At 72.6% G+C, this 451531-nt stretch carries 444 protein-coding genes, 7 tRNA genes, 1 other RNA gene, 1 pseudogene and 3 riboswitches (2 of these 456 only partly in view); of the genes and pseudogenes, 186 read left to right on the forward strand and 267 right to left on the reverse strand.

Going from position 1 to position 451531, the window contains the following annotated elements; genetic code table 11:
- The 8 genes from EDF34_RS01050 to EDF34_RS01085 all read right to left on the reverse strand — a co-directional run.
- On the reverse strand, positions 1-706 hold the 5' portion of the coding sequence (locus EDF34_RS01050) for a sigma 54-interacting transcriptional regulator (RefSeq protein ID WP_123369539.1). Its footprint begins 680 nt before the window's first position; only the first 706 of its 1386 coding nucleotides appear in the window; it begins with the start codon at positions 704-706; the stop codon falls past the left edge of the window.
- Between the two features lie 69 nt (positions 707-775).
- Positions 776-1258 (reverse strand): hypothetical protein, encoded by a 483-nt coding sequence (locus EDF34_RS01055; RefSeq protein WP_148076548.1) that lies wholly within the window; start codon positions 1256-1258, stop codon positions 776-778.
- The gene (locus EDF34_RS01060) at positions 1255-2382 is read right to left on the reverse strand and encodes a serine/threonine-protein kinase (protein WP_123369541.1); all 1128 of its coding nucleotides are present in this window, start codon (positions 2380-2382) and stop codon (positions 1255-1257) included. The genes EDF34_RS01055 and EDF34_RS01060 overlap by 4 nt, the downstream gene beginning before the upstream one ends.
- A gap of 60 nt (positions 2383-2442) precedes the next feature.
- Entirely contained in the window at positions 2443-3864 is a 1422-nt protein-coding gene (locus tag EDF34_RS01065) for a DUF222 domain-containing protein (protein WP_148076549.1), read from the reverse strand.
- 65 nt (positions 3865-3929) lie between these two features.
- Positions 3930-4574, reverse strand: coding sequence for a GAP family protein (locus EDF34_RS01070; RefSeq protein ID WP_233575116.1), 645 nt, complete (start codon positions 4572-4574; stop codon positions 3930-3932).
- A 54-nt stretch (positions 4575-4628) separates the two neighbouring features.
- Entirely contained in the window at positions 4629-5930 is a 1302-nt protein-coding gene (locus EDF34_RS01075) for a DUF1254 domain-containing protein (RefSeq protein ID WP_199737582.1), read from the reverse strand.
- 66 nt (positions 5931-5996) lie between these two features.
- Complete coding sequence (locus EDF34_RS01080; protein WP_123369544.1) at positions 5997-6641, reverse strand: DedA family protein; 645 nt, start codon at positions 6639-6641, stop codon at positions 5997-5999.
- The gene (locus EDF34_RS01085) at positions 6638-7429 is read right to left on the reverse strand and encodes a hypothetical protein (protein WP_123369545.1); all 792 of its coding nucleotides are present in this window, start codon (positions 7427-7429) and stop codon (positions 6638-6640) included. Before EDF34_RS01085 ends, EDF34_RS01080 begins: the two co-directional genes overlap by 4 nt.
- Before the next feature lie 57 nt (positions 7430-7486).
- Between EDF34_RS01085 and EDF34_RS01090 the strand changes: the two genes are divergently transcribed.
- Positions 7487-8164 carry a response regulator transcription factor gene (locus tag EDF34_RS01090; protein ID WP_123369546.1) on the forward strand — a complete coding sequence of 226 codons (678 nt, stop codon included), beginning with the start codon at positions 7487-7489 and terminating at the stop codon, positions 8162-8164.
- Here EDF34_RS01090 and EDF34_RS01095 read toward each other — a convergent pair.
- Both EDF34_RS01095 and EDF34_RS01100 read right to left on the reverse strand, forming a co-directional pair.
- Complete coding sequence (locus EDF34_RS01095) at positions 8137-9432, reverse strand: HAMP domain-containing sensor histidine kinase (protein ID WP_123369547.1); 1296 nt, start codon at positions 9430-9432, stop codon at positions 8137-8139. The genes EDF34_RS01090 and EDF34_RS01095 overlap by 28 nt on opposite strands.
- Positions 9433-9451: 19 nt before the next feature.
- Complete coding sequence (locus EDF34_RS01100; RefSeq protein ID WP_233575117.1) at positions 9452-10246, reverse strand: hypothetical protein; 795 nt, start codon at positions 10244-10246, stop codon at positions 9452-9454.
- 91 nt (positions 10247-10337) lie between these two features.
- On the opposite strand from EDF34_RS01100, the gene EDF34_RS01105 reads away from it, so the two are divergent.
- From EDF34_RS01105 to EDF34_RS01120, 4 genes are read left to right on the forward strand one after another with little or no spacing between them, the layout of a single operon-like run.
- Positions 10338-10850 (forward strand): universal stress protein, encoded by a 513-nt coding sequence (locus EDF34_RS01105; protein ID WP_123369548.1) that lies wholly within the window; start codon positions 10338-10340, stop codon positions 10848-10850.
- On the forward strand, positions 10847-11296 hold the full coding sequence (locus EDF34_RS01110) for a CrcB family protein (RefSeq protein ID WP_199737584.1): 450 nt from the start codon (positions 10847-10849) through the stop codon (positions 11294-11296). The genes EDF34_RS01105 and EDF34_RS01110 overlap by 4 nt, the downstream gene beginning before the upstream one ends.
- Entirely contained in the window at positions 11293-11664 is a 372-nt protein-coding gene (gene crcB / locus EDF34_RS01115; protein ID WP_123369549.1) for a fluoride efflux transporter CrcB, read from the forward strand. Before EDF34_RS01110 ends, crcB begins: the two co-directional genes overlap by 4 nt.
- Before the next feature lie 41 nt (positions 11665-11705).
- Entirely contained in the window at positions 11706-13457 is a 1752-nt protein-coding gene (locus tag EDF34_RS01120) for a sodium:proton antiporter (RefSeq protein WP_123369550.1), read from the forward strand.
- 1 nt (position 13458) lies between these two features.
- Here EDF34_RS01120 and EDF34_RS01125 read toward each other — a convergent pair whose 3' ends face one another.
- The 4 genes from EDF34_RS01125 to EDF34_RS01140 form a co-directional block, all read right to left on the reverse strand.
- On the reverse strand, positions 13459-15033 hold the full coding sequence (locus EDF34_RS01125) for a triacylglycerol lipase (RefSeq protein ID WP_123369551.1): 1575 nt from the start codon (positions 15031-15033) through the stop codon (positions 13459-13461).
- A gap of 128 nt (positions 15034-15161) precedes the next feature.
- On the reverse strand, positions 15162-16010 hold the full coding sequence (locus EDF34_RS01130) for a hypothetical protein (RefSeq protein WP_123369552.1): 849 nt from the start codon (positions 16008-16010) through the stop codon (positions 15162-15164).
- A gap of 103 nt (positions 16011-16113) precedes the next feature.
- On the reverse strand, positions 16114-16599 hold the full coding sequence (locus EDF34_RS01135) for a YbaK/EbsC family protein (protein ID WP_123369553.1): 486 nt from the start codon (positions 16597-16599) through the stop codon (positions 16114-16116).
- Positions 16600-16606: 7 nt separating this feature from the next.
- Positions 16607-17572, reverse strand: coding sequence for a pirin family protein (locus EDF34_RS01140; RefSeq protein WP_123369554.1), 966 nt, complete (start codon positions 17570-17572; stop codon positions 16607-16609).
- Positions 17573-17647: 75 nt separating this feature from the next.
- Here EDF34_RS01140 and EDF34_RS01145 point away from each other — a divergent pair, with 75 nt between their 5' ends.
- The 3 genes from EDF34_RS01145 to EDF34_RS01155 are packed head-to-tail and all read left to right on the forward strand — an operon-like array spanning position 17648 to position 19051.
- Positions 17648-18127 carry an RNA polymerase sigma factor gene (locus EDF34_RS01145; protein WP_123369555.1) on the forward strand — a complete coding sequence of 160 codons (480 nt, stop codon included), beginning with the start codon at positions 17648-17650 and terminating at the stop codon, positions 18125-18127.
- Positions 18124-18723 carry a methylated-DNA--[protein]-cysteine S-methyltransferase gene (locus tag EDF34_RS01150; protein ID WP_199737586.1) on the forward strand — a complete coding sequence of 200 codons (600 nt, stop codon included), beginning with the start codon at positions 18124-18126 and terminating at the stop codon, positions 18721-18723. The genes EDF34_RS01145 and EDF34_RS01150 overlap by 4 nt, the downstream gene beginning before the upstream one ends.
- Before the next feature lie 10 nt (positions 18724-18733).
- Entirely contained in the window at positions 18734-19051 is a 318-nt protein-coding gene (locus EDF34_RS01155; RefSeq protein ID WP_123369556.1) for a DUF2277 domain-containing protein, read from the forward strand.
- A 3-nt stretch (positions 19052-19054) separates the two neighbouring features.
- On the opposite strand, the gene EDF34_RS01160 is transcribed toward EDF34_RS01155, so the two are convergent.
- A complete protein-coding gene (locus EDF34_RS01160; RefSeq protein ID WP_370450013.1) occupies positions 19055-19330 on the reverse strand; it encodes a hypothetical protein in 276 nt (91 codons plus the stop codon).
- A gap of 35 nt (positions 19331-19365) precedes the next feature.
- Complete coding sequence (gene mqo / locus EDF34_RS01165; RefSeq protein WP_199737588.1) at positions 19366-20859, reverse strand: malate dehydrogenase (quinone); 1494 nt, start codon at positions 20857-20859, stop codon at positions 19366-19368.
- A 174-nt stretch (positions 20860-21033) separates the two neighbouring features.
- On the opposite strand from mqo, the gene EDF34_RS01170 reads away from it, so the two are divergent.
- Complete coding sequence (locus tag EDF34_RS01170; protein WP_123369559.1) at positions 21034-21240, forward strand: hypothetical protein; 207 nt, start codon at positions 21034-21036, stop codon at positions 21238-21240.
- On the opposite strand, the gene EDF34_RS01175 is transcribed toward EDF34_RS01170, so the two are convergent.
- The 4 genes from EDF34_RS01175 to ligD (EDF34_RS01190) all read right to left on the reverse strand — a co-directional run bounded on the left by EDF34_RS01175 (position 21241) and on the right by ligD (EDF34_RS01190) (position 24894).
- Positions 21241-22419, reverse strand: a complete 1179-nt coding sequence (locus EDF34_RS01175; RefSeq protein ID WP_233575119.1) for an App1 family protein — start codon at positions 22417-22419, stop codon at positions 21241-21243.
- The gene (locus EDF34_RS01180) at positions 22416-22982 is read right to left on the reverse strand and encodes a Dps family protein (protein ID WP_123369560.1); all 567 of its coding nucleotides are present in this window, start codon (positions 22980-22982) and stop codon (positions 22416-22418) included. Before EDF34_RS01180 ends, EDF34_RS01175 begins: the two co-directional genes overlap by 4 nt.
- Positions 22983-23086: 104 nt before the next feature.
- A complete protein-coding gene (gene ligD, locus EDF34_RS01185) occupies positions 23087-23971 on the reverse strand; it encodes a non-homologous end-joining DNA ligase (RefSeq protein WP_123369561.1) in 885 nt (294 codons plus the stop codon).
- Positions 23968-24894, reverse strand: coding sequence for a non-homologous end-joining DNA ligase (gene ligD / locus EDF34_RS01190; RefSeq protein ID WP_123370597.1), 927 nt, complete (start codon positions 24892-24894; stop codon positions 23968-23970). Before ligD (EDF34_RS01190) ends, ligD (EDF34_RS01185) begins: the two co-directional genes overlap by 4 nt.
- Before the next feature lie 61 nt (positions 24895-24955).
- Here ligD (EDF34_RS01190) and EDF34_RS01195 point away from each other — a divergent pair, with 61 nt between their 5' ends.
- The 3 genes from EDF34_RS01195 (at position 24956) to EDF34_RS01205 (ending at position 27286) form a co-directional block, all read left to right on the forward strand.
- The gene (locus EDF34_RS01195; RefSeq protein ID WP_123369562.1) at positions 24956-25849 is read left to right on the forward strand and encodes a Ku protein; all 894 of its coding nucleotides are present in this window, start codon (positions 24956-24958) and stop codon (positions 25847-25849) included.
- Positions 25846-26904, forward strand: a complete 1059-nt coding sequence (locus EDF34_RS01200) for a PHP domain-containing protein (protein WP_123369563.1) — start codon at positions 25846-25848, stop codon at positions 26902-26904. The genes EDF34_RS01195 and EDF34_RS01200 overlap by 4 nt, the downstream gene beginning before the upstream one ends.
- Positions 26905-27004: 100 nt before the next feature.
- The gene (locus tag EDF34_RS01205) at positions 27005-27286 is read left to right on the forward strand and encodes an HU family DNA-binding protein (RefSeq protein ID WP_118766558.1); all 282 of its coding nucleotides are present in this window, start codon (positions 27005-27007) and stop codon (positions 27284-27286) included.
- A 61-nt stretch (positions 27287-27347) separates the two neighbouring features.
- On the opposite strand, the gene EDF34_RS01210 is transcribed toward EDF34_RS01205, so the two are convergent.
- The gene (locus EDF34_RS01210) at positions 27348-27842 is read right to left on the reverse strand and encodes a DUF6328 family protein (protein ID WP_233575120.1); all 495 of its coding nucleotides are present in this window, start codon (positions 27840-27842) and stop codon (positions 27348-27350) included.
- Positions 27843-27914: 72 nt separating this feature from the next.
- Here EDF34_RS01210 and EDF34_RS01215 point away from each other — a divergent pair, with 72 nt between their 5' ends.
- A complete protein-coding gene (locus EDF34_RS01215; protein WP_123369564.1) occupies positions 27915-28961 on the forward strand; it encodes a low specificity L-threonine aldolase in 1047 nt (348 codons plus the stop codon).
- Between the two features lie 99 nt (positions 28962-29060).
- Here the strand turns inward: EDF34_RS01215 and EDF34_RS01220 are convergent, their stop codons facing one another.
- Complete coding sequence (locus EDF34_RS01220) at positions 29061-31910, reverse strand: glycoside hydrolase family 6 protein (RefSeq protein WP_370450034.1); 2850 nt, start codon at positions 31908-31910, stop codon at positions 29061-29063.
- Between the two features lie 186 nt (positions 31911-32096).
- Positions 32097-33212 (reverse strand): LacI family DNA-binding transcriptional regulator, encoded by a 1116-nt coding sequence (locus tag EDF34_RS01225; RefSeq protein WP_370450014.1) that lies wholly within the window; start codon positions 33210-33212, stop codon positions 32097-32099.
- 124 nt (positions 33213-33336) lie between these two features.
- Here EDF34_RS01225 and EDF34_RS01230 point away from each other — a divergent pair, with 124 nt between their 5' ends.
- A complete protein-coding gene (locus EDF34_RS01230) occupies positions 33337-35982 on the forward strand; it encodes a substrate-binding domain-containing protein (RefSeq protein WP_233575121.1) in 2646 nt (881 codons plus the stop codon).
- A 51-nt stretch (positions 35983-36033) separates the two neighbouring features.
- Here EDF34_RS01230 and EDF34_RS01235 read toward each other — a convergent pair whose 3' ends face one another.
- The gene (locus EDF34_RS01235; protein ID WP_123369567.1) at positions 36034-37809 is read right to left on the reverse strand and encodes a DEAD/DEAH box helicase; all 1776 of its coding nucleotides are present in this window, start codon (positions 37807-37809) and stop codon (positions 36034-36036) included.
- Positions 37810-38058: 249 nt separating this feature from the next.
- The gene (locus EDF34_RS01240) at positions 38059-38475 is read right to left on the reverse strand and encodes a CoA-binding protein (RefSeq protein ID WP_123369568.1); all 417 of its coding nucleotides are present in this window, start codon (positions 38473-38475) and stop codon (positions 38059-38061) included.
- A 170-nt stretch (positions 38476-38645) separates the two neighbouring features.
- On the opposite strand from EDF34_RS01240, the gene EDF34_RS01245 reads away from it, so the two are divergent.
- The 8 genes from EDF34_RS01245 to EDF34_RS01280 all read left to right on the forward strand — a co-directional run bounded on the left by EDF34_RS01245 (position 38646) and on the right by EDF34_RS01280 (position 44003).
- On the forward strand, positions 38646-39227 hold the full coding sequence (locus EDF34_RS01245) for a CDP-alcohol phosphatidyltransferase family protein (protein WP_233575122.1): 582 nt from the start codon (positions 38646-38648) through the stop codon (positions 39225-39227).
- Positions 39224-40186 (forward strand): DUF881 domain-containing protein, encoded by a 963-nt coding sequence (locus tag EDF34_RS01250; RefSeq protein ID WP_123369569.1) that lies wholly within the window; start codon positions 39224-39226, stop codon positions 40184-40186. Before EDF34_RS01245 ends, EDF34_RS01250 begins: the two co-directional genes overlap by 4 nt.
- On the forward strand, positions 40183-40515 hold the full coding sequence (locus tag EDF34_RS01255; protein ID WP_118767257.1) for a small basic family protein: 333 nt from the start codon (positions 40183-40185) through the stop codon (positions 40513-40515). The genes EDF34_RS01250 and EDF34_RS01255 overlap by 4 nt, the downstream gene beginning before the upstream one ends.
- A 1-nt stretch (position 40516) precedes the next feature.
- A complete protein-coding gene (locus tag EDF34_RS01260; RefSeq protein ID WP_123369570.1) occupies positions 40517-41308 on the forward strand; it encodes a DUF881 domain-containing protein in 792 nt (263 codons plus the stop codon).
- Between the two features lie 234 nt (positions 41309-41542).
- Entirely contained in the window at positions 41543-41953 is a 411-nt protein-coding gene (locus tag EDF34_RS01265; RefSeq protein WP_199737663.1) for an FHA domain-containing protein, read from the forward strand.
- Complete coding sequence (locus EDF34_RS01270) at positions 41950-42723, forward strand: MerR family transcriptional regulator (RefSeq protein ID WP_123369572.1); 774 nt, start codon at positions 41950-41952, stop codon at positions 42721-42723. Before EDF34_RS01265 ends, EDF34_RS01270 begins: the two co-directional genes overlap by 4 nt.
- 37 nt (positions 42724-42760) lie before the next feature.
- Complete coding sequence (locus EDF34_RS01275) at positions 42761-43267, forward strand: bifunctional nuclease family protein (RefSeq protein WP_123369573.1); 507 nt, start codon at positions 42761-42763, stop codon at positions 43265-43267.
- Between the two features lie 151 nt (positions 43268-43418).
- The gene (locus EDF34_RS01280; protein ID WP_123369574.1) at positions 43419-44003 is read left to right on the forward strand and encodes a MerR family transcriptional regulator; all 585 of its coding nucleotides are present in this window, start codon (positions 43419-43421) and stop codon (positions 44001-44003) included.
- 2 nt (positions 44004-44005) lie between these two features.
- On the opposite strand, the gene EDF34_RS01285 is transcribed toward EDF34_RS01280, so the two are convergent.
- Positions 44006-44770: a ParA family protein gene (locus tag EDF34_RS01285; protein ID WP_199737593.1), complete on the reverse strand. Its 765-nt coding sequence runs from the start codon at positions 44768-44770 to the stop codon at positions 44006-44008.
- Between the two features lie 83 nt (positions 44771-44853).
- Here EDF34_RS01285 and EDF34_RS01290 point away from each other — a divergent pair, with 83 nt between their 5' ends.
- From EDF34_RS01290 to EDF34_RS01300, 4 genes are read left to right on the forward strand one after another with little or no spacing between them, the layout of a single operon-like run.
- Positions 44854-45498, forward strand: coding sequence for an MBL fold metallo-hydrolase (locus tag EDF34_RS01290; RefSeq protein WP_123369576.1), 645 nt, complete (start codon positions 44854-44856; stop codon positions 45496-45498).
- Between the two features lie 10 nt (positions 45499-45508).
- Positions 45509-45646, forward strand: coding sequence for a hypothetical protein (locus EDF34_RS17605; RefSeq protein WP_199737595.1), 138 nt, complete (start codon positions 45509-45511; stop codon positions 45644-45646).
- Between the two features lie 35 nt (positions 45647-45681).
- Complete coding sequence (locus tag EDF34_RS01295; RefSeq protein ID WP_123369577.1) at positions 45682-46167, forward strand: GNAT family N-acetyltransferase; 486 nt, start codon at positions 45682-45684, stop codon at positions 46165-46167.
- Positions 46168-46207: 40 nt separating this feature from the next.
- Complete coding sequence (locus EDF34_RS01300; protein WP_233575123.1) at positions 46208-46591, forward strand: VOC family protein; 384 nt, start codon at positions 46208-46210, stop codon at positions 46589-46591.
- Between the two features lie 11 nt (positions 46592-46602).
- Here the strand turns inward: EDF34_RS01300 and EDF34_RS01305 are convergent, their stop codons facing one another.
- From EDF34_RS01305 to EDF34_RS01315, 3 genes are read right to left on the reverse strand one after another with little or no spacing between them, the layout of a single operon-like run.
- Positions 46603-47196, reverse strand: a complete 594-nt coding sequence (locus tag EDF34_RS01305) for a TetR/AcrR family transcriptional regulator (protein ID WP_123369579.1) — start codon at positions 47194-47196, stop codon at positions 46603-46605.
- A gap of 52 nt (positions 47197-47248) precedes the next feature.
- Entirely contained in the window at positions 47249-48244 is a 996-nt protein-coding gene (locus EDF34_RS01310) for an NADP-dependent oxidoreductase (protein ID WP_123369580.1), read from the reverse strand.
- Positions 48241-48957: an SDR family oxidoreductase gene (locus EDF34_RS01315; protein ID WP_123369581.1), complete on the reverse strand. Its 717-nt coding sequence runs from the start codon at positions 48955-48957 to the stop codon at positions 48241-48243. The genes EDF34_RS01310 and EDF34_RS01315 overlap by 4 nt, the downstream gene beginning before the upstream one ends.
- 161 nt (positions 48958-49118) lie before the next feature.
- On the opposite strand from EDF34_RS01315, the gene EDF34_RS01320 reads away from it, so the two are divergent.
- Positions 49119-49649: a GNAT family N-acetyltransferase gene (locus EDF34_RS01320; protein ID WP_123369582.1), complete on the forward strand. Its 531-nt coding sequence runs from the start codon at positions 49119-49121 to the stop codon at positions 49647-49649.
- Between the two features lie 167 nt (positions 49650-49816).
- Here EDF34_RS01320 and EDF34_RS17750 read toward each other — a convergent pair whose 3' ends face one another.
- The gene (locus tag EDF34_RS17750; protein ID WP_233575124.1) at positions 49817-50914 is read right to left on the reverse strand and encodes an HAD family hydrolase; all 1098 of its coding nucleotides are present in this window, start codon (positions 50912-50914) and stop codon (positions 49817-49819) included.
- A gap of 589 nt (positions 50915-51503) precedes the next feature.
- Here EDF34_RS17750 and EDF34_RS01335 point away from each other — a divergent pair.
- Together EDF34_RS01335 and EDF34_RS01340 are read left to right on the forward strand one after the other, a co-directional pair.
- A complete protein-coding gene (locus tag EDF34_RS01335) occupies positions 51504-52001 on the forward strand; it encodes a GNAT family N-acetyltransferase (protein WP_123369584.1) in 498 nt (165 codons plus the stop codon).
- Between the two features lie 77 nt (positions 52002-52078).
- A complete protein-coding gene (locus EDF34_RS01340) occupies positions 52079-52846 on the forward strand; it encodes a DinB family protein (protein WP_123369585.1) in 768 nt (255 codons plus the stop codon).
- Here EDF34_RS01340 and EDF34_RS01345 read toward each other — a convergent pair.
- Entirely contained in the window at positions 52827-53276 is a 450-nt protein-coding gene (locus EDF34_RS01345; RefSeq protein ID WP_123369586.1) for an iron chaperone, read from the reverse strand. The two genes, EDF34_RS01340 and EDF34_RS01345, sit on opposite strands and share 20 nt — an antisense overlap.
- An 81-nt stretch (positions 53277-53357) precedes the next feature.
- Positions 53358-54350: a zinc-binding alcohol dehydrogenase family protein gene (locus tag EDF34_RS01350; protein WP_233575125.1), complete on the reverse strand. Its 993-nt coding sequence runs from the start codon at positions 54348-54350 to the stop codon at positions 53358-53360.
- Between the two features lie 70 nt (positions 54351-54420).
- Here EDF34_RS01350 and EDF34_RS01355 point away from each other — a divergent pair, with 70 nt between their 5' ends.
- Positions 54421-54843 carry a MarR family winged helix-turn-helix transcriptional regulator gene (locus EDF34_RS01355; RefSeq protein WP_123369588.1) on the forward strand — a complete coding sequence of 141 codons (423 nt, stop codon included), beginning with the start codon at positions 54421-54423 and terminating at the stop codon, positions 54841-54843.
- Here the strand turns inward: EDF34_RS01355 and EDF34_RS01360 are convergent.
- Positions 54818-55465 carry an HAD family phosphatase gene (locus EDF34_RS01360; protein ID WP_123369589.1) on the reverse strand — a complete coding sequence of 216 codons (648 nt, stop codon included), beginning with the start codon at positions 55463-55465 and terminating at the stop codon, positions 54818-54820. The two genes, EDF34_RS01355 and EDF34_RS01360, sit on opposite strands and share 26 nt — an antisense overlap.
- A gap of 111 nt (positions 55466-55576) precedes the next feature.
- On the opposite strand from EDF34_RS01360, the gene EDF34_RS01365 reads away from it, so the two are divergent.
- From EDF34_RS01365 to EDF34_RS01375, 3 genes are all read left to right on the forward strand, one after another.
- Positions 55577-57814, forward strand: a complete 2238-nt coding sequence (locus EDF34_RS01365; RefSeq protein WP_123369590.1) for an LLM class flavin-dependent oxidoreductase — start codon at positions 55577-55579, stop codon at positions 57812-57814.
- Positions 57815-57834: 20 nt separating this feature from the next.
- The gene (locus tag EDF34_RS01370; RefSeq protein WP_123369591.1) at positions 57835-58308 is read left to right on the forward strand and encodes a heme-degrading domain-containing protein; all 474 of its coding nucleotides are present in this window, start codon (positions 57835-57837) and stop codon (positions 58306-58308) included.
- Positions 58309-58404: 96 nt separating this feature from the next.
- Positions 58405-58920, forward strand: coding sequence for a hypothetical protein (locus EDF34_RS01375; RefSeq protein ID WP_123369592.1), 516 nt, complete (start codon positions 58405-58407; stop codon positions 58918-58920).
- Positions 58921-58925: 5 nt separating this feature from the next.
- On the opposite strand, the gene EDF34_RS01380 is transcribed toward EDF34_RS01375, so the two are convergent.
- Positions 58926-59867 (reverse strand): aldo/keto reductase, encoded by a 942-nt coding sequence (locus EDF34_RS01380; protein WP_123369593.1) that lies wholly within the window; start codon positions 59865-59867, stop codon positions 58926-58928.
- Positions 59868-60026: 159 nt separating this feature from the next.
- Between EDF34_RS01380 and EDF34_RS01385 the strand changes: the two genes are divergently transcribed.
- Positions 60027-60371 (forward strand): RNA polymerase-binding protein RbpA, encoded by a 345-nt coding sequence (locus EDF34_RS01385; protein ID WP_118767239.1) that lies wholly within the window; start codon positions 60027-60029, stop codon positions 60369-60371.
- 21 nt (positions 60372-60392) lie between these two features.
- On the opposite strand, the gene EDF34_RS01390 is transcribed toward EDF34_RS01385, so the two are convergent.
- From EDF34_RS01390 to EDF34_RS01435, 10 genes are all read right to left on the reverse strand, one after another.
- Positions 60393-61148, reverse strand: a complete 756-nt coding sequence (locus tag EDF34_RS01390) for a polyprenol monophosphomannose synthase (protein ID WP_123369594.1) — start codon at positions 61146-61148, stop codon at positions 60393-60395.
- Complete coding sequence (gene lnt, locus EDF34_RS01395; protein WP_123369595.1) at positions 61145-62707, reverse strand: apolipoprotein N-acyltransferase; 1563 nt, start codon at positions 62705-62707, stop codon at positions 61145-61147. The genes EDF34_RS01390 and lnt overlap by 4 nt, the downstream gene beginning before the upstream one ends.
- A gap of 422 nt (positions 62708-63129) precedes the next feature.
- Positions 63130-64755 (reverse strand): amidohydrolase, encoded by a 1626-nt coding sequence (locus tag EDF34_RS01400; RefSeq protein WP_123369596.1) that lies wholly within the window; start codon positions 64753-64755, stop codon positions 63130-63132.
- A 61-nt stretch (positions 64756-64816) separates the two neighbouring features.
- On the reverse strand, positions 64817-67666 hold the full coding sequence (locus EDF34_RS01405; RefSeq protein WP_123369597.1) for an RNA helicase: 2850 nt from the start codon (positions 67664-67666) through the stop codon (positions 64817-64819).
- Between the two features lie 31 nt (positions 67667-67697).
- Positions 67698-68612, reverse strand: a complete 915-nt coding sequence (locus tag EDF34_RS01410) for a diacylglycerol kinase family protein (protein ID WP_123369598.1) — start codon at positions 68610-68612, stop codon at positions 67698-67700.
- Complete coding sequence (gene tatC / locus EDF34_RS01415) at positions 68609-69385, reverse strand: twin-arginine translocase subunit TatC (protein WP_123369599.1); 777 nt, start codon at positions 69383-69385, stop codon at positions 68609-68611. Before tatC ends, EDF34_RS01410 begins: the two co-directional genes overlap by 4 nt.
- Positions 69386-69458: 73 nt before the next feature.
- A complete protein-coding gene (locus EDF34_RS01420) occupies positions 69459-69782 on the reverse strand; it encodes a twin-arginine translocase TatA/TatE family subunit (protein ID WP_233575126.1) in 324 nt (107 codons plus the stop codon).
- Between the two features lie 103 nt (positions 69783-69885).
- Complete coding sequence (locus EDF34_RS01425) at positions 69886-70215, reverse strand: hypothetical protein (RefSeq protein ID WP_123369600.1); 330 nt, start codon at positions 70213-70215, stop codon at positions 69886-69888.
- A complete protein-coding gene (locus tag EDF34_RS01430) occupies positions 70212-71180 on the reverse strand; it encodes a YafY family protein (RefSeq protein ID WP_123369601.1) in 969 nt (322 codons plus the stop codon). Before EDF34_RS01430 ends, EDF34_RS01425 begins: the two co-directional genes overlap by 4 nt.
- The gene (locus EDF34_RS01435; RefSeq protein ID WP_123369602.1) at positions 71173-72168 is read right to left on the reverse strand and encodes a YafY family protein; all 996 of its coding nucleotides are present in this window, start codon (positions 72166-72168) and stop codon (positions 71173-71175) included. Before EDF34_RS01435 ends, EDF34_RS01430 begins: the two co-directional genes overlap by 8 nt.
- A gap of 34 nt (positions 72169-72202) precedes the next feature.
- Between EDF34_RS01435 and EDF34_RS01440 the strand changes: the two genes are divergently transcribed.
- Together EDF34_RS01440 and EDF34_RS17405 are read left to right on the forward strand one after the other, a co-directional pair.
- A complete protein-coding gene (locus EDF34_RS01440) occupies positions 72203-73312 on the forward strand; it encodes a DUF3866 family protein (RefSeq protein WP_123369603.1) in 1110 nt (369 codons plus the stop codon).
- 328 nt (positions 73313-73640) lie between these two features.
- Positions 73641-76358 (forward strand): NACHT domain-containing NTPase, encoded by a 2718-nt coding sequence (locus EDF34_RS17405; RefSeq protein WP_148076551.1) that lies wholly within the window; start codon positions 73641-73643, stop codon positions 76356-76358.
- A gap of 204 nt (positions 76359-76562) precedes the next feature.
- Here EDF34_RS17405 and EDF34_RS01445 read toward each other — a convergent pair whose 3' ends face one another.
- The 26 genes from EDF34_RS01445 to EDF34_RS01570 form a co-directional block, all read right to left on the reverse strand.
- Positions 76563-77021 (reverse strand): PH domain-containing protein, encoded by a 459-nt coding sequence (locus EDF34_RS01445; RefSeq protein ID WP_233575127.1) that lies wholly within the window; start codon positions 77019-77021, stop codon positions 76563-76565.
- Positions 77009-77857 carry an ATP phosphoribosyltransferase gene (gene hisG, locus EDF34_RS01450; RefSeq protein ID WP_123369604.1) on the reverse strand — a complete coding sequence of 283 codons (849 nt, stop codon included), beginning with the start codon at positions 77855-77857 and terminating at the stop codon, positions 77009-77011. Before hisG ends, EDF34_RS01445 begins: the two co-directional genes overlap by 13 nt.
- A 16-nt stretch (positions 77858-77873) precedes the next feature.
- Positions 77874-78137, reverse strand: a complete 264-nt coding sequence (locus tag EDF34_RS01455) for a phosphoribosyl-ATP diphosphatase (protein WP_118767703.1) — start codon at positions 78135-78137, stop codon at positions 77874-77876.
- Positions 78134-78835 (reverse strand): nicotinamide riboside transporter PnuC, encoded by a 702-nt coding sequence (pnuC, locus tag EDF34_RS01460; RefSeq protein WP_123369605.1) that lies wholly within the window; start codon positions 78833-78835, stop codon positions 78134-78136. The genes EDF34_RS01455 and pnuC overlap by 4 nt, the downstream gene beginning before the upstream one ends.
- A complete protein-coding gene (ribH, locus tag EDF34_RS01465) occupies positions 78836-79303 on the reverse strand; it encodes a 6,7-dimethyl-8-ribityllumazine synthase (RefSeq protein WP_123369606.1) in 468 nt (155 codons plus the stop codon). It abuts the gene before it with no gap.
- Positions 79300-80631 (reverse strand): 3,4-dihydroxy-2-butanone-4-phosphate synthase, encoded by a 1332-nt coding sequence (gene ribB, locus EDF34_RS01470; RefSeq protein ID WP_123369607.1) that lies wholly within the window; start codon positions 80629-80631, stop codon positions 79300-79302. Before ribB ends, ribH begins: the two co-directional genes overlap by 4 nt.
- Positions 80628-81233 carry a riboflavin synthase gene (locus EDF34_RS01475; protein ID WP_123369608.1) on the reverse strand — a complete coding sequence of 202 codons (606 nt, stop codon included), beginning with the start codon at positions 81231-81233 and terminating at the stop codon, positions 80628-80630. Before EDF34_RS01475 ends, ribB begins: the two co-directional genes overlap by 4 nt.
- Positions 81233-82300 (reverse strand): bifunctional diaminohydroxyphosphoribosylaminopyrimidine deaminase/5-amino-6-(5-phosphoribosylamino)uracil reductase RibD, encoded by a 1068-nt coding sequence (gene ribD, locus EDF34_RS01480; RefSeq protein WP_123369609.1) that lies wholly within the window; start codon positions 82298-82300, stop codon positions 81233-81235. Before ribD ends, EDF34_RS01475 begins: the two co-directional genes overlap by 1 nt.
- Before the next feature lie 89 nt (positions 82301-82389).
- Positions 82390-82524: riboswitch (FMN riboswitch) on the reverse strand.
- 62 nt (positions 82525-82586) lie between these two features.
- A complete protein-coding gene (gene rpe, locus EDF34_RS01485) occupies positions 82587-83240 on the reverse strand; it encodes a ribulose-phosphate 3-epimerase (protein WP_123369610.1) in 654 nt (217 codons plus the stop codon).
- A 25-nt stretch (positions 83241-83265) separates the two neighbouring features.
- The gene (locus tag EDF34_RS01490) at positions 83266-84759 is read right to left on the reverse strand and encodes an RsmB/NOP family class I SAM-dependent RNA methyltransferase (RefSeq protein WP_123369611.1); all 1494 of its coding nucleotides are present in this window, start codon (positions 84757-84759) and stop codon (positions 83266-83268) included.
- Positions 84756-85700 carry a methionyl-tRNA formyltransferase gene (gene fmt, locus EDF34_RS01495; RefSeq protein WP_123369612.1) on the reverse strand — a complete coding sequence of 315 codons (945 nt, stop codon included), beginning with the start codon at positions 85698-85700 and terminating at the stop codon, positions 84756-84758. The genes EDF34_RS01490 and fmt overlap by 4 nt, the downstream gene beginning before the upstream one ends.
- 42 nt (positions 85701-85742) lie before the next feature.
- Entirely contained in the window at positions 85743-86564 is an 822-nt protein-coding gene (locus tag EDF34_RS01500) for an HAD family phosphatase (protein WP_199737596.1), read from the reverse strand.
- A gap of 7 nt (positions 86565-86571) precedes the next feature.
- Positions 86572-88641 carry a primosomal protein N' gene (locus tag EDF34_RS01505; protein ID WP_123369613.1) on the reverse strand — a complete coding sequence of 690 codons (2070 nt, stop codon included), beginning with the start codon at positions 88639-88641 and terminating at the stop codon, positions 86572-86574.
- A gap of 44 nt (positions 88642-88685) precedes the next feature.
- Positions 88686-89885, reverse strand: coding sequence for a methionine adenosyltransferase (metK, locus tag EDF34_RS01510; RefSeq protein ID WP_123369614.1), 1200 nt, complete (start codon positions 89883-89885; stop codon positions 88686-88688).
- 38 nt (positions 89886-89923) lie between these two features.
- Positions 89924-91108 carry a bifunctional phosphopantothenoylcysteine decarboxylase/phosphopantothenate--cysteine ligase CoaBC gene (coaBC, locus tag EDF34_RS01515; RefSeq protein ID WP_123369615.1) on the reverse strand — a complete coding sequence of 395 codons (1185 nt, stop codon included), beginning with the start codon at positions 91106-91108 and terminating at the stop codon, positions 89924-89926.
- Between the two features lie 10 nt (positions 91109-91118).
- The gene (rpoZ, locus tag EDF34_RS01520; protein ID WP_118767688.1) at positions 91119-91382 is read right to left on the reverse strand and encodes a DNA-directed RNA polymerase subunit omega; all 264 of its coding nucleotides are present in this window, start codon (positions 91380-91382) and stop codon (positions 91119-91121) included.
- Positions 91383-91431: 49 nt separating this feature from the next.
- Positions 91432-92001, reverse strand: a complete 570-nt coding sequence (gmk, locus tag EDF34_RS01525; RefSeq protein ID WP_123369616.1) for a guanylate kinase — start codon at positions 91999-92001, stop codon at positions 91432-91434.
- Positions 92002-92044: 43 nt separating this feature from the next.
- Positions 92045-92356 (reverse strand): integration host factor, actinobacterial type, encoded by a 312-nt coding sequence (mihF, locus tag EDF34_RS01530; protein WP_118767686.1) that lies wholly within the window; start codon positions 92354-92356, stop codon positions 92045-92047.
- Between the two features lie 138 nt (positions 92357-92494).
- Positions 92495-93334 (reverse strand): orotidine-5'-phosphate decarboxylase, encoded by an 840-nt coding sequence (pyrF, locus tag EDF34_RS01535; RefSeq protein ID WP_123369617.1) that lies wholly within the window; start codon positions 93332-93334, stop codon positions 92495-92497.
- Complete coding sequence (gene carB, locus EDF34_RS01540) at positions 93331-96663, reverse strand: carbamoyl-phosphate synthase large subunit (protein ID WP_123369618.1); 3333 nt, start codon at positions 96661-96663, stop codon at positions 93331-93333. Before carB ends, pyrF begins: the two co-directional genes overlap by 4 nt.
- Complete coding sequence (carA, locus tag EDF34_RS01545; protein ID WP_123369619.1) at positions 96663-97829, reverse strand: glutamine-hydrolyzing carbamoyl-phosphate synthase small subunit; 1167 nt, start codon at positions 97827-97829, stop codon at positions 96663-96665. The genes carB and carA overlap by 1 nt, the downstream gene beginning before the upstream one ends.
- Positions 97826-98365, reverse strand: a complete 540-nt coding sequence (locus tag EDF34_RS01550; RefSeq protein ID WP_123369620.1) for a hypothetical protein — start codon at positions 98363-98365, stop codon at positions 97826-97828. Before EDF34_RS01550 ends, carA begins: the two co-directional genes overlap by 4 nt.
- Positions 98362-99681 (reverse strand): dihydroorotase, encoded by a 1320-nt coding sequence (locus EDF34_RS01555; RefSeq protein ID WP_123369621.1) that lies wholly within the window; start codon positions 99679-99681, stop codon positions 98362-98364. The genes EDF34_RS01550 and EDF34_RS01555 overlap by 4 nt, the downstream gene beginning before the upstream one ends.
- Complete coding sequence (locus tag EDF34_RS01560; protein ID WP_123369622.1) at positions 99678-100670, reverse strand: aspartate carbamoyltransferase catalytic subunit; 993 nt, start codon at positions 100668-100670, stop codon at positions 99678-99680. The genes EDF34_RS01555 and EDF34_RS01560 overlap by 4 nt, the downstream gene beginning before the upstream one ends.
- Positions 100667-101257 carry a bifunctional pyr operon transcriptional regulator/uracil phosphoribosyltransferase PyrR gene (gene pyrR / locus EDF34_RS01565; RefSeq protein WP_123369623.1) on the reverse strand — a complete coding sequence of 197 codons (591 nt, stop codon included), beginning with the start codon at positions 101255-101257 and terminating at the stop codon, positions 100667-100669. Before pyrR ends, EDF34_RS01560 begins: the two co-directional genes overlap by 4 nt.
- A 110-nt stretch (positions 101258-101367) precedes the next feature.
- Complete coding sequence (locus EDF34_RS01570; protein WP_123369624.1) at positions 101368-102141, reverse strand: putative protein N(5)-glutamine methyltransferase; 774 nt, start codon at positions 102139-102141, stop codon at positions 101368-101370.
- Between the two features lie 223 nt (positions 102142-102364).
- On the opposite strand from EDF34_RS01570, the gene EDF34_RS01575 reads away from it, so the two are divergent.
- Positions 102365-104662, forward strand: a complete 2298-nt coding sequence (locus EDF34_RS01575) for a bifunctional diguanylate cyclase/phosphodiesterase (RefSeq protein WP_123369625.1) — start codon at positions 102365-102367, stop codon at positions 104660-104662.
- 43 nt (positions 104663-104705) lie between these two features.
- Here EDF34_RS01575 and nusB read toward each other — a convergent pair whose 3' ends face one another.
- From nusB to EDF34_RS01610, 7 genes are all read right to left on the reverse strand, one after another.
- Complete coding sequence (gene nusB / locus EDF34_RS01580; protein ID WP_123369626.1) at positions 104706-105122, reverse strand: transcription antitermination factor NusB; 417 nt, start codon at positions 105120-105122, stop codon at positions 104706-104708.
- Position 105123: 1 nt separating this feature from the next.
- A complete protein-coding gene (efp, locus tag EDF34_RS01585; RefSeq protein ID WP_123369627.1) occupies positions 105124-105687 on the reverse strand; it encodes an elongation factor P in 564 nt (187 codons plus the stop codon).
- 100 nt (positions 105688-105787) lie between these two features.
- Positions 105788-106165, reverse strand: coding sequence for a hypothetical protein (locus tag EDF34_RS01590; RefSeq protein ID WP_123369628.1), 378 nt, complete (start codon positions 106163-106165; stop codon positions 105788-105790).
- An 81-nt stretch (positions 106166-106246) separates the two neighbouring features.
- Positions 106247-106861: a hypothetical protein gene (locus EDF34_RS01595; protein WP_123369629.1), complete on the reverse strand. Its 615-nt coding sequence runs from the start codon at positions 106859-106861 to the stop codon at positions 106247-106249.
- Between the two features lie 94 nt (positions 106862-106955).
- Entirely contained in the window at positions 106956-107396 is a 441-nt protein-coding gene (locus EDF34_RS01600) for a type II 3-dehydroquinate dehydratase (protein ID WP_123370604.1), read from the reverse strand.
- Between the two features lie 18 nt (positions 107397-107414).
- Complete coding sequence (aroB, locus tag EDF34_RS01605; protein WP_123369630.1) at positions 107415-108527, reverse strand: 3-dehydroquinate synthase; 1113 nt, start codon at positions 108525-108527, stop codon at positions 107415-107417.
- The gene (locus EDF34_RS01610) at positions 108524-109087 is read right to left on the reverse strand and encodes a shikimate kinase (protein WP_123369631.1); all 564 of its coding nucleotides are present in this window, start codon (positions 109085-109087) and stop codon (positions 108524-108526) included. The genes aroB and EDF34_RS01610 overlap by 4 nt, the downstream gene beginning before the upstream one ends.
- 173 nt (positions 109088-109260) lie before the next feature.
- Here EDF34_RS01610 and EDF34_RS01615 point away from each other — a divergent pair, with 173 nt between their 5' ends.
- On the forward strand, positions 109261-112791 hold the full coding sequence (locus EDF34_RS01615) for a fibronectin type III domain-containing protein (RefSeq protein WP_148076552.1): 3531 nt from the start codon (positions 109261-109263) through the stop codon (positions 112789-112791).
- Between the two features lie 61 nt (positions 112792-112852).
- On the opposite strand, the gene aroC is transcribed toward EDF34_RS01615, so the two are convergent.
- The 20 genes from aroC to EDF34_RS01715 all read right to left on the reverse strand — a co-directional run bounded on the left by aroC (position 112853) and on the right by EDF34_RS01715 (position 134580).
- Entirely contained in the window at positions 112853-114043 is a 1191-nt protein-coding gene (gene aroC, locus EDF34_RS01620; RefSeq protein ID WP_123369633.1) for a chorismate synthase, read from the reverse strand.
- A gap of 108 nt (positions 114044-114151) precedes the next feature.
- Positions 114152-114985: a hypothetical protein gene (locus EDF34_RS01625; protein ID WP_148076553.1), complete on the reverse strand. Its 834-nt coding sequence runs from the start codon at positions 114983-114985 to the stop codon at positions 114152-114154.
- Positions 114985-115698 carry a PilN domain-containing protein gene (locus EDF34_RS01630; protein ID WP_123369635.1) on the reverse strand — a complete coding sequence of 238 codons (714 nt, stop codon included), beginning with the start codon at positions 115696-115698 and terminating at the stop codon, positions 114985-114987. Before EDF34_RS01630 ends, EDF34_RS01625 begins: the two co-directional genes overlap by 1 nt.
- Complete coding sequence (gene pilM / locus EDF34_RS01635; RefSeq protein WP_123369636.1) at positions 115695-116759, reverse strand: type IV pilus assembly protein PilM; 1065 nt, start codon at positions 116757-116759, stop codon at positions 115695-115697. Before pilM ends, EDF34_RS01630 begins: the two co-directional genes overlap by 4 nt.
- 124 nt (positions 116760-116883) lie before the next feature.
- The gene (locus tag EDF34_RS01640; protein ID WP_123369637.1) at positions 116884-117666 is read right to left on the reverse strand and encodes an A24 family peptidase; all 783 of its coding nucleotides are present in this window, start codon (positions 117664-117666) and stop codon (positions 116884-116886) included.
- Complete coding sequence (locus EDF34_RS01645) at positions 117663-119492, reverse strand: hypothetical protein (protein ID WP_123369638.1); 1830 nt, start codon at positions 119490-119492, stop codon at positions 117663-117665. The genes EDF34_RS01640 and EDF34_RS01645 overlap by 4 nt, the downstream gene beginning before the upstream one ends.
- Positions 119483-120106, reverse strand: a complete 624-nt coding sequence (locus EDF34_RS01650; protein WP_123369639.1) for a PilW family protein — start codon at positions 120104-120106, stop codon at positions 119483-119485. The genes EDF34_RS01645 and EDF34_RS01650 overlap by 10 nt, the downstream gene beginning before the upstream one ends.
- A gap of 77 nt (positions 120107-120183) precedes the next feature.
- The gene (locus EDF34_RS01655; RefSeq protein WP_123369640.1) at positions 120184-120627 is read right to left on the reverse strand and encodes a hypothetical protein; all 444 of its coding nucleotides are present in this window, start codon (positions 120625-120627) and stop codon (positions 120184-120186) included.
- An 80-nt stretch (positions 120628-120707) separates the two neighbouring features.
- A complete protein-coding gene (locus EDF34_RS18000) occupies positions 120708-121166 on the reverse strand; it encodes a prepilin-type N-terminal cleavage/methylation domain-containing protein (protein ID WP_370450015.1) in 459 nt (152 codons plus the stop codon).
- 178 nt (positions 121167-121344) lie between these two features.
- Positions 121345-122577, reverse strand: a complete 1233-nt coding sequence (locus EDF34_RS01665) for a type II secretion system F family protein (RefSeq protein ID WP_123369642.1) — start codon at positions 122575-122577, stop codon at positions 121345-121347.
- Entirely contained in the window at positions 122577-124157 is a 1581-nt protein-coding gene (locus tag EDF34_RS01670; protein WP_305038119.1) for a type IV pilus twitching motility protein PilT, read from the reverse strand. The genes EDF34_RS01665 and EDF34_RS01670 overlap by 1 nt, the downstream gene beginning before the upstream one ends.
- A gap of 106 nt (positions 124158-124263) precedes the next feature.
- Entirely contained in the window at positions 124264-125937 is a 1674-nt protein-coding gene (locus EDF34_RS01675) for a GspE/PulE family protein (RefSeq protein ID WP_123369644.1), read from the reverse strand.
- Between the two features lie 91 nt (positions 125938-126028).
- Positions 126029-126868: a shikimate dehydrogenase gene (locus tag EDF34_RS01680; RefSeq protein ID WP_123369645.1), complete on the reverse strand. Its 840-nt coding sequence runs from the start codon at positions 126866-126868 to the stop codon at positions 126029-126031.
- Positions 126865-128064, reverse strand: a complete 1200-nt coding sequence (gene mltG / locus EDF34_RS01685; protein WP_123369646.1) for an endolytic transglycosylase MltG — start codon at positions 128062-128064, stop codon at positions 126865-126867. Before mltG ends, EDF34_RS01680 begins: the two co-directional genes overlap by 4 nt.
- 7 nt (positions 128065-128071) lie before the next feature.
- Complete coding sequence (gene ruvX / locus EDF34_RS01690; RefSeq protein WP_370450016.1) at positions 128072-128581, reverse strand: Holliday junction resolvase RuvX; 510 nt, start codon at positions 128579-128581, stop codon at positions 128072-128074.
- A gap of 37 nt (positions 128582-128618) precedes the next feature.
- Positions 128619-131294, reverse strand: a complete 2676-nt coding sequence (alaS, locus tag EDF34_RS01695) for an alanine--tRNA ligase (protein WP_123370605.1) — start codon at positions 131292-131294, stop codon at positions 128619-128621.
- A 44-nt stretch (positions 131295-131338) separates the two neighbouring features.
- The gene (locus EDF34_RS01700; RefSeq protein ID WP_123369648.1) at positions 131339-131716 is read right to left on the reverse strand and encodes a hypothetical protein; all 378 of its coding nucleotides are present in this window, start codon (positions 131714-131716) and stop codon (positions 131339-131341) included.
- Entirely contained in the window at positions 131716-132060 is a 345-nt protein-coding gene (locus tag EDF34_RS01705; protein ID WP_233575128.1) for a DUF948 domain-containing protein, read from the reverse strand. Before EDF34_RS01705 ends, EDF34_RS01700 begins: the two co-directional genes overlap by 1 nt.
- A 316-nt stretch (positions 132061-132376) precedes the next feature.
- Positions 132377-133003, reverse strand: coding sequence for a 30S ribosomal protein S4 (rpsD, locus tag EDF34_RS01710; protein ID WP_123369650.1), 627 nt, complete (start codon positions 133001-133003; stop codon positions 132377-132379).
- A 203-nt stretch (positions 133004-133206) separates the two neighbouring features.
- Entirely contained in the window at positions 133207-134580 is a 1374-nt protein-coding gene (locus tag EDF34_RS01715) for a replication-associated recombination protein A (protein WP_123369651.1), read from the reverse strand.
- 73 nt (positions 134581-134653) lie between these two features.
- Between EDF34_RS01715 and EDF34_RS01720 the strand changes: the two genes are divergently transcribed.
- Together EDF34_RS01720 and EDF34_RS01725 are read left to right on the forward strand one after the other, a co-directional pair.
- Positions 134654-136897: an MMPL family transporter gene (locus EDF34_RS01720; RefSeq protein ID WP_123370606.1), complete on the forward strand. Its 2244-nt coding sequence runs from the start codon at positions 134654-134656 to the stop codon at positions 136895-136897.
- A gap of 51 nt (positions 136898-136948) precedes the next feature.
- The gene (locus EDF34_RS01725; protein ID WP_123369652.1) at positions 136949-137311 is read left to right on the forward strand and encodes a hypothetical protein; all 363 of its coding nucleotides are present in this window, start codon (positions 136949-136951) and stop codon (positions 137309-137311) included.
- Between the two features lie 63 nt (positions 137312-137374).
- On the opposite strand, the gene aspS is transcribed toward EDF34_RS01725, so the two are convergent.
- The 24 genes from aspS to EDF34_RS01845 all read right to left on the reverse strand — a co-directional run bounded on the left by aspS (position 137375) and on the right by EDF34_RS01845 (position 163420).
- On the reverse strand, positions 137375-139153 hold the full coding sequence (gene aspS / locus EDF34_RS01730) for an aspartate--tRNA ligase (RefSeq protein WP_123369653.1): 1779 nt from the start codon (positions 139151-139153) through the stop codon (positions 137375-137377).
- A 69-nt stretch (positions 139154-139222) separates the two neighbouring features.
- Entirely contained in the window at positions 139223-140104 is an 882-nt protein-coding gene (locus EDF34_RS01735) for a hypothetical protein (RefSeq protein WP_123369654.1), read from the reverse strand.
- The gene (locus tag EDF34_RS01740) at positions 140098-140643 is read right to left on the reverse strand and encodes a hypothetical protein (RefSeq protein ID WP_123369655.1); all 546 of its coding nucleotides are present in this window, start codon (positions 140641-140643) and stop codon (positions 140098-140100) included. Before EDF34_RS01740 ends, EDF34_RS01735 begins: the two co-directional genes overlap by 7 nt.
- Before the next feature lie 57 nt (positions 140644-140700).
- Positions 140701-141318, reverse strand: coding sequence for a hypothetical protein (locus tag EDF34_RS01745; protein ID WP_123369656.1), 618 nt, complete (start codon positions 141316-141318; stop codon positions 140701-140703).
- Positions 141319-141362: 44 nt separating this feature from the next.
- Positions 141363-142409, reverse strand: coding sequence for an Rv2578c family radical SAM protein (locus EDF34_RS01750; protein ID WP_123369657.1), 1047 nt, complete (start codon positions 142407-142409; stop codon positions 141363-141365).
- 47 nt (positions 142410-142456) lie between these two features.
- Complete coding sequence (locus tag EDF34_RS01755; protein ID WP_123369658.1) at positions 142457-143476, reverse strand: hypothetical protein; 1020 nt, start codon at positions 143474-143476, stop codon at positions 142457-142459.
- The gene (locus EDF34_RS01760) at positions 143470-143916 is read right to left on the reverse strand and encodes a hypothetical protein (RefSeq protein ID WP_148076554.1); all 447 of its coding nucleotides are present in this window, start codon (positions 143914-143916) and stop codon (positions 143470-143472) included. The genes EDF34_RS01755 and EDF34_RS01760 overlap by 7 nt, the downstream gene beginning before the upstream one ends.
- A gap of 179 nt (positions 143917-144095) precedes the next feature.
- A complete protein-coding gene (locus tag EDF34_RS01765) occupies positions 144096-144563 on the reverse strand; it encodes a hypothetical protein (RefSeq protein ID WP_148076555.1) in 468 nt (155 codons plus the stop codon).
- Positions 144564-144643: 80 nt separating this feature from the next.
- Entirely contained in the window at positions 144644-146743 is a 2100-nt protein-coding gene (locus EDF34_RS01770) for a DUF6571 family protein (protein ID WP_123369661.1), read from the reverse strand.
- A 1-nt stretch (position 146744) separates the two neighbouring features.
- Positions 146745-147035, reverse strand: a complete 291-nt coding sequence (locus EDF34_RS01775; RefSeq protein ID WP_123369662.1) for a hypothetical protein — start codon at positions 147033-147035, stop codon at positions 146745-146747.
- Between the two features lie 69 nt (positions 147036-147104).
- Positions 147105-151712: an FtsK/SpoIIIE domain-containing protein gene (locus tag EDF34_RS01780; RefSeq protein ID WP_123369663.1), complete on the reverse strand. Its 4608-nt coding sequence runs from the start codon at positions 151710-151712 to the stop codon at positions 147105-147107.
- 73 nt (positions 151713-151785) lie between these two features.
- Entirely contained in the window at positions 151786-152100 is a 315-nt protein-coding gene (locus EDF34_RS01785) for a WXG100 family type VII secretion target (protein WP_118766246.1), read from the reverse strand.
- A gap of 65 nt (positions 152101-152165) precedes the next feature.
- Positions 152166-154970, reverse strand: a complete 2805-nt coding sequence (locus EDF34_RS01790) for a hypothetical protein (protein WP_123369664.1) — start codon at positions 154968-154970, stop codon at positions 152166-152168.
- Complete coding sequence (locus EDF34_RS01795; protein ID WP_123369665.1) at positions 154967-155422, reverse strand: pilus assembly protein TadG-related protein; 456 nt, start codon at positions 155420-155422, stop codon at positions 154967-154969. Before EDF34_RS01795 ends, EDF34_RS01790 begins: the two co-directional genes overlap by 4 nt.
- Positions 155419-155817 carry a TadE/TadG family type IV pilus assembly protein gene (locus EDF34_RS01800; RefSeq protein WP_123369666.1) on the reverse strand — a complete coding sequence of 133 codons (399 nt, stop codon included), beginning with the start codon at positions 155815-155817 and terminating at the stop codon, positions 155419-155421. Before EDF34_RS01800 ends, EDF34_RS01795 begins: the two co-directional genes overlap by 4 nt.
- Positions 155818-155825: 8 nt before the next feature.
- The gene (locus EDF34_RS01805; protein WP_233575129.1) at positions 155826-156248 is read right to left on the reverse strand and encodes a TadE/TadG family type IV pilus assembly protein; all 423 of its coding nucleotides are present in this window, start codon (positions 156246-156248) and stop codon (positions 155826-155828) included.
- Complete coding sequence (locus EDF34_RS01810; protein WP_233575130.1) at positions 156245-156475, reverse strand: hypothetical protein; 231 nt, start codon at positions 156473-156475, stop codon at positions 156245-156247. Before EDF34_RS01810 ends, EDF34_RS01805 begins: the two co-directional genes overlap by 4 nt.
- Before the next feature lie 66 nt (positions 156476-156541).
- Entirely contained in the window at positions 156542-157462 is a 921-nt protein-coding gene (locus EDF34_RS01815; protein ID WP_123369667.1) for a type II secretion system F family protein, read from the reverse strand.
- Positions 157459-158313, reverse strand: a complete 855-nt coding sequence (locus EDF34_RS01820; protein ID WP_123369668.1) for a type II secretion system F family protein — start codon at positions 158311-158313, stop codon at positions 157459-157461. Before EDF34_RS01820 ends, EDF34_RS01815 begins: the two co-directional genes overlap by 4 nt.
- Positions 158310-159623: a CpaF family protein gene (locus EDF34_RS01825; protein WP_123369669.1), complete on the reverse strand. Its 1314-nt coding sequence runs from the start codon at positions 159621-159623 to the stop codon at positions 158310-158312. The genes EDF34_RS01820 and EDF34_RS01825 overlap by 4 nt, the downstream gene beginning before the upstream one ends.
- Positions 159620-160408, reverse strand: a complete 789-nt coding sequence (locus EDF34_RS01830) for a hypothetical protein (protein WP_123369670.1) — start codon at positions 160406-160408, stop codon at positions 159620-159622. The genes EDF34_RS01825 and EDF34_RS01830 overlap by 4 nt, the downstream gene beginning before the upstream one ends.
- Before the next feature lies 1 nt (position 160409).
- A complete protein-coding gene (locus EDF34_RS01835) occupies positions 160410-161156 on the reverse strand; it encodes an SAF domain-containing protein (RefSeq protein WP_123369671.1) in 747 nt (248 codons plus the stop codon).
- 124 nt (positions 161157-161280) lie between these two features.
- On the reverse strand, positions 161281-162660 hold the full coding sequence (gene hisS / locus EDF34_RS01840) for a histidine--tRNA ligase (protein ID WP_123369672.1): 1380 nt from the start codon (positions 162658-162660) through the stop codon (positions 161281-161283).
- A 46-nt stretch (positions 162661-162706) separates the two neighbouring features.
- Entirely contained in the window at positions 162707-163420 is a 714-nt protein-coding gene (locus EDF34_RS01845) for an MBL fold metallo-hydrolase (protein WP_123369673.1), read from the reverse strand.
- A gap of 183 nt (positions 163421-163603) precedes the next feature.
- On the opposite strand from EDF34_RS01845, the gene EDF34_RS01850 reads away from it, so the two are divergent.
- From EDF34_RS01850 to EDF34_RS01860, 3 genes are all read left to right on the forward strand, one after another.
- Positions 163604-164386 carry a peptidylprolyl isomerase gene (locus EDF34_RS01850; protein WP_123369674.1) on the forward strand — a complete coding sequence of 261 codons (783 nt, stop codon included), beginning with the start codon at positions 163604-163606 and terminating at the stop codon, positions 164384-164386.
- Positions 164383-166062, forward strand: coding sequence for a DUF349 domain-containing protein (locus EDF34_RS01855; protein ID WP_123369675.1), 1680 nt, complete (start codon positions 164383-164385; stop codon positions 166060-166062). Before EDF34_RS01850 ends, EDF34_RS01855 begins: the two co-directional genes overlap by 4 nt.
- A 97-nt stretch (positions 166063-166159) precedes the next feature.
- The gene (locus EDF34_RS01860) at positions 166160-166723 is read left to right on the forward strand and encodes a hypothetical protein (protein ID WP_123369676.1); all 564 of its coding nucleotides are present in this window, start codon (positions 166160-166162) and stop codon (positions 166721-166723) included.
- Here the strand turns inward: EDF34_RS01860 and EDF34_RS01865 are convergent.
- The 10 genes from EDF34_RS01865 to ruvC form a co-directional block, all read right to left on the reverse strand.
- Positions 166720-169056: a bifunctional (p)ppGpp synthetase/guanosine-3',5'-bis(diphosphate) 3'-pyrophosphohydrolase gene (locus EDF34_RS01865; RefSeq protein WP_123369677.1), complete on the reverse strand. Its 2337-nt coding sequence runs from the start codon at positions 169054-169056 to the stop codon at positions 166720-166722. The genes EDF34_RS01860 and EDF34_RS01865 overlap by 4 nt on opposite strands.
- Before the next feature lie 137 nt (positions 169057-169193).
- A complete protein-coding gene (locus EDF34_RS01870) occupies positions 169194-169742 on the reverse strand; it encodes an adenine phosphoribosyltransferase (RefSeq protein ID WP_123369678.1) in 549 nt (182 codons plus the stop codon).
- Complete coding sequence (gene secF, locus EDF34_RS01875) at positions 169739-170836, reverse strand: protein translocase subunit SecF (RefSeq protein WP_123369679.1); 1098 nt, start codon at positions 170834-170836, stop codon at positions 169739-169741. Before secF ends, EDF34_RS01870 begins: the two co-directional genes overlap by 4 nt.
- Positions 170836-172782: a protein translocase subunit SecD gene (secD, locus tag EDF34_RS01880; protein WP_123369680.1), complete on the reverse strand. Its 1947-nt coding sequence runs from the start codon at positions 172780-172782 to the stop codon at positions 170836-170838. Before secD ends, secF begins: the two co-directional genes overlap by 1 nt.
- Before the next feature lie 85 nt (positions 172783-172867).
- A complete protein-coding gene (gene yajC / locus EDF34_RS01885; RefSeq protein ID WP_233575131.1) occupies positions 172868-173326 on the reverse strand; it encodes a preprotein translocase subunit YajC in 459 nt (152 codons plus the stop codon).
- 181 nt (positions 173327-173507) lie between these two features.
- Positions 173508-174563, reverse strand: a complete 1056-nt coding sequence (ruvB, locus tag EDF34_RS01890; protein ID WP_123370610.1) for a Holliday junction branch migration DNA helicase RuvB — start codon at positions 174561-174563, stop codon at positions 173508-173510.
- Positions 174556-175173, reverse strand: coding sequence for a Holliday junction branch migration protein RuvA (gene ruvA / locus EDF34_RS01895; protein ID WP_123370611.1), 618 nt, complete (start codon positions 175171-175173; stop codon positions 174556-174558). The genes ruvB and ruvA overlap by 8 nt, the downstream gene beginning before the upstream one ends.
- 133 nt (positions 175174-175306) lie before the next feature.
- Positions 175307-175888 carry a hypothetical protein gene (locus EDF34_RS01900; protein WP_123369681.1) on the reverse strand — a complete coding sequence of 194 codons (582 nt, stop codon included), beginning with the start codon at positions 175886-175888 and terminating at the stop codon, positions 175307-175309.
- A gap of 260 nt (positions 175889-176148) precedes the next feature.
- Complete coding sequence (locus EDF34_RS01905; protein ID WP_123369682.1) at positions 176149-176766, reverse strand: DUF6318 family protein; 618 nt, start codon at positions 176764-176766, stop codon at positions 176149-176151.
- Positions 176767-176842: 76 nt separating this feature from the next.
- Entirely contained in the window at positions 176843-177409 is a 567-nt protein-coding gene (gene ruvC / locus EDF34_RS01910) for a crossover junction endodeoxyribonuclease RuvC (protein WP_123369683.1), read from the reverse strand.
- A gap of 121 nt (positions 177410-177530) precedes the next feature.
- Here ruvC and EDF34_RS17480 point away from each other — a divergent pair, with 121 nt between their 5' ends.
- A complete protein-coding gene (locus EDF34_RS17480; RefSeq protein WP_158615025.1) occupies positions 177531-177707 on the forward strand; it encodes a hypothetical protein in 177 nt (58 codons plus the stop codon).
- 97 nt (positions 177708-177804) lie between these two features.
- Here EDF34_RS17480 and EDF34_RS01915 read toward each other — a convergent pair whose 3' ends face one another.
- From EDF34_RS01915 to EDF34_RS01925, 3 genes are all read right to left on the reverse strand, one after another.
- Entirely contained in the window at positions 177805-178560 is a 756-nt protein-coding gene (locus EDF34_RS01915; protein ID WP_123369684.1) for a YebC/PmpR family DNA-binding transcriptional regulator, read from the reverse strand.
- A 63-nt stretch (positions 178561-178623) separates the two neighbouring features.
- Entirely contained in the window at positions 178624-179223 is a 600-nt protein-coding gene (gene pdxT, locus EDF34_RS01920) for a pyridoxal 5'-phosphate synthase glutaminase subunit PdxT (protein WP_123369685.1), read from the reverse strand.
- A 21-nt stretch (positions 179224-179244) separates the two neighbouring features.
- Positions 179245-180456, reverse strand: coding sequence for a pyridoxal phosphate-dependent aminotransferase (locus tag EDF34_RS01925; RefSeq protein ID WP_123369686.1), 1212 nt, complete (start codon positions 180454-180456; stop codon positions 179245-179247).
- Positions 180457-180524: 68 nt separating this feature from the next.
- Here EDF34_RS01925 and kynU point away from each other — a divergent pair, with 68 nt between their 5' ends.
- A complete protein-coding gene (gene kynU, locus EDF34_RS01930) occupies positions 180525-181763 on the forward strand; it encodes a kynureninase (protein WP_233575132.1) in 1239 nt (412 codons plus the stop codon).
- Between the two features lie 72 nt (positions 181764-181835).
- Here kynU and EDF34_RS01935 read toward each other — a convergent pair whose 3' ends face one another.
- The 11 genes from EDF34_RS01935 to EDF34_RS01985 form a co-directional block, all read right to left on the reverse strand.
- Positions 181836-182927 (reverse strand): HNH endonuclease signature motif containing protein, encoded by a 1092-nt coding sequence (locus tag EDF34_RS01935; RefSeq protein ID WP_123369687.1) that lies wholly within the window; start codon positions 182925-182927, stop codon positions 181836-181838.
- Between the two features lie 33 nt (positions 182928-182960).
- Complete coding sequence (locus EDF34_RS01940) at positions 182961-183272, reverse strand: hypothetical protein (RefSeq protein ID WP_148076556.1); 312 nt, start codon at positions 183270-183272, stop codon at positions 182961-182963.
- A gap of 98 nt (positions 183273-183370) precedes the next feature.
- On the reverse strand, positions 183371-183931 hold the full coding sequence (locus EDF34_RS01945) for an NUDIX hydrolase (RefSeq protein ID WP_233575133.1): 561 nt from the start codon (positions 183929-183931) through the stop codon (positions 183371-183373).
- 44 nt (positions 183932-183975) lie between these two features.
- On the reverse strand, positions 183976-184878 hold the full coding sequence (pdxS, locus tag EDF34_RS01950; RefSeq protein WP_199737598.1) for a pyridoxal 5'-phosphate synthase lyase subunit PdxS: 903 nt from the start codon (positions 184876-184878) through the stop codon (positions 183976-183978).
- Positions 184879-184980: 102 nt separating this feature from the next.
- Positions 184981-185658: a hypothetical protein gene (locus EDF34_RS01955; RefSeq protein WP_123369691.1), complete on the reverse strand. Its 678-nt coding sequence runs from the start codon at positions 185656-185658 to the stop codon at positions 184981-184983.
- Entirely contained in the window at positions 185655-186851 is a 1197-nt protein-coding gene (locus EDF34_RS01960; RefSeq protein ID WP_199737666.1) for a glycosyltransferase family 4 protein, read from the reverse strand. The genes EDF34_RS01955 and EDF34_RS01960 overlap by 4 nt, the downstream gene beginning before the upstream one ends.
- 20 nt (positions 186852-186871) lie before the next feature.
- Positions 186872-187822 (reverse strand): phosphatidylinositol mannoside acyltransferase, encoded by a 951-nt coding sequence (locus EDF34_RS01965; protein ID WP_123369693.1) that lies wholly within the window; start codon positions 187820-187822, stop codon positions 186872-186874.
- Positions 187819-188430 (reverse strand): phosphatidylinositol phosphate synthase, encoded by a 612-nt coding sequence (gene pgsA, locus EDF34_RS01970; RefSeq protein WP_123369694.1) that lies wholly within the window; start codon positions 188428-188430, stop codon positions 187819-187821. Before pgsA ends, EDF34_RS01965 begins: the two co-directional genes overlap by 4 nt.
- A gap of 7 nt (positions 188431-188437) precedes the next feature.
- Positions 188438-189013: an HIT domain-containing protein gene (locus tag EDF34_RS01975; protein WP_233575134.1), complete on the reverse strand. Its 576-nt coding sequence runs from the start codon at positions 189011-189013 to the stop codon at positions 188438-188440.
- A 3-nt stretch (positions 189014-189016) separates the two neighbouring features.
- Positions 189017-191029, reverse strand: coding sequence for a threonine--tRNA ligase (gene thrS / locus EDF34_RS01980; protein ID WP_158615026.1), 2013 nt, complete (start codon positions 191027-191029; stop codon positions 189017-189019).
- 149 nt (positions 191030-191178) lie between these two features.
- Positions 191179-191254: transfer RNA gene (locus tag EDF34_RS01985), tRNA-Val, on the reverse strand.
- A gap of 259 nt (positions 191255-191513) precedes the next feature.
- On the opposite strand from EDF34_RS01985, the gene EDF34_RS01990 reads away from it, so the two are divergent.
- Positions 191514-191942 (forward strand): SsgA family sporulation/cell division regulator, encoded by a 429-nt coding sequence (locus tag EDF34_RS01990; RefSeq protein WP_123369696.1) that lies wholly within the window; start codon positions 191514-191516, stop codon positions 191940-191942.
- Positions 191943-191995: 53 nt separating this feature from the next.
- Here EDF34_RS01990 and EDF34_RS01995 read toward each other — a convergent pair whose 3' ends face one another.
- Positions 191996-192847, reverse strand: coding sequence for an aminotransferase class IV (locus tag EDF34_RS01995; RefSeq protein WP_199737600.1), 852 nt, complete (start codon positions 192845-192847; stop codon positions 191996-191998).
- 12 nt (positions 192848-192859) lie between these two features.
- A complete protein-coding gene (locus EDF34_RS02000) occupies positions 192860-193897 on the reverse strand; it encodes a chorismate-binding protein (protein ID WP_123370615.1) in 1038 nt (345 codons plus the stop codon).
- Positions 193898-194050: 153 nt separating this feature from the next.
- Here EDF34_RS02000 and EDF34_RS02005 point away from each other — a divergent pair.
- The 6 genes from EDF34_RS02005 (at position 194051) to EDF34_RS02030 (ending at position 198440) form a co-directional block, all read left to right on the forward strand.
- Positions 194051-194122, forward strand: a tRNA-Gly gene (locus EDF34_RS02005).
- A 47-nt stretch (positions 194123-194169) separates the two neighbouring features.
- Positions 194170-194240 (forward strand) — tRNA-Cys (locus tag EDF34_RS02010).
- 15 nt (positions 194241-194255) lie between these two features.
- Positions 194256-194330: transfer RNA gene (locus tag EDF34_RS02015), tRNA-Val, on the forward strand.
- Between the two features lie 305 nt (positions 194331-194635).
- Positions 194636-196123 (forward strand): endo-1,4-beta-xylanase, encoded by a 1488-nt coding sequence (locus EDF34_RS02020; RefSeq protein ID WP_123370616.1) that lies wholly within the window; start codon positions 194636-194638, stop codon positions 196121-196123.
- Between the two features lie 71 nt (positions 196124-196194).
- The gene (locus EDF34_RS02025) at positions 196195-197682 is read left to right on the forward strand and encodes a non-reducing end alpha-L-arabinofuranosidase family hydrolase (protein WP_123369697.1); all 1488 of its coding nucleotides are present in this window, start codon (positions 196195-196197) and stop codon (positions 197680-197682) included.
- 152 nt (positions 197683-197834) lie between these two features.
- Complete coding sequence (locus EDF34_RS02030) at positions 197835-198440, forward strand: GNAT family N-acetyltransferase (protein WP_123369698.1); 606 nt, start codon at positions 197835-197837, stop codon at positions 198438-198440.
- Here the strand turns inward: EDF34_RS02030 and EDF34_RS02035 are convergent.
- From EDF34_RS02035 to EDF34_RS02050, 4 genes are read right to left on the reverse strand one after another with little or no spacing between them, the layout of a single operon-like run.
- The gene (locus tag EDF34_RS02035; RefSeq protein ID WP_123369699.1) at positions 198437-199423 is read right to left on the reverse strand and encodes a glycoside hydrolase family 43 protein; all 987 of its coding nucleotides are present in this window, start codon (positions 199421-199423) and stop codon (positions 198437-198439) included. The two genes, EDF34_RS02030 and EDF34_RS02035, sit on opposite strands and share 4 nt — an antisense overlap.
- A complete protein-coding gene (locus tag EDF34_RS02040) occupies positions 199420-200280 on the reverse strand; it encodes a carbohydrate ABC transporter permease (protein ID WP_123369700.1) in 861 nt (286 codons plus the stop codon). The genes EDF34_RS02035 and EDF34_RS02040 overlap by 4 nt, the downstream gene beginning before the upstream one ends.
- Entirely contained in the window at positions 200277-201260 is a 984-nt protein-coding gene (locus EDF34_RS02045) for a carbohydrate ABC transporter permease (protein ID WP_123369701.1), read from the reverse strand. The genes EDF34_RS02040 and EDF34_RS02045 overlap by 4 nt, the downstream gene beginning before the upstream one ends.
- Entirely contained in the window at positions 201253-202569 is a 1317-nt protein-coding gene (locus tag EDF34_RS02050) for an ABC transporter substrate-binding protein (RefSeq protein WP_123369702.1), read from the reverse strand. The genes EDF34_RS02045 and EDF34_RS02050 overlap by 8 nt, the downstream gene beginning before the upstream one ends.
- A gap of 197 nt (positions 202570-202766) precedes the next feature.
- Between EDF34_RS02050 and EDF34_RS02055 the strand changes: the two genes are divergently transcribed.
- The 3 genes from EDF34_RS02055 to EDF34_RS02065 are packed head-to-tail and all read left to right on the forward strand — an operon-like array spanning position 202767 to position 206124.
- Entirely contained in the window at positions 202767-203777 is a 1011-nt protein-coding gene (locus EDF34_RS02055) for a LacI family DNA-binding transcriptional regulator (protein ID WP_123369703.1), read from the forward strand.
- Positions 203778-203819: 42 nt separating this feature from the next.
- Positions 203820-205628 (forward strand): glycoside hydrolase family 2 protein, encoded by a 1809-nt coding sequence (locus EDF34_RS02060; protein WP_123369704.1) that lies wholly within the window; start codon positions 203820-203822, stop codon positions 205626-205628.
- A gap of 19 nt (positions 205629-205647) precedes the next feature.
- A complete protein-coding gene (locus tag EDF34_RS02065) occupies positions 205648-206124 on the forward strand; it encodes a PPOX class F420-dependent oxidoreductase (RefSeq protein WP_123369705.1) in 477 nt (158 codons plus the stop codon).
- Position 206125: 1 nt separating this feature from the next.
- Here EDF34_RS02065 and EDF34_RS02070 read toward each other — a convergent pair whose 3' ends face one another.
- The gene (locus tag EDF34_RS02070) at positions 206126-206872 is read right to left on the reverse strand and encodes a spermidine synthase (RefSeq protein WP_123369706.1); all 747 of its coding nucleotides are present in this window, start codon (positions 206870-206872) and stop codon (positions 206126-206128) included.
- Between the two features lie 151 nt (positions 206873-207023).
- On the opposite strand from EDF34_RS02070, the gene EDF34_RS02075 reads away from it, so the two are divergent.
- The 9 genes from EDF34_RS02075 (at position 207024) to EDF34_RS02115 (ending at position 217820) form a co-directional block, all read left to right on the forward strand.
- Positions 207024-208049 carry a LacI family DNA-binding transcriptional regulator gene (locus EDF34_RS02075; protein WP_123369707.1) on the forward strand — a complete coding sequence of 342 codons (1026 nt, stop codon included), beginning with the start codon at positions 207024-207026 and terminating at the stop codon, positions 208047-208049.
- A 129-nt stretch (positions 208050-208178) separates the two neighbouring features.
- On the forward strand, positions 208179-209465 hold the full coding sequence (locus EDF34_RS02080) for a glycoside hydrolase family 6 protein (RefSeq protein ID WP_123369708.1): 1287 nt from the start codon (positions 208179-208181) through the stop codon (positions 209463-209465).
- A gap of 153 nt (positions 209466-209618) precedes the next feature.
- Complete coding sequence (locus EDF34_RS02085; RefSeq protein WP_123369709.1) at positions 209619-210965, forward strand: ricin-type beta-trefoil lectin domain protein; 1347 nt, start codon at positions 209619-209621, stop codon at positions 210963-210965.
- 33 nt (positions 210966-210998) lie between these two features.
- Positions 210999-212603 (forward strand): beta-1,3-glucanase family protein, encoded by a 1605-nt coding sequence (locus EDF34_RS02090; protein ID WP_123369710.1) that lies wholly within the window; start codon positions 210999-211001, stop codon positions 212601-212603.
- A gap of 76 nt (positions 212604-212679) precedes the next feature.
- Entirely contained in the window at positions 212680-213663 is a 984-nt protein-coding gene (locus EDF34_RS02095) for a magnesium transporter CorA family protein (RefSeq protein WP_123369711.1), read from the forward strand.
- 324 nt (positions 213664-213987) lie between these two features.
- A complete protein-coding gene (locus EDF34_RS02100; protein WP_123369712.1) occupies positions 213988-214506 on the forward strand; it encodes a cysteine dioxygenase family protein in 519 nt (172 codons plus the stop codon).
- Positions 214503-214949: a rhodanese-like domain-containing protein gene (locus EDF34_RS02105; protein WP_123369713.1), complete on the forward strand. Its 447-nt coding sequence runs from the start codon at positions 214503-214505 to the stop codon at positions 214947-214949. The genes EDF34_RS02100 and EDF34_RS02105 overlap by 4 nt, the downstream gene beginning before the upstream one ends.
- A 117-nt stretch (positions 214950-215066) precedes the next feature.
- Complete coding sequence (locus tag EDF34_RS02110; protein WP_123369714.1) at positions 215067-216932, forward strand: bifunctional UDP-sugar hydrolase/5'-nucleotidase; 1866 nt, start codon at positions 215067-215069, stop codon at positions 216930-216932.
- Positions 216933-216989: 57 nt separating this feature from the next.
- Positions 216990-217820: an alpha/beta fold hydrolase gene (locus tag EDF34_RS02115; protein ID WP_123369715.1), complete on the forward strand. Its 831-nt coding sequence runs from the start codon at positions 216990-216992 to the stop codon at positions 217818-217820.
- On the opposite strand, the gene EDF34_RS02120 is transcribed toward EDF34_RS02115, so the two are convergent.
- Genes EDF34_RS02120 through EDF34_RS02130 form a run of 3 tightly spaced genes read right to left on the reverse strand, consistent with a single transcriptional unit; the run spans position 217817 to position 220198 of the window.
- Complete coding sequence (locus tag EDF34_RS02120; RefSeq protein WP_233575135.1) at positions 217817-218473, reverse strand: triacylglycerol lipase; 657 nt, start codon at positions 218471-218473, stop codon at positions 217817-217819. The genes EDF34_RS02115 and EDF34_RS02120 overlap by 4 nt on opposite strands.
- Before the next feature lie 5 nt (positions 218474-218478).
- A complete protein-coding gene (locus EDF34_RS02125; RefSeq protein WP_233575238.1) occupies positions 218479-218997 on the reverse strand; it encodes a DUF1990 family protein in 519 nt (172 codons plus the stop codon).
- 58 nt (positions 218998-219055) lie between these two features.
- Positions 219056-220198, reverse strand: coding sequence for a glutathione-independent formaldehyde dehydrogenase (locus EDF34_RS02130; protein WP_123369718.1), 1143 nt, complete (start codon positions 220196-220198; stop codon positions 219056-219058).
- A 182-nt stretch (positions 220199-220380) separates the two neighbouring features.
- Here EDF34_RS02130 and EDF34_RS02135 point away from each other — a divergent pair, with 182 nt between their 5' ends.
- Positions 220381-221415, forward strand: coding sequence for an NAD-dependent epimerase/dehydratase family protein (locus EDF34_RS02135; RefSeq protein ID WP_123369719.1), 1035 nt, complete (start codon positions 220381-220383; stop codon positions 221413-221415).
- Here the strand turns inward: EDF34_RS02135 and EDF34_RS02140 are convergent.
- The 5 genes from EDF34_RS02140 to EDF34_RS02160 form a co-directional block, all read right to left on the reverse strand.
- On the reverse strand, positions 221412-222401 hold the full coding sequence (locus tag EDF34_RS02140) for a manganese catalase family protein (RefSeq protein WP_123369720.1): 990 nt from the start codon (positions 222399-222401) through the stop codon (positions 221412-221414). The two genes, EDF34_RS02135 and EDF34_RS02140, sit on opposite strands and share 4 nt — an antisense overlap.
- Positions 222402-222531: 130 nt before the next feature.
- The gene (locus EDF34_RS02145) at positions 222532-223392 is read right to left on the reverse strand and encodes an SDR family oxidoreductase (RefSeq protein ID WP_123369721.1); all 861 of its coding nucleotides are present in this window, start codon (positions 223390-223392) and stop codon (positions 222532-222534) included.
- 75 nt (positions 223393-223467) lie between these two features.
- Complete coding sequence (locus EDF34_RS02150; protein WP_123369722.1) at positions 223468-224160, reverse strand: glycosyltransferase family 2 protein; 693 nt, start codon at positions 224158-224160, stop codon at positions 223468-223470.
- On the reverse strand, positions 224157-225515 hold the full coding sequence (locus EDF34_RS02155; protein ID WP_123369723.1) for a bifunctional PIG-L family deacetylase/class I SAM-dependent methyltransferase: 1359 nt from the start codon (positions 225513-225515) through the stop codon (positions 224157-224159). Before EDF34_RS02155 ends, EDF34_RS02150 begins: the two co-directional genes overlap by 4 nt.
- Positions 225509-226549 carry an acyl-CoA dehydrogenase gene (locus EDF34_RS02160; RefSeq protein ID WP_123369724.1) on the reverse strand — a complete coding sequence of 347 codons (1041 nt, stop codon included), beginning with the start codon at positions 226547-226549 and terminating at the stop codon, positions 225509-225511. Before EDF34_RS02160 ends, EDF34_RS02155 begins: the two co-directional genes overlap by 7 nt.
- A gap of 218 nt (positions 226550-226767) precedes the next feature.
- Between EDF34_RS02160 and EDF34_RS02165 the strand changes: the two genes are divergently transcribed.
- From EDF34_RS02165 to EDF34_RS02185, 6 genes are all read left to right on the forward strand, one after another.
- A complete protein-coding gene (locus EDF34_RS02165; protein ID WP_123369725.1) occupies positions 226768-226950 on the forward strand; it encodes a hypothetical protein in 183 nt (60 codons plus the stop codon).
- 39 nt (positions 226951-226989) lie between these two features.
- The gene (locus EDF34_RS02170; protein WP_123369726.1) at positions 226990-227184 is read left to right on the forward strand and encodes a CsbD family protein; all 195 of its coding nucleotides are present in this window, start codon (positions 226990-226992) and stop codon (positions 227182-227184) included.
- 260 nt (positions 227185-227444) lie between these two features.
- Positions 227445-228059 carry a hypothetical protein gene (locus EDF34_RS17760; protein ID WP_233575136.1) on the forward strand — a complete coding sequence of 205 codons (615 nt, stop codon included), beginning with the start codon at positions 227445-227447 and terminating at the stop codon, positions 228057-228059.
- Positions 228056-228466, forward strand: coding sequence for a phage holin family protein (locus EDF34_RS17765; protein WP_233575137.1), 411 nt, complete (start codon positions 228056-228058; stop codon positions 228464-228466). Before EDF34_RS17760 ends, EDF34_RS17765 begins: the two co-directional genes overlap by 4 nt.
- Positions 228466-229104, forward strand: a complete 639-nt coding sequence (locus tag EDF34_RS02180) for a DUF3618 domain-containing protein (RefSeq protein ID WP_123369727.1) — start codon at positions 228466-228468, stop codon at positions 229102-229104. The genes EDF34_RS17765 and EDF34_RS02180 overlap by 1 nt, the downstream gene beginning before the upstream one ends.
- Positions 229105-229175: 71 nt before the next feature.
- Entirely contained in the window at positions 229176-230225 is a 1050-nt protein-coding gene (locus tag EDF34_RS02185; protein ID WP_123369728.1) for a YihY/virulence factor BrkB family protein, read from the forward strand.
- A gap of 5 nt (positions 230226-230230) precedes the next feature.
- Here EDF34_RS02185 and EDF34_RS02190 read toward each other — a convergent pair whose 3' ends face one another.
- Positions 230231-230797: a hypothetical protein gene (locus EDF34_RS02190; protein WP_123369729.1), complete on the reverse strand. Its 567-nt coding sequence runs from the start codon at positions 230795-230797 to the stop codon at positions 230231-230233.
- 236 nt (positions 230798-231033) lie between these two features.
- Here EDF34_RS02190 and EDF34_RS02195 point away from each other — a divergent pair, with 236 nt between their 5' ends.
- The 4 genes from EDF34_RS02195 to EDF34_RS17965 all read left to right on the forward strand — a co-directional run bounded on the left by EDF34_RS02195 (position 231034) and on the right by EDF34_RS17965 (position 233198).
- Positions 231034-231537 carry an ANTAR domain-containing protein gene (locus EDF34_RS02195; protein WP_123369730.1) on the forward strand — a complete coding sequence of 168 codons (504 nt, stop codon included), beginning with the start codon at positions 231034-231036 and terminating at the stop codon, positions 231535-231537.
- Positions 231538-231674: 137 nt separating this feature from the next.
- Positions 231675-232415, forward strand: a complete 741-nt coding sequence (locus tag EDF34_RS02200) for a GAF and ANTAR domain-containing protein (RefSeq protein WP_158615027.1) — start codon at positions 231675-231677, stop codon at positions 232413-232415.
- Positions 232412-232849: an SRPBCC family protein gene (locus tag EDF34_RS02205; RefSeq protein WP_123369732.1), complete on the forward strand. Its 438-nt coding sequence runs from the start codon at positions 232412-232414 to the stop codon at positions 232847-232849. Before EDF34_RS02200 ends, EDF34_RS02205 begins: the two co-directional genes overlap by 4 nt.
- An 88-nt stretch (positions 232850-232937) precedes the next feature.
- Complete coding sequence (locus EDF34_RS17965) at positions 232938-233198, forward strand: GNAT family N-acetyltransferase (RefSeq protein ID WP_199737668.1); 261 nt, start codon at positions 232938-232940, stop codon at positions 233196-233198.
- On the opposite strand, the gene EDF34_RS02215 is transcribed toward EDF34_RS17965, so the two are convergent.
- Positions 233189-233578, reverse strand: a complete 390-nt coding sequence (locus EDF34_RS02215; protein ID WP_123369733.1) for a phage holin family protein — start codon at positions 233576-233578, stop codon at positions 233189-233191. The two genes, EDF34_RS17965 and EDF34_RS02215, sit on opposite strands and share 10 nt — an antisense overlap.
- Before the next feature lie 322 nt (positions 233579-233900).
- On the opposite strand from EDF34_RS02215, the gene EDF34_RS02220 reads away from it, so the two are divergent.
- The 4 genes from EDF34_RS02220 to EDF34_RS02235 all read left to right on the forward strand — a co-directional run bounded on the left by EDF34_RS02220 (position 233901) and on the right by EDF34_RS02235 (position 238552).
- A complete protein-coding gene (locus tag EDF34_RS02220) occupies positions 233901-235250 on the forward strand; it encodes an HNH endonuclease signature motif containing protein (protein WP_158615028.1) in 1350 nt (449 codons plus the stop codon).
- 98 nt (positions 235251-235348) lie between these two features.
- The gene (locus tag EDF34_RS02225) at positions 235349-235684 is read left to right on the forward strand and encodes a UBP-type zinc finger domain-containing protein (RefSeq protein ID WP_123369735.1); all 336 of its coding nucleotides are present in this window, start codon (positions 235349-235351) and stop codon (positions 235682-235684) included.
- A gap of 228 nt (positions 235685-235912) precedes the next feature.
- On the forward strand, positions 235913-237385 hold the full coding sequence (locus EDF34_RS02230) for an SDR family oxidoreductase (protein WP_199737603.1): 1473 nt from the start codon (positions 235913-235915) through the stop codon (positions 237383-237385).
- Between the two features lie 159 nt (positions 237386-237544).
- On the forward strand, positions 237545-238552 hold the full coding sequence (locus EDF34_RS02235; protein WP_148076558.1) for a hypothetical protein: 1008 nt from the start codon (positions 237545-237547) through the stop codon (positions 238550-238552).
- 16 nt (positions 238553-238568) lie between these two features.
- Here the strand turns inward: EDF34_RS02235 and EDF34_RS02240 are convergent, their stop codons facing one another.
- The 4 genes from EDF34_RS02240 to EDF34_RS02255 are packed head-to-tail and all read right to left on the reverse strand — an operon-like array spanning position 238569 to position 240940.
- Positions 238569-239078: a DUF664 domain-containing protein gene (locus EDF34_RS02240; RefSeq protein ID WP_123369737.1), complete on the reverse strand. Its 510-nt coding sequence runs from the start codon at positions 239076-239078 to the stop codon at positions 238569-238571.
- Between the two features lie 3 nt (positions 239079-239081).
- Complete coding sequence (locus EDF34_RS02245) at positions 239082-239558, reverse strand: hypothetical protein (protein ID WP_123369738.1); 477 nt, start codon at positions 239556-239558, stop codon at positions 239082-239084.
- Between the two features lie 46 nt (positions 239559-239604).
- The gene (locus EDF34_RS02250; protein WP_123369739.1) at positions 239605-240396 is read right to left on the reverse strand and encodes a transglutaminase family protein; all 792 of its coding nucleotides are present in this window, start codon (positions 240394-240396) and stop codon (positions 239605-239607) included.
- Between the two features lie 46 nt (positions 240397-240442).
- Positions 240443-240940, reverse strand: coding sequence for a MarR family winged helix-turn-helix transcriptional regulator (locus EDF34_RS02255; RefSeq protein ID WP_123369740.1), 498 nt, complete (start codon positions 240938-240940; stop codon positions 240443-240445).
- Between the two features lie 70 nt (positions 240941-241010).
- Here EDF34_RS02255 and idi point away from each other — a divergent pair, with 70 nt between their 5' ends.
- The 11 genes and pseudogenes from idi (at position 241011) to EDF34_RS02305 (ending at position 248592) form a co-directional block, all read left to right on the forward strand.
- Complete coding sequence (idi, locus tag EDF34_RS02260) at positions 241011-241595, forward strand: isopentenyl-diphosphate Delta-isomerase (protein ID WP_123369741.1); 585 nt, start codon at positions 241011-241013, stop codon at positions 241593-241595.
- Between the two features lies 1 nt (position 241596).
- Positions 241597-242604, forward strand: a complete 1008-nt coding sequence (locus EDF34_RS02265; RefSeq protein ID WP_123369742.1) for a polyprenyl synthetase family protein — start codon at positions 241597-241599, stop codon at positions 242602-242604.
- Positions 242601-243479, forward strand: a complete 879-nt coding sequence (locus EDF34_RS02270) for a squalene/phytoene synthase family protein (protein WP_123369743.1) — start codon at positions 242601-242603, stop codon at positions 243477-243479. Before EDF34_RS02265 ends, EDF34_RS02270 begins: the two co-directional genes overlap by 4 nt.
- Complete coding sequence (gene crtI / locus EDF34_RS02275; RefSeq protein ID WP_123369744.1) at positions 243476-245044, forward strand: phytoene desaturase family protein; 1569 nt, start codon at positions 243476-243478, stop codon at positions 245042-245044. Before EDF34_RS02270 ends, crtI begins: the two co-directional genes overlap by 4 nt.
- Entirely contained in the window at positions 245041-245364 is a 324-nt protein-coding gene (locus EDF34_RS02280; protein ID WP_123369745.1) for a lycopene cyclase domain-containing protein, read from the forward strand. The genes crtI and EDF34_RS02280 overlap by 4 nt, the downstream gene beginning before the upstream one ends.
- Positions 245361-245699, forward strand: a complete 339-nt coding sequence (locus tag EDF34_RS02285; protein ID WP_123369746.1) for a lycopene cyclase domain-containing protein — start codon at positions 245361-245363, stop codon at positions 245697-245699. Before EDF34_RS02280 ends, EDF34_RS02285 begins: the two co-directional genes overlap by 4 nt.
- On the forward strand, positions 245689-246576 hold the full coding sequence (locus EDF34_RS02290) for a prenyltransferase (RefSeq protein ID WP_233575138.1): 888 nt from the start codon (positions 245689-245691) through the stop codon (positions 246574-246576). The genes EDF34_RS02285 and EDF34_RS02290 overlap by 11 nt, the downstream gene beginning before the upstream one ends.
- A 70-nt stretch (positions 246577-246646) precedes the next feature.
- A riboswitch (SAM riboswitch) is annotated at positions 246647-246755 on the forward strand.
- A 9-nt stretch (positions 246756-246764) separates the two neighbouring features.
- Positions 246765-246959: pseudogene (locus EDF34_RS17770) on the forward strand (NAD(P)H-dependent oxidoreductase); the annotation flags it as partial.
- A gap of 104 nt (positions 246960-247063) precedes the next feature.
- Positions 247064-247279 (forward strand): hypothetical protein, encoded by a 216-nt coding sequence (locus EDF34_RS17775; RefSeq protein ID WP_233575139.1) that lies wholly within the window; start codon positions 247064-247066, stop codon positions 247277-247279.
- A gap of 32 nt (positions 247280-247311) precedes the next feature.
- A complete protein-coding gene (locus EDF34_RS17780; RefSeq protein ID WP_370450017.1) occupies positions 247312-247815 on the forward strand; it encodes a flavin reductase family protein in 504 nt (167 codons plus the stop codon).
- 66 nt (positions 247816-247881) lie between these two features.
- Positions 247882-248592: a potassium channel family protein gene (locus EDF34_RS02305; protein ID WP_123369749.1), complete on the forward strand. Its 711-nt coding sequence runs from the start codon at positions 247882-247884 to the stop codon at positions 248590-248592.
- Here the strand turns inward: EDF34_RS02305 and EDF34_RS02310 are convergent.
- On the reverse strand, positions 248555-249118 hold the full coding sequence (locus EDF34_RS02310) for an HdeD family acid-resistance protein (protein WP_233575140.1): 564 nt from the start codon (positions 249116-249118) through the stop codon (positions 248555-248557). The genes EDF34_RS02305 and EDF34_RS02310 overlap by 38 nt on opposite strands.
- An 84-nt stretch (positions 249119-249202) precedes the next feature.
- On the opposite strand from EDF34_RS02310, the gene EDF34_RS02315 reads away from it, so the two are divergent.
- A complete protein-coding gene (locus EDF34_RS02315) occupies positions 249203-250330 on the forward strand; it encodes a glutamate--cysteine ligase (protein ID WP_370450018.1) in 1128 nt (375 codons plus the stop codon).
- Between the two features lie 22 nt (positions 250331-250352).
- Here EDF34_RS02315 and EDF34_RS02320 read toward each other — a convergent pair whose 3' ends face one another.
- Positions 250353-251582: an NAD(P)/FAD-dependent oxidoreductase gene (locus tag EDF34_RS02320; RefSeq protein WP_123370620.1), complete on the reverse strand. Its 1230-nt coding sequence runs from the start codon at positions 251580-251582 to the stop codon at positions 250353-250355.
- A gap of 157 nt (positions 251583-251739) precedes the next feature.
- Between EDF34_RS02320 and glgX the strand changes: the two genes are divergently transcribed.
- The 3 genes from glgX to treZ are packed head-to-tail and all read left to right on the forward strand — an operon-like array spanning position 251740 to position 258268.
- Entirely contained in the window at positions 251740-254004 is a 2265-nt protein-coding gene (gene glgX, locus EDF34_RS02325) for a glycogen debranching protein GlgX (RefSeq protein ID WP_123369751.1), read from the forward strand.
- Positions 254001-256511 (forward strand): malto-oligosyltrehalose synthase, encoded by a 2511-nt coding sequence (treY, locus tag EDF34_RS02330; protein WP_123369752.1) that lies wholly within the window; start codon positions 254001-254003, stop codon positions 256509-256511. The genes glgX and treY overlap by 4 nt, the downstream gene beginning before the upstream one ends.
- Complete coding sequence (gene treZ / locus EDF34_RS02335) at positions 256508-258268, forward strand: malto-oligosyltrehalose trehalohydrolase (RefSeq protein WP_123369753.1); 1761 nt, start codon at positions 256508-256510, stop codon at positions 258266-258268. The genes treY and treZ overlap by 4 nt, the downstream gene beginning before the upstream one ends.
- A 17-nt stretch (positions 258269-258285) precedes the next feature.
- Here the strand turns inward: treZ and zapE are convergent, their stop codons facing one another.
- Entirely contained in the window at positions 258286-259335 is a 1050-nt protein-coding gene (gene zapE / locus EDF34_RS02340; protein WP_370450019.1) for a cell division protein ZapE, read from the reverse strand.
- Between the two features lie 394 nt (positions 259336-259729).
- Between zapE and EDF34_RS02345 the strand changes: the two genes are divergently transcribed.
- The 7 genes from EDF34_RS02345 to EDF34_RS02370 are packed head-to-tail and all read left to right on the forward strand — an operon-like array spanning position 259730 to position 266168.
- Positions 259730-261388, forward strand: a complete 1659-nt coding sequence (locus tag EDF34_RS02345; RefSeq protein ID WP_123369754.1) for a nitrite/sulfite reductase — start codon at positions 259730-259732, stop codon at positions 261386-261388.
- The gene (locus EDF34_RS17620; protein ID WP_199737606.1) at positions 261385-261540 is read left to right on the forward strand and encodes a hypothetical protein; all 156 of its coding nucleotides are present in this window, start codon (positions 261385-261387) and stop codon (positions 261538-261540) included. The genes EDF34_RS02345 and EDF34_RS17620 overlap by 4 nt, the downstream gene beginning before the upstream one ends.
- Positions 261537-262247 (forward strand): phosphoadenylyl-sulfate reductase, encoded by a 711-nt coding sequence (locus EDF34_RS02350; protein WP_123369755.1) that lies wholly within the window; start codon positions 261537-261539, stop codon positions 262245-262247. The genes EDF34_RS17620 and EDF34_RS02350 overlap by 4 nt, the downstream gene beginning before the upstream one ends.
- Positions 262244-263152 carry a sulfate adenylyltransferase subunit CysD gene (gene cysD / locus EDF34_RS02355; protein ID WP_233575141.1) on the forward strand — a complete coding sequence of 303 codons (909 nt, stop codon included), beginning with the start codon at positions 262244-262246 and terminating at the stop codon, positions 263150-263152. Before EDF34_RS02350 ends, cysD begins: the two co-directional genes overlap by 4 nt.
- Positions 263152-264552 carry a sulfate adenylyltransferase subunit 1 gene (locus EDF34_RS02360; protein WP_123369757.1) on the forward strand — a complete coding sequence of 467 codons (1401 nt, stop codon included), beginning with the start codon at positions 263152-263154 and terminating at the stop codon, positions 264550-264552. The genes cysD and EDF34_RS02360 overlap by 1 nt, the downstream gene beginning before the upstream one ends.
- Positions 264549-265751 carry a uroporphyrinogen-III C-methyltransferase gene (gene cobA, locus EDF34_RS02365; RefSeq protein ID WP_123369758.1) on the forward strand — a complete coding sequence of 401 codons (1203 nt, stop codon included), beginning with the start codon at positions 264549-264551 and terminating at the stop codon, positions 265749-265751. The genes EDF34_RS02360 and cobA overlap by 4 nt, the downstream gene beginning before the upstream one ends.
- A gap of 54 nt (positions 265752-265805) precedes the next feature.
- Positions 265806-266168 carry a helix-turn-helix domain-containing protein gene (locus EDF34_RS02370; RefSeq protein ID WP_123370622.1) on the forward strand — a complete coding sequence of 121 codons (363 nt, stop codon included), beginning with the start codon at positions 265806-265808 and terminating at the stop codon, positions 266166-266168.
- On the opposite strand, the gene EDF34_RS02375 is transcribed toward EDF34_RS02370, so the two are convergent.
- Both EDF34_RS02375 and EDF34_RS02380 read right to left on the reverse strand, forming a co-directional pair.
- On the reverse strand, positions 266169-266768 hold the full coding sequence (locus EDF34_RS02375) for a ClpP family protease (protein WP_123369759.1): 600 nt from the start codon (positions 266766-266768) through the stop codon (positions 266169-266171).
- Positions 266765-267370 (reverse strand): ClpP family protease, encoded by a 606-nt coding sequence (locus EDF34_RS02380; RefSeq protein WP_123369760.1) that lies wholly within the window; start codon positions 267368-267370, stop codon positions 266765-266767. The genes EDF34_RS02375 and EDF34_RS02380 overlap by 4 nt, the downstream gene beginning before the upstream one ends.
- Before the next feature lie 109 nt (positions 267371-267479).
- Here EDF34_RS02380 and EDF34_RS02385 point away from each other — a divergent pair, with 109 nt between their 5' ends.
- Both EDF34_RS02385 and EDF34_RS02390 read left to right on the forward strand, forming a co-directional pair.
- Positions 267480-268247 (forward strand): dihydrofolate reductase family protein, encoded by a 768-nt coding sequence (locus tag EDF34_RS02385; RefSeq protein WP_123369761.1) that lies wholly within the window; start codon positions 267480-267482, stop codon positions 268245-268247.
- A gap of 23 nt (positions 268248-268270) precedes the next feature.
- Positions 268271-268756, forward strand: coding sequence for a hypothetical protein (locus tag EDF34_RS02390; RefSeq protein ID WP_123369762.1), 486 nt, complete (start codon positions 268271-268273; stop codon positions 268754-268756).
- A gap of 49 nt (positions 268757-268805) precedes the next feature.
- On the opposite strand, the gene EDF34_RS02395 is transcribed toward EDF34_RS02390, so the two are convergent.
- Both EDF34_RS02395 and gndA read right to left on the reverse strand, forming a co-directional pair.
- Complete coding sequence (locus EDF34_RS02395; RefSeq protein ID WP_123369763.1) at positions 268806-270056, reverse strand: hypothetical protein; 1251 nt, start codon at positions 270054-270056, stop codon at positions 268806-268808.
- Positions 270053-271513, reverse strand: coding sequence for an NADP-dependent phosphogluconate dehydrogenase (gndA, locus tag EDF34_RS02400; RefSeq protein ID WP_123369764.1), 1461 nt, complete (start codon positions 271511-271513; stop codon positions 270053-270055). Before gndA ends, EDF34_RS02395 begins: the two co-directional genes overlap by 4 nt.
- 164 nt (positions 271514-271677) lie before the next feature.
- On the opposite strand from gndA, the gene EDF34_RS02405 reads away from it, so the two are divergent.
- The 5 genes from EDF34_RS02405 (at position 271678) to EDF34_RS02425 (ending at position 277664) form a co-directional block, all read left to right on the forward strand.
- Positions 271678-272262 (forward strand): DUF3000 domain-containing protein, encoded by a 585-nt coding sequence (locus tag EDF34_RS02405; protein ID WP_123369765.1) that lies wholly within the window; start codon positions 271678-271680, stop codon positions 272260-272262.
- 55 nt (positions 272263-272317) lie between these two features.
- Complete coding sequence (locus EDF34_RS02410) at positions 272318-272818, forward strand: LuxR C-terminal-related transcriptional regulator (protein WP_233575142.1); 501 nt, start codon at positions 272318-272320, stop codon at positions 272816-272818.
- A 104-nt stretch (positions 272819-272922) separates the two neighbouring features.
- The gene (locus EDF34_RS02415; protein WP_123369766.1) at positions 272923-274167 is read left to right on the forward strand and encodes a ribonuclease D; all 1245 of its coding nucleotides are present in this window, start codon (positions 272923-272925) and stop codon (positions 274165-274167) included.
- Positions 274168-274311: 144 nt separating this feature from the next.
- Positions 274312-275544: a thiolase family protein gene (locus EDF34_RS02420; protein ID WP_123369767.1), complete on the forward strand. Its 1233-nt coding sequence runs from the start codon at positions 274312-274314 to the stop codon at positions 275542-275544.
- Positions 275541-277664 (forward strand): 3-hydroxyacyl-CoA dehydrogenase NAD-binding domain-containing protein, encoded by a 2124-nt coding sequence (locus tag EDF34_RS02425; RefSeq protein ID WP_123369768.1) that lies wholly within the window; start codon positions 275541-275543, stop codon positions 277662-277664. The genes EDF34_RS02420 and EDF34_RS02425 overlap by 4 nt, the downstream gene beginning before the upstream one ends.
- 54 nt (positions 277665-277718) lie before the next feature.
- Here the strand turns inward: EDF34_RS02425 and pflA are convergent, their stop codons facing one another.
- Entirely contained in the window at positions 277719-278606 is an 888-nt protein-coding gene (gene pflA, locus EDF34_RS02430) for a pyruvate formate-lyase-activating protein (RefSeq protein WP_123369769.1), read from the reverse strand.
- A gap of 1 nt (position 278607) precedes the next feature.
- Positions 278608-280875: a formate C-acetyltransferase gene (gene pflB, locus EDF34_RS02435; protein WP_123369770.1), complete on the reverse strand. Its 2268-nt coding sequence runs from the start codon at positions 280873-280875 to the stop codon at positions 278608-278610.
- Positions 280876-281033: 158 nt separating this feature from the next.
- Here pflB and EDF34_RS02440 point away from each other — a divergent pair, with 158 nt between their 5' ends.
- Positions 281034-281798 carry a hypothetical protein gene (locus tag EDF34_RS02440; protein ID WP_123369771.1) on the forward strand — a complete coding sequence of 255 codons (765 nt, stop codon included), beginning with the start codon at positions 281034-281036 and terminating at the stop codon, positions 281796-281798.
- Here EDF34_RS02440 and dxs read toward each other — a convergent pair.
- Positions 281795-283669 (reverse strand): 1-deoxy-D-xylulose-5-phosphate synthase, encoded by a 1875-nt coding sequence (gene dxs / locus EDF34_RS02445; RefSeq protein ID WP_123369772.1) that lies wholly within the window; start codon positions 283667-283669, stop codon positions 281795-281797. The genes EDF34_RS02440 and dxs overlap by 4 nt on opposite strands.
- 222 nt (positions 283670-283891) lie before the next feature.
- On the opposite strand from dxs, the gene EDF34_RS02450 reads away from it, so the two are divergent.
- The 4 genes from EDF34_RS02450 to EDF34_RS02465 are packed head-to-tail and all read left to right on the forward strand — an operon-like array spanning position 283892 to position 287609.
- Positions 283892-285346 carry a GuaB1 family IMP dehydrogenase-related protein gene (locus EDF34_RS02450; RefSeq protein ID WP_123369773.1) on the forward strand — a complete coding sequence of 485 codons (1455 nt, stop codon included), beginning with the start codon at positions 283892-283894 and terminating at the stop codon, positions 285344-285346.
- A gap of 5 nt (positions 285347-285351) precedes the next feature.
- Complete coding sequence (locus EDF34_RS02455; RefSeq protein WP_123370624.1) at positions 285352-286041, forward strand: type 1 glutamine amidotransferase; 690 nt, start codon at positions 285352-285354, stop codon at positions 286039-286041.
- The gene (locus EDF34_RS02460; protein ID WP_233575143.1) at positions 286038-286727 is read left to right on the forward strand and encodes a CoA pyrophosphatase; all 690 of its coding nucleotides are present in this window, start codon (positions 286038-286040) and stop codon (positions 286725-286727) included. The genes EDF34_RS02455 and EDF34_RS02460 overlap by 4 nt, the downstream gene beginning before the upstream one ends.
- A gap of 24 nt (positions 286728-286751) precedes the next feature.
- A complete protein-coding gene (locus EDF34_RS02465) occupies positions 286752-287609 on the forward strand; it encodes an aminoglycoside phosphotransferase family protein (protein ID WP_233575144.1) in 858 nt (285 codons plus the stop codon).
- Between the two features lies 1 nt (position 287610).
- Here EDF34_RS02465 and EDF34_RS02470 read toward each other — a convergent pair whose 3' ends face one another.
- Entirely contained in the window at positions 287611-288066 is a 456-nt protein-coding gene (locus EDF34_RS02470; protein ID WP_123369775.1) for a MarR family winged helix-turn-helix transcriptional regulator, read from the reverse strand.
- A 76-nt stretch (positions 288067-288142) separates the two neighbouring features.
- Between EDF34_RS02470 and EDF34_RS02475 the strand changes: the two genes are divergently transcribed.
- Both EDF34_RS02475 and EDF34_RS02480 read left to right on the forward strand, forming a co-directional pair.
- Entirely contained in the window at positions 288143-288520 is a 378-nt protein-coding gene (locus tag EDF34_RS02475) for a cupin domain-containing protein (protein ID WP_123369776.1), read from the forward strand.
- Positions 288521-288593: 73 nt separating this feature from the next.
- Positions 288594-289442 (forward strand): alpha/beta fold hydrolase, encoded by an 849-nt coding sequence (locus tag EDF34_RS02480; protein ID WP_233575145.1) that lies wholly within the window; start codon positions 288594-288596, stop codon positions 289440-289442.
- A gap of 31 nt (positions 289443-289473) precedes the next feature.
- Here EDF34_RS02480 and acnA read toward each other — a convergent pair whose 3' ends face one another.
- Positions 289474-292218 carry an aconitate hydratase AcnA gene (gene acnA / locus EDF34_RS02485; protein WP_123369778.1) on the reverse strand — a complete coding sequence of 915 codons (2745 nt, stop codon included), beginning with the start codon at positions 292216-292218 and terminating at the stop codon, positions 289474-289476.
- 145 nt (positions 292219-292363) lie between these two features.
- The gene (locus EDF34_RS02490) at positions 292364-292531 is read right to left on the reverse strand and encodes a translation initiation factor 2 (protein ID WP_123369779.1); all 168 of its coding nucleotides are present in this window, start codon (positions 292529-292531) and stop codon (positions 292364-292366) included.
- A gap of 194 nt (positions 292532-292725) precedes the next feature.
- Between EDF34_RS02490 and EDF34_RS02495 the strand changes: the two genes are divergently transcribed.
- Positions 292726-294873 carry a carboxypeptidase regulatory-like domain-containing protein gene (locus EDF34_RS02495; RefSeq protein ID WP_123369780.1) on the forward strand — a complete coding sequence of 716 codons (2148 nt, stop codon included), beginning with the start codon at positions 292726-292728 and terminating at the stop codon, positions 294871-294873.
- 37 nt (positions 294874-294910) lie between these two features.
- On the opposite strand, the gene EDF34_RS02500 is transcribed toward EDF34_RS02495, so the two are convergent.
- Together EDF34_RS02500 and EDF34_RS02505 are read right to left on the reverse strand one after the other, a co-directional pair.
- A complete protein-coding gene (locus tag EDF34_RS02500; protein WP_233575146.1) occupies positions 294911-296158 on the reverse strand; it encodes a class I SAM-dependent RNA methyltransferase in 1248 nt (415 codons plus the stop codon).
- Positions 296148-298151: an APC family permease gene (locus EDF34_RS02505; RefSeq protein ID WP_123370627.1), complete on the reverse strand. Its 2004-nt coding sequence runs from the start codon at positions 298149-298151 to the stop codon at positions 296148-296150. The genes EDF34_RS02500 and EDF34_RS02505 overlap by 11 nt, the downstream gene beginning before the upstream one ends.
- 81 nt (positions 298152-298232) lie before the next feature.
- Here EDF34_RS02505 and EDF34_RS02510 point away from each other — a divergent pair, with 81 nt between their 5' ends.
- Positions 298233-298883: a TrkA family potassium uptake protein gene (locus EDF34_RS02510; RefSeq protein ID WP_123370628.1), complete on the forward strand. Its 651-nt coding sequence runs from the start codon at positions 298233-298235 to the stop codon at positions 298881-298883.
- Entirely contained in the window at positions 298880-299572 is a 693-nt protein-coding gene (locus EDF34_RS02515; protein ID WP_123369781.1) for a TrkA family potassium uptake protein, read from the forward strand. Before EDF34_RS02510 ends, EDF34_RS02515 begins: the two co-directional genes overlap by 4 nt.
- Here the strand turns inward: EDF34_RS02515 and EDF34_RS02520 are convergent.
- From EDF34_RS02520 to dut, 4 genes are all read right to left on the reverse strand, one after another.
- Complete coding sequence (locus EDF34_RS02520) at positions 299529-300173, reverse strand: DUF3159 domain-containing protein (RefSeq protein WP_123370629.1); 645 nt, start codon at positions 300171-300173, stop codon at positions 299529-299531. The two genes, EDF34_RS02515 and EDF34_RS02520, sit on opposite strands and share 44 nt — an antisense overlap.
- A gap of 85 nt (positions 300174-300258) precedes the next feature.
- The gene (locus tag EDF34_RS02525) at positions 300259-300627 is read right to left on the reverse strand and encodes an OB-fold nucleic acid binding domain-containing protein (RefSeq protein ID WP_123369782.1); all 369 of its coding nucleotides are present in this window, start codon (positions 300625-300627) and stop codon (positions 300259-300261) included.
- A complete protein-coding gene (locus EDF34_RS02530; protein WP_123369783.1) occupies positions 300624-301352 on the reverse strand; it encodes a DUF3710 domain-containing protein in 729 nt (242 codons plus the stop codon). The genes EDF34_RS02525 and EDF34_RS02530 overlap by 4 nt, the downstream gene beginning before the upstream one ends.
- 71 nt (positions 301353-301423) lie before the next feature.
- A complete protein-coding gene (gene dut / locus EDF34_RS02535) occupies positions 301424-301894 on the reverse strand; it encodes a dUTP diphosphatase (RefSeq protein WP_123370630.1) in 471 nt (156 codons plus the stop codon).
- A gap of 89 nt (positions 301895-301983) precedes the next feature.
- On the opposite strand from dut, the gene EDF34_RS02540 reads away from it, so the two are divergent.
- Complete coding sequence (locus EDF34_RS02540; protein WP_123369784.1) at positions 301984-302448, forward strand: DUF3093 domain-containing protein; 465 nt, start codon at positions 301984-301986, stop codon at positions 302446-302448.
- Between the two features lie 93 nt (positions 302449-302541).
- Here EDF34_RS02540 and EDF34_RS02545 read toward each other — a convergent pair whose 3' ends face one another.
- The 3 genes from EDF34_RS02545 to EDF34_RS02555 form a co-directional block, all read right to left on the reverse strand.
- Positions 302542-302841 (reverse strand): DUF4193 domain-containing protein, encoded by a 300-nt coding sequence (locus tag EDF34_RS02545; RefSeq protein ID WP_118767077.1) that lies wholly within the window; start codon positions 302839-302841, stop codon positions 302542-302544.
- A gap of 151 nt (positions 302842-302992) precedes the next feature.
- On the reverse strand, positions 302993-303826 hold the full coding sequence (locus tag EDF34_RS02550) for an inositol monophosphatase family protein (protein WP_123369785.1): 834 nt from the start codon (positions 303824-303826) through the stop codon (positions 302993-302995).
- Positions 303827-303841: 15 nt separating this feature from the next.
- Positions 303842-304483, reverse strand: coding sequence for a trimeric intracellular cation channel family protein (locus EDF34_RS02555; RefSeq protein WP_233575148.1), 642 nt, complete (start codon positions 304481-304483; stop codon positions 303842-303844).
- Between the two features lie 124 nt (positions 304484-304607).
- On the opposite strand from EDF34_RS02555, the gene sepH reads away from it, so the two are divergent.
- Positions 304608-305678 carry a septation protein SepH gene (gene sepH, locus EDF34_RS02560; RefSeq protein ID WP_123369786.1) on the forward strand — a complete coding sequence of 357 codons (1071 nt, stop codon included), beginning with the start codon at positions 304608-304610 and terminating at the stop codon, positions 305676-305678.
- Between the two features lie 9 nt (positions 305679-305687).
- Here sepH and EDF34_RS02565 read toward each other — a convergent pair whose 3' ends face one another.
- The 4 genes from EDF34_RS02565 to EDF34_RS02580 are packed head-to-tail and all read right to left on the reverse strand — an operon-like array spanning position 305688 to position 310910.
- Positions 305688-306341, reverse strand: coding sequence for a thymidine kinase (locus EDF34_RS02565; RefSeq protein WP_123369787.1), 654 nt, complete (start codon positions 306339-306341; stop codon positions 305688-305690).
- Between the two features lie 39 nt (positions 306342-306380).
- Positions 306381-307580: an alkaline phosphatase family protein gene (locus EDF34_RS02570; RefSeq protein WP_123369788.1), complete on the reverse strand. Its 1200-nt coding sequence runs from the start codon at positions 307578-307580 to the stop codon at positions 306381-306383.
- Positions 307577-308152, reverse strand: coding sequence for a DUF5998 family protein (locus tag EDF34_RS02575; protein WP_123369789.1), 576 nt, complete (start codon positions 308150-308152; stop codon positions 307577-307579). Before EDF34_RS02575 ends, EDF34_RS02570 begins: the two co-directional genes overlap by 4 nt.
- Before the next feature lie 43 nt (positions 308153-308195).
- Positions 308196-310910: a GNAT family N-acetyltransferase gene (locus EDF34_RS02580; RefSeq protein WP_123369790.1), complete on the reverse strand. Its 2715-nt coding sequence runs from the start codon at positions 310908-310910 to the stop codon at positions 308196-308198.
- Between the two features lie 122 nt (positions 310911-311032).
- On the opposite strand from EDF34_RS02580, the gene EDF34_RS02585 reads away from it, so the two are divergent.
- A complete protein-coding gene (locus EDF34_RS02585) occupies positions 311033-313510 on the forward strand; it encodes a DNA topoisomerase (ATP-hydrolyzing) subunit A (RefSeq protein WP_123369791.1) in 2478 nt (825 codons plus the stop codon).
- Here the strand turns inward: EDF34_RS02585 and EDF34_RS02590 are convergent, their stop codons facing one another.
- From EDF34_RS02590 to EDF34_RS02600, 3 genes are all read right to left on the reverse strand, one after another.
- Entirely contained in the window at positions 313511-314221 is a 711-nt protein-coding gene (locus tag EDF34_RS02590) for a lysoplasmalogenase (RefSeq protein WP_233575149.1), read from the reverse strand. It lies immediately after the preceding gene.
- A 92-nt stretch (positions 314222-314313) separates the two neighbouring features.
- The gene (locus tag EDF34_RS02595) at positions 314314-315339 is read right to left on the reverse strand and encodes a GNAT family N-acetyltransferase (RefSeq protein ID WP_123369792.1); all 1026 of its coding nucleotides are present in this window, start codon (positions 315337-315339) and stop codon (positions 314314-314316) included.
- 49 nt (positions 315340-315388) lie between these two features.
- Complete coding sequence (locus tag EDF34_RS02600) at positions 315389-317518, reverse strand: type IIA DNA topoisomerase subunit B (protein WP_123370633.1); 2130 nt, start codon at positions 317516-317518, stop codon at positions 315389-315391.
- Positions 317519-317691: 173 nt separating this feature from the next.
- Between EDF34_RS02600 and EDF34_RS02605 the strand changes: the two genes are divergently transcribed.
- Positions 317692-317904: a hypothetical protein gene (locus tag EDF34_RS02605; RefSeq protein WP_233575150.1), complete on the forward strand. Its 213-nt coding sequence runs from the start codon at positions 317692-317694 to the stop codon at positions 317902-317904.
- Positions 317905-317970: 66 nt separating this feature from the next.
- Here the strand turns inward: EDF34_RS02605 and EDF34_RS02610 are convergent, their stop codons facing one another.
- Positions 317971-319260, reverse strand: coding sequence for an MFS transporter (locus tag EDF34_RS02610; protein ID WP_123369794.1), 1290 nt, complete (start codon positions 319258-319260; stop codon positions 317971-317973).
- On the reverse strand, positions 319257-319931 hold the full coding sequence (locus EDF34_RS02615; RefSeq protein ID WP_123369795.1) for a winged helix-turn-helix domain-containing protein: 675 nt from the start codon (positions 319929-319931) through the stop codon (positions 319257-319259). Before EDF34_RS02615 ends, EDF34_RS02610 begins: the two co-directional genes overlap by 4 nt.
- Before the next feature lie 110 nt (positions 319932-320041).
- On the opposite strand from EDF34_RS02615, the gene EDF34_RS02620 reads away from it, so the two are divergent.
- Positions 320042-320407: a PH domain-containing protein gene (locus EDF34_RS02620; RefSeq protein ID WP_123369796.1), complete on the forward strand. Its 366-nt coding sequence runs from the start codon at positions 320042-320044 to the stop codon at positions 320405-320407.
- A 64-nt stretch (positions 320408-320471) separates the two neighbouring features.
- On the opposite strand, the gene EDF34_RS02625 is transcribed toward EDF34_RS02620, so the two are convergent.
- The 3 genes from EDF34_RS02625 to EDF34_RS02635 all read right to left on the reverse strand — a co-directional run bounded on the left by EDF34_RS02625 (position 320472) and on the right by EDF34_RS02635 (position 323988).
- Positions 320472-322043 carry an RNA polymerase sigma factor gene (locus EDF34_RS02625; protein WP_123369797.1) on the reverse strand — a complete coding sequence of 524 codons (1572 nt, stop codon included), beginning with the start codon at positions 322041-322043 and terminating at the stop codon, positions 320472-320474.
- Positions 322044-322242: 199 nt separating this feature from the next.
- Positions 322243-322635, reverse strand: a complete 393-nt coding sequence (locus EDF34_RS02630) for a universal stress protein (protein ID WP_123369798.1) — start codon at positions 322633-322635, stop codon at positions 322243-322245.
- 216 nt (positions 322636-322851) lie between these two features.
- Complete coding sequence (locus tag EDF34_RS02635; RefSeq protein WP_123369799.1) at positions 322852-323988, reverse strand: DUF4192 domain-containing protein; 1137 nt, start codon at positions 323986-323988, stop codon at positions 322852-322854.
- Positions 323989-324103: 115 nt separating this feature from the next.
- Between EDF34_RS02635 and EDF34_RS02640 the strand changes: the two genes are divergently transcribed.
- Both EDF34_RS02640 and EDF34_RS02645 read left to right on the forward strand, forming a co-directional pair.
- Complete coding sequence (locus tag EDF34_RS02640) at positions 324104-324634, forward strand: hypothetical protein (RefSeq protein ID WP_233575151.1); 531 nt, start codon at positions 324104-324106, stop codon at positions 324632-324634.
- Between the two features lie 10 nt (positions 324635-324644).
- Positions 324645-325766, forward strand: coding sequence for a polyprenyl synthetase family protein (locus tag EDF34_RS02645; RefSeq protein ID WP_123369801.1), 1122 nt, complete (start codon positions 324645-324647; stop codon positions 325764-325766).
- A 13-nt stretch (positions 325767-325779) separates the two neighbouring features.
- On the opposite strand, the gene EDF34_RS02650 is transcribed toward EDF34_RS02645, so the two are convergent.
- Positions 325780-326190, reverse strand: coding sequence for an Rv2175c family DNA-binding protein (locus EDF34_RS02650; protein ID WP_123369802.1), 411 nt, complete (start codon positions 326188-326190; stop codon positions 325780-325782).
- 154 nt (positions 326191-326344) lie between these two features.
- Between EDF34_RS02650 and EDF34_RS02655 the strand changes: the two genes are divergently transcribed.
- Both EDF34_RS02655 and pknB read left to right on the forward strand, forming a co-directional pair.
- On the forward strand, positions 326345-327502 hold the full coding sequence (locus EDF34_RS02655; protein WP_123369803.1) for a LysM peptidoglycan-binding domain-containing protein: 1158 nt from the start codon (positions 326345-326347) through the stop codon (positions 327500-327502).
- A gap of 61 nt (positions 327503-327563) precedes the next feature.
- Positions 327564-329564, forward strand: a complete 2001-nt coding sequence (pknB, locus tag EDF34_RS02660) for a Stk1 family PASTA domain-containing Ser/Thr kinase (RefSeq protein WP_123369804.1) — start codon at positions 327564-327566, stop codon at positions 329562-329564.
- Between the two features lie 49 nt (positions 329565-329613).
- On the opposite strand, the gene EDF34_RS02665 is transcribed toward pknB, so the two are convergent.
- From EDF34_RS02665 to EDF34_RS02675, 3 genes are all read right to left on the reverse strand, one after another.
- Positions 329614-330966 carry a class II 3-deoxy-7-phosphoheptulonate synthase gene (locus EDF34_RS02665; protein WP_123369805.1) on the reverse strand — a complete coding sequence of 451 codons (1353 nt, stop codon included), beginning with the start codon at positions 330964-330966 and terminating at the stop codon, positions 329614-329616.
- Positions 330963-332183: a pyrophosphate--fructose-6-phosphate 1-phosphotransferase gene (locus EDF34_RS02670; RefSeq protein WP_123369806.1), complete on the reverse strand. Its 1221-nt coding sequence runs from the start codon at positions 332181-332183 to the stop codon at positions 330963-330965. Before EDF34_RS02670 ends, EDF34_RS02665 begins: the two co-directional genes overlap by 4 nt.
- A gap of 117 nt (positions 332184-332300) precedes the next feature.
- A complete protein-coding gene (locus EDF34_RS02675) occupies positions 332301-333086 on the reverse strand; it encodes a 1-acyl-sn-glycerol-3-phosphate acyltransferase (protein ID WP_123370634.1) in 786 nt (261 codons plus the stop codon).
- Between the two features lie 104 nt (positions 333087-333190).
- On the opposite strand from EDF34_RS02675, the gene EDF34_RS02680 reads away from it, so the two are divergent.
- The gene (locus EDF34_RS02680; RefSeq protein ID WP_123369807.1) at positions 333191-333760 is read left to right on the forward strand and encodes a hypothetical protein; all 570 of its coding nucleotides are present in this window, start codon (positions 333191-333193) and stop codon (positions 333758-333760) included.
- Positions 333761-333762: 2 nt separating this feature from the next.
- Here the strand turns inward: EDF34_RS02680 and EDF34_RS02685 are convergent, their stop codons facing one another.
- A complete protein-coding gene (locus tag EDF34_RS02685) occupies positions 333763-334707 on the reverse strand; it encodes an ROK family glucokinase (RefSeq protein WP_123369808.1) in 945 nt (314 codons plus the stop codon).
- Positions 334708-334906: 199 nt separating this feature from the next.
- On the opposite strand from EDF34_RS02685, the gene EDF34_RS02690 reads away from it, so the two are divergent.
- Positions 334907-336718 carry a long-chain fatty acid--CoA ligase gene (locus EDF34_RS02690; RefSeq protein ID WP_123369809.1) on the forward strand — a complete coding sequence of 604 codons (1812 nt, stop codon included), beginning with the start codon at positions 334907-334909 and terminating at the stop codon, positions 336716-336718.
- Positions 336719-336740: 22 nt separating this feature from the next.
- Here the strand turns inward: EDF34_RS02690 and EDF34_RS02695 are convergent, their stop codons facing one another.
- Both EDF34_RS02695 and EDF34_RS02700 read right to left on the reverse strand, forming a co-directional pair.
- Positions 336741-336941 carry a hypothetical protein gene (locus tag EDF34_RS02695; protein WP_123369810.1) on the reverse strand — a complete coding sequence of 67 codons (201 nt, stop codon included), beginning with the start codon at positions 336939-336941 and terminating at the stop codon, positions 336741-336743.
- A 46-nt stretch (positions 336942-336987) separates the two neighbouring features.
- The gene (locus EDF34_RS02700) at positions 336988-338229 is read right to left on the reverse strand and encodes an NYN domain-containing protein (RefSeq protein WP_123369811.1); all 1242 of its coding nucleotides are present in this window, start codon (positions 338227-338229) and stop codon (positions 336988-336990) included.
- Positions 338230-338298: 69 nt separating this feature from the next.
- Here EDF34_RS02700 and EDF34_RS02705 point away from each other — a divergent pair, with 69 nt between their 5' ends.
- From EDF34_RS02705 to EDF34_RS02715, 3 genes are read left to right on the forward strand one after another with little or no spacing between them, the layout of a single operon-like run.
- Positions 338299-340137, forward strand: a complete 1839-nt coding sequence (locus tag EDF34_RS02705; protein WP_123369812.1) for a DEDD exonuclease domain-containing protein — start codon at positions 338299-338301, stop codon at positions 340135-340137.
- Positions 340138-340144: 7 nt separating this feature from the next.
- Positions 340145-340426 (forward strand): Lrp/AsnC family transcriptional regulator, encoded by a 282-nt coding sequence (locus EDF34_RS02710; protein WP_118767344.1) that lies wholly within the window; start codon positions 340145-340147, stop codon positions 340424-340426.
- A gap of 37 nt (positions 340427-340463) precedes the next feature.
- Complete coding sequence (locus EDF34_RS02715; RefSeq protein ID WP_123369813.1) at positions 340464-340868, forward strand: DUF6228 family protein; 405 nt, start codon at positions 340464-340466, stop codon at positions 340866-340868.
- A gap of 103 nt (positions 340869-340971) precedes the next feature.
- Here the strand turns inward: EDF34_RS02715 and trpD are convergent, their stop codons facing one another.
- Together trpD and EDF34_RS02725 are read right to left on the reverse strand one after the other, a co-directional pair.
- On the reverse strand, positions 340972-342015 hold the full coding sequence (gene trpD / locus EDF34_RS02720) for an anthranilate phosphoribosyltransferase (protein WP_123369814.1): 1044 nt from the start codon (positions 342013-342015) through the stop codon (positions 340972-340974).
- Complete coding sequence (locus EDF34_RS02725) at positions 342012-342434, reverse strand: response regulator transcription factor (protein WP_123369815.1); 423 nt, start codon at positions 342432-342434, stop codon at positions 342012-342014. Before EDF34_RS02725 ends, trpD begins: the two co-directional genes overlap by 4 nt.
- A 265-nt stretch (positions 342435-342699) precedes the next feature.
- Between EDF34_RS02725 and EDF34_RS02730 the strand changes: the two genes are divergently transcribed.
- From EDF34_RS02730 to EDF34_RS17630, 7 genes are all read left to right on the forward strand, one after another.
- A complete protein-coding gene (locus tag EDF34_RS02730; RefSeq protein ID WP_123369816.1) occupies positions 342700-343347 on the forward strand; it encodes a heme-copper oxidase subunit III in 648 nt (215 codons plus the stop codon).
- A 70-nt stretch (positions 343348-343417) separates the two neighbouring features.
- Positions 343418-344203 (forward strand): c-type cytochrome, encoded by a 786-nt coding sequence (locus tag EDF34_RS02735; RefSeq protein WP_123369817.1) that lies wholly within the window; start codon positions 343418-343420, stop codon positions 344201-344203.
- The gene (locus tag EDF34_RS02740) at positions 344200-345225 is read left to right on the forward strand and encodes a ubiquinol-cytochrome c reductase iron-sulfur subunit (RefSeq protein WP_123369818.1); all 1026 of its coding nucleotides are present in this window, start codon (positions 344200-344202) and stop codon (positions 345223-345225) included. Before EDF34_RS02735 ends, EDF34_RS02740 begins: the two co-directional genes overlap by 4 nt.
- On the forward strand, positions 345222-346955 hold the full coding sequence (locus EDF34_RS02745; RefSeq protein WP_123369819.1) for a cytochrome bc complex cytochrome b subunit: 1734 nt from the start codon (positions 345222-345224) through the stop codon (positions 346953-346955). The genes EDF34_RS02740 and EDF34_RS02745 overlap by 4 nt, the downstream gene beginning before the upstream one ends.
- Before the next feature lie 132 nt (positions 346956-347087).
- Positions 347088-347717 carry a superoxide dismutase gene (locus tag EDF34_RS02750; RefSeq protein ID WP_123369820.1) on the forward strand — a complete coding sequence of 210 codons (630 nt, stop codon included), beginning with the start codon at positions 347088-347090 and terminating at the stop codon, positions 347715-347717.
- A 72-nt stretch (positions 347718-347789) separates the two neighbouring features.
- The gene (locus EDF34_RS17625) at positions 347790-347993 is read left to right on the forward strand and encodes a hypothetical protein (protein WP_199737608.1); all 204 of its coding nucleotides are present in this window, start codon (positions 347790-347792) and stop codon (positions 347991-347993) included.
- 150 nt (positions 347994-348143) lie between these two features.
- Positions 348144-348299, forward strand: a complete 156-nt coding sequence (locus tag EDF34_RS17630) for a hypothetical protein (RefSeq protein WP_199737609.1) — start codon at positions 348144-348146, stop codon at positions 348297-348299.
- A gap of 52 nt (positions 348300-348351) precedes the next feature.
- Here EDF34_RS17630 and EDF34_RS02760 read toward each other — a convergent pair whose 3' ends face one another.
- The 3 genes from EDF34_RS02760 to coxB are packed head-to-tail and all read right to left on the reverse strand — an operon-like array spanning position 348352 to position 351448.
- Complete coding sequence (locus EDF34_RS02760) at positions 348352-348750, reverse strand: cytochrome c oxidase subunit 4 (RefSeq protein WP_123369821.1); 399 nt, start codon at positions 348748-348750, stop codon at positions 348352-348354.
- Positions 348747-350567, reverse strand: a complete 1821-nt coding sequence (gene ctaD / locus EDF34_RS02765) for a cytochrome c oxidase subunit I (protein WP_123369822.1) — start codon at positions 350565-350567, stop codon at positions 348747-348749. Before ctaD ends, EDF34_RS02760 begins: the two co-directional genes overlap by 4 nt.
- On the reverse strand, positions 350567-351448 hold the full coding sequence (gene coxB, locus EDF34_RS02770) for a cytochrome c oxidase subunit II (RefSeq protein ID WP_123369823.1): 882 nt from the start codon (positions 351446-351448) through the stop codon (positions 350567-350569). The genes ctaD and coxB overlap by 1 nt, the downstream gene beginning before the upstream one ends.
- A gap of 271 nt (positions 351449-351719) precedes the next feature.
- On the opposite strand from coxB, the gene EDF34_RS02775 reads away from it, so the two are divergent.
- Entirely contained in the window at positions 351720-352883 is a 1164-nt protein-coding gene (locus tag EDF34_RS02775; RefSeq protein WP_123369824.1) for an aminotransferase class V-fold PLP-dependent enzyme, read from the forward strand.
- The gene (locus EDF34_RS02780; protein WP_123369825.1) at positions 352880-353098 is read left to right on the forward strand and encodes a sulfurtransferase TusA family protein; all 219 of its coding nucleotides are present in this window, start codon (positions 352880-352882) and stop codon (positions 353096-353098) included. Before EDF34_RS02775 ends, EDF34_RS02780 begins: the two co-directional genes overlap by 4 nt.
- Before the next feature lie 55 nt (positions 353099-353153).
- On the opposite strand, the gene erpA is transcribed toward EDF34_RS02780, so the two are convergent.
- A complete protein-coding gene (erpA, locus tag EDF34_RS02785; protein WP_123369826.1) occupies positions 353154-353504 on the reverse strand; it encodes an iron-sulfur cluster insertion protein ErpA in 351 nt (116 codons plus the stop codon).
- A 184-nt stretch (positions 353505-353688) separates the two neighbouring features.
- Positions 353689-354849 carry a glycerate kinase gene (locus EDF34_RS02790; RefSeq protein WP_233575153.1) on the reverse strand — a complete coding sequence of 387 codons (1161 nt, stop codon included), beginning with the start codon at positions 354847-354849 and terminating at the stop codon, positions 353689-353691.
- A gap of 74 nt (positions 354850-354923) precedes the next feature.
- Between EDF34_RS02790 and nadA the strand changes: the two genes are divergently transcribed.
- The 4 genes from nadA to EDF34_RS02810 are packed head-to-tail and all read left to right on the forward strand — an operon-like array spanning position 354924 to position 357596.
- Positions 354924-356135: a quinolinate synthase NadA gene (gene nadA, locus EDF34_RS02795; protein WP_123369827.1), complete on the forward strand. Its 1212-nt coding sequence runs from the start codon at positions 354924-354926 to the stop codon at positions 356133-356135.
- A 10-nt stretch (positions 356136-356145) separates the two neighbouring features.
- A complete protein-coding gene (locus tag EDF34_RS02800; protein WP_123369828.1) occupies positions 356146-356745 on the forward strand; it encodes a DJ-1/PfpI family protein in 600 nt (199 codons plus the stop codon).
- Positions 356745-357059 (forward strand): antibiotic biosynthesis monooxygenase, encoded by a 315-nt coding sequence (locus EDF34_RS02805; RefSeq protein ID WP_123369829.1) that lies wholly within the window; start codon positions 356745-356747, stop codon positions 357057-357059. The genes EDF34_RS02800 and EDF34_RS02805 overlap by 1 nt, the downstream gene beginning before the upstream one ends.
- 9 nt (positions 357060-357068) lie before the next feature.
- Positions 357069-357596, forward strand: a complete 528-nt coding sequence (locus tag EDF34_RS02810; protein ID WP_123369830.1) for a thioesterase family protein — start codon at positions 357069-357071, stop codon at positions 357594-357596.
- Here the strand turns inward: EDF34_RS02810 and EDF34_RS02815 are convergent.
- Positions 357593-358948, reverse strand: coding sequence for a dipeptidase (locus tag EDF34_RS02815; protein ID WP_123369831.1), 1356 nt, complete (start codon positions 358946-358948; stop codon positions 357593-357595). The two genes, EDF34_RS02810 and EDF34_RS02815, sit on opposite strands and share 4 nt — an antisense overlap.
- A 32-nt stretch (positions 358949-358980) precedes the next feature.
- Between EDF34_RS02815 and EDF34_RS02820 the strand changes: the two genes are divergently transcribed.
- Positions 358981-359583, forward strand: coding sequence for a DUF3043 domain-containing protein (locus EDF34_RS02820; protein WP_123369832.1), 603 nt, complete (start codon positions 358981-358983; stop codon positions 359581-359583).
- A 50-nt stretch (positions 359584-359633) separates the two neighbouring features.
- Positions 359634-360641: an aldo/keto reductase family protein gene (locus EDF34_RS02825; protein ID WP_123369833.1), complete on the forward strand. Its 1008-nt coding sequence runs from the start codon at positions 359634-359636 to the stop codon at positions 360639-360641.
- A 4-nt stretch (positions 360642-360645) separates the two neighbouring features.
- Here the strand turns inward: EDF34_RS02825 and EDF34_RS02830 are convergent, their stop codons facing one another.
- Positions 360646-360840, reverse strand: a complete 195-nt coding sequence (locus EDF34_RS02830; RefSeq protein WP_123369834.1) for a hypothetical protein — start codon at positions 360838-360840, stop codon at positions 360646-360648.
- 53 nt (positions 360841-360893) lie between these two features.
- Between EDF34_RS02830 and EDF34_RS02835 the strand changes: the two genes are divergently transcribed.
- Positions 360894-361346, forward strand: coding sequence for a MarR family winged helix-turn-helix transcriptional regulator (locus EDF34_RS02835; RefSeq protein WP_123369835.1), 453 nt, complete (start codon positions 360894-360896; stop codon positions 361344-361346).
- Here EDF34_RS02835 and EDF34_RS02840 read toward each other — a convergent pair.
- The gene (locus EDF34_RS02840; protein WP_123369836.1) at positions 361310-361969 is read right to left on the reverse strand and encodes a YitT family protein; all 660 of its coding nucleotides are present in this window, start codon (positions 361967-361969) and stop codon (positions 361310-361312) included. The genes EDF34_RS02835 and EDF34_RS02840 overlap by 37 nt on opposite strands.
- 59 nt (positions 361970-362028) lie before the next feature.
- Here EDF34_RS02840 and EDF34_RS02845 point away from each other — a divergent pair, with 59 nt between their 5' ends.
- Entirely contained in the window at positions 362029-363483 is a 1455-nt protein-coding gene (locus EDF34_RS02845; RefSeq protein WP_123369837.1) for a PLP-dependent aminotransferase family protein, read from the forward strand.
- A gap of 10 nt (positions 363484-363493) precedes the next feature.
- Here EDF34_RS02845 and EDF34_RS02850 read toward each other — a convergent pair whose 3' ends face one another.
- From EDF34_RS02850 to EDF34_RS02865, 4 genes are read right to left on the reverse strand one after another with little or no spacing between them, the layout of a single operon-like run.
- On the reverse strand, positions 363494-363697 hold the full coding sequence (locus EDF34_RS02850) for a hypothetical protein (protein ID WP_123369838.1): 204 nt from the start codon (positions 363695-363697) through the stop codon (positions 363494-363496).
- Positions 363697-364731, reverse strand: a complete 1035-nt coding sequence (locus EDF34_RS02855; RefSeq protein WP_123369839.1) for a quinone-dependent dihydroorotate dehydrogenase — start codon at positions 364729-364731, stop codon at positions 363697-363699. The genes EDF34_RS02850 and EDF34_RS02855 overlap by 1 nt, the downstream gene beginning before the upstream one ends.
- A gap of 4 nt (positions 364732-364735) precedes the next feature.
- Positions 364736-365182 (reverse strand): hypothetical protein, encoded by a 447-nt coding sequence (locus EDF34_RS02860; RefSeq protein WP_123369840.1) that lies wholly within the window; start codon positions 365180-365182, stop codon positions 364736-364738.
- A complete protein-coding gene (locus EDF34_RS02865) occupies positions 365179-365538 on the reverse strand; it encodes a hypothetical protein (RefSeq protein ID WP_123369841.1) in 360 nt (119 codons plus the stop codon). Before EDF34_RS02865 ends, EDF34_RS02860 begins: the two co-directional genes overlap by 4 nt.
- A gap of 59 nt (positions 365539-365597) precedes the next feature.
- Here EDF34_RS02865 and EDF34_RS02870 point away from each other — a divergent pair, with 59 nt between their 5' ends.
- Positions 365598-367061, forward strand: coding sequence for a leucyl aminopeptidase (locus EDF34_RS02870; protein WP_123369842.1), 1464 nt, complete (start codon positions 365598-365600; stop codon positions 367059-367061).
- A gap of 321 nt (positions 367062-367382) precedes the next feature.
- Here EDF34_RS02870 and EDF34_RS02875 read toward each other — a convergent pair whose 3' ends face one another.
- Positions 367383-367727: an oxidoreductase gene (locus EDF34_RS02875; RefSeq protein ID WP_123369843.1), complete on the reverse strand. Its 345-nt coding sequence runs from the start codon at positions 367725-367727 to the stop codon at positions 367383-367385.
- 192 nt (positions 367728-367919) lie between these two features.
- Here EDF34_RS02875 and lpdA point away from each other — a divergent pair, with 192 nt between their 5' ends.
- The 3 genes from lpdA (at position 367920) to EDF34_RS02890 (ending at position 372124) form a co-directional block, all read left to right on the forward strand.
- The gene (gene lpdA / locus EDF34_RS02880) at positions 367920-369305 is read left to right on the forward strand and encodes a dihydrolipoyl dehydrogenase (RefSeq protein WP_123369844.1); all 1386 of its coding nucleotides are present in this window, start codon (positions 367920-367922) and stop codon (positions 369303-369305) included.
- A 27-nt stretch (positions 369306-369332) separates the two neighbouring features.
- Positions 369333-371153: a 2-oxoglutarate dehydrogenase, E2 component, dihydrolipoamide succinyltransferase gene (gene sucB, locus EDF34_RS02885; protein WP_123369845.1), complete on the forward strand. Its 1821-nt coding sequence runs from the start codon at positions 369333-369335 to the stop codon at positions 371151-371153.
- An 80-nt stretch (positions 371154-371233) separates the two neighbouring features.
- Positions 371234-372124, forward strand: coding sequence for a TIGR01777 family oxidoreductase (locus EDF34_RS02890; RefSeq protein WP_123369846.1), 891 nt, complete (start codon positions 371234-371236; stop codon positions 372122-372124).
- Here the strand turns inward: EDF34_RS02890 and EDF34_RS02895 are convergent.
- From EDF34_RS02895 to EDF34_RS02905, 3 genes are read right to left on the reverse strand one after another with little or no spacing between them, the layout of a single operon-like run.
- The gene (locus tag EDF34_RS02895) at positions 372111-373358 is read right to left on the reverse strand and encodes a hypothetical protein (RefSeq protein ID WP_148076559.1); all 1248 of its coding nucleotides are present in this window, start codon (positions 373356-373358) and stop codon (positions 372111-372113) included. The genes EDF34_RS02890 and EDF34_RS02895 overlap by 14 nt on opposite strands.
- 56 nt (positions 373359-373414) lie before the next feature.
- Positions 373415-374422, reverse strand: coding sequence for a Gfo/Idh/MocA family oxidoreductase (locus tag EDF34_RS02900; RefSeq protein ID WP_370450020.1), 1008 nt, complete (start codon positions 374420-374422; stop codon positions 373415-373417).
- A 10-nt stretch (positions 374423-374432) separates the two neighbouring features.
- Complete coding sequence (locus tag EDF34_RS02905; RefSeq protein WP_123369849.1) at positions 374433-376634, reverse strand: MMPL family transporter; 2202 nt, start codon at positions 376632-376634, stop codon at positions 374433-374435.
- A gap of 65 nt (positions 376635-376699) precedes the next feature.
- On the opposite strand from EDF34_RS02905, the gene lipB reads away from it, so the two are divergent.
- Positions 376700-377386 carry a lipoyl(octanoyl) transferase LipB gene (gene lipB, locus EDF34_RS02910; RefSeq protein ID WP_255414175.1) on the forward strand — a complete coding sequence of 229 codons (687 nt, stop codon included), beginning with the start codon at positions 376700-376702 and terminating at the stop codon, positions 377384-377386.
- 81 nt (positions 377387-377467) lie between these two features.
- Here lipB and EDF34_RS02915 read toward each other — a convergent pair whose 3' ends face one another.
- Entirely contained in the window at positions 377468-377956 is a 489-nt protein-coding gene (locus tag EDF34_RS02915; protein ID WP_123369851.1) for a flavodoxin domain-containing protein, read from the reverse strand.
- Between the two features lie 134 nt (positions 377957-378090).
- Here EDF34_RS02915 and lipA point away from each other — a divergent pair, with 134 nt between their 5' ends.
- The gene (gene lipA / locus EDF34_RS02920) at positions 378091-379092 is read left to right on the forward strand and encodes a lipoyl synthase (protein ID WP_123369852.1); all 1002 of its coding nucleotides are present in this window, start codon (positions 378091-378093) and stop codon (positions 379090-379092) included.
- A gap of 69 nt (positions 379093-379161) precedes the next feature.
- On the forward strand, positions 379162-379890 hold the full coding sequence (locus tag EDF34_RS02925) for a DUF4191 domain-containing protein (protein WP_123369853.1): 729 nt from the start codon (positions 379162-379164) through the stop codon (positions 379888-379890).
- Between the two features lie 22 nt (positions 379891-379912).
- Here the strand turns inward: EDF34_RS02925 and EDF34_RS02930 are convergent, their stop codons facing one another.
- Positions 379913-380431: an RDD family protein gene (locus tag EDF34_RS02930; RefSeq protein WP_199737611.1), complete on the reverse strand. Its 519-nt coding sequence runs from the start codon at positions 380429-380431 to the stop codon at positions 379913-379915.
- A 140-nt stretch (positions 380432-380571) separates the two neighbouring features.
- Here EDF34_RS02930 and EDF34_RS02935 point away from each other — a divergent pair, with 140 nt between their 5' ends.
- The 3 genes from EDF34_RS02935 (at position 380572) to EDF34_RS02945 (ending at position 384962) form a co-directional block, all read left to right on the forward strand.
- Positions 380572-382746 carry a glutamine synthetase III gene (locus tag EDF34_RS02935; RefSeq protein ID WP_123369854.1) on the forward strand — a complete coding sequence of 725 codons (2175 nt, stop codon included), beginning with the start codon at positions 380572-380574 and terminating at the stop codon, positions 382744-382746.
- Positions 382747-382968: 222 nt separating this feature from the next.
- Entirely contained in the window at positions 382969-384393 is a 1425-nt protein-coding gene (glnA, locus tag EDF34_RS02940; protein ID WP_123369855.1) for a type I glutamate--ammonia ligase, read from the forward strand.
- Between the two features lie 194 nt (positions 384394-384587).
- On the forward strand, positions 384588-384962 hold the full coding sequence (locus tag EDF34_RS02945; protein WP_123369856.1) for an SHOCT domain-containing protein: 375 nt from the start codon (positions 384588-384590) through the stop codon (positions 384960-384962).
- Positions 384963-385029: 67 nt separating this feature from the next.
- On the opposite strand, the gene EDF34_RS02950 is transcribed toward EDF34_RS02945, so the two are convergent.
- Positions 385030-386685 (reverse strand): hypothetical protein, encoded by a 1656-nt coding sequence (locus EDF34_RS02950; RefSeq protein ID WP_148076560.1) that lies wholly within the window; start codon positions 386683-386685, stop codon positions 385030-385032.
- Positions 386686-386850: 165 nt separating this feature from the next.
- Here EDF34_RS02950 and EDF34_RS02955 point away from each other — a divergent pair, with 165 nt between their 5' ends.
- The gene (locus EDF34_RS02955) at positions 386851-388005 is read left to right on the forward strand and encodes an AI-2E family transporter (RefSeq protein WP_123369858.1); all 1155 of its coding nucleotides are present in this window, start codon (positions 386851-386853) and stop codon (positions 388003-388005) included.
- On the opposite strand, the gene EDF34_RS02960 is transcribed toward EDF34_RS02955, so the two are convergent.
- Together EDF34_RS02960 and EDF34_RS02965 are read right to left on the reverse strand one after the other, a co-directional pair.
- Entirely contained in the window at positions 387996-391031 is a 3036-nt protein-coding gene (locus tag EDF34_RS02960) for a bifunctional [glutamine synthetase] adenylyltransferase/[glutamine synthetase]-adenylyl-L-tyrosine phosphorylase (RefSeq protein WP_123369859.1), read from the reverse strand. The genes EDF34_RS02955 and EDF34_RS02960 overlap by 10 nt on opposite strands.
- A 37-nt stretch (positions 391032-391068) precedes the next feature.
- On the reverse strand, positions 391069-392406 hold the full coding sequence (locus EDF34_RS02965) for a glutamine synthetase family protein (RefSeq protein ID WP_123370637.1): 1338 nt from the start codon (positions 392404-392406) through the stop codon (positions 391069-391071).
- Positions 392407-392789: 383 nt separating this feature from the next.
- Here EDF34_RS02965 and EDF34_RS02970 point away from each other — a divergent pair, with 383 nt between their 5' ends.
- From EDF34_RS02970 to EDF34_RS02985, 4 genes are all read left to right on the forward strand, one after another.
- A complete protein-coding gene (locus EDF34_RS02970; protein WP_123369860.1) occupies positions 392790-393758 on the forward strand; it encodes a hypothetical protein in 969 nt (322 codons plus the stop codon).
- A gap of 207 nt (positions 393759-393965) precedes the next feature.
- A complete protein-coding gene (locus EDF34_RS02975) occupies positions 393966-395591 on the forward strand; it encodes an NAD+ synthase (protein ID WP_123369861.1) in 1626 nt (541 codons plus the stop codon).
- 28 nt (positions 395592-395619) lie between these two features.
- Complete coding sequence (panB, locus tag EDF34_RS02980; RefSeq protein WP_123369862.1) at positions 395620-396426, forward strand: 3-methyl-2-oxobutanoate hydroxymethyltransferase; 807 nt, start codon at positions 395620-395622, stop codon at positions 396424-396426.
- Positions 396423-397382, forward strand: a complete 960-nt coding sequence (locus EDF34_RS02985) for an endonuclease/exonuclease/phosphatase family protein (RefSeq protein WP_233575155.1) — start codon at positions 396423-396425, stop codon at positions 397380-397382. The genes panB and EDF34_RS02985 overlap by 4 nt, the downstream gene beginning before the upstream one ends.
- Here EDF34_RS02985 and EDF34_RS02990 read toward each other — a convergent pair.
- Both EDF34_RS02990 and EDF34_RS02995 read right to left on the reverse strand, forming a co-directional pair.
- Complete coding sequence (locus EDF34_RS02990; RefSeq protein WP_123369863.1) at positions 397379-397996, reverse strand: YitT family protein; 618 nt, start codon at positions 397994-397996, stop codon at positions 397379-397381. The genes EDF34_RS02985 and EDF34_RS02990 overlap by 4 nt on opposite strands.
- A gap of 69 nt (positions 397997-398065) precedes the next feature.
- Positions 398066-398230, reverse strand: coding sequence for an SPOR domain-containing protein (locus tag EDF34_RS02995; RefSeq protein ID WP_123369864.1), 165 nt, complete (start codon positions 398228-398230; stop codon positions 398066-398068).
- Between the two features lie 58 nt (positions 398231-398288).
- Between EDF34_RS02995 and map the strand changes: the two genes are divergently transcribed.
- Positions 398289-399158, forward strand: a complete 870-nt coding sequence (gene map, locus EDF34_RS03000; protein WP_123369865.1) for a type I methionyl aminopeptidase — start codon at positions 398289-398291, stop codon at positions 399156-399158.
- The gene (gene ppgK, locus EDF34_RS03005; RefSeq protein WP_123369866.1) at positions 399155-399928 is read left to right on the forward strand and encodes a polyphosphate--glucose phosphotransferase; all 774 of its coding nucleotides are present in this window, start codon (positions 399155-399157) and stop codon (positions 399926-399928) included. The genes map and ppgK overlap by 4 nt, the downstream gene beginning before the upstream one ends.
- 27 nt (positions 399929-399955) lie before the next feature.
- On the opposite strand, the gene EDF34_RS03010 is transcribed toward ppgK, so the two are convergent.
- Both EDF34_RS03010 and EDF34_RS03015 read right to left on the reverse strand, forming a co-directional pair.
- Complete coding sequence (locus tag EDF34_RS03010; RefSeq protein ID WP_123369867.1) at positions 399956-401893, reverse strand: YhgE/Pip domain-containing protein; 1938 nt, start codon at positions 401891-401893, stop codon at positions 399956-399958.
- Positions 401890-402696 carry an ATP-binding cassette domain-containing protein gene (locus EDF34_RS03015; protein ID WP_123369868.1) on the reverse strand — a complete coding sequence of 269 codons (807 nt, stop codon included), beginning with the start codon at positions 402694-402696 and terminating at the stop codon, positions 401890-401892. The genes EDF34_RS03010 and EDF34_RS03015 overlap by 4 nt, the downstream gene beginning before the upstream one ends.
- Before the next feature lie 163 nt (positions 402697-402859).
- Between EDF34_RS03015 and EDF34_RS03020 the strand changes: the two genes are divergently transcribed.
- Positions 402860-403252, forward strand: a complete 393-nt coding sequence (locus tag EDF34_RS03020) for a VOC family protein (protein WP_123369869.1) — start codon at positions 402860-402862, stop codon at positions 403250-403252.
- Here the strand turns inward: EDF34_RS03020 and EDF34_RS03025 are convergent.
- The 4 genes from EDF34_RS03025 to rnpB form a co-directional block, all read right to left on the reverse strand.
- Positions 403249-403908, reverse strand: a complete 660-nt coding sequence (locus EDF34_RS03025) for a GNAT family N-acetyltransferase (RefSeq protein WP_233575156.1) — start codon at positions 403906-403908, stop codon at positions 403249-403251. The two genes, EDF34_RS03020 and EDF34_RS03025, sit on opposite strands and share 4 nt — an antisense overlap.
- Positions 403866-404477 carry a GNAT family N-acetyltransferase gene (locus EDF34_RS03030; RefSeq protein ID WP_123370640.1) on the reverse strand — a complete coding sequence of 204 codons (612 nt, stop codon included), beginning with the start codon at positions 404475-404477 and terminating at the stop codon, positions 403866-403868. The genes EDF34_RS03025 and EDF34_RS03030 overlap by 43 nt, the downstream gene beginning before the upstream one ends.
- Before the next feature lie 74 nt (positions 404478-404551).
- The gene (locus EDF34_RS03035) at positions 404552-404992 is read right to left on the reverse strand and encodes a GNAT family N-acetyltransferase (RefSeq protein ID WP_123369870.1); all 441 of its coding nucleotides are present in this window, start codon (positions 404990-404992) and stop codon (positions 404552-404554) included.
- Between the two features lie 160 nt (positions 404993-405152).
- Positions 405153-405531: RNase P RNA component class A (gene rnpB / locus EDF34_RS03040), an RNA gene on the reverse strand.
- Positions 405532-405590: 59 nt separating this feature from the next.
- On the opposite strand from rnpB, the gene EDF34_RS03045 reads away from it, so the two are divergent.
- The gene (locus EDF34_RS03045) at positions 405591-405863 is read left to right on the forward strand and encodes a LuxR C-terminal-related transcriptional regulator (RefSeq protein ID WP_123369871.1); all 273 of its coding nucleotides are present in this window, start codon (positions 405591-405593) and stop codon (positions 405861-405863) included.
- Here the strand turns inward: EDF34_RS03045 and EDF34_RS03050 are convergent.
- Positions 405845-406225 (reverse strand): tautomerase family protein, encoded by a 381-nt coding sequence (locus EDF34_RS03050; protein ID WP_123370641.1) that lies wholly within the window; start codon positions 406223-406225, stop codon positions 405845-405847. The two genes, EDF34_RS03045 and EDF34_RS03050, sit on opposite strands and share 19 nt — an antisense overlap.
- A 50-nt stretch (positions 406226-406275) precedes the next feature.
- Between EDF34_RS03050 and EDF34_RS03055 the strand changes: the two genes are divergently transcribed.
- Entirely contained in the window at positions 406276-407055 is a 780-nt protein-coding gene (locus EDF34_RS03055; protein WP_123369872.1) for a YaaA family protein, read from the forward strand.
- Positions 407052-408221, forward strand: coding sequence for an SLC13 family permease (locus EDF34_RS03060; protein WP_123369873.1), 1170 nt, complete (start codon positions 407052-407054; stop codon positions 408219-408221). Before EDF34_RS03055 ends, EDF34_RS03060 begins: the two co-directional genes overlap by 4 nt.
- Here the strand turns inward: EDF34_RS03060 and EDF34_RS03065 are convergent.
- The 7 genes from EDF34_RS03065 to EDF34_RS03095 form a co-directional block, all read right to left on the reverse strand.
- Positions 408218-408931, reverse strand: coding sequence for a histidine phosphatase family protein (locus EDF34_RS03065; protein WP_123369874.1), 714 nt, complete (start codon positions 408929-408931; stop codon positions 408218-408220). The two genes, EDF34_RS03060 and EDF34_RS03065, sit on opposite strands and share 4 nt — an antisense overlap.
- Before the next feature lie 46 nt (positions 408932-408977).
- Positions 408978-409718, reverse strand: coding sequence for a zinc ribbon domain-containing protein (locus EDF34_RS03070; RefSeq protein WP_123369875.1), 741 nt, complete (start codon positions 409716-409718; stop codon positions 408978-408980).
- On the reverse strand, positions 409715-410581 hold the full coding sequence (locus EDF34_RS03075; protein ID WP_123369876.1) for a Nif3-like dinuclear metal center hexameric protein: 867 nt from the start codon (positions 410579-410581) through the stop codon (positions 409715-409717). Before EDF34_RS03075 ends, EDF34_RS03070 begins: the two co-directional genes overlap by 4 nt.
- Before the next feature lie 183 nt (positions 410582-410764).
- Positions 410765-411634 (reverse strand): MOSC domain-containing protein, encoded by an 870-nt coding sequence (locus tag EDF34_RS03080; RefSeq protein WP_233575157.1) that lies wholly within the window; start codon positions 411632-411634, stop codon positions 410765-410767.
- Between the two features lie 45 nt (positions 411635-411679).
- A tRNA-Val gene (locus EDF34_RS03085) sits at positions 411680-411753 on the reverse strand.
- Between the two features lie 52 nt (positions 411754-411805).
- Positions 411806-412267, reverse strand: a complete 462-nt coding sequence (locus EDF34_RS03090) for a peroxiredoxin (RefSeq protein WP_123369877.1) — start codon at positions 412265-412267, stop codon at positions 411806-411808.
- A 7-nt stretch (positions 412268-412274) separates the two neighbouring features.
- Positions 412275-412697, reverse strand: a complete 423-nt coding sequence (locus EDF34_RS03095; protein WP_123369878.1) for a DUF3052 domain-containing protein — start codon at positions 412695-412697, stop codon at positions 412275-412277.
- A 316-nt stretch (positions 412698-413013) separates the two neighbouring features.
- Between EDF34_RS03095 and aceE the strand changes: the two genes are divergently transcribed.
- Positions 413014-415758, forward strand: coding sequence for a pyruvate dehydrogenase (acetyl-transferring), homodimeric type (aceE, locus tag EDF34_RS03100; protein WP_123369879.1), 2745 nt, complete (start codon positions 413014-413016; stop codon positions 415756-415758).
- A 100-nt stretch (positions 415759-415858) separates the two neighbouring features.
- On the opposite strand, the gene EDF34_RS03105 is transcribed toward aceE, so the two are convergent.
- Positions 415859-416548 carry a hypothetical protein gene (locus EDF34_RS03105; RefSeq protein ID WP_233575158.1) on the reverse strand — a complete coding sequence of 230 codons (690 nt, stop codon included), beginning with the start codon at positions 416546-416548 and terminating at the stop codon, positions 415859-415861.
- 101 nt (positions 416549-416649) lie between these two features.
- On the opposite strand from EDF34_RS03105, the gene EDF34_RS03110 reads away from it, so the two are divergent.
- The 5 genes from EDF34_RS03110 to EDF34_RS03130 all read left to right on the forward strand — a co-directional run bounded on the left by EDF34_RS03110 (position 416650) and on the right by EDF34_RS03130 (position 421626).
- Positions 416650-417915: a CdaR family transcriptional regulator gene (locus EDF34_RS03110; RefSeq protein WP_123369881.1), complete on the forward strand. Its 1266-nt coding sequence runs from the start codon at positions 416650-416652 to the stop codon at positions 417913-417915.
- A gap of 78 nt (positions 417916-417993) precedes the next feature.
- Positions 417994-418977, forward strand: a complete 984-nt coding sequence (locus EDF34_RS03115; RefSeq protein ID WP_123369882.1) for an ACP S-malonyltransferase — start codon at positions 417994-417996, stop codon at positions 418975-418977.
- Positions 418974-419978: a beta-ketoacyl-ACP synthase III gene (locus EDF34_RS03120; protein ID WP_123369883.1), complete on the forward strand. Its 1005-nt coding sequence runs from the start codon at positions 418974-418976 to the stop codon at positions 419976-419978. The genes EDF34_RS03115 and EDF34_RS03120 overlap by 4 nt, the downstream gene beginning before the upstream one ends.
- Positions 419979-420050: 72 nt before the next feature.
- Positions 420051-420302: an acyl carrier protein gene (locus EDF34_RS03125; RefSeq protein ID WP_118768597.1), complete on the forward strand. Its 252-nt coding sequence runs from the start codon at positions 420051-420053 to the stop codon at positions 420300-420302.
- Between the two features lie 79 nt (positions 420303-420381).
- Entirely contained in the window at positions 420382-421626 is a 1245-nt protein-coding gene (locus tag EDF34_RS03130) for a beta-ketoacyl synthase (RefSeq protein ID WP_123369884.1), read from the forward strand.
- A gap of 95 nt (positions 421627-421721) precedes the next feature.
- Here EDF34_RS03130 and EDF34_RS03135 read toward each other — a convergent pair whose 3' ends face one another.
- From EDF34_RS03135 to EDF34_RS03145, 3 genes are all read right to left on the reverse strand, one after another.
- Positions 421722-422222, reverse strand: coding sequence for a DUF3145 domain-containing protein (locus tag EDF34_RS03135; RefSeq protein WP_123369885.1), 501 nt, complete (start codon positions 422220-422222; stop codon positions 421722-421724).
- Positions 422223-422360: 138 nt separating this feature from the next.
- On the reverse strand, positions 422361-422849 hold the full coding sequence (gene def / locus EDF34_RS03140) for a peptide deformylase (RefSeq protein ID WP_123369886.1): 489 nt from the start codon (positions 422847-422849) through the stop codon (positions 422361-422363).
- Positions 422850-422947: 98 nt separating this feature from the next.
- The gene (locus EDF34_RS03145; protein ID WP_118768600.1) at positions 422948-423166 is read right to left on the reverse strand and encodes a BldC family transcriptional regulator; all 219 of its coding nucleotides are present in this window, start codon (positions 423164-423166) and stop codon (positions 422948-422950) included.
- 16 nt (positions 423167-423182) lie between these two features.
- Positions 423183-423257, reverse strand: a riboswitch (cyclic di-GMP riboswitch).
- A gap of 186 nt (positions 423258-423443) precedes the next feature.
- On the opposite strand from EDF34_RS03145, the gene EDF34_RS03150 reads away from it, so the two are divergent.
- Positions 423444-423517: transfer RNA gene (locus tag EDF34_RS03150), tRNA-Ile, on the forward strand.
- Between the two features lie 17 nt (positions 423518-423534).
- Here EDF34_RS03150 and EDF34_RS17490 read toward each other — a convergent pair.
- Positions 423535-423693, reverse strand: a complete 159-nt coding sequence (locus EDF34_RS17490) for a hypothetical protein (protein WP_158615031.1) — start codon at positions 423691-423693, stop codon at positions 423535-423537.
- A gap of 90 nt (positions 423694-423783) precedes the next feature.
- Between EDF34_RS17490 and EDF34_RS03155 the strand changes: the two genes are divergently transcribed.
- Positions 423784-424962 carry an RtcB family protein gene (locus EDF34_RS03155; protein ID WP_123369887.1) on the forward strand — a complete coding sequence of 393 codons (1179 nt, stop codon included), beginning with the start codon at positions 423784-423786 and terminating at the stop codon, positions 424960-424962.
- Positions 424963-424997: 35 nt separating this feature from the next.
- Here the strand turns inward: EDF34_RS03155 and EDF34_RS03160 are convergent, their stop codons facing one another.
- On the reverse strand, positions 424998-425207 hold the full coding sequence (locus EDF34_RS03160) for a three-helix bundle dimerization domain-containing protein (RefSeq protein ID WP_123369888.1): 210 nt from the start codon (positions 425205-425207) through the stop codon (positions 424998-425000).
- 154 nt (positions 425208-425361) lie between these two features.
- On the opposite strand from EDF34_RS03160, the gene EDF34_RS03165 reads away from it, so the two are divergent.
- Positions 425362-426021, forward strand: coding sequence for a DUF4190 domain-containing protein (locus tag EDF34_RS03165; RefSeq protein ID WP_123369889.1), 660 nt, complete (start codon positions 425362-425364; stop codon positions 426019-426021).
- A 4-nt stretch (positions 426022-426025) separates the two neighbouring features.
- Here EDF34_RS03165 and EDF34_RS03170 read toward each other — a convergent pair whose 3' ends face one another.
- A complete protein-coding gene (locus tag EDF34_RS03170; RefSeq protein WP_123369890.1) occupies positions 426026-426823 on the reverse strand; it encodes a DUF1206 domain-containing protein in 798 nt (265 codons plus the stop codon).
- Between the two features lie 105 nt (positions 426824-426928).
- Between EDF34_RS03170 and EDF34_RS03175 the strand changes: the two genes are divergently transcribed.
- Complete coding sequence (locus EDF34_RS03175; protein ID WP_123369891.1) at positions 426929-427441, forward strand: hypothetical protein; 513 nt, start codon at positions 426929-426931, stop codon at positions 427439-427441.
- Between the two features lie 55 nt (positions 427442-427496).
- Positions 427497-427569: transfer RNA gene (locus EDF34_RS03180), tRNA-Asn, on the forward strand.
- 59 nt (positions 427570-427628) lie between these two features.
- Here EDF34_RS03180 and EDF34_RS03185 read toward each other — a convergent pair.
- The 3 genes from EDF34_RS03185 to EDF34_RS03195 all read right to left on the reverse strand — a co-directional run bounded on the left by EDF34_RS03185 (position 427629) and on the right by EDF34_RS03195 (position 431254).
- Complete coding sequence (locus EDF34_RS03185) at positions 427629-429884, reverse strand: glycoside hydrolase family 3 protein (RefSeq protein WP_123369892.1); 2256 nt, start codon at positions 429882-429884, stop codon at positions 427629-427631.
- A 168-nt stretch (positions 429885-430052) separates the two neighbouring features.
- A complete protein-coding gene (locus EDF34_RS03190; protein ID WP_148076561.1) occupies positions 430053-430340 on the reverse strand; it encodes a hypothetical protein in 288 nt (95 codons plus the stop codon).
- A 53-nt stretch (positions 430341-430393) separates the two neighbouring features.
- Entirely contained in the window at positions 430394-431254 is an 861-nt protein-coding gene (locus EDF34_RS03195; protein ID WP_123369894.1) for a phosphatase PAP2 family protein, read from the reverse strand.
- A gap of 188 nt (positions 431255-431442) precedes the next feature.
- On the opposite strand from EDF34_RS03195, the gene EDF34_RS03200 reads away from it, so the two are divergent.
- Entirely contained in the window at positions 431443-432234 is a 792-nt protein-coding gene (locus tag EDF34_RS03200) for a transglutaminase family protein (RefSeq protein WP_199737612.1), read from the forward strand.
- Positions 432235-432243: 9 nt separating this feature from the next.
- On the opposite strand, the gene EDF34_RS03205 is transcribed toward EDF34_RS03200, so the two are convergent.
- The 7 genes from EDF34_RS03205 to EDF34_RS03235 form a co-directional block, all read right to left on the reverse strand.
- Positions 432244-433452, reverse strand: coding sequence for a hypothetical protein (locus EDF34_RS03205; RefSeq protein WP_148076562.1), 1209 nt, complete (start codon positions 433450-433452; stop codon positions 432244-432246).
- Between the two features lie 97 nt (positions 433453-433549).
- The gene (gene dnaG, locus EDF34_RS03210; RefSeq protein ID WP_123369897.1) at positions 433550-435577 is read right to left on the reverse strand and encodes a DNA primase; all 2028 of its coding nucleotides are present in this window, start codon (positions 435575-435577) and stop codon (positions 433550-433552) included.
- A gap of 198 nt (positions 435578-435775) precedes the next feature.
- Entirely contained in the window at positions 435776-437062 is a 1287-nt protein-coding gene (locus EDF34_RS03215; protein ID WP_123369898.1) for a deoxyguanosinetriphosphate triphosphohydrolase, read from the reverse strand.
- Between the two features lie 36 nt (positions 437063-437098).
- Positions 437099-438916 (reverse strand): glycoside hydrolase family 13 protein, encoded by a 1818-nt coding sequence (locus EDF34_RS03220; RefSeq protein WP_123369899.1) that lies wholly within the window; start codon positions 438914-438916, stop codon positions 437099-437101.
- Positions 438913-439806 (reverse strand): sugar ABC transporter permease, encoded by an 894-nt coding sequence (locus EDF34_RS03225; RefSeq protein ID WP_123369900.1) that lies wholly within the window; start codon positions 439804-439806, stop codon positions 438913-438915. The genes EDF34_RS03220 and EDF34_RS03225 overlap by 4 nt, the downstream gene beginning before the upstream one ends.
- Entirely contained in the window at positions 439806-441434 is a 1629-nt protein-coding gene (locus tag EDF34_RS03230) for an ABC transporter permease subunit (protein ID WP_123369901.1), read from the reverse strand. Before EDF34_RS03230 ends, EDF34_RS03225 begins: the two co-directional genes overlap by 1 nt.
- A 78-nt stretch (positions 441435-441512) precedes the next feature.
- A complete protein-coding gene (locus tag EDF34_RS03235) occupies positions 441513-442772 on the reverse strand; it encodes a maltose ABC transporter substrate-binding protein (protein ID WP_123369902.1) in 1260 nt (419 codons plus the stop codon).
- Positions 442773-442975: 203 nt separating this feature from the next.
- On the opposite strand from EDF34_RS03235, the gene EDF34_RS03240 reads away from it, so the two are divergent.
- Together EDF34_RS03240 and EDF34_RS03245 are read left to right on the forward strand one after the other, a co-directional pair.
- A complete protein-coding gene (locus EDF34_RS03240; RefSeq protein WP_123369903.1) occupies positions 442976-444052 on the forward strand; it encodes a LacI family DNA-binding transcriptional regulator in 1077 nt (358 codons plus the stop codon).
- A 61-nt stretch (positions 444053-444113) separates the two neighbouring features.
- Positions 444114-445826 (forward strand): glycoside hydrolase family 13 protein, encoded by a 1713-nt coding sequence (locus tag EDF34_RS03245; RefSeq protein ID WP_123369904.1) that lies wholly within the window; start codon positions 444114-444116, stop codon positions 445824-445826.
- An 82-nt stretch (positions 445827-445908) separates the two neighbouring features.
- Here the strand turns inward: EDF34_RS03245 and EDF34_RS03250 are convergent, their stop codons facing one another.
- Together EDF34_RS03250 and EDF34_RS03255 are read right to left on the reverse strand one after the other, a co-directional pair.
- Positions 445909-446565, reverse strand: a complete 657-nt coding sequence (locus EDF34_RS03250; protein WP_123369905.1) for a dihydrofolate reductase family protein — start codon at positions 446563-446565, stop codon at positions 445909-445911.
- A gap of 63 nt (positions 446566-446628) precedes the next feature.
- Complete coding sequence (locus EDF34_RS03255; RefSeq protein WP_123369906.1) at positions 446629-448884, reverse strand: M28 family peptidase; 2256 nt, start codon at positions 448882-448884, stop codon at positions 446629-446631.
- Positions 448885-448923: 39 nt separating this feature from the next.
- Here EDF34_RS03255 and EDF34_RS03260 point away from each other — a divergent pair, with 39 nt between their 5' ends.
- The gene (locus tag EDF34_RS03260) at positions 448924-449817 is read left to right on the forward strand and encodes a carbohydrate kinase family protein (protein WP_123369907.1); all 894 of its coding nucleotides are present in this window, start codon (positions 448924-448926) and stop codon (positions 449815-449817) included.
- On the opposite strand, the gene dusB is transcribed toward EDF34_RS03260, so the two are convergent.
- Complete coding sequence (dusB, locus tag EDF34_RS03265) at positions 449814-450989, reverse strand: tRNA dihydrouridine synthase DusB (protein ID WP_123369908.1); 1176 nt, start codon at positions 450987-450989, stop codon at positions 449814-449816. The two genes, EDF34_RS03260 and dusB, sit on opposite strands and share 4 nt — an antisense overlap.
- Positions 450990-451082: 93 nt before the next feature.
- Here dusB and EDF34_RS17635 point away from each other — a divergent pair, with 93 nt between their 5' ends.
- Positions 451083-451241, forward strand: a complete 159-nt coding sequence (locus EDF34_RS17635) for a hypothetical protein (RefSeq protein ID WP_199737613.1) — start codon at positions 451083-451085, stop codon at positions 451239-451241.
- Between the two features lie 48 nt (positions 451242-451289).
- Here the strand turns inward: EDF34_RS17635 and EDF34_RS03270 are convergent, their stop codons facing one another.
- A protein-coding gene (locus tag EDF34_RS03270; RefSeq protein ID WP_123369909.1) for a DNA-binding response regulator crosses the window boundary here: on the reverse strand, positions 451290-451531 show its end. It continues 364 nt past the right edge of the window; the window shows 242 of its 606 coding nt (coding positions 365-606); its start codon lies off the right edge, out of view; the stop codon is at positions 451290-451292.

Here is a 451531-nt window from a genome sequence, read left to right on the forward strand (position 1 = left end):
TGATCCGGCCGCGGTTGGTGTAGTCCTCGGGATTCGCACTCGCCACGACGAGCACGTCCAGCGGCAGACGCAGGACGTACCCGCGGATCTGGATGTCGCGCTCCTCCATCACGTTGAGCAGCGAGACCTGGATCCGCTCGGCGAGGTCGGGCAGCTCGTTGATGGCGACGAGGCCGCGATGGCTGCGCGGGATCAGGCCGAAGTGGATCGTCTCCGGGTCCCCGAGCGCCCGCCCCTCGGCGACCTTCATCGGGTCGACGTCGCCGATGAGGTCCGCGACGCTCGTGTCCGGCGTCGCGAGCTTCTCGACGTAGCGCTCCTCGCGGTGGCGCCAGACGACCGGCAGGTCGTCGCCGAGCTCGGCCGCGCGGCGGATGCTCGCCGACGTGATCGGCTCGTACGGGTGCTCGCCGATCTCCGAGCCCTCGATGACCGGGGACCACTCGTCCAGCAGGCCCACGAGGGTCCGCAGGATGCGGGTCTTGCCCTGCCCGCGTTCGCCGAGGAGCACGATGTCGTGGCCCGCGAGCAGGGCCCGCTCGAGCTGCGGGATCACGGTCGACTCGAAGCCGTGGATGCCCGGCCACGGGTCGCGCCCCTCGCGGAGGGCGGCCAGGAGGTTGTCGCGGATCTCGGTGCGGACCGTGGTGTGCAGGTGGCCCGAGGCCCGGAGCTGGCCGACGGTTGCCACGTCAGGGTGCGTCATTCTTCCGACACTAACCCCGCGTGGGCGAACGCGACCGGCGGGCGGTCGGGTCGAGCGCAGCGCCGCGACCTACTTGTTCTTCTTCGGCTTGGGTGGGTGCTTCGGCCCCTTGCCGTTGTCGTGCCCCTTGCCCTTGGTGCTGCTCGGGGGCGCGGCCGGCTCCTTCGTCGTCGAGGTCGGGGGAGCGACCGTCGGCGTCGCGGTTGCGGTTGCCTTCGCCGTGGCGGCTGCCGCCTCCGCCTTCTCTGCTGCAGCCGCGCGGTCCTGCACGTCCTCCGCCTCGGCGGCCACCCGGTCGAGTGCCGCGTCGACCTCGCGGTAGCGCGCCGTCGAGATCTCGCCCGCGTCGAGGGCGGCGTCCAGGTCAGCGCGGGTGGCTGCGACCCCGGAGTCGACGGCGTCCCACTTCCCGCCAGCGGCAGCGGTGGTCACGGAGAGGACGTCCGCCTGGAGCGACCGGGCAGTCTCCGCCGTGAGATCGGTCGGGCTGCCGCAGGCGCCGAGCGTCAGAGCCAGGGTGCAGGCCACGCCCAGCCTCGCAGCGCGCCTCATGGGGTCACGCTCGCCTGCAGCGCGGTGAGGGCGCTTCCCAGATTGCCCCCGACGGCTGGGTACGTCGGTCCGGGCTGCGGCGCAGCGCCGCCGCCGCTGGCAGCCTGCACCGCGAGGATCGAACCGCCGACCACGAGAGCCCCAGCGACGGCTGCCGCGACCCCGCGGGCACGCGTGGATCTCCGCGGCGCGGGCTTGTCGCTGACGGCGGGAGACACCCGGGTGCGGGGGAGCGACAACACCTCGGTGACTGCTGCGGTCGCGCCGGGGTCGCGGAGCATCCGGTCGAGCACCTGGGCGACGTCTCCCGCGGTGGGGCGCTCGTCGGGCTCGCGGGCCGTCATCTGCGAGAGCAGGCTCGCGAGCTCGGGTGGGAGGTCCCCGGGGATCGTGGGGCACGACGTCAGGCGCGCGGCTGCTGACTCCGCGAGGGTGCCCGAGAAGACCGAGTGCCCCGTGAGGCACTCGACGAGCACCAGCCCGAGCGAGTAGATGTCGGTGGACGGCCCGAGGGCGCTGCCCGTGACCTGCTCCGGGCTGAGGTAGCGCACCGTCCCGAGCGTCACGCCCGTCATCGTCAGCCGCGTGGCGTCCGAGAGCCGTGCGATGCCGAAGTCGGCGACCTTCACCGGGGCGTCGGTGGTGTGCGTGGACAGCAGGATGTTGCCGGGCTTGATGTCGCGGTGCACGATCTGCTGCTCGTGGACGACCGCCAACGCCTCGGCCACCTGGTGCCCGAGGGCTGTCGTCTCTTCCACGGTCAGCGGTCCGGTACGGAGCCGCTCGGCGAGCGTGGGCCCGTCGACGAGCTCCATCACGAGGTAGACCTCTTCGAGCCCGTCGCCGTCGCGCGCGGAGCCCGCGTCGTAGAGCGTGACCAGGCCCGGATGGCTCAGCGCCGCCAGCACGTGGATCTCGGCTGAGTGACGCAGCAGCACGTCCTCGTCCTCGGCGACCGACGGGAACAGCTTGATGGCGACGTCTCGGTGCAGCACGAGGTCGTGTGCCCGGTGGACGGTGGCCATACCGCCACGCCCGATCACCGCGTCGAGTCGGTAGCGCCCGGCGAGGACGCGTGTGCCATCGGCGGGAGCAGTGCTCGCATCGGTGGCTGCCTCGGACATGTCTGCCGACGGTAGGCGGTGAGCACGCCGGACGCACGCTGGCGCCGGGTGATGCGTGGCTCAGGCGGCGCGTCGCTGGTACTCGACGGGTGCGTGCTTGGCCAGGAGCCGTTCGAAGGCGAGGTCGATGGCGGGCTGGTAGGTCTCGGGCTCGTGTGGTGGTGGTGCGGGTGTGGGTGGTGGGGGTGCGTGGGAGGCGTAGCGGTGGCCGGTGGGGGTGGTGGTGATGACGGTGTGCTGGTGGGTGTCGGGTGTGAGGGTCTGGGTCCAGCCGGGGGCTTGTTTGGTGTGGTTGCACGCTTCGCACAGGCCTTGGCTGTTCGTGGCGTCGGTGACGCCGCCGTCGGCGGCGGGGGTGATGTGGTCGATGTGGCGGATGGGTGCCCCGCAGTATGGGGTGCGGCAGATCCCCTGGTCGCGTAGCCGCAGGAAGGTGGCCAGCCCGTCGGGGTGGAAGCGTTGCTTGGTGCTCATCGCGACGAGCTGTCTGTGGGGGTCTGCGTACAGGCGCCGCAGCCAGGTCGCGTGGGTGTCGAGGCCGGCGGCGATGAGCTCGCGGGCGATCTGGGCGGGCACGGGTGCGGGGCCGGTGCCGGGGGTCTGGAGGTGGGCGGGGTCGTGGCCGGCGCCGAGCAGGGTGGTGTCGGACAGGACCAGGTTCACGGTCACCGGGATGTCGTCGGGGTCGGCCAGGCCGGTGATGCGCTGGATGAGGGTGTCGGCCATGATCTGCCCGTGCCCGCGCGGGTCGCCGCCACCGGTCGTGCGGGCCAGGTCCGCGGCGGTCTTGAGTGCGGCGAACGCGGCGATGCCGTGCTTCATCGGGACCAGCGCGGACAGGTAGCACATGGTGTCGGGGGCGGGGCGGATGCTCACGCGTCGTTCGCCTTCCGCGCGCCGTGCCCGGCGCACGACCGCGGAGGGGTCCAGGCGGGCGGCATGTCCACGGGCGAGGGCAGCCAGTGCCCGGGTCCCGACCCCGTCGAGGCTGGCGGGCCCGGCGCACAGCAGCCGGTCGACCTCGGCGCGGTCCTCGCGTTCGAGGCAGGCGGTCTCGGCGACCAGGATCATCGCCCGGTACTCCGAGAGCCGCCCGGCGCGCAGGGCCGCGAAGGTGTGCGGCATCTCGGCGGTCCAGACCTTCGCGGCGCCGAGCAGGACCGAGCCGCGGTGCGGGGACTCGCGCCGCGCCAGCCCGACCTGCGCGGCCACGCCCTGCCCGCGCCGACGGGCCGGGACCCCGGCGACCGCCTGCCGGTCCCGCTCGGCGGTGTCCAGCGCGACTGAGAGGGCCGCCTGGGCGGCGCACACGGTCGACTTCAGCTCCTCCAGCGCGGCGATCAGCGACACGTCCTCGGGCGAGGAACCCGTGCCGAGAACGGCGGCGACCTGCTCCCGGAACGCCGCGACGCGATCCGCCGACAGGCACGCCACACCGCGCGCGTCAGCGCGAGCAGCGGGGTCCACGGGAGCGATCGTCACCCCGCCAGCCTATCGAACACACGTTCGACTCGCCAGACTTGTCCACATCCAGCAACGGCCCAGTCTCAGAGAGCAGAGACCCCGTCGCCGATCATCTTCGCCCCGATGACGACGAGCAGGACGACCAGGATCACGGCGTTGTTCGCGATCATCCACACCTTGATCCGGTCGAGGAGCCCAGCGGCCCGCGCACCCATCGCGACGTAGATGACGATCGGCGCGGCGACCCCGACTGACGCGACCAGCGTGAAGATGCCCAGGGCGGTGAACTGCTCGGTGCGATCCGTGGTCGCGGCCGCGATGGCTGCTGCCCCCGACACGATGATCAGCAGGTTCTTCGGGTTCACCGCGCTGAGGAGCAGTGCGAGCCCGGCCGCAGCCGGCGGCTTCATGTGGTCGACGGCGTCCATCCACCTCGGCGAGGCGGGGGCCGCGCCGGATCGCGGCCGGCCGCTCCACTGCTTGGCGGCGACGAGCAGGACGAGCACCCCGAGCGCGATCTTGACCCAGCTCGTCCAGGCGGGAGCAGGAGCACCGTCATCAGCCGAGGCACCCGCGACCAGCAGGACGATCGAGCCGACGACGAAGATGCCGACGATCCAGCCCAGCAGGAAGGCGAGGCTGTTCGACTTCGCGCGCGGCGTCACGAGCATGAGCACCACGGCGACGATCGGCATCGGGGAGATCAGGACACCGAGCGCGATCGGCAAGGACTGTCCTAGGGCTGCACCCACGAGCGGGCTCCTGACTGTGGACGGGGAGGATCAGGCACCAAGGGGGCGTAGAGGAGGCAGGCGGTACGCGCCGCTGACGATACTGGCGTCGCCGCCGTACGCCCGGACGATGACGCTGAACCCGCCGGTCGGGGCTGGGAGCCAGTTCGCGCGCGAGACCGGGTCGGTCGGCTCGTCGGCGCTGATCGTCACGGTGAGCGAGCCGTCGTCGGCGTAGACGATGCCGGCCGTGCGGTCGCCGATCGAGAACCGGTCGATGGGGTTCGCGACGAGGAGGCGATCGGGGAGCCCGTACATCGTCGCCGACCAGAAGAACCGAGCACGCGGGAGCTCGTCGGCGCCGAAGGTCACGGTGTACCCGCGCGAGCCGACCGGGTGGTTGCCCTCGGAGTCCAGGACCCATCCGCCGTACCAGGCCTCGGCCGCGGGCAGGCCGTACAGGCCCTTCATCGCGCCGACGTTCCGTTCGACGTACTTGCCGGCCATCTCCTCGCGCGTGCCGAAGAGACCGGTCGAGCTGGTCATCGACGAGGCCGCGGTCGCCAGGTCGGCGCGGCCGTCCTCGAGGCCGGCCGCCAGGGCCCCGGAGCTCGCCGCGTCCAGCGCGGCCGCGTCGAACGTCCCCGTCCCGTCCAGGCCGATCGACGCGAGCTGTGCGCGGACCTCGGCGTCCTCCTCGAGGACCGGTGCCAGGGCCAGCAGGAAGTCGAGCAGGTCGAAGAACGCGATCGTCGAGGTGTGCGCGGCCTCGTCCCAGACGGGCCATGCGAGGTCGGGCGCTGCCGCCGGGGCCGGGGCGCCGAGGAACGACGAGAGCGGCTGGGTGACGTAGCCGTCCTGGATGGCCCTGAGGGCATCGACTCCGTCGTTCATCAGCGCGGTGCGGCCGAGGCAGCCGAGGAGCTGCGTGGTCGACGAGATCACGCCGTCGATGCCGTCGGGAAGGGCTCCGTCCCAGGACGGCCCGGCGAGCAGGTAGGAGCCCGCGGCCGGACCGGTGCGCACGGCGCCGACGTAGCCCGCGTAGATCGTGTACACGTCGTGGAACGGCAGGATGTAGTAGCGGTCGATCGCCGGAACCGTGACCACCCAGGGCTCGGCGCGGAGGTCGAACCAGCCCCACGAGTACGGGGTGTCGTTGTTCGGGGTGACGATGTCCGTGTTCTCGGGCCGGGCCGGCTGCGGGTAGTGCCGGTAGGTCCCGAATCCGCCCACGTACCGCGGGTCGGTCGAGTCGACCGCCTGCGAGTAGGCGGTGCGGTAGTTCTCGACCATCGCGTAGCCGAAGGCGTAGGCCTGCTGGGCGATGGCGCGCACATCGTTCGTCGTCACGATCAGGACGGTACGGGACTCACCCCGCTGGCGCTGCGGACACGCATCGCGAGGTCGTCGTCCGCGTCACGCGCGTGAGCGGGTGCGCAGGCGCGCGACGACGAACCAGCCGACGGCACCCACCACGGCGGCCACCACGACCCACTGGAACACTCCCGCGTACGGCTGCACGGCGGACCAGTTCTCCCCGAGCAGGTACCCCGCGCACACGAAGACCGTGTTCCAGATCGCGCTGCCCGCGGCCGTGAGCAGCAGAAAGGTCGCCACGGGCATCCGCTCGACTCCCGCCGGGACCGAGATGAGGCTGCGGAACACCGGGACCATGCGACCGACGAACACCGCGGTGCGCGCGTGCCGTGCGAAGAAGGCCTCCGACCGGTCGACGTCCTCGACGGCCACCAGCGGGATGCGCGCCACGAGCGCGCGCGTCCGGTCTCGTCCGACGAGGGCGCCGACGAGGTAGAGCACGGCCGCTCCGGCCACGGATCCGATGGTCGTCCCGACGATCGCCGCGACGAGCCCGAACGTGCCCTGGCTCGCGGTGAAGCCCGCCAGCGGCAGGATAACCTCGCTCGGGATCGGTGGGAAGACGTTCTCCAGCGCGATCGCGATGGCCGCACCGGCGACGCCGAGGGTGTCCATGAGCTGGACGGCCCATCCGGCGACACCCCCCAGAGCCGAGGGGTCGGTCGCGGCTGCAAGGACTGTCATCGGGCGGCGGCCGTCTCGACATCGCGCCGCGTCGCGGTGAGGTACACGACGGTCCCCGCGATCGCGGCGAGGAAGACGACGCTCGTCACTGTCGTGCCCAGGCCGAGCCCGCCGTCCGCACGGCTCTGGGACAGGAGGTCACCGATCGAGGCGCCGAGAGGTCGGGTCAGGATGTAGGCCATCCAGAACGAGAGGACCGCGCCGAGCCCGAAGCGGTAGTGCGCGAGGGCGACGGCTCCGATCGCCGCGGCGAACAGCAGGGCCGAGGCGAGGTAGCCCAGGCCCAGCTTCTCGGCGAGCAGGTCGCCCGCTGCCGTGCCGAGCGCGAACGTGAAGAGGATAGCGAGCCAGTAGTACGCCTCACGCCGCGGCGTGGTGATCGCGTGGATCGAGAGGGTGCCCTCGGCCCGGTACCAGACGGCGAAGGTGGCGCCGAGCAGGGCGGCGAAGGCCACCGTCGTCGCCCACAGCGGCACACCGACCTCGTCCACGAGGTTGTCGGTGACGAGCGTCCCGACGACGCTGATCAGCACCACGGCCAGCCAGTAGACCGGTGCTACGTACCTCGGCGCGCGGAACTGGGCGACGAGCGTCACCACGAGGAGAGCTCCGACGACGAGCGTCGCGACCGTGAGCGTCATGCCCACGGTCTCGGTGAGATAGTCGGCGAACGTCTCGCCGACGGTCGTGGCCAGCACCTTGATCACCCAGAAGTAGACGGTGATCTCGGGGACCTTGTTGAGCACGACCCGGGCGGTCGACGTGCCTGTCTCGATGTGCGATGTCATGCCCGTAGCGTCGAGGTCCGTTGCTGAAGATCGCCTGAGTGGAGTCGGGAGGCTCTGGTGAAGATCCTGGTCGTCGAGGACGAGCACGCGATCGCCGACGCCGTCCGCCGCGGCCTGGAGGGGGAGGGCATCGCGGTCGACGTGATGCGCGACGGCGTCGACGGCCTGTGGGCCGCGACCGAGAACGCGTACGACGCCCTGGTCCTCGACCTCATGCTCCCGGGGCTGAGCGGGCGCGACGTCCTCGTCGGGCTGCGCGAGCGCGGCATCTGGACGCCGGTGCTCGTGCTGACCGCGCGCGACGGCGACGCTGTCCAGGTCGGCATGTTCGACCGCGGCGCCGACGACTTCCTCGCCAAGCCGTTCTCCTTCGAGGTGCTCCTGGCGCGCCTGCGCGCACTGGTCCGGCGCGGGGCTCCGGAGCGGCCGGTCGTGCTGTCCGCGGGCGACCTCCGCCTGGAACCGGCTCGCCGGCGTGTCACCCGCGGCGGGACGGAGATCGCACTGACGCCCCGCGAGTACGGCGTGCTCGAGCTCCTGCTCCGGCGGGGAGGCGACGTCGTCACCAAGTCCGAGATCCTGTCCAACGTGTGGGACTCGGCCTACGAGGGCGACCCGAACGTGGTCGAGGTCTACGTCAGTTACCTGCGGCGCAAGGTCGACGCCCCGTTCGGGCGACGGTCCATCCTCACCGTGCGCGGGCAGGGCTACCGGATCGCTGGCGACGACACCTGAGCTGCGAGCGGCACGCGCACGACGACACGCGTCCCGCCGAGATCGCTCGTCACCACGTGCACCGACCCTGAGTGCGACCCGACGATGCCCGCCACGATCGCCAGTCCCAGTCCAGCGCCCCCGGCTGCGCGAGCCCTGCCTTCGTCGAGACGCACGAACCGGTCGAACACCCGGGAGCGGTCCGCCTCGGGGATGCCCGACCCGTCGTCGTCGACCTCGACGACGGCCTCGCCCGCGTCGCTGCGGACGGTCAGCCGCACGCGCGAGGAGGCGTGCCGGCAGGCGTTCTCGACGAGGTTCTGCACGACCCGCTCGAGCTCGGGGGCGCTCCCGCGCGCCCGCACGGGCGAGCTCCGGACCTCGACCGACAGCGATGGTGTGCGAGCAGCGAACCCGACGCGTTCGACGATCTCGTCCAGGTCCACCTCCTGACCACGGTCGACGGCACTGCTCTCCGAGGCGCGGCTGAGGACGAGCAGGTCGTCGACCAGCGCCTCCATGCGGGCGTTCGAGCCACGCAGCGACGCGAGCGTCGTGGCCCAGTCGACCTCGCCCGGTCGGCGAGCGGCGACCTCGAGCTCGACGCGGACGGCGGCGAGCGGGCTGCGCAGCTCGTGACTCGCGTCCGCGACGAACTGGTCCTGCACACGCTGCGCGTCGTCGAGCCGCTCGAGCATCTCGTTCAACGTCACGGCCAGCCGGGCGACCTCGTCGCCGGTGGACGGAACGTCGACGCGCATGCCGAGGTCGGTGTGGCTGATCTGGGCGGTCCGGGCCCGGATCTTCTCGACCGGGCGCAGCGCGCGACCCGTCAGGACGAACGCCAGCGCGCCGACGAGCAGGACGAGCAGGGGCACGGCCACCAGCAGCGCCTGGGCCGCGTCGGTCACCGTCTCCGCCCCGCTCTCGTAGGACTGCTGGACGACGACCTGGTCCGCGCCGTCGATCCCGGGCACGCCGATCACGGCTGTCACGACGGGCCCCTCGGTGACGCCGCTCTCGCTGGTCGCCACGACCTGGCCGTCGTCGAGCACCGTCACCGAGGACGCGTCGCCGAAGCCCGGCGAGAGGTTGAGGCCCGACGTCACGGCGCCGTCCGCCCTGAGCTCGGCGGCGACGTCGTGCGCGCGCGCCGTGGCGGTCGCGACCGCGGACGCGCGGACCGAGTCGTGCAGGACCACCAGGAGGGCCAGTGAAGCGAGCACCAGGGCGATCGAGACGGCGCCCATCGCGGCGATCGCCGAGCGCGCGCGCACCGAGACGGCCATCCTCTTCACCAGCCTCACGCTAGTGCCGGGCCGGGGCCTCGTCAGCGTGTGCCGCGGCGCTCATCCGGCCGACGAGGGCGGCGATCCCGATGACCAGCGCCAGGGCGACCGGTCCCGAACCGAGGCCGAGGCCGCCGCGCTCGGGGCCGACGCCGAGCCAGTCGGCGAACGACGCTCCCACCGGCCGCGTCAGCACGTAGGCGGTCCAGAACGCGGGCACGGCCGCCAGCCCCCACCAGCGGTACGCCGCCGCGGGGACCAAGAGCAGGACGGTGAACACGATCCCCGCGGCGAGGTATCCCAGGTGGAGCGTCACCGCGACCATGTCGCCCGCCGCGGTGCCGAGGGCGAACGTCGCCATCACCGCGGCCCAGTAGAACAGCTCGCGTCGCCGGGTCCGGATGCTGTGCACCGACAACGTGCCCTCCGTGCGGCTCCACGCCACGAAGACGATCGCGAGGCCTCCCGCGAAGGCCGCCGTTGATACCAGGTACGGCACCCCCAGCGCGACGTGGACGACATCGGCGGCCATGGTCCCGAACACGCCGACCATCGAGACGGCGAGCCAGTACCGCCACGGGACGTAGCGTGGCGCGCGCAGCTGGAGGGCGAGCGCCGTGGCGAGGCCGATCGCCCCCAGGACGACGGCGAGCTGCGGCGGGATCGCGCGCACGAGGTAGTCCGAGGCGGACTCGCCCATGGCGGTCGTCATCGCCTTGGTGACCCAGAAGATCGCGGCGACCTCGGGCACCTTGCTCACCGCCTGTGCCACGGTCTGGAGGGTCGTCGTGGCTGTGGGCTTCGTGGACGTCACGGGCACAGGTTCGCGCGGCGGACCTTGGGATCTGCTGAGAGCGGCCGGCGCGTAGAGTCCGCGCTGTCGGCACGGAGCACGGGAGCGGGGCATGAGCACAGCACGGTCGAGCACCTGGTCCGGGCCCGCGCCCGACGAGGTCGTGGTCGTCGGCGTGCACGCGGGCCAGGACCTGCGGGTCGTCGATGCAGCAGCAGGCCTCGCGCGCCGGCTGGCTGCCGGGCTGGTGGCCGTGTGGGTCGACCCGACGCGCGTCGTGGTCCGGCGCGAGACGGACGGCACGCTCGACCTGACACCCGTCGACCCCGACGACGACGACGTCCTGGGCCAGGTCACCGCGGCCGACGAGCTCGCCGAGCGGATCGGGCAGCACCTGGCTGCCGACGGGCCCACGTGGCGGTTCGTGTACGCGGCCGGCGAGGTCGCGCACGAGCTCGCCGCGGTGGTGGCGCAGCACTCGACCGCGTACGTCGTGGTCGGCTCGCGCCGGCCCGGGCTCGCGGGCTGGATGAACGAGGCGATCGGCGGCTCGATCGCGGGGCGACTGGCCCACACCCAGGCAGTGCCGGTCGTCGTGGTTCCGCTGCCGGGGGAGCGGCGGTGACGGCCCGGCACCACACGAACCCGGCCCTCGTCGGCATCGTCGCTCTCGGCGGTGCGGTCGGCAGCGCCGCGCGGTACGGGGTGAGCCACGCGTTGCCGCCCCAGGACGGGCTGCCGGTCGGGACGCTCGTCGAGAACCTCGTCGGCGCATTCCTGCTCGGGCTGCTGCTCGAGTCGCTGCTGCGGGCCGGCCCGGAGGACGCGACGAGGCGACGCCTGAGGCTCGGGCTCGGCACCGGCGTCCTCGGCGGGTTCACGACCTACTCGGCGCTCGCGCTCGAGGTCCAGCGGCTCTGGGCCGGAGGAGACGTGCCCCTCGCGGTCGGCTACGGGCTCGGCACCGTGGTGCTCGGCTTCCTCACCGCGAGCCTCGGGATCGTCGTCGGCGCTCGTCGTGCTGCGAGGGCCGCAGCCCTCGCCGGGCCGACGGACGGGGACGAGCGATGATCCTCCTGCTCGTGAGCATCCTCGGCGGCCTCGGCGCAGCCACCCGGTTCGTCGTCGACGGCTGGCTGCGCGGCCGGTGGTCGGGTGCGCTGCCGGTGGCGACGATGACGATCAACGTCACCGGCTCGCTCCTGATCGGCTTCCTCGCGGGTGCGCTGGCGACCGGCGCGATCGAGCCGAACGCCTACGTCGTCGCCGCGACGGGGTTCTGCGGTGGGTACACCACCTTCTCGACCGCCAGCGTGGAGACCGTCCGGCTCGCCCAGGAGGGCGCGTACCGCCGCGCGCTGGTCGCAGGGCTGGGCACGCTCGTCCTGACGGTGGTCGCGGCCGCGGCGGGTGTGGGCATCGCCACCGCGCTGCTCTAGCCTGCGGCAAGATCGACCTGACGACAGGGGAGGTGGGGCGGGTGGACGCAGCACTCGTGGTGTCGATCGGCGTGGTCGCCGTCGTGCTGGTCAACGCCTGGGCGAAGCGCGTCGGTGTCGCGGCGCCGTTGATCCTCGTCGCGGTCGGCGTCGCGGTCAGCTTCCTGCCCTTCGTCTCCGCGGTCGAGATCGAGCCGGAGTGGATCCTCGCGGGTGTGCTGCCGCCGCTGCTCTACTCCGCGGCCGTCTCGATGCCGACGATGGACTTCCGACGCGACTTCGGCACGATCGGGGGCCTGTCGGTCGTCCTCGTCGTCCTCACGTCCGTGGTGCTCGGCTACTTCTTCGCCTGGGCCATCCCCGACATCGGGCTCGCCACCGGCATCGCGCTGGGTGCCGTCGTCAGCCCGACCGACGCGGTCGCGACCTCCATCGTCAAGAGACTCGGCGTTCCGCCGAGGGTCGTGACCGTGCTCGAGGGCGAGAGCCTGCTCAACGACGCGTCCGCCCTGGTGATCCTCCGCTCGGCCATCGCGGCGAGCGCCGTGAGCGTGTCGCTGTGGGGCGTGGCCGGCGACTTCCTGAAGTCGGTTGTGATCGCCGTCGCCGTCGGCGCTGTCGTCGGCGTGCTCAACCTGCGCGTGCGTGCGGCGGTCAAGGACGCCGCGGCCTCGACCGCGATCTCGTTCATCACCCCGTTCGTCGCGTTCGCACCGGCGGAGCACTTCGGCGCGAGCGGGCTCGTGGCCGCGGTCACGGCGGGCCTGATCACGGGGCAGGGCTCGGCCAAGTACCTGCGCGCGCAGGACCGCCTGTCCGAGACCACGAACTGGGCGACCATCGAGGTCCTGCTCGAGGGCGGCGTCTTCCTGACGATGGGCCTGCAGCTGTTCGGGTTCGTCGACGAGGTGCGCGACGAGCACGGCTCGATCGCGAGCGCCCTGTGGCTCGGCGCCGCCGCGGTCGGGATCGCGCTCGTGCTCCGCTCCGGCTACGTCGGCGCGGTGCTGTGGGCGGGTCGGCACCAACGCTACGACGCCGACGAGTTCCGCGACCGGGTCGCGCAGGGGGAGGAGTTCTTCCGGCAGCAGCAGGAGCATCCCGAGCTCCAGAAGGGCCCGAGCAACCCCGACCGGCTGGCGCGGCGGCAGGCGAGCTGGGTCCGCCGCGTCACGCAACGGGTCGCCGACATGGACTACCTCGCGGCCCAGCCGCTGCGGCGTCGCGAGGGCGCGGTCCTGGTGTGGGCGGGCATGCGCGGCGCCGTGACGGTGGCCGCCGCTCAGTCGCTGCCGGGCGGCGACGGCCCCGGCGCCACGCCGCAGCGGGCGCTCCTGATCCTCATCGCCTTCGTCGCCGCCGGCGGCAGCCTGCTCGTCCAGGGCGGGACGCTCGGCTGGGTCGTGCGTCGACTCGGACTGGGCGGGTTCCGGCAGGGCGCCGACGAGGAGCGCGCACGGTTGCTGGCGGCCATGGCGGAGGCGTCGATAGCCGTCGTCGACGACCCCGACCTGCGACGGCCGGACGGCTCGCCGTACACGCCGCGCGTCCTCGAGATCACGCGCAAGCGCGCTCAGTTCGAGCAGGACGAGGAGAGGCGCGAGCACACCCGTCAGGTCACGGACGAGCTCCACGACCTCTCGCTGCAGATCATCGCCGCCCAGCGTGACGTGCTGCTGGAGGCCCGCTCGCTGGGCACCTTCAGCTCGGCGGCGCTGACCTCGGCCCTCGGCGTGCTCGACGCGGACCAGATCCGTATCGAGCTCCAGGGTGGGAACGGCGAGGACGAGTAGCTCAGCCCCGGTCGAGGGTTGCCCGCGGGCGCACCTCCAGGGTGACCGCGGCGTCCGCTCCGAGCAGCGCTCGAGCGCCTTCAGGTACCGGCACGCGGACGCGCCAGTGCTGCGGGGCCGGCTCCTCGTCGGTCAGCGGAGTGTCCCGTGCCGGGTCGGGCACCCAGTCGCGGATCGCGCCGGTCAGCGCCGAGCTCCACACACCCCAGGTGGCGGGTCTCGCGTCCGTGCCCTCGCCGATGTCGACGACGAGCACGTCTGCCCAGTCGGCGGTCTGCTCGAGGTGGTCGACGAACGACAGCAGGCCGCGCTTCTTGCGCAGCGACAGCAGCGAGAGCCGCAGGACGTGCCGCATCGTGGCGGCGCGGGCTCCCGTCGCATCGGTCGGCCGGGTCGCGTCCGACGAGAGGTAGGTGTGCACCAGGGGGACGGGCGTGCCCACCGAGTCATCGACGGGCCGTCGCTCGATCTGGATCGGGCACAGGTGGGCCGCGCTCTGCTCGTGCAGCGTCACGGGCAGACCGCGGATCGAGAGCGCGGCGTCGAGCTGCCAGATGGTCTCGTCGTCGTCCGAACCCTGGATGTCCAGGCCGGTCAGGCTCGCGACGACCTCGAGGTCGCCGAACAGGAACCGGCGCAGGTTCTGGTAGCCCTCCTCGGAGTTCACGATGCCGTAGCGGCCCGAGTGGCTGCGGTGGACGAACGCGCGCGGGGTGTCACGGACGTAGGCGTTGTCGATCTGGACCAGGCCGTCGCTGCGCGCCCCGACGGCCTTGGCCGACAGGCCCTTCGCGACGTCGTAGTCGCCCGAGTCGGTGCCGACGAGGCAGAACAGGCGGTCGTGCGGGAAGCCGCCGGCCGGCATGACGGTCGCGTCGAACTTCACGTCCGGGACGGCGACCTTGGTCGGCGTCAGGTACTCCTTCATGCGCGCGGGGCCGAAGATGTCCGCACCCTGCAGGCCCGTCGCGTCGCGGATCTTCTCGAGCAGCCCGAAGCCGACCGCGAACTCGATCCCCCCGTGCGGCGTGGCGTAGGTGAACACACGGTCGACGAGCGCCGACGCCGAGTCGAGCGCGCCGCCGATGTCCGGGTCGTCGGGGACCGTCTGCTGCAGCATGGAGCGCACGACGAGGCCCCCCATCGAGTGCGCGACGAGGAACACCCGCGGCGCGCCCGTCTGCCTGCGCACCAGGAGCACGAGCTCGAGCAGCGACCGCGCGGCGGTCTCGATGGAGAACGCGTTCGGGTCCTTGGTCAGGAGCGGTGCGAACTCGTCGTAGAAGCGGTGCACCCAGATCGACGCGGCCGGCACCGTGCCGGCGTCCTGGTCGGCGAGGTAGGCCGCCTGGTTGCCGTGCACGAGCAGCTGGTAGCCCTGGTCGCCCATCAGCCGCAGGAGCGGGCTCTCGAACTGGTGGAAGGCCGGACGGTCGGCGCCGTCGACGCGGACCTGCACCGAGCCCTCGTTGAAGCCGTAGAACGGGTCACCGACCGCGTTGTCGATGCCCGACGGGCCACCCGCGAACCCGCGGACGTAGATGACCGGCAACCGGCCGTCGCCTGGATAGGACACGCCATGCTCCTCGGGTCGCGGCGCGGCGTCCCCGGTGGACGACGCCGTCGTCGACCAGGATCCTCGCGGCGTCCCTCAGATACCAGGAGCGCGGCGCACGGGCCCGAGGACCCGTGCGCCGCCCGGGGTCACTTCCTGAGCTTGATCGTGACCGCCGACGACACCTGCGCCTGCAGGTGCGAGGTCGCAGGCGAGACGACGCGGTAGCTGCCCGCCTTCTTCACCTTGACCTTCGTCGACCAGTGGCCCTTGGTCCCCGTGACCTTGACGGACTTCACGTTCTTCCAGGCCTTGGTGCCCTTGGCCTTGAACTGCACGACGACCTTGGAGCCCTTGGCCACCGGGCGGTACTTGTAGGCGACCTTCGCGGTCGCCTTCTGGTAGGTGACCGTGCCGGACAGCGTGGTGGTCTTGTTCTTCTTGACCGACGTGGCAGACGCGTGCGGCTTGGTGGTCTTGACGTCGTTGCGGATGTAGCCCGTCGCCTTGACGGTGAGCTCGGTGTCGACGTCGAGCGCGGGGTTCAGCGCGTACCGGTAGGCGACGACCTTCGCGGAGACCTTGCAGGCTCCGGAGGTGATGTAGCTCCCGACGGTCGTGCTCGTCGGGCGCTTCGCGTCGAACGTGACGGACTGGGACCACGTCTTCGACCCGTCGGCGCTCGGCGCGCCGATGTAGCCCGAGCAGCTCTTCGCCCCGGTCACCTGGATCGAGGCGTACCAGTGGACGGCCTTCACGCCGTAGTCGGACCCGTCGACGACGTCGTGCGCGCTCGGCGGCGTGACGACCTTGAGCGTGACCCACTTCTTGTCGCTGAACTTGCCGAGCTTGTTCTTGATGTCGTGGACGGTGAGCGTCGCGGTGACGCCGCCCTTCTTGGCGACCTTGGTCTGGTTCGCCTGTGCCGATCCGGCGACGAGGCCGAGGCTGAGGGTCGCGGCCAGAGCGGCTGCGACGATACGGGCGGAAGTGCGCATGGTGACTGTGTCTCCCCTGTGTGCCGTGCGATGACGCAACGGTGTCTACCAGGCGGAGCCGGGCGAAGTGCCCGAAGCACGCAGGACGAGACGAAACCGGCACTCAGCCGTCGACCGGGTGCACCGATCCGCCGGTGATGCGCACGAGCTCCTCGAAGCTGGTGGGGAAGACCGTGTGCGGTGTGCCCGCGGCCGCCCAGATCCGCGTGTAGTCGGCCAGCGCCTCGTCCACGACGGTCTCGATGGGCGCGGGATGGCCGACGGGGGAGACCCCGCCGATCGCCTGTCCGGTCGCGGCGCGGACCTGGTCGGGCGTCGCGCGGACGATCGCCTCACGGTCCAGGCGGCGGGCGAGGGCCGCGGTGTCGACGCGGTGCCGGCCGCTCGTCATGACGAGCAGCGGCTTGTCGTCGGCCCAGAAGACGAGGCTGTTGGCGATGGCGCCCACCTCGCAGCCCAGGGCACCGGCGGCCAGGACGGCGGTCGCGGCGGAGTCGGGGAGCGCGACGACCGCGCCACGGACCCCCGCGCGGTCGAGCGCCTCGGCGACGAGCTGGGTGCGCGCCGGGAGCCGGGTGGTGTCGGTCACGGACCGATCATGCCCGAGGAGCGCGCCTGCGTGGCTGAAGTCGCACGTTCGGCAGGTCGGGCGCCGGGATACGGACTCCGTCGTGCCCCGCCACGGACCCGAACCGGTCGGCGTGCTCGTCGGACGCCCACGACGCCCTCGCCTCCGCGATGTCGGCGTGCGTGCGCCCGACGAAGTTCCACCACATGACCAGGTCGTGCTCGAAGCGGGCACCGCCCAGGAGCAGGAGCGTCGCGCCCTCGCCCGACTCGACCGGCACCGAGGCGCGACCCTCGCCGAGGTACAGCAGGGGTCCCGGCGTGACGTCCGTGCCCGCCACGTGCGCCGTCCCGGCGAGGACGAGCACGGCGTGCTCGAAGGTTGGGTCGAGGGGCAGCTCGGTGCGGGCGCCCGCCTCGATGACGAGCTCGGCGCCCAGCAGCGGCGTGTGGACGCCCGCGGAGGACCGGGCGCCGTCAAGCTCGCCGATGAAGACGGTTGCTCGTGCGCCACGCGTCTCCCACGTCGGAAGCTCGGTGACCTGCTCGAAAGCGGCCGAGCCGCCCGCGGCACCGTCGGGCAGCGCCACCCACAGCTGGACGGCGTGCAGCAGGGGCGCCGAGCCGAGCGCGAGCTCCGAGTGGGAGACCCCGCGTCCGGCCGTCATGAGGTTGAGCTGACCGGGTCGCACGACGACGTCCGAGCCGAGGCTGTCGCGGTGCCGGATCTCGCCCTCCACCGGCCACGTGACGGTCTGGAGGCCGGTGTGGGGGTGCGGCAGCACGCGCATGTCCACGTGCTGGGGCCCGAACTCGTCGAGGAAGCACCACGCGCCGACCATCGGCAGCGTCCGCTGCGGCAGCGTGCGCCGCACCTGCATCGCGCGCAGTCCGCCGAGGGGCACCTCGCGCGGCTCGTGCAGCTCGGCCACGGCACCTGCGTCGTCGTGCGCCTCGCAGAGCTCGGGTGCCGGGCGGGCCTCCAGGTTGGTCACGGGTCCACTCTGCCCGACGCGGGTGCCCGATGGACCTCACATCCTGGTGTCGCCGCGCGTCTGCACACTGTGGGGATGGACGAGCCGTTCGAGCGGGTGGTGCGTGAGCACGGGGCGACCGTGCTGCGCGTCTGCCGAGCCGTCCTCGGTCCGGCCGACGCCGACGACGCGTGGTCCGAGACGTTCCTGTCGGCCCTGCGCGCGTGGCCGGACCTGGACCGGGGTGCGAACGTCCAGGCCTGGCTCGTGACGATCGCGCACCGGAAGGCGATCGACGTCGTGCGGGCGGCCCAGCGGCGCGCGATCCCGGTGGCCGACCTGCCCGACCTGGCCGTGGCGCCGGCCGGCCGTGACCTCGACCTCTGGTCGGCGCTGGCGCGGCTGCCGCACAAGCAGCGGCACGCCGTGGCGCTGCACCACCTGGGTGGGCTCTCGTACGACGAGGTCGCGGGCGTGCTGGGCGGCACGCCCGCTGCCGCGCGGCGAGCGGGGGCCGACGGCGTCGCGACGCTGCGCCGCACCTACGGCACGACGATCGACGGAGGGGACCGATGACCACGCTGGACGCACCCGTGACACCCGACGACCTGGCGCGGCTGCACGCCGACCTGGCCGCGCGCGCCCTCGGCGTGGGGCTCGTCGACGTCGCCTACCGCACGCTTGACGGACCGCTCGGCCCCCTGCTGCTCGCCGCGACGCCCGTCGGGCTCGTGCGGGTCGCGTTCGCGGTGCAGGACCACGACGCCGTGCTGACCGACCTCGCGACGCGCATCAGCCCGCGCGTGCTCGCGGCCCCCGCGCGGCTCGACGACGTCGCCCGCCAGCTCGACGAGTACTTCACCGGCCGCCGGCGCACGTTCGACGTGCCGATCGACCTCCGGCTCGTGGGTGGCTTCCGGCGCGTGGTGGTCGAGCACCTGGCGGAGATCGGCTACGCGCGCACGGCCAGCTACGCGGCGATGGCCGAGGCGGCGGGCAGCCCCCGGGCGGTGCGTGCCGTGGGGACCGCGTGCGCGCTCAACCCCGTGCCGGTGGTCGTGCCCTGCCACCGGGTCGTGCGGTCGGACGGGACACCGGGGCAGTACGCCGGGGGAGCGGCCGCCAAGCTCGCGCTGCTCGACCTCGAGACACGTGTCGGCGCGGCGGCGTAGCGTCGATCCCATGTGCCGGAACATCACCACGCTGCGCGGCCTGGAGCCGCACGCCACCGACGAGGAGATCACCGCCGCCGCGCGCCAGTACGTGCGCAAGGTGACGGGGGTCCAGACGCTCACCGACCGGACGCGGGAGCCCTTCGAGGCTGCCGTCGCCCAGATCGCGGAGATCACCGCGCGGCTGCTCGACGAGCTGCCCGAGCGGCGCCAGCCGCCGACGACCGAGCCGCCGCTGCGCCGGATCGCCCGGGCCCACGAGGAGCACGACCACGACCACCCTCACGAGCACGAGCACACGCACCCGCACGAGCACGTGCACGCCTAGGGGTCAGGCGAGGGGCCAGGCGACCAGCCGGGGGATCCCCTCGGGGGCCACCGCGGCGAGCGCGAGGAAGCGGGCCTCCGCACGGTGCAGGCGGATGTGCTCGTCGAGGGACCACGTCGGGCCGTTCGTCAGCTGCATCCCGCACGCGCACGCGATGCCGACGCGCCCGTCGGCCAGGGACTCCACGAGCCCGACCGTCGTGTGGTCGGTCGCCGCGCGCACCTTGGCGTGACGCATCTCGGCGCTGACGGCCTCGGCGGGGAGCAGTTCGTCGGTCACGACGCCATTGTCGGCCATCGCGGCGGCGCGGGCGGTCAGCGCTCGGTGCCGACCGTCTCGTCGACCAGCTGGTCGAGCTCGAACGACTCGTCCCAGGTGCCGCCGCCGAGGCTCGGCATCATCTGGCGCAGGCGCGGCTGCCAGGCGGCGGACCGCTCGGGGAAGCAGCGCTCGAGCAGGTCGAGCATCGTCGCGACGGCGGTCGACGCGCCGGGCGAGGCACCCAGCAGGCCGCTGATCGTGCCGTCGGCCGAGGTGACCAGCTCCGTGCCGAACTCGAGCACGCCGCCCTTTCCCTTGGCCTTCTTGATGACCTGGACGCGCTGACCTGCGGTGATGAGCTCCCAGTCACGCGGGTGCGCGGTCGGCATGAACGCCCGCAGGGTCCGCAGGCGTGCGGTGTCGGAGGCCGTCACCTCGCCGACGAGGTACTTCACGAGGCTCGTGTTCTTGGCACCGACCGCCAGCATGGGGACGATGTTGCCAGGGCGGATCGAGCGCAACAGGTCGGTCCACGAGCCGTGCTTGAGGAACTTCATGCTCCAGCCCGCGTACGGCCCGAAAAGGAGCGCCGTCTCGCCGTCGACCACGCGCGTGTCGAGGTGCGGCACGGACATGGGCGGGGCGCCGATGTCGGCCTTGCCGTACACCTTCGCCTGGTGCTGGGCGACGATCTCGGGGTTCGTGGTGCGCAGGAACTGACCGCTGATCGGGAACCCGCCGAAGCCCTTGGCCTCCGGGATGCCCGAACGCTGCAGCAGCCGCAGCGCGCCGCCGCCGGCGCCGATGAAGACGAAGCGCGCGGTGACGGTGCGGGCGCGCAGGTGCCCGTTCCACCGGCGGTCGCGGATCGTCACGCGCCAGGTGCCGTCGCGACGCTGCTTGAGCTTGGTGACCTCGCTCTCGAGGTGCAGGCGCGCGCCGCGCTCGACCGAGTCGGTGACCATCGAGGAGGCGAGCGCCCCGAAGTCGACGTCCGTGCCGGCGGCCGCGCGCGTCGCGGCGATCGCCTGGTCGGGGTCCCGGTCGGCGACGAGCAGCGGTGCCCACTGCGCGATCTGCTCGGGGTCGGTGCTGAACTCGAGGTCCGAGAAGAGCGGGTGCTGGCGCAGGGTCTCGAACCGGCGGCGCAGGTAGTCGACGTTCTCCTCGCCGCGCACGAACGTCATGTGCGGGGTGGTCGACAGGAAGCCGGTGCCGCCCGGGAGCCGGCCGTGCGTCCCCAGGTGGTGCCACAGCTCGCGCGAGATCTCGAACTGCTCGTTGATCGTGACGGCCTTGGTGATGTCGATCGAGCCGTCGGCACGCTCGGGCGTGTAGTTGAGCTCGCAGAGCGCCGCGTGGCCTGTGCCGGCGTTGTTCCACGCGTTCGAGCTCTCCTGCGCGAGGCCGTCGCGACGCTCGTGGATCTCGATCGACCAGGACGGCTCGAGCTCCGAGACGAGGGCGGCGAGCGTCGCACTCATGATGCCGCCTCCGACCAGGAGGACGTCCACGTCTGCTGTCACTGACTTCGCGCGCTCTACCACGCCTTCGATCGTATGTTGACGTCGAGAATCTCCATGGCGAGGAACGTGTGATCTTGATTACGTCGCCGGTGAGACGCCGTGGCGTGGCACGCAGCGCCGCTCCTGGGTACGGCGACGGGGACCAGCGGGTGGTCTGGGCGTGCAGCGGCGTGCTCCGCGCGGTAGAACCGGAGCATGAGCCGCGACCGCGACCTGACGTCCGACCCCTCCGCCGAGCACCTCGCCGACCCCGTGCAGACCGAGGCGGAGCTCGACGCGGCCGACGCGCGCTCGGGCGGCGACCCCGACCGCGCTCCGCGGTCGCTGCACGCCGTCGAGCTCGAGGCCGACGACGAGGCGATCGCGAGCAGCGACGAGTGGGACGACCCCGAGCGTCTCTAGTCAGCGCATCCGGAGCAGTCGTGCCCGGACCGCGCGCAGCAGCTCGAACCCGTCGCCGCCCTGGACCACCGCGATGCCGTCGCGCACCGCGGCGCGGCCCGCCGCCATCCCCTCGATCGTCGGCGCAGGCACGCCGTGCGCGAGGACGTGCTCGCCGTAGGTGAGCTGGCGGAGCAGGATCGCGCGGACGTGGTCCGGGAAGTGCTGGGCTGCGCCCGCGTAGATCTCGGGGTCGTGCTGGCCGTCGTCGCCGACGAGCACCCACTGGATGTGCGGGAGCTCGGTCATGAGCCGACGCAGCTGGGTCACCTTGTGGCGCGGCCCGGAGCGGAACCAGCCCGTGTTCGTCGGTCCCCAGTCGGTCAGCAGCATGGGGCCGGCGGGGAAGCCGTGGCGGCGCAGGAAGCGGCCGATCGCCGGTGCGGCGTTCCACGCCCCGGTCGAGAGGTAGACGACGGGGATCCGCGGGTCGTAGGCGAGCAGGTCGCGGTAGAGGGCCGCCATCCCGGGCACCGGCTCGCGCGCGCCCTCGTGCCTGACCAGCACGTTCCACGCCGCGACCAGCAAACGGGGCAGGCGGGTGATCATCACGGTGTCGTCGATGTCGCTCACCAGGCCGAACTTCACCTCGGGGTCGATCACGTGCACCGGTGCGACGACCGAGCGCCCGTCGGAGGTGACCAGCCGCACCTCGTGCCAGCCCGGGGCCAGCTCCGACTCCACGAGGACGTCGAGGTAACCGCCGCGGTCCGTGACGACGTGGTGCACCAGGTCGCCCACGTGGATCTCGACGGGGGCGCCCGCGACCTGGGCGGTGGCGAAGCTGCGCCAGCCGCGGACTGCTTGCGCGGTCTCCGCGCCGGCCTGTGCGCTGCCCCCGGCGCCCGGGAGGTCGGACGCCTGGACGGCCGGCGCCGCGAGGAGCGTGCGCGCCAGCACGCGGACCCAGCCGGGCGAGCCGTAGCCGGCGTAGGGCTCGATCCGCACGGTCCAGCCGCGCTCCTTCATGCGCGCCGCGATTCGGCGGTCGAACGCGTCCTCGAGGCGCGCGGCCACGTGCAGACGCGGCGCTGCACCGGGGTGGGACGAGCCCGGCCGGACGACGCCCGGCCGAGCCGCGCGCAGGACCGCCCGGCCACCGGGCTGACCCGGGGCCGGGCGGTCACTGGTCTGACTCACTTGGCGGCGCTGCCGGCCGCTCGGGCCGCACCCTTCTCCGTCTGGGCGTCGGCGGTGCTGAGCACGCCGCCGGCCGACTCGAGGTGCGCCCGCACGAACCAGTGGAACAGCTCGAGCTCGTGGAGGTGGCCGATGAGCAGGTCGTTCGTGACGTCGTCGAGCTCCTCGACGTCCGTGGCGGCCTTGCGGTGGTCGGTGACGACCCCGACGTAGACCTCGTCGAGCGCGCCGAGGTGCTCGATCGCGCCCGCGCGGCCGATCGAGTAGTCGTCCCAGGTGCGGGCGGCGACCATCGCGCCAGGGGTGCCCACGGGTGCGCCGCCGAGAGTCGCGATGCGCTCGGCGATCGCGTCGACCATGAGGCGCACCGCGTCGACCTGCGGGTCGATCATCTCGTGCACCGCGATGAAGTGGGGGCCCACGACGTTCCAGTGGATGTGCTTGAGCGTGAGCGCGAGGTCGTTGAGCGCGTCGAGCCGCGTCTGCAGGATCCGGGCGACCTCGGCGCCCTCCTCCTTGGTCAGCGACGGGACGGTGTACTTGGGGAGGTCCTTGCGCGCCATGGGGCTTGCTCCTTCGTGCGTTCGTGTGCCGGTCGATCTCGGGCTCCACGCTGCCTCACCCGCGCGTCCGCCGCCACGTGAACGGTGCGCTGTGCGCGAACTGCTCAGGCGCCCGCGAAAGGGTCGCCGCGCTCGGCGAACCGGGCGGCCACCTCCGTCGCGGTCAGGTGCACCATGCCGGGCTCGACCTCGTCCCACCACCGAGGTGCCGCGACCCACGGCCGGTCCCGCCCGCGCAGCGAGTACGGGGTGATCGTCGTCTTGGCCGGGTGGTTCTGCGACCAGTCGAGCAGCACCTTGCCGCCGCGGATCTCCTTGCGCATGACCGCGACGAGCAGCTTCGGGTGCGCCGCCGCGAGCTCGTAGGCGATGTCGTGCGCGTACTGACGCACGCCCATCACGCCCTCGGTGCCGGGCAGCTCGGCGTAGAGCTGCATGCCCTTGCTGCCGGAGGTCACGGGCACGATCGCCGTGAGCCCGTCCTCGCGCAGCCGGTCGGCGACCAGGTGGGCGACCCGCGCGCACTCGTCGAGGCCGGCCGGCGGACCCGGGTCGAGGTCGACGACGAGCCGGTCGGGCGGCCGGACCCCGCCGCGCGGACCGACGCGCCACTGCGGCGTGTGCAGCTCGAGCGCCCCCTGGTTGGCGGCCCAGACGAGCCCCGCGAGGTCGTCGATGAACGGCAGCTCCAGCTCGGCGCCCTCGTCGTCGGAGCCCGGCGCCGCCCGCAGGCGCTGGCGACGCAGCCACTCGGGCGCGCCGCGGGGGGTGTTCTTCTCGAAGAACTTCTCCGACGCCACGCCGCCGGGCCATCGGATCCGGGTCACTGGCCGCCCGGCGAGCTGCGGCAGGATCGCGTCCGCGACGCGCACCAGGTAGTCCATCACCTCGGCCTTGGTCGTCCCCGTCACCGGGTACATCACCTTGTCGAGGTGGCTGACGCGCACCGCTCGGCCACCGACGTCGACGACCTGGCGCTCGGGGCTCACGGGTTCTCCCACGGGTCGGGGTCCGCGTCGGTGCGCAGGCCGCGGATGACGGGCTGACGCAGCCGCCCGGTCGGGGTGCGGGTCAGGTAGCGGGTGTCGACGACGAGGACGGGCGTGCACCAGCGGGCGCCGCGCGCGTCCTCGGGCGGGACCTCGTCGTCGAAGGGGGAGTCGGGCTGCTCGGCGTGGGCGAGCAACGTGGTCAGCGTGCCGGCCAGGGAGCCCGTCAGGCCGCTGCCCGCGCGGCCGAGGTATCGCAGCGCTCCCGACGCGTCGGGCGCGCCGAGCAGCAGTGCGCCGAGCCGGCCGGTGCCGGTCGACTCGCCGCGCCACCCGCCGACCAGCGCTGCGCGCGTGCCGTGGTGCGCGGACTTCACCCAGTCCGGCGAACGGCGGCCTGCGCGGTAGGTCGACGAGCGCCGCTTCGCCACCACGCCCTCGAGGCCGTGCTCCGCGGTGACCTGCCAGAGGCCGGCGCCGTCGTCGTACGCGGGGGAGAGCTCGACGTGCTCGGGCAGCACGAGGGCCTCGAGCCCGGCCCGGCGGTCGTCGTACGGGCGCCGGGTGAGGTCGTCGCCCCCGGCGCGCAGCAGGTCGAACACCAGGTACGTGACAGGCGACCGTTCGGCGAGGGTCTGCGCGCGGCGGGCGTCGCGCACGTGCATGCGTTCGGCGAGGGCAGCGAAGGAGGGCCTGCCGTCGGACATCTGGACGATCTCGCCGTCGAGCAGGACGCCCGGGAGAGACGCCAGGCCGGCGAGCTCGGGGTACGCCGTCGTGATCTCCCGCTCGTTGCGGCTCCACAGCCGTGCGGCGCCCGACGTGGTGTCCGCGATGGCCCGGACGCCGTCCCACTTCACCTCGAACGACCAGTCCGCGCCCGCCGGCAACACGCCGGGCGAGGGGGCAGGGGTGGCGAGCATGGGCAGCACGGGTCCATCCTGCCCAGGAAGAGTGTCGGAGCACAGGACGAGAGGCACGGACATGCGAGCGATCTGGAAGGGCGCGGTGGCCTTCGGGCTGGTCAACGTGCCCGTGCGCCTCTACTCCGCGACGGGGGAGCACGAGGTCCGGCTGCACCAGGTGCACGAGGAGGACGGCGGCCGCATCCGGTACAAGAAGGTCTGCAGCATCGACGGCGAGCCGGTCGAGATGTCGGAGATCGCCAAGGGCTACGAGACGGCCGACGGCGAGCTCGTCGTGCTGACGGACGCCGACTTCGGCAACCTGCCGCTCGCGACCGAGCGCGAGATCGAGGTGATGGAGTTCGTGCCGGCCGACCAGGTCGACCCGATCATGCTCGGCAAGACCTACTACCTCGAGCCGGACAAGACCGCCGCGAAGCCGTACGCGCTCCTGCGCGGTGCGCTCGAGGCGGCCGACCGGGTGGCCGTCGTCAAGGTCGCGCTGCGCCAGCGCGAGTCGATGGCGGTGCTGCGCGTGCGTGACAAGGTGATCTGCCTGCAGACGCTCATGTGGCCCGACGAGGTCCGCGAGGCCGACTTCCCGATCCTGGACGGTGACGTCTCGGTGAAGCCGGCCGAGCTCGCGATGGCGAACTCGCTCATCGAGTCGCTCGCCGCCGACTTCGACCCGTCGCAGTACGAGGACCGGTACGCGGCCGCGCTCGAGGAGCTCATCGAGCAGAAGGTCTCCTCCGGGAAGACGCAGGCGCTGCCCGTGCCCGCGGGCGAGAAGGACGAGGGGGCGGGTGAGGTCGTCGACCTGCTGGCGGCCCTGCAGCGCAGCGTCGAGAAGGCGCGCACCGCGCGCGGCGAGGACGCCCCGGCCGAGCCCGCGAAGAAGGCCAAGAAGCCGAAGAAGTCCGGTGACGACGACGACACGCCGGCGCGCCGCACGCGGCGCAAGGCGTCGTGAGCGCTGACCTCGGAGGGCGGCGGGACGACGCCGTCGCCGCCCTGCGTCGCGTCGCGTTCCTGCTCGAGCGGTCGCAGGCCAGCCCGTACCGCAGCGAGGCGTTCCGCACCGCCGCGGGCGCGGTCGAGAAGGTCGCGCCCGACCGGCTCGACGCGCTCGTCGCCGGCTCGTCGCTGACGGACCTGCCCGGGGTGGGGGCACGCACGGCCGAGGTCGTCTCGCTCGCGTGGCGGGGCCGCGCCGTGCCCTACCTCGTCGGGCTCGAGGAGGAGCTCGCCGCGCTGCCGGAGCCGGACCCCGCGGCGGCGGAGCTCCGGGCCGCGCTGCGCGGCGACCTGCACTCCCACAGCGAGGCGTCCGACGGGTCGACCCCCATCCAGGAGATGGTCCTGGCAGCCCTGGAGCTGGGCCACGAGTACCTCGCGATCACCGACCACTCGCCGCGCCTGACGGTCGCCAACGGGCTGTCCGCGCCTCGGCTGCGTGCCCAGATCGCGCAGGTCAGCGCGCTGAACGAGGTCATCGACCCGTTCGTGGTGCTGACCGGGATCGAGTGCGACATCCTCGACGACGGCGCCCTCGACCAGGACCCGGACCTGCTCGACGAGCTCGACGTCGTGGTCGCGTCCGTGCACTCCAAGCTGCGGATGGACCGCGCAGCGATGACGCGTCGCATGGTCGCCGCGGTGAGCAACCCCCGCACCGACGTGCTCGGGCACTGCACCGGCCGTCGGCTGACCGGCAGGCAGCGCCCGCAGAGCGAGTTCGACCCGCAGGCGGTGTTCGACGCGTGCGCCGAGCACGGCGTCGCGGTCGAGATCAACTGCCGCCCCGACCGGCTCGACCCTCCGCACGACCTGCTGGAGATCGCCGTCGCCGCCGGGTGCGTCTTCAGCATCGACACCGACTCCCACGCGCCCGGCCAGCTCGACTGGCAGCTCACCGGTGCGACGCGAGCGGTGGCCCACGGCATCACCCCCGATCGCGTCGTCAACACGTGGCCCGTGGCGGACCTCCGGGCGTGGACGCGCGGAAAGACGCCTGACAGGCGTTAGGGTCGACGGCGGCGTAGGGGACATCGCGACCACCGCGACGTCCCGCAGCCCGGCCCGGCCCCTCGGGTCCGTATCCACAGTGAAACAAGGAGCATCTTTCGTGAGCGTGAACCGCACCGAGCTCGTCCAGGCCGTCGCCGCCAAGGCCGGTCTCACCAACGCCGAGACCGACAAGGCCCTCAAGGCCTTCCAGGAGGTCCTGGTCGAGCAGCTCGCCGCAGGCGAGGGCGTGACGATCCCCGGCTTCCTCGCCGTGGCCCGCGCCGACCGCGCCGCCCGCACGGGCATCAACCCCCAGACGGGCGAGAAGCTCGAGATCCCCGCGGGCTACCGCGTGAAGATCACGGCGGGCAGCGCGCTCAAGCGCGCCGCACAGGGCTGAGACCCGACGCACGCGACGCCGGCCCTCGATCCCCCGGGATCGGGGGCCGGCGTCCTTCGTCTCACCGCTCGGCCGCTGCGCGCGCCGACACGACGCGGGGCAGCACCCACCAGGCGGCGCCCAGGAGGACGAGCGACGCCACGCCCATCGCGACGCCCGCGGTGCGCGAGACCACGACGTCGAAGAGCAGCATCGCCGCCCCGGACAGGACCAGGGCGAGCACCAGGAGCCCGGCCCGCGCGAACGAGTCGCCGACCGAGACCAGCTCGGACTTCATGCCTCGGCGGAACAAGGCGCGGTGGATCGCGACGGGCGCCAGGATCAGGGCCGTCGTGACGACCGCGAGGACGACGAGCACCAGGTAGAGGTCGCGCTGGAACGCGTCGAGGTCCCCGAACCTCTGCTGGAACGGGATCGTGAGCAGGAACCCCATGAGGATCTGCGTGCCGGTCTGCGTGACCCGCAGCTCCTGCAGGAGCTCGTCCCAGTTGCGGTCGGCTCGCTGGTTGCGGGTCTCGCTCCGACCGTCGTGCGGGTCGGCGTCGGGCTGGATCACGTCGTCTCCTTCGTCGCGTGCTCGGATCATGCCGCAGGCGGTCGACGAGCGCACGGCTGCGAGACTGGTGCGGTGAACCGACTGCACGACGCCGACCGCCGCGACTTCGCCTCCGACAACTACGCGGGTGCCCATCCCGAGGTCCTCGCGGCCCTGGTCGAGGCCAACGGCGGCCACCAGGGCGCCTACGGCGCGGACGACTACACCGCGCGCCTGCAGGAGGTCGTCGCCGACCACTTCGGCGCCCAGGCGACCGCCTGGCCGGTGTTCAACGGCACGGGTGCGAACGTCCTGTCTCTGCAGTCCGTGCTGCCTCGCTGGGGAGCGGTCATCTGCGCGGACACCGCGCACATCCACACCGACGAGAACGCTGCACCCGAGCGGGTGGGCGGGCTCAAGCTGCTCACCGTCCCGACCCCGGACGGCAAGCTCACGCCCGAGCTGGTCGCGACGCAGGCGTGGGGGTTCGGCGACGAGCACCGAGCCCAGCCGGGTGCGGTGTCCATCACGCAGTCCACCGAGCTCGGCACGCTCTACTCGCCCGACGAGGTCCGCGCCCTGGCCGACCAGGCGCACGAGCTCGGCCTGCGGCTGCACGTCGACGGTGCCCGGATCGCCAACGCGGCCGCCGCGCTGGACCTGCCGCTGCGTGCGTTCACCACCGACGCGGGGGTGGACGTCCTGTCGCTCGGCGGCACCAAGAACGGGCTGCTCTACGGCGAGGCGGTGGTGGTGCTCGACCCCGCGGCCGACGGGGGCCTGGGCTACCTGCGCAAGATGGACATGCAGCTCACCTCCAAGATGCGCTTCGTGTCGGCGCAGCTCGTCGCGCTGTTCGAGTCGGACCTCTGGCTGCGGTCGGCTCGGCACGCGAACGCGATGGCCGCGCGCCTGCGCAGCGGCCTGGAGGGGCTGCCCGGCGTCGTCGTGACCCGGCCGACCCAGGCGAACGGCGTGTTCGTCGTCTTCCCGGCCGGCGTGGCCGAGGCGCTGCGTCGACGGTGGCGGTTCTACGACTGGGACGTCGCGACCGGCGAGGCCCGGCTCATGTGCTCGTTCGACACGACGCCGGGCGACGTCGACGAGCTGGTCGCGGCGGTCGCCGCGGAAATGGCCTGACGCGCGAGGGCCCAGCCCAGGCCCTCGCGCGTCAGGCGATCAGGGGATGACGAGCGGGGGCCCCCAGAGGTGGGAGCCCCCGCTCGTCGTGCTGCTAGATCACGCGACGGTGCAGGTCACACCGTTGACCGTGAACGCGGTGGGCGAGGTGTTCGTGCCCGAGTGCGATCCGTTGAAGCCGATGTCCGTCGAGGCTCCGGGTGCCAGCGTGGCGTTCCACGACAGGCCCGAACCCGTGACGGCCGACCCGGACTGCGACCAGTTGGCGCTCCAGCCCTGGGTGATCGTCTGGCCGTTGGCGAAGGCGAACCCGAGCGACCAGCCGTTGATGGGCGTCTGGCCGGTGTTCGTGACCTTGATGGAGGCCGTGAACCCGGTGTTCCAGCTGCTGGCCGTGTACTTCACGGAGCAGCTGCTCGTGACGCCCGCGGGCTTCGTCGTGGCCGCGGCCGCGGCGGACGCTGCGGACACGTTGCCCGCGCCGTCCTTGGCCTTGACCGTGAACGAGTACGCCGTGGCCGAGTTGAGGCCGGTGACCGTGTAGCTCGTGGTGGTCGTGGAGCCGACGAGCGTGGCGCCCTGGTAGACGTCGTAGCCGGTGACGGCGACGTTGTCGGTGGAGGCGGTCCAGGACAGCGGGACCGAGCTCGAGGTCGTCGTGCCGGCCGTCAGACCCGTCGGTGCCGAGGGCGCCGTCGTGTCGGGGACCGTGGTGGACTTCGTCGTGGCCGAGGCCGCGGCGGAGGCCGACGAGACGTTGCCGGCGGCGTCCTTGGCCTTGACGGTGAACGAGTACGCGGTGGCGGAGCTCAGACCCGTCACGGTGTAGCTTGTCGCCGTCGTGGAGCCGACCAGCGTGGAGCCCTGGTAGACGTCGTAGCCGGTGACGGCCACGTTGTCGGTGGAGGCGGTCCAGGACAGCGGGACCGTGCTCGTGGTGGTGGTGCCGGCGGTCAGACCCGTCGGTGCCGAGGGCGCCGTCGTGTCGGGGACGGTCACGGTCTTCGTCGTGGCCGAGGCGGCGGCGGAGGCCGACGAGACGTTGCCCGCCGCGTCCTTCGCCTTGACCGTGAACGAGTACGTGGTGCCGGCCGCGAGGCCCGTCACCGTGTAGCTCGTGCCGGTGGTCGAGGCGACCAGGGTCGCGCCGTTGTAGACGTCGTAGCCGGTCACGGCGACGTTGTCGGTGGAGGCGGTCCAGGACAGCGGGACCGTGCTCGTCGTGGTGGTGCCGGCGGTCAGACCCGTCGGTGCCGAGGGCGCCGTCGTGTCGGTCGTCGTCGCCGTCTTCGTGGTGGCGGAGACCGCGCTGGAGGCGGCGGACAGGTTGCCCGCGGCGTCCTTGGCCTTGACGGTGAACGAGTACGCGGTGGCGGGGCTCAGACCCGTCACGGTGTAGCTCGTGCTCGTCGAGGTCCCGACCAGCGTGGAGCCCTGGTAGACGTTGTAGCCGGTCACGGCCACGTTGTCGGTCGAGGCGGTCCAGGACAGCGGGACCGTCGTGGTCGTCGTCGTGCCCGCGGTGACGGCGGTCGGCGCGGTCGGCGCCGTGGTGTCAGCCGGGGGAGTGGTGCCGCCAGAGATGACCGGGTAGGCGTTGGCGACGAGCGTCTTGAACTGGTCCTCGAACCACTGGCCGGCGAGCGGCGCGTTGGGCGTGGCACCGGTCAGCTGGTTCGACAGCTTGGGCGAGACGAAGGTCGGGTCGCACATGCGGTCGAAGCGCTTGCCCTGGTCGTTCGGGATGTCGGTCGAGGCACCGTCGGACTCACCCGGGGGCTTGATCCAGACGAACGCGTCGAGGAACGAGGCGGAGTAGCCGGCAGGCGTGGCCTGCGGCAGCTCGCCGATGCCGGCACCGAGCGGGTTGCACCAGGCGCCGCGGTGGACGCGCTTGTCCACGCGGGACTCGTTGACGTAGGTGTTCGCGACCGTGCTCGTGGAGACGGCGGTCGGACGGGCCGAACCACCCCAGCCGTTGCGCGAGGTGTCGACGAGCATGCCGAGCGACGACGGGAAGCCCGCCGCGACCAGCAGCTTGTGCATGTGCGCGGTGAAGTCGATCTCGTCGAAGTCGAAGTTCCACTCGTAGAACGACGTCGAGCGGATCGGCGTGCCGCCGACCGAGATGGTCGAGTCCGGCAGGAACGGCTCGTTGAGCGGAGTCGTGTTGGCGACGTCGCTGACGAAGCCGTCGATCGAGGCGAACCCGGCGGTGGTGGACTTGGCCACGTCGGCGAACAGCGTCGCGGCGGGACCGGCGTTGCTGTCCCAGCCGAGCCAGCCCGAGTGGCCGATGTCGATGTACGTGTACACGTTGGAGATCGCGTGCAGCTTGTCGAGCGCGTACTTCACGCCGGCCTTGTAGTAGGGCGCGGCCTGCTGGCACAGGGGCTCGGAGATGTTGGTGACCAGGTTCGGCAGCGAGTCGGGCTCGATGGTCGCCGAGATGCGCAGGCCCGCGTACTTCGGGTCGCTGAGCAGCGCCGCGATGGCGTCGATGTACTCGGTCTTGTACCGGGCGAGGCCCGCGTCGGTGGCGGGGAGCTCACCGTTGGACGCCAGGGCGTAGCAGTCGCGGCCGGGCAGGTCGTAGATGACCAGGTTGACGACGATCGGGCCGGAGCCCTTCTGCGCCAGCGCGTTGTCCAGGTGGAACTTCAGGCCCGAGCCGTCGGCGTTGCCGGTGATCGCGCTGATCCGGTCCATCCAGACCGCGGTCGGCTGCTTGGCCACGGTGTGCATCTTCGCCGCGAGGTTCGCATCGACGCGCGTCGCTGCGCTCTCGACGGACGCGGCCCACGTGGGGTTCACGTACTGGGTGGCGCCGGCGTAGGGGTTGTCGACGTGGGGCTCTGCGGCGCTCGCGCTGCTGGTGAAGCAGAGGGGAACTGCGACCAGCGCCATTGCTGTCGCGGCGGTGGCTGCGGCGCGTGCGCGCCGACCCATCGCTCTCTTGCGTGTGGACACGTGTCCTCCGGGAGTCGATCGGCACACCCGGGCAGCCGTCCGCCCGGGCACGAGTCGCCCAGGGGGAGTCCGCGGCGACTGAGTGCAAAGGTGACCACGGCCACATTCCGGGCAACACGGCACGAATCGTTTAGGCGAGCGCCGTTACCTAATCGTGACCAAAGATCACCTCGTCCGCGGCGCCGTGCTGCCGCGGACGGCCAGGCCGCCGACCACGCACTCGCGACGGACCTTCAGGTCCCCGTCGAGGACGGCGAGCACCGCCTCGCCCGTGGCCGTCCCGAGCTCGGCCTGGGCGGACGGCAGCGTCGTGATCGACGGCGTCGCCAACCGGCACAGCGTCGAGTCGGAGCCCGCGACGACGGACAGGTCCCAGGGGACCGAGACGCCGGACCGGCGGGCGACGTCGAGCGCCGCCACCGCCATCTGGTCCGAGCCGTAGACGATCGCCGTCGGCGCACCGCCGGCCGTCAGGAGCCGCCGGGTCGCCGCCGCTGCCGCCTCGGGCGTGCCGGCGGTCGCCTCGTGCACGAGCACGCAGGACGCGGGGTCGAGGACCCGGGTGAGCGCGTCGAGGCGCACCTGGGTCCGCGCCATCACGTCGGGCCCGGTGACGAGCGCGACGTGGCGGTGGCCGAGCTCGAGCAGGTACCGCCCGATGCGCGCGAACGCCTCGCCCTCGTCGACCGTCACGGCCGCGAGCTCGTGGTCGCCCTGGCCGGCGCCGACGACGACGGTCGGTGCGCGCAGCCGGCGCAGCGCGTCGATGCGGGGGTCCTCGACGAGGACGTCGGTCACGACCATCACGTCGAACCGGCGCTCGGCCCACCACTCGCCGTAGAGGGCGACGGCCGCGTCGGGTCCGTCGACGAGCTGCAGCAGCAGCGCGAGGTCCCGCGTCGCGAGCACCTCCTGCAGCGCGATGACGAACTCGAGCACGTCGGTCGCCTGGGACGTGGTCCCCGAGCTGCCGTGGTCGAGCACGAGCCCGACCGCGCGCGGACCCGTGCGCATCGAGCGGGCCGCCGCGCTGGGCCGCCAGCCGAACTCGTCGGCGACCCGCAGGACGCGCTCACGCGTCGCGGCCGACACGCCCGGGCGACCGTTCAGCGCGTACGAGACGACGGCGGTGGAGACGCCCGCCGCGCGGGCGACGTCGACGATCGTCGGCCGCCTGGGAGGCGCCTGTGGCGCGGGGCGGGAGGGGGCGGGAGCCGTCGACGAGGGCGGCGCGGAAGGTCCGGTTGGTCCGGAGTCGTATGCATGTGTGACCACGATCACCTACTCTGACGCCCGATGCGGGTGAAGCGCATCATCTCGGCTCCAACGATGTGGACGAGGGGTAGGGGGAATGACGACGGTCCGGCGCGGTCCCGCGCCGCCGACAGCGCGGCGCACCATCGGTGTGCTGTCGCCTGTCGTGGGCGGCTTCTACTTCGGCGCGTTGATCGCCGGCGTCGCGCGAGCTGCGCGGTCGGCCGGTCATCGCGTCGTCGCGGTGCAGACCTATCCCGCCGGGCTCGATCGTGAGCGCTATCCCGACGGCTCGATCCTCGACGCGCCCGTCGCGCTGGGAGCGGTCGACGGGCTCGTCGTCGTCGGGAAGGCGCTGCGCAGCGAACGGCTCGCCACGGTCCAGCACTGGGGGCGTCCGGTCGTGCTGGTCAGCGAGCTGCCGCAGGGGCCCGACGACGTCGTCGTGGTGCCCGACAACGGCGGCGGCGTGCGCGCCGCGGTCGAGCACCTGCTCGGCCACGGGCACACCGCGATCGGCTTCATAGGCTCGCAGATGCAGCTCGACATGCGCGAGCGCTTCGCCGCCTACCGCGACACGCTCGCCGCGCACGGCATCGAGATCCGCGACTCGTGGGTCTACGAGGCCTCCGACAACCACGAGCAGGGCGGCGCCGACGCGGCTGCCCGCCTGCTCGCCGCGGGCGTGCCGACCACGGCGGTGGTGGCCGCGACCGACCGCAACGCGATCGGCTTCCAGCACGCCCTGCGCGCCGCGGGCCTCGTGCTGCCACGGGACCAGGCGGTCTTCGGGTTCGACCACGCCGACTCCGGCGCTCGCGTGACCCCGCGTCTGTCGACGGTCGACGCGCACTACGACCGGGTGGGGGCCAAGGCCGTCTCGCTGCTGCTGTCGCGGATGCGCGGCGAGGACGTGCCGGGCGGCGAGTACCGCGCACCGTCCACCCTGGTGGTGCGCGAGTCCTGCGGCTGCACGGAGGCCGCCCAGTCGGCCCCGGCGACGTCGGCCACGCCCTCGACCCGCAGCGGGTACCAGGCCCTGCGGGCCCTCGCCGAGACGGCGTTCGTCGGACCCACGGGTGCCGGGGGCGCCCGCCGCACGGGCACCGCTCCGCGCGAGTCGTGGTGGCGCGCGGTGGTCGAGCCGCTCGAGACGGCGGGGGAGCGGGGCACCGTCCCGGGCTCCCCGACGCTGACCCGCCTCGCGGACCTCACCGCGGCGATGCAGCCCCATCCCGAGGCGCTCGAACAGCTGGTCACGTGCCTGCGAGCGGTCGAGACGGACGTGGTGGGAGCGCTCCCGTCGGCCGAGCACGAGCTCGCGGTGCGTCGCGCGGTCACCGAGGTGCTGCTCGCCGTCACGCAGGGCTGCACCCGCGCGATGCTCGCCCGCAGCGGGCAGCTCGAGCGCACGATCGTCGACCAGTACGAGGTCGACATGGACCTCCTGCGCGGAGACGGTGCAAGCCCTCGCGCGCTCGGCTGGCTGCCGCGGGGGGTGCGCGGGCACGCGTGCCTCGGGCTCTGGCTCGGCGCCGACCGAGGCCCGGGTGACCGCGAGATGGAGATCGTCGGCGTGCACGACACGTCCGGCACGCTGTCGCGGCTCGTCGGGATGCGCACCGTCGCCAGCGAGTTCCCGCCGACGGCGATGACCCGCGCGGGCACCATCGGGTCGAACGAGCTCACGTTCGTCGTCCCGGTCACGTTCGGGGGGAGCGACTGGGGGCTGCTCGCGATCGACGGCACCGTCGAGACCCGGGCGACGAGCGCGCGCGACCGGTTCAACCACTGGGCCGCCCTGCTCGCGGTCGCGCTCGACCAGGAGCGGCTCCTGGCGAGCCTCCGCGAGCAGCGCCGGGCGCTCGAGCAGGCAGCTGCGCGCGAGCGGTCGCTGGCTGACACCGTCCGCGCGAGCGAGGAGCGGTACGCCCTGGCCTCGATGGCGGCGCACGACGGCACGTGGGACTGGGACGTCTCGGCGGGCACCGTGTACTACTCGCCGCGCTGGAAGCAGACGCTCGGGTACGACGAGGACGTCGTCGGCGACTCACCCGCCGAGTGGCTCGAGCGCGTCCACCCCGCCGACCGCGACGAGCTGTCCGCGGCGATCGCCGCACAGCTCGCCGGGACGGGCACGCCGCTCGAGCTCGAGCACCGCGTGCGCGCCTCGTCGGGCGACTACCGCTGGATGATGTGCCGGGCCGTGACCGTCCTCGACGACGCGGGCTGCCCCGCCCGGCTCGTCGGTGCGCTGGTCGACATCACCGAGCGCAAGCAGGCCGAGCTCGCCCTCCAGCGTGACGCGCTGCGCGACCCGGAGACCGGCCTGCCCAACCGGTTGCTGTTCCGCGACCGGCTCGGAGCGGCCCTGCTGCGCACCCGGCGCGCTGAGCGCTACGACTGCGCGCTGGCGGTCGTCCGCGTGCTGCACGCGCCGACGATCCCGACGCAGGGCGGTCGCGCCGAGGCGGACGGGGAGGCGCCCGTGGACCTGCACCGCGAGCTGGTCCGGCGGCTGCGTGCCACGCTGCGCGAGGGGGACACGTCCGCGCGGATCGCCGACGACGGCTTCGCGGTGCTGCTCGACGACGTCGGGACCGGCGCCGTACCGGCGAGGCTCGCCGAGCTGCTCGGCCAGCTGCAGAGCGAGCTGGGCACGCGGGTCGCCTTCGGCGTGCTCGGCAGCATCCGGGGGTTCCGTGACGTGGACGACGTGCTGCGCGAGGCCGACATCACGCTGCTCCGCGGCGGCCCGGGTCGGGGTCTCACGGACCCGCGCCCGGCCGTCCGCTAGCGACGACGAAGGCCCGGCACCTGGAATGGTGCCGGGCCTTCGAGGTGTGCGTCAGACGCGGCCGCGGGGGCCGTGCGTCGGGCGCGACGCGTAGTGACCGGGGCGCGACGACTCGTGCCGCGGGCCGTCCGTGCGGGCGCCGTCGGTCCGCGGGCCGCTGTCCATCCGGATGCGCAGCGGGCGGCCGGCGACGCGGGTGCGCGACAGGCGGTCCATGGCCTCGGCGGTCAGGCCACCGGGGATGTCGACGAGCGAGAAGCTGCCGAAGATGTCGATCTTGCCGACGTCCTTGCCGGTCAGGCCACCCTCGCCGGTCAGCGCGCCGACGAGCGCACCGGGCTGGACGCCGTCACGGTGACCGACGGCCACGCGCCAGCGAGCCGGGCCGCCCGCGATGTGGGTGCTCGGGCGGCGGCGCTCGCCACGCTCGCCACGCTCGCCACGGTCACCACGGTCCGCGCTGGACGGGGCCAGCCGGGCGCGGTCGAGCTCGTCGTCCATGTCGTCCTTCACGCCCGGGCCCTCGTCGCCGACGGCCAGGGCCGTCAGCGTCGCGAGCAGGTCGATCGGGTCGACGTCGGCGTGCTGCGCCAGGTAGACCGCGATGGACTCGCGGTACAGGTCCAGGCGACCGGCCTCGGCGCGCTCGGCGGCGCGGCCCAGCATGGCCTGCACGCGGTGCGCCGAGACGTCGGCGGGCGACGGGATGCTGATCTGCTCGAGGTTGACGCGCGTGGTGCGCTCGATCTGGCGCAGGCGGCTCTGCTCGGACGGCGTGACGAAGGACAGCGCCTCGCCCTCGCGGCCGGCGCGCCCCGTGCGGCCGATGCGGTGCACGTAGGTCTCGGGCTCGCGCGGCACGTCGAAGTTCACGACGAGGCCGATGCGGTCGACGTCCAGGCCGCGCGCGGCGACGTCGGTGGCGACGAGCACGTCGAGGGCGCCGGTGCGCAGGCGGTCGACGATCTTCTCGCGGTCGCCCTGGGCCACGTCACCGGAGATGTAGGCGGCTGAGATGCCCTTCTCGATGAGGGCGGAGCCGACCTCCTCGGCCGCGCCACGGGTGCGGACGAAGACGATGGCCGCGTCGGCCTTGCGGACGGCGAGCACGCGGGACAGCGCGCCGACCTTGTGGCGGAACGGCACGACGGCGTAGGTCTGGCGGACCGAGGTGACGGTCGACGACTGGCGGGCGACCGTGATCTCGAGCGGGTTGTTCAGGTGCGTCTCGGCGACGCGGCGGATGGCCGTCGGCATCGTGGCGGAGAACAGCGCGACCTGGCGCTGCTGCGGGGCGCGCGACAGGATCTTGTCGACGTCCTCGGCGAAGCCCATGCGCAGCATCTCGTCGGCCTCGTCGAGCACGAGGAAGCGCACCTGGTCCATGACGAGGGTGCGGCGCTCGAGGTGGTCGATGACGCGACCGGGGGTGCCGACGACGACCTGCGCACCGCGCTGGAGGGCGCGCTGCTGCGGCAGGAACGGCGAGCCGCCGTAGACGGGCAGGACCGTGAGGCCGGGCAGGTGCGTCGCGAAGGACTGGATCGCGTCGGCGACCTGCATCGCGAGCTCGCGGGTCGGGGTCAGGACGACGGCCTGGACGGCGCCGAGCTGGGGGTCGATCGCGGCGAGCAGCGGAAGGCCGAACGCGGCGGTCTTGCCGGTACCGGTCTGGGCGACACCGACGATGTCCCGACCGTCGAGCAGGGCCGGGACGGCCTGGGCCTGGATGGCCGAGGGGGTCGTGAAGCCGAGGTCGGTGATCGCGCGCTCGAGGGCGGCGGGCATGCCGAGGTCGGAGAAGGATGCGGGCAGGGCAGAGCTCATGTGTCAGGGAAACCGATCATCACGGGGCGGAGCCCTGACCGGCATCGGATTGATGCACGGCGGGTCGCAACCCCAGACCACCCATCGGCTACCGGACTGACCGGTGCCTCGACCACACGACATCCTGGGCCCGATTCAACGGGCCGGTGTCTCGACGGGGGACGCGACGAACTCCAAGTTCGAGCGACAGTCTACGCGGGTGCCTCCCCGCGGTGGGGGAATCGGGAGGGTGACGTCAGGCACAGCGACTCACGCGACACCGAGCCGCGGTGCCTCGATCGCGGCGCACGCGTCCATCACGACGTCCAGTCCCGCGGCACGGGCCCGCTCGGCGGCGTCCTCGTCGACGACCCCGAGCTGCAACCACACGGCGCGGGCACCGACCGCGATCGCCTCGTCGACGACGGCTCCGGCGAGCGCGGAGTTCACGAAGACGTCCACGACGTCCACGGGGCCAGGCACCTCGGAGAGGCTCGCGTACCCGGTGGCGCCGTGGACGGTGGCAGCGGCAGGGTGCACGGGGACGATCTCGTGGCCGAGGCGCTGCACGAACCGCGCGACGCCGAACGCGGCTCGGTCGGTGTTGGTGGACAGCCCGACCACCGCCCAGCGGCCAGGCGTGGTGAGCAGCCGGCGGATCGTCGTCGTGTCGTTCTCGTGTGCCATCCCGCCAGCCTCGCACGCACGCCGCCCGCGCGTGGGGCGTCCGTGCCGGTCGCGTGCCGGTCGCGTGCCGGTCACGTGCCGGTCGCGCTCCGGCCGACGGTGACCGCACCGTAGGATCGACGCGGTCCCGGCCTCGCCGGGGGGCGGGCGACGACCAGGAGGACACGCAGGTGAGCAGCGAGGTGGTCAGCAGCCGCGTGCTCACGGTCCCGAACGCGATCAGCTTCGCCCGGCTGCTGCTGGTGCCGGTCTTCGCCGTGCTCATCGCGACGGAGCACGACGGCTGGGCGGTCCTGGTGCTGGCCGCGTCGGGTGCGAGCGACTGGCTCGACGGCGTCCTCGCGCGGCGCCTGAACCAGGTCTCGCGGCTCGGGCAGCTGCTCGACCCGGCGGCCGACCGCCTGTTCATCCTCGTCACCCTCGTCGGCCTGGCCTGGCGCGAGATCGTGCCGCTGTGGCTCCTGCTCGTCCTGGTCGCCCGCGACGTGGTCCTCGGCGTCCTGCTGCTCGTCCTGGGCCGCGCCGGGTACCCGCCGCTGCCCGTGCACCTGGCCGGGAAGGCGGGGACGTTCGCGCTGCTGTACGCCTTCCCGCTGCTCCTGCTGTCCGAGTGGGACTCCTGGCTCGGGACGGTCGCGGAGGTGGCCGGGTGGGCGTTCGCCCTGTGGGGCGTGGGCCTCTACTGGTTCGCCGGCTTCCTCTACCTGGAGCAGGCCCGCCGTCTGCTGCGTCCCGGGCCGCGGTCGGCATGACCAGTCGGCACGCCGACGAGCACGTCGCCGCGACCGTCGATCGTCGGCCGGACGCGTCGATGACGCTGCTCACCGAGTTCTACCGCCGACCGCTCGACCCCGGGTACGCCCTCGCTGCCGAGCGCCGGGCCGCGGGCGACGCCCCGCCCCGGCGCCGGATCGGCGTCGCGGGGCTCGTCGTCCTGGCCCTGCTGCTCGGGCTGGGCACCGCGGCGGCGACGACCGCGCTGCGCCAGCCCGTCGGACAGGTCAGCGAGGCGCGGCGCGTGCTGGAGTCGCAGATCACCGAGCGGGGCGACGAAGCCGCAGAGCTGCAGGGCCAGGCGAGGGCGCTGAGCGACGAGATCGCCGCGATGCAGGCGAGCGTCCTGGGATCCGCCGACGAGCCGCTGCAGGCGGCTCTCGCCGCCGGAGCGGTCGAGGCGGGGTCGCTGCCGGCGGACGGAGCGGGGCTGCGCGTGGTCCTCACCGACGCCGCGAGCGACCAGCCCGACTCGGAGGACCCGGACAACCGGGTGCAGGACATCGACCTGCAGGTGCTCGTCAACGGCCTGTGGGAAGCGGGCGCCGAGGCGATCGCCATCAACGGGCAGCGACTGACGTCGATGACCGCGATCCGCAGCGCCGGCAGCGCTGTCCTCGTCGACCTGGTCGCCCTGAGCAGCCCCTACACGGTCGAGGCGATCGGGGACTCGGTGCAGATGCAGACCGACCTGGCCCGGACGTCGACCGGCCAGCTCCTGGCGACGCTGCGCGCGACGTACGGCATCGGCGTGGACATGTCCTCCGAGCGTCGGCTCGAGCTCCCCGGGGCCGGCCTGACCGCGCTCCGGTCGGCCTCGGTGCCCGAGGACGCGCGCCTGCCCGAACCCGCGCGCGACGCACCGAGCGACCCGGTTTCGTCCGGCGGCGCCGGTGTGGCAGGGTCGGCGGGTCGAGGGGGAGGGGGTGGCCAGTGATCGCCGTGATCGGCCTCGTCGTGGGTGTCGTCGCAGGGCTGCTGCTGCAGCCGACCGTCCCCCTGGAGCTCCAGCCGTACCTCCCGATCGCCGTGGTGGCCGCCCTCGACGCGCTGTTCGGCGGTCTGCGGGCGATGCTCGACGGCATCTTCGACGACCGGGTCTTCCTCACCTCGTTCCTGTCGAACGTGGTGGTCGCGGCCCTCATCGTGTTCCTCGGCGACCAGCTCGGCGTCGGCACGCAGCTCTCCACGGCCGTCGTCGTCGTGCTCGGCATCCGGATCTTCTCCAACGCGGCCTCGATCCGTCGCCACCTGTTCAAGGCCTGACGTGAGCGAACCGGAGCAGACGCCACCCGCCGAGTCACCCGCCGAGCCACCCTCCGAGCCACCCGCCACGCCGACCGGCTGGGCGAACCTGCGCACCGCCCTGCGCTTCCGCGCGTCGCGCGGCCAGGTCCTCGCGGGCCTGCTGTGCGCGGCCCTCGGGTTCGCGCTCGTCGTCCAGGTCCGCCAGAACAACGAGGCGAGCCTGTCCGGCCTGAGCCAGGCGGACCTCGTGCGGATCCTCGACGAGACCACGTCCCGAGGGGACGCGCTGGCGACCGAGGTCAACGACCTGCGCAACGAGCGGGACGAGCTGATGTCGGGCTCCGACAAGCGGCAGGCGGCGCTCGACGCCCTGCGCCGCAGCGCCGAGACGCAGGGCATCCTCACCGGCCGGCTGCCCGCGGAGGGTCCCGGCGTGATCGTCACCCTCACCGAGCCCAAGGGCCAGATCAGGCCGGTCACCATGCTCAACATGCTCGAGGAGCTGCGCAACGCGGGGGCCGAGGCGATCGACCTCAACGGCCACCGGGTCACCGCGAGCAGCGCGTTCGCGGGCATCCCCGGCGCGGTGACGCTCGACGGGACGGAGCTCACCGCGCCCTACGCGTGGACGGCGATCGGCGACCCGGACACCATCGCGACCGCGCTCCAGATCCCGGGCGGCGCCCTCGCGGCGGTGCGCGGGAACGGCGGCGAGGGGGACCTGCAGCGGCGCACCAAGGTCGAGATCCGCTCGGTGCGCACGCTGGCGGACCCGCAGTTCGCGACCCCCGTGGCGCCCGCGGCCGGTTGATCACGTTCTGTCCGGTCTCGGGGGGACGAACCTTCGCACGGCAGGCTGCGCGCACCCGGCAGGTCCGCATAAGGTGTGCCTGACGCCGGCGACACCGGTGACTCGACGTGCAGGTGAGTGGCGGGAGACTCGATGAGCGACGACGGACAGGGTCTGGTTCCCGGGGCGGTCGAGCCCGAGGAGTTCCAGACCCAGCGTCCGCCGGCGCCACGCCCGGCGGGTGCCGACACGACCATGACGTTCGGTCAGGTCGAGCCCGTCGAGATCGAGTCCGGCGCACCGGTCGGCCTGACTGCCGACGAGGTCGCCGCCGTGCACGCGCTGCCGCCGACGTCCGCCCTGCTCGTCATGCAGCGTGGGCCGAGCGCGGGCGCGCGGTTCCTGCTCGACGCCGAGCGCACCACGGCCGGTCGCTCGACGCGCGCGGACATCTTCCTCGACGACGTGACCGTCTCGCGCAAGCACGCCGAGTTCGTCCGGGAGGGACGCAGCTTCGTCGTGCGCGACATCGGCTCGCTCAACGGCACCTACGTCAACCGCTCGCGGATCGACGAGGCCGTGCTGCGCTCCGGCGACGAGGTGCAGATCGGCAAGTACCGGCTGACCTTCCACCCGAGCCCGCACCGCGAGTCCGCGGACGCATGACGAGCGCACGGGCCCAGCGGGCGTCCCAGCCTGCCGTCCCGGACGCGGCGGAGGTCGACGGCGAGGTCGAGTCCTGGCCGCGCGGGATCTCGCGCCGCGCCACCATGCGGATCTCCGACGTGCTGGCCGCGCTGGAGATCGAGTTCCCGGCCGTGACGACCTCCAAGCTCCGCTTCCTCGAGGAGCAGGGCCTCGTCGAGCCCGTCCGCACACCCTCCGGGTACCGGCAGTACTCGCCGGCCGACATCGAGCGCCTGCGCTTCGTGCTGCGCCAGCAGCGGGACCGGTACATGCCGCTCAAGGTCATCGGCGAGCGCCTCGCGGCTCTCGACGCGGGTGCGGAGGACGAGCCCACGACGCCCGCGCGCCTCGCGACGCGCGACGGCGTGCGCCAGTCCTCCCACGGTCGCTGGACCGCTGCCGCGCTGGCCGCAGAGGCAGGCGTCCCGGAGAACCTCGTCTCCGAGCTGGTCTCGGCGGGCGTGCTGCGGCCGAACGACAACGGCTTCTTCGACCCGTGGGCGCGCGACGTCGTCTCGTCGGCGGCCGCGCTGGCCGAGCACGGCATCGACGTGCGGCACCTGCGCCAGTTCCGCGCGGCCGCAGACCGGCAGGTCGACCTCGTCGAGCAGCTCGTCGCCCCGTTGAGAGGACAGCGCAGCGCCTCGTCGCGCGCGCACGCCGGCACGCTCGCGGCGGAGGTGGGGGAGCTGTGCGCGCGCATGCACACGGCGCTCGTGCGGGCCTCCGTCGCCGACCTAGCTCCCTGACCTAGCCGCTGGGGCGACCGGGCCGTAGGTTGGCCCGATGGGGGAGGATCCGGATCTCGTGACCGTCGAGGTCGTCGGTGTCAGGCAGCACCTGAGCGCCGACGAGATCGTCGTGCTGCTGCTCGACGCCGACGCGGAGCTGCTGGTCCCGATCCTGATCGGCCCGGCCGAGGCGTCGGCCATCGCGTCCGCCCAGGCAGGGATCGTGCCGCCGCGACCCATGACGCACGACCTGCTGCGTGACGTCATCGTCGCCGCGGGGGAGATGCTCGACCACGTGGAGATCACGCGGCTGGACGAGGGCGTCTTCTACGCCGACCTGGTGCTCGGCCGCGCCCGGCGGGTGGACTCGCGCGCGTCGGACGCGATCGCGCTCGCGCTGCGGTTCGGCGTCCCGGTGCTGTGCTCGGCCGAGGTCGTCGCCGTCGCCGGGATCGAGGTGCACACGACGACGTCCGAGCAGGACCTGGAGCGGTTCAGGGACTTCCTCGACCACGTCACGCCCGAGGACTTCGAGACCGGCGCCGAGCCCGAGGAGCCCTGAACCTTCGCCTTCAGGTCGAAGGTGAGACACGCCGGGCCGACACGCCCGCGCGCCTCATTGCGGAAGCACCCCACCGGGCCTAGCGTTGCGGAAGGTCAGGCGACTGACCCGCGCGCTACCACCCGTGCCGCGCGCGACGACTGGAGGATCCGTGAGCAGCACCGAGAACGCCGAGACCACCGCCGGCGTCCCGCAGCGGGCACAGGGCCTCCTGTTCGACGACGACCTTCCCGACCTGGACACGTCCAGCGGGTACCGCGGACCGACGGCCTGCCGCGCCGCCGGGATCACCTACCGCCAGCTCGACTACTGGGCCCGTACCGGCCTGGTCGAGGCGTCGATCCGCCCCGCCACCGGCTCGGGCACGCAGCGGCTGTACAGCTTCCGGGACATCCTCGTGCTCAAGGTGGTCAAGCGACTGCTGGACACGGGCGTGTCGCTGCAGCAGATCCGCACCGCGGTCAGCCACCTGCGCGAGCGCGGTGTCGACGACCTGGCGCAGATCACCCTGATGTCCGACGGCGCGTCGGTGTACGAGTGCACCTCGGCCGACGAGGTCATCGACCTGGTCCAGGGTGGCCAGGGCGTGTTCGGCATCGCGGTCGGCCGCGTGTGGCGTGAGGTCGAGGGCTCGCTCGCCTCGCTGCCCACGGAGCGGGCCGAGGACGACGAGGCACCGGTGGTGTCGGCTCAGGACGAGCTCGCGCTCCGCCGGCAGGCACGTTCCGCCGTCTGACCTCAGCGGCGGGGGGCGCGGAGCGCGCGGTCGAGAAGACCGTCGAACGTCCTCGCCAGCTCGGCCGCCGCCGCGCCCGGCCACGCGTGCACGGGCTGGGCCGCGCCCTGGGCCTGCTGCAGCGCGGCGCGCTCGGGGACGAAGGGCTGCAGGACCAGCGGACCGTAGAGGTTGGCGAGCTCCTCGAGGCGGAAGGCCTGCTCGATCGAGCGGGCGCGCACGCGGTTGACGACGATGCCCAGCGGCTGGAGCCCGGGCGCGGCCTCCCGGCGCAGCTCGTCGATCGTGCGCATCGCGCGGCCGACTGCCATCACGGCGAACAGCCCGGGCTCGGTGACGACGACCGCACGATCGCAGGCCGTGAGGCCGGTGCGCGTCAGGCTGCCGAGCGAGGGCGGGCAGTCGATCAGGACGAGGTCGTAGCCGCGGATCCACGGCAGCGCGAAGCGGAGCCGGTCGACGTCCGTGGACTGCAGCCGGTCGTGCACCGCCGAGCGCTCGGAGCCGGCCAGCACGTCGAGGCCGTCGTCAGCCCAGCTGCTCAGCACCGTGGCGGCAGCGATCGTGTGCTCGTTGGCGTCGGCCAGCACGTCGGCGACGTCGCCGTGCTCCGGCCGGGCGCCGAGCGCCATCGTCGAGTCACCCTGGGGGTCCAGGTCGATCACCAACGTGCGCAGGCCGCGTTCGAGCGCCGCCGAGGCGAGCCCCAGCGTCACCGACGTCTTGCCCACGCCACCCTTGAGACTGCACACCCCGAGCACCAGCACGGACGTCACCGTACCGTTTCGATCACCCGTCCGGGGCACGCCGACGAGGGGCGAGTCGGCGGGTACCGGGGGAGACTGGACCCATGACGACGACGCTGACCCGCTGGTCGCACGCCTGCATCCGCCTCGACCGTGGCTCCGACGTGCTGGTGATCGACCCCGGCATGTTCACCGACCACGTTGCCGCGCTGGCCGGCTGCGACGCGATCCTGATCACGCACGAGCATGGCGACCACCTCGACGTGGAGGCGGTCGCCGCGGCGGCCGGTCGCGGCGCGCAGGTCTGGGGTCCGGCAGCTGCCCTCGCGCTGCTGACGGACGCGGGGGTCGCGGACGACGCGCTGCACGCCGTGGTCGGTGGGGACACGATCTCGGCAGGCGGCTTCGAGGTCGCCGTCGTGGGGGAGTGGCACGAGCAGATTCACCCCGACATCCCGGTGATCGCCAACGTCGGCTACGTCGTCGAACGCGTCCTGCACCCAGGTGACTCCTTCGTCGGGATCGAGCCCGACGCGGTCGACACCCTGCTGGTGCCCCTCGCCGGACCATGGCTCAAGCTCGCGGACGCTGTCGACTTCGTTCGCGCCCTCGCGCCGACTCGCGCCGTGATCATCCACGACGCGCACCTGTCCGAGCCGGGCGTCCAGCTCTCGTCGATGCTGGTCGCACGCCTCGGGGGAGCGGGAGACCCCGTCAACCTCGCCCCTGGCGAGTCCATCGAGCTGTGAGGAGCACACCATGAGCGAGTCCCACCCCACCCCGCACGAGATCCCCGAGCTCGAGTTCGACGAGACGGTCCCGCCCCGCCCGGAGGAGGAGATCGCCGACGTCGCACGCGCCGAGCCCGATCCGGAGGGACACGGCGCCGCGTCCTGACCTGCGCAGGTGTCCGGATACGGCATTCTGTCCTCGTGCTGATCAGACGCGTGGAGGAAGACGACTGGGCCCTGGTCCGGGACGTACGGCTGCGCGCCCTCCGGGAGGACCCGAGCGTGTTCGGCTCGTCGATCGCCCGCGAGGAGATGTTCAAGGAGTCGCACTGGCGCATGCGCGTGCGCACCGTGAGCACGTGGGTGGCCCTGGACAGCACGGGGACGCCGCGCGGCATCGTCTCGATGCTGCTCGAGCCCGGCTCTCCCGCCGACGACCGGCACGTCGTCGCCCTGTGGGTCGCTCCCGAGGTGCGGCGCCAGGGGATCGGCTGGCGGCTGCTCGACACCGTCCGGCTCGCGGCGATCGACGAGGAAGCCCGCACGGTCTCGCTGTGGATGGTCGACGACAACCACGCGGCCGGGGACCTGTACGTCCGCGCCGGGTTCGCGCGGACGGGGGAGCGGCACGAGCTGCAGCGCGACCCCGAGCGGATCGAGGAGCGTTACGTCCTGACGCTGCGCTGATCGCTGGACAGCGCCGGGCCGACGCGCGAGCATGCGGACCATGAGATCGCGCATGCCTGGCATGTGGTGGGGGACAGCCATCGAGGCTCCGGACCCGTCCGCGCTCGCGCGGTTCTACTCCGAGCTCGTCGGCTGGCCCATCGGGCACGAGGAGCCGGGCACGGCGATCCTCGCCGCACCCGGCGGTGCCACGTACGTCGTCTTCCAGCAGGCGACCGACTACCGCCGGCCGGTCTGGCCGCCCGTCGAGGGTGAGCAGCGGCCGATGATGCACTTCGACTTCCAGGTCGGCGACCTGGACTCCGCGGTCTCCGAGGCGGTCGGTCTCGGTGCGACGCTCGCCGACCACCAGCCGCAGGAGAACGTGCGCGTGCTGCTCGACCCGGCCGGCCACCCGTTCTGCCTCTGCCGGGACGACGGCTGACGATCCTCGCGTCAGTGCGCCACGAGGACACGCACCTGCTCGCGGATCCGGGCGACGAGAGTCTCCACGTCGGGCTCGTCGCTGGTGGACAGCTCGACGAACATGACGGCAGAGATGACGTGGGCGAGCCTGCCCGCGTCGGCCGACGCAGGATCATGCCGCGTCAGGCACGCCGCGACGGCTGCTTCCGTCCTGGCCACGATCTCGAGCGCGGCCGCACGCTGCGGGTCGGCGGGGTCGCCGAACGCCATCTCGCGCAGATAGGTGCGGCCGTTGTCGACCTGCACGCGGTTGCAGGCCACGACCGGCCGCAGGATCGCCATGACAGCGTCGAGGCCGGTGGTCGCGATCTCGGCGTCGGCCATACCCAGCGCGAGTGCGTCGGCGTAGTGCGCGTTCTGCACGAGCAGGAGCAGCTCGCCCTTGCTCCGCACGTACAGGAAGAGCGTGCCCGCGCCGATGTCTGCGGCCTCGGCGATCTGCTGCGTCGTCACGTCGTCGACCCCGTGCTCGGCGAACAGCGTGCTGGCCGCGGCGGTGATGCGGTCAAGCTTGGCCTGCTTGTTCCGCTCGCGACGGCTGGGCTCCACCGCGGGGTGGGTCATCGTGCGGCCTCCAGGGTGCTGTGCGACGTCGTCACTCATAGTGTCCCGCGAGTCACTCTCGGGCCGTCACGACCTTTCCGACGAGTCCGCCACGCTCCAGGGCGGCCATCGCCTCGGGCGTCTCGGCGAAGGGGACGGTCAGCCCGACCACCGGCTGGATGACCCCAGCGTCGACGAGATCGGCGATCGCGGCGAGCTGCCGCCCGTCGGCACGCATGAAGAGGAACTCGTAGTCGACCCCGAGGCGCCGCGCCTGTCGGCGGATCTTGGCACTGAGAGCACCGACACCCAGCCTGACGGGCAGGGGGAGTCCGGCCGCACGAGCGAACTCCGGGGTCGGCGGCCCCGAGATGCCGATCGCCTTGCCGCCCGGCCGCAGCACGCGCAACGACCTCTCGAGGTTCTCGCCGCCCAGGCTGTCCAGCACGAGGTCGTAGCCGCTGACCGCCTGCACGAAGTCCTGGGTGCGGTGGTCGACGACGAGGTCGGCGCCCAGCCGGCGCACGAGGTCGGCGTTCTTCGCGCTCGCCGTGGTGGCGACCGTCGCACCGAGGTGGTGGGCGAGCTGGATCGCGACCGATCCGACCCCGCCGGCGCCGGCGTGGATCAGGACTCGGCTGCCAGCGCCGACGCCACCTCGTTCGACGAGCGCCTGCCACGCGGTCAGCGTGACCAGCGGGAGCGAGGCGGCCTGGCCAACATCGATCGAGGTCGGCGCGGCAGCGAGGTCGTCCTCGTGGACCGCGATGCGCTCGGAGAACGTACCGATCCGGCCGTCGCGAGGGCGGCCGTAGACACGGTCACCGACGGCGAATCTCCGGACCAGCTCGCCGACCGCCGTCACGGTGCCGGCGAGGTCGTGGCCGAGGGTCAGGGGGAGCGGGTAGCGCAGGACCTGCTTGAACTCGCCGGCAGCGATCTTCACGTCGAGCTGGTTGATGCTGGCCGCGGCCACCTCCACGAGCACGTCGTGAGGGCCGACCTCGGGTTCGGGTCGCTCGACCTCGTGGACGCGACTGCCGTAGGCGTCGACGGCGAACGCCCTCATGACCGTGCCGCCCGTGCGAGCTGAGGGTATGCGACAGCGATGGGTGCGCTCAGCGTTGCCTTGGCCGTCACCGACTTCTCGTCGGCCAGGACCTCGTACTCGTCGCCCTCCACGGCGTCGAGCACGGCGCCCACGAGGTCTGCCGGGTCGACCTTGGGCCCGGCAGCGTGCCGCGCCATGGCCGTGTCGACGTAGCCGACGTGCACGCCGACGACGAGGACGCCGGCCGGGTCGAGCTCCAGCCGGAGGGAGTTGGTCGCCGACCACAGCGCGGCCTTCGTGGCGCTGTAGATGCCGCCGACCGCGTACCAGCTCAGGGCGGAGTGGATGTCGATGAGCACGGCGTTCGACGCCTGGCGCAAGATCGGGGCGAACGCACGTGCCAGGAACAGCGGCCCGAGGAAGTTGACCTCGACGTTGGCGCGGATCTCGGCGTCGGTGTGCTCCAGGATCGCGGGGGAGTGGACCGACGCTCCCGCGTTGTTCGCCAGGACCGTGACGTCGGCTGCAGCACGCGTCGCCGCCCGAATCGAGTCCGCGTCGGTGACGTCCAGGATGAGGGGCACGATGCGCGGGTCGTCCCAGGCACGCGGCTGGCGTGCTGACGCGTACACCTTGCTCGCGCCACGGGCGAGACTCTGGTGGACCAGCTGCGTGCCGATCCCGCCGTTGGCGCCTGTGACGAGGACGACGGCGCCGTCAAGTGTGGGCATGCGGAGCTCCTAGGCTCGAGGTGAGGGCGACTCGGCACAGCTGGGACGACCTCTTGGAGAAACTGACACTACTCAGAACTGAGGGCAGTCGGGATAAATTCCTCGTACTACAGCGCTCTCACAGGCATGGGCGGGCGCGGCGCCCCTGGCACGATCGAGCGATGTCCCTGATCTGCCCAGGCGATCGCCTGGAGACCGACCGTCTCGTCCTTCGGGCCCGGAGCTCCGACGAGGCCGCCGTCTACCGCCAGCTGTGGACGGAGCGGGACCCGCGAGTGCCTGCCCATCGGCGCGTCGATGCCGATGGGCGGCCCACCGTCGAGGAGATCGCTGCTCGTATCGACGCCGAGGCCGGTAACCCAGGGCCGCGCCTGTTGGCGGTGGAGCGGAAGGACGTCGGAGACGTCATCGGGTACTGCGGGCTCACCAACCGCAGCGATGGCCCGTCGGACGAGCCCGAGCTGGCCTACGAGCTCCTGCGCGCCGTGCACGGCACTGGATACGCGACCGAGGCAGCGGCGGCAGTCGTCGCGTGGGCGGACGCGGCAGGCGTCGCGCGGCTGTGGGCCGGGGTCTGGGACTGGAACGTGGCGTCCCGACGCGTCCTGGCCAAGCTCGGGTTCCGTGAGACGGGGCAGGTCGAGCGGAAGTCGGTTCACGGCCTGAGCCTGTTGACCGTCCGGGAGCGGTGATCCGTGGCCGGGGAGTCGCGGACACGGGCCGCTGATCGCCGTAGTGACATAATGTGCATTATCGGCGGTGCGCTGACCTGCCGAACTGCGGGTGACCCGAAGCGCGACCTGCACTACAGCCGCCAACCGAGCTGCCGCTCGCGCTGGCTCAACGCGACTGCGAGTCCTCAGGAGGTCGACGTGCTTGCGGCCGTGTGCCGTCCGTCGACCCCGTGCCGAGCGAGTCGGTCCAGCAGCGCCCCGTGGCCGTCGCCGACCGCCCAATGGACCGCGGTCATGCCCGCCGTGCGCGCGGCCTCGACGTTGGCCAACGTGTCGTCGACGAACAGGATCGACGCGGGCGATGCGCAGATGCGCCGGGATGCCTCGACGAAGAACCTCGTGTCAGGCTTGACGACGCCGAGGTCGTAGGAATAGCAGCTCACGTCGAACACCGCGTCGTACCCAAGGGCCGTGCGCATGTGCTCCCCTCGTTCGCGCTCCTGGTTCGTCCCGAGGTGGACGCCGTACCCGTTGCGGCGCAGCGCTTCGATGATCTCGAAGGATGCCGGGACGCGTTCGATCCGGAGCCAGACGTCGGCATACACCTGCTCCGTCGGCGCCGTCACCCCGAACTCGCCGAGGATGGCCTCGAGGAACGGCAGGTACGCACCCCCTGCGCCGGCGAGCAGCGGCTTCTCGGACTTCCACGCGCGGTGCAGCAGCTCGCGAGCACGATCCCCGACGTACGGTTCCATGGCGCCGTACCAGCCCACGTCGGGCTCGAGCTGGAGCACGCCGTCGGCGTCGAAGAGCACGTGCCGGATTGCCGACGCCGCGACCGCCCGCTTGGAACCCGCCGTGGTCGGCGTCTGCACGAGATCGTTGGGCAACGGCGTCGGGTCCCGGCGCTCGGGCGGGATCACGCCGACCTGGAACGCGTCCTCGTAGACGACGGCACCGGGCTCACTGGTGCGGACGACGTCGAAGGGGACGCCGTGAGCGCGCAGGCTGGCGCAGAGCTGGTCAACACCCTCCTGCATCGCCTCGGGGACCGGCGTCTTGAACCACGTGATCGCGCCGATGGTGTTGCCGTCGGCGTAGAAGTCGGGGTTCGGCAGGTGCTCGATGAACCAGTCCTCGACATCGATGTACGTCGCCTCCTGCGATGCCGACAGGACCCCGGCGCGCCGCAGGTGGTCGACGGCGACGAACACACCCACCTCGACGCCGAGACGTCCGCGGTAGGTCGCCTGGACACGGAGGAACACCTGAGACGCGGTCACGAGCGTGATCGTCGCAGATCGAGACGCACGTCCGCTTCTCATCCGCAGGTCGTCGGCCGCGACGTGAGACCTCCCTCGCATGCTGCCAGTCGACCCGATGGCCAACTCGCGCCTCCCGAGCGCGCACACCTATGAGTTCGCCGACGTGGCCAGTCGTCGTGGTGCCCCGGTCGTTCACGGTCAAGGCCTAGACGCTGCGGCACCAGATCGTGTCAGATGGCCCGAGTAAAGGAATCCGTGTGGCCCTCCGAGTGTCGGTGGGACCGGACGCCGTCACCACGTTCGGAGGTCCAGTGCTCCTGGGTGCGAGTGAGGCCTCGCTGATCGACTGCGCACGCAGGTGGTAAACCAGTACCTGGCCGCTGTGGCAGGGCTCGTGATCAGCGTCATTGCCGTCATCGTCGGCATGATCGTGATTATCGCGCTGGGCTCGCATGCCCAGGTGTGGTCATTGCTCATCGTCGGGGCCATCGCGTGCGTGGCGGGCCTGACGGGAGCCGCGCTTGTCCGCCGACGCTCTGGGCCGCGGGGGTTGGTACCTCCGGAGGACGCACCTTGACCAGTGATTCCATGGTCCTAGGGTGACCTGATGGAGATCGCGACGCTGCGACGGGCCTCGGTGGGCGACTGCGAGGCGATCGGCCGGTTCCAGACGCGATGCTGGGAGCAGACGTACCGTGGCATCGTTGCGGACGCGTACCTGGACGCGTACCTGGACGCGACGACGTGGCAGACGCGCAGCGCACGATGGCGCGACCGGATCGTCAGCGGAGTTCGCGACGTGTGGGTCGCCCACCGCGCCGGTGAGCTCGTCGGCATCGTGAGCGCCGCCGTGACGTGTTCAGAACGGGCGGATCTTCCGGCACGGGAGCTCGCGTCGATCTACCTCGACGAGGCAGAGCACGGCACAGGTCTGGCCGCGCGGCTCCTGGACGCCGCGATCGGTGCCGAGCCGGCTCACCTGTGGGTGTTCTCGTCCAATAGCCGGGCGCAGAGGTTCTACGCGAAGCATGGCTTCGTGGCCACGACCGAGAGCCAGGTCGACCCAGGCACGGGTGTCGACGAGGTGCGGTGGGTCCGGACCTGACCTCGTTCCCCCACGTCCCCGCATCCCCTTCGGCGTAGGTTCAGGACCCCGGTACGGATGCACGACGAGGAGGCGGCATGGCTGACGACCAACGGACCGGAGACCTGCGCGGCGCGCGGTTCGTCGGTGCGAACCTCACCGGCGCGCGGTTCGTCGGCAGCGACCTGACCGGCGTCGTGATGCGCGGGGTCGACGCGGGCGGCGCCGACATCGACGCGCCCTGGCTGCCCGACGCCGAGTCCTTCCTGGTCAACGGGGTGAACGTCATCCCCTACGTGGAGGCCAAGCTCGACCGCCGGTTCCCGGGTCGCTCTCTCCGCCGAGCACCGGACCCGGATGGGCTGCGGGCCGCGTGGGCCGCGCTCGAGGCCACCTGGGAGGCGACCGCCGCGCGGGCGGCAGCGATGCCGGACGGCACGGTCGACGAGCAGGTCGACGGAGAGTGGTCCTTCGCCCAGACGCTCCGGCACCTGGTCCTGGCCACGGACACGTGGCTGCGGCGGGCGGTCCTCGGGGTCGAGCAGCCGTTCCACCCCCTGGGGCTTGCCAACGGGGGGGCCGCGGATGACGGGTTGGACATGTCGCTGTTCGTCGCTGAACAGCCGACCTACGCCGACGTGCTCGAGGCGCGGGCCGGTCGCGTCGCGTTGGTCCGTGACTTCATCGCCACCGTCACCGAGGACGAGCTGGCCGTCGTGCACCAGAACCCCTGGGCGCCGCAGTACCCCGAGTCGACGCTTTCCTGCCTGCACGTGATCCTCGAGGAGGAGTGGGAGCACCACCGCTACGCGGTGCGTGACCTCGACGCCCTCGCCGCGAGAGGCGTCAGCTCGCCGCCTGCGTGACCAGCGCGACGAGCTTCTTCTCGTCGGCCGCCGTCAGCTTCGTCAGCGCGTACGCGGACGGCCACATCGAGCCGTCGTCGAGGTTGGCGGTGTCGTTGAATCCGAGGGTCGAGTACCGAGCCTTGAACTTCGAGGCCGGCTGGAAGAACACGACCACCTTGCCTTCCTTGGCGTAGGCAGGCATGCCGTACCAGGTGCGCGGCGTCAGGTCGGGTGCGGCCTCCGTGATCAGCGTGTGGATCCGGTCGGCCAGCTCGCGGTCCTCGTCGGGCATCTCGGCGATCTTGGCGCGGACCTCGGCGTCGCCGTCGGTCTTCTTGCCGCTCGCGGTGCGCGCGGCCTTCACCTCGGCGGCGCGCTCCTTCATCGCGGCGCGCTCCTCGTCGGTGAACGCGGCGGCGGTCTTGGTGCCGTCCTTGGTCGTCGTCATGGCGGGTCCCCTCATCTGGTCGTCGTCGAGAACGACCGTAGCGACCGGCAGATGCGTCCGCTTCTTCGATCCTGACCGATCTCAGGGCACCAGGACGAGCCGTTGACCGGGACGCGTCGGCGTGGTCCACGCGCGCTCGACCTCGGCGAGCGGCACGGGCAGCGCGTCGATCGTGAGCTCGTCGGAGGCGACGAGCGCGGCCAGCGCCGGCAGCTCGGCGACGATCCCGGCCGTGGTGACCGAGCCCTGGCCGCTGCCGAGGATGCTCAGGTTCGCCGCGCGCAGCAGGAAGGACGGCAGGGCGATCTCGGATCCCGCCATCGACCCGATCTGTACCCACGCGAGCGGCCTGGACCGGTCCGTCCTGGCCATCAGGACAGCCTTCATGGCCTGCTCGGTGGGCTGGCCCCAGAGGTAGTCGACGACGACGTCGACGTCGCCGGCGACCCGCCCGAGACGGTCCGCGACCCCGTCGCCATCCAGGGAGACGACCTCGTCGGCCCCGAGCGAGGCGACGAGGTCGAGCCGCTGCGCGTCCCGGCCCGCGCCGATCACGCGCGAGGCGCCCAGGTGCCGCGCGATCTGGACCGCGAGCTGACCGGCATTGCCCGTCGCGCCCAGCACCAGCACCGATCCCCCGGGCTGCAGATCGACACGGCGGCGCAGAGCGACCCACGACGACATGCCGGGGTTCATCGCCGCGGCGACCGTGACCGGGTCCGCGTCGACGGGCAGCGTGATCGCGCGACGTCGATCGACGAGCGCCTGCTCGGCCATCGTGCCGGGCGCGTCGTCCGACGCGACGAAGTACACGAGGTCACCCTCGGGCGTGCGGCCGACGCCGTCGACGCCCGGGACCATCGGCAGCGTCCCGTCCGACGTGTAGTGCGTGCCGTCCGCGCCGGACCGGACCCGCGGGTGCAGACCGGCGGCCAGGACGTCGACGACGACCTCGTCCGGCGTCCGGGCCACGGGCGCCTCGCGCACGTCGTAGCGCGGGAGCTCGTCGAACGAGTGGACGACTGCTGCGTGCATGGCGTTCTCCTCCCCCGCACTCGTCGGGGTGCGGGTCATCAGTAGTACGTATTACAAACTATATACGTGCATAGTTCGTGTCACGTACTACGTCCCGTAGGGTTGCTCCATGAGCACCGATCCCACCGTCGACTCGCTCGTGCAGCTGTCGTTCGCCGTCCAACGAATCCTGGCGTCCGTGGGCGCCGAGCGCGAGCTGTCCGTCGTGCAGATGCGGCTGCTGGGCATCGTGCGTGACCGCAGGATCGGGATGGCCGAGCTCGGGCTGCACCTCGGGCTCGACAAGTCGTCGGTCACCGGGTTGGTCACGCGCGCCGAGCGCCGCGGCCTGGTGCAGCGCTCCCCCTCCCCCGACGACGGCCGCGCGGTGCTGGTGACCCTCACTCCCCTGGGTCGCGACTGGACCGAGCAGGGCGCGGCGGAGGTCGCCGTCGCGGTCGGCGAGCTCACCGCGCACCTAGGCGCCGACCAGCGGGCACTCCTGACGTCCCTCGCGGCGTCGGTCGTCAGCGGCCCAGCCACTCCTCGATGACCGGGATCACCGCCCGGAGATCACCGCCGACGACCGTGCGGTGGGCGGCAGCGCTCGCGGCGACGTTGGCGTTGAACCCGACGGCCAGGCCGACGGCGCCGAACAGCGGGACGTCGGAGCGGCCGTCGCCGACCGCCACGCAGTCAGCCAGCGGGATGCCCGCGGCGGCGGCGGCGCGGCGCGCGTGCTCGAGCTTGCCGTGCTCGTCGATCGAGAGCTCGACCTCGCCGGTGTAGCGGCCGTCGACCTGGGCGACCCGCGCTCCGTTGGCGTGAAGGAAGCCGAACCGGTCGCAGAGCTCGTCGCCGACGGCCTGCCAGGCGAGCGTCGCCAGGACGGGCTGCAGGTCGTGCTCGACGCACCAGGCCACGGTCTCGGCGATGCCGTCGACGAGCGGGAGGTCGGCGAGCCACGCGCGCACCTGCGCGACCGGCGACCCCGCCCACCGGATCGCGTCGAGCCGCTCCACCGCGGGCCCGGACATCAGGCCGCGGTCCCAGAGGTCCTCGGCCTCGAGGAGCTCGGCGGCATGCCCCAGCCGGCGGGCGATGTGCACGGCACTCGAGGCGACGCCCGGGATCAGCGTCCCGTCCACGTCGAAGAAGACGATGCCAGTCGTCACACGTGCCCCCTGTCGGTCGCGTCACATCGTGGCGCATCGGCAAGGATCGAGGAAGCCGCAGGCCACCGCGCACGTTGACCAGGGTGGATCGATCGACGGAGGACCACACGCATGCCCGACTACGGCCACACCCTCAGCTTCGGCGCCTTCCTGACGCCCCAGGCCGCCGACCCGCAGCGCGTGGTCGCGCTCGCGCAGGCCGGCGAGCGGCACGGGCTGGACCTGGTGACGTTCCAGGACCACCCGTACCAGCCGACGTTCCTCGACACGTGGACCCTGATGTCCTGGGTCGCCGCCTCGACGCAGCGCGTGCAGCTCGCGGGCAACGTCCTCAACCTCCCGCTGCGGCCCCCGGCCGTGCTGGCGAAGGCCGCCGCGAGCCTGGACCTGCTCTCGGGTGGCCGGGTGGCGCTCGGGCTGGGGTCCGGGGCGTTCTGGGACGCGATCGTCGCGATGGGCGCCCCCCGGATGACGCCGGGCCAGGCGGTCACCGCGCTCGACGAGGGCATCGACGTGATCCGCGGCCTCTGGGACACCGACACCCGTGGCGTGCTGCGCGCCGGCGGCGGGTACCACGCGGTCGACGGGGCGAAGCGCGGACCGGCCCCGGCGCACGACATCCCGATCTGGCTCGGCGCGTACAAGCCGCGCATGCTCGGCCTCGTCGGGCGCAAGGCCGACGGCTGGCTGCCGAGCCTCGGCTACCTGCAGCCCGGCGACCTCGCGGCGGGCAACGCCCGCATCGACGAGGCGGCGACCGAGGCGGGGCGGGACCCGCGCGAGATCCGCCGCCTGCTCAACCTCGGCGGCATCACGGCCTCGAGCATCGACGACTGGGTCGACGAGCTGCTGCCGATGGTCCTCGAGGACGGGATCTCCACGCTGATCCTGGGCAGCGACGACGAGCGCGCACTGGCGCTGTTCGGCGAGGAGCTCGCCCCCGCGCTGCGCGAGGCCGTCGCCTCCGAGCGGCGGGCCGACGGGACGACGACGGGTGCGGTGCGCTCGGCGGCCTCGCTCGCCCGCCGGGTCCCCGGGATCGACTACGACGCGATCCCGGCCGCGCTCGCGGACCTCGTCGTCGAGCCCGGTGACCGCGGGTACGGAGCCGTGCGCTCCACGTACATCTGGGCGGGCTCTCCCGGCCTGGTCGTCCAGCCGCGCGACGCCGTCGGCGTGTCCCAGGCCCTGCAGTTCGCGCGGACGCAGGACGTGCCGTTCGCGGTCCGGTCCGGCGGGCACGGGATCGCCGGCCGGTCGACGAACGACGGCGGCATCGTCATCGACCTCGGCGCCCTGGACCAGGTCGAGGTCCTCGACGCCGACCGCCGGCTGGTGCGGCTCGGTGCCGGCGCCCACTGGGGCGACGTGGCGGAGACGCTGTCACCCCTGGGCATGGCGATCAGCTCCGGCGACTACGGAGACGTCGGCGTGGGCGGCCTCGTCGTCGCGGGCGGCCAAGGGCTGCTCGGGCGCTCGTACGGGCTCACGCTCGACCACGTGGTCGCCGCCGAGGTCGTCCTCGCCGACGGCTCCGTCGTCCGCGCATCGGCCGACGAGCACCCCGACCTGTTGTGGGCCGTGCGCGGCGCCGGCGCCGCGGTGGGCATCGTGACGTCCGTCGACGTCGAGGCGGCCGCGCTGGGCGACGTGGTGCTGGCGACCTTCGTCTACGACGCCACCGACACCGCGGCCCTTCTGGTCGCCTGGGCGGAGCAGGTCGAGCGCTCCCCGTGGGAGCTGACCAGCTTCCTCACCGTGGTGCCCGCTCGGCGGGACCAGCCCGCGATCGCCCACGCGATGACCGTGTGGGCGGGTGACGACGCGGAGGCCGCCGTCGCGGCGCTCGAGCCGTTCATGGCGGTCGGCCCGGTGCTCCAGCAGCAGGCGAACCTCCTGCCCTACTCCGGAGTCATCCAGGCCCACCACGGGCGGCACGACGGCGGAGCCCCGCCGAACATGCGGGGCGGGCTCGTCGAGCACGTGACGCCGCGTGTCGCGGGCGTCCTGGCGGACCTGGTCGCCGCGCACGAGTCCCCCATGATGCAGCTGCGCGCGGTGGGAGGCGCCGTCAACGCGACGCCTGCCGAGGCGACGGCCTACGCGCACCGGACGCAGAACTTCTCGCTGTCCGCGATGACGACCGCCTCCGGTCGGGCTGCGCTGGACCGCCGGTGGGACCAGCTGTCCGAGGAGGTCACCGGCGTCTACCGCAGCTTCGACCTGGCCGACGACAGGCTCGAGCGGGCGTACCCGCCCGCGACGCTGGCCCGGCTGCGGGCGATCGCCGCGACCTACGACCCCGACGCGATCTTCGGGCACGACCTTCCCCTCACGGCGCCCCGCTGACCCGTGCCACGATGGCAGGCATGAGCCACGACGACGTCGCCCCGATCATCGCTCGCGTCGAGGCCGAGGAGCGCGAGCTCGAGTTCTCGACCTTCACGAACGACGACGCCTGGCAGCTCGGGTGCGTCCTGGTCGAGCTGGCCATCGCGCGCGACCTGCCGGTCACCGTGGACGTCCGCCGTGGCACGCAGCAGCTCTTCCACGCCGCGCGGCCCGGGACGGTCGCCGACAACGACTCGTGGATCGAGCGCAAGGTCAGGGTCGTCGAGCGTTTCGGCGCCTCGTCCTACCTGGTCGGACTGCGCGCGCGGGCGCGCGGGACCACGTTCAACGAGCAGCACGACCTCCCGCTGCAGCAGTTCGCGGCGCACGGCGGGGCGTTCCCCGTGCGGGTGCGGGGCGTCGGGGTCGTCGGCGTCGTGACCGTCTCCGGCCTGCCCCAGGCCGACGACCACGCACTGGTCGTCGAGGCGGTGCGGGCCTTCCTGGCCTGACGTCGAGCCGACCACAGCCCCGCTCCCCCGAGGGCCCGCCCACAGAAGCGGCGCGCGGCCACCCACGGGGACGGCGGCCGGCCCACGCTGACGTGCATGACGAGCGCAGCGCACGACGCCTGGCCGGACTGGGCCGACGACGAGGACGAGGACGACTGGCCGTACGGCCTCGACGGGTACGAGCACGACGGGCAGGACGACGACCTGCCCTCGACGCCGGGCACGCCGCTGACGAGCGCCGCCGACGTGCTGGACTTCCTGCTCCCGCTGATCGGGCCCGAGCGCGCCGGACCGATGGCCCTGTGGTGCGCGCTCGTCGACGAGGCCGACTGGACGCTGCCGGTCGTCCTGCCGATCGCCGACACGCCCGTGCGACCGGACAGCGCACTGGTCGCGGCACTCCTGCGCCACCTGCGCGACGTGCTGCTCGACGTCTTCGACGCGCCCGACGGCGGGCTCGTGCTCGCCGTCGTGCGGCGCTCGGGTGGCGACCGCGGTGACGTGGAGATGGCCTGGGCGGCCGCCCTCGAGAGAGCGGCCGCCCAGCTGGACCTGCGGGTGCGCGCGATCGCCGCCGTGGGTCGCGACCGCGCGCGGGTCCTGCGGTGGTGAGCCGGTCAGGCCGGCGCGACCTCGTCGAGCTCGGCGAGCTGGTCGAGGCTCGGCTCCCACAGGATCGACGCGACGTTCGCCTGCAGCTGCTCGGGCGTGCGCGCGCCGGCGATCACCGAGCCGACGGCCGGCTGGGCCGCGAGGCCGCCGAGCGCGAGCGTGGCCAGGTCGACGTCCCAGTCGGCAGCGAGAGCAGCCAGCGCCTCGATCCGGTCGAACTCGGCGTTCGCGAGCCGGTCGGGCAGCAGGGTCAGGCGCGAGCCCTCGGGCGCGGCCTCGCCGCGGCGGTATTTCCCGGTGAGCAGGCCAGACGCGAGCGGGACGAACGGAAGGATGCCGACCCCGGCGCTCTCCGCGGCGGGCACGAGCTCACGCTCGGCGCTGCGGTCGAGCAGGTTGTAGCGGTTCTGCGCGGACACGAACGGGGTCAGTGCGCCGGTCCGTGCGGTCCAGTCGGCCTCGGTGAGCTGCCACGCGGCGAAGTTGGACGAGCCGAGGTAGCGGACCTTGCCCTCCAGCACGAGCTCGTGCAGCGCGGCGAGCGTCTCCTCGATCGGCGTCAGAGGGTCGGGCATGTGCAGCTGGTAGAGGTCGATGTAGTCCGTGCCGAGGCGGCTCAGCGAGGACTCGACGGCGCGCCGGACGTAGCGGCGCGAGCCACGCGCGCCCCAGTCGGGGCCGTTGAGCCCGCGGACGTCCGCGCCGAACTTGGTGGCCACGAGCACGTCGTCCCGGCGTGCACCCAGCGCGGCGCCGAGCAGCTGCTCGCTCTGGCCGGGCTCACCGCCGTACACGTCGGCCGTGTCGAAGAAGGTCACACCGGCGTCGAGCGCCGCGTGGACCAGCGGGGCGACCAGCTCGGGCGCCAGGGTGTGGCCGAACGTGTTGCACCCGAGCCCGGCGGTCGATACGGTCAGGCCGCTGTCACCGAGGCGGCGGTAGGTCATCGTGGGAAGAATCACCCTCGAACCCTAAGCCTCCGCGGCCCTCCCGAGGTGCGTTCACGAAGCCTTCACGTCAGGCTGGAACACTAGGACGTCGCGCACCGTTGACATCGGTGGCAGTACTCACTCTCGACGGCCGTAACCCGGCACGGAGGTCCCCAGATGGCGAACAGGTCCCTGCGCGGCATGCGCATCGGGTCCCAGAGCATGGAGTCGGAGGAGGGCGTCGACTTCGCCCCCCGTCTCCAGGCCCACTACGACTGCCCCAACGGGCACACGATCATCCTGCCGTTCTCGGTCGAGGCCGACGTCCCGGTGGTGTGGGAGTGCCGTTGCGGCACGGAGGCGCTGCTCCGCGACGCGTCCCGCCCCGAGGCGAAGGCCGGCAAGCCGCCGCGCACGCACTGGGACATGCTGCTCGAGCGCCGCACGATCGGCGAGCTCCAGGAGCTTCTCGACGAGCGTCTCGACCTGCTCCGGTCGGGCAAGCTTCGCCGCTCCGCCTGACCCCTGTGTCACAACCGGCGCTCAGCGCCGGCGCACGACCCCACGGAACGCTCCCGCCACCTGGCGGGAGCGTTCTGCTATCCCCCACCGGGTGACCGAGACCAGCGCCTCGACGATGATGGCGCGCGTCATCTTCGAGGCCCCGACCTCGCGCTCGACGAACGTGATCGGCACCTCGATCACGCGCGCACCCGCCCGGACCGCGCGCCACGACATGTCCACCTGGAAGCAGTACCCCTGCGACTGGACCTCGCCGAGCGGCAGCGATGCGAGCAGCGGCGCTCGGTAGGCGCGGAACCCCCCGGTCGCGTCCCGCAGCGGGATGCCGAGCATGAGCCGGGTGTAGGTGTTCGCCCCGCGCGAGAGCACCTCGCGGTTGCGGGGCCAGTTCACGACCGAGCCGCCCGGCACCCAGCGCGAGCCGAGCACGAGGTCGGCGTCGTCGAGGGCCGCCAGCAGCAGCGGCAGGTCCTGCGCGCGGTGCGAGCCGTCCGCGTCCATCTCGCAGACGACGTCGTAGCCGCGTTCGAGCGCCCAGCGGAAGCCCGCGACGTACGCGGTGCCGAGCCCGAGCTTGCCGGAGCGGTGCAGCACGTGGATCTCGCGCGGGGCGGTGTCCGCCGCAGCGATCTCCTCGACGAGGGCGCCGGTGCCGTCGGGCGAGCCGTCGTCGACGACGAGGACGTGCGCGTCCGGGACGTGCTCGGCCAGGCGTGCGAGCGCCCCGGGGATCGACTCGTGCTCGTTGTACGTCGGGACGACGACCAGCGTGGTCATGCGGCGGCCGGCCGGTCGGCACGGCGGGTCCGCGAGGCGCCGACCGCCCCGGCGACCACGGTGGCGATCGCGAGCCCGTCGACGATCCACGCCGGCCAGCTGCCCAGGCGGGTCGCGGGCGTCAGGGTGTCCCGCAGCGGCACGTTCGCGACCATCTGCTCGGCGGTGAACAGGCCCGTCTGCTGAGCGACGGTCCCGTTCGGCGCGATCACGGCGCTGACCCCGACGGTCGAGATCTGGACGGTCGCGCGGCCGTGCTCGATCGCGCGGATGCGCGACATGGCCAGCTGCTGCGTCGACTCGTCGGACATGCCGAACGTCGCGTTGTTCGTCTGGACCACCAGCACCTCTCCCCCGGCGCGGACCGTGTCGCGCACCAGTGCGTCGTAGGCGACCTCGAAGCAGATGACGTCGCCGATGCCGACAGTGCGTCCGAGTCGCGCCGACTCCAGCGGGATGTAGCCGGGTCGGTCACCCGGGATCATGTCACGGGTCACGAGGTCGACGGCCGAGGAGAAGATCCGCGCGACCGAGCGCATCGGGATGTACTCCGCGAACGGCGCGGGGTGCTGCTTGGAGTAGGTCGCGACGACACCTCGTCCGGGCTCCCACAGGACGGCGGTGTTGTACCGGCCGCCGCTCTCGGGGTACTGGACGGTGCCGACCAGCATCGGGGCGTCCACGGCCTTCGCGGCGTCGTCGATGAGCTTCGCAGCGCCCGCGTCGACCTGCGGGTCGATGTCCGTGCCGTTCTCGGGCCAGAGCACGACATCGAGGTCGCCGGGCTCCACCTGGTCCAGGAGCTTGTACGTGCCGGCGACGTGGTTGTCGAGCACGGCCTCGCGCTGGCCGAACGCGTCGAGCCCCTGGCCCGGCACGTTGCCCTGCACGGCACCGACGCGCAGCGTGCCGGTCTCGGCCTGCGTGGGGAGCGGCACGGCCAGCCCGAGGAGGACGAACGCGATCGCCGCGCCGAGGCAGCCCGCGGTCCGCAGCACGTGCAGCCGGCGTGCCGCGAGGACCGCCTGGGCCAGCAGGACGCCGACGGCGACCACCAGCGCGCTCACGAGCGGCACGCCGCCCCACGACGCGAACGCAGCGGTCGGCGAGTCCGCCTGCGAGAACGCGAGACGGCCCCAGGGGAAGCCGCCGAAGGGCCAGAAGGTGCGCAGCTCCTCGGTCGCGACCCACAGGAGGGTGAACACGAGCACCTGCCACGGCCCGGAGCGCCACACCGCCGCGCCGCGCCGAGCCCAGGCCCAGCCGGCACCGAAGAGCGCGAGGTACAGCGACTCGGTGACGCTCAGCGCGAACCACGGCACCATCCCGACCGCGTCGCCGGTCCACACGATCAGCGGTGTGAAGAACGTCAGCCCGAAGACGACGCCCACCAGGGCGTTCCAGCGTGCGCTGTCGCGGCGCATCGCGAGGAAGAGCAGGGCGACGCCGACGAAGGCCATCCCCCACCAGCCGGGCGAGGGGAACGCGAGCCGCGTGGCGTACCCGCCCAGCGCCGCGAGGACGAGAGTCCACCAACGGGCGGGTTCGGCGGCGGGCACGGCGTCAGCGTACGACAGGACGCTGGGCGTCCCGTCCAGGTCAGCAACCCCTCGATCTCGACCGACCGGCCCGCGCGTCCTTCGTACCGGTGCCGCCGAGGCGGACCGTTGTCTACTGAACGCGCGGGCCCGGTCGGAGCCCCGAGATCCACCGCCAGGTCCCTCGCAGGAGGTCCCGGGACGTCGTCGTCAACGGGTCCGCGGTGGTGGGTCATGGGGAAACCTACCGGGATCCCGACACCTGTCAAGGAGCCGTTCCTGCAGGTCGTAGGCCTCTGTGCAGGTCATCGCGTCCGGTTCGTCCGAGTCCGGGCCGTCCGGTTCGGCGTGTCGCCGCGCGTGTCGCGCAAACCCGTCGTCCCGCGCGTCGCCTCGCGGCGCACGATCACCCGTTCAGCCCTGCCTGCCGCGCTCCGACCCGCTCACGCCATGGCGTCGAAGAGGACGACACCGTCCCGGACGGTGCGCAGGCACCGGGGCGGCGTCGCGTCGGCCGACAGGTCGGGCAGCAGCGGGATCCCGGCCCGTGCGTCAGGGCTCCACGCGGACAGCCGGCCGTCGGGTGCCTGCACGACGAGCTCCTCGGCGTCCCAGACCGCGAGGTGGGCCGGCGAGCCGACGCGCAGCTCGCCCACCTGGTCGTGCCCGGCGAGCCGCCAGCCGCCTCGCGACGAGGCCCGGAACGCGGCCCGGGCGCTGATCCGCTGCTCCGGCTCGTGGTGGAAGGCCGCGGCCCGGACCCCTGCCCACGGGTCGAGCGCCGTCACCGGCGAGTCCGAGCCGAACGCGATCGGGACGCCCGCACCGGCGAGGTCGGCGAACGGGTTGAGCGCGGACGCCCTCCCCGCGCCGAGCCGCGTCGCGTACATGCCGCCCACGCCGCCCCAGGCGGCGTCGAACGCCGGCTGGACACTGAGCCGCACCCCCAGGAGCACCAGGGCCGCCAGGGTGCCCGCATCGATCATCTCGGCGTGCTCGAGCCGCAGCCCGGTCCGTGCGAGCGCGGCGGCGCCGTCGACGTCGGCCGCCGCGCGCAGACCGAGCAGCACCTCGTCCATCGCCGCGTCACCGATCACGTGGAAGCCCGACTGCAGGCCGGCGCGGGAGACCGCGGTGATGTGGTTGGCGATCTGCTCGCCCGCCAGGTAGAGGTTCCCGCGCTCGCCCGGGGAGTCGCGGTAGGCCGAGCGCAGGGCCGCGGTCCGCGAGCCGATCGAGCCGTCGACGTTGAGGTCGCCGCCGATGCCGGTCAGGCCGGGGATCGCGGCCAGGACCTCGCGGGCGTCGTCCACCGTGACGCAGAGCTCGCCACGGTAGGCCGCCAGGTGCGGACGGCCGTCGGCGGCGTCGCGCGTCAGCCCGAGCAGCTCGACGAGGCCCGCGCGGGTGTCGATGGACGGCGCGCTGTGCTCGTGGACGGAGACGATGCCCCGGCTCGCCGCGTGCGCGAGGGCCCGCTCGTAGAGCTGGGTGCGGCGGGACGACGAGACGGCCCGGGCCGCCTCGCGGGCCACGTGGTGCGCGTCGCGCTCGACACGGCCGTCGTCGGACCAGCCGTCCGCCCGGTCGGCGCCGGCACCCGTGGCCAGGGAGGTCGAGACGATCGCGGAGTGGACGTCGACGCGCGCGAGGTACACGGGTGCGCCGCCAGCGGCCGCGTCGAGCTCGGCCCGCGTCGGCGCGCGACCCTCGGGCCAGTCGAGCTCGTCCCAGCCGAAGCCGAGGATCGGCAGGTCGTCGGTCCGGGCAGCGGCTGCGCGCGAGACGGCCGCGAGGGCGTCGGCCAGGGACCGCACGCCTCCCGCGGCGGTCAGGTCGATGCTCTCGAGCGCGAGCCCGGTCTCCAGGACGTGCACGTGCGCGTCGACGAAGCCGGGGGTGACGAGCGCGCCGTCGAGGTCGACCACCTGGTCGGCCCGCGCGGCGAACCCGTCGGCGGTGTCGTCGGACCCGAGCCAGGCGACGACGCCGTCCTCGACGAGGACCGCCTCGGCGAACGGGTCGGCGGAGGTGTGCACGACTCCGTGCCGGTACAGGGTGGAGCTCACCGGCACACGATAGGGGTTCGCGGGGTGCGCGCTCGCCCCCAGGGCGCACGCGCGGCCGACGTCACACCGAGGAGTACGCCACGACCCCGCGCCGCAGCTGCTCGACGGCCCGGTCGGCGGTCCCCCGCATCCTCGACGTCGGAGCCGACTGCGCGAGCTGGCCGAGCACGTCGATGACCTGCTTGCACCAGCGCACGAAGTCCCCCGCGCTGAGCTCGCTGCCCCGCAGGACGGCGTCCAGGCTGCGTCCCGACGCCCAGCGGTGCACCGACTCGACCAGGCCCATGTCGAGCCCGCTCGTCGCCTCGATGCGGTGGGCCGACTCGAGGTCGTCGAGCTCGGACCAGGTGCGCACCGTGGCGTCGAGCGCACGTCCGAGCCGCCCGTCCGGACCGCCGGGGACCCGCGGCTCGGCGTTCTCGTCGCGCCGGGAGCGGAAGACGAGCGTGGAGACCGCCGCAGCCAGGCCGGCAGGGTCGAGCTCGTCCCACGCGCCGCTGCGCACGCACTGCGCGAGCAGCAGGTCGTTCTCGGCGTAGAGCCGGCGCAGCCAGCGACCGTCGTCGGTCACCCGCAGCGTGCCGTCGTCGGACTCGAGGTACCCGAGCTTGACCAGCACGTCGCAGATCCGGTCGAACACGGCCGCGATCGACCCCGTGCGGCCGGTGATCCGACCGAGGAGCGCGTCGTGCTCCGACTTCAGCCGCGACCAGCGCTCGGCCCACCGCGCGTGCTCGTCGCGGTCGGGGCACGAGTGGCACGGGTGCTGGCGCAGCCGGCGCCGCAGCGTCGCGATCTGCTCGTCGTCCTGCGCCGCCGTCGGGCGGCTGCGGCGGGACGGGCCGCGCTGCGGCGGCTCCAGGTCGGCGACGGCCACGCGCAGGATCGCGGCGAGGTCACGACGCGACGCGGGCACGCGCGCGTTGAAGCCCTTCGGCATCCGCACCGAGCCGACCGTGCGCGCGCCCGTGCCGATGTCGGGCACCGTGAGCCGCCGCACCTCGCGGTCGAGGGTGAGGACCATCGGCTTGGGTCCGTCGAAGCCCGGCTTCCCGCCCGGGTCGATGACGACGACGTGGCTGGGACGGCGTCCGAACGGGACCTCCAGGACGTCACCGGGCCGCAGGCCCTCGAGCGTCCGGGCGACCTCCGCGCGCCGGGCCGCGGCTCCCGCCTTGGACGCGTCGCGCTCGCGGGTGGCGATCTCGCGGCGGATCTCCATGTACTCGACGAAGTCGCCCAGGTGGCACTGCATCGCGCGCTCGTAGCCCTCGAGCGCCTCGGCGTGCGACTGGGCCTGCCGGGCGAGCCCGACGACGCCCCGGTCCGCCTGGAACTGCGCGAAGGAGGTCTCGAGCACCTCGCGCGAGCGCTCCCGGCCGACCTGCGCGACGAGGTTGGCCGCCATGTTGTAGGTGGGGCGGAAGCTCGAGCGCAGCGGGTACAGGCGCTTGGACGCCAGGCCCGCGAGCTGCACCGGGTCGAGCCCGGGGTGCGAGACGACGACCGCGTGGCCCTCGGTGTCGATCCCGCGCCGCCCTGCCCGTCCGGTGAGCTGGGTGTACTCCCCCGGCGTGACGTCGACGTGGCTCGAGCCGTCCCACTTGACGAGCTTCTCGAGCACGACGGACCGGGCAGGCATGTTGATGCCGAGCGCGAGCGTCTCGGTCGCGAACACGACCTTGACCAGCCCGCGGGAGAAGAGGTCCTCGACGGTCTCCTTGAACAGCGGCAGCATCCCCGCGTGGTGGGCGGCCACTCCCCTGCTCAGCGCCTCGAGGATGTCCCAGTAGCCGAGCACGTCGAGGTCCTCGGGCGGGATGGCGGCCGAGCGCTCCTCGACGATCATCCGGATCTGCGCCTGCTCGGCGGGCGTGGTCAGCCGGACGCCCGCCGCGAGGCACTGCTGCACGGCGCCCTCGCAGCCGGCCCGCGAGAAGATGAAGACGATCGCGGGCAGCAGGTGCTCGCGCTCGAGCACGTCGACGACGGCGAACCGCGGGGTGGGGCGGCCGCTGGGGCGCTGCGGACGACCTCCGGGGCGTGCGCCCCCGCGTCCGCGGAACCCCCGGTCACCCGGACCGCGCTGGTCGTCGGGCACGCGCCGGCGCAGCAGGGCCTGCAGGTCGGGGTTGATCGGTGGGTCGACGCCCGGGTCGGTCGGGTCGACGTGGCCGGCGTAGAGCTCGAGGAGCTCGTCGCGCACCAGCACGTGCTGGCCGAGCGGCACCGGCCGGTGCTCGCTGACCACGACGGTCGTGTCGCCGCGCACCGTCGCGAGCCAGTCGCCGAACTCCTCGGCGTTGGACACCGTGGCGGACAGGGACACCAGCTGCACGTCGTCGGGCAGGTGGATGATCACCTCCTCCCACACGGGGCCGCGGAACCGGTCCGCGAGGTAGTGCACCTCGTCCATGACGACGAAGCCGAGCCCGCCCAGCGCCGGGGAGCTCGCGTAGAGCATGTTGCGCAGGACCTCGGTGGTCATCACGACGACGGGCGCGTCGCCGTTGATCGTCGTGTCGCCCGTGAGCAGCCCGACGTTCTCGGAGCCGTGCCGGCGGACCAGGTCGCCGTACTTCTGGTTCGAGAGCGCCTTGATGGGCGTCGTGTAGAACGCCTTGCGGCCTGCGGCGAGCGCCAGGTGCACGGCGAACTCGCCGACGACCGTCTTGCCGGCGCCCGTCGGGGCTGCCACCAGGACGCCGCTGCCGCGCTCGAGCGCCTCGCACGCGTCGAGCTGGAACTCGTCGAGCGGGAACGGGATCAGCTCGCGGAAGCGGCCCAGCTCGCTGCGCTCGATGGCCGCGCGGCGCTTGGCGGCCGCGAAGCGCTCGGCGGGCGACGGCTCCGCCGGCGGCGCGGACGCGGGCTGCGCGGAAGGACGGGACCGGCGGGAGCGTGACGGCACGCGCCCACCCTAGGCACGCGGAGGGCGAAACTCAGCAGAGGACGCGGAGCGCGCCGGGATCGACCTGCGCGAGCAGCGGCAGCGGGCCGATCCGCTCGCCGTCGGCGAACGCGACGGGCGGGTGCGGACCCGCGGACTCGAGCGGTTCGATGAGGATCGACCGGCTGCGCCGGACCTCGACCGCCGGGTGGCCGAGGTGCTTGCCCTGGTAGATGCCGGGGAAGATCTTGACCACGCCGGGCTTGGTGAACGGCCCGGCCAGGACCACGTCCAGCAGCCCGTCGTCCATCACCGCGTCCGGCGCGATCTTCAGCCCGCCGCCGATCCACGGCACGTTCGCTGCGGCCACGAGCGTGCCGGACTCCTCCCAGACGCCGTCGTCCAGCGTCACGCGGTACCCGTACGGGCGGAAGGCGGCCAGCTCGGCGACGAGCGCGCGCACGTAGCGCGCGGACCCGCGGGGCCAGGTCATCTCGTTGGCGCGCGCGTTGATCGCGGCGTCGAAGCCGCAGGACAGGACGCCGACGAACCACTCGTGCGCCGCCCGGCCCGGCGTGCTCACGCGCACGGCGTCGACGTGGCGCGGGCCGTGGTCCAGCCCGTGCTCGACCGCGTCGACCGCGGCGCGGACGTCGTCGCGCGGCAGGCCGAGCGCGCGTGCGATGTCGTTGCCGGTGCCGGCCGCGACGACGCCGAGCGGCAGGTCGGTCCCCGCGACGACGTTCACGCCGAGGTGGACGATCCCGTCGCCGCCCACCACGACGAGCCCGTCGAGGCCAGCCAGCGCGGCGGCGCGAGCACGGTCGGAGGCCTGCTCGAGCGTGCGGCCGGACAGGTCCTCGACCTGGTGGCCGCGGGCCTGCAGCAGCTCGTGGACGCGCGCGCCCGTGCGCGATCCGCGCCCCTTGCCCGCGGTGGGGTTCACCACCACGCCGAGGTGGCTCACGCCTGCTCGCCGGGCATCGTGCCGTCGAGCCGCGGCAGGCCGTCGGCCACGCGGCGGCGGTCGAGACGGCGGTCGTGGAGGACACCGATGCCGAGTGCGAGGAAGTAGAGGGCACAGATCGGCAGCGCGAGGAGCACCATCGACAGGATGTCCGGCGTGGGGGTCATGATCGCGGCGAACGTGAACGCCAGCAGGATGGCCCAGCGCCAGCCACGCGCCCAGGTGCGGGCGCGCACGACTCCGCCCAGCGTGAGCGCGACCATGATCACCGGGAGCAGGAACGCCAGCCCGAACGCGAGGACGAACCGCATGACGAAGCTGAGGTACGTCTGCGCGTCGATGAGGTTGGACGCGCCCTCGGGCGTGAACTCGGTCAGGACCCGCACGGCGTTGGGCAGCGTGAGCGCCGCGAACGCCGCGCCCGCCAGGAACATCGGTATCGCGGCAGCCAGGAAGCCGTAGGTGCGCCGCCGCTCGGTGCTGTTCAGCCCGGGGTTGATGAACGCCCACAGCTGGTACAGCCACCACGGGCTCGAGATCAGCACGCCGAGGAAGAACGAGACCTTGACCTGCATGTCGATGGCCGTGGCCAGGCCGGCGAAGTTGATCGACACGATCGCGTCCCGGGCCTCGGCCGCCTCGTTGATCGGGCGCTGCAGCGCCTCGAAGACCGGGTCGTAGAAGAACCAGCCGACGACGGCGCCGACGAGGATGCCCGCGGACGCCAGGACGACCCTCCGGCGCAGCTCGACGAGGTGCGCGCGCAGCGGCATCCGGCCGTCGCGCGGGCGGCGCTCAGTGGTCACGCGGGGTCGGCGACTGGGGTGACGGGTGACGCGGGGGCGGTCAGGCCGAGGGCGCGGTGGGGCCCGCGGGCTTCTCGACCGTGACGGCGGGGACGACCGGCGGTGCCGGGACGGCGGGGGCCGGCGGGGCCGCGTTCACGGGGGCCGTGGCGTTGTGCGCGGTGGTGTTCGTGGCGGTCACGTCGGGTGCTGCCGGGTTCTGCGGCGCGGGCGCGTCGTCGTTCATCGTCTTGATCTCGCTCTTGAAGATCTTCATCGACTGGCCGACGCTCTTGGCGACGTCCGGGAGGCGCTTGTAGCCGAACAGCACGACCACCAGGAGCAGCAGGAACACGAGTGTCGCCGGGTGGCTCAGGATTCGCACGGTCGTACTCCCTCAGGTCTGGTGGCCGCGAGACGACACGACCACCGTCGATCGTATCTCGCCGGGCCGTGGGCCGTGCTCCCCGTGCACTGCGACGCGCGCGTCAGCTCCAGTACGCGCGCCAGCCCGTGGCGGTCCGGGCGGCGCGCTCCGTGCGCTCGGCCCTGCGTCCCGCCGCGGAGTCCCGCAGCGCCGCGAGTCGCGCGCGCAGCACGTCGGGGTCGTCGAACAGCGCCGGCGCCGTCAGGTCCGGGTCCCGCTCCTGGGCGGCCTGCAGCGCCTCGACCTGGTCCGCGAGGCGCGCGAGCACGTCGGACGCCTCCGCCAGCTGGCGCCCGAGCGCGACGGCCTGGCGCCACAGCCTCCGGAGCAGGACGGCGATCACGACGAGGGCGCCCAGCACGAGCACCGTCCAGACCACGAACCAGATCATCGGAGCGCCAGCCGCTCGTACGCGTCGAGCGCCGACCGCGCGGCCGCGGCGGCATCGGCCGAGACCGACGGCGGGCTGATGCTCACCACCGAGCCGGCGACCTGCAGGAGCAGGTGCTGGAGCCAGTCTCGGTTGACCACGCGCACGTCGACCTCGAACGAGCCGTCCTCGTGGTTGCGCACCGCCTCGACCGGCGTGACCTCGGCCACCCAGCGGGCCCGGCTCGCGAGGTGCAGCGTCACGAGCTCGGCGGACGACGAGGGCGCGAAGGTGTCGGCGCCGGGCGCGACGTCGTGCTGCTCCGCCGCCTCGTCGAGGACGACGGCGTCGAGCACGCGGTCGACCCGGAAGAGCCGCTCGCCGTCGACCGCACGGCACCAGCCGAGCAGGTACGAGCGTTCGTCGTCGGTGACCAGGCGGATCGGGTCGACGTCGCGCTCCGTGGCGACGTCGGAGGCGTTGACGTAGCGGATGTGCAGGCGACGGCCCTCGCGCAGCGCCATGGCGATCGCGGACGTCACGCCCGGGGTCCCCGAGGCCGCCAGCGCGACGTCCACGGCGGTCGCTGCGTCGCCGGTCGCCGCGGTGAGCTTGGCCAGTGCGGAGCGCAGCACCGCGGCGCGCTCGTCGTCCAGCGCCGGGCCGAGCGCGCCGTCGAGCGCGCGCAGGGCCGCGACCAGCGAGACCGCCTCGCGCGCGCCGAGCCGCAGCGGGCGGGTCATCCCCCGGCCCTCGGTGAGCCGCACGACGCCCTGGTCGTACGCGGACGCGTCGAAGTCGATGAGGTCGTAGGGCAGGTACCCGGGCGTGCCGGTGACCCACAGCAGCTCGACGTCCTGCATCACCTGGGCGGCGCTCACGCCGAAGTGCTCGGCGATCTCCCCGACCGGGACGCCCTCGTGCCGGTCCAAGTAGGCGATCATGCCGAGCATGCGCAGCAGGCGGTCGCTCGCGCGGTCAGCCACGGGCCGGCTCCTTGTCGTCGAGGGCTGCCGCCGTGCGCAGCAGGGAGAGGGCGGCGTCGCGCAGCGAGGCCGGCTCCAGGACGAGGACCGCGTCGCCGTAGCCGACGACCTCCTCCGCGAGCTCCCACTGGGCCCGGTACGGCACGCGCAGGACGTCGCGCCCCTCGACCGTGGGGTGCGGAGCGTCGTCGGGCACGTGCCGGGTGCGCAGCGCGCTGGCCCGCTCGGGCAGGACCGCGAGGGTCGCCACGCCGCGCGTCCCGCTGTCCCAGCTGGACAGCGCCTCGGCGAGCTCGTCGGCGGCCGGGGTCTCGAACGCCTCGACCGGTCCGACCGTCCGCACGGCTCCCTCGATGCGGCTCAGGCGGAACGAGCGGCTCGCACCGCGGTCGCGGTCACGTCCGACCAGCACCCATCCCCCTCGTCGGGCGAGGAGCTTCCACGGCTCGACGACGCGCTCGCGGACCTCGCCGGACGTCGCCGCGCGGTAGGTGAACCGCACGGCCTGCCGCGACTGCACCGCGTCGACCAGGGGCGCGAACGCTCCCCCGCCGTCCCGCACCCGCGGCGTCAGCCCCGCCACGAGGTCGGTCGAGCCCGGTGCCTGGCCGACCGCCCGGAGCTTGGTCAGCGCGCGCGTCGAGTCGGCCCGCAGGGAGCGGTCCTGCCACAGCTCGGCGGCCATCGTCAGCACGCCGAGCTCGGCCGCCGTCAGGTCGATGGGGGCCAGCGCGTACGTGTCGAGGTCGATGCGGTACCCGAAGTCGTCGCCGTGACTGGCGTCCGTGACCGTCAGCACCGGCACGCCGAGCTCGCGCAGCGTGTCCTTGTCGCGCTCGAACATCCGCTCGAAGGCGTCGTCGGACGGGGCGTCGCCATACCCGGCGACGGTGGTGCGCACCTGCTCCTTGGTCATCCGGCCCGGCGTGTTGACCAAGGCGATGACGAGGTTGAGCAGGCGCTCGGCGGCGGCAGGTGTGGTGGCCATCGGGGACCACCGTAGTGGCCGGTAGCGTGGAGCGGTGATCACGTGGCGTGCGGGTGTCGTCGAGCAGGTCGGGCCCACGTGGCCCGGAGCGAGCGAGCTGCGGGTGGCGCTCGACGAACCGTGGGCGGACCCGTCGCTGCCGGCGCGCGTCAAGGCGCTCGCCTACCCCGAGCTCGTCGGCCCCCTCGCCGTCGGGGACCGGGTGGTCCTCAACGTCTCGGCGCTCGCCCGTGGCCTCGGGACCGGCGGCTACGCGCTCGTCGTCGCGCCGGACGGGCGTCTCCCCGCCGACGCGCCCGCCGGGCCGGGACACCTCGTCAAGGCGCGGTACACGCCGCTGCAGACCATGGTCCTGGGGGTCGACGACCAGGAGTCCGAGTTCCACGACGTCCTGCGCGACGCCGACGACCTGCGCGGCATGCCGGTGGTGGTCGCGGACCTGCACTCGGCGCTGCCCGCGATCCTCGCGGGCGTCCGGCACGCGTCCTCACGCCCGCTGCGGGTCGCGTACGTCATGACCGACGGGGGCGCGCTGCCCGCGTGGTTCTCGCGCGCGGTCGCGGGCCTGCGGGAGGCCGGCTGGATCGAGTCCTGCATCACGACGGGGCAGGCCTTCGGCGGCGATCTCGAGGCCGTCACCGTGCACACGGGGCTGCTGGCCGCCAAGCACGTCGTCGGCGCGGACCTCGCGATCGTCGCGCAGGGACCGGGCAACCTCGGGACCGGGACGCAGTTCGGCTTCTCCGGCGTCGCCGCGGGCGAAGCGATCAACGCTGCCGTCGTCCTGCGCGGCCGGCCGGTCGCCTCCCTGCGGGTGTCGGGGGCCGACGAGCGGGAGCGGCACCTCGGCGTCTCGCACCACTCGCTGACGGCCTACGGCCGGGTGGCGATGCGACCCGCCGACGTCCCGGTGCCCGTGCTCGACGGTGAGCTCGCCCGCCTCAACGATCTGATCGCCGACCAGGTCTCGTACCTGTCGGTGATGCACCGGCTCTTCGAGGTCCCCGCCGGCGCCGAGCTGCGCGCCGCGCTCGCGGACACCCCGGTGCGGCTCTCGACGATGGGGCGGGGGCTCGACCAGGACCCGGCCTCGTTCCTCGCCGCCGCGGTCGCGGGTGTGCACGCGGCTGCACTCGTGACGTGAGCTTCGGCTAACCGCCAATCTCTCTCCCAGATCTTGAACCGCCAACAAGCCGGCTGGCGAGCAGAATCGAGTCCACCGGGTGCTCGTCCCGAACTGGCTAAGCGCGACGACCTCGCCGAGACGCCCGAGCGCGTTTCGGTGCTCCCACACATCGCACCACCCCCTTCTCCGCTCCCCCGATGCGTGATGCTGACCTTGTGTGAGCTCATGAGGTCCGTGTCTGAGTCGGACAACCTAGTCCCACGTTCAGCTTGCCGCCTGGTGGGCGAACTACCGAGTAGTGTCGCCACGTCCGCGAACAGCGCGAAGTTATGGGGACCGTGTGAACATGATCAGGGGCCTTATCAGGCCCGCGGCCGCAGATGACGTGCCGCGATCGCTCGCCCACATCGAATTCCAAATGCGCACCGCTGGTCTCATTGTTGCCGGTACGTCCGGAACAGACGCTCCGCTTTTTCCCGGATCGCTCGAGAAGTGGACGGAATACGTGCGCATCCGGACCGAAACAATTAGTTGCAGCGAGTGCGCGACGCGCCTAGCGCACATCGCCGCGACTCCGGAAGCAGTCGGCACCGGAACGATCAGCTTTCGCACGGCACGCAATGAGGTGTTTCACGGCGGTCCTGTTCCACCGGGCCTGGATATCTCAGCACTGCTGGACGCAATTACGGCGAACAACCGGGACATCCATCAAATCGCAGACCATCATCCAGAACTTGTTGCGCCACCATTCTTCTATCTCGCATCCAGCAAGCCGTACATTCTTAACGACTACGATGGAGCCTCAGCGAAGTACTGGCCCGCAGAAGGCTCGGCGATCGATATTCGAGACGAACAAGTTCTAGCCAAACTCGCGTCGATTCGCCCCAGAGCTGCAGTCCGGCAATTCGAATCATTTGCCAGCGATATCGAACGCGACCTCCGCGGATTTGCCGAAAATCGGGACGTGCGAGTATTTGTCGACGATGCTACCGATGGCGTCGCGCTCGTGGCGCAGTGGAGTCGGCGCACTTCTGAGGGACCAGAGCCACGCATTGACAGATTCCATCTCGCGCCACATGGCGAGCGCATCTGGTGGACAGAAGGAAATGCCTCGGCGTACCGAAATCTGTTGAAGAGCGTTAGCAACTGGGACCTGTTGAAAGCGCGCCTCGCAGCGGATCTAGAAGAGACACAAAATGCTCAGTCGGAACTCAACTCCAGCCTCTTCGAACATCGCTTCGTAGAACTGCCTCACCTGGAGCAATTCGTCCGAACGTCTGCCGATCTTCCCAACGGCAGTGGCAGTCCAACGTTCTCAGCATTTTGTGCAAGCATCGCCGAAAGTGCGTATCGATTCAACGGAGGGACTCGGCTTGTAACCTTCACGGGCGAGGCTGGCGCAGGAAAGACGCACTCCCTATTGCGATTTGCGCGCACTTCTCTCGGAGACGCATCGGACGGTAGAGAGGACCAAGGCAACCCAATTGTTCTGTTTATATCGTCGAGCGGCCGGGCCGCCAACACGCTTGACACTCTAATCGAGAGCCGCGTTGCGGAAACTCGGCTTATTGACAAAACGGGCGTTCTAGCGCTCTGCCGTGCTGGGCTCCTCGTGCTGGTTATAGACGGATTCGACGAATTGCTTGGCTTCCGCACATATGACGAGCCATTAAAGGCGATTCAGCCAATCCTTGACGAACTCCGAGGACACGGCACGATCGTGCTAAGCGCGCGATCATCGTACGCCGAGACTCGCATCAGCAATCAGGTGGCTGTCCAAGCCGCGCAGAATTGGCCACCTAGGATAGATAGCGCGGAGATTCTTCCACTCACCGAGGCGCAAGTCATAAGTGCGCTGAGCGCCGTGGGCCAATATGAGGTTTTCCGCGAGAGTGAGCCCCGGCTACGGCGGCTGATATCGACGCCATTCTTTTGCGCTTCGTTCGCTTCCTGGGCTGCACTCAACGAGCCCACCGAATTCATTGAATTCGTCCTCGACAGCTACCTGCGGCGCGAGCAGAAGAAACTCCAGGGCCCGGAAGGCGAACCGCTACTTGGTCGCAGCGTGCTCGCCGCGACTCTGGGAGAAGTGGCAGAAATTGCGGCTCGGTCGGGCAGTTCGGAGGTATCGGAGTCAGACCTGCAACTTGCAGCCGAGGGAGCCAATGGTGCAGAGCTCTCAATGCCGGCGAAACGGCGACTGACCACACTATGCGCGGTTAGTGCCGAGTGGAGCGAGGATGAGAACTCGTTTAGCTTTGCGCACACTGTCGTTTACGAGTATTTTCTTGCGAAGCAACTCTCAGGAAAATCCACTAAACAGATCGTGGAGTTTTGCACCACTGTGGCCGTGTCTCCGCTTACGGCAAGGCTGTTCAAGGAGCAGGTCGCGATAGCACCTCTAACCTCTGTGCTGAGCGGTCTCAAAACAACCGTAGCGAGCTTGCAGGGGTCAATAGACGACCATATAGAAGCGCGCACAAGCCTAGGATCTATTTGGTCCGAGACCGCGTTGCAAGCTAGTAGCGCAAATGTTGTGACTCTTGCCGGTGCGATTTGCGGCGGACAGATACATGCACCTTCTGGTGCTTCGTATGTTCTCGAAGATTGTTCAGTCGACCTACTCGTCATGGACCCTGGCTCCAAAGTCGAAGTTCGACGTTGCTCCATTCGACACATCGACGCCCGTGGAATCACGCCTGGCACGCTGGTGGTCGACTCTCTGACTATTGTCGACGAACTGATGACGGCCACGGCGTTCTTGACATCCGATGCCGCGATTCGAAAGGAGCTTGGCTTAAGTACTGAAAGCAACGATGGCTTCAGTGATGCTTTTGGATTCTTTTCGAGAAAACTCGAGGCGAGTCACTACTCTTCTATCGTGATCGACTCCGCAACTCGGCTTCCCGCCGAAGATGATCGGCGCTCGGCGTGGGCGCTGACGTTTGGCCGCGAGGCGTGGCACGAGTTCCTGAAGAAATCCGAATCCGACGGCCGAGCCCACTCGACGCACATGAATACAAGCGGCTCACCGAAAGAGCGTGTCTGGTTCACCGGGGTGTAGAGGGCAAATGCCGCTGCCTCCGAGCCCAGCAGAGGCTCGGCGGCTAGCTACTGCGGTCACTCGTCGCGTATCGGCATCCACGCCGGCGCAGTGGAGATCTCGGACCGGCCCACTTGGCACCGCGAGGAGCGTTCGCAGCATCCGATTCGGTTCCGGCGTGGATGGCCGGCAGTCGTTGCATTCAGGTGCGTTGCGCGCGCGTGGTCAGTCGTCGCGCTGCGTCGCCGTGTGCTGCGCGACGAGCGTCGCCATCCGCCGCGCCTCGGCGACGGCGCGCTCGCCGTCCGCGCGCTGAACGCCCATGACCGCCAGGGTGTCCCCGTCGGCCAGGTCGAGCTGGACCCAGGGCCGGCCCGAGCCGAAGCGGACCGAGACCACCTCGGCCCACGCCAGCCGCGTGGTGATCATGAGGTTGCGGACGACCAGCCCGTCGGCCGACGGGGTCGCCGCGACCGAGAACTGGCGCCAGCAGAACCAGACGATGAGCAGGCACAGCAGCGCGAAGCCGATCTGGTCCGCCGGGCCCAGCTCGGGGATCGAGACGATGACCACGACGGTGCCGAGGACGACGACGACGGCCATGACGAGCGTGACGATCCGGGCGAGCCGGGGCCGGAACGGGGCGTAGAGCTCGTCCAACGTCACCGCCGTCAGAGCCGGCACGCGTGGATGGACGTCACCAGGATGGCGCGCGCACCCACGTCGTACAGCGAGTCCATGACGCGGTTGGTCTCCTCACGGCGGACCATCGCGCGCACCGCGGACCAGTCGCCGTTGTGCAGCGGGCTGACCGTCGGCGACTCGAGACCCGGCGTGATCGCGACGGCCTGCTCGACGAGGTTCGACGGCACGTCGTAGTCCATGAGCACGTACTGCTGGGCGGTGAGCACGCCCTGCAGGCGCCGCGTCAGCACGTCGAGCCCGGCGGGGGCCTCGACGTCGGAACGGCGGACCAGCACTGCCTCGGAGCGCAGGATCGGGTCGCCGAAGATCTCCAGGCCCGCCGCGCGCAGCGTCGTCCCGGTCTCGACGACGTCGGCGATCACGTCGGCCACACCGAGGCGGATGGCGGTCTCGACGGCCCCGTCGAGCCGGACGACGCCGGAGGGCGTGACGCCGTGCTCGCGCAGGTACGCGGTGACCAGCACCGGATAGCTCGTCGCGACGCGGCGGCCGTGGATCTCCCCGACGGTCGCGATGCCGCCGGCGGTCGCCGCGAACCGGAAGGTCGAGCGTGCGAACCCGAGCGGCAGGTGCTCGACCGCGTCGGACTCCGAGTCGAGCATGAGGTCACGACCGGTGATCCCGACGTCGACCGTGCCGGCGCCGACGTACACCGCGATGTCGCGAGGGCGCAGGAAGAAGAACTCGACGTCGTTGTCCGGGTCGGGCAGGACCAGCTCGCGCGAGTCGCGGCGCTGGCGGTAGCCGGCCTCCTTGAGGATGGCGGCTGCGGGCTCGGACAGGGAGCCCTTGTTCGGGACGGCGATCCTCAGCACGAAGCGAGGTCCTTTCTCACAGGTGGGTGTAGACGCTCTCGAGGGTCAGGCCGCGCGCGATCATGAGGACCTGCAGGTGGTACAGGAGCTGCGAGATCTCCTCCGCCGTCCGCTCGTCGCCCTCGTGCTCGGCGGCCATCCACACCTCGGCGGCCTCCTCGACGATCTTCTTGCCGATGGCATGGACGCCCGCGTCCAGCTCCGCGACGGTGCCCGATCCCTCGGGACGGGTCGCGGCCTTCTCGGTGAGCTCGGCGAACAGGGAGTCGAAGGTCTTCACTCGGCCAACAGTAGGGGCTGCTCGGGCAGTGGCCGGTCGCCGTCCGACTGCCGGTCGCGCTGCCGGAACCAGACGACGAACCCCCAAAGCACGACCCCGGCGTACACGATGTAGAGCACTGCGGACGGGTAGTAGCCGGCGTTGAACAGCAGCGGCACCCCGACGGCGTCAACGGCGATCCAGATGAGCCAGAACTCGATCCACCCGCGCGCCATCCCGTACGTCGCCAGGAACGAGCCGGTGAAGATCCACGCGTCCGCCCACGGGCCGTAGGAGTCGAGCGCGCGGAAGATCTGCGCGAACACGACCGTGCCGACGACAGCGACCGTGCCGATGAGGATCCAGCCGTTGCGACCGGCCCAGCGGGGCACCACCGCGGCCGCGTGCTCGTCGCCGTGCGCGCGTCCCTCGGCCTGCGCCTGCCGCCAGCGCACCCAGCCGTAGACCGAGACGACGATGAAGAACACCTGCCGCGCGGCCTGGCCGTAGAGGTTGCGGTCCTGCGGCGTGTCGAAGACGCTGCCGAGGAACACCGTGAAGAGCAGCACGTTGCCGACGATGCCGACGGGCCACGCCCAGACGCGCCGGCGCATGCCGCCGACGGCCGACGCGAGCCCGAAGCCGTTGCCGACGATCTCCCGCCAGGCGATGTCGTGCCCGGCGATCGTCAGGGTCGCGTTGAAGAGGTCGAGGAACACTCAGAGCTCCCGCAGCGCCACGACCGTCGCCACAGCAGCCTCGGCCGCCTCGGCTCCCTTGTCCTCGTGCGAGCCCGGCAGGCCCGCGCGGTCGAGAGCCTGGGCGTCGTCGTCGCAGGTCAGGACGCCGAACCCGACGGGTATGCCGGTCTGCACAGCCACGTCCGTCAGGCCCAGCGTCGCCGCCTGGCAGACGTACTCGAAGTGGGGCGTGCCGCCGCGGATGACGACCCCGAGCGCGACGACCGCGTCCGCGCCCGCGGCGGCCGCGGCGCGGGCCGCGACGGGCAGCTCGAACGTGCCGGGCACGCGGATCTCGGTCACGTCGGTGACGTTCGCGGCCGTCAGCGCGCGGCGGGCGCCCGCGAGCAGCCCGTCCATCACGACGGTGTGCCAGCTCGCGGCGACGACGACGACCTTCAGGCCGCTCCCGTCGACGTGCAGGGTCGGTGCTCCGGCGCCGCTCATGCCAGGTCCTCCAGGTTCTCGAACGCGTGGTCGGTGGTGTCGGTGCCGGGTGCTGCGGGTGCCGCACGGGTCGGCATGACGGGGATGGGCTCGCGGGCGTCGAGGTCGAGCACGTGGCCCATCGACGTCGCCTTGGTCCGCAGGTACGCCTCGTTGTGCGGCGTGCGGCCCACGAGGAGTCCGTGCACGTCGCTCACGTCGATGCCGTGCGCCCGCAGGCCGGCGACCTTGGCCGGGTTGTTCGTCAGGAGGCTCAGGCTCGTGACGCCGAGGTCGGTGAGGATCGCGGCGGCCGCGCCGTACTCGCGGCGGTCGGCGGGCCAGCCGAGGTCGAGGTTGGCCTCGACCGTGTCGCGGCCCTCGTCCTGCAGCGCGTAGGCCGCGACCTTGGCGAGCAGGCCGATGCCGCGTCCCTCGTGGCCGCGCAGGTAGACGACCGCGCCGCCCTGCTCGGACGCGAGCTGCAGGGCCGCGTCGAGCTGCGGGCCGCAGTCGCACCGGGCCGAGCCGAAGGCGTCGCCCGTCAGGCACTCGGAGTGCACCCGGACGACCGGGTGGGCCGAGAGCCCGCCCGTGGGGACCAGGGCCACGTGCTCGTCGCCCGTGCGCAGGTCGCGGTAGCCGTGGATGCGGAAGTCGCCGTGCTTGGTCGGGAGGTAGGCGGTGTGGGTGGCGTGCACGCGCTGGTGCGTGACGGGCTCCTGCGGGACCACCTCGTCGTCGTGCTCGCGGCGCCACGCGACCAGGTCCTCGATGGTGATCAGGACGAGACCCTCGTCGGCCGCGAGCTGGGCGGCGGCGGGCAGGCGCGTCATGGTGCCGTCGTCGTTCACCAGCTCGGCGATCGCGCCGACGGGCTCGAGCCCGGCCAGGCGGCACAGGTCGACGGCGGCCTCGGTGTGGCCCGCGCGGTGCAGCACTCCCCCGGGCACGGCGCGCAGCGGCAGCACGTGGCCCGGGCGGATGAGGTCGCCGCGCCCCGAGGCCGGGTCGGCCAGGACGTGCAGCGTCCGCGCGCGGTCGGAGGCCGAGATGCCGGTCGTGACGCCCGTCGCGGCGTCCACCGTGACGGTGTAGGCCGTGCGGCGCGGGTCCTGGCTCTTGGGCACCATGAGCGGCAGGTCGAGCGCGTCGGCCCGGGCGGCGGTCATCGGGGCGCACAGGTAGCCCGACGAGTGGCGGATGGTCCAGGCGATCCACTCGGGCGTCGCGGACTGGGCGGCGAGGATCACGTCGGCCTCGTTCTCGCGGTCCGGCGAGTCGGCGACGAGGACCGGGCGGCCCTGGCGCAGCGCCTCGAGGGCCTGCTCGATCGTGCCCGCGGTCACCGAAGGACCCCCGCGGTCGCCAGCAGCCGCTCGGTGTACTTGGCCAGCACGTCGACCTCGAGGTTGACCCGGTCGCCGGGCCGCAGCGTGCCCAGCGTGGTCGCCTCCAGCGTCGTCGGGATGAGCGACACGCCGAACGCCGCGTCGGAGACGTGCGTGACCGTCAGGGAGATGCCGGACACGGCGATCGAGCCCTTCTCCGCGACGTACCGCGCGAGCTCGGGCTCGAGGGCGATCTCGACCTCGTCCCAGCGCGGCCCGGGCGTGCGGTGCAGGATCGTGCCGACACCGTCGACGTGCCCCTGCACGACGTGCCCGCCGTAGCGGCCACCGACGGCCAGCGCGCGCTCGAGGTTGACGGTGCCGCCCTGCGCGAGGTCGCCGAGCGCCGTCCGGCGCAACGACTCGGGCATGACGTCCGCGGCGAAGGTGCCGTCGCCGGGCAGGTCCGTCACGGTGAGGCAGACGCCCGAGACGGCGATCGAGTCGCCGAGGTGTGCGTCGCTCGTGACGAGCGGCCCGCGCACGACGAGGCGCGCGTCGCCGTCGCCGTGCTCGATCCTCTCGACGGATCCGATCTCTTCGATGATGCCGGTGAACATCAGGACTCCTGTGCTGGTGGTTCGGGTGTGGCCACGACGAGGACGTCGGGGCCGAGGGGAAGGACCGTTCGGGTCACGAGGCGCAGCGCGCCGTCGATCGAGGTGATGCCGAGGTCGTCGACCGCGGGACGGCCTGCGCCGAGCAGGACGGGGGCGAGGTAGGCGTGCACCTCGTCGACGAGGCCGGCGCGGAGGAAGGCGGCGGCGAGCGTGGGGCCGCCCTCGACGAGCAGGTGCCGGACGCCGCGCGCGGCGAGCGCGACCAGCACCTCGTGGGGGTCGTGGCTGCGGACCTGGACGAGCTCCCCGCCTGGGCCGCGCAGCGCAGCATCGTCGCGCAGGTCGCGCAGGCCGACGACGACGCGCAGCGGCTGGTGCCCGTGCAGCGATCCGTCCGCAGTGCGGGCGGTCAGGCTCGGGTCGTCGGTCAGCGCCGTGCCGGTACCGACCGCGATCGCGTCGACCTCGGCGCGCAGGTCGTGGGCGTGCTGGCGGGCGACCGGGCCGGTGATCCACCGGCTCGAGCCGTCGGCTGCCGCGATGCGGCCGTCGAGCGTGCTGGCGATCTTCAGGGTGACGAACGGGCGGTCGCGCTCGACCGCGTGGACCCATGCGCCGAGCACCTGGCGTCCCTCGTCGGCCAGCACGCCGGCCAGGACGTCGATCCCCTCGGCACGCAGGCGGGCCGCGCCGCCCGCGGCCAGCGGGTTGGGGTCCTCGACCGAGACGACCACCCGGCGGACGCCCGCGGCGACCAGCGCCTCGGTGCAGGGGCCCGTGCGGCCGGTGTGGTTGCAGGGCTCGAGCGTGACGACGGCGGTGGCTCCGTGGGTGTCGTGGCCCTGTGCGGCTGCGTCCGCGAGTGCGGCGACCTCGGCGTGCGGCGTGCCGGCACCCCGGTGCCAGCCCTCGCCGATCGTCGTGCCGTCGGCGGACAGCAGCACGCAGCCGACGCGCGGGTTGGGATCCATCGCGGGACCGCGGCGCGCGAGGTCGAACGCCCGGCGCAGCGCGGCGGTCTCGACGGGGCTCGCGGAGTCGGCACGCGTGCTCGTCGTGCTGGTCATCGTCCACCTCCCGGACAGCCTGGCGGCTCCGGGGTAGGCGCAGCCGGAACGGTCCGGCCAGCCACGGCGCGCGGGGTTGCCGCGCGTCGCCACGTACTTCTCCCATCCGGACTTTCACCGTCGGTCCTGGAGTTCCACCAGGTCAACCGCTCCGTCCCGAAGGACGACGCGGGTCGCGGACTGTCACCGCCGGCTCGGAATTGCACCGACCCCGGAGCACGTGTTGCTCTTGCGCCAACGATCTTGCCACACGGCGCATTCCCGCTGGTGACGCGTGTGCGTCGTCTCAGGATGTGGCGAGTGCCCGCAGCGCGTCGATCTCGGCGGCCGGGTCGTCGGCGCCGTAGACGGCCGAGCCGGCGACGAACACGTTGGCACCGGCCTGCGCGATGCGGGCGATGGTCCCGCGCGCGACGCCGCCGTCGACCTGGATCCACGTCGCCGCGCCGGCCTCGTCGGTCGCGGCCCGGGCGCGACGGATCTTGGGCAGCGTCCCCTCGATGAAGGACTGGCCGCCGAACCCGGGCTCGACGGTCATCACGAGAATCATGTCGATCTCGTCGAGCAGGTCGAGCAGGGGCTCGACGGGCGTCGCGGGTCGCAGGGCCACGCCGACGCGTGCTCCCCCGGCGCGCAGCTCACGCGCGAGCCGGACGGGCGCCTGAGCGGCCTCGAGGTGGAACGTCACGGACGCGGCGCCGGCCTCGGCGTAGGCGGGAGCCCAGCGGTCGGCGTCCTCGATCATCAGGTGCAGGTCGAGCGGCACCGGGGACACCTCGGCGAGCCGCGTGACGACCGGCACGCCGAGCGTCAGGTTCGGCACGAAGTGGTTGTCCATCACGTCGACGTGCGCGTAGTCGGCGTTCGCGATGCGGCCGAGATCACGCTCGAGGTTGGCGAAGTCGGCGGACAGGATGCTCGGGTTGATCAGCGCAGGCACGCTTGCCAGCCTAGCCGGGTGCCGGTCAGGACGTCCGGCGCAGCAGCGTCAGGTGCATCGCGTCGGTGCCGTGCACGTGCGGCCACAGCTGGACGTCGGTGCGGTCGCCCGGCAGGTCGACGGGCTGCGGCGCGATGCCGGCGACGACCGCGCGCGCGTCGATGGGCTCGACCCCGATCCCCGCCTTGCTCGCGGCGCGCAGGGCGTCCTTGACGACGAGCTGCGTCTCGGCCAGGTGCGGCGAGCACGTCACGTACGCGACGACTCCGCCGGGCCGGACGGCCGCGAGGGCGGAGCCGAGCAGCTCTCGCTGGAGGGCGGACAGCGCGCCGAGGTCGCTGGGGTGCCGCCGCCAGCGCGACTCGGGACGCCGGCGCAGCGCGCCGAGGCCCGTGCAGGGCGCGTCCACCATCACGCGGTCGTAGGACGCGGGCTCGTCGGTGCCGACCAGGCGCCCGTCGCCGGTGCGGACGTCCTCGATCGCGTCGGCCGGCAGAGCCCGCAGCGCCTGCTCGACGAGGCGGGTGCGGTGCGGCTGGACCTCGCTGGCGACCAGCCGGCCGCCGCGCTCGTCGACCAGCGCGGCGAGCAGCGCGGCCTTGCCGCCGGGGCCGGCGCACAGGTCGAGCCAGCGCTCGTCGGGGCCGTCGAGCGGTGCCGCGGCAAGGGCGAGCGCGACGAGCTGGCTGCCCTCGTCCTGCACGCCGGCGCGACCGTCACGGATCGCGCCCACCGCAGCCGGGTCGCCACCATCCAGGATGTGCGCCGTCGGCGCGACGACGCCGGGCGTGCCGCCCAGCTCGTCGTCGTCCACGAGGCCCGGGCGCGCGACCAGCGTCACGCGCGGCGCCGCGTTGTCGGCGACGAGCAGCGCCTCGAGCTCGTCGGCCGAGCGCCCGTTCCCCACGAGCGCCTCGCGCAGCCCGCGCGCCACCCACTCGGGGTGGCTCTCGACCACGGCGAGCCGGGCGATCGGGTCGTCGTCGCGCGGGTCCGCGCCGTCGCCGATCAGGGTGAGCCACTCGTCGAGCGTCGACCGTCCCACGGCGCGCAGGACCGCGTTGACGAACTGCGCCGCGCCCGCGCCGGCACGCTGGCGCGCCAGGCCGACCGTCTCGCTGACCGCCGCGTGCGGCGGCACGCGCATGCCCAGCAGCTGGTGACTGCCGAGCCGCAGCAGGTCCAGGACCGGCGGGTCGATCTTGTCGAGGGCGCGGCCCGCCGCCTGCTCGATGATCGCGTCGTAGCGGCCCTGCAGGCGCAGCGTGCCGTAGGCGAGCTCGGTGGCGAACCCGGCGTCGCGGCCGCGGATGTGGCGCTCGCGCAGCAGCGGGGGAAGGACGAGGTTCGCGTACGAGTCGGACTCCGCGACGGCGCGCAGCACGTCGAACGCGACCGTGCGGGCGGGATCCGTGCCCTTGCGTCGCTCCCCGGGCGCCTGCGTGCTGCGCTCGGTGCGACCCTCGGACCGGGCGGCGCCGCGCTGGCGGCCCTCGGGGTTCCTACGGTCGTCGCTCATGCGCCCAGCACCAGCCCGTCGGTCAGCGAGTCGCCGCCTGCGAGCCGGGCGCCGCGCGCCCAGTCCGCTGCGTCCATCGCGCGCTTGCCGGCGGGGGTGACCTGCCCCAGGCGGACGGCCTGCGTGGCGGTGCCGACGAGGATCTCCTTGCGACCGACCTGGATCGTGCCGACCGGCAGCGTCTCCTGCGTGAGCGCGACGGGTCCGAGCCCGAGGCGGGTGCCGTCCGGGAGTGTCGTCCACGCGCCGGGCGCCGGCGTGCACGCGCGGATGCGGCGGTCCACCGCGTAGGCCGGGTGCTCCCAGCGCACGCGGGCGTCCTCGACCTCGAGCTTGGGCGCGTGGCTCACGCCGTCGGTCGGCTGCTCGACCGGGCTCAGGATGCCGTCCTCGAGCGCGTCGAGCGTCCGGACCAGGAGGCCCGCGCCAACCTCGGAGAGCCGGCCGAGCAGGTCGCCCGACGTGTCGCGCGGGCGGATCGTCTCGGTCAGGGTGCCGAACACGGGACCGGTGTCGAGCCCCTTCTCGATGCGGAACGTCGTCGCCCCGGAGACCTCGTCGCCCGCGAGGATCGCGCGCTGGACCGGGGCCGCGCCGCGCCAGGCGGGCAGCACGGAGAAGTGCAGGTTGACCCAGCCGTGGGTCGGGACGTCGAGCAGCGCGGGCGGGACCAGCGCGCCGTACGCGACGACGGGAGCCGCGTCGACGGCGAGGGCCGCGATCTGGGCGACGGTCTCGTCGTCGCGCAGGGTCGCGGGCGTCAGCACCTCGATGCCGGCCTCGAGCGCGCGCGCCTTGATCGGGCTCGGCGAGAGCGTGCGGCCGCGACCGGTGCGGGCGTCCGGGCGGGTCAGCACCGCGACCACCTCGTGCCGGGAGGCCAGGAGCGCCTCGAGCGACGGCACCGCTGCCGTGGGGGTACCGGCGAAGAGCAGACGCATGGCATCGATCCTAGGCGGCGCCCCGTCTCGCCCGCGCCGCTCCTACTCGAGGTAGCCCGTGGCGGGGTCGATGTCGGCGAGGAACGAGCGGATCGACGCCGCGAGCACGTCCTCGGGGATCGGCGACCCGTCGTTCGAGCCGATCGCGAAACCGTAGGTGGGGTCGGGGCCCGAGAGCCACGTGAGCGCGAGGCCGCTGCCGTGCGGCCGGACCGCGAACCGCTCGCCGTCGACCGTCACGTGGCGCGGGATGGCGACGCCGCGCGCCACGAGCCGCTCACGCAGGTCGTCGGCCGAGGTGAAGTGGACGGCGTCGAGGCCCGCGGCGGCGGCCGCCGCGATGTTCGGCGGCGAGTCGTCGGTGAACAGGGTCCGTGCGGGGTCGAGCCCGTAGCGCTCGACCAGCAGCGCGTAGATCCGCGGGTCGGGCTTGGACAGCTTCTCGTGGCCCGAGACCACGACCCCTTCGAGCAGCCCGATCGCCGGCGCGGCGGGCTCGGCGAGGTGGAACGTCTCCGCGGACCAGTTGCTCAGCCCGAGCAGGCGGACGCCGGCCGCGGCGAGGTCCTCGACGATCTCCGCCGTGCCGGGCACCGGCCCGACGAGCGAGTCGGCGAAGTGCTGAACGAACAGGTCCATCGCCGGCACGTGCTCGGGCGCGACCTGCTCGAGCTCGAGGCGAGCGTCGGCCCACGACCGGCCCGCGTCCTGCTGGAGGTTGAACGTGCGGAAGTCGAACTCGTGCAGGAAGGCGTCCACGGCCTCCTGCGCCAGCCGAGCGACGAAGGGCCCGCGCGGGTCCCAGCGCACGAGCACGTCCCCCAGGTCGAAGACCACGGTGTCGATCACGGGCCGGTCGGTCATCGGTCGATCACCCCAGGTCCGTCGGGTCGAGCTGCGCGCGGACGGTGCCGCCCTCGCGGCGGGCGCTGCGGACAGACATCGAGGCGGCGACCGCACGCGCCAGCGCCGCGCCGGACGCGCGCGGGACCCGCAGGACCGCCCGGACGTCGCCCTCGAGCGACCCCGGAGGCGCCTGCTGGTCGATCGGGACCGGCCCGAGCAAGTCCAGGCCGGGCACGTCGATGCGCCGGACGACCGCGAGGACGGCGTCGCGCCGGCCGACCAGGGCGGCCATCCGGACGGACGGCGGCAGGGCGAGCTCGGCGCGCTCGGCCAGCTCGCGGGAGGCCAGCCCGTTCGGGTCCCAGCGGACCAGCGCCTGCGTCGCGCGCTCCTCGGCGTCGCCGACGAGCAGCACGCTGCCGCCCTCGCTCGCGGGCCTGACCAGGGCCGCGGCCGTGAGCCACCGCCGCAGCGCGTCCGGGAGCAGCCCCAGGGCAGAGCCGGCGGTGCTCACCGCGGCGTCGAGCAGGACCGCGGCCGCGTAACCGCCGGGGGCGACGGGTTCCGCCCCCGGGGTCGCGACGACGACGGCCGGAGCGTCGCGCACCGTCGCCAGGACGCCGCCCTCGGCGCGCGCGCCGGAGACACGGACCGGGACCCCCGGGAACGCGCGTCCCAGCTCCTCGGCCGTGCGCTCGGAGCCGACGCGGACCGAGCGCAGGGTCGCTCCCCCGCACTCGTCGCAGCGCCAGTCCGTCGCGAGCCGACCGCACCAGCCGCAGGTCGGCACGCCGTCGGCCCGCGACAGGCCGAGCGGCCCGTGACACGTGCAGCAGCGTGCCGACGCCCGGCAGCGGCCGCACGCGACGGCCGGCACGTAGCCGGCGCGCGGCACCTGCACGAGCACAGGCCCCTCGGTCAGGCGATCGCGCAGCGTGCGCCACGCCGGCGTCGGTAGTCGGGCCGCGGCGGCCGGGCCCTCGCGGGCGAGCTCGGTCGAGGTGAGCGCCAGCACGCGGGGCGTCATCCGGCGGACCGTCGGCCGGTCGGCGCTCACGTCGTGCGCCCAGCCGGACTCGACGAGCGACTGCGCCTCGACCGTGCGGCCGTGACCGCCGACGAGCAGCGCGGCGCTCTCCAGGTCCGAGCGCAGCGCGAGCACCTCGCGGACGTGCGGGTACGGCGCGCGCGGCTCGGCGTGCAGGCTGTCGCCGTCGTCCCAGCAGACGACCAGGCCGAGGTCCTGGACGGGCGCGAACGCTGAGGCACGGGTGCCCACGACGACGTTCGCATGGCCCCGCAGCGTCGCCAGGAACGCGCGGTACCGGACCGCCGGGCCGTCGTCCGCCGCCAGCCGGACCGCTCCGCCGCGCCCACCTGCTCGCCGGGCCGGGATGCCTGCGTCGACGAGAGCCGCGAGGACGCGGTCGATGTCGCGCGCGTCGGGCACGACGACGAGGGCTCCCCGGCCGCCGAGGACGCACGAGGCGACCGCCTGCGCGATCGCGTCCGGCCAACGCAGGCCGGCCGCGCCGGGCAGGGCCGTCCACACGGCTCGTGGCGCGCCACCGGCGAGCACGTGCTGGAGGAACGCTGTCCCGCCGCGGTAGGGCGCCCAGGCCGCGGCCCCGGCGGCCGGGACGACCGACGGCGCGTCGTCGACCTCGTCCTCCGACTCGACCCGGGCGTGCCGCGCGGGGACGGCCAGGCGCAGGACGTCGGTCAGCGTGCCGGCCCAGCGGTCGGCCACGGCCCGCGCGAGGCGTGCCACCGCAGGCGTGAGGACCGGCTCGGAGGAGACGAGTCGCCGGATCGGCAGGAGCTCGCCGTCGTGCTCGGCCTCGTCGGCCCGCTCGATGACGTACGCGTCCACGTCCTGCGCGCCGAACCGCACCTTGACCCGCACCCCGGGCTGTGCGCCGTCGGACATCGCCGCGGGCACGGCGTACTCGAAGAGGCGGTCGAGGTGCTGCGGCGGCAGGTCGATGCACACCCGGGCCACGGGCTGCTCGGCGGCGAGCGCGACGCCACGCGCGCGACGGCGGGCCTTCGGCACGGGGAGCCCGTCCAGCTCCAGCTGCTCGCCCGTGGTCACAGGGACATCACACCATCCGGCACCGACGCCCCGTCAGGAGCTCGTCACAGGGCGGACTGCAGGTCCGCGACCCTGTCGGTGCGCTCCCAGGTGAAGTCGGGCAGCTCGCGTCCGAAGTGACCGTACGCCGCGGTCGACCGGTAGATCGGGCGCAGCAGGTCCAGGTCGCGGATGATCGCGGCCGGACGCAGGTCGAAGACCTCACGGATCGCGGCCGTCAGTCGCTCGACCGGGACCGTCTCCGTGCCGAACGTCTCCACGTACAGGCCGACCGGGTGGGCCTTGCCGATCGCGTACGCGACCTGGACCTCGCACCGACGGGCGAGGCCGGCGGCGACGACGTTCTTGGCCACCCACCGCATCGCGTACGCCGCGGAGCGGTCGACCTTCGAGGGGTCCTTGCCCGAGAAGGCTCCGCCGCCGTGCCGCGCGTAGCCACCGTAGGTGTCGACGATGATCTTGCGGCCCGTGAGGCCCGCGTCGCCCTGGGGTCCGCCGACGACGAACTGCCCGGTCGGGTTCACGAACCGCTGGTAGCCCGCCGTGTCGAGGTCGACCAGCGCCAGGACGGGCTCGATCACGTGCTCCCGGATCGCGGGCTCGAGCTCGGTGACCAGGTTCATGTTCGGCTCGTGCTGCGTCGAGAGGACCACGGTGTCGAGCCGGACCGCGCGGTCGCCCTCGTAGCCGATCGTCACCTGCGTCTTGCCGTCGGGGCGCAGCCCCGAGACCTCGCCGGACCTGCGGACGGCGGCCAGACGCTCCGAGAGGCGGTGCGCCATCCAGATCGGCAGCGGCATGAGCGACGGCGTCTCGTCGCACGCGTACCCGAACATCAGGCCCTGGTCGCCCGCGCCCTGCATGTCGAGCGGGTCCATGTCGCCCGCGTCCTCGCGCGCCTCGAGCGCCTTGTCGACGCCGGCCGCGATGTCGGGCGACTGCTGCCCGATCGAGACCGAGACGCCGCACGACTCACCGTCGAAGCCGATGTGGGAGGACGTGTAGCCGATCGTGCGGACGACCTCACGCACGACGGCGGGGATCTCGACGTAGGCCTCGGTGGTCACCTCGCCGGCGACGTGCACGAGGCCCGTGGTCACCATCGTCTCGACGGCGACCCGGGCGTGGGGGTCCTGCTCGAGGATGGCGTCGAGGATCGCGTCCGAGATCTGGTCGCAGATCTTGTCCGGATGGCCTTCCGTCACCGACTCGGACGTGAACAGGCGCATCGCGGGGTCAGTCATGGGACGAAGGATAGTCGCGTCCGCGGACAGCCCGGGCGTCAGACCAGCGGACGGACCGCGTCCCAGACGGCGTGCGCCACGGCGTCCTTGGAGCCCGCGGCCTCGGCGACGACCGCGCCCGTCCCGTCGAGGATCGTCACCGCGTTGTCGGCGGTGCCGAACCCCTGGCCGTCACCCACCGCGTTGACCACGAGCAGGTCGGCACCCTTGCGCCGCGCCTTGGCCCTGCCGTGCTCGAGCACCGAGGCGTCCTCGTCGCCGGTCTCGGCCGCGAAGCCCACGATCACCTGCTTCTCGCGCAGGCGCTCGTGTCCCAGCTCGGCCAAGATGTCGACCGTCTCGACGAGCTCGATCGTCGGCGGCGCGCCGGTCTTCTTGAGCTTGGTTCCCGCCGGGTTGACGGGCCGGTAGTCGGCCACCGCGGCGGCCATGACGACCACGTCGGCGACCTTGGCGGCCGAGCGGACCGCCTCGCGCAGCTCGGCAGCGGTGCCGACGGTGACGAGCTCCACACCGGCGGGTGCCGCGACGGCGAGGTTGGCGCCGACGAGCGTGACCTGGGCGCCGCGCGCCACGGCCGCGGCCGCGAGGGCGACACCCTGCTTGCCCGACGAGCGGTTGCCGAGGAAGCGGACCGGGTCCAGCGGCTCGCGCGTGCCACCCGCGGAGACGACCACGTGCCGACCGGCCAGGTCGCCCGGGGCGACGAGCGCGAGGGCGGCGGCGGCGATCTCGTCGGGCTCCGGCAGCCGACCCGGGCCGGTGTCCGTGCCGGTCAGACGCCCGGAGGCGGGATCGAGCACGTGGATCCCGCGCTCCCGCAGCGTCGCGACGTTGGCGACGGTCGCGGGGTGCTGCCACATCTCGGTGTGCATGGCGGGCGCGAGCAGCACGGGCGCGCGCGTCACGAGAAGCGTGGCCGTGAGCAGGTCGTCGGCGCGGCCGGTCGCGGCCCGCGCGAGCAGGTCCGCGGTCGCGGGGGCGACGACCACCAGGTCGGCGTGCTGGCCGATGGCCACGTGGGCCACCTGGTCGACGTCCTCGAACACGTCCGTCGTCACCGGCTGGCCGGACAGGGCCTCCCACGTGGGGCGGCCGACGAACTCGAGCGCCGCGCGCGTGGGAACGACGCGCACGTCGTGGCCTGCCTCGCGCAGCAGGCGCAGCAGCAGGACGGCCTTGTAGGCGGCGATCCCGCCGGCGACGCCGAGGACGATCCGCATCGGAGGGGTCTTACTCCTCCGTGGCCTGCGAGGTCAGCAGGCCCTTGTCGATCTCGCGCATCGCGATCGACAGCGGCTTCTCCTGCGGACGGGTCTCGACCAGGGGGCCGACGTACTCGAGCAGGCCCTCGTTGAGCTGCGAGTAGTACGCGTTGATCTGGCGCGCACGCTTGGCCGAGTAGAGCACCAGCGAGTACTTGGAGTCGGCCCGCTCGAGCAGCTGGTCGATGGGCGGGTCGGTGATGCCGATGGGGGCTGCGACGGTTCCGGACACGGTGAGACTCCCGAAAGTTTGGGGGTGGCTTGGAGAACTGCCAGCGATTCTACCTGCTGGCGATGCCCATGATCGAAATGAGCTCGTCGGTGGCGCGGTGCACGTCGTCGTTGACGACGACGTGGTCGAACTCGGACTCCGCCGCGAGCTCCACGCGAGCGGTCGCGAGGCGGCGCTCGCGCTCCTCCGCGTCCTCCGTGCCACGGCCCACGAGGCGCCGCTCGAGCTCGGCGAAGGACGGTGGCGCGAGGAACACGAACCGGGCGTCCGGCATGGACTCGCGCACCTGCCGCGCGCCCTGCAGGTCGATCTCCAGCAGCGCGGGCTCGCCCGCCGCGAGGCGGGCCTCGACCGGCCCGCGGGGCGTGCCGTACCGGTTGCGGCCGTGCACCACCGCCCACTCCAGCAGGTCACCGGCGGCGACCATCCGGTCGAACTCGTCGGCGCCGACGAAGTGGTAGTGGACGCCGTCGATCTCTCCCGGTCTCGGCGAGCGGGTGGTCGCCGAGACCGAGAGCCAGACCTGCGGGAAGCGGGCGCGGACGTCGGCGGACACGGTTCCCTTGCCGACGGCTGTCGGTCCGGCGAGAACGGTCAGCCGGGCGGGCGTCGTCGTCATGGGTGGTGCGGTACTCCTCGTGCGTCAGGGTGGACTGCGATGGTCACCCGAAACGTGCGACGAGTGCCTCCACCTGGTGAGGGCCGAGACCGCGGACGCGCCGGGTCTCCGAGATGCCGATCTCGGACATGATCGCACGCGCCTTGACCTTGCCGACGCCGGGCAGCGACTCGAGCAGCGAGACGACCTTGAGCTTGCCGATGGTCTCGTCGGCCTGACCCTGCTTGATCACGTCCGACAGCGTGCCTTGCGAGTACTTCAGCCGATTCTTGACCTCGGCGCGAGCCTGCCGCGCGATGGCGGCCTTCTGCAGCGCCGCGGCGCGTTGTTCGGGAGTCAGCGGAGGAAGAGCCACGCGCGTCACCTTCCGTCAGTGGGCGGGCGATCCACGAGGCGCGGGACCGTGCTTCCGAACCTAGCGAGCCCTCCCCCGGAGGGCAACGCGTACGGGCCGATCTGCACACCCGACCTGCACGGATGTGGGGTGAACGTGCTACCGCAGCGCCACCGCGGCCTCGCTGGACGCCTCGAGCGCGGCCTGCCGGAGGGCCGCGACGCCCGGCCCGGCACGGAGCACGCCGCGCGAGGACGAGGCGAGCACCTGACGGCGTGCCGCGCCGAAGACGGCCGTGAGCTCCGCCGCACCCGCGCCCTGAGCGCCCACGCCGGGCGCCAGCAGCGGCCCGTTGACGGCCCTCAGATCCGTGCCCGTGCGCGCGGCGGCATCACCGACGGTCGCCCCGACGACGAGGCCGATCGAGCCCATCGGCTCCACGCCCGTGTTGAGGGCCGCCGCGCGAGCGGCCATGAGCGCCCCGACGCTCGTGCCTTCCGCCGTGCGCGCGTGCTGCACCTCGTGGCCCTCCTTGTTGGACGTGAGGCACAGCACGAACAGCCCGCGACCCGACGACAGCGCGAGGTCGACCGCGGGGTCGAGCGAGCCGAAGCCCAGGTACGGCGAGACGGTCAGCGCGTCGCCGGCCAGTGGTGAGCCGTCGCGCAGGAACGCGTCGGCGTAGGCGCCCATCGTCGAGCCGATGTCGCCGCGCTTGGCGTCGACGATCACGAGCGTGCCGGTCTCCCGGCCCGCGGCCACGACCTCCTCGAGCACCGCGACGCCGGCCGAGCCGTGCCGCTCGAAGAACGCGGCCTGCGGCTTGACCGCGGCCACGCGCCCGCCGACCGCCTCCATCACGGTGTGCGCGAACGTGCGCAGCCCGTCGACGTCGTCCGTCAGGCCCCAGTCGGCGAGCAGGCTCTCGTGCGGGTCGATGCCCACGCAGAGCGGCCCGTGGTCGTCCATCGCGGCCGCGAGCCGCGCCCCGAACGTCATGCCGACGCCTTCGCCTCGCGGCGCGCCCGGGCGGCCGCGTCGTGCTCCTGCAGGCTCGTCACGGCGAACGGTCCGGCCTGGGCGGCCTCGATCGCCTGCACGGCCGCGCCGAGCTGCTGGACCGTGGTGATCATCGCCTTGTCAGCGGCGACCGTGGCCGCGCGGATCTCGTAGCCGTCGGCGCGCGCGCCCTGGCCAGACGGCGTGTTCACGACGAGGTCCACCGAGCCCTCGGTGATGAGGTCGACGATCGTCGGCTCCCCTGCCTCGCCCCGACCCGACGAGTACTTGCGCACGACCGTCGAGCGGATGCCCGAGCGGTGCAGCACCGTCGCCGTGCCCTCGGTCGCGAGGATCTCGAAGCCGAGCTCCGCGAGCCGCTTGACCGGGAAGACGATCGAGCGCTTGTCCCGGTCGGCGACCGAGATGAACGCCCGGCCGCCCGACGGCAGGCCACCGAAGGCCGCGTCCTGCGACTTCGCGAACGCCGTCGGGAAGTCGACGTCGAAGCCCATGACCTCGCCCGTCGAGCGCATCTCCGGGCCGAGCACGGTGTCGACGACCTGGCCCTCGCGCGTGCGGAACCGCTTGAACGGCAGCACGGCCTCCTTGACCGCGATGGGCGCGTCGAGGTCGAGGACGCTCGCGTCGTTCTCGGGCAGGATGCCGGACGCGCGCAGGTCGGCGATCGAGTGGCCGGCCATGACGAGCGCGGCGGCCTTGGCGAGCGAGACGCCCGTCGCCTTGGAGACGAACGGCACGGTGCGCGACGCGCGCGGGTTGGCCTCCAGGACGTAGAGCACGTCGGAGACGAGCGCGAACTGGATGTTGAGCAGCCCGTGGACGCCCACGCCGCGCGCGATCGCCTCGGTCGAGAGGCGGATCCGCTCGAGCTCGGACGTCGACAGCGTGACCGGCGGCAGCACGCACGCCGAGTCGCCGGAGTGGATGCCGGCCTCCTCGATGTGCTCCATGACACCGCCGAGGAACATCTCGGTGCCGTCGAACAGCGCGTCGACGTCGATCTCGATGGCGTCGTCGAGGAAGCGGTCGATGAGCAGCGGGGGCAGCGTCCCCGCCCGGCCGCCGTCGGCCGCGTTGTCGAGCGCGCGCTGGACGTACTCCGCCAGCTGCGGCTCGTCGTACACGATCTCCATGCCGCGGCCGCCGAGCACGTAGGAGGGACGCACGAGCACCGGGAAGCCGATCCGGCGCGCGGTGTCGCGCGCGCCGTTGAGCGTCGTCGCGGTGCCGAACGCCGGGGCGGGCAGCCCGGCCGCCTCGAGGACCTTGCCGAACTCGCCACGGTCCTCGGCGAGGTCGATCGCCGCGGGAGACGTGCCCAGGATCGGCAGGCCCGCGTCGGCGAGGCGCTGCGCGAGCGCGAGCGGCGTCTGGCCGCCGAGCGTGACGATCAGGCCCTCGATCGGGCCCGCCGCGAGCTCGGCGTGGTAGACCTCGAGCACGTCCTCGAACGTCAGCGGCTCGAAGTAGAGCCGGTCGCTCGTGTCGTAGTCGGTCGAGACCGTCTCGGGGTTGCAGTTGACCATCACGGTCTCGAACTCACCCTTGAGGGCGAGCGCGGCGTGCACGCAGGAGTAGTCGAACTCGATGCCCTGGCCGATGCGGTTCGGGCCCGAGCCGAGGATGAGGATCGCGGGCCGCGTGCGCGGAGCGACCTCGGACTCCTCGTCGTAGGACGAGTAGTGGTACGGGGTGGACGCCTGGAACTCGGCCGCGCACGTGTCGACCGTCTTGAACACCGGGCGCAGACCCACGGCGTGCCGAGCGCCGCGGACCGAGTCCTCGGACGTGCGGCGCAGCGTGGCGATCTGCACGTCGGACAGGCCGTGCCGCTTGGCGTGCGTGAGCACCTCCCGCGTGAGGCCCTCGGCCGTCCGAGTGGCCTCGGCGACCTCGTTGATGAGCTGGATCTGGTCGAGGAACCACGGGTCGATGCCCGTGAGCTCGTAGACGCGCTCGAGGCTCACGCCGGCACGCAGGACCTGCTGGACGTTCACGAGTCGCTGCTCGGTCGGGCGGCTGATCGTGGCGACCAGCGCCTCGAGCGCGTCGCCGGTCAGGGCGTCGCCGTCCCAGTGGAACGTCGAGCCCTTCTTGTCGATCGAGCGCATGGCCTTGCCGAGCGCCTCGGTGAAGTTGCGGCCCAGGGCCATGGCCTCGCCGACCGACTTCATGGTCGTGGTCAGGGTGTCGTCGGCGGCGGGGAACTTCTCGAACGCGAACCGGGGCACCTTGACGACGACGTAGTCGAGCGTGGGCTCGAAGGACGCGGGGGTCACACCGCCCGTGATGTCGTTCGGGATCTCGTCGAGCGTGTAGCCGACGGCGAGCTTCGCGGCGATCTTGGCGATCGGGAAGCCGGTCGCCTTGGACGCCAGGGCGGAGGAGCGCGAGACGCGCGGGTTCATCTCGATGACGACGATCCGGCCCGTGGTCGGCTCGACCGCGAACTGGATGTTGCAGCCGCCCGTGTCGACGCCGACCTCGCGGATGACCGCGATGCCGATGTCGCGCATGTTCTGGTACTCGCGGTCGGTGAGGGTCAGCGCGGGGGCCACGGTCACCGAGTCGCCGGTGTGCACGCCGACCGGGTCGACGTTCTCGATCGAGCAGACGACCACGACGTTGTCGTTCTTGTCGCGCATGAGCTCGAGCTCGTACTCCTTCCAGCCGAGGATGGACTCCTCCAGGAGCACCTCGGTGGTCGGCGAGTAGTGCAGGCCCTGCCCGACGATGCGGCGCAGGTCCGTCTCGTCGTACGCGATGCCCGACCCCAGGCCGCCCATGGTGAACGACGGGCGCACCACCATCGGGTAGCCGAGCTCGTCGACCGCGGCCAGCGCCTCGTCGATCGTGTGGATGATGACTGAGCGCGCCGACTCGCCGCCGCATTTCTCGACGACGTGCTTGAACTGCTCGCGGTCCTCGCCCTTCTGGATCGCGGGGATGTTCGCGCCGATGAGCTCGACGTCGTACTTCTCCAGCACCCCGGCCTCGTCGAGCGCGATCGCGGCGTTGAGGGCCGTCTGGCCACCCAGCGTCGGCAGGATCGCGTCCGGGCGCTCCTTGGCGATGATCGAGGTCAGCACGTCGGTGGTGATCGGCTCGACGTAGGTCGCGTCGGCGAACTCCGGGTCGGTCATGATCGTGGCCGGGTTGGAGTTCACGAGGATGACGCGCAGGCCCTCCTCCTTCAGCACGCGGCACGCCTGCGTCCCGGAGTAGTCGAACTCGCACGCCTGGCCGATGACGATCGGGCCGGACCCGATGACCAGGACGCTGTGGATGTCAGTGCGGCGGGGCATCAGGCGGCACCCTTCTCGTTCTGGTTCATGAGGTCGAGGAAGCGGTCGAAGAGATAGGCGGCGTCGTGCGGGCCGGCCGCGGCCTCCGGGTGGTACTGCACGGAGAACGCCGGCAGGTCGAGGGCCTGCAGGCCCTCGACGACGTCGTCGTTGAGGTCGACGTGGCTGACGATGACGCGGCCGTAGCGGCCGTCGTCGTGCGGCGCGGTGGACTCGCCGTCGAGCGGGGCGTCGACCGCGAAGCCGTGGTTGTGGGCGGTGATCTCAACCTTGCCGGTGATCCGGTCCATGACGGGCTGGTTCACGCCGCGGTGCCCGTAGCCCAGCTTGTAGGTGCCGTAGCCGAGCGCGCGGCCCAGGAGCTGGTTGCCGTAGCAGATGCCGAAGAACGGGATCTTGCGGTCCAGCACGTCGCGCAGCAGCTCGATCTCGTGCGTGGCCGCGCTCGGGTCCCCGGGGCCGTTGGAGAAGAAGACCCCGTCGGGTTCCGTCGCCAGGACGTCGTCGATCGACGCGCTCGAGGGCAGCACGTGGACGCGGACGCCGCGCTCGGCGAGCCGCTGCGGGGTCATGGCCTTGATGCCGAGGTCGACGGCCGCCACGACGGCGACCGGCGTCTCGAGCGTCTCGCCGTCCGGGCCGAGCGCCTCGACCACGTAGGCCTCGTCGGTCGAGACCTCGCCGGCCAGGTCGGCACCGACCATCTGCGGGGCCGACAGGACCTCGGCGAGCAGCTCGTCGCGCTCCTTGCCGGCCAGCGCGTCGCCCGAGAACACCCCGGCGCGCATGACGCCGCGCTCGCGCAGGTGCCGGGTCAGGGCGCGGGTGTCGATGCCGCTGATGCCGACGACGCCCTGGGCCTCCAGGTCGTCGTCGAGCGTGCGGGTGCTGCGCCAGTTGGAGGCGCGGCGGGCGGGGTCGCGGACCACGTAGCCGGCCACCCAGATGCGGGCCGACTCCTGGTCGTCGTCGTTCACGCCGGTGTTGCCGATGTGGGGAGCCGTCATGACGACGATCTGCCGGTGGTAGGACGGGTCGGTGAGCGTCTCCTGGTAGCCGGTCATGCCGGTGTTGAAGACGATCTCGCCGAGGGTGGTCCCGCGCGCGCCGTACGCCTGCCCGGCGAACGTGCGGCCGTCCTCGAGGACCAGGACTGCGTCGGTCATGACTTCTCCTTCGTACCGTCTGTGGTCGTGCCGTCGCTCATGAGTGCGTGGACCGCGTCGACCAGCAGGGGGCCGTCGGCGGTGTGCTTGGTGCGCAGGCCGGTGTCCAGCCCGCGCTCGTCGGTGGGGTCGGGTGCCCAGGTCAGGACGACGAGGCCGTCCTTGCCGACGTACTTGCCGGCCATGCCGGGTGCGGTGCCGGCGGCGCGCAGGGCGCTCGTCGGGATGAACACGTCGGCCGTGCCACGACGCGCCACGAGGACGCCCGCGTCGTGCACGCTGACCGTCGCCGGGCTGCGGACCCCGAGGTCCTGCGCGACGACGCGGTCGAGCCAGTCGCCGGCGCGCGTCGTCGAGACGTAGACCGCCTCGACAGGCTCGCCGTGCGCGGCACCCAGGTCGGCCGGTGCGCTCGGGAGCGTGCCGACGTCCGCCGTGCGGGTGCGGCGGTGGTTCCAGCCGGCCCGCATGCCCCACAGCACGAGCGCGAGGACCGCGACCAGGACGACGACCGAGACCCCCTCGCGGGCCGTCATGCGCGCACCACCACGTCCTCGTCGCACGACGCCCCGTCCAGCACGGTCGCGCGCCCGCGCAGGAACGTCGCGATGACGCAGCCGGACAGGTCGCGGCCGCGGAACGGCGAGTTGCCGGACTTGGTGGCCTGCTCGTCGGGGTTGATGACCCGGCGCACGGCCGGGTCGACCAGCACGAGGTTGGCGGGCTCCCCCACGGCGATCGGGCGGCCGTGGTCGGCGACGCGGCCGATGCGCGCCGGGGTCTCGGACAGCACCCGGGCGACGTCGGCCCAGGTCAGGCGGCCGGTGTCGACCATCGTCTCCTGCACCACGGACAGCGCGGTCTCCAGGCCGGTCATGCCGAACGCCGCCGCACCCCACTCGCAGTCCTTGTCCTCGCGCGTGTGCGGCGCGTGGTCGGTCGCGACGATGTCGATCGTCCCGTCGGCCAGGCCGGCACGGACCGCCTCGACGTCGCGCTGCGTGCGCAGGGGCGGGTTGACCTTGAACGTCGGGTCGTACCCGCGGGCGAGCTCGTCGGTGAGGATGAGGTGGTGCGGCGTGACCTCGGCGGTCACGTCGATCCCGCGCGACTTGGCCCAGCGGATGATCTCGACCGACCCAGCCGTCGACAGGTGGCACACGTGCAGCCGCGAGCCGACGTGCTCCGCGAGCAGCACGTCGCGGGCGATGATCGCCTCCTCGGCCACCGCGGGCCAGCCGGCCAGGCCGAGCTCGGCGGAGACGACGCCCTCGTGCATCTGGGCGCCCTCGGTCAGGCGCGGCTCCTGCGCGTGCTGCGCGACGACGCCGTCGAACGCCTTGACGTACTCCAGCGCGCGGCGCATGAGCACCGGGTCGTGGACGCACTTGCCGTCGTCGGAGAAGACCCGGACCTGCGCCTTGGACTCGGCCATCGCGCCGAGCTCGGCGAGCCGCTCCCCCTCCAGGCCGACCGTGACGGCCCCGATCGGGTGCACGTCGGCCCAGCCGGCCTCACGCCCGAGGCGCCAGACCTGCTCGACGACGCCCGCGGTGTCCTGCGTCGGCGTGGTGTTCGCCATCGCGTGCACGGCCGTGAAGCCTCCGAGCGCGGCGGCCCGGGTGCCGGTGCGGATCGTCTCGGCGTCCTCCCGGCCCGGCTCGCGCAGGTGCGTGTGCAGGTCGACGAGGCCGGGCAGCAGGACGAGCCCGCGGCCGTCGATGATCGTCGCGTCGTCGTCGGACACGTCGGGTCCGATGGCGGCGATGACGCCGTCGGCGAGCAGGACCGTCGTGCGGTCACCGCCGTAGGGGGCCACGTTCCGCAGCAGGTACTTCCGGCCGGTGCTCACGCGTCCACCTTCGTCTCGTTCGTCGTCTCGTTCGTCGTCTCGCTGCCGGAAAGAAGCAGGTACAGCACGGCCATCCGGACCGCGACCCCGTTGGCGACCTGCTCGACGATCACCGCGCGCGGCGAGTCGGCGGCGTCCGCCGAGATCTCCAGGCCGCGGTTCATCGGGCCGGGGTGCAGCACGATCGCGTGATCCGGCATCGCGGCGAGCCGACGCGCGTCGAGCCCGTAGCCGCGGGTGTACTCCAGCGGGCTGGGGAAGAACCCGCCGCCGGAGCTGGACATCCGCTCGCGCTGGACCCGCAGCATCATGATCGCGTCGGGCTTGGAGTCGATGACCTCGTCCAGGTGGTAGGACACGTCGGCGGGCCACGCCTCGACCCCGACGGGCAGCAGCGTGGGGGGCGCGACGAGCGTGACCTCGGCGCCCAGGGTGTGCAGCAGCTGGACGTTCGACCGCGCCACGCGGCTGTGCAGCACGTCGCCGACGATCGCCACGTGCAGGCCCTTCAGGTCCCGGCCGCTCGGGTCGCCCGCACCGGTGAGGTGCCGGCGCAGCGTGTACGCGTCCAGCAGGGCCTGCGTGGGGTGCTGGTGGGTGCCGTCGCCCGCGTTGATCACCGCGCCGTTGGTCCAGCCGGAGTGAGCCAGCGTGTGCGGCGCGCCGCTCGCGTGGTGGCGGATGACGACCGCGTCGGCGCCCATGGCCTGCAGCGTGAGCGCGGTGTCCTTGAGCGACTCGCCCTTGGAGACGCTCGAGCCCTTCGCGGAGAAGTTGATGACGTCGGCCGACAGGCGCTTGGCCGCGGTCTCGAAGGAGATGCGGGTGCGGGTCGAGTCCTCGAAGAAGAGGTTGACCACGGTGCGCCCGCGCAGCGTCGGGAGCTTCTTGATCTCCCGGGCCTGGGTCGCGGCCATCTGGCCGGCGGTGTCGAGGATCCGCACGGCCTGCTTGTGGGACAGGCTGCCGGTCGAGAGCAGGTGCTTCATCGGGTCCCCTCGATCAGGACGGCGTCGCGGCCGTCGGTCTCGTCCAGGAGCACCCGCACGCGCTCGGTCGTGGAGGTCGGCAGGTTCTTGCCGACGAAGTCGGCGCGGATCGGCAGCTCGCGGTGACCGCGGTCGACGAGCGCGGCGAGCTGGACGGCGCGCGGCCGCCCGAGGTCCGAGATCGCGTCCAGCGCGGCGCGGATGGTCCGGCCCGAGAAGAGCACGTCGTCCACCAGGACGACGACCTTCCCGTCGATGCCGGCGCCCGGCAGGTCGGTGCTGCCGATCGTGCGCGTGGGGTGCTGGGCCAGGTCGTCGCGGTACATCGTCACGTCGATGCTCCCGACGAGGTCCGCGGCGTCCAGCGTGGGCTCGACCTCGACCAGTCGCGCGGCGAGGCGCCGCGCGAGGGGCAGGCCACGGGTGGGGATGCCGAGCAGGACGACGTCGGCGCCGCCCTTGTTGCGCTCGAGGATCTCGTGCGCGATGCGTGTCAGCGCTCGGGCGATCTCGGGGCCGCCGAGGACGACGGTGGCGTCGGCGGGCTGCTCGGGCTGCTGCTCGGGTGCGGGCAGGGCACTGCTCATGGAGCGACTCCTTCCCCGCCTCACAGGACGGGAGTTAAAGGACTGCTGTCAGGCGCCCACCCTACCGCTGCGCGCCCGCGCGCCCGGTGCCGTCTCACGTGCGACGTCGCTCACGTCCGGCCGGCGCGTGGCCGGGCGACGACCGCCGTCGCGTCGAGGTCGTCGTCGCGCACGACGTGCGCGCGGTGGCCCGCGTGCTCGAAAAGCGCGCGGGTGGTCGGGGACTGGCGCTCGCTCGTCTCGATGACGACCGCGCCGCCCGGCGCCAGCCAGTCCGCGGCCTCCACGGCGATGCGGCGGTGCAGGTCCAGGCCGTCGCTGCCGCCGTCGAGGGCGATCCGGTGCTCGTGGTCGCGCGCCTCGGGGGGCATCAGGGCGATCGCGTCGGTCGGGACGTAGGGCGCGTTGACCACGACGAGGTCGATCCGGCCGCGGAGCGCGTGCGGCAGGGCGTCGAACAGGTCGCCCTCGTGCACCCGCGCGAGGTTGCGGCGCGCGCACGCGACCGCGGCCGGGTCGAGGTCCGCGCCGTGGACGTCCGCGCCGGGGACCCGCGCGGCGATCGCCGCGCCCAGGGCGCCGGTGCCGCAGCAGAGGTCGACGACGACGGCCGTCGGGCGCTCCTCGAGGAGGTCCACGCCGAGGCGGACCAGCAGCTCCGAGCGTCGTCGGGGCACGAACACACCGGGCGCCACCGCGATCCGCAGCCCGTCGAGCTCCGCCCAGCCGAGCACCTGCTCGAGCGGCTCCCCGGAGACGCGCCTCCGCACCAGCTGCTCGAGCTGCTCCCCCGTCTCCCCGGTGCCGAGCAGCAGCGCCGCCTCGTCCTCGGCGAACACGCACCCGGCCGCCCGCAACCGCACCACCAGCGCGTCGATCTCCACGTGGCGACGCTATCTCCCGCGGGACCGATGCTCCTCCGCCCCGCCCGTCCGGATGCGCGGGACTCGCGTGGCTGGGTGCGTGCGGGTGTGCGACACGCGCAATCGCCGCGGCGTGCCGCACACCCACGCGCACACGCGGGGGGCACGCGGCGGCATCGCGCCGCGCGTGGGTCTCGACCGGGTCCGGTGCCGATCACCCGGATGCCACGTCACTTTGTCGACGATGCATGCCGATGTCCTGTTCGTGCTCGGAACTGTCCCGATGTGGGTGACGATGGTCCAGCTGCTGGCAGCCGGGCTCGTCGGTGGGTTCTGCCTGCTCCAGTGGATCTGGTGGCGCGGCGAGCGTCGCCGCGCCGGGGCCGAGTGGGCGCTCATCTGGTCCGCGGACATCGCGCTGCTGCTGCTCGCGGGCGGGCTGTTCGCGTTCACGGACCCCGGCGCCGTGCAGGACGCGCTGCAGTTCACGCACACCCAGCTCGTCGGGCTGTTCCTGCTCCTGGCCGTCCCGGCGACGCGCGCGTTCGCGGCAGGCCCTCCGATCCGCTGGTGGGTGGCGATCTCCACGACCCTCCTGCTCGCCGGCGCCGCGGCCTGGTGGTGGCACCCGACCTCCCCCCGGCACGGCGTCGATGTCGTCGTGACGGCGATCCTCGTCGCGGTGGCCCTGATCTCCGTGGCCTACGTCGTGGCGTGCATCGGGTCGCAGCGGGTCAGCCGCCTCGGCACGCTGCTCGTGGTCGCCGGCGCCGAGTCGCTCGCGATGCTCACCGCGGGTGGCATCGTCACGCACGAGCAGCTCAGCGCGATGCTCGTCGCGCTGTGGTCGATCCCGCTCGGGTTCGCGCTCGGCACGATGGCGCTCGTGCGGCTGCGCCAGGCGCAGCGCGTCGCCCGCACGCAGCACCTCATGCGTGACGCGACGGCCCGGCTCGCCAACGCGGCGTGGTTCGCACGCGACGCCGAGAGCCTGCTGCTGCGTGCCCGCGACGAGGCCCGCACGATCCTCGCCGACCCCGAGGTCGAGGGCTCGCTGCGCACGATCTCGCACGGCCGGTTCGTCACGGAGCTCTACTCCCCCGCCGCGCACACCGCGCAGGAGCGCACCTTCCTCGTCGACCTCTCGCAGATCGTCTCCGCGGCCGCCGAGCGCTACGCGCTGACGTCCAGCCTCGAGCAGACCGCCTTCAGCGACCCGCTCACGCGCCTGCCGAACCGCCGCGCGGTCGAGAAGCACCTGCGCGACGCGATCGAGCAGGCGAACGTCGAGCGCACGCGCGTCTCCCTCGTCTACTGCGACCTGGACGGCTTCAAGCGGTTCAACGACCTGCACGGGCACGAGGGCGGCGACGCGGTGCTCGTGCGCGTCGCGGACCACCTGCGCGCGCTCGCGCAGGGCGACCCGAATCGGTTCGTCGGCCGGCTCGGGGGCGACGAGTTCGTCGTCGTCCTCTCGCGTGCCCCGCAGGACGTCGACCTCGTCGCCCTCGCCCGGAACCTGCGCGAGGGCTTCGTCGACCGCACCGTCGGGGCGCGGGCCGCGCGGCTGTCCGTGGGCGTCGCGTCGTGGGTGCCCGGTGACGTCGTCGACCCCGACGCGCTCATGCGGCACGCGGACACCGCGATGATGGACGCCAAGCGCTCCCGCACCGGGTTCCGGGTGTACGACCGGGCGCTGCGCCGCCGGGTCGAGGCCGCGCGCCACCACCGCGCGGCGCTCGAGACCGCCGTTGCCGAGGGCCAGTTCACCGCGTACTTCCAGCCGATCGTCGACGCCCGCACGCTCGAGGTGCTGCAGGTCGAGGCCCTCGCGCGCTGGGACGACCACGGCCACCTGCTGCTGCCGGCGGACTGGCTCGAGATCGCCGAGGAGACCGGCCTGATCGTGCCCATCGGGCTGGCGATGCTCGCCCAGTCGCGCCGGGCGCTGGATCGCTTCCAGGTGCCCGTCGCCGTCAACCTCGAGGCCCGGCAGCTCGCCGCGCCCGACGCGCTCGAGCAGATCGAGGCCGCGTGGGGCGACACCTACTGGGAGCACCTGACGCTGGAGATCACCGAGAGCGCGCTGGTCAAGACCGGCCCCGCGGTGCCGCTGCTGTCCGAGCTGCGGGCGCGCGGCGCCAAGATCGCGGTCGACGACTTCGGGACCGGCTACTCCTCGCTCGCGCGGCTGTCGCGCCTGCCGGTGGACGTGCTCAAGATCGACCGGTCGTTCGTCCGCGAGGTCGGCTCGGACCGCGGCGCGTCCGTCATCCGCGCGATCCTCGAGCTCGCGTCCGTGCACGGGCTCGACGTCGTGGCCGAGGGCGTGGAGCGCTCGTCGGACCTCGCGACCCTCGTCGACCTGGGTGTGCGCCGCGTGCAGGGCAACTTCCTGGGACGCGCGGCCGCGACGCTGCCCATCCGCGGGCCGCGCCCCGGGACCGGCGCGTGGCACGCGCAGCGCCCGCTGCGCTCGGTGCCGACGCAGTCGAGCGGGCCGGAGACCGGTCCGATGACGGTCGTCCACAACCTGGCATGACGAGAGAGGGCGCCCCGTAGGGCGCCCTCTCTCGGTGCGCAGGTCAGGCGAGCAGCGTCGGCTTCAGGTCGATGATCCGGCCGAGGAGCCCGTTGACGAACGCGGGCGACTCGTCGGTCGACAGAGAACGCGCGAGCTCGACGGCCTCGTCGACCGCGACGGCGTCGGGGACGTCGTCGTTGAACAGGATCTCCCACGTGCCCAGGCGCAGCAGCGCGCGGTCCACGGCGGGCATCCGCTCGATCGTCCAGCCGTGCGCGTGGATCGCGAGCAGCTCGTCGATCCGACCCTGCTCCGCCACGACGCCCTCGACGAGCTCGACGGAGTACTGCGGCAGCGCGGTCTCGGCGCCGGGCCGGGCGATGCGCTCGGCCAGCAGCTCGATGGGTGCCAGCTCGCGCTGGTCCGCCTCGAACAGGACGTCGAGCGCCCGCTTGCGTGCCTTGGTGCGAGCTCCCACGTCAGTCGTTCACGCGGCCGAGGTAGCTCCCGTCGCGGGTGTCCACCTTGACCTTCGTGTTGGACTCGAGGAACAGCGGCACCTGGATCTCGTAGCCGGTCTCGAGCGTGGCGGGCTTGGTGCCGGCCGACGAGCGGTCGCCCTGCAGGCCGGGCTCGGTGTACGTGACCTCGAGGACGACCGACGGCGGCAGCTCGACGTACAGCGGGGCGCCCTCGTTGGTCGCGACCATCGCGCTCTGGCTCTCGAGGAGGAAGTTGGCGACGTCGCCGACCGTGGCCTCGGGGATGTTGATCTGGTCGTACGTGTCCGTGTCCATGAACACGAAGTCGGTGCCGTCCTTGTACAGGTACTGCATGTCGCGCTTGTCGACGTTCGCCGTCTCGACCTTCAGGCCGGCGTTGAACGTGCGGTCGACGACCTTGCCGGACAGCACGTTCTTCAGCTTGGTGCGGACGAAGGCGCCACCCTTGCCGGGCTTGACGTGCTGGAACTCGATGACGGTCCAGAGCTGGCCGTCGATCTTCAGCACGGTGCCGTTCTTGAGGTCGTTGGTGGTCGCCACGATCCGTCGCTTCCTGTCTGGGGGAGTGTCCTCTGCGCCGGCGCACACGCGCCGGTCCGCAGACCGCCGACCATCGTACCCGGTGCGCAGAGCGCGCTGCTCAGGAGAGCAGCGCCCGCGCCCCCACGCCGATCGCGGCGCTCCACACGAGCGACGCCAGGGTGCCGATGACGAACCGTTCCGAGGCGCCCGGGTTCTCGCGCAGCTCGGGGAACCGGCCGAGGCCCTTGACGGCGACGACGACCGCGATGCCCGCGGGCTCGTCGACCAGCACGCACATCGTCACCGCGAGACGCTCGAGGATGCCGATCCACGTCCCACCGCGCAGGGAGGCGAGCGCCTGGGGTCCCTGCGGCCCGTCCGCGGCGGGCGCGCCCGCGTCCCCGGACCGCGACGCGAGGCGGAGCACGCCGAGCACGACGAGCCACCCGCCGGCGGCGGAGACGATCAGGGCGGCGATCACGACGGCGACGTGCACGGGGCTCCTTGTGGGTGGTCCGGCCTCGATCGTGGCGGAACGGGACGCGTCGGTCCATCCGACACTCCCCTGTCCCCGCGCCTACTCGCCGGCGGCGATCCTCAGCAGTCGCGCCGCGGCGCTGCGTGCCGCGGTCTCCTCGGCCCACAGCGCCGCGCGCAGACGCTGGCTGACCGCCTGCTGCGAGACGCCGAGGCTGGTCGCGACGTCCTCCTGGCGCACGCCGGGCGCGGCCATCGCGTCGACGACCTCCCAGCCCGCAGGCGAGCGCCGCGCGGCAGCGGCGGCCGCGAGCACGAGCACGGCCTCCGCGTCCCGCCCCGCGCCGTCGTCGATGCCCCGCACGGCCAGGGACACCGACCGGCTGCGGCTCTTGGCGGCCTCGACGGCCGTGCGCGCCAGGATGAATGCGGTGCCGTACCCGGCGCGCACGGACTCCGGCAGGGGCTCGTCCACCGGGCCGGCGCCGATGCCGACGGACCACCCTCCCCCACGGCTGACGGTCATAGCGACGTCCACGACGAGGTCGGGATCGTCGAGCACCCCCTGCACCTCGTCGCCGACGGCGCGCTCGAACGCGCGCACCACGCCGTGCTCCCGGCTGCCGAGCATCTGGGCCAGCTCGAGGAGGAACGCCTCGACGTGGTCGCCGTGCACGCGCGAGCCGCGCTGGTCGATCGTCATGACGTAGGGCATCGCACCATCATCGAGCCTTGTTGCGTGGCGCACAAGTCCTCAACGTTGTTGATCAGTCAACAAGCCGAGAAACTTGTGGGATCGCCAACAGTGTTCAGGACTTGTGCGTCAGTGACGCGAGGGCCAGCCGGTAGGAGTCCAGGCCGAAACCGGCGATCGTCCCCGTCGCCACCGGGCCGATGACCGACAGGTGACGGAACGACTCCCGGGCGTACGGGTTGGTGATGTGCACCTCGACGAGCCGCAGGCCCGACTTCGTCACCTGCGCCGCGGCGTCGCGCAGCGCGTAGGAGTAGTGCGTGAACGCGGCCGGGTTCAGGACGACGTCGACGCGCGAGTCGACGGCCTCGTGCAGCCAGCCGACGAGCTCGGACTCGTCGTCGGTCTGGCGGACCTCGGCCTCGACGCCCAGCTCGTCGGCCCAGGCCTCGACCGCGGACACGAGATCCGCGTGCGACGCCGAGCCGTAGACCTCGGGCTCACGGGAGCCGAGCCGTCCGAGGTTGGGGCCGTTGAGCACCAGCGCGCGCGTCATGGCCGTCACGATAGGCCCCTAGAGCGCGATCGCCGTGGACGTCTCGTCGCGGCTGATTTCCGCGTACGCCGCGATCAGCAGCGTCGGGTCCGGTCCCTCGAGCCGCACGGGCTTGCCGATGTCCTCGAGCACCACGAACCGCAGCAGGTCGCCGCGCGTCTTCTTGTCGCGGCGCATCGCGGTCAGCAGCCGCTCCCACCGGTCGCTCCGGTACGTCACGGGCAGCCCGAGCGAGGTGAGGATCGAGCGGTGCCGGTCGACGACCTCGTCGGGCAGCCGCCCCGCCAGCCGCGCGAGCTCGGCCACGTAGACCATGCCCACGGAGACCGCCGCGCCGTGCCGCCACTGGTAGCGCTCGACGTTCTCGATCGCGTGCGCGAAGGTGTGGCCGTAGTTGAGGATCTCGCGCAGGCCCGCCTCCTTGAGGTCCTCCCCCACGACGCGCGCCTTGACCGCGACGGCCCGCTCGACGAGCTCCGCGAGCACGGGTGACGTCGAGGCCGCGACGGGGTCCGTGAGGACCTCCACGTTCGCCTCGACGAGCTCGAGGATCCGCGGGTCGGCGATGAACCCGCACTTGACGACCTCGGCCAGGCCCGCGACGAAGTCGTGCTTCGGCATCGAGGCGAGAGCGGCCAGGTCGCACAGGACGCCCGCCGGCGGGTGGAACGCCCCGACGAGGTTCTTGCCCTCGGCCGTGTTGATCCCGGTCTTGCCGCCGACGGCCGCGTCGACCATCGCCAGCAGCGTCGTCGGGACCTGCACGACCTTGATCCCCCGCAGCCACGTCGCCGCGACGAACCCGCCGAGGTCGGTCGTCGCGCCGCCCCCGACCGCCACGACCGCGTCGCTGCGCGTGAAGTCCGCCTGGCCGAGCACTCCCCACAGGAACGCGGCCACCTGCGCGGTCTTGGCCTCCTCGGCGTCCGGCACCTCGGCGCCGAAGGCCTCGTACCCGGCCTTCCTCAGGTCGTCGATGACCGTGTCGGCCGTCGTCGCCAGGGCCGCGGGGTGCACGACCAGCACACGCTTCGCCTCCGGCCCGATCATCGACGGCAGCTCGCCGAGCAGGTGGTGCCCGATGAGCACGTCGTAGGGCTGGGCGCCGTCCACGGTGACCGTCGTCGTCATGCCTCGTCCTCCACGGCTGCCTGCCGCAGCGCGGCCAGCTCGGTCTCGATGTGCTCGGCCACGTCGGCCGGGCGCAGGTGGTCGGTCAGGATCGTGAGCGTGGCGAGGCGCTCGTAGATAGGCCTTCTGGCTTCCATCAGTGCCTGCCACTGTGCGCGCGGGTTGCCGAGCAGGAGCGGGCGGGCCTGGTTGAACCCGACGCGGGGTGCCGCGTGGGTGAGGGTGACGTCGAGGAAGACCACGACACCGCCGTGCTCTGCGTAGGTAGCCAGGGCGGCCTGGGTGCGCTCGTCGAGGATCGCGCCGCCGCCGAGGGCCAGGACGCCGTCGTGCTCGTCGATCGCCCTGGCGACCGCCGCGTGCTCGAGCCCGCGGAAGTGCGGCTCGCCGTCGTCGACGAAGATCTCGGCGATGGGCTTGCCCGCAACGGTCTCGACGTCGGTGTCGGTGTCGCGGATGCCGAGCTGCCAGCGCTCGGCCAGCGCGGCCGCGACCGTGGACTTGCCGGCACCCGGTGGGCCGACGAGGACGATGCGGGGGGCGGTGGTCGGCTCTGGCACGGATCGAGGTTAGTGCCGACCGGCGTCTCGGCCTGCCATCGCCCGCGGATCGGTCGTCGCACCAACAGCCAGGGCCGATCGGGTGAACGGTGACGTCTGCTTCGTCCGTTGCTCAGGCCACCTGCCTCGGATGCCGAGAACCGAGGGAGCCGAACACTGTCTGAGGAGATCCCGTGTCGTTGCGCAGTCGCCTTGTTGCCGTCGCTGTGACCGTTGCCCTCGCGGGCACGCCCGTGCTGGTCGGATCGCCGGCGTCCGCCGTACCCCCGGTGATCGCCTCGATCGACGCCGCTGCGACCAAGACCGGCGAGACCGGTGACCTGGTCCTCGCGTGGCACCAGGTGACCGGCGCGACGACCTACCGCGTCGAGATCGCCGACGCCCCCTCGTTCAGCCCCGCGAACATCCTCGTCACCCAGACCACGGCCGCGCTGCGCTGGGTCCCGACCACACCGCTGTGGGGCACGACCGGTGAGCGTGACCTGTACTGGCGGGTCGTCCCCGACGGCGTCGGGGCGAACTCCGCGGACGCGACCGTCAACGCGTTCTTCCGTGGCGCGGCGCCGGTGCCGACGATCACCAGCCCGACGGCAGCGCAGGTCGTGAGCTACCCGCAGCCGGTCACGTTCCGTTGGGCCGCAGCGCGGGGAGCCAGCAGCTACACGGTGACCTACGGTCTGGACGGGAGCGCGACGCCGACCGTCGTGACCGGACTCCTCGGGACGAGCTACACCCCCGCTGCCGCACTGCCGAACGGCAGCTACACCGTGAGCGTGCGGGCGTCGTTCCCCACACCCACCTATGCCGGCGAGTACAGCGGCGGGACGTCCGACTCCCAGACGTTCAGCGTCGCCTGGAGCGACTCGGCCCCGACACTGACCTCCCCCGCCGACCACACGGTGGCCAACGACCTCGAGTTCACCTGGGCCCCGGTCACCGGGGCGGCGAAGTACCTCGTCGAGATCGCGCGCGACGACAGCTTCACGGCGGACAACATGGTGCTCACGAGCGAGGTCCCCGGGACGACGTTCATCCCGACGAACGTCCTGCCGAGCACGACGTACTTCTGGCGCGTGAGCGCCTACACCGTCAACGGTGAGAGCAGCGGCACCTCGGCACCGTGGCAGGTCCGCAAGATCATGAGCGACGACGACGAGTCCGTCCCTCCCGCGGACTCGACGACATTCACCCCGAGCTTCACCAACATCGGCACGTCCTCGGCGAACGCCACGGTCCTGGACTACGACTCGTTCAAGCTCACGTGGACCCCGGTCCCCCGCGCCACGTACTACCACGTCGTGGTCAACCGCAACGGCCAGAACCCGATCTCGTGCAACACCGCCTCGACCGAGGCGACGATCGTCGCCTCGGCCACCGCGACCGGGAACAACACGACCGCGCTCTCCGGGTCCTCGGACTGCTTGTGGAACACCAACCAGGCGATGCGGATCCAGCCGAACAACGACGTGTACATCGCCACCGTCCAGGCCGTGAACATGTCGGCATCGAGCGCCAAGGCGTTCGGCTCGTCGGACCCCGACGACGCCGACGTCGTCCCCACCGCCGAGTCGGCACCGCACTACTTCCGCATCGCGCCCGGCACCGCGACCGAGACCGTCGATGCCGTCGTGGTGAACCCGATCCCGGCGAGCACGACCGAGGTCGCACCGACCCTCTCGTGGCAGCCGGTCAGTGGCGCCGACGCCTACATCGTCACGTTCTACGCCGACACCGCGCGCTCCTCCAAGATCGGCGAGATCCGCACGACGACGCCGCTGGTGAGGCCGACCGGAGTCTTCGTCCGCAACCTGACGACGACCGATTCCTACGTCGCCGTCGTCCGCGCGGCCACCGGTTCGACCTCGTCCTCCGGGCCCTCGTCCTGGTTGTACCTGACGGACGTCGGCGAGGGTGTGATCTCGTGGCGTCGCACCGGCGACACCCCGCCCGCGGGAACCGTCGACTACCGGGGCGGTACCGCGGTCCTGCAGATGACCCCGACCGCGAAGACCGCGCTGAGCGGCGCGAACCGTGGGTACGCCGTCAACATCTACCCGCAGGGCTCCGACACCAAGGTCGCCGCTCCGCTCAAGGTCGACCAGCCGAGCACGGTCGCCGCGTCGAAGTTCACGACGTCGGCGTCGACCTTCAAGGCCACCTCGCTCCCGGCCGGAAACTACACGTTCACCTGGTCGGTGCTCGACCCGTCGGGCAACGCCGGCGAGGAGTCGCCGAAGGTGCCCTTCTCCGTCGGACGCTCGAGCGCGACGTCGCTGACCTCCGTCGTCGACGGCAACGGCACGGCGGCCACCCTGACGTGGCTCAACGGCGACGCAGCGCGCAAGTACTCCGTGTCGTTCGGCAAGGAGGGTGCGACGCCCACCAAGTACGCCGTCACGACGCGCGGCATCACGGTCCAGAACCTCACGCCGGGTATCACCTACGCCTGGTCGGTCACGTCGGAGGACAAGGACGGGAACGTCTCCACGGCGTCACCGACGGCGACCTTCTCGATCGCTCAGCGTGTCGTGACCCTGGCGAGCGACACGCTGACAGCCGTGCCCGCGCGGACGGCCACCATCTCGTGGTCCCCGGTCACCGGCGCATCCCGGTACCTCGTCCGGGTGGCGGAGACGACCAAGGGCCTGACGAGCGCCACTGCGGTCGAGACGACGTCGCTCAGCTACGTGCCGACGGTCGCCCTCAAGTACGGGACGCCGTACGCCTTCGACGTGCGCGCCGTGCCCGAGACGCTGCTGAAGTCGTCGACCCGGCCCGTCATCGCGGCGACGCCCACACTGGGACAGCTGACCGTGGTCACCGCGCCGGGCGCTCCGATCTCGATCGGCACGTCGGTCGTCGCCCAGACCATCTCGGTCTCCTGGACGGCCCCGACCGGAGCGGCCCAGGGCAGCGCCGAGACGCCCGGGCACACCGTGCGCTACCGCATCGTCCGGACTGACGGGCTCGAGAACGCCTGGACGACGGTCGTCGTGGGATCTGCGGTCACGCGCAAGCTGTCCGGCCTCAAGGCAGGCACGAGCTACGAGATCCAGGTGGCCGCCGGGAACTCGCAGGGCCAGGGTCCGTGGAGTCGCTCCGTGACGGCGAAGACGGCCGACACGACCCCGAAGGCACCGAAGCTGACGTCCCTGAGCCGGGGCGACCGCACCGCGCTCGCCCGCTGGTCGGCTCCGACGGACGGCGGTTCGCGGCCGATCACCGGGTACCTGCTGCAGAAGCGGTCGTACGCCTCCGGCAAGTGGTCCGGCTGGACGTCGGCGGGCTCCGCCGTCGCGACATCACGCTCGCTCACCGTGACGAGCCTCGTCAACGGCCTCAAGTACGAGGTCCGCGTCTCCGCGAAGTCGGCGGCCGGTGCCGGTGCCTGGTCCACCGGAGCTCTGGTCACCCCCGCAGGCAAGCCCAAGGCTCCGACGTCGGTCAAGGTCAGCGCCGCCAAGTCGAAGACGAAGGTGAGCTGGGCCAAGGCCGTCTCCAACGGTTCTTCCATCACGTCGTACAAGGTTCAGTCCTCGACCAACGGCACGAAGTGGACGACGATCAAGACGGTCAAGTCCACGGCGACGAGCTATACGTGGACCAAGGCGAAGAAGGGCAAGAAGTACTACTTCCGTGTCCTGGCGACCAACGCCCTAGGGACGTCGACTCCTAGCGCCAAGGTGAAGGTCGTCGCGAAGTAGCGACGCACGAGGAAAGGGGCCGGCCCAGGCAGGGTCGGCCCCTTTCTTGTGCGTGCGTGCGTCAGCGCTGGAGCTCCGGGATCGCGTCGACGTAGGCGGCCAGGTTGCGTCGCACCTCGTCGAGCGAGTCTCCCCCGGTCTTCTCGAGCAGGACCTCGGCGAGGACGAGCGCCACCATCGCCTCGGCGACGACCGCGGCAGGAGGGACCGCGCAGACGTCGGAACGCTGGTGCTGCGCGCGCGCTGCCTCTCCGCTCGCAGTGTCGACCGTCGCCAGCGCACGGGGGACGGTCGAGATCGGCTTCATCGCCGCGCGGACTCGCAGGACCTCGCCGTTGGACATGCCTCCTTCGACGCCCCCCGCCCGGTTCGTCGCACGCTCGATCCGGCCGTCGGCCGCTCTCGTCATCTCGTCGTGGGCGGCGGATCCACGCCGCGTGGCCGTGCGGAACCCGTCTCCGACCTCCACGCCCTTGATCGCCTGGATGCCCATCAGCGCAGACGCGAGCCGCGCGTCGAGGCGACGGTCTGCGTGGACGTACGACCCCAGTCCGGACGGCACGCCGTAGGCGAGCACCTCGACGACTCCCCCGAGCGTGTCGCCGTCCTTGTGGCACTCGTCGATCTCGGCGACCATTGCGGCCGACGTCTCGGCGTGGAAGCAGCGCACGGGGTCGGCGTCGAGGGCCGTCACGTCCGCCGCGGTCGGCAGGTCGGCGCGCTCTGGGACGGCGACGGGCCCGATGCCCACGACGTGCGAGACGAGCTCGATCCCCGCGGCCTGCCGCAGCAGGTGCGCCGCCACCGTCCCGAGGGCCACGCGGGTGGCCGTCTCGCGAGCCGACGCCCGCTCGAGCACCGGGCGGGCGTCGGCGAACCCGTACTTGCGCATGCCGACGAGGTCCGCGTGCCCGGGCCGCGGCCGGGTCAGTGGCGCGTTGCGCGCGCGCAGGAGGACGTCGGGGTCGTCGACCGGGTCGGCCGACATGACCTCGACCCACTTGGGCCACTCCGTGTTGCCGATCTCGATCGCGACGGGGCCACCTTGCGTAAGTCCGTGTCGCACGCCCGCCAGGAGGCGCACCTCGTCCTGCTCGAACTTCATCCGGGCGCCGCGCCCGTAGCCGAGGCGGCGGCGGGCCAAGGCGTCCTGCACAGCGGAGGTCGTCACCTCCACGCCGGCGGGAAGGCCCTCGATGATCCCGACGAGAGCGGGGCCGTGCGACTCACCCGATGTCAACCAACGAAGCATGTGCAGGATCTTCCCACGAGCGCGCGGAGCGTCCGCCTCGCGGTCCGCTCGATGGACGTGACGAGAGGGGCGGCTCCCGCACAGGAGCCACCCCTCTCGTCACAGCGTTCAGTTGCCGGGTTCCTTCTCGCCCTCCACGGGGACCAGCGGGTTCGCGTCGGCGTCGGGCTTCGGGAGCTTCGGGGCGTCCTCACCCTCCTCCGCGTCCTCGGCAGCGACGGCGGTGGCGTCGGGCAGGACCCACAGGTAGCCACCCACGAGGAGCTCGAGGTCGCCGACCTCGGTCGCGGGCACCCCACCGTTCGCCTCCGTCTTGTTCTGACCCGTGCCTGCGAAGGACTGGACCAGGAGGAGCCGCTTGGTGTGCTGCGCGCCGTCGAGGAAGGCGAGGACGTCCTCGTAGGTGCCCACGGCCGTGAAGGTGACCGGAATGGCCGAGAAGCCGGCGGGAGCCGTGGGCGCCTTCGGAGCCGTCGTCGCTCCGGGAGCTGCGCCGGCGCTGGCCGACGGGCTCGGGCTCGGCGCCGCACTCGGCTGCACCTCGGTCGAGGCCGCCTGCCCTGCTGCCGGGGCGGCAGCCGTCGCGTCGAACATGACGGCTTGGCCGGGCTGGGTCGTGACGTTGATGAGCGTCACCTCGTTCTTCTCGGCCACGGCGTCGAGCTGGAGGAGGTAGCTGCTCAGCTCGGCCGTCGTCGGGATCTGCTTCTGCAGCGTCTTGAGGTCAGCCTTGTACTCGTCCAGGTTCGCGAAGTCTGCCTTCAGCTTGTCGAGCTTGAGCTGGAGCGCGTCGTTGGCCACCACGGTGGTGGCCGTCTGGGCCCGGGTCTCGGCCGCCTGCGCCCGCACGGGTGCGACCAAGAGGAACCAGGTCATGGCGAGAAGCACGATCGCGAGGAACGCGGTCCCCGCGATCCACGTGTTCTTCTTGGCGCCCTGCATCACTTGCCTCCGTCGGTGTCGACGGGCTGGAACCGGTCGGAGAACGCTCCGGCCCGGACCTGCACGCTGCCGTCGATCTTGTAGTAGATGCCGAACTCGGGATCGGAGTCGACGACCGCCGCGGTCACCCACGCGTCACCCAGACCAGGGATCGAGTTGAGCTCGTCGATGAGAGCAGCCGTGTCGGGCAGTGAGAGCGAACGCCCGGTCAGCGTGATCTCACCGACCCGAGCACTCTGCAACACGTTTGCCGGTGCTGCGAGGGGCGTCATGGGCGTCGCACCGCTCATCGAGATGGTGTCGAGCGAGACTCCCTCCGGGAGCACGGCTGCGATCGCGTCGAGGTACGACTTCCACAGCACGTCCGTCGACATGGCGATCGTCCGGGTCGAGCTGGTGACGTCCAGCTGGTTCAGCACGCGCGGTACCTCCGCATACTTCGCCTGCTCGAGCGTGAGGCGTGCTGTCTCCGACTGGGCGTCCATGAGCTCGTCGTCGGCCGCCTGCGACTGGGCAACGTTCACGACGTAGAGCAGACCGCACAGCGCGAGCGTCACGACGAGAGCGATGACGAGCCATCGCTTGATGCTCCGGAGCCCACGGGCGGCCCGCACCTCCGGCGGCAGCAGGTTGACCTGCGGCAGGCCGACGACGATCGACGCCGACGGCTTGCCGGTCTTGGGCTTGGCGAGACGGTCGGTGAGGGCGGTCATGCTGCGACTCCGTACGCGAGGCCGACGGGAACGGCGATGAGGGACTCGAGGCCGTTGAGCCGCTCCCGGCCGGCGCCCTTGGCGGCGCGAAGGCCGGAGAGGGGGTCACCGAGCACCACGGAGAGACGGCTCGCGCTCGAGAGGTACTGGCCGAGGCCGGGCAGGTGCGACCCACCGCCCGTGAGGACGACGACGTCGATCCCGGCACCGGGGTTGTTGCCGGCGTAGTAGACGAACGTGTTGCGGATCGACTCGACGAGCGTCCGGGCGACCTCGGAGATCGCCTCGACCGCTGCCTCGCTGCCCTCCGGCGCCGCGTACCCCACACCGAGGCTCCGCTTGACCTGCTCGGCCTCGCCGGCGGAGATGCCCAGCGTGCTGGCAACTGCGCTCGTGACCTGGTGCCCGCCGGCAGGAAGGACGCGGACGAGGCGTGGGTGGCCGTGCGCGGCGACGACGACGGTCGTGATCTGCGCGCCGATGTCGACGAGCGCCACCGTGCAGCGGGCCAGGTCACCACGCGCCAGCGATCGCACGAGCGCGAAGGCGTTGAGGTCGACCATCGTGGGTCGGAGCCCGGCACCCTCGACGGCGAGGACGTTGGCGTTGACGGTGTCGCGCTGCGCGGCGACGAGCAGGCCGTGCATGGTCTTGCCCTGCGGGCCGTCCGCCTCGGACGTCGGCACGTAGTCGAGGAGCGCGTCGTCCACCGACATCGGGAGGAGCTCGCCGACCTGGTACGGGAGCGACTCGGTCAGCTGGGCCCGCGTCATCCACGGAAGGTCCGTCTCGCGCACCAGGACGCGCTGGTTCCCGACCCCGATCACGACATCCTTGGACGAGAACTTGGCCTGGCTCCACAGCTGCTTGAGCGCTCCGGCGACGGTCGCCTGCTGGACGACCTCGCCGTCACGCACGGCGCCGAGGGGCAGCGGCACCTCGCCGTAGTGCAGCAGCGTGGCGGGGTTCTTGCCGGCGGGTCCACCGCTCCCGAACTCGAGCTCGGCGGCACGCACTGCGCCGGCGCCGATGTCGAGTCCGATGACTCGTGTGCTTGCCACGAACGTCCTCCGGGTGAGCGAGAAGTGGGCGAAAAGGTCTACACCCACTCATCGGGCGGGGTCCCGCCGGACTTGAGCATCTGCGAGCGATGCCCCGCAGATATCTCGCGACCTCCGGAGCAGGTCAGAGCGCGCCGGAGTACCAGGTCCAGATGTCGTGGCCCACCAAGATCCCCACGGCGGCGCCGGCCAGCATCCACGGGCCGAACGGGACGCTGCTCTTGCGACCCGCACGCCCGGCGATCATGAGGCCGATGGAGAAGAGGCCACCGAGGAGGAACGCGGCGAAGGCCCCGGTCACCAGCGCCGCCCACCCGAACCAGCCGAGGTAGAGGCCGAGCACGCCGGCGAGCTTGACGTCCCCGAAGCCCATCCCGCCCGGGTAGATCAGGATCAGGGCGAAGTAGAAGGCGTAGAGCGCGCCGCAGCCGATCAGAGCGCGGACCATGGCGCCCCAGTCGCTCGCACCGCCCGGGTTCCAGCTGGCGAGGGCGAGAAGCGCGGCGGCGACCAGGTACGACGGCAGCACGATCGCGTTGGGCAGCCGCTTGGTGTCGAGGTCGATCAGGGTGAGGGCCACCCCGATCGCGACGAGGTACAGCGCGGCCGGCAGCACCCAGGCGACACCCGTGAACCAGGCCGCGCCGGCGAAGAGCAGACCGGTGGCCGCCTCCACGAGCGGGTAGCGGGCGGAGATCGGCTCGCCGCAGTCGCGGCACCGGCCCCGAAGGATCAGCCACGACAGAACCGGGACGTTGTCGCGCGGGCGGATCTCGTGGCCGCAGCGCGGGCACGCGCTCGGCGGAGAGACGACCGACTCGCCGCGCGGGACACGCCAGACAACGACGTTGAGGAACGACCCGACGGCGAGGCCGAGCAGCCCCACGAGGGCGACGAGCAGGATCACGGCAGCCGCAGCGCCTGGTTGTCCATGCGGAAGCGCTCGCTCACCACGAACGCACGTCCTGCAGCGCCCCCACCCGAGGTCGCCGCGGAGTAGTTGAGCTTGAACGGGGTCGAGAGCAGCACGTTGCAACCATAGAGCTGACCGGTGAGCGTCAGGGGCGGGCTCGCGTAGGCCGTGTTGTTGATCTGGCCCGGCGTGTAGACCATCACCTGAGCGTTCGGGCCCTGGCTGAAGTTCGGCGTGTTGAAGGTAAATCCGGCACCCGACGGACTGGACGAGCAGGACGCCTTGCCCGCCGGCCACGGCTCGATGATGTACAGGCTGTGCTTGTTGCCGTCGCCCGACTCGACCCGGAAGGTCGTCTTCATGGTCGCTCCCGAGGAGAAGATCACCGCGTCGGCGTAGAGCTTGATGGTCAGTCCCCCACCGAGACCGACAGACGACGTCCCGCACCCACCCGAGCCCGTGGGCTGCTGAAGGTCGTAGATCGTCGGCGTCGTGATCACCAGCGGTCCGGTGAAGTTGGACGAGCCACTGACCCACGCCTGGTCGCACGAGTCCGCGAGGTACGGACCGGTCTTCAGCGCATCGAGGTCGTTGCGCCACTTGCGCATGAACCAGCCGCTCCAGCGCGCGTCGGTCTTGGTGATCTTCGGGAAGTCCAGCTTGGGGTCACCGGGCGGGAAGTAGACCGTCATGTCAGGGGCCGGCGGCGCCGTGAGGGAGGCGTCGGGGATCGTCTTGGACCCGGCCGTGACGTTCGCGGAGCTGAAGCCCCCCGTGAGGGCACCCTTGATGCGGACCGAGCCGGGCGTGGTGACGGTCACGCTCGAATTGGCAGCCACGCCGCCCGCCACGTAGACGTTGCCGACCCACGACTGCGGGTTCGACATCGACAGCTTGCCGCCGATCCAGATGTTCCCCTTGAGGTTGCATGCGGACGCGATGCTGACGTTGCCCACCACGTAGAGGTCCCCGAGCAACGTCGCGCCGGACGTCGGGCAGTCGAAGTTGCCGCCGACCCACATCTTGCCGAAGACCTTGCAGGTGCTGTTCCACTTGACGTTGCCGGCGACGATGACGTCGCCGTGCACGATGCCGTTCGCGGGGCACTCGAGGTTCCCCTTGGTGACGAAGTTCCCGCCGACCTCGCAGGTCGTGTTGAGGGTCGACGTCTCCGAGAGCGCGGAGTTCACGTAGATCCCGCCCTGGGTGTTCATGGCCGACGAGCACGTGAAGTGGTCGGTGAGGATGTCGGCGTCCGTACCGATCACCTTCAGATCGGTGCTCACGCCTGTCTGGACCTCGCCGAAGATCGCCGAGTTGAACTCGGGCGACGTGGGACGCTGCACGACGGTGAACTGCGCCACCATCGTCTTGACGTCACCCGAGCTGTTGCCCGCCCCCGGTGATCCGGTGTGACCGGTCGAGATCACACGGAAGGGCGTGGGAGTGCCACCGGGAGGAGCAGCCATCGGGCAGCCGTTGGTCCACGACGACTCGAGTGCAGGGTCCGACGACGCGCCGACGAGCTTCTGCACCTGCGCCTTCCAGGCCGGACTGGGGCTGGACCCCGTCCCCCCGGACCAGCACGTGCCGCTCGCGACGAGCGCAGCTGCGGTCTCGATCCCTGCCTCGGCCGACGACTTGGCGCTGACCGACGAGCGCGAGGCCGTCGTCTGACCGATCGCGAACACGACCGTCCCAACGAGGGTCGCCATGACGATCGCGAGCACGGCGGCGATGCCGATGACTGCGATGAGGCTGCTGCCGTCATCGCCGCGCGGGCTCCGCAGCGTCCTCGTGACACGGCTCGCTACACGCATGCCACTCCTCCAGAGACTTCGCCGTCGAGCTGCAGCTGACGGCGCGGGACGATCGTCGACGACAGGCCGACGGGCACCTTCGAGGTGCCTTCTTGGAAGTTCAGGGCGACAGTGATGCTGCCCGGGTACCACGCCTCGGTGTCCGGGTCGGGGTCCAGGGCCAGGAAGGGCAGGCCGCCGCTCGCCTTCGTGGTGACGCCGCTCGCGACGACCGGCCACGACGACGGGCTCAGTGCCGTGGGGGGCGTGCCCGAGGCCTGCGCGGGCCGCACGAGCTTGTGCAGCTTCTTGCTCGGGTCGAGGTACCAGCCGACGCACCGCCAGGTCGTGACCGCGGCCACGGCGCCCTGGTTCGCGCGCGTCTTGAGCACGAGCACGTCGCCGCGACCCGTGGCCGGGTCCACACCCATGGCAGCCGGGGTGCGGACGTCCGTCTCCACAGCGAGCCGGACCGAGGCCTGCAGGTCGTCGAACGCGACCTTGGCGCTGTTCGACGTGTGGGAGGTGTCCGTCACCGAGACCTGCGTCTGCATCGTCTTGACGAAGAGGGAACCGATGATGGCCAGGAGCAGCACCGAGATCGCACTGGCGACGATGAGCTCGACCAGGGACATTCCAGTATCGGGACGAGACGCGTCGGTCGCGGCGTGGAACCGGCGCCTCAGGCGGGCGCTCAGGGGCAGTCGGGTGCTCACTGGAGGCCCAGCGCGATCTTCGTGGTGCTCGTCGCAAGCACCTTCGTGACGTCGCCGGCCTCGACGATCTTGACCGTGTAGGACACGATCGGAGACGCGGTGGACGTGACGCAGTTGATCGGGGCCGCTGTCGTCGTCACGATCATCTTCATCGGAAGACCTCGGCCGTCCTTGCGGTTCGCGGGCGCGGCGGCCGAGGCGAGCGCGTCCCACTTGGGGCAGGCCTTGACCGAGTCGAGGCCGGCGACGGTTGCGTGCGCGGTGTCGACCTGCTCCGAGGCCCACTGCGTGGCGGACTCGATCGCCGAGTTCCGAGCCGAGGCGTTCACCGCGGAGATCAGCAGCCCGATGGTCGCCATCAGGAGGATCGCGAACAGCATCAGCGACACCATCACCTCGACCATGCCGAAGCCGTCGTCGTCCGTGCGTGGATCGGTCACCGTGCGCCTCCCTCCCGTGGATACGTCGGTGTGGGGCGCCACCAAGGTGACGCCCCACACCGTCAAGCCCTACCTGCAGATCACGCGCAGGTGGTCGAGCCCGTGTAGACCTTGCCGGTCAGGTCGGTCGAGAAGCCGTCCTCGACCTTGCCGCCCTCGGCGGTGGCGCCGATGCACAGGCTGTCGTCGTCGAACGCACCGGCGACGACGATCGTGACGCCCGGGCTCGCGGTGAAGGTCTCGGCCTCGGCCGTGCCCGCGCCACCAGCAGCGGTGAAGGTGTAGTCGGGGGCGGTGCCGCCGAGCGTGACGCCGGTCGCGTCCGGGTGCTCCGTCAGCGTCGAGGCCACGATGACACGGGCGTTCGCGAGGTCGTTCTTCGCGGCCGAGTCCTTGGCCTTCTTCTGCTGGTCGAGGTACACCGGGATCGCGATGGCCGCGAGGATGCCGATGATGATGATGACGACGAGGAGCTCGACAAGGGTGAAGCCCTTGTCGTTGATGTCCTTCTCGTTCATGGCCTTGCGAACACGAGCCATCATGATGGTGGTACTCCCGTTTCTGCGGAGGGACGTTATGGGGATTTCAGTTCCGGTGCCGGCCCGGGGGCCGGATCAGGTGGTGCAACCTGTTCATCGGCCCGCCCTGTCGGGGCCTTGAGCGTTGTGCGCAGCAATCTCCACGTTCACCCGAACGGACGCAATAGACGACTGTGCGTCAGCCGATCAGGTTGAAGATGTTGAAGATCGGCAGGTACAGCGCGACGATCATTCCGCCCACGATCACGCCGATGAACAGGATCATGATCGGCTCGATGAGGCTGGTGAGCTGCTCGGTGGTCGCCTCGACCTCTTGGTCGTAGAACTCCGAGATCTTCTCGAGCATCGTCTCGAGCGCTCCCGAGTCCTCACCCACGGCGATCATCTGCGTCACCATCGCAGGGAAGACGTCGTGCTTCGTCAACGGCCCTGAGAGCGACTCACCTCGGCGAACGGAGTCCTGGACGTCCTTGATCGCCGCCTCGATGACCCAGTTGCCGGACACCTGCCCGACGATGTCGAGCGCCTGGAGCAAAGGGACGCCGGAACCCATCATCGTGCCGAAATTACGGGAGAAACGGGCAATGGCGATCTTCCGGAACAAGTTGCCGAAAACCGGCACCTTGAGCTTCCACGGATCGAGCCTGCGGCGGACCCCGTCGTCGTTCTTGTGCTTGCGCCACCAGGACGCGAAGACGATTCCGGCGACGATCAGGAGAGGTGCCAGCCATTTCATGATGCTCGAGAGCCAGACCAGGATGAGCGTCGGGAGCGGAAGCGTGCCGCCCAGACCCTCGAACATGTTCTTGAACACCGGGACGATGAAGATCAGCATCACCGCGACCGCGAGAATGGCGATGCAGAAGACGACGACGGGATAGGCCATCGCCGACTTGATCTTCCCGCGGAGCTTGACCTCGGCCTCGTAGTTGTCGGCGACGGACTCCAGCGCCTTCTCGAGGAAGCCTCCGACCTCGCCCGCGCGGATGATGTTGATCATCAGCGGAGGGAAGGTCTCCTTGTGCTTGGCCAACGCCGCCGAGAGGGCTCCGCCGACCTCGATGTCTCCACGGACCTGCCCGAGGACCTTCGCGAGCGGCTTGCTCTCGGTCTGCTCCGCGAGGATCGACAGCGTCCGCAGCAGCGACAGGCCGGCGGAGATCATCGTCGCCATCTGCCGCGACATCACGGCGAGGTCCTTCAGACCGACCTTCTCGCCCAGTCCGCCGAAGGTGATCTCCTTCTGCAGCCCGGAGTTCGTCACCTCGGAGATCGAGACGGCCGCGAGGCCCATCTCCTTGAGCCGGTTCGCGACCGCCGCCTGGTTGGGCGCGTCGACGCGACCCTTGACGATCTTGCCTGCACGGTCCCGGACGGCGTACTCGTAGGTCTTGCTATCAGCGGTCGCCATCACAGACCTGCCATCGGGTCGTTGTAGCTGGCTCCCTGCGGGCCGCCGGAGAACCGGCCCGTCAGGCGGTTGAAGTCCTCGGCGTGGTGGCACTTCTCGAGGCCGACCTCGTAGGAGATCTTCCCGGACTTGACCATGTCCGCCAGCTGCTGGTCCATCGTGTGCATGCCCTGCTTGGCGCCGGCCTGCATCGCGGAGTAGATCTGGTGGGTCTTGCCCTCACGGATGAGGTTGCGGATGGCGGGCGTCGCGATCATGACCTCGGTCGCGACCGCGCGGCCCGTGCCGTCGGCCTTCTTGCACAGCGTCTGGCAGACGACGCCCTGGATCGCGCCGGCGAGCTGCGTGCGCACCTGCGCCTGCTGGTGCGAGGGGAACACGTCGATCACACGGTCGATCGTCTGCGCGGCGTCCTGGGTGTGCAGGGTCGCGAAGACGAGGTGGCCGGTCTCGGCGGCGGTCAGGGCGACCGAGATCGTCTCCAGGTCACGCATCTCACCGACGAGGATGATGTCGGGGTCCTGGCGCAGGACGTGCTTGAGGGCGTTCGCGAACGAGTGCGTGTCCTGGCCGACCTCGCGCTGGTTGATCAGCGACTTCTTGTGGCGGTGGAGGAACTCGATCGGGTCCTCGACCGTCATGATGTGGTCCTCGCGCGTGCGGTTCGCGAGGTCGATGATCGAGGCCAGGGTGGTCGACTTGCCCGAGCCCGTCGGGCCCGTGACGAGGACGAGACCGCGCGGCATGCCGGCGAAGTTGCCGACGACCGCGGGGACGCCCAGGTCCTCGAGCGGCTTGATCTCGTACGGGATCACACGGAACGCGGCGCCGACCGACTCACGCTGCTGGTAGATGTTCACGCGGAACCGGGCGAGCCCGCGGACCGCGTAGGAGAAGTCGAGCTCGAGGTTCGTCTCGAACGTCTCCCGCTGCTTCTGGGTGAGGATCGAGTAGAGCGTGCGGCGCAGCGGCTCCGGCGCGAGCGTGGCGTAGCCCTCGAGCGGCTTGAGCGCACCCGAGATGCGGACCGTGGGGACCGCGCCCGAGGTGAGGTGGACGTCGGAGGCGCCCTTGGCGACCATCTCGGTCAGCACCTGGTCGATGGGGAGGGTCTCCTCCGCCGCGTCCGAGCCCATCCGACCGGCCCGGTCACGGCCCTGCGCCCGCGCGGGGGGCGCTGGAGGGGCCGCGGGCGCGCTCGCCTGGGCGGGCACGCTGGGTGCGGCGGGCGCTGCCTGCGCGGGGGCGACGGGAGCCGGCGAGAACACTCGCGTCGCCGCCCCGGGAGCCGTCGCGTACGCGGGCGGCGCCGAGGGGCCGTCCGGGGTGAACGACGTCGTGGTCGAGATCCGCGCCGGAGCGGGACCGCTGAACGCCGGGACGGGCGGCTGGGGCGCCACGGCCTGGGGCGGCTGGTACGTCTCGCGCACCGCCGCGACCGAGCTCTGCGACGGGATCGGCGAGAACGTCACCTGACCCGGCAGCGACGGCGGGGCGGACCCGGCCTGCGGGCCGGCCGGACGGTAGGGCGGCAGGGGCCGCGTCGGCTCCCCGCCGGCAGGCTGGATCGGCTCGCTCACATCAATCCCCTTCGTCCCGCACGGGCGCGCAGTCTTGTCGGTGCTGTATCGGCCTGTCCGGCCGCCGTCTTGAGGGCATCTGTCCCGGTGAGAGGACCGAGGCCCGTCAGGCGACGACGCGCAGGATCTCCTCGATCGACGTCTGCCCGAGCGCGACCTTGTGCCAGCCGTCGTCGCGGAGCGCGATCATGCCCTCCTTGAGGGCCGTCGACTGGATGTCCGCGCTCGACGCGTGCGCCACGGCGAGCCGCTCGATGTTCTCGCCGACGGTCATCACCTCGTGCAGGGCGAGGCGCCCGCGGTACCCGGTGTTCGAGCACGTCGGGCAGCCACCCGGCCGGTAGATCTCGGGGACGGGCTCCCCCGGCATCCACGGGAAGCGAGCTGCGAGCATCTCCTGCTCGGACGGCTGGTAGGGCACCTTGCACTTGCCGCACAGCCGGCGCGCCAGACGCTGGGCGACGACGCAGTCGAGCGCAGAGCCGACGAGGAACGGCTCGATCCCCATCTCCGTCAGACGCGTGACGGCCGACGGCGCGTCGTTGGTGTGCAGCGTGGACAGCACGAGGTGACCGGTGAGGGCGGCCTCGATCGCGATCTGTGCCGTCTCGTGGTCACGGATCTCACCGAGCAGGACCACGTCCGGGTCGGACCGCAGGATCGAGCGCAGGGCGCCCGCGAACGTGAGCCCGGCCTTCGGGTTGACCTGCACCTGGTTGATGCCCGGGAGCCGGTACTCCACCGGGTCCTCGACCGTGATGACGTTGATCTCGGGCTTGGAGACCGCGTTGAGGGTCGCGTACAGCGTCGTCGACTTGCCCGACCCGGTCGGGCCGGTCACCAGGATCATCCCGTAGGGCTTGGTGTACGCGCCCTTGTAGGTCTCGTAGTTGTGGTCGAGGAACGACAGGTCGCGCAGGTCGAGGCTCGCCGTCGAGTTGTCCAGGATTCGCATGACGATCTTCTCGCCCCACACCGTGGGGAGCGTCGCGACGCGGAGGTCGATCTTGCGCCCGTTGTGCGTGACGGACATGCGGCCGTCCTGCGGCTTGCGCTTCTCGGCGATGTCGATGTCGCTCATGATCTTCACGCGGCTGATGACGCCGCCCTGGATCTGCTTGGGAGCCCGCTGGGTCTCGTGCAGCACGCCGTCGATGCGGTAGCGCACCCGCAGGTCGTGCTCGGCCGGCTCGATGTGGATGTCGGACGCACGGTCCGTGATCGCCTGGGTCACCAGCAGGTTGACGAAGCGGACGATGGGCGCGTCGTCGTCGGCGATGTCCCCGATGGACGACAGGTCCTGCTGGGCCTCGTTCGCGACCTCCTCGAACGCCGAGGAGAGGTTCTCCATCTCGTCGTCGGCGCGCACGTAGCGGTCGATCGCGCGCAGCAGGTTGTCGTGCGTCGCGATGACGGAGACGATCTGCCGGCCCGACACGGACCGCATGTCGTCGACGGCCATGACGTTGCCCGGGTCGGCGGTAGCGAGGACCAGCGACGACCCCTCGAGCGCGATCGGCAGCACCGTGTACTTGCGGCACAGCCCACCGGGGACGAGCGCCACCGCGGTGCGGTCGATCGGGAACTCGTCGAGGTCGACGTACTGCATCCCGACCTGCGCGGCGAGCGCCTGGACGAGCTGCCCCTCGGACAGCACGCCGATCTCGACCAGGGTGCGCCCGAGCGAGGCACCGCTGGTCATCGTCTCGTCCAGCGCGGCCAAGAGCTGCGCCTCGGAGACGAGGCCTTCCTCGAGCAGGATCTCTCCCAGCTGCTTCACGCGGCGCCCCTCCCGGCACGGTGCGCGGAAGCACACCTCTGCCCGGGTCATCGGCAGCGGTGCCGGGAGACCTGAGCAGTTCGGGCGGAAATCAGTGGGTGAGTTGGGACTCCAGCGCCGCGTCCATCGCCTCGACCGGACCGGCGTGCCCCGTCATCAGCCGCACCTGCTCGGCGGCCTGGTGCAGCAGCATGCGCTCCCCGCCGACCGCCACTCCCCCGCCCGCGGCCCACGCGGACTGCAGCGCGGTGGGGCGCGGGTCGTAGGCGACGTCGAGCAGGACGCCCGGGCCGACGACGAGAGACTCGGCGAGCGCGTCCGCGGCGTGCGGGGGCAGCGTCGAGACGACGACCGACGCGCGGCCGATCTCGGCGGCGGCGCGTTCCAGCCCGCGGAACTCCGGGGTGACGCCCATGCGGTGCGCCGCGCGCATGAGCCCGCCCGCGCGCTGCATGGAGCGGACGTAGACGACGGGTGCCGGGCAGCCGAGCTCGCCGAGAGCCGCCAAGGTCGAGGCTGCGGTCGCGCCGGCGCCGATGACAGCCGCGGACGTGACCGGGCCCGTGAGCCCCTCGCGCAAGGCGGTGACCAGGCCGTACACGTCGGTGTTCGCTCCGACGAGCGTGCGCGCCGCACCAGCTCCCGAGATCAGCACCGTGTTCACGGCGCCGACCACCGAGGCCAGCGGCTCGACGTGGTCCAGCAGCGGGAGCACGACCTGCTTGTGCGGCATCGTCAGGGACAGGCCGGCCCATGAGTCGTCGAGGGACGCGACGAACGACGGAAGGTCGTCAGCGAGGACGTCGACCGCCTCGTACGACCAGTGGTCGAGCCCGAGGGCGGCGTAGGCGGCGCGGTGCAGGGTGGGCGACAGGGAGTGCGCGACGGGGTGGCCGAGGACGGCCGCCCGCCGCAGCGACGGACCGGTCATTTCCCGTTGGCGGTGATCCAGGCATTGAGCTCCGCCTGTGCCGCGTCCTGCTCCGCCTGCGTGTGCGAGAAGACGGTCTCCCCAGTCTCGGGGTTGACGGTGCACCAGTACATCCAGGTTCCGTCGGCCGGCTTGAGCACAGCCTCGATCGAGGCCTCGCCCGGTGACGCGATCGGCGTCGGAGGCAGACCGGGAAGCGCCCGCGTGTTGTACGGGTTGCTCTTGTCCTGCAGCTCCTTGGTGGTCAGTTCGGTGCCGCTGATCCCCGCGCCGTAAGCGACTGCCGCGTCGATCCCCAGCATCCACCCCTGGTCCAGCCGGTTCTCGATGACGCGCGCCATCTTCGGCCGGTCCTCGTCCAGCTTCCCCTCACGCTCGACCAGGGAGGCCTTGTTCAGCACCGTCTCCCAGTCGTCCTTCGCGACCTTCTTGTCCTTGAGGACCTCGACGGTCTTCGCGGTCATCATCTTCAGCACGTCCGCGGCCGACGCGTCCGGCTGCACGTCGTACGTGGCGGGGAACAGCCATCCCTCGGCGTTGCCGTCCGCCTGCGACGGCAGGCCGATGGCCTTGGAGTCCTTCAGCGCCGCGTTGAGCTCCTTCGTGGGGATCAGCGTCTTCTCGTTGATCCGCGCCACGATCTGGTCCTTGGTGAGCCCCTCGGGGATCGTCACCCGGAAGGACGACTTGCTCGCGGGGTTGAGCAGCGCGTCGACCGCGTCGGACGCCTTCATCTCCTGCAGCAGGCTGTACGTGCCCGGCTGGATCGAGGCGGCACCCGAGTTCGCGGCGAACGCGGCGCTGAACGCCTGCGCCGAGGCGACGACGCCGGCGTCGGCAAGAGCCGCACCCATGTCAGCCCCGGTGTCGCCGGCGTTGATCGTCACGGTGGCCTCGCCGAAGCCGGGGCCGGGGAAGTCCTTGGTGGTGGCGGTCTTGTTCGTGCCGTCGCCGTCGAACATCCCGCCCAGCAGCGAGACGACGACGTAGCCGGCGCCCACGACGAGCAGCAGCGCGACGATGACGATGACGATGCTGCGGTTCCGACGCTGCTTGCGCTGGCGCGCCTCGCGCTGCCGACCTCCGCTCCGGGAGCGACGGGGCGGCTGCGCGGACGTGGGGTCGCCACCGAAGAGGTCGGCGCTCTGGCCGTTGCCCTCCACCGGTGCCCACCACTCGGTCTGGCTGTTGCTCACGTGTGTGTCACTCCACCGTCGTCCCGTGACCCGCAGCCCCCGACGCGTCGTCTTCCCCCGCGGCGCGCTCGACGACGACCGGTTCTCCCGGGCGCCGCCCCATCGCGCGCTCTGCGTCCAACGCGTACTGCAGGATGACCACCGCGGCCGCCTGATCGACGACCTGCCGGTGGCGGCGCCCGGATCGGCCGGACGCCTGCAGCGCCTGATGGGCGGACACCGTGCTCATCCGCTCATCGACCAAACGCACCGAGATCGGGGCGATGGCCTGCGCCAACCCCACAGCGTACGCGCGTGCGGCCTCCGATGAGGCCCCTTCGGCACCTGACAAGTGTCGTGGCAGCCCGACGTACACACACTTCGCACCTCGTTCGTGCACCTCACGCACGATCTGCGCGAGATCCTTGGACAGCTGCCCAGGTTTCGGCTTCCGCGTGTCGCGCGCGAGCGTCTCGACCGGCGTGGCGATCATCCCGTCCGGGTCGCTGGCCGCGAGGCCGACGCGGACGGTGCCCACGTCCACCCCGAGCCGGGCGCCACGTTCGACCGACACGTCAGCCGCGGACCGACGTCAGGACCGCCTCGAGGGCCTCGCCGACCTTGCTCACGTCGGTGCCGCCGCCCTGCGCCAGGTCGTCCTTGCCGCCGCCACCGCCGCCGAGCACACCCGATGCGAGCTTGACGAGCGCGCCGGCGCGGATGCCGGCGGTGCGTGCGGCCGCGTTCGTCGCGACCACGACCACGGGACGCCCCTTGGCTGCGCCGGCGATCGCGACGACCGCGGGCTCGGCCTCGCCGAGGCGCGACCGGACGTCGAGCACGAGCGTGCGGATGTCGTCGCCCGACACCTCGCCGAGGTCCGCCGTGACGACACGGGTCGACCCCACGAGCGTGGCGCCGGCGGCGACCTTGCCCGCACCGGCCAGGATCTGGGCCTGGCGCAGCGCGCCGAGCTCCTTCTCCGACTCCTTGAGCCGGGTCAGCAGCGAGGAGACGCGCTCGGCGAGCTCGTCGGGCCGCGCGCCGAGCAGGCCGGAGATCTGCCCGACGAGGGCGCGCTCCTTGGCCTGGTACCCGTACGCACCCGCGCCGACGAGGGCGTCGACGCGACGCACCCCGGAGCCGATCGCCGACTCCGACAGCAGCGTGACCAGGCCGAGCTCGCCCGAGCGGCGCACGTGCGTGCCCGCGCAGAGCTCGAGCGACCAGTCGCCGCCGATGGACACGACGCGCACCTCGTTGCCGTACTTCTCGCCGAACAGGGCCATCGCGCCCTTGGCGCGCGCCTCGTCGATGTTCATCGTCTGGTCGGTGACCTCGAGGTCGTCCTGCAGGCGCTCGTTGACGCGGGCCTCGATCTCCGCGACCACTTCGTGCGGGGTCGCCGAGGGCGAGCGGAAGTCGAACCGCAGCCGGCTCGGGGCGTTGAGCGAGCCCGCCTGCGTGGCCGTCTCCCCCAGCGACTCGTGCAGCGCCTTGTGGACCAGGTGGGTCGCGGTGTGCGCGCGGGCGATCGCCTGGCGTCGGGCCGTGTCGATGCGCGCGACGCCGCGGTCGCCGTGCGTGACCGTGCCGTCGACGAGCCGGCCGTGGTGCACCGACAGCCCCTTGACCGGCGCCTGCACGTCGTCGACCTCGATGCGCGCACCGGACTCGAGCACGATCGTGCCCGTGTCGGCCTGCTGGCCGCCCGCCTCGGCGTAGAACGGCGTGACGTCGAGGATGACCTCGACGTCCGCCGGGGCGGTCGCCGCGGGGGCGGGCACGCCGTCGACGAGCAGCCCGACGACCTGCGAGGTCGCCTCGACGTCGGTGTAACCGATGAACTGCACCGGCTTGCCGTTCGTCGCGCTGAGCTCCTTGTGCAGGTCCTGGTAGGCGCCGGTGTCGGCCCGGCCCGCCCGCTTGGACATCGCGTCGGCCCGCGCGCGGTCCCGCTGCGCCTGCATGAGCGTGCGGAACGCCTCGCGGTCGACGTCGACGCCCTGCTCGGCCGCCATCTCGAGCGTGAGGTCGATCGGGAAGCCGTAGGTGTCGTGCAGCTGGAACGCGTCGGCACCCGAGAGCGTCCCCGAGGCGGTCTTCGCCGACGCGACGGCCGTGTCGAGGATCGTCGTGCCGGCGACGAGGGTGCGACGGAACGCGTCCTCCTCGGCGTAGGCGACCTGGCTGATCCGCTCGAAGTTCGTGGCCAGCTCCGGGTACGACGGGCTCATCGCGTCCCGGCTCAGCGGCAGCAGCGTCGGGAGCGCGTGGCCCTCGACGCCGAGCAGGCGCATCGCCCGGATGGACCGGCGCAGCAGGCGGCGCAGGACGTAGCCGCGACCCTCGTTGGACGGCGTGACGCCGTCACCCATGAGCATGAGCGCGGAACGGACGTGGTCGGCCACGACGCGCATCCGCACGTCGTCGTCCTGGTCGGCCCCGTACACCCGGCCGGACAGCTCCTGCGCCCCGAGGATGACGGGGAAGACCTCGTCGATCTCGTACATGTTGTTGACGCCCTGCAGGAGGAACGCGACGCGCTCCAGGCCCATGCCGGTGTCGATGTTGCGCTGCTTGAGGGGACCCGTGACGCGGAAGTCCTCCTTGCTGCGCACCTGGTCCAGCGCGTACTGCATGAAGACGAGGTTCCAGATCTCGACGTAGCGGTCCTCGTCGACGACCGGGCCGCCGTCGAGCCCGAACTCCGGCCCGCGGTCGACGTAGATCTCCGAGCAGGGGCCGCCCGGGCCCGCGCTGCCCGTGTGCCAGTAGTTGTCCTTCTTGCCGCGCCGCTGGATGCGCTCGTCGGGCAGGCCCGCGATCTTCATCCAGAGCTCGCGCGCCTCGTCGTCGTCCTCGTAGACCGTGACCCAGATCGTCTCGGGGTCGAAGCCGTACCCACCCTTGTCCTGGGGCGTCGTGATGAGCTCCCAGGCGAAGGTGATCGCGCCTTCCTTGAAGTAGTCACCGAACGAGAAGTTGCCGTTCATCTGGAAGAACGTGCCGTGGCGGGTCGTCTTGCCGACCTCCTCGATGTCGAGGGTGCGCACGCACTTCTGCACGCTGGTCGCGCGGTCCCACGGCGGGGTCTGCTCGCCGAGCATGTACGGGATGAACGGCACCATGCCGGCGATGACGAACAGCGTCGACGGGTCGGGCGAGATCAGCGGGGCCGAGGGCACCACGGTGTGACCGCGGCTCTCGAAGTAGTCGAGCCAACGCTGGCGGATCTCGGCGGTGCGCATGATGTCCTTCTTCACGAGGTGCAGGTGCTGGGGGTCGAGCAGGATCAGAAAAAGGCCGCGTCGCCGTCGTCGTCGGGGTCCTCGGTCGGTCCTGCCCAGTGCGCGGGGATCTTGGCCCGGGGGGTCGCGACGTCGTCGGGCCGGAAGCGTCGTCGCAGGTCGTCGACGTGCTGGCCGCGCTCGGACCGCAGGGCGTCGACGTCGGCGTCGCCCACGAGGTCGTGCATGAGCTGCTGGCTGCGCTCGGTCATCCCCGCGTGGAACTCGGCCACGGCCGTGTTCCACGCCCGGGTCACTCGCGTGGCGCCGTCGACGACCTCGGTCGCGCCGGCGGGCAGGTACTCGGCGGCGAGCGCGCGACCCTTGCGGATCACGACGACGGTCACAGCCACGCCGACGCCGACCCAGAACAGGCGGCGCATCAGCGGCCCTTGCGGGCGCCCGCGGCGAAACCGCCGAACGCGCGCCGCACGCCGTAGGAGAACGCGGCGACCTTGACCGCCGGGCCGCCGATCGTGGCGGCGAACAGCGCGGTGAGCGCCGAGACGTTCTGGGAGACCTGGGCGGCGGCCGTCGTCACGGTGTCGATGTTCTCGAGCTGGGTGTTCCCGGACGCGACGAGCGCGGCGGTCTCGTCCAGGACCGGCACCGTGTGGTCGGTGAGCTCCTTGACCGAGGTCGTCGTCTCGTCCAGCACCCGGCCCAGCTTGAGCAGCGGCACGGCGAGCAGGCCGACGAGCAGCACGAACGCGATCGCGGCGATCATGCCTGCGACGTCACCCAACATCTGTCCGACCTCCCTGACGGGACCCGACTGGTCCGCCCGAAACCCTACCCGCACCCGACTCGGAACCACGTGCGCGCCTGCCGGCGACGGTTGCCCGGGCCACCCGCGACCCAGGTAGCCGCTCTTGTGACCAGAGCTGCCTCCTGAGGCTGGTTCGCGCCACAGGAGTCCACTTGCGTCACAAGTGCGGCTAGGTCGGGCTCGGAGCGCACCGTCGGCGGGCGGCCGACGAGGCCCGGGAACGCGAACGCCCCGCCGGCGCTGGGCGCGGGCGGGGCGTTCGGTGCAGATCGGGTCAGCGGGCGTAGTACTCGACGACTAGCTGGACCTCGCACGTCACGGGGACCTCGGCGCGCTTGGGGGCGCGGACCAGGACCGACGACAGCTTCTCGAGCTGGACGTCCAGGTAGCCCGGGACGGCCGGCAGCACGTCGCGGTGCGCGCCGGCGGCGGCGACCTGGAACGGCGTGGTGGCCTGGCTCTTGGGCTTGACCTGCAGCGTCTGACCCGGCTTCACGCGGAAGGAGGGGCGGTCGACGATCTTGCCGTCCACGAGGATGTGACGGTGCGTCACGGCCTGGCGGGCCTGCAGGATCGTGCGGGCGAAGCCCGAACGCAGGACGAGCGCGTCGAGGCGGACCTCGAGGTTCTCGACGAGGGCCTCACCGGTCAGGCCCGGGGCCTTGCGGGCGTCCTCGTACGCACGAGCCATCTGCTTCTCGCGGAGGGCGTACTGCGCACGCAGACGCTGCTTCTCGCGCAGACGGACGGCGTAGTCCGACTCGGTGCGGCGACGGGCGCGGCCGTGCTCGCCCGGGGGGTACGGACGCTTCTCGAAGTGCTTGACGGCCTTGGGCGTCAGCGCCAGGCCGAGTGCGCGGCTCAGGCGAACCTGGCGGCGCGAGCGGGTCACACTGCTCACAGAGATACTTCCTGTCGTTTGTTTGACGTCACACCCACGAACGGACGAGTGTCCGGAGGGCGTGGGGCCGACCTTCGATCGGCGCGAGCGCGCCGTGGCTGAGGCCCCAGGTGGCCGTCCCGCCGGCTCGCGATGAGGCGAGGGCGTCAGGACGACCCGCATACTCTACCCGCAAACGGGCCTCCGCCCGAACCACCGGTGCGTCAGCTGTCGAGGATCCCGCGGATGCGCTCGAGACGCTCGCCGAGCTGCCGCTCGAACCCGCGGTCGGTCGGCTCGTAGTAGCGCGCACCCTCCAGCTCGTCCGGCAGGTACTGCTGCGCGGCCACGCCGGTGGGCTCGTCGTGCGAGTAGACGTAGCCCTGCCCGTGGCCCAGCGACTCGGCGCCCGCGTAGTGCGCGTCGCGCAGGTGCGCCGGCACCGAGCCGATCCGGCCAGCGCGCACGTCGGCCATCGCGGCGTTGATGCCGTTGTACGAGCGGTTCGACTTGGGGGCGGTCGCGACGTGCACGACGGCCTCGGCCAGGATGATCCGCCCCTCGGGCATGCCGATCAGCTGGACGGCCTGCGCGGCGGCCACGGCGGTCTGCAGCGCGGACGGGTCGGCCATCCCCACGTCCTCCGCCGCGGCGATGACCACGCGCCGCGCGATGAAGCGCGGGTCCTCCCCCGCCGCGATCATCCGCGCCAGGTAGTGCAGCGCCGCGTCGACGTCCGAGCCGCGCATGGACTTGATGAAGGCGCTGATCACGTCGTAGTGCTGGTCGCCGTCGCGGTCATACCGGACCGCCGCGACGTCGATCGCGCGCTCGACCGTCTCGAGGTCGACCAGCGCGGGGGTGTCGTCGCCGCGCTCGTCGGCCGCCGAGAGCGCCGAGCCAGCGGCCGCCTCGAGGATCGTCAGAGCCTTGCGCGCGTCTCCCCCGGCCAGGCGCAGCAGGTGCTCGAGCGCCTCGTCGCTCAGCGTGACCGCTCCGGCCAGGCCGCGCTCGTCGTCGACCGCGCGCCGGACGAGGGACGCGACGTCGTCGGTCGACAGCGGCTGGAGCGTCAGCAGCAGCGAGCGGGACAGCAGCGGCGAGTTCACGGAGAACGACGGGTTCTCCGTGGTCGCGGCGACCAGCGTGACCCAGCGGTTCTCGACGCTGGGCAGCAGCGCGTCCTGCTGCGCCTTGGTGAAGCGGTGCACCTCGTCGATGAACAGGACCGTCTCGCCCGAGCTCGTCGCCAGGGCCCGGCGCGCGCCGTCGATCACGGCACGCACGTCCTTGACCCCGGCCGTGACGGCCGAGAGCTCGACGAACCGGCGGCCCGACGAGGACGCGATCAGGTACGCCAGCGTCGTCTTGCCCGTGCCCGGAGGACCCCACAGCACGACCGAGGACGGCGCCGCCCGGCGGCCCGCCTCGCCCGCGGGCTCGACCAGGCGCCGCAGCGGGGAGCCCGGCACGAGCAGGTGCCCCTGCCCCGCCACCTCGTCGAGCGAGCGAGGACGCATCCGGACCGCGAGGGGCGCGCCGGCGCCGACCGCGGGCAGGCCCGTGGAGGTCGAGGTCGCCGCGTCGAACAGGTCCATGGCGTGCAGAGTACGTCCGCTCACCCACATGCTCATGCGTCGGGTGTGCGAGCACGCCCGTCCACCTGCGACGATGGCCAGCGTGTTCGCCCGTCTCGGTCGCGTCGTCGCCCACCACCCCCGCCTGACCGTCGTCGTCTGGCTGGTGCTAGCCGTGCTCGGCTACTCCTTCGCGGCCGTCGGCGTGCACGGCGAGAGCCTGTTCGACCGCCTGACGACCGGCGAGGCCACCGCCCCCGGCTCGGAGAGCGAGGAGGGCCGCGCGATCCTCGCGCAGGCCGACGAGGCCGGTGCGTCGCTCACCCTCATCCTGTCCGACGTCGACCCCACGACGAAGGGCCTCGACGCCGCCCTCGACCCGGCTCGCACCGACCTGGTCGCGATCGACGGGGTCGCCTCGGTCGTCGACCCGGTCGCGCTGCCCGACGGGGTGGAGAACCCCGCGGCGGCTCCCCTCGTGGCGAAGGACGGGGACGGCTTCCTCGTCGTGGTCGAGCTCGCGCCCGGGCTCACCGACGCGAAGGAGAGCGCGGCGCTCGACGACGTCGAGGAACGCCTCGGCGAGATCCCCGCGGACCTGCGTCCGGTCGCCCCGGACGTCACCGGCGTGGTCGGCGGTACCTCGCTCATCTACTCCGCGATCACGACCCAGGTCGAGACGGACCTGCGCACCGGCGAGGCCATCGCGCTGCCGATCGCCCTGCTCATCATGGTGCTGGTGTTCGGTGGGTTCCTCGCCGCCGCGATGCCGATGGCCGGCGCGTTCGCCTCGATCGCGGGCGGCCTGGCCGCGCTGCTGGGCCTGTCCTACGTGATGGACCTCGACTCGTCGGTCGTCAACGTCGTGACCGTGCTCGGGCTCGGCCTGTCCATCGACTACGGCCTGCTCATCGTGTCCCGCTTCCGCGAGGAGCTGCACCGGCTCGTCGACGCCGACGGCGGCCGCGCTGCACGTCGCCGGCGCGGCGACGGGCCCGTCGTCACGGCCATCGAGAACACGATGGCGACGGCGGGACGCACCGTCGCGTTCTCGGCGCTGACCGTCGCGATCTCGATCGCCAGCCTGCTGGTCTTCTCCCCCGACATCCTGCGGGCCATCGGCGCCGCCGGGGTGGCCGTGGTCGTCGTGGCCGTCGCGACCGCGCTGACGCTCGTCCCCGCGCTCCTCGTGCTCACCGGCCGGCGGCTGTCGCGGCCCGGCGTGCTGTCACGCGTGCCCGGCCTGCAGCGGCTGCTCGCGGGAACCTCGGACGTCGTCGCGGAGGAGGGCCGGTTCTCCCGCCTGGCCGGTCGTGTCCAGCGCCACCCCTGGTGGGTCATGGGCGGCTCGGTCGTCGTCCTGCTCACCCTGGCGCTCCCGCTGGCCCACCTCGAGCTGCGCAGCTCGACCACGCAGCTCCTGCCCACGGGCAGCACCCAGCGCGAGTTCGTCGAGACCCTCGCCGCGCAGTACCCGGCGTCCACGTCGCCCGCGATCACGGTCGTCGCCGAGACCTCCCTCGACGAGGCGACGGCCTGGGCCGACGAGATCGCCGCGGTGCCCGGGGTCGCGTCGGTCGACGCACCCACCCCGGTCGGCTCGTACGTCGCGATCGGCGTCCGCCCCGCGACGACGGACGGTGGCGACGCCGTGGCGCGCGACGCGGTCACCGCGATCCGCGACCTCGATCCCGGCTTCCCGACCTGGGTCACCGGTCAGGCCGCCTCGCAGATCGACTTCGCGGAGGCGCTGCGCGCGGGCGCGCCGTGGGCGGCCCTGATCGTCGGTCTCGCCACCTTCATCCTGCTGTTCCTCATGACCGGTTCCGTGGTGCTGCCGATCAAGGCGCTCCTCACGAACCTGCTCTCGCTCGCCGCCTCGCTCGGCGTGCTGGTCTGGGCCTTCCAGGACGGCCACCTCGAGGGGCTGCTCAACTTCACGTCGACCGGCGGCATCGAGACCTTCGTCATCGCGCTCGTGATCGCCTTCGCCTTCGGGCTCGCGATGGACTACGAGGTGTTCCTGCTGTCCCGGATCAAGGAGCTGCACGACCAGGGCTGCTCCGACAGCGAGGCCGTGCGCCTCGGGCTGCAGCGCTCCGGGCGGATCATCACCTCGGCCGCGGCGATCATCATCGTGGTCTTCGCCGGCTTCGTCGCCGGCCAGCTCCTGGTCATCAAGGAGGTGGGCTTCGCGCTCGCCGTCGCCGTGCTCATCGACGCGACGATCGTCCGGCTGCTGCTCGTGCCCGCCACCATGACGATCCTCGGCTCGGCCAACTGGTGGTCCCCGGCCTGGATGACCCGGATCTACGACCGGCTCGCGATCACGCACTGATCACCCGCCCGGCCCGCGCGGACGGGTGGCCCGAGTTGCTAGACAGGACACGTGCCGCCGACCCTGCCCCACGACCCGCACCTCTACCGCCGCCTGCGGTGGCGGGCGCGCGCGTGGACGGTCGGGTTCGGCACCGTCCTGCTGCTGATGGTCGTCGACGTGGTCCAGCGCTATGGCTCCGACAGCGAGCAGGTCCGCAGGAGCGCGGCCTGGATCGCGTTCCAGGCCGGCCTGCTCGCAGTGGCCGCCGCCTTCGTGCTCCGGTTCCAGTGGACACGGTCGTACCGGGCGCGCCCGCACCGCCTGCACACCGACGAGAGCGACTGGGCATGGCGCGGCGTCCCCGAGATGGACGCGCCGCCACGGGAGCACCTGTCCCTCAACGGTGACGGGGTCCTGCCGCCGCGGTGGTGAGCCGCGTGCTGCGCGACGACCGGCCCGCGAGCGTCAGCTGGCGCTAGCGGGCCGGTCTGTGCGTCACTCCGCGGGTGCGGCCACCTTCGGCTTGGGCGTGAAGTCCACGCCGGCCTCGCGGCGCTGCTGCGCCGTGATGGGCGCGGGCGCCTGCGTGAGCGGGTCGTAGCCGCCGCCCGACTTCGGGAACGCGATGACGTCGCGGATCGACTCCGCACCGGTGAGCAGGGCGACGATCCGGTCCCAGCCGAACGCGATCCCGCCGTGCGGCGGGGCGCCGAACTGGAAGGCGTCGAGCAGGAAGCCGAACTTCTCCTGCGCGTCCTCGGGGCCGATGCCCATGATGTCGAACACGCGCTCCTGCACGTCCCGGCGGTGGATACGGATCGAGCCGCCGCCGATCTCGTTGCCGTTGCAGACGATGTCGTACGCGTACGCCAGGGCCGCGCCCGGGTCGCTCTCGAAGGTGTCGATCCACTCGGGCGTGGGCGAGGTGAACGCGTGGTGCACGGCCGTCCAGGCACCGGAGCCGACCGCGACGTCGTCGTCCTCGCCCGTGGGCTTGAACAGCGGCGCGTCGACGACCCACACGAACGACCACTCGCTCTCGTCGATCAGCCCGCCGCGGCGGCCGATCTCCAGGCGCGCCGCACCGAGCAGCCCGCGGGCCGCCGTCACGCCGCCGGCCGCGAAGAAGATCGCGTCGCCAGGGCTCGCGCCGGTGGCCGCGACCAGCCCGGCGCGCTCGTCGTCGGTGATGTTCTTGGCGACCGGGCCGCCGAGCTCGCCGTCCTCGCCGACCGTGACGTACGCGAGGCCCTTGGCGCCGCGCTGCTTGGCCCACTCCTGCCAGGCGTCGAACCCGCGGCGAGGCGTCGAAGCGCCACCCGGCTGCACGACGGCGCCGACGTACGGTGCCTGGAACACGCGGAACGGGGTGTCCTTGAAGTACTCGGTCAGCTCGACGAGCTCGAGGCCGAAGCGCAGGTCGGGCTTGTCCGAGCCGTAGCGGGCCATCGCCTCGTGGAACGTCATGCGGCGGATCGGCGTCGGGATCTCGACGTCGACGAGCTTCCAGAGCGCGACCAGGATCTGCTCGCCGAGGGCGATCACGTCGTCCTGCTCGACGAAGCTCATCTCGACGTCGAGCTGCGTGAACTCCGGCTGGCGGTCGGCGCGGAAGTCCTCGTCGCGGTAGCAGCGCGCGATCTGGTAGTACCGCTCGAGGCCGGCGACCATGAGCAGCTGCTTGAACAGCTGCGGCGACTGCGGCAGCGCGTACCAGCTGCCCGGGGCCAGGCGGGCGGGCACCAGGAAGTCGCGCGCGCCCTCGGGGGTGCTGCGCGTGAGGGTCGGGGTCTCGACCTCGACGAACTCCTGCGCGTCGAGCACGGCGCGCGCGGCGGCGTTCGCCTGGGCGCGCAGCCGGATCGCCCGCGCGGGCGCGGGCCGGCGCAGGTCGAGGTAGCGGTACTTGAGGCGCGCCTCCTCGCCCACGGGCTCGTCGAGCGAGGACGAGACCTGGAACGGCAGCGGCGCGGCCTCGTTGAGGACGACCACGTCGGTCGCGACGAGCTCGACCTCGCCGGTCGCGAGGTTCGCGTTCTCGTTGCCCGCGGGCCGACGACCGATCTCGCCGGTCACCTGCAGGACGTACTCCGCGCGCAGGCCGTGCGCGACGGCCTCGTCGCGGATGACCACCTGGGCGATGCCCGAGGCGTCACGCAGGTCCACGAACGCCACGCCGCCGTGATCGCGCCGGCGGTCCACCCAGCCCGTGAGGGTGACGGTGGTGCCGATGTGCTCGGCTCGCAGGGAGCCGGCGGTGTGGGTGCGGAGCACAGCGAAGTCCTTCGGTCAGGGGTTGTGGCCGCAACGATCCTAGTCGTCGGACCCGGGTGGCCGACGCGCTCAGGAGCCCGACGTGACGATCGACTGGATCTCGGCGACGGGGACCGCGCGCCGCTCCCACGGTGACTGCAGCACCGTCGGAAGTCCCGCGAGGTCCAGCGGCGCGCCGTCGTTCTCGAAGCGCACGTCGTAGACGAGGCGCATCCGGGCCGGGTAGCCGGGCGACGACCGCGGGTAGTCGACCGAGCACTCGTCGGACTCGGTCGTCGTCCACGCGCACGTCCGCACGCCCCGCCCGTCGCCGGGGTCGACCTCGAGGTGCGCAGGCTGCGCGATGGCGACGACGCCACCCGCCGACGAGCCGGTGAGCGTCCCGGCCGATCCGGTGTCCGCCCAGAACCACGTGGGGAACCCGACGACGGTGCGCCCCGGCGGGTTGAACGCGACCGAGAAGGCGGGGGTCTGCAGCGCGCCGAACGCCTGCTGCGCGAGCTCCTCGAGGCTCGGCCCCTGGTCCTCGGGCTGGTACCAGCTCCAGCCGTAGTCGGTGTCGCCGGCCGCCGTGGTGCACCACTTGAACGTGTAGATGTAGTCGGGCCCGGGTCGGTCGTCCTCGGGCCAGTCGGCCTCGTCGAGGTGGGACGGGTTGTTGACGGCGCAGGCGGTCGTGCCGACGCAGAAGACGTAGTCGCCGACGCCGTCGACGACGCTCTTGTCGCACTTCTCGGGCGCGGGCGCTCCCCCGCCGCCACCGCCCCCGGTCTCGTCGCCGCCGCTCTCGTCGCCGGGGCACACCGTCTCGTACGTCATCTTGCCGTCGACGACGCCGGCCTCGACGAGGGAGCAGCCCTCGGCTGCCGTAGCCGCGGGCATGGGCAGGACCAGTGCGAGCCCGACGAGCGCCGTCAGCGCCGACGCCAGGGCTCGGTGCAGCGTCAGCACGTCAGCGTCACGTCCTTGTCCGGCACGGTGGCGGTGACCGTCCACGCGTCGTCGGCGAGCGTGAGATCCCAGCCGGTGGGAAGCGGACCGTACTCCGTCGCGAGCTTCTGGTCCTCGTACACACCCACCCAGCCGTCCTGGTTCATGCAGACCTCGTACCGCGCGGTGGTGCCGTCGACGGTGATCGTGGGCTCGCCGAGCGTCGGGTGGCCCTCGCGATGGATGCCCTGGTCGACAAGATCCTTCACCCGGGCGGACTCCTCCTTGGCGACGGCGTCGGACGCGATCCCGAACATCGGCGCGGGGTCGACCTGGCCCTCGTTCTCCATGGACGCCATCGCCGCGACGTACTTCTCGACGACCTCGGCGACGGCCGCCTCGGCCTGGGCGTCGTCGGCGGTGGGGGTCGGTGTGGCACTCGTCGTCGGGCTCGCGGACGGCGCGTCGGCTGGCTCCGGGTCCGACGAGCAGCCCGCCAGGAGCACGACGAGGACGCCGCCGGCTGCGGCGGGTCGGACGAGGCTCGAGGTGAGATGCACGCCAGCGAGGCTAGGTGATCGTCGTCCGGCGATCGAGCCGAGCCGGTGTGCCCTTCGCTACAGCGGCAGCCTGATCGTCGTGCTGACGCGCGTCACCGACGGCCGCGGCGGGACCGACGAGAAGCCGAACGCGACCGGGGGCTCGACGGGTGTGAGCGCCCCGCACGGGACACCCGCCCACGAGGCGTCGACCGCCGCGACCGCGTGCTGGTCCGAGGCCGCATACGTCTCGACGCGGCCTCCGCCCGCCGACCCCCGGGTCCGCACGCCGGGCAGCGCGAACCGAGCGACCGGGTCCACAGCGGCGGCGAACCACTCCGCCGAGGCCAACGGTCCCGGGACCGTCGCCAGCAGCCGGCCGACGGCTGTCCGCGGGCCGATCGACAGCTCGGCGTCGAGCGGCCCGGCGGTGACGCGCCACGTTCGCGCCACGGCGTCGGTCGTGACCCGCACGTCCACGAGGTGCACCGCGTCGAACGCGTAGGTCGCGGACACCTCGTCGGCGACGTCCGCCCGCGGCGCCAGCAGGATCCGCGTGCCGGACTCGTCCTCAACCATCACGTCGGCGAAGCTCCCGTACGGCGAGGACAGCCACCGGCCGACGACGAACCGACGACCGCTCGCCGTGCCGAGGCCGGCGATGTGGCCGCGGTAGACGTCGACTCGCTCGGGCACCCGGCCACGCTAGGCGCCGCTCCCCCGCCGCGCACGCGGCCGCCTCAGAACAGCGCCGGCTGCAGCACGGTCGTCTCCGACGGCGCCACCTGCGGCACGGGCATGCTGCCCTCCGGGTAGGTCCCCTCGCGGTCGAACCGGTGGCCGCCGCCGTCGCCCAGCCCGTGCTTGGCGACGAGTGGCCGGACGCGCTCGTCGAGCCACCGGGCGTACTCGCGCGGCGCGTACGCCCCGGAGCCGTACAGCGAGCGGTACTTCGCGACGAGGTCCGGTCGGTGCTCCTCCAACCAGGCGTGGAACAGCGGCTTGACGGGCCCGCGCAGGTGCAGCGGGAGGACCGTCACACCGGTGGCGCCCGCCTCGCTCAGCTGGCCGAGCAGCGCGTCCAGCTCGTCGCGACCGTCCGTCAGCCAGGGCAGCACGGGGGCGACCATGACGCCGCACGGCAGGCCCGCGTCGCGGACCGCGCGGATCAGGTCGAGCCGTGCGCGCGGGGTCGGCGTGCCCGGCTCCATCGCCTGCTGCAGGCCCTCGTCACCGATCGCGAGCGAGACGCCGATGCCGACCGGGACGTGCTCGGCCGCCGAGGCCAGCAGCGCGAGGTCTCGCCGCAGCAGCGTCCCCTTGGTCAGGATCGACAACGGCGTGCGGGCCTCGACGAGCGCCTCGACGATCCCCGGCATGAACGCGTACCGTCCCTCGGCCCGCTGGTACGGGTCGGTGTTGGTGCCGAGCGCCACGGCCTGCCTGTCCCACGACCTGCGGGCCAGCTCCGCGCGCAGCACCTCGACGACGTTCGTCTTGACGACCACCTGCGTCTCGAAGTCACGACCGGCGTCGAGCTCGAGGTACTCGTGCGTCGGGCGCGCGAAGCAGTAGACGCACGCGTGCGTGCAGCCGCGGAACGGGTTGACGGTCCACCGGAACGGCATCGAGGACGCCTCGGGAACCTTGTTCAGCGCGCTGCGTGCCAGCACCTCGTGGAACGTGATCCCGGCGAACTCCGGCGTGCGCACGCTGCAGACGAGCCCGCGCATCCCGAGCCCGGGGAGCACTGCGTCGTCGTCGCCTCGCTGGTCGTCCCATCGCATCCTTCATGCGAACACCTGTTCGAAGCGGTGTCAACCGACGCGCCGCGTCAGGACCCCGTGACGATCGACTGGACCTCGGCGACCGGGACGTCGGCCGTGCTCGTGACGGTCTGGTCGGGCAGGGTGGTCGCGCCGCCGCCGAGGCTCGACACCCACGACGCGGTCCAGACCGCCTCGGCGGACAGGCGCGACGTCGGCTCGTCGTGGTCGCCGACCACCGGCTGGTTGGCACTCGACCGGTCGAAGGTGATCGCGCAGTCGGTGCTCGCCCCCGCCGACCAGGGAGTGCCGGTGTCGCCGCACGTCGCCGAGGTCGCACCCGGCGCCGACAGGTGCAGCTCGTCGACCGAGGCGTCCACCCGAGCCCACAACGCACCGCCGTAGACGGACGCCGTGACGTTCACCGCGGTGGGGCCGTCGAGCCAGACCCAGGTGGGCATCCCGACGAACGTCGCGCCGTCCCCCGTGCGCGTGGGGTTCCAGTGGATCTCGCCGGGCGCAAGGTTCATCGCCTTCATCGCGATCTCCGCGAGCATCTCGGGCGTGACCAGGGGCTCCGGCGGCGGGTCGCCCGCGTCGACCCACACGGTCGGGTGGTCCGTGAACCATGCCGTGGCCGCGTCACCGAAGCCGTCGATCTCCTTGCCGTCCTTCCAGTACGCGCTCGAGCACTCTCCGCTGTACCAGTGGCCCTTGTCGTCGTCGGCGTGCTCCTCGTACCCCGGGATGTCCTCGACCGGCTCGCCGAGGTTGTGGTCGTGAGCGTGCGCCTCCCCGCTGTCGACGTACTCGGCGTACGCCTTGCCGGTCATGAACTGGTTGTACCAGCACAGCGGGTGCTGGGCGATCGTCTTCGCGTCGATCGGCACCGAGTCACCACCGGCCGTGACGCCGCTGCCGGTCACCGTCACGACGATCGTCCCGCCGCCCGCACTGCCGCCCGCGGAGCCTCCGCCGCAGCTGGCCGTGCACGGACCTCCTGCCGCGACGGCTCCCGGCGCGCCGCCAAGGATCGCGGCGGCGGTCAGCACGGCGAGGGCGCCGCCGACGCGAAGCCGCGTCAGCACGACGCACCCGGTCGGTACGTCTGGACCGCCCACGCTCCGGTCGGCTGCACGGCGACCTCGGCGCGGACCTTCTGACGTGCGGTCGGCAGGTCAGCGCCCGACGTCACGGTGCCGCCCCGGGTGTAGGTCGCCTGCCGCTCGTCGCTGCACAGGTCGACGACGACCAAGCGCTGGGAGCCACTGAGCTTTCCGTAGGTGCTGGTCACCTTTCCTCCCGTGGTCCAGCCGTCCTTCTTGTTCGTCGTGACGACGTCCTTCACCTGGGCGAGCGCGTCGTCGGTCGCGAGGTCCTTGATCGCCGGGGAGACCTTGCCCGCGGTCCGCGACCTCCAGAACTCCACCTGGAACTGCATCAACGAGTTCATCGCCTCGGCCTGCGGGCCCGTCACGTCGGGGATCTGCTCGAACGCGATGCCGAGGGCCGGGTCCGATCGGTCCACCGGGCCAGCGTGCGTCGGGCTCGGCGTCGACGTCGGAACGGGCTTCGATCTCACGTGGGCCGTCTCCGCGGGTGCCTGCGCGGTGGCCGTCGCCGCGGGCGCGTCGGTGCCCCCGGTGCACGCGCCGACCGTGAGCACGGCGGCGAGCGCGAGGGCGGACCGCGCACGCGTGCCCGGGCTCAACCCTCGAGCTCCTGCGACGCCGCCACCTGCGACGACAGAGCCGGCAGGTCCTTCAGCGGGTCGCGGCCGTCGCCCTTCCACGTGCTGGTGAGGGACACGACCTGGTCGCCCACGAAGACGACCGAGCTGGCGCCGACCGAGCCGCTCCACGCCGCGCCGTCGAGGTCCTGGTACCGCACGGTCGGGTCGGTGACCCCGGTCGCCGTGCCGTCGACCTCGGCCCGGAGCTTGACCCCCTCGGTCGACGACGCGGGCTGGACGCTCACGAAGAGCATGGCTCCGTCGACGAGGCTCGTGTCGGTCGGCCAGATGTCGCACGTCCGCTTGCCGTCGGCGTCGGTGGTCTCCAGGTCGCCCTCGACCCGCCCGACCTCCAGGCCCATGGCCGTCTCGACGTCCGAGCGGTCCATGCCGCAGACGAGGTCCGCCTCGGCGGCGGGCTGCGACGGGATCTGGGTCGGCATCGGTTCCTCCTCGGTGGACGACGTGCACCCCGCGAGGGAGGCACTGAGCAGCAGCGCGGCGAGGCCCCACAGGGGCGCCCTCACAGCGGCAGGCCCCACTGGTCGCGGTACGTGCCGATCACGCGCTCGGCGACGATCGTCTTCATCGCCGACTTGTTGTACCAGTCCTGGTACGCCTGCGAGCCGGTGTCGAAGTGCGGGGGCGGGCCGGCCTGGATCGCGCTCGCCGGTGGCGGCGTGAAGTCGTAGCCGCGGTCGGCAGCACCCTGGACGGCCGCGTCGTCGAAGTAGCCGCTGGCGAGCAGCTGGTTCATCGTGGCGTCGGCGAGCTGCGTCTGGACCTTCTGGCTCAGCTCGGAGTACGTGGCACCCGAGTCCTTCGACGCGCTGTCCTTGATCTCGTCCAGCGTGGCGTCCTTGAGCTGGTCGACGCCGAAGTTGAGCCACTTGGGCTTGATCTCGGGGATGTACGGGATCGCGGAGGCCAGGCTGAGGGCGTCGGCGATCGCCTCGGCGCGCTTCTTCTGGTACTCCTCGTCCGACTTGTCGCCGCCGTACGCGGTGTCCAGCGTCCAGCCGATCACCTGCGACGCGTTGGTGATGGCGGGGTTGGAGTCGTCGCTGACGCCGCCCGTGATGAAGTTGGCGGCCGCGTTGGGCTGCTTGAGCATCGCGTCGGTCAGGCCCTTGTTCACGGCGAGGTTCTGCGCCTGGAACAGGCCCGTCATGAAGGGCGTCAGGTCGTTCTGGTTCTCGCCCAGCGTCCCGACGATCTTCGCCAGCAGGGCCTTGTCGAGGACCGCGCCGTACGGCATGTCGGAGTCGAACAGGTCGCCGCTGCCCGGCTGCGACCAGCCCTGCGCGAGGTCGTCGTGGTCGTCGAGGATCACGCGGTAGGCGTCCGCGCCGTACGACGCGAGCATCTGGGCGACGTGCGAGCGCAGCCCGTCCGACATCTTCCAGCCCTCGTGCTGCCCGAAGACGAGCCACCCGTCGGACTGGCCCTCGCCGGTCTTGTCCCCGATGAGGGCGAAGGTCTGGGAGGCGAGGTCCGCCGAGAGCTGGCCGGAGGCCTCGCTGTTGCGCAGCTTGGTGGTCGCCGCCTCGAGCGCGGAGCCGAGCGCGCCACCGTTGGTCGCGTCGATGTCCCAGCGCCGGTCGAGCACCAGGTACGCCAGGCGCTCGGACACCGTGACGTCGTGGCCGTCGATGCTGACCTTGCGGTCGTCGCCGCCGCCGAAGAAGTCCTGCGCGGCCTCCGGGTTGTTGCCGAGCGCGGCCATGATGCCGGCCAAGGGGTCGCGGAACCGCTTCCCGTCGGCGTCGTACACGCCGCCGTTCGGGTCGTCGCTCCCGCGCGGCTCCCAGACCTTGCCGCGCTCGTCGCCGAGCTCGCGCTCGTAGTCGTAGACGCCCTCGGCGATCGTGCTGAGGAACGGCGTCCCGTAGTGGCCGGCGTTGAGCAGGACCGTCAGCGCGTTCGCCCGGTCGACCTGGCCGCCGCCACCGTCGTAGTACGGGGAGGTCGGCACCTCCGCCTCGATCGTGTCGAGCCAGCTCTGCGCGTAGTCGGACGGCAGCGCGAGGTCGCCCGTGCTGCGCGTCGCCGTCGCGACGGTCGTCGACATGCCGTTGAGCAGCTTGCCGTACCAGGCGTTCTCCGCGTCGAGCTCGTCCTGGGTCTTGCTGCCGTCCTGGTCCGAGCGGTTGTACCCGAGCTTGATCACGACGTCCGCGAGCTCGTCGGCGCTGAGCGCCTTGGCGAAGCCTGCCGCGAAGTACGGGTCATCCTGCATCTCGATGATCTGGGCGATGAGGTCGTCGTCCGGCCTGCCGCCGTCCCGCAGCGCCTCGGCCGCCTCCTGACCCGCCTGCTGGGCCTTGTCCGGCGCCATCGAGGTGATCTCGGTGACGTCGTCGAACTGCACCGTGCCCGTCGGCCAGGTCGGGTTCGAGCCCTCCAGCGCCTGCGCCTTGGCGAGCCGGCGGCGCGCGTCGGGCAGGACGTCGCGCGCCCAGTCGGCCGCCGTCTGCATCCCCTGGGTGTCGGACGTCGCGAGGTTGTAGCGCGACAGCGTCGTCCGCAGCGAGCTGCGCGCCGAGTCGAGCGTCTCGATGCCGCTGGTCAGTCCGTTGACGAGCTGCTGCATGCCCGCCACGTCGATCATCGCCACGGCCATGTCAGTACCACGTCGCTCGGTAGTCGGTCGGGTCGACCTTCGCGGGCTCGCGCGAGTACCGCGACGTCATCTCGTCCACGCAGTCGCCGCCCGCAGTGCCCGCCTTGGTCTGCATGTCGGTGCAGTCCTTCGAGAACGTGTCCGCCGTGGTGCTGACCCAGGCCTCGTTGGCCAGCGCGCTGAGCACGGACGAGAACGCCGATCCCGCCCACGACGCCTGCGTCTGCGCGCCGGGTGTCGCGCCGTGCAGCGCACTGCGGTACCGGTTCTCGACCTTCTCGGGGTCAGTCATCCCGCTCCCTCGCTCGTCACGTGCTCGGATGTCCGCAATTTCACTCTAACGACCAGTTCGCCCGGGCACTCAGGGGACCGGCACCTGGACGCTCTGCCACGCGCCCGCGAGCGACAGGATGCCCCGGCCGGGCACGGGCGCGCCGATGACCGAGCGCGGCAGCCGGAGGCCGAACACGTCGCCGTCGTTCGGCGAGCTCGGCGACAGCAGGAGGCCGCTGCGCGACTTCTTCAGGGCCGGCGCCGGCCCGCGGTAGGAGCCGGAGAGCTCATCCGTGGTCCCGCCGGCCACGACGAGGCCAGGTCGGTCCCGCAGCGCACCGACGTGCTCGACCACGGCGTCGGCGAGCACCCCGTCGGTGCCGAGCAGCTCGAGATCGTCGATCACCAGCAGGGTGGGTGCGCCGTCGGCGGGCACGAGCTGCTCGAGAACGGCCTTGATCTCGTCGCGCGTCGACTCGAGGGTGAGCTCGCCGACGATGCCCGGCGTGCCTGCGAGGTCGCGCAGCGGGCTGCGCCGCGGGGTCACCGTGCCGACGAGCCAGCCGCGCTCGAGCGCCGACGAGGCCATCGTGAGCAGGGTCGTGCTGCGGCCCGAGCGGCGGGGTCCCACGACGAGCACACCGGGACCGTGCTCCTCGGCCTCGAGGCCGAACAGCGTGAGGCTGTCCCCGCCGACGCCGGCCGGCACCGCGGTGGGCGCGAGCGTCGAGGAGCCGAGCGCCCGGGCCTCGGCAAGCGTGATGCGGGTCGGCAGGTCGTCGACCCGGAACGGCGCGTGTGCGGCGGGTGTCGCACCGGCGCGCGTGGTCGCGTCCCGGGCGATCCGCTGCAGCGCGGCGACCTGCTCCGCGCCCCCCACCTCGGGGTCCAGGACGCAGACCTGCAGCTCCTGGCTCCCGCGCGAGCGGAACGCCCGGCCGTCGGCGATGTCACCGGGCACCTGTCGCGGCGTCATGCCGACCGCGGAGTAGTCGCCCGCGTCGGGCATCCGGAGCATGACGCGGTCCTCGGTGAGCGTCGAGATGCGGCCGTTGAGCAGGCTGCGGTCGCCGCTGAGGATCACCTTGACCCCCGCACCCGGGCCCTCCTGGAGGATCTGGGTCCACAGGTCGAGCAGGACGCCGGAGTCGTAGTCCTCGAAGGCCTGGACGAAGCCCTCCCAGCGGTCGAGCAGCACGACGACGTAGGGCAGGCGCTCGTCGACGTCGACGTTCGCCCGCTGCTCGGTCACGTCGGCGAAGGACTGCTCGGCGAGCAGGCGCTGCCGCCGCGAGATCTCCGCGCGCAGCCGGCGGGTCAGGCGTGCGAGCCGCTCGGGCTGGTCGCGCGTGACGACCGCTCCCGTGTGCGGCAGCCCGACGAGCGGGAGCAGCGCGTTGTTGCCGCAGTCGACCCCGTAGAGGTGCACGTCACGCGGCGAGGTCTGCCGGCCGATCGCGGCCGCGAACGTGCGCAGCGTGGTGGACCGGCCGGACCGTGGGCCTCCGACGACCGCGAGGTGGCCGGACAGTGCGACGTCGTGCACCGCGACGTCGCGCCGCTGCTGGGAGGGCAGGTCGACGAGGCCGTACGGGAGCGCGAACGGCGAGTCGGTCTGTCCGGTCCCGGACTGCTCACCGAGCTCGTCGATCGTCACGACCGCGGGCAGCGCGGGCAGCCACGGCGGCGGCGGTGCGGCCACGCCGGCCAGGTCCGCGGCGCCCTGCACGGCGGTAACCAGCGAGGCGAGGTCCGTCGGGGTCTCGACGTCGTCCTCGCCCGTGGACCCCGGCGTCCGCACGGGCCGCCCCAGAGCAGCCCACGCGAGCGACGACACGGCGACCGAGCCGCCCCGTGACGCGCTCGGCGGTCGACCACCGACGCGCGAGGCCTGGAACGCGGCCAGGCTCGAGTGCCCGAGGCGGGCGTACGCACGGCCGGGCAGGCTCTGCGCGATCTCGGCGGCCTCGGGTCCCTCGATGACGTCCTGGCTGTCGTTGCGGTCCGTCACGCGCAGGGCGATGCGCAGGTTGGTGTTCGACTTGATCTCGGCGCTCACCACGCCCGCGGGTCGCTGCGTCGCGAGCAGCAGGTGCACGCCGAGCGATCGACCACGGCGGGCGATGTCGACGAGGCCGGTCACGAAGTCCGGCAGCTCGGCGACCAGCGCCGCGAACTCGTCGATGACGATGAGCAGCCGCGGCATCGGGTCGTCGTGGGGGCCGCGGGTGGCCAGGTAGTCCTCGATGTCCTTCGCCCCGGCGCCCGCGAGCTGGTGCTCGCGGCGGCGCAGCTCGGCGGCCAGGCTCTCCAGGGCGCGCGTGGTCAGGTGCGTGTCGAGGTCGGTCACCATGCCGACGGTGTGCGGCAGGTTCTTGCAGTCCTTGAACGCCGCACCGCCCTTGTAGTCGACGAGCACGAACGTCATCTCGTCGGGGCGGTTGCCCACCGCGAGCGAGGCGATGAGCGTCTGCAGGAGCTCGGACTTGCCGGATCCGGTGGTACCCGCGACGAGGCCGTGCGGACCGTCGGCGCTGATGTCGACGGTGAACAGGCCGTCGCCGGTCTCGCCGATCACGGCCCTGGTAGTGCGGCCGCCGCCGGCCCAGCCCTGCGCGACCGCGCTCGCCTGCGGCGGGTCGAGGTGCAGGACGTCGAGCAGGCGGGACGACGAGGGCAGCGTGGAGGACAGGTCCTCGGTGCTGATGTCCCGGATGGGCGACAGCGCCCGGCTCAGGCGCTCGAGCCAGGGCCCGTCGACGAGGTCGGCGCGCACGCCCTCGACCGGGTCCTTGCCGGCGACCGAGACCGTCGTCGCATTGCCGTCGAGCCGCACGACCGCCTGGCACTCCTCGGGCAGCTGGCGCTCCTGCTCGTCGAGGCACAGGAACAGGACGCCGACCGCGGGGCCCTCGCGCAGCAGCGTCACCAGGCCGGGCAGGAGCCGGATGCGGCGCGCGCCGTCGAGGACGACGAGCACCGGCGGCGGGAGGATGTCGGCGACCGAGGCGAAGCCGCCCGAGCTGCTGGACGCGGCGCGGCGGCGCTCGACGAGGTCCAGGAGCTCGGCGACGCGGCGGGCGGTCGTCTCGTCGTCGTTGCCGACCGAGACCAGCGGGCCGGCGTCGCGGCGCAGGTGCGGGAGCCAGCGCACCCAGCGCCAGTCCGCCTCCGAGCCGGGCTCGCTCAGCAGCACGACCGTCACGTCGGCGGGCGAGTGCGAGGCGGCCACCTGCGCGACCATCCAGCCCGCCACACGACGGCGCTCCTCGTCGCTGCCCGCCACGCCGGTGACGCCGACGCGCGCGAGCGGCACCGCGACCGGCACGTCCGCGGCGGTCCAGTGCTGGATCTGGTCGTGGTCGTCGCGGGCGGGGTCCCGCAGCGACACCTCGCTGGCCACGTCGGCGGTCCCGACCCGGGCGAGCATCCAGTCCGGGTCCGTGCGACGGCGCTCCCAGAGTCGCGAGCGCGGGCCGGTGGCGAAGAGCAGGACGGTCGCGGGGTCCGGCAGCTCGCGGCGACGCGCGGCGCTCTCGGAGGTGAGCGCGGCGTACGCGTCCGCCTCGATGCGCGCGGTGCGCTCGGTGAACGACCGCACCGCGTCGACGTGCTGGCCGCGCCGCGACTTGCGCGACGAGAGCCAGTTCGACAGCGCCATCAGGGGGGACAACGCCATGATGATCAGCGAGTAGGCGCTGTGCGTGATGGCCAGCATCGCGCCACCCATGACGACGGGCAGCAGCATCATCATCAGCGGGAACGGCTGCTTGTCCGGTGTCCGCGGCTCGGCGGGGAGGCGGAACTCGCTCGTCCGGGCGGGGGGCAGCAGCCGGGGCGGGCGGTTGAAGTCGAGGGTCGCGCCCTCCGGGCTGGGCGAGAGGCTCGCATCGGGCGGCTCGTGCTCGGCCAGCTCGAGGACGGTGTCCCCGACGACGAGCGACGCCCCGGTCTCCCAGGTGCGCGGCGTGCTCAGCGGGAGCCGGCCCAGGTGCAGGAACGGGCGGTCGGCCTCGGGGTCGAGCTCCTCGATGCCGGCGGTCGCCCCGCGCGCCTGGGCCAGGAGGGCCGAGTACTTCTTGGTCTTGCGCGCCGGCGCCGGAGTCCCGCTCGCGTCGCCCGACCGCACGACGATCGGGCCCTCGAGCGGGCGGCGGCGCAGCGGGGCTGCGAGCGAGCGCCCGACGAGGTCGGGTGCGGCCGAGACCGTCACTGACCCGTCGACGCCCACGTCGACGAGCACCGCCTGCTCGGGTGCGTCATCGAGGCGGACCGACGCCGACCGGCCGGAGCCGATCGCGTGGTGGCCCGGCGCGAGCCGGTGCACCCGGCCGGCGCCGCGGCCCGAGACGACACGGATCTCGCTCGTGCCGAAGGGCTCGTCCCACGGGTCTGCGACGTCGCGGCCGAGGCCGACCAGGTGACCGTGCCGCAGCGGGCACTCCTCCAGCGTCTGCGTCGCGTCGAGCTCACGCCCGCGCCACCACAGCGGGACGGACGTGTCCTGCTCCGCCCGGACCACCTGGACGACGCCCAGGTGCCCGGAGCCGGCCGGCACGACGCTCTGCTGCTCGAACCTCAGCGCGCCGGCGAGCGCGGCGGCCAGGTCGCTCACCCGTGCACCGGACGCGCACTCGGCGACGACGTCGACGAGCTCTGCGCCACCGGGGACGGCAACGCTCAGGATCAGACGCACGCCACCTCCCGGGCCGGTGCGGAACAACGGACGACGGCCCGCCCCCGCAGGGGCGGGCCGCCATGCGCGGTTCTCAGATGCGGTCGCCCTCGCCGGTCGCGGCGGCGATGTTGTTGTGGTTGACCTTGACGTCCTTCGCGGCACCCTCGAGCGCCTCGTTCAGCTTGTCGAGGTTCGCGCGGTAGTCCGTCCACGCCGTGCGGAAGTCCTCAGAGTACTTACCGGTCCACACGGCACTCTCGAGAGCGGAGTCGACCTTCGTCTTGATGTCGTGGGCTTCCTGCGCCTTGGCCACGAACGTCTTGTGGAGCGCCTGAAGGGTACTGAGTTCTGCACCGACCGCCACGGAGATCTCCTTTGTTTTCCAGTGGCGCCCCCATGACGCCACCCCTTGTTGGTCACGCTATCGCCAGTTCCCACATCGGGCAGGACGTGCCCGAGAACCGGCGGTTCTCAACTCCCGGTGGGCCTCTCGGCACCGGCGGGAGCAAGTTCTTCGAGGAGCGCGGCCGTCGGGGCCGAGATCTCCCGGACACCGGCGTCGCGCAGCTCACGCTGCATCTCGTCGGCCGCCGCGCGCACGCCCTCGGGCCCGGACTCGAGCCAGACCGCTCGCAGCAGGTCGCGCCACAGCAGCTCGTCGGTCGGGGCGACGTCCAGCCCGGTCTCGACCGCGGCACGCGCGCCGCTCGGGTCGTCACCGTCGAGGCTGAGCACCGCGAGCCGGTGGGCGGCGTCGACGAGCGTGGTGCGTGCGTCGCGCTCGAGCCGTGCGCGCGCCAGCCACGAGTACCGGCCCGTCGGGACGTCCTCGAGCGGCTGCCCGCGCACGAGCCCGAGGGCCTCGCGCAGCAGCTCGGCCTCCGCGGCGCGCGTCGTGGCGGTCCGCGAGGCGGCCAGCAACGACGTGACGACGTCCCAGTCGAGCACCGCGCGGGCGCCGAGGACGAGGTTGCCCTCCATGGTGTGCCGCAGGTGCGGAGCCCCGTGCGCATCCTTGCCGAGCCAGTCGCGCGCGCGGGCGACGGTCGCGTTCACGACGGCCGTCGTGACGCCCCGCGGCCAGACCGCCGCGCCCAGAACCGTCGGGTGCACGCCCTCGGGGTGCAGCGCCAGGTGCACGACGAGCTCGGTGCACAGCTCGCGCCGGTCGTCGTCGATCGGACCGTCGGCCTCGACCTGCGGCGTGCCGAGGACGAGCACCCGCACGGGCGCTGCCCACAGGTCCGCGCTGCCCACGGCACGCTTCGTCGGCGGCAGCTCCGGGCGCTCGAGGTGACCCTCGACGTCCACGCCGCCGACCTCCTCGGCCACGGCCTCCTCGGCGGGCGCGAGCAGCTCGCCGAGCGCACCGATGCGGCGCTCGGAGAGCCGGTTCGCGGTGACGCTCAGGCGCAGCAGCCCGATCGAGGCCGCGCCGTCGGCGTCCACCTCGATCCGCCAGCGTGCCCCGGGAACGTCGCCGACGACGACCGCACCCCACGGCGCGCGACCGGCCCCGGTCGAGACCTCCGCGATCCGCTCGGCGGTCGCGGTCGACGGGACGGTGCCGGCGACCAGGTACTCCGGCGTGATGCCGGCGCCCGGCCGCAGCCGGCCAGCCAGCACGCTCGTGCCGAGCACGTCCGCCTGCCTCGCGACGAGCTCGGGGAGCGCGTCGGCCGCGTCGGCGACCGAGCGGTACCGCTCTCCCCCGACCTCGGCGAGCGCCTCGGGCAGGTCGACGCCCGTGACGCGCAGGCCGTCCGACCACACGTTGGTGACGAGCTCCGCGGCGATCGCGGTCGCCACCTCGCGGGCGACGGTCTCGTCGCCGACGATGCTGATCGGCCCCTGGGCCGCCTCGAGGTCGACGAGCACGTCGGCCTCCTCCGGGCTGCGCCCGAGCGAGACCAGGCCGGGGTACGGCGCGGCGACACCGCGGGGCGCGGAGACCGGCGCGTCGGCGGCCAGGTGCCACTGGCGACCGTCGTCGCTGGCCGTCCACGGCGCGGAGGCGCGCACGTCGGCCGGCGTGAGGAACAGCGTGAGGGCGGCGTCGTCGATGCTCGCCGCGTAGACGGCGGGAAGGTCCAGGCCCGCGGCGGCACGCAGGCCGGCGAGGTGGCGCAGCGAGGTGTCGAGCCGACGGGCGCGGGCGGGGTCGGCGCCCACGCGCAGCGCGACCTCCATCTCGACGGCGTCCGGTCCAGGCTGGGGCGTCCGACGCCGCCGGCGCAGGGCGACCACCGCGGCCAGCAGACCCGCGGCGAGCAGACCCGAGCCGACGAGGCTCTGCGCGTCGGTCGCGGAGCCGGTCTCCGCCGCGGGAGCGGCCTCCGCGGGGGCCTCGGCGGGAGGTGCCTGCTCCTCGACCGGCGCGGGCGCGGGAGCGGGTGCCTCGACCGGGGCCTCCTCCGTCACCGTGACACGGTCGACGTCGGTGGCGTCCTCGGGCATGACGAGCAGCCAGCCGGGCTGGATCAGCCGCGCGAGCGTGAGCTCCTGGCCGTCCGGCTGGTCGCGGCCCTTGTTGAGCTCGTAGATGTCGTGGTACCGGCGGCCCTCACCGAGGTGCCGCTCCGCGATGTCCCAGAGGTTGTCGTGGTAGCGCCCCTCGGGCGGGTTGACGACGGCGACGCGCTTGCCGACGAGCTCCTTGCCCTCGTCCTCGTCGAGCACGATGTCGCCGAGGTGGTACGTCTTCTCGCCCTCCGCCTGCTGCACGGGGGCGGCCGGCGTCTCGGCCTGCGCCTGGGCGCCGGGGACGGCGGCCGCGACCGCCGCGACGTTCGTGGAGCTCACGTGCTCGATGGTCGCGACCGTGGCCGCGTTCGCCTGGCCGGCGGCGGTGACGAGCAGCAGGACGGCCGCGACGAGCGTGCGCGCGGCCCGCTGGCTCGGGCCTGCGAGCGGCACCCGTGCGGGCATGCCGATGCCCCGCACCGCGGACCGCAGCTCGACGAGCACGCAGATCGTGAACTGGAGCCACGCGAGCCAGACGATCCAGACGAGGACCGTGATGATCTGGTCGATCCCGACGGAGCCCGTCAGCTGCTCCCGCGTGGGCATGCCGGTCGGGAACGCGGGTGCTGCGTCGAGCGCGAGCAGCGCCACGGGCACGCCGACGACGAGCAGCAGCAGCACGAGCGCCGCGCCGATCCCGTTCCAGCGCGACCGGGTCGCCTCGATGTCGCCCGCCGCCTGCTGGAACCGCTGCGGGCCGCGCTCGGGCAGCGAGGGCTCCGGCGCATCCGTGGGGCGTACCTGTGCGCTCATGGCGCACCTCCGATCTCGCTGTCGATCCCGACGGCGGCGCGTGCCGTCGCGGAACCCGTCACGTGGAACGTGTCGATGTTGACGAGCGCGAGCAGCGTGGTGTCGATCTCATCGCTCACGGCAACGCGCACGCTGTTGGGCTGGATGTCGACGGACACCTCGCCGCGGGTGTATCCCCGAGCGGCGAGGTAGTTGGTGGCGGCCTGCTGGGCGGCGGCGGAGTCGATGACGACGCGGCCCGACGCACGCAGCTCGTTCTGGTCCAGCTGGTTCGCGCCCGCCCGCGCGGCCTGCTCGGCGTCGTCGGCCGCGGCAGCGCGCGCGTTCACCGCGCGCCCGCCGTCCACGACGAGCCCGGCCAGCGCCATGAGGACCACGACGAGCCCGACGACGAAGACCGACATGGTCCCGGCGTCCCCGCTCGCGCGCACCCGGCGCAGCGCGGCCCTCACGGCCCCACCCGCACGTACTGGTCGAGCGGGGCTGAGCTCTGCGCCGTCACGGTCGTCGACCCGTTCAGGCCGATGCTCGACAGGCCAGCCCACGAGACCTTGCACCGCAGCTCGACCGTCACGGTGCCGCCCGCCACGAAGGCGCCCGAGAGCACCGCCGGCGTGCAGTCGGCGCTCGACGGCAGGGCCGCGGCGGCGGCGGACTCGGCGGCCCGTGCGGCGGATCCCCGGTCGCGCTCGAGCGTCGCCGAGCGCACGGACTCGCGCGCCGCGGCCTGCACCTGGCCCTCGACGCTCACGAGCCGGCCCGCGGCCACCACGAGCATGAGCACCATGAGCAGCACGGGCACGAGCACGACGACCTCGACGGCCATCGACCCTCGCTCGTCACTCATCCGCGCTCTCACTCGTCCGGCCTGAACTGCTCGATGGGTCCTTCGACGCTCTGGGAGACGCGCGGCGCGAAGCCGCCGACGATCTCCTGCGAGCGGCCGCTGACAGTCGCCCGCACCCGGTCGCCGGGGATCACCACGACGCTGACCGTGACGTCACGCAGCGCGTCGTTGCCGATCGCGGCCGCGTAGGACTCTCCGCGCTTCTCGGCCGCCACGAGCGACGCGGGCGTGCCGCCGCCCGTGCGGGCCACGCGCGCAGCCTCGCGCGCGGTCGCTCCCGCGACCTCGCTGCCGAACCAGCTCATCGCGAACTGGACGATCAGGAAGATCACGATCATGAGCATCGGCGTGTACAGGACGAGCTCGATCGACGACGCACCTGCGTCGCCGTCCCGTCCGGTGCGACGCAGTCGTCGGTTCAGCCAGGTCACGGACCACCCGGCAGCGCCGGGTCGGTGTCGAGGCTGTCGGCCGAACCCTTGACCTTGTTGTAGATGATCGTCCCGACCGCGGCCGCGAGCAGCACGAGCACACCGGTGATGATGACCCACTCGATCGCCGACGCACCCAGGTCCTGGGAGCTGCGGGCGCGGGCGTACCGACGCCGCATCTCCATGAGGAGGAACCCCTGCGGAGTGAGGGGCGAGAGATCGAACATGTGGTGCCTTTCTACGTGGGGCCGGTGACCACCAGGCCGGAACTTCGATGATGACGCGCCGCGCGGCTATCCGCTCGCGAAGACGCTCGTCACCGCGGGGTACAGCAGGAAGATGAGGAAGCCGACGCAGAGCAGCAGCTGCGCGACGAGCATGGACTGCGAGCTCTCCCCCGCCTTGCCCTCGGACTCGGCCAGCTCGCGCCGCCGCAGCGAGCCGGCGCGGGCGGAGAGCGAGTCGCGGACCTTGGCGCCGTCCTCGGCGACCAGCGCGAGCGCGGCCGCGAGGTCGCGCAACTCGTCGATGCGCAGCTCCTCGCCGAGCATCCCGAGGGCGGACCACGGCGTGCGGCCGTGCAACCGGGCGGACCCGAGGGCGTTGCGGATGCGCACCATGCCCCAGGAGTCGCTCAGCTCGGACGCGCTCTGCAGCGCCTCGGGGACGCCGCGGCCACCGGCGAGGCTCATCGCGACGAGGTCGAGGAACGAGCCCACGACGTGCCGGAAGTCGCGTCGGCGGGTCGCGGCCTGCCCGCGGACGACCATGCTCGGCAGCGCAGCGCCGATCAGTGCCGCGAGCAGGCTCAGCCCGAACGGGACCGCGACAGAGACGGGGACGCCGACGACGACAGCCGCCGCCGTGGCGACGATCGGGACGAAGAACCCGATCACGGCGGCAAGCACCGACGTGGCGAGGTGCGCCTCGAGCGTGCGGCCCACCACGGCGAGGTCGGACCGCAGCTGGCCGAGCTCGATGCCGGTCCGGGACAGCGCGCCCGCCGTCGAGCGGCCCACGGTGCGGATCCACGCCGCGTCGGACGCGCGGTTCGGGTCCGCGGCGACCGTCTGCGCGCGCTCGCGCGCCTCCTGGCGACGGACGTCGAGCCGGGCGAGCGCGTTCGCGGGCTGCGTGCGGGGCGGGGCGATCGTCAGGACGAGCACGAGCACACCGAGGCCGACGACAGCACCGGCGATCAGCACGAGGATCATCGTGCGTCCTCCTCGACGAGGAACCGCGCGGGCATGTCCACGCCGGACAGGCGCTTCATCCACCAGAAGCCCGCGGCGAACAGCGCGGCGATGACCAGCAGCACGACCTGTCCCTGCGCGGAGTCGTACGGCTCGACGAACTCCGGGTTGGCCAGGGTGATGCCGGTCATGATGGCGAGCGAGAAGACCGTGACGATCTGCGCCGAGCGACGCGTCGAGCTGCGCCCGGCCGTGACGCGCTGGCGCATCTCGAGCTCGGCACGCGCGGCGTCGGACAGCGACGTGAGCACCTGGCGCAGCCCGGGACCGCGCAGCTTGGCGTTGAGCACGAGGGCCGCGACCACGAGGTCGGCGCTGGGGTCGTCCAGGTCGTCGGCCAGGCCGCGCAGGGCCGTCGCGAGCGGCACGCGCACCCGCAGCCGGTCGACGAGCAGCCGCAGCTGCGGCTGGATCGCGGGGGCGGCGGCGTACACCGTCGCGGGGATGGCCTGCTCGAGGCCCACCGCGCCGGCGATGGTGTCGCGCAGGGACTCGGTCCAGGACGCGAGGCCCTCGAGCCGCGCGGTCTGCTCGCGCTCCGCCTTGGCGCCGCCGAGCAGGGCGGGCGCGGCGAGCGAGAAGAGAGCCGCCCCGACCGCGGCCACGGGCCACTGCGTCACGACGAGCGTGACGAGCCCGACCACGGCGGCGATGACGATCCGCTTGCGCGCGCGCAGGAGCGAGCCGCCCCCACCACGGCGCACCGACGGCGGCTTCGGCTCGGTCCCCATGAGCGCGACGACGAGCAGCAGGATGCCCGCGCCGACGATCGCCCCGAGCGCGATGATCGCGAGGGTGGAGAGCGGGATCACCGCGCCCCCCCGAGGGCGTACGACGGCTGGTACCCGGCAGCGACGAGCTCGTCGAGCGACGCGATCGGCGCGGCCGCGACCGCGATGCCGTCGGGGCCGGAGGCGAAGATCTCGCTCGACAGGACGCGGCCGTCGACGCCGTTGACCTCGCGGATGCTGGCCACGTAGCGCCGCAGCCGACCGCCCGAGAGGTAGTCGTTCTGCTTCTGGACGAAGACGACGAAGTCGATCGCACCGGCGATGAGCATCATCGTGGCCTCGACCGGCAGGCGTTCGACCGACTGGATCGCGTAGGTCGAGATGCGGTTGAACACCTCGATCGAGCTGTTGGCGTGGATCGTCGACAGCGAGCCGTCGTTGCCCTGGCTCATGGCGTTGAGCATCGTGACGATCTCGTCGCCGAGGACCTCGCCGACGATGACGCGGCTCGGGTTCATGCGCAGGCTGCGGCGCACGAGCTCGGACATCATGATCGCGCCGTTGCCCTCGGAGTTGGGCAGCCGCTCCTCGAACGCGACGACGTTCGGGTGCAGGTCCGGGAACTGGCCGAGGCCGAGCTCGAGGGCGCGCTCGACCGTGATGAGCCGCTCCTCGGGCGCGATCTCGTTGGCCAGCGCGCGCAGCATGGTCGTCTTCCCGGCGTTCGTGGCGCCGGCGATCATGATGTTCTTGCGGGCCGCGACGGCGGCGGACAGGAACGCGGCGACGTCCGGCGTGACCGAGCCGAAGCGCACGAGGTCGTCGAGGTGCACGCGGGACAGCCGCGAGCGGCGGATCGAGATCGAGGGCCGCGCGCACACGTCCATGACCGCCGACAGTCGGCTCCCGTCGGGCAGCCGCAGGTCGAGCTGCGGGTTCGCGGCGTCGAACGGGCGGCTGGTCAGGCCCGAGTAGGCGCCGAGGATCTGGACCAGCTCGACGAGCTCGTCGTCGGACTCCGCGACCGGGCCCCAGCGCTCCTCACGACCGTCGCCGTACTGCACGAACACGTTGTCGTACCCGTTGATGTCGACGTTCTCGACCTCGGGGTCGTCGAGCAGCGGCTGCAGCCGGCCGACGCCGTAGAGCGCCGCGTGGATGCCGGCGGAGATCTCCTCCTCGTCCTGCGGCGTCGGGGGCGTGCGGCCCGACGCCATCTCGCCGCGGGCGTGCGTGTCAAGCACGCGGGCGATTACCGCGCGGGCGAACTGCCGCTCGTCCTCGCCGGACATCGCCGGGAGGCCGGCCGCGGCGTCGTCGCGCCGCTGGCGCGCCAGGACGTCGGCGACCTCCTCGCGCAGGCGGCGGACGAGCATCTGGTCGAGGCTCATCGCAGCTCCTTCTTCAGGAAGCCGGCGGCCGCGTGCTGGCGGGACTCGCCGAGCGCACGGACGGGGCCGACGAGCTGACGCGCGGAGCGCACCAGCAGCGACCGGTCGATCCCGCGGGCGATGCGCGCGGCGACCACGTCGGCGGACTTCTGGTCGACGCCCACCGCGCCGAGCACCGGCACGTTCAGCCCGGCGTGGCCGAGCAGCAGCTCGAGGTCGCGCAGCGAGCCGGTGTCGCGCGCCTCGGTCACGGCGATGACCCCGAGCGCCGGCATCGGCCGCATGCCCGAGTCGACCGTGGTCAGCCAGCGCAGGCGCTCCCGCAGGTGGGCGTAGCCCTCGATCGTCGGGCGCACGACGAACACGAGCGCGTCGGAGTCGAGCACGAGCGGCAGGACCGGGCTGTCCGGGGTGAGCCGGCCGACGTCTGCGACGACCGTCCCCGGGTGCTGGCGCAGCACGCCGGCGAGCGACGGCCACACCGGACCCATGCCGGCCAGCTGCCCGGGCGACTGGACCCCGCACACGACCTGGAGGCCGCCGTCGATGGTCTGCAGTTGCGGGTCGAGGGAAGCGACGCCTCGTCGGGCCTCGACGGCGAGCGTCAGCAGGCCGGTGTCGGGGTCGAGCGGCGTGCCGTCCGGGGCCGGCGACCACAGGGAGATGTCGCCGCCCGCGGGGTCGGCGTCCACGAGGGCGACCTCCTGCGGCCACACGGAGGCGAGCACGCGCGCCGTCGTCGTGACTCCCGGGGAGCCCTTGGCGGAGGCGAGGGTGATCAGCACGTCAGCCGTCCGTCCCGGCCGCCGTGTCGATCGGAGCACCGGTGGGTGCACCGCGGGACACGAGCGTGACGGCGAGCGAGCCGTCCGCCGCGACCGCCGCGACCTGGGCACCGGCAGCCTGGTCGACGATGAGCGTCACGACCGTGCCCCCGGTGTTCACGGAGTCGCTGGTGCGCACCGAGCTCACCGCGGCGTCGGGCACGAGCACCGTGCCCTTGCCGTCGCCGACCTGGACGAGCTGGACGATGTCGCCCGGCTGCAGGCCGCTGGCCGGCATCCGGCCGTCCGCGAGTGCCGCGCCCACGGCGACGGACCCGGGCTGCAGCGGCGCGGTGTCGGTGAGCATCGTGGTGTCGAGCAGCTGGCCCGAGACCAGCGAGACGCGGGCGAAGCGACCGACCACCTGGTCCTTGTCGTCGGCGGCCACGAGGTGCGTGCCCTCGGCCGCGACGGACATCGTCACCAGGTCGCCGTCGGAGATCGCGGTGCCGGCGGCGACGTCGTGGGACAGCGCCAGGACCGGGACCCGCGAGTCCTGCCGCAGCGCGAGCAGACCCGCGATCGCGGCCCCGCCCACGATGAGCAGCACGGCCAGCACGGCCAGCAGCGGACGTCGTTCCCGCGGCGCCTTCGGCAGCCTGTCGCCCGCGGCGCTCGCGCCCGCGGGGCCGAGCCCCCGGGCCTCGCGCGCACGACGACGCTCGGTGACACCGTCCTGCTGCGATGCCTTGCCGATATCGGTCGCCATCAGTCCCCCGTCTCGATGCCTCTCGGCCACTGCGATCGGATGGAACTATAAACAGCACCATTCGGACACGCTCACCCAGTCCGTCGTCCGGGGCACATGTCACCCGATCGGCGGGACGGCCCGATCAGGGCGTCACGGCGACCACGCGCGGCCAGAGATCGTCCTCACCCGGCGCCCAGACCTGCACGTCTACCTCGATCTGCTCGCCCGACCGGATGTCCTTGACCTGGTCCGCGCCGGCGGTGCCGTCGTGGTCGATCTCACCCGGGAACAGCACGAACGGGATCCCCCGACGGTCGGCGTGTCGGATCTGCTTGCCGAACTTGGCGGCGGCCGGCGCGACCTCCACGGGGATGCCGCGCGAGCGCAGCGTGTCGGCGATCGCGTCGGAGCGGTGGCGCTGCTCCTCGTTCGTCACGGCGACCAGCACGGCGCTGGGCACCGAGCGCGTCGCACGGACCAGCCCGGCGCTCAGCAGGCGGGAGACGAGGCGCGAGACGCCCACCGACAGGCCCACGCCGGGATAGGTGTTCGCGCCGTCGCTCGCGAGGGTGTCGTACCGGCCGCCCGAGCAGATGGAGCCGAGCCCCTCGTGCCCGACGAGGATCGTCTCGTAGACCGAGCCCGTGTAGTAGTCCAGGCCGCGGGCGATCTTGAGGTCGGCGACGACGACGCCGGGCGCGCGCTCGGCAGCGGCGCGGACCAGCGCCCCCAGCTCGACCAGCCCCGCGTCGAGGAGCTCGTGGGCGGCCCCCTTGGCGGCGGCCAGGTCGCGCACCCGGTCGATCACCGACTCGTCGGAGCCGCTGATCGACGCGAGCTCGAGGCACGCGGCGGCCTGCTCCTCGGACGCCCCGGTCTCGGCGACGAGCAGCGCGGCCACGGCCGCCGGCCCGATCTTGTCGAGCTTGTCGATCGAGCGCAGCACGCCCTCGACGTCCTCGAGCCCGAGCCCGCGGTAGAAGCCCTCGGCGACCTTGCGGTTGTTGACCAGGATCCGCACGGGCGGCAGGCCGATCGTCTGCAGCTCGCGGAAGGCCGCGGCGACGACCAGCGGGATCTCGACCTCGACGTGGTACGGCAGCGAGCCCGCGCCGACGACGTCGATGTCCGCCTGGACGAACTCGCGGAACCGTCCGTCCTGGGGGCGCTCGCCGCGCCAGGCCTTCTGGATCTGGTACCGCCGGAACGGGAACGCGAGGTGGCCGGCGTTCTCGAGCACGTACCGCGCGAACGGGACCGTCAGGTCGAAGTGCAGGCCCAGCTGGCCCCCGCGCTCCGGCGGGGCGTCCGGGTCCTCGTGGAGCCGGCGCAGCACGTAGACCTCCTTGGAGGTCTCGCCCTTGCGCAGCAGCTGGTCGAGCGGCTCGACCGCCCGCGTCTCGATGCCGGCGAACCCGTGCAGCTCAAAGGTGCGGCGCAGCACGTCGAGCACGTGCTGCTCGACGATGCGCCCGTCGGGCAGCCACTCGGGAAATCCGGACAGGGGGGTCGGTCGCGCCATGCGCACGATCCTTCCAGACTCCCCGCGGGGTCCGGGCGGGCGTCCGTCAGAGGTACGGGTTGCGCGCGAGCTCGGTCCGGATGTCGGTCGTCGGGCCGTGACCGGGGACGACGACCGTCGCCGGGTCCAGCGCGCCGCAGACCTCCTTGAGCGTCGCGGTCATCCGCTCGTCGTCGCCGCCGGGCAGGTCCGTGCGCCCGATCGTTCCCGCGAACAGCACGTCGCCGGTGAACGCCACCGGCTCGCCGTCGATCTCGAGCAGGTACAGCGTCGAGCCCTCGGTGTGACCCGGTGCGTGCCGCGCGACGACGCGGTTCCCGCCGAGCTCGAGCGCGACGTCCTCGTCGCGCCCCGCCGACCTCTCTGTCCCGAACGTCCGCACGTCGGCAGGGGTGACGTAGGCACGCGGGTCGAGGCCGGTCGAGGCGATGGCCTGGGCCAGCGGTCCGCCGCTGTCGTGGGTCGCTGCGCCGAGCGTGCCGAGCGTCCCGAACGGGTCGCGCAGGCGGTAGGCGTCGGCGGCGTGCAGGTGCAGCGGCACGTCGAGCGCGGCGCACAGCTCGGCTGCGTCCCAGGTGTGGTCGACGTGACCGTGGGTCGCCAGCACGGCGACGGGGGTGAGCGCGTTCGCCCGGACGTACGCGACGACCTGGGCGGTCACGCCCACACCCGGGTCGACGACGACGCAGGACCGGTCGTCGGCGACCACCACCGTGCACCGGGCACCGAACACGGACGAGACGACCGAGAGGACCTCCATGAGGCGACCGTACCGTCCGCCGCGGCATCAGCCACGAGGAGGTGTTGCGGGACTGTGACCTGCAGGCACCCTCCCCTGGCGGCGGCGGCCCGTGGCTTGCCTAGACTGTGCGAGGTTCCCCGTGCGGTGCGGCATGTGCTTTGCCGTTCCCGACGACGTGGTCACGACGCAACAAGGAGCAGGGTGTCCAGCAAGCGCGAGCGCGAGTACGAGCAGCGCCGTTACGACAAGTGGCAGCAGCGCCAGGCCGAGCATCGCGCCGCCCGCCGCCGCCAGCGGATCGTCGTCGGCTCCGTGCTGGGCGCGCTCGTGCTGGTCGTCGCCGTCGTCGCCGTCATCAACGGGACCAAGGACGACACCGAGCCCTCGGCGGCTTTCGCGACCGGGACACCGACCGCGCAGAGCACCGCGGCGCCCACGCCCGAGCCCACCGCGACCCGCGACCCGCTCACCCCGGACCCCGCGCTCGCCGAGGGCCGCACCTGGACCGGCGACATCGCGCTCAAGCAGGGGGACATCGGCATCACGCTCGACGGGCTGGCCGCGCCTCAGGCCGTCGCGAACTTCGTCACGCTCGCCGACAAGGGGTTCTTCGACGACACGAAGTGCCACCGCCTCACGACGAGCGGCATCTACGTCCTGCAGTGCGGCTCGCCCGACGGCACCGGCACCGACGGCCCCGGGTACACCTGGGGCCCGATCGAGAACGCGCCCGCCGACGGCGTCTACCCCGCGGGCACCATCGCCATGGCGCGCGTCGGCAACGACGGCAGCTCCATGGGCAGCCAGTTCTTCCTTGTCTACAAGGACAGCACCATCCCGGCAGACAATGCGGGCGGATACACCGTGTTCGGCCAGATCACGTCAGGTCAGGACGTGCTGAAGGCCATCGCCGACGCGGGCACCACCGACGGGACCGAGTCCCCGGTGCACGACGTCATCATCGAGGGAGTGAAGGTCAAGTGACACAGACCCCGGACCAGCCGACCGTGCCCGACGAGGGCTCCGCCGGGCAGGCGCCCGACGAGCCGACCGTGGCCGACGAGGCTGTCGTGGCCGAGACCGCGACCCCCGAGCACGAGACGGCAGAGGCCGAGGCCCCTGCGGCGCAGGAGCCTGCCACCGAGGTCGCCGACGAGCCCGTAGTCGACGAGCCCGTTGTCGACGAGGCCGTTGTCGACGAGCCGGTTGTCGACGAGCCCGCCGCGGACGAGGCCCCGGCCGACGAGGCTCCCGCGGCACCTGCACCCACGCCCGCCCCCGCACCTACCCCCCGCCCGGTCCCCCGCCCCCGGCCTGGCGGCGCGATCCCGGTCCCGCACCCGCCGGCCACCCCGGCACCCGCCGCCTCCGCGCCCGTGCCGCCGCCGGCCGACGCCGCCGAGGCCGCGCTCGCCGCGACGTTCGGCAGCGTGGACGACGAGGGCAACGTCTCGGTCCGCGAGGCCGCGGGCGAGCGCGTCGTCGGCCAGTTCCCGGGCGCGACGCAGCAGGAGGCCCTCGGGCTCTACGTGCGTCGGTTCCTCGACCTGCAGGCCAAGGTGACGCTGTTCGAGGCGCGCCTGTCCGCCACGGACCTGTCGGTCAAGGAGATCGACCAGACGCTCGCGCGCCTGACCACCGAGCTGACCGAGCCGGCCGCCGTGGGTGACCTCGACGGCCTGCGCGGACGCCTCGACGCCCTGCGGGCGGTCGCCGCCGAGCGTCGCGTCGCCGCCGAGGCCGAGCGCGTCGCGGCGCGGGCCGCCGCGGTCGAGTCGCGCACGGCGATCGTCGAGGCCGCCGAGAAGATCGCCGAGACCGAGCCGAGCCGCATCCAGTGGCGTCCCGCCGGCGAGCAGCTGCGCCTGCTGCTCGACCAGTGGAAGGACGCGCAGCGCAACGGCCCGCGCCTGGACCGCCCGACGGAGGAGTCCCTCTGGAAGCGGTTCAGCCACGCGCGGACCACGTTCGACCGCGAGCGTCGGCACTTCTTCGCCGAGCTCGAGCAGCGCAACTCCTCCGCGAAGGCCGCCAAGGAGAAGCTGGTCGCCGACGCCGAGCGCCTGCAGCACAGCACCGACTGGGGCGCCACGGCCGGCGCGTTCCGCGACCTGATGGCCCAGTGGAAGCTGGCGGGCCGCGCGAGCCGCTCGGACGACGACGCGCTGTGGGCGCGGTTCCGGGCCGCGCAGGACGCGTTCTTCGCCTCGCGCGACGCGCAGAACGCCGCGACGGACGAGGAGTACCGGGCGAACCTCGAGGTCAAGGAGGCGCTGCTGGTCGAGGCCGAGGCGCTGGTCCCGATCAAGGACCTCTCCGCGGCCAAGCAGGCCATCCGCGGCATCCAGGACCGCTGGGAGGCGGCCGGCAAGGTCCCGCGCGCCGACGTCCAGCGCGTCGAGGCGCGCCTGCGCGCCGTCGAGACGACCATCCGGGACTCGGAGCAGGCCCAGTGGACGCGCAGCAACCCGGAGACGCGGGCGCGCGCCGAGGGCGCAGCCGCGCAGCTCGAGCAGGCGATCGCCGGCCTCGAGGCCGACCTCGAGAAGGCGAAGACCGCCGGCGACAAGCGGAAGATCGCCGACGCGCAGGCTGCGCTCGACGCCCGCCGGTCCTGGCTCGAGCAGGTCCAGCGCGCGGCGAGCGACGCGCGCGGCTGACCCCGTCCGACCTCGAAGGCCCGTCCCCGGTGGGGGCGGGCCTTCGTCGTCCACAGGGCTTCGGCGCGGATCACTCCGGCCGGGGCATCCTGCGTGGATGAACCTCGCCGCCTACCGACCGCGCCCGCCCGTGGTGCCACCGCTCGTCGTGCACCGTTCCGCGATCCCGGCGAGCGACTGGCACGGGCAGCTGCGCGACGGCGCGCTGCGGCTCGTCTGGGGCGACGTCGCGGTCGCCGCCGACGTCGCGCTCACGCCCGAGCTGCGCGCCCTGGCACTTGCTGCCCTCGTCCCGGAGCGAGCGGTCGTCGGCCGCGGGTCGGCGCTGTGGGTCCACGTAGGGCGGCCCGAGCCCGGGCGGCTCGAGGTGCTCGTCGGGCGCGGAGCCCGCCACACGGCACCCCACCCGCTGCGGGTGTCGGCGGAGGCCGACCTGGCGCCCGACGACGTCGTCCGGCTCGCCGGGGTGCGCGTCACCTCGGTCCAGCGCACCGGGACCGACGTCGCGCGCTGGCTGCCCACCCGGGAGGCCGTCGCCCTGGTGACCGACCTCGTCCCGCTGGGGTTCGACCTCGACCTCGCGCGCACCGAGCTCGACCGGCTCCGGGGGCAGCGGCACGTCCGCACGGCGCAGCGCACGCTCGCGCTCGTCGGCCGCTAGACGCGGATCGAGGGCTCCTCGGCGCCCTTGGCGCCCGTGATCCGGTAGACGTCGAACACGCCCTCGACCTTGCGCACCGCGGAGAGCACGGACGCGAGGTGCGAGGGCTCGGCCATCTCGAAGACGAACCGCGACAGCGCGACGCGGTCGCGCGACGTGGAGACCGACGCCGAGAGGATGTTCACGTGGCTGTCGGACAGCACGCGCGTCACGTCGGACAGCAGGCGCGAGCGGTCGAGTGCCTCGACCTGGATCTGGACCAGGAACAGGGCGGACGACGACTGGCTCCACTCGACGTCGACGATCCGCTCGGGCTGGGTCCGCAGCTGCTCGACGTTGATGCAGTCCGTGCGGTGCACGCTGACACCCGCGCCGCGCGTGACGAAGCCCATGATCTCGTCGCCCGGCACCGGGGTGCAGCACTTGGCGAGCTTGACCCAGATGTCGTCGACGCCCTTGACCACGATGCCCGGGTCGCCCGCGCGCTGGCGCCGGTTGGCCTGGCCGGGGCGCGTCGCCTCGGCGATGTCCTCCTCGGCCGCCGGCTCGCCGCCCATCGAGTGCACGAGGCGCTGCACGACCGTGGCTGCGGAGACCTGGCCCTCGCCGACGGCGGCGTACAGCGCGGACACGTCCGCGTGCCGCATGTCGTTGGCGAGCGCGACGAGCGACTCGTGCGAGAGCAGACGCTGGATCGGCAGGTTCTGCTTGCGCATCGCCTTGGCGATGGCGTCCTTGCCGTGCTCGATCGCCTCCTCGCGGCGCTCCTTGGAGAACCACTGGCGGATCTTGTTGCGCGCGCGGGGGCTCTTGACGAACCCGAGCCAGTCCCGCGAGGGACCAGCCGTCTCCGACTTGGAGGTGAAGACGTCGACGACGTCGCCGTTCTCCAGCGTCGAGTCGAGCGGCACGAGTCGGCCGTTGACGCGCGCGCCCATCGTGCGGTGCCCCACCTCGGTGTGCACCGCGTAGGCGAAGTCGACGGGGGTCGAGCCCGACGGCAGCCCCATGACGTCGCCCTTGGGCGTGAACACGTAGACCTCGGAGCCGGCGATCTCGAAGCGCAGCGAGTCGAGGAACTCCGTCGGGTCGGCGGTCTCCTTCTGCCAGTCGACGAGCTGACGCAGCCACGCCATGTCGTTGCCGGCCGCGTCGGTCGTCGTCCCGGGCGCCTGGTTCTTGGCGCTCTCCTTGTACTTCCAGTGGGCCGCGACGCCGTACTCCGCGCGCCGGTGCATGTCGTGCGTCCGGATCTGGATCTCGACGGGCTTGCCGCCGGGGCCGATCACGGTGGTGTGCAGCGACTGGTAGAGGTTGAACTTCGGCATCGCGATGTAGTCCTTGAACCGGCCGGGGACCGGGTTCCATCGCGCGTGCAGCGAGCCGAGCGCCGCGTAGCAGTCGCGCACCGAGTCGACCAGGACCCGCACACCGACCAGGTCGTAGATGTCGGCGAAGTCGCGACCGCGGACGATCATCTTCTGGTAGATCGAGTAGTAGTGCTTGGGCCGCCCGGTGACGGTCGCCTTGATCTTCGCGGTCCGCAGGTCGGCGCCGACCTGGTCGCGCACGACGGCGAGGTACTCCTCACGGGCCGGCGCGCGCTCGGCGACCAGGTGCACGATCTCGTCGTACACCTTGGGGTAGAGCGTCGCGAACGAGAGGTCCTCGAGCTCCCACTTGATGGTGTTCATGCCGAGCCGGTGGGCCAGCGGCGCGTAAATCTCGAGCGTCTCGCGGGCCTTCTTCTCGGCCGACGACGCGGCGACGAACTTCCACGTCCGGGCGTTGTGCAGGCGGTCGGCGAGCTTGATGACGAGCACCCGGATGTCGCGCGACATCGCGACGACCATCTTGCGCACGGTCTCGGCCTGCGCGGCGTCGCCGTAGGTGACCTTGTCGAGCTTGGTCACGCCGTCGACGAGCATCGCGACCTCGGGCCCGAACTCGCGGCGCAGCTGGTCGAGCGAGTAGTCCGTGTCCTCGACGGTGTCGTGCAGCAGAGCAGCCACCAGCGTCGACGGCGTCATGCCGAGCTCGGCGAGGATCGTCGCGACGGCGACCGGGTGCGTGATGTACGGGTCGCCGCTCTTGCGCAGCTGACCGCGGTGCGCCTTCTCGGCGACCACGTAGGCCTGCTCGACGACGGTCAGGTCGGCCTTGGGATGGTTGGTGCGGGCCGCCTGCAGGACGGGCTCGAGCGCGGGGAACGCGGGGCCGCTGCGACCGCCGAACCGCGACAGGCGCGAGCGCACCCGACCCGACGAGGTCCCGTACGGGTCCGTCAGGGCAACCTGCGCACCGGTCTCAGCCGAGTCGACGTCGTCGCTCAAGCCCTCCCCCTCGCACTCGGGTCGTTCCCCACGCGCGAGGACCGGCGGGGGAACCGATCCGCAGAGTCTACGGCCGCGGGGGCGGGCATTCGCCCGCTGCCGGGTCAGAGCCAGGTCAGGGCCGGCTCAGGCGCGGTTCACGGTACGGCGACGAGTGCGTGCACCGCGTGGTCACCGAGCAGCGCTCGTCCGCCGAGGGCCTCGAGCTCGACGAGGAACGAGAGCCCGACGACCTCCGCACCGCAGTGCTCGAGGAGCCGGATCGTCGCCGCGGCCGTCCCCCCCGTCGCGAGCACGTCGTCGACGATCAGCACGCGCGAGCCCGCAGGGACCGTCGAGGGGTGCAGCTCGATCGTCGCGTCGCCGTACTCGAGCGAGTAGCTCTCCGAGACCGACGGCCCGGGCAGCTTGCCCGCCTTGCGCACGGGGATGAGCCCGGCACCGAGGTGGACGGCGATCGGGGCGGCGAGCAGGAACCCGCGCGCCTCCATCCCGGCGACGAGGTCGATCGGCCCGCCGGCCTGGACCGCCAACGCCTCGCACACCTGCGCGAAGGCATCGGCGTCGGCGAGCAGCGGCGTGATGTCGCGGAACAGGACCCCCGGCTCGGGGAAGTCCGGCACGAGCCGGACCAGGTCGTCGACCCTGCGGGCCGCGGCCTCCAGGTCGGGGGTCCGTCCGCTCATCGGGTGGGCTTGCGCTTCTTGGGCTGTGCGGTCTGCCCCTGGTGCGAGCCGGGGCGCAGCTGGCCCGCGGAGTGCACCGAGCCGGCCAGGACCGACGGGTCCGCGTCGGGGCCGTTGCCCGCGGCGCGGGCCGCGAGGACCGCCTTGGTGTGGTCGCGGATCTTGGGCTCCCGCTCGCGCAGCGTGACCTCGAGCGGCGTCGCCAGGAAGATCGACGAGAACGTGCCGACGAGCATGCCGACGAACAGGGCGAGCGCGATGTCGCGCAGCGTCCCGGCGCCGAGGATGAACGCTCCGACGAACAGGATGCCCGCGACCGGCAGCAGCGCGACGACCGAGGTGTTGATCGACCGGACCAGCGTCTGGTTGACGGCCAGGTTGGCCTTCTCGGCGTACGTGAAGCGCTTCTGGTCGAGCGCGTCCGCCGTGTTCTCGCGGACCTTGTCGAACACCACGACGGTGTCGTAGATCGAGTACCCGAGGATCGTCAGGAAGCCGATGACCGTCGCCGGCGTGACCTCCCAGCCGATCGCGGCGTACACGCCGACGGTGATGATCAGGTCGTGGAACAGCGCGACGAGGCCCGCGAGGGCCATGCGCCAGTTGCGGAAGTAGATCGTCATGACGATCGTCACGAAGATCAGGAACACGACGATGCCGGTGATGGCCTTCTGGGAGATGTCCTTGCCCCAGGACGGGCCGATGAACGAGGAGCCGATGTCGTCCTCGGTCACGTCGAACGCCGTCATCAGCGCGTCCTTGACCTTCTCGACCTCCTCGTTGGAGAGGGTCGCGGTCTGGATGCGCAGGGAGCTCGAGCCGATCGACGTCACCTGCGGCGACTCACCCGGCTCGATGGCCTTGACGGTGTCGATCGCGAGCTGCTGGTCGTTCGTGTCGACGTTCGACACGATGAACTGCGAGCCGCCCTTGAACTCGATGCCGGGGTTCAGGCCGGGCGTGATGAGGAAGATCCCCGAGAGCACGACCAGGACGGCCGAGATCGTGTACCAGATGCGACGGCGGCCGACGATGTCGTACGACCGTCGCCCCGTGTAGAGGTCGTTGCCCCACTGGGCGAAACCGGCGGCCATCAGTGCTCACTCCCGTCGGTGCGCCCAGAGGCGTCATCTGCGTCCGTGGAGGCGGCCTTCGCGGCCGCCGCCTTCTGCGCCGCGCGGCGCTCGGCGATCGTCATGCCGGCCGTCTCCGGGGTGATCTCGGTGCGCGGCGTCGTGGCGACCGAGGCGGGGACGAGCGTCTGGGGCTCGTCGGCCTCGTCGGTCTCGCTGCTCTCGTCGGCCGTGTCGTCGTCGGCCTTCGACGGGCGCGGACCCGTCGCGACTTTGCCGCGGCCCACGTACCGGCTGGCGCCGAGGACGCCGAGGCGGCGCGGGTCCAGGCCGGAGGCACGGTGGCCCTCGGAGAAGAACTTGGTGCGGGCCAGGAGCTCCATCACCGGGTGCGTGAACATGAACACGACCAGGACGTCGACCAGGGTCGTCAGTCCGAGCGTGAACGCGAAACCACGGACGCCACCCACCGCGAGGATGTACAGCACGATGGCGGCGAGGAAGTTGACCGCGTCGGACGCCAGGATGGTGCGCTTGGCACGCGACCAGCCACGCTCGACGGCCACGCCGAGGGTGCGGCCCTCGCGCAGCTCGTCACGGATGCGCTCGAAGTAGACGATGAACGAGTCCGCGGTGATACCGATCGCCACGATCAGGCCCGCGACGCCGGGGAGCGAGAGGCGATAGCCCTGCGTCCACGACATCAGCGTGATGATTCCGTAGGTGACGATCGCGGCGACGACGAGCGAGGCCACCGTGACCAGGCCGAGCGCCCGGTACTGCAGCAGCGAGTAGAGCACGACCAGCGCGAGGCCGATGAGGCCGGCGAGGATGCCCTTCTGCAGCTGGTCGGCGCCGAGCGTCGCGGAGATCTGCTCCTCGCTCTGCACCTTGAACGACATCGGCAGCGCACCGAAGTTCAGCTGCTGAGCGAGCGTCGCTGCGGACTGGCGGGTGAAGGAGCCCGAGATCGTGGCCTGGCCGTTCGGGATGACCGCGCTGACCGCCGGCGCCGAGACGACGAGACCGTCGAGCACGATGCCGAACTGGTTCAGCGGCGGGCTCTGCGTCGCGAGACGCTCGGTCACGTCCGTGAACTGGCTGGCGCCCGTCGAGTCGAACTTCAGCGTGACGATCCACTCGGTGCCGACACCGCCGCTGGGCAGGGTCTCGAGGCCCGAGCTCGCGCTCGAGATGTGCTTCCCGTCGATCTCGACCGGGCCGAGGATGTACTTCGCGACGCCGACGACCTGGTCGCCGACCGTCTGCGACTCGCACGTGACGAACGCGGTCTTGGGGTCGCCGTTCACACCACCGGTGAGGTTGGCGGGGTCCGTGCAGTCGAGCTTGTCGTACTCGGCCTGGACGGCCGGGGTGATGTAGTACGCCGTGTCGCTCGCGTTGTCCGGCGCGGCCTTCGACGGCTCGGTGGAGGCCGGGGACGGCTCCGCGCTGGGCGTGGGCTCAGCGCTCGGGGTGGCCTCCGCCGAGGGGGCGGCACCCGCGCTCGCGCTGGCCGTCGGCGCGGGCGTGGCCGCGTCCGTGGCGTCGTCCGTCGCGGTGGGCGTCGGAGCGCCCTGCACGAGAACGGGGCGGAACTCCATCTGGGCGGAGGTGCGGACGAGCTTGAGCGTGTCGTCGCTCGGCTTGCCCGGCAGGCCCACGACGATCGTCGTGCCCGAGCCGCTGCCCTGGCTGGTGATCTCCGCCTCGGAGACGCCCGAGGCGTCCACACGCTGCCGGATGACGTTGATGGCCTGGTTGATCTGCCCGCTCGTCGGCGTCGTCGCCGAGACCGGCTTGAGCACGATCTGCGTGCCGCCCTCGAGGTCGAGGGCGAGCTTCGGCGTCCAGGTCGCGTCGGACCACTTGGTGCCCGCGAAGATCGCGCCGAAGATCGCCAGGATGATGACACCCAGCGTGATCAGCGTGCGGACAGGCCTGTTGCGGCGTGTGGGAGGAGCCAACGGAGTTCTTCTCTCGTGCGCGCACCGGCTGCTCGTGCTGCCGGTGGGGTCCGGGCCCGCGGGGTACCTCCGCGGGCGCCTGCGGTTACTTGGTCTCGGGCTCGTCCCTCTTCGGGGTGTCGCCGTCCTTGCCGTCCTTGCTCAGCGACGGGAGCGACGACAGGTCGTCGGGGACGTCGATCGCGTCGTCGTCCTCGGCCTTGTCGGCCCACTCCTCGGTCGCCTCGTCCACCGGCGGCTCGATCTTCTTGGCGATCGCGGCGCGGATCCAGCGCGTACGGCCCCCACCCGGCTCCGACTCCAGCGTGATGGCCTCGTCGTCGACGGCGACGACGGTGCCGAACAGGCCCGAGCCGGTCATGACCTCGTCGCCCGGCGCCAGCGTGCTGCGGAACTCCTGCTGCGTCTTCTGCTGCTTGCGGGTGCGGCGCGACATGAGCCAGAAGGCGCCGACGGCGAGCACGAGGATCAGCAGGAACGAGTAGTTGCTGCTGCCTCCGCCACCAGTCGTTCCGGCGGCGATCACTTCGGCGTGGTGGGTCACAGGTATTCCTTCGGGTCGGGCGTGTCGGCCGCAGTCTAGGCGCAGCGGCCCGCCGCTCCAACGCACGGTCGGTGCAGAGGGTTCCCAGTTGCTGCACGAACCCTCGTCGGCCGCGTGGCGATCGGGCCCCTGCGGGCCACCGGACGAACTGTAGCCGCCCGCAACCGACCTGCCGGCGACGTCAGCCGAACAACGCGCCCTGGTCGCGCGGCACGTCGAGGCCCAGGTGGCCCCACGCGGCCGGCATGGCGATGCGGCCCCGCGGCGTCCGCCCGACGAAGCCCTCGCGGAACAGGAAGGGCTCGGCGACGGTCTCGACGGTCTCCGGCTCCTCGCCGACGGCGACCGCGAGGGTCGTCAGCCCGACGGGTCCGCCGCCGAACCGCGTGCACAGCGCGGTCAGCACCGCGCGGTCGAGGCGGTCGAGCCCGCGGTCGTCGACCTCGAACACGGCCAGCGCCGCGCGCGCCGCGGCGAGGCTGAGGGTGCCGTCGCCGCGCACCTCGGCCCAGTCACGCACGCGTCGCAGAAGGCGGTTGGCGATGCGCGGGGTCCCACGCGAACGCGAGGCGATCTCGGACGCGGCCTCGTGAGCCAGCGGCACACCCAGCAGGCCGGCCGACCGCACGAGCACACGCTCGAGCTCCTCGGCGTCGTAGAAGTCCAGGTGGCCGGTGAACCCGAAGCGGTCCCGCAGCGGCGCCGGAAGCAACCCGGCGCGCGTCGTCGCGCCCACCACCGTGAACGGCGGGAGCGACAGCGGGATCGCGCTCGCGCCGGCCCCCTTGCCCACGACGACGTCGACGCGGAAGTCCTCCATCGCGACGTACAGCAGCTCCTCAGCCGGGCGCGCGAGGCGGTGGATCTCGTCGATGAAGAGCACCTCGCCCTCCTCCAGTGAGGAGAGGACGGCGGCGAGGTCGCCCGCGTGCTGGATCGCGGGGCCGCTGGTGATGCGCAGCGAGGCGCTGAGCTCCGCGGCGATGATCATGGCCAGCGTCGTCTTGCCGAGCCCTGGGGGGCCGGAGAGCAGCACGTGGTCGGGTGCCCTCCCCCGGTTCCGGGCAGCCTCGAGCACCAAGGACAGCTGGTCGCGCACGACACGCTGCCCGACGAACTCCTCCAGCCTGCGCGGCCGCAGCGCGGCCTCGGCGGCCCGCTCGATGTCGTCGGCGCCGGTGCGGACCAGCGACTCCGCGGCGAACCGCTCGGTGACCAGCTCGTCGTCCTCAGCCACGCCCGCCGCCCAGGGTCCGCAGCGCGGCACGGAGCACTCCGGCGACCTCGTCCGCGCCGACGGGGCCCTCGACCCCGTCCAGGACGGTCGTCACCGCGTCGTCGGCGATCTTCGCGCTCCAGCCGAGCCCGACGAGCGCCTCGACCACCTGGTCGCGCCGGTCACCCGCGACGAGCACCGGGGCGACTCCCCCGACGCTGACGGGAGCGGGCGCGCCGATCCGGTCCTTGAGCTCGAGCACCAGGCGCTGAGCACCCTTGCGGCCGATGCCCGGGACGCGCTCGAGCGCCTTGAGGTCCTCGTCGACGACCGCGCGACGCAGCCCGTCGGGCGTGTGCACCGCGAGCATCGCCATCGCGAGCCGTGGCCCGACGCCGCTGACGGTCTGCACGACCTCGAAGACCTCGCGCTCGTCGTCCTCGGCGAACCCGAACAGCGTCAGCGAGTCCTCCCGCACCACCAGCGAGGTGTGCAGCGTGGCGGTCGCGCCGACCCGCAGCCCCGCGAGCGTGGCCGGCGTGGCCTGCACGAGCATGCCCACGCCGTTCACCTCGATGACCGCGGCGTCGAGCCGCACCTTCTGCACCGTGCCGTGCACCGACGCGATCACACGCGCCTCCTCGTCCTCGCGACCCCACGCGCCCGAGCTGCGCGCCGCGACCACTCTGCCACACCCGTCCGAACATCTGTACGAGGGACACGCAGGCTGTGGACACCGCCCCTTCAGCCCGGTGCGCTCCTCGTCACCCCCGATCGACCAGCACCGAGCGGCGTTCGACGACCTCGAAGGGCTGGCTCGTCGTCGTGGTGGTCGCCGTGCCGGCGACGTCGCGCCACTGTGCGCTCCCGTCCACCCGGTAACGGCCCGACCACGTGGTCGTCAGCGTGATCGCCGCCTTGCCAAGGTGGGTGAACGCCTGCGCGACGTCGTGCTTCGGGTACGGGTGGCCGGGACCCTTCGTGGTGAACGGCGCGCCGCCGCCGAAGGTCCACGTGAACGACTCCGGCTTCACGACCACGTCCACGCCGACGCCGAGCACCTCCGTCCGCAGCGTCTGCTCGTCACCGTCGGAGTAGGCGATCGTCTCCTTGTTCACGAGCACCCACCCACGGTCGGGCTGGATCGTCAGCGACGACGGGCTGATCGGGAGGCGCCGGAAGTCCTCGAGCGTGAGCGTCGGCAGGAGGTCGACGGGGCAGTACCAGTCGGTCCGCTGCGCCCACGCTCCCCATGCAGCCGCCGGATCGGTGCGCGTGCGGCTCCACCATGGCTCTTGGGGCTCGTCATCACCGCAGTCGAGCCGCTGGTCCTCGGGCGGGACCATCTCGCATGGGTACGTCTCCCAGAAGACAAGGGCCGTGACGTAGGAGCCATCGCCAGCACAAGATGGGGACTGCATCCAGTCAGTGAGTCGCTTCAGAGGGTCAGGCTCGGTCGTCTTGTCGTGGACTTGGGCGTTGTGCGCTGACGCAGCGCTCACGCGAACCGCGTCGTCGTCTGTCTTCGCGCCGATGTCGTCAGCCCAGGCGCCGGACGGGAGTAGGAGTACAGCCGCGACTAGGGCGCCAACTATGAGTATCCGAGTCACGACTTCGCATCCACTTGGACACCACGGACCATCCAGCCTCTGTCGCTCCACTCGATCACCAAAGTGGCACGAAAGAACTTCGGCCCGGGAAAGGACTCGACAGCCTTGCCGGTCGAGTCAACTGTTTGAGAAGCCTCTTGAGCAACGTCAAGAGCGACTTCGTACGTCGCGCCCGCGACGACCTCGCGACCAACTTCATCATCGAAGGCGAGTGCGCCGCCGACATCGTGTTCGCCTGCGTCATTCGCAGACTTCACTCCATCGCGAACGCTCGCGCAGAACTTGCACTTCGGATCGCTCATGGCGTTCCAGGCCGACAGATCACCCGAGGCAGACACATACGGAAAGAGCGACAGGAAGTACTTCCCGCTCGCGACCGCACCCTCCTTCGACGGCTCGTCCGCATCCAGCGCGTCCGGCCGTTCCGGCGCCACGGTCACGTCCACCACGGCACTGACCGACGGCGACGGCGAAGGCGTCGGGGTCGGCGTCGGGGTCTCCACCGGTGCGGAGCTCGTCGGCCGGGTGACCGGCGGAGCCTCGTCGGGCGTGCACGCCACGAGTCCCCCACCCACCAGGGCGACGGCCAGGACGGAGCGCGCGACGCGATTCATGGCCGCGAACCTACCTAAACCGGACGGTCCCTCGCAGGCGTTCGGCGATATCTGTGGACAAACCTCGCCGGCGTGCTCAGCCGCGCGTGCGGGCAGCCTGCTCCGCCGCGGCCCACGCACGCTGAGCGGCAGTCATGGACCCCGGCGCCCGCTGCGGCGCACCGAGTGCACCTGCAGGTCGCCAGAGGTGGCAGATCGCAAGGGCCAGGGCGTCGGCGGCGTCGGCGGGCTTGGGCAGGGTGTCGAGCGAGAGGAGCCGGGCGACCATCGTCTGGACCTGCAGCTTGTCGGCGCGTCCGGTGCCCGTGACGGCGGCCTTGACCTCGGACGGCGTGTGCAGCGCGACGGGGATGCGACGACGCGCCGCGGCCACCATGGCGATGCCTGCGACCTGCGCGGTCCCCATCACGGTCGAGACGTTGTGCTGCGCGAAGACACGCTCGACCGCGACCGTGTCGGGCGCGTACGCATCGAGCCACTCCTCGATCTGCGCCTCGATCGCGAGCAGGCGCTGGTCGATGTCGAGCGCTGGGTCCGACCGGGCCACGCCGACAGCGACGAGTGCCGCCCGTCGGCTGGGCAGGCCGTCGACCACACCCAGACCGCATCGGGTCAAGCCGGGGTCCACTCCGAGCACGCGCACGCCCACATCGTCACAGTCACGTGGCGAAGAAGCTCCCAGCACACGCCGTCGATCCCGGACACGGTGACGACCGGACTGCCAGACTGGTGACCGATCCGGCCGCCCGAGCGTGAGGAGCACGATGAGCGACCGACAGTTCAGTCCCGGCGACCCCAACGGCGACGCGATCCGGGCTGCCTCGGGCCTCGCCTCGACGCTCCGGTCCCGCCGCGGTCGACGTCCGGTCGTCGTCATCGGCATCGCACTGCTGGCTCTCGGCGTCGTCGTCGTCTCCGTCCTGGCGGTTCTGAGCCGCTGACCGGCGAAACGCCGAGTGCGCCCGTCCCGGACCGAGTGCGCCCTCGACGAAGGGCGCAGTCGGTGCGGTTCGGGCGCACTCGTGGGGGTGGAGCGGGTCAGTCGTCCTCGAGCTCGGCCATGACCTCGTCGGACGCGTCGAAGTTCGCGTAGACGTTCTGCACGTCGTCGGAGTCCTCGAGCGCGTCGATCAGGCGCAGGATCTTGCGGGCGCCCTCGGCGTCGACCTCGATCTGCATGGCGGGCCAGAACACCACGTCGGCCGAGTCGTACTCGATGCCGGCGGTCTGCAGCGCGGTCCGCACGGGCACCAGGTCGGTGGCCTCGGAGAGCACCTCGAACACCTCGCCGAGGTCGTTGACCTCCTCGCCACCCGCCTCGAGCACTGCCTCCATGACGGCGTCCTCGTCGGTGCCCTCCTTGGGGACGATGACGACGCCCTTGCGCGAGAACAGGTACGAGACCGAGCCCGGGTCGGCCATCTGGCCGCCGTTGCGCGTGAACGCGACGCGGACGTCGGACGCGGCGCGGTTCCGGTTGTCGGTGAGGCACTCGACGAGCACGGCGATGCCGCCCGCGCCGTAGCCCTCGTACATGATCGTCGAGTAGTCGGCGCCGCCGGCCTCCTGGCCGGAGCCGCGCTTGACCGCACGGTTGATGTTGTCGATCGGGACCGAGCTCTTCTTGGCCTTCTGGACCGCGTCGAAGAGCGTGGGGTTGCCCGCGAGGTCACCGCCGCCCGTGCGGGCGGCCACCTCGATGTTCTTGATGAGCTTCGCGAAGAGCTTGCTCCGCTTGGCGTCGACCACGGCCTTCTTGTGCTTGGTGGTGGCCCACTTGGAGTGACCCGACATCGCCTCTGAACCCCTTTGCTCCCCGCCGACGAACCCGCTGCACGGCCCGGACGGGCCGCGAACTCACAGGCTCTCGCGGACGATCTGCACGAACGACTGGTGCACGCGGGTGTCCCCGGTGACCTCCGGATGGAACGAGGTCACGAGCAGGGGCCCCTGACGGACCGCGACGATCCTACCGGCGGCGGGCCCGGATTCCACGCGGCCGACGACTCGCGCGGCCGGACCGACCTCCTCGACCCACGGTGCGCGGATGAAGACGGCGTGCAGCGGGCCGTCCACGCCCTCGATCGCGAGGTCGGTCTCGAACGAGTCGACCTGGCGCCCGAACGCGTTGCGGCGGACGGTGACGTCCACCCCGCCGAGCGTCTGCTGGCCCTCGATCCCCCCGATCACGCGGTCGGCGAGCAGGATCATCCCCGCGCACGATCCGTACGCCGGCATGCCGTCGCGCAGCCGCGCCTGGATCGGCTCGAAGAGCTCGAACGCACGCAGCAGCTTGTCGATCGTCGTCGACTCCCCGCCCGGGATGACGAGCGCGTCGACCGCGTCGAGCTCCGCGGCGCGGCGTACCCCGACCGCGGTGGCACCGACCGACTCGAGCGCGTGGACGTGCTCACGCACGTCTCCCTGCAGGGCGAGTACTCCGATGGTGGGGGTCACGGTGCGCCATCCTAGGTCGCCTCAGCGCGAGCGTGCGGCGACCGCCCCCAGCGCGGATCCGGCGGACCGGGACGCGCCCGACGACGAGACGACGACCTCGTCGGCCAGGCGGCCCAGGCCCTCCACGAGCAGGTCACGCGGTGCGGCCAGACTCACGCGGACCATCCCCGTGCCGCGCTCGCCGAACGTCGAACCCGGCGCGACCGCGACGTGCCGGCGGGCGAGCAGGCGCAGCGCAAACGCGTCGGTGTCCGCCTCGCCGACCCCGACCATGAGGTAGAAGGCGCCGTCGGGCTCGACGAGTGCCAGCCCGCGCTCGCGCAGCAGCGAGACCGCGAGGTCACGCCGGTCCCAGTAGGACTCGACGGCGGCGTGCACGTGGTCCTGCGGCCCGGTGAGTGCCGCGATCGCGCCGTACTGGCTCGGCGTCGACGGGCACGCGACGGTCGCCTCGGCGAGGTGTCCCATGCGGTCGACGACCGCGTGGTCAGGAACGACGGCGTAGCCGATCCGCCAGCCCGTCATCGCGTGCGCCTTGGAGAGGCTGAAGAAGGTGAGGACGCGGCCGTCGGTGTCGAACGTCGCGGTGCTCACGTGGGGCACGCCGAAGGTGATCGCCTCGTAGCACTCGTCGGACAGGACCCACAGGTCGTGCCGCCGGGCGACGTCGACGATCCCCTCGAGGACCGCGGCGGGATACACGGCACCGGTCGGGTTGTTCGGCGAGCAGACGATGATCGCCCGGGTGCGCGGCGTGATCGAGGCCTCGAGCTCGTCGAGCCGGGGCACGAAGCCGTCCTCGGCCCGCGTCGGGTACGTCACGACCCGTGCACCCGCTCCGGCCGCCGCCATCGCCCAGTTCGGGAACATCGGGTCGGGCACGAGGATGTCGTCGCCCGGGCCCAGCAGCGCGGCCATGGCCATCGCCAGGCCGTGCATCGCCCCGTGCGTGACGACCACCTGAGCGGGGTCGGCGCCGAAGCCGTGGCGCCTGGTGACGCGGTCGGCCGCGACCTCGCGCAGGGCGTCGAGCCCGAGGCTGGAGGTGTAACCGGTGCGTCCGTCGTGCGCGGCGCGGGCAGCGGCCGCGACGACGTGCTCGGCGGGGCGGGCGTCGGGCTCGCCGATCTCCAGGTGGATCGCCTCCGGGTCGCGCAGGGCGACCTCCATGAGGGTGCGGATGCCGCTGAGCGGGATGCGGGCGCTGGGCGCTGACGACGAGACGGTGGCCACCGATCGACGGTATCCCGACCAGGTCACCGGCAGGTTACCGACCAGTACGACCCGTAGGCTCCCGTGTCGTGAGCATCGACGACCTGCGCACCGAAGCCGCCTCGCTCGACGAGATGCACGGCGCCACGGACCTGCGCGCCCGCTTCCTGCTCCCCGACGGCGTGGTCTACCTGGACGGCAACTCGCTCGGGGCCCTCCCCCGCGCCGTCCCGGCAGCAGTCAGCGACGCGGTCGAGCAGCAGTGGGGTCGTGACCTCATCACGTCGTGGAACGTGCACGGCTGGTGGGACGCGCCTGCCCGCGTGGGCGACGCGCTCGGCCGCATCGTCGGCGCCGCACCCGGCCAGGTCGTCGTCGGCGACTCGACGAGCGTCCGCCTGCACCAGGTCCTGCACGCGGCCGCCGCCTTGCGCCCGGACCGGTCCGTGGTGCTGGCCGACCCCGCGACGTTCCCGACCGACCTCTACGTGCTGGACGGCGCCGCCCGCCAGCTCGGCTGGACCGTCGAGCACGTCAGCCCGGGCGACGCCGCCGCGCGGCTGGACGGGACGAGCGACGTGGTCGCCGTCGTCTACTCCCACGTCGACTACCGCACGGGCGTCCTCTGGGACCTCCCGGCGGTGACACGGGCCGCGCACGACGCCGGCGCGCTCGCGATCTGGGACCTGTGCCACTCCGCCGGAGCGGTGCCCGTGGAGCTGGACGCCCACGGTGTCGACCTCGCAGTCGGGTGCGGCTACAAGTACCTCAACGGCGGCCCCGGTGCGCCCGCGTTCGTCTACGTCGCGACCGAGCACCAGGCGGCCTTCACCAACGTCATCCCCGGCTGGCACGGGCACGCGGAACCGTTCGCGATGAGCGGCGAGTACCGCCCGGCCGCGGGCGTCGACCGTGCGCGGATCGGCACCCCGCCGATGCTGTCGCTGCTCGCGCTCGAGGCGGCGCTCACGGCGTTCGACGGCGTCGAGATCGCGTCCGTCCGCGCTCGCTCGCTGTCCTTGACCGCGTTCCTGCGCCGCTGCATCGATGCGCTCGCGCCCGGAACGAGCTACGCCTCGCCCGACGACGACACCCTCCGCGGCTCGCAGGTCGCCGTGCGCCATCCCGATGCCTACGGCGTGGTGCAGGCGCTCATCGCGCGCGGGGTCGTCGGCGACTTCCGGACGCCGGACATCGTCCGGCTCGGGGTCGCGGCCCCCTACCTCACGCACGCGGACATGCTGACGGCGGCCGTCCACCTGGCGGAGGTCCTCGCGGGGTGCGAGCACCTCGATCCCGCCTTCTCGCGCCGCAGCGCGGTCACCTGAGACCTGGCGGGCGCACACCGGACGATCATCACGCGCGGGGCAACGACACAGGCATCCGTCGGAGAGCTCGACTCAGAAGGGTGGGTCGTCGTCGTAGTCCGGTGCCGGGCGTGGCCGACCCGCACGCTCGAAGAGCTTGGGACTGATGTGGACCGGTATCGGTGATCGGTAGTACGTGATCCCCAACGGGCTGGTCCATTCGGTGTTGCCGGTGGCCTTGTCTCTTCGGACGTTCCAGATCTTCTTCGTCTTGGCCTGGTGGTGACGTTTGCACAGGGCGTGCAGGTTCGCCTCGGTCGTCTGCTCATCGGCCGGCCGGGTCTTGTCGAACGGCACGACGTGGTCGAGCTCGGAGCGGAGGGCGGGTTGGCGGCAGCCGGGGTAGGTGCAGGTCACGTCCCTGGTCCGCACCGCCCGGGACAGGTCGGCCCCTGGCCGGTAGGTGCGTGCGCCGGCGCCGAGGTAGGTGCCGGTGGCCGGGTCGGTGAAGATCCGCCGCCAGGTCGCGTCCTTCGACAGCTCACGGGCCAGGAACGCCGGGATCGGCCCGTACCCGTCGAGCTCACCGGGCAGCTCATCCAGACCGAGCAGGGTCGTGGCGGCGGCGGTCACGTGCAACGTCGCGCGCTGCCCGTGGCGCTGCGGGACCGGACGGCCACCGGGGGTGGCCTGGTCGTCGAGGATGTCGCCGAACACGTCGCTGAACGCATCCGCACGGCGTTGGTGGATGTTCCGGCCGGCGCACGTGTCGTCCGAGGTCCCGGCCAGGGCGTCGATCACGGTGAACGCAGCGACGGCGTCCTCGGCGGGCAGGAACGCGATCAGGCGCGCCATCGAGTCGTTCGCCCACTGCAGCTCCACACCCCGATCCTCGCGGGCAGCCTCGCAACGCTTGCGGGCCACATCGGGGTCGATCAGCAGGACCCGACGACGCAACCACCGCACCAGCTGGGTCGGGGTCAGGCCGCGGGCGACCTCGGTCGCCTCCTCCACGAGCCGGTCCCGCGCCTCGCACACCCCCAGCGCGAGAGTGCCATCGAGGATGATGTCGACCTTGCGGACGTCGACCGTCCCGGCCAGCAGTGCATCGGACAGGCACGGATGAGCGGCGATACCAGACGCACGGCCGGCCAGGACGTCGACCGCCGCCCTGGTCGTGACCATCGCGCACGCGAGCTCGTCGGTCGCGAAGTCCCCCTACGGGGTCCGCCGCGTCAGCACCTCCTGGACCGCGCGCGCCTGGTGCGCAGCGACGATCGCGGCGGCCTGCTGCCAACCCGCCACCACCTCGACCAGCTCCGCGGTACTCAGATCCGCCACGTCCAGCGACTCCAACAACCCCGCGACCTGCGTCAACGTGGCGCGCACGGGGAACGTCGGGACCAGCCCGGCAGGCGAGGCCTCATAGTCCTCAGCCGGCAGCACGATCGGATCAGGTGTCACTGCAGGCAGCGAACCGCCCGCCAGCGCGTCACGACTGGACGACACGAAACCACCCGGCTCACCCATCGACCCTCCCCAGCCGCCCGAACCGACTCGAACAACTGTACGACCCACCGCCGACATCAAGGCCGAGGCCTGTGGACGAGCGCCGAGCGTCGGCCCGGCTACTCGCGCGCCAGCCCCAGGTGGGTCGTCGTCCCGTCCCACTCAGGGAGAAGGCTCCGGACCAGGTCGACGAGGCCCTCCGGGAAGACCTCCAGGTCGACCACGGCCAGGTCGTCGAGCGACCACCACGCGAGCTCGTCGATCACGTCCTGCTCGAGCGCGGTCCACCCGGACCGGTCGGTGCCCACGAACGAGGTGCCGGGGATCCGTGCGAGGTAGATGACCTCGTCCTGGCGGCAGTGCTCGGAGAAGAAGTCGAAGATGGCCGAGCGCGTGAAGACCGGCCCGACGAGGTCGCCGGCAGCCAGCACCACGCCGGTCTCCTCGCGCACCTCGCGCAGCGCGGCCTCGGCCGACGACTCCCCCGCGTCGATCCCGCCGCCGATCGTGAACCACCACGAACGCTCGGGCTGGTCCTGGTCGTGCCCGCGGATGAGCAGCACGCGATCGTCCTCGTCGAGCAGGATCACGCGCGCCGCGCGGCGGAAGAGCAGGCCGTCCGACCCGCGCACCCACTCGGGGGGCAAGCCGGAGGCCAGCCGTGAATCGGGCGCACTCACGTCGCCCGGTTCACGGCTGGCCTCCGGCACTGCGTCCTGCGAGGTCACCAACCGCGCTCGGCGAGGCGGTGGGGCTCCGGCACGTCCTCGACGTTGATGCCGACCATGGCCTCGCCCAGCCCGCGCGAGACCTTGGCGATCACGTCGGGGTCGTCGAAGAACGTGGTGGCCTTGACGATGGCCGCGGCGCGCTCGGCGGGGTTGCCCGACTTGAAGATGCCCGAGCCGACGAACACGCCCTCGGCGCCGAGCTGCATCATCATCGCGGCGTCCGACGGGGTGGCGATGCCGCCCGCGGTGAACAGCACGACGGGGAGCTTGCCGGCTGCGGCGACCTCCTTGACCAGCTCGTACGGCGCCTGCAGCTCCTTGGCGGCGACGAACAGCTCGTCCTCCGGGAGCGAGGTCAGGCGGCGGATCTGGTCGCGCAGGGTGCGCATGTGGGTCGTCGCGTTGGAGACGTCGCCCGTGCCGGCCTCACCCTTGGAGCGGATCATGGCCGCGCCCTCGGTGATGCGACGCAGGGCCTCGCCGAGGTTGGTGGCGCCGCAGACGAAGGGGACCGTGAAGGCCCACTTGTCGATGTGGTGCTCGTAGTCGGCCGGGGTCAGGACCTCGGACTCGTCGACGTAGTCCACGCCGAGCGACTGCAGGACCTGGGCCTCGACGAAGTGGCCGATGCGCGCCTTGGCCATCACCGGGATCGAGACGGCCTCGATGATGCCGTCGATCAGGTCCGGGTCGCTCATGCGCGCGACGCCGCCCTGCGCGCGGATGTCCGCGGGGACCCGCTCGAGCGCCATGACGGCGACCGCGCCGGCGTCCTCGGCGATCTTGGCCTGCTCGGCGTTGACGACGTCCATGATGACGCCGCCCTTGAGCATCTCGGCCATGCCGCGCTTGACGCGCGCCGTGCCGGTGGTGGGCTGGGTGTTCTCGCTGGTCACGTCAAGCCTCACAGATCAGTGGTGCGGTGTGGGAGGGGCCGCACGACCGGCGACCCGCTGCGTCCATCGTAATGCGTGGGGAGGTGGCCCCCGGCGCCCGTCTCAGGCGCCGGTGGACCTCTCGGGCGCGCGGACACCGGGGCGCCCGAGCGCCTCCGGCCACTCGTCGTCGAGCTCGAGCGTCCGGGGCTCGGGGGCGTGGCCGGCGAGCCGGAACACGCGCACGGCGACCCCTCGCCGCATCCGCCGGGTCTGGGCGACGGCCTCGTTGTGGAACCGGCGGGAGATCTGCACGCGGTACCAGGCCGATCCGAGGTCCGCGAGGATCTCCTCGCCGCCCGGCTCGGCGCGCAGGGCCGCGACCTCGGAGGCGTCGTCAAGCACCTCGCGCAGCGTCGCGGAGAGCTCGCTCTCGATGCGGCCGCGCTCGGAGATCTGCTCGGCCAGGGAGGACTGCGTGACGGGGCCGCGCGGGTCGGCCGCCAGGAGTGTCCAGAGCTCGCTCGGCAGCCCTGGCGTCGTCTCGGCGTCGCTGCCGCCCGCGGCCAGCGCGGCCCATGCGGCCTCGCCGACGAGCACGGAGCTGACCGGGTCGAGCAGCGCGGAGGTGGCGAGCTCGGCCGTCACGGTCGCGCGGCGGATCAGCTGGGTGTCGACGACCGCCCGCGCGGCGCCCACCTTGCGGTGCAACCGGTCGAGCCGCGAGGCGGTGACCCACAGCCACCAGCCCAGCAGCGCAAGCAGCCCGACGACGACGACGAGCATCTCGGACCAGCTCATCGGTTCTCCCCCCAGCCCCGGCGCATCTCGAGCAGGCGCGCGCCTCGCAGCGAGGACGGGTCCTCGCCCACGGGCGCGTCGCGCCCGGCGACGGCCATCTCGTAGACGGCGAGCACCTGGTCGGTGACGGCCGACCAGTCGTACCGCCGCACGACGGAGCCGGCTCGCGCGACGACGGTCGCGCGGCGCTCCGGGTCGGCGAGGACCTCGACGAGCGTGCGGGCCAGGTCGGCCGAGTCGCCCGTTCTGAACAGCACGCCGGCGGCGCCGTCGTCGAGTACGCGGGAGAACGCCCCGAGGTCGCTGGCGACGACGGCCGCCCCGGCGCTCATCGCCTCGACCAGCACGATCCCGAAGCTCTCTCCCCCGGTCTGCGGTGCGATGTAGATATCCACCGACGAGAGCAGCCTCGCCTTGTCGTCGTCGGACACACCGCCCAGGAACTCGACCGCGCCGGCCTGGTCGCCGAGCAGCTCACGCGCCTGCTGCTCGCCGGTCTCGCCCCGGCCTGCGACGAGGAACCGCGCGCCGGGCACGTGCGCGAGCACCTCGCGCACCGCTCCGAGCATGACCGCGAGCCCCTTGCGGCTCTCGTCGAGACGGCCGAGGAACGCCAGCGTCGGACGCTCGGGCGTGCCGGTCCAGCGCGAGTCGGGCTGCGCGTCCGCGAACTGGTCGACGTACACGCCGTTCGGGATCACGACCGCGTCGCCGCCGAGGTGCTCGACGAGCGTGCGCCGCGCGTCCTCGGAGACCGCGATGCGCGCGGCGATCTTCTCCAGCGACTGCCGCACCAGGGGGAACGCCACCTGCAGGGGCCGCGACCGCTCCATCGAGGTGTGGAACGTGGCGACCACCGGGCCGTCGGCGATCCACAGCGCGAGCATCGACAGGCTCGGGGTGACGGGCTCGTGCAGGTGCAGCACGTCGAACTGGCCCGCGGAGAGCCACTTGCGCGCGCGGGCCGCGGTGACGGGTCCGAAGGAGAGGCGCGCGACCGAGCCGTTGTAGCGGACCGGCACCGCGCGACCGGCGGCCGTCAGGTAGGGCGGGACGGGCGTCTCGTCGTCGGCGGGCGCGAGCACGGACACGTCGTGGCCGCGCGCGAGCAGCGCCTCGGCCAGGTCGCGCACGTGGAACTGCACACCGCCCGGCACGTCGAACGAGTAGGGGCAGACGATGCCCACGCGCAGCGGGCGAGCGACGGGCGTGCTCATGCCGAGGCCTCCTGCGCGAGGGTCTCCGCGTAGCGCGCGGGGTCCAGGTCGGCGATGAAGACCTTCTGCAGCATGTGCCAGTCCTGCGGGTCGCGGCGGATGCCGTCCGCGAGGTCGTCGACCCAGGCCTGCGTCAGCGCCTTGACCTGGTCGGCCCGGCTCAGGCCGTCGCGCGGGCTGATGAGGGGACCGAACGCGATGTGGATGCCCCACGGCGAGCCGGCCGCGCGACGGCGCGTGCCGTGCAGGCGCTCGTAGGTGATGACCGTCGTCAGCAGCGCGACCTTGGACGTGACCGCCAGGGCGGCCGGTCCCGCGGCGACGCGCGCGCGGTGCCCCGCGAGGTCGACCTCGACGCCCTTGGCCGTCAGGTCGCGGTCCGCCAGCAACGGGATGAGCGTGCCGCCCGACCGTGCCGTGCGGACCAGGTCGCGGAACACGTCGCCGTCGCCGAGCGCGAGGATCCGCAGCCCGATGCTCTCGCGGAACTCGAGGAACTCCTGGAACAGCTCCTCGGGCTTGAGCCGCTCCGCCACGGTCGTGACCGGCGCGAGGTTGCGCGTCGCCCATGCCCCCGCGAGGTCCCAGTTGCCGAGGTGACCGAGCGCGAGGACCAGGCTCTGGCCGTCGTCGAGCGCGGCCTGCACGGCCTCGACCCCGCTGGCGCGCACCCGTGCGTCGATCTGCGCCGGCGTCAGGGAGCGCAGGGTGAACGCCTCGCCGAAGTACCGCATGTAGGACCGCATGCCCGTGCGCCCGAGGCGGCGGACCTGCCGCGCGTCGAGGTCGGGCCGGACCCGGGCGTAGTTCGCCTCGAGCTGGACGACCCCGCCCCGGCGCAGCAGCCACGTCAGGTCGGCCGCCGTGGCGCACAGCCCGCGCACGACTGACCCCGGCAGCTTCCCCGCGACCCGCCACGCGAAGGAGTACAGGCCCGCGACGTTCACTCGGCCACCTGCGTGGCCTGGCGGTGCACCATCGCCATGCGCTGCACCACGGTCACCGCAGACGCCACGGCCAGCAGCCCCAGCACCACGGTCAACACGACGTCGGACGCGCCGACGCCGACGATCGCGGACGCGATGAGCACCGCGAAGAGCCGGTCCGCCCGCTCGGCGATCCCCCCGGACGCGGTCATCCCGAGCCCCTCGGCACGCGCCCGGGCGTAGGGCACGACCGAGCCGAGGATCAAGCAGGTCAGGGCGAGCACGGCGGTCGGGAACGAGTCGCCGTCGCCGAAGTACCAGAGCACGAGGCCGCCGAAGATGGCCGCGTCCGCGAACCGGTCGAGCGTCGAGTCCAGGAACGCGCCCCACGGGCCGGACCGCCCGGCGCGGCGAGCCATCACGCCGTCGAGCGAGTCGGTCAGCGCGAACAGGGCGATGATCAGCGACCCCAGCAGCAGGTTCCCGGTCGGGAACGCCCACAGCGCGGTCACGACGACGACGAGAGTGCCCGCGATCGTCACGGCGTCGGGCGAGACGCCGGCCTTGAGCAGCGCGTCGGCGACGGGCGTGAAGATGCGCGTCATCACCCCGCGGAGTCGGTTCAACACGGGTCGATCATCCCTTCGTCGGCTGCTCGGTGTGCTCGTCGGACGGCCACGCCGCGGCGAGGCGCGAGCGTGTGTCGGCGAGCAGCTCGGGCAGCGCACGCGTGCGCGCCACGACCGGCAGGAAGTTGGAGTCGCCGCCCCAGCGCGGGACCACGTGCTGGTGCAGGTGCGCGTCGATGCCGGCGCCGGCCACCTCACCCTGGTTCATGCCCAGGTTGAACCCCCGCGGTTCGGACACGGTCCGCAGCACCCGCATGGCCGTCCGCGTGAGGTCGGCGACCTCTGCGACCTCGTCGGGCGTCAGGTCCGTGTAGTCCGCGACGTGCCGGTACGGGCACACGAGCAGGTGTCCCGCGTTGTAGGGGTAAAGGTTGAGCACGACGAAGGCCACCGCGCCGCGCGCGACGACGAGCGCCTCCTCGTCGGACACGTCCGAGGCCCGGCAGAACGGACAGCCGGGTCCGGCGGCCTTGTCGGACGGCTTGCCCTCGCCCCGGATGTACGCCATCCGGTGCGGGGTCCACAGCCGCTCGAAGCCGTCGGGCTCACCGGCGAAGTCGTCGGCCCGCTCGTGGTCCTGCACGCCTCAGACCTGCACGCGCTCGCGCACCGCGGTGACGATGCGCTCGATCGCCTCGGCGACCGGCACGCCGTTGTCCTGGCGCCCGTCGCGGTACCGGAACGAGACGGCGCCGGCCTCGGCGTCCTCACCGCCGGCGATGAGCACGAACGGGATCTTCTGCGTGCTCGCGTTGCGGATCTTCTTGCCGAACCGGTCGTCGCTGCGGTCCACCTCGGCACGGATGCCCTGGGCCCGCAGGCGGCCGACGACCTCGTCGAGGTACCCCTCGAACGGCTCGGCGACCGGCACCGCGAGGACCTGGACCGGCGCGAGCCAGGCCGGGAACGCGCCCGCGTAGTGCTCGGTCAGGACCGCGAAGAACCGCTCGATCGAGCCGAACAGCGCGCGGTGGATCATCACGGGACGCTGACGAGAGCCGTCCGACGCGGTGTACTCCAGGTCGAACCGCTCCGGCAGGTTGAAGTCGAGCTGGATCGTCGACATCTGCCAGGTGCGACCCAGCGCGTCCTTGGCCTGGACGGAGATCTTCGGGCCGTAGAACGCGGCGCCGCCCGGGTCCGGGACGAGGTCGAGCCCGGACTCGGTGGCCACCTGGCGCAGCGTCTCGGTGGCCTCCTCCCAGGTCGCGTCGTCGCCGACGGACTTCTCCGGGTTCTTGGTCGACAGCTCCAGGTAGAAGTCGTCGAGGCCGTAGTCCTTGAGCAGGTCCAGGACGAAGGTGAGCAGGCTGGTGAGCTCCTCCTTCATCTGCTCGCGCGTGGTGTAGATGTGCGCGTCGTCCTGCGTGAAGCCGCGCGCGCGGGTCATGCCGTGCACGACGCCCGACTTCTCGTACCGGTAGACGGTGCCGAACTCGAACAGCCGCAGCGGCAGCTCGCGGTAGGACCGGCCGCGCGCCTTGAAGATGAGGTTGTGCATCGGGCAGTTCATCGGCTTGAGGTAGTAGTTCTGGCCCTGCTTGCGGATGTTGCCGTCGGCGTCGCGCTCCTCGTCGAGGGTCATCGGCGGGTACATGCCGTCGGCGTACCAGTCGAGGTGGCCCGAGATCTGGAAGAGCTGCTCCTTGGTGATGTGCGGGGTGTTGACGAACGAGTAGCCCGCCTCCACGTGCCGCTGCCGGGAGTAGTGCTCCATCTCCATGCGGATGACGCCGCCCTTGGGGTGGAACACCGCCAGGCCGGACCCGATCTCCTCGGGGAAGGAGAACAGGTCGAGCTCGTTGCCGAGCTTGCGGTGGTCGCGGCGCTCCGCCTCGGCGATGCGCTCGAGGTACGCACGCAGCTCGTCCTTGGTCGGCCACGCCGTGCCGTAGACGCGCTGCAGCTGCGGGTTCTTCTCGCTGCCGCGCCAGTAGGCGGCGGCGCTGCGGGTCAGCTGGAACCCGTTGCCGAGCACGCGGGTGGTCGGGACGTGCGGGCCGCGGCACAGGTCCTGCCAGACGACGGCCTCGGTCTCGCGGCCGGCGCCGCGCACGTTCTGGTAGATCGAGAGGCCGCCCAGGCCGACCTCGACGGACGCGCCGTCGGCCGCGGCCGGGTCGCCCTTGAGGCCGATGAGCTCGAGCTTGTACGGCTCCTCGCGCAGCTCGGCGCGAGCCTCCGCCTCCGTGACGTCCCAGCGCCGGAAGGTCTGGCCCTCCTTGACGATGCGGCCCATCACCTTCTCGATGGCCTTGAGGTCCTCCGGGGTGAACGGGGTGTCCACGTCGAAGTCGTAGTAGAAGCCGTCGGTGATCGGCGGGCCGATGCCGAGCTTGGCGGTCGGGTTGACCTCCTGGACCGCCTGCGCGAGCACGTGCGCGGCCGAGTGCCGCAGCACGGCGAGGCCGTCGGGCTCGTCGATCGTCACGGGCTCGACGACCTTGGCGTCGTCGAGCGGCAGGTGCAGGTCGCGGAGCTCGCCGTCCACGCGGACGACGAGGACGTCGCGGCGGTTGCCGAACAGGTCCGCACCGGTCGTCCCCGGCTCCACGGTGGTCGCAGTTCCGTCGACGGTGAGGGTCAGCAGCTCGGGCACCGGGTCAGTCTCCGTTCGTGGCCGCCCACCCGTGCGGTGGGCCGCGCACGATGCTACCGGCGCGGGCCCACGCGGCCCGCGCGCTTTGTCGACCGGAAGCCCCGCAGACGCAGACGAGGCCCCCTCCGGAGAGGGGGCCTCGTGCGTGCTGGTGGGCGATACCGGACTCGAACCGATGACCTCCTCGGTGTGAACGAGGCGCTCTACCAACTGAGCCAATCGCCCGTCACCGTCCTGCGACGGCCACGGGTCACCCGGGGGTGACGTCGAGGAAGGATGCTACCCATAATGAGCCCAGATTCCGAACCGATGGGATGGAAGCGCTCTCCCTCGGAGGTCTGGGTCGTTGCACCCCATTCGTGGGCGTACGTCTGGGTGAACATCGCCCGGACAACCTTCAAAATCGGGGCGGCGCTGCCATAGTGGGACCTGCAGCCCTTGACCGCAGTGTCCGACATCTCGTACTCAGGACCAGGAGGACCCGATGACTCAGTCGCCGTACGACGTCGTCGAGGTCGTCGCCATGCAGCTGATCGGTTCTGACGCGAGCGTCATCCCGGTCAGTGCGGAGCTGTCATTCCGGACCTCCGACCCGTACACCGTGCGCGCCGTCTTCACCGGCCCGCACACGATGTCGACGTGGCTCGTCGGCCGCGAGCTCCTCTCGCTGGGGATGCACGCGACCTCCGAGGCGCCCGCCGGCACGGGTGACGTCCAGGTGTGGCGCGACGAAGACCCCGACTACACGCTCGTGTCGCTCAGCGGCGTCGAGGGCAGCGCGTTGCTCGCAGCCCCCAGCGAGCCCATCGTCCGGTTCCTGGCCGGCACCGAGGCGCTCGTGCCGATCGGCACCGAGAGCGACCGCATGGAGTCCGAGATCACGGCTCTCATCGCGGCACTGCTCACCGCCTGACCCGACCCGCTCCTCGACCGGTTCCGCCTCCTGGCGGGGCCGGTCGTCGCACGTCAGGGGTCGAGGTCGTCGGCCGCGCGTGCCTGGAAGACCCGCTGCATCTCGACCGACACCGGGCCGAGGGCCACGTCCCGGCCGTCGAGGGACGCGACCGGCGAGACGTTGCGGATCGACCCGCTGAGCGTCAGGTGCGCCGACCCGGCGAGGACCTCGTCGAGCACCTCGTAGGGCAGGGTCTCCTCGCGCGCCGGCAGGCCGGCGTCGGCCGCCCACTCGAGCAGCAGCTCGCGCGTGATCCCCGCGAGGCAGCCGCTGGCCAGGGGCGGCGTGAGCAGCACGCCGTCGCGCTCCACGACCACGTTGGACCCCGTACCCTCGCACAGCTCGCCGACGGTGTTGGCCAGGACCGCCTCGTCGGCCCCCTGGCGGTACGCCTCGGCGAGGGCGACGACGTTCTCGGCGTAGGAGATCGTCTTGAGGCCCGCGACGGCGGAGCGCTCGTTGCGGACCCACGGCACGCGCACGGCACGCGAGGTCGCGTTGCGGGTGGCGGGGCCGGCCAGCACGACGAGCGTCGCGCGCTGCTCGGCCTCCGGGAGGCGGTTCGAGCCGAGCGGCCCCGGTCCGCCGGTGTAGGTGATGCGCAACCGGCCGGCACCGGGGGCCGCGGCGAGCACGGCCGCGGTGGCGGTGCGGACCTCGTCCTCGTCGGGTGCGGGCAGGCCCAGCCCGGCGGCCGACCGCTCGAGACGCCGCAGGTGCCGTGTGAGGGCGAACGCCTGCCCGCCGTAGACCGCACAGGTCTCGAAGACCCCGTCGCCGACCGTCAGGCCGTGGTCCACGCCGGTCGCGACCAGCTCGTCGGCCTCGCGCAGCCGCCCTGCTGCCCAGATCACCACGCTCATGGCGTCAGTCTGTCATCGGCCGGACGTGCCGGAGGCGAGGCCGACGAGGCGCGCCGCCTTGAGCTGCGTCTCGGCCCACTCGGCCTCCGCCTCGCTCCCCCACGTGATCCCGGCCCCCGTGCCGAACCGGAGCACGCCGTCCGCCCACCAGAAGGTGCGGATGGCGACCGCGAGCTCGGCCCGCGTGCGGCCGTCGGCGTCGACGTGCACCCAGCCGAACGCGCCGCAGTACGGCCCGCGCGCCTCGGGCTCCAGGTCGGCGATGATCCGCAGCGCGGCGGACTTGGGCGCGCCGGACACCGATCCCGGCGGGTAGGTCGCGTCGAGCAGCCGTGCCCACAGGTCCGCGTCGGACGCACCGACGAGGCGTCCCTGCACGGTCGAGACGAGGTGCGTCAGGCCCGGGTGCTCCTCGACCCCCAGGAGCGTGGTCACCTCGACCGTGCCGGGCTCGCAGACGTGCTGGAGGTCGTTGCGCACCAGGTCGGTGATCATGACGTTCTCGGCGCGGTCCTTGCCGGTCAGGCCCGCGCGCGTGGGCGCGGTCCCCTTGATGGGCGCGGACGTCACGACGTCGCCGTCGATGCGCAGGTACAGCTCGGGCGACGCGCACACCACCCACGCCCCGTCGACCTGGATGCCGCCGGCGTACGGCGCGGGGTTGCCCCGGGCCAGCAGGCCGGCGAGCGCGCGCGCGTCCGGCTCGTCGGGCACGTCGACGCTCATGACCCGGCAGAGGTTCGCCTGGTAGACGTCGCCCTCGAGGATCCGCGCACGCACGTCCTCGACGGCCTCGACGTACGCGTCGTGGCCGAGTGACGAGCGCCACGTCCCGGCGACCGGGTGGTGCTCGGCCGGCTCGGGGACGCTCGTCGCCTCGTCGAACCGGAACGCCCGCACGCGCCCGTCGAACTCCCCCACCACGACCCACCATCCGGGCTCGCGAAGGCGTTCTGGCTGGTCAGAGACGTCGATGACGTCCGTGACCCCCTCGAGCTCGACGCCCGCGAACCAGGCTCGACCCGGCGCGCGTCGTGGCTGATCCGGCATGTGCACACGGTATCGAGGCCGTGACGAGTGCCCGAACGGCGCCTGAATCCGCAGGATCATCGGGGCGGCGGGGGCCAGTTGGACGATCGCCGCAAGACTCGGTTAGAGTCTGGGACGCACACGGAACGCCGGTGAGAACCGGGGGACGTGCGTGCGGACGTGGCTCAGTGGTAGAGCATCACCTTGCCAAGGTGAGGGTCGCGGGTTCGAATCCCGTCGTCCGCTCGGAGACATTCCTTCTCGGCCCAGGCCGCGCGGGACTGCGGTCTCAAGGTGGAGTGGCCGAGTGGCGAGGCAGCGGCCTGCAAAGCCGTATACGTGGGTTCGAATCCCATCTCCACCTCGCAGAAGTAGCTATGGGCGATTGGCGCAGCGGTAGCGCGCTTCCCTGACACGGAAGAGGTCACTGGTTCGATCCCAGTATCGCCCACCAGAAGTGCAGCAGGTCAGGCCATCCTCCGGGGTGGCCTTTCGTGCGTCCGGGCCCCGTTCTAGCCGAACGAAAGTCCTCGCCTAATCGATTTTCCGGCTAGCCGGTGCCGCTCCGTGGTGGGCAGGGTGGCCGCGTTCCCCGGATGTTAGCGCCAACATCCACGGCGACCGGGGCGGCGCCTCCCACCCACGACGAGAGACGCGACGAATCGACAACGATGTCGACAACGTTCTCCGACATCGCCCTGTCGCACTCACCGGCCCCGGCACCGGGGCCCCGACGAAGAGCGAGAGACCATGCGCACGATGTCCACCGCACGGCGCCAGCACGGGCGCCGACGACGAGCCACCGCGCTCGTCGCCACCACCTGCCTGGTCCTGACCGGCGTGGCCGCCCTGGCGACTCCTGCCCAGGCGGCTTCGACCCTGGGAGCGTCGGCGGCCGAGAAGGGCCGCTACTTCGGCACGGCGATCGCCGCCGGGCGGCTCAACGACTCGACGTACACGACGATCGCGAACCGTGAGTTCGGCATGATCACCGCCGAGAACGAGATGAAGATGGACGCGACGGAGCCGTCGCAGAACCAGTTCAGCTACGCCAACGGCGACCGCGTCCTCAACTGGGCGCTGAACAACGGCAAGCGCGTGCGCGGCCACACCTTGGCGTGGCACGGCCAGCAGCCCGGCTGGATGCAGAACATGTCCGGCTCCGCGCTGCGCAACGCGCTGATCAACCACGTCACGCAGGTCGCCACCCACTACCGGGGCAAGGTCTACGCCTGGGACGTGGTCAACGAGGCCTTCGCCGACGACGGCCGTGGCAGCCGCCGCGACTCCAACCTGCAGCGCACCGGCAACGACTGGATCGAGGCCGCCTTCCGCGCCGCACGCGCCGCCGACCCCGGCGCCAAGCTCTGCTACAACGACTACAACACCGACGGCATCAACGCGAAGTCCACGGGCGTCTACACCATGGTCAAGGACTTCAAGTCCCGGGGCGTCCCCATCGACTGCGTCGGCTTCCAGGCGCACCTGGGCACGAGCCTGCCGGGTGACTTCCAGGCCAACCTGCAGCGCTTCGCCGACCTCGGCGTGGACGTCCAGCTGACCGAGCTCGACATCCAGCAGGGCGGCAACCAGGCGAACATGTACGCCGCCGTGACGAACGCCTGCCTCGCGGTCTCGAGGTGCACGGGCATCACGGTGTGGGGCGTGCGCGACTCCGACTCGTGGCGCACCGGCGCCAACCCGTTGCTCTTCGACTCCAGCGGCAACAAGAAGGCCGCGTACACCTCGGTCCTCAACGCGCTCAATGCGGGCGGCAGCAACGGCGGCGGTGGAGGCGGCGGCGGTTCGAGCTCGATCGACACCAGTGCCTGGTACGTGCTGGTCAACCGCAACAGCGGCAAGGCGCTCGACGTGTACAACCTCGCGACCAACGACGGCGCCCGCATCACGCAGTGGTCGCGCAACGACGGCTCCCAGCAGCAGTGGCAGTTCGTCAGCTCCGGTGACGGGTACTACGAGATCCGGTCCCGGCTCTCGGGCAAGAACCTCGACGTCTCGGGCAGGTCCACGGCCGACGGTGGCGCGATCATCCAGTGGACCGACTCCAGCGCAGCCAACCAGCAGTGGAGCGCGACGATCGCGAACGGGTACGCCACCCTCATCAGCCGCAACAGCGGCAAGGCCCTCGAGGTCCAGGGGGCGTCCACGGCCGACGGCGCGAACATCGTCCAGTACACGAGCTGGAACGGCGCCAACCAGCAGTGGCAGCTCGTCCGCGTCGGTTGACCGACACCCGTAGCGAGGGTGGGGCGTCCACGCGACGCCTCACCCTTGCGTCCCCCGAAGGAGTGGGAACCATGAAGCACGCACAACGACCCGGCAGGCTTCGTCTGCCGGCTCTGGTCCTGGCACTGGCGGTCGCCGCTACCGGCGCCGTCGCCACGCTCGCGGCGCCCGCCGCGACGGCTGCGTCCATCGACACGACCGGCTCGTACGTCCTGGTCAACCGGAACAGCGGAAAGGCCCTCGACGTCTACAACCTCGCGACCAACGACGGCGCACGCATCGCGCAGTGGGCTCGCAACGACGGCAGCCAGCAGCAGTGGCAGTTCGTCGACTCCGGCAACGGCTTCTACCGCCTCAAGTCGCGGCTGTCGGGCAAGGTCCTCGACGTGTCCAACAGGTCCACCGCCGACGGCGCCGCCCTCATCCAGTGGACCGACAACAACGCCACGAACCAGCAGTTCAGCATCCAGGACGTCGACGGCTACATCCAGCTGATCAGCCGGAACAGCGGCAAGGCGGTCGAGGTCCAGGGCGCGTCCACCGCCGACGGCGCCAACGTCGTGCAGTACTCCGACTGGAACGGGAGCAACCAGCAGTGGCAGCTCGTCCGGGTCGGGGGCTCCACGCCCACGACGCCGCCGCCGTCGGGCTCGTGCACCCTCCCGTCGTCGTACCGGTGGAGCTCCACCGGCTCGCTGGCCACGCCGCGCTCGGGCTGGGCGTCCCTCAAGGACTTCACCACGGCCGAGTACAACGGCAGGCACCTCGTCTACGCGACGACCCACGACAACGGCTCGTCGTGGGGCTCGATGAGCTTCGGTCTCTTCTCGAGCTGGTCCGACATGGGCTCCGCTCCGCAGAACGCGATGTCCTCCGCGACGGTCGCCCCGTCGCTGTTCTACTTCGCGCCGAAGAACATCTGGGTGCTGACCTACCAGTGGGGCGGGACCGCGTTCTCCTACCGCACGTCCAGCGACCCGACGAACGCCAACGGCTGGTCGGCGCCGCAGACCCTGTTCTCGGGCAGCATCTCCGGCTCGGGGACGGGCCCGATCGACCAGACGGTCATCGGCGACGGCACGAACATGTACCTGTTCTTCGCCGGCGACAACGGGAAGATCTACCGCGCGAGCATGCCGATCGGGAACTTCCCGGGCAGCTTCGGCTCGTCGTCGACGATCGTCATGAGCGACAGCACGAACAACCTGTTCGAGGCTCCGCAGGTCTACAAGGTCAAGGGCCAGAACCAGTACCTGATGATCGTCGAGGCGATCGGGGCCAACGGCCGGTACTTCCGCTCGTTCACCGCGAGCAGCCTCTCCGGGTCCTGGACTCCCCAGGCCGCGAGCGAGGGCAACCCGTTCGCGGGCAAGGCCAACAGCGGCGCGACGTGGACGAACGACACCAGCCACGGCGAGCTGATCCGCGCGAGCAACGACCAGACGATGACGATCGACCCGTGCAACCTGCAGCTGCTCTACCAGGGTCGCTCCCCCAGCTCGGGCGGCGACTACGGCCTGCTGCCGTACCGACCGGGGCTGCTGACGCTCCAGCGGTGAGGGACGCGGCGGCGTCTGGACGCCGCGGCTGAACACCTGCGCGCGCAGGTGGCGCCCGGCGGGCGCCCGACTGCGGTCCGTCTCAGACGGACGAGTCGGGCGCCGGCCAGCGGGTCCTCGCCCGCCTGCCATCGCGGGTCTATGTTCACGAGATGGGAGACCGGGACCTCGTCGTCGACGGCTTTCGGATCGAGCCGCTCAGTCCGACGACGTGGGAGGCGTTCGCAGCGCTGGCCGAGCGCCACAACGGCGTCTGGGGCGGCTGCTGGTGCACCTACTTCCACCTCTACCCCGACCCGACGCAGGAGCGCCGCGAGCTCGGCCACCGCGAGTTCAAGCGCCGCCTCGTCGAGGCCGGTCGCGCGCACGCGGCGCTGGTCTTCGACGGTGACGTCGCGGTCGCGTGGGCGCAGTACGGGACGGTGGACGAGCTGGCGAACATCCACCACCGCAAGGAGTGGGAGCAAGGCGTGCCGCGCAGGCCGGACTTCCGGATCACGTGCCTGTTAGTGGACCGCGACTACCGCCGCAGAGGCATGGCCTCTGTCGCGGTCCGCGGCGCGCTCGCGCTCATCGCCGCGTCGGGAGGCGGACTGGTGGAGTCGTACCCGCACGACCTGCCGCCGGACAAGAAGACCTCGGCGTCGTTCCTCTACAACGCGACGCGGACCATGTACGAGCAGCTCGGGTTCACGTACCAGCGCTCCAAGGGCAAGGGGAACTGCGTGATGACCACCCAGGTCCCGGCTGCAGGCTAGGTGCCGGGCAGCACGACCTGTAGCGAGCCGTCCTCTCCCCACGTCAGCGGCGCGCTGTGCATCGCCCGGTAGGTGTAAAGCTCGTCCCACGCATGGAACACCAGGACGTCGCCGTCGTCGGTGCGCACCACGTCCTGCCCACCGGGCCCGCGGAAGAGCCCGTCCGAGCCGGTGGTCGACAGCAGCGGCTCGGGCTGCTTCGTGTAGGGCCCGAGCAGGCTCGACGAGCGCGCGACGCCCGTGGCATAGGAGTCGCCGCCGTAGTCGTTGGCCGAGTACAGCAGCGCGTACTCGTCGTCGTGCCGCACGAGGACCGGCGCCTCGACGAGCGTGCCCTCCCAGGCCTGGCCCTGCTTGAGCAGGCGTGCGGGCTCCCCGACCAGCGAGAGGCCGTCATCGCTCAGTCGCGAGATCTCGATCCACGTGTCCAGGCCGCAGCAGTTGCCGTCGGTCTTCCACAGCAGGTAGCGCGCGCCGTCGTCGTCGGTGAACGTGCTCGGGTCGATGGCTCCCCCTGCGTCGACCGGGCACACGAGCGGGTCGTCTCCCGCCGGGCCGTAGGTGCCGTCCGCCTCGGCGCTCGTCGCGACGCCGATGCACTGGCGGCCCGAGTCGGTGTCCTGGGCGGTCATGTACATGACCCAGGTGCCGTCGGCGCGCTGCGAGACGTCCGGCGCCCAGGTACGCCCCGCGGACGCCCACGCCGGGAGCACGGGCAGCGCGTCGCGGCGCTCGACGGTCCAGCCCGCCAGGTCCGGGCTCTGGGCGACGCGGATGTTGAGGCCCGAGGTGCCGGTGGCGAACGCGAGCCAGGTGTCGTCGACCGCGACGACGTCGGGATCGGGGAAGTCCTCGTCGATCAGGGGCGCGCCAGGGGCCGCGGACGCCGTTGTCGCGCTGGGTGCCGGCCCGTCAGGTCCGGAGCTGCAGGCCGCCAGGCCGACGACAGCCGCGGCGAGCAGCAGCACCGCGCGGGGCCTCACCCCTTCACCGCCGCGCCCGTCACCGAGTCGACGATCTGCCGCTGCGCGACCGCGAAGACCGCCAGCACCGGCACGGAGGCGACGACCGCGCCGGCCATGACGATCGCGAAGTGCGTGCGGTAGGCGCCCTGCAGCATCGACAGGCCGGGCTGGAGGGTCATGTGCTCCGGCGACAGCAGCACGTAGACGGGCCAGAGGAAGTCGTTCCAGTTGTTGAGGAACGAGAGCACCGCGAGCGTCGCGAGCGCGGGCCGCGCGAGCGGCAGGACGATCTGCACGAAGATCCGGAAGTCCCCCGCGCCGTCGATGCGTGCGGCCTCCTCGATCTCCAGCGGGAGCCCGACGAAGAACTGCCGCAGGAAGAAGATCCCGAAGGCCCCCGCGGCTCCCGGCACGGTGATCGCGAGCAGTGTGTCCAGCCAGCCGAGGTTCTGGACGATCAGGTAGTTCGGGATGAGGAAGACGACCGGGGGGACGAGCAGCGTCGAGATGATCAGGCCGAACACGACCTTCTTGCCTGCGAACTCCATGCGCGCGAGCGCGTAGGCGCCCATGGACGCTGTCACCAGGATGAGGATCGTCTGGAGTGCCGCGGCGGAGAACGAGTTCCACAGCCAGCGCAGGATCGGCTGCTGCCCGCTGGCCAGGTTGCGGTACGCGTCGAGCGAGAACGGGCTCGGCAGCGAGTACGGGTGCCGGATCGCGTCCGCGTCGGTCTTGAAGGAGGTGAGCACCATCCAGACGAGCGGGAGCACGACGATCAGCGCGAGCACGATCAGCAGCGCGTACAGGACCGCGCGGGCGGTGATCCGGCGCGTCGACGGACGGCGGCGGACGTCGGCGACGGTCGCCGTCATCGGGTTCTCCTCTTCTCCACGCGCTCGCGCTGCAGGCGGAAGTTCACGATGCTCACGACCGCGAGGAACGCGAACAGCACGTAGCTCATCGCTGCGGCGGGAGCCATGTTGTTCTGGGACAGGCCCTGGTCGGCGATGTACATGATCACCGTGCGCGTCTCGTTGCCCGGGCCACCGGTGGTCAGCAGGTACGACTGACCGAACATGTTGGCCGAGGCGAGCACGGTGGTCGTCGTGATGAACAGCATCACGGGGCGCAGGCCGGGCAGGGTCACGTTCGTGAACGACCGGAACGGGCCGGCGCCGTCCAGCGACGCCGCCTCGTACAGCTCGGAGTTGATGCCCTTGAGGCCGGCCAGGAAGATCACGGTATTGAGCCCCGAGGTCCACCAGACGGTGACCCCGACGAGTGACACCCACGCCCACGGCACGTCCACGGTCCACGGGATGTCGCCACGGATGCCGACGGCGTTCAGCAGGTGGTTGAGGATGCCGGACTGGGTGTCCAGCACGTAGCCCCAGATCAGCCCGACCACGGCGACGCCCAGCACGTAGGGCGCGAAGAAGATGGTGCGGAACGTGCTCGCGGCGCGCAGCTTCTGGTTGAGCAGGACGGCGACGAGCAACGGCACCACGACGAGGAACGGCACGCTCGCGACCACGAAGATCGCGGTCGCCTTCATCGAGCCCCAGAAGTCGGCGGACGTCGTCGACCCGGGGGTGAACAGGTCCGCGTAGTTCTGCAGCCCGATGAAGTGCTGCACGTCCCGGAACGGGCTCCAGTCGGTGAAGCTGATCCACAGCCCGTACACGGCGGGCGCCAGGACGAACCCTCCGAACAGGACCAGGAACGGCGCCAGGAACAGGTACGCGACGAGCGTCCTGCGCCGGCGGCGTGCCTTGGTCCCCGCGCGAGGACTGCTCCCCCCGGCGCTCGCGCGCCGGGGGGAGGCGGACACCGCTGTGGCGGAGTCAGTCACCGTACTTGGCGCGGTTCTGCTCGAGGATCTTGTCCGCCTTGGCCTTGGCGTCGTCGAGCGCGGCCTGCGGGGTCTTCTTCCCGGTCAGCGCCTCGTTGATCGCCGTGGTGACCAGGGCGTTGGCCTCGTTGATGCCCGGCGAGACCGTCTCGTAGTGCGCGTACGGCAGCTCGTCGATGAACGGCTTGAGGTTCGGGTACTTCGCCACGAGCGACGGGTCGTCGCGCACCGTGTTGGCGCCCGGCAGCTCACCCGTCTCGGCCCAGCCGGCCGAGTTGTCGTTCATCCACTTCACGAAGGTCGCGGCGGCCGCGGTCTTGTCGGCGTTCTGCCCCTTGTTCGCGGGGAACACCCAGTGCGTCGAGCTGGACCACACGGCCTTCTGGTCGCCGATCTGCGGCACGGGAGCGGCTGCCCAGTCCAGGCCGTCGAACGCGGTGTTCGTGGTCTGCCAGACGCCGTTCCAGTTGAACGCCGTGTCGTTGGCGAGCAGCGCCTTGATATTGCCGTCCTGGGCGACGTTGGCCGGGCTGTAGCCGTCGTCGATCAGGCTCTGCATCCAGGTCAGCGCCTTGACGCCGGCCTCGGAGTTGAACGTGGCCTCGGTGATGTCCTTGTTGTAGAGGTCACCGCCGAACTGCCACAGCAGGCTCTGGAACTCGAACGTGCCGGTGAAGACGTAGCCGTCGACCCACTCCCCCTGCACGCCCGCGGCCTTCAGCGCCTTGAGGGCTGCCTCGTAGCCCGCCTTGTCGGTCGGGATGTCCGTGAGCGAGGCCTTCGCGAGCACGTCCTTGTTCACGTACAGGCCGAGCGGCGTCACGCTCCAGGGCACGGCGTACTGCGCGCCCTGGTAGTTGCCCTTGTCGTAGACGCCGGGCGGGAAGTCGGCCGCGGAGTACCCGAGCGAGTCGACGATGTCGTCGGCCTTGAGGAGCAGCTTCTGCGCGGCGTAGGTGGCCAGGTCGTCGCCGTGCAGCACGGCGACGTCCGGACCCTTGCCGGCCTTGATCGCCAGCGGCAGCTTCGCGGAGATGTCCGCCCACTCCTGCGGCACGGCCTTGACCACGATGTTGTCGTGCTCGGCGTTGAACTTGTCGATGAGCTTCGGCACGAGCGTGGGGGCCGCGCCACCGGTCCAGCCGTGCCAGAACGTGATGTCGACCTTCGGCCCGTCGTAGGTGCCGCCACCGGTGACCGCGCCACCGCCGCCACCCGAGTCGGAGCCCGAGCCCGAGCATGCCGCCAGGGCGAGACCGAGGACGGCGACGAGCCCGGTGCTCAACCCTCTGGCTACTGACTTCCTCATGCGAACTCTCCTTTGAGTCTGACGCGGCCGTGGGGCTCGGCCGTGGCCGCATCGCCGCGGCCCTGCGTCCGGAATTTACAGCGCTAGAATCGGACGGTCAAGTGGTCGTGACGATCGACCCGGCGGGCCCCGCCGGGCGCCGGGGGTCCCGCCGCTAGGGTGTGCCCGGCGCAGGGAGCGCCTCGAGGAGGGGTGTGATGGCACGGGTCCGGCTCCAGGACGTCGCCGAGCGCGCAGGCGTGTCGATGAAGACCGTCTCCAACGTCGTGCGCGACGCCCCGCACGTGTCGGACAAGATGCGCGAGCGCGTGCAGCGGGCGATCGACGAGCTGGGCTACCGGCCGAACATGATGGGCCGCCGCCTGGCGACGGGCCGCACCGGGCTCGTTGCCCTCGCGTTCAGCGACGTGAGCATCCCGTACTTCGCCGAGCTGTCCCGCGTCGTGTCCCGGATCGCGCTCGAGCACGACTACCAGGTGCTGATCAAGGAGACCGAGGGGACGCTCGAGGGCGAGCGCTCTCTCGTCGCCAACTCGGAGCAGGGACTCGTCGACGGCGTCCTGTTCCAGCCGAGCGTGATGAGCTCGACGGAGGTCGCTCGGCATCGCACGGAGCTGCCGATCGTGCTGCTCGGCGAGACGGCGGCCCCGCTGACCATGGACCGCGTGATGATCGAGAACGTGACGGCCGCCCGCGAGGTCACGGCTCACGTACTCGCAGGTGGGCGCCGCCGGGTGGGCTTCGTCGGGCACGAGAGCTCCGGGCTGACCGAGACGTCCCGCCAGCGCATCGCCGGGTACCAGCAGGCGCTCGAGGAGCACCGGATGGCACCCGAGCCTGGGCTGCTCATCGCGACCGACGAGATCTCGGCGGCCGGCGCCGTCCGGGCCGTGGGCGCCGCGCTCGACGCCGGCCTGGACGTCGACGCGCTCGTCTGCCGCGACGACCTCGCCGCAATCGGCACCCTCCGCGCGCTCCAGGAGCGCGGTGTCCGCGTCCCCCAGGACGTCGCGGTGACCGGCTGGGACGACATCAGACTCAGCGCCGTGACCTTCCCCAGCCTCACGACCGTCTCTCCCGACCTCGAGGCGCTCGCCGAGCGCGCCCTGACGCTCCTGCTCGAGCGGATCGACGGCTACGAGGGGATGGGGCGGCACGAGACGGTCTCGCACCGCCTCGTCGTGCGCGAGAGCGCGCCCGCCCGCTGACTTGGCATTTACAGCGCTGGAATCTTCGGTCATGCTGAGGCCATGATCGACGACGACCACGCGCGCCCCGTTGCCAGCACCCAGGACGGGACGTACCCGCGGCCCCAGCTCGTCCGGGCCCGCTGGGTCGATCTGACTGGCCCGTGGCGATTCACCTTCGACGACTCCGACCGGGGCCTGCGCGAGCGGTGGTGGCTCGACTGGCCAGAGCAGGACGTCGAGATCGTCGTCCCGTACCCGCCGGAGTCGCCCGCCTCGGGGGTCGGCGACACGGGCTACCACCACGTGGCCTGGTACCGCCGGACGCTGTCCGCCGCGGACCGCGCCGCGGCCGGCCACGCCCCTGGTGGCCGCCTGGTGCTGCGGTTCGGCGCCGTCGACTTCCGCTGCCACGTGTGGGTCGACGGGCACCTCGTCGGCACCCACGAGGGCGGCCACACGCCGTTCTCGTTCGACGTCACGGACGTGCTCGAGGGCGACGAGAGCGTCGTCGTGGTCCGCACGGAGGACGACCCCCACGACGTGGCGCAGCCCCGCGGCAAGCAGGACTGGCGCGAGCAGCCGCACGTCATCTGGTACCACCGCACGAGCGGCATCTGGCAGCCCGTCTGGCTCGAGTCGGTGCCCGCCGTGGGCATCGACTCGGTGCACTGGACCGTGGCGCCGGACGCGGCGACGGTGACCGCCGAGCTGCGCCTGACGTCGGCCCCCGTCGAACCGGTGCCGGTGCGCATCACGCTCACCCACGGCGGGACCCACCTCGCCGATGCCTCGACCGTGGCGACGGCCGCCGACGTGACCATCGTCCTGACCGTTCCCGCGTTGACCAACGGCCAGGCGTACGAGGAGCTGCTCTGGTCCCCCGAGCACCCCCACCTGGTCGACGCGCTCCTCGACGTCGGTGACGACCGCGCCTCCTCCTACGTCGGCCTCCGCACGGCGCACGTCGCACGCGGGCGCTTCCTGCTCAACGACCGGCCCTACCCGGTCCGGTCGGTGCTGAACCAGGGCTACTGGCCGCAGTCGCACCTCGCCGCGCCGTCGGCCGACGCCCTGCGCGCCGAGGCGCAGCTCATCAAGGACCTCGGGTTTAACGCGACGCGCGTCCACCAGAAGTTCGAGGACCCGCGGTTCCTGTACTGGACCGACCGGCTCGGCCTGCTCGTCTGGGGCGAGGCGCCGGCGAGCTTCACCTACTCGACCCTGTCGGTCGAGCGCACGGTCAGCGAGTGGCTCGCGATCGTGCACCGCGACTTCTCCCACCCGAGCATCGTCACCTGGGTCCCGCTGAACGAGAGCTGGGGCGTGCAGCACATCGCGCGCGTGCCGCGCATGCAGCACTACGCCCGGGCGCTCGTGGACCTGACCAAGGCGCTCGACCCGACGCGCCCGGTCGTGTCGAACGACGGCTGGGAGCAGGTGGACACCGACATCGTCGCGATCCACGACTACGCGGCCGACCCCGCGGTCGTCGCCGCGCGCTACCACGACCGGGCCGCGATCGACGCGATGGTCGCGGGGATCGGTCCCGCCGGACGGCAGCTGGTGCTCAGCGGGGACATCGGGGACGCCCCCGTGATGCTCACCGAGTTCGGCGGCATCTCGTTCGACGTCGACGCCGTCGACGACGCGTGGGGCTACTCCGCGGCGTCGAGCCCGGCCGACTTCGGTGCGCGCCTGCGCGGGCTGCTCGACGCCGTCCACGCCAGCCAGGTGCTCGCGGGCTTCTGCTACACCCAGCTCGCGGACACGCTCCAGGAGACCAACGGTCTCGTCACGGCGGACCGGGTGCCCAAGCTCCCGGTCGAGCAGCTGCGCGCGATCATCACCGGCACCCCCCACCACGGCTGATCGGCCTACCGTGGGTGCCATGCCCCGCACCGTCGCGACCACGCGCACCGTCGACCTGCCCGAGCTGCTCGCGTTCGTCCGCGACCGGCACCACTTCGTCCTGGTCACCACACGGCAGGACGGCCGGCCGCAGGTCTCGCCGGTCAGCGGTGGGGTCGACGAGCACGGCCGGCTGGTGGTCTCCACCTACCCCGGCCGCGCGAAGACCCTCAACGCCGAGCGGGACGCGCGGGTGAGCGTGTGCGTGCTGTCGGACGACTTCGGCGGCGCGTGGGTGCAGCTCGACGGCGACGCCGAGGTGCTGCACATGCCCGCGGCAGAGGACGCGCTCGTCGACTACTACCGGTGCATCGCCGGCGAGCACCCGGACTGGGACGAGTACCGCGCCGCGATGCGGGTGCAGGGCAAGTCGCTGATCCGGATCACGCCTACGCGCTGGGGACCGATCGCCACGGGCGGGTTCCCCGCGGACGTCGCCGAGCGCCTCGACGGCTGAGTCAGGCGCTCGCCACGTAGACCGTGTTCGTGGCGTCCCGGTCCTGCAGCGGGTTGTCGAACGACACGACGTGGGCCGCGGTGTCGTCGAACACCTCGGACAGGGTCGCGAGGAACTCGTCGTCCGGTGGGTCGTTCGACCACAGCGCGAACACGCCCCCCGGCGTCAGCTGGCCCCGGAGCCTGCGCAGGCCGTCCGCGGTGTAGAACGGCGCGTTCTGCGGCGCGAGCAGGTGCCGGGGCGAGTGGTCGATGTCGACGAGGATCGCGTCGACGAGCCGCTGCGGCTGACCGAGGTCGAAGCCCTGCTCGGCCGCGGCCAGCGCGAAGAAGTCGCCCTGGACGAGGCGGCAGCGCGGGTCGCCGACGAGGCCCGCACCCAGCGGGACCAGCCCGCGTCGGTGCCAGTCGATGACGGGTGCGAGGAAGTCGACCACGACGAGCGCCGCGACGTTGGCGTGGTCGAGGACGGCCCGGGCGGTGTAGCCGAGACCCAGCCCGCCGACGACGACCACGAGGTCGCTGCGGTCGGCCAGCCGGTCGAGGCCCATGTCGGCCAGCGCGACCTCGGCATCGACGAACAGGCTGGACATGAGGAAGTCGTCGTCGATCTTGACCTCGTGGACCTCGCGGCCGGTCGTCGGCTCGACCCGTCGACGCAGGCTGATCGCGCCGATCGCGGTCTGCTGCCAGTCCAGCTCCTCGAGCCGGGCTCGCCCCGGTCGTCTGGTCGGTCTCTCGTCGGGCACGGGCACGCTCCTTCGACGGCACGGAGCCGACCTCGATCCACCTGCGCCCACCGTAGCCGCAGACTTCACCCGCGCCGGGTCGGGCCGACGAGCACGCCCCCCGCACTACCGTGAGGGCTCACCCCTGCACCGAGGAAGGCACCCGCCCGCGATGGAACCGCCCCGACGGCAGCCGACCCTCGACGAGGTCGCTCTCCACGCCGGCGTGTCCCGGTCGGCGGCGTCCCGCGCGGTGAACAACGGCCCCAACGTCAGCCGGGCCAAGCGCGACGCCGTGCTCAAGGCCGTCCGCGACCTGGGTTACGTCCCCAACGCGACCGCCCGCGCCCTGGCGACCAGCCACGCTGGCGCCGTCGTGCTGGCCGTCGCCAACGACGACCCCGCGCTGTTCGTCGACCCCTTCTACGCCCAGATCATCCTGGGTGTCGCGGCGGAGCTCGACCGCGCCGACCTCGACCTCACCCTGATGCTCGCGGCGTCCGCCCAGGGCCGGGACCGGCTCAAGCGCACGCTGCGCTCGCGCCGGTCCGACGGGTTCCTGGTCATCGCCCCGGGGGGCGACGACTGGCTCGGGGCGGTCGCGCACATGACCGACCTGCCGGTGGTGTTCTGCGGACGCCCGCTCGGCGCCGAGCCGTCCTGGTACGTCGACGCCGACAACCGCGGCGGCGGGCGGCTCGCGACCGAGCACCTCGTCGCGCTCGGTCGACGACGCATCGCGATGATCGCCGGGCCGATGGACCTGCAGTCCACGGTCGACCGCCACCGGGGGTTCACGGACGCGATGGCGGTCGCCGGGCTCGACCCCTCGCGGATCGCCACCGCCGACTTCACACCCCACGGCGGCGCGCTGGCCATGGCGCGCCTGCTCGATCGCCATCCCGACCTCGACGCGGTGTTCGCAGGCTCGGACAACATGGCGGCCGGCGCGCTCGGGGCGCTGCGGGCTGCCGGTCGCTCGGTCCCTGACGACGTCGCCGTCGTCGGGTTCGACGACCTGACGATCGCGGCGCAGACGGCACCGGACCTGACGACGATCCACCAGCCGATCCAGGCGCTCGGCCAGGAGATGGCCAAGATGCTGGTCCGGCTCATCGGGGGCGAGCGGCCCAGCCCGCTCATCGTGCCGACGCACCTCGTGGTCCGGGGCTCCGCGCCGACGCCGGTCACTGACTGACCGGTCGGAAATGTCGGGTCTTGACGCCCGAGGGGTCAGCGACCACTATGGCCGGGAGCAACTGGAAGCGCTTCCAGTTTCGCCCCGCCCGCGCAGCGTCGCGCGGACAGCACCCGAGGAGTAGCCGCCATGGCCGCACACCGCCGTTCCAGCAGGATCCTCGCGGCGCTGGCCGCGTGCGTGCTCGTCGTCGGGCTCGGCGGCACGTCCGCGTGGGCCGCGAACGACGTCCTGCACCCGGGCGTGCGGTTCTACGTCGACCCTGCCAGCTCGACCGCGCAGGCGGCTCGGTCCCTGCACGGCCAGGCGAAGCGGGACGCGCGGCTGCTCGCCTCGATCCCGAGCGCCACGTGGTTCACGGGCGGGACGCCGGCGCAGGTGAAGAAGGACGTGCGGTCGCTCGTGACGCGCGCCGGACGGCAGGTGCCGGTGCTCGTCGCGTACGACGTGCCGTTCAGGGACTGCGCGCTCTACTCGGCCGGCGGGGCGGCCGACGTGGCCGCGTACAAGGCCTGGATCGACGCGTTCGCCGCGGGCATCGGCTCGAGGAAGGCAGTCGTGGTCCTGGAGCCCGACGGCCTGGGCGTCATCCCCTGGTACACCACGCTCGACGGCGTCGCGGAGAGCTGCCGGCCCGCCTCGCTCGACCCCGCGACGGCGGTCGCCCAGCGGTTCGAGGTGCTCAACTACGCCGTCGACGCGCTCAAGGCCCGGCCAGGCACCGTGGTCTACCTGGACGGCACCGGTCCCTCGTGGCTGCCTGCCAGCGAGTCCGCGGACCGGCTGATCAAGGCCGGCGTGCAGCGCGCGGACGGCTTCTTCCTCAACGTGTCGAACTACGAGCACACGCAGAACGACGTGCAGTACGGCACCTGGATCTCGTCGTGCATCGCCTACGTCACGCAGGTGTCCCCCGGCGACTTCGCCGGGTGCGGGCACCAGTACTGGAGCGGCGGCCCGGCCAACGACTGGACCGGGGTCTCGCTGCGGAACACCGGCGTGTGGAGCGACACCGCGACGGACCCGACGCTCAACACGGCCGGGATCAACTCGCGCTACGACCTGGTCCTGGGCGGAGTCCGTCCGTCCACGCACTTCGTCGTCGACACCAGCCGGAACGGCCAGGGCGCGTGGACCGCGCCCGCCGGGAGGTACACCGACGCCGAGACGTGGTGCAACCCGCCCGGACGCGGCCTCGGGGTCCGCCCGACGACCCGCACCGGCAGCGAGCTCGCCGACGCGTACCTGTGGATCAAGGTGCCCGGGGAGTCCGACGGCGAGTGCTTCCGCGGCACGGGTGGGCCGATCGACCCCGAGCGCGGGAGCGCCGACCCGGCCGCCGGGCACTGGTTCGCGGCCCAGGCGCGCGAGCTGATCAGCCTCGCCGACCCTGTCCTGCGCTGCCGGAGGCAGTGAGCCGCACGTCTCGTCGTGCCGTCCCGCGCCGGCCGAACCCCTGGCCGCGCGTCACCGCCCGTGCGGGCCCGTCGTCGTGCGACGACCGGCCGCGCCGCGCCCGCACCCGGACGCTCGGGCACTCGTCGTCCATCCCCGGAAAGAGGTAGAGCCATGCTCCGAGTCTCCCGTTCCCGTCGTCGCGCGTCCCTGGCCCTCGCGGGCCTCGCCACGCTCGCCGTCATCGGCGCCACCAGCGCGACCAGCGCCTCCGCGGCCGTCCCCGCGCCGCCGTCCGGCTGGACGCAGGTGTTCGCCGACGACTTCACCGGCGCCGCGAACACGGGCCTCAACACCGGCCGCTGGCTCTACGACATCGGCACCGGCTACCCCGGCGGAGCGGCCGGGTGGGGCACGGGTGAGATCGAGACGATGACCAGCAGCACCGCGAACGTCTACCAGGACGGCTCGGGGCACCTGGTCATCAAGCCGATCCGCGACGGCGCCGGGCGGTGGACGAGCGGGCGGGTCGAGACCCAGCGCACCGACTTCGCCGCACCCGCCGGCGGCAAGCTCCGGTTCGAGGCGTCGCTGCAGCAGCCGAACGTCAGCGGGGCCGCGGCCGCCGGGTACTGGCCGGCGTTCTGGTCCCTCGGTGCGGCGGCGCGCGGGACCGGCGCGAGCGGTTGGCCGGGCATCGGCGAGATCGACATCATGGAGGACATCAACGGATTGAGCTCGGAGTTCGCGACCCTGCACTGCGGCGTCTCCCCGGGCGGCCCGTGCAACGAGACCTCGGGCCTCGGCAGCGGGCAGCGTGCGTGCGGCGGCTGCCAGACCGGGTTCCACACCTACGCGATGGAGCTGGACCGCAGCGTCTCCCCCGAGCGGATCCGCTGGTACGTCGACGGCAGCAACTTCTTCACGATCAGCGCGAACCAGGTCGACGCGACGACGTGGAACAACGCCACGCACCACGGCTTCTTCATGATTCTCGACGTCGCGATCGGTGGCGGCTTCCCCGCGGCCTTCGGCGGCGGGCCGACCGCGGCGACGCAGTCGGGCGTGCCGATGGTCGTCGACTACGTGAGCGCCTCCACGACCGGCGGCGGGACGACTCCCCCGCCGGCCGGCGGTGGGAAGTCGATCACCCAGGCGAACGGCCTGTGCCTCGACAACGACGCGGCGAGCACGGCGAACGGCAACAAGGTCCAGATCTGGGACTGCAACGGCAGCGTCGCCCAGCACTGGACCTTCGTGCAGGCAGGCACGACGCTGCACGTCCAGGGCAAGTGCCTCGACATCACCGGGGGCGGCACGGCGAACGGCACCAAGGTGCAGCTCTACGACTGCAACAGCACGGGCGCGCAGGTGTGGATCCCGCAGTCGAACGGCTCGTACTACAACCCCGCCTCGAACCGGTGCCTCGACGACCCCGCGGGCTCGACGACCCGCGGCACGCAGGTCCAGATCTGGGACTGCAACGGGTCGGCCGCGCAGCGCTGGACCCTGCACGCCTGACGTCCCCCACCCCACCCACGAAGGAGCAGGTCAATGAGGACCAGCAGACGCATGCTCGGCGCGCTCAGCGCGCTGGCGATCGCGGCGACCGCGGCGCTCGTCGCCGCGGCACCGGCCCAGGCGGTCGGCCCCGACAGGTTGCCCGTCACGGTCACGAACTCGAGCGGGCGCGGAGAGGCCGTGTACCTGTACGTCCTGGGCACCAACCTGGCGACCGGCAAGCTCGGGTACGTCAACGCGGGCGGCACGTTCACCGCGTGGCCGGCGGGTTCGCTCCCGCCGTCGCCCGCCCCTGACGTCGCGATCGGCGGACCGAGAAGCGGGTCCTCGACGACGATCCAGGTGCCGCGCGGGATCTCGGGGCGGATCTACTTCTCGCTCGGGTCGAAGCTCAGGTTCTTCCTCACGCCCGACGGGCTCGTCCAGCCGGCGCCGTGGGCGTCCGGCGACGCCAACCACGACATCCTGTTCGACTGGAGCGAGTTCACCTACAACGACGCCGGCCTGTGGCTGAACAGCTCGCAGGTCGACATGTTCGCGGTGCCGCACGCGGTCACCGTGACGGGCGCGTCGGGAACCAAGCGGACCGGCGACCTCGTCGCCAACGGCCGCGACGCCGTGATCAACGGCATCGCCGCGCAGCCCGGGTGGGCGAACACCGTGGTCAAGCGGTCCGACGGGACCGTTCTGCGGGTCCTCGCCCCGGGCAAGGCCGCGGGGGCGGGCCTGTTCAGCACGACGTACCTCGACTCGTACATCGCGTCGGCCTGGGGCGCCTACGACTCCAAGACACTCACGGTCGTCCCGTTCACGGACCAGCCGAACACGAAGTACTTCGGCCGGACGTCGGGGACGGTCATGAGGTTCACCAACAGCGCGGGCACCCAGGTGGCCTCGTTCAACCGGCCCAGCAGCGCCGACGTGTGGGGCTGCGACGGCGCGCTGGGCGCACCGAACGACGCCGTCGTCGGCCCGATCGCCCGCACCCTGTGCGCCGCGCTCAACCGCGGCACGCTCGGAACGGTCGACACCCAGCCGAGCACGGACGCGTCGGCGTTCTACAAGAGCAGCCCGACGAACCAGTACGCGCGGATCATCCACGCCAACCAGGCCGACGGGAAGGCGTACGCCTTCGCGTTCGACGACGTCGGCAACTTCGAGTCGCTCGTCAACGACGGCTCGCCCACCGCGGCCGGCCTCGTCATCGAGCCGTTCACCGGTGGCGGCGGAACGACCCCGCCCCCGACCGGCGGCGGCAAGTCGATCACCAACGCGAACGGGCTCTGCCTCGACAACAACGCGGCCAGCACGGCGAACGGCAACAGGATCCAGGTCTGGGACTGCAACGGCAGCGTCGCCCAGCAGTGGACCTTCGTGGCTGCGGGCACGACGCTGCGCGTGCAGGGCAAGTGCCTCGACATCGCCGCGGGCGGCACGGCGAACGGCACCAAGGTGCAGCTCTACGACTGCAACAGCACAGGCGCGCAGGTGTGGATCCCGCAGACCAACGGGTCCTACCTGAACCCGGCGTCGAACCGGTGCCTGGACAACCCCGCGGGCTCCACGACCCGCGGTACGCAGGTCCAGATCTGGGACTGCAACGGGTCGGGCGCCCAGAGGTGGACGCTGACCAGCTGACCCGCTCACCGGCCGCTCGGCCCCGGACGGACCCGGTGCCGAGCGGTCGGCGCGTGCGAGCGCCAGGATGGGGCCCGTGGACGTGCACCACATCACCCCGGACGGCGTCGTCGACGTCGCGGTCGACGACATCCCCGCGCTCCTCTCGTCGGGCGAGGGCCTCGTCTGGGTCGACGTCCCCGCGTGGGACGACGAGGCAGCGGCCGCGCTCACGGCGGCGTTCGACCTCCACCCGCTCGCGGTGCACGACTTCGGGGTGCGCAACCGGCTGCCGAAGCTGCACTCGTACCCCGACGCGCTGCTCCTGGTGCTGCACGCCCCGGAGCGCGGCCGGGGCGGCCACGTCCACCACGTGGAGCTCGACCGGGTCATCGGGCCGGGGTACCTGCTCACCGTCCACGGGCCCGTGAACCCGGCGGTCGCACCCGAGGTCGCGCTGCGCGACACCCGGGAGGTGCTCGGGCGGATCCGGTCCGGCCGGTTGCGCCCGACGACAGCGTTCGACATCTCGCACGCGATCGTCTCGACCCTGACGCGCCGCATGGAGGCGTTCGTCGAGGACCTGACCGCGGAGGTCTGGGAGCTCGAGCGACGGGTCACCGCGGACTCCTACGACAACCCGGAGAAGTTCCTCGACGAGATGTTCCGCACGCGCCACGGACTCCTCGCGGTGCGCACGATCGCCGCGCAGACCGCCGAGATCTACCGTCGCCTGACGGGGATCTCGCGCGCGGTGCCCGACGGGAGCCGCCACCTGGTCGCGGACCTCGTCGACCAGTTCGAGCGGATCGCTGGGCTCGCCGGCGAGGAGCGCGACTACCTCCAGGGCGTCATCGAGTTCTACCGCGCGCGCACCGAGACGAAGATGACGATCGCCGCGGAGCGGCTCGCGGTGATCGCCGTGGTCACCCTGCCGATCACGGCGCTCGCGTCGGTTCTGGGCATGAACCTCATCGTCAACGACCACACGACGGGCGTCCCGCTCGCGGTCGCGCTGGCCGTGATGCTCGCGATGTCCGGCGGGCTGCTGTGGTGGGCGAAGCGGCAGGGCTGGTGGTGACGGATCTGGATGCCCGGACGTCCGCGATCTGAGATCTCCCCGCCAGGTGCTTGATCGCCGGACCACCTCGTGCTCCCCTGTTCGGGCCTCGCCGGACTACCCGCGCGCGGCCCGCTCAGGACCAGGAAGGAGCACGCCGTGAACGCGACCCGCGCACTGCCGCTCCCCGCCCTGCTGCGTTCCTGTCCGGCCTGCTGTCAGCTGCGCTGACTCCCCGCCCGGCCCACGCCGGGAAGCAGGCCCGTCCGACAGAGCCCTCGACGCCCCGGCACATCGCTGCGACGAGCGCCGTCGGTCCGCAGACGCATCCGAGAGGCACGACCCATGAGCATCGACCTGTCCCCCCGCCCGGCAGCCGCAGCACCGGCATCGGCCCCGTCACTCGGCGTCGATGCGCTCATCGCGCTGACCCGCTCCATCGCCGCGCAGCCCGAGCTCTGGCAGCCGCTCGTCCGGTTCCAGGAGAGCGGCCGCTGGTGGACCCGCCTCGAGGCGCCCGACGGCGTCGACGTCTGGCTCCTGACCTGGCTGCCCTCGCAGGGCACCGAGCTGCACGACCACGGCGCCTCGGCGGCGGCCTTCACCATCGCCGCGGGCACGCTCACCGAGTTCCGCCCGGACGCCGGCGGCACGGCCGTCCCCCGCGACTTCGCAGCCGGCCTGACCCAGACGGTCGACCCGGGAGACCTGCACGACGTCCTCAACCGTGGCACCGAGCCCGCCGTGAGCATCCACGCGTACTCGCCGCCGCTGACCCGCATGACCTACTGGGCCACGACCACCGACGGCCGGCTCGTCCCGGCCCGCACGGTGGACACCGACGAGCCGGAGACCGACAAGTGAGCCCGCGGCCGCGGCGGACCATCGAGGACGTGCTGGCCGAGGCCCGCGCCGGGCTCGACCGGCTCGAGCCGCGCGAGGCGTGGGACGCGGTGCGCGCCGGGGCGCTGCTCGTCGACATCCGTCCGGCGGCCCAGCGCCTCGTCGAGGGCGAGGTACCGCAGGCTCTGATCATCGAGCGCAACGTCCTCGAGTGGCGGCTCGACCCCGCCGGGTCGCACCGCATCCCCGCCGCGACCGGCTACGACGTCCAGGTGATCGTGCTCTGCTCCGAGGGCTACACCTCGAGCCTCGCCGCGGCCGCGCTGGCCGACCTCGGGCTGCACCGCTCGACGGACGTCGTGGGCGGGTTCCACGCCTGGGTCGCGGCCGGTCTGCCCGCGACCGGCGGGTCGCTCGGGCCAGCGCCCCGCCTGCACGAGGAGCGCCCTCTGCTCGTCGGCTGAGGCCTTCTGGTCGGCGGGCGGGTTCACCCGTTCGCCATGCCCGTGTCACCCCATCGGGGTACCGTGCGCGGCGCACCGCAATCCGGTGCATCGTCGACATCACGGGAGGACTCCGACATGGGGATCAGCATGCGAGGGCGCGGCAGGGTCGCCGCGGGCGGCGTGGCCATGGCCACGGCGCTGCTCGCCGGCCTGGCCACACCGGCCATGGCAGGCGGGCACGGACACGGCAACGGGCACGGCAACGGGCACGGGCACGGCGCAGCCAGCGACTACCACCTCACGGTCATGGGCACCACGGACCTGCACGGCAGCGCCCTGAACTGGGACTACTTCAAGAACGCGGAGTACGACGACAGCGCGCACAACGACGTGGGCCTCGCGAAGATCTCGACCCTCGTCAACCAGGTCCGCGCCGAGAAGGGCGCGCGCAACACGCTGCTCCTCGACGCGGGCGACACGATCCAGGGCACGTCGCTGGCGTACTACTACGCCAAGATCCAGCCCATCTCGAGGACCGTCGAGCACCCCATGGCCGCCGCGATGAACGCGATCGGCTACGACGCCGCCGCGGTCGGCAACCACGAGTTCAACTACGGCATCCCCTACCTGCGCACGTTCGAGAAGCAGCTCGACTTCCCGCTCCTGGCGGCGAACGCTCTCGACGACGGCACCGGCCGGCCCGCGTTCGAGCCGTACGTCATCAAGACCGTCCGGCCCGCGCACGGCAAGCCGATCAAGGTCGGCATCCTCGGGCTGACGAACCCCGGCATCGCGATCTGGGACAAGGCCAACGTCGAGGGCAAGCTCAGCTTCGGCGGGCTCGTCGAGCAGGCGAAGAAGTACGTGCCGAAGATGAAGCGGGCGGGCGCGGACGTCGTGCTGGTCGCCGCCCACTCCGGTGCCGACACGTCCTCGTCGTACGGCGACACCCTCCCGTTCCCCGAGAACGCCGCGACGCTCGTCGCGCAGCAGGTGCCGGACATCGACGCGATCCTCGTCGGTCACGCCCACCAGGAGATCGCGAAGCGCGTGGTCACCAACACGACGACCGGCAAGCCGGTCGTGCTGTCCGAGCCGCTCAAGTGGGGCGAGCGGCTGACCGTGTTCGACGTCGACCTGAGCTTCGCGCGCGGCCGCTGGTCGGTCGACTCGGTCGACTCGAAGGTGCTGAGCTCGAGCACGGTCCCGGAGGACCCGAAGATCGTGAAGCTGCTGGCCACGGACCAGAAGAAGGTCGTGACCTACGTCAACGGCGTGATCGGCACCTCGACCCAGGCGATGTCGGCGGCGACAGCACGGTACGAGGACACCGCGGCTCTCGACTTCATCAACTACGTGCAGGCCGAGGCCGTCAAGACCGACCTCACGGGCGCGGACGCAGACCTGCCGGTCCTGTCCATCGCGGCACCGTTCAACAAGGACGCCGCGATCCCCGCCGGTGACGTCTCCGTGCGCGACATCGCCGGTCTGTACATCTACGACAACACGCTCCTGGGCATCAAGCTCACCGGCGCGCAGGTCAAGGCGTACCTGGAGAAGTCGGCGGAGTACTTCAAGCCCGTCGCCGGGCCTGGCACGTACCCGGCCAACCAGCTCACCAACGCCGTGACGCCCACCGCACCCAGCGGGACGCCGGACTACAACTACGACGTCATGGGCGGGCTCGACGCCCCGCTCACGTATGACGTCGACCTGACCAAGGCCGTCGGCAGCCGGGTGACCGGCCTCGCCTACGGCGGGTCGCCGGTGACCGACGACCAGGTGTTCGTCGTGGCGATCAACAACTACCGGCAGTCCGGGGGCGGCAACTTCCCCGGCGTCGTCGGCGCGCCCGTCGTCTACAACCGGCAGGTGGAGATCCGCCAGCTGCTGATCGACTGGGTGACCGCCCACAAGACGGTGGACCCGGCGCTGTTCTCGGCGAGCAACCCGGACTGGCAGCTGACTGCCGGCGCGACGCCGCTGACCGTCACGCCGTAGCCCGACGCGGGTGCGGATGCTGCGGCGTCCGCACCCGCGCTCTGCCACCATCAGTCCATGGCAGGCATCGGACCCGGGTGGAGCGAGAAGTCCCTCATGGTCGAGGGGCACCGGATCGCCTACCGGGTCAGCTCGACGGTCGCCGACGCCGTGCCGATCGTGCACGTGCACGGCTTCGCCATCTCGGGCTCGTACCTCATGCCCACCGCGCGGCGGCTGGCCCACCGCGCCACGAACGTCGTGCCGGACCTTCCCGGCTACGGCCGCAGCGAGCGGCGCGCGGCCACGCTCGGCATCCCCGCGCTCGCGAGCGCGCTGGTCGAGATCCTCGACGCGCTCGAGCTCGAGCGCGTGGTGCTCGTCGGCAACTCCATGGGGTGCCCCGTGGTGCTCGAGGTCGCACACATGAGCCCCGACCGCGTCGACCGCGTGGTGCTCGTCTCCCCCGCGGGCGGCGTGCACAACCAGCCGCTGCGCCGTGCGATCGGGCAGCTCGCCACGGACGGGCTCCGGGAGAGCCCGCGCATGGCGCGCGTCGCGGTGCCGGACTACCTGCGGTTCGGCCCCGTCAACACGTTCAACCTCTTCAGCGAGCTCACCCGGTTCCCGTCGCTCGAGCGGTTGCTGCACACGCCGGTGCCGGCCCTGGCGGTCATCGGCAGCCGCGACCCCTTCATGGCGCCGCCCTACCGGATCCGCGAGGTCGGCCGCCAGGCTCCCGACCACATCACCGTCGCGCTCATCGAGGGCGCCGCCCACGCGATCAACTTCAGCCACCCGGGTGAGCTCGCCCACGTCATCGAGTCGTGGTTGGACGGGATCGAGATCGTCGACGACCCGGACGAGCCGGGCTTCACGCGCGTGCTGCAGCTGCCGCGCGATCCCTAGGAGAGCCGCGCCACGAGCAGGTCCACGAGACGCTCGTCGGCGAGCGGCCGGAAGTGGCCGGGCGTGTCGAGCACGACGTCCACCGCGCCGGCCAACTCGCTGCCCTCGGGGACGTGCGGGTCCCAGACGCTGTGGGCCGACGTGATCCGCGCGTTGGTGTCGACCTCGGCGGCGAGCGCCACGATCGTGGCGTTCGTCGGCACGAACGCCCGGACCGCGCCGTCGAGGAACCAGCGGGCGTAGCGCGAACCCGCGAACGGGGTGTTGACGGCGATCATGTCGGCGATCCGGTCGTCGGGGTCCTCGCGCGACATCGCGAGCTTGCCGATCAGCCCGCCCTTGCTGTGCGCGACCAGCGTCACGTCGCGCAGGTCGTGGGCGACGAGGTATCGGCCGAGGGCGGCGGCGGCGGCCGGGATGGCCCTGCGGTTCACACCGAGCTCGGGCAGCACGTGCACGCGGGCGCCGCGGTCGTGCAGGAGCCGCGCCCACGGGAGCAGGAACCGCCACGGCTCGTACACGCCGGGGAGCAGGACGATCGTCGGGCCGGTCCCTGCAGAGAAGTCGTCGGGCCGCGCGCGCGAGACGACCGCCGCGATCTGCCAGCGGCAGACGAAGGCGTAGTCGAGCACCCGCCACCAGGTGTGCCGCACGAGCCTCACAGCGCACGCGCCGCGGCCAGGTAGCGATGCGTGACGAACCGCTGAGCGGCGTCCGCGAACGCCGGGACCACGCGCGCCACGGCGAGCGACGGCCGGCTGACGGCCTCGACGACGAAGAGCAGGCCGCCTGGCGTCGCCAGGAACCTGAAGCTCTCGATGCCGTGCTCCGGGTGGCCCGGCAGGGTCGCGTACGTGAACCCGACCTCGTCGGGCCCGTCGACGACCGCGAGGACCCGGCACGGCGCCGCCCAGGCGAGCGGGCCGAGCGGCACGCCGACGACGACCGTCTCCCCCGCGCGCGCCGGGCCGGCCGCCACCACGCGCAGGCCGGCCGCCCGGTGCAGCGACCAGCCGAGCAGCGCGGCGCCGGCGTCGGCGAGCGGGACGCCCGCGACCTCGGTCGACACCGAGAACCGTCCGTAGCCGGCCGGCGGGTCCGCGAACAACGACGCCGGCGGGACCGGGCCGGACGCACGCGCCCGCTCGAGCGCGCGCGCCCGCGTCCGTGGCGACATCAGCACGCGTGCACCCTTCGACTCGCCGACGCTCGACGGTGCGAGTCTGGCAGACCGGTCAGGCGCCCGGCCGCAGCAGCACCTTGGTCCAGCCGTTGTCCCGGTCGTCGAAGTGCTTGTACCCGTCGGCCGCCTCGTCGAGACCGATCTCGTGCGACACGATGAACGACGGGGTGGCCCGGCCCGCGACGATCAGGTCGCGCAGCTGGCGGTTGTACCGCTTGACCGGGGCCTGCCCCGTGCCCATGTGCTGGCCCTTGGTGAAGAAGGTGCCGTAGTCGAAACCGACTCGGCCCTCCTTCGCGTCCTCGGTCGCGGCCCCCGGGTCCTCGGGCATGTAGACGCCGACGACGCCGATCCCGCCCGTCGTCCGCACGACCTTGACGAGGTTGTCGAGGACGAGCTCAGGGTGCTCCTCGCCGGACGGGTCGTGCGCCTGGTAGCCGACCGCCTCGACGCCGCAGTCGGTGCCCCGGCCGTTCGTCGCGTCCAGGATCTGCTCGACCGGGTCGCCCGCCGAGAAGTCGACCGCGGTGGCACCGATCGTCGTCGCGAGGGCCAGGCGGTCCGCCTCCTTGTCGACGACGAACACCCGGGCCGCACCGCGGATCATCGCGCTGTGCGCGGCCATGAGACCGACCGGCCCGGCGCCGAACACGACGACGTCGTCCCCCGGCTGCTGCCCGGCGAGCACGGTGCCGTGCCAGCCGGTCGGGAAGATGTCGCTGAGCATCGTGAAGTCGTTCTCGTGCTCCGAGCCCTCCGGCAGCTCCAGCAGGTTCACGTCCGCGAACGGCACCCGCAGGTACTCCGCCTGCCCGCCGGGGAACGGGCCCATGTTCGCGTAGCCGTAGGCGGCGCCGTCGACGCCCTCGGTCGGGTTGAGGCTCGTGCAGAACGAGGTCCAGCCCTGCGAGCAGTTGCGGCACGTGCCGCACGAGATGTTGAACGGGACGCTGACCCGGTCGCCGACCTTGATCCGGGTGACGGCACCGCCGACGGCCTCGACGACCCCCATGTTCTCGTGGCCGAAGACGGTGCCCTCCTCGACGCTGGTCCGGCCCTCGTACATGTGCAGGTCCGAGCCGCAGATGTTGGTGGTGGTGATGCGGACGACCGCATCGGTGGGCTGCTCGATCGTCGGGTCGGGGACCTCGGTGACCTCGACGTCGAACGGGCCGCGGTAGACGACTGCGCGCATGGGGATGCTCCCTCTCCAGGAGTGGGTCGCCGGCGAGGCCGGCGCGACTGCCGGGGCGGCTTCCTCACCTCGACGCCCGCCCATGGTGTGCAGACCGCCCGCGAACCGCATCTCGAGGTGCCGTCGGCGCGCAACACGGGCACGGTGGGACCAGTCCGGATCGCACACCACCTGGAGGCAGCATGCACGTCGTGGTCATCGGTGCGAGCGGCAACGTCGGTACCGCGCTCCTGCGCAGGTTCCGGGACGACGAGACCATCACGGCCGTGACCGCGATCGCCCGCCGCATCCCGACGAGCACCCCGCCGGCCCCGTACGACGCCGCCCGGTGGGTGGCGTGCGACGTCGCGTCCGACGAGCCCGACGAGGTCGTCGTCGCCCGCCTCGCGTCGGCGGTCGCCGGCGCGGACGCCGTCGTGCATCTCGCCTGGGCGATCCAGCCCAGCCACGACCGCCGGTACCTCGCGCGGGTCAACGTGGACGGGACGCGTCGCGTCGTCGAGGCCGTCGCGCGTGCGGGCGTCCCGCACCTGGTGGTCGCCTCGTCGGTCGGGGCCTACTCCCCCGCGCCCGACGACGTGCCGCGGCCGGAGGGATGGGCGACCGACGGGGTGCCGAGCTCGTCGTACAGCGCCGACAAGGCCGCGGTCGAGCGTCTGCTCGACGAGGCCGAGGGTGCCCATCCGCACCTGGTCATCGCACGGGTCCGCCCGGCGCTGGTCTTCCAGCGCCGGGCCGGCAGCGAGATCGCGCGCCTGTTCCTCGGCCCGCTCGTCCCCCGCTCCGCACTGGGTGGTCGGCTGCCGGTCCTGCCGTGGCCGCGTGGGTTGCGCCTCCAGGCCGTGCACGGCGACGACGTGGCCGACGCCTACCGCGAGGTCGTCGTGCGCCAGGCCCGGGGCGCGTTCAACGTGGCGTCGCCCGAGGTCCTCGGACCGCAGGACCTCGCGGACCTGCTCTCCGGCGGCCGGTACCGCGAGGCCTCGCCGGCGCTGCTGAGGGCTGCCGTGACCACGGCCTGGCACGCGCGGGCGGTCGCCGCGGGACCGGGCTGGCTCGACATGGCCATGGCCGCACCCCTGCTCGACACCACGCGCGCCGAGCGCGAGCTCGACTTCCGGCCGCGGTGGACGGCGCAGGCCGCCGTGCAGGACGTCCTCGCGGGGATCGCGAGTCGGTCCGGCACGGCGAGCCCGCCCCTGAAGCCCGGGCGCTAGCGCTTGGCCGGCGCCGCCTTCTTCGGCGGGTCCGTCGGCGCGACGGGCCCGTAGACCGGCTGGACCTCGGCCATCTCGAGGTCGGCCGTGGCCTGGATCAGGGCGAGCAGACCCTCGTCCAGGCCGGGGCTGAACTCCTCGAACCGCTCGTCGGCGATCGTCGACGGCACGCCCTCGGGCGCCTGCTCGCTCGCGTCCAGGGTGGTGCCGTCCTGCGACGGGGACATGCCCTGGAAGATCTTCCCGGCCTCCGAGGAGGCGGTCAGGTCGAACGAGTACTGCTTGCTCTGCAGGCCCAGGTCCACCAGCTTCTTCACCTCGGGGAACCGCTCCGCGTTCGTCTTCGGGATCGGGAGCACCTTGCCCCAGTCCACCCCGAGGGTCTCGAGCGCCTTGGCGTAGGCGTTCTCGTGCGCCTGGTCCCGGACGATGAGGTAGGCGATCGTCGACCGGGCGGTCTTGTTCTCGGTCATCTCGTAGATCCGGCACTTCTGCAGCCGGCCGGTGGACTCGAGCATGAGGTTGTAGAGCAGGTCGAGAACGAGGTTGCCCGAGTTGTAGACGTACGAGCCGCTCCACGGGTTGCCCGCCGAGTCGACCGGCAGGGCACCCTGCGAGGCCACCAGCCAGTGGTGGATGTTGCCCTCGTCGAGCGCGAGGCGCAGCGGGATGTCGCCGCCGGCACCAGGCTTGTCCAACGGGTCCGTCTTCGTGCCGTTGTAGCGCGGCGAGCCGTCGAGCAGCCGGGCGATCGTCGTCCCGATGAGCTCGACGTGGCTGATCTCCTCGGTGCCGATGCCCTGGAGCAGGTCGCGGTACGGCTTGGCGGCCGGACCCCGGAAGTTGATGCTCTGGAAGAGGTACTGCATCATCGTCCGCATCTCGCCGAACTGCCCGCCCAGGCCCTCCTGGAGCGCGTTGGCTGCTGCGGGATCGGGCTCGTCGGCGGCGATGTCGTGGATGAGGCGCTGCACGTGCAGGTACATGGTCGATCCCTCGGCGAGGTCGCCCGGCCCGGAGGGCGTTTCCTGCCACGGACCGCGTGCGCCACCCGGCGACCGGGGACGGCACTGCTCGGACGCTAGGCCCGCGTCACCCTCACCGCGACCCGAGACGTCAGAAGACCGGCTTGCCGCCCGTGACGCCGAGGACCGTCGCCGAGACGTACGACGCCGTGACGTTCGAGGCGAGGAAGACGAAGGCGGGTGCCACCTCGGCGGGCTGGCCGGCGCGGCCGATCGGGGTGTCCGTCCCGAACGACTCGATCTTCTCCGACGCCTGCGTGGCCGGCTGCAGAGGCGTCCAGATCGGTCCCGGCGCGACGGCGTTCACGCGGATCCGTCGCGGCCCGAGCTCGGAGGCGAGGTTGACCGTGAAGTTGTTGATCGCCGCCTTCGTCGCGGCGTAGTCGAGCAGCGACTCCGACGGCTGGTAGGCCTGGATCGAGGAGTTGTTGATGATCGAGCCACCGTCGGGCAGGTACTCCAGGGCGGTCTGCGTCACCCAGAACAGCGCGTAGAGGTTCGTCGTGAACGTGCGGTCGAGGTCCTCGGAGGTGACGTCGGCGAACGACTGGCGGCGGGCCATCTGGTAACCCGCGTTGTTGACGAGGACGTCGAGGCCGTCCAGCTGCTCTGCCGCGGACCGCACGGCCGACCGGGCGTCGATCTCGACGCGCAGGTCGGTCGGGATCAGGATGCACCGTCGCCCCGCCTTCGCGACCCACTCGGCGGTGTCCCGCGCGTCCGCCTGCTCCTCGGGCAGGTACACGATGGCGACGTCGGCCCCCTCCCGAGCGAATGCGATCGCCACCGCGCGGCCGATCCCGGAGTCACCGCCGGTGATGAGCGCGCGCTTGCCATGGAGCTTGCCCGAGCCGACGTAGCTCTCCTCGCCGTGGTCCGGACGCGGCGTCATCGGATCAGTCAGGCCGGGGGGCTGCTGCTGCTGGGCGGGGAATCCGGCGTCGTCGGTCATGGTGCCTCCGTGCTGATGGGTGCTCGCGGTGGCTTCGACGGTCGCACCGGCTCGACCGGTGCGCCACCCGAGTTCTCAGCGGGGAAACGCCAGCCGGAGGTAGCTCGCGTAGCCGCCCGGCGTCCTGCCGGTCGTGCGTCCGGACGTCAGCACGTCCGCCTCGTCCGACGCCTCGAGGACGACGAGCGGGTCGGCGCGCAGCCGAGCGACGAGGTCGACGTCCTCGTGCTCGGCGAGGGGCGCGAAGCCGCCGGCCCGTGCGTACGCGTCGGCCCGGACACCCAGGTTGGCGCCGTGCACGTGGCCGTTCGGACGGCCCGGGACGCGCGTCGCGCGCCAGGCGGCGAGCTGCGCGGACGTGAGGTCGCGCGGGTCGGGCCGGACCGTGCCGAGGACGACGTCCGCACCTGCGTCGGCCAGCTCGCGCTGCACGCGCAGCCAGTTCTCCGGGACCACGGAGTCGGCGTCGGTCGACGCGATCCACACCTCGGCCGGGTCGTCGTCCCCGAGCACGAGACCCGCGACGACGCCCGCCGCACGGGCCGCCCCCACCGCACGCGCCGCGAGCACCACCTCGAGGGCGTCGAACCGCCGGACGATCCCCGACGAGCCGTCGTGGCAGTCGTCGAGCGCGACGACGACGTCGACCGGTGCACCGGCCTGCGGCCGGGCGCGCTCGATCGAGGCGAGGCAGTGCGTGAGCAGCTCCTCCTCGTCGTGAGCGGGCACGACGACGACGATGCGGGCGATCGCCGGCCGATCACTCATGGCACCAGGCCCTCGCGCTGCGCGACCGAGCGCCCCTCGACGCCCCACACGTCGAGGGCGACGTCCGCGTCCCGGTAGGTCGAGACCCGGGTCAGGCCCAGCGTGCGGTCCAGCGTGCGGTGCACGTCGTCGCCGGTCTGCGCGTGCTCGTGGACCGGGTGCCGCCAGTGGCACGCGACGACGACCCCCTCAGGGCTCAGCGCGGCACGGAGCCGCCCCGCGAGCGTGACCAGCTCGGGCGCGGTCAGGTAGTAGGCGACCTCGGACAGCACGACGAGGTCGTACGGCCCGTCGGGCACGCCGTCGCGGACGTCGTGCCGGCGCGCCGTGACCCCGGGCCGGTCCACGAGCCGGTCGGCGGTGCGCCGGACCGCCGCCTCGGCGACGTCGGTCGCGAGCAGCTGGTCGCAGCGGACCGCGAGGTCGGCGGTGAGCAGCCCGATCGACGAGCCGACCTCGAGCGCCGACCCGAACCGCGGTGCGGGGAGCGCGGCGAGCGTCAGCGCGCGCTTGCGCTCCTCGTACCAGCGGGTCCCGAGCCGCCACGGGTCGTCGCGGCGCGCGTAGGCGGCGTCGAAGAAGTCGGCTCCGGGGCCGACGGGCGGCGCGTCGTCCACCACGAACACCTCGACGTCGCGGTCGGCGTGGCGCAGGAACGCCGGGTGCAGCGGCGCAGCGTCCTCGGGTGCCCCGGACCAGGCCTGGGTCTGCGTCGCGTGCCGGGCGACCGCCCGACGCTTGAGGACGACCGCGCGGTCGTCCAGGGGCAGCGCCCGCAGGCGGTCCCACGGGACGTCGGCGTGGTCGGGGTTCGCCCAGTGCCACATCCACAGCGGGTACTCCCACAGCTGCGCGCCGACCTCGGTCGCGAGCTCGGCGCAGATCTCGCCGACCACGCGGTGGTCGCGGTGGCCGTCGCCGCGCCACGTCGAGACCATGGTGGTGACCGGGTCGGCACCGAGCGCGTCGCGCAGCGCGGCGGCCACCTCGGCACGGTGCTCGCGGACCGCGCCGTCGGGGAAGCCGAGAAGGCGGACCCTCGAGCCCGGCGACAGGAGCGAGACCGCCTCCCTGACCTCCGCAGCGCGCAGCCGCACCAGGTCGGCGGGCGTCAGCGTCGGCGAACCCGGGTGGGAGCCCGCGCCGTCCGTCACGACGACCACGTCGGCGGGCCGGCCCGCGGCGGAGAGCTCGCGCAGCAGGCCACCGGCGCCGAGGGTCTCGTCGTCGGGGTGCGCCGCGACGACGACCGTCCGCCCGGTCGGACGCGCCAGGCCGGGGACCCGGCCGAGGCGGTCGTCGGCGTCCCAGACCTCGACCGGGGTCCCCGCAGCGCGGCCGTCGAAGCTCACCACGGCGCCGCACCGCGGGCGAGAACGGCGCCGAGCGACGCATCGTCGCGCTCGGCGTGCTGCTGACGGACGTACACCTCGAGGTCGGCCACCCGCTTGGCGTGCGCCGGCTCCTGGGTGAGCGGCCCCGGTCCGAGCGCGTGCCCCGCGATGCGCAGCGTGTCCTCGCAGGTCCGCGCCACGGTCGCGCGCACGCGCTTGGCCAGCACGCGGCCCGCCGCACGCGCGTCGCCGTCCTCGGGCTCGGTGCCGTTCCGGGTGACCGCCCCCGATGCGTCCACCCGGGCGGCGGCGTCCACCAGGCAGACGCGCGCCGCGGCGAGACGCTCGTCGACTGCCCCGAGGTGCATGGTCAGCAGTCGGTCGTCGGGCCGGCGAGCCGCCTCGGCGTGCACGCGCCGCGCGACTCCTACGGCGCCGCCGAACCAGCAGGCCGCCACACCGATCGCACCCCACCAGAAGCCCGGCCGCTCGAGGTACCAGTCGGCACCGGCGACGAAGGTCGCGCGGGCCTCGTCGAACCTGACCGGCGTGCTCGGGATCTCGACGAGCCCGCGGGCCGCCCACGGCTGGTCCACGGGACTCACCTCGGGGGCGTGCAGGTCGACCGCGAGCAGCACCCGGCGCCCGTCGTCGGCCAGCGCCGTCACCAGCGCGGAGTCGAGCACACCGGCGAGCGAGCACCAGGGCTTGATCCCGTCGAGGGTCCAGCCCGCCTCGGTCTCGTGCGCCGCGAGCGGAGCGCCGGGGCCTTCGGCCGCGTAGACGCCCCACATGCCGGTGCGCGGCACGGTCGCGCGGGCCTGGTCGAGCACCGCGAGGGCGTCCAGGTGCGGCTCCACCGCGCGGGCGACCGCGAGGTCACGCACGGCGAGTGAGGCGAGGAGCTCCCACAGCCGGGCGGTCTGCCCGCGGCCCGGGCGCAGCTCGCCGGGCCATCCGGTGATCTCCTGCAGCGCGTCGGCGACCGATGCCGGGCGCGACGGCATCTCGCCGCCGGGCTCGCCCAGGTTCACCGGCCTGTCGTCGTCCGTCATGCTCGTCCCCCTCCCGCCGCCCGGCCCCCACCGGGGCCGGGCCAGATCATCACCCCCCGACGCGCGGTCGGCCACCGGGAACGCCTCGCGTTGCGCGATCCGTGGGGCGGCGTAGCGTGACGATCCGGTCCTGACAGTGGCCCCCCACCGCCCCGCCCGTCCCGTCGACGTGACCGGCGCGCGGCCCCGCACCACACCACCACCCGAGGAGTGCCGCCATGAGCTCACCCATCCCCGACCCGGGCCAGGTGCCCGACGAGCCGAACTTCACCGACATCCCCGGCGACGGCCCGTCGTCCGTGGACGACCCGACGCCGCCCGACGTGCCCGAGCCGCCCGCCGGCCCGGACAGCGACGGCGGCGACGACGCCGGCCTCGAGGGATCCATCGAACCGCTGTAGCAGTGGGGGCACCTGCCCCACCAACCGAAGGAGAGCACCATGGGTCTGGACGACAAGATCAAGCACGGGGCCGAGGAGGCCAAGGGCAAGGTCAAGGAGGGCGTCGGCAACGCCACGAACAACGACGACCTCGCCGCCGAGGGCAAGGCCGACCAGGCGTCGGCCGACGTCAAGCAGGCCGGCGACAAGGCGGGCGACGCCGCCCACGACGTCAAGGACGCCTTCAAGCACTGACCTGCACGTCGTCCACCGGCCGGTCCCGTTCGGGGCCGGCCGGTGGCATGTCCGCTTCGTCCTGAGTGGCGGGAGTCGGCTGGGGGGCCTAGCGTCCGCAGTGCCGGCCCGTCCGTGGCCAGGCACCGTCGCCAGGGGCAGGAAACGCCGCCCAGCGCCGCCCCGCGTGATGCTCCGCGCTCGCGCCGATCCAGCACTCGCGCCGTCCGTGTGCTCTGGCGTCCGTGCTGCCGCTCCCCCTCACGACGGAAGGCTCCATCATGACCGACTTCGACACCCGCGAAGCGCCCTCGCTGCAGGACACGTTCCCGCCGCGCGACCAGCCCGCGTCCGGTGGCTCGGACGACTCCTCGGACTCGTCCGCGTCCGACAAGCTCAAGGGCGCGGCCTCCACCGCGAGCGACGCCGGCGCCTCGGTGCTCGGCGAGGCCCGTTCGGGCGCGGCCGACGTCACGCAGGAGGCGCAGCGCCAGGCTCGCGACCTGTGGGACCAGACCCGCAGCGAGCTGGCCGACCAGACCGGCGACCAGCAACGACGCCTGGCTTCCGGGGTGCGCTCCTTCGCCAGCCAGCTCGACGAGATGGCGTCCGGCCCGGAGCAGCAGGGCGTCGCGACCGACCTCGCCCGGCAGCTCGGGGGACGCGCCGACACCCTGGGCCGCTGGCTCGAGGACCACGGTCCCGACGAGGTGCTCGAGGAGGTCCGCTCGTTCGCCCGCCGCCGCCCGGGCACGTTCCTGCTGGTCGCAGCGGGCGCGGGCCTGCTCGTCGGGCGCCTGACGCGGGCACTGAAGGACGCACCGTCCGAGGAGCCGACCACAGCGACCACGACGCAGCCGACCTCGCAGCCGACCTCGAACGGGTACCAGCCGTGAGCGACGGCTTCCACGCCGAGGCCCCGCCGCGCGCGTCGGTGGGCGACCTGCTGGGCGACGTGACCCGCGACCTGTCGACCCTGCTGCGCCAGGAGGTCGAGCTGGCCAAGGCGGAGGTCAAGCAGTCCGCGCAGCAGGCCGCCAAGGGTGGATCGATGTTCGCCGGCGCCGGCGTGGCCGGGCACATGGTGCTGCTGTTCCTCAGCGTCGCCCTGTGGTGGGCGCTCGGCGACGCGATGGGCAGGTCCTGGTCCGCGGTCGTCGTCGCGGTCGTCTGGGCACTCGTCGGGGCCGTGCTGTTCGTCCGCGGCCGGACCGAGGCTCGCCGCGTCAAGGGACTGCCGCGCACCGCGGAGTCCGTCAAGAAGATCCCGAACGCCCTGCAGGGGCACGAGGAGAAGAACTGATGAGCACCGACCCCGACCAGATCCGCGCCGACATCGAGCGCACCCGCGTCGAGCTCAGCTCCGACGTCGACGCGCTGTCCGACAAGGTCAGCCCCAGCCAGGCGGCCCACCGTCAGGCGGACCGCCTCAGGTCCGCCGCCTCCGGCGTCAAGGACCGTGTCCTGGGCTCCGTGCACGACGGCTCCGACGCCGCCGGCTCGGCCGCCTCGTCGCTCGGTGACCGGACGACTGCCCTGCCGGGCGCCGCCCGGGAGCGCACCGCCGGCAACCCGCTCGCTGCGGGCCTGGTGGCCTTCGGCGCCGGTTTGCTCGTCGCCTCGCTGCTGCCCTCGACGAGGCGCGAGCAGCAGCTCGCCACGAGCGTGAAGGACCAGTCCACGCCGTTCGTCGAGGACGTCAAGGGCGCAGCGCAGGACGTCGCGGCCAACCTCAAGGCACCCGCGCAGGACGCCGCGTCGGCCGTGAAGGACTCGGCGACCGAGGCCGTCGCTCACGTGCAGGACGAGGGCCGCTCCGCGGTCCAGGACGTCACGTCGCAGGCCAAGGACCCGTCCGGCCCGCAGCCGGGCGGTGCGCCCGACGACGGTGCCGTGCCCGACGACGGCGGCGGCGCGCACGTCGCGCGCGACCTGCCGTAGCCGAGACCGGGGCGGGCACGGCACCGTGCCCGCCCCGCAGCTCGCCCCGACGCACTCCGAAGGACGCTCCGATGACCCAGGACACCAGCACCGCGAAGGCCGACGCACCCGACCCGGAGGACCCCCGCAAGCCGGACTCGCCCGGCGACCTCGAGAAGCGGTCGTGGCTGTACGTGGTGCGCAAGACGCTGCGGGAGTTCAGCAAGGACCAGTGCACCGACCTGGCCGCCGCCCTCACCTACTACGCGGTGCTCGCGGTCGCGCCGGCGCTGCTGGCCGTCGTCTCGATCTTCGGCCTGGTCGGCGACCCGCAGGCGATGGTCGACAACGTCACCACGATCATCGGGGACGTCGGGGGGCAGTCCGCGGTCGAGAACGTCGAGCCGGTCCTGGAGAACCTCACGCAGGCGCCCTCGGCCGGGATAGCCCTCGTCGTCGGCCTCGTCCTTGCCCTGTGGTCCGCCTCGGGGTACGTCGCGGCGTTCAGCCGGGGCATGAACCGGGTCTACGAGGTCGACGAGGGCCGCCCGATCTGGAAGCTGCGTCCCGCGATCCTGCTGGTCACCCTCGTGCTCGTCGTCATCGCGGTCCTGATCCTCGCGATGGTCGTCCTCTCGGGCGGTGTCGCGACCTCGGTCGGTCAGACGATCGGGCTCAGCGACGTGGTCGTCACGGTCTGGAACATCGCCAAGTGGCCCGTCATCGTGGTCCTCGTCATCGCTGCGGTCGCGATCCTCTACCACTCGACCCCGAACGTGAAGCAGCCGAAGTTCCGCTGGGTCAGCCTCGGCGCCGTCGTCGCGATCCTCGTCTGGGTGCTCGCGTCGGCAGCCTTCGCCCTCTACGTCGCGAACTTCTCGAGCTACGACAAGACCTACGGCTCGCTGGCCGGCGTCATCGTGCTGCTGCTGTGGCTCTGGCTCACCAACCTGGCCCTGCTGTTCGGCGCCGAGCTCGACGCGGAGGTGGAGCGTGGGCGCGAGCTGCAGGGGGGCATCGCGGCCGAGGAGACGATCCAGCTCCCGCCGCGTGACACGCGCGCGAGCGAGAAGAAGCAGGCCAAGCTCGACGAGGACGTCGAGCGCGGTCGCTCGCTGCGGGAGCAGGCGTCCGAGGAGTGACCCCGCTAGGCGCGTCGCGGGCCGGGGACGCCGAGCCTGGCCAGGGCGCTGGACGCGGGCTCGCCGGCCGCGACGGCCTCGACCAGGGTCGTCGCGACCGTCACCGCGTCCCGTGCGGACGCGTCGACGCACCGGGAGAGCAGCACCGCCGCCTCGTCGGGACCCACGTCGCGGGCGGCGACGACGATCCCGACGGCCTGCTCGAGCGTCGCGGTGCGGACTGCGGCGGCGCCGATCGCGGCATTCGCCACCTCGGCCGCCGCACCCCGCCACTCCTCGGTCATGTCGACCAGGTAGCCCTGCGCACGCGGAGCGGGGTCCGTGACGACCAGGATGCAGGTGCGGTCCCGCCGCCTCGCGTCGCGCAGGCGGTAGGTCACGGGGCCCGTCCCGGCCCCGCTCGTCAGCGCGTCGCGCACCGCGTCCCGGTCGGCGTCGTCGACGTGCGCGAGCCACAGGGACAGCGTCGGCCGCACCTGGCCGGGCGCGAAGCCGTGGATCTCGAACATGCCGTCGGTCCAGCGCCACGGGGTCGTGGCGAACCCGTCGGCGGGGGCCGCGAAGGCCCCCACGCGTGGGTTCGTACGCGCGGCAGGGCGTGGGTGATCCGTGGACTGAGCAGGCGTCGCCGGCACGTCGACCTCCGAGATGGCAACCGGGTGGCGGAGCCGCGTCCTGACTCGATGCCAGCCTACCCGCGCAGACGCAGGCCCAGCGCGCGTCGGGCGCGGCCGGTGCGCGGAGCGCGTTACCGTTCTCCCTGGTCAGGGAGCGGCCGAGTCCTTCGGACACGAGGCGGAGCTGCGCCATGACGCTCGATCAGGCACCCGAGGCGGTGGTGACGCTGTCCACCGACGACGACACCCTGACCACCTACCTGAACTCGGTGCACCCCGACGACCGGGCCGCGGTGGCCACGGCGGTCTCGACCGCCCGCCCCGGGCCGTTCGCCTCCGCGCACCGCGTCGTCTCCGACACCGGCACGGGCCGCGTGCTGTGGGTCGGCAGCGCCCATCGGGACGGCCTCGGAACGAGGATCGAGGGGCGGATCCTCGACATCACGCGTGAGCACGCCACGGTGATCCGGTCGTTCGTCGACGAGGCGATCGTCGCGTCCGACGCCCACCGCGCGAGCATCGAGCGGGCCAAGGGCATCATCATGGCCGAGCACCGGGCCAGCGAGGTCGACGCCTTCACGGCACTGCGGCGACGCTCGAACGAGGCGAACGTCAAGCTGCGGCTCCTGGCGGAGCTGATCGTCCGTGAACGGAGCTCACGGGGCCTCGTGATCTTCCCCCGCGCTCGTCGCTGACGCCGCGCCCTTCGCACGCGGCGGGCCTACAGTGAGTGACCGCGGCCAGCGCCCCCGGGTGCTGGCCGAGCGGCCGCCGCACGCGGCCCCGTCGATCGTCGATGAGCCGCGGCGTCGAACCAGGAAGGCACGTGCCCATGGACGTCACGCTCGAACGCGCCGAGGCGATCACCGAGCTCCAGTCGATCCTCCTGTCCACCTCCGACATCGACGACCTCGTCCAGGCCGTCGCGGATGCCGCCGCCGCGCGCCTCGCGCCGCCCGCCGAGGTCACGGTCACCCTGCGGCGCCACGGCCGGCTCGGCGTGGTCGCCAGCAGCGGTGACCGGGCGCGGCGGTGCGACGAGGTCGAGTACGCCGCCGACGACGGTCCGTGCGTCGAGGCCGTCGACAGCCTGACCCTGGTGCTCTCCGCCGACCTCACCACCGAGACGCGCTGGCCGGCGTGGACGCAGGCAGCTCGCGAGGCGGGCTTCCGGTCCGCCGCGGCGTTCCCGGCCGAGGTCGAGCCCGGGGTGTCGGTGGCCGTCAACCTCTACAGCGAGGACCCCGAGGGCTCGATCGAGGCCTCGACCGAGCGCGGGACGATGTACGCCGGCGAGGTCGCGCGCGCCGTCCAGCTCTCCTTGCGCGTGGCGCGCGAGGCGGAGACCTCGCAGGACCTGCGCGCAGCACTCGCGTCCCGCTCGGTGATCGACCAGGCCGTCGGCGTGATCATGGCGCAGAACCGGTGCTCGTCGGACGACGCCTTCGCCATGCTGCGCAGCGCGTCGCAGCACCGCAACGTCAAGCTGCGCGACGTGGCCACCTCGATCATCGAGAACCTCACCGGCCAGGCCCCCACGCCGTCCCGGTCCTTCGTCGAACGGTCGTCGTGAGCGTCGTCGAGAGGCGCATGGCCTGCAGCGCGGACGCCGTGCTCCGTGTCCTCCGCGACGGCTGGCTGTACCCGACGTGGGTCGTCGGGGCGAGCCGTGTCCGGGCCGTGTCCGACGACTGGCCCGAGCCCGGGTCGCGGATCTCGCACTCGGTCGGGTTGTGGCCCTTCACCATCGACGACGACTCCGTGTCGCTCGCCTGGTTCCCCGAGCACGGCATCGAGCTGCAGGCGCGCGGCTGGCCGGCGGGCGAGGCCCGCGTGCGGGTCTCGGTCGTCGCCGACGGCCCCGGGTGCGTGGTCCGGATCACCGAGGACGCGGTCCGCGGGCCCGGCACCTGGGTCCCGCGTCCGATCCGGTCCGCCGCCCTGCACGTGCGCAACGTCGAGTCCCTGCGCCGGCTGGAGTGGCTCGCGGCGCGGCGGGAGCCATGACCCGGCTCGGAGCCCGTCTCGACCGGTGGACGCCGGCGCTGGGGCCTTGCTCGACGTGGCGCGGGTGCCACCGTGCACGCCGTGAACTCTGCCCCATCACCGCGATCTCGGACCTGTCGGCCCCGCGGGCGTAGACAGATCTCGCGACGGTGGTCGGCGTCGACACGCCCGTGCCGGCCGCCTGGTCCGCGCGGTAGCCGCCGGGATCCGGGCGGAGGAAGAGACCCCCTTCCTGCACGCGTCGGCCGCGAACACCTCGACGATCAGGCTCTACCGGGGGGCTCGGATTCGAGCTGCGCCGGTCGGTCGAGCTCGTCGCGCAGCGCTCGCCCGCCTGACCTACAGCTGACGCGACTGCCGCACGGCCTTCTTGATCAGGACGACCGGGAGCAGCAGGGTCCCGAGCATCGTGACGATCCAGACGACGACCGCGCCGAGGACCCAGGCCTGCACGCCGTCGATCGTGAGGCCGTCGCTCACGAGCGTCGCGATCCACAGCCCGACGAACGTCGAGATGAGCCCGACGCCGCCCGTCAGCGCCATCGCATAGCGCCTCGTCATGACCATGATCCACGGCGACAGGATGCTCTGCAGTGCCGCGAACACGACGACGGCGACGATGAAACCCGACGTGGACACGTCGAACCCGTCGACCACGAGCGAGGCGACCCAGAGACCGATCGCCGCGGAGGCCAGGAAGATGCCTGCCCGGATGAGGATGTTGATCATGTCGAACCGTTCTTCTGGGAGCCGCGACGTGCCCTCACCCTAGGGACCCACGGGCAACGGGACGACGGAGCGGCGGGCGTGTCGCTGCTCCGCTCATGGGTCTGCTTGAGCGGCCCCATCTGCGGAGTCATGGGGCGCCTCCCCTTCGGACCGGAGCGTCCACAGGCTCTCGGGGTCGTGTCAGTGGGTGGTCGTACAGTTGTTCGAGTCAGGTTCGGACGACGAGGGAGGCGCGATGACACTGCCCGGTGGATTCGTGCAGTCCAGCCGCAGTGCAGCGGCGGGCTCGCCGCTGCCTGCGGTGACCCCTGACCCTCTTGTCGTGGCCGCTGGATCCGATGCTGTCGCCTCCGAGCACGGGGTGCCGACCTTTCCCGTCCAGGCGACCCTGACGCAGGTGTCTGGTCTCCTGGAGTCGCTGGACCTGTCCTCGCTCAGTGCCGCTGAGCTGGTGGAGGTCGTCACTGGCTGGCAGCAGGCGGCGTCGATGGTGGCCGCGCACCAGGCCGCGGCGATCTCGGAGGTGATGGCGCGTCGGACCCCGATGGGTGACTTCGTCACCGATGAGCTGGCGTGCGCGATGGTGACCACGACCGCGTCGGTCGAGGTCCTGGTCGGCCGCGCCGCCGGGATCCACGCCCACCCGTCCCTGGGCGATGCGCTGCTCGCGGGGTTCATCGATGTCCGCAAAGTCGACGTCATCCTCGACGGCACCCTGGCCCTGGGGTTGGGTGACGCCCGCGACCGGTTGGTCGCCGAAGCAACCGAGGTCGCGCGGGGGCTGACCCCGACCCAGCTGGTGAGGTGGTTGCGGCGCCACGTGCTGATGATCGATCCGCGCGTCGCCGAGAAGCGACGCAAGGCCGCCCGCGAGGACCGCGGTGTCGAGCTGGCGTGGGCGAACGACTCGATGGCGAGGTTGATCGCGTTCCTGCCTGCCGAGGACGCCGTCGCCGCGTTCACCGTCATCGACGCCCTGGCCGGCACCAGTGACGACACCTGCGCGGGACGCACGATCCACCAGCGCCGCGCTGACGCGTTCGCCGACATCTTCGGGTCAATCATCGACACCCAGCACACCCCCGGCGGAGACCCGGTCCCGCAACGCCACGGACAGCGGGCAGCGCTGCACGTCACCGCCGCCGCGACCACCCTGCTCGGCCTCGACGAGCTGCCCGGTGAGCTGGCCGGATACGGGCCCATCCCGGCCTCGGTCGTGCGGGTCCTGGCGCAGGACGCGACCTGGCGGCGGATCTTCACCGACCCCGCCACCGGCACCTTCCTCGGCTGCGGCAGCCGCACCTACCGCCCCGGAGCCGACCTGACCCGCACCGTCCAGACCCGCGACGTGACCTGCACCTACCCCGGCTGCCGCCAACCCGCGATGCGCACCGAGCTCGACCACGTCATCCCCTACGACCCGACCCGGGCCGGCGAGCAGCAAACCACCGAGGCGAACCTGCACGCGTTGTGCAAGAGACACCACCAGGCCAAGACCAAGAAGATCTGGAACGTGAAACGGGACAGGGCCACCGGCAACACGGTCTGGACCAGCCCCCTCGGGATCACGTACTACCGCTCACCCATCCCGGTCCACATCAGCCCCAAACTCCTCGACCCCACCAAGCACCGCAAACCACCACCGACCTACGACGGCGACCCACCCTTCTGAGGAGCGGGCGGAAGCCGCGCCCTTTCGTCCACCGTACGAAGACTCACCGCACGGAGACTCACCGCCCGGAGACTCACCGCACGGCGTACCGTCGCGCCATGAGCATCGACCCCAGCGCCCCTCCGAGCGGCACCGGCTGCCTCGAGTGCGAGAAGGACGGCGGATGGTGGTTCCACCTGCGGCGCTGCGGCGAGTGCGGCCACGTCGGCTGCTGCGACTCGAGCCCGTCGCAGCACGCGACCGCGCACTGGCGCGAGACGGGCCACGCGCTCATGCGGTCGTTCGAGCCGGGCGAGGACTGGTGGTGGGACTTCGACGCCTCCGCCTCCGCCACAGGACCGGAGCTCGCCGAGCCGCAGCACCGGCCACTCGACCAGTCCGCGCCGGGGCCGGTCGATCGGGTCCCCGACAACTGGCAGAGCCTGCTGCACTGAGACCGCCACGACCGACCCCGTCTGCTTCGAGCGACGCCGGCGGCCGGCTCGCCCGCTCGTCGGCGGGGATCATGACGCGTGGTCACCGCCACAGGTGAGGGCCGTCACGGCACGCCGAGCGGCGGTCCGGGCATGGGACCATGGGTGGTTGCCGCGTGATCCCGCGGCCCCGGCTATCGCGCTCCTCGGCTCGTCGGCCACCCCCGGACGACCTCAGTAGGCGGAACCATGACTGCACCCACCCTCACCGATCCCGCGATCGACGGCGTCAGCGACGACGAGCTCGCGGTCTTCCTGCGGGTCTGCGCGACGATCAGCACCCTCCCGTCCGACCACCCGCAGCTCGCGGTCGCCCGTCGGGCGACGAGTGCGCTGTTCAAGGCCGCCAAGAAGCAGCGCCGCGCCGAGAAGCGCGACGCGATCAGCACCGCCGACGCCGCCGTCGTCGCGGCGACCGCGACCGGCAGCCCGGGCCGCATCGACGACGAGACGCGGGGCATCCCGTTGGTCTCGAGCGCCCGCGGCGCGACGGCCGGCACCCTCCTGCGCGCACGCCCGTGCTACATCTGCAAGGAGGCCTACACCCAGGTCGACGCCTTCTACCACCAGCTGTGCCCCACCTGCGCGGAGCTCAACCACGCCAAGCGCGACGCCCGCACGGACCTGACGGGTCGCAGCGCGCTGCTCACGGGCGGCCGGGCGAAGATCGGCATGTACATCGCCCTGCGGCTGCTGCGTGACGGCGCCCGGACGACGATCACCACGCGGTTCCCGCGCGACGCGGCGCGCAGGTTCGCGGCGATGGACGACAGCGCCGACTGGCTCGACCGCCTGACCATCGTCGGGATCGACCTGCGCGACCCCGCCCAGGTCGTCGCCCTCGCCGACGACGTGGCCGCCCGCGGCCCGCTCGACATCCTCATCAACAACGCCGCGCAGACGGTGCGCCGCTCCCCCGGCTCCTACAGCCGGCTGGTCGACGCCGAGCTCGAGCCCCTGCCCGACGGCCCGCTGCCCGAGCTCGTCACGTTCGGCCGCACGAGCGCCGCGCACCCGCAGCAGCTCGCCGGTGCGGTCACCGAGCTGACCAGCCCGCTGCTGCCGCTGGCTCGCCAGGCGGGCGTCGCGGAGCTCGCGCTCACGGCCGAGGCGGCTTCGCTCGAGCGCCTGCTCGCCGGTACCGGCATCGACGCCGGGGGGCTCGTGCCCGACGAGGTCGACACGAACAGCTGGGTCGCGACGGTCGACCAGGTGGACCCGATGGAGCTTCTCGAGGTCCAGCTGTGCAACCAGACCGCTCCCTTCATCCTCGTGAGCCGGCTGCGTCCCGTCATGCGCCAGAGCGGGGACAAGCACTCCTACGTCGTCAACGTCTCCGCCATGGAGGGCGTGTTCTCGCGCGGGTACAAGGGCCCCGGCCACCCGCACACGAACATGTCGAAGGCCGCCCTCAACATGCTCACCCGCACGAGCGCCACGGAGCTGGCCGAGGACAACATCCTCATGACGAGCGTCGACACCGGCTGGATCACCGACGAGCGCCCGCACACGACCAAGGTGCGGCTCGCCGAGGAGGGCTTCCACGCTCCCCTGGACCTGGTCGACGGCGCCGCCCGCGTGTACGACCCGATCGTGCGCGGCGAGGCCGGCGAGCCCCTGTTCGGCTGCTTCCTCAAGGACTACGTCCGCTCCGGTTGGTGAGGCCCGCGGGCGGTCCGTCGCATTCGCCCGAGACCGGCCACCCGTTCGGCCCAACGGTCAGGCGAACGTCACCCGGTGGAGGTTCCGGCGGGACCGCCGAACGCCGTAGCGTCGGTGTCCAGCAGCGCCGAGCTGCAGGTGAGGACCGAGGAGACGGACGTGAGTGCAGCGGGGAGGGACCCGCAGTGGCGTGAGGCGGAGCGCTTCGCCGAGCGGCACGCCCGCATGGTCCTGGCCCTCGTCGACGTCCGGGTGACGCCCGACGACGGCAGCACGGTGGACCTCCTGGGCGACGACTTCGCCGCCATGGTCGACCGCAGCCGCGCACCGGTCGACACGACCCCGCTGGAGCGCCTGCGCATCTCCGCGGGCGCCCGCACCGCCGCCTTCTACTCCCGCTCCGGGTACGCCAAGACGGCGCTGCTGTGGGCCGACCGGCACGCGGTCGCGCTGTTCGCCTACACCGACGACGGCTACGCCGCGCCGGTCAACCAGGCGGCACGCGACCTGATGGAGCGCGCGCACGCGGACAGCGAGCGCAAGGTGCTCACCGAGATCGCCCAGGTCTCGCGCCACGCGAACGAGCTGCGGGCGCAGCTCGAGGCGCGCGAGCGGGAGGCCTACCTCGCGGTGCTCCGCGAGAACGAGAAGGCCCGGGCCGCGGAGGCGGCGCGCCGGGTCGCGCGCGAGCGGTCGGAGTCGGTCCTCGGCCGGACCGTCGCGCTGCTCCTGCAGGTCCAGCTCGACTCGCGCGCGCTGAACGGGACCGTCAAGACGCTCGCGGAGTCGTCGGTGGCCGACGCCGTCGCCGACGCGGCCGGTCGCCTGACGATGTTCGAGCGGCCCGCGGCACTGGCCCGTGTGCGGCAGGAGTTCCTCGAGGTAGCCGCCATGTTGGACGTCATCACGCCGCCGTCCGGTCGGCACGCGTCGAGCTACCGCGCCGCACGTCGTGCGGTGGACGACGGGCTCGACGCGCTCGACGAGGCCGGCGGTGAGCACGTCTCTGGGCACGTCGCCCCCGACGTCGTGGCCCGCGAGCTGCGCCGCGCGGCACGCTCCTGGCAGATCGTGGTCGCCGAGGTGGTACGGGCGGCCCCGCCGCTGACGCCGACGGTGCCCACGCAACGTGTGCCGCAGCACCGCGCGGAGACGCTCACGTTCTGAGCCGGGTGCGCCGGTCCTACCGCGCGCGCTCCGCGAGCCCGCGGACGTAGGCGGCCTGCCCCACGTGCTGCAGGTCGTCGGCGAGGATGCTCACCAGCCGGGCACCGAGCGTGACCGGCGGGTCCCAGTGGGTGTCGACCACACGGTCAAGGTCGTCGGCGGTGAGCGTCGCGAGGTACGCGCCCGTCGCGGCCGTCACGGCGTCGAGATACCCCAGCAGCAGGTCGGACGGCACCCGGACGGCGGCGACGTCGTCCGCGTCCTGGCCGTAACCGCTGGCGGACTCGTCGAACGGGAGGTCGAACCGGCCGGCCCAGCCGTCCGCGGTCCAGACCTCCTCGGTCCCGATGAGCGGCGCCAGCTGCGCGTCCTGGACGCGGGCGATGTGCCACGTCAGCCACGCGATGGTGTTGGCCCGAGGATCGGCCCGCCAGGTCAGCGTCGCGTCGTCGAGCCCCTCGACGACGCGTCGGACGGTCGGGCCGATGCGGTCGAACGACTCCACGAGGAGATCGCGGACGTCCATGGATCAGCCCTCCCCACGAGGCGCGGAGCGGATGAGCCGCGTGCTCGTCGCGAGCACCAGGCCGTCCTCCAGCAGCGCCGCTCGGGTGTCCGGCCGCACCCACGACGGCCCCTCCTCAGCGGCCCAGCGTCGCCACGTCGCGCCGGCGAACGAGCCGACGTAGGCGCCCCCGGCGCCGGCCGGGATCGCGAGGAGGACCGACGGCACCGACCGGTGCTCGGCCAGCGCCAGGCCCGCTCCCCCGACCGCGCCGGCGACGATCCGGGCGAGCAGCACCGGTCGGTCCAGCCGGCTGGGCGTCGTCGGGAGCTTGTCGCCGACGAGCTCGCCGAGGACGGCGAGCCGGCCGACGGTCCGGAGCGCGACGGCGGCGAACCCGTGCCGGTCCCGGGTGGCCACGGCGACGGGCACGGTGATCGCGACCGACGAGCGGCCGCCCGCCGCGAGACCGAGGGCGAACGAGCGAGTGAGAGATCCCATAGGGCGTGTGTACCTCCTGCGGGCGCGCCCGGCACCTCGGGGCCGGTCAGCCGATGCGGGCGAGCCGGAACATGTCGTCGTCGGGCAGGAAGTCCACGACGGCGCCGACCTCGACGTTCACCAGCTCCGCGAAGCCGCCGTACACGCTGAGGAACGCGGTGTCCGAGGCGTCGCGCCCGGTCGAGATCCGCACGAGCGTGCCCCGCGGCGCGAGGGTCGTCGCGTCGACCACGTGCCAGGCACCCTCGACCCACGCCTCGGCGACCGCATGGAAGTCCATCGGGTCGAGGCCGGGCGCGTACACGGCCACGAGCCGCGCGGGCACGTCGAGCGCCCGGAGCAGCGCGACGACCAGGTGCGCGTAGTCCCGGCAGACGCCCTGCCGCGCGAGCAGCGTCCGCACCGCGCCGTCGGTGGGCAGCGACGACCCCGGGACGTAGGCGAGCCGGGTACCCACCCAGGAAGCCACGGCACCGAGCAGCTCGGACCCGGACAGCCCCGCGAACTCGGCGCGCGCGGTGGGGCTCAGCGAGTCGGACTCGCAGTACCGGCTCGGGCGCAGCAGGCGCAGCCGGTCGGCCTCGTCGTCGTCGTCGTCGGCCGGGTGGTGCCCGAGCACCCGCGCGTCGTACTGCACGAAGAGCCGCCCGGGCTGGGCGTCGACGACGTGCAGCCGGGCGCCATGGTCACCCGCGAGCTCGCGCGGCTGCACGGGGACGCCGTCGGAGGTGATGGACAGGGTCTCGGCGGCCCGCGGGTCGCTGACCGCGATGGACAGGACGAGGGTGGCGGGGCTCGAGACGTCGAGCTCGAGGCGGGAGAAGACGTCGCGCTGCATGCGGGTGATTGTGCAGGTCGCGCGCGGCGGGCGCGCGCTGGACGGCTCAGGCCGGCGTGAGCGGCTCGGAGCCCTTCTCGGAGTCGAGGTGCTCGGACATCGCGTCGAGGAACTCCTTGAGCGCGGGGCGGGCGTCGTCGGGCACCGCGGCGGCGATCGCCGCCATCGCCTGGTGCATCCGGCCCAGCCGCGCGTGGACCTCGGCGTGCGCGTGCGGCGTGCTCGTGACGACCAGGGACCGCCGGTCCGCGGGGTTGGTCGAACGCACCAGGTGGCCCGAGGCCGTGAGCCGGTCCAGCAGCTTGGTGGTCGAGGCCGTCGAGATCGCGAGGTAGGCGGCGATGTCACGGGGGTGCGCGTGCCCGCCGCGGGACTCGGTCGCGATGACGTACTGCAGCGCCTGCATGTCGGTCACGTTCATGGCCATCCCGGCGCTGACGCGGCGACGCATCTCGGCATCCGCGCGGCGGAAGCGGCGCACGGACTCCAGCAGCTCGGCGATCGACGGATCGTCGGCGTACCAGAAGTGCGGCGCGTCGGTCATGGTTGGATACTAGCCACAGAAACTACTAGCCTGGCTAGCGATACCGACCAGCACGCGAGGAGACCACTCGATGCGGACACCCCCCGACGACCTCGTGGTCCTGCTCGACGAGGACGGCCGCCCCGCGGGCGTCGCCCCGCGCGCGACCGTCCACGGCGAGGCCACTCCCCTGCACCTGGCCTTCTCGTGCTACCTGTTCGACGCCGACGGCCGCGTGCTGGTGACCCGCCGCGCGCTGTCCAAGCGAACCTGGCCGGGCGTCTGGACGAACGCGTTCTGCGGCCACCCCCGCCCGGGCGAGACGATGCAGGACGCGATCCGCCGGCACGCCCGCCACGAGCTGGGCATCGCGGTGGACGCGCTCGAGGTGCTCCTGCCCGACTTCCGCTACACCGCCACGGACGCCGACGGCGTCGTGGAGAACGAGGTCTGCCCGGTCTGGTTCGCGACGACCACCGACGAGGTGACGCCGAACCCGGACGAGGCGATGGACCTCGCGTGGATCAGCACCGCGGACCTGGGCCGCGCCACCTCGGCGGCCCCGTGGGCCTTCAGCCCGTGGATGGTGTCCCAGGTCGCCCAGCTCGCCGACCTCGTCCCCGGGACCGGGACCGGGACCTCGGGTGCGCCCGACGACGTCGCCCTGGTCGGCTGACATGGACGAGTTCTTCGACACGGCCGACGAGCACGCACGGTCGCTCGGCGCCGAGTACACCGCCCTGTGGTCCGCGATGCGCGTCGCGAGCGTCGGCGGCCGGCGCGTCCGCCCGGGCCTCGTGACCAACGCCTACCGCGCTTTCGGCGGCACGGACGACGACCTCGCGACCCGCGCCGGCGACGCGATCGAGCTGCTCCACACGGCGTTCGTCATCCACGACGACGTCATCGACCACGACCTGCGCCGCCGCGGCCGGCCGAACGTCAACGGCGAGTTCCTCGCCCGCGCCCAGACCGCCGGCGCCGCGCCCGAGGCGGCCGTCGGGTACGGCCAGGCCGCGGGCATCCTCGCGGGCGACCTCGCGCTCGTCGGCGCCTTCACGGCACTCGCGACGATCCCGACCGACGACTCCACGCGCGGGCGCCTCATGTCACTCGTGCACGACGCGGTGCGGGTGACCGCCGCGGGCGAGCTCGAGGACGTCCACCTCGGCCTCGGCACGCGGACGGCGACCATCGCCGAGGCCGTCGCGGTGGCCGAGCACAAGACCGCCGCCTACTCGTTCGCACTCCCGCTGCAGGCCGGCGCGCTGCTGGCCGGCGCGAGCGACGACGAGCTCGCGCGGCTGGCGGACCTGGGCCGCCAGCTCGGCATCGCCTTCCAGCTGTGCGACGACCTGCTCGGAGTCTTCGGCGACGAGTCCGTGACGGGCAAGAGCACGATGTCCGACCTGCGCGAGGGCAAGATGACCGCGCTGGTCGCCTACGCGGCGCAGACGCCCGCGTGGCCGTCGATCGAGCCGCACCTGGGCGACGTCTCGCTGACGCCCGCGGGCGCCGCCACGCTCCGTGCCCGGCTCGAGGCCTGCGGGGCGCGGACCTACGTCGAGGGACTCGTCGACGAGCACCTCCGCGCGGCGCGGGACCTGGCGCATACGGTGGGTCTCGAGGCGGTCGTCGACCGCGTCACCGCGCTGGCGGCGAGCGACCCGGGGAGGGCGGCATGAGGACGGGCACACGGCACGACGCGCCGAGCCTCTACGACTCGGCCGCCGACCACGCCACGGCCCAGATCGTCGAGGACTACTCGACGTCGTTCAGCCGGGCGTGCCGCCTGCTCGCCGAGCCCGTGCGGACCCACGTGCGCAGCATCTACGGCCTGGTGCGCCTGGCCGACGAGATCGTCGACGCCGAGAGCCTCGACCTCACGCCCGCCGAGCGCGCGACGCAGCTGAGCGACCTCGAGGCGGAGACTGCGCACGCCATGGCCCGCGGGTTCTCGACGAACCTCGTCGTGCACTCCTTCGCGCGCACCACCCGGGCGTGCGGCATCGACGCGACCCTCGTCACGCCGTTCTTCGCCTCGATGCGCACGGACCTGGAGCGCTCGGAGCACGACGCGGGCTCGCTCGACACGTACGTCTACGGCTCGGCCGAGGTCGTCGGGCTCATGTGCCTGCGCGCGTTCCTCGCCGATGAGGACCCGGCGACGCGCGACGCCCGCTACACCGAGCTCCTGCCCGGGGCCCGGCGCCTCGGAGCCGCGTTCCAGAAGGTCAACTTCCTGCGGGACATCGCGGCGGACCACGACACGCTGGGGCGGACGTACTTCCCCGGTGTCGTCCCCGCCGAGCTCACCGAGGCGCAGCGCGACGTGCTGCTCGACGACATCGACGCCGACCTCGCCGCCGCCGCCCTGGCGATCGCCGAGCTGCCCGCCTCCTCGCGACGCGCCGTGCGGTGCGCGCACGACCTGTTCGCCGCGCTCAGCCACCGGCTGCGCGCCACCCCCGCGGCGGAGATCGGCACCCGCCGGATCCGCGTGAGCACGCCGGCCAAGGCGCGGATCGTGCTGCGCGCGATGCTGACGGGCGCGCGGTGAGCGTTCCCGCGCGTCGGGCGGTCGTCATCGGGGCGGGGATCGCCGGCCTCGCGACCGCGGCGTTGCTCGCGCGCGACGGGTACGACGTCGAGGTCCTCGAGCAGCGCGACGAGGTCGGTGGCCGCGCCGGGACGTGGCGCGCGGACGGCTTCACCTTCGACACCGGCCCGTCCTGGTACCTCATGCCCGAGGTCTTCGACCACTTCTTCGCGCTGTTCGGCACCTCGGCGCAGGCGGAGCTCGACCTCGTCACGCTGGATCCCGCCTACCGGGTGTTCTTCGACGACGAGGCTCCGCTCGACCTGACCACGGGGCGCGCGCCCGAGCAGTTCGAGGCGATCGAGCCCGGCGCCGGCGCTCGCCTCGAGGAGTACCTGGAGTCTGCCCGCGAGGCGTACGACCTCTCGCTCGAGGAGTTCCTCTACACGACCTTCTCGTCGCCGACCCGGCTCGCCACCGGCTCGGTGGTCCGTCGCGCCCCGCGCCTCGCCCGGCTGCTGACGACGTCGCTCGAGAAGCACGTCGCGCGCCGGTTCACGGACCGGCGGCTGCGCCAGGTCCTGGGCTACCCCGCCGTGTTCCTGGGCACGTCCCCCGAGCGCGCGCCGAGCCTCTACCACCTGATGAGCCACTGCGACCTGACCGACGGCGTGCGCTACCCCCTCCGCGGGTTCGGCACCCTCATCGACGCGATCCGCCGCGTAGCCGAGGGCGCCGGGGTCCGCATCCGCACAGGCGTGCGCGTGACCGGCCTCGAGGTCGACGACGCGCGCGCGGTCCGCGGGGTCACGTGCGCGGACGGCGCCGGCGTCGCGAGCACGGTCGCGGCGGACGTCGTCGTCGGCGCGGGCGACCTGCACGACCTCGAGACGAACCTGCTGCCGACCCACCTGCAGACGTTCCCGGAGCGCTGGTGGCAGTCACGCGACCCCGGCCCGGGGGCGGTGCTCGTGTACCTGGGGATCCGCGGACGGCTGCCGCAGCTTGCCCACCACTCGCTGTTCTTCTCCGCAGACTGGCACGCGAACTTCGACGCGGTCTTCGGTGCGGACCGGCACGTGCCGACCGATGCGTCGATGTACGTGTGCACGCCGTCGCGGACCGACCCGTCGGTGGCACCGGAGGGGATGGAGAACGTGTTCGTCCTGGTCCCGGTGCCCGCCGACGTCACGATCGGGGCCGGCGGCATCGACGGTGCCGGTGACGAGCTCGTCGAGCGGGCCGCCGACGCGGCGATCGCCCGCATCGCGGAGTGGGCCGGGGTCCCGGACCTCGCCGAACGGGTGGTCCTGCGGCGGACGGTCGGCCCGGCCGACTTCGCGCGCGAGTACTCGTCGTGGTCCGGTGGGGCGCTCGGGCCCGCGCACACGCTGCGCCAGTCGGCCATGCTCCGCGGCCGCAACGCGTCGACCAAGATCTCCGGGCTGCTCTACGCCGGCGGCTCCACGCTGCCCGGCATCGGGCTGCCGATGTGCCTGATCAGCGCCGAGAACGTCATCAAGCGTCTGCACGACGACCGGTCGTCGGGCCCGCTGCCCGAGCCGGCCCGCAGCGGTGCACGATGACGGGGGCCTACCTGGCCGCGGAGCTGGTCTCGCTCGCGTGCATCGTGGCGGTCGACGCGCGCTTCCGCCTGTTCTTCTGGGCCGACGCACGGCGCGCGACCGTGGTCCTGGTGAGCGGGATCGTGCTGTTCCTCGTCTGGGACGTCGTCGCGATCGCCGCGGGCTTCTACGGGCGCGGCGAGAGCGACGCGATGCTCGGCATCGAGGTGGCGCCCCACCTGCCCGTGGAGGAGCTGGTGTTCGTCACGTTCCTGTCCTACGTGACGATGGTCGTGCTCGCCCTGGTCCGGCGCGCGCTGCTCGCCCGGGAGGCCCGGTGACGTACCTCGGGCTCGGGCTGGTCTTCGTCGCGGCCTGCCTCGTCGTCGCGGTCGTGACGGGCGTCCGGCGGCGCGAGCCGCACTTCGCCGCGTCGGTCGCGATCACGGCCGCCGTGCTCGTCGCCCTGACGATCGTGTTCGACAGCCTCATGGTCGCCTCCGACCTGTTCCGCTACGACGCGGCCACCCTGGTCGGCGTCCGGATCTGGCTCACGCCCGTCGAGGACCTCGCGTGGCCGGTCGCCGCCGCGCTGCTGCTCCCGTCGGTCTGGGTGCTGCTGGGCCCGGCGCGACGCCCGGCCGACGAGGCGCGGGAGGTCGACCGTGTCGGTTGAGACCCATCCCGTGCGGGCGGGGCTCGCGCAGGTCATCGGCTCGTCGCGGCCCCTGTCCTGGATCAACACGGCATACCCGTTCGCGGCCGCGTTCCTGCTCGCGGGCGGCGACGACGTCGTCGCGCTCGTCGTCGGCACGGTGTACTTCCTGATCCCGTACAACCTGCTGATGTACGGCATCAACGACGTCTTCGACTACGAGTCCGACCTGCGCAACCCGCGCAAGGGCGGCGTCGAGGGCGTCGTGCTCTCCGACCGGTGGCACCGCACCACGCTGTGGGCGGCGGCGCTCAGCAACGTCCCGTTCCTCGTGGCACTCGTGTGGCTCGGCGACGGCTGGTCCGACCTCGTCCTCGCCATCAGCGTGTTCGCCGTCGTCGCCTACTCCGCACCCGGGCTGCGCTTCAAGGAGCGCCCGGTCCTCGACTCGCTCACGTCCAGCACCCATTTCGTCAGCCCCGCGGTGTTCGGCGTGACGCTCGCGGGCGGGTCGTTCACCGGCCCGGTGCTGGCCGTGCTGGCCGCGTACTTCCTGTGGGGAGCCGCCTCCCAGGCGTTCGGCGCTGTGCAGGACATCACCGCCGACCGCGGCGCCGGGATCGGGTCGATCGCGACCGTCTTCGGTGCGCGCAGGACCGTCCGGCTCGCGATGGTGGGCTACGGCGCCGCCGCGGTGCTCATGCTGGGCGCCGGGTGGCCGGGGAACCTGGCGGCGCTCGTCCCGGTCGCCTACCTGGTCTCCGTCGCCCCGTTCCGCGACCTCACCGACGCGCGGTGCGAGGACGCGAACCGCGGCTGGCGCCGCTTCCTGTGGCTGAACCTCGTCATGGGTTTCCTGGTCACCCAGCTGCTGATCGTCATGGCACTCACGTCCTGACGTCCACCGACTGAGACTTTCCTCCCCACCCACGGGAATCCCGCGGGGAGGTTGTTATACCTCCGCCCAAGGTCACGAGCACCAGTGCCAAGCCCCGGCTCGCTGGTCAGCAACCCCCCTCACCGGGGTGCTCCGGGAGATGACCTGGCCCCGTGGACGTCACGGGGCAAGCGTGAGAGGAGAACGTCGTGCCACACCAGGTCATCGCCTTGTCGGGCAACCCGCGCGCCGGTTCGCGCACCGCGGGCGCCGCCACGCGCGTCGCGGAGCGGCTCGCGTCGGACCCTGCGGACGTCCGCACCGTCGACCTCGCGCAGCTGGCGAGCGAGGTCTTCGCGCCCGAGCGCGCGGCGGTCGACGAGGCGCTCGCCGCCGTGCAGGGCGCCCGGCTCGTCGTCGTCGCCACGCCCGTCTACAAGGCCTCCTACACGGGGCTGCTCAGTTCCTCGACCTGTACGGCCCGAACGGGCTCGCCGGCGTCGTCGCGGTGCCCCTCGTGGTGTCCGGCAACCCGGCGCACGCCCTGGCGGGCGAGGTGCACCTGCGCCCGCTACTCGTCGAGCTCGGCGCGATCGTGCCGGCCCGCTCGCTCACGGTCCTGGACTCCCAGCTGGCCGACCTGGACGACGCGGTGGACCGTTGGCTGGCGGGCGGTGCGGCCGATGCGCTCGCCACCGTCCTGGCCGTCGGGGCAAGCCGATGACCGCCGAAGCGTTGCGACCCCTGGAGCGCCTGTTGCACGAGCAGGACGAGGCGCAGCTGACGCCCGACGAGTACAAGGCCGTCTTCCGTCGCCACGCGGCGGGAGTCGCCGTCGTGGCGCTCCGCGACGGCGACCGTCCCGTGGGCTTCACGGCCACCTCGGTCATCTCGGTGTCGGCCGCTCCCCCGATCCTCGCGTTCTCCCTGGCGGCGACCTCGTCGTCGTGGCCGGCGATCTCCCGCGCCCAGACCCTCGCGATCAGCCTGCTGACCTCGAACCAGGGAGACATCTCGGCGCGGTTCGCGACGAGCGGGATTGACAGGTTCGCCGACGGAGGCTGGCGTGCCCTCGACACGGGCGAGCCCGTGATCGAGGACGCCGGCGCGTGGGTGCGCGGCCGCATCCTGCAGCGCGTGCCGGTGGGTGACAGCTACCTCGTGACGATCCGGGCGCTCGAGCACGGCACGAGCGAGTCCGCGGGTCCCCTCGTGTACCTCGACCGCCACTACCACCCGGTCGGGGACTACGAGATCTGATCGCTCCCCGTCCTGGCGCCGCGCCTGATACGTTCGCGCGGCGCCAGGACGACGACCGGAGCAGCCATGGGAACGAGCGAGCAGGTCCGCAGCGGCAGACGACTGCGGGCAGAACCCGACCACTTCGGCATCGTGCTGCTGATGCTGGTCGCCGCCTACGTGCTGTCCGTGCTCAGCAGCTCGAGCCTCGCCCGGGTCGTCGTCGGGGCGCTGTACGTGGGCGCCCTCGTGTACGCGGTGCGCGCGTCCGACCCCGGTCCGCGGCTCCGGCGGGTCCTGTGGGTCGTCGTCGTCGGCGGGGCCGTCGCCATCGTCGCCGCCGCGCTCCTGCTGCACCACGCCGACGCGTCCGGGGTGATCGACTGCGTTTTGGTGCTCGTCCTGCTGAGCGCCCTGATCTGCATGCTGGACCGGATCCTCACCTCGAGAGACGTGACGGCTCGGCTCATCGCCGGAGCCCTGTCGGCCTACCTCATGGTCGGGATGATCTTCGCCAGCATCTTCGGCGTCCTCGCGTGGGTGCAGGGCGACTTCTTCGCGAGCGGCCAGGACCCGGACGCCGCGTCGCTGCAGTACTTCTCGTTCGTCACGCTGACGACGCTCGGCTACGGGGACCTCACCGCGGTGAGCAACGCGGGGCGTGGCCTGGCCGCGCTCGAGGCGCTGATCGGCCAGGTCTTCCTGGCCACGCTCATCGCGCGGCTCGTCGGCTCGTTCCGCCGGCCGACTGCACCAGAGACTAGGCCGGTGCCCCCGGAGGAGTCGGACCGGACGTGATCCGCGGGCGGCCGACCGCCAGCAGCGTGAGGCCCTCGACCAGCACCTGCACGCCGAGCAGCACGCCGAGCACGGTGAGCGTCGCCTCGACCGGGAAGACCAGGATCCACGCGCCCAGCAGCACGGACAGCAGGCCGGTCAGGATGAACAGTCCCTTGCCGCGCTCCAACGACGCCGCCGCGACCATCCGCGTGACGCCTCCCGCGACGAAGACCGCCCCGATGAAGACCGTGATCCACAGCGCGCCGCGCACGGGGTGCTGCAGCACCAGGACGCCGAGGCCCGCGAGCGCGATGCCGCCGACCAGGGCCCACCAGAAGCCGCCCGCCCTGACCCGCGTGAACGACCAGACGGCCAGCACGATGCCGGCGACGACGGCGGTCCACCCGATCAGGAGGACGGACACCGCGGTCGCGATGATCGTGTCGCCGAGGATGATGAACCCGCCGATGACCATGAGGATGCCGAAGGCGATGTCCCAGCCGCTGCGGCGGCGCTCGATCGTGACGGTGACGTTGTCGCTCATGTGCCGATGATGGCGCATCGCGCCGGTCCGCCCGTTTCGCCGCGCCGGGTCGCGGACGCCGGGCGGGCACCCCACACTGGCGCGATGCGAACCATGGGAGTCGAGGAGGAGTACCTCCTGGTCACGCCGGAGGGCCGCCCGACGGCCGTGGCACCGACCGTGCTGTGGCACGCCGCGCGCGAGGGCGCCGCCGGCCCGGACGGGCCCGACGCGGGCGTCGAGCCCGGCGGCGAGCCCGGCGGCGAGCTCGAGAAGGAGTTCAAGCGCGAGCAGGTCGAGACCTCGACGCACCCGCGGACCGACCTGGGCGAGCTGCTCGACGAGATCCGGGCGGGCCGCGAGCGCACGTCGGCCTTCGCTCGCCTCGCGGGTGCCGAGATCGCGGCGCTGGGCACCGCGCCGCAGGAGGTCGAGTCCACCGTCGTCCCGGACAAGCGCGCCCAGGAGATCCGCGCGCGCTTCGCGATGACCGCCAAGGACCAGCTCACGTGCGGCTGCCACGTGCACGTCGAGGTGGCCGACGACGAGGAGGGCGTGGTCGTCCTCGACCACATGCGCCGCTGGACGCCCGTGCTGCTCGCCCTGTCCGCGAACAGCCCGGCCTGGCAGGGGGGCCACTCCGGCTACGCGAGCTACCGGTCGCAGGTCTGGGGCCGCTGGCCGACGGCCGGTGCCACGGCGCCCTTCGGGGACGCCGCCGGGTACCACCGCGTCATCGAGGACCTGCTCGCCACCGAGACGATCCTCGACGACGGGATGATCTACTTCGACGCCCGCCTCTCGGCGCGCTACCCCACGGTCGAGGTCCGCGTGGCCGACGTCTGCCTCGACGCCGCCGACGCCGCGCTGCAGGCCGCGCTCGTGCGCGGGCTGGCCGAGACGGCGGTCCGCGGTGACGCCGACCTGCCGCAGCCTCGGGCCGAGCTGCTGCGCGCGGCGACGTGGCGGGCGGCGCACTCCGGGTTGTCCGGCGACCTCGTGGGGCCCACGACGGGCGTGCCGGCTCCCGCGGCGGACGTCGTGGCCGAGCTCCTGTCCCACGTCAGCAAGGCGCTCGCCGACTCCGGTGACCTCGAGTGGGTCCAGCGGCACGTCGCGACCGTGCTGCGCCGCGGCAACGGCGCGATCCAGCAGCAGGCCTGGCGGGCCGAGGGTGCCGACGACGACGAGGTGGTCCGCCGCGCCGTCGCGAGGACGATCTCCCCGCACTGAGCCGGTCCCCCCGACCGTGGCCTCAGCGGAGGTCGGCGAGCGGGACCGACGGATCGGCGAGCGCGGTGGTGTCGACGACCGCGCGCGAGCGGATGAGGGCCTTGACGTCGTCGACCACGTCCCACACGTTGACGTTCATCCCCGCGAGCACGCGCCCCTCGCGCAGCCAGAAGCCGACGAGCTCGCGACCCTGCGGGTCCCCCCGCACGACGACCTGGTCGTAGCCGCCGGGTCCGACCCAGCCCACGTACTCCATGCCGAGGTCGTACTGGTCGGTGAAGAAGTAGGGCAGCTCGTCGTAGGGCTCGTCGCGCCCGAGGATCGTCGCGGCGGCCGTCGCGGGCTGGTTGAGGGCGTTGGCCCAGTGCTCCACGCGCACGTGCGTCCCGTAGAACGGGTGCGCCGCGCGCGCGATGTCCCCCACGGCCAGCACGCGCGGGTCGGCGGTGCGCAGGTGCGCGTCGACGAGGACGCCGTCGTCGACGGCCAGCCCCGCGTCACGGGCGAGCCCGACGCGCGGCGTGGCGCCGATGCCGACGACGACGAGGTCGGCGGGCACGACCGTGCCGTCGGTGAGCTCGACGCCGCCGACGTGGGCGCCGTCGCCGGACGCCACGACGCGCGCCACCTCGGCAGACGTGCGCAGGTCGACGTCGTGGCCGCGGTGCAGGTCCGCGAAGACCCCCGCGAGCCGCTCGCCCAGCACACCGAGCAGCGGCGCGCGGTCGCGCACGACGACCGTCACCGCGCAGTCGGCCGCCCGGGCGGCCGCGGCGACCTCGAGGCCGATCCAGCCACCGCCGACCACGACGACGCGTGCAGCCGCACCCAGCGCGGCCCGGAGCCGGTCCGAGTCGTCGAGGGTGCGCAGGTAGAGGACCCCGCGCAGGTCGGCGCCGGCGACCTCGAGCCGACGCGGCGCGCTCCCGGTGGCCAGGACCACGTGGTCGTACCCGTGCCGCATGCCCGAGGTGTCGATGACGTCACGGCCGGGCAGGTCCAGGGCGGTCGCCTGCACGCCGAGGCGGACGTCGACGTCGTGCTCGGCGTACCACGCGGCGTCGTGGACGAAGACGGAGGACCGCTCCTCGGTGCCCTGCAGGTAGCCCTTGGACAGCGGCGGACGCTCGTAGGGCAGGTCGGTGCCGAGCTTGAGCAGCAGGATGCCCTCGTCGTGCCCGCCCTCGCGCAGCGCCTCCACGGTCTTGGCCCCCGCGAGACCCCCGCCGACCACCACCACGCGTCCCGCCATCGGTCCGACCTCCCGCCAGGACACCGTGGCCGGCGTCACTCCCCGCAGCGCACCAGGCTGCGGTCCATCGCGCAACCGCACCGACGGTGAGGGGGATCACCCGACGACTCCACCGGCTGGGCGTGCCTCCGAAACACATGGCTGGCACCCTGAGCCCATGTTGATCTGGCCCGGACGCCCCTATCCCCTCGGTGCCACCTACGACGGGAGCGGCACGAACTTCGCGCTGTTCTCCGAGGTGGCCGACCGAGTCGAGCTCTGCCTGATCGCCGAGGACGGCACCGAGACCCGCGTGGACCTGCCCGAGGTGGACGCCTTCGTGTGGCACGGCTACCTGCCCGCTGTGCAGCCCGGCCAGCGCTACGGGTACCGCGTGCACGGCCCGTACGAGCCCGAGCAGGGGCACCGCTGCAACCCGGCGAAGCTGCTGCTGGACCCGTACGCCAAGGCGATCGACGGGCAGATCGACGGCGACCCGTCGCTGTTCTCCTACCAGTTCGACGACAACGACGCCCGCAACGACGACGACTCCGCCGGGCACACGATGTCGTCGGTCGTCATCAACCCGTTCTTCGACTGGGGCCAGGACCGCGCGCCGCAGCACCAGTACCACGACTCCGTCCTCTACGAGGCGCACGTCAAGGGCCTGACCCAGCTGCACCCCGCCGTTCCCGAGGAGCTGCGCGGCACCTACGCCGGCATCGCGCACCCCGCCGTCATCGCGCACCTCAAGGCGCTCGGCGTCACGGCCATCGAGCTCATGCCCGTGCACCAGTTCGTCGACGACACGCACCTGCGCGAGCAGGGCCTGTCGAACTACTGGGGCTACAACACGATCGGCTTCTTCGCCCCGCACAACGCCTACTCCGCCTTCAAGGGGCCGGGGCAGCAGGTGCAGGAGTTCAAGGCGATGGTCAAGGAGCTGCACGCGGCCGACATCGAGGTCATCCTCGACGTGGTCTACAACCACACGGCCGAGGGCAACCACATGGGCCCGACGCTGAGCTTCCGCGGCATCGACAACGCCAACTACTACCGCCTCGTCGACGAAGACCAGGCGCACTACTTCGACACCACGGGCACCGGGAACTCGCTGCTCATGCGCTCGCCCCACGTGCTGCAGCTGATCATGGACTCGCTGCGCTACTGGGTCACCGAGATGCACGTCGACGGCTTCCGGTTCGACCTCGCCGCGACGCTGGCGCGCCAGTTCCACGAGGTCGACCGCCTCTCGGCGTTCTTCGACCTGGTGCACCAGGACCCGATCGTCAGCCAGGTCAAGCTCATCGCCGAGCCGTGGGACATCGGCGACGGCGGCTACCAGGTCGGCGGGTTCCCGCCCCTGTGGTCGGAGTGGAACGGCAAGTACCGCGACACCGTGCGCGACTTCTGGCGCGGCGAGCCCTCGACGCTCGGCGAGTTCGCGAGCCGCCTGTCGGGCTCGTCGGACCTGTACGAGCACACGGGCCGCCGACCGATCGCGAGCGTCAACTTCTTCACCGCGCACGACGGCTTCACGCTGGCGGACCTCGTGAGCTACAACGAGAAGCACAACGAGGCGAACGGCGAGGACAACCGGGACGGCGAGAGCTTCAACCGGTCGTGGAACTGCGGTGCCGAGGGTCCGACGGACGACCCGGAGATCCTCAAGCTGCGCGGCCGCCAGCAGCGCAACTTCATGACCACGCTGCTGCTCTCGCAGGGCATCCCGATGATCGCGCACGGCGACGAGATCGGCCGCACCCAGCAGGGCAACAACAACGTGTACTGCCAGGACAGCGAGCTGTCGTGGATGCACTGGGACCTGGGCGAGTCCGAGACCACGATGCTCGAGTTCACCCGCGAGCTCGTCCGCCTCCGCCGCGACCACCCCGTGTTCCGCCGTCGTCGGTTCTTCGCGGGGTCGCCCGAGCACGGCGGCGAGTCGGACCTCAAGGACATCGCGTGGCTCAACCCCGAGGGCGAGCACATGGAGGACGACGAGTGGCAGAACAGCCAGGCGCGGGCGGTCCAGGTGTTCCTCAACGGTGACGCCATCGCCGAGCCCGACCTGCGCGGCGAGGAGATCACGGACGACTCGTTCCTCGTGCTGTTCAACGGCGCGCCCGACCCGGTGACGTTCACGCTCCCGGACGCCGAGTACGGCCAGACCTGGACCGCGGTGCTCGACACCGACTCCCAGGTGCCCGTCGGCGCGACCGCCCCGGCGAAGAACACGCTGTCGCTCGCCCGCAACTCCGTGGTCGTGCTCACCCGGCCCCCGATCGAGAGCGTCCCCTCGTACGCCTCGGGTGCGGTGGCCGCGGCCGCGCGCGAGTCCGAGCGGGCCGCTAAGCAGAACCGGGAGCACTCCGTGATCGAGGAGGCAGGGCTCGTCAAGCCCAAGCGCAAGCCCCGCGCCCGGCCGACGAAGAACGCATGAGCGAGTCCCGCCCGGTCCCCGCCCGCCGCCTCCCGGCGGCCGGCAAGCCCGTCCCCACCAGCACGTACCGCGTCCAGCTCGGTGCAGACCTGACGTTCGACGACGTCGCCGCGCGCGTTCCGTACCTCGCCTCGCTCGGCGTGACGCACGTGTACCTCTCGCCGATCCTGACCGCCGCGCCGGGGTCGACGCACGGCTACGACGTCGTCGACCACGACGAGGTCTCCCCCGTGCTCGGCGGCATCGCCGGGCTGCGTCGGCTGTCGCAGGCCGCGCGCGCGGAGGGCCTCGGCCTCGTGCTGGACATCGTGCCGAACCACATGGCCGTGCCGACTCCCGTGTGGCACAACCGGCCGCTGTGGTCCGTCATGGCGCAGGGCCCCGAGTCGCCGTACGCGCACTGGTTCGACGTGGACTGGTCGGCGGGCGACGGCGCGCTGCTCGCGCCGGTGCTCGGCGACCGGATCGGGAACGTGCTCGCGCGCGGAGAGCTCACGCGCGACGAGGTCGAGATCCCGGGCCTCGGTCCGACCCCGGTGCTGCGGTACTACGACCACGTGTTCCCCATCCGGCCCGGCACCGAGGCCCTGGGCCTCGCCGAGATGGTCGAGCGGCAGCACTACCGGCTCGCCTACTGGCGCGTGGCCGACGAGGAGCTCAACTACCGGCGCTTCTTCGACGTCGGGACGCTCGTCGCGATCCGCGTCGAGGACCCGGACGTGTTCGACGCGACGCACCGCCTCGTCCTCGAGCTGCTCGCGGACGGCACCCTCGACGGCCTGCGCATCGACCACCCGGACGGCCTCGCCGACCCGGCCGGCTACCTGAGCCGGCTGCGGGAGGCGAGCGACGGCGCCTGGGTCGTCGTCGAGAAGATCCTCGAGGACGCCGAGGAGCTGCCCGCCGACTGGGACACCGCCGGCACCACCGGGTACGAGGCGCTGTGGCGCATCCAGCAGGCGTTCGTGGACCCGGGGGGCGCCGCCGACCTGGCGGGCCTGATGCACCGCGTCACGGGCGACCCCTCGGACGGGTTCTCCGCGATGGCCGAGCAGGCCAAGCGGGAGATCGTCGACGGCCCGCTCTACGCCGAGGTGCACCGCCTGACGTCGCTCGCGGCGGACATCTGCCGCGAGGACCTCCGCCTGCGCGACCACACCTGGCGCTCGCTCGAGGACTGCCTCGTCGAGCTCCTCGTCGCCTTCGACCGCTACCGCGCGTACGTCGTGCCCGGCGAGACCCCCGGCCCCGAGGCGATCGACGTCCTCACGGGAGCCGCGGACCTGGCGCGCGAGCACCTGAGCCCCGAGCGCGGCGAGACGATGGACGTGCTCGTCGACCTGCTCCTCGGCCGCGAGGTCGGCAGCGCGGGCCGGACGCGCGGCCACCGCCGCGACGAGCTCGTGGTGCGCTTCCAGCAGACCTGCGGCGCGGTCATGGCCAAGGGCGTCGAGGACACGACCTTCTACCGCTGGACCCACCTGACGGCGCTGTGCGAGGTCGGCGGGGCGCCCGAGCGGTTCGCCGTGACGCCGACCGAGCTGCTCGCCTGGGCGTCCCGCGCCCAGCACACGGCCCCGTACGGCATGACGACGCTGTCCACGCACGACACCAAGCGCAGCGAGGACACCCGCACGCGGATCGGCGTGCTCAGCGAGCTGCCGCGCGAGTGGTCCACCCTCGTGCACGACCTGCGCCAGGCCTCGGCCCGGTACCGCAGCGGCCTCGTCGACGGCCGCACCGAGTACCTGCTGTGGCAGACGATCGCCGGCACCTGGTGCGGCGACGGACCGATCGAGCACGAACGCCTGACGGCGTACCTCACCAAGGCGATGCGCGAGGCGAAGGACCGCACCACGTGGACGGCGCCCGACGAGGCCTACGAGGCGGCCGTCCTCGACGCCGCCCGCCAGGCGCTCGAGGACCCTGCGGTGCACGAGCTGTTCACCGGCTGGGAGGCACGGACCCGGACCGCGGTGCGCGCTGCCACCCTCGGCACCAAGCTCGTGCAGCTGACCTTGCCGGGCGTCGCCGACGTCTACCAGGGCACCGAGGTGCCGACCGCCGACCTGGTCGACCCCGACAACCGCCGGCCGGTGGACGCCGAGGCCCTCGCCGTGCGCCTGGCGCGGCTCGACGACGGTGCCGGCCCGCGGGACCTGGCCGACGAGAAGCTGCTGGTCACCTCTCGCGCGCTGCGGCTGCGCCGCGACCTGCCCGAGGCCTTCGTCGGCCCCGACGCCGGCTTCCTGCCGCTGGCCCACTCAGCCGGCAACGCGCTGAGCTACGCACGCACGGTCGACGGCGTCCCGCGCGTCGCGGTCGTCGCGACCCGCCTGGGTGCCGCGCTCGACCGGCTCGGCGGCTGGGCGGACCACAGCGTCGCGCTCCCCGAGGGGACGTGGCACGACGTGCTGACCGGCCGCGAGGTCACGGGCGGCGTCGTCGAGGTCGGCGTCCTGCTCGACCGGCTGCCGGTCGCACTGCTGGTGCGGGCCGAGGCATGAGGGCGAGCGTCTGGGCGCCGCGGGCGTCGCGCGTCGACCTCGTGCTCGGTGACGTGACCCGGCCGCTCGCGCCCGGCGAGGACGGGTGGTGGACGGACGCGCTCCCGCTCGAGCACGGTACCGACTACGCGTTCAGCGTCGACGGCGGCCCGGCGCGGCCGGACCCGCGCAGCGCGTGGCAGCCCGAGGGCGTGCACGGACCGAGCCGCGCGTTCGAGCCCGACCGGCACGCGTGGCGCTCCGCGTGGGACGGCCTCGACGTGCGCGGCCGGGTCTTCTACGAGCTGCACGTCGGCACGTTCACCCCGGAGGGCACCCTGGCGGCGGCCGTCGAGCACCTCGACGAGCTCGTCTCGCTCGGCGTGGACGTCGTCGAGCTCATGCCGCTCGCGCCGTTCAACGGGCGGCACGGCTGGGGCTACGACGGCGTCGCGCTCTACGGCGTGCACGAGCCGTACGGCGGCCCGGCGGCGCTGCAGGACTTCGTCGACGAGGCCCACGCGCGCGGACTGGCGGTGTGCCTGGACGTCGTGCACAACCACCTGGGCCCGTCGGGCAACTACCTCGCCGCGTTCGGCCCGTACTTCACCGCGAAGCACCACACACCGTGGGGCGACGCGGTCAACCTGGACGACGAGGGCTCGGTCGAGGTCCGCCGCTGGATCTGCGACTCGGCGCTGCGCTGGTTCACCGACTTCCGGATCGACGCACTGCGGCTCGACGCGGTCCACGAGCTGCGCGACGACTCCCCGCGGCACGTGCTGGCCCAGCTCTCCGACGAGGTCGCGACACTGTCCGACGCGCTCGGACGGCCCATGTCGCTCATCGCGGAGAGCGACCTGAACGACGCGACGAGCCTCGCACCGACGGCCGAGGGCGGCTGGGGCATGACCGGCCAGTGGGCCGACGACGTGCACCACGCGATCCACGCCCTGGTGACCGGCGAGCGGCACGGCTACTACGTGGACTTCGGCACCCCCGAGGTGCTGCGCACCGTGATGCGCGGAGCGTTCCTCCACGACGGTCGCTTCTCCACGTTCCGGGGCCGCGCGTGGGGCGCCCCCGTCCCGCCGGGCACCGACGGCCACCGCTTCGTCGTCTGCGCCCAGAACCACGACCAGGTCGGCAACCGCGGGCTCGGCGACCGCCCGTCCGAGCGCCTGCCCGTCGGGCTGCTCGCGGTGGAGGCCGCCCTGGTGCTCCTGTCGCCCTTCACCCCGCTGCTGTTCATGGGCGAGGAGTGGGGCGCTCGAACGCCCTGGCAGTTCTTCACGGACCACCCCGAGCCCGATCTCGCGGCGTCCGTGCGCGAGGGTCGCACCGCCGAGTTCGGCGGCCACGGCTGGACCGAGGTCTACCACGGCGACGTCGAGGTGCCCGACCCCCAGGCCCCGTCGACGTTCGAGGCCAGCGTGCTCGACCGGTCCGAGCGCGACGACCCCGAGCGGGCCGCGCTGCTCGAGTGGTACCGCGTGCTCGCCGCGCTCCGGCGCGCCGTGCCGGACCTCGCGTCGGGCGACCTGGCCGCGACCGACGTCACGTGGGACGGACCCGACGACGCCGGCGGCCCGTGGGCCGGCGTGCTCGTCCTGCACCGCGGGGCGGCCCGCGTCGTGGCCAACCTGGCCGACCACCCCGCGCGGGTCACGCTGGACGGGGCGCTCGACGTCGCGGCGTCGTCGGCCCCGGTCACGGTCGGACCCGACGGGATCGAGATCGCCGCCCGCTCGGTCGTCGTCCTGGTGGCGCCGGCCTGAGGGGCACCAGTGAGGACTCAGCCGAGCAGGGCCGAGCCGTCCGCGGCGAGCGAGCCCAGGCGGGACAGCGCGCGGTAGTACTTCTTGCGGTAGCCGCCGGCCAGCATCTCGGCCGAGAACAGCTCGCGCTCCCCCGCGCCGCCCAGCAGCACGGGCACGTCGCGGTCGTAGAGGCGGTCCACGAGCACGACGAGGCGCAGGGCCACGTCCTGCGTCGGCACGGCGTGCACGCCGGTCAGCCCGACGAGCCCGACGCCGTCCAGCAGGGCGCCGTACCGGCTCGGGTGGACCGTGGCGAGGTGGTCGAGGAGGGCGGAGAAGTCGTCGAGCGTCGCGTCCGGGCGGGTCGCCGTCGCCGCGACCACGACGTCCTCGGGCAGCCCGTCGGCGTCGGTGACGAGCGAGCGGTGCCGGTAGTCCTCGCCGTCCACGCGCAGGACCTCGAACCGCGACGCGAGCGCCTGGATCTCACGGAGGAAGTCGTCGGCCGCGAACCGCCCCTCGCCCAGCGAGCCCGGCAGCGTGTTCGACGTGGCCGCGAGGGCGACGCCGCGGTCGGCGAGCTCGCGCAGCAGGCGCGACATGAGGACCGTGTCGCCCGGGTCGTCCAGCTCGAACTCGTCGATGCAGACGAGCCTGCGGGTGGCCAGTGCCTCGACGGTCGGCAGGAAGCCGAGCGCGCCGACGAGGTTGGTGTACTCGACGAACGTGCCGTACGCGGCGTCGCCCACGGCGTGCGCGAGCGACGTGAGCAGGTGGGTCTTGCCGACGCCGAACCCGCCGTCGAGGTAGACCGCCACCGGCTCGGCACGACGGCGGAACAGCCCCTTGCCGCCGCCCGCGATCTGGTCCGCGGCCTTGCGCAGCCGGGCGACCGAGGCCGCCTGCGTCGGGAAGCCGGCGTCGGGGACGTAGGAGTCGAACGAGGCGTCGGCGAAGTGCCGCGGGGGGACGAGCTCGGCCAGGAGACGCTCCGTCGGCACGGACGGGCGGCGGCCGACGAGGGCGCCCTGGCGTACCGGTCCGGCAGCGGGGTCCGCGGCCAGGGGCTCGCGCGTGGAAGTCACGATCGACCAGCCTACGTCGGCGCACCGGGCACCCCGGGGCCGTGCGAGCGAGGTCACATCGCACGACCGTCGGTCGGCCCCGCACACCTGCGGGACCGAAGTCCACATGTCGACCAGCACGTCTCACGATACGGAAGCATGTTCGCCCGTTCGCGCGACGCATGACACTCTCGTCCGGTGATCTCGTCGGGGTTCGTCACCGCGCGTCGGCACTGTTGTGCCATGACCGCCGCCCCCGCCATGACGAGCATGCAGATGTGCTGCTGTCCGCGGAGCAACTGACCTCGCCCCGTCCCCCCACCCCGGGTGCGCGGTCTGTGCCCGATGCAAGCCCCCCATCGCCGGGGGCTGGGTGCAGCCGCACGTCCACGAACCACCTCGGAGGTAGCGCCACATGGCGCAGACCCGGATCGCCCCACCCGCCGCCCGCAACGAGGGCCAGTGGGCCTTCGACCAGCGCGAGGCCCTCAACGGCAACGAGCAGTTCAAGCAGGACGACGACGGCCTCAACGTGCGCGCCCGCATCGAGGAGGTCTACTCCCGCGAGGGCTTCGCCTCGATCGCGCCCGAGGACCTGCGCGGCCGGATGCGCTGGTGGGGGCTGTACACGCAGCGCAAGCCCGGCATCGACGGCGGCAAGACCGCCACGCTCGAGCCGCACGAGCTGGACGACGAGTACTTCATGCTCCGCGTCCGCTGCGACGGCGGCGCCCTGAGCCTCGAGCAGCTGCGCGTCATCGCGGACATCTCCCGCGAGTTCGGCCGGGACACGGCCGACATCACGGACCGGCAGAACATCCAGCTGCACTGGATCCGCATCGAGGACGTGCCCGAGATCTGGCGCCGGCTGGAGGCCGTCGGCCTGTCCACGCAGGAGGCCTGCGGCGACACCCCGCGTGTCGTGCTCGGCTCCCCCGTGGCCGGCGTCGCGGCCGACGAGATCATCGACGGCACGCCCGCCGTGCGGCACATCGTCGACAACTTCATCGGCGACCCGCGGTTCTCCAACCTGCCGCGCAAGTTCAAGACCGCGATCAGCGGCTCGCCGCACCACGACGTCGCGCACGAGATCAACGACGTCGCGTTCGTCGGCGTCGTGCACCCCGAGCTCGGACCCGGCTTCGACCTGTGGGTCGGCGGCGGTCTGTCCACCAACCCCAAGCTGGGCGTGCGCCTGGGCGCGTTCGTCACGCTCGAGCAGATCCCCGACGTGTGGGTCGGCGTGGTCGGCATCTTCCGCGACTACGGCTACCGACGGCTGCGGACCCGCGCGCGCCTGAAGTTCCTCGTCGCCGACTGGGGCCCCGAGCTGTTCCGGCAGGTGCTCGAGACCGAGTACCTCGGCTTCGCGCTGTCCGACGGCCCCGAGCCGCCCCCGCCTCCGACGGGCCGCCGCGACCACGTGGGCGTCCACCCGCAGGCCGACGGCCAGTTCTACGTGGGCGTCGCACCGACCGTCGGGCGCATCTCCGGCCCGATGCTCACGGACCTCGCCGACCTGATGGCCGCCGCCGGGTCCGACCGGCTGCGCCTGACCGTCGAGCAGAAGCTCGTCGTGCTCGACGTGGCCGCCGACGCGGTGGACCCGCTCGTCGAGGGGCTCGAGGACCTCGGGCTCGCCGTCCGCGCGGCCTCCACGTTCCGCCGCGGCACGATGGCCTGCACCGGCATCGAGTTCTGCAAGCTGGCGATCGTCGAGACCAAGGCACGCGCGACCCACCTGATCGGTGAGCTCGAGAACCGCCTGCCGACCTTCGACCAGCCGATCACGATCAACCTCAACGGCTGCCCCAACTCCTGCGCGCGCATCCAGACCGCCGACATCGGCCTCAAGGGTGCGCTCGCCGGTGGCGAGGACGGCTACCAGGTGCACCTCGGCGGCGGGCTCGGGCTGACGAGCGGCCTCGGGAAGACCCTGCGCGGTCTGCGCGTTCCTGCCGAGGAGCTGCCCGACTACATCGAGCGCGTCACGCGCCGGTTCGACGAGCAGCGCACCGAGGGCGAGCTGTTCGCCCAGTGGACGCAGCGCGCGGCTGAGGAGGACCTGCGATGAGCGAGTCCGGCCAGCGCGCGGTGCCGTACTACTGCCCGTTCTGCGCCAGCGAGGACCTGTTCCCCGCGGGCGAGAAGCACGGCGAGTGGGAGTGCCGCTCGTGCACCCGGGTCTTCGGTCTGCGCTACGTGGGAACGAGGGGTACGTCATGACGATCACCGCCACCGAGCTGGGCACCGCGGACCTGCGGACGCTCGCCGAGCAGGCCGGCCGCGACCTCGAGGGCGCGCACCCGGTCGAGATCCTCGCGTGGGCCGCGCGCACGTTCGGGTCCGACCTGGTGGTCGCGTCCTCGATGGGTGACGAGATCCTCGTGCACATGGCCGCCGAGGCCGCCCCGGGCATCGACGTGATCTTCCTCGACACGGGCTACCACTTCGCCGAGACGCTGGGGACGCGCGACTACTACGCGGACTTCACGAACATCTCGCTGCGCACCATCCTGCCGCTGACCACCGTCGCGCAGCAGGACGCCGAGCACGGTCCGCGGCTGCACGACCGCGACCCCAACCTGTGCTGCGCGATGCGCAAGGTCGAGCCCCTCGAGCGCGGGCTCGCGCCGTACACGGCGTGGGTCACGGGCATGCGCCGCGAGGACGCCCCGACCCGGACCGACATCACCGTCGTCGGCTGGGACGAGAAGCGCGGCAAGGTCAAGCTCAACCCGCTGGCCGCCTGGACGCAGGACGACGTCGACGCGTACGTCGAGGCCAACAACGTGGTCCTCAACCCGCTGCGCCAGGTCGGCTACGCGTCGATCGGGTGCGAGCCCTGCACCCGGGCGGTCGCGCCGGGCGAGGACGCGCGCTCCGGGCGCTGGTCGGGTACCTCCAAGACGGAATGCGGTCTGCACACATGACGGCGATCACCACCACCCCGACCCAGCTGGACGTGCTGGAGTCCGAGGCCATCCACGTGATGCGCGAGGTCGCCGGCGAGTTCGAGCGTCCCGGGCTGCTGTTCAGCGGCGGCAAGGACTCGATCGTCATGCTGCACCTGGCGCGCAAGGCCTTCTGGCCGGCGCCCGTGCCGTTCACGCTCATGCACGTCGACACGGGGCACAACTTCCCCGAGGTGATCGCCTACCGCGACGCCGTCGTCGAGCAGCACGGCCTGCGGCTCGTCGTCGCCTCCGTGCAGGACGCCATCGACGACGGCCGCGTCGCCGAGCGGGCCGACGGCTCGCGCAACCCGCTGCAGACCATCCCCCTGCTCGACGGCATCGCCTCCCACCGGTTCGACGCCGTGTTCGGCGGCGGCCGCCGCGACGAGGAGAAGGCGCGCGCCAAGGAGCGGATGTTCTCCCTGCGCGACGAGTTCGGCCAGTGGGACCCCCGCCGCCAGCGACCCGAGCTGTGGGACCTGTACAACGGGCGCCACAAGCTCGGCGAGCACGTGCGCGTGTTCCCGCTGAGCAACTGGACGGAGCTCGACGTCTGGCGCTACATCGAGCGCGAGGACATCCCGCTGCCGGACATCTACTACTCGCACGACCGCGAGGTCTTCCTGCGCGACGGCATGTGGCTCGCGCCGGGCGACTGGGGCGGCCCGCGCCCGACCGAGACGCTCGAGACCCGCACGGTCCGCTACCGGACCGTCGGCGACATGAGCTGCACGGGCGCCGTGGAGTCGATCGCGACGACCGTCGCCGACGTCATCGCCGAGGTCGGCGCCAGCCGCCTGACCGAGCGCGGCGCCACGCGCGCAGACGACCGGGCCTCCGAGGCCGCCATGGAGGACCGCAAGCGTGAGGGCTACTTCTGATGGGTGACCAACCGACGAACCACTCGCAGCGTGACCTGCTGCGCCTGGCCACCGCCGGCTCCGTCGACGACGGCAAGTCCACGCTGATCGGCCGGATGCTCTACGACACCAAGTCGGTGCTCGCCGACCAGCTCTCCGCCGTCGAGGCCGCCACCGCGGCGCGCGGCGGCGGTCAGGTCGACCTCGCGCTGCTCACCGACGGCCTGCGCGCCGAGCGCGAGCAGGGCATCACGATCGACGTCGCGTACCGGTACTTCTCGACCGCCACGCGCGCCTTCGTCCTCGCCGACACCCCCGGGCACGTGCAGTACACGCGGAACATGGTCACGGGCGCCTCCACGGCCGAGCTCGCGATCGTGCTCGTCGACGCGCGCAAGGGCGTGCTCGAGCAGACCCGTCGGCACGCGACGATCACCGCGCTGCTGGGCGTCCCGCACGTGGTGCTCGCCGTGAACAAGATGGACCTCGTCGGCTTCGACCAGGCGGTGTTCGACGCCATCGCGTCCGACTTCACGCAGTACGCGGCGGGCCTCGGGCTGACCGACGTGGTCGCCGTGCCGCTGTCCGCGCTCGACGGCGACAACGTCGTCGACCGCTCGTCGCGCACACCCTGGTACACCGGGCCGACGCTGCTCGAGCACCTCGAGGCCGTCCCGGTGCTGCGCGACCCGCGCACCGAGGACTTCCGGTTCCCCGTGCAGGTGGTCATCCGGCCGCGCAACGCGGAGCACCCCGACTACCGCGGGTACGCCGGCCGGATCGCGTCCGGCGTCGTCCGGGTGGGCGACGAGGTCACGGTGCTCCCGTCGGGCAAGTCGAGCACGGTCGTCGGGATCGACACGTTCGACGGTCCGCTCGACGAGGCGCACGCACCGCTGTCGGTCACGCTCCGGCTCGCCGACGACGTGGACATCTCGCGCGGGGACCTGCTCGTGCCCGCCGGGTCCGACACGCTCGTCGGTCAGGACCTCGAGGGCACCGTGTGCTGGCTCGCAGAACGTCGCTCGGTGCTCGGCCAGCGTGTGCTGGTCCGCGTGGGCACCCGCACCGTCCGCGCGCTGCTGCGCGAGGTCAACGCCCGGCTCGACGTCGAGAGCCTCACCGTCGAGCAGTGGCACGGCGTGGACACCCTGCACGCGGTCGATGCGACCGACACGTCCTCGGACGCGTCGCCGCAGGCGCTCGCGCTCAACGCGATCGGCCGGGTCAAGCTGCGACTGGCAGAGCCGGTCGCGCTCGACGAGTACGCCTCGCACCGCCGCACGGGCGGCTTCCTCGTGGTCGATCCCGTGGACGGCTCCACGCTCGCCGCCGGCATGATCGGCGCGACCCTGCTCGACCGCCTCGTGGTCGATGCGCCCGCCGACGAGAACGACTGGTTGGCCGGGGCCGGCATATGACCGACCGGCACCCGCTCTGGCTCGACCTGGCCGGTCGGCTCGTCGTCGTGGTCGGCGGCGGGCCCGTCGCCGCGCGGCGGGCGGCGCGCCTGGTCGACGACGGAGCGCGGGTGCTGGTGGTCGCCCCGGCGATCTGCGAGGACCTGCGCGAGCTCGTCGACGATGGGCGCGCGAGCTGGGTGGCCCGCGACTACCTGACGACCGACCTCGACGGCGCGTGGCTCGTGCACACGGCGACCGGTGACCGGACGGTCGACGACGCGGTCGCGGCGGACGCCGAGCGCGCGCGCCTGTGGTGCGTGCGGGCCGACGACGCGTCGGCCTCGAGCGCCTGGACCCCGGCCGTGGCGCGCTCCGGCGACGTCGCCATCGCCGTGACGGCCGGCGGCGACCCGCGTCGCGCAGCCGCGCTGCGGTCCGCGATCGCCCTCCTGCTCGACACCGGCGCGCTGCCCGTGCGAAGGCACCGGGCGGGCACCGGGCACGTCACGCTCGTCGGCGGCGGTCCCGGCGACCCCGGGCTCATCACGACGCGCGGCCGGCGTGCCCTGGCCGAGGCGGACGTCGTGGTCGTCGACCGGCTCGCCCCGCGCGCGCTGCTCGCCGAGCTCGACCCGACCGTGGAGGTCATCGAGGCGGGCAAGTCGCCGCACGCGCACACGCTGACCCAGACGCAGATCAACGCCGTGCTGGTCGAGCGCGCCCAGGCGGGGCTGCGGGTCGTGCGGCTCAAGGGCGGGGACCCGTTCGTGCTCGGCCGCGGGGGCGAGGAGCTCGCCGCGTGCCTCGAGGCCGGCGTCACGGTCGAGGTCGTCCCCGGCGTGACCAGCGCGATCGCGGTGCCGGGCGCCGCCAGCATCCCCGTCACGCACCGCGGCGTGTCCCGCCAGGTGACCATCCTTTCCGCGCACGACGCCGCCCCGGACTGGGAGACGCTCGCGCGGCTCGACGGCACGCTCGTGCTGCTCATGGGGGTCGCGCAGCTCGCCGGCCACGCCGCCGCCCTGATCGAGAACGGCCGCGACCCCGGCACGCCCGTTGCGGTGGTCGAGAACGGCACGCTCCCGGGCCAGCGGACCACGCGGGGCACGCTCGCGACGATCGCCCAGGTCGCGCTCGCGCGCGGCGTCGGGAACCCCGCCGTGGTGGTCGTCGGCGACGTCGCGGCCCTCGCCGACGTGCTCGCGCCCGTCCGCTGACGGCAGAACGCGACGTCTCCCGCGGGCACCCGGCCCGGGGTTAGCGTGGCGACCATGACCTCGCACCTGACGGCCGTCCCGGCCACGCACGTCGAGCCGCTGCTGCGCCGCCTGGTCGGGGCGATCCTGCGCTCGCGCCGCGAGGAGCAGGGCCGGACGCTGCGCGACGTGGCGACCGACGCCCGCGTCTCGCTCGCCTACCTCTCCGAGGTCGAGCGCGGCCGCAAGGAGGCGTCCTCGGAGGTGCTCGTCGCGATCTGCCGGGCGCTGGGGATGCGGCTCGTGGACCTCGTCGGCGCCGCGCACGCGCAGCTGGCCGAGGCCGAGGGGCGCATCGTCGTCGACCTCACCGCGGCTCCCGCGCCCCTCGTACGGGCCGAGCAGGCGGCGGGGACGGCCCTGCTGCTCGCCGCCTGATCACGGCAGGCCCTTGAGCGTCGAGACCACCGCGTCCGCGAGGCCGTAGGCGACGGCCTGCTCCGCCGTGAGGATCAGGTCGCGGTCGGTGTCGTGGCGGAGCTTCTCGACGCTCTGGCCCGTGTGCCGGCTCAGCACCTGCTCGACCTGCTCGCGCAGGCGCAGGATCTCGCGCGCCTGGATCTCCAGGTCCGCGGCCGTGCCCTCGCCGCCGCCCGAGGGCTGGTGCAGCAGCACCCGGGAGTGCTCGAGCACGTGCCGGTTGCCGGGCGCGCCGGCCGCGAGCAGGACCGCGGCGGCCGACGCGGCCTGCCCCAGGCAGAAGGTCGCGACAGGGGGCTTGATGTACTGGATCGTGTCGTAGACGGCCAGCAGCGCGGTGATCGAGCCGCCGGGCGAGTTGATGTAGAGGTGGATCGGCGACTCCTGGCTCTCGGAGGCCAGGTGCAGCAGCTGGGCGATCACCACGTTGGCCACGCCGTCGTCGATCTCGGTGCCCAGGAAGATGATCCGGTCGCCGAGCAGGCGCGAGTAGACGTCGGACGCCCGCTCGCCCTGCGGCCGCTGCTCGACGACGACGGGGATCGTGTAGCTGCTCACAGCCCTGCCCTCCGCGTGCCGTCGGGGCGGACGTCGTCGAGGTGCTCGACGACCTTGTCCACGAACCCGTAGGCGAGCGCCTCGGGCGCCGTGAACCAGCGGTCGCGGTCGGCGTCGCGCTCGATCGTCTCGACGCTCTGGCCCGTGTGCTGCGCGGTCAGCTCCTGCATGGTGCGCTTCACGTGCGCCATGTTCTGGGCCTGGATGGCGATGTCGACGGCCGTGCCGCCGATGCCGCCGGACGGCTGGTGCATGAGCACCCGCGCGTGCCGCAGCGCGAACCGCTTGCCGGGCGTGCCGGCGCTCAGCAGGAACTGCGCGGAGCTGGCCGCCAGACCCATGGCCAGCGTCGAGACGTCGTTCGGGATGAGCCGGATCGTGTCGTACATCGCGAGGGCCGCGCTCACCGAGCCGCCCGGGGAGTTGATGTACAGCGCGATGTCGCGGCGGGGGTCCTCGGCCGAGAGGAGGAGCAGCTGCGCGCAGATGCGGTTGGCCACGGGGTCGTCGACCTCCTGGCCGAGCACGACGATGCGCTGGTGGAGCAGCCGGGTCGAGAGGTCGTCGTCGAACGGTCGTTGCGGTGCCTGCGTGCTGGGCATGGGGTGCTCCTGGGGTCGGGTGCTTCGACCGTCGCACCGGGCGAGCCCTCCCGACCCCCCGGTCTGCCCGCAGCGGATCTGCCGACGGCAGACGGGCTAGCGTGAGCGCGTGACCGACTCCCCCGCGCTGGACGTCCTGCTGCCGCTCGATCGCGCAGGTCAGCGCCTCGAGCCGCGGGACGACGAGGCGGACCTGCTCGCCCTGTTCGGCCCGTCCCCCGCCCGCCTCGTGCGGGCCAACATGGTCGCCACGCTCGACGGCGCCGGCACGGGCGCCGACGGTGTCACCGCGTCGATCAACGGTCCGGCCGACCTGCGCGTGTTCCGGGCCCTGCGTGCGCAGGCGGAGGTGGTGCTGGTCGGGGCGGGGACTGCGCGCGACGAGGGCTACCGGGCGCTCGACGTCCCGGTGGGGCTCGCCCGCGCGCGGGACCGGCTCGGGCTGCCGCCGCGGATCGAGCTGGCCATCGTCACGGCTCGCGGCGACCTTCCCGATGTCCTGCTCGACGCGGAACGGCCGCCGTTTCTCGTGACCACCGCCGATGCGCCGCTCGATGCGTTGCGCGCGCGCGTCGGTGCGGACCATGTCCTCGCACACGGCACCGACGGCCGCGTCGACCTCGCCGCCGCCCTCGAGTCGCTCGCCGCGCTCGGCCTGGGCCGGGTGCTCGCCGAGGGCGGCCCCGGGCTGCTCGCGCAGCTGGTCGCGCAGGGTCTCGTCGACGAGCTCTGCCTGACCTGGAGCCCCCTGCTCGTCGGCGGACCCGCACCGCGGATCCTCGGCGACGGGCCGTGGCTCGACCCCGCCCGGCCCCTGGTCCCGGTGCACCTGCTGCACGCCGACGGCGTCCTCCTGGGACGGTGGCGAGCGCGGTGAGTGACAGTGGTTAGGCTCGTCGCGTGACCGACACGATCCTGGTCCTCGCAGAGGACACCCTGGCCACCGCCGACATCGAGCACCTGCTCGCCCTGCACGAGGGCGAGGTGCTGGCCTACCGCGTCCTGGTTCCCGCCGACTCCGAGCGCCCGCTGCTCGCGACGGTCGTCGACAACCTCGGCCTCGGCGAGCTGGGCGAGGCGTTCGACCGCCTGCGCGGCAAGGAGCCGAGCGTCCCCGAGGCCAAGGCGACTGCCGACGAGCAGCTCGCCGCGACGCTCGCGGAGTTCGCCGCCGCCGGCCGCGAGGCGACCGGCGAGGTCGTCGCCGACGACCCGCTGCCCGCCCTGCGTGCCGCCGTGGCCACCGGCGAGGTCCGCGAGATCGCCGTGGTGACCTACCCGCACGCCTGGTCGGACACGTTCCACCGCGACTGGGCCAGCCGCGCGCGCGACGAGCTCCAGGTCCCCGTGCTGCACCTGTACTCGGGCACGTCCGAGCTCGGCTGACCGTGCGCGAAGGGGCGGCCCCGTTCTCGGGGCTGCCCCTTCGTCATGCTCAGAACCCGGTGCTCGTGACCTCCGGGTAGTAGCGCCGGAACTTGCGGACCTGGTTGACCAGGGCCGCGAGCACGTACGCCTGCCGACGCGGCGACCGGTCACGCCGGTAGCGCAGCGGGTGCGCCGTGGCCTTGGCGCGGATCAGGCCGCGCACCTGGGCCGCGAGCTCCGGGTCGCGCACGTAGCGCAGCAGCAGGCGGTGCGGCACCACGGCGTAGAGCACGCTCTTCTCGACGACGACCGGCTCGACCGCAAGGCCGTGCACGTGGTCGTCGACGAGGAACCGCATCGGGTTCGCACCCGCCGCCGTGACGTAGTAGTTGTTCCGCCCGATCCGCGGGTTCACCTCGAAGAAGCGGAACGCCCCCGTGCGCGGGTCGACCTTGACGTCGAAGTTGGCGAAGCCCCGGTAGCCGGTCTCGGCGAGGAAGCGGCGCGCCTGCGCGAGCATCTCGTCGTCGCGGTAGGTGAACATCGCGGCCGGGTTGCCCAGGCCGGACGGCGTGTGCTCCTCGAGGAGCACGTGCGCCGAGCACAGCAGCGTGATCTCGCCGCGGCTGTCGACGTACGCCGTGACCGAGCGCATCTGGGTGTCGTCGCCCGGCACGAGCTCCTGGACGACGAACCGTCCCCGGAAGCCGGCCCCGCGCAGCGCACCCCAGAGCCACGTGAGCTCGTCGGGCGAGGCGATCTCGAAGACCTTCTTCTTGCCCGCGAACTCGACGTCCTGGTAGTCCGCGCTGCTGGCCGCCTTCGCGATCAGCGGGTACTCCAGGTCGACGACGACGTCGGGCGAGCCGTCTCCGAACGTCTGGACCAGGGTGCGCGGCACCGAGATGTCGAGCTCGTCGCAGATCTCGGCGAACGTGGCCTTGTCCGAGATCCGCGCGAGCAGGTCGGCGGACAGGAACGGCACGACGTAGAACGGCTCGAGCTCCTCGCGGTGCTCGACGACCATGCGCACCAGCCAGTCCGAGTTCGCCATGAGCACGAGGCGCCGTTCCGGCAGACGTGCGGCGATCTCGAGCAGACGGTCGACGAGCTGGCGCGGGTCGTGCCCGTCGGCCACGATCTCGTGCTCGACGATCGCCGAGTGCGCGACCGGCCCGAGGGCCGCTCCCGCGACCACGATCGAGGTCAGCCCGTAGGCCTCGTGGAAGGAGCGGGCGAGGGCGTAGACGCCGATGTCGGCGCCGAGGATGACGGGCTGCAGGGGGACGCCCCGCAGCCCGTCGGCCGGCTGCGTCACGCGTCCTGCTCGCTGCGGTCGCCCGACCACCCGGTGTGGAACGTGCCCTCGACGTCCGTGCGGCGGTAGGTGTGCGCCCCGAAGAAGTCGCGCTGCGCCTGGATCAGCGCGGCGGGCAGACGCTCGGCCCGCACACCGTCGTAGTACGCGAGCGACGAGGAGAACGCCGGCGTCGGCACGCCGTGCAGCGCGGCACCCGAGACGATCCGGCGCCACGCCTCGACGCCGTTGCCGACCGCGCCCGTGAAGTACTCGTCGGCCAGCAGCAGCGGCAGGTTCGCGTCGCGCTCGTACGCCTCGGTGATGCGGTTGAGGAACCGGGCACGGATGATGCAGCCGCCGCGCCAGATGCGGGCCATGGCGCCGCGGTCGATGTTCCAGCCGAACTGCTCGGAGGCCGCGGCGATCTGGTCGAAGCCCTGCGAGTACGCGACGACCTTGGACGCGTAGAGCGCGAGCCGGACGTCCTCGACGAACGCGTCGCGGTCGGTGACGTCCCAGGGCGTGGTGTGCGCCTGCAGGGTGCCGACCGCCGCCTCGCGCTGGGGGACGCCGCCCGACAGCGCACGGGCGAACGTGGCCTCGGCGATGCCGGTGATCGGGACGCCCAGGTCGAGCCCGTTCTGCACCGTCCAGCGGCCGGTGCCCTTCTGCTCGGCCTGGTCGAGCACGATGTCGACGAACGCGGAGCCCGTCCTCGCATCGACGTGCTGCAGGACGTCGGCGGTGATCTCGATGAGGAACGACTCGAGGTCGCCCGTGTTCCACTCGGCGAAGATCTGGCCGATCTCGGCCGCGGACGCGCCCAGGCCCTGCTTGAGCAGGTCGTACGCCTCGGCGATGAGCTGCATGTCGGCGTACTCGATGCCGTTGTGCACCATCTTGACGAAGTGGCCGGCGCCGTCGGGTCCCACATAGGTGCAGCACGGCACGCCGTCGACCTTGGCGGAGATCTTCTCGAGGATCGGGCCGAGGCTCTCGTACGACTTCGCGGTGCCGCCGGGCATGATCGAGGGGCCGAGCAGCGCACCCTCCTCGCCGCCCGAGACGCCCGAGCCGACGAAGTGCAGCCCCTTGGCGCTCAGCGCGTTCTCGCGGCGGATCGTGTCCGGGAAGTGCGCGTTGCCCGCGTCGACGACGATGTCGCCCTTCTCGAGGAACGGCACCAGCTCGTCGATCACGGCGTCGGTCGGGTCGCCCGCCTTGACCATGATGACGACCTTGCGCGGCCGCTCGAGCGAGGCGACGAAGTCCTCGACGGACTCCGACGGGACGAACGTGCCCTCGTCGCCGTGCTCCTCGACCAGCGAGGCGGTCTTGGCGTACGAGCGGTTGTGGATCGCGACCGTGAACCCGTTGCGCGCGAAGTTGCGGGCGAGGTTGCGGCCCATGACGGCCAGTCCGGTGACGCCGATCTGCGCTGTTCCAACCGACGATCCGGCTGCTGAGTCGACCATGCGCGGGGTGCTCCTTCGATTCGTCGGCCGCGCGCTCGACGTCTGCTCGAGGCAGAGGCGCTGGCCGGGTGCTGGGTGCCCGTTCAGCGTAGTGCTCCCGCCCGCGGCGCAACGCGGCGTGCCGGACCGCAAGACGGCACCCGCCCGCCCGTACGCTCCAGACCGTGACCCCCGCCGGTTCGCAGGACGTGCCTGCTGAGTTCGTCCGCTCGCTGCGTTCGCTGCGTGCCGTGACGCTGCGGCCCGAGGTCATCCTCGACGAGGTCCCCGGTCCCGCGAGGATCGCCCCGTTCTCGGCAGCGCTGACCGCCGAGGTCCGCACGGAGCGTCGATCGGTGTCTGCCGCGGAGCTCGCGTCGGGACGCTTCGTCGTGCTGTTCGACCCGGCGGGCCACGAGGCGTGGGAGGGCAACTTCCGGCTCGTCACCCTCGTACGCGCGACCCTCGAGGCCGAGGTCGGCAGCGACCCCATGCTCGGCGAGGTCGCCTGGTCCTGGTTCACCGACGCGCTCGCGTCGGCCGACCTCGACCCGCTCGCGGCCGGTGGCACGGTGACCCGGGTGCTCTCGCAGAGCTTCGGGTCGCTGGACGTGCGCTCGGAGCAGACCGAGCTCGAGATCCGGGCGTCGTGGACCGCGGCCGACGAGGACCTCGCACCGCACCTGCAGGCGTGGGGCGCTCTCCTGTGCGCGGCGGCCGGTCTGCCGCCGCTGCCCGACGGGGTCGTCTCGCTCGCTCCGCGGCACTGATCCGCGGATCCACCGCGCACTCAAGTCGTGCCCGTCTCCTGCCGATGACGGACCTGTGAGCATCGAACCCCTGCGCCGCGAGGCCGTCCGCCGGCCCGGCACGCTGCGTGCCGTGGCACCTGCGCGCCCGGTGGGGCACCAGATGTGCGTCGTGGTCGCCGAGGTCGCCGACGGCGACGGCTCGGCCCTCGTCACCAACCTGCGCCGCCGCGGCAGCCACCGCGTCGTCGTCCTGACCCGGCGCGCGAGCCGCCCGGAGCTGGGCGTCCTGCTGGCCGGTGGCCTGCGCGGTGCCGTCGCGAGCGCCACCGCACCGAGCCTGGTCCGCGTCCCCGCGCCGCCGCCCCCGCCCGCCGAGCTCCCCGAGCTCACCGCGCGGGAGGTCAGCGTCCTCGCACTCGTCGCCGACGGCCGCAGCAACCGGCTCATCGGCGAGGACCTCGGCCTGTCCGCGCTGACCGTCAAGAGCCACCTCGCACGGATCTCGCGCAAGTTCGGCACGGGTGACCGCGCGGAGCTCGTCGCGATCTCGATCCGCAGCGGCATCCTCGACTGACCGGCCCCCGGCCGACGGGCTGAGACGCACGCCTCACGGATTGGCGGGCGCCCACGCCTCGCGCCTGCGGGGACGCACGCGATATCTCGCCTACCGTGGAACCCATGACGCCCGAGGACCTCGACGCCACCGCCGGCGACGACGCCACTGCGGAGCCCGTCGTCACGCCGCTCACCGAGCCCGCTGACGGCATCCCGCCCGTCGTCGAGACGGCCGAGGCCCTGGCCGCGGTCGTCGAGGCGTTCGGCGCCGGTACCGGACCCGTGGCCGTCGACGCGGAGCGCGCGTCCGGCTACCGGTACGGGCAGCGCACCTACCTGGTCCAGCTCCGCCGCGAGGGTGCGGGCACCGCGCTGATCGACCCGATCGCCGTGCCGGACCTGTCCGCGCTGTCCGAGGCGCTCGTCGGAGTCGAGTGGGTGCTGCACGCCGCGTCGCAGGACCTGCCGGGTCTCGCAGAGCAGGGCATGCACCCGAGCCGCGTGTTCGACACCGAGCTCGGTGCGCGCCTGCTCGGCCTCGACCGGGTAGGCCTGGCCGCGGTCGTGGCCGACACGCTCGGCCTCGGGCTGGCCAAGGAGCACTCGGCGGTCGACTGGTCGACGCGCCCGCTGCCCAGCGAGTGGTTGCGCTACGCCGCGCTCGACGTCGAGGTGCTCGTCGAGGTCCGTGAGGTGCTCGCCGAGCGCCTCGCCGTCGCCGGCAAGGCCGAGTGGGCCGCGCAGGAGTTCGAGGCCGTGCGCACCGCGCCGCCGCCCCCGCCGCGGGTCGAGCCCTGGCGCCGCGTCTCCGGGCTGCACACGATCCGCGACGCCCGTCGGCTGGCCGTGGTCCGCGAGCTGTGGACCACGCGCGACCAGAACGCGCGCCAGCGCGACATCTCCCCGGGCCGGGTGCTGCCCGACTCCGCGATCGTCGCCGCCGCCCAGGCCCTGCCCCGCTCGGTCCCCCAGCTCACCGACCTGCCCGCCTTCTCGGGCAAGGGCACGCGACGGCGGGCGCCCCTGTGGCAGGCCGCGATCGACCGTGGCCTGGCCGTGCCCGAGTCCGACCTGCCCTCGGTGCGCGGGCCCAAGACGGACGCTCCCCCGCCACCGCGGGCCTGGGCCGACCGCGACCCGGCCGCCGCCGACCGGCTGACCGCCGCGCGCGAGGTCATCACGGCGCTGTCCGACGAGCACCACGTGCCGACCGAGAACCTCCTGCAGCCCGACCTGCTGCGTCGGCTGTGCTGGAGCCCGCCGAGCCCCCTGGACGCCGAGTCCATCGCCGCGACGCTCACCGCCGGGGGCGCGCGCGCCTGGCAGGTCGAGCTCGTCACCCCGGGCCTGGCCGCGGCACTTTCCTGAGACTGCCCGATACCCGCAGAACTCGTTGTTACTCTTCGGTAACTTCTGCTGGCGCAGGACCTTGGTCCCGGGTAGCGTCGGCCCTCGCGGCTCCGCACCTCGCGGTTCCGCAGGACACTGCTGTCCCCCGCTCTGGAGGCCTCGATGCCGACCGCATCTCCCGCGACGCAGATCCGTCGCGTCGTCTTCGTCGACGGGGTGCGCACCCCGTTCGGCCGCGCCCGCAAGGACGGCCTGTACGCGCACACGCGCGCCGACGACCTGTCCGTCAAGACCATCCGCGAGCTCCTGCGCCGGCACCCGTCGCTCGACCCCGCACGGATCGACGAGGTCGCCATCGCGGCCACGACGCAGCAGGGCGACCAGGGCCTGACCCTGGGCCGCACCGTCGGTGTCCTCGCGGGCCTGCCGCGCACCGTGCCGGGCTACGCGATCGACCGCATGTGCGCGGGCGCGATGACCGCCGTGACGAGCACGGCCGCCACGATCGGGGTCGGCGCCGCCGACGTCGTGCTCGCCGGCGGGGTGGAGCACATGGGGCACCACCCGATGGGCTTCGACGCGGACCCGAACCCCCGCTTCATGTCCGAGCAGCTCGTCGCCGCCGACGCGCTCAACATGGGCGTCACGGCCGAGAACCTGCACGACCGCTTCCCCGCCCTGACGCGTGAGCGTGCCGACGCGTACGGCGCCGCCAGCCAGGCGAAGTTCGCCGCCGCGCTCGCCGCGGGCAAGATCGACCCGGACCTCGTGCCGGTCGCGCTGCGCGACCCCGAGCAGGGCTGGGGACTGGCCACGGCCGACGAGCCGCCCCGCCCGGGCACCACCGTCGAGGCCATCGGCAAGCTCCCGACGCCGTTCCGTCCCGGCGGACGCGTGACGGCCGGCACCGCCGCTCCCCTGACCGACGGCGCCGCCTCGTGCCTGCTCGCCGCCGAGGACACCGCGGCCGAGCTGGGCCTGCCGGCCCGCATGCGCCTCGTCTCGTTCGCCTACGCCGGCGTCGAGCCGGAGATCATGGGCATCGGCCCGGTCCCGGCGACCGAGCGCGCCCTGTCCCGCGCGGGCCTGACGATCGAGGACATCGGCCTCTTCGAGATCAACGAGGCCTTCGCGGTCCAGGTGCTCGCCTTCCTCGACGCGTACGGCATCGCCGACGACGACCCCCGCGTGAACCCGTACGGCGGCGCGATCGCCGTCGGCCACCCGCTGGCCTCGTCCGGCGTGCGCCTCATGACGCAGCTCGCACGCCACTTCGAGGAGCACCCCGAGGTCCGCTACGGCCTGACGACGATGTGCGTCGGCCTCGGCCAGGGCGGCACCGTCATCTGGGAGAACCCGCACCACGCCGACTACGACAACGGGAGCGCCCTGTGAGCACCGAGAGCACCCCCACCGAGGCCCCTGAGCCCCGCGCCGAGCGTGTCTCGCGCGCCCTCGTCCGCGACGTCGTCCTGCCCGACGGCGCCGGGACCCTGGCCCTCGTCACGATCGACAACGGCCTCGACCACACCAAGCCGACGACGTTCGGCCCGCTCGGCATCGCCTCCCTGCACGAGGCGCTCGCCGGCGTGCAGGCGCGCGTCGCCGCGGGCGAGGTCCAGGCCGTCGCCGTGACGGGCAAGCCGTACTTCCTCGCCGCCGGCGCCGACCTCTCGCAGATCGCCTCGGTCACCGGTCGCGACGCGGCCCTCGCGCTCGGGCGGGGCGGCCATGCCGCCTACGAGCTGCTGCACACGATGGGCGTGCCGACGTTCGCGTTCGTCAACGGCGTCGCCCTGGGCGGCGGCCTCGAGCTCGCGCTCAACTGCGACTACCGCACGGTCGCGTCCGACGTCCGGGCGCTCGCGCTGCCCGAGACCGGCCTGGGCCTCGTGCCCGGCTGGGGCGGGGCGTACATCGTGCCGCGCCTGGTCGGCATCGAGAAGGCGCTCGACGTCATCCTCACGCGTCCCGCGACGAACAAGCCGTTCAACGCCGCGCAGGCCGCCGAGATCGGTCTCATGGACACGGTGCTCGACGCGGCCGACTTCCTCGAGGAGTCGATCCGGTGGGCCGCGCGCGTGCTGTCGGGCGACGTCGTCGTCGAGCGCCGCGAGCTCGACGACCAGGCCACGTGGGACGCGGTCGCCGCGGGTGCCCGCCGGCGCCTGGACGCGGTCGTCCACGGCTCGCGCCCCGCGCCGTACCGCGCGCTCGACCTGGTCGCCGCTGCGCGCACCGCGACGCGCGAGGAGGCGTTCGCGGCCGAGGACGTGGCGCTGGCGGACCTGATCATGAGCGACGAGATGCGCGCGTCGGTCTACGCGTTCGGGCTCGTGTCCGGCGGCAAGAAGCCGGTCGGTGCGCCCGACCGGTCGCTCGCGCAGCCGGTGACCCGCGTCGGCATCGTCGGCGCGGGGCTCATGGCTGCGCAGATCGCGCTGCTGTTCGCGCAGCGGCTCGGCGTGCCCGTCGTCATGCGAGACCTCGACTCCGAGCGGGTCGCCGCCGGCCTGGGAGCCGTGCGCTCCACCGTCGAGCGGCTCACGTCCAGCGGCCGGATGACCGAGGGCACCGCGGCGCGGCTGCTCGGGTCGATCCACGGCACCACGGACATCCACGAGTTCGCCTCGTGCGACCTGGTCATCGAGGCGGTCACCGAGATCCTCGACCTGAAGAAGCGTGTGTTCGCCGAGCTCGAGACTATCGTCTCGCCGACGACGGTCCTCGCGACGAACACCTCGGCGCTGTCGATCACCGCGATGGCGGCGGACCTGCAGCACCCCGAGCGCGTCGTCGGGCTGCACTTCTTCAACCCGGTCGCGGCCATGCCGCTGGTCGAGGTGATCCACGCGGAGCACACGTCCGCCGAGGCGCTGGCCACGGGCTTCGCGGTCGCCGCGAAGCTGCGCAAGACGGCCGTGCTCGTCGCCGACCGCCCCGGCTTCGTCGTCAACCGCCTGCTCGTCCTGCTCCTCGGGGTGATCGTCGATGCCGTCGAGAACGGCACGCCGGTCGAGGTCGCGGACCGTGCGCTGCGGCCCCTCGGCCTGCCGATGCCGCCGTTCGAGCTGTTCGACCTGGTCGGGCCCGCCGTCGGGCTGCACGTGCTGACGTCGCTGCGTGAGGACCTGGGCGATCGCTTCCCGCGCTCCCCCGGTCTCGAGAAGCTCGTCGCCGATGGCACGCGCGTGGTGCTCCCGGCGCCCGCCAAGGGGCTGCCCAAGCCCGTCGACCCCGCGATCCAGACGGTGTTCGGCGAGCCCCGGGAGGGTGCGCTCGACGAGGCCGGCGTGCTCGACTCGGTCCTCACGGCCCTGACCGTCGAGGTCGGCCACATGCTCGAGGAGGGTGTCGTGGCCACACCGCAGCAGATCGACCTCTGCATGATCCTCGGCGCCGGCTGGGGCTTCCACCTCGGCGGCATCACGCCGTACCTGGACCGCACCGGCTACTCCGAGCGCGTGCTCGGCCGGCGCATCCTGCCCGACGGGGTCGCGAACGTCCCCGCCTGACCGTCCGACCCGAGCCGGGCCGTCCCCTCGCGGGGCGGCCAGGCTCGTGCGTCGTCAGTAGACCGTCAGCCCGCGCGCACGGAACTGGTCGCGCACGCGCTCGACCAGCTCGGGAGTCGGCGGCTGGGTGTCCTCGAGCTCGTAGGTCAGGCCCAGCTCGGACCACTTGTCGCGGCCCATCTGGTGGAAGGGCAGCACCTCGACGCGGCTCACGGTCGGCAGTGTCGCGACGTAGGACGCGACGGCCTCGGCGTTGTCGACGTCGTCGGTCAGCCCCGGGACCAGCACGAACCGCACCCAGATCTCCGTGCCGCGCGCTGCCAGGCGGCGGCCGAAGTCGAGCGTCGGCTGCAGGTCCCGGCCGGTGACGCGGCGGTAGGTCTCGGGGTCGCCCGACTTCACGTCGAGCAGCACGAGGTCGACGTCGTCGAGCATCTCGTCGGACAGGTGCGAGCCGAGGTAGCCCGACGTGTCGATCGCCGTGTGGATGTCCATCGCGCGGGCGCCGCGCAGGAGCCGGCGCACGTACGCCGGCTGCATGAGGGGCTCGCCGCCCGAGATCGTCAGGCCGCCGCCGGTCGCCTGCATCACGCCGCGGTAGCGCGAGATGCGGGCGAGCAGCTCGTCGGCCGGGACGTCCGTGCCGCGGCGCATCTCCATCGTGTCGGGGTTGTGGCAGTACAGGCACCGCAGCGGGCAGCCGGACAGGAACACGGTCATCCGCGTGCCCGGTCCGTCGACCGCGGTCACCAGCTCCCAGGAGTGCACCGAGCCGACGTCTCCCGCCCGGACCGCGGCGAGGCGGGCCGAGCGGTCGTCGGGCTCGGCGGTCGCCAGCCCGGACGTGCCGTGGCCCTGCGTCCGCTCGTGCGAGCCGCCGACGAGCGGCATCCCGAGGGACACCACGGGGGCGCCGGGCTGCCGCTCGTCGGTGGTGGTCATCTCAGACCGCTCCGTGGAACGTGCGCGACAGCACGTCGAGCTGCTGCTCGCGGGTCAGCCGCACGAAGTTCACGGCGTAGCCCGAGACCCGGATGGTGAGCTGGGGGTAGTTCTCCGGGTGCTCCATGGCGTCCAGGAGCGTCTCGCGGTTCAGCACGTTGACGTTCATGTGGTAGCCGTTGGACAGCGTGTAGGCGTCCAGGAGGCCGACGAGGTTCGTCACCTGCTCGTCGCGGGTACGACCCAGACCAGCAGGTACGACGGACGAGGTCAGCGAGATGCCGTCCTGCGCCTCGGAGTACGGGAGCTTCGCGACGGAGAGCGCCGAGGCGAGCATCCCGTGGGTGTCGCGCCCGTTCATCGGGTTGGCGCCGGGGGCGAACGGCTCGCCGGAGCGGCGACCGTCGGGCGTGGAGCCCGTCGCCTTGCCGTAGACCACGTTCGACGTGATCGTCAGCACCGACTGGGTGTGCGTCGCGTCGCGGTAGGTCGGGAACCGGCGGATCTTCTCCATGAACGTCTTGACGATCCACACCGCGATGTCGTCGGCGCGGTCGTCGTCGTTGCCGTACGTCGGGAAGTCGCCCTCGATCGCGTACTCCGTGACCAGGCCGTCGGCCGTGCGCAGCGCGCGGACCTTGGCGTACTTGATGGCCGACAGCGAGTCGACGACGACGGAGAGGCCGGCGATGCCGCACGCCATGGTGCGCAGGATCGTGCGGTCGTGCAGGGCCATCTCGATGCGCTCGTAGGCGTACTTGTCGTGCATGTAGTGCACGCAGTTGAGCGCGTCGACGTAGGTCTGGGCCAGCCAGTCCATCATCGTGTCGAACTTCGCCATGACGTCGTCGTAGTCGAGGACCTCGCCCTCGACGGGCGCTCCCACGGGCGCGATCTGCTTGCCGGTGTTCTCGTCGCGACCACCGTTGATGGCGTACAGGAGCGTCTTGGCGAGGTTCACGCGCGCGCCGAAGAACTGCATCTGCTTGCCGACCCGCATCGGGGACACGCAGCACGCGATGGCCGCGTCGTCGCCCCAGGAGTCGCGGATGAGGTCGTCGGACTCGTACTGCACCGCGGAGGTGTCGATCGAGACCTGCGCGCAGTAGTCCTTGAACCCCTGCGGCAGCTTGTCGCTCCAGAACACGGTCATGTTCGGCTCGGGGGCCGGGCCCAGGTTGTACAACGTCTGCAGGTAGCGGAACGAGGTGCGCGTCACCAGCGGGCGACCGTCCTCGCCGATGCCGGCGAGCGACTCGGTGACCCACGTCGGGTCGCCCGAGAAGAGGTTGTCGTACTCGGGCGTGCGCAGGAACCGCACGATCCGCAGCTTGATGACGAAGTCGTCGATGATCTCCTGCGCCTGCTCCTCGGTGAGCACGCCGGCCTCGATGTCGCGCTGCAGGAAGACGTCGAGGAACGTCGAGGTACGACCCAGCGACATCGCGGCGCCGTTCTGCTCCTTCACGGCGGCCAGGTAGCCGAAGTACAGCCACTGCACGGCCTCGCGGCCGGTCGTCGCGGGCAGCGAGATGTCGTAGCCGTAGGACGCGGCCATCGTCTTGAGCTCGCCCAGCGCGCGCGTCTGCTCCGCGAGCTCCTCGCGGTCGCGGATGACGTCCTCGGTCGAGCGCTCCATGTCGAGCTCGGCGCGCTCGAGCTTCTTCGCGGCGATCAGCGCGTCGACGCCGTAGAGCGCGACGCGGCGGTAGTCGCCGATGATCCGGCCGCGGCCGTAGGCGTCCGGGAGGCCCGTGATGATGTGGCTGCTGCGCGCCGCGCGGACGGCGGGCGGGTAGACGTCGAAGACGCCGTCGTTGTGGGTCTTGCGGTACTTGGTGAAGATCTCCGTGACGATCGGGTCGGCCTCGTAGCCGTACGTCTCGAGCGAGTTCAGCACCATCCGGTAGCCACCGTTGGGCATGATCGCGCGCTTGAGCGGCGCGTCGGTCTGGAGCCCGACGACGACCTCGTTCGCCTCGTCGATGTAGCCGGGGGCGTGCGACGTGATCGTCGACGGCGTCGTGGCGTCGATGTCGTAGACGCCCTTCTCGCGCTCGGCGGGGAACATCGCCGCGAGGCGGTCCCACAGGGCGGTGGTGCGGACCGTCGGGCCGGCGAGGAACGAGGAGTCCCCGAGGTACGGCGTGTAGTTGCGCTGGATGAAGTCGCGCACGTCGACGTGGTCGACCCACGGGCCTGCGACGAAGCCTTCCCAAGCGGCGGGCATGGTGGCCTCGACCTGCTGCGGAACTGCCGTGGTGGACATTCGTACTCCTTCGTTCGAACGGGGTAGTTCGAACTTACGAAGGCAATGATGGGATGTCTTGGGACCTCGGTCCCGGGTCGTGGACGTCGTGTGAAGTGCCAGGTCACACGGCAGCCAAAACGCCCGCGCAGAGCGTGTCGTCGCACTATCGTCTGGGCATGCCTCGCCGCCTCCGCTCCACGGTCCTCGCCGCCGCGACCGTCGTCGCCCTCGCCACCAGTGCGATGGTGCCCCTGAGCGCTGCCGCCGCCTCGTCAGACGGTCCGCGGGTCACGTCGGTCGACGTCGGTCCCCGGTTCCTGCCGCGCAAGATGCTCGCGGAGCTGGTGCCCGGGGTCACGGTTCCCGACCCCCGCCGCAACGTCGTCGTGCGCGTCAGCACCTCGGCGGCCGGTGCGAGCGTCCAGTACCAGGAGCGCTGGTTCATCGGCGGCAAGAACGAGAAGTTCCGCTGGTCCGGCGCGAGCACATGGTCGACGAAGCATGCCTACCGCAAGCAGGTCGTCGAGGGCGGGACGCTCTGCTACCGGTTCCGTGCGAAGGCTGGCGGCGCGGTTGGCCCGTGGTCGACCATGCGCTGCACGAGCATGCCCATCCGTGGCGCTGGGCTTGCGCCGAGCAACTGCGGACCGAGCGACGCGGGCGTCAAGCACCAGCGGGCGAGGACCTGCACCATGGGCTCGAAGCGCTCGTGGCACTTCATGAGCGGGAACGCGGTCCGCGTCGGCTTCCTCGGTGGCAAGGGCGCGGGGAGCTTCGACGTCTATGCCGGCGGCACGAAGATCGGCCACGTGTGGGCCGGCGGCACGTCAGCGGGACTGCACCACCGCACGTTCGAGGCGCCGAAGCATTTCCGTGGGTTCGTCGACTTCCGTGGCACGCGGGGCAACGTCGAGATCCACGACTGGCTGGCCCTGCCCTAGCTCGCCCCCAGCGCGCCCAGCACGTCGCGCGCGATGTCCGCCGGCCGCAGGCGCAGCGTGCCGACGAGCTGGTCGCGCGTCGCGTGGTCGAGGAACGCGCGCGGGATGCCGATCGACTGCACGGGCGTCCCGATGCCGGCCTCGCGGGTGCGCTGCGCGACGATCGCGCCGATCCCGCCGTCGACCACGCCGTCCTCGATCGTCACGACGTGGTCGTGCTCGCCGACGAGCTTGACCAGGCCGGGGGCCACGGGCAGGACCCAGCGCGGGTCGACGACGGTGACGCGCAGGCCGTGCGCGGCGAGCAGGTCGGCGACCTCGAGCGCGGTGGGGGCCATCGCGCCGACGGCGACGACGAGCACGTCGCGCTCGCCGGAGCCGGTGCGGGCCAGGACGTCGACGCCGTCGACCTCCTCGAGCGCGGGGATCGGGTCGCCCATCGCGCCCTTGGGGTAGCGCACGACGGTCGGGGCGTCGTCGACGTCGACCGCCTCACGCAGCGCGGTGCGCAGCGTCGTCTCGTCGCGCGGCGCCGCCAGGCGCAGGCCCGGCACGACGCCGAGCATCGCCATGTCCCACATGCCGTTGTGGCTCGCTCCGTCGTCACCCGTCAGACCGGCGCGGTCGAGCACGAACGTGACGCCAGCGCGGTGCAGCGCGACGTCCATGAGGACCTGGTCGAAGGCCCGGTTGAGGAAGGTGGCGTACACGGCGACCACGGGGTGCAGGCCGCCGAACGCCATGCCGGCGGCGGAGGTGGCGGCGTGCTGCTCGGCGATCCCGACGTCGAACACGCGCCCCGGGAACTCGGCCGCGAACGGCGCCAGACCCACAGGCTGCAGCATCGCCGCGGTGATGGCGACGACGTCCTTGCGCCGACGGCCGATCCGCACGATCTCGTCGGCGAACACGCTCGTCCAGCCGAACCGCGAGGGCGCGAGCGGCAGGCCGGTCTCGGGGTGGATCTGGCCGACCGCGTGGAAGCGGTCGGCGATGTCCTGCTCGGCCGGGGTGTACCCGCGGCCCTTCTCGGTGATGACGTGCACGATGACCGGCCCCGCGTAGGTGCGCGCCCGGCGCAGCGCGCGCTCGACGGCCGCCTCGTCGTGGCCGTCGACCGGTCCGACGTACTTCAGGCCGAGGTCCTCGAACATGCCCTGCGGGGCGACGACGTCCTTGATGCCCTTCTTCAGGCCGTGCAGCGCGTCGTACGCGGCGCGTCCCGGCGGGCCGGAGCGGCGCAGCGTGCGCTTGCCCCAGGACAGGACGTTCTCGTACCCCTGCGTGGTGCGCAGCGTGTCGAGGTGGTGGGCCAGGCCGCCGATCGTCGGGTCGTAGGAGCGCCCGTTGTCGTTCACCACGATGACCAGGCGACGGTCCTGACCGTCGGCGATGTTGTTGAGCGCCTCCCAGGCCATGCCGCCCGTCAGCGCGCCGTCGCCGATGACGGCCACGACCGAACGGTCGCCCCGGCCCTGCAGCTCGTTGGCCTTGGCGATGCCGTCGGCCCAGGACAGCGCGGTCGAGGCGTGCGAGTTCTCGACGACGTCGTGCTCGGACTCCGAGCGGCTCGGGTAGCCGGAGAGGCCCTCGCGCCGGCGCAGCTGGCTGAAGTCCTGCCGGCCCGTGAGCAGCTTGTGCACGTAGGACTGGTGGCCGGTGTCGAACACGAAGGTGTCGGCCGGGGACTCGAACACGCGGTGCATCGCGATCGTGAGCTCGACGACGCCGAGGTTGGGTCCCAGGTGGCCACCCGTCCGCGAGACGGACTCGACGAGGAACGTGCGGATCTCGCCCGCCAGCTCGTCGACCTGACGCGGCGTGAGCGCGCGGACGTCGGCCGGCGAGCCGATCCTCTCGAGCAGTCCCATCGCGTCTCCGTCCTCGTCGTCCCACCTGACCGTGGGGCCGCGCGCGGCGGCCGCGCACGGGCGGCGCTGCCACAGGGGGGACCCAGGATGTCTCCCGGACACTCTAGGCGCCCAGCCCCACCGCGGCCCTGGATGCGCACGTGGGGTGCACCACCTGCACAAGACTCCCCCGCGACTCATCCCCGGCGAACCGTCTACCATTGATCGGAAAGGGGAACACCCATGCGCTTCCTGAACGGCCACCAGGCCACATCTGACCTCACGTACGGCGACGTCTTCCTCGTCCCGTCACGTTCGGAGGTCGCCTCCCGCTTCGACGTCGACCTGACGTCACCTGACGGGACCGGCACCACCATCCCGCTCGTCGTCGCCAACATGACCGCCGTCGCCGGCCGCCGGATGGCCGAGACCGTCGCCCGCCGCGGCGGCATCGCCGTCATCCCCCAGGACATCCCCACCGACGTGGTGGCGGACGTCGTGGCGTCGGTCAAGGCCAAGCACACGGTCGTCGAGAGCGCGGTCGTCGTCGCTCCGCACGACACGGTGCACACGGCCATCACCCTGATCGGCAAGCGCTCGCACGGCGCGGCCGTCGTCGTCCGGGACGGGCGCCCGGTCGGCGTCGTCACCGAGGCCGACTGCCAGGGCGTCGACCGCTTCACGCAGGTCGAGGACGTCATGACGGCTGACCCGAGCACCATCGAGGCGTCGGTCCTCGAGGACGGCGGCCCCCGCGGCCTGGAGGCAGCGTTCGAGCAGCTGCACGCCTCGCGACGCCGCTTCTCCCCCGTGACCCGCGACGGCGCGCTCGTCGGCGTGCTGACGCGCGTCGGCGCGCTGCGCTCCTCGATCTACGAGCCCGCGCTCGACGCCGACGGTCGCCTGCGCGTGGCCGCCGCCGTCGGGATCAACGGCGACGTCAAGGCCAAGGCGGCCGAGCTGCTCGAGGCCGGCATCGACGTGATCGTCGTCGACACGGCCCACGGTCACCAGCGCAAGATGTTCGACGCGCTGGCCGCCGTGCGCTCGCTCGACCCGCAGGTGCCCGTCGTGGCCGGCAACGTCGTGACCGCCGAGGGCACGCGCGACCTCATCGAGGCCGGCGCGGACATCGTCAAGGTCGGCGTCGGCCCGGGCGCGATGTGCACCACCCGGATGATGACGGCCGTGGGCCGCCCGCAGTTCTCCGCCGTGCTCGAGTGCGCCGCCGAGGCACGCGCGCTCGGCAAGCACGTCTGGGCCGACGGAGGCGTGCGGCACCCCCGCGACGTCGCGCTGGCGCTGGCGGCCGGCGCGTCGCAGGTCATGGTCGGCTCGTGGTTCGCCGGCACGCACGAGTCGCCGGGCGACCTGCACGACGACGGCAACGGCCGGCTCTACAAGGAGTCGTTCGGCATGGCCTCGGCCCGCGCCGTGGCCGCCCGCACCCGCGGCGGCTCGGCGTTCGAGCGTGCGCGCAAGGGCCTGTACGAGGAGGGCATCTCCTCCTCGCGCATGTACCTGGACGCGCGTCGCCCGGGCGTCGAGGACCTGATCGACCACATCACGGCGGGCGTCCGCTCGGCCGCCACGTACGTGGGCGCGACGAGCATCGACGAGCTGCACGAGCGTGCCGCTGTCGGCATCCAGTCCGCGGCGGGCTACGAAGAGGGCCGCCCGCTGCCCGACGGCTGGTGACGGGCATGCGGCCCGTCCTGGTCCTCACGCACGCGCCGCACGAGGGCCCGGGGCTCATCGCCCCGGTCCTCGACGCGCCCGTGCGGGTGCGCACGGTGGTCTCGTCGCAGGACCCGGTCCTGCCGGGCCTGGACGAGATCTCCGGTGTCGTGGTCATGGGCGGCGCGATGGACGCCGACGATGACCGCTACCCGGGACTGGTCGCCGAGAAGCGGCTGCTCGCCGAGGCGGTCGCCGCGGACGTGCCCGTGCTCGGCGTGTGCCTCGGCATGCAGCTGCTCGCGCTCGCCCTGGGCTCCGAGCTGCAGCGCCGGCACGGCACGGAGATCGGGTTCGCCCCGGTCGACGTCGTCGGCGACGACCCCGTGCTCGGCGTGCTGGGCGACCGGCCGACCGTGCTGCACTGGCACGACGACGCCGTCACCCTCCCGGGCGGCGCGACGCTGCTCGCGTCGACGGCCACCACCCCGGTCCAGGCCTTCCGCGCAGGTTCCGCCCTCGGGGTCCAGTTCCACCCCGAGCTCGAGCCCCGGATGCTCGACCTGTGGCTCGCGACGCCCGAGATGGTCGACGACCTGTCGGACGACGACGTCGAGGCCATCCGGGCCGACGGCGCCAAGTACCTGCCCGACCTGGCCCCCGCAGCCCGGGCGATGGTGAGCGGCTTCGCCGAGCAGGTGCGGGCGCGCGGTTGAGCCCGGCGCCGACCAGCAGCACCGACGCACGCGCCGACCTCGTCGCGCTGTGCGCGCGAGGCGTCGACTGGCGTCTCGACCCGTCGCGGATGATCACGCTCGGCGCCGCGACCCGGCCGGCGGCGGTCCTGGTGCTGTTCGGCCGGCTCGACGCCCTGCCCGCCTCCACCGGCGACCCGGCCGTCCCGGCCGACCTCGACGTGCTCCTGCAGCGGCGGGCCGGGACGCTCGGTCACCACGCCGGGCAGGTCGCGTTCCCGGGCGGTCGGCTCGAGCCGTCCGACGACGGGCCCGTCGCGGCCGCGCTCCGGGAGGCCACCGAGGAGGTCGGGCTCGACGCCGCGGGCGTCGAGGTGCTCGGCACGCTCGCGCCGCTGCCCGTGCCGGTGAGCAACCACCTGGTCACGCCCGTCCCTGCCTGGTGGACGACGCCGTCGCGCGTGGCGGCCGTCGACCACGCCGAGACGGTGGACGTGTTCCGGCTCGCGGTGGCCGACCTGCTCGACCCCGCGAACCGGGCCAGCGTCGCGCACACCCGCGCCGGGGCGACCGTCCGCACCCCGGCGTTCGTCGTCGGCGACGTGCTCGTCTGGGGCTTCACGGCCATCGTGCTGTCGCGCATGTTCGACGCGCTCGGCTGGGCGGTCCCGTGGGACTCCCGCCGTCTGGTCACCCCGGAGGTCTGAGTGCCGCATCCTATGATCGAGGTCATGGTCGACGAGGAGCTCGCCCGCCGCCTGCTGCTCGAGCAGCACCCCGACCTCGCGGACCTTCCGCTCGCCTGGGTCGGCACCGGCTGGGACAACGCCATGTGGCGGCTCGGCGAGCACCTGATGCTCCGCTTCCCCGTGCGTGAGGTCTCCGCGCACCTGGTCGAGCACGAGCAGGCCTGGCTCCCCGTGCTGGCACCGCGCCTGCCGGTCGACGTGCCCGTCCCCGTGCGCGTCGGCGTCCCGGGGGCGCTCTACCCGTGGCCATGGAGCGTGGTCCCGTGGTTCGAGGCCACCCCGGCCGCCGCGACACCCGCCTCGGCGCACTCGTCCTGGGCGGCGCAGCTCGCCGACTTCTTCGTCGCGCTGCACGTGCCCGCGCCCGACGACGCGCCCGACAACCCCGTGCGCGGCGACGACATCGCGGCGCGCCGTGAGCCGCTGCGCGACCGCCTCGCGCGGCTGGCGCTTCCCGACGCGGACCGCATCGCCGCTCGCTTCGACGAGCTCGCCGCAGCGCCCCGCTGGACCGGCACGCCGGTCTGGATCCACGGCGACCCCCACCCGGCCAACCTCCTCGAGCACGGGGGCGCCCTGCGGGCCGTCATCGACTTCGGCGACATCACGTCGGGCGACCCCGCGTGCGACCTGGCCACCGCCTGGATGACGTTCGACGCGTCGGCCCGTGCGCTCTTCCGGGCTCGGGTCGACGAGGGGTGCGGCTGGGACGACGCGATGTGGCAGCGGGCCCAGGCGTGGGCGCTGCACCTGTCCGTCGTCATGCAGATGCACCCGGTGGAGTACCCCCACCTGGCCGCGGTGGGGCGCCACGGGATCGAGCAGGCCCTCGACCGCTAGGTCAGGTCCAGTCCGAGAGGTCGGTCGGGCCCCGTCGGCCGCGGGGCGCAACCCCGAGCGTGGTCAACGTCGCGTCGACGTTCGCGTCCCCGGCGCGGGCTCGCCACGCGCGCACCTCGTGCCGGAAGGCCCGGGCGGACAGCCGCAGCATCGTCTCCCCCCGCTCGGTCGGGGCCAGGATGCGCTCACGCCGATCCGCGCCGCTCGCGGTTCGGGTGACGAAACCCATCTCCTCGAGGCTCCGCGCGGTCTTCGCAGCAGCCTGCTTGCTCACTCCCAGCCGCTCCCCCAGCTGCACGCTCGTGCAGCCCGTGCCGATCGCCTGCATCGCAAAGCCGTGCGAGGCCCGCACGTCGGGGAAGCCGGCAGCGGCCAGGTCGAGGTGCACGGCGTCGACCAGGGCCCGGAACGCCGACATCAGCAGGAAGGGCATCGCGACGTCATCAGCAGGGTCCATAGGCCGATCCTACGACTTGTGGGCAACCATGTTGACGACATATGGTCAACCCCGTTGTCTACTTCTGGAGGAAGTCGTGCCCCACCTGACCCCATCGTCCGCTCCGAGCCGCGAGCTCCACGGAGTCACCTTCACGTCGTTCGCGAGCAGCCGGACCGGCGCGGCGCACCTGGCCGCCTGGCGCGCCGACTTCCCGCCGCGCACACCGGGAGCGGCGCACGCCATGAGCCAGGAGGAGGTGCTGAACGTCGTGGTCGGTGCGCTCGACGTCGAGATCGACGCCGAACGGTTCACCGCTCGCGCCGGCGACGCCGTCCTGGTCCCGGCCGGCGCTCGGTTCCGGATCAGCAACACCACCTCGCAGCCTGCGCAGGCGTGGGTCACGACGTCGCTCGGGATGACCGTCGTGATGCACGATGACGGCCAGGTGCTCGCACCACCGTGGGCGCAGTGACGCACGCCGCGCTCCCGAGGCACCCCCGGACTCGACCTCGCGACCGGGAGAGCACGTCCGCGAGACTGGGTCGGTGACGACGACGCTCGACCTGGACCTGCCCGACGGGCGCCGGTTGCGCGCCCATTGCTCGGACGCCGACCACGACGCACCGACGGTGGTCTGGCACCACGGCACACCACAGTCGGGGGCCCTGCTCGCGCCGGTGGTCGACGCGGCCGTACGCCGCGGGTTCCGGGTCGTCTCCTACGGCCGGCCGTCCTACGGCGGCTCGACGCCCCGACCAGGGCGGACGGTCGCCTCGGCGGCCGGCGACGTCCGAGCCGTGCTCGACGCGATCGGCGTCGACCGGGCCGTGAGCGTCGGCGCGTCGGGCGGCGGCCCGCACGCGCTCGCCTGCGGCGCGCTGCTGCCCGAGCGCACGACAGCCGTCGTGAGCATCGCCGGCCTCGCCCCGCTGGACGGGTTCGACTGGTCGATGGGAATGGCGTACGACGACGCGCTCCGCGCAGCCGTTCGCGGGCGCGAGGCACGGGCCGCCGTGGCCGAGCCGGACGGACCACCGCCGGGCTTCGTCGCCGTCGACTGGCTCGCGCTCGCCGGCGAGTGGGGCGCCCTGGGCGACGACGCCGGGCCGGCCGGCCAGGCCAGCCCGGACGGCATGGTCGACGACGACGTGGCGTACACGCACCCCTGGGGTTTCGCCCCTGCGCAGGTTCACTGCCCGGTGCTGCTCGTACACGGCGGCCTGGACGCGGTCGTCCCGCTGGCGCACTCCCGGCGCCTGCTCGAGCTCCTGCCCGACGCGCAGCTGTGGGAACGGCCGCAGGACGGCCACGTCTCGGTGCTGCGGGCGCTGCCGGTCGCCCTCGACTGGGTGGTCGACCTCGCCCCGGACGTACGACGGGCCCGCACCCCGTGAGGGAGTGCGGGCCCGTCGGCGTACCGGGGAGTCAGCCCTGCGCGACCTGCCGCAGCACGTACTGCAGGATGCCGCCGTTGCGGTAGTAGTCCGCCTCGCCGGGGGTGTCGATGCGCAGCACCGCGTCGAACTCGACGACGGAGCCGTCCGTCTTCGTGGCCTTCACCGCGAGCGTGCGGGGCGTGGTGCCCTCGTTGAGCGCGGTGACGCCCGTGATGTCGAAGGTCTCCGTGCCGTCGAGGCCGAGCGTGTCGGCCGACTCGCCGTCGGGGAACTGCAGCGGCAGGACGCCCATCCCGATGAGGTTGGAGCGGTGGATCCGCTCGAAGCTCTCGGTGATGACTGCCTTGACCCCCAGCAGGCTGGTGCCCTTGGCTGCCCAGTCGCGCGAGGAGCCGGAGCCGTACTCCTTGCCGCCCAGGACGACGAGCGGGATGCCCTGTGCCTGGTAGGCCTGCGACGCATCGTAGATCGAGGACTGCTCGCCCGTGAGCAGGTTCGTGGTGAACCCGCCCTCGACGCCCGGCACCAGCTGGTTGCGCAGGCGGATGTTCGCGAACGTGCCGCGGATCATGACCTCGTGGTTCCCGCGGCGCGAGCCGTAGGAGTTGTAGTCACGACGCTCCACGCCGTGCTCGGCCAGGTATAGGCCGGCCGGGCTGTCGGCCTTGATCGAGCCGGCGGGGCTGATGTGGTCGGTCGTGACCGAGTCACCCAGCTTGGCCAGCACGCGCGCGCCGTGGAAGTCGACCACCGGGGACGGCTCGGCCTGCATGCCCTCGAAGTACGGGGGCTTGCGCACGTAGGTCGACTCGGGGTCCCACTCGAACGTGTCGCCCTCGGGCGTGGGCAGCGCGCGCCAGCGCTCGTCGCCCGTGAACACGTCCGCGTAGTCCTTGGTGAACATCGCGCGGTCGATCGACGAGTCGATGACGGCCTGCACCTCGTCCGGCGTGGGCCAGATGTCCGCCAGGAAGATGGGCTGGCCGGCCTCGTCGCGACCCAGCGGGTCGGACGCGAAGTCGAAGTCCATGGTGCCCGCCAGCGCGTACGCGATGACCAGCGGCGGCGACGCCAGGTAGTTCATCTTGATGTCGGGGTTGATGCGGCCCTCGAAGTTGCGGTTGCCCGACAGCACGGCGGCCACGGCGAGGTCGTGCTCCTGCACGGTCTCCGAGACCTTCTCGTCGAGCGGGCCCGAGTTGCCGATGCACGTGGCGCAGCCGTAGCCGACCAGGTGGAAGCCGAGCTTCTCGAGGTACGGCCACATGCCGGCCTTCTCGTAGTAGTTCGTCACGACCTGCGAGCCCGGCGCCATCGACGTCTTGACCCACGGCTTGGCCTGCAGGCCCTTCTCGACGGCCTTCTTCGCGACGAGCGCGGCGGCCATCATGACCGACGGGTTCGACGTGTTGGTGCAGCTCGTGATGGACGCGATCGCGACGGCGCCGTGGAACAGGTCGAACTGGCGCCCCTCGCTGTCCGTCGTCGGGAACACGCGGGTGGCCGACGAGGTGATCGCGGGCGAGTCGGACGCGGGGAACGACTCGCGCTCGGCCTCGTCGACGCCGTTGGTGACCTCGGGCGCGTACGTGGGCAGGTCGCGCTGGAACTGCTCCTTGGCCCGCGACAGCTCGATGCGGTCCTGGGGGCGCTTCGGGCCGGCGATCGACGGGACCACGGTGGACAGGTCGAGCTCGAGGTACTCCGAGAACACCGGCTCGACGTACGAGTCCAGCGTCGGGTCGAGCCACATGCCCTGCTCCTTGGCGTACGCCTCGACGAGCGCGAGCTGCTCCTCGGAGCGGCCGGTCAGGCGCAGGTAGTCGAGCGTGACGCCGTCGATCGGGAACATCGCGGCCGTCGAGCCGAACTCGGGGCTCATGTTGCCGATGGTCGCGCGGTTGGCCAGCGGCACCGCCGCGACGCCCTCGCCGTAGAACTCGACGAACTTGCCGACCACGCCGTGCTGGCGCAGCTTCTGCGTGATCGTCAGCACGATGTCGGTCGCGGTGACCCCGAGGGGGATCGAGCCCGTGAGCTTGAAGCCGACGACGCGCGGGATGAGCATCGAGACGGGCTGGCCGAGCATGGCCGCCTCGGCCTCGATGCCGCCGACACCCCAGCCCAGCACGCCCAGGCCGTTGACCATCGTGGTGTGCGAGTCGGTGCCGACGCAGGTGTCGGGGTAGGCCTTGCCGTCGCGCACCATGACGCCGCGGGCGAGGTACTCGATGTTGACCTGGTGCACGATGCCGGTGCCCGGCGGGACGACCTTGAAGTCGTCGAACGCCGTCTGGCCCCAGCGCAGGAACTGGTAGCGCTCACGGTTGCGCTGGTACTCGAGCTCGACGTTGCGCTCGAACGCGTCGGCGCGGCCGGCGACGTCGATCTGGACGGAGTGGTCGATGACCAGCTCGGCCGGGGCGAGCGGGTTGATGCGGGTCGGGTCGCCGCCGAGCTCGACGACGGCCTCACGCATGGTGGCGAGGTCGACGACGCACGGGACACCGGTGAAGTCCTGCATGATCACGCGCGCCGGCGTGAACTGGATCTCGGTGTCGGGCTGGGCGTCGGGGTCCCAGCCGGCGAGGGCGTTGATGTGGTCGGCGGTGATGTTCGCGCCGTCCTCGGTGCGCAGCAGGTTCTCTGCCAGCACCTTGAGGCTGAACGGCAAGCGCTCGAGGCCCGGCACCGCGGCGAGCCGGTACACCTCGTAGGAGGCGTCACCGACTTCCAGCGTTCCCTTGGATCCGAAGCTGTCGACAGTGCTCACGAGACTCCTTCATCGGGCGAGTCGGCCGGGGATGGGGGTCCCGGGCCGTGGGCGATGCACAGCCACCCTAGTGGCTCCATCGAAGTATCTTGACGTCAAGATACATCACGACGGGCCCGTCACGCGAGTCGGGCACGCCGTCGTGTCAGTCCTTCGCGTGGGCCTCGTCGTACGCGGCCTGAGCCTTGCGCTCGGCCTCGATCGCCCGCTCGTGCGAGCGGTGGTCGTACTCGGGCGTCCCGCTCTTGAACAGCTCCTGCGTCGCCACCTTCTTCGCCTGGGCCAGCGCGCTGCTCGTCGTGTCGTCGCTCACGGCAATCTCCTCCCGTGCCTTCCGGTCGCGGGCCCGCCGGCCCGTCCGTCTCCACGGTAGGACGCCCACCTGCACGGCGCGACCCACCGGCGACCCACCGGCGACCCACCGTGGCGCCCGTTCTGGCCGGACATGTCCGACTGCTCCGCCTATCCTGGCGGCGCACTGAGGCAACCAACACTTCGGAGGACAGCGTGTTCCGCAACCGCACCAGCGGGCGGACGCAGGGGGCGACGCTCACGCGACGAGCACCCCTGCGCCGCACCACCCGCCGCGCACTGGCCGGCGCAGTCTCGGCCGCGCTCGTCGTCGGCCTCGTCCCGCTCGTCGCCGCGCCCGCGCAGGCCGCGGGCGTGACGATCACCGGCACCGTCAAGAACCAGGCGGGCCAGCCCGTCGCCGCCACGGTCGAGGTCTCCCCCGCCGGTGGCGGCCGGGTGCTGTCGGCGACCACGAACGCCGCCGGAGCCTTCACGCTGTCCGGGGTTCCCGCGGGGTCGAGCTACCTCGACGCCAGCGAGACGGGCGAGGAGCACCTGTACACGCCCGAGCACTGGAACGGCACGGCGAGCGTCCCGAGCTACGTCCCGTTCACCGTCCCGACGACCGACGTGACGGGCGTCAGCTTCGTCCTGGACCCGGCCACCGGCATCCTCGGCATCGCGACCGACGAGGCCGGCAAGCCGCTGCAGAACATCGGCTGGAGCGTGCTCGAGTACCGCCCGGAGCAGGGCGACTGGTACCCGCCCCAGATGGGCCCGCTCCTGACCGACGAGGCCGGTCGGATGTGGTGGACCACGCAGGTCGGCAAGAAGTACCGCCTCTGCTTCTCCGACGACTGGTACGACGACCCGTCGTGGCGACCCGCCACGCGGTACGCCGACCGGTGCTGGGACCAGGCCACGTCGCAGGACACCGCGACGACGATCACGGTGACCGAGCAGACGCGTCGCCAGGTGCTCACGGTCGAGCTGCCGGCCGGCGGGAAGTCCATGCTGCCCGGCACGCCGTTCGTGACCGGCGCGGCGAAGGTCGGCGGCACGCTGAGCGTCGACCCCGGGCAGTGGACTCCCTCTGACGTGGCTCTCACCTACCGCTGGTACGCCTACCGCGACGGGACCCGCATCGACCTGCCCGCGACCGGACGCACGTACACGCCGACCACCGACCTCGAGGCCGGCGACTCCGTCTCGGTCGAGGTGACCGGCACACGCTCGGGGTACAAGTCCGCGACCCGGTACGGCTACGGCGGCGAGATCGGGCAGGCGACGCCGACCCTGTCGGCCCCGGTGAAGATCACGGGCACGCCGACACCCGGCAACACCCTCACAGCGTCCTGGGGCACCCTGACCCCGTCCGTCGAGTACCCGATGCTCACCTGGTACGTCGACGGGCAGGCTGACGGCCGCGGCACGTCGTCGGGGAACACCACGTTCACGGTCACCACCGCCGACCTCGGCAAGCGCGTGGAGGCGCGGCTGGAGGCCTACAGCACCGGCTACAACCCGCTGCGCTCGGCCGCCTCCGTGACCATCGGCGCCCCGCTGACGGCCGCCACCCCGACGATCACCGGGACGCTCGCGGTCGGCAAGACCCTGACCGCCACGGCCGGTGCGTGGGGACCCGCTCCCGTGACGCTGGCCTACCAGTGGTACCGCTCGGGTGCCGCGATCGCGGGCGCGACGTCCAGCACCTACCCGCTCGCCGCGGCCGACCGCGCCACGACGATCACCGTCAAGGTCACGGGCAGCAAGCCCGGCTACGTCACCGCGGCGCGCACGTCGGCGGCCACGACCGCGGTCCTGGGCGTCCTCACGGCCCCCACCCCGACCATCAGCGGCACCACGGCGGTCGGGAGCAAGCTCACCCTGTCCACCGGGACGTGGGGACCGGCGCCCGTGGCGCTCAACTACCGCTGGTACCGCTCGGGCGTCGCGATCTCCGGCGCGACGGCGACGACCTACACGCTCACCGCCAGCGACCGCGGCAAGACGATCACCGTGCACGTCGCCGGCCGCAAGACCGGCTACGTCTCCGCCAACCGCTCGTCGGCCGCGACCGCGGCCATCCGCGGCGTGCTGACCCCCAAGACGCCGACCGTCAGCGGGACGCGCAAGGTCGGCTCGACGCTCAAGGCCGTGCCCGGCACGTGGGGGCCCGCACCCGTCACGCTCGCCTACCAGTGGTACCGCGGCAGCACCGCGATCACCGGCGCGAAGTCGGCGTCGTACAAGCTCGTCGCCGCCGACAAGGGCACGACGATCAAGGTGCGGGTCACCGGCAGCAAGTCGGGCTACGTCTCCGCCGCGAGGTACTCGGCCGCCACGGCGAAGATCGCGTGACCGAGGCTGACGGGCGCCCCGTCCCGCGGGGTGCCCGTCAGCGCGTCAGGACCGCGACGGTCTCGAGGTGGTGCGTCATCGGGAACAGGTCGTAGCCCTGCAGCGTCTCGACGCCGTAGCCGCCGTCGGCGAACAGCGCGATGTCCCGTGCCAGCGCCGCGGGGTCGCACGCGACGTAGACGACGCGCTCGGGCCGCAGCTCGAGGATGCCGCCGACGACCGAACGGCCCGCGCCGGTGCGCGGCGGGTCGAGGACCACGACGTCCGCGTGCACGACATCCGAGTCGGCGTCGTCACGGCCGGACAGCACGCGCCCGACGTCCCCGGCGTGCAGCTCGACGTTGCCGCGGTCGTGCAGGTTGCGGCGGGCGTCCTTGACGGCACGCTCGTCGCCCTCGACGGACACGACCTCACCGGTCTCGCCAACGGCGTCCGCGAGCGGGGCGGTGAACAGGCCGGCACCCGAGTAGAGGTCGAGGACGGCGGCGCCGTCGACGTCGCCGACGCCCGCGAGCACCGCGTCGGTCAGCACGCCCGGCGCCTCACGGTGGACCTGCCAGAAGCCGGCGGCGGCGACGCGGAACACGCGGTCGCCCACGCGTTCGCGCACCGAGGTCCGGGCGTTCGGGCGCTTGTCGACGCGTCCCTTGCGCAGGTCGTACGGCAGGCCGTCGAGCAGCACGACGGGCTCGTCCCCGCTGGCGGGCGCGATGGCCTCGATGTGGGCACCGGCGGGCCAGGTGCGCTCGAACAGCTCGAGAGCCTCGATGGTGGGCGACGCCAGCGGCATCGAGGTCAGCGCGTGCACGTCGTGCGAGCGGGGGCCGCGCATGCCGGCACGGCCGGACGCGTCCGCGACCAGGTCGATCCGCGTGCGCCAGCCCAGGCCGCCGAACTCGTCGTCGCCCGGGGCCGCGAGGATGCTCACGTCCCGCTCGAGCCTGGCCAGCCGGCGCAGCTGCTCGTCGAGCACCGCGGCCTTCCAGGCGCGTTGAGCGGGCAGCGCGACGTGCGCGAGCTCGCCACCACCGACGCCGCCGGGACCGGCCTCGGGCCACACCGACTCGACGCGGTCCGGCGAGGCCGAGACGATCTCGACCGCGTCCGCGCGCCAGAACTTGGCGTCGGGCGCCGCGTCGGTCAGCCGGGCACGGACACGCTCGCCCGGCAGGGTGTGCCGGACGAAGACCACGCGGCCGTCGTAGCGCGCCACGCAGTGCCCACCATGGGCGATCGGGCCGACCTCGAGGTCGACGAGAGCGTCAGGCAGGATGTCAGAAGCCACGGTTCACCGGTCCACGCAGGGGATCCTCGAGACCGGTCTGGCCCTCGGAGGAAGCGAGCTGCCACGGCACCGACGCGACGACGACGCCGGGCGTGAAGAGCAGGCGGCCCTTGAGCCGCAGGGCGCTCTGGTTGTGCAGCAGCTGCTCCCACCAGTGTCCCACCACGTACTCGGGGATGTAGACGACGACCAGGTCCCGCGGGCTCTCCCGGCGGATCGAGCGCACGTAGGTGAGCACCGGGCGGGTGATCTCGCGGAACGGCGAGTCGAGCACGCGCAGCGGTACCGGCAGGTCCATGGCGTCCCACTGCTCGCGCAGGGCCGTCACGTCGTCCGGGTCGACGCCCACGGTCACGGCCTCGAGCGTGCTCGGGCGCCCGGCGCGGGCGTAGGACAGCGCGCGCATCGTCGGGCGGTGCAGGTGCGAGACGAGCACGATGGCGTGCACGCGGCTGGGCAGCGCCCGCGCGGACTCGGAGTCGACGCCGAGGGCGAGCTCGGCGCGGACGGTCGCGTAGTGCTTGTGGATCGCGCGCATGGTCACGAAGACGACGGCCATGGCCAGGATCGCGATCCAGGCACCGTGCGTGAACTTGGTGAGGAGCACGACGATCAGCACGGTCCCGGTCATGACGAACCCGATCGAGTTCACCACGCGAGCGCGCAGCATCTGCGAGCGGCGAGCGGGCTCGGGCTCGGTGCGCAGGCCCCGCGTCCAGTGCCGGACCATGCCGAGCTGGCTCAGCGTGAACGACACGAACACGCCCACGATGTACAGCTGGATCAGCTTGGTGACCTGGGCGTCGAACGCCCAGATGAGCACGATCGCGACCGCGGCCAGCGTGACGATGCCGTTGGAGTACGCGAGGCGGTCGCCGCGCGTGTGGAGCTGGCGCGGCAGGTAGCCGTCGCGCGCGAGGATCGAGCCGAGCACCGGGAAGCCGTTGAACGCCGTGTTCGCGGCGAGCACGAGGATGAGACCGGTGGCCACGGCGATGAGCACGAAGAGCACCGGGATGCCGTGGAAGATCGCTGCCGAGAGCTGGCTGATCACCGGGTGCTGGACGTAGGAGTCGCCCACGGGCACGCCGTCCCGCGTGAGCTGCGTCGCCGGGTCGTCGGCGAACACCACACCGGTGGCACGCGCAAGGAGGAGGATCGACAGGATCATGATGATCGAGAGGCCACCCAGCAGCGCGAGCGTGGTAGCGGCGTTCTTCGACTTGGGCTTCTTGAACGCGGGCACGCCGTTGCTGATCGCTTCGACGCCCGTCAGCGCCGCGCAGCCCGAGGCGAACGCGCGCAGGATCAGGAAGAAGCCGGCGAGGCCGGTCAGCCCCTGGTCGTAAGCGGCCTCGGGCGTCAGGCCGAGGCCTGCACTCTCGGCCATCGGGAGGTTGCCGGTCAGGTAGCGGACGGCTCCGACGACCGCGATGAGCCCGATCGCCAGCATGAACAGGTAGACGGGGATGGCGAAGGCCTTGCCCGACTCCTTGACACCGCGCAGGTTCGCGACCGTGATCAGCACGACGAGGACGATCGCGAACGGCACCTCGTGCCCCCGCAGCGGGGGGAACGCGGTGGAGGCGTACTGGGCGCCCGACGAGATCGACACGGCCACCGTGAGCACGTAGTCGACCAGGAGCGCGCTCGCCACCGTGACTCCGGCGTTCGGGCCGAGGTTGACGGTCGCCACCTCGTAGTCGCCTCCGCCGGAGGGGTACGCGCGCACGTTCTGCCGGTAGGACGCGACGACGGTGATCATCACGACCGCGACCGCCAGGCCGACCCACGGCGAGATGACGAGGGCCGTCAGCCCGGCCATCGAGAGCGTCAGCAGGATCTCGTCGGGCGCGTACGCCACGGACGAGAGCGCGTCCGAGGCGAACACCGGAAGCGCGATGCGCTTGGGCAGGAGGGTGTGGCCGACGTTGTCGCTGCGGACCGGACGTCCGATCAGCAAGCGCTTGGCGGCATCCGAGAGGTCCGACACGAGGCCGATCGTACGCACGCCGGGCCTGCTGCACGTACCGGTGCCCGGGGGTATAGCGTCCGGGTCGTGCACTTCGTGATCATGGGCTGCGGCCGGGTGGGTGCCTCGCTGGCGCTCAACCTCGAGGAACACGGCCACTCGGTGGCCGTCATCGACCAGAACCCCGACGCCTTCCGGCGCCTGCCCGGCGATTTCGCGGGCAACAAGGTGACCGGCCTCGGCTTCGACCGCGACACCCTCACCAAGGCCGGGATCGACGACGCGTACGGCTTCGCGGCCGTCGCCGACGGCGACAACTCGAACATCCTGGCCGCGCGCGTCGCGCGCGAGACCTACGGGATCGAGAACGTCGTCGCGCGCATCTACGACCCCCACCGCGCCGAGATCTACCAGCGCCTCGGCATCCCGACCGTGGCGACCGTGCGGTGGACCGCGCACCAGGTCCTGCGACGGCTGCTGCCCATGGGGGCGAGCGACGAGTTCCGTGACGCGTCCGGGCAGATCCAGCTCGTGCAGCTCGACGTGCACGAGGCGTGGGTCGGTCGCCCGCTGCGCTCCCTCGAGGAGGCCAGCGGCTCGCGCGTCGCCTACGTCACGCGCTACGGCGACGGCGTCCTGCCGACCGTCGACACCGTCCTGCAGGAGAACGACACCGTGCACCTGCTGCTCAAGGTCTCCGACTCCGCCCACGTCGAACGCGTGCTGACGCGCGCACCGGAGGTGTCCGAGTGAGGGTCGTCATCGCAGGCGCCGGGTCCGTCGGCCGCTCGATCGCGCGCGAGCTGCTCGCGCACGACCACGAGGTCACCATCGTCGACCGTCAGCCGAGCGCGATGCGGATCGCCCAGGTGGCCGACGCGGACTGGCTGCTGGCCGACGCGTGCGAGCTGCCCACGCTGCGCGAGGCCCGGGCCGACGAGTGCGACGTCATGGTCGCCGCGACCGGCGACGACAAGGCGAACCTCGTCATCTCGCTGCTCGCCAAGACCGAGTTCGGCGTGCCCCGCACGGTCGCGCGCGTGAACAACCCCAAGAACGAGTGGATGTTCGACGAGGCGTGGGGCGTGGACGTCGCCGTCTCGACCCCGCGGATCATGACGTCGATGGTCGAGGAGGCCGTCTCCGTCGGCGACCTCGTGCGCATCTTCACGTTCCACCAGTCGCGCGCCGGGATCCTCGAGCTCACCCTTCCCGACGGCTCGCCGCTCGCCGGCATGCGCGTGGGTCAGATCGAGTGGCCGCAGGACACCGTGCTGGCGTGCATCGTGCGCGACGCGCGCCCCCTCTCCCCCAGCCCGGACGACACGCTGGAGGGCCGTGACGAGCTGCTGTTCGTCACGGGGCGCGACGCCGACGAGGCGGCGCTGCAGGCGGTGCTCAGGACTGGCGTGAGCGCGTCGAGCGCACCAGCAACCAGCTGATCCAGAGGGCCAGCGCGGTGAGCGGCAGGCCCATGGCCAGCTTCGCCGTGCCGAGCCAGCCGATGTCCTCGGAGTAGTAGAGCGGCACCTGGACGGCCAGCCGCACCGCGAACATCGCGACCCACGGCCACGTCGCCAGGCTGTACGTCCGGCGCAGGGCCTTGTCCGAGCGCCACGCGACGGCCGCCGACCAGGGTCCCCCGCTGAGGGGGCCGCCCTTGGTGAACAGGCCCATCACGAGGCCGACGAGGGGCCAGCCCACGAGGATGCTCGCGAGCGTCCCGACGAGGTAGAGACCGTTGACCCACAGGCCGTAGGCGAAGTAGTCCGACGCGTCGCCCGTGCGCCAGGCCCACACGACGCCGATGCCGACGCCCAGCAGGCCCGAGAAGGCCTGCGTGACCGGCGTGCGCTGCACGAGACGGACGATGACGGCCAGGACCGCCGCACCGGCCGCCGCGACGAGCGCCGGGGTCAGGGACTGGCCCGTGGCCAGGTAGACGACGACGAACAGCAGGCCCGGTGCGACCGACTCGACGACGCCACGCACGCCGCCGACCGCGTCGGCCGCGGAGAACTCCTCGGCCGTCAGGGCGCGCATCCCGCGCAGCCCACCCTCCTCGGGCGCGACGACGTCGTCGATCGCGTCCAGCGGGCCCTCGGGGGCGCCCTGCGGCGCCGGGGACTCACTCACCGGGTCGCGGCCGCAGCTCGTAGCCGGGGTTGAACACCGTGCGCTTGCCGTCGACGAGGCAGACCAGGCCCTCGGCCTTCAGGCGGCGGCCCGGCACGACGCCGGCGATCTCGCGCCGACCGAGCCAGACGAGCACGAGCGTGCCGCTGCCGTCGTAGAGCTCGGCCTCGAGCGCCGGGACGCCCTCCCGCGGGCGGAAGGTCACCGAGCGGATCACGCCGGAGACACGGGCACGCGAGCGCACCGGGAGCTGGTCGACGGGCGTGCAGCCCACGGCGCGCACCTGGTCGGCACGCTCCTCGTCGGCCTCGATCTCCGCCTGGGACGCCGCCAGGTGACGCAGGCGCTCGGTCAGGCTCATCGGGTCTCCGTGATCTCGGGGCCGCGCTCCAGCGGGTCGAAGCTCGGCGCCGCGGGCTCAGCCTCGTCCTCGGCCGGCGCGGACGCCGGGCCGGGCAGGCGCAGCCCGAGCAGGTCCCGCGGCGCGTGCGCCTCGGTCCCGCGCACCACGACGACTCCCCCGAACACCTGCTCGAGGACGGCGGCCGCTGCGGGCTCGACGGCGGCCTTGCCGGTGATGACGCCGCGGACGAACCAGCGCGGCCCGTCGACGCCCAGGAAGCGGGCCGGGCGGTGACCGGTGCGGCCCTCCGCGGTGCGGACGGGCAGGCGCGCGAGCAGCTCGCGGCCGAACGGCCCCGGCAGGTCGTCGACGGAGCCGCCCTGCTGCACGACGGACGCGGCGATCTCCTCGCGGATCTCGTCCCAGATGCCGTCCGTGCGGGGCGCCGCGTAGGCCTGCAGCTGGAGCTGGGAGCCCTCGATGGACACGCTCGCCGCCGAGACGACCTCCGTGGCCTTGTCGATCTCCATCCGCAGCTCCATGCCGGGGATGCCGGGGACCCGCAGCGCGCCGAGGTCGACGCGAGCGTGCTCGTCCTCGACCTCGTCGACGTCCCAGGGTCCACGCGTGCGCGCAGGGGCCTCGACGACGTCCTCGTCGGGCGTCTCGACCTCGGCGTCGACCTCGGCCTCGGTGATGTCGTCGGGCGCGATGTCCTTCGCGCCACGCCGGAACAGAGCCACGTGCTTCTCCTTCGACCGACGCGCGAGCGCGCGTCATCACCCTCGACAGTAGTCCGCCGAGGAAAGCCCACCTAGCCGGTGACGGCCGCCTGGCCCCAGCCGCCCGACGACCCGAACCCGCCCGTGCCCCGGTGCGACCCCGGCAGCGTCTCGACCTCGACGAACCGGACCCGCTCCACGCGCTGGACGACCAGCTGGGCGATGCGGTCGCCGCGGCGCAGCTCGATGGCGTGCGCGGCGTCGGTGTTCAGCAGGGTGACCGCGATCTCGCCCCGGTAGCCCGCGTCGACCGTGCCCGGCGCGTTGACGATGGTCAGGCCGTGCTTCATCGCCAGGCCCGAGCGGGGGTGCACGAACGCGGCGAATCCGTCGGGAAGCGCGATCGCGACGCCGGTCGGGACCGTGACGCGGCCCTGGGGCGGGATCACGACGTCCACCCGGGTCAGCAGGTCTGCGCCGGCGTCGCCCGGGTGGGCGTACGCGGGGGCGTCGAGCTCGGGGTCGAGCCTCAGCAGCAGGACCTCGGTGCGGTGGTCGTCGATCACGGGGCCAGACCCTACCGGTCCGCGACCCCGGCCGGGGGCGCGACGGGGCGCGACGGGGGCACGGCGACGGATGCGAAACTTGTGCCATGTCCAGCAAGCTGCCCGGCACCGCGCCCGCGACCCACGTGTTCTTCGAGCGGCTCTGGCTCGGTCCCCTGGGCTGGTTCGGCGTCGTCGCCCTCGCGGGGTGCCTCGGGGTGGCGGCGCTGCCGGTCGACGCGCTCCTCGCGCTCGTCGTCACCGTGGTCGCGACCGTGGCGCTCGTCGCGCTCGGCCTCGCGACGACGACCACCGTGTCGGTGACCGACGGGGAGCTGCTCGCGGGCGACGCGCACATCCCCCTGACGCTGCTCGGCGAGGTGCGGGAGCTGGACGCGGACGAGCTGCGCGCCGAGCTGGGCCCGCGCCTCGACGCCCGCGCCCACCTGTGCACGCGCGGGTGGATCCACCGGGCCGTGCGCGTCGAGCTGGTCGACCCGGCCGACCCGACCCCCTACTGGATCGTCTCGACGCGGCACCCCGACGCGCTCGCCGCCGCGCTGCGCGGCTGACTCGCGGCTGACTCGCGGCTGACCCGCCCCGGACAGCACGACGGCCGGCGCCCAGGATCTGGGACGTCGGCCGAAGCGGTTCGTTCTCGAGCGTCAGGCAGCGCACTCCGAGCAGACGGGCTGGCCGTCCTTCTCGAACGCGAGCTGGCTGCGGTGGTGCACCAGGAAGCAGTGCGAGCACGTGAACTCGTCTGCCTGGCGCGGGAGGACGCGGACCGACAGCTCCTCGCCGGACAGGTCCGCGCCCGGAAGCTCGAACCCTTCGGCGGCTTCGGTCTCGTCCTCGTCCACCACGCCCGAGTTCTTGTCGGAGCGCCGGGCCTGGAGCTCCTGCAGCGAGTCCTCGCTGAGGTCCTCCTCGGTCTTGCGCGGGGCGTCGTAGTCGGTAGCCATGTGTGGCGTCACACTCCGTCTTCTGCGTGGGCTGTGCGGTACGCGTGCTCAATGCGCCGGGCACGCGTTTTGTTCCCACGTGCGGAGGGATTGTGCACCACATCTGGCGTCGGCGCGAACATGGACGTGCGACCTGTTTCTCAGGTGGCTTTCAGAAGTCGGTATCGGCATCGTTCGCGGCGAGCAGCGCCGCCAGCTCCGCCTGCAGGACAGGGTGCCCCGCGACGGTCATCTCCGTGCCCGGGCGCAGGCCCCGCAGGCCGCTGACCTGCGCACCTGCCTCTCTGGCGATGAGCTCACCGGCCGCGAGGTCCCAGGGTGACAAGCCCCTCTCGTAATACAGATCAAGGCTTCCGGAGGCCACCGCGCACAGGTCGAGAGCGGCCGATCCGATGCGACGGATGTCACGTACCCGGGGCAACACCGCGGCCACCACGCGGCCCTGCGAACGGCGTCGCTCCTCGCGGTACCCGAACCCGGTGCCGACGAGGCTGTCCAGCAGCGACGGCGCCTCGCGGACCCGGATCGGCTCGCCGTCGAGGGTGGCTCCGCGGCCGCGACCGGCGACGAACGTCCGCCCGTCGACGGGCGCGTGCACGCACCCGGCCAGGACCGTCCAGGTGGACGGGTCGGGCGGCCCGACGACGGCCGCGACCGACACCGAGTACGACGGCAGCCCGTACAGGTAGTTGACCGTGCCGTCGATCGGGTCGACGACCCACGTGACGCCCGACGTGCCGCCCGTCGATCCGCCCTCCTCGCCGAGCACCGCGTCGTCCGGACGCAGCTCGCCCAGGCGCGCACGCAGGTGCGCCTCGACGGCCAGGTCCATCGCGGTGACGATGTCCTGCGCCGTGGACTTGGTGCCGGCCACCTCCACCTCGGCCGGGCGGCCCGCGCGGATCAGCGCGCCGGACTCCACGGCGATCGTCCGCGCGACCTCGATCAGCTCGTCGAGGAGGGCGTCGTCATCAGTGGGTCGCATGCGCCCATCCTGTCGTCAGCCGCGCCCCCGCCGCAGCCCGGGCCACGGACCGGGCGCCTCGACCTGGAACCGCAGTGCCACCACGCGCAGCGCGAAGATGCCGACGACGACCGCGACCGTGGTGCCGGTGGTCGCCAGGTCGAGCTTCCACAGCACGGCGATCGCGCTCGCGCCGAGCAGCGCGGGGATCGCGTAGAGCTGGCGGTGGTGCAGGACCACGGGGACCTCGCCGGTCAGCAGGTCGCGCAGCACTCCCCCGCCGACGCCCGTCAGGACGCCGACGAAGATCGCCGCGATCAGCGTGGTGCCGTGCTCGAGGCCCTTGATCGCGCCCACGACCGTGAACAGCGCCAGCGCGCCGGCGTCGAGCAGCACGATCGACCGCCGCGCACGCTCGAGGCGCGGGTGGAAGAAGTACATCACCAGGCCGCCGACGAGCGCCGTCACGACCAGCCGCCAGTCGGAGATGCCCACGGGAGGCACGGCCCCGATCAGGACGTCGCGCAGCAGACCGCCGCCGAGCCCGGCCGCCCAGCCGAGCGCGAGGATGCCGAACACGTCGAACTGCTTGCGCACCCCGGCCAACGCCCCGGACAGCGCGCCGACGAAGACCCCGATCACCTCGAGGACGGGCTCCATGGGCAGGTCGGCGATCACCGCCGCATCATCTCAGCCCCCGCGTGGCCGGAGGCGGGACCGATCGCCGCGCGGCACACCGGGACGGGTCCGCCGCTTCGGGCGGACGGGATGGCAGGCTCGCACCGAGGTACTGGGAGGTCGGATGGAAGAGCTCGAGCTGGTCGGTCTGCACGAGGACGGGGAACATCTCGTCCTGGCACGACCCGACGGCGGACGCTTCCGCGTCCGCATCGACGAGACGCTGCGCGCGGCCGTACGCCGTGACCGCCCCCAGCTGGAGCAGCTGCGGGCCGAGGGCGCCGGCAACCTGAGCCCCCGCGAGATCCAGTCCCGCATCCGCGCCGGCGCCACCACGCAGGAGGTCGCCGAGCAGTCCGGGCTGACCGTCGAGCACGTGCGCCGCTACGAGGGGCCCGTGCTCGCCGAGCGCGAGTACATCGCCGAGCAGGCCCGCGGCACGCGCATCGGGCGTGACTCCGGCGCACCGACGCTGGGCGACCTCGTGACCGACCGCCTGGCCGTGCGCGGCGTGGACGTCGGCTCGCTGGCCTGGGACGCCGCGCGCGGCGCGTCCGGCCCGTGGGTCGTCCTCGCTCGTTTCACGGTCGGCGACGTCGACCACGAGGCGCGCTGGACCTTCGACACGAGCGCTCGCTCCGTGACGGCCGACGAGGACGAGGCGCGCTGGCTGTCGGAGACCGAGCTGCCCGACGAGCCCGTCGCGCGGCGCCACCTGGCCGCGGTGCGCGACGTCGTCTTCGACTTCCAGACGACGGTCGACGCGACCGCCGCGGTCCCCGTCGTCGAGGAGCAGGCGGAGACGCCCGCGGACCCGCAGGAGGAGACGGCCGAGCTGCTCGACGACCTGCGCACCCGACGCGGCGTGCGCCAGGCCGTGGACGTCGACGACGAGGGCGACGCCGAGGAGTTCGAGGGCTTCGGCCCGCAGCACGCGTTCGACTTCTCGCACCTGGACGCGTCCGTCCCGGGCGCTCACCCGGCGGACGCGGACGACGACGGCGAGGCCGTGGTCCTGCCGACGCCGGTGCGTCCGACGATCATCTCGGCGCTGCCGCCAGCACCCGAGCCCGAGCCCGTGCCCGAGGCACCCGCCGCCGCCGTCGGCGACGACTCCGAGCGACCGAGGGCGCGCCGGGGCCGCGCCAAGGTGCCGAGCTGGGACGAGATCGTGTTCGGGGCCCGCCCGGAGTAGGCGGACCGCTCAGGCCTGCACGGAGAGCGTGAGGGTCTGGGGGGTCGGCGAGGCCGCGCGTGCGGTGGCGGCGGTCATCCGGCGCATGTGGTGCCGGCGGCACAGGACCTCGTAGCCGACCTCGTCGGCGCCGGCCTCGACGTCGCCGACGACCACCTGGGCGCCCTCGACCACCATCACGCCCGCGACCGTGCGCGCGTTGTGCGTCGCGCGTGCGCCGCACCAGCACAGCGCGCGGACCTGGAGGACCTCGACGCGGTCGGCGAGCTCCACGAGCCGCGCGGAGCCCGGGAACAGCTGCGCGCGGAAGTCGGTGGAGATCCCGAACGCGAACACGTCGACCCCGAGCTCGTCGACGGCCCGGGCGAGCTGCTCGACCTGCGCCGCGGTGTAGAACTGCGCCTCGTCGCCGATGACGTAGTCGACGGGCCTGCCCTGCGTGCGACGCGTGATGACCTCGGCCCAGAAGTCCGTCGCGTCGTCGACCTCGCAGGCCTGCCGCACGAGCCCCAGGCGCGAGGAGATCGTCGCGGTGCCCGCGCGGTCCTGGCGGGTGAACAGCACGCCGTCGCGCCCGCGTGCGGCGTGGTTGTGGTGCATCTGCAACGCGAGCGTGGACTTGCCGCAGTCCATCGTGCCGGAGAAGAAGACGAGCTCGGCCATGGGTCACGGCCCTTTCGCTGTGGCGGTCCGGGAGCGGGGTCAGGCGATGACGATCGCGGGGACGAGCATCTCGTGCGGGGTCAGCGAGCCGTGCACGCCGACGAGGTCGAGCGAGGCGGGGGTCTGCGTTCGGGAGTCGACCACCGTGGCACGGCCGGTCATCGCGACCACCACGTCACCGATCACCGGCGCGACCCAGTCGTCCACCGCGCCGAACAGCCCCTGCGCGACGGCCTCGGCACGCGTCGCGACCAAGGCGTGCTCACCCAGGACGTCGGCCCACCGCGCGCGGACGTCACCGGCGTCGGCGCCGTCGGCGAGGTGCAGGTGCAGCGCGCGGGGCTCGCCCGCCACGAGCGCGACTTCGGCGGCGAGCGCGGACGTCTCGGCGACGTCCCACCGAGCCGTCAGGTCGACGTCCACCATCCCGTGGTCGGCGGTGACCAGGATGACGGTCCCGCGCGGCACGGACCGCGCGAGGCGACCGAGCTCGAAGTCCAGCTCGGCGAGCGCGTCGCCCCACTGCCACGAGCCCCAGCCGTGGTGGTGGCCGGCCTTGTCGACGTCGCCCCAGTACAGGTAGGCCAGCCCCGGAGCGCGCAGCGCGGCGACGGTCGCGTCGACGCGGGCCGCGAGCGACTCGCCGGAGCGGTACGCGGCACCGCGCAGGGCAGCCTGCGTCAGACCGGATCCCTCGAACCGCGCGGGGCCGATGCTGGTCACGGCGACGCCCGCGCCGACGAGCCGCTCGAACACCGAGGGCCGGCGCTGCCACGTCTGGGCCGGCGGCATGTCCGTCCACGACACGAGGTTGCCGAGCTGCCCGGAGCCGGGGACCCGCACGGTGTAGCCGAGCATCCCCGTCCCGCCTGGGGGGACCGCGACGCCGAACGTGCCCATCGCGGTGGCCGTCGTGGACGGGAACGTGCTGGTCAGCGGCTCGGAGCCGGCGAGCCGCGGCCGCAGGAACGGCGCGTGGCCCGCGCGCTCGACGAGGTTGGTGTAGCCGACGCCGTCGACGAGCACCACGCACACCCGCTCGGCCTCGGGCAGCCCGATCGCGGCGCGCGAGCCGGCCCCTCCGAGGTCGACGCCGAGGTCGGCACCCAGCGCGTCCGCGGCCGCCGGCAGCACGGTGCCCAGGCACTGCCGCCCACCACCGGGGAGCACGAACCCGGCGGCCTCGGCCCGGTCGGCGATCGGGCCCGTGACGAGGCCCGAGAGCCCGACGTCCGTCATCGTGACCCGGCGCTCGCCGCCGACAGCACCCGGGCGAACGCGGTCGCGGCCCGCACGGAGTCGATCCCCTCGGCCGCGGCGCTGACCCGCACGACGACGTCGTCGGGCGTCAGGGAGCCGGTGAAGCCGTGGTCGGCGTCGCACGACGGGTCGCCGCACGTCGCGGGCTCGAGGTCGACGCGGGAGACCGCGCCCCAACCGATCGCGAGCGTCAGCTCGAGCGCCGGCTGACCCGCCTTGTGCTTGGCAGGCTCGGGCACGACGTGCGTGAGGGCGACCGAGCGCAGCTCGCCCAGCGGCACCGACTCCGTGGTCGCCGACGCGCTGGCCGAGGGGTGCTCGAGGTCGGCGGGGTGGTCGTCGACGTGGGCGCAGACGAGGCGGGTGGGGGTCAGCACCAGGACGGTCACGTGACGTCGGACCTCGGTGGCGTCGAACGTGGTCTCCGGGTGCACCAGGTGGGCGACCACGGGTTCGTCGGCGAGCGCGACGTCCAGGACGTCCGCGACGAGCTCCGGGTAGTAACCGGCTCGGTGCAGGTCCTGACGCAGGGCGGTGGAAGCGGCGGGCACACCCCCATCCTTCCACCACCTCGCCGTCACCCGTCGCGCGGGCTCACACCCGTTGCAGGCGACGGGTCCCGTCGGCGCGGTCCGCGGGGGCGATGCTGGCGCGCGCGCCGAGCACGACGACCCCGCTCTCCGCGACGACGACGGGGTTGAGCTCGAGCGAGCGCAGCTCGGGCAGGTCGTCGCACAGCACGGCCACGCGCGCGACGACGTCCTCGAGGGCGGCGACGTCGAGCGCGGGCAGCCCGCGGTAGCCGAACAGCCGCGGCGCCGCGCGCGGCGAGCGCACGAGCTCCGCGACGTCGACGTCGGTCAGCGGGGGCACGCCGTAGCTGACGTCCCCCAGCAGGTCGGACGCGTCACCCGCCAGCCCGAAGCTGACGATCGGGCCGAACAGCGGGTCCTCGGCGGTCCGGATCACGCACGCCGAGCCGCGTGGGCCCATCGCCTGCACCTCCAGCGGCGCGCGCGCCGGGTCGGCCCGCTGGGACTCGGCGAGCGACAGCACGTGGGCCACGTCGGACCTGAGGCCCGCCTCGTCGTCGATGTCGAGCCGCACGCCGCCGAGGTCCGCGCGGTGGCGCAGCGCGGGAACCGTCGTCTTGAGGGCCACCGGCCACCCGATCCGGCGGGCGACCTCGACGGCCTCGTCCGCGTCGTGCACCTCGAAGGACGGCAGGACCGCCACGCCCACGGTGGCGAGGACGGCGGCGGTCTGCTCGGCGTCGAGCGCGATCACCCCCTCGGCCGAGGTGGCGAGCCAGTCCGCGACGAGCCGGCGGGCGGCCTGGGTGTCGGTGCCCTCGAGGTGCAGGGTGCGTCCGCGGTCACGCCGGCGCCGGACCGCGTACCGCGCCGCGCGGCCCAGCGCGAGGGCGGCGTCCTCGGGCGCGCTGTACGCGGGGACGGTCCGCGGGCGCCCCTGCTCGTCGTCGGCCGTGAGCTCGGCCGTGATGCCGTGCAGCCCGTGCACGCACGCCACGGTCGTGCGCCCGGTCCGCGCTGCGGCCCGTGCGACCACGCGGACCAGCTCGGGGTCCGGGAGCCCGATCGTCGGGATGAGCACGACGAGCACCACGTCGCAGTCGGGGTCGTCGTAGAGCGCGTCGACCTGGGCGCCGACCGCGGCGGCGGTCGCACCCGCGGGCAGGATCGTCACGGCCCCGGGGACCACGAGGCCCGCGGCCGCGGCAGCCTCGGCGACCAGCGCCGCCACGGACGCCGAGCTCGCCAGGATCGCCACCCGCCGGCCCGCCGGGACGGGCTGGTGGGCGAACACCTCGACCACGTCGAGCAGCTGGTGGGTGTTGTCGACGCGGATCACCTCCGCCTGCCGCAGGACCTCGTCGAGAGCGCGCGGGCTCGCGTGGGTCGGCCGGACGGCGTGGCCCGGCGGGACCACCTGCCCCGAGCGTCCACTGGTCACGACGACCACCGGCTTCGAGAGCGAGAGCCGGCGGGCCACGCGGGAGAACTTGCGCGGGTTGCCGATCGACTCCAGGTACAGCCCGACGACGTCGGTGCCGTCGTCGTCGGCCCAGAACTGCATGACGTCGTTGCCCGAGACGTCGGCGCGGTGACCCGAGGAGACGAACTCGGCCAGCCCGAGGCCGCGTCGCCGGACGGCCGCGAGCAGCGAGACGGCCATCGGGGCGGACTGGCAGAACAGGCCCACGCGGCCGATCGTCGGCGGCGTCTCGGCCAGCGACGCGTTGAGCCAGCCGTCTCCCGAGGCGACCAGCACCCCGTACGACGCGGGCCCGACCACCCGCATGCCGGCCGCGTGGGCGACCCGCAGCAGGGCCCGCTGCCGGTCGAGCCCCTCGGGTCCGAGCTCGGCGTAGCCGGCCGAGAGCAGCACCACGGCGCGCACATCGAGCCGCGCCAGCGCGCGGACGACGCCGGCGGCCTCCGCCGGGTCCACCGCGACGACGGCGAGCTCGACCGGGCCCGGCACCAGGTCCAGCGCGTCGTAGAGGTGCACCCCGGCGCCCGGGCCCTCGACGCCGACGGCGTGCAGGACGACCGCGGGGTCGCCCGCCCGCAGGTTCGCCAGTGCCGTCGACGCGGCTCGCGCACGCGGCGACCCCGCGGCGGCCGGCCCGGGCCCGACGACGATGACGGAGCGCGCCTCGAGGAAGGCACGCACCGACCGCGCCTCGGCCCGGTGCTCCCGGTCCGCCATCACCGCGAGCGAGCGGTCGGTCGGGTCGATGTCGAACCCCACGGCCACGATGCCGTCCTCGGTGCGCTGCCGCACCGCGTACCCGGCGTCCTTGAAGACCGAGATCATGCGGCCGTTCTGCGGCAGCACCTCGGCGACGAACCGGCGCACGCCGCGTTCGCGCGCCGCGGCGGCCAGGTGCTCGAGCAGCACCGAGCCGAGCCCGCGGCCCTGGTGCGCGTCCGCGATGTTGAACGCGACCTCCGCCTCGTCGTCCTCGATCCGGTCGTACCGGGCCACGCCGATGATCTGCTCGGTGCCGTCGATGCCGGCCGCGACGGCGACCAGCGCGACCCGCGCGTCGTGGTCGACGGTGACGAGGCGGGTCAGGTCGCGGTCGGAGAGCCGCTCGAGGGGGGCGAAGAACCGCAGGTAGGTCGAGCGCTCCGACTGGCCGACGTGGAAGGCCTGCAGCGCGTCGGCGTCGCTGGGCCGCAGGGGCCGGACGTGCGTCGTCGTGCCGTCCTGCAGCACGACGTCGGCCTCCCAGGCTGCCGGGTAGGCCGCCTGCCGTGCGTCGTCGGTGACGTCTGCCATGCAGGCCAGGCTAGTGCGCGGGACTACGACGGGCGGCCTCCGCGTGCCGCGACGTCGCTGCGGCGCGCGACGGGCGACAATGGTCCGCGCACCGCAGCCCGGCCCCCGAGGAGCACTCCCCCATGGCGCGTCGCCCCGCGACCCCCGACCTGCCGCCCGACGACCTCGTCGAGCGGATCGTCGACATCGACGTCGCGACCGAGATGGAGGGCTCGTTCCTCGAGTACGCCTACTCGGTCATCTACTCGCGGGCCCTGCCGGACGCACGCGACGGCCTCAAGCCCGTGCAGCGTCGCATCCTGTTCCAGATGTCCGACATGGGTCTGCGCCCGGACCGCCCGTACGTGAAGTCCGCGCGCGTGGTCGGCGACGTCATGGGCAAGCTCCACCCGCACGGCGACACGGCGATCTACGACGCGATGGTCCGCCTCGCCCAGCCGTTCTCGCTGCGCCTGCCGCTGATCGACGGCCACGGCAACTTCGGCTCGCTCGACGACGGCCCCGCCGCCCCCCGCTACACCGAGGCGCGCATGGCTCCGGCGGCGATGGCGATGACCATCGGGCTCGACGAGGACGTCGTCGACTTCGTCCCGAACTACGACAACAAGCTCACGCAGCCCGAGGTCTTGCCGGCGGCGATCCCGAACCTGCTGGTCAACGGCGCGGCCGGCATCGCGGTCGGCATGGCGACGAACATGGCGCCGCACAACCTCGTCGAGGTCATCGCGGCCGCCCGGCACCTCGTGCAGCACCCCGCGGCGACGCTCGAGGAGCTCATGCGCTTCGTGCCAGGCCCGGACCTGCCCGGCGGCGGCAAGATCGTCGGCCTCGACGGCATCCGCGACGCCTACCGCACGGGCCGCGGCGCGTTCCGCACCCGCGCGACCGCCCGGATCGAGAACGTCACGCCCAAGCGCAAGGGCATCGTCATCACCGAGCTCCCCTACGCGGTGGGCCCGGAGAAGGTCATCGAGAAGATCAAGGAGGGCGTGCAGTCCAAGAAGCTCTCCGGCATCTCGGACGCGGTCGACCTCACGGACCGTGCGCACGGCCTGCGGCTGGTCATCGAGGTCAAGACCGGGTTCAACCCGGACGCCGTCCTCGAGCAGCTCTACCGCTACACCCCGCTCGAGGACTCGTTCTCGATCAACAACGTCGCGCTCGTCGAGGGTCAGCCGCGCACGCTGGGCCTGCGTGAGCTGCTCGTCGTGTGGGTCGAGCACCGGCTCGTGGTCGTGCGCCGCCGCTCGGAGCACCGGCTCGCCAAGCGGCTCGAGCGTCTGCACCTGGTCGAGGGCCTCCTCATCGCGATCGTCGACATCGACGAGGTCATCCAGGTCATCCGGGCGTCCGACGACGCGGAGACGGCGCGCGCCCGCCTGCGCAGCGTGTTCGACCTGTCCGAGGCCCAGGCGGAGTACATCCTCGAGCTGCGGCTGCGGCGCCTGACCAAGTTCTCCCGCATCGAGCTCGAGAAGGAGCAGGAGCTGCTCGCCACGGAGATCGCCGAGCTGCGCGAGATCCTCGGCGACGACGCGCGCCTGCGCACGCTCGTGTCCGACGAGATGGCCGACGTCGCCGCGACCTACGGCACGCCCCGCCGCACGATCCTGCTGGACTCCGCCGGGGGCGGTGCCGTCACGGGAGCACCCGCCGTCGGTCGCTCGGCCGCGACGCCGCTGGAGATCGCGGACACCCCGACGTGGGCGCTGCTGTCCGGCACGGGTCTCCTGGCACGGACCTCCTCCGAGGAGCCCGTCGTGCGCACCGCCGAGTCGCGCCGCAGCAAGCACGACGTGCTCGGCGGCGGCGTGCTGACGACCGTGCGTGCCGAGATCGGCGCCGTCACGTCCCGCGGCCGGATGGTGCGGGTCTCCGTGCTCGACCTGCCGAGCCTGCCGCCGACCGACGGCACCCCGTCGCTGTCCGGCGGGGTCCCCGTGCGCGAGGTGGTCGCCCTCGAGCCCGGCGAGCGGGTCGTCGCGCTCGCGTCGCTGGCCGTCGACGCCCCGACGCTCGCGCTCGCCACCGCGCAGGGCGTGGTCAAGCGGGTCAGCCCCGGTGATGTGCCGGGCAACCGGGACGCCTGGGAGGTCGTCGCGCTCAAGCCCGGCGACGAGGTCGTCGGCGCCGCACCCGTGGTCGACGAGGACGAGCTCGTCCTGGTCAGCTCGGACACGTCGCTCCTGCACTTCGCCGCGTCGGCCGTGCGCCCCCAGGGCCGCGCCGCGGGCGGCATGGCCGGCATCAAGCTCGCCGCCGGTCACCGTGTCGTCGCCTTCGGCGCGGTCCCGGCCGGACGCGCGGACGAGGCCGTCGTCGTGACCGTCGCGGGCTCGTCGTCGGCCCTGCCCGGCACGCAGTCCGGCACCGCCAAGGTCTCCCCGTTCGAGGTCTACCCCGGCAAGGGACGGGCCACGGGCGGCGTGCGTGCGCACCGCCTGCTCAAGGGCGAGGACGCGCTCATCCTGGCGTGGGTCGGGATCGGTCCGGCGTGGGCGACCGGCTCGGCGGGCCAGGCGGTCGACCTGCCGCCCGTCGACCAGCGCCGCGACATGTCCGGAGTGCCGCTCCCGGCACCCGTGCACGCCGTCGGCTGATCAGGCGGGCAGCGCCTGCCTCGCCTCCGCGGCCGGGGCACGCCGGACCGCACGGTTGCGGGCGGCGATCCCGACGACGATCAGGGCCTGCGCCGCGACGTACGTGAGCATGACCCAGAAGTCCTGGCCGGACGGGTCCCAGGCCGGCACGAACCGGCCGAGCGCGATGAGACCGTCCGAGACGAGGAAGACCGCCCCGCCGACGGCGACCAGCGGACCGACCCCGGTCGCGAGGACGGCCATCGCCGTCAGCACGCCGCCGTAGATCGCGACGGGCACGAGCAGCGAGCCGGCGTGCGGCGCGCAGGCGGCGACGAGACCGACGAGCACGAACCCGTACGGCACCAGCAGCGCAGGGCGCCGGTGCAGGACCGACCGGCGGGCGTCGGGCGCGAAGGCGACGACGTAAGCGACCTGGGCGAGCAGGAAGCAGCCGATCATGGCGAGGAAGGCCGCGTCACCGCGCAGCAGCGACGGGAGCGAGTCCCCGAGCCACGACGCCGCCAGCGCGGCGAGCCCCCAGCGCACGAGGTGACCGCGCGGCCAGCGCGTCGCGGTGACGAGCGCCGCCGCGAGGAGGGGCATGAGCACCCACTGGCTCGCGTCGGCGAGGGCCTCGGCGCCGGTCAGCAGGGCGCCGAGGTGCACCACAGCGGCCAGCGCGTAGGCGGCCGCCCACCCGTGAGCGGCAGGGCGCGAGCGTCGGATCACCGTGACCTCCAGGCGCCGGACGTCGTCGTCCGGCGAAGCGAGCGCGGTCCTCGTCGACCGGCGAGGGTGATGCTAGCGCCCCCTCGGGCGGCTCAGAGCTCGATCGTGCGCAGCGTCGTGCCGTGGAAGACCTCGTACCCGAGCCGCGCGTACAGGCCGTGCGCGCCCGAGGGGTTCTCGGTGTCGACGCCCAGCTCGGCGTACTGGATGCCGTCCGCACGGTAGGCGAGCATGGCGGCGAGCAGCAGGTCGCTCGCGACCCCTCGCCCGCGCCACGCACGCCGCACGCCCAGCAGCTCGGTGTAGCCCGAGGAGTACCCGGCGATCGGCCAGTCCTGCTCGTACCTGCCCGACACGAGGTAGCCCGCGACCTCGCCGGAGGCCTCGTCGACCGCGACGAAGCTCCACGTCGGCGCGAACATCGCACGGCCCTTGGACCACTGCTCGGGAGTCTGCGGCTCGCTGCCCCAGTGGTCCGCGAACGCCTCGTTGTGCGCGAGGCGGGCGCGCTCGTCGACGTCGGTCGACCACGGCAGCACCGTGATGCCGTCGGCCGGCGTGGTCACCGGGAGGTCCCCCTCGAGCGAGCGGCGCATCTCGGAGTAGTAGCGGATCGGCGTCAGGCCGCCGGCCGTCAGCAGCGCGATCGTCCCCGCGGCGGTGTCATCGACGAACACGCCGAGCCGGGCCGGCACCTCCTTGCCCGTCGCGACGATGCGCTGGCGGCCCCGGGCCATCGACCACGCCAGCACCTGGCGCCCGATCCCCCTTCCGCGCCACAGCGGGTCCACGCCGCCGGACAGGAACGCCCGCACCACGGTGGTGTCCCCCGCCGGCTGGTCGACGAACGCCCACGCGCGCAGGACGCCGTCGTCGTCCCAGCCGCCGAGCGTGTCGAGGGTCAGGTCCAGCGCCGGGTCCTCGAGGTGCTCCGTCAGCTCCTCGGGCGCCGACCGGTAGGGCGCGGCGTCGGCGGTCTCGACCGCGTCGACCAGGCGTGCGAGCGCCGCCACGTCGCCGGTCGTCAGCGCGCGCCACGTCAGGTCCGTGCCCTGCGGGATCGGCGCGACGGTCGGTGCGTCGACGCGTTCGGCCAGGGGGCGAAGGTTGGTGCTCACGCCGCAACCCTGGCTGAGGGGCGCGGCGCGGGCAACCTGTTTGGCGTGCTCAGGCGTCGATGCGGCTGCGGTCGAGGCCCTCGGCACCGGCCACGATGAAGTCCTTGCGGGGTGCGACGTCCGAACCCATGAGCAGCTCGAAGATCTCGTCGGCGCGTGCCGCTCCCTCGACCGTGACGCGCCGCAGCGTGCGGTGACGCGGGTCCATGGTCGTCTCCGCGAGCTGGTCGGCGTCCATCTCACCCAGGCCCTTGTAGCGCTGGATGTCCTCCTTGTAGCGCTTGCCGGAGCGGTCGAGCTTCTTCAGCGTCGCGGCCAGCTCGGCCTCCGAGTACGTGTAGACGTACTCGTTCTTGCGCCCGCCGCCGCCGATCACCTCGATGCGGTGCAGCGGGGGCACGGCGGCATAGACCCGGCCGGCCTCGACCAGCGGGCGCATGTAGCGGAACAGGAGGGTGAGCAGGAGGGTGCGGATGTGCGCGCCGTCGACGTCGGCGTCGGTCATGAGGACGATCTTCCCGTAGCGGGCTGCCTCGAGGTCGAACGTCCGGCCCGAACCCGCGCCGACGACCTGGATGATCGCCGCGCACTCGGCGTTGCGGAGCATGTCCGTGACCGAGGCCTTCTGGACGTTGAGGATCTTGCCGCGGATGGGCAGCAGGGCCTGGAAGTCCGAGCTGCGCGCGAGCTTGGCGGTGCCGAGCGCGCTGTCGCCCTCGACGATGAACAGCTCGCTGCGCGCCACGTCGTCGATCCGGCAGTCCGCGAGCTTGGCGGGCAGGGCGGACGTCTCGAGCGCGTTCTTGCGGCGCGAGATCTCCTTCTGCTTGCGCGCGGACAGCCGCGCGCGCATCTCGCCGACGATCTTGTCGAGCAGCAGGCTGGACTGCGCCTTGTGGTCACGCTTGGGCGAGGCGAAGATCGCGGCGAGCTGGGTGTCGACGACGCGGCTGACGATCGCACGCACCGGGCCCGTGCCGAGGACCTCCTTGGTCTGCCCCTCGAACTGGGGCTCGGCCAGCCGGACGGTCACGACCGCGGTCAGGCCCGCGAGGATGTCCTCCTTCTCGATCCGCTCGGTCTGCGCGTCCTTCGCCGTGATCTTCAGCCGGCGTGCGTTGAGCTCGACCTGCTTGCGCAGCACCTTGATGAGCCCGGCCTCGAAGCCGGCCTGGTGCGTGCCGCCCTTGGGGGTCGAGATGATGTTGACGAAGCTGCGCATCTCGGTGTCGTAGCCCGTGCCCCAGCGCAGCGCCACGTCGACCTCGCACGTGCGGGCGACCTCCTGCGGGGTCATGTGGCCACGCTCGTCGAGCACCGGGACCGTCTCCGTGAACGAGCCGGTGCCGGTCAGGCTCCACGTGTCGGTCACCGCGGCGTCGGGCGCGAGGTGCTCGACGAAGTCGACGACGCCACCCGAGTGGAAGAACGTCTCCTCGTGCGGGCCGTTCTCGCCGGGCGTGCCCGCGATCCCGCGCTCGTCGCGGACCGTCAGCGTCAGGCCGGGGACCAGGAAGCTGGTCTGCCGGGCGCGCGTGACGAGCTCGTCGTAGGAGAAGACGGCCGTCTTGGGGAAGATCTGCCGGTCGGCCCAGTAGCGCACACGCGTCCCGGTCTTCGCACGCGCCACCTTGCCGACCACGGCCAGCTCGGAGCCGGAGACGAACGGCTCGAACGGGGACTCGGGGCTGCGCTCGGCACGGTCGTCGAACACGCCGGGCTCGCCGCGGTGGAACGTCATCCGGTGCGTCCTGCCGCCGCGGTCGACCTCGACGTCGAGCCGCGAGGACAGCGCGTTGACGACCGAGGCGCCGACGCCGTGCAGGCCGCCCGACGCGCCGTACGAGCCACCGCCGAACTTGCCGCCCGCGTGCAGCTTGGTGAACACGACCTCGACGCCGGTCAGACCGGTCTTCGGCTCGATGTCGACCGGGATGCCGCGGCCGTTGTCGCGGACCTCGACCGACGAGTCGGCGTGCAGCACGATGTCGATGCGGTCGCCCTCGCCCGCGAGGGCCTCGTCGACCGAGTTGTCGATGATCTCCCACATGCAGTGCATGAGGCCGCGGCTGTCGGTGGTCCCGATGTACATGCCCGGGCGCTTGCGCACCGCCTCGAGGCCTTCGAGGACGGAGAGATGGCGAGCGGTGTAGCCCGACTGCGAGGAGGTCGTCGTCACGCGCTGATCGTAGTCGCGCACACCCACGACGCCCGGGAACACGCCTGCCGGTCGGCCGCGGATGCCGGTCTCGTCACGATCATGTGTCAGTTCAGTACGCGGTCAGCGAACCACCCCCTCCCGGTGACATGGAAACGGGGACGGGATGGTTGTATGGGGATGTGACAGGGACCATGACTGAACCGCTGACCGCAGCCGACCGCTGCGACCGCTGCAACGCGCAGGCGTACGTTCGCGTCGTCCTGCCCGTCGGAGAGCTGCTGTTCTGCGCGCACCACGCGCGGGAGCACGCACCCAAGTTCGCCGAGCTCGCCACCCACGTCCAGGACGAGACCGACCGCCTGCTCGCCGAGCACGGCGCCGGCGCGGGTGCCGCGAACGTCTGACGCGGTCGCCAGAACCGACACGAGGGGCCCGGACCGGGAACGGTCCGGGCCCCTCGTCGTGGTCGGTCAGGCCGGCGTGAGGACCTCCTCGTCCGCGAGCACGCTCTCCCGCGCCGGGATGTGGTCGACGAACTTCAGGTGCGGCACGGCGAGCACGGCGGCGACCAGCGCGAGCCCGCCTCCCACGAGCAGCGGGAGCCGCAGGTCGATGCGCGACACGAGCCCGCCCAGCAGCGCGCCGCACGGCGCGAGCCCCCAGACCAACGTCCGGGTGGCGCCGTTGACGCGGCCGAGCATCGCGCCCGGGACGATCATCTGCCGCACCGTCGACGACTGCACGTTCCACGCCGTGCCGGCCAGCGCCCCGACGGCCATCGTGAGCGCGGCGACCACGATGCCCGCCGTCCCGGACGGCACGAGGGCGAGCACGACGAACGCAGCGCCCGCGACGGCCGTGGCCGTGATCATGGCGACCCGTCGGCCGAAGCGACGGGCGAGCGCGGGCGACCCGATCGCGCCGCCGACCCCGCCGAGGGCCATGCCGGCCGTGAGCAGGCCGAGCGCGGCCTCCGGCACGCCGACGCCGCGCACCAGGTAGAACATCAGCGCACCCTGCGCGAACTGCATGGTCAGCGCGATGCACGCCGTGACGAGGACCAGACCACGCAGGTCCCGGTGGCCGAACGTGTACCGCAGGCCCGCCCCCGTGGCCGCCCAGATGCTCTCGCGCGGACCGTCGACGACCGGCGCCTTCGGCTCGGGCGTCGGGCGCCCGGCGGCGCGCGGCAGGGTCAGCACGAGCACGGCGGCCGCGGCGTAGGCGACCGCGCCGACCGCGAGCGGGAGCGGGACGGCGACCGAGAACAGCGCCGCTCCGAGCGGGAGCGCCACCATGCCCTGCATGACGAGCTCGCCCGCCTGGAAGCGCGAGTTGGCCGTGTCGAGCCGGGCCGTCGGGACGAGCGTCGGGACCATCGCCTGGGCCGCCCCGTCCGCGAGCGTCTCGATGCAGGCCGCGACCAGCACGGTCGCGAACAGCAGCCACAGCGGGATGCCCACCGTGCCGGCGATGACCGCCAGCGCGACGTAGGCGCCCGCCCGGGCGAGCGCCCCCAGGCCCATCACGCGTCGGCGGTCGCTCCGGTCGACGACGGCGCCGGAGATCACACCGAGCACGAGCCACGGCAGGAACGCCAGCGCGCTGATGACCGAGACGACGAACGGGTCGTCGCTGATCCGCATCGCGAGCAGCGGCATGACGACCATGCCGACGCCGTCGGCGAGGTTGCTGGCCAGGCTCGCGGACCAGAGCCGGTGGAACGAGCCCGGCAGACGCACGTCCGTGGTGGTGGTCATGACCGGTTCTCCTCGTCGTCGTGACCGGCGCGCGACCCGCGTGCCGCACTGCCGTCGCCCGCCGCCTCGCGCCGCGGGAAGGCGCGCAGCTGGAGCTCCACCACTCGGGCCCCCGCGGGGCGCTCGTCCTCCCGGCCCGTCGTCCGGCCGGCCCACGCCTCGAGCACGCCCATGAGCTCGGCGGTCATCTGGGAGAGCTCGTCCGGCGTGAGGATCGCGAGGTCGGTGACCTCCGCGACGCGTCCCTCCCAGTCCGGCTCGAGGCCGGCGGCTGCCCGGGCACGGAAGTCCGCAGCAGCCTCGAAGCGCAGCCGGAGCCACTCGTCGGCGAACAGCTGGAGCGACTCGCGCGCGGCGGGCGCGCGCAGGTCCTGGCCGCTGAGCACCTGCCGGTTCTGCGGGATCTGCCACCAGCGCTCGCGCGCCGTTCCTCGCCCGACGACCTCCTCGACGAACCCGTGGGTCGCGAGCTGGCGCAGGTGGTAGCTCGTGGCCCCCGACGACTCCCCCAGCAGCTGCCCGAGCCCGCTCGCGGTCGCCGGGCCCGCACTCAGCGCGTCGAAGAGCCGGATGCGCAGGGGGTGGGCCAACGCCTTGAGCCGCGTGACGTCGACGATCGCGTCGGGTCGCTCGCCAGGTCGCTCGCCGCGCTGCTCGTCATCGGATGCCATGACGAGGACCGTACCCGTGCAAAGAGTTCTTTGCAAGCATTTCTTTGCATGCTGGGATGCTGCGTGTGGTCGAATGTCCGACGTCGACACCCCACCAGCGGAGGACCCCCATGGCTGAACCTGTCTTCGACCGTCGCGAGCAGCTCGAGCTCGTCCAGGACGGGCTCCTCGACGGCGAGGAGGTGCTCGCGGTCTACGACTGCATCGGCGCCGGCACCGGCTTCGTCGGGCTCACCACGAAGCGCGTGATCCTGCAGGACAAGAGCTTCGTCGGCAAGCGCGTCGCGCTCACGTCGGTCCCCTACCGGCACGTCCGGTCGATCTCGGTGGTGAGCAACAAGTCGTTCGTGGGGAAGTTCGTCTCCTCGAGCAGCCTCGCCATCGACACCGGGGGAACCGTGCACGAGGCCGACTTCCGCGGTGAGGACAAGGCGCACCAGGCGCACCACCTCATCCTGTGGCACATCACCCAGTAGGTCCTCGGAACGACGAACGGGCCCCTCGCCGTGTAGGCGAGGGGCCCGTGACGTACGGGATCGATCAGTCCAGGTAGTCGCGCAGGACCTGCGACCGCGAGGGGTGGCGCAGCTTGCTCATCGTCTTCGACTCGATCTGCCGGATCCGCTCACGCGTGACCCCGTAGACCTTGCCGATCTCGTCGAGCGTCTTGGGCTGGCCGTCGGTGAGGCCGAACCGCATCGAGACGACGCCAGCCTCCCGCTCGGAGAGCGTGTCGAGCACCTGGTGCAGCTGCTCCTGCAGGAGCGTGAAGCTGACCGCGTCGGCCGGGACGACGGCCTCGGAGTCCTCGATGAGGTCACCGAACTCGCTGTCACCGTCCTCGCCCAGGGGCGTGTGCAGCGAGATGGGCTCGCGGCCGTACTTCTGGACCTCGACGACCTTCTCGGGCGTCATGTCGAGCTCCTTGGCGAGCTCCTCGGGCGTGGGCTCGCGGCCCAGGTCCTGGAGCATCTGCCGCTGGACGCGCGCGAGCTTGTTGATGACCTCGACCATGTGCACCGGGATGCGGATGGTGCGGGCCTGGTCGGCCATGGCGCGGGTGATCGCCTGGCGGATCCACCACGTGGCGTACGTCGAGAACTTGTAGCCCTTGGTGTAGTCGAACTTCTCGACCGCGCGGATCAGACCGAGGTTGCCCTCCTGGATCAGGTCCAGGAAGAGCATCCCGCGGCCGGTGTACCGCTTGGCCAGGGAGACGACGAGGCGCAGGTTGGCCTCGAGCAGGTGGTTCTTGGCGCGGCGGCCGTCCTGCGCGATCCACTCGAGCTCGCGCTTGGCCTTCGGCTCCATCGTGAGACCGGCGCCCAGACGCTCCTCGGCGAACAGACCGGCCTCGATGCGCTTGGCGAGCTCGACCTCCTGCTCGGCGTTCAGCAGGGCGACCTTGCCGATCTGCTTGAGGTAGTCCTTGACCGGGTCGGCCGTGGCACCGGCGGTGATGACCTGCTGCGCCGGGGCGTCGTCGTCGTCCGCGTCGGAGTAGACGAAGCCCTTGTCCTCGGACTCCTCCTCGGCGGCCGGCTTCTTCTCGCCGTCCTCCGTCTCCTCGCCCTCGGCGACGACGACCGTCTCGGTCGCGTCGGCCTCGACGTCCTCGATCTCGACCTCTTCGAGGGCGTCGGCGGCGGGCTCGTCGGCGTCGCCGCTCTTGGGCGCTGCCTTGCCGGCCTTGGCGGTGGTCTTCGCGGCAGGCTTGGCAGCCGTCTTGGCAGCTGCGGCACGGGGCGCGCGGGCGGCGGGGACGGTCGCCTCACCATCCGCCGCAGCGGCAGTCTTGGGGGCGGCGCGGCGGCGGACCGGCTTCTCGGTCTCGCCGTCGGCGACCGTGGCCTTCGCGGCAGGACGGGCCTTCGCGCTCGTCGCGGCGACCGCGCGGGCCGGCACCGGCTCGCTCACGGTGATGCCGGCGGTCGCAAGACCGCGGACGACGGCGCGCAGGCGCTTGGCGTCCTGCACGTCGGCCACCTCGCAGGCGGTACGCAGCTCGGCGGCGGCGACGGAGCCGTGGGTCCTGCCACGCACGATGAGGTCCTGGAGCGCAGGGTGCTCGAACTCACGCGGAAGTGCGGGATGCGGGGTCTGGGACGACACGAACGACCTTTCGGCAGCGCAACTCCCCGGAGGGGGTCACGGGGTGAGACTCATATTGTACCGAGCCATTTCCCGGTCGGCGGCCCAACGGGCACACCACAGGCACGGGAGATCTGGGGTTATCGGCTCCAACGTCCCGGGGAGCCCGAAGATTCCCCGTGCGCGGATCCGGTGCGGCGTGGCCGGACGGCCGACGAGGTCAGCCCGCGGGCTTGACGGTCAGGACCGGGCACGGGGCGTCGAAGAGGACGCGCTGGGCGTTGACGCCGAGGATCAGCTTGCCCACCGGGCTGCGGCGGCGCAGCCCGATCACGACCAGCTCGGCGCTCACGTCCTCGGCCGTGGTGATGAGGTCGTCGGCGACGTCCCCGCCGTCCAGGAGCCTGATCTCGTGCGCGGTGCCGTCGGCCGCGAGCGCAGCGTCGACCCGCGCGAGCTCGGCCTCGACCTCGGCGCGCTGGTCCGCGGGCTCGTCGGGTCGTGAGCTGACCACGACCACGACCCGCTTGCCACGCTGCTTGGCCTCGACCACGGCCGCGTCGAGGGCTGCCCGGCCCTCCGGGGTGGCGAGGTACCCGACCACGATTGCCATGACGCACTCCCGTCCACTGCCCACGCCGCACCCGGCCGTGCGGCCGGTCGACCCGGCCGACCGGCACCGACCCAGGGGGCGGCGCGGGATGCGACCGTGCGGGCGTGACGCTACCGGAGCGCGGCGCGCGGGACGACCCCGGGCGCCGGTCCACGTGGCCGTGACAGGCCGGGGAGCAGCGCCGACGCCGGCGCTCACGCGGCCCGACGCCGGCGCTCACGCGGCCCGGCGACGCGTCCACCCCGGCCCGACGGCCGCGGCGAGCAGGTCGACGAGCATCCGCGCGAGCCGGTAGTCGGGGTCGTCCGCGAGCGCGCGGTCGAGCAGGATCTGGGTGCGCGCCCCGTCGCCGCGCCACCACGACAGGACGGCGAGCAACGTCCAGGCGGGTGCCTGGTGCCCGGTGCGGCCGTGCGCGACGACCGCCTGCAGCGTCTGCTCGTGCGTGCGACACCGCGCCAGCGGGGGCGCGATCCCCTCGTCGGCATCCATGATCCGGCGTAGCGCGGCGCCCATCGCCGCGTCGTCGGCCGGGTCCGGGCCGATGCCGCGGACGCAGCGCTCCGCGAGGTCACCCGTGCCGGGCACGAGCGAGACCAGCACCGCGTCGCGCACCCTCCGGTCGGCGAGCCCCGCCTCCAGACGGCCCCACGGGGCGGCTCTGCCGGCGGGCGTGCTCTCCACGGACGCGACGGCTGCCCGCCACGCGGCGACGGACGCCGCGCGCCAGTCGCCCACCGCGTCCGGCCCGGCGGCCCACGCCTCCAGGCAGCGCGCCTCCCACCGCCGGCGCACCCTCGACACCGACCGCCGCGCCTGGTCCGGCGCACGCTCGACGGGCACGAGGTCCTCCCGTGAGCCGGCGACGGCCGAGCCGGCGAGCACCATGTGGGCACCCACCAGCGTCGACTCGAGCTCGCGCAACGGGCGGCCACCCGCCGGGCAGCACGCGTCGTCGTCGCACCCGAGCTCCAGGTAGCCGTCCGGGGTCACGACCAGGACGTCCACAGGCCCGAACGGGCCGGCCGCCGCGTCCTGCACGTGACGGGCCGCCACGTGCAGCGGCGACGGGCGACGGCGCGGGTCCGGACCGTCGGTGTAGAGGACGCACATCACACGCCGCGCACCGTCGGTGTCGAGCGTGGTGATGGCCGACCGCGCCAGCTGGGGTCCTGCCTCGGGGTCCAGCAGGTCCGGCAGGTCGACCCGCATGATCAGGCCGACGGCTCCGCGCGGCGGACGCAGGCTGATCAGCACGGCACTGTCGCGCGGCCGGAATCCCAGGCGGTGCGGGATGTAGGCGAGCACCTCGCGCGGCTCGCTGACGCGGATGGTCTCGATGTCGGTCTCCATGTGCGCCAGCCCACCGCAGCGCGGGACGGCGCGGGGGCACGGCGTCGGATCTGTGCACGGAGCCGGCCTGCTCGTGGGCTGTGGTCGGCTCGACGGACCCGGCTACCCTGGCCCGGTGCTGCGCCCCCGACCTCTCCTCGTCGCGCTCGGCTGCGCCGTGACCTGCGTCCTGACGGCGGGCGGCTGCACCACGAGCCAGCCCGCGCAGCTGGAGCCCACGCAGTCGTCTTCGGCCGTCGTCGACCCTGCTCCCAGCGCGGCCGAGTCGCTGCTGCCGCAGGACCAGCCCACGGGGTCCGCGGTCGGGACCCTCGCGCCCGAGTTCCCCGTGGCGCTGCTCCCCCTGCCCGAGGGAGCCACCGTGCTCGTCTCGTCCGCGGTACCGGTGCCGGGCTCCGACCTCGTCGACGTCAGCCTCAACCTGCGCACGTCGCAGTCGACCAACGCCCTGCTCGCGGCCGTCCGCAAGCCCCTGCTCGCGGCGGGCTTCACGGAGACGGAGCCCGCCGAGAAGGAGCCGGACCTCGCGGCGCAGGCCTCGTTCACGCGCGACGACGGCGACGAGCGCATCATCCTGGGGATCCTCGACCTCGACGACCAGCGCACGCTGACCCTCTCCGGTCGCGTCGACCCTGACGTCACCTAGGCTGCCGGGCGTGAGCCTGGACCCCCGCACCCTGACCGACGTCGAGGACGTGCGAGCGCGGGTGGACGCCCACGTGACCTCGCACGTCGGCCGGCTCGCTGCCGTGCTGGCCTCGGTCGGGGACGGCTCCGCGCCGCTCGTCGGCGCGGTCACCGAGATGCTCTCCGGCGGCAAGCGGCTGCGTGCGGCGTTCTGCTACTGGTCGTGGCGGGCGCACGGTGGCGCGCCGGGGACGCCCGACGAGGTCGCGGTGCTGCGGGTCGGCGCCGCGCTGGAGCTGTTCCAGGCTGCCGCCCTGTTCCACGACGACGTGATGGACGACTCGGACACCCGCCGGGGGCACCCCGCGGCGCACCGGGCGTTCGCCGACCGGCACCGGCGCGAGGGCCTCGAGGGCGACGCGGAGCAGTTCGGGCTGTCCGCGGCGATCCTGCTGGGGGACCTCGCCCTCGTGGCCAGCGAGCAGGAGTTCGCGGACGCCGTCGCGCAGGCTCCCGCCGTGCGCGCGGCCCGGGCACGCGAGGTGTTCGACCTCATGCGCACCGAGGTCACCGTCGGGCAGTACCTCGACGTGCTCGCCCAGTCGCTGCCGTGGGGCACCGACACCGACGCGGACGAGCGCCGTGCCCGCGAGGTCATCCGCGCGAAGTCGGCGCGCTACAGCGTCGAGCACCCGATCGTGCTGGGCGCGGCACTGGCCGACGCGGACGACGACGCGCTGGCCGCGTGCCGCGAGCTGGGCCTCCCCCTGGGCGAGGCCTTCCAGCTGCGCGACGACCTGCTCGGCGTGTTCGGCGACCCCGCCGCAACGGGCAAGCCCGCGGGCGACGACCTGCGCGAGGGCAAGCGCACCGTGCTCGTGGCCCGCACGGTGGCGCACGCGCGCGGCGCCGGGGACCAGGTCACGCTCGACCTCGTGCGAGCGACTCTCGGCGACCGGGACGCGTCCGACGAGCAGATCGCGGCGCTCGCAGCGGCGATCGCCGCGTCGGGCGCGGTCGAGGGCGTCGAGGGGCTCATCGACGAGCTGTGCACCGCCGGGTTCGCCGCGATCGACGCCCGCGGCTGGGCCGAGCCGGCCGCCGGCATGGTGCGCGCCCTGGCCCACGCGGCCACCGACCGCACGGCCTGAGTGGCGCGAGCCGCTACAGCTCGGCCTGAGCCAACCGACGCACCTCGGTCTTGCCGCCCGCGCGCAGCGCGTCGATCGGCGAGCCGCGCAACGCGTCGATCGGCGCGAACAGCCAGACGAGCGCCTCCTCGTCGGAGAAGCCGGCGTCCCGCAGCAGCGTCAGCGTGCCCTGCAGCGACGCGAGGACGGTCCACTCGGGCAGTCCCTCCGCCCGCGAGGGCGCCGAGGGATTGGCGAGGTGACCCGGCACGAGAAATGCCGCGGGGATGGAGAAGACCTTCGGCTCTCCCCGACGAATCCCGACGAGGCGCCCCTCCTGCACGATGCGTCGCACCTTTCCGGCGTCGAGATCGAGCCGCTCGGCGACATCAGGGACGGTGAGCCACTCGGCGACGAGGGCGTCGGGCACGGGGGTGTCAGTCACGGCGCCAGCCTACGCAACCGGGGGAATCACCCGCGCGCGAGGCCGTGCAATTCGGGCGTGGGGTTTTCACCGTTGCACGGGTGGGATACGTTCACGTTCTGTCACTTCAGTAACACCAGTCACTTTTCTTCACTCGTGCACCAGGGGATTCGACATGACGCAGCCCACCGCCAGCCGTCCCGATGCCCGCCGACTCGTCACGACGAGCACCGGCGCGATCGCCCTCGCGGCCATCGCCGTGACCGCATCGGGCACGGGCGCGCACGCCGACGAGCGCTACACGGTGCGGTCGGGGGACACGGTCAGCCACATCGCCGCGCGCACCGGCACCACGGTCACGTCGATCGCCCGCGCGAACTCCCTGGCGGACGCCTCCCGCATCCACGCGGGCCAGGTCCTGACGATCCCGAGCGGCTCGACCCGCACGGCCACGGCCTCGAGCACGAAGCCGAAGGTCACGCACACCGTGCGCGCCGGCGAGACCGTCAGCGCGATCGCCCACCGGTACGGCACCACCGTCGCGAAGGTGGTCGCCAAGAACCACCTCGACTCGCGCGCGCTGATCCGCATCGGTCAGGTGCTCACCATCTCCGGCGGCTCGTCGACGACGACGAAGACGGCCACCGCGCACACCACGGCGAGGACCGCGACGTACACGGTCCGCTCCGGCGACACGGTGAGCGGCATCGCCCACCGGCACGGCACGACCATCTCGGCGATCGCGAAGGCGAACGGGCTCGACTCGCGCGCACTGATCCGCATCGGCCAGGTGCTCGAGGTCCCCGGAGCGGCGACGACCACCACCAAGGCGTCGACGCCGAGCACGAAGGTCCCGAGCAGCTTCCTGGGCCGGACCTACTCCGAGGCCGTCGTCGGCGCCGCCAACACCAACAAGGCGACCCTCGAGCGCGTCGGCGTCCCGTCGAGGGCCGAGATGCAGCGCACGGTCGCCCGCACGGCACGCGCGATGGGCCTCGACCCCGCGCTCGCGCAGGCGATCGCCTTCCAGGAGTCGGGCTTCGACCACACCTCGGTCTCCCCCGCCAACGCGATCGGCACGATGCAGGTCATCCCGTCATCGGGCCAGTGGGCCTCCGACCTCGTCGGGCGCCATCTGAACCTGCTCGACCCGGACGACAACGTCACCGCCGGCGTCGCGATCCTGCGCTCGCTCGTGCGCACCTCTCCCGACCTGCCGCGCGCCATCGCGGGCTACTACCAGGGCGCGACCTCGGTGAAGAAGTACGGCATGTTCGCGGACACGCGACGCTACGTCGCGAACGTCCAGACGCTCATGACGCGCTTCGGCTGACCCTTGACTGGCCGCGTGCGCCTCCGACGACCGCGCCGACCGCGCCCGTAGACTCTCGCGCGTGGGAGCAACCATCACCGATCCGCTCGTCGGCCGCCTGGTCGACGGCCGGTACGAGGTCGTCTCCCGGATCGCGCGCGGCGGCATGGCCACGGTGTACCTGGCCGTCGACCGCCGGCTCGACCGGGACGTGGCCCTCAAGGTCATGCACCCGCACCTGGCCGAGGGGTCCTCGGGGGCCGACTTCGTCGCCCGGTTCCGCCGCGAGGCGCGGACCGCCGCCCGCCTGACGCACCCCGGGCTCGTCGGGGTCTACGACCAGGGCGTCGACGGCGAGACCAGCTACCTGACCATGGAGTACGTCGACGGCGTCAACCTGCGCCGCCGGCTCGGCGAGCGCGGTGCCCTGACCGTCGGCGAGACGCTCGACGTCGCCGCCGCCGTGCTCGACGCCCTCGCCGCAGCGCACCGAGCGGGCCTCGTGCACCGCGACGTCAAGCCGGAGAACGTGCTGCTGGCGAGCGACGACCGCGTCAAGCTCGCCGACTTCGGGCTGGCCCGCGCCGTCACCGAGGTGACGGCCACCACCACCGGCACCGTCCTCGGGACCGTCGCCTACCTCGCACCCGAGCTCGTGGTCCGGGGCGCGAGCGACGCGCGGACCGACGTGTACGCGTGCGGCGTCCTGATCTTCGAGATGCTGACCGGCCACCAGCCCTTCACGGGCGAGACCCCGATCCAGGTCGCGTTCCAGCACGTCAACTCCGACATCCCCGCGCCGTCCGACCAGGTGCCCTGGCTGCCCATCGAGATCGACGACCTCGTGCGGGCGCTCGCCGCGCGCGACCCCGAGGACCGGCCCACGGACGCGGGCGCGGCGGGCGAGCTGCTGCGGCGCACCCGGGCCGCGCTCGACGAGGAGACGCTCGACCGTCGCGCCGACGTCGCGCCCTCGATCGTCCTGCCCGCCGCGACCGATCCCGCCGAGACCGATCTGGGGACCGGCGCGGTCGAGGCCGCCCCGAGCGACGAGCCCGACGACGCGGACGCGACCACCCGACTGGTGACCGACAGCCCCGGCTCGACCGTCGCGCTGCCGATCGGGCTCGCGGGTGCGCTGGCGACCCAGTCCGCCCCCGCTCCCCCGCGCCGCCGACGGCGCCTGCTGCGCTGGGTCGCCGTCCTGCTCGTCCTCGTCGCCGTCGTCACGGGCGGCCTGTGGTGGTACGCGGCCGCCGGGCCCGGTGCCTGGACGGACGTGCCGACGGTCGCGGGGAAGACCGCCGCCGCCGCCCAGCAGGCGCTGGTCGCCGACGGGCTCGAGGCGTCCTCGACGAAGGCGTACGACGACGAGGTCCCCGTGGGCGACGTCGTCTCGACCGTCCCGGTGGCGGGCGAGTCCGTCCGCAAGGGCTCGACGGTCGAGCTGACCGTGTCGGAGGGCCCGCGGTACGTGAACGTGCCCTCGGGCGTGGTGGGTGCGATGCAGGCCGAGGCTGCCACGACGCTCGAGGAGGCCGGGCTCGGCGTGAAGTACGCCCCCAAGCAGTACGACCTCAAGGCTGCGATCGGCGAGGTGCTCGCGGCGACGCTGCCCGACGGCAGTCCCGCCGACCCCGGCACGCGCACGACCTGGGGCACCGACGTCACGCTGACGCTGTCCCAGGGGCCGCGCCCGGTCACGGTGACGAACGTCGTCGGCGCGAGCCTCGACGTCGCCAAGCAGACGTTCAAGGAGGCCGGGCTCAAGGTCAAGACGACCAAGGAGTACAGCCACACCGTCCCCGAGGGCGTGGTCATCAGCCAGAGCCCGAAGTCGGGTGACAGCGTGCTCGAGGGCGAGACCGTCAAGCTCGTGGTGTCCAAGGGCCCCGAGCCCGTCGAGGTCCCCGACGTCGAGCGGATGGGCTTCGACGACGCCCAGAAGAAGCTCACGGACCTCGGGTTCGTGGTCACCGAGAAGAAGTCGTGGGGCGGCTTCATCGGCCAGGTCGTCGACCAGAGCGTCGACGCCGGCAGCACGGCCCCGTGGGGCAGCACCATCGTCCTGACCGTCGTCTGACGGTGCGGGCCTCTGACCAGCGCTTCCCGCGCCGGTCAGAGGCCGTCGGTCACGCGGAGCGGAGCAGCTCGACGACCTGGAAGGCCAGCTCGAGCGACTGCTGGTGGTTCAGGCGCGGGTCCACGAGCGTCTCGTAGCGACGCGCGAGGCCTTCGTCGTCGATCTCCTCGGAGCCGCCGAGCACCTCGGTGACGTCGTCGCCCGTGAGCTCGATGTGCAGGCCGCCGGGCACGGTGCCGAGCGCGCGGTGCACCTCGAAGAAGCCGGCCACCTCGTCCATCACGTCGGAGAACCGGCGCGTCTTGTAGCCCGACGCGGACGTGATGCCGTTGCCGTGCATCGGGTCGCAGACCCAGGTGACGGGGCGGCCGTCGGCCGTGACCTTCTCCACGAGTGCCGGCAGCAGGTCGCGGACCTTGCCGGCACCCATGCGCGTGATGAAGGTGATGCGGCCGGCCTCGCCCTGCGGGTTCAGCTTGTCGATCAGCGCGAGCGCGTCGTCGCCCGTCGTCGTCGGGCCCAGCTTGATGCCCAGCGGGTTCTGCACGCGCGAGAAGTAGTCGACGTGCGCGCCGTCGAGCTGCCGCGTGCGCTCCCCGATCCACACGAAGTGGCCCGAGCAGTCGTACGGCAGTCCCGTGCGCGAGTCGATCCGCGTCAGCGGGCGCTCGTAGTCGAGCAGCAGACCCTCGTGGCTCGAGAAGAAGTCCACGGAGCGCAGCGCGTCGAAGTCGGCACCGCACGCCGCCATGAAGCGGATCGCCCGGTCGATCTCCGCCGCGATCTCCTCGTAGCGCGAGTAGGCCGGGTTGGCCATGAAGCCGCGGTTCCACTCGTGCACGCGCAGCAGCGACGCGAAGCCGCCCGTCGTGAACGCCCTGATGAGGTTCAGCGTCGAGGCGGACGTGTGGTACGCCTCGAGCAGCCGCTGCGGGTCCGGCGTGCGGGCCTCGGGCGTGAACTCGTAGCCGTTGATGATGTCGCCGCGGAACGCGGGCAACGTCACCCCGTCGCGCGTCTCGGAGTCCGAGCTGCGGGGCTTGGCGTACTGGCCCGCCATCCGGCCCATCTTGATGACCGGCAGGCTCGCGCCGTACGTGAGCACGACCGCCATCTGCAGGATCGTCTTGATCTTGTTCCGGATGTTGTCCGCCGTGGCCTCGCCGAAGGTCTCGGCGCAGTCACCGCCCTGCAGCAGGAACGCCTCGCCGCGGCCGGCCGCGGCCAGCTGGGCACGCAGGTGGTCGGCCTCGCCGGCGAACACCAGCGGAGGCAGGGTCGACAGGCGCGACGTCACCGTCTCGAGGGCGGCGGCGTCGGGCCACTGCGGCTGCTGGACGGCCGACATCGACCGCCAGGCGTCGAGGCCCTCGACGACGGCCGGGTCCGGCGCGACGCTCATGAGTGGCTCGCCGGGACGAGATCCTGGCCGATGTCGGACAGCAGCGAGCCGAACCACGGCTGCGAGACGTCGAACGCCTTGCCGCCCGCGATGCGGGGGAACTCGATCGCGCGCAGCACGTCGTCCTGCTCCTCGTCGTGCCCGATCACACCGGACTCGCCGCGCAGGGCGCACTCGACCGCGAGGTCGGTCATCGACTTGATGAGGCGCAGGTCCTCGGCGTTCGCCGCCGCAGCGCGCGAGTAGTAGCCGGACTTCTGCACCATGGTCTTCTCGGCGCCGAGCTTCTCGCCGAACTGCTTGGCGAACCACTGGCCGGGGTTGACGGTGTCGAGCTTGACGTGGCCGAACGGGTCGCGCTCCACGGGCGTGCCCGCGGCCTCGAGCTGCTCGACGATCTCGTGCATGCCGGCGCCCTCGGACAGGAAGATGTTGACGTTGCCCTGGCTGTCCATGATGCCCTTGAGCCGCTCGGCCTCGGCGTCGATGTCGAGCGCGAGCTCGGGCACGAAGACCGCGTGGATGTCCCAGCGCTCGCGCGTCAGGCCGATCCCCGGGACCCACTCCTGCTGGTCGAGCCACTTGCGGTACTCGACGGCCGCGGCGGCGGTCAGCCACCCGCAGTGCCGACCCATGACCTCGTGGACGATGAGCATGCGCGGGCCCGAGCGGTGCTCGCCGATGATGTTCGCGGCGAAGCCTGCGGCCTCCTCGGCGGCGGTCCAGGCGCCGAGCGACTGACGGATCGGGATCACGTCGTTGTCGATCGTCTTGGGCAGGCCGACGACGGTCAGGTCGTAGCCGTTCTCGTGCAGGTAGGCGGCCAGGTCGGCGGCGGTCGTGTTCGTGTCGTCGCCACCGATGGTGTGCAGCACGTCGACGCCGTCGGCCTTGAGACGCTCGGCGGCGACCTTCAGGGGGTCCTCACCCTCGGCGACCAGGCCACGCTTGACGCAGTCCTTGGCGTTGGTGAGCTTGACGCGCGAGTTGCCGATGGGCGAGCCGCCGAAGCGGTGCAGGATGCCGGCGTGCGCGCGGACCTCGTCGTCGATGACGATCTTGTCGCCGCGCAGGAGGCCGTAGTAGCCGTGCTCGTACGCGATGATCTCGACGTCCGGGGCGATCTCGGTGTAGCGCTCGATGAGGCCACCGACGGCGGACGACAGGCACGGAGCGAAGCCACCCGCGGTCAGGAGAGCGACGCGACGAACCGACATGAGACACACCTCTCGTAGAACTGCACTGTTGGACCTGCTCGCGCAGGGGTTCGAACGTATGACGGCGGCCCGTGCCCGGACCGGGACCGAGGTCCGATCAGCGCGGGTGCGACGCGGTCATCCTACTGACGCGGCGTCCTCGTCCTGCGGGGGGACCGGAACCTGGACGTCCGGCACGGGGCGCCCGCCCGGCGCGGCCGGGAGCTGGTCGGGAGCGTCGCCCGTCACGGCCGGGTGGCCGGTCGCGATGCGCGCCTTCTGGGTCGCGGCGTAGACGTCCACGTACTCCTGGCCGGACAGGCTCATGATCGCGTACATGATCTCGTCGGTGACCGACCGCAGGATGAACCGGTCGTTCTCCATGCCCTGGTACCGGCTGAAGTCGAGGGGCTCGCCGACGACCATCCCGATCCGCATGACCTTCGGGATCGTGCGGCCGAGCGGCTGCGCGACGTTCGTGTCCACCATGGCGACGGGCACGACGGGCGCTCCCGACTCGATCGCGAGCCGCGCGATGCCGGTCTTGCCGCGGTAGAGGCGGCCGTCGGGGCTGCGGGTGCCCTCGGGGTAGATCCCGAACAGGCCACCCTCCTCCAGACGCCGCAGGCCGGTGCGCAGTGCGGCCTCGCTGGCCTTGCCGCCCCCACGGTCGACCGGGATGGTCCCGACGCCGCGGAAGAACCCGGCCTGGAGGCGGCCCTTGAGGCCCTGGCCGGTGAAGTACTCCTGCTTGCCGATGAACACCAGCTCGCGGTCGAGCATCAGCGGCAGGAAGAAGGAGTCGATGACGGCGAGGTGGTTGCTCGCGAGGATCGCCGCGCCCTCGGCGGGGATGTTCTGGGCACCACGGATCCACGGTCGGTAGACCAGGTGCAGGAGCGGACCCACGAAGACCCGCTTCATCAACCAGTAGAACACGTGCTCACCTCTCCAGCCGGCCTGCTCGGCAGCATGCCGCGACGCGGGCCGGACACCTCGACCGCACCGTCCGACTCTAGAGTGCTCTCATGGCTCCTCGCCCCGACGACCCGGACGAGCCGACCCTCGGTCCTGACGCAGACGTCCCCGAACCCGAGGACGACGGCTCGCGCGACAGCGCGTCCACACCCGCCGACGACGAACCGGTCGACGACGAGCAGTGGGCCGCCATCGTGGCCCAGCTCGGCGAGATCGACAGCGGCGACGCGCCGGACAGGGCCGCGCTCGACTTCCCCGTCGCGCCCTGGGTGGGCACCGCGCACGTCGTGCGGCCCGCCGACGAGGCGCCCGCGGCCGCCCGCGACTGGGACGGCACCGACCAGTACGACGAGGCCGAGGCGCAGGTCGACGAGGCCGACGGCTTCGTGCCGCCCGACCCCGGACCCGTGATGGGCGGCGACCCGCTGCTGACGATGGCGTGGCTGGCCGCGGCGGGCATGCCCGTGTTCCTGCTCGTCGTGCTCGTCACGTGGCGCGGCGCACCGGCCGCGCTCGTGCAGGCGGCGTGCGCGGTGTTCGTGCTCGGCGTGGCCGTGCTCGTCTGGCGCATGCCGGGCCGTCGCGACCCGGGCGACGACGACACGGGCGCCGTGGTCTGACGTCAGAGCCGCGCCAGGTCCGCAGCGCCGACCATGCCGGCGTCGTTGCCCATCGCGGCGACCACGAAGGTCGCCTCGGGGCGGTGCCCGCGGCCGGACAGCTGCTCGCTGAACGCCTTGCGCGCCGGGACGAGCAGCAGGTCACCCGCGGCGGCCACGCCACCGCCGACGACGATGAGCGCGGGGTCGAGCAGCGCCGTCGCGGACGCGGCGCCCTCGCCGAGCCAGCGGCCGAGCTCGGCCAGCAGCTCGACGGCGAGCGGGTCGCCCTCGACCGCGGCCTTCGTCACGTGCGGACCGGCGATCTTCTCCGGCGTGCCGCCGGCGAGCTCGAGGATGCGCGCGGCGCGGTCGGGCTGCGTGATGGCGGCGGCCTGGGCGTCCCGCACGAGCGCGCTGCCCGACGTGTACTGCTCCCAGCAGCCCTCGTGGCCGCAGCCGCAGTAGTGCCCACCGGGCACGACGCGCATGTGGCCGATCTCGGACGCCACGCCCCACGCACCGCGCAGCAGCTCGCCGTTGGTGACGATCGCGCCGCCGAGGCCGGTGCCGACCGTGAGCGTGAGCATGTCGTCGACGTCCTGCGCCGCGCCGAACCGGAACTCGGCCCACCCCGCGGCGTTCGCGTCGTTCTCGACGACGATCGTCACCTTGTCGTCGATGAGCGCGGCGACGTTGTCGCGCAGGGGGTAGTCGCGCCACGCGATGTTCGGGGCGAACAGGACGCCCGAGCGGTCCGCGGCGACGAACCCGGCGGCGGCGAGGCCGATCGCCGAGATCTCGTGCTCGGCGCTCAGCTCGGCGTAGACGTCGGCGATCGCGCGGTCGATGCTCGCGGCGTCGTCGGGCTCCGTCTCGCGTCGCGTCTGGGCCAGGATCTTGCCCTCGTCGTCCACGACGCCGGCCGCGATCTTGGTCCCGCCGATGTCCACACCGATGGCGTGCATGTGTGAGTACTCCTACGCGATCGTCACTGGGGGCGCCGCATCCGCTGCGGCACGGGTGCCAACGCTAGCGGTCCCGCAAGGGTGCGGGGGACGACCTTGGTCCGGGCAGGGGCCATGACACCCGGACGGGCGCTGGCGTACTCCTCGGTAACGTCCCGTATCCTCGTCGCACACTTCGCCACCTGCCACTGGAGCCAGCATGGACGAGTTCAGCACGCCCCTGCTCATCGAGGTCGATCCGTCGAGCAACCTCAACGCCTTGTTCGCCGCCCGCGTGCAGTCCGACCCGGACTCCCCCGTCGTCGAGCACAAGACCCAGGCCGACGGACCGTGGATCCCGCTCACCGGACGCGAGCTCGACGCCGAGGTCGTCGCCGTCGCGAAGGGCCTCGTCGCCCGCGGCGTGGAGCCCGGCGACCGCGTCGGCATCATGTCCCGGACGCGGTACGAGTGGTCGCTGCTCGACTGGGCCGCGTGGGCCGCCGGCGCCGTCCCCGTCCCGCTGTACGAGACGTCGTCGGCCGAGCAGGTCGCCTGGATCCTCACCGACGCGGACGTGTCCCTCCTGGTCGTCGAGAGCACGGAGCACGCCGCGACGGTCGACGAGGTCCGCCCGGACGCCCCGAACCTGCGCGAGGTGCTCGTCCTCGACGGCGGCGCGATCGACGAGCTCGTCGCGGCAGGTGTGGACGTCGGCGACGACGAGATCGCGCGTCGCCGCGCCCTGGCCTCGCTCGCCGACACCGCCACCGTCATCTACACGTCGGGCACGACCGGACGGCCGAAGGGTGTCGAGCTCACGCACGGCAACTTCTACGAGCTCACGGTCAACGCGGTCGCCGACCTGCACGAGGTCGTCTCGGAGCCCGGCGCCCGGACGCTGCTGTTCATGCCCCTGGCGCACGTGTTCGCCCGGTTCATCCACGTGCTCGTCATGCCCGCCGGCGCGGTGCTGGGCCACACCCCCGACACGCGCACGCTGATCGACGACCTCGCGTCCTTCAAGCCGACGTTCATCCTCGCCGTCCCGCGCGTGTTCGAGAAGGTCTACAACTCGGCCGAGCAGAAGGCCGTGGCGGGCGGCAAGGGCGCGATCTTCCAGCGCGCCGCCAAGACCTCGATCGTCTACTCCCGCGCGCTCGACACCCCGCGCGGCCCGAGCCCGTGGCTGCGCCTGCAGCACAAGGTCGCGGACGTGCTCGTGCTCAAGCGCCTGCGGGCCGCTCTCGGGGGCCAGGCCCGCTGGGCGATCTCGGGCGGCGCGCCGCTCGGCGAGCGCCTCGGGCACTTCTACCGGGGTCTCGGGCTCAACGTGCTGGAGGGCTACGGCCTGACCGAGACGACCGCGCCCGCCACCGTGAACCGCCCGGGCAGGACCAAGATCGGCTCGGTCGGCCTCCCGCTGCCCGGCTCGTCGGTGCGCATCGCCGCCGACGGCGAGATCGAGGTCAAGGGCATCCAGGTCTTCCGGGGCTACCACTCCAACGAGGCGGCCACCGACGAGTCACTCACGGACGGCTGGTTCCGCACGGGCGACCTCGGCGCGATCGACGACGAGGGCTACCTGTCGATCACCGGCCGCAAGAAGGAGATCATCGTCACCGCGGGCGGCAAGAACGTCGCGCCCGCAGTCCTCGAGGACCGGCTGCGCGGCCACCCGCTGATCAGCCAGGTCGTCGTCGTCGGCGACGCGCAGCCGTTCATCGCCGCGCTCGTGACGCTCGACCCCGAGGGCGTGCCCGGCTGGCTCGCGGCGCACAGCAAGCCGGCGCTGTCCATGGCCGAGGCGGCTGCCGACCCCGACGTGCTCGCGTCGATCGACAAGGCGGTCGAGCGAGCCAACAAGGCCGTCTCGCGGGCCGAGTCGATCCGGAAGTACGCGATCCTCGACACGGACCTGACCATCGCGAACGGCTACCTCACGCCGAAGCTCAGCGTGAAGCGCTCGCTCGTGCTCAAGGACTTCTCCGCCGAGGTCGACGCGCTCTACGCGGGCAAGCGCGAGGACTGACGTCCCCTGCGGACGGGCCCCGTCACACGGCGGGGTCCATCCGCAGCGGGGGCACGAGCCCCGACGCCGCCAGCACGCCGATCGCGTGCTGCTCGGCCACGTCGAGGTCGACCCCGTCCGAGGCGCCGACCGCAGCGCGGGGGCTGCCGATCGTCAGGAAGGTCACCACGCAGTCACCGCACGCGACGGGGCGTGCGGTGCAGCTCTCGCAGTCGATGATCATGCGCCGGACGCTAACGGCGCCCTCCGACACGACCTCCCCCGCGGGTCTACACGCGGTTGAGCCGGGCGACCAGCGTCGCCGCGGGCACCACCCACGCACCCGTCGCCTCGACGTCCCGCGCCACGGCCTGGTCGCTCGTCACGACCACGACGACGCGACCTGCGGGCTCGGCGCGCACGAGCCGCCGGATGAGGTCGTCGGCGATCTCACCGACCGAGAACCGCACCCGGACGCCGCGAGCGAGGCCGCCGGAGGGCATCGACCCCTCCTGGCCGTCGAAGCAGCAGGTGACCTCGGCGCCGGTGCGCGCGGCGACCACCGCGAGCCCGTCGACGAGCCGCCGCCGCTGCTCGTCGAGGGCCAGGGTGCCGAAGCCGGTCTTCGAGACGTTGTAGCCGTCGACGACGAGATGCGCCCACGGCTGGCGCAGGACCTCGTCGAGCAGCGCCGGGTCGTCCAGCGACCGGCCGCGCGACCCGCCCCGCTGCCCCGCGACGCGCTCGGGCTCGGGGGCGACGAGGTCGGCCGGCAGGTCGGCCACGGGCGCGAGGGCGAGCTCGGCGCGCAGCCCGCTGGCGGCGTCGACGACGGTGTCGAGCAGGAGCCGGACGCGTGCGTCGGCGAGCTTGCGCGCGACCCGCGACTCGGCGCGCGCGGCGGTGCGCACGGCCTCCGCCTCGCCGCGGTCCTCGGCCGCCCGGTCGCGCTCGGCGCGCGCCACCTCCCGGTCGGCCCGTGCCGCCTCCAGTGCGGCGCGCGCCTCGTCGGCGGCCCTGCGGCCCTCGCTGCGCGCCCGGTCGGCGTCCGAGCGCAGGCGGCGCATCTCGCGCTGGCTGCCGGCGAGCTCGTCGCGGGCGGCCCGGGCGTCCGCGACCGCCGCGTCGGCACGGGCCTGGGCGCGGGCCAGCTCCTCGCGCGTGCGTTCCAGGCGCTCGTCGACCGGCGGGGCGGGCGGCTGCTCGTCGACCACCAGGCCCCGCCACTCGTCTGTCCCCCGCAGCCATGCGCCCACCGCGACCACGAGCGAGGTCGGCTCCTCGTCGCCTGCCGCCGCCCGCCCCGTGGCCCACTCGCGCGCGACCCGCGCACGGAACGGCTCGTCGTGCAGGGCGGACCACAGCGGCGCGGCGCCCGTTGCCGCGCGCTTGCGGGGCGTGAACTTCGCGACCGCGCGCAAGGACGTGGGCACCTCGACCGGCTCCATCCGGCCGAGCACCTCGGAGGCCGCCTGCACGAGGGCTGCACGCAGGACGTCGGGGACGTCCCGACCGTCGTGGGCTGCGCTCATCCGCCCACCCTAGGGGCGCCCCCAGCGCGCCTGCAGGTCGTGTCGGCGGTCGTGGGTAGCGTCCCTGCCATGTCGACCGTCCGCCGCCTGCGCCCCGTGTGGGCGGACGCGTCCGTCGACGTGTCGGGCACCCCGGTGCAGCCGAGCCTGGACGAGGTGGGGACCCCGCTGTCCGACGTGACGTTCGTCGTCGTCGACCTCGAGACCACGGGCGGCACGCCGGCCGACTGCGCGATCACCGAGATCGGCGCGGTGAAGGTGCGCGGCGGCGAGGTTCTCGGGGAGTTCCAGACGCTGGTCGACCCCGGCGGGCCCGTGCCGCCGTTCATCCAGGTGCTCACAGGCATCACGACGACGATGCTCGTCGGCGCCCCGCGCATCGAGGAGGTGCTGCCGGCGTTCCTCGAGTTCTCGCGGGACGCCGTGCTCGTCGCGCACAACGCGCCGTTCGACATCGGCTTCCTCAAGGCCGCCGCGGCGCGCACGGGACACCCGTGGCCCGGCAACAGGGTCGTCGACACCGTGCGCCTGGCCCGGCGGGTCGTGACGCGGGACGAGGCCCCGAACCACAAGCTCTCGTCGCTCGCGGCACTGTTCGGCGCGAGCGTCACGCCCAACCACCGCGCGCTGTCCGACGCGCGCGCCACGGTCGACGTCCTGCACGCGCTGCTGTCGCGGATGGCGCCGCTGGGGATCACGCACCTCGAGGACCTCGCCACGGCGACCGACCCCGTGCCCGGCGAGGTGCGCCGCAAGCGCACGCTGGCCGACCACCTGCCCGACTCCCCCGGCGTCTACCTGTTCCGCGGCCCGGGCGACGAGGTGCTGTACGTCGGGACCTCGACGACGTCGCTGCGCCGCCGCGTACGGTCCTACTTCACGTCGGCGGAGAAGCGCGGCCGGATCCTCGAGATGGTGCGGATCGCCGAGCGCGTCGACCCCGTGCCGTGCGCGACCCCGCTCGAGGCACGCGTGCGAGAGTTGCGGCTGATCGCCGAGCACGCGCCGCGCTACAACCGCCGCTCGCGCAACCCCGAGCGGATGCCCTGGGTGCGCCTGACCTCCGAGCCGTTCCCGCGGCTCTCGGTCGTGCGCGAGGTCCGCGACGAGGAGGGCGCCGCCTACCTGGGGCCGTTCGGCACGTCGCGCAGCGCGACCCTGGCCGTCGAGGCGCTGCACGAGGCCTTCGAGATCCGGCAGTGCACGCGCCGGCTCCCGCTCGTCGCGCCCGCGGGCTCGTCGGCGTGCGTGCTCGCCGACATGGGCCGGTGCGGCGCGCCCTGCATCGGTGGGCAGTCGGTGCCCGACTACGCCGACGTGGTGGCGCGCGTGCGCGCCGCGATGCTCGCCGACCCAGCGCCCGTGGTCGCCGCTCACGCAGCCCGGCTCGAGGCGCTCGTCGACCAGCAGCGGTACGAGGAGGCCGGCACGGTGCGGGACCGTCTCGGTGCCTACCTGCGGGGCGCCGCGCGCGCCCAGCGGATGGACCCGCTGGCCCGCTGCCCCGAGCTCGTCGCCGCGGGACGCACGCTCGACGGCGGGTGGGAGCTCGTGCTCGTGCGGCACGGGCGGCTCGCCGCGACCGCCCGGGTCGACCGGCGCACCGACCCGCGCCCGGTCATCGAGACGCTTCGCGCGACCGCCGAGCACGTGCCGGCGCCGGTCGCCCCGGCGACGGCGGCGCACCCCGAGGAGACCGACCTCATCGCGGACTGGCTCGACCGACCGGGGGTCCGGCTCGTCGAGGTGGTGGGCACGCTGGCCTACCCGGTGCGCTCCGCACTGTCCGACGTCGACCCGGCCGCGGCCGTCGCCTCGCACGCCCGCCTGCTCGTGGGCGCTCCGCCTCGACCGCTGTCGACCCTTCCCGCGCCGGTGAGCGGCACGGCGGTCGGTCGCACGGCATGATGGCGACATGCTGACTGCGATCGTGCTCATCGACACCGACGCCGCCCGGATCCCCGAGGTCGCCGCGGCCATCGCGGACATCCCGGGCGTGAGCGAGGTCTACTCCGTGACCGGCGAGGTCGACCTGATCGCCATGGTGCGCGTGCGCGAGCACGACGGCCTGGCCGACGTCATCGCCGACAAGGTGAGCAAGATCGAGGGCGTCCAGCGCACCCAGACGTACATCGCGTTCCGCACCTACTCCCAGCACGACCTGGAGCAGGCGTTCGCCCTGGGGCTCGAGGACTGAGACGCGGCACCGCGTACGCCGGGGAAGCGCTGAAGTCGTGCAGATCGGATCGAGCGCCGCGCACCTCGACCTCGCCACGCGTGACGGCGAGCTTGTCGCCACGATTCGCTCGCATGGCTTGAGCGCCCGGCGTCGCGTCGGCCCGCACTACGCCGACGACGGTTTCGGTGACCTCGTCGACTATCTCGCCGACCTCGCCGCGAACTGGCGCGGCTGGTCGGGAGGAATGGCGTGGACGTCTCTCGACGGAGATCTCACGCTGCTCGCGCACCACACGGGCAGCCACGTCGTCCTCTTGGCCACCCTGCAGAACGACGATCCGAGCCGGTCCACTCGCCATGGCACGTGGTCCGCGAGCGCCCACCTCGTGCTCGATGCAGGTGAGGAGCTCGCCCGTGCGTCCGCCGACGCACGCGAGGAGCTGGCGAACGCCCAGGTCTGAGCCCGGCAGCCTCACGGCAGCAGCGCACGCGCGATGGATGCAGGGATCGTCGCAGCGACCACGACCCGCCGGGTCCACGACACCGCGACCTCCCCGCCCACCATCAGGCGCTGGCGGCCTGCCAGCGCGCAAGCGCGGCGGAGGCCGCACCGGAGTCGAGCGCGGTGCGCGCGTGCTCGGCGCCGGCCAGCAGGCGCTCCACCAGGGAGCCCTCTGCCGTGCCGGGCAGGGTGCCGTCCGCGATGAGCGCCGCCGCGACGTTGAGCACGACGGTCTCGCGCACGGCACCGGGCTCGCCGGCGAGCAGGCGGCGTGCGACGTCGGCGTTGTAGGCCGCGTCCGCTCCGCGCAGCTCGGCCAGCGTCACCGGAGCGACGCCGAGCTCGGACCAGTCGACGACGCTCTCGGTGACCGCACCGTCGCGGACCTCCCAGAGCCGGGTCGGACCGGTGGCGGCGATCTCGTCGAGGCCGTCCTCCCCGCGGAACACGACAGCGCTCTTGCCCCGGCCCGCCAGCACGCCGGCGACGAGCGGAGCCATGCGCGCGTCGGCCACACCGATCGCGGCCGAGTCCGGCTGGGCGGGGTTGGTCAGCGGGCCGAGGAAGTTGAACGCCGTGGCGATGCCGAGCCCGGCGCGGGCCGCTGCCGTGTGCCGGAACGAGGGGTGGAACACCTGCGCGAAGCAAAACGTGATGCCCGCCTCGGTCGCGATCTGCGCGACCCGCTCGGGCGTGTGGTCCAGCCGGATGCCGAGCTCCTCGAGCACGTCGGCGCTGCCCGACGACGAGGACGCCGCGCGGTTGCCGTGCTTGACGACGTGGATGCCCGCGCCGGCGATCACCAGGGCGGACATCGTCGAGATGTTCACCGTGTGCGCCCTGTCCCCGCCGGTGCCGACGATGTCGAGCGTGCGACCCGGCACGGAGATCCGCTTGGCGTGGGAGAGCATCGTGTCGGCCAGGCCGGTGAGCTCCTCGACCGTCTCGCCCTTGGCGCGCAGGGCGACGAGGAAGCCGGCGATCCGGATGGGCGAGGCCTCGCCGCTCATGATCTCGTCCATGGCCCACGAGGCCTGGGACGTGGTGAGGTCCTGGCGCGCGACCAGCGACGTGAGCAGGTCCGGCCAGGTGGGTGCGTCGGTCATCCGGCGACGGCCCGCGTCTCGAGGACGGCGGCGACGGCGGCCTGCAGCTCGATCGGGTCGAGCGGGCGGCTGACCACGGCGTCCGCGTTCGACCAGGACGCGAGCCACGCGTCCTGCGGGCGGCCGGTCAGCACGAGGGTGGGCGGGCAGTCGTAGACCTCGTCCTTGAGCTGGCGCGCCAGGCCCATGCCGCCGACCTTGTCGGCCTCGCCGTCGAGGATGAGCAGGTCGAGGCCGCCGCTCTCCGTGGAGGCGATGACGGCCGGCGCGGTGGCGACCTCGAGCCACTCGATCTCCGGGGCGTCGTGCCGCAGCCGACGGCCGACGGCGAGGCGCACCTGGGCGCGCGCGTCCACGTCGTCGCTGTACAGCAGGATCCGCGGACCGGTGGCCTGCTCGCTGGCGTGCGCCGTGCTCATGGGTCGTCCTCACTCGTCGTCGACGTGCGTCCGAACGCATCTTGGCACGACCCGCGCGCGCGTTGTCGCACCGCCCGGCGAGCCATAGCACGGACAGGCTGGTGGGCCCGGCGTGTCGGCTCCTCGGAACCGGTCTCGAAGGGCCGCGCGAGCGCGTCCTCGCGCGAAAAATCGGGCCCGGTGGAGCCCAGATCCTGACGGTGTGACATTTACCGCGCGCCACGGCCTGGGTCCAACGGCCCACGCGGGCCCGAGATCAGCCATAATGGCGAACGTGTCGACCGCAACGGCTGCCCCTCGCACCGCCCCCCACGTGAGTGTCAACCGACCCAATCCGGTGTCGGTGGGAACCATCGTGTGGCTCGCCAGCGAGCTCATGTTCTTCGCTGGCCTCTTCGCCATGTACTTCACGCTCCGTGCCGCGGTGCCGGACGAGTGGGCGGAGCAGACCGCCAAGCTCAACGTGACGTTCGCGGCGATCAACACCACGGTGCTGGTCCTGTCCTCCGTCACGTGCCAGATGGGCGTGTGGGCGGCGGAGCGGTTCCAGCCCGTGCGCTCCGGCTCGCTGCTCCAGGTCAACCGCTGGGGCATGAACGAGTGGATGACCCTCACCTACGTCATGGGCGCCTTCTTCATCGGCGGCCAGGTGTTCGAGTACGCCGCGCTGGTGCACGAGGGCCTGACCATCTCGTCGAGCCCGTACGGCTCGGTCTTCTACCTGACGACCGGCTTCCACGGCCTGCACGTCATCGGCGGACTCATCGCCTTCATGTTCCTGCTCGGCCGCTCGTTCTCGGCCAAGCGCTTCGGCCACCACGAGGCCACGACGGCGATCGTCACGTCGTACTACTGGCACTTCGTGGACGTCGTCTGGATCGCGCTGTTCGCGATCATCTACCTGCTCAAGTAGCCCGTCGTCGCGCGAAGTCGCGCACCGACCACCGCCCCCCACCCCCCATGTGCGAGACGAGGATCGATCCGTGAAGGCACTCGCAGCCCGCAGGCACGATCGGCGAGCGCCGATCGTCCTGCTCCTGCTGGCGCTGCTGCTCACCGGCGGCCTGTACGCCGTCCTGGCCCCCACGTCCGCTGACGCCGCTCCGGCCGCAGTCAGCACCGACGACGTGAAGGCCGGCGAGAAGCTGTTCCAGGCCAACTGCGCGACGTGCCACGGCCCGTCGGCCGCCGGGACCCAGAGCGCGCCGTCGCTCATCGGTGTCGGCGCCGCCGCAGTGGACTTCCAGGTCGGCACCGGCCGCATGCCGATGCAGATGAACGGCCCGCAGGCGCAGGTCAAGCCCGTCCAGTTCGACGACGAGCAGATCACCCAGCTGGCGGCCTACGTCGCAAGCCTGGGCGCCGGTCCGGCCATCCCCACCGCCGACCAGGTCGACCCGGCCCAGGGTGACGCCGCCAACGGCATGGCCCTGTTCCGCACCAACTGCGCCATGTGCCACAACGCGGTCGGCGCCGGCGGTGCCCTCTCGCGCGGGAAGTTCGCCCCGAACCTGTGGGAGACCAGCCCGACGCACCTCTACGAGGCGATGCTGACGGGCCCGCAGTCCATGCCCGTCTTCGGCGACACGAACCTCGACTCCGTGGAGAAGCGCGACATCATCGCGTTCATCGACCAGCAGGGTGAGGCCACCCCGGGCGGCCTCGACCTCGGCTCGCTCGGCCCCGTCAGCGAGGGCCTGTGGGCCTGGGTCGTCGGCATGGGCCTGCTCATCGGTGCCGCAGTCTGGATCGGAGCGAAGTCCTCGTGAGCACGCACGACAACACCCCCCACGACCTCGAGGTCCGCGACGGTCACACGTCCCTGGGCCGCTTCGAGGACCCGGGTCACCCCGAGCACAAGCCTCGGCTGGGCGACCTGGACCCCAAGGCGAACAAGAAGGCCGAGCGCCAGGTCCTCGTCCTGTTCGGCATCTCGGTCCTGGGCACGATCGGCTTCGTCATCGCCTACTTCGCGCTCCCGCCCGGCGACAGCGCCGAGTCGATGCGCACGTCCAACCTCGCACTGGGCGGCGCCCTCGCGTTCGCGCTCCTCGGTATCGGGACGGGCGCCATCCACTGGGCCAAGGCCCTGATGAACGACCACGAGAAGTCCGAGGAGCGCCACCTGCAGGCCAGCGACGCGGAGACGCGCGAGGCCGCGGTCAACGCGCTCAAGGACGGTGCCGACGACTCGGGCATCAGCCGGCGCGGCGCGCTCCAGGGCGCGGTCGTCACGGCGGTCGCGCTGTTCCCCCTCACCATCGCCCTGCCGCTCATCGGCAACATCGGCGAGGACTGGAACGTCGGCAAGCTCAAGCACACGATGTGGAAGAAGGGCACCAAGCTGGCCCGCGACCCCTCCGGTCGCCCCATCAAGGCGTCCGACGTCACCATCGGCTCGGTCTTCCACGTCATCCCGGAGGACCTCGAGGAGGCCCAGCACCCGCTCGACGAGAAGGCCAAGGCCGTCGTCCTGCTGGTCCGGCTCGACCCCCGCGACATCAAGTCGGAGCAGGGCGAGGGCTGGTCGTACGATGGCATCGTCGCGTTCTCGAAGATCTGCACCCACGTCGGCTGCCCGGTGGCCCTGTACGAGCAGCAGACGCACCACCTGCTCTGCCCGTGCCACCAGTCCACGTTCGACGTCTCCGACGGGGCCAAGGTCGTCTTCGGTCCCGCCAAGCGTCCACTGCCCCAGCTGCCGATCACGGTCGACGACGAGGGCTACCTCATCGCACAGAGTGATTTCCATGAGCCGGTCGGCCCGAGCTTCTGGGAGCGTGAGAAGTGAGCACCACCACCTCGACCCCCACCCCTTTGGGTCGTGCCGCCGCCGGCACGGCGGACTACCTCGACCAGCGCACCGGACTCGGCGTCGCGGTCAAGACGTTCGCGCGCAAGATCTTCCCCGACCACTGGTCGTTCCTGCTCGGTGAGATCGCGCTGTTCAGCTTCGTCACGATCCTCATCTCGGGTGTCTTCCTGACGATGTTCTTCGTGCCGAGCATGGCCGAGACGCACTACAACGGCCCCTGGGACTCCCTCAACGGCGTGCAGATGTCCGAGGCCTTCTCCTCGACGCTGCGCCTGTCGTTCGAGGTCCGCGGCGGGCTGCTGATGCGTCAGATCCACCACTGGGCGGCCCTGATCTTCATGGCGTCGATCGTGACGCACATGATGCGCGTGTTCTTCACGGGCGCGTTCCGCAAGCCCCGCGAGCTCAACTGGGTCGTCGGCTTCACGCTGCTGATCCTGGGCCTGCTCGCCGGCTTCTCGGGCTACTCGCTCCCGGACGACGTCCTGTCCGGCAACGGCCTGCGCATCACGGACGGCGTCATCAAGGCCGTCCCGATCATCGGCTCCTACGCCTCGTACTTCGTCTTCGGCGGCGAGTTCCCGGGCCAGGACCTGATCCCCCGCCTGTTCACCGTGCACGTGCTGCTGGTGCCGGCGTTGATCCTCGCGCTCATCGGCCTGCACCTGCTGTTCGTCGTGCTGCACAAGCACACGCAGTACCCGGGCTCGGGCCGCAAGGACACGAACGTCGTCGGCTTCCCGCTGTTCCCGATCTACGTCGCCAAGGCCGGTGGCTACTTCTTCACCGTGTTCGGCGTGATCGCGCTCATGGCGGCGACCATGTCGATCAACCCGGTCTGGAACTACGGCCCCTACGACCCGTCACCGGTGTCCGCGGGAGCCCAGCCGGACTGGTACATGCTGTTCCTCGAAGGCTCGCTGCGGCTCATGCCCGGTGGCGCCGAGTTCGTCACCTGGGGCGGCTACACCGTCAGCATGAACGTGATCGTCCCGGCGATGATCGTACCGGGCATCCTGTTCACGCTGCTCGCGATCTACCCGTTCGTCGAGGCAGCCGTCACCGGCGACAAGCGCGAGCACCACGTCCTCGACCGCCCGCGCAACCGGCCGTTCCGGACGTCGTTCGGCGTCTCGATCCTCGTGGCGTTCTTCATCCTGGTCCTGGCCGGGTCGAACGACCTCATCGCGACGCACTTCCACCTGTCGATCAACGACATCACGTGGGTGTTCCGCGTGCTGATCTTCGTCGGCCCGTGGCTGGCGTTCCTCATCACCAAGCGCATCTGCCTCGGGCTGCAGCGCAAGGACCGCGAGCTGGTCCTGCACGGCCACGAGACCGGCCGCATCGTGCGGTTCGCGAGCGGTGAGTACATCGAGGTGCACAAGCCGCTGGACGCTCACGAGCGCTGGCTGCGGGTGCAGCACGACAACATCCGCCCGCTCGAGATCGAGCCGGCCGAGGACGCGCGTGGCGTGCGACGCAAGGGCTACCAGCTCGACCGCGTGCGCCAGCGCCTCTCGCAGGTCTTCTACGAGGACCGCGTCGAGCCCGTGACCCCGGCCGAGCTGGCCGCGGCGCACTCGCACGGCGAGCACGACGAGATCGCGGCGGACTCCCACGAGCCGGCCCAGGTCGGCGGCGGGACCCACCTGGTCGAACCAGAGAGTGAGACGACGGCCGACGGGCGGAATCCCCAGGTCTGAGCAAGAGTTGGATGAGTCGGGCGGCTCGCCGTAGCGGCGGGTCGCCCGTTCTCGTTCGTCGATGTCCCGTCGAATACACCGTGGGCCCGGATTCAGTACGGCCCGCACCGACCGCAGGAGAGGTACTCACGCATGGCTGACTACACGCTTCCGGATCTGGCCTACGACTACGCAGCCCTCGAGCCGCACATCTCCGGCCGCATCATGGAGCTGCACCACGACAAGCACCACGCGGCCTACGTCACGGGTGCGAACACGGCGCTGGAGAAGCTCGCCGAGGCCCGCGAGAAGGACGACTTCGCCGCGGTCAACCTGCACGAGAAGAACCTCGCGTTCAACCTCGGTGGCCACGTGAACCACTCGGCCTTCTGGGCCAACCTCTCCCCCGAGGGCGGCGACAGGCCCGAGGGTGAGCTGGCCGCCGCCATCGACGAGAACTTCGGCTCGTTCGAGGCGTTCCAGAAGCACTTCGCCGCCAACGCGCTGGGCATCCAGGGCTCCGGCTGGTCGATCCTCGCCTGGGACTCGATCGGCTCGAAGCTCGTCATCGTGCAGCTCTACGACCAGCAGAGCAACATCGCGCTCGGCCTCGTGCCGATCGTCCTGCTGGACATGTGGGAGCATGCCTTCTACCTCGACTACGTCAACGTCAAGGCCGACTACGTCAAGGCGTGGTGGAACATCGTCTCCTGGGCCGACGCTGCCGCCCGCTTCGACCGCGCGCGCACCCAGACGGCCGGGCTCATCGTCCCGTCGCTCTGACACCACCGCACGAGCCCGAGGGCCGGCTCCCCGCTCGGGGGCCGGCCCTCGGCGTACCCGGGAGGCACGACGATGAGGTCCCGCTTCGAGCACGTGGAGCGCGAGCGACGGTTCCTGGCGCCCGGTCCTCCCCCGCCGGAGGACGTCGTCGTGCGGCGGACGATCCACGACGTGTACGTCGACGGGACGCGGATCCGGCTCCGGCTGATGGTGCCGGGCCGCGACGGCAGCACGGCGGAGCGCAAGCTCACCCAGAAGGTGCCGGGCACACCCTGAGGAACCCTCACGACGTTCTACCTGTCCGAGGCCGAGCACGCTGCGCTGTCGTCCCTCCCGGGCGCGACGCTCAGCAAGACCCGGCTGAGCGTCCCGCCGCTCGGCTACGACGTCTTCACCGGCCACCTCGACGGCCTCGTCCTCGCCGAGGTGGAGTTCGGCTCCGACGAGGAAGCTGCGGCCTTCGTCCCGCCGCCCGAGCTCGTCGAGGTGACCCACGACCGCCGCTTCACGGGCGGCACGCTGGTCCGGGCCACGTCCGACGAGGTGCACGCGTGGAGGCGTGAGCTCATGCCCCCGTCGTGAGACGACGAAGGCCCCCACCGTCGTGCGGTCGGGGCCTTCGTGGAACGTGCGATCAGTGCGCGTGCTGCCCGCGGGAGTACTCGAACACCCAGCCGACGAGCGCGATGAGCCCGAGCACCACTCCGATGCCCGAGAGCCAGAAGCCCACGGCGAAGCCGAGGAACGTGATGGCGGCGGCCACGCCGATGGCGAGCGGCCACCAGCTCCACGGCGAGTAGACGCCCTGGTCGCCGGCGCCCTGCTCGATCTCGCCGTGCTCGTCGTCCTCGGGGCGCGGGTCGATGCGGCGCGACAGGAGCGCGAAGTACGCGCCGATCATGCCGACCATGCCGCCCACGAGCGGGATGCCGAGCATGCCCACGGCCTCGCCGTCGCTCCACACGCCGTAGATCAGACCGACGGGGATGAAGAACAGGACCCCGTAGAGGAAGAGCTTGGTCTCGAGCTTCACTTCTCGCCCCCCTCGTCACGACGGTCGGCCGGGCGGTCCTCGATGATCGTCGTCGTCGACTGCTCCGACTCGTCGGTCCCGTTGGCCACGCGGTCCTGCGCCAGCTCGGTCTCGCCGCGCCGGTCCGCCTCCCAGTCCAGCGGGCCCTTGGAGGGTTCCGGCTCGACGAAGTCCATCGCGGCGACCTCGGGGTGGTGCAGGTCGAACGCGGGGCGCTCCGAGCGGATGCGAGGCAGCGAGGTGAAGTTGTGCCGCGGCGGCGGGCAGCTCGTCGCCCACTCGAGCGAGGCGCCGTAGCCCCACGGGTCGTCGACCTGCACGAGCGGGGCGTTGCGCCACGTGGTGTAGACGTTCCAGAGGAACGGCAGCGTCGAGGCCGCGAGGATGAAGGCACCCACCGTGGACAGCTGGTTCATCCAGGTGAAGCCCTCGTCCGGCGAGTAGTCCGCGTAGCGGCGCGGGAAGCCGATGACGCCGAGCCAGTGCTGGATGAGGAACGTCGTGTGGAAGCCGATGAACAGCAGCCAGAAGTGCCACTTGCCGAGCCGCTCGTCGAGCATCCGGCCGGTCATCTTGGGCCACCAGAAGTAGAACCCCGCGAACATCGCGAACACGACGGTGCCGAAGACGACGTAGTGGAAGTGCGCCACCACGAAGTAGGAGTCGGAGAGCTGGAAGTCGAGCGCCGGGCTGGACAGGATGATGCCCGTCAGGCCACCGAAGAGGAACGTGATCAGGAAGCCGATCGTCCACAGCATCGGGGTCTCGAACGTGAGCTTCCCTCGCCACATCGTGCCGATCCAGTTGAAGAACTTCACACCGGTCGGCACCGCGATAAGCATCGTCATGAAGGCGAAGAACGGCAGCAGCACCGAGCCCGTGACGTACATGTGGTGGGCCCACACCGTGACGGACAGGGCCGCGATCGCGATCGTCGCGTAGACGAGGCCCTTGTAGCCGAAGATCGGCTTGCGGCTGAAGACCGGCAGGATCTCGGTGATGATGCCGAAGAACGGCAACGCGATGATGTAGACCTCGGGGTGCCCGAAGAACCAGAACAGGTGCTGCCAGAGGATGGCGCCCCCGTTCTCGGGGTTGAAGACCTGCGCGCCGAGGCGGCGGTCGGCACCCAGCGCGAACAGCGCGGCGGCCAGCGGCGGGAACGCCATGAGCACCAGCAGCGACGTCACCAGGATGTTCCAGGTGAAGATCGGCATGCGGAACATCGTCATGCCGGGCGCGCGCATGGTGACCACGGTGGTGATGAAGTTGACCGCACCGAGGATCGTGCCGAAGCCGGCGAGCGCGAGGCCGAAGACCCACAGGTCACCGCCGAGCCCGGGCGAGTAGACGGTGTTCGACAGCGGGGCGTAGGCGAACCAGCCGAACGACGCGGCGCCCTGCGGCGTGAGGAAGCCGGCGGCGGCGATGAGGCCGCCGAAGAAGAACAGCCAGTACGCGAACATGTTCAGCCGGGGGAACGCCACGTCGGGCGCGCCGATCTGCAGCGGCATGATCACGTTCGCGAAGCCGGCGAACAGGGGCGTCGCGAAGAGCAGCAGCATGATCGTGCCGTGCATCGTGAACGCCTGGTTGTACTGCTCCTTGGACTGGAACACGTCCATGCCCGGCGTGAAGAGCTCGGCGCGGATCAGCAGCGCGAGGATGCCGCCCACCGCGAACCACACGAAGGACGTGATCAGGTACATGTACCCGATCGTCTTGTGGTCGGTGGAGGTGATCCACTTGATGACGGTGCGGCCGAGCGTCTGGCGCGAGGGCGCCAGCCCGGGGATCGTCTCAACGGCGTACGCCATCAGTCGTTGCCTTCCTGCGTGGCGCTCTCGAGGTCCTGCAGGCGGCTGTACTCGAGCCCGAGGGAACCCTCCTGACCCTTGGCCTTGAGGTCCGCGATGTGCTTGTCGTAGTCCTCACGGGACACGACGTTGACGTTGAACAGCATCGACGAGTGGTACTCGCCGCAGAGCTCGGCGCACTTGCCCTCGTAGTTGCCGATCACCTTGGGCGTCAGCTGGAACGAGTTCGTCTTGCCCGGGATCATGTCCATCTTGTAGAGGAAGGACGGGATCCAGAACGAGTGGATGACGTCGCGCGACTCGAGCGTGAACCGCGTGCTCTCGTTCACGGGGAGCCAGAGCGTGACCTGGTCCTTGAGCACGCCGGTGCCGGCGGAGCCGACGTCCTGCGCGTGCTGGCCGGTCTCGTAGGCGTCGTCGTCGAGGTAGTTGAAGTCCCAGCTCCACTGCTTGCCGATGACCTCGACGTGGTTCTTGGCGGGCGTCGAGGTGTCCTGGATCGCCGTCACGTCGCGGTTCGTGTAGTAGAAGAGCACGCCGACCATGACGATCGGCAGCACCACGTACATGAACTCGAGCGGCACGTGGTAGCGCAGCTGCACGGGCAGGACGTTGTCGTCCTTGCGCTTGCGGTAGACGGCGACGCACCAGAGCATCAGGCCCCACGTGATGAGGCCGACGATGAGCGCGGCGATCCACGAGCCGACCCACAGGTTGACGATGCGACCCGTCTGGTCCGTGATCTCGTTGTCGGAGTTGCCGGGCAGCCAGCCGCGCTGCACCTCGGCGGAACATCCGCTGAGGGCGACCGCGACGACGGCTGCGAGGCCGGCCATTTTCAGGGCCGTGCGCCGCTTCCGGCGGGGGGTGTCCGGGTGCACTGGGGACCTCTCACTCGCGTCCCGTTGGCGCGCCACCCAAGGCAGGCAGCCGTCACCCGGGACCTTCGTCCTCGACCTGTGCAGCCTAGCGCGCCGACCAGCCGGTTTCGCCCCGAGGACACGACTTCGCGACACCGTGTCAGCACCGTCACACCGGTCCGCCCAGGCGTGGCGCAGCGCGGCACCGGGCACTCGCGCGTGCTCATGCGGCCCTGCGGGCTAGCGTTCCTCCGTGAGCTCCCCTGCCGACGACGCCCGTGTGAGTGCCGATGTGACGGACGCCACTACGCCTCCGGGCCCGGCGGGGCGCGTGATCCTCGACGCCGGTGGCCGAGCGCCGTTGCTGCCCGAGGCACGGGCCGCCTTCCTCGAGGCTCTCGACCAGGGGTGGGCGGACCCGCGCCGCCTGTTCTCCGAGGGGCGCCGGGCCCGGATGCTGCTCGACGGCGCGCGTGAGGCGATCGCCGCCGTCGTGGGTGCGCGCACCGAGGAGATCGACCTCGCTCCGTCGCACGTGGCCGCACTGCACACCGCGGTGCGCTCGGTGGCCCGCGGCCGACGACGGGTCGGTGCGGCCGTGGTCGTGAGCGCCGTCGAGCGCGCCGCGGTCCTCAACGCCGCCGCGTTCGTCGCGGGCGACGCGCGCGCGGTCGTCCCCGTCGACGCCGCCGGACGCGTCGACCCGGCGGCCTTCGCCGCCGCCCTGGCCGTGCCCGGTGTCGCGCTCGCCGCGCTGCAGCACGCGAACGGCGAGGTCGGCACGCTCCAGCCGCTCGACGAGGTCCACGCCGCCGCCCGCGTGGCAGGCGTCCCGCTGCTCGTCGACGCGGGCGCGAGCCTCGGGCACGTCGAGCCCTCGTCGACCTGGGACGTCCTGGCCGCGGACGCGGGCGACTGGGGCGGCCCCGCGGGCATCGGCGTCCTGGCCACCCGGCGCGGCGTGCGCCGCTCCCCCGACGGGCCCGAGGACGACGACCGCTGGTTCCCCGGCGGTGTGAGCGTGCCCGCCGCCCTCGCGGCGGCCGTCGCGCTCCAGGTCGCCGAGCAGCGGCGTGCTGCCGAGGCGCAGCGGCTGCACGCGCTCGTCGACCGCGTCCGCGAGCGGGTCGCGGCCGAGGTGCCCGACGTCGAGGTCGTCGGCGACCCACACCGCCGCCTCCCCCACGTCGTGACGTTCTCCTGCCTGTACGTCGACGGCGAGGCGCTCGTCACGGCGCTCGACGCCGAGGGCTTCGCGGTCGGCTCGGGGTCGGCCTGCACGTCGAGCGCGCTCGAGCCGAGCCACGTGCTCGCCGCGATGGGCGTGCTCACGCACGGCAACGTGCGCCTCGCCCTCCCACCCGGGACGACCGAGCAGGACGTCGACGCGTTCTGCGACGCGCTGCCGCGCCTGGTCGCCCGTGTCCGGTCCGCGCTCGGGGTGGAGGGCCTGTGACCGTCGTCGACGCGCGCGGGCTGCGCTGCCCCGCGCCGGTCATCCGGATCGCGCGCGCCGCTCGCGACGCCGCCCCCGGGACGCGCATCACCGTCCTGGCCACCGACCCGGCGGCCGTGCACGACGTGCCCGCGTGGGCACGGATGCGCGGTCACGTCATGGTCGAGAGCACGGAGACCGACGGGGAGTACGCACTCACGGTCGAGGTCGGCTGACACGACGAAGGCCCGGTCACCGTGACGGTGGCCGGGCCTTCGCGGGTGCTGGAAGTCAGCTGAACGAGCCGCCGCACGCGCAGGCGCTGCCGGCGTTCGGGTTGTCGATCGTGAACCCCTGCTTCTCGATCGTGTCGGCGAAGTCGATCGTCGCGCCCTCGAGGTACGGGACGCTCATGCGGTCGACGATGACCTCGACGCCGTCGTAGTCCTTGGTGACGTCGCCGTCGAGGTAGCGCTCGTCGAAGTACAGCTGGTAGATCAGGCCCGAGCAGCCACCGGGCTGCACGGCGACGCGGAGACGAAGGTCGTCGCGGCCCTCCTGCTCGAGGAGGCTGCGCACCTTGTCCGCGGCGAAGTCGGTGAGCAGGACGCCGTGCGTCGCAGTCTCGGTGGTCTCGCTCATGGGTATCTCCTGGGTGCTGGCGGGCGGTGCTCGGGCCCGGGTCCCGCGATGCAGCGACCGCCGACCCGTTCTTGGTCGGCAACACCCGTGCTCGCGCGGTTGTTCCCGGCCGTTCGTTCCGATCCAGCGTACGTCTCCGGGGCCGGATCGCCGCATGACGTCCGCCACACCACGCCGGTGCGCGTCAGCGCGACCAGGTGCGAGCGACCCGTTCCGCACGCCGCTCGAGCGACCCTCCGGCGTCGGCGAGGGCGACCTCCACCTCGTCGGGACCCTCCGCGACCGCGTAGGCAGCGGTCACCCCCGCGGCCGAGAGCTCGCGGCGACCGACGAGCACCTCTCCGGCCAGGACGACGGCCGGCACCGCGTGCGCGAGCGCCCGGGCGGCGACACCGGTCGTCACCTTGCCGTGCAGCGACTGCCAGTCGAACCGCCCCTCACCGGTCACGACGACGTCCGTCGCCGCGAGCCGGTCGTCGAGCCCGACCGCGTCCGCCACGAGCGTCGCGCCCGGCACCAGGCGCCCGCCGAGCAGCGAGAGCCCGAACCCGAGCCCGCCCGCAGCGCCGGCACCGGGAGCCGTGAGCAGCCGCCGCCCGGCGCCCCCGCCGGGGCCGGCGAGCAGGTCGGGGCGCAGGGCGTCGCCGAGCGCGTCGATCGCGGCGTGCGCGAACGTCGCGAGCGCGCGCTCGAGGTCCTGCGCCTGCTCGGGTGTCGCACCCTTCTGCGGTGCGAACCCGGCCGACGCACCCTGCAGCCCGAGCAGGGGGACGTCGACGTCCGTCGCGACGACGAGCTCGACGCCCCGCAGCCGCTCCCGCAGGTCACGCAGCCCGACGAGGTCCGCCGCCGTGACCTGGGCGAGCGCCCCACCGCCCGCGGCGAGGGCCGGTAGGTCCAGGCCCAGCCCGACGAGCGCGCCAGCGCCCGCGTCGTTCGTCGACGACCCTCCCAGGCCGACGACGACCCGTCGGGCACCGGCCCCGATCGCCGACGCGATCAGCTCGCCGACGCCACGCGTCGAGGTGAGCGTGGGATCGCGACGGTCGGGGGGCACGAGCGACAGGCCCAGCGCGTGCGCTGTCTCGACGTAGGCCGTGTCGCCGACGAGCAGGATCGCGGCAGGCACCGGGGTGCCCAGCGGACCGGCCACCGTCGCGGCCACGAGCGACCCGCCGAGCGAGGCGTGCAGCGTCTCGACGAAGCCGGGTCCCCCGTCGGACAGCGGGCACACGGTCACCTCGTCGTGCGGCGCGGCCCGCCGCCACCCCGCGGCGATGCGGTCGGCGGCCTCGCGGGCCGTCAGAGCGGTGCCGAAGGAGTCCGGAGCGATGAGCACGTCCACGCCGGAGATCGTGACATGCGCCACCCTCGACCGAGGCCCATGGCGCGGGGGTCACCGTGTGGGAAGATCGCGCCGTGAGCATCGCGACCTCCGCTCCCTCCCCCGTCGGCTTCCCCGAGCCCGCCCCGTCGGCCCTGCTGCTGCTGGGCCGCGGCGTCGACCTGGCCTCCGAACGTGGCGTCGAGTGCGTCGGCGACCTGCCGTCCCCGAGCGACCCCGACCTGGTCGAGCGCGCCCGCGCGGCGCGAGCCGCACTGGGCGACCGGGCGTTCATCCTCGGCCACCACTACCAGCGCGACGAGGTCATCGACTTCGCCGACGTCACGGGCGACTCGTTCAAGCTCGCGCGCGAGGCGGCTGCCCGGCCCGACGCCGAGTTCGTCATCTTCTGCGGCGTGCACTTCATGGCGGAGTCCGCGGACATCCTCACGTCCGACACGCAGCAGGTGATCCTCCCGGACCTGGCGGCCGGCTGCTCGATGGCCGACATGGCCGCGATCGACCAGGTCGAGGACGCGTGGGACGTGCTCGTGGACGCGGGCGTGGCCGAGCGGACCGTGCCCGTCACGTACATGAACTCGACCGCCGCGATCAAGGCGTTCACCGGCCGGCACGGCGGCACGATCTGCACGTCCTCGAACGCGCACGTCGCGCTGCGTTGGGCGTTCGACCAGGTAGGCGGGGTGGACGGCACGGGCAAGGTCCTGTTCATGCCCGACCAGCACCTCGGCCGCAACACCGCGGTCCGCGAGCTCGGTCTCTCCCTCGAGGACTGCGTGGTCTTCGACCCGCGCAAGCCGAACGGAGGGCTGACGACCGAGGAGCTCGAGGCCGCGCGGATGATCCTGTGGCGCGGGCACTGCTCGGTGCACGGCCGCTTCTCGGAGCGCAACGTCACCGACATCCGCGCCGCCGCCCCGGGCGTCACCGTCCTGGTGCACCCGGAGTGCAAGAACGAGGTGGTCGAGGCGGCCGACATGGTCGGCTCGACGGAGTACATCATCAAGGCGCTCGACGCCGCCCCCGCCGGCTCGGTCTGGGCGATCGGCACCGAGCTCAACCTCGTGCGCCGCCTCGCCGCCGCGCACCCGGACAAGCAGGTGCACTACCTCGACTCCACGGTGTGCTTCTGCTCGACCATGAACCGCATCGACCTGCCGCACCTGGTGTGGGCCATGGAGTCGCTGGTCGCCGGGCGGACGGTCAACAGGATCGTGGTGGACGCCGACGACGCGCACTGGGCCCGCGTCGCGCTGGACCAGATGCTCGCCCTGCCCGGGTACTGATGAGCCGCTCATGAGCACCGGGAACGCGCTGCGCGTCGGCATCTTCGTGTTCGACGGCGCCGAGGAGCTCGACGTCGTCGGCCCCTACGAGGTCCTGGCGGCGTGGAGCAAGATCTCCCCCCTGCACCCGGAGGTCGTGACCTTCTCCTGGGACGGCGGGGGCATCCGCTGCGCGAAGGGGCTGTGCCTCGTCCCCGACCTGGCCGCGCCCGAGGTCGGCCCGCTGCACGTGCTCGTGTACCCGGGCGGCCACGGCACCCGCGCCCTGGCGGCGGACCCCGAGCACCTCGCCTGGGTGCGGGAGATGCGCGAGCAGACCCCGCTCATGACCAGCGTCTGCACGGGCGCCCTCGTCTACGCGGCCGCCGGTCTGCTGTCCGGCCGCACGGCGACCACGCACTGGAGCGCGTTCGACGAGCTCGTCGCGTTCGACCCGAGCGTCCTGGCCGACGACGAGTCGCGCTACGTCGACGACGGCGACGTCGTGACCTCGGCGGGCGTCTCGGCCGGCATCGACATGGCGCTGCACCTCGTCGCGCGGCTCGACTCGGTCGACGTCGCCCGCGCCGTGCGCCGCGAGATCCAGTACGACCCGGCTCCCCCGATCTGATGCTGGACGCGCCCGTCCTGGAGCACGCGCTGCTCCCCGTACGTGCCGGCATGTCCGCCGAGTTCGAGGCCGCCATGGCCGACGCGCTGCCGATCATCGAGGCGGTGCCCGGCTGCCGCGGCGCTCGCGTGAGCCGCTGCCTCGAGCGGGCGGACGCCTACCTGCTGCTGGTCGGCTGGGACTCGGTCGAGGCGCACACCGACGGCTTCCGCGGGTCGCCGGCCTACGAGCGCTGGCGTGCGCTCCTGCACCACTTCTACGAGCCGTTCCCGGTGGTCGAGCACTTCGTCGACCTCGAACGTACCCGTGAGTAACATCGCCTCGTGACCCGTACCCTGCAGCTGGCGCTCGCCACCTACCGCCCTCGCAAGGCCGTGCCCGGCCAGGGCCTGCTCGACCCGTCGGTGACGCGCATGCGCGTCTGGCCGACCGACCTGGACCTCTACCGGCACGTGAACAACGGCGTGTACCTGCAGTGCATGGACGTGGGACGTAGCAACTTCCTCGCGGACCTCGGCTCGTTCACGGCGCTCAACGAGAAGCACTGGTACCCCGTCGTCGCCGCGCAGACCATCAAGTACCGCCGGTCCCTCACGCTCGGCCAGCGCTTCGAGCTCACGACGACCGTCCTGGGCTGGGACGCGCGCGTGGTCTACCTCGAGCAGTCCTTCTCCCGCAACGGCGAGCACGTCGCGCGGGGCGTCGTCGCGGGCCGCTTCCTGGGGCGCGGCGGCGAGCGGGTCGCCGCGCCGGACGTCGTCGCGCTGATCACGGGCGGAACTGCGGAGAGCCCCGCGCTGCCCGACGACGTGGCCGCCTGGGCGCGGGCCGTGGATGTCGCCGCGCGCTAGCTGCCCGCGAGCCGCTCGAGCAGGAGGGCCTCGGCCAGCACGACCTTCTCCAGCTCGGCGAGGTGCACCGACTCGTCGGCCCCGTGCGCGCGGCTGTCCGGGTCCTCGACCCCGGTGACGAGGATCGAGGCCGACGGGTAGACGTCGAGCAGGTCGGCGATGAACGGGATCGACCCGCCGATGCCGATGTCGACCGGCTCGGTCCCCCACGACTGCGCGAACGCCCAGCGTGCCGTCTGCATCGCGGGCGAGTCGGCGGGCGCGAGGAACGGCTTGCCGGCCTCCCCGTCGCGGACGGTGACCTGAGCCCCGAACGGCGCGTGCTCAAGCAGGTGGGCGCGCAGGGCGTCCATCGCCGCAGCCGGGTCCTGCCCGGGCGCGAGGCGCACCGAGAGCTTGGCGGTGGCGCGCGGGGTGATCGTGTTGGAGGCGCTCGCCACCCGCGGCGCGTCGAACCCGATGACGCCGATCGCGGGGCGCGTCCACAGCCGCGCCGTGAGCGGGCCGGTACCCGCGAGCCGCACCCCGTCGAGCACACCGGCGTCGGCGCGGAACGCCGCCTCGTCGTAGTCGACGGTCGGGTCGGGCGCGTGCACCAGTCCCGCGACGGCCACGTCCCCCGCGTCGTCGTGCAGCGTGGTGATCAGCCGCGCCAGGAGCGTGGGCGCGTCGAGGACCGCGCCGCCGAACATCCCGGAGTGGACCGCGTGGTCGAGCACGGCGACCTCGACCTCGCAGTCGACGAGCCCCCGCAGCGACGTGGTCAGGGCGGGCGTGCCGACGGCCCAGTTGGCGGAGTCGGCGACGACGATGACGTCGGCCTCGAGCTCCTCGCGGTGCGCGTGCAAGAACTCGACGAACGTGGGCGAGCCGATCTCCTCCTCGCCCTCGACGAAGACGGTCACGCCGACCGCGAGGTCCTGGGCGAGCACCCGGAGGGCGCCGACGTGGGCGATCACGCCCGCCTTGTCGTCGGCCGCACCGCGTCCGTACAGGCGCCCGTCGCGCTCGGTGGGCTCGAACGGGGGCGTGTGCCAGTGGGCGTCGTCGCCCGGGGGCTGGACGTCGTGGTGGGCGTAGAGCAGGACGGTCGGCGCGCCGGCCGGTGCGGGGCGCCGCGCGATGACCGCCGGCCTGCCCGTGCCGACGCGGGTGATCTGCACGTCGTCGATGCCGGCTCCGCGCAGCAGGTCGGCCACCGCCTGCGCGCTGGCAGCGACGTGCGCCTGGTCGAACTCGGCGTTCGAGACGCTGGGGATCCGGACGAGGTCCTCGAGGTCGGCGCGCAGCGCGGGGAACGCGGCGGAGGTGCGGGTACGGAGCTCGGCGGTGCGGGAGTCGTCGGTGGTCACGCTTCGTCACGGTACTCGACTACCCTGGCGGGGTGTTCGGACGTGACAAGGACCCCGTGACCGCTCTCTCGACCCCCTCGACGGGCGACGAGTCGAACCCGACCGAGGTGTCGGGCAAGGGCCGTCCCACGCCCAAGCGCAAGGTCGCCGAGGCCGCGAACAAGCGCCCGCTGGTGCCAACCGACCGCAAGACGGCCGGCAAGGCGAACAAGAGCGCGTCGCGCGAGGCCCGCAACCGCGAGTACGCCGCCATGCAGACCGGCGACGAGCGCGCGATGCCGCCGAACCACCGCGGCCCCGTCCGCAGGTACATCCGCGACTACGTCGACGGCCGCTGGAACCTGGGCGAGTTCTTCCTGCCCATCGCCGCCGTCTTCCTGGTCCTGCAGATCAGCCTCGCGAAGTCGGCGCCCAGCCTGGCCGCGCTCGCCGTCATGATCCTGTACGTCTACGTGATCTTCGCGATCGTCGACGGCTTCATTATGTGGCGCGGCCTGCGCAAGCGCCTGCGCGCCAAGTTCGGCGAGGACAAGCTCGGCCGCGGCCTGGTCATGTACTCCCTGATGCGCTCGTTCCAGCTGCGTCCGACGCGTCTGCCCAAGGCCCAGGTCAAGCGGGGCACCAAGCCCGAGTGACGCAGCCGGTCGGGGCGCGCGCGCCGTCCGACCGGACGTAGGGTCGTTGCATGGTCAACTACCGAAACCTGGGCCGCTCCGGCCTCAAGGTCACCGAGATCACCTACGGCAACTGGCTCACGCACGGCTCGCAGGTCGAGAACGAGCAGGCCACCGCGTGCGTGCGCGCCGCGCTCGACGCGGGGATCACCACGTTCGACACCGCCGACGTCTACGCGAACACCAAGGCCGAGTCGGTCCTGGGCGAGGCCCTCAAGGGCGAGCGCCGCCAGAGCCTCGAGATCTTCACGAAGGTCTTCTGGCCCACCGGCCCCAAGGGCGCGAACGACTCCGGCCTGTCCCGCAAGCACATCCTCGAGTCCATCGACGGCTCGCTCGAGCGGCTGCAGACCGACTACGTCGACCTTTACCAGGCCCACCGCTACGACCACGTCACGCCTCTCGAGGAGACGATCCAGGCGTTCGCCGACGTCGTCCGCCAGGGCAAGGCGCTCTACATCGGCGTCTCCGAGTGGACCGCGGACCAGATCCGCGCGGGCCAGGAGCTCGCGACCCAGCTCGGCTTCCGCCTGGTCTCGAGCCAGCCGCAGTACTCGATGCTCTGGCGCGTCATCGAGGCCGAGGTGGTCCCGACCTCCGAGGAGCTCGGCCTGTCGCAGGTCGTCTGGTCCCCCGTGGCCCAGGGCGTGCTCACGGGCAAGTACCTGCCCGGCCAGCCGGCACCCGAGGGCTCGCGCGGCACGGACGACAAGGGTGGCGCGCAGATGATCAGCCGCTTCCTGTCGCAGGAGGAGACGCTGCGCCGCGTGCAGGACCTGCGGCCGATCGCCGACGAGCTCGGCCTGTCGATGGCCCAGCTCGCCGTCGCCTGGGTCCTGCAGAACCCGAACGTCGCCTCGGCGATCATCGGCGCCTCGCGGCCCGAGCAGGTCGCCGAGAACGTCAAGGCGTCCGGCGTCACCATCCCGGCAGAGCTGCTGGCCCGGATCGACTCGGTGCTCGGCGACTCGGTCGTGACCGACCCGCGCGAGACCGAGAAGAGCTCGCCGCGCCTCTGAGGCGTCAGTCGGCCCCGTCGGTGCGCTCCACCAGGAACTCGCGGCCGTCGGGGCCGACGACCCGCTCGAAGCCCGCGACGAGCTCGGCCTCGCGCTCGCGCTGGTCGGACGTCGTCGGCCGACGGCGGGAGCGCACGTTGCCCACCTGGGCCGGACCCATGTAGGTCAGCAGGAAGTCCGTCAGGCCGCGCTTGGGCATCGTCGTCTCCTCAGTAGTTCGTGCCCTCACTATATGCACGCTAACCTGATGACGTGAACCAGCCCGCCGATCCCCTCGCCGTCGAGGCGCAGGTCTGCCTGACGGTGTCCGCGGCAGCGCGCAGCCTCGTGGCCTTCTACCGCCCGCTGCTCGAGCCGCTCGGCCTCACGCACCCGCAGTACCTCGCGATGCTCGCGCTGTGGCAGTACGGCCCGCTCGGCCTCAAGGACGTCGCCGCGCTCCTGCACCTCGAGGCGGCCACGACCTCGCCGCTGGTCAAGCGGCTCGAGGCGATGGGCCTGGTCCGGCGCGAGCGCGACCCGCACGACGAGCGGGCGTTGCTCATCGCCCTCACCGAGGAGGGTCGCGCGATGCGCGCGCAGGCGGTGGGGATCCCGGCGTCGATGGTCGACGGCCTGGGCCTGGAGCGCGAGGAGATCGAGCAGATCCGCGCCGCCGCGGAGCTGCTCTACGTCGCGGCGACGAGGGCGACCGGCTCGGACTGACGAACCCGCACCGTCAGCCGCGGCAGGAAGACGTGCACCAGCGGCCCGACCAGCAGCGCGTACGCCAGCGTCGCGAAGCCGACCGTGCCGCCCAGGGCCCACCCCGCGGCCACGACGACCACCTCGATCGACGTCCGGACCGGCGCGACCGGCCAGCCCGTGCGCCCGACGAGTCCCGTCATGAGGCCGTCGCGCGGGCCCGGGCCCAGCTGCGCTCCGACGTAGAGACCGGTGGCCAGCGCGTTGAGCACGATGCCGCTCACGGCCATGGCTACGCGCGCGGCCATAGGGAGAGGATCGGGCAGCTGGTCGAGGGCCGCGAGGAACGGGTCGACGAGCACGCCGATGACCAGCACGTTCGCCACCGTGCCGACGCCGGGGCGCTGCCGCAGCGGGATCCAGCACAGGAGGACCAGCACGCTGACGGCGACAGTGATCGTGCCGAACGAGGCACCCGTGCGGCGCGAGATCCCCTGCGTGAGCACGTCCCAGGGCATGTTGCCCAGGCCGGAGTGGACGAGCAGCGCCATCGACGCGGCGTAGAGCACGAGTCCGACGAGGAGCTGCACGGACCGTCGACCGACGGGGGCGGGGATGCGGAAGGAGGCCACAGGAGACTGCATGGTCCAATTCTCTCCATAGTGGCTATGCAATCCATAGCCAGTTCTGCGATGGTGGCATCGTGACGATCCACGACCTGCCGACCGATCGACGGATCTCCGGGACCCGACTGCGCGCCGTCCTCGGTGCCTGGCAGCGCTCCGGCCCACAGTACGTCGCACTCGCTGACGCGCTGCGGGCGGCGGTCCTGTCCGGCGCGATCCCCCTGAGCACGCGCCTGCCCAGCGAGCGCGAGTTCGCAGAAGCCGTCGCCGTCTCGCGCACGACCACCACCGCGACCTACGGGCTGCTGCGCGACGAGGGCTACGTGGTCAGCCGCCGCGGCTCGGGCACCGTCACGACCCTGCCGGACGGGCCGGGGCAGAGCGCGCGCTTCGCGTCGCTGGGCTCCACCGAGGACCTCGTCGACCTGACGATCGCGGCTCCGTCTGCCCCGTCCAGCCTGCACGGCGCCTACCTCGCCGCGCTCGACTGCCTGCCCCGGCACCTGGAGTCCAACGGCTACGCCTCGACCGGGCTGCCCGCGCTCCGCGAGGCGATCGCTGCCTGGTACGCGCGACGCGGCACGCCCACGACCCCCGACCAGATCCTGGTGACCACGGGAGCGCAGCAGGCCATCCACCTGCTCACCTCCGCGCACGCCGGGCCGGGCGACCGCGTCGTCGTCGAGCACCCGACCTACCCGCACGCGATCGAGGCGGTCCGTGCGACCGGCGCCCGGCCGGTTCCCGTGCCGTCGGGGCTGGACGGGCTCGACGTGGACCTGCTCGAGTCGACGCTGCGGCAGTCCGCGCCGCGCATGGTCTACCTCATCCCCGACCACCGGAACCCGACGGGCACGAGCCTGTCGGACGACGAGCGCGAGCGCGTGCGCGCGCTCGCCCGCCGGCACCGCACGCTCGTCGTCGGCGACGAGGTGCTGACGGAGCTCACGCTCGACGGGCCCGTGCCCGCACCGTTCGCGGGCGACGGCTCGGCGAGCGGGCACGTCGTGTCGATCGGGTCGGCCTCCAAGGCGTTCTGGGGCGGGCTCCGCGTCGGCTGGGTCCGCGCGCACCCCGACCTCGTCGCCCGGCTCGCAACGACGCGCGGCTACATGGACATCGCCACCGCGCTGCTCGAGCAGCTCGTGGTGCTGCAGCTGCTGACCACCCAGGACGGCACGCTCGACCGTCGTCGCGCCGAGCTGCGCACGCGCCGTGACCTGCTCGTCGGCCTGCTGCACGAGCGGCTGCCGGAGTGGGACGTCCCGGTTCCCCGTGGCGGTCTGGCGCTGTGGGTGGACCTCGGCGCGCCGGTCTCGTCGGCGCTGGCCGCGCTGGCCCCGCGGCACGGCGTGCGGATCGCGCCGGGGCCGGCGTTCGCGGTCGACGGCAGCTTCGAGCGCAACGTCCGGATCCCCTTCAGCGAGACGCCCGAGACGCTCGCGCGTGCGGTGGACGGGCTCGCCGAGGCGTGGGCGTCCCTGGGCGCCGTCGTCCCGGGCGCCACGTTCCCCAGCAGGATGGTCGTCTGACGCGCGGCGCTCAGACGGCGGGAGGCAGGTCCAACGGCGCCGTGACCGGCTCGCCGTGGTGCAGCAGGGTGGCACGGGTGACGCCCTGCGCGGCCAGCGCCCGCCAGTGCTCGCCGACCCACTGCTCGGCGTCGTACTGCGTGGTGAAGACCGGGCTGACGGCGGGCTCCTTGCCGCCGTCGAGCGCCCACTCCCACTGCGGCCGCAGCACCATCACGCCACCTCGGCCTTCGCCAGCGCGCGGCCGATGCGCGCGGCCCACAGCGGACCGCGGTAGATGAAGCCGGTGTAGCCCTGCACGAGCGTGGCGCCGACGGCCAGGTACTCGAGCGCGTCGGCCGGCGAGCTCACGCCGCCCACGCCGATGATCACCACGTCCGGACCGAGCCGGTTGCGCAGCCGCGCGACGACGTCGAGGCCACGAGCCAGCACCGGGGGGCCCGACACGCCGCCGGGGCCCAGGTCGTGCGCGATCGTCGTGTTGACGGCGACGACACCCTCGAGCCCGAGCTCGGCCGCGAGCTCGGCGACGGCGTCCACGTCCTCGTCGGACAGGTCCGGGGCGATCTTCACGAGCAGGGGCACCGGGCGACGACCGGCGACCGTGGTGGCCTCGTCGGCCGCGACGCGCGTCGCCTGCAGGATCGGGCGCAGGGCCTCGACCGACTGCAGGTCGCGCAGGCCCGGCGTGTTGGGCGAGGAGACGTTGACGACGAGGTAGTCGGCGTAGGGAGCCAGGCGCGCGGCACTCGTCGCGTAGTCGTCGGGCGCCTGCTCCGCCGGCGTGACCTTCGTCTTGCCGATGTTGACGCCGATGACGAGCCGCCGCCCGCGCTTCGTCGAGCGCAGGTGGCGCAGGCGCTCGGCGACGACGGCCGAACCCTCGTTGTTGAAGCCCATCCGGTTGCGCAGGGCGCGCTGGTCGAGCACCCGCCAGAGGCGGGGCTGCTCGTTCCCTGGCTGGCCGTGCGCCGTGACGGTGCCGACCTCGACGAAGCCGAACCCGAGCATCGTCAGTCCCTCGACCCCGCGGGCGTCCTTGTCGAAGCCGGCGGCGACGCCGAACCGCGAGGGGAAGCCGCGGCCCAGCACGCGGACGCCGCCCGAGGCAGGGGGCGCCAGCGTGCCGGCGATGACGTCGCGCAGCACCGGCGTCCGGCCGACGCCGCGGATCAGGCCGAACGCGACCTCGTGGGCGCGCTCGGGGTCCATGCGGCGGAAGACGAGGTCGAACAGGAGGCGGTACACGGATTCACCCTACGGGCGGGGGCCCGGCAACCGCCTTCGCGTCCGCGTGCGCACGGCCCGTGGACCACAGCCACCAGATGCCGAGGAACGGCAGCACGAGCGGGATGTACCCGTAGCCGGCGCCGAAGCCGGACCAGACGGTCTCGTCGGGGAACTCCCCCACGTCGACCAGCGACAACGTGCCGACCGTCAGGACGCCCACGAGCTCGACCAGCACGGCGGGCCACGCGATCGAGCGTCGGTTCGTCGCCAGCGCGTACGTGGCCACGCAGTAGACCAGGCCGGCGAGCAGCGAGAGCAGGTACGCCAGCGGCGCCTCGGAGAGCTTGGTGGTCACCTGGTAGATCCCGCGGGCCGTCGCGGCGAGCGCCAGGATCCCGTAGATCGCGACGAGCAGGCGGCCGGGGCCGCTGCCGGTGGGGCGGGTGGCGCCGGTCGGGGTGGTGGTCACGAGTTCTCCCAGATCTGCCAGAGCCGGTACTCGAGGAAGCCGACGGTCAGTGCCGCGACGAGCAGCACGACCGAGCTCCAGCGGGTCCGCTCGGCGAACGCCCACGCCGCGGCGATGGGCAGGACGATGAGCTGCGTGATGACGTAGCCCCAGAACAGCGCGGCATCCACGTCGTGGTCGCCGACGACCAGGACGACGCCGGCGACGACCGCCTGGACCACGAGCGCGGCCTCGATCACGGCCCCGCCCCACAGCTGGCGCAGGATCACCGCGCGGTCGACGACGACGAACCACGTCGCCCAACCGGCGAGCGCGAGGCACAGGACGCCGACCAGCAGCGCGACGGGCACGATCACGAGGCCCCAACCTACCGGCGACGCACAGGGCACCGGGACGTCCGGACTACCATCGAGGCGTGATCTCGCTGACGTCGAAGAACCCTGCCCGCCTGTCCGTCGACGCCGTGGTGGTCGCGGTCGCCCAGTCCGGCGACACCGTGGTCCCCCTGGCCGCCGACTGGCTCCCCGCTGAGCTCGCCACCCTGATCAGCCGCGACGCGAGGGCGCTGGGCATCACGGGCGCGGCCGACGAGGTCCGCCGCGTGCCCGGGCTCGGCCTGTCGGCCGCCGTCCTGGTCGTCACCGGCGTCGGACCGGTCGCCGCCGTCGACGCCGAGGTGCTGCGGCGTGCCGCCGGTGCCGCGACGCGCGAGCTCGCCGGCTCGTCGTCCGTCGCCCTGGCCCTGCCGGCGTCCGACGCCGCCGAGGTGGGTGCCGTCGCGGAGGGCGCACTGCTCGGTGCGTACTCCTTCACGCGCTACCGCGACGCCCCGGCCGCCGTGACCACGTTCGAGCTGGTCACCGACCGCGTGCGTGACCGCGGCGCCAAGGAGGCCGTCGCCCGCGCCGAGGTCGTCGCCACCGCCGTGCACGCGACGCGCGACCTGGTCAACGCCGCCCCGAACGACCTGTACCCCGCCGCCTTCGCCGACCTGGCGAAGGCAGCAGCCAAGGACGCCAAGGGCGTCAAGGTCTCCGTGCTCGACGAGAAGGCCCTCGTCTCGGGCGGCTACGGCGGCCTGGTGGGCGTCGGCCAGGGCTCGGTGCGCGGCCCGCGGCTCGTCAAGGTCTCCTACTCCCCCTCGCGGCCGACGGCCTCGATCGCGCTCGTCGGCAAGGGCATCACCTTCGACTCGGGTGGCATCAGCATCAAGCCCGCCGCCGGCATGGAGGCGATGAAGTCCGACATGGCCGGTGCCGCCGCCGTGCTGCACACCGTCGTCGCCGCCGCGCGCCTCGAGCTGCCGGTCGCGGTGACCGGCTGGCTCTGCCTCGCCGAGAACATGCCGTCGGGCACCGCACAGCGCCCGTCGGACGTCATCACGATCCGCGGCGGCAAGACGGTCGAGGTGCTCAACACCGACGCCGAGGGCCGCCTGGTCATGGCCGACGGCCTCGTCGCGGCCGTCGAGGAGAAGCCCGACGTCGTCCTCGACATCGCGACGCTCACCGGCGCGCAGATGGTGGCGCTCGGCTACCGCGTCTCGGCGGTCATGGGGTCCGACGACGTGCGCGCGGAGATCGTCGACGCGGCGGGTGCCACCGGCGAGCAGTTCTGGCCGATGCCGCTGCCCGCCGAGCTGCTCGGCGGCCTGAAGTCGAAGGTCGCCGACCTGGCGAACATCGGCGACCGCTTCGGCGGGATGCTCACCGCGGGCGTGTTCCTGCGCGAGTTCGTCGGCTCGACCCCCTGGGCGCACCTGGACATCGCCGGGCCGTCCTTCAACGAGAAGTCCGCGCACGGGTACACCCCCGTGGGCGGCACGGGCGTCGGTGTGCGCACCCTGCTCGGCTTCATCGAGGCCCGCGCCGGCCGCTGACTCCAGCGCCCACCGCCACGAGCCCTCTTCCCCGGCTGACCGCCGGGGACGGGGGCTCGTTCGCTCTCCCACCGCGCTCACCGCCCCTGCTCAGCCGCCGATGGCTTCAGGGTTGGTTGCAGGGTTGGTTGCAGGACACGCCGTGCGCGGGGGCGGTTGCGCGTGGCGTGTCGTTCAACCATCCCTGCAACCACCCCGGTGAGTGCGCGTGGGTGTGCGCCACGCCGCGCGCTGTGCCGCGTGTCGCACACCCACGCGCGCACCGCCTCGCATCACCGCCGTCGCACGTGCCGCGGGCGGCGCTGGTGGTTGCAGGGGCGGTCAGACGATCTTGCGGCGGCGCTCGATCTTCTGGCGGGCGTTGTAGTCCCGGACGCGCTGGGGGTAGCCCGTGCGCTGGACGTCGTACGCAGGGATGCCGAGCTTCTCGGCGAGCTGGGCCGCGGTGCGGCCGTCCGGCACCCGGCGGCGGGTCCACTCGCCGTCGGTCGCGACGAGCATCACCGTCGTCTGGGTGACGTTCGTGACCGGCTCGATGTAGGCCTCGACCCCCACCCGGGTGCGGACGAAGTCGGTCAGGTGCGCGAGGGTCGCGTCGCGCGCCGCCTTGTCGCTCACGGCGGGGTCGGCGGCCGGCGCGGAGCGGCGGCGGGAGAACAGGCCCATGCGCACCGAGATTAGCTGCACGACCCGGGCCTGGGCGGGGAAATGGCTGACCGGGCCCAGTCATGGGACGACTGTTCCGAGAGTCACACGTCCCGAGGCGCGGTCCGGTTCGTTGCGAGCGGGCTGTGATGACAAGATGGTTGGCGAACTCCAGACCACACGTCTGTTCGCCTGCGCACGAGGAGCCTGCACGTGGCCGACACCAACGGCACCGCTTTCGACATCATCGTCCTGGGAGCGGGCAGCGGCGGTTACGCCGCCGCCCTGCGCGCCGCCCAGCTCGGCAAGAACGTCGCCCTGATCGAGGCCGACAAGGTGGGAGGGACCTGCCTGCACAGCGGCTGCATCCCCACCAAGGCCCTGCTGCACGCGGCAGAGCTGGCCGACAACGCTCGCGACGGTGAGCACTTCGGTGTGCACACGACGCTCGAGCGCATCGACATGGCCGGCGTCAACCAGTACAAGGACACCGTGATCGGCGGCCTCTACAAGGGCCTGCAGGGGCTGATCAAGTCCCGCAAGATCACCGTGATCGAGGGCTACGGCAAGCTCGTCGGCCAGAACGCGGTCGAGGTGAACGGCCAGACGTACACGGGTGAGCACATCATCCTGGCGACCGGCTCGTACGCCCGCTCGCTGCCCGGCCTGGACATCGGCGGCCGCGTCATCACCTCCGACCAGGCGCTGCAGCTCGACTGGGTCCCCCAGTCCGCGATCATCCTGGGCGGCGGCGTCATCGGCTCCGAGTTCGCCAGCGTCTGGAAGTCCTTCGGCGCGGGCGTCACGATCATCGAGGCGCTCCCCCACCTGGTCCCCAACGAGGACGAGGCGCTGTCCAAGGCGTTCGAGCGCGCGTTCCGCAAGCGCGGCATCAAGTTCAACCTCGGCGTCCGGTTCTCCGGCGTGACGCAGGACGACAACGGCGTGCACGTCACGCTCGAGGACGGCAAGACGTTCGACGCCGACCTGCTGCTCGTCGCCGTGGGCCGTGGCCCGAGCACGAACGGCATCGGCTACGAGGAGCAGGGCGTCACGCTGGACCGCGGCTTCGTCATCACCGACGAGAAGCTGCACACCGGCGTGGGCAACATCTGGGCCGTCGGCGACATCGTCCCCGGCCTGCAGCTCGCCCACCGCGGCTTCGCGCAGGGCATCTTCGTCGCCGAGCAGATCGCGGGCCTCAACCCGGCGCCGATCGTCGAGTCCGGCATCCCCCGCGTGACGTACTCCGAGCCCGAGGTCGCCTCGGTCGGCCTCACGGAGGCGCGCGCCAAGGAGGTCCACGGCGAGGACGGCGTCGAGACGCTCGAGTACAACCTGGGCGGCAACGGCAAGTCGAAGATCCTCGGCACGCAGGGCTTCATCAAGCTCGTGCGGCAGAAGGACGGCCCCGTCGTCGGCGTCCACATGATCGGCGCGCGCGTCGGCGAGCTCATCGGGGAGGGCCAGCTCATCGTGAACTGGGAGGCCTACCCCGAGGACGTCGCCTCGCTCGTGCACGCACACCCCACGCAGAACGAGGCACTCGGAGAGGCGCACCTCGCGCTCGCCGGCAAGCCGCTGCACGCCCACAACTGACCCAGGATCAAAGGAGACGACGCGGTCATGTCCGACAACGTGCAGCTTCCCGCACTCGGTGAGTCCGTCACCGAGGGCACCGTCACCCGCTGGCTGAAGAACGTGGGTGACACGGTCGAGGTCGACGAGCCCCTGCTCGAGATCTCCACCGACAAGGTCGACACCGAGATCCCCTCGCCGTTCGCCGGCGTGCTCGAGCAGATCCTGGTCCAGGAGGACGAGACCGTCGAGGTCGGCGCCACCCTGGCCGTGATCGGCTCGGGCGAGGGCTCGGGCTCCGCCGACGAGGCCCCCGCGGCCGAGCCGGAGGCGCAGGAGGCCCCGGCCGACGAGCCCGCCGCCGAGCAGGCCCCCGCCGAGGAGCCCGCCGCCGAGTCCGCTCCCGCCGAGCAGGCGCCCGAGCAGCACGAGGAGGCCGCCCCGGCCGCCGCCTCGGACGACAGCGCGGGCGTCGGCGAGAACGTCACGCTGCCCGCCCTGGGCGAGTCCGTGACCGAGGGCACCGTCACGCGCTGGCTCAAGGCCGTCGGCGACTCGGTCGAGGTCGACGAGCCCCTGCTCGAGATCTCCACCGACAAGGTCGACACCGAGATCCCCTCGCCGTTCGCCGGCACGCTGCAGCAGATCCTGGTCGAGGAGGACGAGACCGTCGAGGTCGGCGCCGTCCTGGCCGTCATCGGGTCGGGCTCCGCCCCCGCCGCCAAGGCAGAGTCGAAGCCGGAGCCCGACGCGGCGCCCGAGCCCGAGGCGAAGCCCGAGCCCGTCGCCGAGGAGAAGGCCGAGGACAAGCCCGAGCCGCAGTCCGCGCCCGAGCCGTCCGCGGAGCAGGAGTCGGCCAAGGCCGCCCCGGCGCCCGTGCCGGCCACGCCCACGCCGGCCCCGGTCGCCGCCACCCCGGCGCCCGCACCGGCAGCCTCGGGCTCCTACCTCACCCCGCTCGTCCGCAAGCTCGCGGCCGACAAGGGCGTGGACGTCGCGAGCCTGACCGGCTCGGGCGTCGGCGGTCGCATCCGCAAGGAGGACGTGCTGGAGGCAGCGGCCAAGGCCGAGGCCGCCAAGGCGGAGGCCGCCAAGCCGGCTGCGTCCGCTCCGGCAGCCGCCAAGCCCGCCGCGGTCCCCTCGGTCTCGCCGCTGCGCGGTACGACCGAGAAGGCCAGCCGCCTGCGCCAGATCATCGCCGAGCGCATGGTCGACGCCCTGCACACGCAGGCGCAGCTGACCACCGTGATCGAGGTGGACGTCACGAAGATCGCCCGCCTGCGCGCCCGCGCCAAGAGCGACTTCTCGGCACGCGAGGGCGTCAACCTCACGTTCCTGCCGTTCTTCGTGCTCGCCGCGATCGAGGGCCTGAAGGCCTTCCCGAAGATCAACGGCGTGCTCGAGGGCAATCAGATCACGTACCACGGCCAGGAGAACGTCGGCATCGCGGTCGACACCGAGCGCGGCCTGCTCGTGCCGGTCATCCGCGACGCGGGCGACCTCAACCTCGCCGGCATCTCCCGCAAGATCGTCGACCTCGCAGGCCGCACGCGCGGCAACAAGGTCACCCCCGACGAGCTGAGCGGCGCCACCTTCACGGTGACGAACACCGGCTCGGGCGGCGCGATCATCGACACGCCCATCGTGCCCGGCGGCACCTCGGCGATCCTCGGCACGGGCGCGATCGTCAAGCGCCCCGTCGTGATCTCCGACGGTGACGGCGGCGAGGTCATCGCGATCCGCTCGATGTGCTACCTGTCGCTGTCCTACGACCACCGCCTCGTGGACGGCGCCGACGCGTCGCGCTACCTGTCGGCGCTGAAGGCACGGCTCGAGGAGGGCGCGTTCGAGGCCGAGGTCGGCCTCTGACCTGCTCACCAGCGCAGACGCCCCCGGAACCGCTCGTCGGTCCGGGGGCGTCCTGCGTCCGGCGACCGTAGTGTGGCGGCATGCGCGTGGTCGTCGGCGGTTCGAGCGGGTTCATCGGCAGCGCCCTGCTGCCCCTGCTGCGCGAGAGCGGGCACGAGGTCCTCACGCTGGTGCGCAGGCACCCACGCATGCACGACGAGATCTCCTGGGACCCGGACGCCGGCGAGCTCGACCCCCGGGCGCTCGACGGCGTCGACGCGGTGATCAACCTCGCCGGCGTGAACCCAGGCTCGCGCCCGCTGACTGCGGCGCGCAAGCGCCTCGTGCTGTCGTCGCGCCTGCGCAGCACCCGTCTCCTCGCCGAGCGGCTGGCCGACAACGAGAACGGCCCACGGATCTGGCTGCAGGCCTCGGGGATCGGCGCCTACGGGTCCCGCGGCGACGCGGTGCTCGACGAGAGCGAGCCGCTGGGCACCACGTTCTTCGCGCACGTCGTGCAGCAGTGGGAGGCCGCGACCGCCCCCGCGCAGGCCGCGGGCGTCCGGGTGGCCCACCTGCGCACGGGCATCGTGCTGGGCCCGGGAGGGGGCGCCCTGGGCCGCCTCCTGCCGGTGCTGAGGCTCGGCCTCGGCGGCCGGCTCGGGTCCGGTCAGCAGTTCTGGCCCTGGATCAGCCTGCTCGACGAGGTCCGGGCCATGGAGCACCTGCTGACGGCCGACGTCCACGGCCCCGTGAACCTCGTGACCGAGCCGCGGCGCAACATCGAGGTCGTCCGTGCGCTCGCCGACGCGATGCACCGGCCCGCAGCCGTGCCCGTCCCCGCGTTCGCGCTCAAGCTGGCGCTCGGCGACTTCTCCTCCGAGGTGCTCGGCTCGATCCGTGCGGTGCCGAAGGCCCTGGCCGCCTCGGGTTTCGTGCCGGCGCACCCCGACCTCGACGAGGCCGCACGCTGGGTCGTCACGAAGGGCTGACCTTCCACACCCGCCACCCCTGGTCCGTCCAGCGCAGCTCGAGGACCACGACGCTCTCGGGGCTCGCCGGCACCCGTGTGCGCGTGCCGTCGGGGTCCACCACGACGTGCGACGTCACCGCCGACCTCACCTCGACGCGCGCGGCGTCCGCCCGCCCGGGATCGCTCGCCGGAGTGGCGGACCGCACCGCGATGTCCAGCCCCTCGACCGATCGACCCTGGAACGAGCTCAGCAGGTCCACGTCGGCACGGTGCGCCGGGCCGCCGGGCACCTCGACGTCGTCGAGCGCCGCGACCTCCCCCGCGCCGATCACCTCGCTGCGCGCGTGGCTCAGCGCGACGGCCGCGGCCACCGGGTCGGGTCGCTCGACCGCGCCCGCGGTCCGGTGCGACACCCCCCAGCCGCCGACAGCGAGGGCGAGCGCACCGCCCGCCGCGACCGCCCAGGTCCGCGCCCCTCGTGGCGCGCGGGTCGCCGGCCGCGCCGGCAGCGCGCGTCGCCCGGCCGCGCGCGCCAGGTCGGCACCCGCGAGGGTGCCCGCGTCGGGCAGGTGCAGCGCCTCGGGATCTGCGACCTCGAAGCACGCGGCGACCAGCGTCGGCACGTCGACGTCGGCTCGCAGCGCGTCCTCGAGGAGCTCGCGCAGCGAGCGGCCACCCGGCGGCACGACCAGCCGGTCGACGTCGGCCGCAGGGAGCTGGGCGATCACGGTGGACAGCCACCGGCGCACGTCGCCGTCCACCGACCCGGTCCCGAGCACGGCTCCGCGCAGGTCGACCAGGACCGGACGGCCGTCGGGCCGGACCACGACCGAGGAGGCCGTCACCGGCCCGTGCACGAGCCCCGCGTCGTGCAGCGCCGTCAGCGCCTGCAGCACCGGCACCGCGAGCGTGACACCCTCCCCGTCGGTGAGCGCCACGCGCGCGGCGCGGAGCTCCGCGACGGTCAGGCCCGGCACGTGCTCGACCAGGAGCGCGACGCGGCCGGGCGCGATCTCGGTGGCGTCGAGGAGCTGGCTCAGGTGGGGGTGCCGCACGGCGCGCAGCACGTCGAGGCGGCGCGCGAGCTCGTCGTCGAGCACGGCGGGCAGCACGTGCAGCTCGACGTACCGCGAGGCGTCGTCGCGGGACGCCGCGAGCCACCCGCCGCCCTCCGGACCCGCCGGGGCGACGGCCACCAGGCCGAGGGCGGCCAACGCCCGGTCGACGTCCTCCGGCACCAGGTAGGGGTCCATGACCCCCATCGAACCCGCGGACGGCGCTCCGCGTCGGTGGTTGTCCACAGGCCCGGTCAGAGCGTGACGACGCGCCCCTCGTCGGCGGACACGCGCGCGGCGTCGAGCACGCGCGCCGTCGCCACCGCGTCCGCCGGGTCGACGGGCAGCGGCCCGCCGTCGACCCACCGCGCGAGCGCGGGGTAGATGTCGTGGTGGCCACCGCTCGGACGCGGCACGGGGGTGCGCTCGGAGCCGCGCACGAGCCAGCCCTCGTGCTCGGGCTCCCCCGGGCGCCGGCCCTCCTCGTAGGCGTCGTCGAGCACCGCGAACGGGGTCGGCTCGCCCTCGTAGCTCGTCACCAGGTAGGCGCCGCCCGCGCCCAGGACGCGCGTGCGCGGGCCCGGCGCACCGGTCAGCCCACCGGCCTGCAGGTGGCTGATCACGCCGTCGTCGTGGGTGACGGCCAGGAAGACGTCGTCGACCGCGGGGGTGGTCAGCGCCTGCAGCTCGGCGTACACCGACCGGACGGGGCCGAACAGCTGCACCGCGGAGTCGACGAGGTGGGCACCCAGGTCGAGCAGCAGCCCGCCAGCCTCGACGTCGTTCTCCTTCCAGCGGTCCTGCGGCTGGGGCCGGTACCTCTCCCAGCGGCGCTCGAAGCGGTGCACCCGTCCCAGGTCGCCGGCGTCCAGCAGCGCGCGCAGGGCGAGCTGCTCGGGGTCCCACCGGCGGTTCTGGAAGACGGTGAGGCGGCCGTCGGCGGCGTCGACCAGGCGCTGGGCGTCGGCCGTCCGCGTCGCGAGCGGCTTGTCGACGAGCACGTGCGCGCCGGCCGTTAGCGCGGCCAGGGCGTGCGCGGCGTGGTCCCCGCTGGGGCTCGCGACGACGACCAGGTCGAGCTCGTCGGCGTGGCCGAGCAGCGCGTCGACGTCCGGCACGACGACCGCACCCGGCCAGTCCTCCTCGACCTGGTCCGCGCGGCGGCCGGTGACCACGTGCGTCACCTGCTGCCCGGCCGCGCGGGCCAGCCGCGCATGGATCCCGCGTCCCGCTCCCCCGTACCCGACCAGTCCGATCCGCATGCCAGCCACTCTAGGAGCGCGCGCGGCCGAGCGCGCTGGGCCACCAGGTCCGGCGATCGAGGTCGTGCACCAGCGCGGGCACCAGCAGGCTGCGCACGACGAGCGTGTCGAGGAGCACGCCGAACGCGACGATGAACGCGATCTGCGCCAGGAACAGCAGCGGGATGATCCCGAGCGCCGCGAACGTCGTCGCGAGCACGACACCGGCAGAGGTGATGACGCCGCCCGTCACCGCCAGCGCGCGCACCACGCCCAGACGCGTCCCGGAGACGACCGACTCCTCGCGCACGCGCGTCATGAGGAAGATCGAGTAGTCCACGCCGAGCGCCACGAGGAAGACGAACGCGAACAGCGGCACCGTCGGGTCCGCGCCCGGGTACCCGAGCACGTGGTTGAACACCACCGCAGAGACTCCGAGGGCCGCCGCGAAGGACAGCACGTTGGCGACGAGCAGCAGCAGCGCTGCGACGACCGAGCGCAGCAGCAGCATGAGGATCAGCCCGATGACCAGCAGCACCACGGGCACGATGACGCGGATGTCGTGCTCTCCCGCGAGCTGGGTGTCGAGGGACTCGGCCGCCGTCCCGCCGACGAGGGCGTCGGGCGCGACCTCGTGGACCGCGTCCCGCAGCGCCTCGACGGTCCGCACCGCCTCCTGCGAGTCGGACACCGCTGTGGTCGAGACGTCGAGACGGACGTTGCCGTCGACGACCTTCGGCTCGGCGTCCGGGGCGCCGGGCGCGCCGGTCGCCGAGCCGGTGTAGGGCGCGACCGAGGCGACGCCGTCGACGGCCTGGGCGGCCGCGGTGACGTCGGCGGCCTGGTCCTGCGCGACGATGACGATCGCCGGCTGCACCGAGCCGGCCGGGAAGTGGGCCGAGAGGACCTCCTCGCCCGCCACGGCGTCCACGTCGGTGCGGAAGACGTCGGCCTGGCTCGTGCCGGACGCCTTGAGCGTCGGGACGAACGCGGCCCCCACGGCGAGCAGCACGGCGGTGACGATCCAGACCACGCGCGCGTGCGCGCCGACGAAGCGAGCCAGGCGGGCCCACACGCCCGTGCCCTCGGCGGGGTCGGGGTGCGTCGCGCCCTCGACCGGCCGCGGCGTCCTGGGCCAGAAGAAGACGCGCGAGCGCTTGCCCGCCACGAGCAGCAGCGCGGGCAGCAGCGTGAGGGCGCCCAGCAGGGCCGAGGCGATGCCGATCGCCGCGACCGGTCCGAGGCTGCGGTTCGAGCCGAGGTCCGACAGCAGCAGGCACAGGACGCCCGCGATGACGGTGCCGGCGCTGGCCGCGATCGGCTCGAGGCAGGCGCGCCACGCGCGCTTCATCGCCGCGAACGGGTCCTCCACCTCGCGCAGCTCCTCGCGGTAGCGCGAGACGAGCAGGAGCGCGTAGTCGACCGACGCGCCGACCACGAGGATCGACAGGATGCCCTGCGCCTGGCCGTTGAGCTTGATCGTCCCGGCGTCGGCGAGGTGGTAGACCACGAGGCCCGCCAGCGAGAGCGCGAACACGGCCGTGAGCAGCACCGCGACGGGCAGCAGCGGCGAGCGGTAGACGAGCACGAGGATGAGGAAGACGGCGCCGAGCGCGACGAGCAGGAGCACGCCGTCGATGCCGCCGAACGCGGTCACCAGGTCGGCGACGAACCCGGCCGGGCCGGTGACCCACGCGTGCAGACCCAGCTCGCCGGCGGTGTCCGCCGTGGCACCGAGGTCGTCGGCCAGGCCTGCGCGCAGGTCGGCGACGAACGCCTCGGTCACCGACTCCTCGTCGGGCAGCAGCTCCTCGGCGCCCTCCGCGTCCAACGAGTACGCGACCAGCAGCGCCTGCCCGTCCTCGGACGGCACGACCGCCACCTCGCCGACCAGGTAGTCCGACCAGGTGCCGCCGCCGGGGACCGCGCGGTCGGGCACCGACTGCGCGAACTGCGTCACCGCGGCGGTCTGCGCCTCCGTCACGTCCGAGCCGTCCGCGGGCGCGAGCACGATGAGCGCGGGCAGCGTCGGGGACTCGACGAACGCGCGGCTCGCCTCGGCGGCGCGGGTCGACTCCGCCGACGAGGGCAGGAACGCGCCCGCGTCGTTCGTCTGGACCTGGGACAGCTTGCCCTGCGCCATCCCGCCGACCGACCCGACAGCGAGCCAGGCCACCAGGACGAGGAGCAGCGCCAGGGCGCGGAGGATCACGGAACGGCGTGTGGAAGGCATGGCTACATCCTGGTCGACGTCGGGGTGATCCGCTCGCACCCACGCGCGCTTCCAGGCGAGCTAGCCTGACGAGCATGCGGTTCGACGAGCTGGACCTCGGCACACGCCTCCTTCCCTACGAGCCCACCTGGCAGATGCAGCGGGACGTGCACGCTGCCGTCGTCGCGGGCGAGGCGCCCGACACGGTCCTGCTGTGCGAGCACGAGGACGTCTACACCGCGGGTCGTCGCACGGCGTCGTGGGACCGCCCCGTCGACGGGACCCCGGTGGTCGACGTGGACCGCGGCGGCCGGATCACCTGGCACGGCCCGGGCCAGCTCGTCGGGTACCCGATCGTGCGGCTGGCCCAGCCGATCGACGTCGTGCGCTACGTCCGCGCCCTCGAGGAGGCGCTGATCCGCACGTGCGCCGACCTGGGGCTGTCGGCCATCCGGGTGGAGGGTCGCAGCGGCGTGTGGTTCGCGGCGGACGTCGTCGACGGCGTGCCGCGGCGCGAGCGCAAGGTGGCCGCGATCGGTGTGCGCGTGAGCCGCGGCGTCACGATGCACGGCTTCGCGCTCAACTGCGAGCCCGACCTGTCCGCGTTCTCGCGGATCGTGCCGTGCGGGATCGCCGACGCCGACGTGACGTCGCTGTCGGTCGAGACCGGCCGACGAGTGACGATCGCCGAGATCACCCCGCTGGTCCGCGGGCACCTGGACGCGACGCTGCGCCCGGTGCTCGCGTCCTTCGCGCCGGCCGTCGCCTCGTGACGACGCGACCGACCGCTGAGCGTGACGGGCCCGGAACCGCCCTCGTCGCCGTACCCGGGACCGTCACGCGTTCGTGAGCCGTCAGGCGGCCAGCCCTTCCGCGACGGTGCTCGCCCAGGCGCGCACGTCGTCGAAGTCACGGAAGTCGCCGTCCTCGGCGTCGGTGAGCGCCACGAGGGCTCGCTCGTTCAGGCCCAGGGCCGAGCGATCCAGGCTCCCCACGAAGCACCGCGCCTCGCGCGCGGCGACGGCCCCGGCGATCGTGGCGACGTCGTCGGGCGGCGTGACCGGCATCGGCGGGTCGCCGACCGGGCCCGACCAGAACAGCCACACGGGCCGCTCGCGCAGCTCGCCGGCCTGTCGCTGGACGAGCGCACGCAAGGAGACGGCGAGCCGCCCCACGTACACCGCGGACCCGAGCACGACCGCGTCGAACGACGCGACGCGGTCGACCTCCTCGGGCGGGATGACGTCGACGAAGTGGCCCGCCCGCGCCAGCTCGAGCGCGATCGCCTCGCCGATCTCTGCGGTCGCGCCGTGACGCGACGCCACACTCACGAGCACATGCATGTCGGGCTCCTCCGGTGGTCTTCCCCCTGCTGCCACCTTCGTCCCGCGAAGTCTCCAGCACCCGGGACTCAGGTCCCGGTCGGTGTGACGCGCACCGCAGCGGCAATTCCCGCGGCGGCGGTTAGGGTGACGAGGTGACCACCGCACCCGAGGGGCGCCGGATGCTCCGCGTCGAGGCCCGCAACTCCGCCACGCCCATCGAGAAGAAGCCCGAGTGGATCCGCACCCGCGCCACGATGGGCCCCGAGTACACCGAGCTCAAGAGCCTCGTGAAGCGCGAGAGCCTGAACACGGTGTGCGAGGAGGCCGGCTGCCCCAACATCTTCGAGTGCTGGGAGGACCGCGAGGCCACGTTCCTCATCGGTGGCGACCAGTGCACCCGGCGCTGCGACTTCTGCCAGATCGACACGGGCAAGCCCGCGGACTTCGACGCCGACGAGCCGCGCCGCGTGGCCGCCTCCGTCCAGGCGATGGGTCTGAAGTACTCGACCGTCACGGGCGTCGCGCGCGACGACCTGGCCGACGGCGGCGCGTGGCTCTACGCCGAGACCGTGCGCCAGATCCACGCCATCAACCCCGGCACGGGCGTCGAGCTGCTGATCCCCGACTTCAACGCCGTCCCCGAGCTGCTCGACGAGGTCTACTCCTCGCGGCCCGAGGTGCTGGCGCACAACCTCGAGACCGTGCCGCGCATCTTCAAGCAGATCCGCCCCGGCTTCCGCTACGACCGCTCGCTCTCGGTCATCACCCGTGCCCGCGAGGCCGGCCTGGTCACCAAGTCGAACCTCATCCTCGGCATGGGCGAGACCACCGAGGAGATCGTCGAGGCGCTCGAGCAGTTGCACGAGGCAGGCTGCGACCTCATCACGATCACGCAGTACCTGCGCCCGTCGCTGCGTCACCACCCGGTGGACCGCTGGGTGCGGCCCGAGGAGTTCGTCGCACTGTCCGACGAGGCCACCCGGCTCGGGTTCCTCGGCGTGATGAGCGGCCCGCTGGTGCGCTCGTCGTACCGCGCCGGTCGGCTGTGGGGCCAGGCGATGCGCCGCCGCGGCCTGCCGATCCCGGAGTCGCTCGCGCACCTCGGCGAGCCGACGACCGCACGCCAGGAGGCTGCGAGCCTGCTCGCTCGCTGAGTCAGCCGGCAGTCAGCCCTGAGCGGACGCGTCCGCCGAGGCCCCCCGCGCTCGGTAGACTCCCGACCCATGGCCCGTGACTCATCCGCCTCTGCTGCGCCCGCCGGATCCACGCCCGCGAAGGTGAAGAAGCCTCGCTGGTACACCCAGATCTGGCAGGCGTACCAGATGACCCGCAAGAACGACCCTGCGGTCACCTGGATCGTGCTCGGCACGTTCGTCGGCATCATCGCGCTCGGCGTGCTCGTCGGCCTGCTCATCCACCACACGATCTACATGACGCTGCTGAGCATCCCGTTCGCGGTGCTCGGTGCGATGTTCCTGCTCGCCCGCCGCGCGGAGAGCTCCGCGTACGCGAACATCGAGGGCCAGCCCGGCGCCTCGCGGGCCGCGCTCGGCACCATCCGCCGCGGCTGGACGTTCGGCGAGGAGCCCGTCGCCGTCGACCCCCGCACGCAGGACATGGTCTTCCGCGGTCTCGGCCGCGCGGGCGTCGTTCTCGTCAGCGAGGGCCCGGCCAACCGCGTGGGCCGTCTGCTCGAGGCCGAGCGCAAGCGCACCGCCCGCGTCATCTCCGGCGCGCCCGTCACGATCATCCAGAGCGGCAACGAGGAGGGTCAGGTCGCGCTGCGCAGCCTGCCCCGCGCCGTCCAGCGCCTCAAGCCGAAGCTGACCAAGCAGGAGGTCGCCGAGGTCAGCAAGCGCCTCACCGCCCTCGGCGGCGTGCGGATGCCCGTGCCGAAGGGCGTCGACCCGCTGCGCGCGCGCCCGGACCGCAAGGGCATGCGCGGGCGCTGACGCCCGGTCGGCGGCGGACCGCTCAGCGGCGGACGATCGCCGTCCCCGCGAAGCGGTCGTGCAGGCCACGACCGTCCCCGTCCCACACGGCGGCGGGGATGACGAGGCAGAGCAGCACGGTCCGCCCGAGCGCGGCCAGGAAGCCCGGGGCGCCGACGGCGAGCAGCGGCTGGTCCTTGGTCGGCGCGGTCGGGATGACGCGGCGGACGCGCAGCCCCAGCAGCCGGTGTCCGAGGGTGTGCCCGATCGAGCCGACGAGCAGGACGTTCTCCAGGGCGAAGATGCCGAGCGTCGCCAGGCCGTTGCCGCGCGACAGGATGAACGCGTCGGGGCTCGAGACGAAGAACCACCCCGAGATCAGCAGGCAGGCGACCCAGTCGATCGCCAGCGCCGCGAACCGGCGACCGAGCGGTGCCATCGACCCCGGGCCGTCGGCCGGGAGCCCGAGCCGGACGCCGCGCGCCTCGTCGGGGCCGCGCGACGGGTCCGGCTCCGAGGAGCCGCCGTCGAGCCAGGAGCTGAGGTCACGCCGATCTGCCACCCCGCAAGCCTAGGCGCACCGCGAGGACGAGCGAGAGGGCAATGCCCCGGAAACACCGTCGCCACAGCGCCTCCCTAGGTTGACCCTGACCGACTCCGCTGAGCACACCGGAGTGACGAGTCGTACCTGAGGGGTACTCCATGAGCGGAAACGCCGTCCGTCGCGAAGCCATCTGGAACGTCGAGGCCTACGTCCCTCCCGCCGTCAGCTTCAACGGCGCCGAGGCACCCGGTGAGATCTTCGGCCAGAACGTGTTCAGCAAGGCGGTCATGCAGAAGCGGCTGCCGAAGTCGGTCTACAAGTCCGTCACCGCCACGATCGAGCACGGCGCCACGCTGGACCCGGCCGTCGCCGACGCCGTCGCGTCGGCGATGAAGGACTGGGCGCTCGAGAAGGGCGCGACGCACTACGCGCACGTCTTCTACCCGCTGACCGGGCTGACGGCCGAGAAGCACGACAGCTTCTTCGAGCCGGTCGGCGATGGGACGTCGCTGGCCGAGTTCGCCGGCAAGACCCTCGTGCAGGGCGAGCCGGACGCCTCCAGCTTCCCCAACGGCGGTCTGCGGAACACGTTCGAGGCGCGCGGCTACACCGGCTGGGACGTCACGAGCCCCGCGTACATCCTCGAGAACCCGAACGGCAACACGCTGTGCATCCCGACGGTGTTCGTCTCGATGACCGGCGAGGCCCTCGACCACAAGACGCCGCTGCTGCGCTCGCAGCAGGCGATGGGCGAGCACGCCGCGCGCATCCTGGCCCTCTTCGGGCACGAGGACCAGAAGGTCGTCGCGTTCTGCGGTCCCGAGCAGGAGTACTTCCTCGTCGACCGGCACTTCTTCCTGTCCCGCCCGGACCTGCTCAACGCGGGCCGCACCCTGTTCGGCACCAAGCCGCCCAAGGGCCAGGAGTTCGACGACCACTACTTCGGGGCCATCCCGGACCGCGTGCTCGGCTTCATGATGGACACCGAGCGGGAGCTGTTCAAGCTCGGCATCCCCGCCAAGACCCGGCACAACGAGGTCGCGCCCGGGCAGTTCGAGATCGCGCCGATGTTCGAGCGCGGCAACCTCGCGGCCGACCACCAGCAGCTGCTCATGACCACGTTCAAGACCGTGGCCAAGAAGCACGGCATGGAGTGCCTGTTCCACGAGAAGCCGTTCGCGGGCGTCAACGGCTCCGGCAAGCACGTGAACTTCTCGCTCGGCAACGCCGAGCTCGGCTCGCTGCTCGTGCCCGGCGACACCCCGCACGACAACGCGCAGTTCCTCGTCTTCTGCGCCGCGGTCATCCGCGCGGTCCACACCTACGCGGGCCTGCTGCGCGCGTCGGTCGCCTCGGCGACGAACGACCACCGCCTCGGCGCGAACGAGGCGCCCCCGGCGATCATCTCCATCTTCCTCGGCGACCAGCTGGCCGACGTGTTCGAGCAGATCGCCAAGGGTGCAGCCAGCTCGTCCAAGGGCAAGGGCGTCATGCACATCGGCGTCGACACGCTGCCCGTGCTGCCGACCGACCCGGGCGACCGCAACCGCACGAGCCCGTTCGCCTTCACCGGGAACCGGTTCGAGTTCCGGGCGCCGGGTTCCATGCAGACGGTCGCGGGACCGATGACCACGATCAACACGATCATGGCCGACTCGCTCGACTACGCCGCCACCGAGCTCGAGGCCGCGATCGCCGCCGGCACGGAGTTCGACACCGCGGTGCAGAACCTGCTCACCGAGATCATCACGGACCACGGCGACGTCGTGTTCAACGGGGACGGGTACTCCGCGGAGTGGCCGATCGAGGCGGAGCAGCGCGGGCTGGCGAACCTCAGGACCACGCTCGACGCGCTGCCGGAGCTCATCACCGACTCGGCGATGGAGCTGTTCGAGAAGTACGGCGTGTTCAACCACCGCGAGATGCACAGCCGCTACGAGATCGGCCTCGAGCAGTACGCCCTGACCATCGGGGTGGAGGCGCGCCTCGCGCTCGAGATCGGCACCACGGCGATCCTGCCGGCGGCGGTCAAGCACCAGACGGAGATCGCCCTCAACATCGGCGCGCTGAAGGCCGCCGGCGTCGAGGCGGACACGGCGCCGCTCGACGAGGTCACGGCGCCCATCACGGCGCTGCGGGCCGGTCTGGCGACGCTCCGAGCCGCGGTGAAGGCCGACGTGGGGCACTCGGCGCTGGCCGAGGCCGAGCACGCCCGGGACGCGCTGCTGCCCGCGATGACCGAGGTCAGGGCGGCCGCGGACGCGCTGGAGGAGCTCGTGGCCGACGAGCTGTGGCCGCTGCCGACGTACCAGGAGATGCTCTTCATCCTGTGAGTCCGGCCGTCGGGCGCCTCGTCGGGCTGCTCCCCGGCCGGGCGTCCGACGGTCCGCGGACGCCTCGTCGGGCACCCCGGCGCAGGGTCTAGGGTCAGCAATCGTCACACCGGGCTCGCCGTCGTAACGCCGTCGAAACATTCGGTACACGGCAAAGAAACGGCCCACTCGTAGCCTCACCTTGCCCGACCCCACGGGTACGACCCAACCGAGGAGCAGCGGATGTTCAGCAAGCCAGAGGAAGTCCTGGCGTTCATCAAGAGCGAGGACGTCAAGTTCGTCGACGTCCGGTTCTGTGACCTGCCCGGCACGATGCAGCACTTCAACGTCCCGGCCCCCACGCTGGACGCCGCGTTCTTCACCGAGGGCCAGATGTTCGACGGCTCGTCGATCCGCGGCTTCCAGGCGATCCACGAGTCGGACATGAAGCTCCTGCCCGACGTCACGTCCGCGTACGTCGACCCGTTCCGGGTCGAGAAGACGCTGAACATCAACATGCACATCGTCGACCCGTACACCGACGAGCCCTACAGCCGCGACCCGCGACAGGTCGCCGCGAAGGCCGAGGCGTACCTGGCGTCGACCGGCATCGCCGACACCGCCTTCTTCGCCCCCGAGGCGGAGTTCTACATCTTCGACGACGTGCGCTTCAAGACCGCGCAGAACGAGTCGTTCTACAAGATCGACTCCTTCGAGGCCGCCTGGAACTCGGGCCGCGAGGAGGAGGGTGGCAACCTCGGCCACAAGATCCCCTACAAGGGTGGCTACTTCCCGGTTCCGCCGGTGGACGGCTTCGCCGACATCCGCGACCAGATCTCGCTGCAGCTGGACGCGCTGGGCCTCGGCGTCGAGCGCGCCCACCACGAGGTCGGCACCGCCGGCCAGCAGGAGATCAACTACCGCTTCGACAAGCTGTCGATCTCCGGTGACAAGGTCATGCTCTTCAAGTACGTCGTGAAGAACGTGGCGCACAACAACGGCAAGTCGGCGACCTTCATGCCGAAGCCGCTGTTCGGCGACAACGGCTCGGGCATGCACGTGCACCAGTCCCTGTGGAAGGACGGCGAGCCGCTGTTCTTCGACGAGAAGGGCTACGGCGGTCTGTCCGACGTCGCGCGCTGGTACATCGGCGGCCTGCTCAAGCACGCGCCCTCGCTGCTGGCGTTCACCAACCCGACGGTGAACTCCTACCACCGCCTCGTCCCCGGCTACGAGGCCCCCGTCAACCTGGTCTACTCGGCCCGCAACCGCTCCGCGTGCATCCGCATCCCGGTCACCGGTTCGAACCCGAAGGCCAAGCGCATCGAGTTCCGCGTGCCGGACCCGTCGGCGAACCCGTACCTGGCGTTCGCGGCCATGCTGATGGCCGGCATCGACGGCATCCAGAACCGCATCGAGCCGCCCGAGCCGGTCGACAAGGACCTGTACGAGCTGCCCCCCGAGGAGCACGCCCTCATCCAGCAGGTGCCGGGGTCGCTCGGCGAGGTGCTCGACTCCCTCGAGGCCGACCACGACTTCCTCACGGCGGGCAACGTCTTCACGCCCGACCTGATCGCGACGTGGATCGACTACAAGCGCAACGCCGAGGTGGACCCGATCCGTCTGCGGCCGCACCCGCACGAGTTCGAGCTCTACTACGACGTGTGACACGTCCCGGCCCCCGGCTGCTCCCGGGGGCCGGTGACTCGCAGTGACGGCACCCCTGACGCCCTCGTGGCGGCGGGGGTGCTGTGCGTCTGGCCCGCGATCACGGTGAGTCGAGACCATCGACCGGGCCGCGGTGGTCTACTGGGCGTGCCGTACGGACACACCACGGCACCTTCGACGAGCGGAGTCGCGACATGGTTTTCTCGGACTACTTCTGGCTGCTGCTGTGGACGTTCCTGTTCTTCGCCTACCTCATGCTGCTCGTCAACATCCTCATCGACCTGTTCCGTGACTCGGACACGGGCGGATGGGGGAAGGCGGCGTGGATCGTCGTCCTGCTGGTCTTCCCGTTCCTCGGCGCGCTCGCCTACGTGATCATGCGCGGCAGCGCGATGGCGGAACGGCGGAACGGTTCCTCGCGTCCGGGCGCGCGCGACGACGCGTACGTCCCGACTGCCCCCGGCGTGCCGGCACCCGCCGCGCAGATCGCCTCGGCCAAGGCACTGCTCGACGCGGGCGCGATCAGCCAGTCGGAGTTCGAGACGCTCAAGCAGCGCGCGCTGGCCTGACGCCCTCCCCCAGCAGCGCACGAACGGCGCCGACCCCGCGGGGTGGGCGCCGTTCGTGCCAGGAGGCTCAGACCGCGCGGACCTCGGGCTCCGTGGTCTCGGCGACGACTGCGGGCGAGGCGCTCAGCAGCTCGACGATGCCGATGAGCACCACGACGCCGACCGTCGTCCAGATGACCAGGCCGGCGGTCGGGGTGTCCGCCGCGATGATGACGAGAACACCGATCGCGATCAGCACCCACCGGATCAGCACGCGCTGCGAGCCGAGCCAGACGCCGAAGCCCCCCGTGTCGACACCCTTGCCACGACCCCAGGACTTGACCGTCTCGAACCCGCTGCCCGCCGAGCGTCGGGTCGCGAGCGCCGCGGCTGAGCCCCCGGCGATGAAGGCGAAGAAGGCGACGACGAGGCCGATGACCGCCACCATCCGCAACGCGACCTTCATGAAGTGCACGACCGACTCGAAGATGACCGTCACGGCACCGCCCGACGCGGTGGCGGGCAGAGCGCCGAGGATGGACTCCTTGCCGATGGCCAGGCCGATCGCGAGCAGAGCCATCCCGCCGACGAGGGACAGGGCCGCGATCACCGTCATCCGCATCCGGCGCGTCGAGACGAGGACGCCGGCCGCGAGGAAGAGCAGGGCGATCCACGGCAGCCAGTCGCCGAGCGTGTCGAGGACGTTGTAGGCCGTCCGCAGCTGCGTGAGGCTGTCCGCCTGCGCGACGGGCACGGTCGGGTTGAGATCAGGGATCACGGAGGCGATGCCGAGGCCTGCGTCGACGAGCTGGGTCTTGACGATGTCGATGATCGGCCCGAGCTGCAGGCTCAGGTACCCGTCGTCGTCGAGCTGGACGACCGTGTTCGGGTCGCCGTTGAGCACCGCGACGATCTGCGTCTGCGCCGTGCGGTTGACCTGGGTCCACAAGGAGCTGAACGCGTCCGACTCGACGAATCTGGTCACGACGCGCGTGACCAGCGTCTGCACACCGCTCGTGAGCGGTGCGTCGAGCAGCGGGATCTGGGCGGTCAACCGGTCGGGAGCACCCTGCTGGACCAGGAAGTCCTGCAGCTCGGTGGTCACGTTCGAGACGTCGATGTTGCTCATCACGGCGGTGACCGTGCGGTTGATGATCGCCTGCTGCACCTGCGGGTCGTCGGCCAGTGGTGCCACGGTCTCGAGGTAGCGATCGGTGTCCGTCAGGGTCCGCTGCGCCCAGTGCGCGACGAGCCCCAAGGGCGCCAGGAGCGCGCCGATGGCGATGAGCGCGACGGCAGCCCACATCCGCACGCGCTGGTGCGGGACCCGCGCGGCGGGCGCCGTCGCGACAGGCGTGGCGAGCTTGCTGCGCAACGCCGCGTTCTCGGCCTCGAGCCGCGCGAGCCTCGCTGTGATGTCCTCGTCGGCGACGGACGCGCCGGCGAGGCCCACAGCCTCGACGGGGACGGTCTGCGTCGAGACCGGCTCGGCTTCGACGGGCACGTCCAGGACGATCGTGTCCGCCTCGGTCGGGTGGCCGTCGGTGAGGTCGTCGACGGTGTCCTCGACCGTGACGCGGTCGACCGGCTCGTCGACCGGCCCGGGCTCGTCGACCGGCCCGGGGTCGTCGACCGCTCCGGGCTCGTCGACCGGCGCATCGTCGTCGGGGACCGCGGGGACCTTCTCGACCGGTGCAGTGTCGCCCGGCTCCACTCTCGGCTTGCGCTCTCTCGGCGGTGCCACGGCTGCCTCCTGCGTCTGATGACCTGCGCGAACACCTCGATCCTGGCAGGCCGGGACGTCGAGCAACACCATTTGCCGCAGTTGTGTTCGGCGTGCTCGCCGCGAGCGACTGCGACGGGCCGATAGGTTGCCCGTCAGACGACGCACGCTGACCGAGGGACCGCCATGGCCGAGCCGCAGTTCGACCCGTTCGAGACGCCGGAAGCGCACCGGCCGCCGCCGTGGCTGTGGCGGGCGCTGCTCATGGGGCTCGTCACGGTGATCGTCGGCATCTGGGTCTGGCGCTCGCTCGGCCTGCTGACCAACGTCATCACGATCGTCGTCATCGCCTGGTTCATCGCGCTGGCCATGGAGCCCTCGATCAAGTGGCTCGTGCGGCACGGCATCCGGCGGACGCGGGCCACGGGCATCGTGATGGCGAGCGCCCTGATCGGCGGCGCGGTGATCCTCGTCCTGTTCGGCGGGCTGTTCATCGACCAGCTCGTCCAGCTCATCGCCTCGCTGCCCGACTACTACACGGACCTCGCGACCTGGCTCGACTCGTCGTTCGACGTCCAGATCCCCGCGGCCGACGAGGCCGTCGCGAACATCGGCGCCCACTGGCGCGACCTCGCGCCCGGCCTCGTCGGCGCGGGTGCGTCCGTCGTCAGCGGGCTCTTCACCGCCAGCGCCGTCCTGCTCGTCGTCTACTACATGGCGAGCCAGGGACCGAAGTTCCGGGCCGCTGTGCTGCGCCTGTTCGCGCCGAACCGGCAGGTCGAGGTGCTGCGCCTGTGGGAGGTCTCGCAGGCCAAGGTCGCCGACTTCATCACGTCGCGTCTCGTGCTCGCCGGGCTCTCGACAGCGTTCACGTTCGTCTTCCTGACGATCGTGCACGTCCCGTACGCGCTGCCGCTCGCGGCGTTCACGGGCATCGTCTCGCAGTTCATCCCGACGATCGGCACCTACATCGGTGGCGCCCTGCCGGTGGCCGTCGCGCTGACCATCTCGCCCGCCAAGGGCGTCGTCGTGCTGCTGTTCATCATCGCGTACCAGCAGGTCGAGAACCTGATCTTCTCGCCCAAGGTGTCCGCGCAGTCGCTCGAGCTCAACCCGGCGGTCTCCTTCCTGGGCGTGATCGGCTTCGGTGCGCTGTTCGGGGCCATGGGCGCGTTCCTCGCGCTGCCGGTGCTCGCCACGATCCAGGCGGTCTCCCACACCTACATCCGTCGCCACGACCTGGTCGACTCGCCCCTGCTGCAGGAGGACGTCGCCGCGCTCAAGCGGAACCGGGGCTGGAACGACCTGCCCGACGACGTCCCCGACGAGCCTCAGCCGTAGAAGACGCGCTCCACCACCGCACGGGCCCGGCGGGCCGTGCGCAGGTAGTCCTGCTCGAGCTCACCGCCCGAGCCCGCCGGGTAGCCGACGACGCGGGCGAGCCCGGCGAGCGCCTGCCTGTCGTGCGGCAGGACGTCGACCTGGGCGCCGTCGGCCCGGCCGGTCCACAGCACGTTGGCATCGCGCAGCCGCGACGCGAACTTCCAGGCGTCGACGAGCGCGCGACGGTCGTCCGCGGCGAGGAGACCCGCACCCTGCGCGGCGGCCAGCGCCTCGGTGGTCGAGGTGGTCCGCAGGCCGGGGACGGCGGCGGCGTGCTGGAGCTGCAGGAGCTGGGCGGTCCACTCGACGTCCGAGATCCCGCCGCGGCCCAGCTTGAGGTGCCGGGTCGGGTCGACGCCGCGTGGCAGCCGCTCGGCCTCGACGCGAGCCTTGATGCGCCGGACCTCGCGCTCGACGGACGCGTCGAGCCCGCCCGGCGGGTAGCGCAGCGGCTGGATCAGCTCGACGAAGCGGTGACCCAGCGCCTCGTCGCCGGCCACCGGTCGTGCCCGCAGCAGTGCCTGGCTCTCCCAGGGCGCCGACCAGCGGTCGTAGTACTCGGCGTACGCGTCGAAGGAGCGCACGAGCGGCCCGTTGCGGCCCTCGGGGCGCAGGTCGGCGTCGACGACGAGCGCCGGCTCCGGGCCCACCGCCCCGAGCAGCTGGCGGATCCGCGTGGCCACCGACAGCGCGAACTCCTGCGCCTGCACGGGATCCGCGCCGGGGCGCGGGTCGTGCACGAACAGGACGTCGGCGTCCGACGAGTACCCCATCTCGCCGCCCCCGAGCCGGCCCATCGCCACGACGAGCAGGCGGGTCGGCGTCTCGTCGAGCCCGCGCTCGGCCCGGGCCTCCCAGGCGGCGATGCGCAGCGCGCCGACGAGCACCGCGTCGGCCGCCCGCGTCAGGCTCGCCGCGGCGCGGGTGCCCGTGACGACGCCGAGCACGTCGGCCGCTGCCGTGCGCGCGAGCTCGCGGCGGCGCAGCCCGCGCAGGAGTCCGGTCGCCACGACAGGGTCGTCGGCGCGCGTGAGGATCGCGTCCGCCTCCGCCCACATGCGCTCGTAGGTGCGCGGCTCGAGCTCCTCGTCCTCGGCCAGCCAGCCGACCGACTCGGGCGAGCGCATCAGCGCGTCGGCGACGTAGCGGCTGGTCGACAGCACGCGCGCGAGGCGCTGGGCGGCCGCGGCCGAGTCGCGCAAGAGCTTGAGGTACCAGTGCGTGGTGCCGAGCGACTCCGAGAGCCGTCGGAACGCGAGCAGACCGCCGTCCGGGTCCGGCCCGTCCGCGAACCAGCCGAGCATCACGGGCAGCAGCTGGCGCTGGATGGCCGCGCGGCGCGAGAGACCCCCGGTCAGCGCCGCGATGTGCCGCAGCGCGCCGGTCGGGTCGAGGTAGCCGATGGCCGCGAGGCGCGCGCGGGCGGCCTCGGGCGCCAGGCTCGCCTCCTCGGTCGAGAGCTGAGCGGTGGCGGGCAGCAGTGGGCGGTAGAACAGCTCCTCGTGCAGGCTGCGGACCTCGCGCTTGATCGAGCGCCAGCGCTCGGTCAGCCCGTCCGCTCCCTCGGCGCGCATGCCGACGGAGCGCGCCAGGCGGCGCAGGTCGGCCTCGGCGGCCGGCATGAGGTGCGTGCGGCGCAGGCGGTACAGCTGGATCCGGTGCTCGAGCAGGCGCAGGAACCGGTAGCAGACGGCGAGGCGGGCGGCGTCGTCGCGACCGACGTAACCGGCCTTCGCGAGCGCCGCCAGGGCGGTCAGCGTGCTGGGGCTGCGGATGTCCTCGTCGGCCCGTCCGTGCACGAGCTGCAGCAGCTGGACGGTGAACTCGACGTCGCGCAGGCCACCGACGCCCAGCTTGAGCTGCCGGTCGGCCTCCGCCGCGGGCACGTGCGACTCCACGCGGCGGCGCATCGCCTGCGAGTCCTCGACGAAGTTCTCCCGCTGGACCGCGGCCCAGACGAACGGCTGGGTCATCGCGACGTACTCGGCGCCGAGCGCCCGGTCCCCCGCCAGCGGCCTGGCCTTGAGCAGCGCCTGGAACTCCCACGTCTTGGCCCAGCGCTCGTAGTAGGCGCGGTGGCTCGCGAGCGTGCGGACCAGCGGCCCGTCCTTGCCCTCGGGGCGCAGCGCCGCGTCCACGGGCCACAGCGCGGGCTCCCCCGACGTCGTCGAGCACGCCCGCGCCAGGCCCGCGGCCAGCTTCGCGCCCGCGGCCAGGGCGGCGGCCTCGTCGGCGCCGTCGACGGGCTCGGCGACGTAGATGACGTCGACGTCCGAGACGTAGTTGAGCTCCCGGCCGCCGCACTTGCCCATGCCGATGACGCTGAGGCGCACGTCCCGGCCGTGGTCGTCGAGCCCCGCCCGCGCGAGGGCGAGCGACGCCTCGAGCGCGGCGGCGGCGAGGTCGGCCAGCGCGGCCGCGACGCCCGGCAGGCGGCTGAGCGGGTCGCTGGCGGTGAGGTCGGCGGCCGCGATGCGCAGCAGCCGGGTGCGGTAGGCACGGCGCATCGCGTCGACGCCGGGATTCCCGACGAGGGTGGCCACCGGCACGTCCGCGTCGGCGTCGGCCCCCACAGCCGCGAGCAGCTCGGCCCGGACCTGCTCGACCGGGACGCCGACCCCCGGCTCGTCGTCGACGAGCACGCGCAGGTTGCTCGGGTGCGCGACGAGCGTGTCCCCGAGCGCCACGGACGCGCCGACGACAGCCAGCAGCCGGTGGCGCGCGTGCCCGTCCTCGCGCAGCACGTCGCGCAGCAGAGGGCCGAGCGCCGCGTCGTCGCGCACGACGCCCGCCAGCTTCGCGAGGGTCAGCAGGGCGGCGTCCGGGTCGCCGACGTCCGCGAGCGGCCCGACGAGCACGTCCGCGACCTCGGGCAGCACGGCCACCAGAGCGTCGTCGGCGATCAGCCGTTCGCCGCGCGGGACGTCCTCGACGCCGACGCGCGAGAGCCGCCCCGCCAGGGTCCCGCCGCGGGGCTCGCTCACTCCGCGTCCCTCGTCGGGCGCCGCCGCCGTGCCCGCATCACAGGACCGGCAGGAACCGCTTCAGCTCGAACGGCGTGACCTGCGAGCGGTACTCCTCCCACTCCCGGCGCTTGTTGCGCAGGAAGAAGTCGAAGACGTGCTCGCCGAGCGTCTCGGCGACCAGCTCGGAGCGCTCCATGACGGAGATCGCGGCGTCCAGCGACTGCGGCAGCGGCTCGATGCCGAGCGCGCGGCGCTCGGCATCCGTGAGTTCCCACACGTCGTCCTCGGCACCGTCGGGGAGCTCGTAGCCCTCCTCGATGCCCTTGAGGCCGGCCGCGAGCATCACCGCGAACGCGAGGTACGGGTTCGTCGCGGAGTCGACCGCGCGGTACTCGATCCGGCTCGAGTTGCCCTTGCCGGGCTTGTACATCGGCACGCGGACGAGCGCGGAGCGGTTGTTGTGGCCCCAGCAGATGTAGCTCGGCGCCTCGGCGCCGCCCCACAGCCGCTTGTAGGAGTTCACGAACTGGTTGGTGACGGCGGTGATCTCCGCGGCGTGCACGAGCAGGCCCGCGATGAACGAGCGCGCGACCTTCGACAGCTCCAGCGGCGCGCCGGGCTCGTGGAACGCGTTGCGGTCACCCTCGAACAGCGACAGGTGCGTGTGCATGCCGGAGCCGGGCTGGTCGGACAGCGGCTTCGGCATGAAGCTCGCGAAGACGCCCTGCTCGAGGGCGACCTCCTTGACCACGGTGCGGAAGGTCATGATGTTGTCGGCCGTGGTCAGCGCGTCTGCGTAGCGCAGGTCGATCTCGTTCTGGCCCGGACCGGCCTCGTGGTGGGAGAACTCCACCGAGATCCCCATCGACTCGAGCATGGTGATCGCGGCGCGCCGGAAGTCGTGCGCGGTGCCGCGCGGCACGTGGTCGAAGTAGCCGCCCTGGTCCACGGGGACCAGGGGCACGTTCGGGTCGGCCGGGGCGTCGAACAGGTAGAACTCGACCTCGGGGTGCGTGTAGAACGTGAACCCCTTGTCGCTCGCGCGGCTCAGCGCACGCTTGAGCACGTTGCGGGAGTCCGCCAGGCTCGGCTCGCCGTCGGGCGTGAGCAGGTCGCAGAACATGCGCGCCGTGCCGTGCCGCTCGCCGCGCCAGGGCAGCACCTGGAACGTGGTGGGGTCCGGCTTGGCGATCATGTCCGCCTCGTAGACCCGGGTCAGGCCCTCGATCGAGCTGCCGTCGAACCCGATCCCCTCGGCGAACGCGGCCTCGAGCTCGGCGGGCGCGACCGCCACCGACTTGAGGATCCCGAGCACGTCGGTGAACCAGAGACGGATGAAGCGGATGTCCCGCTCCTCGACCGTGCGGAGCACGAACTCCTGCTGCCTGTCCATGACGTACATCCTGCCTGACATCCGCCCTGTCCAGAGCAGTTGTCCGCCGCGCGTCCACCACGAACCTCCGAGCGCTCTCCGCACAACCGGCGCTCCGGCTCGGTGCACCCTCCTCTTCTCGCTGGCGCGGCCCTCGCTTGGTACCGCCACCGCCCTCCGCCGGTTGACGCCGCCCTCACGAAGCCCTGCACCCGTGGTTGCACGACACGCTGCGGAATGCCCGGCGTGTCGTGCAACCAGGCGTTCAGCCAGTGATGCAGCTGTCGGCCGGCAGCCGGCCGCGAGTCGTCGCGAGGCGTCCACAGGTCGTGCGGGCAGCCGGGTCGTCCACAACCGGCGGCGCTTCACTCCCACGAGGACGTCGGCGGGGACAGCCTCGTGCTATGACGCGACTTGAGCTTCCGGCGGACGTCCATGCCGCCGCGCAGCGGCAGCGCCAGCTCGTCACACGCACGCAGCTGGTCGACGCCGGGGTGTCCCCGGATGTCCTCCGCCGACGCCTGGCGACGTCGTGGCGCCTCGTCCTCCCGGGCGTCGTGCTGCTCGGCCGGGGCGCGCTCGACGCCGCCCAGAAGCTCGTCGCCGCGCAGCTCCACGTAGGCGATGACGCCGTGATCACCGGCGGCGCGGCGGCCCACTGGCACGGCCTTCGGTACGCGGAGCCCGACCAGTACGTCGACGTGCTGGTCGCCTGGAGCAGGGCACAGCGCGTGACTGGCTTCGTCCGCACCCGCCGAACGGATCGACCGGTGCGGCCGATCCACGGTGGCGGCATCGTGCTCGTGGCACCGGTCGTCAGAGCGGTGGCCGATGCGTGCCGTGCGCGAAGAGACGAGCGCTACGCGACCGCGCTGGTCGTCGAGGCGGTCCAGCGCCGGAAGGCGAAGCTGGACGCCTTCGTCGACGAGCTCAACGCCGGACCGACACGTGGCTCCGCCACGCTCCGCCGAGCAGTGGCGGCCGCCTCGACGGGAGCCTGGTCCGCACCTGAGCACGACCTGATCGAGCTGATCACGACTAGCTCGACGCTTCCTGAGCCATGGCCCAACCCGGTGCTCTGGACGACGGACGGAACGCTGCTGCCCTCCCCGGACCTGTGGCTCGACGATGTCGGCATAGCGATCCAGGTCCACTCGCACATGCACCATGCCGCCGGGGCCGACTGGGACAGGACCGTGCGCGCCGACAGCGCGCTCGCCGAGGCAGGTGTGCTCCGCATCTCGTTGACGCCGGCGGAGATCGCGCGGCAACCGCTGCGCACCCTGCGCCGCATCGAGGCCCTCCACGCCTCACGCTCGCCGGCAAACCGCCCGCCGATCCACATGGAGCCCCGCGTGCCGCACTTGCGCTGAGTCCGTGGTTGCACGACACGCCGGGTCTTCCGCGGCGTGTCGTGCAATCACGGACTCAACCGGTCGTGCGGAGCGGGGGGCGGGCGGGTCGGGCGCGCGGTGCAGCTGAGGCGCGGCGCGGTTGCGAGCGCGGGGCGGTGGGCGGCGGTGGGCGGGGTCACAGGGTGGGGGCGCGCTCGGGGGTGGGTGGGTGGATAGGGTCGGGGGATGGTTCGGCCGCGGATTGCGCTCGCTCAGATCGACACGTGCGTCGGGGACGTCGAGGCGAATGCCACCGCCGTGCGGGCGTGGGCACGCAAGGCCGCGGACGCCGGCGCCGACCTCGTGGTGTTCCCCGAGATGACGATCACCGGCTACCCCATCGAGGACCTCGCCCTGCGCGCGAGCTTCCGCCGCGGTGCCGAGGCGGCGCTGCAGGCCACGGCGAAGGCCCTGGCCGACGAGGGGCTCGGGGAGCTCGCGGTGCTCGTCGGGACGGTCGGCGAGCGCGAGACCGCCGCCGGGACCCGCCCGACGAACCAGGCCGTGCTGATCCGGCACGGGGTCGTCGAGGCCCGGTACAACAAGCACCACCTGCCCAACTACGGCGTGTTCGACGAGTTCCGCATCTTCGCCGCGGGCGAGGACCCGCTCGTCATCGACGTGGCCGGCGCGAGGTTCGGCGTCGTGATCTGCGAGGACATCTGGCAGGACGGCGGGCCGGTGACGCAGGTGCGTGACGTGGACGCGCTCGTCGTGCTCAACGGCTCCCCGTTCGAGGAGGGCAAGGGACACGTCCGGACCGACCTCGCCAAGCGTCGGGCCCAGCAGGTCGACGCGCCGGTCGTCTACGTCAACCTCGTCGGCGGCCAGGACGACCTGGTGTTCGACGGCGGCTCGTTCGTCGCGGGGACGGACGGCACGCTGCTCGCCACGGCACCGCAGTTCGTCGAGCACCTGCTCGTCTGGGAGCTGGGTGAGCAGGGACCGCAGGTCCCGCCGCTGGACCCTGACGAGGAGATCTACCGCGCGATCGTCACCGGCCTGGCCGGGTACGTGCGCAAGAACGGCTTCCGGTCGGTGACCCTGGGCCTCAGCGGTGGGATCGACTCCGCGCTGACCGCCGCGATCGCCGCGGACGCGATCGGCGGCGCGAACGTCGTCGGCGTCTCGATGCCCTCGCAGCACTCGTCGGGACACAGCAAGGACGACGCCGAGGACCTGGCCAAGCGGATCGGCGCCGACTACCGCGTGCAGGCGATCAAGCCGATGGTCGACGCGTTCGAGCAGCAGATGGAGATCCACGGCGTCACGGCCGAGAACCTGCAGGCGCGCGTCCGCGGCGTGATCCTCATGGCGATCTCGAACCGCGAGGGTCATCTCGTCATCGCGCCGGGCAACAAGTCGGAGCTCGCGACCGGGTACGCCACGATCTACGACGCCGGCAGCATCGGCGGCTTCGCGCCGCTCAAGGACGTCGACAAGTCCCGCGTGTGGGCGCTGGCCCGCTGGCGCAACAACCACGCGGTCGACCAGGGCGAGCTGCCGCCCATCCCCGAGTCGTCGATCACCAAGCCGCCGAGCGCCGAGCTGCGCCCCGGCCAGGTGGACCAGGACTCGCTGCCGCCCTACGACCTGCTCGACGAGGTCCTCGACGCCTACGTCGAGCACGCCGAGGGCCGCACCGAGCTGCTGGCCCGCGGGTTCGACCCGGCCGTCGTCGACCGCGTGCTCCAGCTCGTCGACCGCGCCGAGTGGAAGCGCCGCCAGTACCCGCTCGGACCCAAGGTGACGGCACTCGCCTTCGGCCGCGACCGCCGACTTCCCGTCACGAGCCGCTGGCGCGAGCCGTGACGGAACCGCACAACCGAGGAGCCACCCCATGACCCCCAAGCGCGTCCGCGTCCACCACCTGCGCGAGGCCAAGCAGCGCGGCGAGCGCCTGACGATGCTCACCGCGTACGACGCCGTCACGGCGAGCATCTTCGACGCCGCCGGGATCGACATGCTGCTCGTCGGCGACTCGATCGGGAACACGATGCACGGCTACCGGACCACCCTGCCGGTCACGGTCGACGAGATCGTCGTGGCCGCACGCGCCGTCGCCGGTGCCGCCCAGCGCGCGTTCGTCGTCGCCGACCTGCCGTTCGGCTCCTACGAGTCGGGCCCGGAGCAGGCTCTCGCCACGGCCGTGCGGATCATGAAGGAGACCGGCGTCTCGGCGGTGAAGTTCGAGGGCGGCCGGCGCGTCGCCGCGCAGGTCCGCGCGCTGACCGAGGCCGGGATCCCCGTCGTCGGGCACCTGGGCTACACACCGCAGTCGGAGAACCTCCTGGGCGGCCCGCGCGTGCAGGGCCGGGGCGACGAGGCCGCCGAGCAGCTCAGCGAGGACGCGATCGCGATCGCCGAGGCGGGCGCCGTGGCGGTCGTGCTCGAGATGGTCCCCGCCCCTGTGGCGGAGCGGGTGACCGAGATCCTGGCGATCCCGACGATCGGCATCGGCGCGGGCTCGGCCTGCGACGGGCAGGTGCTCGTCTGGGTCGACATGGCCGGCATGGGTGACTGGTCGCCGAAGTTCGCCAAGCGGTTCGGCGAGGTCGGCGAGGCCCTCAAGGCCGCCGCCACGGCGTACGCCGACGAGGTCAAGGGCGGAACCTTCCCCGACGCGGCGCACAGCTTCGACGCGTGAGACGAGCGGGCTGGGCGCTGGCCGGCCTCGCCGCGGTCGTCGCCGTCGTCCTGGCGGTGCCCCTGGGAGCCGGCATGCTCGGCATCGCCCAGCTCGTCGCGTTCCGGGCGGGCATCGCCGTCGCGAGCGGCGCCGCGGCGCTGGTTGTCGTCGCGCTGAGCCTGCTGCTCCCGCGGCCCGCACGGACGGCCGCGGTCCCGCTGCTCGTCGTGCTGGTGCTCAGCGGAGTCGCGCAGGTCGGCGTGCTCGTCGCCCGGTCGACCGCGGCCGAGCCCGAGGCGAGGGGCGAGGAGTCGGTCGTCGTCCTGTCGTTCAACACCCTCGGCCGTGCCCAGCCGCGGACGCTCGCCGCGCTCGTGCGACAGGAGGGTGCCGACGTCGTGGTGCTGCCCGAGACCTCCGCGGCGACCGCGACCGCGACCGCCGCGCTCCTCGCCGACGAGGGGATCGCCATGCAGGTCCGCACCGCGCCCAGCGTCGACCCCTTCGTGGACGGCGTCGCGCTCCTGGTCTCCCCCGCGGTCGGCCGGTACAGCGACGCCGAGATCCTGCCCATGCGGCACGGCGCGCTGTCGGTGACGGGTGACGGCCCGACGCTCGTCGCCGTCCACCCGGTCTCGCCGAGCTCGGTCGGCTCCATGCCCACCTGGCGGACCGAGACGCGCGCGGCGGCCGACGCGTGCGCGTCACGACCCGGCGCCATCGTCGCCGGCGACTTCAACGCGACCCTCGACCACCCGGCGATGCAGCACCTCGGACCGTGCGTCGACGCGGCGGACGCCGTGGGCCGGTCGACGAGCGGCACGTGGCCGGCGTCAGCCCCGACCTGGCTCGCGACACCGATCGACCACGTGCTCGTCGACGGCCGCACGTGGCGGGTCCTGGACTTCGACGTCCTGCCGGCCACGGGTGGGAGCGACCACCGCCCGGTCGTCGCGACGCTCGAGCGCCGCTAGTACCCGAGGTACCGGCCGGGCCGGTGGTTGAGCGCGAGGATGAGATTGAGCAGGAACGCCCCCGCCGCGGAGAGCAGCACGGTGCCGGGGTCGACGACCGTGAAGGCCGCGAGCACGACGACGGTGTCGAGCACCATCTGCACGTAGCCAGCCCGCCACCCGGCCCGGTCCTGCAGGATCAGCGCGACGATGTTGAACCCGCCGACGCTGGACCGGTGCCGGAACAGGATGAGCAGGCCGACGCCGGCCAGCACGTTGCCCGCGAGCACGCCGTACGCGGTCGGGATGTCGATGACGCCGAACAACGCCGAGTGCATCCCGCTCATCGCCGAGACCAGGCCGATGCACAGCGCGGTGCGCAGCGTGAAGTCCCAGCCTCGCTGGTGGATCGCCAGCAGCAGGAACGGCAGGTTGACCAGCGCGAACAGCACCCCGAAGGGCACGTCGACCACGTGCACGAGCAGCAGCGACAGGCCCGCCGTGCCGCCGGTCACGGCGTCGACCGACCGCAGCAGGAACAGGCCGAGCGAGAGCACGAACGTGCCGGTGAGGATGCCGAGGGCGTCCTCGAGGATCGAGTGCTTGGCGGCGTCGACCGTCGGTGCTGAGGTCATGGGTGGTCCTCCGGGGCGTCTCGCGCCGGGCGGGGGTGGTGCCCAGCGGCGGACCATCCTCACATGACGTCAGTCCTCCTCGGCCTCCCACGCCTTCGCGCGCGCCTTGGCCTTGTCGAGCGCGTGCGTCGCCTCGTCGCGGCTCGCGTACGGACCCATGAGCTTGCTCCAGTCGCTGCTGCGACCCTCCTCGACCTCGTGGGTCTCGGTGTTGAACCAGAAATCGCCGGCCATCGTCGTGCTCCTCTCACATCCCGGGTCGAGCCCCGGACCTGCTCGTAGACTGCCAGGCATGTCGCCCGTGCACAGCCGCAACGCCCTCGTCCCGGGCACGCTCAGCCCTCGTCGTGCCGTCCCGTCCAACATCGCGCGGCCGGAGTACGTCGGCAAGCCGGGACCGGCGCCGTGGCGCGGACCGGACGTGTTCGACGACGAGTCGGTCGCCGCGATCCGCGTCGCGGCACGCATCGCCGCGCAGGCGCTCGAGGAGGTCGGCAGGCACGTCGCCCCGGGGATCACGACCGACGAGCTCGACGCGATCGGCCACGACTTCCTCGTCGACCACGGCGCCTACCCCTCCACGCTCGGCTACCGCGGGTTCGCGAAGTCGCTGTGCACGTCGGTCAACGAGGTCATCTGCCACGGCATCCCGGACTCGACCGTCGTCGAGGACGGCGACATCGTCAACATCGACATCACCGCGTTCATCGGCGGCGTGCACGGAGACAACAACGCCACGTTCCTGGCCGGGGACGTCGACGAGGAGTCGCGCCTGCTCGTGGAGCGCACCCGCGAGTCGCTGGACCGTGCCATCAAGGCGGTCAAGCCGGGGCGCGAGATCAACGTCATCGGCCGGGTCATCGAGAAGTACGCGACCCGGTTCGGGTACGGCGTGGTCCGCGACTACACCGGCCACGGCGTCGGCCCGGCGTTCCACACGGGTCTCGTCGTCCCGCACTACGACGCCGCTCCGCTCTACGAGACGGTCATCGAGCCCGGCATGGTCTTCACCATCGAACCCATGCTCAACCTGGGAACACCTGATTGGATCATGTGGGACGACGACTGGACGGTCCTGACGGCCGACGGTCGTCGCAGTGCGCAGTTCGAGCACACCCTGCTGGTCACCGATGACGGAGCGGAGATCCTGACACTGCCATGAGCCACCACAAGCACTCCACCAAGCACGACATCGCCTTCGGGATCGACATCGGGGGCAGCGGCATCAAGGGCGCCCCCGTCGACCTCGACAAGGGGGAGTTCGCGAAGGACCGCCTGCGGATCCCGACCCCCCAGCCCGCCACGCCCGACGCCGTGGCGAAGACGGTCGCGGAGATCGTCGACTCGTTCGACCTCGACAAGCACGTGCCGATCGGCGTGACGTTCCCGGCCGTGATGCTGCACGGCGTCGCGCAGTCCGCGGCGAACGTCGACTCCTCGTGGATCGGGACCGACGCGCAGAAGCTGTTCAGCGACGCGACCGGCCGCCGCGTCGTGGCCGTGAACGACGCCGACGCCGCCGGGTTCGCCGAGGTCGCCTACGGTGCCGCGGCCGACGTCAAGGGCGTCGTGCTCATCGTGACCCTCGGCACCGGCATCGGCTCGGCGCTCGTCGTCGACGGGCACCTGGTCCCCAACACCGAGCTCGGGCACCTCGAGATCGACGGGCACGACGCCGAGTCGCGCGCTGCCGAGTCGGTGCGCGACCGCGAGGGCCTCGACTGGGAGCAGTGGGCGCAGCGTCTGCAGCGCTACTTCACGGTCGTCGAGAACCTGTTCTGGCCCGATCTCATCGTGGTCGGCGGCGGCGTGAGCAAGCACCACAAGAACTTCCTGCCGCTGCTCGACCTGCGCACCAAGATCGTGCCGGCCAAGCTTTTCAACGCGGCGGGCATCGTCGGCGCGGCAGCCCTCGCAGCCGAGGACGACTGAGGGCCGAGGGGGCGCCGCGGCGCCCCCTCACTCCCCCAGCACCGGCTTGAGCTCCCCGACGTGCCACCGCCGGCGCCACCGCACGACGAGCACGCCCAGCACGACGGCCAGCGCGAGGAACCCGGCCACGACGAGCAGGTCGAGGCCGAGCCGGTCTGACGGGCCGCCGGTCATGGCGATGCGGAGCCCGTCGACCACGTACGTCATGGGCAGCACCGGGTGCAGCGCCTGGAAGAACCCGGGCAGGGTCTGCACCGGGTAGATCCCCGCACAGCTGGTCAGCTGCAGCATGAGCAGGACGAGGGCGATCGACGAGCCCACGACGCCCCACGCCGTGCGCAGCGCGTGCGCGATCGCGGTGAACGCCAGCGACCCGAGCGTCACCAGCCCGAGCAGGCCGGGCCACGAGACCGGGTCGAGCCCGAGCGTCAGCACGATGACCCCCGTGAGCACCCAACCGCCGACGATCCCGACGACGGCCACCGGGAGGAAGCCCGCCAGCGCGACCGTCACCGACGACGCCCGGGACGTCAGCCCACGCGGGTTGATCGGCCGCAGCACCGTGAACGCGACGACGCCGAACACGCACAGCGCGATGCCGAAGAAGAACGGCGCGAGCCCGGCGCCGTAGGTGGGAGCCAGGTTCACGCCCTTCTCCTCGACGAGCGACGGCGACGAGATCGCGTCCGCCGTGGCGTCGGGGTCGTCGATGTGCGGGACCTTGCCCGCGGCGCTGGCCAGCGCGTCCGCGAGCTTGGTCGCGCCGTCGTCGAGCTTCTGCGTGCCGTCCGCGAGCTGGGCGGCGCCGTCCTGGGCGTCGCCGAGGGCGGGCACCAGGTCGGTCAGGCCGTCGGCGACCTGGCGCGAGCCCGTGGCCAGCGCGTCGATGTCGTCACGCGCTCCGGTGATCTTCTTCTCGATCGCCGGCGCCTTCGCGCCGATCGCGTCGGCGGTGCTCTGGGCGTCCTTCGCTGCCGCGGCCACGTCCTTGGTCGCGGCGGTGACGTCGTCGGCGCGCGCCTCCGCGGCCTCGGCGGCATCGTGGGCGGTCGTGAACGTGGGGTCGTCCGCCAGGTCCGGATGGGCGGCCGCCAGGGCGTCCAGCGCCGCCACGGTGGCCTTCGTCTGGGCGCTGATGCTGCTTGCGCCCGTCGCGACGGCGTCCGTGAGGTCGCTGACCGCGGCGGACACGTCACCCGCCGCGTCGACGGCGTCCGGCAGCAAGGGCAGCAGGTCGTCGGTCACGGGGTCGACGACAGCCGCGATCTGCTCGTTGCCGTCCGCGACCTTCTCCGCCCCGTCGCGGAGCTTCGTCGTGCCCGTGACCGCCGTCGCGAGCCCGGACTCGAGCTTCGTCGCGCCGTCGTGCGCGTCGGCCGCGCCGTCCGCGAGGTCCTTCGCACCGCTCGCGGCATCCTTGATCCCGCTCTTCAGCTCGTCCAGGTCCCCGAACGCGACCCGCAGGTAGGCCGCGAGCGCGGCCTGGTTGATCCGCTCCTGGAGCTCGAGCGCCGCTCCGCGCGACGCTACCGACACGATGAACCCGTTCGCTCCGTCGCGGGCCAGCACCACGCGCGCGGCCTGCGGCGACCCACCCTCGACCGAGGCGAGGTTGGCCGAGAAGTCGGACGGGATGGTGATGACCATGAGGTACCGACCGGCCGCGAGCCCGTCGGCTGCTTCCGCCGCGTCGGTCGGGGTCCAGTCGACGACCGGTTCCTTCTCGAGCTCGTCGACCATCTGGTCGCCGGCCGTCACCTTCTCGCCGTCGTCGGTCGTCACCGGCACGTCGTCGTTGACGACCGCGACCTTGATCGTGTCGACCTTGCCGTAGGGGTCCCAGTTGGACCACAGGTACAGGCCGCCGTACAACGTCGGGACCAGGACGAGGAAGCCGATCGCCAGCCGCTCGAGCGGGCGGCGGTAGCGGCGCAGCTCGGCCACCGTCAGGGCGAGGACGTTCATCGGGCCTCCCGGGCCTCGGCGGCCGCATGGACCGCTTCGTGGATCGGCATCTCGAGCACGCGCGCCCGCTCCGCACCGCTGGGGCGGCTCGCGGCCGACACCACGACGACGCCCGTCGCGGCGACCTCGGTCAGCGCGTCGGCGACGCGGCGGTGCTCGTCCTGGCTCAGGCCGAGGTCGACGTCGTCGACGACGAGCACCTCGTGCGGGGCGGTCAGCGCCAGTGCGACGGCCAGCAGGGTGCGGTCGACGGTCGCGAGCTCCTCGATCCTCTCGTCCGGTCCCACGGTGAGCCCGACGAGGTCCGCGGCCTCGTCGTACGTGAGGGTGCGGACCTCCTCGCGGCGGTGCACGTGGTCCCACCGGCGACGCTCGGCGTTCGCCTCGCGCACGCGCTGCTGACCCTCGAGCTCGATCGGCGGACCGACCTGCGCGACGGCGGTCCGGCGTCGGACCGCGCGGGCGGCCCGGGATCCGGTCCGGCCCGTCGGGACCGGGTGGCCCAGGACGGCCAGCTCGCCCACGGTGTGCCGGGCGCGACCGACGAGCGCGAGGAGGAGCATCGACCGGCCGGTGCCCCCGCTGCCGACGATCTCGATCGCCTCGGCCGGGTACGCCGTTACGGTGACGTGGCGGAAGACCCAGCCGGTCCGCAGGTGCAGGCCGAGGGCGTGGGCCTCGAGGACGGGCGCCGGTTCGGGTGCCTCGACGTCCGGCTCGGGCAGCCCTGCCTCCGGCTCGTCAGCGACCTCCGGCTCCGGCGCGTGCTGCTCGTCGGTGCGGGTGTCGTCGGCGTCGGGCATGGGGGCCTCCTGCGCTTTCGTGGCCTGGACCTGCGCGGTCGCTCCTAGCATGTCGGCTTCCGACGACCGGCGCCCACTCCTGCGCCGGAGCGCCGGGCGAGCACGAGGGTCCGGTGCCACCATGGCGTGACCTGCTCCGCCGCCGTCCCCCGAAGGAGACCCGATGGGCCTCGTCGTCTCGCACCTGTCGATCGACTGCACGGACCCCAACGCCCTGGCCGGCTGGTGGGCGGAGGTGCTCGGCTGGGAGCGCGCCTGGGAGGAGGACCCGGACGACGACGAGGTGGGCATCCGCGCGGCCGACCGGTCCGCGGAGTGGCTGTTCCTCAAGGTGCCGGACGCGAAGTCGGTGAAGAACCGCCTGCACCCGGACCTGCGTCCGCCCGACGGCTCCGACCAGGCCACGGAGCTCGCCCGCCTGCTCGCGCTCGGCGCGACGCCCATCGACGTCGGGCAGGGGCCCGAGGTGCTGTGGCACGTGCTCGCCGACCCGGAGGGCAACGAGTTCTGCCTTCTGCTGCGCACCCCCGCCCAGGTGAAGGCCGACGGAGACTAGCGAGCGGGCCGCCACATCGCTGCGGGCCTAGCGCCCTCGACCGAGGTGATGATCGACGTCGTCGCGAAGCCGTGCCGCACGTACAGCCGCCGGTTCTGCTCGCTCGACGACTCCAGGTACGCGGGCATCTGCTCGCGGTCGACGACGGCTAGGCGCGAGGCGAGCAGCGCGGAGCCGACGCCGGCCCCGCGGGCCTCGTCGGCCGCACCGATCATCGCCAGGTACCAGTGCCGCTCGGTCGGCCGGTGTGCCGCCAGGCGCGCCTGGTTGCGGGCGGCGCGGACCATCCCCCGCACGCCGAGCGCACGGAGGAACGCGGGAAGCTCCGTGGCCTCGTGCGCGAGGTGAGCCAGCGGCGAGGCGCGGCCGGGCGGCTCCCAGAGGGCGACGCCGACGAGCAGCCCGTCGCTCGCTCGTCGGGCGAGATCGACGTGGCCGTGCCGGAGCGGTCCGCTGCGGATCAGCGGCCGGAACAGTGCTGCCAGCTGCGTGACGGTCGGACGGCCGAGGCCCGTGATCGCCAGGGTCGCGGCATCGTCCTTGAACGCCTCGGCGAGGACGGCGGCGGCCGCGGAGACGTCGGCGCGGGTCGCGGGCGTGACGACGAGCTCCATCAGCGGGGCACGGAGTGCGTCCAGCCGGCGTACGGCGTGCACCGCTGCTCGTCGCCCGACCACTCGCTCTCCACCGCCGCGTACACGTAGGCATCGTGCCAGCAGTGCTGCCCGTCCGCGTCCGTGGAGAACGCGGCGACCTGGCGCAGGTGGCCCTCGCGCCGCATCCCGAGCCGCTCGAGCAGCGCCCACGACCGGGTGTTGCGGGGGTCGCACCGCGCGCTGACGCGGTGGGCACCCCAGGCGCGGAAGCAGACGTCGAGCAGTGCCGCCGCGGCCTCCGTGGCATAACCCGAGCCCCAGTGGGCAGGGTCGAAGACGTACCCCAACGTGTACGAGCGCCACGCCTGCGGGTCGTCGTGCCGCAGGTACAGGTTCCCGACGAGGCGCTCGTCGGACCGCAGGCACACGGCCCAGAACGACGCGTCTCCCGCCCGCTCGAGGGCGAGCTCGTGGCACTGCGCGCGCGTCTGCGTCCCGTACGGCTCGAACCGCACCGCCTCGGGCCGGGACAGGTACGCGTGCAGGGCGTCCCCGTCCGCGGCGGTGAACCGGCGCAGGAGCAGCCGGTCCGTGCGGATCGTCCCGCGCGCGCCGACTCCCTGGACCATGATCACGGTCCCCACCCTGGCCCTCCGGTGCGGTTGCTCACCTGGACCTTCGTCCCGCCGGCCATCCGGAGGCGTCAAGCGAGGCGCGTCCAGGCGCGGAGGCGCGCGCCGTCGAACTCGTCCACCAGCTCCTCGGTGAACGTGAAGCCGGCGCGGCGGGCGACGGCCTCGCTCGCCCCGTTGCCGACCATCGTCCGCACCCGGACCGACTCGGCACCGTGGCTCAGCGCCCAGTCCGCGAGCGCGACGACGGACCGTGTCGCGATGCCGGCGCCCCGGCCGGCGGGCAGCAGCGCGTAGAACACGTCGGGCGAGGTGCCGTCCAGGTGGGCCAGCCCGATCGTCCCGACGGGCGCTCCCCCGGTCCGGATGACGTAGCGCGTCGACAGTCCGTCGCGGGCTCGGTCGATGCTGCGGGCGACCCGGTGGCGCGCGTCGGCCTGCTGAGGTCCGCGGGATGGAAGGTCCAGCGCGGCACGTCCTCGACGAGTGACAGCGCCTGCTCGAGGGTCCAGTCGTCGGGGGCGAACGCGTTCAGCGCCACCGCCGGGTCACCGGCCACGAGCAGCTCGTCGGGGGGCGTCATCATGCTTGCAACGCTAGCGAGGGCGGGCCGGACGGCGCGACGGCTTACCGCGTGCGACCCGCCGTCGGCGGGCGGACGGGTGAGTGAGGCGGATGAGTCAGTCGATACGCCGGGTTCTGTCCCCGCGCGAGGTTGCCCCCGCGCGGGTGACGGCCATCCATCTACGACGTACGTTGCCGCACGCCTCCAGCGGCCTACCCGGGAGCTCGGGCGGGCAGCCCTCGAACGCTCCCTGTCTGGCCTTGCTCCGGGTGGGGTTTACCTAGCCGCACCGGTCGCCCGGCACGCTGGTGGTCTCTTACACCACCGTTTCACCCTTACCCCTCCAGCGAGCCGGAGGGGCGGTCTGTTCTCTGTGGCACTGTCCCGCGGGTCACCCCGGGTGGGTGTTACCCACCACCCTGCCCTACGGAGCCCGGACGTTCCTCGGCGAGCCCGAGGGCTCGACGCGGCCGCCTGACTGACTCATCCGCGTGAACGAGCCTATCTGCTCCCATCCGGTGGGGTGACCGCTCCGAACGACGGTCATGGACACTTCGAGCTACCTCTCGCGGCGAGAGCGTGTGATCCTCGCCCACCTCGCCCTGCCCGTCACCCTCAACCAGATCGCGATGTCGCTGTTCGTCAGCCGCAACACGGTCAAGACGCAGTGCCGGTCGATCTACCGCAAGCTCGAGGTGAACGACCGCGACTCCGCGGTGCGCGTCGGTCGGGAGCGCGGCCTGCTGGCCGACGACCCGATCGAGGACGACGAGGACGTCGAGGTGGTCCAGCAGCGCGATCACACGTCGACGCGGTAGCCCAGCGTCAGCTCGTCGCCGGCCATGCCGCGGATCCCCCAGTTCTGCGGCGGGCTCTCGAGGATGACGACCTCCAGGTCGTCCGCGTCGAGCCCCAGGGCCGCCGTGTTGGCGTACAGGGCGGCCAGGAGCGCCCGACGAGCCTGGGGCGACCTCCCGGTGAAGCAGACGATCTCGACCACGAGGTACTGCTCCGAGCGCGGCGCGACGAGGTCCTCCGCGTCGAGCAGCAGGAACCGCTGGAACCGCTTCTCCTCGGGCAGCCCCCACGCCCCGACCAGCGCGGCGTGGATGGCGTCCGACAGCGCGGGACGCCGGGGCGCCCAGACGTCGCGACGGCCGTAGATCTTCACCTGCGCCATGAGCACTCCCCCGGGTCGAGCGGCGACGCGCGGCAGCCTACAGTCGGGGCGTGCTCGTCATGCTGCCCCCGTCGGAGGCCAAGACCTCCCCCCGCCGCGGCCGTCCGGTCGACGTCGACGCCCTGTCCTTCCCGGCCCTCGCGCCCGTGCGCCGCAAGGTGGTCGACGCCCTCGCGGAGGTCAGCGGGCGGCCCGACGCACTGGAGCTGCTCGGGGTGGGTGCGTCGCTGGCCGACGAGGTGGCGCGCAACACCGTCCTGCACCAGGGCACGGCAGGCCCGGCGCGGCACGTCTACACCGGTGTCCTGTACGGCGCGGCCGGCCTGGACCGCCTGACGCCGACGGGCCGCGCGCGCGCGGCCGAGCACGTGCGGATCATCTCCGGGCTGTGGGGGGTCGTGACGCCCGAGGACGTCGTGCCCGCCTACCGACTGTCGATGGGCACGGACCTGCCGGGCATCGGCCCGTTGGCGGCCGCGTGGCGCGGGCCGCTGGCAGAGGTGCTCGACCCGCAGGCCGACGGGCAGCTCGTCGTCGACTGCCGCTCGGCCGCCTACCTCGCCGCGTGGACGCCACCGCGCAGCGCGGACTGGGTCACGGTCCGGGTCGAGCGCGAGCTGGACGGCGTGCGCTCGGTCGTCTCCCACCACGCCAAGCACACGCGCGGCGTCCTGACCCGGCACCTCCTGACCCGCCGCGGCCGCGTGCCGGCCGACGCCGAGCACCTCGCGCGCGTGGCAGCCGAGCTCGTGGGCGACGAGCTGCTCGCGGTCGAGCTCGCACCCCGCAAGGGCCGCGGCGCGCGGGTCCTGTCCCTCGTCGTGGCATGAGCCCGCCGCGCCGGAAGGTGCCCTGGTGGGCCGTCGGCGTCGTCGTGACCCTCGTCGTCGTCCTCACGGGCTGGCTCCCGGCCGACGACGCGCGCGAGCTGGCCTCGCGCACCGTGCCGATCCTGCTGTTCGTGGCGGCCCTGACCATCACCGCGGAGATGTGCGCGGGCGCCGGGCTCTTCGACGCGGCGGCGCGCCTGGCAGCGCGCGTGGGTGGCGGCCGACGCGCGGTGCTGTGGCTGCTCGTCGTCGTGCTCGCGACGCTGAGCACCGCGGTGCTCTCGCTCGACACCACGGCGGTGCTGCTCACGCCCGTCGTGATCGCCCTGGCCCGGCAGACCCGCAGCAACCCGCTGCCGTGGGCGCTGGCCGTGCTGGCGCTGGCGAACACAGCCTCGCTGCTGCTGCCGGTGTCCAACCTGACGAACCTGCTCGCCGACCACACGCTGCGCGCGCAGCATGTGAGCTACCTGGGGCTGATGTGGGCACCGGCGCTGGCCGCCATCGTCGTCACGGTCGGGGTGCTGGCGCTGCGGGACCGGTCGGCGCTCGCCGGGACGTACGACCAGCCGCCGCCGCGCACCGTGCGGGACCAGCGGCTGCTCGTCGTGACGGCGGTCGTCGTCGGCGCCATGGCCGTGGCCTTCGTCGTCGGCGCACCGCCCGCGCCGACCGCGATCGTGGCGGCGGCCGCCCTGACCGCCCTCACCGTGCTGCGCACCCGCGCGCTGCCCGTTCCCGCGAAGGACCTGGTCCCGTGGCGCACGCTGCTGGTCGTCGCCGCCCTGTTCGCGGTCGTGGCGACCGCGCACGCGCACGGGCTCGGCGAGTGGCTGTCGCGTGCGGCGGGCAGCGGGGACGGGTTCGGCGACCTGCTGCGCCTGGCCGGCGTGGGCGCGCTCGCGTCGAACGCGGTCAACAACCTGCCGGCCTACCTCGCGCTCGAGCCGACCGCCGGGACCGAGCCCCTCCGCGTGGCGGCGCTGCTCATCGGCACGGGCGCGGGCCCGCTCATCACGCCCTGGGGCTCGCTCGCCACCGTGCTGTGGTGGCACCGCTGCCGTCAGGTGATGCTGCCGGTCCCCGCGCGGACGATCGTCGTGCAGGGCCTGCTGCTCGCGCCGCTCGTGGTCGTCGCGGCCGTCGCCGCGCTCGTGCTGGTCTAGCTGCCCCAGCCCTCGCTGGGGACGCCGACGACGGCGATCTCGTGCCGCTTGTCCGCGAAGAGCCGGATGATGCTGACCGAGGCGGGCGCGACGCGGAGCTGGCTCCACGAGGAGGGCTGCGCGCCCATCGCGACGCCGAGCGCCGCTCGGATCGCCACGGCGTGGCTCACGACGACCACGGTCCGGTCGGTGCCGCCCTCGATCAGCTCGTCGAGCCCGCGCCGCAGCCGGTCCCCCACCTGGGCGATCGACTCGCCGCCCGGCGGCTCGACGTCACCGTGCGTGTGCCACGGCTCCAGCCGGCCGGGCCAGCGCTCCTCGATCTGCCCGGCGGTCAGCCCCTGCCACTCGCCGAAGTCGGCCTCCTGGAAGGTCGCATCCGTGCGCACCTCGAGGCCCAGGCGCTCGGCGATGATCGCGCCCGTCATCTGGGTGCGGACCATCGGCGAGGCGATGACCTCGCTCGGGTAGGCGATGTCGCCCCACAGGTCGCGGCCGACGCGGTCGACGAGCGCCGCCGCGGCGCGGGCCTGGGCGAGGCCGTGCTCGTCGAGCGGCGGGCCGGGCTCGCCGGAGCCGGAGTAGCCGCCCGCGACGGTCATCGTGGTCTGCCCGTGGCGGACCAGGACGACCGTGACGGGCAGCTCGGAGTCGAACCGCACGCCCGCGCCCGAGGGCTTCGGGGCGCGGCCGGTGCCGGGATCGCTCATGGGTCCACCCTGGCCGCCCGCGGGCGACCGCGCTAGCGGAGCGGCGTCAGGCGCCCTCGGGAAGGCGGACCAGGATCCGCCCGCACTCCTCGCAGCGCACGACGGTGTCATCGGACTTCTTCTTGATGACGTCCAGGTCCAGCGGGTTCAGCTCGAGGCGGCAGCCCTCGCAGCGCCGTCCGCGCAGCGCCGCGGCGCCCGATCCGCCGAGCTGGCCGCGCAGCCGCTCGTACAGGGTGACCAGTGCCGCGTCGAGCCCGTCCGCCTGGCCGGCGCGCTCGCCGCCGACGGTCGCGATCTCCGCGTCGATCTCGGCGAACGCGGCGTCACGCTCGGCGACGACCTCGGCCTTGCGGGCGACGAGCGCGTCGTGCGCGACCGTGACCTCGGCGAGCGCCGTCTCGTGCGCCTCGAGGCGCTCCATGACCTCGAGCTCGACCTCCTCGAGGTCGCCCTGCCGGCGGGCGAGGGTCTCGAGCTCGTGCTGGATGGCCTGCAGGTCCTTGGGGCTGCCCTGGCCGGAGTCGAGGCGCGCCTGGTCCCGTGCGGCGCGCGACCGCACCTGCTCGACGTCGGCCTCCGCCTTGGTCACCTCGCGCCGCAGGTCGCTGACCGCGGTCTGGGAGGTGACGAGCGCCGTGTGCAGGTCGTCCAGCTGCGAGTCCAGCTCCGCGAGGCGCGCGAGCTCGGGCAGCGTGCGGCGCTTGTGCGCGAGCTGGTCGAGGCGCGTGTCGAGGGCCTGGACGTCGAGCAGACGTCGCTGGTCGGCAGCGGGGGCAGTGGTCACGAGGATCCTTCCGGCGGGGTGGCTCGCCCCGTCCAGGGGTCGGTGCGCAAGGTGCTGACGCGGGTCTCTACCGTAGTGCCCAGCGCCGCCAGGTCTGCCTCGAGGTCCCGGGCAGCGTGCTCCAGCCACGGCCACTCCGAGGCGAAGTGGGCCAGGTCGACGAGGTATGGGGTGCTCGGCCCGGCGCCGGCCTCGAACTCGGCGCGCTCGCGCAGCTCGGAGGCGGGGTGGTGGCGCAGGTCCGCCGTGACGTAGGCGTCCACCCCGGCGGCCCGCACGGCGTCGAACAGCGAGTCGCCCGAGCCGCCGACGACCGCGACGCGCCCGACGATCCCGTCCGGGTCACCCGCGAAGCGCACGCCCTGGGCGGTCGCGGGGACCGCCGCTGCGACCCGGGCGGCGAAGTCACGCAGCGACACCGGCTCGCGCAGGACCCCGACGCGCCCGATCCCGGTCTCGCCGCCCTCGTCGGCCGCGACCAGCGGAGTCGTGTCGACGAGCCCGATGGCCAGGGCCAACGCGTCAGCCACGCCGCCGACGGCTGCGTCCGCGTTGGTGTGCGCCGCGTACAGCCCGACCCCGCCCCGGATCAGCCGGTGGACGAGCGCGCCCTTGAACGTGTCCGCCCCCACCGAGGTCACCCCGCGCAGCAGCAGGGGGTGGTGCGTCACGACGAGGTCCGCGCCCCACGCGAGCGCCTCGTCGACCACCGCCGCGACGGGATCCACCGCGAACAGCACCTTGCGGACCTCGTCGGCCGGGTCACCCACCACCAGCCCCACGGCGTCCCACGACTCCGCGGTGGCGGGCGGGTACCGCCGCTCGAGCACGTGCACGACGTCGGCCAGGCGCGGAGTACTCACGCTCCGCACGCTACCGGCCGCGGGCGCCCGATCGCCGGTGTGAACCCGTGGGTGTGCGGATGGGTGTGCGACACGCCGCGCACGGTGCTGCGTGTCGCACACCCATCCGCACACCGACAGGGAACCCTCGGGCGGACCCGGCCGGACCGGGCCGGGACCAGGACAGGCTGCGGTGGCCCGGCGCTACTCAGCGCGGGTGGTGGCGGCGACCGGGTCGCCGACCGCGAGGCGGCCCGGGCGGACCGGGACGGCCTGGATGCCGAACCAGACCTCGCCGTCCCAGCGGCGGTGCCGGGCCAGGGAGCGCAGCGGCTCGCGGCCCTTCGCGTACGTGTCCGGGTCGACCGTCGTCATGACGCAGCGCCCGCAGTGGTCCGCGAACCGCAGCTCGACGTCGCCGAGCGTGATCCGGTGCCAGCCGTCCTCGACGAACGGCTCGAGGTCGCCCTCGACGACGACGTTCGGTCGGAACCGCCGGACGTCCAGGGGCTGGAACGCCGCGGGCGCCGGGTTGCCCTGCGCCAGGGCGGTCGCGACGGCCTCGTCGTGCGCCTGCGCCGCCCACGCGTCCATCTGCCGCAGCGACCCCGCCGTGAACAGGTGGATCGGGCCGGTGTCGGTCAGCGCGAGCGGGTCGGCGAGCGTGCCGCCGTGCTTGTCGGACATCCCGCGGCGCGCGGGTTCGTCGAGCCACGCCAGCCGCGCCGTGCGCCCGACGAGCTCCGACACCCAGCCGGCCGCGTCGTCGCCCGCGTCCGTGACCGTGGGGATCCGCGACATCGTGACCTCGAGCGTGCGGCCGCCGACCGGCGTGGCCACGTCGAGCGGCCCCAGGTCGGTGGACCCGAGCCGCACGCCGTCGGGCAGCGGCTCGGCAGTGGCCGAGAGCATGCGCGGGAACTTGCGCGCCGTCAGCGTCGTGCCGGCCTCGTCGACCACCATCCAGCGACGGTCGCCCGCGGGGCCGGCGATGCCGACGTCGACCGCGTCGACGACGTGGCCGGCGAACGACTTGACGGGGTAGACCGTCAGGCGGCTGACGTGGGCGTTCACGGCGACTCCGGATCGGCAGGGGCTCGCGTCGTCGCGTGCTCAGGGTGGGCCCGGCCGGTTTCGAACCGGCGACCTCCGCGGTGTAAGCGCGGCGCTCTGACCAGCTGAGCTACAGGCCCCTCGTCGGCCAGGAAAGCGGGCCGACGACGGGCGCACAGCCTACCGGCGGCGTCAGGCGACGAGCGTCGCCAACGCCTCCTTGTAGGCGGACAGCGGTCGGGCCGCGCCCGACTCGCTCACCACGGACCACACCACGACGCCCTCGGCATCGATCAGGAACGAGCCGCGCCGGGCGTAGCCGCGGTCCTCGTCGAAGACCCCGTAGGCCTTCGACGTCTCACCGTGCGGCCAGAAGTCGGAGAGGAGGTCGAACGCGTAGTTCTCGTGCTCGGCCCACGCGCGCAGCGCGTGCGAGGGGTCGCAGGAGATGACCAGCAGGTGCACGCCGGCGTCCTCGAACGCGGCGATGTTGTCGCGCAGCTCGCACAGCTCGCCCGTGCAGGTGCCCGAGAACGCGAACGGCACGAACACGATCGCGACCGGACCGCCGCGCAGACCAGCCAGCGTGACGGGCGTGCCGTGCGTGTCGGTCAGGGAGAAGTCGGGGGCGACGTCGCCGACCTCGGGACTCACAGGACGCTCACTTGCCGCGCCCGCGGGTCGCCAGGCGCGTCGCGGACCAGTCGGCGGCGATCGAGAACGTCGTCATCGCGTGCAGGCCCGACGTGGTCGCGGCCTCCTCGATGTCGCTGTGCGAGACGTGCCCGCCGCGCCCGGACTTCGGCGTGAAGACCCAGATCGGCCCGTTGTCGTCGAGCACCGTGAGCGCGTCGACGAGGTAGTCGGTCAGGTCGCCGTCGTCCTCGCGGAACCAGATGATCGCGCCGTCGGTGACGTCGTCGTAGTCCTCGTCGACCAGCTCGGTGGTGGTGATGGCCTCGACCGCCGCGCGCAGGTCGTCGTCGACGTCGTCGTCGTACCCGAACTCCTGGATCACCTGTCCAGCGGTGAGCTCCAGACGGCCTGCCGCCTGCGAGGCGACGCCGTCCGCACTGTCTGCCACGTCCCGACCGATCCCTTCGTCACGACGACCGGTATGTAGTGGACGGCCGCCTCCTGATGTCCGCACACCGTAGCCCACCGCATCCCGCGGGGCCCTGGCAAGTGGGCGCAGGTGTCCGTCCCGCGAACGGGTGTCACGCACGTCACGGTCCGTATCCGGTACCCAAAGTGACTTTCGGGCCCGCGGGGTCCGAGAATGGGTCGACTACCCCGCTCGGTGAGCAGGCGCAACCACGCGCCACGCCCGCCCGGCCGGGCCGACGATGTGCGCCGACGCCGACAAGGGCTCGCGCGCGGACGAGAGGCGAGGAGCACTGGTGGCTTCGATCGACGAGACAGGACCGCTCATCGGCGGCCTGCTCAGCCAGGTACCGGACATCGATCCCGAAGAGACGGGCGAGTGGGTCGAGTCGCTCGACGGGCTCATCGACGACAAGGGCGGCCCGCGGGCGCGCTACGTGCTCATGAGCATGCTCCGCCACGCGCGTGAGCGGAACGTCGCCATCCCGGCGTCGCTCAACACGCCGTACGTCAACACCATCGCGGTGCACAACGAGCCGTACTTCCCCGGCGACGAGGTCATCGAGCGGCGCTACCGCTCGTGGAACCGCTGGAACGCGGCCGTCATGGTCACGCGCGCGCAGCGCCCCGGCATCGGGGTCGGCGGGCACATCTCGTCCTACGCGTCGGTCGCGACGCTGACCGAGGTGGGGCTCAACCACTTCTTCCGCGGCAAGGACCACCCCGGCGGCGGCGACCAGGTCTACTTCCAGGGCCACGCCTCCCCCGGCGTGTACGCCCGCGCGTTCCTCGAGGGTCGCCTGTCCGAGCACCAGCTCGACGGCTTCCGCCAGGAGCTCTCGCACCCGGGTGGCGGCCTGCCGTCCTACCCGCACCCGCGCCTCGCGCCGGACCTGTGGGAGTTCCCGACCGTCTCGATGGGTCTCGGCCCGTCGAGCGCGATCTACCAGGCGTGGACCAACCGCTACCTGCACCTGCGCGGCATCAAGGACACGAGCCAGCAGGACGTGTGGGCCTTCCTCGGCGACGGCGAGATGGACGAGCCCGAGTCGCGCGGCATGCTGCAGCTGGCCGGCCAGCAGGGTCTGGACAACCTGACCTTCGTCGTGAACTGCAACCTGCAGCGCCTCGACGGCCCGGTCCGCGGCAACGGCAAGATCATCCAGGAGCTCGAGGCGCAGTTCCGTGGCGCGGGCTGGAACGTCATCAAGGTGATCTGGGGCCGCGAGTGGGACACCCTGCTCAACGCCGACAAGGACCGCTCGCTGGTCAACCTGATGAACAGCACGCCCGACGGTGACTTCCAGACCTACCGGGCCGAGAACGGCGCGTTCATCCGCGAGCACTTCTTCGGGCGCGACCCGCGCACCAAGCAGCTCGTCGAGAAGATGACCGACGACGAGATCTGGGCCCTCAAGCGCGGCGGCCACGACTACCGCAAGATCTACGCGGCCTACAAGTCCGCGCGCGAGCACACGGGCCAGCCGACCGTCATCCTGGCCCACACCATCAAGGGCTACGGCCTGGGCTCCGGCTTCGCCGGGCGCAACGCCACGCACCAGATGAAGAAGCTCAAGAGCGACGACCTCAAGACGCTGCGCGACTCGCTGCACATCCCGATCACGGACGAGCAGATCGACGAGAACCCGTACGTCCCGCCGTACTTCCACCCGGGCCCCGAGGACGAGGCCATCCAGTACATGCTGGAGCGCCGCCGCCAGCTCGGCGGGTTCGTGCCCGAGCGCCGCACCACGCACACCGCGCTGACCCTCCCGGGCGACAAGGTGTACGAGGGACTGGCCAAGGGCTCGGGGCACCAGGAGGTCGCCACGACGATGGCGCTCGTGCGCCTGTTCAAGGACCTCGTCAAGGACAAGGACTTCGGCCACCGCCTGGTCCCGATCATCCCCGACGAGGCGCGCACGTTCGGCCTGGACTCGATCTTCCCGAGCGCGAAGATCTTCAACACGCTCGGGCAGAACTACCTCGCCGTGGACCGCGAGCTCATGCTGAGCTACAAGGAGTCCGAGTCGGGGCAGATCATGCACACCGGCATCAACGAGGCCGGGTCGGCGTCGGCGTTCCAGGCCGTCGGCACGTCCTACGCGACGCACGGCGAGCCGCTGATCCCGTTCTACTTCTACTACTCGATGTTCGGGTTCCAGCGCACCGGCGACCAGTTCTGGGCCGCCGGGGACCAGATGGCGCGCGGGTTCCTCATCGGTGCCACCGCCGGCCGCACCACGCTGACGGGCGAGGGCCTGCAGCACGCCGACGGCCACTCCCCGCTGCTCGCCGGCACGATGTCGCACGTCGTGCACTACGACGCGGCGTACGGCTACGAGCTGCGCCACATCGTCCGCGACGGCATCGAGCGGATGTACGGCGAGGGTCACGACCGTGACCGCGACGTCATCTACTACCTGACCGTCTACAACGAGCCGATCGTCCAGCCGGCCGAGCCGGAGGGCGTTGACGTCGAGGGCATCCTGCGCGGCATCCACCTCGTCGCACCGGCCGAGGGCGACGGGCCGCGCGCCCAGATCCTCGCGTCGGGTGTCGCGGTGCCGTGGGCGCTCGAGGCCCAGCAGCTGCTGGCCGACGACTGGGGCGTGCGCGCCGCGGTCTGGTCCGTGACGAGCTGGAACGAGCTGCGTCGCGACGGCCTGGCTGCCGACAGGCAGGCCTACCTGCACCCGGGCGAGGAGCCGCGCGAGGCGTACCTGACGACCAAGCTCGCCGGTGCCGAGGGCCCGTTCGTCGCGACGACGGACTACGACCACCTGGTCGCCGACCAGGTGCGCGCGTGGATCCCCGGCACGTACGCGACGCTCGGTGCCGACGGGTTCGGCTTCTCCGACACCCGCGCCGCCGCGCGCCGTCACTTCAAGATCGACGGCCCGTCGACCGTGGTGCGCGTGCTGCAGCAGCTCGCCCGCTCCGGTGCGGTCGCCCCCGAGGTGCCCGCACAGGCCATCGAGCGGTACCGCCTGCACGACGTCACCGCCGGCACGTCCGGCAACGCGGGCGGCGAGAGCTGATCGCCTGCTGACAGCACGAAGGGCGCCTCCCGTCGCGGGAGGCGCCCTTCGTCGTTTCCGGGTGCGGCGCGCCCGATCAGGCGCCCGGTCGAGGGCCCCGTCAGGTGCCCGGGATCGTCTGCTCCGCGTGGGCCACCTCGCGCACGAGCTCGTCACGCAGCGCTTGGACCGCCTTCTGGTCCGTGTAGTGGTCGAGCGCGGCGATGTGCTGCTTGGCCTCGAGCGGGCGACCGGCCTCGATCGAGGCCAGGACGAGCTGCCGGGCGACCTCGGGGTCGTGGTCCTTGGGGTGCCAGTGGCCGACGCCGAGCCCGAGGGCGTCGACCGGCGCGCCGGCCTCGCGCAGCAGGGCGAGCGCCTCGACGAGGGCGCGGCCCGAGGGGTCGCGCTCCGCAGCGGTGCGCAGGCGTCGCAACGTGCCCTCGTGGTCGTCCCGCACGGAGAGCCGGGCCACCTCGATGAGGGGGAACCACGCGCGGGGGTTGCCCGCGAGCTCCTCGCCGAGCGCCCACACGGCCAGGTCCGCCGCGCGCTCGCGCTCGCTCTCGTCGACGCCCTCGGCCGTCAGGGGATCGTCGTCGTGGCTGGAGTCGGCAGCGCGTCGCCGCACGATCTCCGCCAGGGCCGCGAACGCCCGCTCGTTGTTGGGGTCGTCGCTGAGCATGGAGCGCAGCGCGTCCTCGTGGAGCGTGTCGCCACGTCGGGCAGCGCTCGTCGGCCGACGCGCGCCAACGGTCGACGCAGACGTGGGACGGCGCATGAGCTGTCGCAACCGGGGCAGTAGAGCCATGCAGCGACCCTAGCCGCTGGTCGCCGAAGGCACCCGGCGACCGGGAGCGCCACGGATCACAGTTTGTCGACTTCCCACAACCTCGCCCCTATGCTCGCCCCATGCCCAGCTCTTCCACCACGCCGTCCGCGGCGACCGCCGGAGGCACCGGAGGCACAGCAGGCAGGCAGCGGTCGGTGACGGCGCGCCGCCCGGTGGTCCCCGCGCACGGCGGCCCGGAGACCCAGCGCCGGGTGCGCGACGGCGCGGGACTGCTCGCGGCGGCCGCGATGCGCCGCCTCGACGAGGATCTCGACTGGTACCGCACGCTGCCGGCCGAGGACCGCTCCTGGGTCGGCCTGGTCGCGCAGGCGGGCATCACGGCGTTCGTCACCTGGTACGCGGACCCGACCCGCCCGCCGCACGGTGTCGGCGACATCTTCGGCGCCGCGCCGCCCGAGCTGACCCGGTCGATCTCCCTGCAGCACACGCTCCAGCTGGTCCGCGTCGTCGTGGACGTCGTCGAGACGCACTCCGACCGCCTCGCCGCGCCCGGCGAGGAGCGCGAGCTGCGCGAGGCCGTGCTGCGCTACTCGCGCGAGGTCGCATTCTCCGCCGCCGAGGTCTACGCCCGCGCGGCCGAGGTCCGCGGCGCGTGGGACGCCCGCCTCGAGGCGCTCGTCGTCGACGCGCTCGTGCGCGGCGACGTCGACGACGCGATGCGCTCGCGCGTCGCCGCGCTCGGTTGGAGCGGGCGGGGGTCGACGCTGGTCATGGTCGGGACCACGGCCTCCACGCTCGACGAGGTCCGCGCCTCGGACCTGCGCCGGGCCACCCGCCGGGCGGCCGACGACGCGCTCGTCGGGATCCAGGGCGACCGCCTCGTCGTGTTCCTCGGCGGCGTGGGCGACCTGCGGGCCGCGGCGGTCTCGCTGCTGCCCCGGTTCGGCCCGGGCCCGGTCGTGCTCGGGCCCGAGGTGCAGGACCTGTCCGACAGCGCGCGCTCGGCGCGGGCCGCGCTCTCCGGGCTGGCCGCTGCCGCCGCGTGGGAGCAGGCGCCGCGGCCGGTGATGGCCGACGACCTGCTCCCCGAGCGCGTCCTCGTCGGGGACACCGCCGCCCGCCGCACGCTCATCGCCCAGGCGTTCACGCCGCTGGCCGCGAGCCAGGGCTCCCTGCTCGAGACGCTGTCCGCCTACCTCGGCACCGGGCGCTCGCTCGAGGCCGCAGCGCGCACGCTCTACGTGCACCCCAACACCGTGCGCTACCGCCTCAAGCGGGTGGCGGACGTGACCGGGTGGGACCCGCTGGACGCCCGCGAGTCCTACGTCCTGCAGACCGCTCTCGCGGTGGGCAGGCTGGACGCGAGCGCGCCGAGCGCTTTGTAGGACACGCACAAGGGCGCCCGACAAGGTTGGTGCGTGCCGTGACCGGGTCGGCCGCGAGCGGGCAGGCACAGTTGTCAGGTGCTCGTCGTCGCCTGCCCCGGCCAGGGTGCCCAGTCCCCCGGCATGCTCGCTCCCTGGCTGGAGCTGCCCGCCTTCGCGGCCTCGCTCGGCCGCGCGTCGGAGGTCACCGGCCTCGACCTGGTCGCCCACGGCACCACGTCGGACGCCGAGACCATCCGGGACACCGCGGTGGCCCAGCCGCTGCTCGTCGCGTCGGCGCTCGCGAGCCTGCGCGCCGTGCTGGAGCTGGACGCCGACGCCCCGCTGGGCGCAGCGGTCGCCGGCCAGGTCGACGTCGCCGCGGGCCACTCCGTCGGCGAGCTCGCCGCCGCGGCGGTCGCCGGTCTCCTGACCGACGACGAGGCTCTCGCGCTCGTCGCGGTCCGCGGTGCCGCCATGGCACGGGCCGCCGCCGTCACGCCGACGGGCATGGCCGCCGTCCTCGGTGGCGACCCCGACGAGGTGCTGGCCGCGCTCGAGCAGCACGGGCTCGTGCCCGCCAACGTCAACGGGGGCGGCCAGGTCGTCGCCGCCGGCACCCTCGAGGCCATCGCGGCGTTCGCCGCCGCTCCCCCGGCGCGCACCCGCGTCGTCCCGCTGCAGGTCGCGGGCGCGTTCCACACCGAGCACATGGCCCCGGCCGTCTCCGAGCTGCGCGACGCCGCCGCGGGCCTGACGCCGCAGGTGCCCGCGCTCGCCCTCCTGACCAACCGCGACGGCTCGGTCGTCGCGGGCGGTGACCAGGCGCTCGACCTCATCGTCGCGCAGGTCGCCAACCCCGTGCGCTGGGACCTGTGCCAGGCACAGCTGCTCGAGCTCGGCGTCACGGGCCTGCTCGAGGTGGCCCCCGGCGGTGTGCTCACCGGACTGGCCCGGCGTACGCTGCCCGGGGTCGAGACGGTCGCCGTCAAGACCCCCGCCGACCTGGATGCCGCGCGCGACCTCGTGCGCCGGCACGCCGGCACGTCCACCCTCGCGAGCCCCCAGGAGCAGTCGTCGTGACGCGTCCCACCCTGACCCAGGCCACCGGCCCCGCGCACACCCGGATCCTCGGGCTGGGCGGGGTCCGCGGCGAGAACGTCGTCCCGAACGACGACCTCGTCGGGCCGATCGACTCCTCGGACGAGTGGATCCGCCAGCGCACCGGGATCGTCACCCGCCGTCGGGCCGGTGCCGAGACCTCGGTGCTGGACCTGGCCGAGGCCGCAGCGCGCGAGGCCATCGAGAACGCGGGCCTGACCGGTGCGGACATCGACGCCGTGATCCTCTCGACGGTCACCTACTTCCACCAGACGCCCGCGGGCGCCGCGATCATCGCGGACCGCATCGGCGCCACCCCGGCCGCCGCGTTCGACATCTCGGCCGCGTGCGCCGGCTACTGCTACGGCATCGGGCAGGCCGACGCGCTGGTCCGGTCCGGCAACGCCCGCAACGTGCTGGTCATCGGCGCGGAGAAGATGAGCGAGTTCGTCGACCCGGCCGACCGCTCCATCTCCTTCCTGCTGGGCGACGGCGCCGGAGCGGTCGTCATCGGCCCCTCCGACACACCCGGCATCGGCCCGACCATCTGGGGCTCGGACGGCTCGCAGGCCCAGGCCATCCGCCAGACGCACTCCTGGCTGGCCACGCGCGACGAGGGCGCCGGCTGGCCGACGCTGCGCCAGGAGGGCCAGTCGGTCTTCAAGTGGGCCGTCTGGCAGATGGCCCCGGTCGCCCAGAAGGCGCTCGACGCCGCTGGCGTGACCGCGGACCAGATCGAGGCGTTCATCCCGCACCAGGCCAACAACCGGATCATCGACCAGATGGTCAAGACGCTCAAGCTGCCCGACTCCGTCGTGGTCGCGCGCGACATCGTCGACACCGGCAACACGTCGGCCGCCTCCATCCCCCTGGCCACCGAGCGCCTCCTGCGCGAGGGCCAGGTGTCCAGCGGCGCGCTCGCGCTGCAGATCGGCTTCGGCGCGGGGCTGGTCTACGCCGCCCAGGTCGTCGTCCTCCCGTAGCACCCCTGCACGGGCGCTGTACCGTTCGTCCGACACATCCCCGCATCACACCCCTACCGAGGAGAGACCCCCATGGCGCACAGCGAGCAGGAGATCCTGGCCGGCCTGGCCGAGATCGTCAGCGAGGAGACCGGCCTGCCGACGGACTCCGTCCTGCCCGAGAAGTCGTTCACGGACGACCTGGACATCGACTCGCTGTCGATGATGACGATCGTCACCCTCGCCGAGGAGAAGTTCGACGTGCGCATCCCCGACGACGAGGTCAAGAACCTCGTCACGGTCGGCGACGCCGTCTCGTTCATCGCCGGCGCGTCGAAGGCCTGACGCTGCCGCACCGGGCACGTCCCCGGGACCACCACCCGGGGACGTGCCCAGCATCTCCCCCCGCCGACCAGGAGCACCGATGAGCCACCCGATCGACGTCGTCGTCACAGGACTGGGCGCCACCACGCCGCTCGGCGGTGACGCACCCACCACCTGGGCCGCGGCCCTCGCCGGCGAGTCCGGGGCACGCCCCTTCGAGAACGACTGGGTGGAGAAGTACGGGCTGCCCGTGACCTTCGCCGCGACCATCAAGGTCAAGCCGGAGGAGGTCCTGCCGCGCCCCGAGATGAAGCGCATGGACCCGTCCGCGCAGTACGCGATCATCGCCGCGCGCGAGGCGTGGGCCGACGCGGGCTCCCCCGAGGTCGACGGCGAGCGGCTCGGCGCCGTGGTGTCGTCTGGCATCGGCGGCATCTGGACCACGCTCGACGGCTGGGACACGCTGCGGGAGAAGGGCGCCCGCCGCATCCTGCCCATGACCGTGCCCATGCTCATGCCGAACTCCCCCAGCGCGTACGTCTCGCTGGAGTTCGGCGCCAAGGCCGGCGCGCACGCGCTCGTCTCCGCGTGCGCCTCGGGCGCCGAGGCCATCGGCTACGGCGTCGAGATGATCCGCACCGGCCGCGCCGACGTCGTCATCGCCGGTGGCACCGAGGCCACGATCCACCCGATGCCCATCGCCGCGTTCGCCGCCTCGCGCACGCTCTCGCTGCGCAACGACGACCCGACGGCCGCCTCGCGCCCCTACGACACCGAGCGCGACGGCTTCGTCATCGGCGAGGGCGCCGGCGTCGTCGTCCTCGAGAGCGCCGCGCACGCCGCCGCCCGCGGGGCCCGCGTCTACGGCCGCATCGCCGGCGTCGGCCTCTCGGCCGACGGCTACCACATCACCTCCCCCGAGCCCTCGGGCGACGGCCAGATCCGGGCGATGAACGCCGCACTGGCCGAGTCCGGGGTCGCGGCGACCGACGTCGTCCACGTCAACGCGCACGCGACGTCGACCGTCGTCGGCGACCTCATCGAGGCCCGCTCCGTGCGGGGCGTGCTCGGCGAGGACTCCGACCACGTCGCGCTGTCGGCAACCAAGTCGATGACGGGCCACCTGCTGGGCGGCGCCGGTGCGCTCGAGACGATCTTCACGGTCCTGGCCCTGCACGACCGCCAGGCGCCCCCGACGATCAACGTGGACAGCCCGGACCCCGAGCTGGTTCTCGACCTGGTCCGCGACAAGCCGCGCGCGCTGCCCGACGGCGACATCGCGGCGATCAACAACTCGTTCGGCTTCGGCGGCCACAACGTGGCCCTGGTGGTCACCTCGGCCTGACGTCGCGCGCAGGCGAGAGCCCCGCCCCCGGCACGTCCGGGTTGCGGGGCTCTCGTCTGTCGTCGGCCCCTCCGCCGACGAGGTGCGTGCGGGTCTCAGCCGACCCGGTGCAGCCACCGCACGGGCGCGCCGGCGCCGGCGTAGCGGAACGGCTCCAGCTCGTCGTCCCAGGCCTGCCCGAGCGCGAGGTCGAGCTCGGTGCGCAGGCGCACGGGGTCGCCGGCGTGCTCCAGGGCCGCGCGGATGCGGTCCTCGGGGACGACGACGTTGCCGTGCACGTCGGTCGCGGCGTGGAAGATGCCCAGCTCCGGGGTGTGGCTCCAGCGCGAGCCGTCGACGCCGCGGCTGGCCTCCTCGGTGACCTCGTAGCGCAGGTGGGCCCACCCGCGCAGCGCGGACGCGAGGCGCGCGCCGGTGCCGGGCTCGCCCTGCCAGGAGTGCTCGGCGCGGAAGAACGACGGCCCGGCGGGCTGCTCGGTCCAGTCGAACGCGACGCGTCCGCCCACGACGTTGCCCGCCGCCCACTCGATGTGGGGGCACAGCGCTCGGGGCGCAGAGTGCACGAAAAGTACACCGCGGGTCATCGGACCTGCCATGGCGTCCTCCTGTATCGGCTCGAGGTTCGTCTTCCCCAACGACCTCGTCCCGACTGCGGGAGTTCGCACGGTCTCGCGGCGTGCTGGTGACAGTGTGCCCGACGAATGCCGCCAGGACCAGTGACACGCCCGTAGCGCTCAGAGCTGCTCGCGGATCGCGCGCATCGCCTTCTTGCGCACCGACCGGTCGAGGCGGTCCAGGTAGAGCATCCCGTCGAGGTGGTCGACCTCGTGCTGGAGGCACCGGGCCATGAGCTCGGTCCCCTCGACGACCACCTCCTTGCCGTCCAGGTCCGTGCCGACGACCCGGGCGTACCAGGCTCGACGCGTCGGGTACCAGAGGCCGGGGACCGAGAGGCAGCCCTCGTCGCCGTCCTGGTACTCCTCCTCGGAGACGTCGACGATCACCGGGTTGAGCACGTAGCCGATCTCGTCGTCGATGTTCCACGAGAAGGCGCGCAGGCCGACGCCGATCTGGTTGGCGGCAAGCCCGGCGCGGCCGTCGTGGTCGACGGTCTCGAGCAGGTCCTCGACGAGGGAGCGCACGCGCGCGTCGATCGTCGTGATCGGGTCGCAAGGGGTACGCAGGACGGGGTCACCGACGGTCCTGATCTCACGCATGGCCATGTCCCGATCCTCCCATGACGGGTCGCCTCACCTGGTACCGAACGCACGAAGGGCCGGTGACGACTGCGTCACCGGCCCTTCGAGGGAAAGCTGTGAGGTCACTCCCCCGCGCGCTGCTGCGGGACGCCGGTGAGGAGCTGACGCACCTCGGCCTCGTGGAAACGGCGGTGGCCGCCGAGGGTGCGGACGGCCGAGAGCTTGCCGGCCTGGGCCCAGCGCGTGACCGTCTTCGGGTCGACGCGGAAGAGCACGGCAACCTCGCCGGGCGTGAGAAGTGCACCCTGCGAGAGGGGGGCCTCGGTGGTGTTGATCGCCATGATGGATCTCCTGTCGTTCGGTAGCTCGGCTGACCGTGTAGGCCCCGTGGCTTTGCGTCCCCACCTTGCGGCGGGTTTGCCCTTTGTCGCTGACAAGAGGGAACTATGCCCGAAACTGGACACTTGTGCAACAAGCGTGCGCGTCCGATTCGCTCGCAAACGGGTGAAATCGAACCGACAGGTATCGGGCGGATCGGACGCGGTCCGCTGCCCGCGGCGACTACCTCGGGATCGCCTCCCAGGTCAGAGCCACATTGCCGTAACCTGGCCACTCATCGGGGCAGTAGCTCAGCCGGTCAGAGCAGCGGACTCATAATCCGTGGGTCGTGGGTTCAAGCCCCACCTGCCCCACCGAGCGTCGTCGCAGGTCAGAGCCGGGTCAGCGCGTCACCCTCCGGCGACGTCGTCCGGCGAGCGCTCCTTCGGCGGACCAGAAGAGCGACCCCGATCACGATCCCGACCGGCACCACGAGCCAGAGGATCATGAAGACCACGTCGAGGGCCGTCGGGACCAAGGGGTTCGCCATGCGGCGACTGTAGCGACGCCCGGACCGGCGCGGGCCCGAAACCGAAAATCCGTCGGTCGGCCACCGCCTGCGCTGTCAGGATCCCCCACCATGACCCGCACGCACCTCAGCAAGAACCTCATCAGCTGGGCCACCATCCTCGAGCCCAGCACCCGTGACCAGGCGGTCGCGACGGCCACCATGCCGTTCATCTACCCGCACCTGGCCCTCATGCCCGACGCCCACCTGGGCAAGGGCGCGACGGTCGGCTCCGTCATCCCCACCCTCGGCGCGATCATCCCCGCGGCCGTCGGCGTGGACATCGGCTGCGGGATGATCGCCGTGCGCACGCAGTGGACCGAGGACGAGTTCCGCGCCGCGGGCTCGCTCACCACCCTGCGTGAGGCCATCGAGGCGGCCGTCCCGCTCTCGGCGGGCGTCTACAACGAGACGCTCACCGAGTCGGCAGCGGCGCGGGTCGCCGAGCTCGAGGCGAAGGCCGAGTGGGCGCGCTTCGAGCCCGCGTCCTACGCGGCGAACTGGCGGCTGCAGCTCGGCACGCTCGGCTCCGGGAACCACTTCATCGAGGTGACCGTCGACGAGGCCGGCGCGGTGTGGCTGTTCCTGCACTCGGGCTCGCGGGGCGTGGGCAACAAGATCGCCCAGCACCACATCGCCGTCGCGGCCGAGCTGTGCAAGCGGTGGTGGATCGCGCTGCCCGACCCGGACCTCGCCTACCTCGTCGAGGGCACCGACGAGTTCTGGACCTACGTGCGCGAGCTGCGGTGGGCCCAGGACTTCGCGCTGCTCAACCGCGAGGAGATGATGGACCGCGTCGTGGACGCCGTCACCGCCCACATGGGCGTCGCGGTCGACGAGCAGGAGCGGATCAACTGCCACCACAACTTCACCGAGCAGGAGACCCACTTCAAGAAGAAGGTGTGGGTGTCCCGCAAGGGTGCGATCCAGGCTGATCGCGGCCGGCCCGGGCTGATCCCCGGATCGATGGGGACGGCGTCGTACGTGGTGGTCGGCAAGGGCGACAAGCTCTCGCTCGACTCCTCGCCGCACGGTGCCGGGCGCAGCCACTCGCGGTCGGCGGCGCGTCGGATGTTCACCCGCGAGCAGCTGCGCGAGGCGATGGCCGGCATCGAGTACCGGGACACCGACGCGTTCATCGACGAGATCCCGGCCGCGTACAAGGACATCGACCAGGTGATGGCGGACGCGGCGGACCTCGTCGAGGTCCGGCACACGCTGCGCCAGATCGTGAACGTCAAGGGCGACTGACGTCGGCGCCGGTCGGGGTACTCCCCCGGCCGGCGTCAGGCGTCGTCGGCCTCGACCCCGCGGAGCTCGTCGGCGGCCTCGTGCTCGACGAGCACCGGGACGAAGTCCCGCACGACGGCCCCGTCGAACCCGTCCAGCTTGGCGTCGACGGTCTCGCGGACCACCGCGGGCTCGACGTCGGGGAACTTCTCCGTCACGCGGTCGACCACCTCGGCGATCGCCTTGTCCTCGTCCTCGATCGGCATGGGCCGAGCATCCGCGGCGGGGGCACGGCGGTCAACGGACGGCGGGTGAACACTCGGTGCCGTGCCCGACGATCGGATCCGCGAAGCCCCTCCGCCGGCAGCAGGTCCGTGCCAGAGTGGTCGAGCCAGACCGTCGTCAGCTCAGGGGGACACGATGACCGCACCCAGCGACCCGACGCTCGGTCCCGGGCTCGGTGCGCCGATCGGCCTCGCCGACCGAAAGGCGCCCGCGCAGCCCCCGATGAGCGGGCTGGCGATCGCCGCCCTCGTCGTCGCCTTCTTCTCGGGCCTCGCCGGCCTCATCATCGGCATCGTCGCCCGTCGTCAGATCCGCCGGGACGGGACGCGCGGCGACGGGCTGGCTGTCGCCGCCATCGTCATCGGAGCCGTGAGGCTGGTGGTCGAGGTCCCGTTGGCCATCCTGCTCGTCGCCGGACTGAGCACCGGGACGGACGACGTCTCGGTCGGGACCGTCGTCGAGAGCGTTCCCGCCGCGGGACCGTTCGCCCCGGGGACGTGCGCGGCCTCGGTCGCCGGCACCGGAGGCGGAGCATCGACGGTCGACTGCTCCGTGCCTCACGTCCTGGAGGTCGTGGGCACGTACACCGGAGAGCTCGGCTCGGACGCGGCTAGGGAGGAGTGCCGCCGCCAGGTCGCGGACCACGCCGCCGACGTGCCCGAGATCCCCGCGTACCGGGCGGACGCGATCCCGCTGAGGCTCGACAGCCCTGACACCTCGGCCTGCGTCATCATCTTCACCGACGGGGACGTGTCCGGCTCTGTCCTCGACGGGAGCGTGGTCCCCGCGAGCTGATCGCTCAGAGCTTGCCGTACTTCGAGCGCGCGAACGAGTAGATGCCGTAGGCGATGAAGCCGACGCCGACGATCGCGAGCAGCCACACGCCGGCCGGCTGGTCGCGCAGCGTGTGCAGCGCACCGTCCAGGCCCTTGGCCTTGTCCGGGTCGGCCTTGACGGCCGCGAGGACGAACAGGCCGCCGACGATGGCCAGCGCCACACCCTTCGCCGTGTAGCCGAAGACGCCGAGGCGCCGCGCGGTCACGCCCGCGGTGCCGGACGGCAGCGAGTGCAGGTCCTCGAGGAACTTCTTGCGCAGGCCCTTGAGCGCGTAGATGACGCCCCCGACGACGACGGCCGCACCCAGCAGCCCGACGAGGAAGCGGCCACCCGGTGCGGACATGAGCGACTCGGTCGCGTCGGTCGTCTGCTTGGAGCTCGACTTGCCGCTCCCGCTGGCGAACGAGAAGACGGTGACTGCCAGCGCGAGGTAGATGACGGCGCGCAGGCCGGCCTCGAGGCGGTCCTTCGTGCCCGAGCCCTGGCTCGACGGCTGCTTGCGGAACGCGACCGCGAGCTGCCACAGCCCCAGCGCGACGAACGCGACCACGGAGGCCCACAGGATGAACCCGCCGAACGGCGTCTCGGAGATCGTGCTGAGCGCGCCGGACTGGTCCGCGTTCGTCTTCTCCCCGCCGAAGGCGATCTGGAGGGCGATCACGCCGATCAGGATGTGCAGCACGCCGTTGATCACGTAGCCCAGCCGTGCCGTCAGCTCCCAGCCGCGCTGCGCCGTGCCGCTCGTCGTCCCAGCCGTCATCGATCCGTGCCCTTCGTCGTCGGGTGTCGGCGCCGATCGTGGCAGGGGTCGCGCCGCTCCGCGACCGGAGCACGTCCGCCGAGCGAGCGCGGGTACCGTGGGGCCGTGCCCGTCTCGCCCCGCAACCGTCGTCTGACGGCCTCCGATCGCGCCCGCCTCGAGCTGCGGAGCGGGGACCGCGCCCTCGTGACGGTCGATCTGGCCGACGGTCGCCGCGCCGTCGCCTCGCGCCTCGCGCTGCACGTCGTGTCGCCCGACGACGTGACTCGCACGCCGTGGGCCGACGTGGACAACGGCACCCTCGACGCCGCGACGCGCACGCTCAGCATCCGCTGGGTCTGGGGGGCGACGACCCGCCTGACGTTCGCGGAGGACCGCGCCTCGGTGACCTTCAGCCAGACGTTCCGCGAGCGGGTCCAGCAGTCCGTCGTGCACACCACGAGCGTCGCGCTCCCGGACGGCCGACGGGCGCGGGTCGCGCTGCGCCGCGACGAGGACGGCGAGCTGTTCAGCCAGGTGCTGGCCGACACCGACGTCGACCTCGCCGACCCCGCGGTCGCCGCGCTGGTCGACGCTGCCGAGGACGCGGTCCGCGACGCGGCCGGCCTGCCCCGGTGACGCACGTCGCGTCCGAGGCACCCCTCTCAGGCTGCTAGAGTTTTCCCCGCTGCGATCCCCCGTAGCTCAATTGGCAGAGCATTCGACTGTTAATCGAAGGGTTACTGGTTCGAGTCCAGTCGGGGGAGCACACGAAGGGCCTCTGACCCGCGGAAACGCCGGTCAGAGGCCCTTTCTCATGCGGTCCTCAGCGCAGGGACGCGATCAGCGTCTGGGCGTCGCCGACCAGGCGGTCCCCCGCCGCGACCGAGACGTGCCGTCCGCCGGACCACGTCTCCACCGTCCGGACGAACTGCTCCAGACCACGGACCGCCTGCTGCTCGCGGCCCCGGTCCAGCGACCGCTCGACGGAGGCGAGTCGGGCATCGAGCGCGCGGGCCGCCGAGCGGCTCACGTCACCGGCTGCTCGCAGGTCCGCGAGCGTCCCCCGCAGCTGGTCGATCGTCGGAGCCGCGTACTCGAGACCGAACCCCGCCGGGAAGAGCGGGTCGACCGAGTCGTCGGCCACGTCGGCCAGCTGAGCCTCGACGGCCGCCATCGAGGACGGCAGCTCGAACGGCAGCGAGCCACCCGGGCGACGCTCGCCGGCGATCGTCTGGAGGAGGACCTCGTCGGAGACCCCGTAGTTGGCCAGCACCGCGCCGGCCCGGTCGACGACGTTGCCGAGCACGAGCGGACGGTCGAGCTTCGGCACCGCCACGGTCGGGACGCCGGAGTCCACGGCCGCCTGGAAGGCGGTGTAGTCCGGCTCGGTGCCCGCGAAGTCCAGGTCCGTGAGGTCCGGGCCGCCGCGCGGGTCGCTGAGGCGCACGACAGCCAGGTCGGCGTCTGCGAGGTCGGTGACGACGGTGTAGCCGGCGGCCGTCGCGGCGTCCGGGCTCACGCCCGAGAGGTAGACGTTCGCGTGGTCGGCCGGTGCGGCCGGGAGCAGGTCCCCGGCGTTGCTGAGCAGCGTGAGCGACGCGGCCTGGGCGGCGTCACCGACCCTGGCGAACGCCGCGTTGCCTGCGATCGACGCGGCCTTCGTCGGGCTCACGAACGGGCTCTCGAAGAGGCCGAGCTCGAACTTCTGCACGAGCACGCGGCGCGCGGCGGCGTCGACCCGGGCTCGCGTGACGAGGCCGTCGGCCACCGCCTGGACCACGTAGCTCGGCTCGTCGGAGCCGCCGACCTGGTCGACGCCGGCGTTGATCGTCAGGGCGAAGCGCTGCAGGACGGTCTTGTCCTCCACGCCCCAGGGCATGCCCACGCCCCACGGGCCGACGAAGAACGCGGGCGGCCGGTTCTCCTGGCACGCGGTCGGGCAGTCCCCCGTGATGCCCCAGTCCGAGACGATGACGCCGTCGAAGCCGTACCGGCCGCGCAGGAGGTCCTGCAGTAGGAACGAGCTGAAGCCCGCGCCCACCTGCGGGAGCGCCGTGCCCCGGTAGACGAGGTCCTTGAGGATCGAGTACGTCGGCATGACGCCGGCGGTGTCCGCGGCGAACGCGCCGGTGAACGGCACGATGTGCTCGGCGAAGTTGTTGCCCGGGAATGTCGCGTACCGGCCGTAGTAGTAGTGGCTGTCGAAGCCGTTCTCCTGCGCGCCGTAGCCGACCCAGTGCTTGGTCACGGTGGCGACGCTGTCGGAGGTCAGCCCGTGCGTGCCTTCCTGCAGCCCGGCGACGTACGCCTTGACGAGCTTCTTCACGGTCGCCGAGTCCGAGCCGAACGTGCCGTTGATGCGGGTCCAGCGCGGCTCGGTGGCGATGTCGGCCTGCGGCGAGAGCGCCTCGGTGATGCCGACCGCGCGGTACTCGGCGCGCACGATGTCGCCCAGCTCGCGGATGGTCGCGGCGTCACCGATCGCGCCCTGCCCGATGGCGTCCGGCATGGCGGTGGTGCCGACGCGCGCGACGGTCTGGCCGCCGGTGACGGAGAAGCCGTTGCGGGGGTCGCTCGAGATGACGACGGGGATCCCCAGCGGCTGGTTCTCGGCGATCGCCTGCACGCTGTTGCTGGCGGTGGCCATCGCGGCAGGATCGGCGGCCAGCCGCGTGATCATCGTCGTGATGCTGCGGTCGGCGACGAGCGTCGTCGTCCCCGCGGGGTCGTAGCCGCTGCCTGAGGCGGGCAGGGTGCCGTGCACCATGAGGCCCGCCTTCTGCTCCAGCGTCATGCGACCGAGCAGGTCTCGCGCCCTCGCCGACGGCGACAGCCGCCAGTCCTCGTAGGGGGTCAGCCTGCCGTTGCGGTCGAGGTCACGGAACTTCAGGCCGTGCACCGAGATGATCGGCACGGACCGGGTCGAGAGCGCGGGTTGCCGCTCGTGGCCCCTGGAGGTGGCTTCGCTCGGCGCCACCACGACGCCCAGCGCGAGCGCCGCGGCGAACGCGGCGCCTCCTGCTCTCCGCAGTGGGCGGTGCCGGCGGGTACGTGGGCGCGACGTCGTCGTCGTGGACATGGTTCCTCCTCGAACCTGTCACCACGGCCGCGCGCGAGCGCAGCCGCTCGTTCGCGTGAGCACGCTGCTCACCCGATCGAGTGTAGGAACGAGGCCAGATGGCCACCACCGGAGCCCCCGCGTCCCTGGGGAGCGAGGGAGGGAGCGCGTCGGGTCCGCCGCCGTCGGTCAGCGGCGCCGGGCGAACGCCCACGCGTCGACGTGGTCCGCCAGGCGGTAGATCCCCACCGCGAGCATCACGCCCCCGGCGATCACGGCGAGGGCCCCCGCGACGTCGAACGCGGCGTCCAGCACCGCGACCGACGAGATGCCGGAGACGACCGGGCCGAAGAAGACACCCGCGAACCCGAACGCCAGCAGGCCCGCCGAGCTGCGGAACGGTGACACCGCCGGGCGCGGCGCGGGACGCGGGCGGTCCACGGGTGTGGGCGCGACGACGGGATCAGGTGCGGTCATCTCGCGACCGTAGCGCCGACGGCCGCCCGCGCGGGCGGGTTTCGCCGGACGACCTACGCGGCGACCGGGAGCTCTTCTACCGGTTCCCGTACCGAGAGGCGACGCACCACCCGGACGACCGCGTAGGAGACGCAGTACACGGCGGCGCCGGCGATGGCGTCGAACAGGAAGTGGTTGCCGGTCGCGATGATGACGACGAGGGTCACCGACGGGAAGGCGATCGCGAGGACCTTCTGCCAGCGGACCTTGCTGACCGTGAAGACCGCGAGCCCGCACCACAGCGCCCAGCCGAAGTGCATGGAGGGCATGGCGGCGTACTCGTTGGAGACGCCGTGCCCCGAGTCGGCGGCGCTGCGGCCCCACGTCTCGAAGGCGACGACGGTGTCGATGTAGCCGCCGCCCGGCAGCAGGCGAGGCGGCGCGGCCGGGAAGATCCAGTAGCTGACCAGCGCGAACATCGTCATGACGACGAGCACGGAGCGGTGCACCACGTACTGCGCCGACGAGCGCCGCCACAGCCACGCGAGGACGAAGATCGCCGACGGCAGGAACAACGTCGCGTACATGTAGTTGGCGACCGTGATCGCTGCCGTGTGCTGCGCGAAGAAGTGGTTGATGCCGTGCTCGATGTCGAGGCCGAGGGCCTTCTCGACGTTGAGGATGTCCCGCGAGTGGGCGTTGGCCGCCCCGACCCGGTTGGGCGCGTGGTTGCGGATCATCGAGTAGACGACGTAGACGGCGACCATGATGGTCGCCTCCCGCGCCAGGAGAGCGCTGCGCGCGCGGTTCGTCACGCGCGGTTGCTGCTTCTCGACCGTGCCGGGGGCCGCCGTCACGTGCGCGGCGCCTGGATGCGGGTGACCTGCCGGCGCGCGCGAGCCAGGCTCGGCGTCCGGGAGATCAGGGGCATTCATCGATTGTGACACCTGCACAGCCCAGGCACCGGTCTTTTCCCGCCCGGAATCGGGTATCTCCTCGGTGATCTTGGGCACGCGAAGGGGGCCGAGAGGTCGCGCTGGACGAACGGGTCATCGAGCCTCACACTTGCGCTGCCCCTCTTGATGGTCCGGCCGCCGACGGCCGGGGAAGGAACCCCGCGGCCGTGTTGCGCACCGTGAGCTCTCATCTGTCCCTCGACGTGCGCACCCCACTCGAGATGCACCTTGCCGTGGCGGTCGCCGACGGCTCGTACGACCTCTCCGAGGTCCTGACCGTCCGCCACGAGGACGGCATCCTCGACGTCCTCGAGGTCAAGACCGGGCACGGCGGGCGCGTGCACCGCGTGCTCGCGCCGGCGGGTCGCGTCGTCGTCGACTACCACGCGACCGTGCACGGCCAGGCGGACCCGGCGGCCATCGAGGACCTCGACCTCATCGAGTTCCGCCGGCCCAGCCGCTACGCCGACTCGGACCGTCTGCTCTCCTTCGCGCGCGACCAGTTCGTCGGCCTCGAGGGCCGCGAGCTGCTCGATGCCGTCGCGGACTGGGTGCACGGCCACGTCACGTACTTCGCCGGTGCGAGCCTGCCCACCGACGGCGCGACCGACACCCTGCTCAAGCGACGCGGCGTGTGCCGCGACTTCGCCCACCTCGTGGTCGCGCTGGTGCGTGCGTGCGACGTCCCCGCACGCCTGGCCTCGGTCTACGCGCCCGGGCTCAAGCCGATGGACTTCCACGCGGTCGCCGAGGCGTTCGTCGACGGGCAGTGGCAGGTCGTCGACGCGACGCGCCTCGCACCCGTCGGCACCCTGCTGCGCATCGCCACTGGCCGCGACGCGACCGACACCGCGTTCCTCTCGTCGTACGGCGGCTCGCTCGTCCTGCGGTCGATGACGGTCACGGCTTCGGTCGACGAGCAGCCGCCGACGAGCGACGGCCCGACCCAGCTGCGCTGACGCCCGCACTCACGCCGCCCTCGGAGAGACGTCCTGCCGGTCGGCGGACGACGACCGGCCCTTGGTCGCGTCCTGCACGACCCGCGCCCGGCTCTCGAGCAGGCGTGTGACGAGCTCCTGGGAGAACCCGAACAGCAGCGCGAAGACCGCGACCTGCGAGGCGCTCGTCAGCGAGACACCCGGCACCTCGCCGCTCTGGACGAGCATGACGCCGACGACGGCCGTGAGGCCGCCCAGCGGAACACGGACCAGGCTGAGCGCCGGGGTGATCCGGTAGGGCGACGATCCGGGGCTGGCGCGGCGCATCGCGATGATCGCCGCGAGGGCTCCGCCCAGCGCACCGAGGAACGCCACCACCCCGGCGTCGCGTGACGTCGCGGTCGCTCCCCCACCCGGGCAGAGCGTGGCGCCCCCGCCGGCCGGGCCGCACAGCGGCAGGTACTCCGGTCGCAGCGCAGCCGCGACGATCGTCAGCGCCAGGGCGAGCGCCGCGAGCATCGCCACGCGCAGGAGCCGGTTGCGCCAGTCGCGCAGGTTGCGGTGCTCGTCGTCGGCCAGCTCGAGCGACGCCTGCAGCGCGGCGGCGATCGCCTGACGGTCCTCCGCGGTCGCGGTGTGCGCCGCGACCCGCTCGCCGAGCTCGGGCTCCTCGACGGCCAGGCGCAGCGGGTCGCCCTTGGTCAGCCGCATGATCGTCCGACGACGCGCGTCCACGAGCTGGCGCGGCAGGGCGTCGCGCCCGACGACGAGCGGGAGAGTCGCCTGGGCCAGGTGCGTGGCGTTCCACGCGGTCTCGATGCTCGTGCCGTTCCACCACTGCCAGCGCGGGAACGGTGCCATCGACGCGTGCCGGGCGGTCGCGAGATGGCGCTCGACCGCGGAGCGGGGTCGGGGCTGGAGGAGCGAGACCTGGGCGCTGATGTCCTCGACGCGGTGACGGACCTCGACCTGCCAGGGCCCCACGTGCTCGCCGTGCTTCCACCAGCGGGCGGGTTCGGCGTCGTCGGGCTGACGGTCCTGGTCCCGCACGTCGACCACGGCCGGCGTCGGGAGGCGGGTCGCGCCCGGGGTCGTCGTCCGCGACTGCCGCGGCTTCGACGGCCGCGCGGCGGTGGGCCGGGCGGCGGTGCGCGCCATCGAGCGGGCGGTCGCGACCCCCGGGGGCGGCTTGGCCGCCGTGGTGGACGTCTCGATCGGTGGTGGTGTCTGCGCGACCATCGCGCACCCCTGACCCCGCAGGTCGGCCCCGGTGCGGGCCCTGTCACCCGGAAGGATGACGCGGACCGCCCTCAGATACCAGGGTCGTGCCGCCCGTTCACGCGCTCTCGCGCAGCATCCGGCGACGCCCCTCGACCGCGACGAGCTCCGCGAAGGCGGCCGAGTACGCCGCGGGGTCGGCGGTGGCGTCCATCCGCTGCAGCGCACCGCGCAGCTCGGCGATGTGCCGCGTGAAGCCGAGCTCCACGAGCCGGAGCACGACGCCGCGCACGTAGTCCGCCAGCGCCGCCGGGCGGTCCTCGGGCAGCGGTGCGACCGCCAGCTCGGTGACCAGCGGTGCGACGGCGGCGGCCGCCTCCTCGATGACGGCGCCGACCCACGCCGTCGCGTCGCCCGCGGCGCTCAACGGCTGCGCGACCGCGAGGCCGCCCGCGGCGCGGATCGCCTCGTGCACCGCGCGGTAGGCGGGCGCGGAGAACGCGTCCGCGGCGAGCTCGTCGAACTCGGCCGGGACCAGGTGCGGTGCCTGCAGGACCACCTCGAGCGCGGTGCGCTCGGTCTGGCCGACCGGGTCGCGGCGGTCGGGGACGGGCAGGCGCACGGGCCGCTCGGGCTGCCCGTCGTTCGTCGGGCGGCCGTCGTCGGACCTCCCCTGGGGGCGCCGCTCGTCGGGCCTCCCGTGCGGGCGGTCCTGCCCGCGGCGATCGTCGGCGCGACCCTGCTGGCGGCTCTGGCCGCCGCGCTCGTCGGGCCGACCCGGTGCGCGCGACGCGGCCGCGACCGCGCGACGCACGCTGTCCTGGTCCTCGATGCCGAGCCAGCCCGCGAGCAGCCGCGTGTACTCGGGCCGCAGGGCCGCGTCGCGGATGCCCGCCACCACGGGCGCGGCGGCGCGCAACGCGCCGACCCGGCCCTCGGCGGTCGCCAGGTCGTAGGTGGCGAGCGTGGAGCGGATGACGAACTCGTACAGCGGCTGGCGCCCGGCGACGAGCGCGCGCACGGCGTCCGGACCCTTGGCCTGACGCAGCTCGCACGGGTCCATGCCGGAGGGCTCGACCGCGACGAACGTCTGCGCGGAGAAGCTCTGGTCCTCGCCGAACGCGCGCAGCGCGGCCTTCTGACCCGCGGCGTCCCCGTCGAACGTGAAGATGATCTCGCCACCGACCGACGTGCCGGACGCGAGCTGCACGCCGCCGCTGCCGCCGCTGTCCCCCACCAGCCGGCGCACGATGCGCGCGTGGTCCGGGCCGAACGCCGTGCCGCACGTGGCGACCGCGGAGCCGATGCCGGACAGCTGCATCGCCATGACGTCGGTGTAGCCCTCGACGACGACGACGCGCTTGTCGCGCTGCATGTCGCGCTTGGCCAGGTCGAGGCCGTAGAGCACGTGGGACTTGCGGTAGAGCGGCGTCTCGGGGGTGTTGAGGTACTTGGGGCCCTGGTCCTCCTCGAAGAGGCGGCGCGCGCCGAAGCCGACCGTCTCCCCCGTGACCTCGCGGATCGGCCAGACCAGGCGGCCGCGGAACCGGTCGTAGATGCCGCGCTGCCCCTGGCTCACCAGGCCCGACGCGGTGAGCTCGGCCTCGGTGAACCCGCGCCCGCGCAGGTGGCGCAGCAGCGAGTCCCAGCCCTGGGGGGCGAACCCGACGCCGAAGTGCTCGGCCGCGGACCGGTCGAAGCCACGCTCGGCGAGGAACGTGCGGCCGGCGGCGGCACCGGGCGAGGCGAGCTGCTCGCGGAAGTAGGTCTCGGCGACCGCGTGCGCCTCGATGAGGCGGCGGCGCTTGCCGGGCTCGTCGCCCGGCCTCGGCGCGCCGCCCTCCTCGTAGCGCAGCTGGATCCCGACGCGCGAGGCCAGGTACTCGACCGCCTCGGTGAATCCCAGCCCGTCGACCTGCTGCACGAACGAGATGACGTCGCCGCCCTCGCCGCACCCGAAGCAGTGGTAGCGGCCGACCTGGGGGCGCACGTGGAAGGAGGGCGAACGCTCGTCGTGGAAGGGGCACAGGCCCTTCAGCGACCCGACGCCCGCGGGCTTCAGGGTGACGTGGGCTCCGACGATCTCCTCGATGCGCGCGCGCTCGCGGACCGCTTCCACGTCCTCCCGTCGGATGCGTCCCGCCACGGCCCGAAGTCTAGGCCGGATACGCCCACGCTCGGTCCCCGCCTGTGGCCGGCCACCCGTCCGCCGGGCTCCCCCCGCGCTTCCACGCGCCCCGCTGCGCTCGTCGTTGCCTCCGTGGTTGAACGACACGCCGCACTTCCCGCGGCGTGTCGTTCAACCATCCCTGCAATCACGAGCGGGGCAGGCGCGCGAACGGGGTCAGTGGCGCGGGGGGTGGACCAGGCGGGCGTGCAGCTCGGCCGCGGAGACGTCCGTGAGCGAGGCCACCTGGTCGACGACGACGCGCAGCCGCGCCGCGTCGTTCGCGGCCGCCTGCCAGTCGGCCGCGAAGGGCGGCTCGAGGGCGAGCGGTGCGCGGTCCGAGAGCACGCGCACGAGGTCGGTGAGCATCTCGCGCTGACGGTGGTAGAGCGGCTCGAGCTCGCGTGGCGCCATGACGTAGGCGACCGCGAGCCCCTTGAGCACGAGGATCTCGGCGAGGGTCTCGTGCGGGACGACGAGCTCCGCCGCGTACCGCGTGAGAGGGCCGGGACCGTAGCGCTCGCGCGTCGCGAGCTGCGAGGCCTTCGCGAACCGGCCGATGAGCTGGCTCGTCGCGTCCTTGAGCATCGCCAGCGCGCCGCGGGACCCGTCGAACCCGGGGCGCCACAACCGGGCGCGGACCAGCCGGTCCATCGCGTCGCGCAGCTCGGCGTCGCTGACCGCGTCGCCGTACCAGGTGCTCACGGCCTCGACCACGCGGTCGCGCTCGTCGGGCTGGGAGAGGACCTCGAGGTCCAGGCGCGCGCCGACGACGGCGTCCTCGACGTCGTGGACCGAGTAGGAGATGTCGTCGGCCAGGTCCATGACCTGCGCCTCGAGGCACTTGCGGCCCGCGGGCGCGTCCTGGCGCAGCCACTCGAACACCGGCAGGTCGTCCTCGTAGACGCCGAACTTGTGCGTCGGCCGACCGCTCGCGGCGCTGACCGGTCCCTGCAGGTGCCGCCACGGGTACTTGACCGACGCGTCGAGCGAGGCGCGCGTGAGGTTGAGCCCCACCGCGGTGCCGTCGGGTGCGACGACCTTGGGCTCGAGGCGGGTCAGCAGGCGCAGCGTCTGCGCGTTGCCCTCGAAGCCGCCGATCCCCCGCGCCAGCTCGGCCAGCGCACGCTCGCCGTTGTGGCCGAAGGGCGGGTGGCCGAGGTCGTGCGCGAGGCACGCGGTGTCGACGACGTCCGGGTCACAACCCAGCGCCTTGCCGATCTCGCGGCCCACCTGCGCGACCTCGAGCGTGTGCGTCAGCCGCGTGCGCACGAAGTCGTCCGACGAGGGCCCGAGCACCTGCGTCTTGGCGCCCAGCCGGCGCAGCGCCGAGGAGTGCACGAGGCGGGCCCGGTCGCGCTCGAACGCGGTGCGCGCGCGCGACTTCGACCCTTCGGTGACCCACCGCTCGCGGTCGGCGTCGACGTAGCCGTCCAGGTCGAGGGTCTCGTCGAGCGCGGTCACGTCGCCCAGCCTAACGACGCGCCCCGACGTCGGCCGTCAGGCCAGCCGCCAGACCTGCGCCGTCGGGCCGGATCCGGGCAGCGAGAGGTCCGCGCCGAGCTCCGCACCGCCGTAGAGGTTGACCGGCTCGGAGGTCGCGAGCCAGGCCGGGAGCGATGCGCCGGCCCACGGCGCGCGGGCCAGCAGCACCAGCACGCGCTCGTCGGCCGTCTCCCGCAGGAACGCCACCGCGTCGTCCTCGACGACGACCCACCGCAGCCCGCCGTCCCGCAGCGCGCGCGACGAGCGCCGCAGGGCGATCAGCTCGTGGTAGGTCGTGAACGTGGAGCCGTCCCACCCCGGTCCCCCGCCGTCGGCGATCGCGTCCCACGGCATCGGCACGCGTGCGTGCTCGCCGTTGACGCCGGTCGCCCCGCCCTCGTCGCCCGCGAACAGCACGGGCGTGCCCGGGTACGTGAAGAGGAGCGCAGCCGCCACCTCCTGCATCGCGGCGGACCCGACGACGGTCCGCAGCCGGGCGGTGTCGTGCGAGGCGAGCATGTTCCACTGGTGGCGCGTCACGGCCCACGGCACGGTCGCGTCGAAGTCGCGCATCGTCCCCACCATCGACGCTCCGCCGTGCCGCGGGACGGGCACGGGCATCCCCATGAACGAGGCGGACGTGCCGGGAGCGGCCAGCCACGTCCAGGCGGGGCGCGTGAACGCCGAGTAGTTCATGTTCACGTGCCAGCCGCCCACGGCCAGGTCGGCCGCGGCGTCGTGGAAGTGCTCGCTGACGAGCACCGCGGACGGGTTCAGGTCGCGCATGGTCGACCGGATCTCGCGCGCGATGTCGTGCGTGAAGTCGTCGGCCGCGTACCGCCCGGTCATGTTGGCGACGTCGATGCGCCAGCCGTCGAGGCTGAACGGCGGCACGAGCCAGCGCCCGATCACGGACGAGGGACCGCGGACCATGCGCTCGGCGAGGTGCGGCGCGTTGTAGTTGAGCTTGGGCAGCGACGAGTGCTCGAGCCACCCCACGTAGCCCGGTTCACCGGGGGTCCAGTAGTAGAACCCGGCCTCCTCGCTGGACGGGTCCGCCTGGGCGCGCGCGAACCACTCGTGACCCGCACCCGTGTGGTTGGTGGTGAAGTCACCCATGAGCCGCAGCCCGCGGGCGTGGACCGCGGTGGACAGGGACGCGAGCGCCTCGTCGCCGCCCAGCAGCGGGTCCACCGAGTCGAACGTGCTCGCGTCGTACCGGTGGTTGGAGCGCCCGGGGAAGATCGGCGTCAGGTACAGCGTGTCGACACCGAGCCGCTCGAGGTGGTCCAGGTGCTGCTCGACGCCCCGGAGGTCGCCGCCGTAGAGCTGCTGCGCAACTCCGGGGCCCGACGCGATGGGCTCGTCGGTCCAGTCGGCCGGCAGCGCCCAGTCCGGGATCGGCCCGTGGTCGTCGCCCGACCGCGCGAACCGGTCCGGGAACACCTGGTAGACGACCGCGTCGTCCATCCAGGCGGGGGCCGGCTCGTGCACGGTGATCCGGAAGTCGGCCGCGTCGGGCACGTCGCGGTCGAACACCCCGCGCCCGTTGACCCAGCGGTAGCCGCCCGGCTCGTCGAGCAGGAACCGGTAGGACGCCACCGGGTTGTGCACCGGCAGGTCGGCGACGTACCACCGCTCGTGCTCGTCGGACCGCTCGAGCCGGGCCGGCGACAGCCGGGGCTCGCCGTCGCGGACCGCACGCAGCCACACGGCCGTCTCGGGGTTGTCGGCGGGTACGCGCAGCCGGACGGGGACGACGTCGCCGAGCCGCGGCGTGGCGCGCGGGACGTACAGCTCGGAGCCGTCGTGGTGCGGGTCGAGCGTGCTCATCCCTTGACGGCTCCGGCAGTGAGGCCGCCCACGATGTACTTCTGCAGGTAGAGGAACAGCGCGAGGACCGGGAGGGTCGCGATGACCGCGCCTGCGGCGAACAGGCCCCAGTTGGCCTCGAGCAACGAGGACACCCAGCCGTAGAGGCCGACCGCGAGCGTCCAGTTGTCCTCGGACTGGAGGACCGAGCGCGCGATGATGAACTCGCCGAAGGTCGAGATGAACGAGAGCAGCCCGACGACCGCCAGCACGGGGGCGACGAGGCGCAGGATGATCGTCCAGTAGATCTGCGCGTGGGTAGCGCCGTCGATCTTCGCTGCCTCGTCCAGCTCACGCGGGACGGTGTTGAAGAACCCGTACATGAGGAAGGTGTTCACGCCGAGCGCGCCCCCCAGGTACACGCAGATCAACGCCACCTTGCTGTTGAGCCCGAGCGCGGGGATCACGTCGCCGAGGCTGATGAGCAGCAGGAAGATCGCCACGAACGCCAGCATCTGGGGGAACATCTGGATGATGAGCAGCGAGGTCAGGCCGACGCGTCGCCCGCTGAACCGGTACCGCGAGAAGGCGTAGGCCGCGGCCGCACCCATCAGGACGGTCCCGATCGACGTGGCGACGGCGATGACGACGCTGTTGCCCATCCACGTCCAGAACATCGTCGAGGACAGCGCCGAGTAGTTGGCGGTGCTGACCGGGCCGAACAGGTCGGTCAACGACCCCTTCTCGTGCAACGAGGCCGCCACGAGGTAGACGAGCGGGAACGCCGCGAAGACGATCGCGAGGACGCCGACGACGTGCCGCCAGCCCAGCTCGCTGAACCACCGGCCGAAGGACATCGAGCCGCGCCGCGGGCGGGCGCTGCTCGCACGGGCAGGTGCTGTCGTGGACATCAGTTGATCTCCTCGAGCTTGCGGGTCTGCCGGAAGGCGATCGCGGAGATGCCGCCGACGATGACGAAGATGACGATGGACAGCGCGCTCGCGAGCCCGTAGTTCTTGGGTGCGCCGCCGTCGATCCCGGAGATGGAGTACACCATCGAGATCAAGATGTCGGTGTGTCCCAGCGGCACCGACGCGTCGGCGAACTGCGGACCTCCGCCCGTCAGCATGTAGATGAGCGTGAAGTTGTTGAAGTTGAATGCGAACGACGAGATCAGCAGGGGTGCCGTCGACACGAGCAGCAGGGGCATGATCACCGACCGCCAGGTGCGCCACCTGCCGGCGCCGTCGATCTTGGCCGCTTCCATGACGTCGCCCGGCAGCGACTGCAGCGCGCCCGTGCAGATGAGGAACATGTACGGGAAGCCAAGCCAGAGGTTCACGAAGAGGACCGAGAACTTCGCGAGCCACGGGTCCGTCAGCCACGGGATCTCGGCGCCGCCGAAGAACAGGTTGTTGATCAGCCCGAACCGGCGGTTGAGCATCCCCGACCACAGCAGAGCCGCCACGAAGCCGGGGATCGCATACGGCAGGATCATGAGCATCCGGTAGACCTTGCGCCCTCGCATCCGCGCGTCGTTGAACGTCATCGCGAGGAACAGGCCCAGCAGGAAGGTCGTCACCACCGACAGGATCGCGAACGCGAACGTCCAGACGAGGATCTGCACGAAGGGCTTCGCGTAACGCGCGTCGGAGAACGCTGTCGTGAAGTTCTCGAAGCCGACGGAGACACGCCACCCGACCGGCAGGACGCTCCCATCAGGAGCCTGGAACTGCCCGTGGGAGTTGGGGCTGTAGACGAGACCCGTCTCGGCGTCGGTCATGGTCCCGGCGTCCGGGTCGTAGGTGAGGACCGACTTGAAGACGTAGCCGACGCGGGCGTCCTGGGTGCGGATCGACCCGTCGGCGGCATCGTCGGAGATGGGGACGCGCAGCGCGGTGATGGCCTGCTGCTGAGCGAGGATCTCCTGGCGGCTGAGGACGGTCCACCCGTCGACGGCGGTGATGCGGTTCGACTCGACAGTCGCGGAGGAGTCGGGTGCGAGCGGCTCGTCCGCGGACCCCACGAGCGCCGCTCCGTCCGGGTCGATCACGGCGAAGCCGAGCGTGGCGCCCTGCTCGACGACCGTCAGGGGGTACGCCGGCGATCCGTCCACCCGCTTCTCGTCCTGGACGAGGAGGGCGTCGACTGCCTGCTGCTTGGTTCCGTTGTGCCCGTCGCCGTAGTTGGTGAAGGCCACGAACCCCGTGTAGAAGACGACGAAGATCTGGAAGACGAGCAGGAATGCCAGCCCCGGCAGGATGTACTTGAGGGCGAGCGCCCTGCGCGTGAAGTACACCCAGTTGGCCGCGACGAGGAGCACCAGCATCGCGGCGAGAATCCAGTAGGCCTGTGCGTTCCATGCCGCGAGGACGCAGTACACGCCCACCGCGTCGATGATGCCGATGAGGACCAGCTTCACCAGGAAGCCAGGCCGCACGTTGCGGGCGTGCGAGTCGTCCGATCGCACGGGAGGCTCGGGATCGGTGGCACGCGGGGGGGCGCCCTGCGCAGCACGCGGGGACTTCACTGTCGGCATCGTCGCCTCCGGTCGGTTGTGACTGCGCGACGCGGCGCCGGGAGCCCGGCGCCGCGTCACGTCTTGACGGTCAGGAGATCAGGAGCCGATGGCCTTGGTGATGTCCTTGATCATCTTGTTCCAGCCGTCCGTCGGGTCGAGCTTGCCGGAGATGATGCCGGCCTCCGTCACGCCCCAGAACTGCCACACGGAACCCATCTGCGGGATCGAGGGCATGGGGACCGCGTCCTTGCCGACGGCGGCGAAACCGGCGGTGATCGGGTCGGACGACGCCTTCTCGGCAGCGCTGATGAGAGCCGGCGGGCGGTTGCCCGCCTTGTAGAGCGCGGTCTGGGCGTCGTCGGTGGCCATGTAGTTGATCAGGAAGTCGTTCGCCAGCAGGGCGTTCTTGCTCTGGGCGCTCACGTAGAAGCCCTGGACGCCGACGAAGGGCTGCGCCGGCTTGCCCCCGGCCGAGGGGAGCGGGTCGATCGACAGATCCATGTCCTTGAAGGTGTCCAGCATCCAGGGGCCGCCGACGATGAACGGCGACTCACCCTTGGCGAACGCCGCCGTCGCGTTGTCGTAGGTGATGGCGGTGTCGAGCACCTTGGTGCCCTTCTCGCCCTCCTTGGCCAGCCACTTGGCGAAGGCGATGCCCTCGTCCCCGCCCATGGCGAGCTCCGGCTTGTAGGAGCCGTCGTCGTTCTGCTCGAACACCGGGGCGCCGAACGACGTCTGGAAGGGGTAGTACGTGTACGGGTCGCCCTGGTCGCTGGTCTGGATGAGGAAGGGGAACTTCGTCTTCGCCTTCTTACCCGCCGTGATCGTGTCGTCCCAGGTCTTGGGAGCCTTCGACGCCAGCTTGGTGTTGCGGATCAGGGCGATGTTCTCGATCGCGTAGGGCACGCCGTAGACCTGGCCGTCCTGGGTGAACGCCTGGATCGAGACGGGCTGGAAGTCCGCGGTCTTGTCGCCGAGCTCGACGGGTGCGACCACACCGTTCTGGGTGAGCTCACCCAGCCAGTCGTGGGCGCCCACCGTGATGTCCGGCCCCTTGCCGGTCGGGACCTGGGCGATGAAGTCAGCCTTGATGTCCTCGAAGTTCTTCTGGACCAGCGTCACCTTGGCGCCGGTCTCCTTCTCGAAGGCCGTCGCCGCGTCCTGGACCGCCGTCTTGCGGGTCTCGTCGACCCAGATGGTCAGCGACCCGCCGTCGGTCGGCGTCGTGGCCGCGGCGCTGCTCGGGGCTGCCCCCGTCGGCGTCGCCGCGCCCTCGTTTGAGCCGCCGCTCGAGCACGCGCTCATGGTCAGGGCAAGGCCGAGGGCCGCCGCCACGACAGGGATGCTCCGTCGCATCTTCGATCTCCTGGGTTCAGTGAGTGTTTCAGTGGGTGTGCCAACGCTCGGCGGCATCACCACCGACACTGGCCTGATGGGGAGACGCTAACGTCGTTGCAACCTCCGCTGCAAGTCGTTACGGTAACTTTCAGGCAACGGTTTCACGGGGTTCGTCGCCGGCTTCTGCTTGCACCCCGAACGGCCCAGGACGAGGAGGTCCCGTGTCCCCTACGCTGCCACCCGTGCGCACTCGACTGACAGACCTGGCTGAACAGGCCGGCGTCAGCACTGCCACGGTGTCGCGCGTGCTCAACGGCAAGCACGGGGTGTCGACCCAGGCGCGCCAGGCGGTCCTCGCCGCGCTCGACGTCCTCGGCTACGAGCGGCCCGAGAAGCTGCGCACGCGGTCGGCGGGCCTCGTCGGCCTCGTCGTCCCGGAGCTGTCGAACCCCGTCTTCCCCGCGTTCGCGCAGGTCATCGAGTCGATGCTCACCGAGCGCGGTTACACGCCGCTGCTGTGCACGCAGTCCCCCGGTGGCACCACCGAGGACCAGTACGTCGACATGCTCCTCGAGCACGGCGTCGCCGGGATCGTGTTCGTCTCCGGCCTGCACGCCGACTCGTCGGCCTCGAAGGACCGCTACCACCGGCTGCGGTCGAGCGGGATGCCCGTCGTCCTGGTCAACGGCTTCGCCGAGGGGGTCGACGCGCCGAGCGTGTCGACCGACGACGTCGCGGCCCTGGACCTCGCGTTCCGGCACCTCGTCTCGCTGGGCCACCGGTCCATCGGGCTGGCCATCGGACCCGACCGGTTCGTGCCGGCCGCGCGCAAGCGTGCCGAGTTCACGGCGAACCTCGAGCGCCACCTCGGCATCACCGACCCGACCGGGCACGTCGTCTCGACACTGTTCACGGTGGAGGGCGGGCAGGCCGCGGCGCTCGAGCTGATCGAGACCGGACACACCGCGATCATCTGCGGCTCCGACCTCATGGCTCTCGGCGCGATCCGCGCGGCCCGCTCGCGTGGGCTGTCCGTGCCCGAGGACCTCTCGGTCGTCGGCTTCGACGACTCGCCGCTGATCGCGTTCACCGACCCGCCCCTGACGACCGTGCGCCAGCCGGTCCTCGCCATGGGGCACGCGGCGGTGTCCGCGCTCGTCGCGGAGATCACCGGCACGCCGGCGTCGCGCATCGAGCTCAAGTTCCACCCCGAGCTCATCGTGCGCGCGTCGACCGGGGCGGCGCCCCACGTCGCCGACCTGGCGGCCCACGCCGCCGCTGCGCCCGTCGCTCCCTGACGCCTCGCGCCCTCCCGCACCACCACCCTCATCTCGTCATACCCGAAAGGCGCACGCCCCCGTGACCTCGCTCGACACCCGGCCCGCCGTCGTCCACGCCCCGTCTGCCACGGACGGCGAGTGGTGGCGGCACGCCGTCATCTACCAGGTCTACCCGCGCTCGTTCGCGGACGGCTCCGGCGACGGCATCGGCGACCTGCCGGGCATCACGTCCCGGCTGCCCCACCTCGCCGAGCTGGGGGTCGACGCCGTCTGGCTCTCGCCGTTCTACCGCTCGCCGCAGGCCGACGCGGGCTACGACGTGGCCGACTACCGCGCCGTCGACCCGCTGTTCGGCACGTTGGACGACTTCGACGCCCTCCTGCTGCGCGCCCACGACCTGGGCCTGCGCGTGATCGTCGACCTCGTGCCGAACCACACGTCCGACGAGCACGTGTGGTTCGAGGCCGCGATGGCCGCAGGCCCGGGATCGGCCGAGCGCGAGCGGTACCTGTTCCGCGAGGGCCAGGGCGAGCACGGCGAGCTGCCGCCCAACAACTGGCAGTCGATCTTCGGCGGTCCCGCCTGGACGCGCGTCGCCGACGGTCAGTGGTACCTGCACCTGTTCGACTCGCGCCAGCCGGACCTCAACTGGGAGCACCCCGAGGTCCGCTCGGAGTTCGAGGACGTGCTGCGGTTCTGGCTCGACCGCGGGGTCGACGGCTTCCGCATCGACGTCGCGCACGGGATGGTCAAGGAGCCGGGCCTGCCCGACTGGGACGGGCACGTCTCGATGATCGAGGGCTCCGACGACGCCCCGGCCGCCGAGGACACCGTCTCGGGCTCGGGCAATCAGGGCCCGATGTTCGACCAGGACGGCGTCCACGAGATCTACCGCGCGTGGAACCGGGTGCTGTCGCAGTACGCGGGCGACCGCGCGCTGGTCGCCGAGGCGTGGGTCGAGCCGCTGTCGCGCCTGGCCCGCTACGTGCGGCCCGACGAGATGCAGCAGGCCTTCAACTTCGCGTTCCTCGCGACCCTGTGGGACGCGCCCGCGCTGCGCTCGGTCATCGAGGCCTCGTACGTCACGGCCGACTCGGTCGGCGCGCCCACGACCTGGGTGCTGTCCAACCACGACGTCGTGCGGCACGCCTCGCGGCTCGGCCTGGCGGAGGCCGGCTCGCGCCCCAACGGCATCGGCCACGGCGACGAGCAGCCCGACGAGGAGCTCGGCCTGCGCCGCGCACGCGCCGCGACCCTGCTCATGCTCGGCCTGCCGGGCTCGGCGTACCTGTACCAGGGCGAGGAGCTGGGCCTGCCGGACCACACGGCCCTGCCCGACGAGCTGCGCCAGGACCCGGCCTTCTTCCGCACCGGCGGCGCCGAGCGGGGCCGCGACGGATGCCGCGTCCCGCTCCCCTGGGCGGCCGACGAGGCCGGCTTCGGCTTCTCCCCGACGGGTGTGACCTGGCTGCCCCAGCCCCCGTCATGGGCCTCCTACGCGCTGGACGCACAGCGCGGCGTCGAGGGCTCGACGTACGAGACCTACCGTGGTGCGCTCGCGCTGCGCCGGGCCGAGCACCTCGGCACCGGCGGCCTGACCTGGGACCACACGTTCGGCGACGAGGTCATCGCGTTCGAGAACCGCGACGTGCTCGTCGTGGCGAACCTCGGCACCGATGCGGTCGAGCTGCCGACCGGACTGACCGTGCTGGCGGCGTCGGGCGACCTGCCCGACGGGCCTGGCACGGCCACGCTGCCGGGCGACACGACGGTCTGGGCCCGCCGCGCCTGACCGTCACCGGCGGCCCGACACGTCGGATCGCCACCCGTCGGCGGGCTGCGGCGTTGCAGCAGCGTGCACGCCGGGCCGCGAACTAGCGCGGCCGGCGCGTCAGGATCAGGTGCACGACCCCGGACGGCGACGGCGTCGCCTCGATCTCGAAGCGTTCCTCCAGTCCCTCGAGCCCGTCCCACAGCCGCTCGCCCCGGCCCAGCACGATCGGCGCGACCACGACGTGCAGGTGGTCGATCAGGTCGGCCTCGAGGAACTGGCGCACCGTCGCGACGCCGCCCCCGATCCGGACGTCGAGGTCGCCGGCCAGCTCGCGGGCCTGCGCGAGCGCCGTCACGGGGTCGGCGTCGACGAAGTGGAACGTCGTCCCACCCTCCATCTCGAGCACCGGCCGCGGGTGGTGGGTCAGCACGACGACGGGCGTGTGGAACACCGGGTCGTCACCCCACCAGCCCTTCCACTCCTCGTCCGCCCACGGGCCGCGCTGCGGGCCGAACTTGTTGCGGCCCATGATCTCGACGCCGATGCCGGTGGCCCACTGGCTGGCGAACGACTCGTCGACGCCGAACGACCCCTCCCCCTCGCCGTGCATGCCCATCCCGCGGAACGTGCGGGTCGTGAACGCCCAGGACATCAGCCGATGGCCGGCATGCCCGAACGGGGCGTCGAGGCTCTGGCCCTCGCCGGTGCCGAAGCCGTCGAGCGAGACCGTGAAGTTGTGCACGCGAACGAGAGACATGTCTTCTCCTGGAGGTACGAGCCGATGGTCGAGATCCAACCACCGGCGACTGACAGATCGCTGTCAGAGCGTCACGGTGGTCCCGACGAGCACCAGCTCGGAGGTGTGCGACCCCTCGATCCCGACGCCCGTCGGACGTGCCCGGAAGCCGGGCAGGTCCGCCAGCCCGTCGCTGCCGTCGGTCACGCGCAGCTGGACCGGGTCCGCCGTGGTCAGGGTGAGCGTCACGTGGACCCCGTCCGCCGGCGGGGCGTTGAAGACGACGTCGAACGTCCCGTCGGTGACGAGGACGTCGCGGCCCTCGACCACCGCGGTCCGCACGCCGGAAGCCGTCAGGCCGACGAGCCGCACGGCGCGCTGCGGCGTGACCGTGAAGCTCACGGTGCTGCCGGTGCGGACGACGTCGCCCACCACGGGCGCGGGCAGGTCCGCGGCCTGCGCGGGACCGGTCGCCTCGCCGTCGGACAGCATCGGGAACGTCGCAGACAGGTCCTCGGAGCCGGAGACGAACTGGCTGGTCCACGCGCTCGGCCTCACCTCCTGGCTGGCCCACCAGGCCTTGCCGGTGTCCGCGTCGAGCGCGTACATCAGCTGCGTGGGCAGCGGGTGACGGGCGTCGAACTGGTCGACGACGAGGCCGACGCCGAGGCAGACGACCGTCGCGGCTGCCGCCACGACGGCCGGCAGCGCGCGCCCTCGCCCACGCGGCAGCGCACCGTCCAGGACCGGGAGCAGCACCATCCCGAGCAGCACCGCGAACAGCGCGGGTGCGGCGCCCGTCGCCAGCCCGAGCGCGGGCATGAACAGCAGCACGATCGGCGCGAGCACGACGACCGCGACCGCGCCGGCAACCGTGTGCGCGACGAGCCCGCCGGTCTCGCTGCGGACGAGGACCGCGACGACGCCCGCCACGCCACCCGCGAGGGCCGGCAGGGCGGCGAGGTAGGACCCGCCGGGCGTGAGAGCGGCGAGCGCGACGCCGAGCAGCGCGAGCCACGCGAGGGCGCCGACCGCGAGCGCGGTGGCACCGACCCGGTTCCGCAGCGCGGCGTACCAGGTGAGCAGCACGGTCGCGACGAGCAGCACCAGCCCGGCGCGGAACCACCAGGGCCGCCACGGGTCGATCATCTCGCCGTACCCGGGCCGGATTGCGACGAGCGCGAGCCACATGAGCTGGGCCAGGACCGCCACCGCGACGATGGGCACCACGCCGAGCAGCAGCGCCGCGACGAGCCGTCGTCGGGCGACCAGGCCCCGCCGCACCGCGACCGCGCCGAACGCCGCGACGGCCAGCACCGCGGCGATCGCGAACGGCCACACGAGCCAGCCGGGGTAGCGCACGAGCGTGCCGGGCGCGGGGAAATAGGTCGCGTCGCCCGACGAGGGCTGCGCGAGCTCGGCCACGTCGCCGTTGCCGATGGTGCGCGCGAGCGCGAGCGCGTTCGAGCCGTGGTGCTGCAGGCTCGCCTTGTCCATGTACTCGGGCCGGTCCTCCGGTGAGTGGTAGACCGCGGAGCCGTCGATGTACGCGCTGTTCAGACCCGTGAAGCGGTCCTGCTCGCGGAACGGGGTGAAGTCGGTGTCGTTCGGCAGGATCCGGTAGACCTCGACGGCCATGCTGCTGCCGACGGGGTACGGGACGTGCGCGTACTCGTCAACCAGGGCGGCGTTGCCGCGCGACGTCTCGAACATGATCGCCGGGCCCGAGGCGCCGCGCGCCTCGAAGTTGAGCACCACGCCACCGTCGGTGGCCAGCGGGTCGTCGTGCACGAACGACTCGGCGCCGCACAGGCACGCCTCCTCGGCATCCGTGAACACGAGCACGATGTCGTTGCGCAGAGGCGTGCCCTGCGTCAGCGCGCGGGCCGTCTCGAGCAGCGTGGACGTCCCGGCACCGTCGTCGTTCGCGCCGTAGGACACCTGCACGGAGTCGTAGTGGGCGACCATGAAGACCCGCCCGGTCGAGTCCGTGCCCGGGATCACCGCGACCACGTTGCTCACGTGCGCCAGCCCGTAGGTGGAGCCGAGCGCGCCCGTCGCGCCGACTCCCTCGTGCACCTCGGGGCTCAGGCCGAGGCCCGTCAGCGTGTCGACGATGTACTGGCGGACCGTCCCGGCGGCGGGGCTGCCCGCGGGGTGCACCTGCTGCCCGATGGTCTCGACGTGGTCGTACGCGCGCGCTGCGCTGAACTGGTCCGCGGGCGCGTCCTCCCCCTTCGGCGCCGGCGGCCACACGGACCAGAGGCTGAGGAAGGTGAGGGCGGCAAGGACGACGAGAGCGGCGAGCGTCGTCGCCCGCGGCCGGAAGGGCTGATCCACGCGGACATGATCGCACCGCGGCGCCGCTAGGTTGACGCCATGGTGAGTGTCCTGGTCAACGGCGCGGCGGCGTGGAACACGCTCGTCCGCCTCCCGTCCCTGCCTTCCCCGGTGTCCCAGACGCTGTTCGCCGACGGCCACCACGACGGGCTGGGCGGGACGTCTGCGGGCAAGGCGGTGACGCTGGCCGCACTGGGTGTCGACGTGACGCTGTCCACCTTGCTCGGGGCGGACGAGCCGGCGGACCGGGTCCGCGCCGCCCTGGCCCACGACCGCATCACCCTGCTGGCCGGACCGGCGCGTGACGGCCGCACCGAGCGGCACGTCAACCTCATGGCCGACGACGGCTCACGGGTCTCGATCTACCTCGAGCTGCCCGCGTCCGGGGGCACACCGCCCGAGGTCCTCGCCGCGCTCGACACCGCGACCGTGGCCGTCCTGGACCTCGCCGACTCCTCGCTCCCCCTGCTCGCCGCGGCACGCTCGGGCGGCATACCTGTCTGGTGCGACGTGCACGACGACGACGGCACCGGCGAGTACGCCCGCCCGTTCGCCGACGCGGCTGACGTCCTGCTGGTCAGCGCCGACCGGCTGGCCGACCCGCGCGCCTACCTGCGCTCGCGCGTGGAGGCCGGCTGCCGGCTCGCGGTGTGCACGGACGGCGCACGCGGGGCGGTCGCGCTCGACGCCGAAGGGTGGTGGTCGGTCAGCGCGGCCCCCGTCGAGCGCGTCGTCGACACCAACGGCGCCGGTGACGCGTTCTTCGCGGGGCTGCTCAGCGCGACGCTCGCCGGGCTGGGTACCGGCGCCGCCCTGGCGCGCGCCTCGGCGACCGGTGCTCTGGCGGTCACGACGAGCGACCTCGGGGCGCCCGGTGCGACGGCACGGGCCGCCGACGAGCTGGCCCGTTCCGTCGTCGTGCGGCGGGTCTAGCCTCCCGAGACGCTGAGCTCGGCCTCGTGCAGGTCGCGCGCGAAGTCCTCGGACAGCTCGCGCGAGTCGAGCCAGCCGTACGGGAGGATCGGCCGCTTCGGCGATCCGGCGCGACCGCGCTGCCCCTCGGCGGCCTCGCCCGGGTAGGGCTGGTCCAGGTCGAGACCGGCGAGCCGGTCGTCGAGCTCGGCCATCGTCGAGACCAGGCCGAGCGCGGCGCGCGTCTCCCCGCCGACGACGTAGCCCTTGAAGTACCAGGCCATGTGCTTGCGCATCTCGCGCAGCGCCTTGGACTCCTCGCCGAAGTGCTCGACCATGAGCTCGGCGTGCCGGCGGACGACGGTCGCAACGTAGCCCAGGCCGGGCCTGATGCGCTCGTCGGACCCCGCGAACGCGGCGGCGAGGTCGGCGAACAGCCACGGGCGGCCCTGGCAGCCGCGGCCGACGACGACGCCGTCGCAACCGGTCTGCCTGACCATCTCGACCGCGTCTTCGGCGGACCAGATGTCGCCGTTGCCCAGCACCGGGATGTCGGTGACGGTCTCCTTGAGACGCGCGATCGACTCCCAGTCGGCCGTGCCGGAGTAGTAGTCCGCCGCGGTCCGGGCGTGCAGGGCGACGGCGGCGACGCCCACCTCCTGCGCGACGAGGCCGGCCTCGAGGTAGGTGAGGTGGTCCTCGTCGATGCCCTTGCGCATCTTGACCGTCACCGGCACCCCGTAGGGCGCGGCGGCGTCGACGGCCGACGAGACGATCGAGCGGAACAGGTCCCGCTTCCAGGGCAGCACGGCTCCCCCGCCGCGGCGGGTGACCTTGGGGACGGGGCAGCCGAAGTTGAGGTCGACGTGGTCCGCGCGGTCCTCGCTCGCGATGAGCCGGACCGCCGCCGCGACCGTGGCCGGGTCGACGCCGTAGACCTGCACGCTGCGGGGACGCTCGTCGGGCTCGTGCGAGATGATCCGCATCGACTCCTCGCCACGCTCCACCAGGGCGCGGCTGGTCACCATCTCCGCGACGTACAGCCCGGCGCCGGACTCGCGGCACAGGCGGCGGAACGCGGCGTTGGTGACCCCGGCCATGGGCGCGAGGACCACGGGGGTGTCGATGGTCAGGGGCCCGATCCGCAGCGGCGGGAGCACGGACGTGCCCGTGCTCGCAGTGGTCGTGGTCATGGCACCCAGTGTCCCACCCCGGCGCCGCTCGCCGTGCGGGAGGCCGTGAACGCTGGGATCGTGGCGGGACTGCTCCGACGGAAGGAACTCCCCGTGGCCCTCTGGCTCGTCCTCATCATCGCCGGCCTCGTCCTGCTCGTGCTCGGCCTGGCCGGGCTCGGTCAGTTCCTCGTCTACGTCGGGCTGATCCTCGCCGTCATCGGCGTGGTCCTCGTCATCGTCGGCCGCGGGAACCGCAACGTCGGGCGCTAGCTCGCCCGACACGCCCAGCCGAGCGCGTCGGGCGAGGACCCGCCACCGCTACAGCCAGCCGTTGTCCTGGGCGATGCGGGCAGCCTCCGCGCGGGTGCGGGCGCCGGTCTTGCCCATCGCCGCGGACAGGTAGTTGCGCACCGTCCCCTCGGACAGGAAGGTCGCGCCCGCGATGTCCGCGACCGTGCCACCGCGCGCCGCGGCGACCAGCACGTCGCGTTCCCGCTCGGTCAGCGGCGACGAGCCCACCGTGAGCGACTCCACGGCCAGGTCGGGGTCCACCACGCGCA

This window comes from Cellulomonas sp. PhB150 (assembly GCF_003755175.1).
GTDB lineage: Bacteria > Actinomycetota > Actinomycetes > Actinomycetales > Cellulomonadaceae > Cellulomonas.

Excerpts from the sequence above, each read along its gene's own strand:
- EDF34_RS01625 (WP_148076553.1), bottom strand. The coding sequence starts at position 114,985 with ATGCAGGGCGCCAAGAAGAACACGTGGATCGCGGGGACCGCGTTCCTC.
- EDF34_RS02750 (WP_123369820.1), top strand. The coding sequence starts at position 347,088 with ATGGCTGACTACACGCTTCCGGATCTGGCCTACGACTACGCAGCCCTC.
- EDF34_RS02360 (WP_123369757.1), top strand. The coding sequence starts at position 263,152 with ATGGGTGACCAACCGACGAACCACTCGCAGCGTGACCTGCTGCGCCTG.
- ppgK (WP_123369866.1), top strand. The coding sequence starts at position 399,155 with ATGAGCCACCACAAGCACTCCACCAAGCACGACATCGCCTTCGGGATC.
- tatC (WP_123369599.1), bottom strand. The coding sequence starts at position 69,385 with ATGCCGCTGCGCGCGCACCTCGTCGAGCTGCGCCGGAGGGTCGTCCTG.
- EDF34_RS01900 (WP_123369681.1), bottom strand. The coding sequence starts at position 175,888 with ATGGTCCCGCCCGAGGACCAGCGGCTCGACTGCGGTGATGACGAGCCC.
- treZ (WP_123369753.1), top strand. The coding sequence starts at position 256,508 with ATGAGGGCGAGCGTCTGGGCGCCGCGGGCGTCGCGCGTCGACCTCGTG.
- EDF34_RS01105 (WP_123369548.1), top strand. The coding sequence starts at position 10,338 with ATGAGCACAGCACGGTCGAGCACCTGGTCCGGGCCCGCGCCCGACGAG.
- EDF34_RS02130 (WP_123369718.1), bottom strand. The coding sequence starts at position 220,198 with ATGCGCGCAGTCGTCTACCGCGGCCCGTTCGACGTCGAGGTCACCGAG.
- EDF34_RS02680 (WP_123369807.1), top strand. The coding sequence starts at position 333,191 with ATGGCTCCTCGCCCCGACGACCCGGACGAGCCGACCCTCGGTCCTGAC.
- alaS (WP_123370605.1), bottom strand. The coding sequence starts at position 131,294 with ATGCGCACCGCCGAGATCCGCCAGCGTTGGCTCGACTACTTCGAGAGC.
- EDF34_RS02605 (WP_233575150.1), top strand. The coding sequence starts at position 317,692 with ATGACTGAACCGCTGACCGCAGCCGACCGCTGCGACCGCTGCAACGCG.
- coaBC (WP_123369615.1), bottom strand. The coding sequence starts at position 91,108 with ATGCGGATCGTCCTCGGCGTCGCCGGCGGGATCGCCGCCTACAAGGCC.
- EDF34_RS03165 (WP_123369889.1), top strand. The coding sequence starts at position 425,362 with ATGACCGCACCCAGCGACCCGACGCTCGGTCCCGGGCTCGGTGCGCCG.
- EDF34_RS02065 (WP_123369705.1), top strand. The coding sequence starts at position 205,648 with ATGCCCCGCACCGTCGCGACCACGCGCACCGTCGACCTGCCCGAGCTG.
- EDF34_RS02945 (WP_123369856.1), top strand. The coding sequence starts at position 384,588 with ATGGTTTTCTCGGACTACTTCTGGCTGCTGCTGTGGACGTTCCTGTTC.
- EDF34_RS03010 (WP_123369867.1), bottom strand. The coding sequence starts at position 401,893 with ATGAACGTCCTCGCCCTGACGGTGGCCGAGCTGCGCCGCTACCGCCGC.
- EDF34_RS01775 (WP_123369662.1), bottom strand. The coding sequence starts at position 147,035 with ATGACTGACCCCGAGAAGGTCGAGAACCGGTACCGCAGTGCGCTGCAC.
- EDF34_RS02580 (WP_123369790.1), bottom strand. The coding sequence starts at position 310,910 with ATGGCAGACGTCACCGACGACGCACGGCAGGCGGCCTACCCGGCAGCC.
- EDF34_RS01305 (WP_123369579.1), bottom strand. The coding sequence starts at position 47,196 with ATGACCCACCCCGCGGTGGAGCCCAGCCGTCGCGAGCGGAACAAGCAG.
- trpD (WP_123369814.1), bottom strand. The coding sequence starts at position 342,015 with ATGACCGACGCACCCACCTGGCCGGACCTGCTCACGTCGCTGGTCGCG.
- EDF34_RS03045 (WP_123369871.1), top strand. The coding sequence starts at position 405,591 with ATGGACACTTCGAGCTACCTCTCGCGGCGAGAGCGTGTGATCCTCGCC.
- EDF34_RS03225 (WP_123369900.1), bottom strand. The coding sequence starts at position 439,806 with ATGTCCACGACAGCACCTGCCCGTGCGAGCAGCGCCCGCCCGCGGCGC.
- EDF34_RS01500 (WP_199737596.1), bottom strand. The coding sequence starts at position 86,564 with ATGACCGACCGGCCCGTGATCGACACCGTGGTCTTCGACCTGGGGGAC.
- EDF34_RS02350 (WP_123369755.1), top strand. The coding sequence starts at position 261,537 with ATGACGATCACCGCCACCGAGCTGGGCACCGCGGACCTGCGGACGCTC.
- EDF34_RS01800 (WP_123369666.1), bottom strand. The coding sequence starts at position 155,817 with ATGAGTGACGAGCGAGGGTCGATGGCCGTCGAGGTCGTCGTGCTCGTG.
- EDF34_RS02415 (WP_123369766.1), top strand. The coding sequence starts at position 272,923 with ATGACGCCCGAGGACCTCGACGCCACCGCCGGCGACGACGCCACTGCG.
- EDF34_RS02805 (WP_123369829.1), top strand. The coding sequence starts at position 356,745 with ATGCTGGACGCGCCCGTCCTGGAGCACGCGCTGCTCCCCGTACGTGCC.
- EDF34_RS02690 (WP_123369809.1), top strand. The coding sequence starts at position 334,907 with ATGGACGAGTTCAGCACGCCCCTGCTCATCGAGGTCGATCCGTCGAGC.
- EDF34_RS02890 (WP_123369846.1), top strand. The coding sequence starts at position 371,234 with ATGCGCGTGGTCGTCGGCGGTTCGAGCGGGTTCATCGGCAGCGCCCTG.
- EDF34_RS01705 (WP_233575128.1), bottom strand. The coding sequence starts at position 132,060 with ATGATCGCCGCGATCGCGTTCGTGCTGCTCGTCGGCCTGCTCGCCGTG.
- EDF34_RS02830 (WP_123369834.1), bottom strand. The coding sequence starts at position 360,840 with ATGCCCAAGCGCGGCCTGACGGACTTCCTGCTGACCTACATGGGTCCG.
- EDF34_RS01150 (WP_199737586.1), top strand. The coding sequence starts at position 18,124 with ATGACCACGCTGGACGCACCCGTGACACCCGACGACCTGGCGCGGCTG.
- EDF34_RS01790 (WP_123369664.1), bottom strand. The coding sequence starts at position 154,970 with ATGAGCGCACAGGTACGCCCCACGGATGCGCCGGAGCCCTCGCTGCCC.
- EDF34_RS02655 (WP_123369803.1), top strand. The coding sequence starts at position 326,345 with ATGACGCAGCCCACCGCCAGCCGTCCCGATGCCCGCCGACTCGTCACG.
- EDF34_RS01770 (WP_123369661.1), bottom strand. The coding sequence starts at position 146,743 with ATGGCCGTGGCGATGATCGACGTGGCGGGCATGCAGCAGCTCGTCAAC.
- EDF34_RS01315 (WP_123369581.1), bottom strand. The coding sequence starts at position 48,957 with ATGCCCACACTTGACGGCGCCGTCGTCCTCGTCACAGGCGCCAACGGC.
- EDF34_RS02185 (WP_123369728.1), top strand. The coding sequence starts at position 229,176 with ATGACCCAGGACACCAGCACCGCGAAGGCCGACGCACCCGACCCGGAG.
- EDF34_RS02915 (WP_123369851.1), bottom strand. The coding sequence starts at position 377,956 with ATGCATGTGCTCGTGAGTGTGGCGTCGCGTCACGGCGCGACCGCAGAG.
- ribD (WP_123369609.1), bottom strand. The coding sequence starts at position 82,300 with ATGACCAGCACGACGAGCACGCGTGCCGACTCCGCGAGCCCCGTCGAG.
- EDF34_RS02180 (WP_123369727.1), top strand. The coding sequence starts at position 228,466 with ATGAGCACCGACCCCGACCAGATCCGCGCCGACATCGAGCGCACCCGC.
- sucB (WP_123369845.1), top strand. The coding sequence starts at position 369,333 with ATGTCCGACAACGTGCAGCTTCCCGCACTCGGTGAGTCCGTCACCGAG.
- EDF34_RS02965 (WP_123370637.1), bottom strand. The coding sequence starts at position 392,406 with ATGGACAGGCAGCAGGAGTTCGTGCTCCGCACGGTCGAGGAGCGGGAC.
- EDF34_RS02240 (WP_123369737.1), bottom strand. The coding sequence starts at position 239,078 with ATGGACGTCCGCGATCTCCTCGTGGAGTCGTTCGACCGCATCGGCCCG.
- EDF34_RS03110 (WP_123369881.1), top strand. The coding sequence starts at position 416,650 with ATGCCCAGCTCTTCCACCACGCCGTCCGCGGCGACCGCCGGAGGCACC.
- EDF34_RS17480 (WP_158615025.1), top strand. The coding sequence starts at position 177,531 with ATGAGCGACCGACAGTTCAGTCCCGGCGACCCCAACGGCGACGCGATC.
- EDF34_RS02075 (WP_123369707.1), top strand. The coding sequence starts at position 207,024 with ATGGAACCGCCCCGACGGCAGCCGACCCTCGACGAGGTCGCTCTCCAC.
- EDF34_RS02250 (WP_123369739.1), bottom strand. The coding sequence starts at position 240,396 with ATGCAGCGCGACGTCTTCTCCCGCCTCGAGCTCGACGTCTCGAGCCCC.
- EDF34_RS01575 (WP_123369625.1), top strand. The coding sequence starts at position 102,365 with ATGCATGCCGATGTCCTGTTCGTGCTCGGAACTGTCCCGATGTGGGTG.
- EDF34_RS01700 (WP_123369648.1), bottom strand. The coding sequence starts at position 131,716 with ATGCGCCGCCTGTTCTGGGTCGGCGTCGGCGTGGCTGTGACCGTCGTC.
- pflA (WP_123369769.1), bottom strand. The coding sequence starts at position 278,606 with ATGACCACCACCGACGAGCGGCAGCCCGGCGCCCCCGTGGTGTCCCTC.
- aroB (WP_123369630.1), bottom strand. The coding sequence starts at position 108,527 with ATGACGACGACGGTCACCGTGGACGGCGCCCAGCCCTACGACGTGCTC.
- EDF34_RS01310 (WP_123369580.1), bottom strand. The coding sequence starts at position 48,244 with ATGAGGGCGTTCGCCGTCGACGCCTACGGCAGTCGCGTCCACGAGGTC.
- EDF34_RS01990 (WP_123369696.1), top strand. The coding sequence starts at position 191,514 with ATGACTCAGTCGCCGTACGACGTCGTCGAGGTCGTCGCCATGCAGCTG.
- EDF34_RS02470 (WP_123369775.1), bottom strand. The coding sequence starts at position 288,066 with ATGGACCCTGCTGATGACGTCGCGATGCCCTTCCTGCTGATGTCGGCG.
- EDF34_RS01550 (WP_123369620.1), bottom strand. The coding sequence starts at position 98,365 with ATGACGGCCCGCGAGGGGGTCTCGGTCGTCGTCCTGGTCGCGGTCCTC.
- EDF34_RS03155 (WP_123369887.1), top strand. The coding sequence starts at position 423,784 with ATGACCCGCACGCACCTCAGCAAGAACCTCATCAGCTGGGCCACCATC.
- EDF34_RS01390 (WP_123369594.1), bottom strand. The coding sequence starts at position 61,148 with ATGACCACGCTGGTCGTCGTCCCGACGTACAACGAGCACGAGTCGATC.
- EDF34_RS02320 (WP_123370620.1), bottom strand. The coding sequence starts at position 251,582 with ATGGCGGGACGCGTGGTGGTGGTCGGCGGGGGTCTCGCGGGGGCCAAG.
- EDF34_RS02990 (WP_123369863.1), bottom strand. The coding sequence starts at position 397,996 with ATGACCTCAGCACCGACGGTCGACGCCGCCAAGCACTCGATCCTCGAG.
- EDF34_RS03065 (WP_123369874.1), bottom strand. The coding sequence starts at position 408,931 with ATGAGCGATCCCGGCACCGGCCGCGCCCCGAAGCCCTCGGGCGCGGGC.
- EDF34_RS02280 (WP_123369745.1), top strand. The coding sequence starts at position 245,041 with ATGACGGGGGCCTACCTGGCCGCGGAGCTGGTCTCGCTCGCGTGCATC.
- EDF34_RS01720 (WP_123370606.1), top strand. The coding sequence starts at position 134,654 with ATGGCCAGCGTGTTCGCCCGTCTCGGTCGCGTCGTCGCCCACCACCCC.
- EDF34_RS02525 (WP_123369782.1), bottom strand. The coding sequence starts at position 300,627 with ATGAGCCTGACCGAGCGCCTGCGTCACCTGGCGGCGTCCCAGGCGGAG.
- EDF34_RS01170 (WP_123369559.1), top strand. The coding sequence starts at position 21,034 with ATGAGCCGCGACCGCGACCTGACGTCCGACCCCTCCGCCGAGCACCTC.
- EDF34_RS02710 (WP_118767344.1), top strand. The coding sequence starts at position 340,145 with ATGCTGACTGCGATCGTGCTCATCGACACCGACGCCGCCCGGATCCCC.
- EDF34_RS01595 (WP_123369629.1), bottom strand. The coding sequence starts at position 106,861 with ATGCCCTACGTCATGACGATCGACCAGCGCGGCTCGCGCGTGCACGGC.
- EDF34_RS02195 (WP_123369730.1), top strand. The coding sequence starts at position 231,034 with ATGACGCTCGATCAGGCACCCGAGGCGGTGGTGACGCTGTCCACCGAC.
- cysD (WP_233575141.1), top strand. The coding sequence starts at position 262,244 with ATGACGGCGATCACCACCACCCCGACCCAGCTGGACGTGCTGGAGTCC.
- EDF34_RS03260 (WP_123369907.1), top strand. The coding sequence starts at position 448,924 with ATGGTGAGTGTCCTGGTCAACGGCGCGGCGGCGTGGAACACGCTCGTC.
- EDF34_RS03105 (WP_233575158.1), bottom strand. The coding sequence starts at position 416,548 with ATGGCTCTACTGCCCCGGTTGCGACAGCTCATGCGCCGTCCCACGTCT.
- EDF34_RS02935 (WP_123369854.1), top strand. The coding sequence starts at position 380,572 with ATGAGCGGAAACGCCGTCCGTCGCGAAGCCATCTGGAACGTCGAGGCC.
- EDF34_RS01385 (WP_118767239.1), top strand. The coding sequence starts at position 60,027 with ATGGCGAACAGGTCCCTGCGCGGCATGCGCATCGGGTCCCAGAGCATG.
- secF (WP_123369679.1), bottom strand. The coding sequence starts at position 170,836 with ATGGCCGCCGGTTTCGCCCAGTGGGGCAACGACCTCTACACGGGGCGA.
- EDF34_RS01645 (WP_123369638.1), bottom strand. The coding sequence starts at position 119,492 with ATGCGTGTAGCGAGCCGTGTCACGAGGACGCTGCGGAGCCCGCGCGGC.
- EDF34_RS02545 (WP_118767077.1), bottom strand. The coding sequence starts at position 302,841 with ATGGCTACCGACTACGACGCCCCGCGCAAGACCGAGGAGGACCTCAGC.
- EDF34_RS01765 (WP_148076555.1), bottom strand. The coding sequence starts at position 144,563 with ATGCCGACCCAGATCCCGTCGCAGCCCGCCGCCGAGGCGGACCTCGTC.
- EDF34_RS02730 (WP_123369816.1), top strand. The coding sequence starts at position 342,700 with ATGGCGAACGTGTCGACCGCAACGGCTGCCCCTCGCACCGCCCCCCAC.
- EDF34_RS01630 (WP_123369635.1), bottom strand. The coding sequence starts at position 115,698 with ATGACCGCCCTCACCGACCGTCTCGCCAAGCCCAAGACCGGCAAGCCG.
- EDF34_RS17760 (WP_233575136.1), top strand. The coding sequence starts at position 227,445 with ATGACCGACTTCGACACCCGCGAAGCGCCCTCGCTGCAGGACACGTTC.
- EDF34_RS01320 (WP_123369582.1), top strand. The coding sequence starts at position 49,119 with ATGTCCCTGATCTGCCCAGGCGATCGCCTGGAGACCGACCGTCTCGTC.
- EDF34_RS01340 (WP_123369585.1), top strand. The coding sequence starts at position 52,079 with ATGGCTGACGACCAACGGACCGGAGACCTGCGCGGCGCGCGGTTCGTC.
- EDF34_RS17605 (WP_199737595.1), top strand. The coding sequence starts at position 45,509 with ATGAGCGAGTCCCACCCCACCCCGCACGAGATCCCCGAGCTCGAGTTC.
- EDF34_RS01345 (WP_123369586.1), bottom strand. The coding sequence starts at position 53,276 with ATGACGACGACCAAGGACGGCACCAAGACCGCCGCCGCGTTCACCGAC.
- EDF34_RS02570 (WP_123369788.1), bottom strand. The coding sequence starts at position 307,580 with ATGACGGACGTCGGGCTCTCGGGCCTCGTCACGGGCCCGATCGCCGAC.
- EDF34_RS02310 (WP_233575140.1), bottom strand. The coding sequence starts at position 249,118 with ATGAGCGACAACGTCACCGTCACGATCGAGCGCCGCCGCAGCGGCTGG.
- EDF34_RS01380 (WP_123369593.1), bottom strand. The coding sequence starts at position 59,867 with ATGACCTACCGCCGCCTCGGTGACAGCGGCCTGACCGTATCGACCGCC.
- fmt (WP_123369612.1), bottom strand. The coding sequence starts at position 85,700 with ATGCGTCTGCTCTTCGCCGGTACCCCCACGGCAGCGGTGCCGTCGCTC.
- EDF34_RS02380 (WP_123369760.1), bottom strand. The coding sequence starts at position 267,370 with ATGCCCAGCACGCAGGCACCGCAACGACCGTTCGACGACGACCTCTCG.
- EDF34_RS03190 (WP_148076561.1), bottom strand. The coding sequence starts at position 430,340 with ATGACCGCACCTGATCCCGTCGTCGCGCCCACACCCGTGGACCGCCCG.
- pyrF (WP_123369617.1), bottom strand. The coding sequence starts at position 93,334 with ATGACGTTCGGGGCGCGGCTCGCGGCCGCGATGGACGACCACGGGCCG.
- EDF34_RS02050 (WP_123369702.1), bottom strand. The coding sequence starts at position 202,569 with ATGAGGAAGTCAGTAGCCAGAGGGTTGAGCACCGGGCTCGTCGCCGTC.
- EDF34_RS01080 (WP_123369544.1), bottom strand. The coding sequence starts at position 6,641 with ATGACAGTCCTTGCAGCCGCGACCGACCCCTCGGCTCTGGGGGGTGTC.
- pflB (WP_123369770.1), bottom strand. The coding sequence starts at position 280,875 with ATGTCCACCACGGCAGTTCCGCAGCAGGTCGAGGCCACCATGCCCGCC.
- EDF34_RS01180 (WP_123369560.1), bottom strand. The coding sequence starts at position 22,982 with ATGGCGCGCAAGGACCTCCCCAAGTACACCGTCCCGTCGCTGACCAAG.
- metK (WP_123369614.1), bottom strand. The coding sequence starts at position 89,885 with ATGACTGACCCCGCGATGCGCCTGTTCACGTCCGAGTCGGTGACGGAA.
- EDF34_RS03160 (WP_123369888.1), bottom strand. The coding sequence starts at position 425,207 with ATGCCGATCGAGGACGAGGACAAGGCGATCGCCGAGGTGGTCGACCGC.
- EDF34_RS03145 (WP_118768600.1), bottom strand. The coding sequence starts at position 423,166 with ATGGCGATCAACACCACCGAGGCCCCCCTCTCGCAGGGTGCACTTCTC.
- dxs (WP_123369772.1), bottom strand. The coding sequence starts at position 283,669 with ATGGGACTGCTCGAGAGGATCGGCTCGCCGGCCGACGTCCGCGCGCTC.
- EDF34_RS02725 (WP_123369815.1), bottom strand. The coding sequence starts at position 342,434 with ATGAGCACGGCGCACGCCAGCGAGCAGGCCACCGGTCCGCGGATCCTG.
- cobA (WP_123369758.1), top strand. The coding sequence starts at position 264,549 with ATGACCGACCGGCACCCGCTCTGGCTCGACCTGGCCGGTCGGCTCGTC.
- EDF34_RS01275 (WP_123369573.1), top strand. The coding sequence starts at position 42,761 with ATGGGGGAGGATCCGGATCTCGTGACCGTCGAGGTCGTCGGTGTCAGG.
- EDF34_RS17405 (WP_148076551.1), top strand. The coding sequence starts at position 73,641 with ATGATCAGGGGCCTTATCAGGCCCGCGGCCGCAGATGACGTGCCGCGA.
- ctaD (WP_123369822.1), bottom strand. The coding sequence starts at position 350,567 with ATGGCGTACGCCGTTGAGACGATCCCCGGGCTGGCGCCCTCGCGCCAG.
- EDF34_RS03030 (WP_123370640.1), bottom strand. The coding sequence starts at position 404,477 with ATGGTCCAGGGAGTCGGCGCGCGCGGGACGATCCGCACGGACCGGCTG.
- EDF34_RS01680 (WP_123369645.1), bottom strand. The coding sequence starts at position 126,868 with ATGACCGGTCCGTCGCTGCGGCGGGCGGCCGTCCTCGGCCACCCCGTC.
- EDF34_RS01145 (WP_123369555.1), top strand. The coding sequence starts at position 17,648 with ATGGACGAGCCGTTCGAGCGGGTGGTGCGTGAGCACGGGGCGACCGTG.
- EDF34_RS01870 (WP_123369678.1), bottom strand. The coding sequence starts at position 169,742 with ATGAGCGGACGGACCCCCGACCTGGAGGCCGCGGCCCGCAGGGTCGAC.
- ribH (WP_123369606.1), bottom strand. The coding sequence starts at position 79,303 with ATGAGCGGCGCCGGAGCACCGACCCTGCACGTCGACGGGAGCGGCCTG.
- EDF34_RS01240 (WP_123369568.1), bottom strand. The coding sequence starts at position 38,475 with ATGGCACACGAGAACGACACGACGACGATCCGCCGGCTGCTCACCACG.
- EDF34_RS02265 (WP_123369742.1), top strand. The coding sequence starts at position 241,597 with ATGGACGAGTTCTTCGACACGGCCGACGAGCACGCACGGTCGCTCGGC.
- EDF34_RS02420 (WP_123369767.1), top strand. The coding sequence starts at position 274,312 with ATGCCGACCGCATCTCCCGCGACGCAGATCCGTCGCGTCGTCTTCGTC.
- EDF34_RS02315 (WP_370450018.1), top strand. The coding sequence starts at position 249,203 with ATGCGAACCATGGGAGTCGAGGAGGAGTACCTCCTGGTCACGCCGGAG.
- ligD (WP_123370597.1), bottom strand. The coding sequence starts at position 24,894 with ATGCTCGCCACCCCTGCCCCCTCGCCCGGCGTGTTGCCGGCGGGCGCG.
- EDF34_RS02975 (WP_123369861.1), top strand. The coding sequence starts at position 393,966 with ATGGTTCGGCCGCGGATTGCGCTCGCTCAGATCGACACGTGCGTCGGG.
- EDF34_RS02020 (WP_123370616.1), top strand. The coding sequence starts at position 194,636 with ATGTCCACCGCACGGCGCCAGCACGGGCGCCGACGACGAGCCACCGCG.
- EDF34_RS01060 (WP_123369541.1), bottom strand. The coding sequence starts at position 2,382 with ATGTCCGAGGCAGCCACCGATGCGAGCACTGCTCCCGCCGATGGCACA.
- EDF34_RS01425 (WP_123369600.1), bottom strand. The coding sequence starts at position 70,215 with ATGATCTGGTTCGTGGTCTGGACGGTGCTCGTGCTGGGCGCCCTCGTC.
- EDF34_RS02160 (WP_123369724.1), bottom strand. The coding sequence starts at position 226,549 with ATGACGGACGACGACAGGCCGGTGAACCTGGGCGAGCCCGGCGGCGAG.
- EDF34_RS02440 (WP_123369771.1), top strand. The coding sequence starts at position 281,034 with ATGCCTCGCCGCCTCCGCTCCACGGTCCTCGCCGCCGCGACCGTCGTC.
- EDF34_RS02100 (WP_123369712.1), top strand. The coding sequence starts at position 213,988 with ATGAGCATCGACCTGTCCCCCCGCCCGGCAGCCGCAGCACCGGCATCG.
- EDF34_RS02700 (WP_123369811.1), bottom strand. The coding sequence starts at position 338,229 with ATGAGCGCAGCCCACGACGGTCGGGACGTCCCCGACGTCCTGCGTGCA.
- EDF34_RS02705 (WP_123369812.1), top strand. The coding sequence starts at position 338,299 with ATGTCGACCGTCCGCCGCCTGCGCCCCGTGTGGGCGGACGCGTCCGTC.
- EDF34_RS03060 (WP_123369873.1), top strand. The coding sequence starts at position 407,052 with ATGAGCCCGCCGCGCCGGAAGGTGCCCTGGTGGGCCGTCGGCGTCGTC.
- EDF34_RS02060 (WP_123369704.1), top strand. The coding sequence starts at position 203,820 with ATGATCGACGACGACCACGCGCGCCCCGTTGCCAGCACCCAGGACGGG.
- EDF34_RS01810 (WP_233575130.1), bottom strand. The coding sequence starts at position 156,475 with ATGTTCGATCTCTCGCCCCTCACTCCGCAGGGGTTCCTCCTCATGGAG.
- crcB (WP_123369549.1), top strand. The coding sequence starts at position 11,293 with ATGATCCTCCTGCTCGTGAGCATCCTCGGCGGCCTCGGCGCAGCCACC.
- EDF34_RS02840 (WP_123369836.1), bottom strand. The coding sequence starts at position 361,969 with ATGCAGTCTCCTGTGGCCTCCTTCCGCATCCCCGCCCCCGTCGGTCGA.
- EDF34_RS02995 (WP_123369864.1), bottom strand. The coding sequence starts at position 398,230 with ATGGCCGGCGATTTCTGGTTCAACACCGAGACCCACGAGGTCGAGGAG.
- EDF34_RS01095 (WP_123369547.1), bottom strand. The coding sequence starts at position 9,432 with ATGGCCGTCTCGGTGCGCGCGCGCTCGGCGATCGCCGCGATGGGCGCC.
- EDF34_RS01475 (WP_123369608.1), bottom strand. The coding sequence starts at position 81,233 with ATGTTCACCGGCATCATCGAAGAGATCGGATCCGTCGAGAGGATCGAG.
- EDF34_RS02695 (WP_123369810.1), bottom strand. The coding sequence starts at position 336,941 with ATGATCATCGACTGCGAGAGCTGCACCGCACGCCCCGTCGCGTGCGGT.
- EDF34_RS01845 (WP_123369673.1), bottom strand. The coding sequence starts at position 163,420 with ATGGAGGTCCTCTCGGTCGTCTCGTCCGTGTTCGGTGCCCGGTGCACG.
- glnA (WP_123369855.1), top strand. The coding sequence starts at position 382,969 with ATGTTCAGCAAGCCAGAGGAAGTCCTGGCGTTCATCAAGAGCGAGGAC.
- EDF34_RS01860 (WP_123369676.1), top strand. The coding sequence starts at position 166,160 with ATGAACCTCGCCGCCTACCGACCGCGCCCGCCCGTGGTGCCACCGCTC.
- EDF34_RS02585 (WP_123369791.1), top strand. The coding sequence starts at position 311,033 with ATGGCGCGTCGCCCCGCGACCCCCGACCTGCCGCCCGACGACCTCGTC.
- EDF34_RS02150 (WP_123369722.1), bottom strand. The coding sequence starts at position 224,160 with ATGAGTGATCGGCCGGCGATCGCCCGCATCGTCGTCGTCGTGCCCGCT.
- EDF34_RS01905 (WP_123369682.1), bottom strand. The coding sequence starts at position 176,766 with ATGAATCGCGTCGCGCGCTCCGTCCTGGCCGTCGCCCTGGTGGGTGGG.
- EDF34_RS02055 (WP_123369703.1), top strand. The coding sequence starts at position 202,767 with ATGGCACGGGTCCGGCTCCAGGACGTCGCCGAGCGCGCAGGCGTGTCG.
- EDF34_RS01940 (WP_148076556.1), bottom strand. The coding sequence starts at position 183,272 with ATGGGTGAGCCGGGTGGTTTCGTGTCGTCCAGTCGTGACGCGCTGGCG.
- EDF34_RS01085 (WP_123369545.1), bottom strand. The coding sequence starts at position 7,429 with ATGACATCGCACATCGAGACAGGCACGTCGACCGCCCGGGTCGTGCTC.
- EDF34_RS01055 (WP_148076548.1), bottom strand. The coding sequence starts at position 1,258 with ATGAGGCGCGCTGCGAGGCTGGGCGTGGCCTGCACCCTGGCTCTGACG.
- pyrR (WP_123369623.1), bottom strand. The coding sequence starts at position 101,257 with ATGAGCAGTGCCCTGCCCGCACCCGAGCAGCAGCCCGAGCAGCCCGCC.
- EDF34_RS02215 (WP_123369733.1), bottom strand. The coding sequence starts at position 233,578 with ATGATCAACATCCTCATCCGGGCAGGCATCTTCCTGGCCTCCGCGGCG.
- EDF34_RS01815 (WP_123369667.1), bottom strand. The coding sequence starts at position 157,462 with ATGATCCTCGTGCTGATCGCCGGTGCTGTCGTCGGCCTCGGTGTGCTC.
- EDF34_RS02305 (WP_123369749.1), top strand. The coding sequence starts at position 247,882 with ATGGGAACGAGCGAGCAGGTCCGCAGCGGCAGACGACTGCGGGCAGAA.
- EDF34_RS02905 (WP_123369849.1), bottom strand. The coding sequence starts at position 376,634 with ATGCCTTCCACACGCCGTTCCGTGATCCTCCGCGCCCTGGCGCTGCTC.
- EDF34_RS02540 (WP_123369784.1), top strand. The coding sequence starts at position 301,984 with ATGTCCAGCAAGCTGCCCGGCACCGCGCCCGCGACCCACGTGTTCTTC.
- EDF34_RS02635 (WP_123369799.1), bottom strand. The coding sequence starts at position 323,988 with ATGGAGACCGACATCGAGACCATCCGCGTCAGCGAGCCGCGCGAGGTG.
- EDF34_RS01935 (WP_123369687.1), bottom strand. The coding sequence starts at position 182,927 with ATGGTCACGACCAGGGCGGCGGTCGACGTCCTGGCCGGCCGTGCGTCT.
- EDF34_RS03125 (WP_118768597.1), top strand. The coding sequence starts at position 420,051 with ATGGCGCACAGCGAGCAGGAGATCCTGGCCGGCCTGGCCGAGATCGTC.
- EDF34_RS02145 (WP_123369721.1), bottom strand. The coding sequence starts at position 223,392 with ATGACCGACGACGCCGGATTCCCCGCCCAGCAGCAGCAGCCCCCCGGC.
- aroC (WP_123369633.1), bottom strand. The coding sequence starts at position 114,043 with ATGCTTCGTTGGTTGACATCGGGTGAGTCGCACGGCCCCGCTCTCGTC.
- EDF34_RS02900 (WP_370450020.1), bottom strand. The coding sequence starts at position 374,422 with ATGCGGATCGGACTGGTCGGGTACGGGGGAGCGGGACGCGGGATCCAT.
- EDF34_RS02955 (WP_123369858.1), top strand. The coding sequence starts at position 386,851 with ATGGCCGAGCCGCAGTTCGACCCGTTCGAGACGCCGGAAGCGCACCGG.
- EDF34_RS02610 (WP_123369794.1), bottom strand. The coding sequence starts at position 319,260 with ATGACCACCACCACGGACGTGCGTCTGCCGGGCTCGTTCCACCGGCTC.
- EDF34_RS01600 (WP_123370604.1), bottom strand. The coding sequence starts at position 107,396 with ATGACGCGCGCGCTGGTGCTCAACGGCCCCAACCTCGGACGGCTCGGC.
- EDF34_RS03230 (WP_123369901.1), bottom strand. The coding sequence starts at position 441,434 with ATGCCGACAGTGAAGTCCCCGCGTGCTGCGCAGGGCGCCCCCCCGCGT.
- EDF34_RS01650 (WP_123369639.1), bottom strand. The coding sequence starts at position 120,106 with ATGTCCCTGGTCGAGCTCATCGTCGCCAGTGCGATCTCGGTGCTGCTC.
- EDF34_RS02000 (WP_123370615.1), bottom strand. The coding sequence starts at position 193,897 with ATGCCGGATCAGCCACGACGCGCGCCGGGTCGAGCCTGGTTCGCGGGC.
- EDF34_RS01270 (WP_123369572.1), top strand. The coding sequence starts at position 41,950 with ATGACGAGCGCACGGGCCCAGCGGGCGTCCCAGCCTGCCGTCCCGGAC.
- EDF34_RS02455 (WP_123370624.1), top strand. The coding sequence starts at position 285,352 with ATGCGGCCCGTCCTGGTCCTCACGCACGCGCCGCACGAGGGCCCGGGG.
- carB (WP_123369618.1), bottom strand. The coding sequence starts at position 96,663 with ATGCCCCGCCGCACTGACATCCACAGCGTCCTGGTCATCGGGTCCGGC.
- EDF34_RS02245 (WP_123369738.1), bottom strand. The coding sequence starts at position 239,558 with ATGGGATCTCTCACTCGCTCGTTCGCCCTCGGTCTCGCGGCGGGCGGC.
- EDF34_RS02665 (WP_123369805.1), bottom strand. The coding sequence starts at position 330,966 with ATGAGCGTCGCGCCGGACCCGGCCGTCGTCGAGGGCCTCGACGCCTGG.
- EDF34_RS01375 (WP_123369592.1), top strand. The coding sequence starts at position 58,405 with ATGACGAGCGCAGCGCACGACGCCTGGCCGGACTGGGCCGACGACGAG.
- EDF34_RS02875 (WP_123369843.1), bottom strand. The coding sequence starts at position 367,727 with ATGGGCCTGTTCTCCCGCCGCCGCTCCGCGCCGGCCGCCGACCCCGCC.
- EDF34_RS02090 (WP_123369710.1), top strand. The coding sequence starts at position 210,999 with ATGAGGACCAGCAGACGCATGCTCGGCGCGCTCAGCGCGCTGGCGATC.
- def (WP_123369886.1), bottom strand. The coding sequence starts at position 422,849 with ATGGCCATGCGTGAGATCAGGACCGTCGGTGACCCCGTCCTGCGTACC.
- EDF34_RS02550 (WP_123369785.1), bottom strand. The coding sequence starts at position 303,826 with ATGCGACCCACTGATGACGACGCCCTCCTCGACGAGCTGATCGAGGTC.
- EDF34_RS01750 (WP_123369657.1), bottom strand. The coding sequence starts at position 142,409 with ATGCGATGGGACGACCAGCGAGGCGACGACGACGCAGTGCTCCCCGGG.
- EDF34_RS03205 (WP_148076562.1), bottom strand. The coding sequence starts at position 433,452 with ATGGTCGCGCAGACACCACCACCGATCGAGACGTCCACCACGGCGGCC.
- EDF34_RS17490 (WP_158615031.1), bottom strand. The coding sequence starts at position 423,693 with ATGGCGAACCCCTTGGTCCCGACGGCCCTCGACGTGGTCTTCATGATC.
- EDF34_RS02800 (WP_123369828.1), top strand. The coding sequence starts at position 356,146 with ATGAGCACCGGGAACGCGCTGCGCGTCGGCATCTTCGTGTTCGACGGC.
- gmk (WP_123369616.1), bottom strand. The coding sequence starts at position 92,001 with ATGACGACGACGCCCGCCCGGCTGACCGTTCTCGCCGGACCGACAGCC.
- EDF34_RS02825 (WP_123369833.1), top strand. The coding sequence starts at position 359,634 with ATGGTCAACTACCGAAACCTGGGCCGCTCCGGCCTCAAGGTCACCGAG.
- EDF34_RS02675 (WP_123370634.1), bottom strand. The coding sequence starts at position 333,086 with ATGAAGCGGGTCTTCGTGGGTCCGCTCCTGCACCTGGTCTACCGACCG.
- EDF34_RS01560 (WP_123369622.1), bottom strand. The coding sequence starts at position 100,670 with ATGAAGCACCTGCTCTCGACCGGCAGCCTGTCCCACAAGCAGGCCGTG.
- EDF34_RS02565 (WP_123369787.1), bottom strand. The coding sequence starts at position 306,341 with ATGGCCGAGCTCGTCTTCTTCTCCGGCACGATGGACTGCGGCAAGTCC.
- EDF34_RS02925 (WP_123369853.1), top strand. The coding sequence starts at position 379,162 with ATGGCCCGTGACTCATCCGCCTCTGCTGCGCCCGCCGGATCCACGCCC.
- EDF34_RS17625 (WP_199737608.1), top strand. The coding sequence starts at position 347,790 with ATGAGGTCCCGCTTCGAGCACGTGGAGCGCGAGCGACGGTTCCTGGCG.
- EDF34_RS01915 (WP_123369684.1), bottom strand. The coding sequence starts at position 178,560 with ATGTCGGGTCACTCCAAGTGGGCCACCACCAAGCACAAGAAGGCCGTG.
- EDF34_RS01665 (WP_123369642.1), bottom strand. The coding sequence starts at position 122,577 with ATGGCGACCGCTGATAGCAAGACCTACGAGTACGCCGTCCGGGACCGT.
- EDF34_RS02370 (WP_123370622.1), top strand. The coding sequence starts at position 265,806 with ATGACCTCGCACCTGACGGCCGTCCCGGCCACGCACGTCGAGCCGCTG.
- EDF34_RS03185 (WP_123369892.1), bottom strand. The coding sequence starts at position 429,884 with ATGTCCACGACGACGACGTCGCGCCCACGTACCCGCCGGCACCGCCCA.
- EDF34_RS01155 (WP_123369556.1), top strand. The coding sequence starts at position 18,734 with ATGTGCCGGAACATCACCACGCTGCGCGGCCTGGAGCCGCACGCCACC.
- erpA (WP_123369826.1), bottom strand. The coding sequence starts at position 353,504 with ATGAGCGAGACCACCGAGACTGCGACGCACGGCGTCCTGCTCACCGAC.
- EDF34_RS01355 (WP_123369588.1), top strand. The coding sequence starts at position 54,421 with ATGAGCACCGATCCCACCGTCGACTCGCTCGTGCAGCTGTCGTTCGCC.
- EDF34_RS01995 (WP_199737600.1), bottom strand. The coding sequence starts at position 192,847 with ATGAGCGTGGTGATCTGGGCAGCAGGGCGGCTGCGCGAGGCCGACGAG.
- EDF34_RS01435 (WP_123369602.1), bottom strand. The coding sequence starts at position 72,168 with ATGGCCACCACACCTGCCGCCGCCGAGCGCCTGCTCAACCTCGTCATC.
- EDF34_RS01350 (WP_233575125.1), bottom strand. The coding sequence starts at position 54,350 with ATGACCCGCACCCCGACGAGTGCGGGGGAGGAGAACGCCATGCACGCA.
- EDF34_RS01370 (WP_123369591.1), top strand. The coding sequence starts at position 57,835 with ATGAGCCACGACGACGTCGCCCCGATCATCGCTCGCGTCGAGGCCGAG.
- EDF34_RS02165 (WP_123369725.1), top strand. The coding sequence starts at position 226,768 with ATGAGCTCACCCATCCCCGACCCGGGCCAGGTGCCCGACGAGCCGAAC.
- EDF34_RS02170 (WP_123369726.1), top strand. The coding sequence starts at position 226,990 with ATGGGTCTGGACGACAAGATCAAGCACGGGGCCGAGGAGGCCAAGGGC.
- treY (WP_123369752.1), top strand. The coding sequence starts at position 254,001 with ATGAGCGAGTCCCGCCCGGTCCCCGCCCGCCGCCTCCCGGCGGCCGGC.
- EDF34_RS01835 (WP_123369671.1), bottom strand. The coding sequence starts at position 161,156 with ATGGCGACCGATATCGGCAAGGCATCGCAGCAGGACGGTGTCACCGAG.
- EDF34_RS03220 (WP_123369899.1), bottom strand. The coding sequence starts at position 438,916 with ATGAGCACGCTCGACCCGCACCACGACGGCTCCGAGCTGTACGTCCCG.
- sepH (WP_123369786.1), top strand. The coding sequence starts at position 304,608 with ATGGAAGAGCTCGAGCTGGTCGGTCTGCACGAGGACGGGGAACATCTC.
- EDF34_RS02450 (WP_123369773.1), top strand. The coding sequence starts at position 283,892 with ATGCGCTTCCTGAACGGCCACCAGGCCACATCTGACCTCACGTACGGC.
- EDF34_RS01265 (WP_199737663.1), top strand. The coding sequence starts at position 41,543 with ATGACGTTCGGTCAGGTCGAGCCCGTCGAGATCGAGTCCGGCGCACCG.
- EDF34_RS02025 (WP_123369697.1), top strand. The coding sequence starts at position 196,195 with ATGAAGCACGCACAACGACCCGGCAGGCTTCGTCTGCCGGCTCTGGTC.
- EDF34_RS01290 (WP_123369576.1), top strand. The coding sequence starts at position 44,854 with ATGACGACGACGCTGACCCGCTGGTCGCACGCCTGCATCCGCCTCGAC.
- EDF34_RS02850 (WP_123369838.1), bottom strand. The coding sequence starts at position 363,697 with ATGGTGCTGCGGCCGCAGTGGGAGTGGGCGCTCGACGGCGGCAAGGAG.
- EDF34_RS01250 (WP_123369569.1), top strand. The coding sequence starts at position 39,224 with ATGACCAGTCGGCACGCCGACGAGCACGTCGCCGCGACCGTCGATCGT.
- dusB (WP_123369908.1), bottom strand. The coding sequence starts at position 450,989 with ATGACCACGACCACTGCGAGCACGGGCACGTCCGTGCTCCCGCCGCTG.
- EDF34_RS02135 (WP_123369719.1), top strand. The coding sequence starts at position 220,381 with ATGCACGTCGTGGTCATCGGTGCGAGCGGCAACGTCGGTACCGCGCTC.
- EDF34_RS02620 (WP_123369796.1), top strand. The coding sequence starts at position 320,042 with ATGGCTGAACCTGTCTTCGACCGTCGCGAGCAGCTCGAGCTCGTCCAG.
- EDF34_RS18000 (WP_370450015.1), bottom strand. The coding sequence starts at position 121,166 with ATGGCTCGTGTTCGCAAGGCCATGAACGAGAAGGACATCAACGACAAG.
- EDF34_RS01715 (WP_123369651.1), bottom strand. The coding sequence starts at position 134,580 with ATGGACCTGTTCGACGCGGCGACCTCGACCTCCACGGGCCTGCCCGCG.
- EDF34_RS02615 (WP_123369795.1), bottom strand. The coding sequence starts at position 319,931 with ATGGCATCCGATGACGAGCAGCGCGGCGAGCGACCTGGCGAGCGACCC.
- EDF34_RS03050 (WP_123370641.1), bottom strand. The coding sequence starts at position 406,225 with ATGGCGCAGGTGAAGATCTACGGCCGTCGCGACGTCTGGGCGCCCCGG.
- EDF34_RS01300 (WP_233575123.1), top strand. The coding sequence starts at position 46,208 with ATGAGATCGCGCATGCCTGGCATGTGGTGGGGGACAGCCATCGAGGCT.
- EDF34_RS03235 (WP_123369902.1), bottom strand. The coding sequence starts at position 442,772 with ATGCGACGGAGCATCCCTGTCGTGGCGGCGGCCCTCGGCCTTGCCCTG.
- EDF34_RS03020 (WP_123369869.1), top strand. The coding sequence starts at position 402,860 with ATGGGCCTCGTCGTCTCGCACCTGTCGATCGACTGCACGGACCCCAAC.
- EDF34_RS02670 (WP_123369806.1), bottom strand. The coding sequence starts at position 332,183 with ATGTCGGTTCGTCGCGTCGCTCTCCTGACCGCGGGTGGCTTCGCTCCG.
- EDF34_RS02895 (WP_148076559.1), bottom strand. The coding sequence starts at position 373,358 with ATGGACCCCTACCTGGTGCCGGAGGACGTCGACCGGGCGTTGGCCGCC.
- EDF34_RS01195 (WP_123369562.1), top strand. The coding sequence starts at position 24,956 with ATGCGAGCGATCTGGAAGGGCGCGGTGGCCTTCGGGCTGGTCAACGTG.
- EDF34_RS03195 (WP_123369894.1), bottom strand. The coding sequence starts at position 431,254 with ATGAATGCCCCTGATCTCCCGGACGCCGAGCCTGGCTCGCGCGCGCCG.
- EDF34_RS02510 (WP_123370628.1), top strand. The coding sequence starts at position 298,233 with ATGGGCTGCGGCCGGGTGGGTGCCTCGCTGGCGCTCAACCTCGAGGAA.
- EDF34_RS02630 (WP_123369798.1), bottom strand. The coding sequence starts at position 322,635 with ATGGCAATCGTGGTCGGGTACCTCGCCACCCCGGAGGGCCGGGCAGCC.
- EDF34_RS03250 (WP_123369905.1), bottom strand. The coding sequence starts at position 446,565 with ATGTCTCTCGTTCGCGTGCACAACTTCACGGTCTCGCTCGACGGCTTC.
- EDF34_RS01235 (WP_123369567.1), bottom strand. The coding sequence starts at position 37,809 with ATGAGCTCTGCCCTGCCCGCATCCTTCTCCGACCTCGGCATGCCCGCC.
- EDF34_RS02140 (WP_123369720.1), bottom strand. The coding sequence starts at position 222,401 with ATGTACCTGCACGTGCAGCGCCTCATCCACGACATCGCCGCCGACGAG.
- EDF34_RS01220 (WP_370450034.1), bottom strand. The coding sequence starts at position 31,910 with ATGGGTCGGCGCGCACGCGCCGCAGCCACCGCCGCGACAGCAATGGCG.
- EDF34_RS02230 (WP_199737603.1), top strand. The coding sequence starts at position 235,913 with ATGACTGCACCCACCCTCACCGATCCCGCGATCGACGGCGTCAGCGAC.
- EDF34_RS02200 (WP_158615027.1), top strand. The coding sequence starts at position 231,675 with ATGGACGTCACGCTCGAACGCGCCGAGGCGATCACCGAGCTCCAGTCG.
- EDF34_RS02115 (WP_123369715.1), top strand. The coding sequence starts at position 216,990 with ATGGCAGGCATCGGACCCGGGTGGAGCGAGAAGTCCCTCATGGTCGAG.
- glgX (WP_123369751.1), top strand. The coding sequence starts at position 251,740 with ATGTTGATCTGGCCCGGACGCCCCTATCCCCTCGGTGCCACCTACGAC.
- EDF34_RS02085 (WP_123369709.1), top strand. The coding sequence starts at position 209,619 with ATGCTCCGAGTCTCCCGTTCCCGTCGTCGCGCGTCCCTGGCCCTCGCG.
- EDF34_RS02970 (WP_123369860.1), top strand. The coding sequence starts at position 392,790 with ATGACGCGACTTGAGCTTCCGGCGGACGTCCATGCCGCCGCGCAGCGG.
- EDF34_RS02465 (WP_233575144.1), top strand. The coding sequence starts at position 286,752 with ATGGTCGACGAGGAGCTCGCCCGCCGCCTGCTGCTCGAGCAGCACCCC.
- idi (WP_123369741.1), top strand. The coding sequence starts at position 241,011 with ATGCGGACACCCCCCGACGACCTCGTGGTCCTGCTCGACGAGGACGGC.
- gndA (WP_123369764.1), bottom strand. The coding sequence starts at position 271,513 with ATGGTCGACTCAGCAGCCGGATCGTCGGTTGGAACAGCGCAGATCGGC.
- EDF34_RS02520 (WP_123370629.1), bottom strand. The coding sequence starts at position 300,173 with ATGCGCGCCCTGACGGCCGAGGAGTTCTCCGCGGCCGACGCGGTCGGC.
- EDF34_RS02080 (WP_123369708.1), top strand. The coding sequence starts at position 208,179 with ATGGCCGCACACCGCCGTTCCAGCAGGATCCTCGCGGCGCTGGCCGCG.
- EDF34_RS01365 (WP_123369590.1), top strand. The coding sequence starts at position 55,577 with ATGCCCGACTACGGCCACACCCTCAGCTTCGGCGCCTTCCTGACGCCC.
- EDF34_RS02030 (WP_123369698.1), top strand. The coding sequence starts at position 197,835 with ATGGGAGACCGGGACCTCGTCGTCGACGGCTTTCGGATCGAGCCGCTC.
- carA (WP_123369619.1), bottom strand. The coding sequence starts at position 97,829 with ATGACCGACGCAGTCCTGGTCCTCGAGGACGGCCGCACGTTCGCCGGG.
- EDF34_RS02225 (WP_123369735.1), top strand. The coding sequence starts at position 235,349 with ATGAGCATCGACCCCAGCGCCCCTCCGAGCGGCACCGGCTGCCTCGAG.
- EDF34_RS17620 (WP_199737606.1), top strand. The coding sequence starts at position 261,385 with ATGAGCGAGTCCGGCCAGCGCGCGGTGCCGTACTACTGCCCGTTCTGC.
- EDF34_RS02345 (WP_123369754.1), top strand. The coding sequence starts at position 259,730 with ATGGCGCAGACCCGGATCGCCCCACCCGCCGCCCGCAACGAGGGCCAG.
- map (WP_123369865.1), top strand. The coding sequence starts at position 398,289 with ATGTCGCCCGTGCACAGCCGCAACGCCCTCGTCCCGGGCACGCTCAGC.
- EDF34_RS03130 (WP_123369884.1), top strand. The coding sequence starts at position 420,382 with ATGAGCCACCCGATCGACGTCGTCGTCACAGGACTGGGCGCCACCACG.
- EDF34_RS02110 (WP_123369714.1), top strand. The coding sequence starts at position 215,067 with ATGGGGATCAGCATGCGAGGGCGCGGCAGGGTCGCCGCGGGCGGCGTG.
- EDF34_RS03015 (WP_123369868.1), bottom strand. The coding sequence starts at position 402,696 with ATGCCCGACGCCGACGACACCCGCACCGACGAGCAGCACGCGCCGGAG.
- EDF34_RS01825 (WP_123369669.1), bottom strand. The coding sequence starts at position 159,623 with ATGAGCCTCGACCAGATGCTCGTCCGCCGCCTGCGCGAGGAGGTCGCC.
- EDF34_RS03170 (WP_123369890.1), bottom strand. The coding sequence starts at position 426,823 with ATGACGGCTGGGACGACGAGCGGCACGGCGCAGCGCGGCTGGGAGCTG.
- EDF34_RS02040 (WP_123369700.1), bottom strand. The coding sequence starts at position 200,280 with ATGACGGCGACCGTCGCCGACGTCCGCCGCCGTCCGTCGACGCGCCGG.
- panB (WP_123369862.1), top strand. The coding sequence starts at position 395,620 with ATGACCCCCAAGCGCGTCCGCGTCCACCACCTGCGCGAGGCCAAGCAG.
- EDF34_RS01490 (WP_123369611.1), bottom strand. The coding sequence starts at position 84,759 with ATGAGCGACGACCGTAGGAACCCCGAGGGCCGCCAGCGCGGCGCCGCC.
- EDF34_RS01955 (WP_123369691.1), bottom strand. The coding sequence starts at position 185,658 with ATGAGCTGGTCCGAGATGCTCGTCGTCGTCGTCGGGCTGCTTGCGCTG.
- EDF34_RS01130 (WP_123369552.1), bottom strand. The coding sequence starts at position 16,010 with ATGCGCACTTCCGCCCGTATCGTCGCAGCCGCTCTGGCCGCGACCCTC.
- hisS (WP_123369672.1), bottom strand. The coding sequence starts at position 162,660 with ATGGCGCGACCGACCCCCCTGTCCGGATTTCCCGAGTGGCTGCCCGAC.
- EDF34_RS02255 (WP_123369740.1), bottom strand. The coding sequence starts at position 240,940 with ATGACCGACGCGCCGCACTTCTGGTACGCCGACGATCCGTCGATCGCC.
- EDF34_RS01335 (WP_123369584.1), top strand. The coding sequence starts at position 51,504 with ATGGAGATCGCGACGCTGCGACGGGCCTCGGTGGGCGACTGCGAGGCG.
- EDF34_RS02125 (WP_233575238.1), bottom strand. The coding sequence starts at position 218,997 with ATGTCGCCACGGACGCGGGCGCGCGCGCTCGAGCGGGCGCGTGCGTCC.
- EDF34_RS03135 (WP_123369885.1), bottom strand. The coding sequence starts at position 422,222 with ATGGCAGGTCCGATGACCCGCGGTGTACTTTTCGTGCACTCTGCGCCC.
- EDF34_RS02685 (WP_123369808.1), bottom strand. The coding sequence starts at position 334,707 with ATGCACGCCATCGGTGTGGACATCGGCGGGACCAAGATCGCGGCCGGC.
- EDF34_RS02270 (WP_123369743.1), top strand. The coding sequence starts at position 242,601 with ATGAGGACGGGCACACGGCACGACGCGCCGAGCCTCTACGACTCGGCC.